Below are 461,373 nucleotides of genomic sequence, written 5' to 3'. Positions count from 1 at the left end.
ACTTTAATAAAAAAAATGGAAAACCAAGGGCTGCTTTTTATTCCGGATATAAGTGGCTTTACCCGTTTTGTGAATGAGATAGAGATTGAGCACAGCCGCCATATCATCCAGCAACTGCTGGAACTGCTGATCAATGCTAACGAATCGGGCCTGGAAGTGTCTGAAGTGGAAGGTGACGCTATCTTATTCTATAAATTTGGATCCCCGCCTGATCTTGCCCAGCTGTATAAGCAGGTGGAAAAAATGTTCCGCGAATTTCACCGTTACCTTGTTAATTACAATCACCGTAAAATTTGCCAGTGCAAAGCCTGTGTATCGGCTATAGACCTTACCCTGAAAGTAATTTCCCATTATGGCGAGTTCACTACTTACCAGGTGAAAAATTTCAGTAAGCTGATTGGGAAAGACGTGATCGTGGCGCATCAGCTGCTTAAAAACGATATTGAACAACATGAATACTGGCTGGTAACAGACAACCTGCTGCGCGATGAGCCTCCCGCAGGGCTGGCGCAATGGATGACCTGGGATGCTGCCACCAAACAAACAGAAACAGGTGATATCTCCTTTCACTACACCCATTTAAGCGAACTGCGGAATACACTGCCTCCTGATCCCGACCCGCAAATAGAACTTAATAACAAGGTGAAAATGATTTCCGTGTCGAAAGAGTTTGACACCGATATTAAAACACTTACCTATACCGTAGTGCATTTTGAATTCAGGCACCAATGGCAGATAGGAGTGAAGGGGATAGATGAAGTGGAACATTTCCTGCCTGGTGTTGGCAGCCGGCACCGGCATCTGCTGGATAATGGCAAAGAAGTGATGATGTATACCAGCAGTTTTTCTTATAATCCTGAACAGAATGTGATGTTCAGCGAAACAGATGAGAAGCGGCATAACGCTTACTACTATACGATTGAAAGACTAACAGATCGCAGAGCGCGGTTGACTATAGATTATTATCTTCCTGAAAACTTTGTACGGCAATGGCTTTTCCGGCTAAAAGAAAAAGAAAAGATGACAGCCCGGTTACGCGCTTCACTGGAAAGGCTTGAGCCAATTGTGATGAATATGGTACTGCCGCTTGATTTTTGATAAAGAAGCCATCCTGTTAATTACCAGGACGGCTTCATTCCTTTTTTTATTCATGAAATACCGGCATGGCAGGGAAATACCATCCGTTGTAAGTCAGCGTTTTTTTCAACGTAGCAGTGGTGGCATTATATAACAGCACCCTGTTGATATCCCCGGTGAAAGAGCCGTTCAGCGTAGTGATCACCAGTTCATTTTTATCCTTGTTATACGCAGCACCAGCTCCATAAAAGTACTGTCCGGAAGGCAGGGTAATAAAAGGAGCCGCCAGTGATGCCGTGTTGCCAATAATATAACGGTACAGTTGAGTACCACCGGCAAAGCCATTGTTACGCACAATGTAAACAGCATTTTCTGTAGTGGATGCAGTAATAGCCGCATGGCGCCATGCTCCCCATGGCGATGCAATGGTAAAAGGCAGTTTCACAGCAGTGCGTACCAGTGTAGCCGGATCTATACGGATCAGTGAATCTGAAGTGGCTGCATATACACCGCCATCCTTCCCTGCAGCAAATGCCAGGTTAGCTGTCCCGAATTTTTTCACTACGGCATAGGTGCTGCTGTTTAAAGCAACGATGCCATCTGTTTGGGACAATACAAAAATGTAGCTGCCGGCTTTTAACATATCACCTGTATAACCTGCAACGCCGCTTACTTTAGTGCCCACCGCCAGGGAAGGCAACGTTACCGGATATACGCCGTCGGCTGCGCTGAGCAGGCCTCGTGTGGCATCCACACCAATAAAGGCATGACCATCGTTGCCGGGAAGTGTAGTGATACGGCCGGTTTCCACCAGGCTGCCTGCATCCGTTACTACCAGCGGTCCGCCGGCTTTTACAACAATATACATTTTGCCATTGAAAATGGTGGCGTACTGCAGCGTATTGGAGGGGCCGCCCAATGCGCCTGCAGGGTTTTCTGCATGGTATATGTTGGGAACAAGACTATCGCCACTATAGGAATAGAAATGCAGATCGCCCGTACCATGACCAAACCATCCTTCATTGGCAATAAAGAACCCGTTGCCATATTTACCTGCAATCAGCGATGCGGTAACGCCGCCGGTACCGGCTTCATTGGTACGTTGGGATCCGAGGGGTTGTAATGCGTCATCTTTTTGACAGGAGGCAACAAACAGCATCATAGCTGCAGACAGAAAGGATAATAACTGTTTTTTCATATTTATTGTTTTGTTAAGAAATACAATACTCTTTTCCGGGGCAAAAACCCTGAAAAAAATGATCATAATACCGGTTATCCTTCCGGCGTTACGCCAAAGGCTAAACGAAAAACATAACAGCGCATAAATGCCTGGTAGGCCTACATTCATGGCATTTCACCCGAAAGCGTTGAATGATCAGTTGCAAAAGGCAGGTCTTCTGGCTTACCTGCTTTCCCGGGACCTTCCCATTTGCCGCCCTGGCAAACAGTGGTATGGAGTACATCCGGAAAAAACAATTTACCTGTTGGTAAATGCAGGCTTACAGCTACGGGGATAGCTCCGGTTTTACACCGGATTCCCTTTTAATCCGCCGCCGGGCGGAACCAAATGCGGAGCAAACCTAAGGTAATTAGGTATAAATGCCAAAATGAAGTGGAGGAGATTTTTCTATAGATGAGGTTGGGCATTTGTTGCCCCTTTGTTGCCCCAATGGCCCCTATATGGCCCCAATATCAGATTGGTTCAGCGTATGAAGTTCCTTTTCCGGTATTTCCAGATTTTTGTATGAATTTTTTTCCTATTAAATCTTGTAAATCTCTTGTTGCAGTTCTTTTTGACACACCGGCCAATTCCCGGTATTGTGTATTGCTTATGCTTCCATGTTCCCTAATGTATAAAATAGCTTTACGTTGTCTATCTTCAAGTTCTTCAAACGGCGTGAGCTTATTTGTATACTTCTCTTTTAAAAATGTAATACCAAATCCTCCCTGTTCTAATTCAATTAAAGGTTCTGGCAATCCTGATTCAACGCATGGATCAATAATTTTATTAGTACCCCTTCCCCACGATTCAATATACCCGGCCTTAAAAAATATATTCGCTATATTCTTATTCCTGGGATAAGAGGAATGATCCGCCCTTAATTTTTCTACCGTTAATTCTTCCGGTAGTGATCCTGGATTCCAAAGATGTAAGCGATCGTCATATACGCGGAGAAATGTGTAGGTGCTTGAATAATCCTTGTGAATAATGGCGTTGAATATTGCTTCCCTCAAAGCAGGTTCAGGATACTCCAAAGGCTCCATTCTTTCTAGGCCTTTGTAGGAAATTGGCAGGATCAATGTTCATCTTCTTTGCTGTTCGTGGAATTCTGTTCATCTCAACAGACTTGGAGATAAAACGTCGTATAGTGTTAGCGCTCAGGTCTTTTAATGAGGCTTCTTCTACCGGGATATCTTCCCATTTCTTTCCTGTTTTCTTCAAAAGAAGATGCTGCAGAGCAATTCCTTTTAACTCTTGTTTTGTACTGCCGCTATGATAATAATAAATCCCGTGATAGGCTACAGGAACAGAGCTAACCGGTACTACTACTTCTAAATAATGTTTGTTTCCACTTTTATGAAGATTTACATCTACCACCAATCCTAAATGATTAACCGATTTATTCGGTATTTCATCCATTAGTTTATTATATTCTTGTACACCTACAATAACGCCGTTATCATCGATGCCAATAAATAACCTGCCACCTTGAGCATTCACAAAGCAACATATCCATTTGAGATATTCATCTCTCCATGATTGTTTATATTCTTTATTTTGTGGTTCTGTCATATACATTCAAACAAAAGTGTTAAGCCCGGCAATAACGCGGAACACAATATTATCTGTAATGTTGACGGAGACTATCCAGGGGATTATAATAAATGTGGATTAACAAATCTGCATGCAACATCGATTAAATATATCTCTCTTTAAAAACAAAAGCGTGATACAACACAAGATTGTATCACGCTTCTATCATCGTATATCTTTACGCAACCTACCCCTTCATCTGCCACGATTTTGTTTTCGTGAACGCCCTTAAACCCTGGTGAGACAACGTAGCGCCAAAACCAGAGTGTTTCCTTCCTGCCCATGGTAAGCCCGCAGAAACACGGTCGCAGCAATTCCAATAGCCAGTACCCGTATTCACCTGCGACAGGATGGCCTGCGCCCTTTCACCGTTGGAGGAATATACGGAAGCAGTAAGACCATATTCCGTATCATTCATCATTTCAATCGCTTCTTTATCGCTCGCTACTTTCATAATGCCTATCACCGGGCCGAAGCTTTCTTCCTGCATAATTTTCATGGAGTTGTCCACATCGGTGAGAATGGTAGGTTCAAAGAAATTGCCCTCATGCTCAATGATATGGCCACCGAGTTTAAGGGTGGCTCCCTTTGCCCGTGCTTCCAGTACCTGCGTTTCCAGCACTTTTAATTGTTCTTTCCTGGTCACGGCGCCAAAGTATACGCCTTCATCGGTAGGCAATCCCAGCTTCCAGGATTTAACGGCTTTTACAAATTCTTCCACGTACTGGTCGTATATTTTTTCATGCACATAAATACGTTCTACTGCGCAGCAGCTTTGCCCGTTATTATAAAAAGCGCCATCGGCGGTAGCCGCCGCTACTGCTGCAATATCCTCAATGTCGTCTGCTACGTACAGCGGATCTTTCCCGCCCAGTTCCAGCTGGCAGGGCAGCATCCGGGTCGCTATTTTTTCGTAGATGTATTTGCCGGTCTTATAAGAGCCGGTGAAAAAGTATCCATCCACCCGCAGGCCAAGCAGGTTGTCTCCTACTGTTTTTCCACCAATGGCTATTTTAAAGGCATTGTGTTCCAGGCCAGCATAGTAAAAAAGCTTTTCGATTTCCATACCGGTGAGCACCGCATATTCGGAAGGCTTATAAAGTACGGTATTCCCTGCCAGCAGGGCCGGAATAAAAACATTGACACCTACCAGGTATGGATAGTTCCATGCGGAGATGTTACAGACAATGCCCAGCGGCTCGTAGGAAATTTTTTCTTTTAGTGTATCCGTATTCGTTACCCACTCGTCCGACAGGTATTTTTCTGCATTTTCCAGCATCCAGTTGATCCGGGTAATAGCGCCGTTGATTTCATTGCGCGATTGCTGCAATGGTTTTCCTGTTTCGGAAGTAAGTACGCCCGCCAGTTTCTCTATTCTTTTTTCCAGCTGATCCCTGAAGCGCGCAATCACTTTAATGCGCTCTGCCAGTGGCTTCGAGGACCAATGATCAAATGCCAGCCGGAGCAGGGCGGTTTTCTCAACAACCATTGATAAGGTGTCTTCACGGAGAACGGCAAGGGTTTGTGCGGTGGCAGGATTAAAGATTCTCATTTCGTATGGTTTCTTACTGCTTGAAGAAATGTTGTTTTGATCTGTTGGGAGAGCGGGTTGCTTTCTTTCTCCGGCATTCTTTCCGGATGCCATTGCACGCAAAGCATAAAGCCTTTCCCGGTTTTGTCTTTGAATTCAATACCTTCAATAATCTCATCGCTGGTATCGGAAGTAGCGCTCACCATAATATTTTTCCCCAGGCTGGCCGGATGAATGCCCTGGTGATGCGCACTGTTCACCTGCCCTTTTTCCAGGCCGGTAGCCTTGTACAGCAAAGTGTCTTTACGGATGTTTACGCTATGAATTTTATCGCTGCTATCTTTCTTATGGATCCTGTTAGCGGCTTCCCCGATATCTTCATATACTTTTCCGCCTTCCAGTATGTTGATGTACTGCAATCCGCGGCAGATGCCAAGTACAGGCAACTGATGCTGCTGCGAATATTCGTAAAGGCGTTTTTCAAAATTATCCCTTTCAGGTAAAAATTCTGCTGGCCGATGTGGATAATTATCGGCTCCTCCGTACAGCGAAGGGATCACATCCACACCGCCGGTGAGCACCAACCCATCGCAGGTATAGATATCTTCCGCATTGTTGCGCAGGAAAGACAGGATCACCACTTCCAGGTCATCGCCCAGGTCTTCAGGCGTGAACCACTTTTCGTAGTTGGCAAAGCTGGCTTCCGTATAGCTGAGCCCTATCTTTTTCTTCATGTCTATAGCGCGTTTAGGTACAACTGTTTGAAATCCTCCCGTGTAACCGGTTTAGGGTTGTTGGGATGTGCAAAATCCGCCAGTGCCAGGTCGGCCAGTGTTTCTACATGTGCACCGGTAACACCGATATCCCGGAGATGATGCGGTATATTTATTTTTGAATTAAGATCAAAGAGATATTGTACCACTGCTTCGCCGGTTTCTTCCTTTAGCTCCAGCGTTCTGGCAATGCGGCGGAATTTATCTTCAAAGCCCGCAATATTGAATTGCATCCCGTAGGGGATATTCACGGCATTGGCAAGGCCGTGATGCGTATCCAGCAGGGAGGAGAGGGGATGTGCCAGGGAATGCACCACACCCAATCCTTTCTGGAAGGCAATAGCGCCCATCATTGATGCCATCAGCATATTGCTCCGGCTTTCTATATCAGGGCTGTTAGTGGCTTTTTCCAGTGAGTTTTTTATGAGATAGATACCTTCCAGGGCAATGCCATCGCATAGGGGATGCGGATTTTTTGCCAGGAATGCTTCCATATTATGCGTTAACGCATCCATGCCGGTGGCGGCAGTGATAAATGGCGGCAGATCCATAGTAAGGGCAGGATCTGCAAATACAATTTTTGCCATCAGTTTGGGGGAGAAGAGTATTTTCTTCTGGTGCGTTTCATCATCGGCAATAATGGCGCTCCTGCCTACTTCGCTGCCGGTGCCGGCGGTAGTGGGCACAGTAACAAAATGAGGCACATCGTTGGTCACATATACGTCGCCGCCTATGAGATCATCGTATTTGAAAAGATCTTCCCGGTGATGAACTCTCAGCACAATGGCCCGCGCCACGTCCAGGGCTGCACCACCGCCAATGCCAATGATGCTGTCGCGGCCGGTATTGTCCCAAAGGTCGGTTCCTTTGTACACATCACTCTTCACAGGATTTTTGTGGATATCGCTGAATACTTCCACGGAAATCTGGTGCGACTCCAGGTCCTTCACGATCGATTTAAAAAATGATAATCCTGCTATCGTTGGGTCGGTAACGATCATAGGTTTTGATAACCCGTTTTTCTGCAGATAGGCCGGCAGCTCGCTGATCACGCCGGCGCCGAAACGGATAGTAGTAGGAAAATTATACTGAAATGCCATATGCGGTTACTTAGATGATTTCAAAATATCTTTTCAATTCCCAGTCGGTCACTGCTTTGGCATATTGCCGCCACTCCCATTCCCTGGTTAACGTAAAGTGTTCAACAAACGCTTCGCCGAACAGCTCTTTTGCCAGGGCTGATTCCTTCATTTGTTGGGTGGCCATATGAAGGTTCTGTGGTAATACACCATTCGAGGTGTCTTTGTACCCATTACCGGTGGTTATTTTTTTCTCAAGTGGTAATTTATTTTTTACACCATACAACCCGGCGGCCAAACAGGCAGCCAGTGCGAGGTATGGATTGGTGTCTGAGCCAACTACTCTTGTTTCCAGGCGGGTAGCCTTTTTATCGCCTGGTAAAGCCCGTAATGCCACCGTCCTGTTATCGATGCCCCAGGTGAGTGTAGTGGGGGCCCAGGCGCCTTCCACGAGCCGTTTGTAGCTGTTGATGGTGGGGGCTATCATGGGCAGTATCACCGGTAAGCAGTACAGTTGCCCCGCAATGTAACTTTTCATGAGGGCGCTCATTTTATGTTCGTCCTGTTCATCATAAAATAAATTCTGCTTACTGTCCGCATCCCACAGGCTTTGGTGTACATGCCCGCTGCATCCCGGCAGGCTTTCATGGATCTTGGCCATGAAGGTGGCCATTACCCCATGCTTGTAGGCAATTTCTTTTACAGCGGTTTTAAATAGGATAGCCTGGTCTGCCGCCTGTAAAATTCCCGCGTATTTAATGGCTGCTTCATATACGCCCGGACCTGTTTCCGTATGCAAGCCTTCTACCGGTATATCAAATTTCACCAGTTGCTCAAACAGGCTGCTCATATATTCATTCTTTAACGCGCTGCGAAGGATGGAGTAACCAAACATTCCCGGCGATAAAGGAGTGAGGTCCCGGAACTGTTTCTGGTGGGCAGTATCAGGCGTTTCGGTGAAGTTGAACCATTCAAATTCCTGCGAGAAGTACGGCACATAACCACTTTGCTCTGCTGAGGCCAGCACTTTTTTCAGCAGCTGCCTCGGGCAGGCATATAGGGGGGTATTATTGGCTTCCACAAAATCTCCCAGGAAAAAAGGCACATCATTCTCCCAGGGAATTTTACGGAAAGTGTTCAGGTCAATTTTCACCTGTGCATCCGGGTAACCGGTATGCCAGCCTGTATACTTTACATTGTCATATACCACATCGCTCATATCCCAGCCAAAAGTAACATCACAGAAACCCATCCTGGTTTCTGTTACTGACACGAATTTCTCTGCTGCAATATATTTCCCTCTTAATACACCGTCGATGTCCGCTATTGCCACTTTTACCTTACCGGACGGATGATTTTTTACATACGTTAATATTTCGGAAGTTGTCATGTGTGGGCAGGTTTAAAGATTTTGTACAATAAAAATGAAACGGCCAGCAGGGAAAAATAGATAATGCCAAGCAGCAGGTTGAAGATAAACATAGCTACTATGGAAATGGTGGCGATCACCAGTGCCACTACCGGGAACACAGGGTAGAAGGCTACCCGGAAAGGCCGTGGCAGTTCAGGCTCCTGTCTTCTCAGAATAATAATAGACACCATGGAAATAATATACAAAGTGAGCGCGCCGAAAACAGATACGATAATGATTTCGGAAGTTTTACCTGAAAGCAAAGCCAGTATCCCGATCACCATGTTGCCTAAAAGAGCGTTGGCAGGCGTATGGAACCGCGGTGAAATTTTACCCAGCGCCGCCGGCAGGTTATGCACCCTGCCCATTTCGTAAGTAGAGCGCCCCGCTGCCAGGATAAGCCCGTGAAAAGAAGCCACCAGCCCGAATAAACCTATGGTAATGAGCAGGTGGTACATGGGATGGTTGCTCCCGGTAATTCTTGCCAGCGCCAGCGGCAGCGGGGAATCAGAAGTTTCCCCGCTGATCCCGTTCTTATATACAATGGCTTCCCACCCGGCAATACCGGTGGCAGACACAAATATCAGGATACAAAGAATGGCCAGCGTAAGGATAGCCCATCCAAAGCCTTTGCTGATATCGCGTTGGGGATTTTTTGTTTCCTCCGCTACATTGGCAATGCCTTCAATGCCCAGGAAAAACCAGATAGCGAAAGGAATAGCGGCGAAAGCGCCGCCCCATCCAAACGGGAGCGGGTTGCTGCTAAGATGAACGGCCTGGAATTTTGGAAGCGATAAACCGGTAAACAACAATAATTCCCCTACGGCAAAAATGGTGATAATCACCTCGAAAGACGCTGCCGCTTTTACACCATACACATTCAGACCGGTAAACACAAAATAAATGGCAACAGCGCTGGTGAGGATAGGTACCTGCGGGAAAAAAGCATTGAAATAAGCGCCGATGGCAAATGCAATGGCAGGCGGCGCCAGGATGAATTCAATCACCTGGGCTATACCGGCCACAAAGCCGATATTCTTTCCCATTGCCCTGTTTGCATAATCAAAAACTCCTCCTGCCTTGGGGATGGCGCAGGCCAGTTCTGCATAACTGAAAGTAAACGTTACATACATCACCATGATCACAAGCGTGGCAATGGCCATGCCTCCTGTGCCGCCCTTTTCAAGGCCAAGATTCCAACCAAAATACATACCTGAAATAACGTACCCCACTCCAAGTCCCCACAGCATAAAGGGAGTCAGTGTTTTCTTTAAACCCTTGTTTTGTGTCATTTGAAAGATCTCTGTTGCGTGTATCTGTAATATAATATAAATTAAAATATTATTTCACTAACCGCATATCTTTACTGTATGAAACTAATGGCAAACGGACGTATATGGATTGAAACCGAAGAAGGCCCCTTTCTCGGTTACGGCCGTATTGAGCTGCTGGAGAAGATCCGTGAACTGGGCTCACTGAGGAAAGCAGCTACGGAAATGAAAATTTCCTACCGCCAGGCCTGGGATTTTGTAGACCAGATGAATAAGCGTACCGGTAAACCGCTGGTGAAAATGGAAAGAGGAGGGAAGAGCGGAGGTGGCGCACTGCTCACCCCTGAGGGTGAACAGGCGATAAAATTATTTCATGAGCTGAATACGGCTTTCCGGCAATTCCTTGCTACGCGGAGCGCCGGTTTGAATAAGCGCAAATAACCTTTCCCTGCCGCGCATACAACAGGCCCGAATAAACGTAATAGGCCGCTATTCCTTCGCAAATCGTATGGTCATGGCCGTTACTTCCCATATCCATCTCGCAGGTTTCTTTTCACCGGGAACTATGATCCTGAACGGCCCCTTGCCATCCGGCAACGGCTGCCCGTCCACCTTGCCGGCCAGTATCACCACACGGTTGGTGAAAGCGCTGTCCAGTTCGGCCAGGGAAAACAATACCTCATACCCGTCGCCTGATTTTACCAGCAGGTATTTCGACATATTTTCCCCTCTCAGCTGGACTCCCAGCGTTACGCCTGCCTGTTGGAGAATAGTTGTTACCGCTACCCCGGAGTAGTGATGCAGTTTTCCGTCGCGATCGGTGGCGGTTACTTCCGTTTGGGGCATCCTGTCAATGTCGGCAGCACTGAGCTTTAACGGGTGCGTTACTTCCCCGTCAACCGAAATAGTTTGTGCAAAAGCGCTGGTGGTGAATGCAGTAATGAATAAGTAAGCAGCGAATTTGTATAGCATGGTAGTATCAGTTTTTTTTATCTGTACTGCCAATGCGGCGGTAATACCTGTAAGCATGCCAACGGCCGGTAACTTTTTAAACATAACTAATTCGTTGTTCATTTTTTTGAATAACGGTGATAAAAGCTTGCCTGTACACATCAAAACAAGGTCACAGAACCGGGAAGGAAAGCGGGAAAAAATAATGTAGCTGCCTGGGTGTATGGTTGATAACTGGTGCAAATTAGTATTAAAAGAAGAGAAAGTCAACGGCCATGGTTAATTTCTCCTGCTGCCCGGATCCGTTGTACAAAAAAGCATAGCAGATTCCAGGAATGATGCTTAAATTACAGGGGAATAAACCGATGCTTAGATGAAAACTGGAAAAACACTCCCCTCCGCCATCACCATCTTCGGCGCCAAAGGGGATCTGACCAAAAGAAAACTGATACCCGCGCTTTATAACCTGTATACCGATAACCATCTTCCGCCTGTATTCACCATTTATTGCGTGGATTTCCTGCCGGAAGATGAAGCTGCATTTAAACTGGACCTGCTCGCAGGGATAAATGAGTTTAGCCGCAACGGGAAAGCAGATGAAAAACAATGGGAAGGATTTGCAAAGAATATCTCCTATCTCCAGGGCGATTTCCTGAAAACGGAAACCTACACCGGCCTGAAAGAAAAGCTGGAAGCATTTGGGAAAAAACAAAAGCAGCAAGGCTCCCGTATCTTTTATTTTGCCGTGGCGCCACGCTTTATCGAAATCATTGCTGAAGGATTATATAAACACACCATTTGTAATCGCGATGGCCTTGACCGTATCGTAGTGGAGAAACCTTTCGGCTCAGATCTCGAAACCGCAAAAAAATTAAACCGCTTTCTCACCAAACGCTTTGCGGAAAAACAGATCTACCGCATCGATCACTACCTGGGAAAAGAAGCGGTGCAGAATATCATGGCATTCCGTTTTGCCAACTATGTATTTGAACCGCTGTGGAATAAAAAATATATCGATCATATACAGATCAGCGTGGCGGAAGAAGTAGGCGTGGGAAAACGAGGTGGCTACTACGATGGCGCCGGCGCCCTACGCGATATGGTGCAGAACCACCTGCTGCAGTTGTTATGTATCGTAGCCATGGACCCGCCGGAATTTTACCAGTCGGAACTGATCCGTGATGCAAAAGTAAAAGTACTGAAAGATATCAGGCATTACACGCCTGCACAGGTGCTGAAAAATGTGATCCGCGGACAGTACACCGCCGGTAATGTACATGGCGTACCACGACTGGCATACCGTAAGGAAGAACATGTACTGTCTTCTTCCAACACGGAAACCTTTATCGCTGCAAGATTATTTATCGACAACGAAAGATGGAAAGGCGTGCCTTTCTTCCTGCGCACAGGGAAATCAATGCCGGTGCAATCGTCTGTAATTGTAGTGCAGTTTAAAGATTCTCCCAATAAGATCTTTAAAGATGATATCACGCCAAACAGGTTGATCATCAGTATACAGCCGGAGCTGGAAATCAGTTTACTGTTTGAAAGTAAAGTGCCTGGTCTGAAAATGAAACTAAAACCGGTGGAGATGGATTTTACTTACCAGGAATCCTATACGGAAACAATTCCGGAAGCATACGAAGCATTGCTGCTGGATGTGCTGGATGGTAACCCCACCTTATTCATGCGTGCCGACCAGGTGGAAGCTGCCTGGAAAGTGGTAATGCCTATCCTCGACACCTGGAAAAAGTATCCTGCAAAAGAACTGCATCTTTATAAAGCCGGTACCTGGGGCCCCACTGCAGCTACTACGCTGCTGAAGCCTTACGCGAAAGACTGGTTCCGCTTATCGGCAAGAGAAGAAAGTATAAAGTAGATACACCAGATAAAAAAACCGTCCCTCGCAAAAAAGGACGGTTTTTTTTATGCTAATCATTTAGATATCATACTCATTTTAATACCTTCTTATCGAGGAAATAAATTTACGCACTGAAATCTTTTTTATTTTATACTTTTATTTCAACGATAGAAATGGACATTTTTACAACACCCTATTAACAAAAAGATCACAGATTTAATTCCTTAAGCTATGTTAGCCAGTTAGTTTTTACCCTTGTGCCTCAGATCTTGTGTCTCCCGGTTTCAGAACCTTTTTATTTATTTATTTCAACCAAACAGTAACCGTATCAGTATTGCTATTGCATTGATGTGTAGTTTGCCATAACTTTTTAATGATCTGTCAACACTGGATGCCGCTGCTGCAGCCGCGCTTTCCAGCGAGAGTGCTGAAGCTCTTTCGGCCATCAATGCCGTATGAATACCTGTGAGATTAATATTCATATGTACCCTAAAATATCTTCATCTTGAAACCTCTTTACTACGTAGCATGTATGCGTGATAGGTGTTTCGGCCTTGCTGTAATGCTGATATTATGCAGTGATACAACGTTGGCGCAGCACACAAATACGGGCATCCCAAAAGACAGCACACAAGCCGCTGTACACTCTCCTCCTGTTCCCTCAAAACTGGCCACGCAATCATTGAAGAAATGGTCGGCCTATAAAGCACAACTGGTGCGCCGGGCAGAGAAGCAATTGAGCGCTGTTAAGAAAACAGACCTCGATATGTACAAGCAGTTGCATAGCTTCGACAGCATTGCCGCGAAAAACCTTTACCCCGAAGGGCTCGGCAAGCTCTATGAGGCAAAGATTGCCGGCATCAGATCAAAATCAACAGCAGCTGTTACTGCGGTTACAGGGGCTTATCAACCTTATGTGGATAGCTTGCGTGGTATTTTGTCTTTTGCAGACAGGTACACTTCCGGCGGCGCTGCTGCCAAGGTAAAGGAATCACTGGCAGGGCTAAACGAATTACAGGGCAAGCTCCAGGAGGCAGACCAGGTAAAGGAATTTATCCAACAGCGTAAAGCGTTGATCAAAGAGTATCTATCGCAATACAAATCGCTGCCACCGGGGTTGAAAAATTCATACGATAAACTGAACAAAGACCTGTACTATTATTCCGCACAACTGCGCGAATACAAAGATGCGCTGAATGAACCGGATAAGATGCTGAAGAAAACGCTGCAGGTCATGGATAAAGTACCGGCTTTCAAAAGCTTTATGGAGAAGCATTCCATGTTGTCGGAATTATTTGGTGGCTCATCAGCAGCTGAAAGCGTGCTTCGCGGCAGCGCTGACCTGGTAACGCGCGACCAGATCCAGTCGCGCATACAAACACAGATCACCGGTGGGGGCGCAGGCGCCGCAGGAGCACTGTCGCAGCAGCTGAGAGCGGCCCGCCAGCAGATTGATAACCTTCAGTCTAAAGTAATGGCCAATGGACCGGATGCAGGTAATGTAGATCTTCCTGATGGCTATACTCCCAATAACCTGAAAAAGAAAACGCTGTGGCAACGCCTGGAATACAGCTGGAACCTGCAGAATCAGCCAGCCACCAATGTATTGCCGGTGATCTCTGCACTGGGTTTGTCGGCAGGCTATAAGTTTTCAGATAATACGGTTGCAGGTATTGGCGCGGCCTACCAGCTGGGGCTGGGTAAAGGTATCAATGATCTGAAGCTGAGTAATCAGGGCCTGGGGTTGAGAACATTCTTCGATATGAAACTGAAGAATACTTTCTGGCTGAGCGCTGGTGCTGAAGAAAACTATATGCATGAGTTTTCAAAAATAGACCAGATCAACCAACTGCGGTTCTGGCAGCAGAGTGCGTTGATCGGTGTAATGAAGAAAACAAAAATTGGTAAGCAAACAAACAGTATCCAGGTACTGTTCGATGTGCTGGCCAGCCGCCAGGTGCCAAGAGCGCAGCCTTTGAAAATCCGTCTTGCACATAAATTGTAAAACCCTACTCTCATAAACATTTAATAGCAATGCCCTATTCATTAAAGTTGCTCAGAAAACTATGGATCCTGTCGTGCCTGTGCTTATCCTTTGTGCCCGCATTGGCACAGATAAACGGCGGGCTGGTACTGCCATCACCTAACAACCGCTTCCTGGGAAATACAGTGGCGATATCGGCTACCTCCGATGTAGGGGTAGATCTGCACACCGGCACGATGTCTGCCAATATCCCTCTTTGCCAGCTGACGTCAAAGGAATTAACGATCCCGGTTTCCCTCACTTATATTGGAGGAAAAGGGATCAAGGTACAGGACTATGCCAGCCAGGCAGGTCTTGGATGGCTGGTAAATGCCGGGGGCAGTGTAACCCGCGTGGTACGCGCTTTCCCGGATGAACAATCGAATGGGTACCTGGGTACGGGTCATGCCGGTCAGCAGGTAGCCAACTGGAAGCGTAATGGCGCCGCCTTGCCCGGTTCGTTCACATCTACGCCACCCACCAGCGATGGAGAACCTGATATCTATTTCATCAAAACACCCTACTTCAGTTTCCAGTTTACATTTGATGAAAACGGGAACATAGCGGTGTCTAATAACAACGGCGTTAAGATTATCGCCAAAAATTTTTACAGCACCTCCGGTTATTCCAGCAGCTCTTTTGAAGCTATCGATGAAAATGGTACACACTATTATTTTGGTTCTGCCAGCGCTTCAAAAGAATATACCAGCGCCACTATTTACGGCAATTCCAATACCTTCCCCACTACCTGGTACCTGGATAAAATTGTTACGCTCAATGGAAAGGATGTAGCTACATTTGAGTATACCGCCGCTCCCGGTAATGATGTGCTTAACCATTATGTAGGTGTTGTTACCTGGGATATATACGGTAATACCAACTGGGATACCACGCACCCTATTGTTACTACGCTGGTGCCGCCAAAGTATGTATCGAGGATAGTGACCGGCGCAGGTAAAGTGGAATTCAACTATGCGTTCGACCGGCAGGATGAGCCCGGGGCAGCGCGGTTGGTAAGCATTGTACAGTCATCGTTACTGCCGCCAATGACGCTTAATACCTATTCCTTTAATCACAGCTATTTCGGCACACCATCTACCGATCCTAACATGCTGCGGCTCCGGCTGGATAGCATCAGGGTAAAGGGGAACAACAGCGTCACGGCAACACCCATCACGCTGCGCACGTTTACCTATAATACTTCCCATACCATGTCCAACCGCAAAGCATATGCGGAAGTAGATCTCTGGGGATACCAGAATTTTTATGTGCCTAAAGTATTTACACCATTTCCCGATAACAATCGGAACCCCGATCTTACGGCCGCACAAATAGGTGTGTTAACGGGTGTAAAGGAACTGAACGGTGGCAGCTGGAACGTAACGTACGAGCTGAACGACTATAATAAAAGTGGTACCAATACTGCCGTTGGCGGCCTTCGTGTTAAAAGATTGGCGCAAACGATGCCTAATGGGGAAAACCTGTATAAAGATTATAGTTATGTAGATGCCAATAACCTCTCTACCGGGCAGGTCTTCAGTCCTTCTTACACTATCATCGGTTATGCTTGGGCCAACCAAAACGGAAATATCGTGATCAATCAGAGACTTTCAGAATGTCCTTCTGAAGTGTACGACCTGAACGGCAACTTTGTTGGGTATTCATCTGTAAAAGTAACCGAGAAAAATGGCGGCTATACAGTAAGCACCTTCTCTAACTTCAGCGACTTCCCCGATATCCTCAACTATCTTACACCAGGCCAGCAGGGCGCAGTTCCGGATGTTACCTCTTCTACCAGTTATGCTTTTAAAAGAGGATTGCCACTGAGTGTTACCGTTTACAATGCTGCCAACCAAAAGATCACAGAAGACCTCACGCCGCTCACTGCCTATTCGATGTTAACAAATCCCGCTACACAAAAAGCATGGGCGTACAAGTGGAATACCGTATCTTATGCCGTAGGCGGCTCTTCCGGTTACAGCTCTTTCAATACTGTGTATTTTACACCGTATGAAAATTACCAGCTTACACAGGTAGTGCACAGGGAATATGATCAGCTGCGCCCCGGCACTTATATACAAACCACTACTACTTTCGGATTTTCTCCTGCGAATCTCCGCCAGGTAAAAACAATTACAACTACCGATTCGAAAGGAAAGTCGTATGTGAAAACATTGTATCGTGCGCAGGATACAGATATACCGCGGCTCGCCACGGGTGAACAGGCCGTTGTTACTTCGCTCGCAAATGCGAATGTGGTCAATCCCGTTATCCATGAAACGGAAAGCAGGAATGGTATTACCCGCGAAATTCATAACACTTACACTACTTCCGCATGGGGCAACAGTCAGAATTTGTACCTGACAAAATCTGATCTCTACATGGGTGGTGCTGCAGTGAAACAAAAGCTGTTTAAATACGATCCGGCCACTTCCAATCTTTCCAGTGAAAAAATGCTGGGAGGAAAAGCCACCACTTACCAGTATGGCTATGGTGACAATTTACCGGTAGCAGTGATTGATAATGCGGAAGATGCTTTTACGGTTTCTTCAACCATAGTAACGCAGTCGGGTACGCTTACCATTACCCCTGGCCCTTCGTCGGTAACATTTACCCACGATGCAGCCGGTAACATGGTATTCTCTGCTATTCCATCACCAGGAGAAACCTACGGGATCAACTATACTTTAACAGGGCCTTCCAACGCCTCCGGCAGCTTGTGCGTAAGCAGAACTTCCACTACCTGCTCTTACCCGGAAACGGTAACGCTGCCTAATATGCCGGCGGGTACCTATACATTGTCCATTACTTCCGGCAGTGGTACATCGAATTATAAAGCGATGGGTTATTCCTATAATTTCCTGAAACCAACGTCTACGGCTACACGTGGATTTTTCTACCAGGGTTTTGAGAACTATACACTGGGTGGCGCCGTTACAGGCAGCGCGCACAGCGGTCGTTCCTATTATACCAGCGCGCAGTATGGAGCTTACACCGTGAATTTTACATTGCCGGATACAAGGAAATATTACCTGCAGTACTGGTCGTGGGAAAATGGGAAATGGGTGATGAAACAACAGGTGTATACCGCGCCTGTAGCGCTTTCAGGAGTGATAGATGATATCCGGGTATTTCCTTCGGATGCCTTGCTCACCACTTTCAGCTACGACCCACAGGTGGGTAAAACCGGCGAAACAGATCCTGCCGGAAAAACCACCACCTATGAGTACGACGGTCTTGGCAGGTTAGGTATTGTGAGAGATGATGATAAAAATATCATCACTAAAACCTGTTACAATTATTACGGTCTTCCTGCCGGTTGCCCTGATAACCCGGTTTACACCAGCGCGGTGTATACAAGAACCATAACGAGAAATAACTGCGCGGCAGGATATCAGCCAGGAAATGTAGTATATACGGTGCCAGCCGGAAAATACAGCTCCACCATCAGCCAGGCGGATGCCAATCAACAGGCGGTGAATGAGGCCGATCTGTACGGGCAGGCATACGCCAATGCCAATGGTACCTGCTCACTCATTTATTATAGTGTGGCAAAAAGCGGCGACTTCACCCGGAACAACTGCTCGCCTGGCTTTAATGGCAGCACGGTTACGTACAACGTTCCCGCAGGAAGATATACATCTATCATCAGCCAGGCAGATGCAGACCAGAAGGCGGTAAATGACGTGAATACCAACGGACAGAATTATGCCAATACCAATGGTACCTGTACTTCTTCACAGGTTATAAAGTATGGCTCGCTGTCGTACAACGGTACCACATCAGCTACCTTCACTTCCACACTGGCAGGAGATATCACCCTGAGTGTAAATGGAGAACCTACTTACTACTTCACCATTTCCTATTCGCTTACAGGTGCAGCTAGCAGGAACGGTTCTTTATGCGCCAGCAGAACTACCTATACCTGTTCATCGCCATCCAGTATTGTATTGAGCAATATGCCGGCCGGAACCTATACGATCAGTATTTCTTCCAGCAGCGGTACTTCTCCATACAGGGTGCTGGGATATAGTTATTGGGGAGCCCCGTGATAACAGGGCTGCTTCATTCACCTGAACAAGGAAGACAGATCCGTTCCAAACAAAAAAAACATTATGAATAAACGTTTCATGCCATATAAAAATCTCATTACAGCCATCGCACTGTTCTGTATGATCTTTCCCCTGCAGGCGAGGGGACAACAAACGCCGCCGGCGCCCTACACCAGCCAGTTACCAGTGAACAGCGTGCGCACCTGGAAGGCAAAAGTGCCGGTGGCTAGTGCTGCATCCGTCAGCACAAAAACCAGCGCGGAAGTAGAACAGGTAACCGAGTATACAGACGGTTTGGGAAGACCGCTGCAAACCGTAGTAAAACAGGGCAGCCCTGCAGGATATGACCTGGTGATCCCCCATGTATATGATAACTATGGAAGGGAACAGCTGGAATACCTGCCGTTTGCTTCCACTACCAACAATGGCGATCTGAAGCTGAATCCCATACAGCAACAGGTAGCATTTTACAATACCTATCTTGCCGGGCAAACCGGTGAAACCAATGTTGGCCCAAACAGTTTAAACTGGGCCTACAGCCAGCAAACATTTGAAGCCTCTCCGCTTAACAGAACACTTTCAATACTTGCGCCCGGCGCTAACTGGGTAGGTACGGCCACGCATTCAGTGGCTTCCCGCAGTGCCACCAACACTGCTACGGATGCAGTGCAGAAATGGAACGTAGCCGCTGCCCGCGGAAGTCTGCCTACTAACGATGGAAGCTATGCCGCAGGCAGTTTATATAAAACCATCAACACGGATGAACAGGGCCACCAGGTGATAGAGTTCACCGATATATACGGTCAGACTGTTCTGAAGAAAACACAGCTTACCGCTGCCGCTGATAACGGGAACGGCAGTGCGCATACCGGGTGGCTGGCTACCTATTATGTGTATGACGATTATGGTATGCTTCGCTACATCATTCCACCAGCTGTTGTTAAACAGGTAGATGGAACCTGGGCGGTTAGCCAGGCGCTGGCAGATGAACTATGCTATCGTTTTGAGTATGATAATGCAGGCCACCTGATTGTAAAGAAGATCCCCGGCGCTGCAGAAGTACGCATGGTGTATGATCAGCTGGACAGACTGGTGATGCAGCAGGATGGTAACCTGCGCTCCGCGCAGAAATGGGAATACTTTAAGTATGATGCGCTGGACAGGCCTTTGGAAACAGGGCTGATCACCGATCCCACCAACTATAACAATCTCGATGTTCATCTCACAAATGCCAAAACCAGCACCGCTTACCCGGCAGTAGCATCGTATACAAATGAGATGCTGCGGCAAACATTTTACGATGATTATTCCTGGATGAATGCTACCAATTCATCTACGCTTACCGCCACTATCAACAGCACTGCCAACGGAACCGGTAATGCTAATTTTACCACCAGTTATAACACTGCTCCCGACTATGCCCAACCCATGACGCAAAGCATCATGACGGCCGGCCGGCAAACCGGTAGCAAGGTAAAGATCATAGGCGGCACCGGTACGCAATATGAATACACGGTAAATTTTTATGATGCCCGTGGCAATAATATCCAGGTGCAACGCATTAATGTAACCGGGGGAACCGACATTGCCACCAGGCAATACAACTGGGAAGGAAAAGTGGTAGGCGATCTTGCCACACAAAACAAAGCAGGCACCAATCCGCAAACGCACCTGCTCTTCTCCAAAAATACCTATGATGCAAACGGCAGGCTGCTCACCATTACAAAGAAGATCACCACAGGCGGCATTACGGTAAATTCCACTATAGCAGCCAATACCTATAACGAACTGGGCATGCTCAAAAAGAAGCAGCTGGCGCCGGCATACAACGCCAATGCCGGGCTGGAAAGCATGACCTACGATTATAATATCCGCGGATGGCTGCTGGGCGCCAACAGAACTTACCTGTCCAATACCAGCCAGAATTATTTTGGCTTCGAAGTAGGATACGATAAAGCAACGTCAGTAGCGGCAGGCAGTTCTTATGCCACCCCAAGATATAACGGCAATTATGGCGGCGTAACCTGGAAAAGTAAGGGCGATGGTATCAACAGGAAACTGGAGTTCACCTATGATAACGGCGACAGGCTGCTGACAGCGCCTTTCCTGCAAAATTCCAGCGCCGGCACCTGGGATAAAAGTTATATCGATTTCTCCGTTAACAACACGGCATACGATGTTAACGGCAATATCACAGCGCTCAGCAGGAACGGGTTTCAGCTGGGAGGTTCCACCACGATCGATAATCTCACCTACACATACCAGAATACGAATGTGAGCAACAAGCTGCAGAACGTAATGGACAACGCCAATAACGCGCAAACAACGCTGGGCGATTTCCATTACCCTACAGGGAAAACTGCCGCACAGATCGATTATACCTACGATGCCAATGGTAATGCAATAACGGATTATAACCGGGGCATTACCAGCAACATCAGCTATAATACGCTGGACCTGCCGCAAACATTCAGCCTCGGTACCAAAGGAACCATACAGTACCAGTATAATGCGCTGGGAGATAAGGTGCAGAAAACCACTACGGAAAATAACGCCAGCATTAAATACAACAATGTAAGCTATACTACCAACGTTACCACCACAACGAAGTACATCAATGGGTTTACATATGGCTCCGTAGCATACAGCAACACATCGCTGGCTCCCTTGCAGTATACCGATAAACTGCTGTTCATAGCACAGGAAGAAGGCCGCATCAGACCTGTCTATAATAACCCATCGGCGCCTGCTACCATTACAGGATATGTGTTTGATTACTTCCTGAGAGACCAGCAGGGAAATACCCGTATGGTGTTATCCGACGAACAGCAAACAGATATTTACCCGGCAGCCACATTGGAAAATGCTACCTACAACGGCGGCACTGCACAGGCTTTTGAAAGCCAGTTCTACGATATTAAGCCGGCAAATATAAAATCAGCTACCACGCTGCCCTGGCTGGCCAGCGCCTCCGGCGGTACTTACCAGAACCAGAATAATAATGGCAATCCGTCTAATAGCGTAAACCCTTACAGTAATGTTACTGCCAACAGTGATAAGCTATACCTGCTCAACGGGCAAACAGGCGACAAAACAGGTTTAGGCATCACCATAAAAGTAATGGCGGGCGATAAGATCTCTATCCTGTGCAACAGCGTTTGGCATAGTACCGGCGTAGCACCCGCTTCCTATCCCATTACTTCCGCGCTGGCATCCTTCGTAAATGCGTTTGCAGGAACCGCAGTAGTTACTTCCAGTTTGCATGGCGTTTCCACTAACCTTAACAGCGTAAGCGCTACTACGGTACCGCTGAATACCATGCTGGGAAGCACCCCCAATCAACCTAATCCAACAGTAGCACCCAAGGCAGCGGTTAACTGGATCCTGTTTGATAACCAGTTCAGGCCCGTTTCCAACGGAACAGACCTGGTAAGCAACCTGCCGGATGTAGTGAAGAAACATTCTTCACTCAGCCAGCCAATGGCGAAGAGTGGCTACCTGTATATTTATTGCAGTAATGAAAGCAACCTGGATGTATACTTCGACAACCTCCAGGTAGTAAATACAAGAGGCCCGCTGCTGGAAGAGACACATTATTATCCTGATGGGTTAACAATGGCCGGCATCAGCGACCGGGCATGGAACAAGCTGCCCAACCGCTATGCTTACCAGGGTAAAGAAATACAGAACGGCGAGTTTAGCGATAACTCAGGGCTGGAAATGTATGATTTCGGTGCAAGGTTCTATGATCCGCAACTTGGCGTATGGCATAGTCCTGATGCAGTGGAACAATATGGTAGCCCGTATATGGCCATGGGAAATAATCCTGCCATGTTTGTAGATCCCGACGGTGATGATCCGCTTACCGTGATCGCAGTGATTGCATTTGCCGCAATATCTTCCGGTTTGCAGAAAGGAATGGCTTATGATATGGCGGGCAAGAACTTCTGGGACGGTATGTGGCGTGGGGCCATCATAGGCGCTGCCACAGCGGCTCTTACCTTTGTGCCGGGAGGTGGCACCTTTGCAGCGCAGGTAGCCATAGGAACGGCGAAAGGCGCCGTAATGGGGGCCATTAATGGAAGCCTCGATGGTTCGCCGGATACCTGGAAGAGCGTGTGGAAAGGTATTAAAACCGGTGCGTTGAATGGAGCTATATCTTCAACCGCATCAGCATCGCTGGAATCTTTCAAGAACTGGAAAGCGGGCTATGGATGGGGTACCGACGCAGGAAGAATGAACCATATGATCAAAGACTACAAACAGGCGGTGGGCGACCAGGCAAAAATTGCAGCCGGTAATAAACTAGCGGAATACTCCGCAGATAAACTGAAGATAGGAAAACCGGATGTAGGTTTCTCATTGAACCAGAGCGAAGCGGTTACCAAGAATGTGAAAGCAAGAACCATTACGCTGGGGCCGGATGCTTTCAAATATCACGGCTCTTACCTGAGACAAACATTGAAAACAGCGTATAAAGAGTTTATGAAAGAATTTAAGGCAGGTACCCGGTCTATTATCGGGCAGATGGTACTGGACAATATATGGGACCATCGAGGAACCTATGTAGGGCTGTACTATTCCATGTGGAAGAAATGATCACCAGGTGTATCAGTGAAAAGAAGGGAGCTGTTTAAAAAACGGCTCCCTTCTTCTTTGATCAGGGCGTATAAGTAACATTACTGTTGTAAAGGATACTTGAAACACCGGAGAAATAAACATGTTTATCCGTGTTGGTAAGGTTGTACCACAGGTAAACGCCATAGCCGTTGTTCTTCGTTTGTGTGGCCAGTGAGTTGGCAGTGCTCTGGCTGGTGGCCTGTATGTCTACTGCTGCGGGCCCTAACTGTGCTTTTGTAAGGCCGGCCACATTAGGTACGGAGTAACTACCGTAAATGGCATTCCAGCTATAGTTGGCAAAGTCGCCTACTTTTTTACCACCCCACGATAACCGGGAAGCAGCCGGGCCATAGTAATAGAACGAAATGATTTTGCTGGGCATCAGTTTGCGCAGTTCATCCACCAGCATCACGAAGGAGCTGTCGTTCGGCTGCGTGGTGCCATTGTTGCCATATTCGGCGTACTCATCATCAAAGTCAATTCCATCCAGGCCGTAGTAGCTAACGGTATCGCTGAGCTGTTGTGCAAATGCGCGTGCGGCAGTTCTGCTGGTAAAGTTGCAGAAGCCCGCACCCTGGTGGTTACCGAGGATAGACAGCAATACTTTCATCCCCTTATTTTGCAGGGGCACAATTTGCGTGGCCCGGTTGACCAGCACGTTGGATACATTGGGGTTGTTGTACAGTACCGCTTTATGGGTAGTGGTATTGTAGTTGATATTGGCCGCGAAAATAATGGCAATATCAAACAGCTGCTGCCCGCCGGTGGTTAACGTGTATTTGCCGGTGTTCAGTAAACTGTTGTTGTTTACTTCCACATAGCAAACGGAAATTCCGCCGGCTTTGGTAACGGTTTCTACATGCGCGCCGCTGGTGGTTTTACCGGTGCTTTCAGAAATACTGTTAGTGCTCTCTTTTTTACATGCGGTGAAGAAGAGGGCGGCGCACGTCGTTCCTGCGGCCAATAGCCGTAGGGAATGAAATTGTTTTTTCATACTGGAATGAATGTTTAAATGATTAGGAAATCCGGGTTCAAATTTTGGTTACGGGTTTTCCGGTCTGGTGGCTCTTATAACAAACGTATGCTCAGGTTAACTTTGAATACCGGTAGAAATGGCTGCCGGCAAATGACCGGCAGCCATGTAATAAAATGTTTTTATTTTCCGGTATCCCACCAGAGACGGGTACCACCGTTATCTGCGGGTGTGCTCAGCAGCTGCACACCCGCCGCAACTGTAGCCGGATTAGTGCTATACTCGTTTTGAGGGAACGGCAGTCTGCGGATCTGAACACTTGTTGAGATGGTATTACCGCTATTGTTATTCACTACCGGGAATAGTTTGGGATAACCGGTACGGCGGAATTCTGTCCATGCTTCCTGTCCTTCAGGAAACATAGCGATCCATTTCTGAGTAATGATGCGTTCCAGCTTCCGGTCGTCTGCAACCCCTTCTTCCCATTTAATTGTAATAGTAGATGGTTTACCAGATGAGTTATTGGCAGCGTTCTTAGGGTCAGTATAGGCATCCGGGGTACTTTTATCATCTGCAATGTAACCCGATGCGCTTACCTGCCATTGCGCCATGGAAGTAGTAATACCCTGTTCATACAGTTGCTGCACACTTCCGCCCGCATTGCTCCAGCCTTTTAAAGCTGCTTCTGCACGCAGGAAATATACTTCCGCAGCGGTCATTACCTGCATAGGCGTTTTCAGGGTAAATGCCGGTGAGGTGCCATCATCCGTATTCAGGGAAGAATAGGTCTGGTACTTGGATTTATCTACCAGGCTGCCAATGCGGATGCCTTTATATGTTCCTTTCAAGCCTGTAGCCGGATCAGTGGCTTTATCCATATACCTTGAAATCCTTGGATCTTTGTAGCCCGACAGGTAACATTGAATGGAAGCGCCGATACGAATATCTGCCCAGTTTTTCGCGATGAAAACGAGCGGGTTGGTAAAGTCGCCGGTAATCTTTACGGTCATAGCATCTGCATTATCAGTTATAACACCGCCGTTGGCAGGATTCAGCGCCTTTTCGCCTTCCGTTTTAGCGGTGGCAGGATCTACTTTTGAAATGTGCATAGCCAGGCGCAAACGCAGGGAATTGGCAAAGCGCAGCCACTGGCTAAAGTTGCCGTTATACACTACATCGAAGGTGGAAAAATCAAATGGAAGCGTAGCGCCGCTGCTGATCTGTGCACGTAAGCTTGCAGTAGCATTATCCAGCTGCGCAAAAAATTGTTTGTATATATCCTGCTGGCTATCGTAAGGAACGGTAGATAAGCCCTCACCAACACGGCTATACGGAATGGGTCCATAGATATCAGTTACACGGCTCATGGCAGTAATCTGTACTATCTGCGCCACTGCCCATACAGCAGGGTAGTTTTTATCTAATCCGCTGTTCTTCAGCTTAACTACCGACGACATTACATTCAGGTAACCTACTTTGTAAGCCTCCCCATTCCAGCCCGGCACCAAGCCATAATTGGTGTTATTGGAACTGCTGAACGGGTTAGGCGTCATAAAGTAACCGGAAAAGCAATCTGCATTCAGGTTCTGTTGTACCTGGTAGGAGTTGGGGTCGCCTCCGCCGGAAAAGTTGAGTATAGACATCTCTGCAGTTTTGAGCAGGCCCAGTGAATTAAAGTCCGGCCCAAGCTGTCCATCAGTAACACCGGTATTATCCGTATTATAACGCTCAAAGTTTTTTGTACAGGCACTCATCCCGGTTACCAGGGCGGCGGTAGCCACCAGCAAACCTGATCTGTAACGCTTCATTTTATTATACAGTTTCATTGTTTTCATTTTTTCGGTAAATGATTAAAAAGTGGCATTTACAGTAACGCCATAGCTGCGGCTGGCAGGTAACATAAATACATCCACACCGCCAAGTCCGTTGGCGGTAGACATCGCCTGTTCAGGATCAAACGGTGCTTTCTTAGAGAAGTAGAACAGGTTACGGCCGTTGGCAGATACCTTTAGTGCTTTCACTGCATTACTCTTCAATGGAATGGTATAACCCAGTGATGCTTCTCTTAACCTTACCGTAGTAGCACTGTACATATACTCACTTGAAGCGCCGGTTCTGCCGCCTACTACATTATACCATTTCTCGGCATCTACGGTAGTAACAGGCTGTCCGTTTTCATCTACGCCATTTACTTTTACACCTCCTGCATCACGCGCTGCTCCGGAAACAGCTGAAACGCCGTAACCATCCATCATCGACTGTGTTACAGACATTACCTGCCCGCCAAATTTGCCATCTATCAGGAACGATAAAGTAAAGTTGTTATAAACGAAACTGTTGTTCCAGCCCAACTGCCATTTGGTATTGGCGTTGCCCAGGTATTGTATCTGGCCGCCGGCAAGGGAAGGTGCCCCATCTTTATTAATAATCACACGACCCTGCGCATCACGGTTCAACACCGCACCGTAAATATCGCCAAAGGAACCACCCACTTTAAACTCGGAAGCGTAGTTGGCGCCGCTGCCACCGCCGGGCAGGCTGAAACGGTCTACATACGGCGACAGGGAAACGATCCTGTTGTCGTTCACTGCATAGTTGATAGCAGTATTCCATTTCAGTTTGGTGTCGCGTAATACATCATACCGTATCATCGCTTCTACGCCCTGGTTCTGGATATTGCCGGCATTAATAAAGTAGGTATTAGCCAAAGTAGCATAAGACCCCGCAATTTCCATCGTCTGGTTAGTAGTATTCGTTTTATAGTAAGTGAGATCCACGCTTAAACGGCTGTCGAAAAAGCGCCATTCTGTACCTAATTCCAGCGACTTGGTCTTTTCAGGTTTCAGGTTGGTAAAGGGCAGCTGGGTTCTCACTGAAACGATACCGCCGGTGATCAGTGTATTGTCTGGTGTATTACTCTGGTAAGCCAATGGCGAATTACCCACAATAGCGTATGATCCACGGATCTTACCATAGGTAATCGCTTTAGGCATCTTCAGCAGCTGGCTCAGGATCACATTTAAACCCGCAGACGGATAGAAGTAAGATAGCTGATTGGTAAACGCCAGGTTCGAAGCCCAATCGTTACGTGCTGTAAGATCAAGGTACGCCCAGTCTTTATAAGAAATATTCACGCTCCCAAAAACAGACTGCCACTGGCTGTGTTTCTCCTGTAAAGTACCGGAGTTGCGCGCATTCAGCGTTTTCATGTTTTGTATAGTGAATATATTCGGAAGCCACAAACCTTCCTGTCCTGCCACCAGGTAATCACCCTTTGTTTTCACATCGCGGATGCTACCACCCACCAAACCGGTGAAGTGAAGGTTGTTGGCCGGGATGTTAAAGTTGGCGATGAGGTCGCCGTATTGCTGGGTAGTGGTATTGTTGTTATAGTTGTATCCTCCGTTTTTAGATGCCAGCGTAGCCTGCGTACCTGCGTATATTTTTTGTTCATATACATCATTGATCCGGTCAATGCTTCCTCTTCCCTGCACATTCAGCCAGCTGTTGATATCGTATTTCAGGCTGGCATTGGCCAGGATCCTGTTCCTGTTAAGGCTGTTGGTGTTCCGGTTGAGGATCCACCAGGGGTTTTGCTGCACATCTTCGGAAAACGGCCAGTTCTGCACCATCAGGTTATTTCTTGCCGGATCAGGCACTTCATAATTGTCCCTGTACGGGCTGATATCAACGCCGCGGGGAAACAGGTATAAGCCGGTAAGCGGGTTGAAGTAAAAACCTGATAAAGGAGTGTTGTCAATTTTCTGGGTCATGTAATTCACATCTGCAGAAGCAGTGAGCTTATCATTCAGAAAACGTCCTGTTTCTTTAAAGCTCAGGTTATGACGGCCCAGTTTATTGCCCACTTCCAAGCCTCTTGCGGAAGTATTGGCGTAGGAAAAATAGGTTTGCGCTTTATCAGAACCACCCGCCAGGCTAACGGCATTGGTGAAGTTGTTGCCTGTCTGGAAAAAATCAGACACATTATCAGCCGCACCACTGATTTTACTGCCCCAGCTTTTGGTAGTATTATTGAGATCCTGGCCATAGTTATTCTGGAACTTAGGCTTGTAAGCGGCCCGGCTCATAGTGAAACCGGAGGATACATTAATCACCGTGCGACCCGCTTTACCACTTTTAGTGGTAACAATGATGACGCCATTGGCGCCCTGGCTACCATAAAGTGCAGCTGCAGATGCGCCTTTCAATACAGAAATGCTTTCAATGTCTTCCGGGTTGAGGTTGGAGATCGGGTCGCCTCCATCGTAGGAGGTGCTGCCACCATAGATACCGATTGGCTGGTTGGTGATGGTATTATTCATCGGTACCCCGTCGATCACATACAATGCCTGGTTGCTTCCCAATCCTGATTTGTTTCCGCGCAGGATCACCTTGGCAGAACCGCCCACGCCGGAAGCGCTGGAGGAAATAGTTAAGCCCGCTACTTTACCGTTCAGGGTATTTACCAGGTTGGGGTCTTTGGCTTTGGTAAGCTCCAATCCATCCAGTTGCTGGGTGGAGTAGGTGATGGATTTCTCCGATCTTTTAATACCGAGGGCGGTTACCACTACGGCGCCCAGCTGGCTGTCCTGGATATCCAGCGTTACCTGGATGTTGGGATCATTACCCACAGTTACCTGCTTGGTTTCATAACCAATGATGCTGATGATTAGCACATCACCGGGATTGGCAGCCAGGTTAAAAGCGCCCTGCACATTGGTAACAGTTCCCTTATTGGTGCCTTTTACCTGGATAGATGCGCCTACAAGTGGCTGACCTTTGGAGTCGGTCACCTTTCCCTGTATATCAATAGCAACAACGGCCGCTTCGGAAGGCGCCGCTGCTTTGACTTTCGGGCTGATGACAATCGTTTTGTCTACAATATTATAATTAAACAGTTTGTTGTTCAGGCAGGCATTCAATACCTCTGCGAGGGAAGCCTGGTTCATGTTCAGGTTAACCGGGGGAGCTTTCTCCAGTAATTTTTCATCGTAAACGAATTCATAACCTGTCTGGCGGCTGATGCTGTTGAAAACATCGTACAGGGGAAGACGTTTCCCTTTGATGGTAACAGACTGAGAGAATGTTTTGGCGCTCAGATTAAGGGTGAATACCAGCGTGAGTATTGCAGTTAATCGCATAATCAACAGTAATTTTCTTTGCATACGTCCTCCTTTCCCGGGGACTTTGCAGGTACCAAGTAGTTCCATACTTTTGTGTTGTTGGCTTAATAATTCAATTTTCTAATCGATTCAGGGAGTTGGATTGCCTTCTATAGCCGGGAGCATTGCAGTGCTTCCGGTTTTTTTGCAACCGGCAGTGGAATTAGTTACGTCTTCATAACCTAAATAAAATTTAAAATGATCAATTCATAAGTGGACAAATAGCTTACTGCTGTGGGTCGTATGGTGTTACCACTACCCGGTTGTCGTTAATATCAAAGTGAACTAGTTTTGTTGCCGATAGAATCTTTAATAAAGAAGCTGCATTTTCTCTCCGGGAAATAATCCCTGTTAAACGTATATCCGACAGATCGCCTTCATAGGCTACTTCTATATTGTACCACCTAGCCATCTGGCGCATGATGGTTTGTATGCTGGTATTACGGAACCTGAATTTGCCATCTTTCCAGGCCAGGGCCTGTTCCAGGTCTGCTTTTTCGATGGTGAACGCATCGCTGCCGGCGCTCAGTCTACCGCCAAAACCGGGTTGCAGCATGCTTTTGCTGCTGCCATGCACCAGTTGAACAGCGCCGGTTTCCAGGGTAGTGGTAATGGCCTGCTCATCGGAATAAGCCATGATATTGAAACTGGTGCCCAGCACATTTACTTCCATGCCGGGATTATCTTTTACTTTCACTTTAAAAGGCCGCTGTGCATTGGCCGCTACCTGGAAATAACCTTCCCCGGAAATCTCCACCAATCGTTCCTTCCCGGTAAATGCAGTAGGGAACCGGATGCTGCTGGCCGCATTCAGCCATACCAGGGTGCCATCTGCCAGTGTAAGCTGGTACTGCCCGCCACGGGGCGTTACTACCGTGTTATATACAATATCCCGGGCGGTGCCATCTGCCTTATAGGTCAGGCCCTGTGCCGAATTGGTGATGCTGCTGTTGCCCTGCCGGGCCAGTGCGCCTGTGTTGGCGCTGTCCAGCGGAATAGTGCTGCCATCTGCCAGTACCAGTACGGCCGTATTGGTGCCGGGCGCCAGGGGATTGGATTTGCGGGCCGCAGCTATTACCGGTTGTTGCTGCCGGTTCATATAAAGGGCGCCGGTAAGCAAGGTAGCTCCCAGTAGCGTAGCTGCCGCAGCATACCACACTACCCGGCGGGTTTTACCGCCTGTTGCAGGGGAGGGCGTTTGCAGGATCTGCTGTAAAACGGCTTCACCATCTTCCTCGGTCCAGCCGCTTTGCGGGGGCCGGCTGTTGTACAGGGCCGACAGGATATCTGCTTTGATTTCCGGCTCATAATCGTTGCCGGCAATCATCTCTTGTAAGCGCAGCAGTTCTTCCTGGCTGATCCGGCCATTCTTATATTTATCAAGTAATAACTGTACTTCCGTCATGGACATTATCAGCGTTTTGGAAGGTGATTTGGGGTAAAGACGAGCAACCGGCAAAAAAGGAGTATCCGGGGCGAAAATTTTTTTTCGGAGAGTAATTATTTCAGGAGAAGGAGTAAAAACAGTAAGAAGGAAACAATATCATTTTGCAGACGCGCCTTTACAAAAGCCCGTACAGCGTGCATGGCAAGGCTCATCTGCTTTTTAACGGTATGCACCGAAATATTCAGCTGCCGGGAGATTTCTTCATTGCTCCAGCCCTGTTTGCGGGCCAGGTACACTTTTTTCCGTTCCGGGGGAAGGCCGGATACCGCTTTATCCAGTATAGCGTCGTATTCCCGCTGCAACAGCAGGTGGTCGGTATCATTTTGGGCCTCCGGCTGGTTTTTGAGATGGAAATCATGGGCTTTCAGCCGCACTACCTGTTTTTTGAAACCATCGTAAATATGATTCCGGGTGAGGATAAACAGGTAATCCTTAAATTGCTTTACCTGATGCATATCGGCTTTTTTCAGCCACACCTTCATAAATACTTCCTGCACAATCTCTCTGGCGAGGCCACTGTCTCTCAGGTAAAGCATGGCCACATCATATACCTGTCCGCTGTAATGCCTGAACAGGATAGTATATGCGTCCCCGTCACCCAAGGCAACCTTTTGCAGCAAATCGCGTTCATCAGTCAAGGAAATGTCTGGCAAAGCTGGAAGTTTAGTACCCTCACGAAAACAATAACAAAGTAAATTTAGGGGACCAGGAATTAATAATAAAATATTTTATGCAGGAGGGGAGTTTTGATAAAGGGATGGAGAAGAAAGAAAATTATTACGTATTTTCAGGGCAGGCAGGTTCACCAACCGTTGATTTCACTACGCATTTACACTGCGTTGCCGGGATATATCTTACACCTGATTCTTAATGACCATTAATTCTACCTTATGAATGACCTTAAATTCTGGCAGATTATTGAAGAAGCGTGGGCAGCATCACCAGCCTTACTGGAAATGCGCAATGCGGCATTGAAAACCAATGATGCCATATTGATCGAAGACCTGACCGGTGAACTGTACGGCGCTATCACCAATAATATCCGGGATATCCTTTTACAACTAGATAAGAAGGAGCTGACAGGATTTAATCATATCATGGAAGAAAAATTATTTCAGATCGACCGGGAAGATATTCATGCTTACACAGACGGATCAGACGATGGCTTCCTTTATTGCCGGTGTTTTATAGTAGGAATGGGAAAGGATTACTACGAAATGATCAGCGAAAACCCGTCAAAAGCTACCTGCGATGCGGAGGCTGAAATTGTAGGATTTATCGGGTACGTTGTGTACCAGGAATTATTTGGAGAGGAATTTGAAAGGTATACAAAACATAGCATAGAAACCTGCTCCAATACCATTGGATGGAGTAAAACCTAGTTTTAATAACCTGTCTTATTATGAATGGAAAAACCTGTAATATAAATATAGATCGTGCACACGCACGTGCTGTTACCCTGATAGCGGAAGACTTCTTCTGGAACCCAACTGATCACCTGGCGCCTTTCGGATCAGATGAAGGAGACACAGGACTGATCCTGTTCCGGGAATGGCGCCGGCAACACCCTGTCACACCAACCATTGAATATCTGAAAAAGACCATTGAATCAATAGGGGAAATGGCATTTGAAGATTATAATGAAACATTGCTCGACAGAGACCTGATCATACAAATGAGAGAAGACCCGGCATTTGATGATTACCGGTTTATTTTTACATTGGACGTTTTATTGATTGCCGCCGGATTCGGACAACTGGCAGATGAAGGCATCATTGAAGCTGCCAACAAACCAGTGATCAATACCGCCCTGGAACGGCAGATAGCCTGGGCGCAGCTAACAGAAAGCTGCTCATACGCAGAACAGCATATCGGCTATCTGAATATCCTGAAACAGGTATTGGAAGAGGCATAACAGGATTACACGTATCACCTATGATCAAACTCAACGATAAAATATATACCTGCCCGGTAGATGTAACACTCGGATTTATTGGGGGTAAATGGAAACTGTTAATCCTGTTTCAGCTGCACTATTTTATAAAAAGAAGTTATGCTGAAATCAGGGACAACCTGCCTGGTGTCTCAGAAAAAATGCTCAGCCAGCAACTGAAAGAACTGGAACATGATAAATTGATCGGGAAAAATACCCTCTCCGCCAAACCATACCGGGTGGAGTACTTCTTAACAGTAGAAGGTAAATCACTCAGCCCCCTCTATGAATTCGCCAGTGAATGGGGAATTGCTTATCTCAAAAAATATGGCATCGATTATATCCAGGACCAGCATCTTTACAAATAAAAAAAAGAACGCCATTTCTAGATAACTTCCATGGGCTGATATACTCCCTTTGGAAAAATATTAATCGCAATCCATTCCCAACCAGACAATATTTAACACGCAATACTCTCCCTTTCGTCAGTCGCTAAACCAGCCCCGCAGCCACTCCCGGCATTCTCGGTATTTTAGTGAAAAACAAACGCAATGGCAAAACAAATAGGATTACTCACTTTCACCGGTAAGCTGGGTAACGTAATCGGTTACCGGAGAAATGGGAACTATTTCATGCGCACCATGCCGGAAACAGTGCACCAAACTATGGCTACCAGGCAAGCTGCCCGCAACTTTGGCATTGCCAGCAGCAAAGGGAAACTGATCCGCCGGGGCGTTACGCCTCATCTTAATATAAAAGACAGCTCCCTGGTAAACCGGCTGAACAAAGCGCTGGTACACACAGGAAGCAACTGCCTGCAAGGGCTCAAAGGATTCCGGTTTAACAGGCACGCTGCAACAGAGCAATTCTTTTGTGAGCAACCCTTTGTCAGCTCAAAAGGCTCACTTATAATACCAGCGCAGCTTTTACCTGCAACAGGAACAGCCACACACCTGGAAATTAAATTTATATCCGCAAGAATAAATATTAAAGAACAACGCATTGTCCGCAGTACTTCAGCTACCATCATTATTGATCTCAGCAGGCCTTTCAATGGTGCCACACTGGAAGCTGCGGTGCCGGGAAACGGGACGCTGATACTGGTGCTGCAAATAAGAACATTTAACGGGCAGGAGGCAACAGGAAACCGCCGCTTCATGGCAGCAGATATAATTGGCATAATGCCATCCCGGCCATTAAAGAAAAAAACCAATAGTATTCCCAGCTTTCACAAGCTTCCTTACAATACTCCGCATACATGTTTGTCGTTGCGCTCAATGGATCGTGAAATAAGGGCAGCATTCGCCTCATCACACCACCGGCAACTGGAGTGAATACCGCTCTTTCGCCGCACAAACAATCATACCGGGAAGCCCTCCCGGCAGCCCCCTGTGCCATCCAATATAAATTGCATCATTTTTGTAGGCAATAAGTACGCTTTATATAATAAAAACCAGGGCATCGGGATCATAAACGAGGATATCTGTACATAAAAAGTCGTGGCGCCCGTTCCTGTTCCTACTAAATATGACTTCTGCATCAAGTCCACCTTTACTGCGCGTGCATAGTATTTTCCAGGTATTCCCACAGCATATCCGCAGTATAGGCTAAGCATCAGCCATGTATTTCCCACATACCAAACTGGGTGAACCCGCTTAATTACTGCGTTTGTTTCTTTATCTTAAGAAAACAAATGTTACGTTATGAAAAAACTACTCCTGTTATTTACGTTATGTTGCTGCTGCCTGGGTATTCTCAGGGCAGAAGACTCACCCATCGGCGCCTGGAAATCCACCTCGGGACAGGTAACCAGTGTGCTGCTCATCACTCCCACCTGGTTTACAGTTACGGATTACGATAGTCAGCGCTTCATCAGCTCATATGGCGGTTCATGGAAACAGGCTGGCGATACACAGGTGGATGTAACCATTCATTTTAATACAGCCAATGCATCGCAGGTAGGACAAACCACCACGGTGCCGGTGGGCATGGAAAACGGGCAGCTAATCACCAGCAGTCCAGGCGGAGGAAAACAGGAATGGACCCGTATTGATGATGGCGTTGGTCCGCTGGCCGGCAGCTGGCAAATCACTTCCCGGGAAAGAGATGGAAAAATGACGCCTATCCCCAATGGCGCCAGGCGCACCATGAAGATCCTTACCGGTACCCGTTTTCAATGGGTGGCCATTAACCAGGAAACAGGAGAGTTTTTTGGCTCCGGCGGCGGAACCTATACTTTTGAAAACGGTACCTATACAGAAAAAATTGAGTTTTTTTCCCGCGACAGCTCCCGTGTAGGTGCATCATTGTCTTTTAAAGGCAGTGTAAATGGCAACAACTGGGATCATAGTGGCAAAAGCTCAAAAGGAGATCCCATTCATGAAATATGGACCAGGGAATAAATTGTTTTACCCTTTATTTTTTTCATAGAAGCGTGGTAATTCTCCTACCACCCTATTCCATAATCCTCACCATGATTACTGCTGCCACCCCATAAACTGCCATGCGCACGATCTATGTAAATGGCGTTTATGGGGCCGCTGGTACGCTCTCCGAAGGTAAGATGATAACCCATTTGTTCCAGGGCCTTCCGTGTTTGCTCGGAGGTGTTGTTATTGAGCAGGATGCTTCCGGGACGAGGCTCACGGTCCTGGATAGTGGTACCGCCTAAAGATAACCACAACTGGTTGGTATTAATATTCGCCGCTTCGGAAGCCTGTTGCACCGTCATTCCAAATTCTACCACATTCAGGAAAAACTGTAACAGGTTCTGGTCCTGCGTATCGCCGCCCTGCACGCCAAAAGCCAGGAAAGGCTTGCCGTCTTTCAAAGCCATGGAAGGCGTTAGCGTTACCCTGGGGCGTTTGCCGGGAGCAATCACATTAAAAGGACATATAGCGGAATCCAGCACAAAACTTTGCGCGCGCTGGCTCATACCGATACCGGTTTTGCCTGCAATGCAGGCGGGGAGCCAGCCGCCGCTGGGAGTGACAGATACTACCCATCCGTCTTTATCCGCTGCTTCCACGCTGGTGGTGCCGCGCCACAGCCGGTCCATATAGGCGCTGTCTGGTGTATTGGCTGCGTACAGGTTGTCAGACAGTATTGCGTTGGCGATATGTGATAGCATCTTATTAGTTGCATAAACCTGGTTTGCATCACCTTGCGGCATCAGCATCGTAGCATCATGTTTGGGAACAAAGCCGCCGGGTTTGCGGCCGCTGCTGGTATCCTGCAACAATTTCCGCTCCTGTAACAGGTGCAGGTAAGGATTGGTTTTACCCATGAACGGATATGGATCGCCCGGGCCTGCCGCTGCGTCATTCTGCGTAAGATTGATCTGTTTTGCCCTTACCTTTGCATATTCCTTGCTCAGCAATCCTTTAATAGCAGGATTGGTATTGAACGCAGGATCGCCATAATAAAAATCACGGTCTGCGAAAGTAAGGTTCATGGTTTGATATAACGTATGGATATATTCAGTGGAATTATATCCCATTGATTTCAGGTTGAAATTTTCCAGGATATTAAGGCTTTGCAGCAGCATCGGGCCTTGCGTCCATTCCTGCAGCTTATACACTTCTATGCCCTTGTAATTAATATGCAGGGGCTCTTCTTCCACCGGTTTCCAGCGGGCCAGGTCTTCCATGGTGATCAGGCCCCCCTGTTCCTGGCAGCCGCGTACAAATTCTTTGGCAATATCTCCTTTGTAGAACCGGTCGTATGCTGCCATGATGGCTTCTTTCCTGCTTTTGTGCTTACGCAGCGCTTCCTGTTCAGCTTCTACCATTTTTGTGAGGGTAGCCAGCAGGTCTTTCTGCACAAAAATTTCCCCGGCTTCCGGGGCTTCTCTTTTTTCCCCGGGATGTGTGAGGAAAACAGCTTTACTGTATGGCCACTGGTTAATATATTTTTTCCCGCGTTCAATACTATTCGCAGTTTGAGCTTCTATGGGGTAACCGGCCGCCATTTCCATGGCAGGCGCCAGCACCTGTTTTAAGCTCATGGTACCGTATTCTGCCAGCATGTAGCATAGTCCCCCGGCGGTTCCCGGCGTTACGGCTGCCAACGGGCCGTATTCCGGTGGGAAGTCGTATCCCTTTCCTTTATAAAATGCCGGTGTGGCGCCGGTAGGGGCAACACCCAGCGCATTGATGGCAATTACTTTCCCTGTTTTAGGGTTATAGATCAGCGCCTGCGTTTCCCCGCCCCAGCTCAGCACATCCCACATGGTACAGGTAGCGGCCAGCATGGCGCAGGCGGCGTCTACGGCATTGCCGTGTTGCTGGAAGATCATAGCGCCGGCGGTGGCAGCCAGCGGTTTGCCGGTTACGGCCATCCAGTTTTTACCATGCAAAGGTGGTTTCTGTGTTTGCTGTGCCTGCATGCCGGTATAACAACCCAACACGAAGGAAAGGAGGAGGAAGCGTTTCATCGGGCTAATTTATAGATTTACGGATTAAAAAAATCCGGATTTACATGAAGGGTAACAGCCCCGTTATTTTCACGGGACCTGTTGAGCCAGCAACACTTTAGTGGTCACCAGCAGTTGCCCGGTATGCCGCATGGTATGTTCTGCTGCATGGAACAACAATCCCAGTACTGTGGAGGGAAGTTGTTTACGGCCTACGCCCCGGAAATCCGTCAGGGTGTTTTCCGGGGTAACAGACAATTGCATCAGTGCCTGATGCACCTGTGCGTCAAAATGATCCAGCAATTGATGGAGTGTGGCGGTTGGCTGGCCTTCGCCCGCCAGGGCGGCGAACTGCTGCTCGCTGAGCTGCTCTGCCCTGGCGTAGGTAAACAACCGGTCAAGTACCCCGGTTACGTGCTGAAGGTGATATCCCGGCGATGCCAGTCCTGCCGGCTTTTCCCATAGCAATGCCTCCGGGAAGTCCTGGAGCTGGTTGTTGATCTCCAGGTTGGCCTGCAATAGAGCATGCGCCACAGGTTGCAGTAATGCCGGTATGTTTTCTACCGGCCCGCTCATCCAGTATTCGGTAGCCATAATATCTTTTTATACTTCTACGGCATCATAAACGATCACTTTCTCCCATAAGTGGCTGCAGTTTTTAATAAACTCCAGGTGTATAGGGTGACTTTGATAGGTGGCCTGCCCGGCAAGGTCACTGAAAAAAATCAGTTCCGATACGCCCCAGCTGTTGTCCACAACCTCGCGTTTTTCGGTACTCGCTACCACGCCTACACGCAGATCACGAACGGTTTCTATTTTAGCCAGGGTTTTTACGCCCGCTACCAGCTTATCGCGGTCTTCTTTGGAATCAGGGTTCTTCAGCCAGAAGAATACGTGATGCACAATCGGGTATTTCTTTTCCATATTTGTTGAGGGGATTGCTGCGGCAGCGGCAGTACCGGCGGCAAGCGCTGCTGCGGTTCCTAAAAATTTACGTCTGTTGGAAGTGCTCATATTAGGCGTGTTGAGGCGATGAAAATAATAAACATTGTCGATTTATTATAATTATCCCTGTCATACCGACACTAATATTCATCGGATTACATTTACACAGCGGTGATTTACCCGGACCGCCTGAAATTCCTGCAGCACTTTTCCGGGGATGCTTTCAGACGTGCGGTATTTCGGCTCAAACCCGATTTCATACCGGATTACACCACTTTCATCCCATTTTGCCCCTGCTGCATGCCAACAATTGCTATTATTGCCATAAATACATCAACCTTATGAATCAATTTAAGAAAATTGAATTCGGCATCGTGACAGCCATTTTTGTGTTGCTGATGTTTTCGATCCTTTATCCCAGCATTATTTACAATGTATTTGAGCTGCAGCGTATTTATGGCGATAAATTCGCCAGGTATCACCAGGTGTTCGATTATTACATCCATTTCCTGCTGCCTTCCATGGGCCGGGTAATGCTGGTATACGTTACCTTCCTGCTGGTGAACTTTGTGATTGTGCCGGAGTTCCTTGAAAAGGGAAAGTGGGTGGGAGGAGTGTTCCTGCTGATCCCTGTGGGGTTATTTTATTTTGCGATGATGATGGTAGCCAATTCATACTATAACGGTTACCTGTTTGGCGTATATGATACCATAAAGGGAGCGCATATGTATTTCGCAAAAACGGCTTTTATCACTACCATTTTTTCGGGTGTGCTGTACGTGGCTTATTACTATATCCGGAAAGCCCTGGTAAGCGTACTATATCCCCGGATTGTGGCAGATATGGCTTTCAGGCAGATATTCACTGAAATCTGCTGGGCTGCCGGCATATTCGTGGTATTGTTTTGCCTGTCTTTTTCAGATTCGAGGGACATGGCGCTGCTGATCTTTTTCTTCGGCCCCTCACAGATTATGGTGTTCTTTGTGCTTCGTTACAGGGTATTTCCAAACTTTGAAGACGGGCACAGGAATAAAGGACTGCTGATCCGGGATATTGTTTTTACCATCCTGGCCAGTAACGTGATGATGGGGCTGATATGCCGCGCACTGGTACACCGCGATGGGGGCTGGTTTGCAGCGCTTACTTTTATAGGTATCGGTGTTTCTACAGGCATTGTGCTGCCGGTTTGCTGGTTATTGTTTAAAAGTCGCCAGAAACAGGTGAATACCGTGGTTACCCTGAAAAAAGCATTGGGGCATTCCGCTGCTAACCTCGACTTCCTCCGTTCACAGATCAATCCGCACTTTTTATTCAATGCGCTGAACACGTTGTATGGTACCGCCTTACAGGAGGAAGCCGCCCGTACCAGCGAAGGCATCCAGAAACTGGGCGATATGATGCGGTTTATGCTACATGATAACCACCTGGAAAAAATTCCACTTGATAAGGAAGTGGCTTACCTGCAAAATTATATAGCACTGCAGCGCCTGCGCGTTTTGTCTTCTCCCGATATACTGATAGAAGTAAATATAGATGAAAGCCAATGCCAGCATGAAATTGCGCCGATGCTGCTGATCCCTTTTGTGGAAAATGCGTTTAAACACGGTATCAGCCTGAGGCATCGTTCCCGTATCGTGATTTCCCTCAGCTGTACACCGGAGCAGGTTTTCTTCGATGTGTATAACAGCGTGCATCCCCGCCCTGAAAATGACCCCGAAAGAGAGGGTATGGGGATTGGTTTGAATAATGTAAAAGAAAGACTAAATTTATTGTATCCTCACCGGCACGAGCTGAGTATCCGTCAAACGGCTACTGAATTTTTTATCCATCTGACTATTGATGTTAATAAGTAAGTAAATGAAAAAAGAAGAAGAAGTGGTACAGGGGCCTGATGGCATGACGCGCTTTTTATGGTGGCTGGCCGCCGCCGATGCTGATGTATTGCAGGAATGTAAAACAGAGAAAGAGCGCTACCGGATCATTGGCATTTCTGTATTGGTTACATGGATGTTTGCTACATTGTCGTGGGGGTATTTCTTTTCCACCATTGTGAACGATGATATGATAGTAGCCGGCCTGGCGCTGTTTTTCGGCTTCGCTATTTTGTCGGTCGACCGTACCCTCATCGCAGCGATGTCGCGCACCAACGGCGGTATAAAAGTAATGCCGGTTATTTTTCGTTTAGTCCTGGCCGTTACTATAGGTTTGTTTATTTCACAGCCCGTGGTACTAATGTTGTTTAAGAAAGATATTGATACCCAGCTGGAACTTGGAAAGCAGGCCAAGCTCGATGCTTACCGGGCGCAACTGGTGAAGCTCAATGCCAGCCAGATGGCCGCCCTTCAACAATCCCTTGACCAGGGCAAACAACAGCTGGCGCAGAAAATGGCAGAGATGAAAGTGTATAAGGATGGCTATATAAAGGAAACCGACGGCACCGGTGGCTCCGGCAGGATAGGGGAGTCGGACATTGCTCGGGTAAAGAAATCGGCCTACCTCAAATCCGAAGAAGAACTGCAGGCCATGCAAAGGGCCTGGGAGCCGCAACAGCAACAGCTGCAGGCACAGATAGCACATATGCATACCGTCGACAGCCTCAAGGAAGCCGTATACGTTGGCACACTTACCAATGGCTTCCTGGCGCAGGTCGAAGCCCTGAACGAGCTCACCGAAACACATCCACCGGTAAAACAACGCTACCGCCTTATTGTATTTATCATCACCCTTATTGAAGTAATGCCCTTGCTCAGTAAAATACTGATGCCTAAAGGAGAGTACGATGAAAAGCTGGCAGCAGCTACTGCACAGGGAGTAACCTCGGCACAGCTGCAAACAGATACCGGCAAAGAGCTGATGGAACATTACCAGGCTGCCGCACTGGCGGCCGATAAGGAAACGGTGGACCATCTCTTTGAATCTACCCGCGACCTGCGCCGGGAACAGGCTGAAGCCCTCGTAAAAGAGTGGAAGAACCGGGAGAACGGGCAGTACCAAAACCTCTGGCAACAGGCCAGGAGATTGTTGTTAGGTAAAATCAGTTAATCCCTGTATTGCTTACAAATAAAATAGCCAAAAATGACTGCTATTGCGATAGATGATGAACCCGTGGCGCTGGCTGTTATCAAGAATCACGCTGCCAGGGTGCCTTTCCTGGAAATGAAAGGTTTTTTTACCAATGCTTTTGAAGCGATCGATTTTCTTAGCAAAGAAAAGGTAGACCTGCTGTTCCTGGATATTAAAATGCCGGATATCTCCGGGCTGGATTTTTTGTCCAGCCTGCCTCATCCTCCTATGACTGTTTTTACTACCGCCTACTCCGAACATGCAGTGAAAAGCTTTGAGCTGGATGCGATCGATTATCTGCTCAAACCCTTTTCCCTTATACGTTTTATGAAGGCGTGCAATAAGGCTAATAACCTCTTGCAGTTGAAACAGCAAAACGGAGCCCCCGTCACTAAAGAACAACCTGATTATATTTTCGTGAAAAGCGGGTACGAGCAATTCCGTATTGTGCTGGATGATATCCTTTACCTGGAAAGCGCCGGTAACTATGTTAACTTCATCCTTACTGACCGCAAGCTCATTTCCCGCCTCTCCATGCAGGAGGCGGTAGACCTGCTGCCTATAGGCTCTTTCACCCGTGTGCACCGCTCCTACATTGTAGCTAATAACAAAATCGAACGGGCGGATCGCAACTCTCTTTACATCAAAAACATTCCTATTCCTATAGGCGCCGCGTATGCTCCTGCGATTGAACGCCTTCTCAATTTTTGATTTTAGCGGATTTTGCCTGACTCAGGATTATGATGATTACGCTGATTACGCTGATTTTATTTTTCTGATTTTGTTTTTACGAAGTTTATCTTATAAGAGATTGCCTACTCTGGTTATACTAATTTAATTTTTTATAGGGTGTACAAGATAATGGAAGAAAGAAGCGTGTTTGGCTTCTTCTTCCATTAATGTAGTTCTTGAAAAAAGAAATCAGATATAATCAAAAAGTAAAAACCCAACAAAACAAAATCAGAAAAATAAAATCAGCGTAATCAGCGTAATCATCATAATCCTGAGTCAGACAAAATCCGCTCAGATCAAATCCTACAAAACAAAAAATAAAATCAGCGTAATCATCATAATCCTGAGTCAGACAAAATCCGCAAAATATATTTGCCAAAATGGACCAATTGGTCTAATTTGTAACCCATATGGGGAAAGCAGAAAAAACGCGCCAGTTTATCATAGAAAAGGCCGCTCCTATTTTTAACAAAAAAGGCGTAGCAGGAACTTCTATCAGCGATATCCTGAAAGCCACGAAACTGGCCAAGGGAGGCGTGTACGGGAATTTCGCCTCCAAGGAAGAAATAGTAATGGAAGTGTTCGATTATATCGCGGAAGAGGAAAAACTGAACCTGCGGCAGGTAACAGCTACTGCCAATACTTCCGCCGGTAAGTTTGAAGCGTTGTTCCAATATTATGCCCGTTTCCCGAGGGAGCAGAAAGTGGCTGGCGGCTGCCCTATGCTCAACTTCGGCGTAGAGGCAGACGATACCAACCCCGGCCTGAAAAGGAAAGTGAGCGAACTGGCACTCTATTACCAGTCGCGTATTGCTAAAATGGTACAGTACGGGAAGGAACACGGCGAATTCAAACCAGACTGGGATGAGCGCAAGTTTGCTATCCGTATGTTTGCCATGCTGGAAGGTGCTATTCTTATGAGCAGTATACTCGGACACAATAAACAGATGTTGGTAGTATTGGATGCGCTGAGGGAGGAAATCAGGCTGAATAGCCGCTGACTTTTTTTATTCCTTAAAATAAACCAATCGGTCTAAAATGCAACACCAGGTTTTACCATTATCACTGCGGATGACCGGCGCGATTTTGTCCGCCATGAGCCGTCCGTTTCCGGTTACCACGGCAAAGCTGTTTTACCGGTTGTATTGTACACCTCCTGCACTAAAGCTCCGGCCGGTACATCAACAGTTCCGCGATCAGGCCCTGATACAGCGACTCCGGGTAACCAGTTATCCATTTGATAATGCGCCACTGAAAGTAACCACCTACCACTGGGGAGCCACCGGTCCGAAAGTTCTGTTGCTGCATGGCTGGGGCGGCAGCCCGCTTCACTTTAAGCAACTCATCACCTTGCTGGTGGCACAGGGCTACCAGGTAGTAGCCTACGATGCACCGGCACATGGCCTCTCCGGTGGCAAACGTACCAACCTGGTACAATGGATGCACGTGCTGGAACAGGTAATGCAGCAGGAAGGCCCGCTGCACGCTATTGTTGGCCACTCGTTCGGTGGCCTCAATGCTGCACTTACGCTTGCCCGCAAAGAGGTGCATGTGCCACGCCTGCTGATGCTCAGCACCGCGCTCAGCGCTCCCGTATTCTTCAATGAAGCGCTCCGGCTTTTCCGTATCCATCCCGTGGTAATGCCGGTGCTGCAACAGCTCATCCGGCAACGGTTAAAAGAAGATCTCGTTGACATGGACCTGCACCGGTATATCAATAGTATCAAAGCAGATAAGATCTGGATGGCTTACGATACCACAGATACACTGGCTAAAGCCGCAGAAATAGATGACTATCTGCAGCAATACCCCGCTATACAATCGCTCCGCATTACGGGCGACGGCCATTTCCGTATCATGCGGCATGAAGCCGTAGTACAGGGAATCCTTACTGTACTGGCAGCTGACATAACATAAAAATAAATCCTGATCTTCGGGTATATAACTTTGAATATGCCCAGGTATATAACGGTTACCTCATTACTGAACAAAACAAAGCAACGGGATCCCTGGTTCCTGGATGATTATACCATCAATCCATTCAGTGGCTGTGCTTTCAACTGTTTGTACTGTTATATCCGCGGCAGCAAGTACGGCATCAATATGGCAGAAAAGCTATCGGTGAAAGAAAATGCACTGGCTATTCTTCGCCGGCAGCTGGCCGCCAGGGCGCGTAAACAGCAACAAGGCTTCGTTGTGCTTTCGTCTGCAACAGATGCTTATCTTCCACTAGAAGAAAAAGAGATGCTCACCCGCGGCATCCTGGAGCTGCTCCTGGAATACCGCTTCCCGGTGCATATCATTACCCGCTCTCCACTGGTATTGCGCGATCTCGACCTGCTCCGGCAAATCAATGAACAGGCCCTGCTGCCACCAGATATGGCTTCCTACAGGCATAAGGCTATGATCACTTTCTCGTTTAGTACCATCGATCCGGTAGTGGGCAGGCAGTTTGAGCCCGGGGCTCCCGATCCGGCGCAACGGCTGCTGGCCCTGAAATCATGTGCTAATGCAGGCTTTATGACCGGTGTAAGCTTAATGCCGCTCCTGCCATTTATCAGCGACAGGCCGGAGCAACTATCACGGCTATACGCTGCTTTTTATGAGCACGGCGCGCGCTATGTGTTTCCCGCTTCCATTACCTTATGGGGAGAAGAAGCCGCCGATAGCAAACAGCTGGTAATGCAGGCGGTACAACAACATTATCCGCAGTATGCGGAACAATACCGCCTCCTTTTTAGCCACAACAGCCAGGTACCTGCTACTTATAATACGGCGCTCAAGGCTGCTGCAGCTGTAGCAGCGGACCGTTACGGGCTTTTCCCGCAAATCCCTTTTGAATAGCTTTCTGGCATTTCAAACAGCATCTTCCGGGGACCGCGGCAAAACAGTAGCTGTCTTTTTTCATCTTCCTTAAAATTTTATACGTTTAAACTTGCTTTCCGCCGTGTAAATGAATATTTTAGAAGCATGAACTTTAAAACCCACGTATATGAGTAACGTTAATAACCGCAGGCAGTTTCTGCGTCAAATGGGAGTGTACACAATGGGAATGGGGATGCTGCCCGCTATCCTGGCAGCCTGTAATAACGGCAAATCCACTAAAACTGAAAGTGACAGTGCTACCGCCGTTAAACCCGGGGAAGCCACTGCACAAGAACTTTTCTTTAAAATTTCACTGGCGGAATGGTCGTTCCATAAAGCGTTGTTTGCCGGTAAAATGAATCATCTTGATTTCGCTTCCCGTGCAAAGAACGAATTCGGTATCGAAGGTATTGAATACGTGAACCAGTTCTTTAAAGACAAAGCAAAAGACCAGGCCTATCTTGCAGAAATGAAAAAACGTGCCGATGACCTGGGCGTTCGCAGCGTACTTATTATGTGCGATGGCGAAGGAGAAATGGGCGACCTGGATGCGAAGAAAAGAATGCAGGCGGTAGAAAATCATTACAAGTGGGTGGAAGCGGCTAAATTCCTTGGCTGTCATGCTATCCGTGTAAATGCAGCGGGAGAAGGCTCGCCGGAAGAAGTAGCCAAAGCGGCTGCCGATGGCCTCACTAAACTGGCCACCTTTGGTAAGGAACATGGCATCAACGTGATCGTGGAAAACCATGGCGGTATGTCTTCCAACGGGGAATGGCTTAGCGGGGTAATGAAAACCGTGAATATGCCCAACTGTGGCACTCTGCCTGATCTGGGCAACTTCTGTATCAAAAGGAGCAAGCCGGAAGCCAATACACCGGAAGCATGGGCAAAAACCACCTGTCTGGAGGAATACGACCGCTACAAAGGTGTGGCGGAACTGATGCCTTTTGCTAAAGGCGTGAGCGCGAAAACGTACGACTTTGATGCCAATGGCAACGAAACTACCATCGACTATGTCCGCATCCTGAAAACAGTAAAGGATGCCGGCTTTAATGGTTTCATGGGAATTGAGTATGAAGGAGAGAAATTATCTGAAGAAGAAGGTATCAGGAAAACAAAAGAGCTGCTGGTACGACTGGGTGGTAAATAAATAATAATTGGGGCTAACCAAAAAGCAGAAGAATGCTTTGGGGTCAGCCCCACCTGTATTTTGCCAACCCAACAGCTTTGCTTACAAGGCAATTCAGCCTTTTCAGAAAGACTGCAGGTACTTGTCCAGGTAAAACAATAAGGGTATAAAAAACGGCGCCCCAAAAGCAGAAGCATACTTTTAGGGCGGCTGTTTCATTTACAGTGAAAACGCTTTTTTCAGGAAAGGGATCACATATCCGTACGCATCTGCAGTAGCGGCACTATCGAAAATAGGATTGCTAGGATTGGCAAAGCCATGAGCTGCATCATAACGTTTAACCGTCAGCGTTTTACCTGCCGCCTGCATGTTCTTCTCAAACTCGTTTACTACCTGTGGGTTAATGCCCTGGTCTTTATTACCGAAAAGACCCAGTACCGGTCCGTATAAAGTTTTCAGTTTGCTGACATCCTTTTCAGGCATACCGTAATACATTACTACGCCCTTATTCTGCGCCCCTGCCAGTAACCCTGACTGTAACGACAGCCCGCCACCGAAGCACCAGCCTATGGAGGCTATTTCGGCTGTTTTTCCCGCATAGTTGATAGCGCCCTGCATGATGGCCTGCAATCTTTCCCTGGAGGCCCCCTGCATCAGTTTTGCCGCATCTTCCCGGTTGGTGGCTACCTTCTGATCATACATATCCACCGCCAGTACATTTACTTTTCCTTCCAGATCATTATACAGCTGCTCGGATTGTTTTTTTATATAGTCGTTCAGCCCATACCACTCCTGGTACACCAGCAGGTATTTACCGGAAGTGGTTTTGGCTTTGAACAGGAAACCATGTGCAGGTGTTCCGTCTGCAACGGGAAAAGTGATGGCTGTACCAGTAGTGCCCTGGTAGGTGTATGGCAGCGGATCTTTATGGGCCATGCGGAATTCTTCATGACTGGCAAGTGCTGCAAACTCGGTGATGGCATCTGTATGGCAGCAGGGAGCAGTTTGAGAAAAAGCGCTCACAGCCATCAGCAAACAGCCGGTAAGGAAAGTTAGTGTTTTCATGACAGTTTATTTTGCTTGCAGAAGATACGAATTTCTTTGGTGCAGCTTTTGTAAATTCGGTATTATGGATCTTCAGTCGGGTTACCCTTATTCACTTATCCGCAACGGCCTGCCATATAATTATCCCTGGCAGGAACAGGATATTCGTACGCACGTGGCCGTGATAGGCGGCGGGATTTCAGGTGCATTAACCGCCTACGCATTAACAAAGGCCGGCATTCCCTGCGTAGTGGCCGATGCCCGTACTATCGGCCTGGGAAGCACCGCTGCCAGCACCTCGCTGCTGCAGTATGAAATTGATACGCCTTTGTCGGAGCTGCGCATGAAAGCTGGTATATCCAATGCCAACAGGGCTTATGAGCTGTGCGCCACTTCCATCGGTGAACTGGAAAACACCTGCAAAGCCCTGCATTTTCCGCATTTTGAAAAGAAACACAGCCTGTACCTGGCCTCTTACGGGAAAGATGTAAAAAAGTTATCGGAAGAAGCGGAAGCCCGCCTGGAGCTGGGGCTTAAAATGGATTGGTGGGACGCGGCAACAATAAAGGCAAAAATGGATTTCAATGCACCGGCGGCTATCTATTCCTATACAGCAGCACAAACAGATGCATATATGCTCACGCATGCACTGCATCAACACAATCTCAAACATGGCGCACAGGTGTTCGACCGCACTGCTGTTACAGATATTGATTTCCGGCCCCGTAGTGTAGTGCTGACCACCTCGCAGGGACATCGCATCTCTGCGCGTTACCTGGTAATTGCCACGGGCTATGAAGCTTTGCAGTATATCAATATCCCTCTGCTGAAGTTAACATCTACCTATGTGATAGCAAGTGAGCCCAATCATGCAGTGGAGCAATGGTACCAGGACTGTCTCATCTGGGAAACAAAATTCCCGTATCTCTATATGCGCATCACCAGCGATCGCCGCATACTGGTAGGAGGAAGGGATGAGCCTTATTATAATCCCGGTCGCCGCGATAAGCTGATTCATCACAAAGCAAAACAACTGGAAAAGGATTTCCGCAAAAAATTTCCCGGGCTGCGTTTTCACCCGGAGTTTAAATGGACCGGCACCTTTGGCGCTACTGCCGACGGACTGCCTTTTATCGGGCCTTTCGCCCCCATGCCACATACTTTTTTTGCACTCGGTTTTGGAGGCAACGGCATCACTTTCGCCCAGATTGCCGCCAATATCATTACCAACCTTATACAAGGAAAAAAAGACCCGGATGCAGCTATCTTTTCCTTTAACAGGAAAATAAAATCCTGAATCAGACAACCTTTGCGCAGCCTCACTAACGGTGAAGGGTATACTAAAATGTAATCACTACTTTATTATCGTTGATCTTATATTTGAAATGCTGTTGCCCGCTCAGGTTGTTCAGCACGTCTTCCAGCGTAGCATGAAAGAAGGCGGCGTCCGTAATTGCCGGTGCTTTGGATGCATCCCCCTTCATTTCCACTTCTACGCCAAACCATTCTTCCAGTGTACGCGATAAGGCCATAGGATTGGTATTGCTGATCCGCAAGGTATCAGATAACCATGTTTCCAGTTCCTCCGGGTGATAGGTTTCTTTTTCCATCAGGTCAATTTCGTTATTAGCCAGGATCATCTGCCCGCGTTCCAGTATTTCCGGCTGATTGTCGGTAGGGGAGTGATAGGATTTTCCTACGCGGATCTTTCCGTTGAGCAGGTATACTGTAGCGCCATGCTGGCTGGCAAAGGAACGCATTTTAAAGGCGGTGCCTAATACGGTAGCCCGTAGTTTATCGCTGGTCACAGTAAATGTATCGGTAGATGGAACAACGGTAAAGAACGCATCACCATCCAGGATCACCGACCGGTTGCCCTGCAGGTAATTGGCCGGCACTTCCAGTACAGAAGCGGAATTAAGTATTACATGGGAACTGTCTGGCAGCGTAACAGAAGTACGCCTGCCGGTAGTGCCCTTATAGATCTGGTATCCGATACCCGGGGTTTTAAGGTTTACAGGTGTATTTTCCGGCGCCTTTGTGTTGGTGTTGCAGCCGGTGATCACTATTCCGCCTGTCAGCATCAATGCCAGCACATAACAGCGGGGAAAACGGCGGGAAATAGTATCAGGTTTAAATCGCATATTCCGGGAATTTTGTATGTATCTAAAAAGACCTAAAAGTAATAAAATAAACAGCGGTAAACAGGTATGCTTAAACAATTTCTGAGAAGCAATAGACAATATCTGTTAACGCTGTTAAAAAGATATGCTGATATTATAATGATTTTTGTTTAGAAGCCGGGCGCACCCTAACTTTGCGGCCCATGGAAAAGCAGCTACCTTTATCGTTTGATAATACCGCTATCGCGTTTGAGGCAAAGACCGACAAAGCACTGAAAAAAGCCAATTTTCTCTTTAGTAATATCGGGAAACCCTGGCTGGTAAAACTGGGTGCAGTGATGACACCAATCGCTTTTAAACTGGGGCTACCCATTAAAGGCATTATAAAGAGCACCATTTTCTCACAGTTCTGCGGCGGTGAAACCCTGGAAGAAGCTGCAGCTACCGCCCTGCAATTGGGCAATTACCACGTAGGGGTGGCGTTGGATTACGGTGTGGAAGCCATGGAAGGAGAAGAAAGCTACGATGCCGCTGTTCCTGAATTCATCCGCGCTATCCAGTATGCTGCCTCCCGCCCTGATATTCCATTTATCGCTATAAAAATTACCGGCTTCGCCCGGTTCGAACTGCTGGAAAAAATACACCGCAAGGAAGTCTTAACGGCTGAAGAACAACAGGAATATACCCGTGTGCGTAACCGCGTACATGCCATTGCAGAGGCCGGCGCACGCCATAATGTAGCCATCCTCGTAGATGCAGAGGAATCCTGGATCCAGGACCCCGTAGATGCCCTCACGGATGAGATGATGTCTTTATTCAACAAAGAGAAAGTAATTGTATATAATACCTTCCAGATGTACTGCCACGACCGTTATCCTTTCCTGCAGGTATCCCTGGAGAAAGCGGTGAAGGAAGGCTACCTGCTGGGCGCTAAACTGGTACGTGGCGCTTACATGGAAAAAGAGAACAAACGTGCGGCAGAAAATAATTACCCTACACCTATTCAACCGGGTAAAGCGGCTACGGATAAAGACTATGATGCTGCTGTAAAGTTCTGTATCGACCGTCTTGATAAACTCGCTGTTTTTATTGGTACGCACAACGAGAACAGCTGCATGTTTGCAGCAAAACTACTCCACGAAAAAGGACTGCCGCATAATCATCCGCACGTGAGTTTTTCGCAACTGCTGGGTATGAGCGATAACATCACCTTTAACCTGGCGCATGCCGGTTACAACGTATGTAAATACCTGCCATACGGCCCGGTAAAAGATGTAATGCCCTACCTGATCCGCAGGGCGCAGGAAAATACTTCCATCGCGGGGCAAATGGGCCGGGAACTGGCACTGATCAGGAAAGAAATGAAAAGAAGGGGGATGGCATAAGGGGCGAAAAGAAAAAACGCTCGATTTTAACCAGGATCCCGGATCCCGTTAAAATCGAGCGTTAGAAGACTATGCTAAATATTCCCGGTTTCCCGGTTATTGATTGCTTTCACTTTGTGGCAGTGGGTACTGTGTCCACACATCATCATCTACCCGGTCTTTCGGCAAAGTATTCAGCCGGTTATACCTCCTTAAATCCACCCAGCGATGACCTTCCATAAAAAGGGAATACCGCCTGTTATACAGTAGCTCATTGATCAGTGCATCTTTGTTGGCAACGCCGGCATATGGAGTGAGATTATGCGCGGTCCGGATGCGGTTGAGGGCTACTATCGCATCAGGTATTGCATTGGTCTGTATTTTCGCTTCTGCATATATCAGTACCAGTTCTTCGTTCCTGATAATGCTGATGGGCGCATTCAATGAGCTCCATACAATTACATCACGGTTGCCGGTTAAACCGCCCTGGCTGGCAGGATCATCCCGCAATGCTGTTTTAGTGATACGGTCGTCGCCCGGTATAATATTCGTGGCAAAGGAAGGATGGGAAACTCTTATTTCCCCGTTGCCGTTGGGCGGCAGGTACATAGTATTGGCAAGGTCACCGCCATTTGTAGAAAAATAATGATAGATCCCATTGTTCAACGGACCGTTCAGGTCAAAGAATGATTCGTTGAGCGCGGACAGTGCATTGGCCCACTGCTGCCGGTAAGTATAAACCCTGGCTGCAATTGCACGGTTAAATTTAAGCAGGCCGGTGGTAGTTTTAAATCCCAGGAACCCATCGGACAAAGGAAAAATAACTTCCGATCCGGTAAGATCAGCTTTCCCGTCGTTCAGGAATTTCAGTATAGAATCCAGCACCTCGGCGGTATTGGTGATAACCGGTCCAAGTGTGGCGCCATTAGCTACAGGTATACGCACGCCATTGGTATTCGTCATGTTAAGATTCAGCAACAACTGGTAACCTATCAGCGTTTTGGCGAACCCGGTAAAAGCCTTCTTTTGTATATCTGAAGCTACTTCCGGGCGGGTGTTGCCGATGGCATCAAGCAAAATGAAACACTGTCTTGCTACCTGGTACCTGGCCGACCAGGGATTGGTAATGTAGAACGTATTATTATCCAGCACTTTGCTGCCACCACCCAGCAGGTCGGTGGTATACCTGGGCTCTGCACCGGAGAAACGGTAAATCTCACGGCCTATAATACCGGTACCATCCAGGTAGGCGGAAAGACTGTTGCGCATACCGGATTCCGCGCCGGTTACCAGGTTGAACAGGTCGCTTCTGGACGGGTCTGTGGTGATGCCCGTTACTACAGGCGTATTGAGGCTATTGATTTCTCCTTTCTGGCAGGCGTTGATCACCAGCAGTAAAAGAGCGATCGCTATTATTGGAAGATACTTTTTCATATGTGTTGTTTTAAGCAGATGGAAAATGATCAGAAATCAACGCCAACATGAAAGCTGGCCCTTTTGGATGCAGGGAACGGCATAACGTCTACCCCTGTTGATAAACCGTTACTGCCGCGCGTTTGAGCGGTAGTAATGGTATTGCTTCCGAAGTTGGATACTTCCGGATCATAACCCACGTACTTTGTCCAGGTAAAGAAATTATTGGCAGACACACCAACACGGATCCCTTTCAGCACGGATGTATTTTTTATTGGTATGTTATAATAAATGCCTATCTCACGGATACGTACATACGAAGCGTCCTGTACATAAATAGAAGCATCGCCGGCTCCGGGGCGGTAAAGCCCGGCCTTAGTGCCTTTCATCTCGTCATCAAAGTCGAAGGAAGTAGCGCCAAGATCAGTGAGCAGTTGTGTGAGGTTAATATTGTCGCCGCCTTTTTTCCAGTGAATGAGGAAACGCAGGGAGAAGTTTTTGAACACGGTCAGTTCATTGAAGAAGCTCATCTGGAAATCCGGTTCTGCATTCCCGATCAGCTTCAGCTCATCGCCTACGGTACCTTTTATCTGCGTAGCCGGTTGTCCTTCTTCCAGGTAAAAAGTACCGAGTGAATTACCAAAGGCGCCAATGGCATATGGAGGAATGATCAGCTTGGTGACTTTAGACCGGTTACGCCACCAGTTGATACTGCTGTTCCAGCGTACATTGGGCTGGTTCACCGGTACCAGGTTTAAGCCCAGTTCTATTCCCTGGTTTCTCAGGTCGCCGCTGTTTTTCCACTCAGTGGCATAACCGGAAGATGCCGGCAGCGAGTGCCGAAGCAACACGTCATAAATTTTCTTGTTATAGTAAGTGGCTTCAAGATTGATGCGGCCGTTGAGCACACTTACATCGAGGCCTGTTTCAAATTCGGCCTGCCGTTCGGGTTTGATGTCGGGGTTGCCTTGCAGGTTTTCTACCAGTACGCCGGGGAATCCGCCGATATTGCTTCCCAGCATCTGGGTGAATTTACTGCCATAGGGTGGCACGTTGCCCGACTGGCCGTAGGCAGCCCGCAGCTTGAGGTTATCCACACCAGCTACCTTCCAGAAATCCATTTTGGCAATGTTCCAGGAAATGGATCCTTTCGGGAAAACATAATATTTCAGGTATTCACCGTTGTTGGTAGACCGGTCGAAACGCACGCCGGCGCTCAAGGTAATGGCATCGATGAGGGAAAGATCTTCCTGTATGAAAATACCATTGTCGCGGTACTTCTGGCGGAATTGCCGGGTAGTAGTGTTGGCGCTGGCATCGAGGTTGCTCTGTCCGGATACCAGGTTGGTGGCAACGGTAACAATGTTATCCAGGTAGCCGGTTTCCAGTGTGGCGCCGGCAGTACTGGTTAAACTGAGATTGTTGTTTGGAGTAAATGTGTTCACTATAAACCCACCGATATTAGTGTTGGTGTTATTGGTATTGCCCTGGATAGAATGGCCCTGCTGCCCGTTTTCTTCAAATTGAAGGTTGCGCGGGAATAATGCTGCTGTTTTAAAATTGAAGTAATCAACACCGCCGCGTCCTACCAGCCGGGTAGTGGAGCGGTCGCTCTGCTGCAGGCGTATTTCGATGTTACCCCCACCTACAAAGCGGTTGGTCTTTTCGTTGTTGATCATATTGTCGCGTGTTTCCAGCGGGTTGGAACTGGCAAAAGCATTGCGTGGATACTCACCCAGTGAATTAGGGAAGAGGTTCACAAAATCAGGTGTGGACGACAGTGCTACACCAAGGGAAACGCCATTGTTATCGTTGTTGGTAAGCCCCCTGTCGGCAGAAGAGCTGATATAGTTGGTAGTAACGCCAACGGATACACGGTCGCTCACCTTGTGATCCACATTCAGCCGGATAGAGTTGTTAAAGTAACCGGTACCTTTTACGATACCGTCTTCCTGGCGCCGGTTACCGGAAAGATAGAAGGTGGTTTTTTCGCCGCCCCCGCTGAGGGAGATGCCGGTGTTCAGCACCAGCCCGGTTTGTCCGAAGATCTCTTTTTCATAGTCATAGATCTTCCCTGCATTCTTCGCTTCGGTGAACTGTGCCTTGTAAGCGGCACGTTTGGCCTGCACTACAGGGTCGGGATTATCAGCGGTACCTGCAAGATCGGCGGCTGTTTCAGGGGTAAAGGTGCGTACGCCCATCAGGTGCCGTACTTTCACAAAGCCGGTTTCCTGGTTGAGAGAGATCCTGGTTTTGCCGGATTTACCTTTTTTAGTAGTGATGATCACCACGCCGGCAGCGGCTTTGGCGCCATACATAGCGGCTGCGGAAGCGCCTTTCAGGATCTCAATGTTTTCAATATCTTCCGGGTTGAGGTCTGCAATACGGCTGGACGGATTGTCCTGGTTATTGGGGCTGCCCGAAGTAGCGGCGCCGGTTACATCGTTCAGTCCTGCGGGAATACTGCTGTTATTGAAGAAAATACCGTCTACAACGTATAACGGCTGGGAGTTGCCGAATACGGAAGTGATACCGCGCATTTTTACGGAAATACCGCCACCGGGAGCGCCGGAATTGGCTGTTATCATAGCGCCGGGCACCTTACCGCTGAGGGCTGCGTCAAATGTTTGTGCAGGCGCTACCCCATTTAGTTCTGTGCCTGAAATAGTAGCTACGGCATTGGCGAGGTTACTTCGCTTCACATTGGTGGCAAGCCCGGTTACCACAATTTCATCAAGGCGGGCGAAATCCTCTTCCAGGCTCAGGTTTATCACATTATTGCCCGGTGTGAGATTAACAGTTCTTGTCTTATAACCGGTATAGCTCACCGTCAGGCTCGTGGTGCCTGTGGCAACAGAAAGTGTGTAATTGCCATCGGTGTCCGTAATAGTTCCTTTATTGGTGTTGGGAACACGTACTGTAACGCCGGGAATAGGCTTACCGCTCACGGCATCCCTGATTTTTCCGGTGATGTTTTGCTGCGCAAATAATGCCAGGGTACTGCATAGGCATAGCAGTACCAGCAAACTGGATTTTGGTAGAAGCATAGCTTGTGATAGTTTAGATAATGAATGATGATTAAAACGAGGTTATGATCATGCTGTTGATTTTTTTTGGTTTACGATCCCGATTTTGGTTGTAATAAACTAACTTGTTATGATCCTCTGCCACAAGGGGTACTACAGGTTTTTCATCATCATCTCTGATGGGCAGAAGTTTCTCATTAAGCCGATCTTGTTGTAAGCAAATATTACAGCAGATTACGAAAATTTGAGTGTACTTCCGTTTTTTTTCTTTGCCTTAATTATGTTATATTTTTCAACTGGAAAACTTCGTAAATTGCGGCCTTATGGAGCAGTATCTATCTTTATTACAACATATTATCCGGAACGGCGCAGTTAAAACAGACCGCACCGGCACCGGCACTACCAGCTGTTTTGGCTACCAGATGAGATTCAACCTGCAGGAAGGCTTTCCCGTGGTTACTACTAAAAAGCTGCATCTCAAGTCAATCATATATGAATTGCTCTGGTTTTTAAAGGGAGATACCAATATAGGATGGCTGAAGGAACATGGCGTGAGCATCTGGGATGAATGGGCCAATGAAAACGGGGACCTGGGACCTGTATACGGTAAACAATGGCGCAGCTGGGAAACCCGCAGCGGCAAAGTGATAGACCAGATCACCGAAGCGGTAAATACTATCCGGAACAATCCGGACTCCCGCCGTATTATTGTGAATGCATGGAATGTGGGCGAACTGTCTGAAATGGCGCTCAGCCCCTGTCATTGCCTGTTCCAGTTTTACGTAACTCCTGCCGATCCTGCAAAGGGGGAAACACGTGGTAAGCTCAGCTGCCAGCTGTACCAGCGCAGCGCTGATGTATTCCTGGGCGTGCCTTTCAATATTGCTTCCTACGCACTGCTCACCATGATGATGGCACAGGTATGCGACCTGGAAGCGGGCGACTTTATCCATACTTTCGGAGATGTGCACCTGTACAGCAACCATATGGAACAGGCCAACCTGCAACTGACCCGGACGCCGTTTCCTTTACCGGTAATGAAGATCAACCCGGACGTCAAAGATATTTTCTCTTTTAAGTATGAAGATTTTAAACTGGAAAATTACCAGTTTCATCCGGCCATCAAAGCACCGGTAGCCATATAACTCCCGCTTATGCGTATATCCATTATCGTAGCTGCTTCCGAAAATAACGTGATCGGTATCAATAATATGCTGCCCTGGCGTTTGCCCACGGATCTTAAATATTTTAAATCCACTACCCTGGGTAAACCCATCGTAATGGGGCGTAAAACATTTGAATCACTGGGAAAACCACTGCCCGGCCGGCCTAACATTGTGATCACCCGTCAACAGGACTTTCAGCCGGAAGGCGCATATGTTGTAAGTTCCGTGGAAGAAGGCATTGAAAAGGCAAAGTCGTTCGGTGGCGATGAACTGTTTATTACCGGCGGCTCCCAGATTTTCGAGCAGGCGTGGCCGTTAGTAGAACGGATCTATCTTACCCGTGTATACGCCGTTGTGCACGGAGATGCCTTTTTCCCGCAGCTGGATGGGGCCGAGTTTGAACTGGTAAGTGATGAGCGCCATGAGGCCGATGAGAAAAATCAGTATTCCTTCGCTTTCCAGGTATGGGAGCGGGTGTAAAAAACTAATGTCAGCGCTTATTTGAAAATAACGGTGCCCATCCCGTTGGTGAGTTCTTTTTCCAGGGTGTTGAGGTGTTTCTGCATTTCAAGACAGCTTTTAGCCGCTTCGTAGTCATTGTCCTTAAAGGCCTTTTGCACTTCGGCCTGGTTCTCATAAATTAACTTTTTCACTTTTCGCAGGATCAGGTAGTTGGTAGTGGAGAGCGTATCTTTCAAATATGCATCGTCGCCATATACGGTATCTATTTCAAATTGCTCTTTCCATTTCATACTTAGATCAGCTTCCTTATCTTCCAGGATATTGGCTATCTCTTTTGAGAACTGCTGATCCTCATGATAAAGAAACCAGCGTTTATCCTGCAGGTTCCCTGCATCGTACAAGGCTTTGTACTCCCTTAAAATCCTTTTCACCAGCTCACTTTCTGCCAATGCTTCAAAATCATAGGGGAGGTGGAATATATAATCAGCTACGGTACTGTTGTCCTCTTCTTTAAAAGGCTTATCGCCAAAACGTAACAGGATTTTTACCAGTGCTTTCTCCTGTTTTTCATGCCCGTTGATCAGGGAGTCTACCGAAATACCTGTTTCAGCAGCCTCCATAGCGGCAATCGCTTCTTCGCTGAGTTCATCACCGGAAGGAGCGGGGTTGTTACGCGCATACGCCTGCTCTCTTTTTACGAGCCTGTCGCGGATAAATTTATTGACCAGCTGGATCAGCCCCTGTTCATCGATATGCAGTAACTGGCTGCATTGGCGGATATAATCCTGCTGCCGTGTGAAATCTTCTGCCTTATCAATCTTGGAAATGGTTTCGGCGATCTCATTTACCAGCTGTGATTTTTTATTACTGTCGCTGCCTGCTTCCTGCATGCTCAGCTGCAGTTTGAACAGTACAAAGTCCTGCTTGTTTTCCTTAATGAATTCGCGGAACGCTTCTGCACCGATCTTCTGCACATAACTGTCCGGGTCTTCTTTGTCCGGCAGCAATACCAGCTTCACGTTCAGCCCTTCTTCAATGGCCATGTCCAGCCCGCGGAGCGCAGCTTTCACGCCGGCGCTGTCGCCGTCATAAAGAATGGTGAGGTTGTTGGTATATTTTTTTATCAGGCGCAGCTGATCCTGTGTAAGGGAGGTGCCGCTGGAAGCCACCACATTTTCCACACCGGCCTGGTGCAGGGAAATCACATCGGTGTAGCCTTCTACAAGCAGGCACTCATTGAGCTTATCAATAGCGTGCCTTGCAAAGTAAGTACCATACAGTACCCGGCTTTTTACATAGATCTCGTTTTCGGGAGAATTGATGTATTTCGGCGCCCGGTCTGATTTTACCAGGATACGCGCACCAAAGCCAAGTATTTTGCCCGACTGGTTATGTATCGGGAAAATTACCCTGCCGCGGTAATTATCGGCAGGTTGATCGTTGCGGATGGTAACCAGCCCTGTTTTTTGCAGGTATTCCAGGTTGTATCCTTTGTTCAATGCCGATTTGGCAAAAGCGTCAAAGGTATTCAGACAGTAGCCGAGCTGGAATTTTTTAATGGTTCCTTCCGAAAATCCTCTTTCTTCAAAATAACTCAGTCCTACATTCTGGCCTTCTTCCTTATTAAACAGCGTATCTGTAAAGTATTCCCGGGCGTAATTGTTGATGATGAACAAACTGTCCGCCATCAGCTGGTGCTGCTTCAGTTCCGGGCTTACCTCTGTTTCTTCCAGTTCAATCTGGTAGCGTTGTGCCAGCCACCGGAGCGCTTCCACATAGGAATACTTCTCGTGCTCCATGATAAAGCTGATGGAATTGCCGCTGGCGCCGCAACCAAAGCATTTATAGATCTCTTTGCCGGGAGATACAGTGAAGGAGGGCGACTTCTCATTATGAAACGGGCACAGGCCAAGGTAATTGGCGCCCCTTTTTTTCAATTTAACGAAGGAGCCCACAATTTCCACAATATCAATGCGGCTGAGGATCTGTTGTATGGAGTTTTGTGATATCATCCAACTGCAAACATACGGCAAAAATAGGATTTGAAAAGAAGATGGGCAGTATGCCCGCAGGATGAGCGTTCCCCACAACTTTTCCTTATATTTGGTAGATTATAAACTAGCCAAATCAATCTTATTTATCAGATGAAAGAAGTATTTATAGTAGCTGTGGCCCGTACCCCTATAGGTTCGTTCAATGGCGCACTGGCCGGAGTTCCGGCTACCCAGCTCGGAGCTCACGTTATCAAGGCTGCCCTGGAAAGAGCAGGAGTGGCCCCTTCAGAAGTAAATGAAGTATATATGGGCAATGTGCTCAGCGCCAACCTTGGGCAGGCGCCTGCCAACCAGGCAAGTCTTGCTGCCGGCCTGCCCAATACCATCCCCTGTACTACCGTTAACAAGGTATGCGCTTCCGGTATGAAAGCCATTATGCTGGGCGCGCAAAGTATCCTGCTGGGAGATAATGACATAGTAGTAGCCGGCGGTATGGAAAACATGAGCGCCACGCCTTACTATCTTGATAAAGCACGCACCGGTTATAAACTCGGTCATGGCGCCGTAACCGATGGCATTATCCGCGATGGGCTCTGGGATCCTTACAAGGATTTTCACATGGGCAATGCGGCGGAACTTTGTGCTACTGAATATAAGATCACCCGTGAAGACCAGGACGCATACGCCATTGAAAGTTACAAACGTGCAGCAGCAGCCTGGGAGAAAGGATACTTTAAGGATGAAGTGGTACCGGTGCAGGTACCTGGCAAACAGGTGGTAACAGTATCTGAAGATGAAGACTACAAAAAAGTCATCTTCGAAAAAGTGCCTTCCCTGAAGCCTAGTTTTCAGAAAGACGGGACTATCACTGCGGCCAATGCCTCCAACATCAATGATGGCGCGGCTGCCGTGGTGCTGGTAAGCGGCGAAAAACTGAAAGCGCTGGGATTAAAACCGCTGGCAAAGATCATCAGCTTTGCCGATGCTTCACAGGCGCCGGAATGGTTTACCACCACACCGGTAAAAGCCATCAACAATGCGCTGGCCAAAGCCGGTTTGAAGATCAGTGATATGGATGTTGCAGAAGTAAATGAAGCTTTTTCCTGCGTGCCTATTGCCAATGCGAAAGACCTGGGGCTGTCGCTCGACAAGGTAAACGTATGGGGTGGGGCTGTGGCAATAGGGCATCCTATTGGTTGCAGCGGCGCGCGTATAGTGATAACGCTGAATGCGATCCTGCATCAGCAGCAGGCGCGGTACGGCGTTGCAGGCATCTGTAACGGAGGTGGTGGCGCCAGTGCTATGATCATAGAAAGAGTATAATCTTTTTACAGGGGCTGGCTAAAATACCGGGTGGGTGATGGAAAAGTTGTTTACCTGATTCTCCCGGCCTTTAGTCAGCCCCGCTTATTCGGAAAGCACGATCACCGTATCTATATTGTTCGCCTGTATCCTTACACTGTCTTTCCCCCTTTTGGCCATCTTCAGCGAACGCAGGACTGCCTGTGGTTTTACCACATCCTGCCTCACTTTCTCAAAAAACAGGTATTTGTCTTCCACCAGGCTGTAAACCGGGTAGCCGGATAATATGCCAGTACTTTTTGTTTGCAGGGCATAATCATCATCGATGTGGTAGCGTTTAAACTCGCTGTCAGACAGCAGGGTGATCGCCGCCACCAGGGCGATGATGCGAAGTGGAGGCAGTAGCAGGCCAAACAGCAGTATAAACGGAAACCCAAAGAAAAGCAGCAGGTAGGCATACCTGGCGTCGTTGCCTGGTTTAGAGAGGCCGTAAAGCAGCATCCCCGAGCCGGCGTAGAGGGTAAAGAACACCCGTTCGGTTTGTGTGCCCTTGAAGCCGTAGCTGTTGAGCATCAGTAACAGGCATAACAGCGCAAAACAACCGAAAACCAGGTGAATGTACCAGAGGAGCGCCTGCAGTTCAGGCAGTTTTGCCTTTTTGATCTTACAGGAAAGGGCGGCTAAAAAGCACAAGGTCAGGATAGTAATGGTAATCATAGCAGTTGGCAGGGTGTCAATAAAGACTAAAATATAAATATATTAATTTATTTTAATTAATAGTATGCAGGCCCTTGTCAGCGGTATAATAATTATTAATCGGTTGTTTGCTTTGCTTTTTCGTTAACAAACAATATTTTTGCCCTGCCTTTCAATAAGGCATTTAACTTTCAATTAAGAATAGCATGCGTCAGATAGCTTTCAGACAAGCCTTAAGAGAAGCCCTGCAGGAGGAATTTCGCCGTGATGAACGGGTATTCCTTATGGGGGAGGAAGTAGCCGAATACAATGGTGCTTATAAAGTGAGCCAGGGAATGCTGGATGAGTTTGGCCCAAAACGCGTTATAGACACGCCGATTGCTGAACTTGGATTTGCTGCTATCGGAGTAGGTGCTGCACAGAACGGCCTGCGTCCGGTGGTTGAATTTATGACCTGGAACTTCGCTGTACTGGCGCTGGACCAGATCCTCAACACTGCTTCAAAAATGCTGGCAATGAGTGGCGGCCAGGTGGGTTGCCCTATTGTTTTCCGCGGGCCAAACGGTTCTGCCGGACAGCTGGGTGCACAACACTCTACTGCATTCGAAAGCTACTACGCCAATATCCCGGGCCTGAAGGTGATATCCGTTTCTAACCCGTATGATGCAAAAGGTTTGCTTAAAGCGGCTATCCGCGATGAAGACCCGGTTGTATTCATGGAGAGCGAATTGATGTACGGCGATATGGGAGAAGTACCGGAAGAAGAATACATTATCCCAATCGGTAAGGCAGATATCAAACGTGCTGGTAAAGATGTAACCATCGTATCTTTCAACAAAATGATGAAAGTAGCGCTGGGTGCGGCTGAGGAACTGGCAAAAGAAGGTATTGAAGCGGAAGTGATCGATCTGCGTACTATCCGTCCGCTGGATTGGTTCACCATCCTGGAGTCTGTGAAGAAAACAAACCGCCTGGTAATTGTTGAAGAACAGTGGCCATTCGCAAGTATTTCTTCCGAAATCACATACCGTATCCAGAAAGAAGGTTTCGACTACCTGGATGCGCCTATCCGCCGTATCACTGCACAGGACGCTCCTATGCACTACGCGCCAAACCTGGTAAAATTATACCTGCCGGATATTGAGCGTACTGTGAAACTGGTGAAGGAAGTAATGTACATGAAGAAATAGCAGCTGCTAAAAGTATAAAAAGGAACGGAGCGAAGATTTTCTTCGCTCCGTTCCTTTTTTATCTCTTTAAATAATTATCAGGAAAACAGGTCACTGGAAAGGTACCGGTCGCCGCGGTCACAGATGATACTAACAATAACGCCACTACGTAATTCCTTTGATAACCGTGCTGCCGCTGCTACAGCGCCCCCGCTGCTCATACCGCAAAATACCGCTTCTTCCTTTGCCAGCCTTTTCGTCATAGCTCTTGCTTCCTCTTCTGAGATATCCATGATACGGTCTACCCTGGGTCTTTCGAATATTTTTGGAAGATAAGCCTCCGGCCATTTACGGATGCCGGGAATTTTTGAGCCTTCTGTAGGCTGGCATCCCACGATCTGCACATCAGGATTCTGTTCCTTTAAAAAGCGGGATACGCCCATAATGGTACCAGTGGTTCCCATGGCGCTTACAAAGTGGGTCACTTCGCCATTGGTATCTTTCCATATTTCCGGCCCGGTGGTTTTATAATGCATACCGTAGTTGTCGGGATTGGCAAACTGGTTCAGCATGTAATAGCCGCCTTTGGCTACCTGGGCATTGGCGTAGTCAATAGAGCCTTCCATCGACAGCTCCTTTGGCGTGAGCGTTACTTTGGCGCCATATACTTCCATGGTAAGCACCCTTTCCCTGGTGGCATCTGCCGGCATTACCAGTTCTATTTCAAGGCCGAAAATACTGGCGATCATGGCCAGTGCTATGCCGGTGTTACCGCTGGTAGCTTCTATCAGTTTCATCCCGGGTTTAATATCGCCCCTGTCCAGCGCGCCTTTGATCATGCCATAGGCCGCCCTGTCCTTCACACTGCCGGCGGGATTGTTGCCCTCCAGCTTCGCAAAAATCTTAACAGCCGGGTTGGCGGATATCTTCTTTAATTCTACCATCGGCGTATTGCCGATCAGATCTATGATGGAAGCCATTGTACTAGTCCTGGTTTGTATCTGAAAATTTATGTTCTGCTTTGTAATAGATCCGGGAGAAAGGCTCCACACTTTTAATCAGCCACACGTTCCCGCCTATTACGCTATGATGGCCTATCACCGTATCCCCGCCAAGAATTGTGGCGCCGGCGTAAATCACTACATGTTCCTCTATAGTAGGATGGCGCTTGCTGCGCGCCATGCTTTTTTCTATGCTCAGCGCACCCAGTGTTACGCCCTGGTACAGTTTTACATGCGGCCCTATCACGGTGGTTTCACCGATCACAATACCGGTACCATGGTCTATGCAACACCACGGTGCAATAACAGCGCCCGGGTGAATATCCACTCCCGTACGGGAATGTGCCAGTTCGGTGATCATTCTTGGCAATACGGGGATCTTCAGCTGGTACAGGGCATGCGCAATGCGGTAAAAGGCAATGGCATAAAACCCCGGGTAGGCGCGGATTACCTCGTATAAACAGGATGCCGCCGGATCGCCCTGGTATATAGCCGAGGCATCTTTTGTCAGCTCATCATATATCACCGGCACTTTATTCATAAAATCCCGGCTCAGGCCTGCAGCATCTGCAGGCAGCTGGTTTTCCATTGATTGCAGTAATTGCTGCAGCTGCGCTTCCAGCTCATGGCCAAAGCGCTCCAGCGCCAAGGGGTCGGCAATCACCTGACCGGTATGTTCGGGGAATAACCAGTTCAGCAGGTGGCTTACAAATTCATCTACTGCACCTGTGGCAGGATAAGCGTTTGCCGCTGCCAGCTGGTGCCGCCGCTTCAACTCTTCCAGAAAATCATTCATATGCGGATCGAATTACAGGTATGGCACTTTAATAGTTACTGAAATTACGCATTAATCCTGTAAAGGTAGTAGACTGTTTACTAATATTCAAGCCTTCTTATCTGCCCATATATAGGCGCCTTCCATGAGTATATCGAATACAGGATCTTTGATATCATAATAAGCATCTGCATTGTTTGGAAAATACTTTGCCAGCTGCTGTTTCACCACTCCATATGCCTGCGCGGCATGTGGATGCGTGCGCAGGTAATCGCGGCACAGCAAAGGATAACGCTGGTTAAATTTTCCTGCTACCCGTATATGAAGGTTCACTCGTCTGTTTTTCTTAAAGTAGAAATGTTTTTCCAGTTCATCCTCAGCCAGGTCATCCCTGCCAGGGGGGCGGTGATCTTTCAAATGTAATTTACGCTCATATCCCAGCAGCTCCAGTGCAGGCTGCAGGGGCGCATCCAGTGAGGCCACTGTTAACTGTACATCAATCACGTCTTTTGCAGCTAATCCCGGAACGCTTGTAGAACCAATGTGGTCAATGGCCAGTGCATATACTCCTGCCGCTTCTTCCAGCTCCCTGGCTATTTCCCGGAACTCTTCCGGCCAGCGTGGGCTGTATGGTAATATTTCAATTGTTTCCGACATGTTAAATGATCCCTGATATAATGCAATTTTAAGGGATTAATCTTTATTTTTGCCCGTTGTATAAAAGGCGGGTATCGCCGGTCGTACAAAATAAAACTGATTATGGCTAACATTTTAATAATAGACGACGAAAAAAGTATCCGTAAAACACTCACGGAAATTTTAACCTATGAAGGTTACAAGATAGATGAGGCTGCGGATGGAATGGAAGGATTTAAAATGTTCCAGGCAAAGTCATATGATGCCGTTCTTTGCGACATCAAAATGCCTAAAATGGACGGACTGGAATTCCTTGAGAAAGCCCGCGAGGTGAACGGGGACATTCCTATTATCATGGTGTCCGGCCACGGTAATATCGACACGGCGGTAGAAGCGGTGAAAAAAGGCGCTTATGATTATATCTCCAAGCCGCCGGATCTGAACCGCTTGCTCATTACCCTGCGTAATGCGATGGATAAGTCTACCCTGGTAACCGAAACCAAAACCCTGCGCCGCAAGGTGAACAAGGTGCCGGAAATGATAGGACAATCAGCCCCGATCCTCAAGATCAGGGAAACAATAGAAAAAGTAGCTCCCACCGATGCAAGAGTGCTGGTTACTGGTGAAAACGGGGTAGGTAAAGAACTGGTGGCCAGGTGGCTGCATGAGCGCAGTAACCGCGCTGGCGGACCTATGGTGGAAGTGAACTGCGCTGCCATTCCCGGTGAGCTCATTGAAAGTGAACTGTTCGGCCATGAGAAAGGCTCTTTTACATCTGCCGTAAAACAAAGGATCGGAAAATTTGAGCAGGCCAGCGGTGGCACCCTTTTCCTGGATGAAATCGGCGATATGAGCCTCAGCGCCCAGGCAAAAGTGCTGCGCGCCTTACAGGAAGGAAAGATCACCCGCGTGGGCGGCGATAAAGAAATCAGCGTGGATGTAAGGGTAGTAGCCGCTACCAATAAAGACCTGCTCCAGGAAGTAGAAAACAAGAATTTCCGCCTGGATCTCTATCACCGTTTGAGCGTGATCCTGATCCACGTGCCTTCCCTGAACGATCGCCGGGATGATATACCTTTGCTGGTAGATAGCTTCCTGGACAGCGTTTGCAGTGAATATGGCATTTCCCGCAAAGTGGCAGATAAAGAGGCAATGAAGGCTTTACAGAGCCATAACTGGACCGGTAATATCCGTGAGCTGAGGAACGTGGTGGAAAGACTGGTGATCCTTTCCGGTAAAACCATTACCGCGGAAGATGTGGATGATTTCGTGGTGCCTGCCCGCGACAAAAGGAAAGTAAGCTCTTAACCGGCTAACAATATGCAAAAACACCTGTATCTGATCAGTGGACTGGGTGCGGATGAGCGCATTTTCAACAACCTGCGTTTTCCCGCCGGTTACCAGGTGCATCACCTGCATTGGATCGCTCCATTGCCGGATGAGCCCATCAGCCGTTATGCGGCCCGCATGGCCCGCAATATTACGGCTGATGGGACGGTTACACTGATAGGTGTTTCCTTTGGCGGTATAATGAGCCTGGAAATAGCCCGGCACATTCCCGTGGAAAAGAACATCCTTCTTTCCAGCATTAAACGGAGCTCGGAAAAACCTCCCTACTATAACTGGGTAAAAAAGCTCAGGTTACACAAATTACCTGACAGCCTGCTGTACCAGCGGCGAAATATCATTGTCAGGAAATTCCTCAATATCGAAACACCGGAAGAGCGTATGCTGGTAAATGAATACCTGGCAAAACGCGACTATGCCTACACACGCTGGGCGGTAAATGCCATCCTGCACTGGGAAAACGAAGAGGTGCCGGAAGGTTTGGTACATATCCACGGCGCCCTTGATATGCCTTTCCCCGTTAAGTATCTGCAACCTACACATGTGATCCCCGATGGCGGCCATTTTATGGTACTGAACCGTTCAGCAGCCATCAACCGTATCCTGGAAGAAGTGCTCTGAACAGGATCAGCCCAACACAAGTAATTCTTCCAGGTTTTTAATGATGTTTACTTTCTCCGGAAGCGGAGTAGTAAGCTGCTATGTCTGCGGGCCTGATAAAAGGATCTTAACTTCCAAAGCGGAAGAAGTCGTAATAGGCAATTCATCAATAGGTACACCATATACTTAAAAATTATAATAAACAATCTTTTAATCTATTTTTAAGAAAACTTTTGTAGCCTTATAGCAACAGGCTGACAACAGAATATTATATTTGCCTTTTTAAGCATCTAATAAGCGTAACTGAATGAACCTGGCATTTTGGAAAAAAAACAAAGACAGTCAGCCTAAGAAAAAGAAATCTGCGGTTAGAGAATGGTTAGACGCTGCGATCTTCGCTATTATTGCAGCCACGCTTATCCGCACCTTTATTTTTGAGGCCTATACGATCCCGACACCTTCAATGGAAAAGACCTTACTTGTGAACGACTTCCTGTTTGTGAGCAAGATCAGTTACGGACCACGTATCCCAATGACTCCGCTGGCAGTACCTTTTGTACATCATACCCTGCCTTTCACCAAATCTGCCAAAGCCTATTCTGAGGCGGTAAAGTGGAAATACAGGCGCCTGCCGGGTTTTTCAGAGATCAAGCGGTATGATGTAGTAGTATTTAACTTCCCTGAAGGAGATACCGTAGCCATTGATTCACCGGATCCCAGCTATTATGGCATGGTACGGCAGTTTGGCTGGCAGTCGGTTCAAAACTCTTACAAGATCATTCAACGCCCTGTAGATAAAAGGGAAAACTATATTAAACGTTGCATGGCCGAAGCCGGCGATACCATCCGGATCGTTAAAGGCGCAGTATACGTGAACGGCCAGGCAGCGCCGGTTCCCCCGGGCAGCCAGCACAAATACGTGGTGGAAACCACCGGCGATCAGCTGAACAGCAGCCGTTTGGAAGACCTGGGCATCGCTACTTCCGGCCCTGATTTCTACCAGCTGGATGCCAATAAATATATTTACAACCTCACCCCCGCCAATGTAACCGCATTGGAACAGTTCAAGCCGATCGTAAAAGATATTAAAATATACCAGGAGTCTGATTTTACGGACTTCAACTACAATAATGTTTTCCCGCACGACACCGCACATTTCAAATGGACAGAAGAAAACTTCGGCCCGTTATATATTCCGAAGAAAGGCGTTACCGTTAAGCTGGATGAAAGCAATATTGCCCTGTACGATCGCGTGATCCGGGTGTATGAAGGAAATACCCTGGAGAGAAAAGACGGTAAGTTTATCATTAATGGTCAGCCTGCAGACAGCTACACTTTTAAAATGAACTATTATTGGATGATGGGGGATAACCGTAACAATTCCCTTGACTCCCGTTTCTGGGGCTTTGTGCCGGAAGACCATGTGGTGGGTAAAGCCTGGCTGATCTGGATGAGCTACGGAGAAGGCGGTATCCGCTGGAGCCGTATCTTCAGAAATATTAAGTAAGTACGGCAGGAAATATAATTTGAAGTAAATTACGGACCGGCAATATGCCGGTCCGTCGTTGTCTTACCCCGGCAACGGGCGTACGAAAATCCTTCAACTGTTGTTATGGAAAAACAATTGCTGCATATTGAATACGAAGTATACAATGATCTTAGCGGTCTTTCAGACGCAGATGCCTGGCTCCTGAAGGAAGCAAGAGAGGTAACGGCCAATGCTTACGCACCTTATTCCCGTTTCCAGGTGGGCGCAGTGATCCGGCTGGCCAACGGCGAAATCATTGCCGGCTCCAACCAGGAAAACGCTTCTTATCCTATAGGGCTGTGCGCAGAGCGGGTAGCCCTTGCATCCGCGGCTTCTATGTACCCTAATATCGATATTGATACCATTGCAGTCAGTTGCAATAACCTCAACGGTGAAAGTACACATCCCATATCTCCCTGTGGCATATGCAGGCAAACCCTGTCGGAGTACGAACGGAAACAGGACAGCCCTATCCGGGTGATCATGGGAGGATTAAGCGGCAGGATATACGTGATCAGCCGGGCCAACGACCTGTTGCCGCTGTCCTTTAGTGGCGATGAACTGGGACTGTAATTATTACATGTTAATAAGTTTTAATTTAAATAATATTATTTATATATTTGTCCGGCGCCCTTTGGGTGCTGCGACCTATGAAACCCTGTCAGCTGTCAGTTAGTATATGTTGTATAGTATTGCTTACTGCTGTGTATAGTGAACCGGCGGCCTGTTACTTTGATAAAAAGGAAGCAATAGTTGTTAACTATCGTACAGGCCTATACGTTGTTAAGGATACCTTGAAAACAGTGAACCGTTATCAGCATCTGGCACACGACTTGTATGAAAAAAAACTTTTTAAACGGGCAATAGTGCAATGGAAAAAAGTTTTACACTTGCAACCTACCAACGCTTTTGCTATGTTTATGCTCGGAAAATCGTATATGGGTGCGGGTGAGCAGGAGAAGGGGGAACGCCTTTGCGATGAAGCTATCATGATTGGAGAACAACAGGATAAAAATATTTGCCACAGTGTAGAGGGATTTTAAACGGCGCATAAAGGATAGGCAAGCTCCTTTTTCGCTGCGCTGCTTACTGTGGTATTTTCTTCGGCAACTTCGGCCACGGCGGCTGTAAGTTGCTAACGCTGCAACCCGTAAGGGCTGCAGCGTTTTAATGGAAAAGAAAAGGAAGGCATTGCGCCTTCCTTTTTCTTTTTATCAGTTGAATAATGATTACATTCTTTCCGGTACTCTTATGCCCAGTAATTTCATGCCCTGGGCAATGGTATGCGCTGTGAGCATAATAATTTGTAAACGCAGTTTCTTCTTTTCTTCTGAAGTGGCCCTCATTACAGAATAGGTATATACGCCATCAACTTTTTCTGCATAGAACGAATTAAATACCTGCGCCAGCTGGAAGATGTAGTTAGCAATAACAGAAGGACTGAATTCACGGTAAGCTTCTGCCAGCACTCCCGGGAACTGCTCATTCAGGATGATCAGTTCTTTTTCCAGTGGTAATAAATCTCCCTCATGTTTGTATGCCGCTAAGTTTTCCACAACGCCCGCATCCTTTATAATTGATTTAATACGTGCATGCGCGTATTGGATAAATGTAGCCGTAAATCCATGCAGATTGATGGATTCTTCAGGGTTGAAGATCATTTTCTTTTTAGGATCCACCCGCAGCAGGAAAAATTTCAGACCACCAAGACCAACTGTTTCATATAATTCACGCAGCTCTTCTTCAGAGAAAGTTTCCAGGTTTTTGCCCTGTTCTTTGGTTTGATTTTCAGCTGTAGTGATCATTTCCGTGATCATATCATCTGCATCTACCACGGTACCTTCCCGGCTTTTCATCCGGCCATGCGGTAATTCCACCATGCCATAGCTGAGGTGGTGAATGCCTTTGGCAGAAGGTTCTCCCAGCTTCTCCATGATCAGCTGGAGCACTTTGAAGTGATAGTTCTGTTCATCGGCCACTACATATACGCTCTGGTCCATGTGATACTGCTCATATTTCAAACGCGCGGTGCCAAGGTCCTGCGTCATATATACAGAGGTGCCATCGCCACGGAGCAGTAATTTCTGATCCAATCCGTCGGCGGTCAGATCGATCCACACCGAATTATCTTCTTTTTTAAATAACACGCCCTTCTCCAAACCTTCTGCCACCAGGTTTTTACCCAGGAGATAGGTTTCGCTCTCATAATACATCTGGTCGAAATCAATACCCAGGCGTTTGTAGGTTTCATTAAAACCTTCATATACCCAGCTATTCATGGTGGCCCACAGTTCCCTTACTTCAGGATTGCCGGCTTCCCATTGCTGCAGCATGATCTTCGCCTGCTGCATGATCTCTGTTTTATTGCGCGACATCTCTTTGATGTCGTCCATAATTTTGCCTGTTTTTTCCTTATCCTCTTTTACTTCAGGCTTGTGCAGGGCGGTAACCAGCTTCTCCAGCTTTTCGGTTTCTGCGCTGTCGAAATCACGGAAGTCATTTTCCAGTACCCGGTCAATAATAATTTCGGCCTGCTCTTTCACCACGGATTCAAACTTCACATAGTAGTCGCCCACCAGGTGATCGCCTTTAATACCGGTCGATTGCGGGGTATCGCCATGTGCAAACATTTGCCAGGCGAGCATGGACTTACAGATATGAATACCGCGGTCATTTACCAGGTTGGCTTTGATTACCTCGTAGCCATTGGCTTTCATGATCTCAGCAATGGAATATCCCAGGAAATTATTACGCAGGTGGCCGAGGTGTAAGGGTTTGTTGGTATTGGGAGATGAATATTCTACCATAATCCTTTTGCCATTGGCAGGCTGTATACCAATGTTTACATCACTGTAATGTTGCTTAAGGAATTCCGTCCAGTAAGCATCATTGATACTCAGGTTCAGGAAGCCTTTTACTACGTTGAATCGCGCAATCAGTTCCGGGTAGTGGGCAGTCAGGTATTCTCCGATACGCTGTGCAGTTTCTTCCGGTTTTTGCCGGCTGAATTTTGTAAAAGAGAAAACCACAATGGTATACTCACCTTCGAATTCAGGCTTGGTAGTGTTAATAGCAATATCCGCTACTGTTAACTGCTGATTGTAAAGTGAATTAATGGCGGCCACGGCAGCCGTTCTGATGGATTGTACAACACTCATGCTGAAAATGATTAATGCGAGGGGCAAAGATAGTTAATTAGCCGAAAGCAGCGAAGAGGCTGTATCATAAATAACTTTTATCCGATTTTACTCGGGTACCGGGTGGAGAAAATTTTCGTATTTGCGATTCTCACGCCCATTAAGTTAGTTATGATACAGCCTCTTCGCTGATCCGGAATATTTTGTTCCCGCATTAAAAAGTAAAAAACACGCCTACCTGTGCTACAGAATTTTTACTGTCTACCTGGTCGGAGTCATATACCTTGGTCAGGCCAAAATTATACCTGCCGCTTACACCGAGCCCCATATCGAACTTATAGCCAAAACCGAAGCCCAGTCCAAAATCGACCGACTGCATATTATCCTTGATATCTACAGTTACATCACCGGACTTTACTTTGGCCGCGGTGAGAAAGCCTACCTGCGGACCTGCTTCCAGGTAAAATTCCGGTACAATGGAATACTGTACCATTACGGGAACATTGATGTAATTAACCTTTACGGTATTGGACGAGGTTAACCACAATACACTTCTTTCTGCTTTGGTGCCCTGGGTAGAATATACAAGTTCCGGTTGGATGGCCCAGGTCTTGCCCAGCCCGATATTTACAAGTCCCCCTGCGTGAAAGCCTGCAAGGGCTTTGGAACCGTCGGTATCCGTTAGTTTGGAAATGTTCAAACCGCCTTTAACACCGAATTTTACATTTTGTGCTTGTACTGCCAGCATAGTTCCGATGGCTAATACGCCAGACAGAATAAGTTTTTTCATGATATGTTATTTTGTAGGCCCCAGCGGGCAAGAAGTATGCCGTTTTACAAAGAGGAATAAAACTCCACCGGTTGCGGAAAATTATAAATCCTTCATCATCCAGCTGTCACAGCCAAAATGGCCGGTGGCTCCCATGGGACCTGACAGGTACCTGAATCCAAACTGCTCATATACCTTCCTGGCCCTGGCCAGTTCTGGCGCAGTTTCCAGGTAGCATTGCGTATAGCCGTTTTGTTTAGCATAATCCAGGCACATGGTGATCAGTTTGCCTGCCAGCCCTTTGCCCCTGGCTTCGGGCAGGAGGTACATCTTCTGCAGCTCGCATATATGTGCTTCTCCGCCATCCAGCGGGTGGATGCCTGCACCGCCGATGATCCTGCCATTGGCCAGTGCCACATAGTATTCTGCGCGGGGAATATCAAACAGCTGGGAAAGGTGATCGGTGGTGGGATCTGAAAACGCGGTACCAGCTTTATTCATGCCGAATTCCGTGAGCGTGGTTTTTACGATGTGTGCAATGGCGGGATCGTCTGCCGGTACTATCGTTCTGATAAGGTATGGTTCCATAAAATGAAAATAGGGATTTTTTGATTTTTACATCAAAAAATCCCTATGATCTTTAATCAGTAAGCGGGTTAGAATATAGTGAATTCTACTCTTCTGTTTTTCTGCCTTCCTGCGGCGGTTTTATTGCTGGCAATAGGTTGTGTCATGCCATAACCTACGGCTTCAATCTTAGAGGCATTCACGCCTTTGCCCACCAGGTAAGCTTTCACGGATTCGGCTCTTTCCCTTGACAGGGCCAGGTTCCGCGTTTTGCTGCCTACGTTGTCTGTATGGCCGGCGAGCTTCAGGTTGAGGTTTTTGCGTTTTAACAGTTCTGCCACCCGGTCGAGCGCTGCGTAAGAGCTGGGCTTGATACTGGCTTTGGCGAAATCAAATTCCAGGTTCTGGATGGCTTCCCTTACAATGCGGTTATCTTCTTCTGTAATCACCACTTTCTCTTCTACTTTTGGTGGCTCTGGTACCGGCAGCGGGCAACCGGAACCGTCTACTTTGGTATTGGCAGGTGTGCCCGGGCATTTATCGAAGAAGTCGGAAACACCGTCGCCGTCGGCGTCTTTTGTCAGCTTATCCACATCGGCCGTCAACCTGGCATTGTTCTGGTTGGCAGCATCCAGGGAAGCCGCCAGTGAGGCTTTCTGGGCTTCCAGTTCGTCGTACATCACTTTGGCAGGATTAGACCACTGCAGCTGTTTTTTGCCTTTCTTTCCAAGAGCAAACTCCAGACCTGCATAGCCATAGGAGTACTTATCCTTGTTGGGGCCATAGTTGTAGCCGTCGAGGTTGTCCGCATCGGTGTAATACATGGTGTAGCCGAGGTCAAGGTTGACGAACTCCGACAATCTGAACTTAAGGCCGGCGCCCACGGGGATGATCAGTTCTTTGATGGCTTTATCATCCGCTTTATAGGCAAAACTGGTGTTGTCGTTCCTGGTTACGGTTGGCTTATAGCCTGCCAATCCACCGCCCACAGAGGCATACAGCTGTACGAAGTTCTCCCGGGATAACCAGTTGATGGTAGTGATATTAAACACCGCATTTAAGGTACCGGACCAGTTCAGCTTTGTTTCGTACGACTTATACGGCCTGTTGGGAAGGGAGCCATTACCGAGCTCCTTACTGTTGTCGGCCTGTAGTTTTCCTCCTACATAGTCTGCCCGCAGGGCCAGGAAGTGGAGGATCTGGTACTTTACATAGGCGCCGTATCCGAATGATCCTTTCCATTTAGTAAAGTCATTGCTGCCACCGGTAGCTGCTACGGGTGCCAATGCACCGCCATTTATACCGATCGACCATGTTTTGTAGTCACTGGGTCCGCTGAATAATTTGGCCGTAGGCATGGCTGCAGAAACAGAAGGTTGATCCTGAGCCTGGCTCAGCATAGGGGTGGTTGCTAGTAAAAGGCACGCAGCCCTCCATAAAATGGATTTGTTCATAAGAATAACGTTAGGTTACACAATTTGTATAATAGTTAAAACAACAGGTTAGGAATAAAATAGCTAAGGCAGGCGAGGTTATGAACATTTAAATGACCAGTTATTTAGTAAAGGGTATGTTTACCAACAACATAACTGTGATCTGCACCCAAATATAGGGTACCTGACTGACATAATTTCATATTTTTTTGCTTGGCATAATCATTGACAAACCAACGACAAACACGAAAATACTTACAACTAAAGGATAATCTTTAATACTATGGGAAAAATAATAGGCATTGACTTAGGAACTACCAATTCATGCGTTGCCGTAATGGAAGGTAACGAACCGGTAGTGATTGCCAATGATGAGGGAAGGAGAACAACCCCATCTGTAGTGGCGTTTTTAAAGAACGGAGAAAGGAAAGTAGGTGACCCCGCAAAGCGTCAGGCTATTACCAACCCCGTAAACACAATTATGTCAGTGAAGCGTTTCATGGGCCGTCATTTTGACGAAGTAGCCAGTGAGGTGAGCCATGTTACATATAAAGTGGTAAAAGGGGACAACAATACCACAAGAATCGATATAGACGGCAGATTATATACTCCGCAGGAAATTTCAGCAATGATCCTGCAGAAAATGAAGAAAACGGCTGAAGACTACTTAGGCCAGGAAGTAACTGAAGCGGTAATTACCGTTCCTGCTTACTTTAATGATGCACAACGTCAGGCTACCAAAGAAGCCGGTGAGATTGCCGGTCTTGCTGTTCGCCGTATCATTAACGAGCCTACTGCTGCTGCACTGGCTTATGGTATGGATAAAAAGCATAGCGACAGCAAAATCGCTGTATTTGACCTCGGTGGTGGTACCTTCGATATCTCCATCCTGGAATTAGGTGATGGCGTATTTGAAGTAAAATCTACCAACGGTGATACACACCTCGGTGGTGACGACTTCGATAAAGTGATCATGGATTGGCTGGCTGATGAATTCAAAAAAGATGAAGCAGTAGATTTACACAAAGACCCAATGTCATGGCAGCGTTTAAAAGAAGCTGCTGAAAAAGCAAAGATCGAGTTATCTTCTTCTCAGGAAACTGAAATCAATCTTCCTTATATCACTGCAGTGGACGGAGTTCCCAAACACTTAGTGAAAAAACTGACCCGTGCTAAATTTGAGCAGCTGAGCGACAGCCTGGTGGAAAGAACACTGGAACCTTGCCGCAAAGCATTGAAAGATGCCGGTTTGAACACTTCTGAAATTGATGAAATTATACTGGTAGGTGGTTCTACCCGTATTCCAAAGATCCAGGAAGTAGTTGAAAAATTCTTCGGTAAAAAACCCAATAAAGGTGTTAACCCGGATGAAGTGGTGGCTGTAGGTGCCGCTATCCAGGGTGGTGTACTCACCGGTGAAGTGAAAGATGTACTGTTACTGGACGTTACTCCGCTGTCACTGGGTATCGAAACAATGGGTGGTGTAATGACCAAACTCATCGAATCCAATACCACCATCCCTACTAAGAAATCAGAAACCTTCTCTACTGCAGCAGATAGCCAGCCTAGCGTGGAAATCAATGTACTGCAGGGTGAAAGGCCAATGGCTAACCAGAACAGAACACTGGGCCGCTTTATTCTGGGCGATATTCCTCCTGCTCCGCGTGGCGTTCCACAGATCGAAGTAACTTTCGATATTGACGCCAACGGTATCCTGCACGTAACTGCAAAGGATAAAGGCACCGGAAAAACCCAGAACATCAAAATTGAAGCTGGTAGCGGTTTGAGCAAGGAAGAAATCGAAAAGATGAAAGCCGAAGCAAAAGCCAATGAATCTTCAGACAGGGAACAACGCGAAAAGATCGAAAAGCTCAATAAAGCAGACAGCCTGATATTCCAAACCGAAAAACAGGTGAAAGAATACGGCGACAAACTGCCTGCTGATAAAAAGGCTACTATCGAAGCAGCACTTGAAAAGCTGAGAGAAGCGCATAAATCACAGGACAGCGCTCAACTGGATACTGCTACCGCAGAACTGGAAGCTGCCTGGACCGCTGCATCTGAAGAACTGTACAAAGCTTCCCAGGGTCAGCCGGAAGGTGGTCAGCCTAACAGCGGTCAGCAACAGGGCCAACCCCAGGGTGGTGGAAACGACGGAGTTACCGACGCAGAATTCGAAGAAGTAAAATAACACAGCACAGATTTTGTCTGACTCACTGATTTTTATTTTTTGAATTTTATAATATTTAAAGGGAGATAGAGGCGTTTATTCGCTTCTATCTCCTTTTTTTTGCCTGATGCGGGTGTTGCCTGAGTCAGACAAATCCGCATCAGACGCTACCCGCGTCGCGTTTTTTCCTTACTTTGGTCCGGCATAGCCAGGATCAGATGAGTTACATCGTAAGATTTTATCTTCATTATTATACCTACTACGGGCAGGATCTGTACCTGCTCGGTAACTTACCTGCTCTGGGTAATGATATACCCCGGCACGCCTGCCGTATGCAATGGGGAAATTCATCCTGGTGGTATGCAGAGATCCGGTTGGCCGCTGGCTCCCCTTTTATATTGCGATACCAATACCTTCTGAAAGAAGGAGACAAAGTGATGTACGAAGGCGCAGTAAGGGAATTTGTTTTCACTCCGGGGGAACAACAAGATATTGTTTTCATAGATGCCTGGAACGATGCCTCCCGCCCGGAAAACGCCTGGTTAACAGCTCCATTTTCCCGCGTTTTTTATAAACGACCTGCCACTGCTGTAGCGCCGCTACTAACGGCCACGCATATATTCCGTGTACAGGCGCCCCTGTTAGATGCCGGCAAAACCGTTTGCCTGCTGGGTAGTAACCAGTTGATAGGCAATTGGGATACCAGTAATCCGCTACTGCTGCAGTATGATGCACAGGGCTGGTTTTCCATAGCGCTGGACCTTTCCGGGGAAACCGCGCCGCTGTATTATAAATACGGCATCTATGATCTACAGCGGCAGCAGTTCATTGAGTTTGAAACCGGCAGTAACCGTGAGCTGCATACCGCCGCCGTACCAGGACGGCAGGTAATTTTACACGACGGGTTTTTACGGGTGGCACAGGCTCCCTGGAAAGGCGCCGGTGTGGCCGTTCCCGTATTCAGCCTGCGCAGCGCAGAAGGTTTTGGTACCGGCGAATTTGCAGACCTGCCCGCATTGGCTCGCTGGGCACAACATAAAGGGCTGCAACTGATACAGCTGCTACCGGTGAATGATACCACGCAAACCGGCACCTGGAAAGATTCCTATCCATATGCCGCTATCTCTTCTTTCGCCCTGCATCCGCAGTACATCCGCTTACAGGAGATAGGTACGCTGCCAGCACATCATCCGCTGCAGAAACAATTTAACCGGTTACGGCAATGGCTCAACGAAAAAGAATTCATCGATTATGAAGAAGTAATGTCGTTTAAGCTGGCCTACCTGCAGGAACTGTATGAAGTAGAAAAACACCAGTTACAAACACCCGGTTACCAGCAGTGGTTTGCTGTTAATGAACATTGGCTGCTGCCTTACGCAGCCTATTGTTTTCTGCGTAACCGTTACAGAACAGGAGATTTCAGCCGCTGGCCGGCATATAACGTATATGACTACACGGCAGTGAAGCGATTAGTAACTACCGATGAAGAAGCCAGTTGTGCAGCGCATTATCATTTCTTTGTACAGTATCATCTCCACCGGCAACTGGCCGCTGCCAGAACCGCTGTACATGATTGCAACGTAGCCCTGAAGGGCGATATTCCCATAGGCGTGGCCCGTTATAGTGCAGATACCTGGATGAACCCCGGGCATTATCACCTGGATATGCAGGCAGGCGCACCGCCGGATGGCTTCACCAGCGAAGGCCAGAACTGGGGATTTCCCACTTACGACTGGAAACGTATGGCAGAAGACGGGTTGGCATGGTGGCAGCAACGTCTTCGTCACCTGTCGGTTTATTTTGATGCCTTCCGTATTGATCATATCCTTGGTTTCTTCCGTATCTGGCAAATCCCCCTCGATGCCACCCAGGGCATACTGGGATATTTCCATCCGGCTGTGCCGGTGAGCCGGGAAGAGATACGCCGCCGGGAGATCAGCTTTGATGAGAGCCGGTATTGCCTGCCCTATATAACAGGCGCTGTCCTGGATGAGCTGTTTGGCAACTACGCCGGCATGATGAAGGAACAACTGATGCATCCCTTACCGGATGGCCGTTATCAGCTATTGCCTGAGTACAGCACACAGCGGAAGGTAATGGAATCGGCATTGCCTGAAGAGATAAAAAAGATCCTCTGTAACCTGATAGCGGATGTATTGTTTATAAAGATAACCGGTCCTGGCGGAACGGTGTATCACCCCCGCTATGATATGACGGCTACCCGTTCATTTGCCGCCCTGGATGCCCACAGCAGGGAACAATTGCAGGCGCTGTACCATGATTATTTTTATACATGGCAGGAAAGCTGCTGGCGCAGGGAAGCGCTTTATAAACTGCCACTGATAAAAAGAGCTACTCAAATGCTCATCTGTGGGGAAGACCTCGGCATGGTGCCCGCCTGTGTACCGGGTGTAATGCAGGCACTGGGCATTTTAAGCCTGGAAATTGAGCGCATGCCTAAATCAGGGAACAAACTCTTTACTGATATCTCAAAGGTGCCTTATCTGTCTGTTTTAACCCCTTCCACGCACGACATGAGCACATTGAGAGGATGGTGGAAAGAGAATATATCCGTTTCCCGGAAATATTACCTGCAACAACTCGGGCACTCCGGGCCTGTTCCTTCTACAGCTACCCCCGAACTGCTCCGGGAAATTATCGGCAGGCATATGGCTTCGCCGGCCATGTGGCGCATCTTCCAGGTACAGGACCTGCTTGCTGCGGAAGCGCCGGAAAGTAACCGGCATCCCGATACGGAAAGGATCAATATACCCGCTGTAGCCTCGCATTACTGGCGTTACCGTGTTCCCCGGATTTTAGCGTAGTGCACATAGAACAATCTCACAAATGCGTTGTATTTTCACAGAAAGAACCCGTTAGTAAAATGAAGCTCACCCTTTATCCTTTTGAACTGAAGTTCAGACACACCTTTACTATTTCGCGGAAGTCAAAAGATGTGCAACCCCTGCTGGTAGTAAAACTGGAACAGGAAGGCGTGAGCGGGCTGGGGGAAACCGCCGATAACGCTTATTACCAGATGACGGTGCCCAGGCTGATGGATGCCATTGAACAGCACCGTTCTTTTATTGAGAGCTATACCCTTCACACACCGGCAGCCTTCTGGCAGGATATGTACCCGCTGCTGGAAGATAATATGTTTGCACTTTGCGCGCTCGACATTGCAGCATGGGACCTGTACGCCAGGCAACAACAAAAAAAGCTCTATGAAGTATGGGGATTGGATATATCACATAATCCGCTTACCGATTATACTATCGGGATTGATACGATAGAGAATATGGTGAAAAAACTGCTGGAATTTCCCTGGCCTGTTTATAAAATAAAATTGGGCACCAAAGAAGATATTGCCATTATCAGGGAGCTGAGAAAGCATACCACTGCTGTTTTCAGGGTAGATGCCAATTGCGCCTGGGGAGTGGAGGAAACCCTGCGTAATGCAATTGCCTTAAAAGAACTGGGCGTCGAATTTATAGAGCAGCCCATGCCCGCTGCTGATAAGGATGGGATGAAGCAGGTGTACAACAATGTGGTATTACCGGTTATTGCCGATGAAAGTTGTATTGTAGAGCAGGATGTAGCTCAATGCCAGGGCTATTTTCATGGCATCAATATCAAGCTCACCAAGTGCGGCGGCATTACGCCGGCGCTGCGGATGATTGCAGAAGCAAAGCGTATGGGCATGAAGGTAATGACGGGCAGCATGAATGAAAGTACGGTGGGTACCTCTGCGGTGGCGCATCTGCTGCCATTGCTGGATTATGTGGATATGGACGGGCCGTTGCTGCTGGCGGAAGATACTGCGGATGGCATCAGGATGGAAAACGGGCGTATCATATATGCCAACCGGTGGGGAACAGGCGCTGAGCTATTACATAAAGATCATTCTTCCTCCTTCCAGGTTTGAGCCAGGAAAACATAATCTTCAATACAGCCGGTGGTCACAATTGTTTTGCCGGCCAGCGGCATCAAAGGATTAGGCATAAAAGGATTTGCTCCTGAAGGACGTATCAGGTAATCTCCCTGATCTGTAACAAGGAATACGCCCAGGTGTTCACTTTTACTGTGTTTGCCAAATGTACGGAGCACCAGGCGCCCGGTAAGTGTAATAAAGGGACTGTCTTTGTCCCTGTTGCTGTTATCTGCTGACATATTCACGATACCCCAGTATTTGATTATTTTTTTCTTTCACCACTATCACCTTCATAGAAGGCGAGTCCCCAATGGTTGCAGATTCCGAAAATACGTGAAATTTTACAGATGGCATGGCGCCGTTTACATCTTCTTTTACGACGGGATTATTTTTCCTGTTGACAAATACTTTTGGGTCCCGTTTTTCAGTAAAGTTTTTTTCATCCAGCAGCCGGTGCATAGCGTGGTGCAATGCAGGATCGCTAGCATGCGCGCTGTCCGACGGCTGGGGAACGGCAATAAAGTCGTCCAGCATTTTGCCCCTGGCTTCCAGGTTATCACGGCGGTTTTGCAGGGTATTTACAAAAAGTTGTGCATCACTGGTACTGCTGGGGTCTTTGTCGTTGATCACCGGTTGCCATGACGGGTCGCCCAACAGGTAGAATTGTGCGGCTGTTTTAAGCTCATAGGGATCCAGCGTGGGACCCATTTCGTTCAGGAACCGCTGCCTGGCTTCCAGCAGGGCCCTGCCGGTAGAGGCGCCGTTCAGTACATTGATCACGAAATATTGTGTGAGCAGATCTGCCAGTCCCTGCCCGGTTGGAGGGCCATAGGCAATATTGGAGCTACCCACAAAAGCCAGGGCATGGTTCAGCAGGTAACTGTTGGCCATGCTGATCCGTTTGGCGCTGTTTTTCTTGGGGTCAAACAACTGGCCGCCATAGCAGCATTCAGCCGCCACAATAGTGCCGTGGGTGATTTTATCTTTCAGTATATCAGATCTCATGGCCAACGGAAACTCGGTGGATTTCTGGCCATAGAACCCCGGGTTATAGATAGCCCCGTGACAGTTAATAAAATGTGTTTTTGCCTGTAACTGTGCGGCAGTCCAGTTGGTACCATTCAGCGTTGCGTCGCTGCCGGGAAATATCAGGAGATTGCTGTTGCTGCCAAAAATATTCTGCAGGGTATTCTGCGTGGAATTCTGCCAGTCGTACGTGCTCATGGAAAAATAGGGAAGGTAATCACCCTGTTTAGACGGCACCGCTGCCAGTATATTGGAGATCAGTGTATGCAGGTACGAAGTATCCGCTACGCCGGGTATATCTGGCAAACGGCCTACTACGCGGGTAGGTGAAATAAATTTACCGGGATCCGTGTCATAAGGAGTATCACATGCATAAGGCAGATCGCTGGGAATAAAAGTGTCGGGGTCATTATCACCCGGCAACAGGTTCTTCAGCCGCTGAAAGGGAACTATGTCCTGCGATCCCAGTAACAGCAGGTATCCCGGCGAAAAAAAACGGTACAGTTCATCTATTGCTTTTTTGTTCTGCGCGTCATCCAGTGGTTCCGTCACTGCGGTCGACTGGCAGGCCTGCATCTGCGCAGCATCATCCAGGAAAATAACGTGCGCATCCAGGTGCCGCCCGTTATCAAATGCCTGTAATGTGTTGATATCATCCAGGATTTGCTGGTGGGCATCGCCGTATTTCTGTTGAAGGGCAGATTTATTGGTTATAATGAGTTTTGTTGTCAGCATATTTTTTTGTGGGGCTGGCATATTTATCCTGATTGAGCGTTCAAAAATATTGAATTAAAGGATAATATAGTACCAGCCCTTTAAACAATATTCGTATTTCTCTGCGCAGGGTATTTGCATACTGAAAAAGTAAAACGTATTTTTCGGTAAACGTATTGAAGCCGTTATGAAAAAATTCCACCTGTTATCGCTGCTGTCTGTTTTAATTTATTCCGGTGTTCATGCCCAGGTAATTGCCCGTTTTACGGTGAAAGCCGGTAAGCTGAACCGTTATAACAGCGTGATATATACAAGCGTGCCGGCTTCTGCCGGCATCCCGGTGACGCTGGAGGAAGTAACCGGTAATAAACGTATACCCGTTGCCGTTACTGAGCGCGCGGGGCAGCTTTGCTGGATCCTGAAAGGAAATACAGCGGCCGGTACGGAAAGAAAATATGAACTGCGCAAAGGAGTATCCGCTACAGATACGGTTATGACTGCCCGCCGTGCTAACGGCCATGTATTGCTGGCCCAGGCAGGCCAGCCGGTGCTGCAGTATAATTTCGAAACGGTGCATGCACCCGCCGGTGCAGACACCGTATATAACCGCAATGCATTTATACATCCACTCTGGGCGCCCAACGGGGTAGTGCTTACCAACATCTTTCCGAATGCGGGGCACCGGCATCATATGGGCATCTGGAATCCCTGGACCCATACCCTTTTTGAAGGCCGTGAAACAGATTTCTGGAATGTGCAGAAGAAAGAAGGCAAAGTACGGTTTGCCGGTCGCCTGGAAACATTTTCCGGGAATGTATGGTGCGGATTCAGTGCCAGCCAGGATCATATTGCCCTGCTGAAAGACGGTACCGAAAAAACAGCTATTCATGAAACATGGCTGGTACAGGCTTATCCTGCCACCAATAATGGTGCCCGCCGCCTGTGGGATTTTACTTCTTCCTTTAGCCCGGCCACGCCTACCGGCATTACTTTGCTGCAATACCGCTATGGTGGAGGCTTCGGTTTAAGAACTACCGCTGATTTTACAGATAAGACCAGCCAGGTACTTACTTCTGAAGGCAAAACACGCAGGGATGCCGACAGTACCCGCGCACGCTGGGTAAAAATATCAGGCGCCACTCCTAAAGGAAACGCAGGAATGCTGATCATGAACTATCCTGATAACTTTGATTCACCGGAGCCCCTGCGTGTTTGGCCGGAAAATGCAGAAGGTGGAGAACTGATGTTTAATTATACGCCTACCCGCATGAAACCATGGCAATTATACCCCGACGCCCGCTACCAGCTGAAGTACCGGGTAATGGTTTTCAATAATGATATCACGGCAGAAGAAGCGGAAGCGGCCTGGCAGGACTATGCTTATCCGCCGGAAGTGGTGGTGATGCCATAACGCATTTTGCACGGTATCTTTTTTTCAGTTATTTTCGTGAAAGTGAATGATTCGGTTTCAATTCGGTTAACCTCGACGAAGCCCTGTGAACGGCAGTATTGATCAGCCATGCATTTAATTAATAACCCTTAACCATCATCCAAATGAGCAATTTAAATGAACCGGGGAAAGAAGTGCACCCAAATAAACCGGAAGAAGATGACGATGATCCTCCTTCCTGGGGTGGCGTTATTGTTGGCCTGCTGCTCGGTATAGCAGGTATTGCACTGATCTTTTACCGTTACCGGCAATTCCACGCCGTTAGCGACACTACTATCAGTATCACTAAAATTGAAATGCTGATCTATAAGGTAACAGGCGAAAGCGTCTGGGCGCTGATGGCAGCATATGGAATAGTAGCGCTGGCCGGATTCTATCTTGCTGTCAGTAATTACAAAAAACTGCGGTCCAGGTAAATTTTTCAAAACCGTATCCGATGAATAACATTGCTGAGCTGAGATCAAAGCTGCTGGAGATCCATGAAAAAGACAGGAAGCAAACCATCCATGCGCTGATCACCGCAGAGGTATTTGCCATTCTGCTCTTTGGCCTTATAGGCTACAGTATTTTTGCAGGCAGGAACAGTGAAACACCTACGGGGGTGCTTTTCATACTGCTGTTTATGCCCGTGGGCGTGCTGATCCCCTATCTTTTCATGTTTGCACAGATCAGGAAACGTCCTGAAAAAATAAATGATTTTGTAAACCGGCTGGAAAGGGGAGAGGCTGTGACTAACGTTGATACCTATACGGATTATAAACTTACTTTGCCGTTACGGATCATCAGGGTGCGGTTATTCCCGATGGAATATGCGCATATACGTTTGGGAGAAAGCCGTTCTTTTTTCAAGTTGCCCTTGTCTTCAGAAAATGTACAGCCGTTTAAAGCGTTCATCAGTCAGCCTGTTACAGGTTATGTCATCAGCATAGGAGGTACTTCCGCCCACTGGTCTTCTAACTGATAATATCATTTAAGATGAAAACATTGGAAGAATTCAATGCCTTTCTGGATCAGCAGCTCAGGGATGAACTGGGCGCGCTGGAACAGCAGCGTATTACCGGCCGTAACTGGATAAGATGGATGTGGGTAGCCACCCTGGTCCCATTTGCCATTTTTGTTTTTTTTATCGTGAGGTATTCCCTGCGATCCGCCGGCAACGTGGCCGGAGAGGATATTGCAGGTTACGGGAACCAGGTGTTCCTTTTGGTAGGATTGGTAGTATTGGTTACCCTGGCCGGATATGCGGCGCGCTATTTTATGATGAAACGTAAAGGGCTGAACGAAGCTACAGATTACCAGCACGATTTCAAGAACAGGATTGTTAAACCTCTTATCAGTTTTATTAACCCTGCTTTTCAATATCAACCGCTGAACCATGCCAGTTACGAAGAGTTTACGGAAAGCGGATTATTTGAAACAAAAGCATACCAGATGACGGGGAACGACCAGGTATATGGTAAGCTTGGGGAGATGAATTTTCAATTCTGCGATCTCCAGGTAACACATATGCCATTGGTAACCCTGCGCGGGCAGGGGCCGGATACCGTTTTCAGCGGCAGCTATTTTATAGCACAGTTTCCCCGGTACTTCAGTACGCCGGTGTATGTGCTGTCGCGCAACAACAGTGCATCCGGCGATGGTTATATCCGTACCTGGCATCTTGGAAAGAAGGTGCTGCCGGCAGATGTTGCTTTTAATAAACTTTTCATGGTATACGCTCCCGATGACGCAGCCGCACAGCAACTGCTTACACCGGCCCTCATGGAAAAAATTGTTGCTCTGTATGAGCGTACTTCAGCAAAACTGTTCATCTCTTTTTACAACAACCGCATCTATGTGGGCGTGGGCCATGGAACAGATTATTTTGAAACAACGCTGAACAGGTCGTTACTGAACCGGCAGCTGCTGACTGATTTTTATCTTGATTTTATGTCGATGCTGCAATTGGCAGAAGACCTTAAGAGCAATTTACGGATATGGACTTCCCGTTCATTTTCCCAATCATAAGAAATATGGATGAGTATGTTTTTCCGTCAGACAATAAACCGCACGGTCCTCTTTAGTAGGTAGACATCCTCCCTATGTACACTGTTATTTTTTGATGATCTTTTATATTAATAAAAAAATAAATAATATCAGGTGGTTTTTATCAATCTTTGTAACTCTTTGCTGTATTGAGTTTCAGGGTTTTTGTCTGTCATGTGGAATAAGATATTTATCCGGTGTTATCTACTCTAAAAAAGAGGGCATTTTTTTCCGGAATGAATTATCCGTATGGGTTTTCGCTGTATCTTTACTCTGCTTCCAAAAGAAGCAGCCCATAAATTGTAATTGTTAACTGAATTCTGAAAAACCTGGAATCATCCAAATGACCCTGTCAACCTTGACCATATTTGGCCCTGCATTGCAATCCGCCATCAGAATTGCAACAGCCATTGCAAAAGAATATCATCATCCGCAGTTTACACCTGCGCACTTACTGCGCGCCTGTTTACACAAGGAAACCGGCCTCGCCCCTGCATTGCATCAAATGAACATCGACGTATATTACCTGGAAGAATGGGCGGAAGTACGGTTGGATGAAATGCCCAGGGCTTCCCGTATCCCCGATGAACCGGAACCGGATGACGCGGCGGCAGTTGTATTGAATGAGGCGATCAGTATTGCACAGGACGGCGATAATGAACCGGATGCCTGGAGCCTCCTGGTAGCCCTGTGCACACCGGGTGTGGGTTTTTCCTACGAACAACTGAAAACATTTCCCTTTACGAGGGACCAGCTGATAAATGCCGGCAAACAGGGTAAAGAAAATAATATCGTAAATACTGCCGCACCAGGCGCTATTAAACCAGGTGCGCTCAAATATGTATACCGTATTACCGATCCCCAGCTCCTGAAAACCTTTCACCCGGTCATTGGCCGTGATGGCGAAATAAGGGCGGTAACGGAAGTGCTTACACGTAAAGACCGGGCCAGCGTGCTGGTGATCGGGGAAGGCGGCGTAGGTAAAACGGCATTGGCAGAAGGTTTGGCCCGCGCTATTGTACAGAAGCAGGTGCCACTGCAGTTACAGGCCTCGGAAATATATGCGTTGGACTATGGCGCATTTATAGCAGGGGCTGCTTACAAAAGTGAATTGGAAGACCGCCTCCTGCAAATCATTCAGCAACTGAAGCAAACGGGGAGGCATATACTTTTTATTGATAATCTCCACAGCCTGCTGGACAAACAATCCGGCACCGGTATGGCCAATGTGCTGAAAGCCGCGCTGGGAAAAGGAGAGATCATCCTGATAGGAACCACTACACCAGAGGGCTTCCGGAAACTGATTGAGCCGGATGCCATCCTGAGGCACCGCTTTGAAACCATTACCCTCGCGGCGCCGGATGAAACACTGGCCACAAAAATGGTAAGCGCCGTGGTGCCTGTATACGAAAACTTCTACCAGCTTAAGGTTTCACCCGAAGGAGTACAGGAAGCCATCCGTTTATCAAAGCGCCACCTCAAGGAAAGAAGCCTGCCGGATAGCGCCATAAACCTGCTGGACCGCACTATGGCTGCAGTGAGGGCCATGGAAGATACCAGCCAGCCATTGCTGCAAATTCTGGAGGAAGAATTTGCATTGCTTAACAGTAAGGAATCCTTACTGGCAGGGGATCTGCATTGGTTTTACCGGCAAATGAAAGAAAGGCTCGGCGTATTATTATCCTCCCGTTTACATACAGATACTGATCTGCATAAAATATCCACCGTTCCGGAACTGCAGTCTGCATTGCAACAGCTGCTGGAACAGCTGTCTGCAATAGCCGGTACGCGGCAGGAAGAAGTAGCGCCGGTAGACCTGGCCACTATGATTGCCGCCATCACAGGTATTCCGCTCGGGAAGGTGCAGTCACAGGAAAGGGAACGGCTCATCAACATGGAAGCGCAACTGCGTAAACGGGTGGTAGGGCAGGATCATGCCCTTAAGGCCGTGGCAGATGCCATACTGGAGTCCCGCTCGGGCCTGAGCAGGCCAGGGCAGCCCATTGGATCTTTTTTCTTCCTGGGACCTACCGGGACCGGTAAAACGGAACTGGCAAAATCACTGGCGGATTTTCTTTTCCAGGACGAGCGCTCCATGATCCGCTTTGATATGTCGGAGTTCAAAGAAGAGCATGCCGCAGCCCTTTTGTACGGTGCCCCTCCGGGTTATGTCGGGTATGAGGAAGGCGGGCTGCTGGTTAATAAAATACGGCAGCAGCCCTACGCTGTGGTATTGTTTGATGAAATAGAAAAAGCGCATCCCTCTGTATTTGATATTTTCCTGCAGATCATGGATGAAGGAAAGCTGCACGACCGCCTTGGGAAAACAGGTGACTTCTCCAATGCACTGGTATTATTTACTTCCAATATCGGAAGTGAAGCCATAGCCCGCTCTTTCCAGGAAGGAGTGATCCCTGCCTCACAGCAGCTGATGGAATTAATGGCCCGTCATTTCCGGCCTGAATTCCTGGGAAGGCTTACGGAGATCGTTCCGTTCGGACCTATACAATCTGCCAACGTGGAAAAGATCTTCGATATTCATTTACAGCATTTACTGCAATTGCTGGAGCAGCAGCAGATCAGCTTTACCGTTACTGCAGATGCCCGCCAGCACCTGGCCCTGATGGGTTATTCCCCTCAGTACGGTGCAAGGCCGCTGCGGGAGGTGATAAGAGGACAATTAAGGAAGCCTTTGTCGAGAATGATTATAGACGGTAGCCTCCGGAAAGATATGACGGTAACACTGGATATAAAAAATGAACAGTTAGACTGGACAATAATTTGATGATTGTCAGATTCCAAAATTCTAAATTTATCTCAAATGAATGACAACTACGGAATTGGCGGCACAGAAGTGAAGCTGGACGCCAACGAAGCCATCGCGGAAATTTCGCATAACCGTACCTTGTTTGCTGAAAAGTTAACCCAGCAGGCGCCTGTTAAACCAGAAATAGTGGAAGGGCTTACTTCCGTAGAAAGTGTATTTGAACACTTTAAACCGGCAGTGAATGTAAGTTTCCATGATGCAGAGGGCCGCACGGTCCCGGAAAAATTACAGTTCCACCACCTGGGCGATTTCGGCGTAAAAGGAATTACGGCGCAAAGCGCTTTTCTGAACGACCTGGCCACAGAGAAGGAACAGTACCTGAAAATTATGAAACAACTGAAAACAAATAAGATCCTCAAGTCGGCCCTGGCTGATCCGGATGCCCGCAAAGCTATGCTGAGCGCTATTCGCGGAATGATGAACGACCTTAATACCAAATAATTAACCGTTGCCTATACGGGAACATAACCTCAACGATTATGGCAGAATTACAGAAAAACCAGGAGCTGCAGAACGAAAGCCTGTCTTCACAGCAATCTGAAGCTAACCTCGCCGGAAGTATTGAAGACCTGGCAAAGTATGGAGGCTTCGACCTGTTGGAAGCAGCTGTCGAAGGTGCGCAAAACCTGAACCCCGAGCGTAAGGCGCGCCGCAATATCTTTTTGACGGAAGCCGGTAAAAAAACTGAAAGAGATAAATTAAAGAAGATACTGTCCCTCTGGGAAAAAGTATTATCTGAAACAAATGAACTGCCTGAAATGGTGGAGTATTGCACCACCCATGCAGAAGAAGCCGAAAAAGTGCTGTCAAATAATCTTGCAGAAGCAATAGATTCTACCCGTGAACTGGAGCAATCATACAGGAATGTAGCGCTCTTCTTCAAAAATACGGAGTCCGACAAGGTGAAAAATGTATCCTTCATCAATGTGGAGCTGGAGCAGCTGAAAGACCTGGATAATACCCGGTTTATTGATGCTATCAGCACAGAGCTGGTGAATAACTATGATCGCCTGGATCTGCGTAACAACTATAGCCTGCTGGTAATTCCCGGCTACCTTGGCTCCAACAAGGTGATAGAGAAATGGGCAAAAATTGCGCATGAGAACAAAACCATGCTGGTAACGGATTTCGCGCACCTGGATGCCCCGGATGATGTGATGGAAATGTTTGAACTGGCTAACCTCACCGGTGGGGAAATTCATCGTTCCAATGTGATCATGGCCTGTAACTGGCTGGTGGGCCGTGGAAAATTTGATGAGATAGGAGAACAGGAACACCTGTATGTACCGCCATCAGGCGCACTGGCAGGTAAGATCTATAAAACCCTCATGTCGCAGGTAACTGCCGGTAAAAAATTTGGCGGTATGAACGAAGTGGATGGGGTGAAATTTGAACTGAAGAAAAGTGAAATCGCCAGCCTGGAGAAAATGGGACTGGTGCCTATGGTGAAAGAATATGGAAAAGTAATGGCCTTCAGTGCAAAAACGCTGTTCAATGGCGACAACCTGGGACTGCAAACCTATTCGGTAGTTCGTGTATTCGACTTCGTTACCAAAGTGCTGATGGACTTCCTGAACCGCAGGGCTTTTGAAAACTTTAACGCCAATACCCGCAAGGACCTGATGAAGCAGATCATCCGATTCCTTGATGGTATCACCGGGCCGGATAAGCTCATCGAAGATTTTAATATCCGCCGTTTCGAGCAGGACCCGATCCAGAAGGACCGTATCCACCTGGATATTCATCTGAAGCCTTATTTCCCTGCCAAAAACTTCCTGATCAAAATGGAAGGCCAGAGAGGGGATGATGCAGCAGATTGGGACACCACCTACGAACAGGATGGTAAATAGCCGCAGGCAGTCAGCTTTGGGGCTTAAACGGGCATTGGGGAGTTATTCCCCAACCCGGGGCTGATTGCTTAATCCCGTATATTAAATATCATAAGCATTAAAGCCAATTGTAAAGATGAAACATGTGCTGTGCAGTCTGCTGCTTTGTTTGTTAATCACCGGCGCCTTGTCAACGGTAAATGCCCAAACGGGCACAGATAGTATTCTAACCACCAGGGGAGCGGTAACGCTGATCACCTCCGGTGCGCCTATCAGCACTTTCCAGATAGGCGATGGAAAAAATACTGACTACGATTATCGCATCGTGGATGGTAATATGGTTTTTTTACGCCCCCTGACGGCTGCTCCACGGCCCACCAACCTGATAGTGAGGGAAGGAGAGCATATTCATTACATGATCATTGCCTACCATGATAAAGTGGAGCTGTCCCGCCTGAAATATACCCTGTCTGGCAAACCCAGAACAACAGGCGCCATTACCACTCCTGAAGCAACACCGCAGGCGCCCCGCGCCGGCTATGGCGAAAGGGACGGACAAGTGCCCGTTGCTGATGTTCCTGAAGAAACAGGTCACCTGATCAGTGTAGATACAGTGACCGTGGGCAAAATAGCAGAGGACTTCGGGAAAGATCATAAAGTAAACCGGCAATATGAAGTGAAAGTAGATGATGTGAGCGTAGGATATGCGCAGGCCATGACGCTTAATAACATGAACTATTTTTCTTTCCGGATCCGCAATAAAGGAAAAGAGCCTTTTGAAATAGTAAAGGCCAGCCTGTTGCATAAGGAAAAGAAAGATACTGCCCTGCTACATGCTATGCCTATCCTTTATAAAAAGGGACCGGAAACCATCGCGCCAAAACAAGATGCCAACGAAGTATTTGTAGTACCGTCCAAACAATTCCGGAAAGAAGACGAAGTGATCATTGTACTGCAAACCACAGAAGGAAAGCAACAACTTGTACTGTATGTACCTGTAACCGCCTTCCCTAAATATATGATGGCGAAGCAATAGGAAAGCCAGATGAAGAAACAGGTTGTTCTGATAGGAATACTGCTGTTGCTGCTGCCGTGTTTCATCACGGCGCAGCAGGTGGATTTCTGTGGTGAAGTGGTGCCAATGGAAAGGGATTTTGTTTCCTACCGCCTGATGGATGTAATTAAACGTAACCTGCGCTACCAGGGTTATCTTCCTGCACTCCGGCTGAAAGCGGAACAATATTTTCCCATCATAGAGCCGATCCTGCAACAGTACCAGGTACCACTGGATTTTAAATACCTGCCTATCGTGGAAAGTGGCCTCAGTAATGCTACGTCACCTGTGGGCGCGCAGGGGGTATGGCAGATCATGCCGGGTACCGCAGTGGAACTGGGGCTAACGGTAAGCGCCGGCTATGATGAAAGAAACCACCTGATCAAAGCCACCCACGCAGCCTGTAAACTGATACGGCTGCTGCATCGGCAGCTGAACTCCTGGACACTGGCTGCAGCAGCCTACAACGCCGGTTCGGGAAATATCTCCCGGAATATAAAGCGCCAGGGAAGCAGCGATTACTACCAGCTGTTGCTGAATAATGAAACAGCCCAGTATATCTATAAGATCATTGCCATTAAACAGCTTTTTGAAAGCCCTGAGCTATACCTGCCAGGGTTCGGATACAATGTATTCAGTAAAAGTTCTGCTAACGGTTCTGTATTTTCCAGGCCCGCGCCAGTAAGTAATGCGGGCGATAAAGATTTCAATTCCATCCGTATCTCTGTTAGCAGGCAGGCGATCACTCATGCTGCAACAACCGTATACGCCGCCCGGCTGAAAGTAAGCAATGCCTTTGAAGATGGGCAGCTGGTAAGCATTCAGCTGCTTGACGATCTTCAGGCCAATGGTGTTTATATCCGTAAAAATGCCAGTCTTTCCGGCAAAGGCTGGATGGTGGGTAACCGGGTATATGTGGATCTCGGGTTTGAGAATGCCGTGGTGCTATATGCCGCTGATGGTAAAAAAGGTGTGCCCGCCGGCCTGTTGAAAACCGGCGGAGAAGTGCAATTGCGGGGGCGGAGTGATAACAGGAGTGCCATTTCCACAGTACCGGCATCTGCTGTAGCATTTACATCAGCGGGCCGTTAATAAACACCCGGAAAGAACGATACCCCGGATACTCTTACTGCGTCACCTGTTCCAGCTGTAGCATTTACATCAGCGGGCCGTTAATAAACACCCGGAAAGAACGATACCCCGGATACTCTTACTGCGTCACCTGTTCCAGCTGTAGCATTTACATCAGCACATCGTTAATAAACACGCGGAAAGGGAAAGTATTACTGGATTTTTCTTCCAGTTGCAAAAGCAGTTCCTCTTTCATGTACTGCAAATTGGCAGCTGGATAGCGTTGGGTGGGCTGAAGTAATGAAATACGTATATCGAGCGTACGGCTGTAACCCGCATTCACTCCAGGTTGCAGGGCCATACCTTTTACAACGGCAGCCGATTTCATTTCCCTTCCGAAAATAGTACGGCAAAGCGCCTTGATATCTTCCGGGGTCACAATACGGTTATGCGAAAGTAAATGGGAACGGTACAAGTTAATTTTCTCGTCAATATTCAGCCTGTCTTTCCCGCCCTGGGTATTGCTCAGCAGCGTAATGCTGTTAGGACGGGTATTGATGTTGCCGTATTCCAGCAGCCTGGTGCCCATACGGATATTATTGGCAGCGGTACCGTTGGTAGAATAGAACTCAAGGAAAATATATTCTGCATTTTCTTTTGGCTTTACCATCAGATAAGGAATGTTACCTTTGTTGGCGCCGGGTTGCAGCTGTTCTTCCAGTGAAGCGATGAGCTGATGCAGTTCCCGCATCCGGTTAGTCACAAAATCATTTTTTACTTCTTCAAATAAAGAGCTTTCATCGCGGATCACTTCCACCAGGTAGGCAATCACCTCTTTGGCTTCACGGGTGTCGAAACGCCCAATACCACTGCTGCGGATAACCAGTTCCCCTTCCTGCATCTGCCCGGCGCTAGAGAAGTTACGCACATAATAGTCGGTTCCCTCAAGGTCGTACACACGTTTGATATCAAAGAAAATATCCGGTGTTTGCAGGGGGATGATATTCAGATAACGATTCAGCTTCATGGACTGCTCGTTATTTTTTTTATTGATGACAGGAAAACAGTTGATGCTGCAATAAAGATCCTCCAGTAAGGTATGATGCAGCGCTTCCGGGAATTCGATACGCAGCCAGTGAACCTCTTTGTTTAAGCGCTGGGTATCCTGCCCGAAGATCCTGTTGATAACTTCTGGTATACGGGTTGCCACAGGAGGGTGCGTATCGGTAATGGTAAGAAAATGACGACGGAATTTCTGGAGGATATGCTGGCTGTAGCGCGTGTTGTTATTTACCGCTACCTGGATCATGTTATCTGTTTCCTCCTCTGCAATGCTCCGGCTGTGATGATAGCCGCTTTTGATCATCAGTTCCCGGTTGCCGGTAAATACTTTCGCCAGCGGAAGATAGTGGTAGAACATTTCCTGCTGATGTACATTGCGGAGATCAAAAAAGAAAGACATGCCTTCCCAGGAATGTGGCACATCTTCCAATGCCACGCCGATCCATAAATGATTGGGCGCCATATCAGGAAATACCTGCCCCTGCAATACCTGCTCCTTGAACCAGTGATCGCGGGTTTCATAGAGTTTATTGCCGATGGCCATATACTGTACCTGGCCTCTGAACAGCCGCTGACTGGTTACAGGTGCAAAGAAAAGGTCGCGGTTATGAGTGCCTGATTTGGTATGATGATAAAACTGGTGATCCGCATGAATATCTGCCACTGCTTCGGTAGCAATGGCGTGGAGGATGCCATAGGCAGGCTGACTGCTGGTAATGGGCTCCGGCATCATGATCTGTGCCAGCCGCTCTACCAGCCGTGCATGTGAAACATCCACTTCCCCGGAAATTTTCTCCAGTTCACTGGCGCAGGCTTCCAGTAACAGCTGCACTACAGGGTCAAAGGAGGTTTCCACCTCTGCGTCCGGGTATCCCCATAAACGCGCAGCTGTTTTCAGCATGCGGTCCTTTATTCTTTCTTTTTTTTCTTTCATGAGCGGTTAATAAACAAATAATCAATCGTACGACAGCGGGCTGATGTAAAAGAAGCTGCTGTACTGGAACGGATGATTGTTTTTGGTAACGGTTCCCGAAACGGTGACCCTTATTTTCTTTTTCATTTTACGGGTAGATGGCAGCATCAGTTCTTCCTGGTTTACAGCGGCTACTACCCTTATCTGTGAAATTCTCTTTTCGTATCGTGTGATAGAGGCTTTTACCGCGTTTTCAATCTGTTCCTTTACTTCGTTATTGGAAGCCTTGATATCAAAATCACTGTCCCACCACTGGCAGCCGTATTGGGGATCATCTTTATTTTCGCCCAGCACCGTGGTGATGAGCAGGTGGATATGCTGTGCTATAGAGTCTTCCAGCGAAATAGCCGGCATGTCATTTTTCTGCAGCAGCTGCGAAAAATCAATAGGCAACTGATAATATTTTCCTTTCATGATGTGCGCTTAAAATATACCCAACACTTTTTTACGGTCATACATAATGAGGATTTCCTTTACACATCCTTTCTCATCTTTTGCCAGGTTAACCCTTTCTATCTTGAATTTTTTCTTTCCATAGATCCGCTGACAGAAGTGGGTAAAGTTATCAACATCGTTTGTGTTAAGTACCACTCTTGCATTAAGGTTGTTGCAGAGGTATTGTGCAAAGTCGCTGGCCGTTTTCTGCTTCAGCGTTACCTGGGTAAGCATATATTTAAACTCATCGTCGGAGATGGTAGGCCGTGGTTCTTCTTTTTTAACCGGTTCTTCCGGTGCGGGTGCGGGCAGCGGCGCCGGGTTAAAGGCCGGTTCCGGCCGTTCTTCCGGTATGGTAGCTCTGGCCGGGAATACGGTAATATGTTTTAATACCATATGACTGCTGTCGCCGTTGATGATCAGGGATAAAGTCCTTTCACCGGGCGAAGAGAAAGTATAGGTAACGGAAGAGCCGCTATGTGGTTCTGCATTATCCTGCAGCAGGCGCCACACCCAGCTTTTGGCTGAAGGGGTGGAATTAGTGAAGGTAACGGGTCTGCCGGCGAATGCTTCGGCGGGGCCATCTATCACCGGGAAGATATCGGGTTGATTGCCTGAAGCAGCCGGTGTGTTCATCACCACCATTACCTCCTTACGCCAGGTGCATTTGCCGGAAGTGAGCGTAATCATATAACTGCCGGCTTTGTTGAATGAATGATATACCTGCCTGCCGGTAGCTTTGGCGCTGGAGTCGCCGAACTCCCATGTATATTCCGAATTTTTTTTGGCGGCGTTTTCTGCATTAAAGGTGATCACTTCTCCAACTGCATATGCTTTGCTGTTACTGTTCTGAACATGGCTGAGTTTTATATCTGTATTACTGCAATCTTCACGGCCATCCAGCTGGAAAGCCAGCAGTGCCACACTAACAAGGAACAGACCCAGGAAGGTCCAGAGTACCAGCGGGTCAACATGGCTGGCAATTTTTCCAAAAGGTCTGAATGAATTTACCTTGTGTTCATTTTCGGGTTTACGGGGGGCCATCGGTTTTTCAGGTTTTTACAATTTTAGTATTTTTTTCAGATAAATAGCCAAAGATAATGGCTATGGGAAAAATTTTTTCGGGGTGCAAAATTTAAGCCGTAATATGTCATAATAATAAATCAAACCCCTATTTTTGTTACTGAGTTGTTAGCCCGGAACCATAGACGAATGATAGTTATGCTAACAGTTTGCCGCTAATAGCAGGATAAGAGAAACCTAAATAGAACCTCATGGTAAATAATGCGCAGAAGGCTGCCGTGCTGGAAGAAGTGATTGACCACGTCAATGCTTTACCATACGATGTAAGGGCCGAAGTAGTGGTGGGGGAATTGTTGGATAACCAGGTGCGGGAAGAAGAAGTGGTGGTGCAGTTGCAGAATGTATTTACCCGGTCATTTGCAACAGATATCACAGGAGTGAAGCTGGATGACAGCCAGCCGTATCAGCCGTTTATTAATTTTTTCCTTTCGCGCGACGGTATTTATGACCGGCTGCCGCAGGGAATGTTTCATGAATTCAAGCAGGAGCCTTCTTCCAGGCAGCATGGCGTTACAGAAATGGTGGCGCGGTACAAAAAGCAGCAACAGCAAGAGCAACAGGCACGCCGCTTTTTTCAGCCCCTGGAAAATGAGTTCTTCCTGCAACGCGTATACCTGGAACAGCGGGAGAAACACCTGCTGTTTGATGTGTTTGGTAAAGACAGCGACCAGCTGTTCCATGAATTCTGGGAGCTGCCTTCCGGTCTTCCTGCCGCTGCGGTAAACCGGTTGGTGAAGCTGCTGCCATATGTTCACCGGATAGCAGGTAATACCACATTGGTAAAGCTTTGCCTGGAACAGGTGCTGGAAGAAGAAGTGAATATCGCCTGGCAACGTGCGCCACAAATGGTAAGTACTGAGAACAGTATTCCCCTTGGAGAATGTATGCTTGGGGTAGATGCTATGGTGGGCACAGCCTGCTATACAGATATGCCGGTGGTAACGGTGAGCATTGGCCCGGTGAAACGTCAGCGGATATACGATTACCTGCCATGGCAGCCTTATGGAAAGCTATTGGAAACCTGCTACGGATACCTGTTCCCGGCAGATGTGGAAATTAAGACAGTACTGGTGCCTTCTTCCGGTGAAAAAAATGTAACCTTGCACGATAAGCAACCTGAGCAGGGGATCATGGGGTATAATTTTTTTCTCTGAGAATAGCCGGCAGATGCTTATATGGAATTATTTTTGCTATTTACGGACCATCTGAAAAAACCTGAAATGTTAGTACCCAAACCCGAAAAACCTTGACATACCATCAGAACTATGAGATACACCGCTAAGTTTTATATCATGCTGGCCGGCGCCCTGGCTATAGGTTCCTTTATAGTGGCTTTGCTCAGCAGGTACATTAAGAATTTCAGTCTTTATAAGAAGAAGGCACTGTTGTATTTAGTATGTATGACGCTGGTATTTGCTGTGATCAGTTCTATTCCTTTCCTGTTTACCCATCAAAACCTGATGAACCAGTATCTTTTTTATGAAGTATGGTTCCTGGGGCTTGGCGTTGTACACTGTCACTTTATGTATACCCGTTTCTGGGCCAATGAAACCACGCTGGTATCTGAACTGGCCTTTATACTTGCCATCTGGCTGTTTGGAGGGGCCGGCTTTGTGCTGGTGAACCGGATACTCGATAAGGATACCTTTCTTTATTATCCTATGCTCACCAGTATGTTTTCTTTTGTACTGCCCACCTTTGTTTATAAAACTTTTGAAAAGATGATGGCCATCCCGGTAAAAGTGCATAAATGGTGGCAGTATCCCATTTATAAAGATGTACCCGAAGTAAATGAAGATGAGATGAAAGACCTGATCGTTATAGGGCTGGAAATGGAGAAAGGGCCGCTTGATAGCAGCCGTACTTATTTCCGGGCACGCACGCCTATCAAAATGGATCTGGGCGACCTGTTCTATCATTTCATCAACGATTATAATGATCGTTATCCAAATACCCCGATTGACTTTGTAGATCACACCGGGCAGCCATACGGCTGGGTATTCCACCTGAAGCCACGTTGGTTTGGCAGCGCCAAAACGCTGGACCCGGACAAAGCGGTGTTTATGAATGGCATTAAAGAGAACAGCGTGATCATTTGCAACAGAATTATGTTATCCTAAAAGCAGTATTATGGCAGAACCGCTCAAGCATTTCCCCGTTAACTGGGTGGATGGAATGAAGATAAAAAAGCAACATTTTATAGATACAGAAAATGCTTTACTGGATCAGATCAGGGATGCGTTGGCGTGTGGTGTTCACGCACTTAACTACGGACTGTTGCCCCCCAAAGCAGAAAACAAAGAGTCGCTGCGCTGCTGGTTTGTAAACGACAATCAGCATCAATGGCGGATCAAGCTCACCGAATGCCGCGCTATCACGCCCGGTGGAGGCCGCATTGAAATCCCCGAACATACCGTGCATTCACTGAAGTATGCCACTACTTTCCCTGAAGCTACTTATACCTGGGATCCGCAACATACGGAAAGCACTTATTACGTATTAATACAGGTAAACCCGTTTAACAGGCAACCCAGCGGAGAACCTTTACTGGATGAAGATCCGCCAAGATTACCATATGCCACACCGGAATACAGCCTGTATGTGGCTCCTGCATCACAACTGCCTTCAGGACAGTTAGGGAGTTACCAGATGGTGCTGGGCCGCATCAGCGTATCGGATGGCCGTGCACAAATGGATGACGACTATATACCGCCCTGCAGCATCGTAAGCGCGCATCCGGCGCTGGTAGACCTCTTCCATGAACTGGATCAGTTCCTCGGGCAGATGGAATTATACGGGGTGCATATCGTACAGAAAATTTATGGCAGGAACCAGCAAAATGACCTGGCGCTGGTAGTGTTGTATATCACTGAAAAAATGGTGCAGTTCCTCGGTACCAGAATCACACAATTCAGGTGGCTGGCATTGCAGCAACCCCCGGCACAAATGCTGGAAATTATTGCGGGCCTGGCACGTACCATGAAAAACGCTATCGACCAGCGCGCCGGCGCCGGTAAGGAAGAGCTGCTCAACTACCTGTCTGAATGGTGTGAACTGCGGCAGGGAGAACTGGAAACACTCATGATCAACTGCGCAAATATCAGATACAAACACCTGGATGTAAGAGAGTGCCTGCAACCCATGATCCCGTTTGTAAGAGCGGTGAACAAACTGTTTGAAAGCCTGAGCCGCCTGGATTATATCGGACGCAAGCAGGACAGCAACATCTTCGTGAAAGAAGAATCACAGCAGGATGCCGAATACCTGCGTAAACATAAAACCAAACGTTGGTTTTTCACTGACTAACCACATTAATTGTTTCAACGAAAGATCTGCCCGGGTCAACAGGTAATTCAACAAGATGATTTCATTCAAAAACGATTCGCAATATGCAAGTATTAAACAGGCAGGAAAGAAATGTTTCCTTTATTTGGTTCCTGTTATTTTTCATTATAACAGTCGCTTTATTTGTATTGGCTGTATTCTTTAACTACCAGGTTCCCGCAAGGGAAAATGCTTCACTGCGGAAAGAACTGAGCTCATTCAGAGAGGAGCAGGCGTTTCAATCAGAGTTCCTGCAGAAGTTGGATAAAGTAAAGCATAACCTGGATTCTATTAACCTGCCTAACCAGAATGCCAATTATATGGACCAGGTGATCGCCGCGTCCCTGGCGGATATGCGCAATTCTATTCCAAAGGATGCAGTAACGCATTATGGCTTGTATGATAATATTGTGCAGAACTGTTTATCGTTACAACAAACAAAACAACAGCTGCGTGAACTGCAGAATGCACAACAGAATATTGCAGGGCTGAAAGAGCAGGTGGCCGATCTGAATGCGAAGCTGGAAAGCAAGAGCAGGGATCTTGATAACTGCCGCCAGATGATGCTGCTAAACAGCCGCGCTCACTAGCTTTCAGGCGTATATTAATCATGTAAATATTGGAATAATAATTATTTGTTAGGACTCTTGACTATTAAAATTTTCATCCTATATTTGATGCTTATAAATCATAAATAAATAAATCCTAATTATTTTTTCTTTATTGTAACCTTAAAAATTAACCCAACATGTCATTCAAAGCCAAATTCGAAACAGGCGGCAACGAGTACAATGTACAGCACGTCGCCTACGATCTCACACAAGAAGTAGATGCAACTGGCCGCCCTTCAGCCATTACCCGTGGCGGACGCATTAAGCTGACAGTAGAATCTACCGGAAAAACAGATCTCTTTGAGTGGATGGTAAACAACTTTGAAAGAAAAGATGGTACCATTACTTTCTTCAAAAGAGATACTGATTCCAAACTGAAAACTTTGGAATTTAAGGAAGGCTACCTGGTTAAGTTTGAAGAGTCTTTCGACTATGAAAACAAAAACCCAATGGTAATCTCCTTTACCATCTCAGCCCGTGAAATTAGCATGGGTAATGCAAAACATGTTAATGAGTGGGTATAATAACTCCTTACATTATGCAGAAGAGGCTGTTACCGTAAGGTAACAGCCCCTTTTTTTTGAAGAAATTCTCTATACAAGTTGGATCCATTCTCCCTGCTCAGGAACGATGGCGGTTAGCTTTTCAGCAGCTACTGCTGCTCTCAGGGCTTCCCTGCTGAGGTAACAGTGATTAATAGCGCCCATGTGTACTGCTATCACTTTAGGTTGTGCGGGATGCCTGATGGTTTTAATCACATCACCGGCAGTCATGGTAATGGGATCTCCCTGCAGGAACTGCGCAGCGCCAGCATTTACCACTACATAATCCGGTCGGAATGTATCCAGCGCAGTGGCCACTTCTTCACACCAGATGGTATCCCCGGCGATATACAACGTACTGTTTCCTTCCTTCAACACAAAGCCTGATACCGGCGCCATCATTTTACCGATTTCACCTGTGCCGTGTTGTCCGCCTGTGCGGGTGATGCTGATGTTTTCCCAGGTAACAGTGGTCACAACAGGGATCACCTGTGTAAATGCCTGTTCCCTGATAGTGCTTTCATCTTCCGGCTGGCAGAATAAAGGAATACTTTTAGGCAGGATGGCCTGCGCGGTAACATCCCAGTGATCGCGGTGCCGGTGGGTTACCAGTATGGCATCCAGGGATGATAATAGTTCTTTTAAAGCAGCATCATCGAGCGGGAGTTCGGTCATTGGGTTCCGGATGCTGTTAGCCGCATTGGGAACGGGATCCAGACTGTCTTTAACACCTAACATAGGATCAACCAGTATGTTCTTATTGTTCCATTCTATCAGCAATGTGGTATTGCGTAAATAATGTATGCGCATGGTTAATTTTTTTATAACATGGCATAAAGTTATTGATTAATTGATGGCCCACCATATCCATAAAATATAAACGGGTTGAAATAATAAACGGCTCCATATATACCATGGTTTGGAAGGCAGGCCACCAGGTGCGGGAAGGTTCTGCACTGCCACGCGGATGTTGGCGGGAAACATGGCTACCAAAAGAATCATTAAGCCCCATCCTGCATAATATTGTATGGAAAGAATCAGCAAACCGATGCCCAGCAATATTTCCAGCACACCGGTAAACAGTACTGTGAATACCGGCCACGGGATCATTCCTTCAATCATATAACTGAGCTTGCGTGGCTTCAGCAGATGTGTAAACCCTATGAGAATGAACATAACGGCAGCGGATATACGCGCATCTGCAGTGAGCTGCTGTAAGAGAGGTATTTGAAAGATGTAACCTATTGCAAGTAACAGGAGAGCGATGCTGCATAAACCGGAAAAGAAAGCCATTTGTATATTTATTTAGGGCTCAAAGGTCTGCATCTTCCGGAAATATAAAACTAACAAATGTTAGTTTCTTTTTTTCCTGATCCTGCTCAGGCTTCCGGGCTCAATACCCAGGTAGGAAGCAATTTGTTTGACAGGGATATGCTGTACCACTTCCGGGTGCTCTTCCAGCAATTGCATATACCGCTCCTGTGCAGAATATTGCAGGAACGACAGTTCACGGTTGTATTTGCGGAGGTATTGCTGTTCTGCTACCAGGCGGCCTATACGCTCCGATTGATGCGAGGTATTATACAATTGCTGCAAATCGGTGTAATAACAGGCATATCCGCGGACGGGTGTAACCGCCTGCAAACTTACTGCGGCTGGTTTCTGCGTAATAAAGGAAGCGTAGGAAGTGGTAAAGCTGCAGGGAAAAGCAAAGTCCATACTGATGTCTTTACCGTCGTGGATAGTATATACCCGTACAATGCCTTCTTCAATAAAATAAATGGCATTGGCAGTTTTACCGGCTTCCGACAGGTGCTCATCTGCCGGAAAAGTTACAGGCTGCAGGATGGCTTCAAACTGTTCCCATTGAACCAGCGGCTCTTTCAGCAGTGCCTGCAGCTGTTGCCGGATAATTGCGGTGCCTTGCATCAGGTTTTCCTCAATTGGATGGATTGAACAAAATGATGATGTCCTTTTTCCAGTATCAGGCTGGCGCGATAACGGGTAGGCGCAATATTTTGTTCCAGGTTGGGTTTGTTGATATCTTCCCAGATCTGTGTAGCGAGTTCAATGGTAGCAGCATCAGAAAGATGCGCATAGCGGTGGAAAAAAGACTCAGGGCTCTGAAACGCCGTTTTACGCAGGGTTTCAAAACGTGCGATGTACCATTTACGGATATCTTTTTCTGCTGCATCCACATAAATACTGAAGTCAAAGAAATCGGATACGAATACAGCCGGATCTTTCTGCTGCTGGCGGTGACGTACCTGTAATACATTCACGCCTTCCACAATTACAATATCAGGTTGTTCTATCCATTGTAACTGCCCGGGCAGGATATCATATTCGAGATGAGAGTACAGCGGTGCTGCCACCTTTTCTTTGCCGGATTTTACATCTGCCAGGAAGTGGATCAGCCTTTTGATATCATAACTCTCCGGGAAACCTTTGCGGTTCATGATATTATTGGCTTCCAGTATTTTGTTCGGATAGAGGAACCCGTCTGTGGTTACCAGGTCTACCCGCGGATGATTGGGCCATGCCTGTAATAATTTCTGCAGCACCCTGGCGGTGGTGCTTTTCCCAACTGCCACACTTCCGGCAATACCAATGATGTATGGTACCTTATGTACCTGGCTGCTGAGAAATTTGGTGGTGGCGATATGCAGCTGCTGTGAAGCGGTTACATAGAGGTTCAGCAGGTGTGCCAGCGGAAGATAAACCTGTGTTATTTCTTCCTGTGTGAGTGGTTCGTTCATACCGTGCAGCGCTTCCAGGTCGTAGTCTTGTAGTTGCAGCATGGCATCGCCGCTTCTTTCTGCCCATTCCTTACGAGAGAAACTGATATAGGGAGTATAGCGGTCGCGTTTCAGAGAGGTGGTCATTCCAGTGCCTTTATTGTTGTATATATACAGTCTTTATATTCAGAAATTCGTGTGTGCCTTCCAGTGATAGTTCACGTCCGTAACCGGATTGTTTTACGCCGCCGAATGGTAAGCGTGCATCCGAGCGGACCATTGCATTAATAAATACATTCCCGCTCTCTATCTTCGTGGCCAGTTGTGCCGCTTTGTCGAGGTCGCTGGTCCACAGTGCCGCACCCAGGCCAAATTCGGTTTCATTGGCCAGTGCAATGGCATCGTTTTCATCTGCAGCTTCTATGATCACTGCCAGCGGTCCAAAAGTTTCTTCTTTGAAAGCAGTCATTTTGCTGGTTACTCCTGTAAGCAGGGTAGGTGCAAAGTTACAGCCTTCATGTGTACCGCCCAACTCCAGCTTAGCGCCCTGTTTGATAGTCTCCTGTAATTGTTTGGCCAGTTCATTTGCCAGGTCCGGGCGGGCCATAGGTCCCATCTGCGTACTTTCCAGCGTGGGATCTCCCTGTTTGAGGTCCTGCAAAATACGTTTCACTGCTGCTGTAAATGCCGGCACAATTTCTTTTTCCACGATCCAGCGTTTGGCGGCAATGCACGACTGTCCTGCATTCTGCATCCTGCCCTGCACTGCTGTTTTGGCGGCGGCTTCCAGGTCGGCATCTTTCAATACAATAAAAGGATCGCTGCCGCCCAGTTCCAGCACTGTTTTCTTGATATATTTTCCCGCAAGCGCAGCTACACTTTTTCCTGCAGGGGTGCTGCCTGTAAGCGTAACACCCTGTATGCGGGGATCTGCAATAATGGGCTCTATGTCTTTGGAAGATACCAGCAGCGACTGGAAAGTACCGGCGGGAAAATTACTTCCGGCAAATATTTTTTCAATGGCCAGTGCGCAGCCGCTCACGTTGCTGGCGTGCTTCAGGATGCCGGTATTACCGGCAAGTATATTGGGAATAGCAAAGCGGAACACCTGCCAGTAAGGGAAGTTCCATGGCATAATTGCCAGGATGATCCCTTTGGGCTCGTACGATACATAGCTTTTATATGCATCGGAACCAATAGGTTTATGTTGCAGCATTTCTACGATGTTCTCTGCATAGTATTCTGCAGAGGTAGCGCATTTCAATACTTCCGCGCGCGCTTCTTTCAGCGTTTTACCCATTTCCTGTGTGATCAGCGCAGCATGTTCATCTGCATTGTTTTTCATGGACTGGGCTACCTGCATCATCCATTGCCGGCGCTGTTCCAGGGGAACTTTTAACAGCTCCGTGTAAGCTTTATGCCCCAGCTGTAATTTTTGTTCTATTTCTTCCGGTGTATGTGCTGTATATACAGCAACGGTTTCCTGTGTAAACGGATTGATGCTTGTAAACATACCTGTGGCTTTTAGCGGTTAGCATTTAGCTGTTAGCGAATAGTCACACAAATTTACCGTTTTCCGGTAAAAGCTCGTCCTAAAAGCTAAAAGGCTATCTTTGCATCTCTTGAAAAACAGTACATTTTTATGGCGCTTAGCAGGTGGAATATCATGATAATGGCCCTGTGCACAGGGTTGATCGTTGCCAATATATATTACAGCCAGCCTTTGCTGGTATTGATGAGTGAGGAGTTTAAGGTCACTGAAAGTAATGCGGGACAGGTAACATTTTTTACACAGGTAGGATATGCGCTGGGGCTGTTATTTTGTGTGCCGCTGGGAGATAAACTGGAACGCAAACGGCAGATAGTGGTAATGACGCTTGCCGCTGTAGTAGCCCTGGTGGCTGCTGCGGAATCAGTGAACATCACCATGCTGAAAATTACAGGTTTGATGATCGGGTTTACCTCTGTAGTGCCGCAACTGATATTACCCCTGGCAGCCAACCTTTCTGATCCTGCAAATCGTGGTAAAGTGATTGGCACCATAATGAGCGGTTTACTGGTTGGGATCTTATTATCGCGCACACTGAGCGGCGTGGTAGGACATCATTTCGGCTGGCGCGCCATGTTCTGGATAGCAGCCGGTATCAGCGCTTTGCTGGCGGTGATCATGATCACTTCCTTTCCATCCAGCAAACCCAATTTCCAGGGGAGTTATGGCGACCTGATGAAATCTTTGTTAACGCTTGTGAAAGAGCAGCCAATGTTAAGGGAAGCTTCTGCTATCAATGCCTGTTGCTTTGCGATGTTTGGGATGTTCTGGACAACAGTGGTTTTTCTTTTATCGGATGCACCTTTTAAATACACCAGCGAGCAAATTGGTTTAATGGGCCTGGCAGCTGCGGCAGGTGCTTTGGGCGCTCCACTGGTAGGGCGTATTGCAGATAAGAAGAACCCGCGTATCGCTATTGGTTATGGAATCATCTTTTTGTTCTTCGGTTATTTTCTTTTCTATATTTTCAAAACCAATATTATCGGTATCATCATTGGTATCATTGCCATTGATCTTGGTTTGCAGGGAATACATGTATCCAATCAAACCCGCATCTACACGTTGTTGCCGGAAGCAAGGAACCGTTTGAACACAGTGTTTATGACCGCCAGTTTTATTGGCACCTCGCTGGGCTCCGGCATCGGGTTGTGGGTATGGTCTTTTGCACAATGGAATGGCGTATGCGTGGCTGGTACAGCATTGATCCTGGTTGCACTGATCATCTACCTGGGCACTTATAAAAAAGCCAAACCTGCTGTTACCGCTTAATCCTGTTTAATACAATCATTACTACCAGCAGGTAACTCATCATGCAGAACAGGGCAGTTTTATAGGCCAGGTAAAAATTACCGCTGTGCCGTGCGAGGTAAAGGAAAACGCCTCCCAACATACTAACTCCCAATGCAGATGCAAACTGCTGTATTGTTGAATACACCCCGCTGGCGGCGCCTGCTTTAGCCGGAGGCATATCCCACATAGCCACTTTCAACAGGGACGGCATCAGCAAACCTGAGCCACTGCCGTAAATAACCAGGCAGGGAAGAATGGCCCATGGCGTTAATACATCTCCCCGGAATAAAATCAGTTGCAAAGTAAAGGCGAGGATCATCAGTATACAGGCCGCCTGCAATAAGCGAATGCCGAACCTTGCTGCATTTTTGATAGACCATAAGGAAGCAAGCAAAAAGGGAATGGTTTGCATCACGAAATAATTCCCTGCTGTAAAAGGCGACATATGAAACCCGTTTTGAAAATAGATGGCTGCTACAAAAATATAAGCGGTATTTACGCCAAAGAAAAACAATACGCTGATGATGCCTGTATTGAAGCTCTTTATACGGAACAGTTCCAGGGGAACCAGCGGATCGCGTTGCTGTTTTCCAAGCCAGCGCTGGTAAAAAATAAATACACATAATAAGAGTAAGGCTGCTGCCAGCATTGCAATTGTCCAGGCCGGCCAGCCCAGTTCCGCGCCCTGTATAACAGGATATATCAGGAAAGATAAGGCTAAGGTGAGCAGTATGATGCCGGGGATATCAAAGCGGGTGTTTTTGTTTTGCCCGGATTCCTGCACATAGAACCAGGCCAGGAGCATGGCTACTATACCAAAGGGCAGGTTTACCAGGAAGATAAGCCGCCAGCTGTCGGTGATCAGGTGTGAAGTGATGAAGTAGCCACCGAGGAATTGCCCCAGTGTGGCGCCGGTGCCCAGGGCCATACCGTAAAGGCCATAGGCTTTGTCGCGGTCGGCGGGCGACTGAAAGCTCAGTTGTATCAGTGTGATGGTTTGCGGTACCGTAAAAGCAGCCGCTACGCCTTGCAGCAGCCTTGAAATAATCAGCATTTCCATGGAAGTAGCGAAGCCGCACATCGCTGATGTAATAGTGAATGCGGCGAGCCCGGCTATAAACACTTTCTTTTTGCCCAGGTAATCGCCTGTTCTGCTGCCGGTGATGAGGAATACCGAATAGCCCAGCAGGTAGCTGGCAATTACCAGCTCCAGCGCTGCGTCGGAACTGTGAAAGTAGCTTTTAATAGCAGGAGTGCTGATGTTTACAATAAATACATCGATCACGGTAATGAGTGGAGCCAGGAGGATCACTGCCAGTGATACCCATGGATTTACACTGGTTGTTTTAATGTATACAGACTGGTCTGTTTTCATAAAGGTAAATTTTTTTATAATGTTTCCAGCAGTCTGGCGACTACTTTCTTTGTGTCTTCCATTGGTTTGGCTGAGCGTTGGATGTAGCCCTGAAGCCCTGCGCCTTCATAAAGATTCAGCAGCATATCAGTCATTTCTTCCAGTTCTGCAGCGGGATAAGGCTGTTTTATAAGCTTTAGCTGTTCTGCAATAAAGGCTTTCAGCGTGAGTGTATGTGTTTTTACCTGCAGCAATGCGTCGTCGTTCAGCCCGGGCAGTTCGTAGGCAATGCGTATAAAGGCGCAACCCCTGAAATTGCTTTTCTCCATGTGCCGGCGGCGGAATTCAAACAGGCCTATCAGCTTTTCCCGGCCGGGGGCTAACTGGTCGATATAAGCCATCCGTTCAAGGTGGTTATTTACACGGGTCCGCAGCAGGTATTCCGTGAGCAGCGCTTCTTTGGATGGGAAGTGCTGGTAAAGACTGGCCTTGGCAATCCCCGCTTCTTCGATGATCTGGTTAATGCCGGTAGCCTGGTAGCCTTGCTGGTAAAACAATTCGCAGGCCGTTTGTAAAATTCTTTCTTTTGCGCCTTGTTCTTTCATGGTGCAATGTTAAGATAAATTAACAAAACAGACAAGTCTGTATGTATTCTTTTAAAAAAACAGCGGAAAGGAAATGTTTTCCTCTCCGCTGCATTGCTAAATCCTTATAGCTTATTAATCTACTTTCGTGATTTTCAGCATATTTGTTGGAAGATGTTCTTTAACGGGGGTGCTACCGGTATTAACGGCTACATCTCCTGATTTAATGAATCCTCTTTCTTTCAGGATATTGATCTGGTCAAATACGATATCATCCAGGCTTTCTTCTTCTTCATAGTAGAATGCGCGTACGCCCCAGCTCAGGCTCAGCTGGTTTACCAGCGATTTCTCTTTAGTAAAGATATAAAGCGGGCTGCGGGGGCGGTAGCTGCTCAGCATAAAGCCGGTGTAACCGCTTTGGGTCATACCAATGAGGGCGTCAGCATCCAGGTCTTCCGCAATTTTACAGGCATTGTAGCACAGTGCATCGCTGAGGAAGGTAGGAGAGTGGCGGTGAGGGATCAGGTTACGGTTGTAAATGATAGCTTCTTTTTCCACTTCCTGGATAATTTTGTTCATGGTCTGGATAACCAGTTCCGGGAACATACCGGTAGCGGTTTCACCACTCAGCATCACTGCATCGGCGCCTTCCAGTACGGCGTTGGCCACGTCGGTGATTTCACTGCGGTTGGGGCGTGTGCGGTCCATCATGCTTTCCATCATTTGTGTAGCCACAATAACGGGTTTTGCACGGTGGATACATTTGCGGATGATGTCTTTCTGGATCATCGGGATCTGCTCTACAGGCAGTTCCACGCCAAGGTCGCCACGGGCAATCATCACGCCATCACTTTCCCAGATAATTTCTTTCAGGTTCTGTATCGCTTCGGGTTTCTCAATTTTAGAGATCACCTTCATTTTAGAATTACGTGCTTCCAGGCGTTTACGCAGGTCGGTGAGGTCTTTCACGCTTCTTACGAAGGAAAGGGCCACCCAGTCGCATTCCTGGTCGATAATGAATTCCAGGTCAATGACATCTTTTTCTGTAAGTGCAGGAAGGGAGATTTTTGTGTCAGGAAGATTGAACCCTTTCTTGGAGGACAATACGCCCGGCAGGGAAACTTCCGCTTTGATTTCACCGTTGGCTGTGATCTCTTTTACAACGGTTTCTATTTTACCGTCATCCAGCAGAATTTTCTGGCCAACTTTAAGATCTTTATACAGGTCAGGGTAGGAAACGTATATTTTTTCCATATTGCCCACCAGCTTTTCGTTGACGAAGGTGAGCAGATCACCTTTCTTCAGCGGGAGTGCATTGTTCTCGATTTCGCCCACGCGCAGCTTTGGTCCCTGTAAATCGGCCAGGATGGCTACCGTGTAAGGTTCTGTTTTATTGATCTGGCGGATATATTCAATAATCCGCAGTTTATCTTCGTGCGAGCCATGTGAAAAGTTGAGGCGGAAAACGTTCACACCGGCTTTAACCAGTGCCAGCAGGCCTTCATAGGTGTCGCACGCCGGGCCTACGGTAGCCACGATTTTTGTTTTGTGCGAAGAGTGTTCTCTACCCGCAGCGTTATCCATCTGCTTGTGATAGTATTTCGAAAGATCCTTTGTACTCATAAGTCTAATTTTTTAACTCGCAAGAATTTTAACAATCTTAAACCATTCGGGGTCAATTTCCTGTTTGGCTTTTACAGCTTTATCAAGAGGAGTGTAATGGATCTTGTCGTTAACAACACCGATCATTACATTATGGATGCCTTCCAGAAGGGCATCAACGGCTGCATAGCCCAGGCGGCTGGCCAGAATACGATCTGTGCAGGTGGGAGCGCCGCCACGCTGGATATGCCCCAGGATACTTACCCTGGTATCCATTTGCGGGCACCTTTCTTTAATAATACGACCAACTTCAGTAGCACCGCCGGTTTCATCGCCTTCGGCCACTACAATGAGGTTAACCAGTTTTCTGCGGCGTTCATTCGCCTGCAGTTCTTCAATAATGTCATTTACTTCGGTTTTGCGCTCAGGCAGCAGAATGTGCTCCGCACCGGTGGAAATACCACTGTGTAATGCAATGTAACCGGCATCGCGGCCCATTACCTCAATTACAAACAGACGGTCATGCGCATCGGCAGTATCCCTGATCTTGTCGATGGCCTCTACCGCTGTATTCACAGCCGTGTCAAATCCAATCGTAGAATCGGTTCCTGCAATGTCCTTGTCAATAGTACCAGGCAAGCCTATACACGGAATATCAAATTCCTGGCTGAACTTTTGCGCACCATTAAACGAGCCGTCTCCACCAATTACTACCAGCCCGTCAATGTTGTGTTTTTTCAGATTTTCGTAAGCCATTTTTCGCCCTTCATATTCATAGAACTCTTTGCACCGGGCGGTCTTCAATATGGTGCCTCCGCGCTGAATAATGTTGGCAACGGATTTTGACTCCATCGGGAAGATTTCGTTCTTCAACATTCCCCTATAGCCGTACATAATGCCATACACATTCAGCTGATGATAAATGCCCGTTCTTACAACGGCACGAACGGCGGCGTTCATGCCAGGGGCATCTCCCCCTGATGTAAGGACTGCAATGTTGTTCAGTTTTTTCATATAAATTGCTAAAAAAATATCTTAAAGGCGCACAAAAATAACATTTTGCAATTGTTTTCTAACTGTTATCTGATGAAATAACCTAAATTTTTAATTTCCATCAAACAAAGTAGATAAATTTTTTAAAAAATATTACGCATGTCGAAAAAAAATAATAGGAGGTGGGTCTTTATGAGCGTAAGTCTTATCGCCGGACAGGTAATGGCACAACAGCAAACGTTGACTTATCCCGAATCAAAGAAAGTGGATACCGTTGATAATTACCATGGTACCCCGGTAGCAGACCCATACCGCTGGCTGGAAGATGACCACAGCGCAGAAACAAAGGCATGGGTGGACGCCCAGAATAAGGTAACAGAAAATTATCTCTCCAATATCCCTTTCCGCAAAGAAATCCGGAAAAGACTGGAAGAATTATGGAATTACCCGAAAAACGGCGCCCCTACCAAACATGGCAGGTATTATTACTTCTTTAAAAATGATGGCCTGCAGAACCAGTCCATACTTTACCGCTCTGCCACTTTAGGCGGTACACCGGAAGTTTTCCTGGACCCCAACAAACTTTCTGCAGCAGGTACTACCGCATTGGGCTCCATGTCCTTCTCCAAAGACGGGAAATATTTTGCCTACCTGCTTTCCAAAGCAGGCTCCGACTGGCAGGAAGGTTTTGTAATGGATGTGGAAACCGGTCAGCCCCTGGCCGATAAACTGGAATGGGTGAAATTCAGCGGCCTGTCCTGGAAAGGGAACGGCTTTTATTACAGCCGGTACGACAAACCCGATGAACAAAGCAAACTATCCAAAAAGAACGAGTTCCAGAAAGTATACTACCACCGCCTGGGAGATCCGCAGGAAAAAGATGAACTGATTTATGTGGATAAAGAACATCCGCTGCGTAATGCCGGTGTGGATGTTACAGAAGATGAGCGTTTCCTCATCCTTGCCACTACTGAAGGCACTTCCGGCCGGGAGCTCTGGTTCCGTGATCTGCAGAACCCTGCGCAAAAAGAATTCAGCCTGCTTGTAAAAGGCTTTGCCAATGAACCGGAGGTAATAGATAATGACGGCGATAAATTACTGGTGCGTACCAATCACAATGCGCCCAATTATAAAATTGTGCTGATTGACCCCGCTAACCCCGCTGAAGCCAACTGGAAAGTAATTGTGCCAGAAAAGAAGGAAGCGCTCCAGGGTGTGGGCCTGGCCGGTGGCAAATTATTCCTTTCATACCTGAAAGATGCGTCTACCCGTGTTTACCAGTATGATTATAAAGGCAGGCTGGAACACGAAGTAAAACTGCCTGGCCTCGGAACAGCCGGCGGCTTTGGCGGTAAAAAAGAGGACAAGGAGTTCTTTTATACCTATACTTCTTTCATCACCCCGCCGGAAGTATATAAATATGATATAGCTACCGGTGTTTCTACCTTATATAATAAGGCAGAAGTAAAATTCAATCCTGCACAGTATGAAACCAAGCAGGTATTTTTCAGGAGCGCCGACGGGGAAAGCGTACCGGTGTTCCTTTCCTATAAGAAAGGTATCCGGCTGAATGGCAACAACCCTGTGCTGCTCTACGGCTATGGTGGATTTAATATTGCAGTGACGCCTTCCTTCAGTGTTTCCAATCTTTACTTTATGGAACAGGGAGGCATATACGCAGTAGTGTCGCTGAGAGGTGGCAGCGAATACGGGGAGGCCTGGCACAAAGCAGGTATGATGGAGAAGAAGCAGAATGTATTCAACGATTTTATCGGTGCAGCCGAATACCTGGTGAAGGCGAAATATACGAATCCAGGCAAAATAGCGATCCGTGGCGGTTCCAACGGTGGCCTACTGGTAGGCGCCTGCATGACGCAGCGCCCCGAACTGTTTAAAGTGGCATTACCTGCCGTAGGAGTAATGGATATGCTGCGTTACCAGAAATTCACCATCGGCTGGGCCTGGGCAGTGGAATATGGCAGCAGTGATAATGCAGAACAGTTTAAATACCTGTTGAAATATTCACCGCTGCATAACCTGAAACCCGGCACCGCTTATCCTGCAACACTGATCACTACTGCCGATCACGACGACCGTGTGGTGCCTGCACACTCATTTAAGTTTGCGGCTACCCTGCAGGCGGATAATGCCGGGCCCAACCCAACGCTCATCCGTATTGAAACACAGGCAGGCCACGGCGCAGGCAAGCCTACTTCCAAAATGATTGATGAAGCAGCGGATATCTGGGCATTTACCATGTATAACCTGGGTATGCACAAGTAAAGTTTGTAAAGGATCAGCATTTAGCTGCTTATCAGAATGCCCCGGCATTTTGGTGAGCAGCTAAATGCTTTTTTTCTTATCTTTAGAGATAGCGTATTGAACATGGCTTTATGAAGGTACTTATAACTGGTAGTAACGGATTATTGGGACAACATCTGATCCCCCTTTTTCTGCAAGATGGAAAATATGATGTGATAGCCACAGGCAGAGGCCCTAATCGTTTCCCCCTGCGGGATAAATACACTTATGAGGCAGTGAACCTGCGCGATGCCGGCAGCGTAAAGCAACTGGTGGAAAAGCATAAGCCGGATATCATCATTCATGGCGGCGCTATGTCGCAGGTAGATGACTGCGAAAAAAATAAAGATGCCTGCTGGGATACCAATGTAGGGGCTACCCGCTACCTGGTACACGCAGCAGAAAGCTGCAATGCCTTTTTCATTTTCCTGTCAACAGATTTTGTGTTCGATGGCCTGCAGGGCCCTTACAGTGAAGACGCTACCGTGAACCCCATTAATTATTATGGTACCAGTAAAGTAGCTGCAGAGCGGCTGGTGATCAACAGCAAACTGCAGTGGGCCATTGTACGCACCGTACTGGTGTACGGCGTGGTAGCTGATCCGCACCGTAATAACATGATCACCTGGGTGAAAAATAATTTGCAGCAGGGCAAAAAAGTAAAGGTGGTAGATGACCAATGGCGTACGCCTACTTTGTGCCACGACCTGGCGAAAGGTTGTTTGCTGATTGCAGATAAGAAAGCCACCGGGTTTTTCAATATCTCCGGAAAAGAAATTCTCACTCCTTACGATATGGCCATCCAAACAGCTGAATACTTTAAACTGGATACTTCCCTCGTAGAAAAGATCAGTGCCAAAACGCTGGCCCAACCTGCGGCCCGCCCTGCCAAAACAGGGTTGATAATAGACAAGGCGGCCAAAGAACTTGGATATCAGCCCCGCACTTTTGCAGAAGGCCTGCAGATTGTAGCGGGTGAAATAAAAGCCTGAGGACTAAAATTCAAGAAATACTTTACTGCCAAATATTTTCCTTACACTGTCCCGTTGGGTGAGGGTATCTGCTGCCAGTGAATGCAGCTCCACCGCCGTTCTGAACATACTGTCGCGTTTATAGAGCACCAGCGTTTTTCCCCAGGCTGCCTGCTTTCTCTGCATCTTTGCGGCGGCGCTGCTGTCTTTATACCTTTCCACCACCGCATAATAGGTGATCGGAGTAATGGCAGCCTTCGCAGTAGAATCGGCCAGTGCCTTTTGCAGGGAGTCCGCGGCGGCAGCGGCCAATTGTTGTTGGGTGGCAGCATTGCTATCGGGAAGTGTTTCAGACTCACGCACAGCTTTGGATATGCCGGATAAATACCACCAGGCCGCCAATCCTATCACAATAGCAGCAATGGGAATTGCCGCCCACCACCATTTGAAACCGCTTTCTTCTGTTACGGCTTCCAGCGTATCTTCCACTTCTTCTGTCATAATAGGTTCCAGCGCTTCAGGGGGAGGCGGAGGAACAAAAGCCGGTGTTGTATTTGTACTGCGTTGATCGGTTGTCCGCTCAATAGGCCTGATTTCGAGCGTTTCCTTTTCTACGGGCAGCTCTTCCGCATGGAAGTGAATGTTACCGGTGAAATCGCCCCGGAGTTGTCCTATTCCCGGCAATACCACCGGTTTCCCGGATTGAAGGTCAGCCTTCAGTTCCTCCAGGTATTTTTCCAGCTTCCGCTGCGCTACGGCTGGTACCAGGTTTTCTTTAAGCGCTATCCATTCCACACAGGAACCATCGTCCTGCCATTGCTGGGTAAACATTACCTGTTCACGCGGCGCCGTAAGCGTTTGTGTGTGGTCGTTATAATGCGAGGGGAAATGCTGCACAGAAAACGTTCCCAGCTGTGGTACCACACAAACCCGCTGTTTGAACAACACTTCCTGGATATATTGCTGAAGTATCAAGTAGAGAAGTTTTTAGTGAATGCCGCGAATTTTGTCTGACTCAGGATTATGATGATTACGCTGATTAATTTTTTTTCCTGATTTTAAATTTAGCTTATTTAAAATTTTAAAAAAAATATCCTGTTAATCCTCATAATCATCATAATCCTGAGTCAGACAAAATCCGCTTAAAAAAATATCCTGTTAATCATCGTAATCATCATAATCCTGAGTCAGACAAAATCCGCGTTAGAACTTAATCATCACACCACCCACAATATTAAACCCATAAGTAGGGTAGAGGTAATACCGTTGGTAATGTGTATTGAACAGGTTGTTTGCATTTACCCAGAGGCCGAAATTCTTGCCTATGTCATAAGATGCACCTGCATTCATATCCCATGCGCTTTTGGTTTTACCAAAGTCTTTGTTGGGAAGCAGGTAGTAACTGCCGCTTAATGCAAAGAGGTCGGCGTTCAGGTGTAATTTTTTTGCGATGGTGTATTGTGCAAACAAATCGCCCTGGAAAGCGGGCAGGTGCCATGGTTGCACTTCTGTTTCCTGTTTGTTGTAGTTGTACCAGTCGAAGCTCACGCGCGCCTGGAATTTTTCTTCTTCAATATATCCTACTTCGCCATGCAGCTGGAATGCGCGCAGCTGGGCTTCGTTACGGGTGGTGAATTTTTTGGTGTCGGCGCTATCATTTACAAACAGCGGCATATTATACCAGGTAACGGACGCGAACTTGGTGTTGTAATTAAAGTGGCTGCCCAGCGTACCTTTGATACCGGTGTATTTTTCTTCTACACGGGTATTCAGCATTTCTCCCGGCAAGCCGTTGAGGAATGGATTTTTATTGGCGAGGTTACGGTAGGTATTCTTTTCGAAGTAAGAGATCCATCCGCTGCTCAGGATCAGTTTTTTACGGATCAGGTGTGATTCATTCACGATATCCGGCAGCAGGTAAAATTCACCATTGCTCCAGGTAGGGTTTACACCGGCATGCAGTACAAACCCGGGCTTCATGATATCCACAGCCGGGTGAACGGAAGCGATGTTATTATTAATAGCGCGGTTGTTATCCTGTTTATAGGTAGAAAGATCAAATACACCTTCTACTTGTATAAAGATATCCTCAAATACCTGTTTACGTACGGGTACATTCAGCTGGAAGGTATTTTCTGTACGCTTGTAGGAATCATTGAAAAGAATAAACTTCACCTTTGGCTGAAAGGTAAACGCCCAGTCGTTTTGCGGCCTGTTCTGCATACCAACAGAGGCGGTCAGCTGGTTAAAGGTCTGCTCTATATCCTTCTTTTTATAACTCGCGGTATCGTGGCCATAGCCATAATAGTGAACGGTATTGCGGTCGTACCCAATGCTTCCGTCGAACCGGAATTTTGGCAACAGGTAAGTGCCGGACGCCAGTACGTTCAGGTTGCTGTAGTCCTGGTCGGGAATTTCCTTGCCTTTGGAGCCGGTGTAATTTACATACAGGCCGTAGTTGTACATATCCTGCCGCCCGCTGCCGAAGCCGGCCTGTACATAAGGCGTTTTATAATTGCCGTATCCAAGTTTTATGAAGTTGTTCTGGAGGTACGACAATGAATCTTTCCCCAGCGCCAGTGGTTTTAAGGGCATGGCCTGGTACATAAAGTTCAGGTTCAGCGCCGGAATCTCGTATTTCATAGAAGGCCTGGTAGTGTCAATCCCCGGCAAAGATGCAGTGAGATTGAGTTTATAGGCATCCCGCAGTTTGGGCTGATTGGTGGAAATGATATCGATCGTTTCCTGTTTCAATGCTTCCTGTGCGGCTGCTTTCTGTGAAAACAGCATCCCGGTCAGGCCCAGTGCTGATATGATAAAAGTTCGTTTGTTATATATTGCTTGAATGTTCATGCTTTGTTGCGCTTAAATGTCAGGTTCCGGAATCCGGGTGATTATTTCTTCGGTTTTTTGCCGGCGGCTTTTTCTTCTGCTTCTACTTTTGCCAGCTTGTCTTTCGCTTCCTGTTTCAGCTCAGGAATTGAGCTGTTGGTAACGATGCTCTGGTAAGTAGCTTTTGCATTGAAATAATCCTGCTGACGGGCATACACATCTCCCAGCAGGATATATGATTTCGCCACCCAGTATTCGTAAGACGGCGTATTTTTAATCACATCAAAACCGGCTTTTTCAGCGGCATCCAGTTCATTCTGTTGCAGGTAGCAGTCCGCAATATTGTAGCGGGCTTCGGCTCCTGTTTCAGATTTGGTCATGTTAGCCACTGTTTTGAATTCAGACATTGCAGCGGTATAGTCTTTTGCCTGTTGCAATGCTTTTCCACGGTAGAAATGGGCAATGATCTGGTCGTCTGTACTGATATTGGCAGCGGCCAGCAACATTTCCGAATAATTGGATACCTCATCCCAGTGTTTCAGCTGGTAGTTGCTGCGGAGCAGGCCCCTGGTGGCGGTAAGACTGTTTTCCTTGCTGGTAGCGAGGTCTTGCAGCTGCAGGTAATAGCCCCTGGCCTTATCATAATTCTTTACCTGGTAGAAGCTGATGTTGGCCGCTTGTAAGGCAGATCTTTCCGCGTATAAGCTGTTGTTGCGGGACAATACAAATTCGTATGCCGGCAGTGCGCTCGTATAGTCTTTACTGTTATAGGCGCATTCAGCCTTATAAAAATATGCCGGCAGGATAAACTGGCCGTTCGGATATTTCTGGATATAATTGTTGAAGCCGGCGGTAGCGCCTGCACAATCGTTGCTGGTGAACCTGGATTCCGCAGCGGCATAAGCGAGAGAGTCTTCCGCGGAGGCGGTCACTGTTCTGCCACTGGCTTTCAGGAAAGCGAGATAATCATCTGTTTTGCCCTGGCTTACGTAAATCGACTTCATGCTTTGCAGTGCTTCGTTTGATTCCGGGGAGTTAGGGAATTTTTCCACTACCTGGCGGTAATAGGCCAGCGCTTTGCTGTCGTTATCCTTATTGTAGTAGCTCAAACCCAGTTTAAGGAGTGCGCGTGGCGCATTCGGGCCATTGGGTTGTTTTTGCAGTACATTTTCCAGGAAAGGAATAGCTTCTGTATACTTTTCTTCCGAGAGATAAGTATTCGCTATCTCGATATCTGTTTCGTTCGTAAAGCCGGACGATGGGAACTTATTGCCCAGTTGTTTGAGCAGTGCCAGTTTCTCACTTTGTTTGCCCTGCAAACCCAGGATCACTGCTTTCTGGTAAGTAGCGTAGTCGGCGCCCGGAGCGTTGTTGCTGATAACGCGGTCGTACAGCGCCAATGCCTTGGGGAACTGGCGGAGCATGTAGTAGCAGTCTGCGCTGCGCAGGGCGGCATCGGTGGCAATACGTTCTGCATTCGGGCCGCTGGTGCGCTGGGCTGTTTCAAAGTAAGGCAGCGCTTCGGAATATTTGTCCTGTTTCAGCAGGCTGTATCCCAGGTTATAGCTGGCGGTTTGTGCGTTGGCTTCGCCGGATACAGGTGCGGTATTGTTCAGATAGGCGTTAAGGTTAGTAACCGCCACGTTTGTTTTATTCTGGCGCAATGCGATTTCCGCTTTCCAGAAATGAGCCAGTTGTTTGATCTGGGGATCATATGGGTTGTTGATGGCTACATCCAGCAGGCGGTCGGCTTCTGCCAGTTGCTGGTCGTTGATCAGCTGGGTGGCCCGGCCATAGGCTACTTTCTGGTAGGCCTTCAATACCGTTGGGTTTTTATCGGGAATCGATTCAATGGTCGCTAAACCGTCTTTGTAGTTATTGCTGTTCATGAAAAGATTAACGAGTATTTCCCTGGCTTCTTTGTTGTAGGCAGATTGCGGGTATGTTTCCACAAATTGTGTAAGCTCGCTGAGGGCAGCATCGGGATAGCCCAGTTCATACGACAGTTTACCGTAGTTGAAGCGGGAAATTTCCTGTTGCTGTGCATTGGAGCTGTTATTGGCGCAAAAGGCGAAAGCGTTGCGTGCATTGGCTTTCTGGCCGGTGCGCAGGTAGCAGTCGCCCAGCAGGTACATAGAGTTTTGCCCCAGTGAATCTTTGGAGCTGCTGAGCTGTTTAAATCCTGCAATTGCTTTAGACAGGTTATTGGTTTGATAATAAGCGTAAGATAACTGGTATATATCTTCATTTCTTACTTCATCCGCATTATCCTGGAAATCCTGCAGGTAAGGCAATGCTTTGGGATAGTTCTTCTTTTCGAAGTAGGCTTTACCAAGCAGTTGTTTCAGTTCTGCTTCGTAATATTGACCGCCCTGTTTCAGCAGAGGCTCTGTATAGGCGATCAGCTGATCTGTTTTCCCCTGGAAGTAATAAATTTCAGCGATGTAGTAAGGCACCACGTTGCTGTATTTCGGTTCATTCACTACTTTCTGGAAGCTGTTGAGCGCTTCCCCGTACTGGTGATTGTAGTAGCTGATAAAACCGTAGTAGTAATTGGCGGGGATGCTGTATTTGCCTGGCATCTCTTTGATGGATGCAAACAGGGGCTGTGCCTTGTTAAAATCTTTTAAATTAAAATAGCAGTAGGCAAGTTCAAACTTCGCTTCCGCAATTTCTGCATTGGAAAGGTTTTCTATATTGGCTTTTTCATAGAGGGGAATAGCCTCTTTGAGTTTATTCTGACGGAAATAATATTTTGCCAGCTGATAGCTTACCAGTTCCTCACGGGCATTGTTATTGGCCAGTTTGAGGAATTCCAGCGCCTGTTTTTCCGCGTTGTCCTGTTGTAGTTTAAGTGCACAGATAGTGTAGTAATAGTACGCATCCGTTTTAACGAGATCGCGGTTGGTTTCGTGGAAGTAGTCGATGTTATCAATGGTTTGTCTGAAAAGCTGCATGGACACTGCATATTTTTCCTGCTGGAAATACTGCTGGGCGTCCTTGAATACTTTTTCCGGATCTGTGTAGGTGCGTGTTTGCTGTGCCTGTGCGGCGGGCAGCCCTATCAAACCTGCGCCGGTGAAGGCAAGGAGCGATATATACAGATGTCCGGGAACAAAAACTTTTCTTATGAATTGCATGCTATAGCTGTTATTTCTTGAATATGCGTTTAAAACGAATCCCGGGAGGAATTATTTTCCAGCCGGGGAAGTACTCTGCCGTGGCCTGACCCTGGTAGTCCGTTTCTCTGGTGCCTGTGTGCCTCTGACATTAATGATGCGAAACGGACCTGGAGTATCAGGCAAATATAAAAGTTATATCTTTTCCGTTCCGATCGCGTTTCTAACAATGTGGATAACTCAGGAGGCAAGGCAAATGCTATTCATTTATCTTGCGGAAAATAATTAAAAAGCACAAAAACCTTACCTACTATGAGAAAACTGTTCTCCGCCGGCTATACAAATGGCGCCGTAAGCTTTTCCATGCTGGTGCTCCGGGTGGTATCCGGTGGTCTGATACTCCTGCATGGCTGGCCCAAGCTGATCAATTTTACTGCCAAAATGAATTCTTTTCCGGATCCGCTGGGAGTGGGACATAAAATTTCTCTGGGAATGGTAGTTTTTGCAGAAGTGTTCTGCGCAGTGTTGCTGATCATGGGACTGTTGACCAGGCTGGCTTCTGTGCCATTGGTCATCTGTATGAGCGTGATTATTTTCATGATACACGGAAAAGACCCGGTATCAGAAAAAGAAATGCCCATCCTGTTCCTGGCGGCATTTGTAACACTGCTTTTTACAGGCCCCGGGAAGTTTTCACTGGACGGAGCTTTGGGCAAATAAAATTTTCAAGTAAACGTTAAGGATAAAATAGCGGAGGAACCATGTTTATCAGTACAACAACGATCAGGGTACGTTATGGGGAAACAGATCAGATGGGATACCTGTATTATGGCAATTACGGGCTGTATTATGAAGTAGGCAGGGCAGAAGCCATACGGGAGCTGGGATTCAGCTACCGGGAACTGGAAGAACAGGGTGTAATTATGCCGGTGGCAGAACTGAATGTAAAATACCTGCGGCCTGCCTTTTACGATGACCTGATAACGGTGAAGACTATACTGAAACAGTTGCCGAAAAGTTCTAAGATACAGTTTCACAGCGAGTTGTATAACGAAAAGAATGAATTGCTGAATGTTGGGGTGACCACACTGGTATTCATTGATGTGAAAACAAAACAGAAAGCCGGTTTACCGGAAGACCTGGAGAAAAGACTGGCACCGTTTTTTGAATAGCAGTATAAACAACGCGTATGGATAAGATCACCACCAGCATTATCACCATTGGAGATGAACTGCTGATAGGACAAACGATTGATACCAATTCCGCCTGGATGGCGCAGCAGCTGAATGCAATGGGAATCTGGGTACACCGGCGTGTAGCCATCGGCGATGTCCGGGAAGATATCCTTGATGCACTCACAAAGGAATCGGCGGTATCGGATATTGTACTGATCACCGGGGGGCTGGGGCCAACCGCTGATGATATTACCAAGCCCACGCTGTGTGAATATTTCAATACCAGGCTGGTACAAAACCAGGAAGCGCTGGATAATGTGCTGCATATTTTTGAAAGCAGGGGATTGCCTATGCTGCAAAGGAATATAGATCAAAGCCTGGTGCCGGAAGCGGCCACTGTCATTGAAAACAAGAGGGGCACAGCGCCTGGGATGTGGTTTGAGAAAGAAGGTAAAATATATGTATCCATGCCCGGAGTGCCACATGAAATGAAGGGGATTATGGAGAATTATGTGCTGCCAAAACTCGAGGCACATTTCAAAACCCCGGCAGTAGTACACCAAACCCTGGTTACTTCCGGTATGGGTGAATCTTTCATTGCTGAAAGACTGGTAGCTTTCGAAGCAAAGCTACCCCCTCATATCAAACTGGCGTACCTGCCCAGTTACAGCCTGCTGAAACTGCGCCTGACCGGGCAGGGGAAAGATAAATTGTCGGTAGCGGCAGAAGTGAGTATTTTATTCCACCAACTGAAGGCGCTGCTGGAAGATATCACCGTAACCGACCAGGATATTTCAATGGGAGAAGTGCTGGGAAAGCTGTTAAAGGAAAAAGGCAAAACCATGGGCACAGCAGAAAGTTGCACCGGCGGACTGATTTCCAGCTGGATCACAGCAGTTCCGGGCAGTTCCGTTTATTTTAAAGGGAGTGCGGTAACCTATGCCAATGAAATGAAGGTGAAGATGTTAGGAGTGAAACCTGAAACCCTGCAGGAGCATGGCGCCGTAAGTGAAGCTACGGTCCGTGAAATGGCCGCGGGCGCCTTAACACTGCTGCAAACCGATTACGTGATTGCTGTATCAGGCATTATGGGGCCAGACGGCGGTACGCCGGAGAAGCCTGTGGGCACCGTTTGGATGGCAGTGGCCAGTGCAGCAAAAACCGTCACTGTTAAATACCAGCTGCGTTACGACCGGGAACGGAATACACAAATGACAGCTGTTTATGCCATGAATGAGCTGCGGAAACTCATTCTGGAATAGGGATATTCGCCTATTTTGAATTGGTACAATTCCCTTATTTTTGTCCCGCACTAAAGCAAAAATCAATCTTATGGCCATTATAGAATTGGTAATGCCAAAAATGGGGGAGAGCATCATGGAAGCCACCATTTTGCGTTGGCATAAAAAGGCGGGGGATCACGTAAAAGTAGACGAAACCGTACTTGAAATTGCCACCGACAAAGTTGATAGCGAAGTTCCTTCTACTGCTGAAGGAGAGATCACTGAGATCCTCTTCAGTGAAAATGATGTAGTACCGGTTGGTACCGTCATTGCCCGCATTAATACCAATGCCTACGCTGCTGTGGCTTCCGCACCTGTTGCGCCCGCAGCACCTGTATCCACTGAACCAAAATTTACTACAGCACCAGCCTATACTCCTGCTGCTAAAGCGCCCGTTTCCGGTGGCGGCGCCAAATTTTATTCCCCGCTGGTACTCACTATTGCACAACAGGAAGGCATCAGTTTTTCCGACCTGGAAAAGATTCCCGGTTCCGGCAATGATGGCCGCGTAACCAAAAGGGATATCCTCCAGTTTGTGGCCGATCGCCGCGAAGGAAAAGTGATTCCGGATGTAACACCGGAACCTGCAACATCTACCGCAGCAGCCACCACCCGCCAGCCGGTGGTCACCACCACCGTGGCTTCGCCTACCTACAATGGTAATGTGGAAATCATTGAAATGGACCGCATGCGTAAACTGATCGCCAATCACATGGTGATGAGCAAACAAACCAGTCCGCATGTGACCAGTTTTGCTGAAGCAGATGTTACCAACATGGTAAAATGGCGGGATCGTGTAAAGGCGGATTTCGAGAAACGTGAAGGTGAAAAACTGACCTTTACACCGTTGTTTATCGAGGCTATCATTAAGTGTATCAAGCGTTTCCCGCTGATCAACTGCTCGCTCGACGGAGACAAGATCATCATAAAGAAAGATATCAATATAGGAATGGCTACGGCTTTGCCCAGCGGTAACCTGATTGTGCCGGTGATCAGGAACGCAGATATGCTGAACCTCACCGGTTTAACGAAACAGGTTAACTATATGGCTAACTCTGCCCGTCAGAATAAGCTGAAACCGGAAGATACTCAAAGCGGTACTTTCACCCTCACCAATGTAGGCACCTTCGGCAGCCTGATGGGAACGCCTATCATTAACCAGCCGCAGGTAGCCATCCTGGCGGTAGGCGCCATCAAAAAACGGCCGGTTGTAATTGAAACGGAAGAAGGAGATACCATTGGTATCAGGCATATGATGTACCTCTCCATGTCGTACGATCACCGGATTGTAGATGGTTCCCTTGGCTCTACTTTCCTGAGCGCCGTGGCACAGGAGCTGGAAAATTTCGATGCGAAAAGAGGAATTTAATATAAGCGTCTTTAAACAGGAATGCAGCAGGGAAAGCTCTCTGCTGCATTTTTTATCTTCCTGAAAACAAAAAAAGAGACGCCTGATAAAAGCGTCTCCTTAGTTCCTTAGTGCCGAATAAAGGGGATTTTATTAATAACGACGGTCGCGGGAACCATATCCTCCGCCGCCACGGTTATTACCACCGCCACCTTTGAAATTATTATTCGGTTGTTTAGGTCTAGCTTCGTTTACCATCAATTGCTTACCTTCGATTTCGCTGCCGTTCAAACTATCCATAGCCTTTGCTCCTTCTTCTTGATTAGGCATTTCCACAAAGCCAAAACCACGTGAGCGGCCTGTTTCGTGGTCTTTGATAACCTTAGCGGAGGTAACCTCTCCAAAATCGCTGAAAATCTGATGGAGATCCTCATCGTTCAACCTATAGTGCAGGTTGGCTACGTAAATGTTCATGATAACTGAAATTAAAAAAATGAAAAATAATATACTGAAGTTATGAAAATTACGCTAATAAAAAAGTTAGCGTTAAAATATTTTTGTATTTACCCGGTTTTTTACTACCGTTTGACATAGGTAGATCCTTTGTAGTGACCTGTTTGACCGGTGCGGAAATATTATTTAAAATAGTGCTCAGCAGCCTGAAAACCCTCCTTTTTACGGTTTTTTTTTCGTAAATTCAGCCTATGATCCATTAAATTAAATTCATATGGGAGCGTTAAGTGAAACATGGTTTGCAGATGGTTATGTAGACTTTGAGCTGAAAAAGTACACACTATTAGCTTATTTACAGGACATCAATCAACACTTCACACAGAGCAAGCTGTACCCGCAGTTGTCAGACATTATCTTTCATTACAACAACCTGATAGCGTTCCGGGATAACAAACAGTTTTTACAGCAACAGTTTCCAAAAAGACTAACGGCAGTGAACATCCAAAAACTGGAATTACTGTATGAACAACTGATTGCGGATGACGAGCTGATGGAGGAACTGGAATCTATTATCCAGTATTCCCTGCCTCAGCTAGACAACACTATCAAAGGGGGAACAGAAATTTATGAGTATGTGGCAGAGCATCTCAATATTTTCCCGGTAGGACTGGTGCCACTGGAAACCAAGGAAGGGTACCTGCTGCTGTGCGATGGCCGGGGAAAACAAACGTTGGTTTATACCTACCGGCTCACCATTTTTGAAAGGCACGATGAAAAGTACCGGGGCATTCATACGCAATACCTTCAGGCCTATAAAAAGGACCTGGTACATACGATCAGTCATATTAAGAGCATGCTGATCCGGGAACGCAACAGTTTACCCAACCCTGCTGTATATTGCGTGGAAACGCCTTTAGTGGTGCCTGTTAATGAAACGCTGTTGCCGGTGGCTAAAAGGAGCCTGGTGAAATATATTGCACAGGAGGCTGCGTAGCGTTAGTTCAACGCCGGCGTACTGGTTTCTCCTTCGTACCGGACCTCCAGGGTATGATCTTTCAGGAATGGGGCATAATACTGCTCCATTACCTTCTTTATTTTCTCTTTTGACTGCTGTATATAAGTGGGATTGCTTTCCAGCTGGGCGCGGGAGGTTTGGTAGAGTTTTTTCTGTACATCCGTATAGGTTTCATCATCCTGGAACAGCAGCCAGCCCTTACGGTTGGACGTTTCCATTTTATCCATTTTCAGTTCATAACTGAGCAGGCGGGGGGCCGGTAAGCTGATAATGATCTTCTTATCAGTCATTTGTACTTTAAATGATTTATCATCGATATTTACCCCGTATTTGGCCTGGTAGGGAATGGTTACCCATATGGTGTTTTCGAGGAATGTTTTCTTCAGGTTGTCGGTCCAGTCGCCACTGTTTTCAATATTACTTCTTTTGATACTGGCGCTTCCCTGCACATCCAGGCTGGCCAGTTCTGCAATTTCCTTTACAATAGTGCTGTTGGAAATTACCTGCTGGCTCACATTGGTGCTGCCAAAGCGTTTGCCCAGCCAGAATACCAGGAGCGTAAATAATATAAATACAACGAGGTAAAGGATCTTCTTCATACCTGTAAATGTAATAAAAAAACAGGGAGGCTTATAGCGGATAGGCGTTAACGTTATCTCGTAAGACTATCAATAAGTGTGGCATGTTCCGGATATGCTGTCTGTAGTGGCGCTTTTTCAGCCAGTTCAAAATCCGCGAAATCGAATCCCGGCGCAACAGTGCAGCCGGCCAATGTATAGCCTCCCGGCACTTCTACGCGGGAAGCAAACCAATTGCCCGCTGTAATGATCACCTGTAAACTTTCATTGTTTTGGATATCGCGTCCCAGCTTATGTACCAGCAATTCTCCGCCGGGGGCTATTTCGTAGATCGTTAATGTATTGCCATCATAAAAATGCCAGATCTCGTCCGCGGCAATGCGATGGAATGCGGAAAATTCCCCCTCTTCCAACAAAAAATAAATGCAGGTGGAAGCGTTGCGGTTACCACCCATACCGGCCGGAAGTGTAGCCATATCAAGTACCCATTGAGAGCGGTAGGTTTCGCGGAATGCGCCGCCTTCAACATGGGATTGCAGTTTCAGTTGTTCACGCCAGTGGGCGGCAGAATATTGCATAGTGATGCCTGTTAGGACCGGTAAATTAAAGAAAAAGTATGTTATTGCATCTCTTCGTATATAGCACAGGGTTATACCTCGCGTGATTACACCGGGTAGTGTGCAAATGCACAGTATCCATTTTTTAACTGGCTACGGCTACCTGCTGCAGGTTGTTCACCGGCATGTGCGCAATAGTTCCTGTTGCACCTGCAAAATAAGAAGGCGCTTCGTGATTAAAAAGTAAATAATCTTTAATAAACATGGCCTGGTTATACCATGGAGTGGCCGCAACATGCGTTTGCCATTCCGGTAAGTTCAGCTGGCGCAGGGCGCTCAGGGCTGTTTTATAACGGATCATCCGGGCATACAGCTGGGGCGGAATACCTACTATTTTGCTGAACAGCCTCTCCAGGGTGGGGCGGGAAAGCCCGTAGCGCGCTGTCAGTTCTTCTATACTCACATTTCCCTGCCTGATTAACAGGTAGTCTGCCATATCATCTACCTCGCGAAGGTTACCGGGCTGCTCTGAAAGCGCATATAAACAGGCATTGTCCAGCAAGGATTCTATTCGTTGCGGGTCCTTTTCCAGTTGGAGAGCGGCTATCAGCTCCTGCCATATAGGTTGTGCGGTCGTAAGGTTACGATAGTAATTAGTAAAGTTGGCTGCATCCATTCCTAAAAGCCGGTAGCCTCCATAAGCATTCAGCTGTACAACTGCTGCTTTTACCGGTCCCTGTACCTGTAACTGGCAGGCGCAGGTGAGGTGCCCTAATACCGAGCCGGCTGGCAGGGTAAATGCCTTGTGATTCACCGGTTTCACTTCTGCCTTCCCCTCAAGGATGAATACCATGTACTGATCGCCCAGGGCAAACAGGTTTTGTGGCAATTGAATAATGCCACGGGTATCATCTTCCCAGTAATAATATTGTTTTACAAATGGACGCAATGCATCCGCAGGATGATGAATATGGAAGTTCATAGGTACAAAAATGTGGTGTTTAAGGATATCGCTATCGCTGCAGATCACACCATACACTGAAAGTGGCGATGTTAATGTAAATATATGTTAAATAATTTATATTAACGAAAATATATTTGGGGAGAGAAAAAGGCTGGGAGAGAAGGGGTTATTTGAGTGTTTTTAACAGGTCTTTTGCGGGAACTTCTATTGGATTGCCATTTTTATCTCCTACAACCAATTTTTTGTTTTCCGCTGCACTGGATTCAACGAGCTTACGCCTTGCCTTTTTCATGCCTTGCATCACTTTTAGCGGAAAGTTCCATTAATTCTTTTTCTTTATTGCTCATGGTGGTTGCTTTGTTTTAAAATAACATCCCAAATATAAGATTTAATGACCAGTTTAATAGTATTGCCGGAACCCAATATTACCTCTTCCGGGGAAGTGTACATATTATCAATAACCAACCAGTGATCACAGATTGGAATTTACAGGGTTATAAGATTTTTAATTCCCCTGTAAAATCTTCGTTTAATTATTTCCGATGGAATATTATGGCCGCCTTCCAATACCCTCCTGGCTACTCTGTTTATTGCAAATGCAGGTGATTTGAGCCAGAAAAAAAGTAAGATAACTTCATATCCAATTGCCTGAGCTGTTGTAATTAATGAAACGTAACTTCTTGTAGCCAGGGTGGTTTCAAATGCAAAGTCTACTTTCTCCAGCATTAGCTCATTAATCTTTATTAACATTATCCTTCCAGCTTGTAACGCAACACTTTCAGGGTTATCAGGACATATGCTGGTAGCAATGACATCAGCATTCACAAATTCTTTGCATCGAAACATTTCAGGTAAAAAAGTTAAACTGGCGGTTGTTTTACCGGCCCCATTGCAGCCAGCCAGGATATATAATTTCGGCATTTTTCAAAATTGCACGACCCCTCAGTTATCAACTGTTGACCCAACACCCGCTGTTCCCGTATTAACAAAAGAGGCTGTATCATAAATAACTTTTACCCGATTTTACTCGGGTACCGGGTGGAGAAAATTTTCGTATTTGCGATTCTCACACCCATTAAGTTAGTTATGATACAGCCTCTTCTGTATATCAGTTAATTTACTGCGCCGGGTCCCAGCCCCAGTTGATGCCCTTTTCTGTGGCAGGCACGCCGCTTTCCAGCCATTGCGGAGCTGGTGCGCCTTTCAGGAAATGGTCAAAGAACTGTTGTTCCCTGCGCTGAATATCTTTACGGTTCTGACGTTGTATGAGGTTATGCGCTTCATTGTTATAATTCAGCAACCATACGGGCTTGCCTAAACGACGTAAACCGGTAAACATTTCAATGCCCTGGTACCAGGGTACAGCGCCATCGGCATCATTTGCCATGATAGCTACCGGTGTGTTCACCCGCGGGAGATTGAACAACGGGGAGTTTTCAATATACAGCTCAGGCTTTTCCCATAAGGTGGCGCCTATACGGCTTTGTGAATGCTCGTACTGAAACTGTCTGTTCATGCCACTTTCCCAGCGGATGCCGCCATAGGCACTGGTCATGTTGGCAACGGGAGCACCTGCCCATGCTGCTTTGAATAGGTTGGTCTGGGTAATGAGGAAAGCCACCTGGTAGCCACCCCAGCTCTGACCCTGGATACCCATATTTTTACCATCTGCCCAGGGCTTTTTTGCCAGGTCTTCTGCAGCGCTTACAATATAATCATATGCGCTTTTGCCGGGATAACCGTTTTCATAGCTGATATCCGGTGCAAACACCAGGTAACCGCGACTTACAAAAAATGAAATATTCAACCGCGATGGTGTTGGCGCCGGCGCCTGGTAACTGTACAGCCCATCAGTTAATTTCTCGTAGAAATAAAAGATCACCGGGTACCGTTTGGTGCTGTCAAAATTTTCGGGCTTATAAAGAATGCCTTCTGCAGGTTTCCCGCTGAAGGTGGTCCACTTGTACAGCGATGCGGTGCCCCAGTTGTATTCTTGTTGCTGGGGATTGGTATGACTGATCTGTACAGCTTTCGCGATATCATCTCCCGTAAAAACATCAGGAGAGAGTTCATACCGGCTACGGGTATACGAAAACACATCGGCATCCTTTGCTTTCAACAGATCGATGTAAGTATAAGGGCCCAGTACTACCGGTTGCAGGTTAGCGGCCCTGCCGGATTTACGCGGCAGGTCGAGCGAATAGAAACCATTGTATTTGGTGCTGTCCTGGAAGGCGGTTAGCATCAGCCGATCGCCCGGAAGGAAAAATTTCTTTTCAGGGTCCAGCCGCAGGTAACGCAGGCGGGTCCTGTTTTTCCGGCCAATATTATTTGTAATGTTCAGTGGGGCGGTTTTGCCGCTGGGATCTGTTTGCCATATATCGTAACGGTCGTAGATATACACATAGCTATCATCTTTCATCCAGCCTGCGATGCCATATGCATCCGGTACATCGGGATGATCATCTTCCTCATCGTATACTTTTGCCGGGATACTTTTGCTGAAGCTTACTGTTGCGCCGGTAGCGTTATTGTAACTGAACCATTCCCGGTTTACCAGGTCGTACCAAATGATATATTTCCCGTTAGGGGAGATGAAAAAATTACCGTCCAGCTTTTCTTTGATCTTTTTCCTGGTGCCGTCACTGATGTTAACGAGGTAAGCTGTTTTGAGCGTGCGGCCTACCCATTGCAAGGGAATACGCTCGCCCTTGTCCGTATAGCCGAGCGCGTTAGGACTGTTTCCTTCCGCAGCGGTGATCACGGTTTCAAGGTCTTTATCACTTAGCTGGACCACACGTTTACTACCGGGATAATATACGGCGGCATAACTTCTCTTCAGTTCTTTATCTACATTTTTTAACTGCATGGGTTGCAGGTAATCATCTTTATAATTCCAGATATCCACTTTGGCCACTTCAAAATCCACGATGTTGGTATCTTTCACCGGTGGTGTGGGCGCAGTGCCGAAGAAGAGGCGCTGCCCGTCTTTACTGAAATAGATCAGGCTGTTGGGGCTGATGCTCCAGTTGGCGGGAATGCCGCTGCTGTTTTTATCGGCTACTTCATAGGCGCTGTCCTGCCCCGGTTTGAAGTAGTAGAGTTTATAGAATTGCTGTAATGCCCTGGCAGAGTCGCGGGTACCAAAGTAAGCTGCCTGTTCTCCTTTTTCATCGAATGCAAATTGTTTATAATCGCTGTGGCCGTTGCTCAGTGCAGTGGCTTTCCTGGTGGCGGTATGCCACAGCAGTACACCGTTGCGCGACAGCGAATCTTTTTTATCTGCCTTTGTTTCGATGAGCAGCTGGTTGCCCGGTTTGCTGAAAGTGAATTCGGTCACGTTTTTTACGGTGTCCTGTATGCCGCCAGACAGCAAACGGATCACCAGTGTGCCGCTTTCATTGCCGGCAGGCGGCGTTTTATCGTCATCAGCCCGATCGTTGCCGATATCTGCTTCCGGTGCTTTATTCCTTTTATTCCTGGCGCTATCTGCGGCCGGTTTTTCCAGCAGGTAGGCGAGCAGGCCGCTGCCTTTTTCCGGTGTCTTAAAAGACTTTACACCGGGGAATTTCACGATGCCTGGTTGTCCAAGGGTAATGATAGCCAGGGAGTCTTTCGGCATTTCTGCCGGTTTTTTCTTTTTGATCCTTGCTTCGCGGGTATCTTTAAAAAAAGGTTTAATGCTGCAGATCACGTAGCGGGAATCCTCTGTAATAACAGGGCTGCTGCCACGATCAATGGTAGTAGCCTGGCCCGTTTTCCGGTCATAGATCACCAGGCTGGCATCGCCTTCCTGTGGTATCACTGAATACACTATCCACTGGCCGTTGTTACTGATCAGTTTAGTGCCAATGCTTTGCCAACTGTCATAAACACTGTGATCCAGTGGCTTTTTTGCAGGTTGTTGTGCATAGGTAAAAAGGGAAGCACCCAGGAGGGATACCCCTAATAAAACTTTTCTCATAAGCGCAAAGTAATAATTACGGCGCTCAAGTTACAAATAAATGAGGATGAGCGGAGGTATTACGAGGCCGTTTTGCCCTTTGCCACACGCAGCATCTGCAGCCCAACGGAGAGAATGATACAACCCAGCCCGGCATAGAAAGCATTATTCAGCAACTTGTTTTCATGGAATAGCAGAAAGGCCATCACGATGCTGTAAACCGGTTCCAGGTTGAAACAAAGGTTTACGGTAAAAGGGGAGATCCTTTTTAATGCGCTCATACTCAGCAGGTACATCAGCACGGTGCAGAACCAGGCCAGCACCAACAGGTAAATGATATCCGGTGATGAGGGCAGGAGGGAAGGTACCGGGAACAGGTAAAGATATAATGGCATGGCCATACTGAGCACAATGAAACCTGTTGACAGCTCATAAAAAGTAATGGTGTAGGTATCAAAACGTTTGATCAGTCTTTTATTGAATACGGTGAACAGTGCCGCAAACATGGCGGAGATAATGCCAATTATAATGCCGGTGCGGTATTGGGTATCGAAATGGAAAATGAGCAGGATGCCCAAGAGGGTAAGCATGCTCAGTAACATTTCGGCCACGTCAAAGCGGCGCCTGTTAATAAGCGGGTCGAATATGGCGGTGAACAGGCTGGTAAGCGAAAAGCAGATCACGCCGATAGATACATTGGAGTATTTGATACTGCCGTAAAAGAAAAGCCAGTGAAGGGCCACTATCACACCGGTGCCGCCAATGGGCAGGATATCTTTCCAGGGAAGTTTTTTAAAGGTGCCCTGGATGCGGAATAAAATGTATAAAGTAACGGAGGTGATCAGTAACCGGTACCATACCAGCAGTCCTTCGTTGAGAGAGATCAGTTTGCCCAGTATCCCTGTAAATCCAGCCAGGAACACCGAAAGGTGTAGCTGGAGAAATGCTTTTTTCATGGTCTGTAAAATGTATTTAGGGATCTGTTCATCTATAGATAAATGAACAGATCCCTAAATGCTATGCAATTGAGATGATTTTATTAATTCTGCAATCTTCTTTTATAATTGCGGAAAAGGCTTTGCCATTGTATTTTGAGCACGCCGAGTATGCCTTCTTTTACGATGCCTTTGCTCATTTTTGAGTATCCTTCTTTCCGGTCTTTAAAGGTGATGGGTACTTCTTTTATTTTGAAGCCAAGCTTCCAGGCGGTGAATTTCATTTCTATCTGGAAAGCATAGCCTACAAACTGTATCTGGTCGAGGTTAATAGACTCCAATACCGTGTTGCTGTAACATACAAACCCCGCGGTAGGGTCTTTTACCGGCATCCAGGTGATCATACCTACGTAAATGGAGGCGCCGTAAGATAATACGGCCCTGTCCCAGGGCCAGTTTTCGGTTTTACCGCCTTTTACATAGCGGGAACCTACGGATACATCTGCTCCTTCTTTGGCGCAGGCCTCATACAGGCGCGGAAGATCTTTCGGGTTATGCGAAAAATCCGCGTCCATTTCAATAATGTAGCGGTAGCCCCTGGCCAGCGCCCATTTGAAGCCGTGGATATAAGCTGTGCCCAGGCCTTGTTTGCCGGATCTTTCTTCCAGGAACAATTCGCCGGGATGTTGTTGCTGCAGCGATTTTACGATAGCGCCGGTGCCGTCGGGCGATCCGTCATCCACAATAAGAACATGAAAATCCTGCTGTAAGGAAAATACAGCGTCAATGATGTTACGGATATTATCCTTTTCATTGTACGTAGGAATGATGACAAGCTTTTCCAATTCAGCAGAAGATATTTTTGGACTGCGAAAATAATTCAATTCCGGCGCAAGATATGATGTTCCCCGATAACATTACATTTTTTTTAACATCATATTATGGAAGATCTCAGTCAGTTTTTGTTTGGTATTGAGTGGAAAATCCGCTTTCATCATCCAGTCGTAGTACTGGGGCTCTGCCTTTAACACCTCTCTCACGGAGCGGCCTTTGTATTTGCCAAAGTTAAACACTTCCTGACCGCCCTGCATCACCAGCCGGCGTGCAAAGTCGATATAATCTTCTTCTTTGGTGAAATCGGCCAGAGAGTCGATATCCTGCTGCAGCTGTTCATACCGGCCCAGCTGGGCTTCCAGGATCTCATAGGTGGCCAGTGCGTCGGCTTCGGCGCTGTGCGCATTTTCCAGCTGTTTATCGCAGTAGAACTTGTAGGCGGCGCCCAGGGTACGTTTCTCCATCAGGTGGAAGATGCGCTGTACATCCACAAATTTGCGTTTGGAGACATCGAATTCGATATCTGCCCGCAGGAATTCCTCTACCAGTAAGGGAATATCGAAGCGGTTGGAATTATAACCTGCCAGGTCGCAGTTTTCCATGAACTGTTTCAGCTCGTGTGCGGCCTGTTTAAAGGAAGGTGCGTCTTTTACATCCTCGTCCTTAATACCATGAATTGCTGTAGATCCGGCAGGGATCGGCATTCCGGGGTTTATGCGTTTCACTTTCGACTGTGTGGTTTTATCCGGAAACACTTTAATGATAGCAATTTCAATGATACGATCTGAAGCCACGTTGGTTCCGGTGGTTTCAAGATCGATTACGGCCAGCGGCCTTTTGAGGAGCAAGGAAGGCATTATGAATAATTTATAATTTTGTTTAATGTATTTGTTTGTCTGACGGCAATAATGCTTTCAGTTTGCTAAAATCGAGGCCATCGTAAGTACCGGAGCTCATCAGCAGCAGGTTGGTATCCTGGTATTGCTGTGCTGCCAGGAATGCTTCCAGTGTTTCCCGGTTGTGGAAAACATGGAGGTCATTACGGCCGAAGCGTTCTGCAATCAGCCCGGGCGCAAGGTCTGGCATTCTCTTTATTTCGAGCGCATGTTTGCTGTAGAATACAACGGCGATATCTGCTGTATCGAGAGCGCCCTGATATTGTTCCAGGAAATCTGCATTTAAACTACTATAGGTATGTAATTCCAGTACGGCGATCAGTTTTCTGTCCGGAAACTGGTTCCTCGTGGCTTCCATAGTAGCCTTCACTTTGGAAGGTGCGTGTGCAAAATCACGGTAAATAACGCAATGGTCGTTTTTAGCTACCAGTTCCAGCCGTTTTGCAGCGCCCTTAAAGGTAGCAATTGCCGCCAGGAATTCCGCATCAGAGAGGCCCAGTTCATTACAAACCAGTTTGGCGGCATGGAGGTTCAGCAGGTTATGATCCCCGAAAACTTCCAGGCTGGCCTGGTTTTCCCCGAAAATAACCCGGGTGATGCCATTGGTGATGGTATGTTCCGGCAGCGCATAGGGCACCAGTTTAAGGTGGGTGCCGGTTGCTGTTACCAGGCTTACCAGCTCTTTATCCGTACTGTTGTAGATGAGCACCTTTCCGGGTTCCATCTGCCTGATAAAAATGGCAAACTGTTCTTTATATATTTCGTAAGTAGGAAATACATTGATATGATCCCAGGCAATCCCCGTTAATACAGCAATTTGCGGATGCAGGAAGTGGAACTTGGGCCGCTTTTCAATGGCGGATGCAGGATATTCATCGGCCTCGCAAACAATTACAGGGGCATCTGTAATATTTACGGATTGTGCGAACCCTTCCAGCCTTGCGCCTACCAGGTAGTCGAACGATTGATGGTTCAGCTGCAATGCGTGCATGACCATGGCTGTAGTAGTGGTTTTACCATGACTTCCCCCGATGGCTACCCTTGTTTTATTTTTACTTTCCTGGTAGATATATTCCGGGAAAGAATAAATCTTCAGCTGTAGTTCCCTGGCTTTTATCAGCTCGGGATTGTCGTCCCGGGCATGCATGCCCAGGATAACGGCATCCAGATCCGGCGTTATCCGGGCAGGGTCCCAGCCGGTGCCGGCCGGTAAAATGCCTGCCTGTTGCAGGTTCGACAGTGCCGGTTCGAAAATTTCGTCGTCGCTGCCGGTTACCTGGTAACCTTTATTTTTAAGCGCAATGGCCAACTGATGCATTACGCTGCCGCCTATGGCAATAAAATGTACTTTTGTCATAACGCTGAATATTTTCGGCCAGCCGAAAATTACATTGTTGTTTTTTTTAATGTATTTTCTATATTTGCAAATATAACGTTACAAAAGACGATTAAAAAAGTAGTCGTATCATATTTCCTTTGAAAATTCGTTTTAGTCATAAATTAATAAAACTGCCAGTATGCAATCTTATGTAAGAATTTTGGGCTACACCGCTATGGTTTGTATCTTTGCCGCTTTCTTAACGTCCTGCGCAAGCCATCAGAAATTGGGCTGTCCAATGAAGGGCATGGCCAAGTCGCCTGCAATGGAACATAACAAAGCATGTTAAATGAATTGGAAAACGTTAACCAGTGAGGAACAACTATCTGAAATCAATGCGGCATCAGCGCATCAGCCGGTAGTGATTTACAAGCACAGCACGCGATGCTCTATCAGCTCAATGGCCAAGGCCAGGTTGGAACGGTCGGCTGTACCGGAAGGGTTAACGTTTTATTACCTGGACCTGATCGCTTACCGCCCGGTATCCAATAAAATTGCGGAAATATACCATGTTCAGCACGAGTCTCCCCAGGTACTGGTGATCCGTAACGGCGAATGTGTTTACAATGAAAGTCACAGCGGCATTGTAATGGATGAAATAGTTGCCCGGGCTGGCGTATAACCATCCAAATAGGCTAGCTTTGTAAATTCAACAGCATAGCCAATGAAACATCGTATAGTAGTAGCAGTTACAGGGGCGAGTGGTTCCATCTACGCCCGCCAGTTGTTGCAGAAGCTCAGCGCAGCGCATGAACAGCTGGACCAGGTAGCCGTGGTGATGACCGAAAACGCCAAAACCGTCTGGGAAACAGAGCTCAGAGACGAAGATTATAAACAACTCCCTTTTCGTTTTTATACCCAACAGGATTTTCATGCGCCGTTTGCCTCCGGGTCCGGCCGCTTTAACACCATGATCATCTGCCCCTGTTCTATGGGCACGCTGGGGCGCATTGCTACCGGTATTTCCAACGACCTCATCACCCGTGCGGCAGATGTAGTGCTGAAAGAGCGAAGAAAACTGATCTGCGTGGTAAGGGAAACTCCCTACAATCTTATTCACATTAAAAATATGGAAGCCGTTACCCTGGCTGGTGGTATCATTTGCCCGGCCACGCCTTCCTTTTACAGTTTACCTGCCAATCTCGAAGAAATGGCCGCTACCGTAGTGGACCGCATCATAGACCTTGCAGGCCTGGAACAGCAAACTTACCGCTGGGGAGGCGATAGTAATAATAGAGAGGATTAATTATCTTAGAACTTCATTCTATAACCATTATCATGCAAATAGCAATCATTAACGGACCTAACCTGAACCTGCTGGGCAAGCGTGAAACAGGCATTTATGGCAGTGAATCTTTCGAACATTATTTCAAGCACCTGCAAAAGCAATTCCCGGCAGTAACTTTTACCTATTTCCAGAGCAATGTGGAAGGTGAGCTGGTGAACTATCTGCATGAAGTGGGCTTTTCATATGACGGCGTTTTGCTGAATGCGGGCGCTTATACACATACCTCTATTGCCATCCGTGATGCCATTGCAGGCATTAAAACGCCGGTAATGGAAATTCATATCAGTAATGTATATGCCAGGGAGGAATTCCGGCATACTTCCCTGATTGCGCCCAAATGTATCGGCTGTATCTGCGGGCTTGGGCTGAAAGGTTACCAGCTGGGGGTGGAGTATTTTGCTATGAATGATTTGTAGCGCGGAAATTGTCTTGGAACACTGATTACGCTGATTTTGATGATTAGCTTGATTTTTGTTTTTTGAATTTGTTTTTTGATTTTATTTTTTGAAAAGATAAAGGGGAGATAAAAGCATAACTGCTTCTATCTCCCCTCATTATTTCATAAAATCAAAAAGTAAAAATCAAGCTAATCATCAAAATCAGCGTAATCAGTGTTCCAAGACAAAATCCGCTGCTAGCAACAACCGGCTTCCTGTTCCTTGAAAGCTTCTCTTGGCTTCAGTCCCAGCAATTCGAACATCATGTGGTCTTCTTCAAAGGAAGGGTTGCCCGTAGTGAGCAGCTTTTCACCGGTGAAGATGGAGTTGGCGCCCGCCATAAAGCACAAAGCCTGGTCGGACATACTCATTTCTGCACGGCCGGCGCTCAGGCGTACCATGGCTTTGGGCATCAGGATGCGTGTGGTGGCAATCATGCGTACCATATCCCAGAACTCTACTTTTGGAAGGTGCTCCAGGGGAGTGCCTTTCACGCGTGTGAGCGCATTGATGGGTACGGAATCGGGATGGGAAGGAAGGCTGCTGAGTGTCCACAGCATGGCGATACGGTCTTCATGCGATTCGCCCAGGCCGATAATACCGCCACAGCATACGCTTACACCGGCTTTTCTTACATTTTCCAGTGTTTGTAAACGGTCGTCGTAAGTGCGGGTAGTGATAATTTCTTCGTAGTGGTCGCGGGAGGTATCGAGGTTGTGATTATAGGCAAACAACCCGGCATCGGCCAGTTTTTTTGCCTGTTCCTCGTTCAGCATGCCTAATGTGCAGCATACTTCCATACCCAGTTCATTAACGCCTTTTACCATATCCAGCACCCGGTCAAAGTCGCGGTTGTCGCGCACTTCACGCCATGCGGCGCCCATGCAGAAACGGGTGGAACCCGCTTCTTTCGCTTTCTGTGCATAACTCATCACGTCCTCTTTTTTCAGGAGGCCATGCACATTGATATCAGTATTATATCTGGCAGCCTGCGGGCAATAAGCGCAATCTTCAGGGCATCCGCCTGTTTTGATCGATAAGAGGGTGCAAACCTGCACTTCTGCTGTATCCTGGTATTCACGGTGAATAGAAGCAGCACGGTACACTAATTCCAGCAAGGGAGTGTTGTAAATAGCTTTAATTTCTTCTAACGTCCAGTCATGACGGATCATAGATCTGATTTTGTTTGAATAGCAAACGTAGCAAATTATTACGAAATACAATGACCAATTACAGGAGCGTTTTAGAAGGAAATTTGATTATTCTGTTGAAATACATTTAATTGCGGGACTCAATTTAAATAACCAGCATCCAGAAAACCATTTCTATGAAACATTTCCCTAACGGCAGCAGGCTGTCCGTACTTTTTCTTTTTGCCGTTATGGCATTTTCCAGTTGCAGTAAGAATGATGATGACCCGATTGTACCGCCACCACCTGTGTACACGCTGGATCAGCTGTACAACCAGGCTGTTGATGACGCTATGATCGCAGACAGCAGCGAAATCAGCACAGCACTATGGCCCATCACCCCGGATAACCCCGACCTGCAATGGAAAACCATCAATGGTCAGCAGTATGTTTTAATGGGTACCTTTATGCGCTTCCCGGGCAGCTATCCGGCAGGAGACTCCATCAACACCGTTTGGGGTGAATCCTGGCTGTTTATTCCCAAACAGATGAAAGACCGCATAGGGCCTTCTTTTACTGCTACATCAGATACCATTCAGCGCATCTGCCAGTTATTGGGACTGCCTCCTGTAAATGCAAAAACAAATACCCATATTGCTACCATGTGGGTAAATGCCTCGAGGCTGTACCGGCCGGCCGGCAATCCCGCCATCACTACCAAAACCACCGGTGCAGTGCCTATCAGTGGGGTACCGGCGGATTTTTCCACATGGTTTAATAACTACATCATTTTCGCTTATTACCGCCCTTTAACATCGGCTACGGATGCTCACTACCCGTGGACCAGGCTGGGTTATACGTACGACTGGGCGCCAGGCGCCAGCAAAGTGGGTTTAAGCGAATACGTAATGCAAGCCTCTTCCGGCGCCTGGGTGGAGAAGGTGAACAGGGCGGCGGACTTCTTTAAGAACTAACGCGGATTTTGTCTGACTCAGGATTATGATGATTTTGCTGATTATAGTTTTTTAGATTTATAGCAGATCAGAGCGGATTTGCCTTTTTATGATGATTTCGCTGATTTTATTTTTAGATTTTTATTGTTACTGTTAAGGGAGATGAGAACGGATATATCCGCTTTCATCTCCCTCAATATTTTATAAAAATTTAAAAAAATAAAATCAAATTAATCAGCAAAATCATCATAATCCTGAGTCAGACAAAATCCGCTGCGATCCTACAAATACTGGAAATTCGTTTTCGGTGTAATGCTCAGCAATGTCTGGTAAATCAGCTGGATGGTGTTTTCAATATCATCTTTCTTTACCATTTCCACGGTGGTGTGCATATAGCGCAATGGTAAACTGATCAGCGCTGAAGGCGTACCGTCGTTGCTGTAGGCGAAGGCGTCGGTATCGGTGCCGGTACTGCGGCTTACTGCATGCAGCTGGTGAGGGATATCGTTCTTCTTGGCAGTTTTGATGATGAGATCACGGAGGATGTTATGTACTGCAGGGCCGTAAGTGATACTGGGACCGCCGCCGCATTTTATTTCCCCTTCAATATTCTTGTTGATCATGGGGGTAGTGGTATCATGGGTTACATCCGTGATGATGGCCACATTGGGCTTAATGCGCTTGGCAATCATTTCCGCACCGCGTAAACCCACTTCTTCCTGTACGGCATTTACAATATAAAGACCAAAAGGTAACTGTTGTTTCTTTTCTTTCAGCAGACGGGCTACTTCGGCAATCATAAAACCGCCGATACGGTTGTCGATAGCGCGGCAGATGTAATAGTCGTAGTTCAGCTCTTCAAAACCATCTTCAAAAGTACATACGCAACCTACGTGTATGCCCAGTTCTTCCACTTCTTTGCGGGAGCGTGCGCCGCAATCGAGGAAAATGTTTTCCACCTTTGGCTGCGGCTCTTTACCATCGCCGCTGCGGATACGGGTGTGAATGGCCGGCCAGCCGAATACCGCTTTCACGATGCCTTTTTCGGTATGGATATTCACTCTTTTGGAAGGAGCGATCTGCTGATCGGAGCCGCCATTGCGGATTACATAGATCAGTCCTTCAGGGGAGATGTAGTTCACAAACCAGGAGATCTCGTCGGCATGGGCTTCTATCACCACTTTAAATTCCGCTTTGGGATTGATAACACCCACTGCTGATCCGTATGCATCTACAAAATATTCATCGATGTAGGGAGTAAGGTATTTCAGCCAGAGCTTCTGTCCTTCTTTCTCAAAACCGGTAGGAGAGGGGTTATTCAGGTAGCTTTCGAGGAATGCCAGTGATTCCTTGTTGAATATTGATTTCTGTTTTTTAGACATAATATTTCCAGATTGTGACTTGACAAATGTAAGGAAAACGAGGGATTGTGCTGCGTAGTGTTAAACGATCATAAGATGTAATACCGCCGACAGCGCCATGAATCCGTCCAGCACAAAGTAGAACAGGTAATCAGAGCTGGTCTGCTGCGCTTTGCGGGTAATGAGCGCCGTAGCCATCACCGGCGCCAGCAGCGTAACGATGGCGGGGAGCGTGGTGTAAGGCCACATCAAAGCCGCGCTTACTGTTGCTACCAGCAGGGAGCCGTAGTAAAGCCGCATCAGGTTCTTCACATCCAGGGCAGTGATCAGGCTGCGGATACCTTCCTTTTTATCTGATTCCAGGTCGCGGTAGTCAAACAGGATACAGATCGCATAGATAAGGCCGAAGCGGTGTATGGTAAGGTATACGAGTGGCTGGGTGGCTGCATTGCCTGCAACCAGCGCCGGAAGTACTGTAGTTACATAGGTCCATACAAAGGTGAGGAATAAGGTTTTACCGATGGCTATTTTACTAAGCCAGCGGAAGGCTTTGTGCGGCACTTTGGGGGCTGAATATAAAAAGGTGAGCACCGCGCTGCCGCTCAGTACCAGCCAATGTTCCCGCAGCTGCCAGAAGAACCATAAAGAGCCGGCCAGTCCTACGCCACATAAAATAAGCATCAGGGTACGGTGACGGTTACCCCAAAGTATCCTTTCTGAAGCCGAATAGGTGCCGGGTGTAAGGTACCAGTGAAAATTATAGCTGCAGATCGTGGAAAAGAAAACAAAAAGATAAAAGGTGTTTTGCGGATAATGGAGGGCCAGTAACTGGTTGGTTTGCCAGATCATCAGGATGGCGCACCCGGAAATATAGACGGAGGTAAAAAGAATAAGATTAAAAAGGTTGCGGAACATATGTTTAGCTTTTAGCATTCCGCCTTTTAGTAAATAAGGGTACTAAAAGGCGGACGCCATTTGCTACAAAGGTATATTGCCATGTTTTTTTCGCGGCATATTTACCACTTTATTTTCAAGCATTTTGAAAGCCTTGATCAGTTTGATACGGGTCATTTCCGGTTTGATCACTTCATCGATATACCCTTTTTCTGCTGCCAGGTAGGGGTTTGCGAACCTTTCCGTATAATCGGCCACCAGTTCATTCATACGGGCTTCCGGGTCGGATGCGGCATCAATTTCCCTTTTGAAGATGATCTCCACGGCGCCCCTGGCGCCCATTACAGCAATTTCGGCCTGTGGGAAAGCGAAGTTAAGATCGGCGCCGATGTGTTTGGAATTCATTACGCAGTAAGCGCCGCCGTAGGCTTTGCGGGTGGTAACGGTGAGCTTGGGCACGGTGGCTTCGCTGAGCGCATACAACAGCTTGGCGCCGTTGGTGATGATACCATTCCATTCCTGGTCTGTTCCCGGCAGGAAACCGGGCACATCTACCAGTACCAGCAGGGGAATATTGAAAGCGTCGCAGAAGCGGGTAAACCGGGCGCCCTTTACAGAGGCGTGGATGTCCAGTACACCGGCCAGGTGAGCCGGCTGGTTGGCTACTATCCCGATGCTTCTGCCGGCAATGCGGGCAAAGCCCACGATCATGTTTTCCGCAAAATTTTTATGTACTTCAAAGAAGCTGCCGGCATCAGTGATCTGCTCAATCGCTTCTTTCATATCATATGGCTGGTTGGGGTGGTCGGGGATCAGCGTGTTAAGGGCTTCCCTTATTTCATTGCCTGGCTCGTAAGGGTATACCGGCGCTGTTTCTTCACAGTTTTGCGGCACATAGCTGAGGAGCTGTTTGATATACTGTATACATTCTATTTCGTTGGCACAGGCAAAATGGGTTACGCCGCTTTTGGATGCATGTGTTTGTGCGCCGCCCAGTTCTTCTGAAGTTACTTCCTCATGGGTAACGGTTTTTACCACGTTGGGGCCGGTCACAAACATATAGGAGGTTTGTTCCACCATCATGATGAAGTCGGTGATAGCAGGGGAATATACAGCGCCGCCGGCGCAGGGGCCCATAATAGCAGAGATCTGCGGGATCACGCCGGAGGCCCTGGTGTTGCGGTAAAAGATATCGGCATAGCCGCCAAGACTTACCACTCCTTCCTGGATACGTGCGCCACCGCTGTCGTTCAGGCCAATAAGAGGGGCGCCATTTTCCATGGCGAGGTCCATGATCTTGCAGATCTTGCGGGCATGTGGTTCGGATAAACTACCGCCATATACAGTGAAGTCCTGTGAAAAAACGTAGGTGAGCCGGCCATGGATAGTGCCGTAACCCGTTACCACGCCGTCGCCGAGGAACTGTTCCTGATCTGCCGTGAGCCCGCGGTTGCGGTTGGTGACCAGCATATCCAGTTCTTCAAAAGAGCCTTCATCCATCAGCAGCTGTATCCTTTCGCGGGCGGTGAGCTTACCTTTCTTATGCTGGGAAGCGATACGTACCTCTCCTCCGCCAAGCATTGCTTCGGCGATCTTTGCCTGTAGTTCTTCTAGTTTATCCATATGCTAAAAATCAAGAGTAAAGCTAAAAATAAAAGGATCCCTTTCAGAAAAGGAATCCTTAAATGTATGATATTTTAGAATGTAAATGTTTGTCAGGGAATGTTGTATGGTATTTTGGGGGTAGCGATGGTATCGCTGAAATTCCCGGCATTATCGCGGATAAATACCAGGAAATGGATACTGTCGTTCGGACTCTGGTAGGTCCTGAAGTCCTGTGTTTCCAGCCGGATCGCTACTTCTGCTTTAACGCTGTTTCCCCTGTTGGCGCCAATTTCAGGCATACGTCTTACAATATAGAAGGTGTCCTGGATCTTGGTATCATAGATAGGGGCTATCTGCAGGGTATCTTCTATATCACCGTCGCCGTCCTGTACATCGAGTGTAACAAACATCAGCTGGGTACTGGTCACCACGCTGTCAACCGAATATCCTTTAAAGCTGAGAATGGGCTTGGTACCTATTTTATCCTTTTTACAGGCATAAAACACCCCGGCCAGCAGGAACAAAAACAGAATTTTCTTCATAAAACAAACCTACATTAATTTAGGAAATATACAAATATTCAGTTATCGCTATCCATCTATACCAAAACGTTTTTTTGTGACAATTGTTACTTACTGCGCATAGATTTATTCTTCTCCCTAACTTTGTGCGATTTTAAACTGAGCTTTACATGACTGCCGTATCACCGGAATATATATTTTCATTAACCGAAAGTGGGCTGGAAGCCGCTGCCCTTGAGCTGTTTCAGTACCAGTACCGGGAAAATGACCTGTACAGGGCCTATACGGATGCTCTGCGCATCCGGCCTGCTTCGGTGAAAAACATTCTTGAAATTCCCTATCTCCCCATACAGTTTTTCAAATCACATACCGTGGTAAGCGGGCAGTTTACCCCTGAACTGATCTTCGAAAGCAGTGGCACCACCCAAACGGTGAACAGCCGTCACCTGGTAAAGCATTCCGCTGTCTATACCCAAAGCTTTATGACGGCCTTTGAGCAGTTTTACGGCCCGGTGAGCGACTATGTGGTGCTGGGCCTGTTACCTTCCTACCTGGAGCGGCAGCATTCCTCGCTGGTACGGATGGTGCAGGAAATGACCATCCGCAGCGGACATGAGGAAAGCGGCTTTTACCTGTATGAGCATGATAACTTGTTCCGGCAGCTGCAAGCCCTGGAAGCGCGGGGCCAGAAGGTATTGCTGATCGGCGTTACCTTCGGCCTCCTGGATTTCGCGGAGCAGTATACCCTTTCCCTGAAAAATACGATAGTCATGGAAACAGGAGGAATGAAGGGAAGAAGGGAGGAATGGACCCGCGATGAAGTGCATGCTTTCCTGAAAGAACGGCTGGGCCCTGCCTGCATCCACGCGGAATACGGCATGACAGAACTGTTATCGCAAGCCTATTCCAGGTGTGATGGCCTGTTTGAAACGCCTGCCTGGATGAAAGTGCTGCTGAGGGATGAAAATGACCCTTTCCAGCTTACTGCCGGCAAAGGCGCCGGCGTAATGAACGTCATTGACCTCGCCAATATTTATTCCTGTGCATTCATTGCCACCGAAGACATTGGCCGTATGCATGCCGATGGCCGGTTTGAAGTACTGGGCCGCCTCGATAATTCTGCCCTCAGAGGCTGCAGCCTGATGGTTAGCTAGAGTGTTAAATTTATATTATATGTTATCGTCCATAGCGGCGAGATGCAGGAGTGCCGGTAGTTTCCCGGGATCGTGCATGATAGCGGAAAGGGACGACATATAGGGGAAGGAGTGATGATCCATTCCGAATTTATGCAGCAGGTACACATCCAGTTGTTCGGGGGAAGTATGCCCCTGTATATAATCGCCCAGGTAAAAAAGGAAGCGTTGTCTTTCCTTTTCAGACAATAACACCAGCGCTACCTTATCTTTCAGGCTGTTGTGCTGGCCCGACCGGAAAATCTTCAGCGCCTGTTTGTAATGCGCTATTGTCATTTCTTCAGCAGATGAAGGTAACAATTGTGTACAGAAATAATCCACCGCTATATCGTCAAAGAAGCCGGCTCCTTCATCGGCTCCCGGCTCATTGTGCCAGGTGGCCCATTGGATCAGCTGCTCCGTTGTGATATAGCCGGTAAGCATTGCTTCCAGCTGGTGCATAACTCCTTCACGGGTAGGGGTGGTATCGGAAGCATGGGAAATAGCAGTTACAATATCCTGGTAATAATGTTCATTGATTTCACTGGCAGTCTGGAACAGCAACCTGCTCACTTCAGTGTTTGAATCTTCTCCGGCCTTTTGCTGCAGCGGGGATACGCTGCGTAATTCATCTATTACTTCCTGTCTTGTTTTAGTACCACGTAAATATGCCTTCAATAATGTTACAAAGTAAACGGACGTTACAGGCGACATTTCATTTTTCATGGGCCGAGTATTTCATATTTCATTGGGTACAGGGCCAAAAATAGGATAAAATGCTGAATAGTAGACAACGGTTCCGCACCATTTACCATCGGGTATCTACCGGTTATCCCCCTTTAACATTTTTTTGGGTCGCCGGGAAAACTAAAACAGGTAAATTTCCGTAAGCTTTCTACTATATACGTAAAAACACGCTATGCAGACAGAGGCTTTTCATATAACGGTACCAATGACGACCTGTAATCCAAAAGAATGGGTGAAGTTATACGCGGAAGATTTATTTAAATTTGCGTGTAGCAAAGTACCAGATACCGTACTGGCACAGGACCTGGTACAGGATACCTTCCTCAGCGGGTTGCAGGCTATGTCCGGCTTCCGCGGAGATAGCAGCGAGAAGACCTGGCTGACTGCCATCCTGAAAAATAAAATAACGGACCACTACCGTAAGTCCGGCAAAACTGTTTTAACATTAGATAGTATAACGGCGCATAGCAACGATCCTGATCCACACGATATCTATTTTGACAAAAAAGGGCACTGGCGCCGGGAAATGGCCCCCAAAGCCTGGAAGCAGGACATTAACGACCCATCAGAACAGCGGGAATTTTCCAGGATCTTACGCACCTGTATAGCTAAACTGAGCGGCATAGGAAAAACCATCTTTCAGCAGAAATATCTGGAAGAAAAAAAATCGGCAGACATCTGTAAGGATATGGCGATCACTACGTCCAACTACTGGGTTATTATTCACCGGGCCAAATTACAATTAAGGGCCTGCCTGGAAAAAAACTGGTTCAGTAACTGACATGCAACATCACTTACATACTTTACTGCCTTGTTGTAAAGAAGCCACCCTGCTGGCGGAAAAACAACTACAGCAACCGTTGTCCCGGTGGCAGCGCATAGGATTGCAGTTTCACCTGTTATATTGCCACTTCTGCCGGCGGTATGTGAAACAAAGCAGGGCCATAGACGCACACATGCGCTGGATGGCGGCTGAAGATGCTGCATTGGATGAATCCGTGAAACGGCAGTGGGAGGTGATGATAGCAGCGGAAATGGAAAAATAATTGAATTTCCTGTAAGGATTCTTTAATCACCACGTCTACCTCTCAAATACATATTTTTTCACCAGTTTTTTAAATTTAAAAAGATGAAAAACAACAATCCTATCAGCAAAAAAGTACTTTTTTCCGGCTCTCTTGTTGCCGGTGCTATCCTTGGTATGGCTGCATTACAGGTAAATGCAAAACCAGCAGGCTATACTAACCTCGGTTCCGGCGCTGCGGTGAGAAACGCATTAACCGGCGCTTCAGATAATACAGCCAACGCTATTGAACTGGCCTGCGGCGCAAAAAAAGACAGCGCATCTGCCGGTAAGTCAAAAGAAGGCAAATGCGGACAGGGAAAATGCGGTGAAGGAAAATGTGGTGATAAAAAAGGTAAGAAAGGAGACAAGCATAAAAAAGACACCACCAAATCCGGTAATTAATTTCCAGGTAAAGTAAAGGCCGGTGAGGTACGCACAAGCCGGTCTTTACTTTTATCTTAACCTCCTAAAACGTATAGTCATGGTAGGTGTAGGTTTTCGCAGGGAATTTGCGGAAGAAATGATCAGCGGTGAGCATATCCGGCCCGACTTTATCGAGTTTGCTCCTGAGAACTGGATGAACATCGGTGGGTACTGGAAGAAGGTATTGCACAGAGTAGTGGAAAAATATCCGGTGCTGTGCCACGGTCTCTCATTGTCTATCGGTAGCCCGGAGGAGCTGGACAAGCCGTTCCTGCAATATATAAAAACGTTTCTCAGGGAGTATAACGTGCAGATCTATTCAGAGCATCTCAGCTACTCCAAATGTGATAATGCACATATGTACGACCTGCTCCCCATTCCTTTCCGGATGGATGCTGTAAAGCATATTGCCAGCCGCATACAACAGGTGCAGGATTACCTGCAACGGCCGCTGGTAATGGAAATTGTGTCTTATTACACACCGGTTGCCGCAGAGATGAGCGAAGTGGATTTTATCAATGAAGTGGTAAAGCAATCCGGTTGCCAGCTGCTGCTGGATGTGAATAACATCTATGTAAATGCTTTTAATCACCGGTACGATGCCAAAGCGTTTATACAGCAACTCCCCCTCGATAAAGTAGCTTATATACATATGGCCGGTCATGAGCAGGTAGCGCCGGACCTCATTATTGATACCCATGGGGAACCGATCATAGACCCGGTATACGATCTGTTTGAATGGACGATCCAGCGCCTGCACCCGGTACCGGTTCTGCTGGAAAGGGATTTTAATATCCCGGAAATGGCGGAGTTGCAGGGTGAATTAACGAAGCTGAAAAACATTTGTCACAAACAATGGAATTTGAAAGATGAACTTGTTGCCTGACACCTATCATATCCAGCAAACTTTTTCTGCTTATTGCAGAACCGGTGAAAAAGTAAAGCTGCCTGGCGTAAAGCCGCAGCGGCTGAAGCACTACCGGCAGCTGGTATTTAACATGATCCATGATACCATGGAGCATGCGTTTCCCATCGCGTTCCGGCATATTCCTGCAACGAAATGGAATAAAATGGTGAAGGAATTTTTTTCCAGGCATGCGTGCCGGTCGTACCAGGTATGGAAGCTCCCCCTGGAGTTTTATACCTACGCGGTAGAGCATAACTGGGAAGAAGTTTACGCTCTTCCTTTCCTCAACGACCTCCTTGCCTTTGAATGGGCTGAAATGGAAGTGTATAATATGGAAGATATACCTGCGCCCGCTTACAGCCTTTCCGGCAACTGGCTGGAAACGCCGTTGGTGCTGAATCCTGAGTACAGGTTGCTGCGTTTCAGTTATCCCGTTCACCTGTTGGCCAAACCAAAGGAATTACTGAAAAATAAGGGCGTTTATTTTGTACTGTTGTTCCGGCACCCGGAAACCGGGCATGTGGAATTTACGGACCTGTCGCCCTGGCTGGCTTTCTTAACCGAGCAACTGGCAATGGGTATAACGGTAAGGGATATACTGGATTATGCTCCTGAGCTGAATATAACGCAAACGGATACACTGGAGCTGGATTCAATTGCTTTTTTAAAGCACATGCAGGAACTGCATTTCGTGCTGGGTTTTCAATCATAACGTATGCGTACCTACGCTGTATTAGCACGCCGTTTGCAGGCGTGCAGGGATATTCCGCTGCTGTTTATGCGGCTGGTGCTGGCGTATGGGTTTTACCTGCCGGCAAAAATGAAATGGAGCGACATACATAGTATTGGTGATTGGTTTGTGCAACTGCATATGCCGTTGCCGTATGTGAGCGCTTACCTGGTGGCCATTGCAACAGTGCATTGGAGCAATGGTTTTGCAGCAGGAGATAATGGGTTTGAGATCCCTTTATATTATTTAATTATGTTGTTTGCCCTGTTTATATATGGTGGAGGGAAGATAGGGCTGGATTATTTTTTGGAATGATAAGATTTGGCCGGGAGGGCTGCTTATTCTCCGGATACATTTGCATCTAAGACATTTTTCCCTATATTGTACCTCAATTCTTCCACGGGATGATGACAGAAGAGCACTGCAAGCAGCGCGTAGCCAGTTTTGCCGATGAAGCCGCATTTGAGTGGTTGTATAACCATCATGCGCTCCCTGTATTTCATTTCGTTTACTCCATTATCCGTGACAAACCACCTGCGGAGGAAATCGTCAACGATATTTTTGTCAAATTATGGCAACAACGCGAAACGCTTGCCGGCATCAGGCATTTAAGGGCTTACTTGTTAAGATCTGCCAGGAATGGCGCCAGTAATTACCTGCGTAGCCTGCATCAGTTTATTGACCTGGACCAGATAAGCGCGGCACATATCCGTTTTGAGCTCTCTCCTGAGCGTTTATCTATTTCAAAGGAATTTATAGGGATGATTACCCGCAGCATTGATCAGTTACCCCCCAAATGTAAACTCATCTTCAAGCTCGTGAAGGAAGATGGCCTCCGGTACCGTGAGGTGGCGGAGCTGCTGGATATTTCGGTAAAAACGGTCGAAACCCAGATGACGATTGCGTTGCGTCGTTTATCGGAGGTACTGGAACATATCAGATCCCAACAATCTTAAAAAAAGTTTGCGTGCTTTTCAGGGTAAAAGCAGGAAAGGTGTGTCTTCTATGCAGATACTCATTTTCATGCTTCCTGAAAGACTATTGATTTTACTTGGCAAAAAGATTTCCGGTGATGCCAGCAGTGAAGAGCTGGCGGAATTGCAGGCATTGCAGCAGTTGCATGGGGAGGCGGATGGGCTGGAGGCCCTGATGGCGGCTCTGCAGCCGGCCGACACCACGTTTGTGGAAGTGGAAGCAGGACAGGAAATGCGGGACAAGGGCTGGAAAAAGGTAAGTGCACAGATGGGGCGGCCGGCAAAACGCCGGCTGCGGGAAATTCCATGGCTGGCCGCCGCCGCTGTACTTGGCGCGCTGTTCTGGCTATGGCAGGGCCATAAACAGCCACCTGCCATACTCGCCCACCAAAACCAGGTAAGTACCCGCCCAGGCAGCAAAACAAAAATAGAATTGCCGGATGGCACAAAGGTGAGCCTGAACGCGGGCAGTAAATTAACGTATGCAGATGGTTTTTTGAATGGCAAACGGGAGGTAACGCTTGTAGGGGAAGCTTATTTTGAAGTAAGCGGAGCGGCAGAACATCCACTGATCGTACATACCCGCAACATGAAAATTACCGTGCTGGGCACCCGCTTTAATGTAAAGGCCTATGCGGAAGACCTGCTGGCAGAGGCGACACTGGTTAGCGGGAAAATATCAGTTGCCGTTCCAGGCCGGGAAACAGTGATCCTGAAACCACTGGAAAAGTTCTCCCTCAGCCAGAAGATCTATCCAAACAAAGCAGCAGCACCGCCAATAACCATAAAAAAAGTAGCTGAAATGGAAGCCCCGGAAACTGCCTGGGTATACAACCGCTTGTCTTTCAAAAAAGAGCCTTTTGATGATGTTATCAGGAAAATGGAAAGATGGTATAATATAAGGATCATTGTAGAAAACGATAGTCTGCACAACCAGTTAATGAGTGGGGAGTTTTCCAACGAAAGCATTCAGCAGGCCCTCACCTCGCTGCAATTCACCACTCCTTTCCGTTTCCAGATCAACAAAGACACCGTTATGATCAGATAATAGATTTCTTCACCTTTAATGTAATTGCCATGTAATCAACCAAGGAAAAGGCGCACCAATTTCATTTCACGTAATGGGCAAAAAAAAGGGAAAGTGTTGCTCCACTTTCCCTGGATGTCAAATCAGGATTGAATCCACATAAGGATCAGCGACCTGAAGGGGATTTTCTTTGCCCTGATATTTAACAACTCAAAACAAATGTATGAAAAACAACCAAAACGATTCGCCAGGATACAGGCGGATCAAAAAAATACTGCTTTTTATGAACCTTACCGCCATTTGCATCCTGGGCGCGTTATTGCAGGTTTCCGCCAGTGTATACTCCCAGCAGCGGTTCACGCTGCGCTACGATGATCTACCTGTTGAGAAATTGTTTGAAAAGATAGCTGCCGGAAGCAATTTCCGGTTTATGTTCAATAACAGCAGCCTGCAAAAGAAGAAGGTGAACATCCACGTAGCCGATGCCACCCTATCTGAAATTATGGACAACTACCTCCCCGATCTGCAATACCGGATCATGGAAAACGGCGTTGTGCTGGTAGCACCAAGAAATGAAGTGCTAAAGGATTTCCGGCTCAAAGGCCACGTGGTAAATGAAATGGGGCAACCGTTGCCGGGCGTCACGGTCCGTATTAAAGGGACTGCCCAGGGCACTGTAACGAATGCGCTCGGGGATTTTGAACTACAGGTGCCTGATAACGCAATCCTTACTTTTAGCTTCATTGGCTACAAACCCCGTGAAATGCCGGCAGGTAACCAGGGAACGCTAACCATCGCACTGGAAACGGATAACAGCGGTTTAAATGAAGTGGTAGTGGTAGGCTATGGCACGCAACGCCGCGAACGGATCACCACTGCTATTGCCAGCGTAAAGGCGGAAGACTTCGTAAAAGGAGCCGCTACTGATGCGGGGCAATTGATCCGTGGAAAGGTAGCAGGACTGAGCATTACCGTTCCCGATGGTAATCCCACCAGCACCTCCCAGATAAGTCTCCGGGGCATCAGTACCCTGAAAGCAGGCGTATCTCCACTGGTACTGATAGACGGTGTACCCGGCTCTCTTATCAGCGTGGCACCGGAGGATATTGAATCGATCGATGTGCTGAAGGATGGCTCGGCAGCCGCGATTTATGGTACCCGTGGTACCAACGGCGTGATCCTCATTACCACTAAGCAGGTACAGGGCGAAACTCCTCCCACCGTAGATCTCAGCGCATATGTATCTACCCAGAAAATTACCAAAAAGCTGAACTTCATGAATGCGGAACAATACCGTAAACTGGTACAGGAAGGTAAGCCCGGCGCCACGGACTATGGCGCCAATACCAACTGGCTGGATGAAGTAACGCAAACACCCATCTCCCAGGTTTATAACCTGAGCCTGAAAGGTGGCAACAAAAATACCAGCTACATTGCCAATCTCAATTATCGCAGCTTACAGGGACTCATGAAGCGCTCCGACAACCAGGTATTTTTTCCGCGGATAGAAATCAACCACCAGATGTTCGACGGCCGCCTGAAATTCAACGCCAACGTAAGCGGCTATCAGCAGCAGTTTTTTGCAGGCGCGGACGGTAACAGCTATCGTACCGATGTATATCGCAACGCCCTTACCTATAATCCTACTGATCCGCTGAAAGATCCCAACGGCAAGTGGACGGAGCATATCGATAAAACAGATTATGCCAATCCCGTTGCCCTGCTCCAGGAAACACAGGGACAAAACAAAAACACGGATCTGAGAACCTATGGCACCATTACCTTTATCCCGATAAATGATCTTACGATCAGTCTCCTCGGTTCAAGGGATGTATTTAACAGCACCCGTGGCTATTATGAAAGCAAGCAGCATTATTCTACCATACATGATGGCCGCAATGGTTATGCCAGCAGAGGCACCACGCGTAATGAAGAAAATCTGCTGGAACTAACCGCTAATTACCAGAAAAAAATCAGGGAACACGAATTTACCGCACTGGTAGGATACAGCTGGCGCAAATTCCTGTCAGACGATTACTGGATGCAGAACTGGGATTTCCCCACTGACGATTACACCTATAATAAAATGCAATCGGGCCTTGCATTGAAAAGAGGGGAAGCGCCGGAAAATTCCAGTACCATGGAAAATAAGCTGGTAGGCTATTTCTTCCGCCTGAACTATGCGTTCAAAGGGAAATATATGTTGATGGCCAGCGTGCGTCATGAAGGCTCCTCCCGGTTTGGCGCGAATCATAAATGGGGCAACTTCCCGGCCATTTCCGCAGGATGGAATATCAGGAAAGAGAGCTTCATGGAAAACGTGCATGTCATCAGCAGCCTGAAACTGCGCGGCGGCTTTGGAATTACCGGTACAGAGCCAGGCACCAACTATGGTTCCCTCAACCTGCTCAACTTCAATACCTATGTGTACTACAACGGGCAATGGATACAGAGTGTTAGTCAGTCGACCAATCCCAATCCAGACCTGCGCTGGGAAAAGAAACAGGAAACAAATGCCGGCATTGATTTCGGTTTCCTGGAAGATCGCATCACCGGTTCCATCGACATCTACAAACGCCATACCACCGACCTGCTCATGGATTATACCGTACCAACGCCTCCTTACCTGTATAACAAAATGACGGCCAACGCCGCCACTATGGACAACAAAGGAATAGAGGTACAGGTGAATGGCATCCCTGTAAAGACAAAAAGCTTTATGTGGAGTACTACCGTCAATTATTCCACCAATAAAAATCAACTGGTATCTCTCTCCGATAAGAACTTCTCCATTGCCAGTGGATATTTCGACGATGGGAATAGCGGCGAACCCATACAAACGCAATTTGCGCGTATTCAGATCGGTAATCCTATCGGTAATTTCTGGGGATTCAAAACAGTAGATATTGATAAAGATGGCCATTGGATCATCGAAGGAAAAGATGGTAAGCCCAAGCCCATCAATGATCAGCAGGCAGATGACAAACAGGTGATCGGGAACGGTCTTCCTAAACATTTCCTGGCATGGAACAATACGTTCACCTATAAGAAACTGGACCTGAACATTACTATGCGCGGTGCTTTCGGCTTCCAGATCCTCAACACGGCGCGTATGTGGTACGAGCAACCGGTAATGCTGACCCGGGGTAATGTATTAACGACCACCTATGACAACATCTACGGCAAAAGACCATTGGCAGATGATCAGTCGCTCAACTATGTCAGCTACTATGTAGAGAACGGTAACTACTGGAAAATAGACAACATTACCCTTGGCTATAACATGACGGTGAAGAATCCGTTCATCAAACGGATAAGGGTATACGCTTCCGGTTCCAACCTGATCACGTTCACAAAGTATAAAGGGATAGACCCTGAAATCAGTACCTATTATGGAGGTAGTGCGTTGGTACCGGGTGTAGACGATCGTAATCGCTACCCGGCTACGGCCACGTATACACTGGGCGCGTTCTTTACTTTTTGATCATTAAAATTCTGACAGATGAAAAAACTTAACAGTTGTATATATATCAGCGGCTTACTGGTGCTGCTTACAACAGGGATCGCCTGTAATAATAATCTCGATGAAATCACCTATTCCGAGGTAAAGGAAGATGCCTATAAATATACCGATCCCTACAAAGCCATGGGCATCGTGTATGCCAATATGCGTGGGCTTTTCGGGCATACAACCTATAGCATTGCCCAGGAAGCATCTACAGATGAACTGGTGATGCCGGCCAATGCTTCCGGCTGGGACGACGGTGGCATTTACAAAAGGATGCACCTGCATACCTGGAATTCTGAAAACCCGCAGATGGCCAATATGTGGAATAGCATGTACGTTGGCGTGTCTAACGCCAACAGGGTGATAGAACAGCTGGATACCGGCAAGATTCAAATGCCTGCCGGCTTGGATAAAAAGAACTTTGTAGCGGAAATGCGGGTGGCACGCGCGTTCTTTTATTGGTTATTGCTCGATAATTTTGGAGATGTGCCCTTAGTGACGACTCCCCTGCACGGCCTTGCCAGCCAGGAGAGCTATCCCGGCAAAACACCACGAAAAGAGGTATACCAGTTTGTGGTGAACGAGATCCTGGCCGCTATGCCTGATCTTAGTGAAGATATCGATCCACAGACCTATGGCCGTTTCAACAAATGGGCTGCTAAAGCGCTGATCGCAAACATCTACCTGAATGCGGAAGTATATACCGGCACACCACAATGGGAAGCCTGCCTGGCGCAATGCAATGATATCACCGGCAAATATTCGCTGGAACCAGTGTACAGGGATATTTTCAAAACCAATAATGATCACAGCCCGGAGATTATCTTCGCCATCCCTTTTGATGAAAATGTAGCGGGTGGATTTTATTATGAGATGTTTTCATGGCACGGCGCTTTCAAAGCCAGATCCAACATGCAGGCCACGCCCTGGGGCTCCGGTTCCGCCATGGCCATATCGCAATTCATAGATACTTATGATCCTTCCGATCAGCGTTTGCCGGATACCTGGCTCATGGGGCCACAAAGAGGTATGGACGGACAACCGCTGCTCGGTTCGTACGATAAGGCAGGTAAACAGCTGGTACTGACGAAAGACCTGCCGGATGGCTTATATACCGGCGAATCGGAAGGTTACCGTATGAACAAATTTGAAGTAAAAGTAGGCGCCAAACCCGATCTGAGCAACGACTTCCCCTTCTTTCGTTATGCACAGGTGCTGATGATGAAAGCGGAATGCCTGTTGCGCACCGGTCATCCCGACGATGCCGCCCTGCTGGTAACACAGGTACGCAACCGCAATTTCAAAACCGATCCGGCCAAAGCTACCGTAACCGGCGCCGACCTGCAAAAAAATACGGTTTATCATTACGGCTATGTACAAAATTATAAGATCACGGATACAGGGGATGCGGCTCCCGTACAATATGGCCGTTTTCTCGACGAACTGGGCTGGGAATTTGTCTGGGAATCCTATCGCCGCCGCGATATGATCCGCTTTGGCACCTACACCAAAAAAAGCTGGTTATCACATAAACCTAATGGCGACGAACGCCGCATCTTCCCGATCCCACAGGAGGCCATCAATGCTAATCCAAAACTAAAATAATAGACAGGATGAATAAGAAAAGATCTTTAGCGGTATTGCTTTGCGCCGCATTCGGCGCCAATGCCCAGGCGCAGTCCCTGCAGGCCATTCAGCCGGTAAGCTATTCACAGGTACAGATCACCGATAGCTTCTGGAGCCCGTGGATACAAACCGTCAGCAAAGTGACGATCCCTGTTTGCATTGACCAGACAGAGGTGAAAACACCACGTATCCGCAACTTTGAAAAAGTAGCGCGGCAGGATGGCGAAAAACATGAAGGCATCTACTATGATGACTCAGATGTATACAAAGCCATCGAAGCCATTGCCTATTCTTTAAAGAATTATCCGGATGCTTCCCTGGAAAAGAAGGCCGATGAATGGATCGACAAAATTGCAGCAGCGCAGCAACCGGATGGTTATCTCAATACTTACTATACCCTCAATGCGCCCGGCAAGCGCTGGACAGATATGGAAAAGCATGAGGACTATTGCGCCGGCCATCTCTTTGAAGCGGCAGTTGCCTATTACAATACAACAGGTAAGAAAAAACTGCTTAACGTAGCTACCCGTTTTGCAGACCATATCGACAGCACCTTCCGTATTCCCAACCGGCCCTGGGTTTCAGGCCATGAGGAAGTGGAGCTGGCGCTGGTAAAACTCTACAAAACCACCCGCCGGCAGAAATACCTGGACCTGGCCAACTGGTTCCTGCAACAACGCGGCAAAGGACATGGCCGTGGAGTAATATGGGACAACTGGAAAAACGCCGACTATTGCCAGGATAGTCTGCCTGTTGAACAGCAGCGGCAGATTACGGGGCATGCCGTACGCGCCATGTATCTGTATACCGGTGTGGCAGACGTAGGCGCCGCACGTAACGATGAGGGCTATATGAAAGCCATGAAAGCAGTATGGGAAGATGTGGTATACCGTAATATGTACATCACCGGTGGTATCGGCTCTTCCGGTCATAACGAAGGCTTCACCACCGATTACGACCTGCCTAACGCCAACGCCTATTGCGAAACCTGTGCATCGGTAGGCATGGTATTCTGGAACCAGCGGATGAATGGTCTTACCGGTAACAGCAAATACATAGATGTGCTGGAAAGAAGTTTGTATAACGGTGCGCTCGATGGCCTTTCCCTCAGCGGCGACCGGTTCTTTTACGGGAACCCACTGGCCTCAGGTGGCCAGCATGCCCGGCAGGAATGGTTTGGCACGGCCTGCTGCCCTTCCAATATCGCCCGCCTGATTGCTTCACTGGGTGATTATATCTATGGTAAATCCCAACGCGATATCTGGGTGAACCTGTTCGTGGGTAGCAATACCAGCATCACCCTGGAAAATGGCGCCGTGCAACTCCGCCAGGAAACCAATTATCCATGGAGCGGAAATGTGAAGATAACGGTGTCCCCTAAACGTAGCCAGGAATTTCCGCTCCATGTCCGCATTCCGGGATGGGCGCAACAACAGCCGGTACCCGGCAATACGTACTTTTATAAAGACAATTCCAGCGCCACCTTTACCATTACCGTTAATGGCGCCGCGGTGAAATATGACCTGGAAGATGGTTACGCGGTGATCCGTCGTAACTGGAAAAAGAACGACGTGGTACAGTTGCAACTGCCTATGGAAGTAAGAAAGGTGCAGGCCATCGACAGCATTCAGCAGGACCATAACCGTATTGCACTGCAACGTGGTCCATTGGTGTATTGTGTAGAACATGCGGACAATGCCGGTGAGGTGAGTAACATCATCGTACCGGGTAATACCGTGTTCACCGCCGCATATGATCCGTCGCTGCTCAATGGCGTGGTAACGCTTAAAGGCGAAGTGCCGGTAGTAAAGGTGGGCGCTAATGGCGAAACTGTGACCACCGTTAAGCAAACCATTACTGCCATCCCTTATTTTTCCTGGGCAAACCGGGGTAAAGGAGAAATGGAAGTATGGTTACCAGAGAAGATTGCGGAAGTGAATATTAAACCATAAGATTTATAAAGTCGCCCTCCGGTGAGGAGGGCGACTTTACTCCACGCTTAAATTCCCCGGGAATATCGTTATGAGCGACGCGCTGCGTTTTTTTGTTAAAAAGCTGAAGCGGCGGTTCCTACGAACGCAAAAATAGTCGGGAAAAGATCAGTACTCAGATGCCCGGGCCCGAATGCTTGCTTACCGGATATCGAAAAAAGGATCATAGAGATCAAAGCACCATAATCACCCCTCCGGATTAAATTTTAAAAAATAATTCAAAAAAAACTATGAAAAATCCATTTAGCTAATTACATTTGGTGCAGTAGCGTTAAATAAACAACCAGAATTTAAAGAGCATTGATAGTATTGGTGACCAGTAAGACCCTGTGTTTGCTGTAGTTTCCCCACTGTGCATTAATACTAACAGTATTGAAAACCAGAATTACAGATCGATTGAAAATTTCACGTTAATTAATCTTTGTTTCCATGACTCAACGTTCAATGCATCCTGGCGGGAGCACACGCTGTCCCTAACTACTCACAGGCGATTTTTTACAGTTAACATTATTGTCGCAACCTGCTTATGCTGCAACATACATTTTGCGTAGCAGATATTGTGCTGTAGCTGCCGTGATGTAGGTCTGAATCTAATTTACAGTGACATTTCCCTGGAGGGAACAGGGAAACCTATGTCCGTTCATGTCAAAAAAAACTTGTGTGGTGTAAAGCTTCTTTTACGCCCTGGGATTCTCATTCCTAAATATTGCATGTATGAAATACTTTTACTTTTTCCTGCACAGGGGTATTTATTTTTTTGCAGCAATGTGCCTGGTCACTACCTCATCAGAAGCACAGAATGTGTTGTTTAAGAATAAAAAGGATACCTCCAGTGTGAATGCAGATTCACTTGCTTTCTCCAAGGTGACATCTACCCACCGCGACACGCTGGGCTATTTCCCCAACAATGAACTCTTCCTGAAACGCAATCCCAGCGGGGCTGTTTCCCCGCTGGATATTGATGAAGTGAAGAAACTCCCTTATACCAGTATTGACCAGATGCTGATAGGAAGGGTAACGGGAGTGGATGTACGAATTCCTTCCGCGGAACCGGGTAAGCGCAACAGCGTGTTTATCCGCGGCACATCTTCCCTGTTGCTGGGCAACCGCGATCTCTTTTATGCGCAACCCACTTATGTGGTGGATGGGGTGCCGCTTATTATGGAGCACGCATTTGCCTACGACATCCAGCGCTTCGATTTCAACAGGATGGGAACGGAAACCAACCTGCTTGGCTTTCTCGATATCAATGATATCGAAAGTATTGAAGTGCTGAAAGACTTTGCCGCCAGTGCAAAGTATGGACCCAATGCGGCTAACGGCGTTATTGCCATCACTACCAAAGCGCCCCGTGTAGGACAGATGAAAGTATCCGTGAATGCCTACGCAGGGTTGGCGCTTAAACCTGCAGTAGACGTGGTGAACGGAAGATATGAAAGTGATTTCCGCCTGCCCTTCTATGAAAAATATGCAGATGAAACACAGTGGCGCAACTTCCCCCGTTACCTGGCTGATTCTTCACAGGCCCGCTATTATGGCCCGGCCAACTGGGACGACCTGTTCCTGCGGAATGGGTTTACGGAAGGCATCCAGGCGGCAGTAAGTGGAGGCACACCTTTTGCCAATTTCCGTTTCAGCATAGGGCAGGCATCACAGCAGGGTGTGTATGATAAAACCGGTATCAAGCGTTACGACGTGAATTTTGGTATCAACATCCAGCCAGTAAGGAACCTGTTCTTTACCACAGACATTTCGGTGGCTAACCAGAACCGCAAGCGTAATGAATTTATCCGCGACCGTGCCGGCGATGAGGATTATCTCTTTAACTATGATGCGCCTTTGTCACCCAACAAAGCATACCTGCAGGATTATTATACCGCGTTGGATAATACCATCAACCGGAATAAAAATAACTCCGCCCGCATCATTGCCAACGCCAAGTACAGCTTTCTTTCGCACTTCACCTGGAACACGCGCTTTGCCATCGACTACGGGCAAAACTTCCGTGATTTCTTTGTGCCTACTGCACTCGGTGAAGGTAACAGCTATGTGTCTAACTACGATGGCCTGAGCAGGCGGATGATACTGGACAACTCCCTGCAGTTTGCCAAAACTTTTTCCGGGAAGCATCACCTGGAAATAACGCTCGGACAGTATGGCCAATGGGATAAATGGCGTTATGATTACGGCCGTGCCTACAAAGGCTCCAGCGATTATGTGAAGATCTACCAGCCTGGTACCGATGATCAGAAGGAAGGCCGCTTTGGTAATTTCCGCCTGATGTTTAATACCAAGGATTTTACAGAATCAAGGCTGGCATCTTTCTATGCCAATATTGGTTATAATCTTGATCAGAAATATTTTGTTTCCCTTTATGTAAGAAGAGATGGCAGCTCCTACCTCGGTAACGACAACCGCTGGCTGATATCGCCTACCTTATCCGCTTCCTGGAAAGTGCATAAGGAAGATTTCCTGAAAGAATCTTCCTGGCTCAGCAACCTGAATGTGCGCGCCAGCTGGGGCCGCGTAGGCCGGCTGCTGATGGACCAGATGTATACCGGCGGCCCGGTATACAATGTGGATGCAGGATGGAACGGCGTGCCCAATATGTCGACCTACAACGGTTTCCCGGTGATCAATGCTGCTTATACCAGCGGTTATGTGGTGCCCGGTACTTCCTGGCCGGTAGTGGAGCAACTGAACGGTGGTATTGACATCGGCCTGTTCCACGACCGTCTGCGCGCTTCACTGGATGTATACACCAAAACAGACCGTAACCTTGTATTGAAGGTACCTACACTGGAAGAAGAAGGCTATACCGGCATTGTAAAGAATGGAATGGATATCCGCAACTATGGCTATGAACTGGCTATTGATGCAGATGTAGTGAAAGGAAAGAAATTCCAGTGGACCACCGGCATTAACATCTATACCAATCAGAATAAACTGATGGCATTGCCGGATGGCCTTACCGACCTGGTGATCAACAACAGGCGCTTCCTGGTAGGTAAACCTGTGGACCGCTACTGGCTGCTGCTCAACGAAGGCATTTATAATTCCGATGAGGAAGTGCCGGTGAATCCGGAAACAGGAAAGAAAATGACCTACCAGGGTGTTACCCTGAAAAAAGGAGATCCTAAATGGACAGATCTAAGCGGCGACTATAATATCAATGACGCTGACCGGGTAATGAAAGGCCGCTTGTCGCCCGCCGCCACCGGTGGTTTTACCAACACTTTCCGCTACGGCACATGGGATGTGAATATCCTGCTGAACTATTCTTTTGGCCGCAAAGTGATTAACCAGGCCCTGGCCGACCGTTTTGATTTTGCCAACAGGGAAGCCATCGACGATCCGAAAGCGATCAAGGAGATCAGCTGGTGGTCTAAAGTGGAAGGCGACTACAGCAAAATACCGCAGTACAATCCATGGAGCGCCGTATATGCCTATCAGCCCAATCAGACCCTGTTCCTGGAAGATGGCTCTTTTGTAAAGCTCCGTGCATTAACAGTAGCCTATAACATGCAAACAGACTGGATGAAACGTTCCGGTGTGGAGCACCTGCGTATTTATGCCACAGGTAACAACCTGCTTACGTGGACGAAGTATAAAGGCGGAGATCCGGAAGCAGTGAGTTATTTCGGCTATGATGAGGGATACTATAACTGGGCCGCTCCCCGCACGTTTACACTGGGCTTTAATTTTCAATTCTGATGTTAAAAAACATGATCATGAGAAATATTGCTGTTGTTGGGGTAATACTCTTACTGGCAGGAGGTATGCTATCCTGTAAAAAAATGCTGGATGTGCCCTCACACCGCGCCCTGACGGAAGAAAATATGTGGCAGACCAAGAACGATGCACGCGCGGGCTTATCTGCCTGCTATGCCCTGATGCGCGCTGCCATGGCAAACGAAAATGCACACTGGGTGTATGGGGACCTGCGCGGCGGCGACTTTCAGTCGACCAAACGTGGCGACCTGCGCGCAGTAGTTGAAAATAACCTGAACGCCAGTTATACCACCATGGATGAATGGCGCGACTGGCGAAGATTTTATACAGCTATTGCGCAATGCAATCTTACCATAGAAAAATTACCACAGGTAACTGCTACCGATTACCGGTATTCGCAAAACGAAATGAAGCTGGACCGTTCACAGGCTATTTATATCCGCGCATTTCTTTACTATTATATAGTAAGGATCTGGGGAGATGTGCCGCTGGTAACCGCTCCCTCTGATGGCGTAGTGAAAACCATTGCCCGTGAGAAATGGGAAAAAGTACTGGATTATGCTGCGGAAGAAGCCAAATCATGTATTGATGGATTACCCTGGAAATACAATGGGAAATCGCCGGAGCAGCAAGGCGACTACCGCGGCCAGGGCGAATCGCATCACATTTCCATCACCGCTACCAAAGGCATGGCCTATACATTGCTGGCGCATATCTATAACTGGAAAGGAGAGTATGATAAATCGCTCGAGTATGCCAATACAGTTATCAATAACCAGTCGAACACCGGTTACGGCTTTGTAAGCCTGAATGATTTAACCAGGCTGGACGGCGCTTTCCGTGGTCGTATCGGGGCAAATATCTTCCAGGTGGATATGAACTTTGACCATGCGGAAATATCTTCCACCGGTCAACTGGAAGACTGGACCCTCCGCGAACCCTATATTCCAAAAAGGGAATCTGAAATTTATGTTCCTAAAGACAGCGTACTGAAGATCTATAATGAATCCCGTGAGCAACGGCCCACTTATTTCTTCACAAAAATGGAAGAAGCCTATCCCATCTTCTTTAAAATGAAACAGATCAATGGCGCGGTAAAAGATCCCGTATTGAAAATGTATTCCTCCTGTATTATCGTATTTCGGTATGAAGAGCTGTACCTCCTTCGTGCAGAAGCAAAAGCCCGGTTAGGACAAACCGCCGAAGCACAGAAAGACCTGAACCAGATCCGTAACAGCCGCGCGCTTAAAAATGTAAATGTAGCCACTGCCGGGCAGGAACTGCTGGATGCCATTTTGCTGGAACGCAGAAGGGAGCTGATGGGAGAAGGATGGTACTGGTATGACCTGGTACATTTCAAAAAGATCCCGCAGTATACCAGGCTTACGCAGGCGGATGTAGACAGGGGCGCCGCATTCTGGCCATTGTCGCAGGAAGCGCTGGCCAACAACAGCGCACTGGTTCAAAACTCTTTCTGGAAATAACAAATCACTGCCATGAAAAAATATTTAATACTACTGGTCATCACGGCTTGCTTTGCCTGTGAAAAGGGAATGCAGGATTACCGGAATGCAAAGCCTTTATCGGAAGTGAAAGTAAGTACCTATGATTTTCTCAAACAACAGGGAGGATTGTATGATACCCTGTTATTACTGATAGACCGTGTAAAGCTTACCGATACGCTCAAGAGTAAGCAGGTTACTTTTTTTGTTCCGCAGGACAACAGTATTACCACTGCTATCCGTAATGTGAACTTTACCAGGGAGCGGCTTGGCGACAAAGGCAACTGGACAATTGACAGCATACCGCTTATTGTATGGGACAGTTTATTGCGCCGTTATATAGTACGCGGCCTGGTAACAGCCGATTCGCTGCGGTATGCAGACGGTAGCGACCTGGAATCCCTATATGGCCATGAAATGAACGGGAAAACCGCCGGTACCAATGCTTCCGGCGCAGTTGGCGCAGGTACCGCCGTGTTGCAGTACAGTGATAAAAATGATTCCAGGTTTACGAAAGACTGGTCCGTTGCGCTTACCCAGAACGTGGACATCAAATCCACCAATGGATTGATGCATATCCTGGAAACCAGGCATGTGTTCGGGTTCACTTCTTTTGTAGGGAAAGCCTATCCAAAATCGCTGGAGCCGCCGCAGGGGCCTTACCTGGGTTACCCGCTTGAAATACCCGGTATAGTGAATGCCGCAGATTACGATGAAGGCCCGAAAGGCGTAGCCTATAATTACCGCAATCCTAACGGCGGCCATACTTACCGGCCTGATGACCCTGGCACAGAAAACTGTTCGGAAGGCGACGGGTCCACCAGCCCGGGCGGCAATTACAATATTGGCTGGACCAGTGATGGTGATTGGGTAAGGTATACCGTTGATATCAAAGAAGCAGGAAAATATAAAGTAGAGCTGAGAATTGCCGGCAATGGCGGTGGTCTTATTTATCTCACTATCGATGAAGTAAGGGTATGTGAAGATATTCCCATACAGGGTACCGGCGGCTGGCAAACCTGGCAGGGAGCCTTTGGAACGGCGGATCTGCCCGCAGGCAAACACCTGATGAAAGTGATGATCAAAAAGGCAAACCTGAACCTGCACCGTCTCATCTTCACCAAAATAAACCCATAGCAATGAAAAGGCAAGTATATACTTTATTTATAGCCACTGCACTGGCAACAATGGCAACAGGCTGTTACAAGCAGCTGCTGCCCGATGAAAAAGAGCACTTCAGTAATAACGCCAACTTCGACGGTGATACTTACCAGGCAAATTTTGGACGTACAAATGTGTTCTATGGAAAATTCAACGCAGACAATTCCACACAACCGCTCACTTTTGAGATGAAGAACATTGCCCGGCCTGATGGCACGCCTGCAACGGAGCTGCTGGAAGAAGTGAATACCTGGCAATGGAAGGAATACTACAGTGGTACCGAGAAAACTGTGGCGGAAATTGAAGCCAAACGTTTCCAGGTGAAAAGACCAGTGCTTGACATGCGCTCCACTTCCGGCGACCTTGTTTTCTGGGCTACCGACAGTTCCAAAATAAAACAGGGCGTGTATACTTTCGATATCCTGGTAAAGAACAAGGGCGGGCAGAAAACTTTCCAGAAAAGAAAGCTGGATCTCCGCCGCCCGCGCCCATATGAGCCTTATGAGTTTGATGATATCACCGGGCTTCAGAAAAAGGAATCCAATGGCAACCTGGTGTATAATCATCCTACGCTTATTGGGGTGCAGGATATGCAAAACAACACGATCAACAACGACCAGGTGAACGTGTACTTTGTTAAAACAGGCACTGCAAAGAATACACTCACCTTTAAATTTTTTGATAAGGATTCCTTACCTATTAAAATGTCAAATTTTAATGTCACCCAATGGGATAGCCTGAGATACTATAGCAATACCATTGGTACGAACGTGTTTTTTGGCTTTAACCGGAAGTTTTCACAAGACAGTGTTACCGTTACCTGGGATGTTACCAGTCCTTACCCCGTGCTGGCGGATGTTGGTATCAATGAAAAGGCCAGCATCTTTTTCTCCTATGAGCGTGTTTCCTATGGTACCCGCAGGCAGGCGGGCATTGGCTATGGGTTCGCTGTATTTGAGCCAGGCAGCTGGGATGTAATCTTCAAGTTTAAAGTAAATCCCAAGTTTACCAACGATTAAACCGGTAACTGTATTCTGAAACATTAAAACATTAGTGCCATGAAAAAACGGTACATACATACGCTGGTAATTCTCTTCCTGTTATTGACAGGAGCCGGCAACACGGTATTTGCCCAACAGGCTGTTACCGTTAAGGGACGGGTTACGGATGCCGCTTCCAAAGAAGGAATCCCCGGCGTAACGATCATCGATATAAAAAATAATAAAGGCCTGGGTGTTACCGATCCCACAGGGCATTTCACTATTACGGTGGATCCTGAAAAATCCATCCAGTTCCGCTACATCGGGTATCGGCTGGAAACGGTTAAAGTAGGAAAGGTGACCACGCTGAATGTTACCATGAGCCCTGAAAATAAATCACTGAAAGAAACGGTGATCATCGGTTACCAGAAGCGTACCAAGGAAACCTCCTCCGGTTCTGCCGGCGTAATAGATGGAAAGGCGCTGCAGGATGTTCCGGTGTCCAACATCCAGGAACTGCTGCAGGGTAAGATTGCGGGGCTTAATATCCAGAATAACTCCGGCGCTCCTGGTTTTCGTGGTACCATGTCCGTTAGAGGGGTTTCCCAGCTGGATGTAAGCGGAAGCGGTGATAACGCCTATCTCACCAGTAATAACCCGTTGTTGGTAATTGATAACGTGCCGGTAGATTTCGACGGAGGTATTTCGCAATCGATGCTGCAGCCCGGCGCGGCTACCGGCCCGCTGGCGTTAATTCCGCCGGAAGACGTAGAGTCGATCGTAGTAATGAAAGATGCGCAGGCAACTGCATTGTATGGCTCCCGTGGTGCTAACGGTGTAATTGTGGTAACTACCAAACGTGGTAACTCACCTACCCCGATCATTGATATCAACAGTAGTTTGTTTGTGAACCTGCCGCCTCCTTTGCGGCCTACCATTGGCGGTAATGCGGAGCGCAGGTATCGTATCAGCTCCATCATGAAAAATGCCAGGGATCTGCAGGCAGCCCGCAGTATGCTGGGAGATCCTAATTCCCAGTTCCTGACAGACAGCCTGAATGCGTTTTATAATAATTCCACCGACTGGCAGGGATTATTTTACCAGACTACCCTGAATACCAATAACAACGTCCAGATCAGCGGTGGTAACCCGAAGATGAACTATAAAGCCAACTTCGCCTACCAGATGAACCAGGGCGTATTGAAAAATACCGGCTTTAATAAATACAGCCTGAACATGCAGCTGAATATGCAGCCAAGTCAGAAACTCCGTATCGGGGCGCAGTTGTTCAGCGCGCTGGGTCAGAAGCAACGGGGTAACGGCGGCGGGTTAACCAACAACGGCGCCGGAAACTCTTTCACATCTTCCCTGATGCCCGGCCCTTCTACCTTTGTTGGCAACCCCCAGCTGAGCGGATATGAGAATAATATTGATGATAACAATACCCTCAATATCCGCGGTTTCGTGGATGTGGATTATGAAATTATAAAAGGGTTGCGTATTAACTCCACCACTTCTTACGATTATTATACAGATACAAGAGACCGGTTTAACCAATCGTTTTCCAATAACAACCAAACCGGTTTATACGGTTTCGTTGGCCGGCACGATGAGCTGAACACCAGGAATGGTGTGAACTACAGCTACAGCAGCCGGCCTTCCGACCAGGAGAAGGGGCATAATATTTATGCCAGCGTGTTCAGTGAAGTGAATATCAAGTCGGACGACCAGCACGTGAAGGATATACGGAACGGCCCGAACGATTATTACTGGGGGCCGCGTGGTTACTCGCCGCGTTTCTACCCCGGTAACCCCTGGAACAATGCCAGTGAAATAAACGTGAATGGTACCCCGGTATCTTATGTGTATCATGCGGCTTCATGGGCAGGGTTCCTGTCTTATAACTATCGTACCAAGTACGTACTGGACCTGGCTTACCGGCTGGACGGAAATTCATCGGCGGGTATCAACAACCCCTATACGAAAAATCCATCCGTTGGCGTCCGCTGGAACTTCAATAAGGAAAACCTTATGCGCCGCTGGAACTGGCTGGATTACGGATCGGTGCGTGTAACCTATGGGGTTAACAGTCGCCCTACCGCCACCATTCTCAATTCACTGGGCGCATACGAAAGTGTGAAGAACTATAATAACGCTATTTCCATCAATCCTAACTACGGTGTGCTGGCCAATCCTTACATGGAGCCGGAGAAATCATCACAGTTTAACTTCGGGGTAGACCTGGGGCTGCTGAGAGGACGCGTGGAAATCATTTATGATACCTATTACAAGAACAACTACAACCTGGTACGCGATATCCCGTTACCTAATTCTACCGGTTATGGCAAAATGCAGGTGAACGGCGGCGCCATTGTGAACTACGGGCATGAGTTGTCTATCACTACACGCCCTGTTATGAACCGTGACCCTAAAGGGTTCCAGTGGATCTTTTCTATCAACGGCGCTTACAACAAAGGGGTGCTCACCGAATTGCCGGGCGGTTCTCAGCTCTTCATTAACGTAGACCAGAACACTTACCAGAGCATTGCACTGAAAGTGGGAAGAAATCCACAGAGCAATTACATGTACCAGACAGATGGGATTTATGCCAATACGTCTGATGTACCGGTAGATCCTATCAGGGGAGTGCGTTACAAAGCATTTAAAGGTCCGGGTACCCAGTATTTCCAGGGAGGCGATCCTATCTGGAGGGATCTGAACGGCGACTATGCTTTGGATGGCGCCGACTATGTGATCATGGGTAACCCTGAGCCTATGTTCACCGGCGGGTTGAACAATACGCTGAGCTACCGGAACCTGTCGCTCAATATCAACTGCACCTTCCTGGCTGATCGCAGCATTCTGAACAACGCCATTGCCGCAAGGATTTTCCGCCTGCAGTATCCTGAGCTGTTATCGAGATCAAGTGGTACTGCTGCCGGGCCTATCAACCTGTATGATATCAGCCAGATCGACTACTGGAAAAATCCCGGCGATAAATCTTCACATCCCGCTATCGTAGGGTCTTTTGACCACGATGCGCAGGTAGCGCCCAACAGGCTGGATCAGAGCCTTTGGATGGAAGATGGTTCTTACTTCAAAATTAACCAGATCACACTGGCCTACCAGTTCCGTGATTTTGATTTTATGAAGAAGTTAAAGCTGCGGGTATTGCGTGCTTATCTTACTGCATACAACGTAGCCATCTTCTCAAAATATACAGGGCCAAACCCGGAAACCGTGACTTCGCTGGGAAGGGATGATATCAACGGGTATCCCAACGCTACCAGCCTGACATTCGGTATCGGTGCTCAATTTTAATGATACTTAAATTATTTTCAGATGAAATACTGGTTTAGAATAGGAATGCTTTTCTGCTTGTTGCTGGGAGCTGCTTCCTGTAAGAAATTCCTGGAAGTAAAACCATTGGATACCCTTTCGGGAAAAGATTTCTGGAAAACAAAAGGAGATGCGCAGAAGGCCATCAACGGCGCCTATGCAAAGCTGCTGCAGAAATTTACCAACGGCGTGGTATATAATGTGGGCGATTTCAGGCCCGGTAACTGGAACTGGTTCGATAAGAACGGGTTCCGCAACCTGGCTGCCAACCGCCTGCTCCAGGCCGGCGGTGATGGCATTGAAGATATTCCCGACTGGGGATTATTTTACCAGGCTATTGCAACCGCCAATCTTTGTATAGACAGGATACCCGGTATTGAAGATCCTGCCTTCAGCTCAAAGGAGAAGAAAGCCCTGGTGGCAGAAGCCCGGTTCATACGCGCTTTTATTTACTTCTACATGACGCGCCTGTACAGCGATGTGCCTTTACAAACAGACCCGTATGACATCACGCTGAAGCCCCGCGAAAAAATGCTCACCGTACTGGACTTTTGCCTGAAAGATCTCGCAGGCTGCAAAGACGATATGGTGATCTCCTACGACGATCCCACCAACAGGGCCGTGCGTGGCACCAAGGGCGCAGCGCTGGCGCTGATGGCGCATATCAATATGTGGTGCGCCGGTTTTGACCAGGGGAACCAGCAAAAGTACTGGAGCCAGACTGCCGATCTCATCAAAGAATTGATGGACCTGCATGAGTACAAACTGCTGCCTTATACCAAGGAAACCTTCCAGGCTATTTTCAAAGGCCGCTCCGAAGAAGGCATCTTTGAACTGTCGCTCGATGCCAACTATGGAGGCGCTTTCCACTTCCTCATCTGCCAGTGGACATTGCATGATCCTATTATCCGCGACGGATTGAATGGCAACAGTGAAATTACTCCTATGGTAAGGCACCTGGACAGGATCTATCCACGGGGCGAATCAGACAAGCGGTTGGATCTCTGGTTTGATGATCCCTATGCACAAAAAGGAGAAAAGAAGCCGATGTTCCTGAAATTTTCCGCCATTACCAATCCTATCACCAGGGACTATGACGCCAACTTCATCCTGTTCCGTTATGCAGACGTGATCCTGCTGAGGGCAGAAGCACTGGCTAACCTGGGCAACCGGAATGCAGAAGCTATTGAAATGCTGAACCTGGTGCGCGACCGCGCAGGCGCAAAAGTGTATGCCGGCGGTGGTGGCGATCCCCTGAAGGAGGCCATTTTCTTTGAAAGGGAAAAAGAGCTGATGGGAGAAGGACATCTGTGGTATGACCTGATACGCACCGGCAGGATTGGCAACAAGAACCTGACAGAGAACCCGCTCACACCGGACCTGATGGAGAAAGGTGCATGGACCTGGCCAATTGCAACATCCGCAGTAAATAACAATCCGCTGATCACCAGGAACCAATACTGGATACAATAACTGTAAAAAATATTCACTATGCGAAAGTTATTAACCTTAGCCGGTATCCTGTTGATAACAGGCCTGATATTTTCCGGCTGTAAAAAGGATTACTATATCGACAGCGGTCTTGCAGATCCGCATTATAAAGGCACCATTTATGATTACCTGGTGCAGAATACCGATCTTTTTGATACGGTGGCATATGTGGTGGAGAAAGCAGGCCTGAAAGAAATGTTGCAGAACGATTCTGTTACTTTCTTCACGCCAACAGACCAGAGCATTGTAGAAGCTATTGACCTGCTGAACGAATACCGGCACATAATGGTGGAAGACAGCGTGAAGCTGGCCGATATACCCGGTAAAGTATGGAAGAAATTCCTGGGAATGTATATCATGAAGGGTAAATACACGGCCAACAAATTTGCACGTATCGACCCGGTAAACGTATATGCGTACCCGGGTATTAACTACGTAATGAGCAGCGGGTATATTCTCAACATCGGGTTGATCTACCAGAATTATAACGGCGTGGAAGCAGTAGGTGCACGGGTAATGCAGCTGACAGATATCACCTACGACCCGGTGACCTTTGCCAACAATCCCAAAGTACTGGTGATGACATCGGATATACAACCAACAAACGGGGTGCTGCATGTACTGAGTTTCCGGCACGACTTCGGTTTCCGCCTGGGTGAATTCCTGAGAACAGCGGAACAGGAACTGCAGAATCAATAATCCATTAACGCATTCAGTATGAAAAAATATACGTTCTTAATAATACTCCTGGCAGTGTTAGGCGCCTGTACCAAAGATAAGATCAGCTCCAAGGGGGAAGATCCATACAAAGAACAGGTGCAGCCAGCCATTTATATCAACAAAAATGGTATTAATCCGGACCGTGCCCGTGTAGGAGAGGAGGTGACGATAAGCGGGAAAGGATTTCTTAAAAACAAGGATAAACTGGCCATCCTCTTTAACGGGGTAAGTGCGCCTATACTGGAGCTTACAGATACTACCGCGCGTGTAAAGGTGCCTGCGCAGGCAGCCACTGGCAATGTGGCCGCACAGGTGGACCAGCAGTATTTCTTTGGGCCTTTTTTCCGGGTAACAGGTACTTTCCAGATGGATACCCTTTTCCCCAGTAAAGTGGCCGCAAATGGAGGCATCGCGGATATTATTCCTGTGGAAGACGGGAAGTACCTGGTGGTAGGTGATTTTACGGACTTCGATAACTCCGGTAAGGAAGGAAAGCTTAACCGCGTGGCCAGGATTAATCACGATGGTAAAGTAGATGGCAGTTTTGGGCCCGATAAGAAAAACGGGACCAATACCTATGTGCTCACTGCCGCGGCGTTGCCCGGCCCCGACCGGAAATATCTGGTGGCGGGCGCCTTTAATAATTATGAAGGCGTAAATTTTGTAAACAGTATTGCCCTGCTGAACAACAACGGTTCCCTGGCGGCAGATAAAATATTCAGTCCTTCCGGTAAGGAAATCACCATTTCTTCCTTAAAAGGCGGTATTTCCGGGCAGGTGAGCAATATGCATGTGCAGGCCGATGGAAAGATACTGCTTACCGGTGTTTTCCGTTTTTATGTACAGCCCAACTATAATCTTACCGGCAGCGTAGGACAGGATTCCGTTCACCTTGATTCCATCCAGATCAACGGATTGGTGCGCTTAATGCCGGATGGCAGTCTGGACAGCACCTACAACTACGACCTGGTAAAACACATGGGTAAAGAAGGCCCCAATGGTTATATCAACCGTTCTATCCTTTTGCCCGATGGGAAGCTGCTGATTGCCGGCACCTTCACCAAATATAACGGGCAGGCGGTGAACCGCATTGCGCGCTTAAATGCAGATGGTACGCTTGATCCTTCCTTCTCCGCAGGCGCAGGCCCCGATCAGAATATCCTGAACATGACCCGGCAACCGGACGGGAAGCTCATCATTGTGGGCCGCTTCAATACCTTTGGAGGGCTTAAACGCGTTAATGTGGCCCGTATCAATGAGAACGGGGTGGTAGATCCTACGTTTGATGTAGGCGCCGGCTCCAATGGTTATTTGTTCAATGCGCATTTAATGCCAGGGGGCGAAGTAATTGTAAGCGGCATCTTTTCAGAGTTCAGCGGGCTGGTTCGCAACAATATGATCGTACTTACCGACAAAGGCGCTATCCATCCTTCGTATAATACCATCGGCGGTGTAACGCTTGATCAGAACGCCCAAAGCGGCGGTATTACACAGATCCTGCCTGTGGCAGGAGAGAAAGCGCTGCTGGTAGTAGGTACCTTTACGAAGTTCGACTACCGTGATGCCAACCGTTTTGTAAGAATTACTTATCCTTAAAAACACTATGCCCGGTTACTGCCGGTACCTGCGTATATGCGCGGGTACCGGCAGTGATCATTTTCAGCAATACCCTGGTTACCGGGTAGTTATCCGTATCTTCACCGCTATGGTATATGATCCGGAACAGGCTGCAACAGTAATTTCACAAACCCGTAACTGGGTCAGGGAAATTGTGATAGGATGTAACTTCTGTCCTTTTGCCAACAGGGAAGTAAAGAAGAACAGTATCCATTACCAGGTAAGTGGTGCTGCAACCCTGTACAGCGCAGGGGAGGAGCTGTTGCAGGAATGTTTGCTGCTGGACAGGGATCCTGCTGTATCTACCACATTGCTGATCTTTCCCGGCGGCTTTGCCGCATTTCATGATTATCTTGACCTGGTGGCGGCAGCGGAAAAAATGATCCGCCGGAAAAAGTATACAGGTATTTACCAGCTGGCAAGCTTTCATCCGCTGTACCAGTTTGCCGGCACGGCACCGGAAGACGCTGCCAATTACACCAACCGCTCCATCTACCCAATGCTGCACCTTTTACGGGAAGCGGAAATAGCGAAAGCTTTAAGCCAGTATCCCCATCCGGAGAATATCCCCGGGAGAAATATAGATTTCGCCCGTGAAAAAGGTAGCGCCTATATGAAAATGCTGCGTGACAGCTGTTTATAATGCTTTTGTGGAATTTCTTATGATCAGTGAAGATGGAATTACCTGCTGCTGTTCCTGCAGCGGAAAGCTGCTGCTTTTCAAGGCTTTGAAAAGCACGGTGGCCGCAGCATGGCCCATGTCAAAGGCAGGTTGTGATACCGTGGTGAGCGATGGTTGCAGGAACCTCGCGGTGCTCAGGTTGGAGAAGCCTATCACTTGTACATCGCCGGGAATAGCGAGCGAAAGTTCTTCACAGGCCAGGTATACAGCGGTGGCCAGTTTTTCGGTAGTAGCAATAAGACCGTCGTAATGATTTTGCTGTAAGGCGGTTTTCAGTAACTGCCTTGTTTCGGCAGGCTCATTGGAGCAATAAAGGATGCTGGTATCAGTAAGCGGGAGCTGGTGATCTGCGAGCGCCTGCCGGAACCCTTCTGCCCGCCTGTTGCTGATGGAAAGATGCCGGGATGCTGATAGCAGGCCTATATTACGGCATCCGCCGGCAATAAGGTGCGCAGTGGCGTTGTAAGCGGCATTGGCATCGTCGGTAGTGACCCTGGCAGCCGTTACTTCTTCACATACCCTGTCAAAAAATACTACGGGAATCTCTTTCACCAGCTGCGCCAGTCCGTGTGCGGCGGCAGCAGTTTCGGTAGTTACTGAAATAAGCACCCCGTCTACCCGGCCGCTCTGGAAATCTTTTAAAATAGCCTGTTCTTTTCCAAAACTTTCGTGGGTAAGGTAAATAAGCACATGGTAGCCTTTCTCCTGGGCAACGGATTCTATGCCGTTGATCGCTTCTGCAAAAAAACTATCGGCTACTTCAGGGATCACCACGGCAATAGTATGACTGGATTTCTTTCGCAGGCTGCTGGCATACGGATTGGGCACATAATTCAGCTCTGTGGCGAGCGCCAGTACCCGCTGTTTCGTTTCTTCGCTTATTTCATGACTGTTACTCAGCGCTTTTGAAATGGTAGCAGTAGATAACTGCAATCTTTCCGCAAGCATCCTGATGGTGACGTTTTCCATATACGGCCGTGTTACTTAATCGGTTAAGTAAATAAAGTTATTCTATTATGCGGAAGATCTTTAAAAAGATCGCATATTTAGAGCAGGATATTTTCCTTTATTTCCACGAACTTTTTAAAATCTGATATTATGGATAACGTTAACGGGCAGCCAAATCCTGCACCACTTACTTCACTGGATCAATGGGAAGATGATTTACTGGAGAGGTATCCGGATCCCGCCAATATCAACAAGGAAAAAAACACTGCCGAATTCCGGAACTATGAAGCGCCTCCCCGTGATACAGTGCGCGAATTTTACCGGTTAAATCATACTTACCAGTCGTATGCCTTTGTGAAAGAAAAGGAAAAGGAATTTTTGTCTTTCAATAAAAGGGAAATGTCGGTATGGGATGCCTTCGATTTCCTGAACCAGCTGGTAGACGACTCCGATCCGGATACAGACCTGGACCAGTTCCAGCACCTGCTGCAAACATCTGAGGCCATCCGCGCTGATGGACATCCCGACTGGATGGTGCTTACCGGTTTGTTTCACGACATGGGCAAGGTATTATGCCTTTTCGGTGAACCGCAATGGGCGGTAGTGGGAGATACCTATCCTGTAGGCTGCGCTTTCTCAGACAAGATCGTTTTCCCGGAATTCTTCAAAAATAACCCGGATATCAATAACCCGGATTATAATACAAAGTATGGCGTATATGAGCCCAACTGTGGTTTGGAAAATGTGCACCTGAGCTGGGGACATGATGAATATATTTACCAGATCATGAAGGATCATTTACCTGAGCCAGCCCTGTATATGCTGCGTTATCACTCTTTTTACCCGCAGCACCGGGAACATGCCTACGATCACCTGATGAGTGCGCACGATCACGAAATGTTCAAATGGGTAAATCTTTTCAACCCGTATGATCTGTATTCCAAGAGTCCCACTCCACCGGACTGGAAAAAATTAAGACCTTATTATGAAGACCTGGTAGCGAAATACCTGCCATCCACTTTAAAGTTTTAGACAGTGATATGATGGATTACCGGTAAGGAGGCAACTTGCTGAGGTCTTTCCTGGTAATCCTTTTCTTCCGCATGCCGGAATTTGTTATATTATATCCAGGTATTTCCACCCACGTTAAAAAAACTGCTGATCAACCGCTCCACTTATGAGTAATCAACTTGTTGTCAAAGACTACCTGGTATTCGCGTTGTATTTTATAATTGTTGCTGCTTACGGATATTGGATTTATAAAAGAAAGAAGAAGGGAACGGTAACTGCTTCAAAGAATTTTTTCCTTGCAGAAGGATCGCTTACGTGGTGGGCCATCGGCGCTTCCATTATTGCCTCTAATATTTCAGCGGAACAGTTTATTGGGATGAGCGGAGATGGCTTTTTTGTGGGTATCGCGGTATCGGTATATGAATGGGTGGGGGCTGCCGCGCTGATCATTGTGGCGGTATTCCTTATGCCGGTGTATATCAGGAACAAGATCTACACCATGCCCCAGTTCCTGAAAACACGTTACAATGAAACGGTAGCGTTAATTATGTCTGTATTCTGGTTGTTTTTATATGTATTTGTTAACCTCACTTCTATTTTGTATCTGGGCGCCCTCGCCATTAACGGGCTACTCGGGGGCGCCTATTTTCATGAAGTAATGGTGGCACTGGCTATCTTCTCCGTAGTAATTACACTGGGAGGAATGAAAGTAATCGGCTATACCGATGTGATACAGGTGGGTGTACTGATCATTGGCGGCCTGGCCACTACCTGGATGGCGCTGACAGTGGTAAGTGAAAAATTCGGATTGGGGAAAGATGTGCTGGCCGGGTTTAATATACTGGTACGGGAAGCGCCCGACCATTTTCATATGATGCTGAAGAAGCCTGCTGCCGGCGCGCCACAGGACTATGTGAATAAGTATCTCATCCTGCCGGGATTTGGTATGTACATTGCGGGGCAGTGGATCAGCAATCTTAACTACTGGGGATGTAACCAGTATATTACGCAGCGTGCGCTGGGAGCAGATCTGCAAACCGCGCGCACGGGTATTTTATTTGCCGGCTTACTTAAAATACTTATGCCCGTAATTGTAATGCTGCCGGGTATTGTGGCGTATGTGTTGTATCAGCATGGTCATTTGCCGCAGCTGGAAGGGGGGCAAAAAGATGGCGCTTACGCGGCCATTTTAACGCTGCTGCCAGCGGGTTTAAAAGGACTGGCCATTGCTGCGCTTACCGCTGCCATTGTGGCTTCACTGGCTGGTAAGTCCAACAGCATCTCCACTATATTTACGCTGGACGTTTATAAGAAATACATCAATTCCAAAGCAGATGAAAAGAAGCTGGTATGGACCGGCCGGCTCACCATTATTGCAGCTATCATGATAGGCGTATTGTTTACCTGGAACGATGTGCTGGATATTGGCGGTGCCGGCGGTTATACTTTTGTACAGAAGTATTCCAGCTTTATCAGCCCAGGCGTATTTGCCACGTTTATTCTGGGCATGTTCTGGAAAAGGACCAGTGGCGCTGCTGCCATAGCTGGCATCATTACCGGCTTTGCCGCTTCCCTGTTCTTTAACCAGATTGCCGTAAAGATCTTTGGCCCCGAAACCATTTTGTATTCCGCCTTCCACAATGCGAAAGGAGAATATGAAATACCTTTCTTTATCAGCCTGGGATGGTCTTTCCTTACTACTGTACTGGTAATGGTGGTTATCAGCCTGGCAGGGCCGAAGGTAAGCGCCAATGCTTTTGAGCTGGACTATGAAATGTTTAAACTGAAGCCTTCTTCTGTAATTTTGATAGTAACGATATTACTGTTGTTGTCCGTTATTTATGTGCGGTTCTGGTAACGTAGTTGCTGTTTGCTTGTTATTTTTATCAGGGTATTTTTACCACTACTTTACCTTGTGTTTTCCCGGAAGACACTTGTTGATGCGCTTTGTCAATTTCTTCAAACGCATATACCTGTGAAACATCGGAATGCAACTGGCCCTGCTCCAGCAATGCAGCAATGGATTTCATGTCGTCCCCGTTGGAAACTACGGATAACCGGTGCGTATATACGTTTTTCGCTGCTGCCTGCTGTTTTTGTTCATCGCTGAAAAATACGAGTAAGCTGATCACACGCCCGCCATTCTTTACTGCAGCAAGGGAGCGGTCCAGGTGACCGGGTATGCCCAGGGAATCGAGTACAATATCTGCATCTGTTACCACCTGTTCAAAAGCCTGGCTGTTGTAGTCGATATGCTCATCGGCGCCAAAGCCAAGCACGGCTTCTCTTTTAGCAGCAGAGGAAGTACCAATTACATACGCGCCGAAGTGCTTCGCGATTTGTACGGCATAGTGGCCAACACCGCCCGCTGCGGCATGGATCAGTACTTTATCGCCTTTCTTTATATTGCCGTAGGTAACCAGTGATTGCCATGCAGTAAGAGCGGCCAGGGAAGCGGCTGCAGCAGCCTCGTAGGAAGTGCCGGCAGGCTTCAGCGCCAGCTGGTTTTCCGGGGCGGCTACATATTGTGCATATGCTTTACCATGACCGGGAAAATTCACCATACCAAATACAGCGTCGCCTGGTTTGAACTGTGTTACCTTCCGGCCTACGGCAGTTACTTCTCCCGCAATATCCCAACCGGGAATAATATCTGCGCCATCTTCCGGTTGCAGAATGCCTTTCAGCGCGCCTTCATTGTTGCTTACAAATGCGTCTACGGGGTTAATGGCTGCGGCATGGTTACGTACAAGTACTTCGTGGTCGTTAATAACGGGGTCTGGAATGTTCTTTATCCCGAGGTTTCCGGTACCGCCTGTTTGCTTTAATACGATTGCTTTCATATCCTTGTTTGTTTTTTGTGATTTGATGAATCAAAATTCCAATAAATTTGTAGCTGTACCCTTGTATGAATCAGGGTACATTTTGTACAATCATAGGTTATGGAAGTAGTTAATTTGTATAAGCCGTTTGATATTATGTATATCGAGGAAGATACCTGCCCCATGGGGCAGCACCGTATCAACTTTTTTGAACTCGTATATATTGTGAAGGGTACCGGCGCCTTCCACAATAACCAGCATACATTTGAGTATGAGGCGGAAAACCTTTTCCTGCTTATGCCGCAGGATATACAGTATACCCGTATAAAAAGCAGGACCGGTTTCCTGTTTATCCGTTTTAACGGTATCTACCTGGAAGCGCAGCGTACGGGCAATACGTACAGCAACCTGGGCGACTGGGCAAGGAAACTGGAATTCATCTTCCATAATAATTATCATTTCCCAGGTTGTATTTTAAGGAATACAGATGATAAGCCAATTGTACGGGCGCTCATTAACGCGCTGATGCTGGAATACCCGCGGGAGCAATCGCTGCGCAATGAAGTGGTGCAGCAGTTGGTAAATACCATTATCACCATCGTGGCAAGAAATGTATCACTGCTTACGCCGGAGAGGAGCCCGGTAAGCAGTGAGGCATCCAACGATATTCTCAGTTACATCCACCAGAATATTTATTACCCGGAAAAACTGCGTACTGAAAAACTGGCTGCGCAGTTTAATATCTCCCAGAATTATATCAGTGAATATGTGAAGAAGTTAACGGGAGAAAGCATACAGCGCTATGTTACCAATTACAAGCTGAAACTGGTGGAAACGCGCCTGCAGTACAGCGATATGCGGATGAGTGAAATTGTGGATGAACTGGGCTTTACAGACGAAAGCCATCTGAACAGGACATTCAAGAAATATACCGGCATTAATCCTACCGACTACCGGAAAAAAATGTGGGCGGAAAAAACTATCATCCGGGGATGAGCGGTTGAGAATACCTACATGGCCAGCAATACCGCCACATAATGACAGATAGCCGCTGCCAGCACCAGCAAATGCCAAATGGCATGTGTATAGGTATATTTGTCCCAGATATAAAAAATAACTCCTATCGTATACAACCCACCGCCAATGGCCAGCATAACAATTACCGGCAGGGGAAGGCTGTCGAAAAAACGACGGCCGCCAAATACCATGATCCATCCCATCAGCAGGTAAATAATGGTAGATACAATATCGTATTTCCCTGTAAACCAGATTTTGAACAATACGCCTGCCAGTGTAAGTCCCCATAAGATGGATAGCAGCGTAATGCCAAAGGCGTTATTCATATATACCAGCAGGAATGGCGTATACGTGCCGGCTATTAAAAAGTAAATGCTGATATGGTCAAATACCAGGAACAGTTTTTTTATGGCCGGCTCCTGTGAGAGGTGGTAAATAGTGGAGCTGGTAAACAGCAGAATAAAACAGAACGTATAAATACAGGCGCCTACAATGCCTGGTGTATTATTGTGCGTGGCGGCAATCCCGGCCAGCATTGGCAATGCGCTTACCCCGAAAATGATCCCCAGCCCATGTATCAGCCCGTTTACGATCTCCTGTTTACGGCTATACCCCTTTTCATTCATTACAACTGCCATCCGGTTAAGTTTTCTGATGTTAACACCTTCCTGCATCCGTATGCAGTATCGGGGCAAAAATAAGTTAATATTGGCCAGTATAGGGATAGAGTTTATCTATTGAGATATAAAAGGGTTTGTTTTACAGGGGGGAGTTGATTCTCAGCATAAATAAGCGTAAGTTAGACCACCAATATTTTCTTCAAAGCATTTCATTCCTGTGGATACGAACGAAATAAATGAAGCCACTATTAAAGAGGCATTGAAACGCGGCGACAGGGAGGCGCTGGGTTTATTGTTCCGCCTGTATTACCCCCGGCTGCTTGGGTATGCGTGTAAATTTGTGACGAAAGAGGCTGCGGAGGATATTGTGCAGGATGTATTTATACAATTACAGCATAAAGGCTCCGCCGGCGATATACGGCAAAGCCTGCAGGGCTATCTTTTCCGTTCTGTTCACAACAGCTGTGTGGATCATTTAAGGCACCAGATGGTGCATCGCCGTTATGTAGATGCCGCCCTTACTACCCTTTCCCTGGAAGAAGCAGCCTGGTACGACCCCGAAAAGGGCCGGCAAAGTCTGGTGTTCACCGCCGGCGATGAGCAGGTGCAGCAGGCCATAGGGCAGCTGCCGCCAAAATGCCGCGCTATATTGGAGCTCCGGTATAAAGACGGTTTGCGGACCAGGGAAATATCCGGTATCATGGGAATATCTGCCCGCACTGTAGAAACACAACTCTATAAAGCTATGAAGCAACTCAGGTCAAATATTAAAAAGATAAAGATCCTTATCTGGTCGCTGTATTGATCCGCCTCCCCGGCTGGTCAGATTTTTTTTTATCCACGTACGTAGAATTGATTTACTCATCCGTCTTTATATTATCATGGAAGAACAAGATTTTGATTATAACCTCCTTGTTGCGCTTATTGAAGGAAAAGCAGATGCCGGTGAAAAGGCGCAGGTACTTGAATGGTTGCATCAGAACGAGCAACATAAACAGCTGTATTTCCAGGTAAAAGATATCCTCGATTACGCAGCCGCTCCCGGTGTCACCGCTGAGGAAGCAGACCAGCGCTGGCAGGAGATAGCCGCCAGGTTAGCACCTGCGCCGGCCAAAGGAAAGATAGTATATCCATGGTACCGGGTGGCTGCTGCGGTGGCTATATTAATGATACTGACTACGGCGGTATTATATATATGGTTTCCCGCCCGTCCTGCATTGGTAACCATCACCAATACCGAAGCTGCTCCCAGGGCGGTACGACTGCCGGATAGCAGCGAGGTATGGCTGTTGAACGGGAGTGAGCTGAGTTATACGCCGCGTTGGGAAAAAGAAAGGGAAGTAATCCTGAAAGGAACCGCCTTTTTTGAAGTAAGCAAGCATACAGAGTATCCTTTTACCGTGAAAACACAACAGATGGACATCGTGGTACTGGGCACCTCTTTTATTGCCAACAGCAGTCCTACTACAGCTGCTGCAGCAGTAACCGATGGTATGGTTAAGGCGATATTACCCGGGAAAGAATGGACGCTGAAACCCGATGAAGGCGTTATTTTTGAAAACGGGAAAAGCAGTAAGCAGATAGTACACGGCAGTTATTACCGGATGATGAAAGCAGGCTTCTTTGATTTTAATAATACCAGCATCCGGGAAATTGCGGAAATTTTGCAGGTGGTATATGGTTACCAGGTAACAGTCCGCCAGCCGGAGGTATTACAGGAATACAGTATGAGCGGCCATATGGCCATCAGTGATGAAGAAAACCTGCATAAGGCAATAGAAGTGATTATGCACGTAACGATAATAAAAAATGGACAACAAATAATTATTCAACCAAAATAGCGATCAGACGATAAGGAATGAATCAGGAACAATGAACCTGGAAAACGAAAACCAAAATTAAAATCAGATAAATCAAATCCCGTTATGAAGAATTTGCTTCCACTTAAGTGGGGACTGGCACTGCTATGCCTGGCTACCAACGTGTTTGCCGCTGACGACGGCTTAAGGCAGAATTTCGCTGTTAATAGCCATAACAGTAATGCCTATACGCCGGAAAGCGGCGGGTTCTCCCGAGATACCCAGCTGACGCTCAAAGTAGCGCTGGAAGAAATATACAGGGTGAAAGGGATCCTGTTTATTTACAACGACCGGCAAATAGAAGGCATCAATTTTCCCAGCCAGTTGCTGAAGCTGGAAGTAAAGCCGTTGATCACTGCCATTGATAAAATACTCACCAGCCATCAGCTGCGTTGCAGTAAGCTTAACAATAAGCAATACCTGATAGTGGCTTTATCAGAAAAAGATGCACCGGCGGCCCAACTGGCGGAGCAACCCCGTAAGCCTGCAGTGGTCATCTCCGGCAATGTACGGGACGGTATAGGTAACCCGCTGCCGGGTGTTACTGTAAAGCTCAGTCGCTCCGGTAAAGGCGTTATCACCAATACCGCCGGTCATTATGCCATCGATGCAGAACCGCTGGATACCCTGGAGTTTTCTTTTATCGGGTATAAAAGACAGGTGCAGCCGGTGCGTAACCGCCTGGAAATGGATATTACCATGGAAGCAGAAGAAGGAGGCCTCAATGAAGTGGTAGTAGTAGGTTACGGTAAGCAACGTAAAATAAGTCTCATCGGCGCGCAAACAGGAATTAAAATTGAAGAGCTCAAACAACCGGTACGTAACCTCAGCACCCTGCTGGCGGGGCGCCTGGCAGGTATTATTGGCGTACAGCGCAGCGGTGAGCCGGGTTACGACGATGCACAGATATGGATCCGCGGGATCTCTACCTTTACGGACAGTCGCCCGCTGGTACTGGTAGACGGCGTGGAACGGCCTTTCTCCAATATTGACCCCGAAGACATTGAAAGCTTTAACATCCTCAAAGATGCTTCCGCTACCGCTGTATATGGCGTGAGAGGCGCCAACGGCGTGATCGTTATCACCACCAAAGGAGGAAAGGCGCAAAAAACACAGATCAATGCCGACATCAACAAAGGCATTACCCAATTTACCCGCCTGCCTCATTATGCAGACGGGGTAACGTACATGAAAATGGCCAACGAAGCTACTACCACCCGTGGCGGTACTGCCCAGTACTCTGATGAAGCCATCCGCAAAACCGCCTCTGGTGAAGACCCTGAGCTGTATCCCAATGTGAACTGGATTGATGAAATTTTCAGGAAGAATGGCAGTAATAAACGCGCCAACCTGAATATGCGTGGTGGTACAGATATTACCAGCTATTATGTTTCTCTTTCTTATTACGATGAAATAGGATTGTTTAAGAGAGATGATCTTGCCAGATATAATTCCGACATAAAATTTACCCGCTATAATTTCACCTCCAACCTGAATATGAAGGTGACGAAAACCACCCGGCTCGAATTTGGTGTACAGGGATATATCGGTAATGGTAACTATCCCGGAACAGGTACAGACGCTATCTTTGATGCTGCCATCAAACTGCCGCCCATTGTGCATCCCCCGAAATATTCAGACGGCAAGATCGGTGGTCAGCGTACCGGCGATGTTACCAACCCATATGACCTGCTCACCCAAACAGGTTATGCCACTGAGTTCAGGAACCAGATCTTTTCAAACATCCGTTTGCGGCAGGATCTTGGCTTCCTTGTGAAAGGGCTTTCCTTTACTTCCATGTTTTCTTTCGACAGCTACAACCTGCATAAAATGGCCCGCACCAAAACGGTGGATAACTGGATCGCCACCGGCAGGGATGCGGATGGTAAGCTGATCTTTGAACAAACCCGTATCGGAAGTAATTACCTGTCGTATGCCAGGAGCAACGGTGGTAACCGCCAGTTTTATACGGAAACGGCCCTTAACTACGACAATACCTTTGGCAAACACCGTGTAGGCGGTTTGCTGCTGTATAACCAAAGCGATAAGATCGACGCGTTCAAAGATGATTTCATTGGCTCTATCCCCCGCCGGCAGCGTGGCCTGGCAGGAAGAGGCACTTATTCCTGGAATGATAAATATCTCGCGGAAGTAAACTTCGGTTATAACGGCTCTGAAACATTTTCTCCCAACAGGCGCTATGGATTTTTTCCCTCTGCAGGCTTAGGCTGGGTAGTATCCGGTGAAAACTTTTTCCAGCCCGCCACTAATGTTATACAGTTCCTGAAGTTCCGCTTCTCCTACGGCCTGGTGGGTAATGGTGAAATCCTGGATGGCGACAATATCCGCCGTTTCGCCTACATCCCAATTGTGGCATCTACTACAGGTTATACTTTTGGGAAAGACCGTAATAACAATTTCAATGGATATGATATCGGCGAATACGCCTCTGATGTAACCTGGGAAACCGCGAAGAAAACAAATCTCGGGATGGAGATCACCACCTTTAGAGATAAGCTGAATATCCAGGTAGATGTTTTTAAAGAGAACAGGAAGAACATTTTCCTGCGACGCTCTTCCATACCTGCTATGATAGGACTTCGCAGCAATCCTTACGGTAACCTTGGTAAAACAGAAAATAAAGGCATTGATATCTCGGTAGATTATAATCATAAGATAGGCGCCGTACAACTTAATCTCAAAGGTAACTTCACCTACAACAGGAATAAAGTAATTGATGACGATTTACCGGCATGGGCTTATCCGTATCTGGAAAGAAAAGGACAGAAGATCGGGCAGCGCTTCGGCTACATTGCAGAAGGTTTGTTTGCCGATTCTGCTGAGATATTGAGAAGCCCTGTGCAAAACGGTAACGTACGCCCGGGCGATCTTAAATTCAAAGATATTAATGGCGATGGTATCATTAATGCGTACGACCAGTCGGCCATCGGCTACGGATCTGTTCCCGAAATCGTATACGGTTTTGGTGTAAACGCAGCTTATAAGAATTTCTCCATTGGCCTGTTCTTCCAGGGTATTTCCAATGTGGATATCTATGCCTATGGGGAAGGTTTTGTTCCCTTTCAGCAGGGTGGTACCCGTGGTAACCTGATGGATGTGATCACCGACCGGTGGACGCCGGAGAACCCTAATCCCCATGCGTTTTACCCACGCCTGTCGTTTGGCGATGTGAATGATAATTATAAGCCGAGCACCTGGTGGGTGAAGAACGGTCGTTACCTGCGACTGAAAAACGCTGAAATCAGTTACACTCTTCCCAACTCCTGGCTGAAGCGCGTGGGTGTGCAGCGTTCCCGCATTTACCTGATGGGATACAATATTCTCACCCTCAGCCCTTTCAAACTATGGGATGTGGAGCTGGGAGAAGGTCGCGGTACCAAATACCCGCAGCTCACTACCTATAACGTAGGCGCATCATTTCAGTTTTAAAGCTAAAATCTAAAGGGATGAAAAAAACAACTGTAAAATATACCTTGCTGGCAGTGATCCTGGTAATAGTGGCTGGCTGTAAAAAAGGCTTTCTCGACCAGGTGCCGGATGACCGTATCACCATTGAAGAGATTTTTTCCAGGAAGAGAACAACCGAGGAATACCTCGCCAATGTATATTCCTATGTAAGAGATGAAAGTAACCAGTGGCAAAGTAATCCATGGACGGGCGCTTCCGACGAGGCGGACATGACCTGGGCCAGGAGTGGCTACAATTCTTACTTTATGAACATCGGCAGCTGGGACCCTACTTCCGGTTTCTTTGACTTCTGGATGGATTATTACAAAGGCATCCGCTCTGCTACTTACTTTATGGAGAATGCCGATAAATGTAAGGAAATACTCGATCAGCCTGGTGGTGCAGATATCATTAAGCGATATAAAGCGGAGGCACGCTTTCTCCGTGCTTATTTTTATTTTGGATTGCTGCGGCAGTATGGTCCCGTGCCATTACTGGGTGAAAGTATACTGGCGCCGGATGTGCCGTTTGATGAAACACAGATTCCACGCAGCAGTTATGATGAATGCGTGAATTTTATTGCTTCGGAACTGGACCGCGCAGGGCAGGATCTGCCCCTGCAACAATCCGATGAACTGGAATACGGCCGTATCACCAAACCCGTGGCAATGGCCGTAAAGGCAAGGATGCTGCTATATGCAGCCAGCCCGCAGTTCAATGGCAATGCTGATTACGCCAGTTTCAACAACCAGGACGGCAAAGCATTGGTGAGCACTACCTATGATGTGAATAAATGGCAAAAAGCCGCAGACGCCGCCAAGGCAGTTATTGACCTCAACCTGTTCCAGCTTTACAAGGTAAATGACGCCAGCGGGGCTTATGATCCGTTCACTTCCTGCCGCGATGCGATTATGTCGCCCTGGAATAAGGAGGTGATCTTTGCACGGGCTGGTAATGGTGTGGATCAATGGGAGGTACACTGTTCCCCGCGCTTTGCCGGCGGCTGGAGCGGCGTTGCCGCTACGCAGCAAATGGTGGATGCGTTTTTTATGGAGAATGGGAAAGCGATTGATGAAACGGGATCAGGATATGTGTCTTCCGGATTTTCCACCGCCGATACCCGCTATACTACTGCCGGTACTTATAACATGTATGTGGGAAGGGAGCCACGGTTTTATGTATGTATTACCTATAACGGTATGACCTGGTTTAACAAAAGTGAAGGAGAGAAGAAAGTAGAGTTGTTCAATACCGGCAATACGGGCAAGAGGGGTACCTACGATTATTCCCGCACCGGTTACCTGGTACGCAAAAACTATCATCCCGACACATATCCCCGCCTGAGCCGTTATGTATACCGCCCGTTTGTATTGTTCCGGTTGGCTGAAATGTATCTCAATTATGCGGAAGCTTTAAATGAGTCACAGCCCGGAAATGCAGACATCCTGAAATATGTGAATGCCATCCGTGAGCGTGCAGGCATTCCCGCCTTACCGGGGGGCTTACCGCAGGCGGAAATGAGAGCGCGCATCCGTCGTGAGCGCCAGGTAGAGCTGGCGTTTGAGTGTCACCGTTACTTTGATACCCGTCGCTGGAAAATTGCGGAACAAACGGATGGAGGGCCCTTCTACGGAATGGATGTAGATGCCGGCACCAGCTTAACCGATCTTTCTTTTTATAAGAAAACTGTATTTGAAACAAGGGTGTTTCAGAAGAAGCATTACCTGTTCCCGATCCCGCAGTCTGAAATAGACAGGAATAAAAGGCTGGTGCAAAACCCGGGTTGGTAACGCGGATTTTGTCTGAGTCAGACAAAATCCGCATCGCCGAAGGCGATCTAGGAAAACGCCGCTGCATGTTCCGCTGCAAAGGAAGCGAAGTTCCGCGCCGGTTTCCCGGTGATATCCTGCACCGTGGAGGAAATGGCCGCCGCTTCCCCACGGGCGTAGTGGGCATAGTCTTCAATCAGTCCTTCGGCCTGCCAGGCGGGAAAGCCGGCGTGTAAGAGGGCGGGCAGCAGTTCATTTTCAGTGACGTTAATGTACCGGATAGTGCGACCCACCGCCTCAGACAGGATGTTGGCCAGCGCGGTGTGAGTAAGCGCTTCCGGTCCGGTGATATCGTATGTTTTGCCTGAATGCCCGTTGCCGGTGAGTGTGGCGGCTGCAACAGCGGCAATATCGCGGGTGTCTACCAGGCTTACCGGAGCGTTGCCGGCGGTAGCAAAGAATTGATGCTGCGTGTTAATGATCTCCCGGAAGCCCAGTAATCCCTGCATAAATAAATTGGGCCGCAGAAAAGTATATGCCATACCGGAACGGCGGATCTTTTCCTCCACAACGGCATGATACCGCAGGAAACGCACCGGCGAATGCACGCTGGCATGCAGCTGGGAAAGTTTCACGATATGCGGCAATCCGCTTTTAACGGCGGCGGCTACAAAATTGCTTTGCAGTGTTTCCGCTTCTTCAGAAGAGTTAGTGAGCAGAAAGGCTTTTCCCATACCCTGCAGGGCATGAGCCAAACTGCCTGCATCGTTAAAATCGCCGGTCACTATTTCTGCACCGGGCAATGCGGCAATGATGCCTGTGTTATTGTCTGCCTTCCGTACCATGGCGCGGAAAGGAATGCCCTGTGAAGATAAATGTTTGGCCAATGTAGTACCAATATGCCCGGTAGCACCGGTGATCAGGATGTTTGCCTGTTTCATAGCTGTATGTTTTTTTTCTGATGTAAAATTCCGTTTTCCGGCAGGCAGGAAATTGTAAGAAAACGAAGCAGGTGCTTGATACCTCTCTTATGGTAGGCGCCATACCAGCTCGTTATGCGCCATTGCAGGAAAAAAACATCCATGAAACGGACCTGCTGTTCGCCATGGCGCGCGGTTACCAGCGCGATGGGGATGATATCACCGCTATGGAAATGACAAAATGGTTTGATACCAACTATCATTATATCGTTCCGGAATTTACGGCCAACCAGTCATTTCACTTCTTTTCCCGTAAAGTAGTTGATCAGTTCCTCGAAGCAAAAAGGGACAACTATGCAGTGAAACCAGTGATCCTGGGCCCTGTATCATTCCTGTTGCTGGGTAAAGAGAAATCAGCCGGCTTCCATCGTTTATCGCTGATCGGTAAATTGCTGCCGGTATACATGGATGTGCTGGCGCAGCTTACCAAAGCCGGTGCTGATATGGTACAGATAGATGAGCCCTGCCTCTCGCTGGACCTCGACGAAACAGCGCTGCAGATATTTTCAGATACCTACGCTCAGCTTCATGCGGCATTTCCCCGGTTGCATATTTTCCTGGCCTCATATTTTGAGTGCTACGGGAAGAACCTGCCGGTAGTTTTGTCGCTGCCTGTGCAAACACTGCACCTCGACCTGGTTCGCTGTCCTTCCCAGCTGGATGATATCCTGGCAACACCCGTTGCGGATACTTCTTTACAGCTCTCACCGGGGATAGTGGATGGCAGGAATATCTGGAAGAATAAGGCTCTTTCCCTCAAACAGATGATATCAGGCAGCTGAGGGCGCGCCTGAAAAAGGGAGAGCTTACCACTGAACAATATGAAGCAGCCATTGAAAAGGCTACTATTGAAGTGATCCGCTGGCAGGAGGAAATAGGCCTGGATGTATTGGTGTACCGGAAAGCTCATGAAAGGAATGCTCACCGGTCCCGTTACTATTTTACAATGGTCGTTTGTGCGCGATGATCAGCCCCGTTCTGTTACGGCCAACCAGATCGCATGGGCGATCCGTGATGAGGTAGTGGCACTGGAACGGGCAGGCATTAAAGTGATACAGATCGATGAACCGGCTATCCGCGAAGGATTACCTCTGCGTAAGGAAAATCACGCCGCTTACCTGGAGTGGGCAGTACAGTCGTTCCGTATTTCTGCCAGCGGCGTGAAAGACGAAACGCAGATCCATACGCATATGTGCTACAGCGAATTCAATGATATCATTGAGCATATTGCAGCAATGGATGCAGATGTAATTACCATTGAAACTTCCCGCTCACAAATGGAATTACTGGATGCCTTTGCTGATTTTAAATATCCTAACGAGATAGGACCCGGCGTATACGATATCCATTCTCCCCGGCAGCCATCTGCGGAAGAAATGATTACATTGCTGGAAAAAGCAGCTGTTACGCTGCCGGCAAGGAACCTGTGGGTAAACCCTGATTGCGGGCTGAAAACCCGCAAGTGGCCGGAAACAAAAGCCGCTTTGGCTAATATGGTACGTGCAGCGGAAGTAATGAGAACAAGAGCCGCTTCGGCAAAATAGATTTTAACAGGCCTATTCCAGCTGGTACTATTGTGGAATTGATCGGTAAAATAACAGAAGTGGGGAATACCAGCGTGAAGGTGCTGGTAGAAATTTGTATTGAGGACATGTATTCCGATTCCCGGGAAAAGGCTATCACAGGAACTTTCAGCCTGGTGGCCATTGGTGATGATAAATTGCCGGTAAGCGTGAAATAGTTAAAAGGTAAAGGGTGATCCAGGTTAACGGATCACCCTTTTTATATTCATCGGATATTATTCCAGGTTAAGGTCTTTTACTCCAAGTACTTCCGTAGAGATCTCTCCCAGCCACCCGGCTTCTGCGCGGATTGCCGTTTGTACCTTGATAAAGTTGATCCCTTTGAGCTTTACGGGGCTACCGTTTTTATCTACAGCCCAATCCAGTTTTATTTTTGCGTCGGTATCTTCATTCGCGTGGTTATCGGCATAACCCCAGGAGAAAGCAGGTGAAACGTAATATGGCGAGAACGGATCGCTGGAGGTATTTTTGATATTGCTATCCGTAAGCTTGGTGCCGGTGAAAGTGATGCTGTCGCCCTTCCACTGCGGGTAATAAGATTGATCGTGGAATACATTCCTGGCCAGGTAACCGCTGTTACCCTTGTTGTCTTTCCAGCGGATATACTCCGTATCGCTGGTATACGGATCATCGGGGTTGGTTACCCTGTCTTTTGCTTCGTTGGGTTTATAATAAGTGACCTGGTAGTTCCTGATAGTTTTGGAACTATTGTATTCAGAACCGGCAATTTCATACCATTCATCATCGGGTAAGCCATTCTTATTGGCATCAACTGATACGGAGATAATGCCCGGTTCTGCGAACTGGTTAAAGGCATTGCCTAATACAACAAAGGAATATTCACCGGGCACATTTTTGATGGTGTGGTCAAATCCCATCACTACATAACCACCAAATCCTCCCAGTGAGATCATTTGTTCTTTTCCTAAAGCAGCCAGGGCATAATCGGCCATCTCCTTATCGGAGTCGCCTGTTTTCCAGGCAGGCAATTCGTTGGTGAACTGACCCGGTGCAGGGAAATATTCAAAAACTTTGGTCACTTTGTTCAGGAAAGGACCGGTAGGCTCGGGGTCTTCGATGATCTCTTTTTTGTCTTTGGAGCAACTGCCCAGTATCACTGCGAGAAGCAGTACGGCGGGTAAAAATTTACGTTTCATTGTATAGTTTTAGTTGGTTATAATTATTTGGTACCGGAAACAAAGGCAATATGCGCAGGTATTTCACCGGTGGTAACTGACCATTTCTTTTTTCCCGCAGGAGAAAAGCAGCAAAGAACGCCGGAAGACACATAGTCTTTCGCATCTGTCAGGAAAATTTCCCTGGTAGCCGGGTTTACCGCGATGCCGTAAGGCATGCGGATAGTTTTATCTGTGCCATCTGTAATGAAATTGGTGCTCAGTACGGTTTCTGTTTTTACATTCACCATATTATAGGTGATGGTCCATTTGCCGGTATTATAGCTGAAAACGGAGCCATATACATAAGCTGTATCGCCGGAAATCCACAGGTTACTCACCGGGATATCAAACTGTTTTTTTACCACATCTGTTTTGGTATCTATTAAAAAAAGACGGGAGGGTATATTGTAGTAGTCACCTCTTGAAGTAACATAGATATCCCCATCTGTGTCTGCCTTGAGACGGTCGAGGTTAATAGCAACATCAATCTTTTTTATCTCCTTAAAAGTATTTAGATCTATAACCGATACCGTATGGTCGTAGTTTGGTACACGGTACCCGCCGGAATTGGCCACATACAGCTTATTGCCTACTACTGCCATTTCTTCCGGCTGATAGCCAACAATTACCTTGCGTGTGATTTCCAGGGTAGCGGTATCTATTTCTGCTACAAAGCCGATAGGCGCGTTGGGCTCTATCAGCACAGGGCCTGCATAAGAGCTCACATATACTTTACCGTTAGCAAAGGTGATATAACGGCAGTTGAGGATATTGATCTGTTTGATCCGTTTGGTGCTTGCTGCATCCATCACTTCTACCTTATTGGAAATATTGATCACCGCATAGAGTTTTGAGCCGTATATGGCCAGGTCATTGCCCACATCACCCAGTTCTTTCACTGCTGCAGGATTGGCGGTAGCATAGATATTGCTTTTGTAGATGCCGGCGGTATAATCATAATAATCCAGGGTGGATTTGTTACTTCCCATATTGCCTTCATTCAGGAGATAAAAGCCATTGTAAGCGGATCCTGGCTTCGCGGTGTCCACCGGTGTTACTTCCGGCGGAACAATTCTGTCGCCTTTCCGGCAGCCGGTGAGGGCCAGTCCTGCAAGGATGATCACTGATATTATATTCCTTAACTGTTTCATCATGGTAGATGCATTAAATGTTTACGGTTAAAATGAAACGGTAATTTCTTCCCGGCATGGGGTAGCTGATCACCACTTCATAAAACTGGTTGGCGAGGTTATTCACCTGCGCGGTTACATGAAAGCGTGTGTGTTTAGAGGTGAATTGCCTGCCCAGTGAAATATCGCTGGTATACCAGGGCTCCACATAATTCTTTGCTTTATTTTCTTTACTGTTATATCTTTCACCGGTATAGATGAAGCTGTAATTGGCTTCCCATTGTTTGTAATCGGCGCCCAGTATGAGGGAGCCGCTGTGACGGGGAATATAAACGATCTGATCGCCATAGAAACTATCCGATGGATCCGTGAAGTCCTGCGCACGTTGATAGGTATAAGTAAGCTTTGTGCTGAATTGAATTTGTTTTTTTATCAGCCAGATGGCTTTGGCTTTTACATCCAGGCCTTTTATTTTTACAAATCCCAGGTTCTCCATCTGCCAGCTTAGCATGCTGGCGCCGGGAACGGCTACTATCTTATCTTTCACCTCATTATAGTAAGCATCCGTTTCTATACCTGCCTGTGTGATCCAGCTGTTAGTAAAGGTTTTGTTCCAGGTAAAGCCTGCATCGTATTGTGTGGCAAATTCCGGTTCCAGGAAGCGGTTGCCTATTTCTGTATAATACAGGTCGTTGAACGTAGGCATGCGGAAGATGCGCTTATAAAATCCACGAAGCCTGAAATCCGCTGAGCGCGTGGGTTGCCAGGAAACAAATACAGCGGGTGTGAATTGCTGCTGGTAAGGAGCTGCTGCATTCTTCTTTACGGTTTCATTTACAAAGGTGCCAAGTATGCTGGCCTGTGCGCTGAACCGGTTGAAGCTGATATTGGTAGCAGCAGCAGCGAGGGTGGTGTACCGGGTAGGATAGCTGAAATTTGTAAGATCGGCATCCAGCCGGTTCCACTGGAAATCGCCGGAAGCGGCGATGGTCCACCAGTTGGTGAGGGCATACTGGTGCGCCATGGAGCAATACATTTCATACTGCCGGTAATGATTGTCGATATAGAGACGGGCGGTATCCGGGGCCAGGAACCGCGTATAGTCGTACGCGTATTTCCCGTTCAGCAGGATGCTGTAACGTTTGGTAATATCTTTCCGGAAGCTGGATTGTATAAAGATATCCTGATCCCATTGCCGGTCTACATGCCCGAATACGCCGTTTACAATAAAGCCTGGCAGGCCGCGTTCCGATTGGTAATAGTATACTTTTGTGTTCCATTCCCCTCCATTCAGCAGGCCGTTAAAACCGCCTTCCACCCGAACGGCATTCACATCGCCGTTTGTACGGTAAGCGCTGGTATCATATACAAGGTGCCCGTTATCGTCGCGTTTCTGGTAGGAGAATTTATACCTGCCGGTAGCATTGATCCATTCGGTGCTGAAAGAGGCAGACACTTTGCTGCTGATCTTTTGCTGCCATAAGAGGGAGGGATTAAACAGGCCGAAAGAACCGGTTTTTATAGTGCCCCTGAGATGTGTTTTTTCGTTTGCTGTGAATTTAGGTTTGAGAGAAGTGAGATAGATGGCGCCGGCTGATCCAAAGTCTTTTGCCGGCTGGAAGATATTGCTCTTTTGCCCGTTGTACAGGGCGATTTCTTCCATGTTATCCAGCGAAAACTTTCCAAGATCAACCTGCCCGTTCTGCGCATTGCCCAGTTGTATGCCATCATAGAATACGCCTACCTGGTTGGTGCCCATGCTGCGGATATCAACGGTTTTAAGCCCGCCTATACCGCCATAGTCCTTCACCTGCAGACCGGCAAAAAAACGGATAGCATCCGCTACGGAGTGGCTGCCCAGCCGCTCCAGTTCCTTTGCCTGCATTTTCTGCCCGGGGCTTACTTCCCTGGCGGTCCGTGCTGCGGTTACGGATACCTCCCGGAGCTCTTTGGCAGCTACAGTGTCGGCCTGCTGCGCGTACGCACTAATTCCTCCGCAGAGCAATACCAACAACATTGCGGCGCCCGCATGTTTTTTGAAACGCATCATTCCCAAGCCTGTTAATATTCCATCAACAGCTTTCGCACTAAGAAAAATAAATCTGGAAAGAGACAAGTACAGGCAATGCCTGCAGATTGAATGTATTCCCAAGCTTCATTCCACGAAAGCTTAAAAAAATAGTGGTATGGCAGGTATTCTGACTTATCTCTGCTTTGGGCGACCTTCCCATTGAATGTTCAACAGTGGTCTGACTGGCGATGCCCTGGCATTGTATGAGACTTACAGCAGCGGGACTGTCCGGGATTTCCACCCGAGTTCCCTTTTAATCAGGCATTATCCGGGATGGACATGCCTGAACCATAGCGGGGCAAAAGTAGGTTATTATTTGGTCGATTCAAAAAACGGGTTTGGGAAGTTATTTCGGGACGGGAAGTAGCCACATTAACAAGTTACTTGGCAGCTGCTTCCTCACAGCTGTCTTTGCGCCGGGTATCTATCAGGTATTGTATTTTCCACCCATCAGGGAACTTCACCATTTGAAAGGAGTCTACCCCGCAATGTGAAAACTGTCCCTTGAAATAGAAGCGGTAAGGTACCCATACAGAGGCCAGGCGCCCGTCGAGCAGGAGGGAGCCAAAAACAATACGCTCGTCGGCGGCATTGGCTGGCAGTTTGGCAATATGCGATGCAAATTCAGTAACAGGCATGGTATGCACTGTTTCGTTGCCGGCTTTATCTTCCGTCACCGACTGCAATTGCGCGCCCGGCGCGAAACAGCCGGCAATCCCGGCGCTGTCTGCATGAAGCATAGCAGTGAATAGCCGTTGAATTGTAGCTTTTATAGCATCTTCCTGTGTTTGGGCATGCAGGGAAGTGCCTATGCTTAGCAGTATAAGGCTGAATAGAACAGGTCGCATTTTTTCTTTGTAATATACTGATTTTACAGGCGATAACCGGTGCTCCTCCTTTCCCCGGGGGAAAGCCGCGGCGGGAAATATAGTCAACATACCGGGAAATGCAGATACCTCCACCCATTACTGCCGGCCTACCTTTACCAATATTAGTTCAAATAGTTAAAACATTGCTTATGAACCGCAACAAATCGGCCTGGTTATCTATAGCGGCATTGCCTCTTTTTATTGCAGCCTGCAGTAAGGATAATGATAATGCGCCGCAAACAGGCACACCTGCAACTATCACTGTAGAGAATGTATTGGATGCAAAACCGCTGGTGGAGTCCGGGACCTTTAAAAATGAGGGCGCCTCGCCTGTGATCATGCCCGGTGAATCCATCTCTTTCCGGTTTTCAGCAGCAAAAGGGCAAGCCCTCTCTTTTGCTACCATGTACGGTTGGTCAAATGACCTGTTCTTTGCACCGGCTAACCCGGGGATAAAATTATATGAAGACAATGGCACGCCGATAGAAGGGGATGTTTCCGCCCAGGTAAAACTGTGGGATAATGGCACACGTATTAACCAGGTGCCCGGCGCCGCTGTTACACACCCTGGTACCGGCGAAACGGCTCCGAAGAATATTACAGAAGTGGCCGGAATGGATGCCCAGGGAAACAGCTATGCCGCGGCATCTGCCCTGATGAAAACAACGCTTCACTATGAGGGTAATTCCACCTTTACGATAACGATAAAGAATACTTCCGGGGGCACTTCCAATCCAACGCCATTCAGCCCGGGCGTATGGGCCATTTCATACATCGCCGGGGGAAACCTGCTAAATCCCAATCCATTATTTGAAGCAGGTAAACCCACTGCAAACGGGTTGACAAACATTGCCGAAATGGGTGATAACAGTATTCTTGGCGAATATATTAAAGGGCAAACAGGCATTTTTACGCCCCTTTCACCGGTATTGGTAGTGGTGTATAACGGTATCGATAATCCCATTTATAAAACAGGGGAGAATGACCGTGGCAAAGGATTAAAGGAACTGGCGCAGAAAGGAGATGCCAGCGGGCTCGCGGCATATCTTAAAACGGTAAGTGGTGTAAAGGAGGTCTATATATTACCGGCAGCTAATTCTACCGTATTGTTGCCAAAAGCAGGCGGTCAGGCCGGCAGCAGTGTTTCGCAGCAACTGAAAGTAGCTAAAGGCGACAGGATAGCCATTGCTACTATGTATGGGTTCTCTAACGACTGGTTCTTCGCTTCAAAAGATAACGGCGTTGATGCAACTCAGAAAGGCGATATATCTTCTTCTGTTGCGCTTTACGATGATGGTACTGCCGTGAATCAATTCCCCGGAGCAGGCATCACGCAATTTAACCTGGCAGGCACCCCGCTGGAAGAAAGCAAAGTAATTGAAGAAGTGCCCAATCCCAATGCTTTCACCACATTGCCTGCTATCACCGGTATCATAAAAGTAACGCTTCAATAATCCCTTAAATATTTCCGCCGGCAAAGGAATTGGCGTAGTAAGTTTTATTAACAGTAAAGAAAAGAAATAATGAAAGCAGGTAAAATGATTGGCCGCAATGGAATGTTGATCTCTGTTTCTATGGGTATGTTGTTGTCACTATCGGCAGCAACAGCATGGGGGCAGCAAATGGAGCGTAAAACAGCATTAATACCAGTTGAAAATACCAGTTATGCTATACCGCAGCAACCGGAAGATATCAGTCCTTTGCTGAATGGGGAATCTATTCCCATGGTAATGCTTAAAGATGCGTCAGGGAAAGAATTTGACCTGAACAAAGCAGTGGCAAATAAGCCTACTATCCTTATTTTTTACAGGGGAGGCTGGTGCCCTTTCTGTTCCAGGCAACTGTCGGGCTTGCAGGAGATAGTGCCCGTACTTGAGAAAAGCGGGTATCAGCTGATTGCAGTAAGCACAGACAAACCGGAAGGATTAAAGCAGGCGGCAATGAAACAACAATTGAGTTATACATTGCTGTCGGATGCAGATATGAAGGCATCCAAACTGTTTGGTCTTGCCTATAAAGCTCCTAAGGCCTATTGGGAAATGCTGCCTAAAACTACAGGAGGAATGGATACAGATCTTCTTCTCCCGGTGCCTTCTGTATTTATCCTGGATAGAAAGGGAGTAATACATTTTGAGTATATCAACCCGGATTTTAAGCAACGTCTTAACCCGGAACTGCTGAAAGTAGTGGCTGAGCAAATTTATAAGGAATTGTAACATAGTATCGCTTGCGGCCGGGAAAATAATGGAGCTTTATTTTTTTTGATACATTTGAAACCGGGAGGGGTGTTTTTATAACAGATTAGCAATGATCAGGGAATATAACGAGAAAACAACCACAGCACGTTTTATTATGCATGCCAATAGCAAATTGCTGGCAGGCAAGGGACTGTGCAACCCGGCGCCATACCCTATCAATACGTTCGTGTACAATGGCGGGGTGGCCCAAAAGGTGGTTATCGACGAAATTACCTACACTATGCCAGGGGCTTGTATATTGCCCCTGGTTTCTAATCAGCATTTCACTTTTGAGCGCCCGGAAGAACTGGTAGCATGGCAGTTTAACCGTGAGTTTTACTGTATCGTTGATCATGATGCGGAAGTAGGATGTGTGGGGTTCCTCTTCTATGGTATCCAGCACCCGATGTTTATCAGGCTGGATGAAGAAGAGATCGCGGAAATGATGCACCTGGAAAAAGTTTTCTCCCGGGAGCTACAGGTAAGGGATAATTTTCAGGGAGAAATGTTACGTACACTGTTAAAAAGGGTCATCATTAAAATAACCCGGATAGCAAAGCAGCAGAACGAGAGCTACGGTTTATTCCCCGATGAGAAAATGGACATTGTAAGAAAGTTCTCTCTTTTGCTGGAAGCCAATTTCAAACAGGAACACGAAGTTAAGTTCTATGCCTCCGCATTGAACAAGTCACCTAAAACACTGAGCAATGTGTTTGCCTTGCTGAAACAACCTGCACCTTCGGTATTGATACGGAACCGGATCATCCTGGAAGTAAAACGTTATCTCCATTATACAGACAGGTCTTCCAAGGAAATTGCCTACGAGTTGGGATTTGAGAGCCCAGCGCATTTCAGCCGTTTTTTCAAGCAACATACAGGGAGCAATATCACTGAGTTCCGGAGCACGGAAAATATGAAGTAATGGTGGGGTATAGCAATTTTTGAGATGAAGATATATTGCTCATGTCGCAAATTTTGTTCCTCGCCCCTGGGAACTTGCCCTGGTCAGATTTTTGCATAACATTTCCGCAAACGTTAACTATGACAAACAGGGATAAAGGCCTTTACAGATCAGGTACAAGCGGGCTCGTGCTGCCCGTGCCCAACAAGCAGTCATACCCCCCGGCTTTCCGGGATAAAAGCCGGCTTACCTATTATGCCTCCCTGTTTAACAGTATTGAGATCAACAGCTCCTTCTATAAGGTACCACAAGCGGCAACAGTGAAGAAGTGGTCGGAATCAGTACCGGCCGGTTTTACATTCACTTTTAAGTTATGGCGTGAAATTACCCATGTAAAAAAGCTGGCTTTCCGGGAAGCCGATGTGCTGCATTTTATGGAAGTGATCAGCCAGGCAGGCGCTAAAAAGGGCAGCCTGCTGATACAGTTTCCTCCAGGTATCACCGTGGAGCAATATGGCCAGGTGGAGCAGCTGTTGAATATCGTACAGGGAGCCAATCCTGGCAACGACTGGAAGGTGGCATTGGAATTCAGGCATAGCTCCTGGTATATAGGGGAGGTGTTTGAACTGGCAGATGAATATGCGTGCAGTATCGTATTGCATGATATTCCAAAATCGCGGAACGAACGGCTGAACCGGCAGGCAGGTTTTGTATACCTGCGTTTTCATGGTCCCGCTGGGGACTATAAGGGAGGATATACTGATGAACAACTGGTACATCACGCAAAGCAGATACGCGCCTGGTTAAAGGAAGGAAAGGAGGTGTATGTGTATTTCAACAACACTATTGGCGATGCGCTGAAAAACCTGGCAACACTGAATGAAATGCTCGGAAATATAAAAGCCGCATAAGTCCGGGAACTTATGCGGCTCCTTCGTTATTTTATAACAATTTCCGCCACTACCGGCAAATGATCCGATGGATACGGCTCATTTATCACTTCACTGCGCTGCACTTTAAATCCTGTGGCATTTGTCCACATAATGTGGTCAATTACCCTGTTGGGATTGTTTACCGGGATGGTGAATCCACAATCAGTACAGGAAGGCGTAAATTTTTTCATCAGGATCTGGTAAGAATCGCTTTCCGGTTTGCAGTTAAGGTCACCGGCAAGAATGAAGGGAATACGGCTGGTTGCTGCGATTTTATTGATTTCGCTGGCCTGTTCATCTCTCACGGCTGCATTGCTTACGTCCATATGCGTACAGGCAAAAATGAATTTTTTACCGTTGCGGAAGTCGATGCGCGCCATTGCCACCACACGGTCTTCACTGCCGGGATTCGCCGTTTCCGGCAGGTGTATGGTTTGTGTATCCGTTAATGGGAACTTCGACAAAATAGCCACGCCATATCCGCCGCCATCATGATCAATGGCTTTCCCGAAATAAGCGTGCATGCCTGTTTTTGCAGCCAGTTGTGCTGCCTGGTCAATACCGCCGGAGCGTTTGGTGTTTACATCCACTTCCTGTAATGCTACCAGGTCGGGTTGGCGGCTGTTGATCACGCGGGCAATGGCATCTACATCAATCTCGCCTGTTTTGCTCTTTGTAGGAGGATTACAGTGATGAATATTGTAGGTCATGATACGCAGTGTATCGCTGGCTGCTGCTTTGTAAGAACAGGTGCAGAGCAGGAGCGCAGATAATATTTTAAGAGATGATTTCATGTATTTGTCTTTTGTAAGATTTATTCCCAACCGGGATTCTGTGGCCCTAATGCGGGATTGCGTTGTATCTGCGTGAGTGGAACCGGGAACAGGTAATGCTTGGGATCTACGAACTGCCTGCCGGTCATTACAATAATGTAGCCGTTGGCATCGGCCGCCATGTTGCTCACCTGAGAGGGCACTGCTGCCAGCGATTTCTTCATTCCTTTCACATCAGCGGCCAGCAGGCTGCCTTGTTTCCAGCGGATAATGTCGTACCAGCGTTGTCCTTCGCGGGCCAGCTCAATCCTGCGTTCCCTGCGTATCTCTGTGCGCAGGTCCTGGCCATTGGCAGCCAGCTCAGTGAGAAGCATCCTTCTCATGCCCACCCTGTCGCGGAGCTTATTGATAGTGATGTCTATATCTGCCTGTGTAAGTGTTCCCTGTTCCATCTTTGCTTCTGCATAGGTTAACAGCACTTCGGCCAGGCGCATTACGTGAATATCGTTCTGATCTTTGCTTACCTGCGATACAGTGCTTACTTCCACGTATTTGGTATAATAGTAACCGGTAATGGTAACACATCCAAGCTTATCAGATACAAATTTTGGCGCCGTAAAAATAGCCGGGTTGGTATTAGCAGGGTTGCCATCTTTTTTACCACCCCAGGCAGCGCCAGGCGCCAGGATGGTTTGCTTCATACGCGGATCGCGGTTTTCAAAAATATCAGCATAAGTGTCTTCCTTATACAACGGTGATTTGTCGATGGTAAGACCATCAGTGCAGAGATACGCATCTACCAGTGCTTTGGTAGGGTTGTAACGGGAGGCCTGGTCGGGCACCTGCGATTCACGGCTGATATTATGCATGCTCACATCAGTAAGGTTGATACGGGCGGCAATGGTTTCCTTATTTACGCCTGCACTGAGCTTGCCTTTGTAGGTGAACAGGTCGTAATAATCCTGCGCGGGTTTACCGGTGCTGTACAGGGAATATACGTTCAGGTCCATCACATCTTTGGCTGCTTTTTCTGCTACGTCCCAGCGACTATCGTACAGCGCCATACGGGCTTTGAAGGCCAGCGCAGTGCCTTTGCTGAAGCGGCCCAGGGTAGGGCCGGTTTGGCGTTCTTTTTTCATCATGCCGGCCGCTTCTTCCAGTTCAGATAAAATAAAGTCGATGATCTCTTTGCGTTTATTACGCGGGCCATACAGCTCGTCGATGTTCAATGGTTTGGTAACCAGCGGCAGATCGCCGAAGTAGGACACCAGGTTCATGTACATATATGCCCGGATGGTTTTGGCTTCACCGGCCATTTGGTTTTTTATTTCCTGTGATACACTGGTAGCGCGCTGGTAATTGGCAAGAAATACATTGCACTGGCGGATACCACTGTACTGACTTACCCATTCAGCATTTACTGCCGACAGATCAGGACCGAAGTTGCCGCTGCCGAAAATACGATAGGTATCTGTAGTGGAAGAGTTAATGCTGTTGTCGCCCATCTGGTCCATGGCGATGGTATTGTTATTTTTTACGTTGGCATAAAGGCCGTTCAGCGCCAGTGTGAGCTGTTCTTCAGTTGTCCAGTAAGTTTCATCAGAGATGGCATCCTGCGGGCTACGGTCAAGAAATCCTTTCCGGCAGCCGGTAGATGTTACTAATAACACGCAGGTATATAGCAATATCTTTTTCATAATTATTTAAAATTGATGTTTAAACCAAATACAAATGTTTTCACCTGTGGATAAAAACCTCCGCTGCTCACCGGTGTTTCGGGGTCGTATCCGTAAAAGAAGTTGGTAGAGGTGAACAGGTTGTCGGCAGAGAAATAAAGACGCAGGCGTTCTATTCTCAGCCTCTCAGTAAGACTTGCAGGAAGGGTATATCCCACCTGGATATTTTTTAACCGGAGATAAGAAGCATCTTCAAGCCAGAAGGTAGACAGGCGCTGGTTATACGAGTACCCATAGGCAAGCCGCGGATAGCTGGCATTGGGATTATCCGGTGTCCAGCGGTCCAGGTGTATGGGCTGGGGATTGGAGCCATCGTTAATAAAAGCATGGCGGGCGGCGCTGGTGATCCAGCCATCGGCTTTGCCTACTCCCTGCAGGAAGAAGCTGAAGTCAACACCTTTCCAGGCAATGTTTCCCTTTAAGCCGTAAGTATAGCGTGGAATGGCGCTGCCTATCACCTGGCGGTCGTCTGCAGCGGTGATCTTTTTATCACCATTCAGATCTTTGTAGATAATATCACCAGGCATCATCGGGTAGCTGGCGTCGTAAGGGAACAGTGGGGTGTATTTGTTGGTAGCTGCGTCGTAGGAGTAATCAGAGATCTGTGAGATGCGCTCTGCCACAAAACCATAGAATGCATCAATGGGCTGGCCTACGGTCCTGATCTGATCGGCAATGGTAGCCGGTGCATTGCCCAGGCTCATCACTTCATTCTTTACATCTGAGAGGTTGGCGTTTACACCATAGCTGATATCACCGATCTTGTCCTGCCAGCCTATCATCAGCTCCCATCCTTTGTTACGCACTTTCCCCGCGTTCTGATAAGGATAGTTACCGCTCATACCAAGTACGTCCGGCAACGGTACCCGCAGCAAAATATCATTGGTGTTGTTGATGTAATAATCTGCTGTTACATTTAAACGGTTGTTAAGAAAAGTAAGATCTAACCCGATATCCTGTTTGATCATAGATTCCCAGGTGAGCAGCGGGTTAGGAATACCGGTCTGGCGGTAACCAACGGTCAGCACATTGCCAATAGGCATAGTGGATACAGAGCTGATGGAGGAAAGGTATCCAAAATCGTCCTGTACTTTATCGTTCCCCTGCGTACCATAAGAGGCCCTGATCTTACCAAAGTTGATGATGTGTTCCAGTGATCTGAAGAAAGGCTCTTTACTGAACACCCATCCTGCTGATCCGGAGAAGAACCAGTTCCAGCGGAGATCTGCGGCAAAGCGTGTGGATCCGTCATAACGGAAATTACCTTCCAGCAGGTACTTATCGCTGTAGCCATAATTTACACGGCCAAATATGGATTGCAGCGCATTCTGCCCCGCATCTGAGCCATTCAGCTGGTTCAGCGTTCCGAGGTTGATGCTGCCGATATCCTGTGTGGGCAAATTGGTTCTGCTGGCAGTGAAATTGCGGCTCACTGTTTCTTCTGAAGAAGCTGCGGCCAGCGCTTTCACATAATGTTTCCCGGCAAACGTCTTTTCATATTCCGCCATCCCGATCACCGTCTGGTACAGGGCAGTGTAATCGCGGTTATCGATCTTGTTCGGGTTGTTGGTCTGGTAGATCAGCGAGTTATCATCCGGGCTATAGTAGTTGATGGTTTTGGTGAAGATCTGTCTGAAAGAATTGCTTTTCACCAGGCCATATTGTCCTTTTAAGCGGAAGTCTTTTGTAATATTCAACGTAGCCTGGATATTACCGGTGATCTCCTGTGAAGAGAAATCGTTGGTACCGCCGTCTGTTACAACGGCCACGGGATTCTGCTGGCCGCCAAGATATCCCCAGCCGCCGGTAGTGAATCTTACCGGCACCAGCGGGGAGATCTGGTGGGCCGATTGAATAGGGCCGCCGGAGCCGCTTACATCAAGACTGGACCCGGTCTGGTTCCTGTCTATATATCCCAGGTTGGCATCCAGTTGCAGGATGTCGAACAGCGTAGTGTTCAGGCGTAAACGTACATTATGTCTTTTGGAATTATAGTTATCACCGGTAATAAGCCCGCCTTGTTTCAGGAAGCCGTACGAGAGGTAATAGTTGATATTATTGGCGCCCCCGGAAAGATTCAGCGTATGACTTTGTTGCGGCGCCGATGATTTGTAAATTTCTTTCAACCAGTTGGTATTAGCATAGTAATTCGGGTCGCTGCCGTTTTTTGCAATGTCAATTTGTTCCTGGGTATAAGTAGGGTTGTTACCTGCATTTACCTTTGCTTCGTTCAGCAGCGTCATATAATCCACCGAGCCCAGAAAAGTAGGTAATGCAGTAGGTGTTTGTACACCAAAGTAGTTGGTATAAGTTAAAGAAGGCTTGCCGCTTTTACCTTTTTTGGTCGTAACGAGAATAACACCATTGGCGCCACGTACCCCGTAAATAGAAGAAGAGGCCGCATCTTTAAGTACAGATATGTTTTCGATATCGTCCTGGTTGAGGATATTAAGATTGCCACCGGGAATACCATCTACTACCACCAGCGGACCTGCATCATTAAGCGTACCGATGCCACGGATGCGGATCGTGTTTGCATCCGAGCCTCCGGGGATGGCAGTGGCATTCACAACGGTAACACCGGCCATCTGCCCCTGTAGGGCTGCAACAGCGGAAGTAGCAGGGCGGCCTTTGAAATCTTCACTGCTCACCATGCTTACCGCACCGGTAAGATTGGCTTTTTTCTGGGTGCCATAACCTACCACCACTACTGCGTCCAGGCCTACTGTGGAAGTTTTCAGATGTATGTTGTAATCTTGTTTAGGCCCTGCGGTAATGATGGTTTCTTCATATCCCAGCATTTTTACAGACAGTTTTTCGCCTGTGTTCACGGCAATTTTAAATTCGCCTTTGTCGTTGGTAATAGTGCCTTTGTTGCTGCTGAGATTCAGTATCCTGGCACCGGGCACAGGATTACCTTTTTCATCTGTAACAATACCGGTTATTTCTTCTGCCGGTGTAGTAACTACTGTTTGTCTTTTTACAACAATGGTATTTTTGTTGATGATGTATGTGAAAGGTTGTCCTTCAAAGCACTTGTTCAGCGCTTCTTCCACCGTGGCGTTCACCAGGGTGAAGGTTACCGGGCGGGCCTCCGCCAGCATCTCCGAGTTCAAAAGAAAATTGTAACCGGTTTGCTTTTTTATCTCTTTAAAAACTTCCCTTAACGGTGCTTGTTTTTCAGAAAGAGTAACTCTTTGCGCATAGGTAACTGCGCTTACCTGCAGGGAAAGAAAAATGATCAGGAAGAGGGATAGCTTAATAAGCCTGAGTGCTTCCCATGAAAGTTCACCTGCCTTTTTCAAGGCATGAGCATTACGCTTCATAAATAAAGTTTAGTTTACGAATTATTGACCTGGCCGATATGTTGTGGACGATAGGTTACTGAATGACAGTTATTTTTTCTGCTTCTACTTTAAATTGTACTGTTCCTGTTAGTGCCAGCATATTTAATACCTCTGTAACATTTTTGAAGCGGGAGATACTACCCACAAAAGATAATTTCTTTGTACCACTGCTATATTGTATATCCACGTTATACCAACGGCAAATTTTACGCATGATGGAGGTAAGGTCCTCATCATTAAAAACAAAATAACCATTCTTCCATGACATAGCCTGTTCTATATCTGCCTTGTTCACCTTAAAGCTTTTGTTGCCGGTGAATACGCCTTCCTGGCCGGGTTTTAGTATTACTTCTCCTGCGTGGTCGTTTCGCAGTTTTACTTTTCCTTCCAGCAATGTAGTGTTGATGCTGGCCTCATCTTCATAGGCCATCACGTTAAACTGTGTACCCAGTACTTCTACCTGCATCCCTTTTACCTTCACAATAAAAGGTTGCTGCTGGTTGTGCGCTATTTCGAAATAGGCTTCCCCTTCCAGTTCCACTATTCTTTCGCTGCCCGTGAACTGGGTCGGGAAACGCAACCTGCTTGCGGCATTCAGCCATATCCTGCTGCCATCGGGTAACATGAGATTGTATTGCCCGCCCCGTGGAATAGCCAGGGTATTAAATACTGTTATGGAAGATGCCTGTGTTTGATCTGCCAGCTGGTATACCAGCTGCCCGTTGCCGGATTTGTTCACTGTTGTATTGCCCTGCGCAGCTATCTTTCCTTCCGTGGCCTTGTTGAGGTCCACTTTGGAACCATCGTCAAGTATAAGCACAGCCCTGTTGCCACCGGGGGCAATGTCGTGTTGCAAAGGTTGGGTATCCCTGGAAGCCGCTGCCACGGGGTTATTTCTATGGGATAGCCGGTTATTCAGGTACAGGAGCCCGGATGCCATTATAAGCAGTATTGCTGCCGCTGCCGCTACTGCTTTCCATGGGAACAGCCTTTTCGCTTTTTCTTCCTGTGAAATACTTTCAGAAAGCCGGTTGTATATTTTTTCCTGTATTGCTTCGTCGGTTTCAGCATCGTCGGAAAAACAAAAGTCGTCCTCATACTGCTGCAGCCTGGCCAGTTCATCAGGGCTGCAATCCCCTTTCAGGGACCTTTCGTACAGGGCAAGGTATTCTTCTTTTGTCATCACAGGCGATTCATTTACTCTATAGAGACAAATATTTTTTCCAACACACACACTTTTTAAAAAAAAGAGTATTTTGTCGGAGTAGGAGAGGCCTGATCAGGTGTTATCCTGACAATCAACCAGGATCAATTTCTATATATTTCATGTTAATTTAACACGCAGGTAATTTTATTTTATCAATTTTTGTGGCATGATTAGGTGGGATGCTAATACGGCAGATGCTGATTTATGGCTTGCAGTCAGAGACGGTGAAAAAACAGCCTATAACCTGTTATTTAACCGGTACTGGGGCAGGATGTATCATACCGCCAATAAGATGTTGAATGATGCGGAAGCCAGTGAAACAATTGTGCATGATGTATTCCTTACATTGTGGTTGAAGAGGGAGGAGCTGCAGATTAATCATTTCCGTAACTATATTATTTCTGCTACACGTTACCACGTATACCGCGTATTGAAATCAAAAAAGGCATTCCAGGTAATAGAAGCAGAAGAGCATATGGCAGCCATCAGCAATGTTGCCGAGGAAAGAATAGAGGAACAATCTTTCCGCCGGCAACTGCATGCATCTCTCAGCAACCTGCCCAAACGCAGTAAGGAAATTTTCCTGCTAAGCCGCGAGGAACAACTCAGTAACCAAGAGATCGCGGAACGTTTGAATATTTCCAAAAGAAGCGTGGAAAACCAGATCACCCACGCATTGCAACACCTCCGGCTTTATCTGAAGCATTTACTGATGGCCGGGGTTATGCTGATCAGCCTGACATTGCCCAAAGAAGGGCACCGGGCCGCTACCGCCCGCCATATAACTGTATCTCTTTCACTGCTGCCTTACTGGTTTCCGGCTGAATATCGCTGATAAGATAACGGACATATCTTACTTCATTACTTTGAAAAAACACCGGCTGGTAATTCTGCCCGGAAACCCGCTCAGGGCTTTTTACACTTATCCAGTCGCTACCATTAGCGGATACAGCGATGCTGTAAGTATACCAGTCACTGTCTTTTCCCCATACAACGCGGCTACCGCTTAACCGGTATTTATTTTTCAGATCAAGGGTGATGCTTACCGGGAGTTTGCTCCGGCCGTATACCCATCCTGTAGCGGTATTGCCGTCAATAACCGCTGTAAGGTTTTCGCCGTCGGGTGTTATAATCACTGCTTTGCCGCTGAGTTTAATTTCCTGTAATTGCCTGGGGGCAGTGCTATCGGAATAATAAGCAGTAACTTTTTTTTCATCTTCGTTTATCCATTCCCGGTGTATGCCATCGCTAACGTATTGCCCCGATGCTGTAGTTGTTGTGATTACTTTTTGGGCAGGCTCCATACCGGTACTGTTTGCATAGATCCGGATATTCCCCGGGGTGGTGGTATGACGGATCACACCATAGGCAATGCCTCCTTCCGTTTGCTGCAGTGCAATACCTGCCCCTGGTATGTTTCCTCCTATCAGGGCGCCCTGGCCAGATACGCTGAGTTGAACCGCATACGACTGCCCGGCTTCCCGGTTGGAAACAAGTGTGCCGTCCTGATCGCACACTTTCACATAAAAAGGCGTCATAGAGGAGCCGTCTGCCAGGAAAGCAGTATGGCCTTCGGGGATTTCAATTTCCAGGTGATGCGGTTTGCCGGGCGTTTTCACAATATGCGTGCAGGTCGCTTTCCCGTTCATAATACCTATGGCTTTCAACTCTCCCGGCTCATATTTCCCCGTATAGAATAAAAAGTAGGGGCTGCCGCCTTTAGCGACTATAAACGGGGCTGTACGCGCGTTTTCAGCCCTTGTAATTTCGCCGCAGAACCGGTTGTTCCTGTATAGCTGTACTGCATCGCAATTGGAGAATATCATGATAGTACTGTCAAGGGCAGGCTGGTTATTATAGCTGGCAATGTATACCATAGGGCCATAGGTTGGATTGTGTGCATCCTGCATGGATTGAAGCTGGTAGTAGCTGAATTTTTCATAACGGTCCAGATCCGTTACGCCACTAAAGGCAGTAACAGGGTCGGAGCCCCTGGTATAATCGTTGAAACTCCATACAAAATAGCCGGCTATCCTGGGATTGGCATCCAGGCCGCCGTGATCCCAGTAGCCGCCTGCTGCTTCGGAGGTTTCGCCATTCAGGGCATTTTGCCGTAATACACATTGATTGATCAATCCTTTCTCCGTGTACTTCCTGCTGGCGCGCAGGCTGTTTTCTTTTGCAGCATCGGCCATCCAGCTATCACCCCATTCCCGGGTAATAAAAGGACGTGATGGCATCGGATCAGTGCCGTCTTCATTCACTACTTTATAGGAAACATTGTAGTAGTTTTTACTGCGTGCGTTGAAGTCGTCTGCCACGAACAGCTGGCCGCCGGGCATTTCGGCCCGGGCGGTTTGTACAGCCTGTTGCATCCATGCGGCGGTGGTGGGCGACTCATTGAGGGAAGTTTCCCAGAGGAAAACGGAAGGATGGTTGCGGTCGCGGCGGATCATTTCCCGGATATCGCGGTAGGTATTTTCTGTAAACGCCGTATCTTTTGAAAAGAACTGCCAGCCGGGCTCGCATTCAATTACCAGCAGGCCGGTTTTGTCGCAGGCCGCCAGGAAAGCCGGAGATGCAGGGTAATGCGCCGCGCGCACGGCATTAAATCCTCCCTTCTTCAACTGCAGGGCATCCTGGTATTGCATGTTATCAGCCGCGGCATCGCCGGTGTATTCATAAGCCTGGTGCCGGTTAGCGCCGCGCAGGTATAGTTTCTTCCCGTTTATGTAACATCCATCCGGGGCAAAGGCAATATTTCGTATGCCCGTATACGTTATAAGACTGTCTACGGCTATATCATCTTTATAAACAACAGATACCAGGTGGTACAGGTAAGGATGATCGGGATGCCATAATTGCGGATGATGTACCGTAAAGGATTGCCGGATCCCGGTATCGGTATTGGCAGGGATGAGTTGCCCGCTTACCGTTGCTGCTACGGTTACGCCGCCGGTATCCACCAGCATTGTTTTCAGCCGGACATTCACTGTGTTGCCGGAGGTATTTACAATATTGGTTTTTATATCGGTAACGGCAGTATCTGCTCCAACGGAAGGGTAAGTGATAAACACACCTCCTCCAGCTACTTTATCAGCTTCCAGGGGATCGGATATAAACACTTTTTCCGTCACTACGAGAAATACATTCCTGTAAATGCCGCCGAAGTAGTTAAAGTCGAGTTTCGACTGTGGCTTACCGGGCGGCACCCGGGAGTTGTCTTTATTAGATACCCTTATTGCCAGCACATTATCTTCCCCAATATTTACGTACCTGCTGATGTCCACCACAAATCCCATATACCCGCCGGAGTGGGTCGCTATTTTTTTACCGTTCAGGTATATCTCCGCATCGGTTTGTATGCCTTCAAAATTGATGGTAAGCCTTTTGCCGCGATAGGAGGAAGGCACTTTAAAATATCTCCTGTACCAGCCACTGCCCTGGTATACGGCGTTGCCGCCGTTGTGCTTTTTTTCGATACGCATTACGTGCGGGAGACTTACACCCGCCCAGTCCTTGTCGTTGAACAGCACCTGTTCCGCACCAGCGATGTCGCCTCTCTGGAAAGCCCAGTGGGTATTAAAGTTAAGAACGGACCTGCTATGCTGGGCGGATAAAACGAAAGGAAGTAAAAAGAATACCAGCAGGCCGGTAGTTAAGCGATGCATGAGAAGAATTTTGGTGCAAAAAAAATCCCGCTCATCTTTCAACTCGCGGGATTTTTCCTTGATTGTTATAGTTGTATTAATAACCCGGGTTTTGAGTCAGGTTCTTGTTCACATCTCTTTCCGCCTGTGGTACCGGCCAGAGGTAATCCCTGTTCTCAAGAAAGGTGCGTTGCTCTACAGTGATGTGATTGCCGCTGAGGGTAAGCTTGCCGTTGGTGGGATCCACTTTACCCAGCCTTGCACCATATACGGTACCGGATCTGACAGCAGTGCCTATTTTCCAGCGCTGTATATCGTACCAGCGTAATCCTTCCAGTGCCAGTTCCACCCTGCGTTCCCGTCTTACCAGGGTACGCATTTTATCAACGCTGTTGTATACGGTTCTGTCTACCACCGGCATGCCTGCGCGGGTCCTGACAGCATCTATCGCATCATATACTGTATTGTCGATCACGCCTGATTCAATCTGCGCTTCGGCGTATGTGAGCAGGATTTCCGCGTAGCGGATCACGATCATATTCAAACCGGTGTTCCACATATCCGTATAGTCGCCGAGGTTAGCTGTGAACTTCTTCGGTATATAAGCCGTTTTGGAGTTGTTATCCCCGTTGTAATAATCGCCGGAGGTGCTTTCTATGGAGTTGTAGTACTTACCCATATAGAGCTGACCTGGGCATACAATAGTAGCCGTTAAGCGCGGGTCCCTGTTATTGTACGGATCATTTTCAGTATAGCCTGAAGTTGGATCATCAATGGTTTTCCCGTTCTTCATTTCGTAGGCGTCTACCAGTGCCTGGGTAGGATCCAGGGAGCCCCAGCCGCCAAAGGAAGAAGAAGGCATTACACCGATATCGGCGTTGGGATAATCATTCTCTTTGTACTGCACATCAAGGATTACTTCCTTATTGTTTTCGTTCTGGATACGGAAAAGATCCTGGTAACTGGGGTATAACCCATAACCCAGCGCCATTACTTTTTTACAGTCGGCAATACATGCTGCGTAATTTTTATCATACAGCTCCATCCTGGCTTTCAGGGAAAGCGCTGCGCCCTGCGTGATACGGCCCACCTCGCTGCCGGAGTAAGATACCGGCAGGGTAGGTGCAATGGCTTCCAGTTCGTCCAGTACAAATTTGCGTACTTCGGTAGCGGATGTACGGGAAATGGTATTGGCTTCTTCAGTGCTCACAGTATCTTTAGCCAATGGCACATCTCCGTAAAGCTGGGTCAGGGTAAAGTATTGGTAGGCTCTGAGGAAACGGGCTTCTCCTTTATATTGAGCTTTTAAGGTTTCATCCATTGGTGTTTGGTCAATATTTTGCAGGAACCAGTTACACTTCTGGATGGTAGTATAACTCCAGCGTTTGGAAGCATTGGTGTTAGCGGGTGTAATGCTGCCATTGCCATAGTCCGTATAGCCTTCCCAGTAATACTGGCTGTACATGTTATCGCTTACAGCGTCCATATACAGCAGGGTGTAATCGCTTTCCCAGTCTTTGTAACAGCCGTTGAGTGCAGCAGTTGCGTCGTTCTCTGTCTTCCAGAGAAGCGTATTGTTATAGGCATCCAATGGCTGCCTGTCCAGGAAATCTTTATTGCATGCGGATTGAAGCGCAGCAGAGAAGAGTATTATATAGAGGATGTTCCTTTTCATGATGTTGATTGCTTTTCGTTAAAAACTAACATTTACGCCAAACGTGTGCACTTTCACCTGTGGGTAGTAGTAAATACTGCTGGTAATGGATGCTTCAGGATCTATCCATTTATACAGCCCGTCGAAGGTGAGTATATTCTGACCGCTATAGTAGAAGCGTACTTTACTGAGACCAATTCTTTTTATCACTCTTTCCGGCAGTGTGTAGCCAACCTGCAGGTTTTTAAGTCGCAGGTAAGATCCGTCCTTTACCCAGAAGGAAGAAGGTGTGCCGCTGGGATCATTTTGGGTAAAGCCGCTCCAGATGCGCGGTAAAGCAGCGGAAGTGTTTTCAGGCGTCCAGGTATCCAGTAAAGCAGAAGTGGGTTTACCTGCGGAGGAGCTTACACTGCCCAGTTTACCGGCATCGATATATGTTTTCACACCGGCAGCGCCCTGCAGGAAGATATTGAGGTCAAAGTTTTTCCAGGAGCCGCCAAGGTTAACGCCAAAGGTTACTTTAGGGAAATAGTTGCCCAGGTACACTTTATCGGCGCTATTGATGGTATCGTTGCCATCCTTGTCTTTATATTTCAGATCACCCGGTGCTGTTCTGTTGGTCTGGTAAGGCGCTTTGGCCACTTCATCAGCCGATTGGAAAATGCCGTCGGCCTCATATCCATACAGGGAGTTGATCGGGTAACCTACCTGTTTAAAGGTGTATCCGTCAATAATGGGCCCTGTACCGTGAAGGTCGGTTACTTCATTCTTAATAAAGGCTGCGTTAGCAGAAACGTTGTATTTGAATTCGCCTGCATTGCCTGCGTAGCTGAGTGAAAATTCCCAGCCTTTATTGAGCACGGAACCCGCATTTTGAACAGGCGCGTTCAGGCCATATACTGCACCAACCGGTACAGATAACAGGATATCAGACGTAAGCTTATGGAAATAATCTGCGGTGAAGTTCAGGTTTCCATCCAGGAAGCCTGCATCAAGCCCTATACTTGTTTCCGTGGTCGCTTCCCATTTGATGTTTTCATTAGCTCCGTTGACTGGTGCTACACCTGCAGCAATAGCAGCGGCTGTACCGCCAAAAGTATAGTTCTGGCTACCGTTAATGGTGGCAATATATGGATAGTAGGGATAGGTGGGGTAATTGGTATCATCAAATCCTGTGATATTCTGATTACCCAGCTGGCCCCATGAGCCTCTTATTTTAAGATTGGATACATATTTTTTTAAAGGCTCAAAGAAATCTTCCCTGTCCAGGTTCCAGCCTGCGGAGAAGGAGGGGAACAGGCCCCACCTGTTGTCTGGAGAGAAACGGGAGGAACCGTCATAACGCAGGTTCGCTTCAAACAGGTATTTGCCGTCGAAGTCATAATTTAACCGGCCAAAATATGACTGGAGCGCCAGCTGATAAGAGTAGCCGGTAGTTTTCTGTCCATCTGTTGAACCGAGGTTTACATCAGTAAGCTGGTTGTTCAGGAAACCTTTCCGGTAGCCGTCGTCAAAGCTGAATTTGGTCAGCTCCTGGGAGTAACCGCCCAGTATTTTGAAATTATGTTTATTGAAAGATTTGGTGTAATCCAGTAATGCCTGTTGTGTAACAGTATTGGCAAAGGTATTTTCATCTGTTACAGAGGTTGGCCCCTGGTAAAATGTTTTATTCCCGGCAGCATCATAATACTGCTGATCGGCAATGAACTTCTTGTTATGACTGATCTTCATTACATAGGCAAGGGAAGGTTTGAAATGCAATCCTTTTACAATTTCCCAGTCTGCGCCTACATTACCTACCAGGTCGTAGTTATTATATTTATTCAGGCTGTTTCCTTCCAGCCATGCCATGGGGCTACCATCAGAAATATAACCGTAGTGGCCATTTTCATATTTGTAGGGGATGGTAGGGGAGATGCGGTTGATCTGTCTTACCAGCTGTGTGAAATCGCCTGTGTAAGGGTTACTTGGCTCATTTCTGCCGGAAGAAGTAAAGGCAATATTACCGATCACTTTTATTTTCTCATTAATCTGGGAAGTGATGTTCAGCCTGCTGGTGTAGCGTTTGGCATTTGTTTTTTCCATAAGGCCGTTCTGGTCAAATAAACCTAAGGAGAAAGCATACTGGGTATTGTCGCTGCCGCCGGAAACACCTACATAGTGATTCTGTTGTAAGCCGTTACCCTGGTAGAACAGGTCGAGCCAGTCGGTATTGGGATAGTTGAACGGATCTGAGCCGTCTTTGAATTTCTGGATCTCCGCATCTGTCCAGCGGGGAGTCTTTCCTTCATTGCTCAGGGCCTGGTTGTATAGTGTAGCTGCCTGCCAGGAAGGTAAAAAGTTTGGTAAGCCTGTGGCATTCTGTTTACCTGCATAGCCGTTGTAAACCACCTGTGGCGGGCCTTTACGGCCTTGTTTGGTGGTGATGAGGATCACGCCGTTGGCTGCACGCGAACCGTAAATAGCGGCAGATGCTGCATCTTTCAGTACAGACATGGTAGCGATATCGTCCGGGTTAATATTATTAAGCCCGCTCAGGTTGGTCACTACGCCATCTATCACAATAACCGGGTCGGCATTGTTTAAGGTACCAATACCCCTGATACGGATCTTGGCAGCGTCGTTACCTGGCTGGCCGCTGTTGGCTGCTGTAACGGTGATGCCAGGCATGGTACCCTGCAGGGCGTTGCCCAGGCTGGTTACCGGCCGGTTGGTAAGTTGTTCTGTGCCGATAGAAGTAACGGAACCAGTAAGGTTAGCTTTTTTCTGTGTGCCGTAACCCACTACCACAAACTGTTTCAGCGCGCTTACATCGGGAGCCAGCGAAATATTGATCACTGTTTTTCCTGCTACGGGAATTTCTTTGGTGATATAGCCAATACTGGTTACCACCAGCACTGCATTATCGGGCACGTTTGTAAGCTGGAAAGTACCATCCGGGCCTGAAATAGTGCCTTTCTGTGTTCCTTTTATTACAATGGAAACACCGGGAACAGGCGCTCCGGCATCATCTGTCACCTTCCCGGTAACAGCCGGTGGAGGCGGTGTAGCTGCCGGCGCTGCAGCCGGTTTCTCGTTTTTTGTAATAAAAATAGTATTGCCCTGGATCTCGAAGCTGAGCGGTTGTTTTTGTAATACCGCTTCCATGGCTGCCTGCAGCGATGCGTTCTTTATGTTCACTGAAACAGGGGTACTGTTTTTCAGATCCTCTTTATCATAAAAGAAAACATAGCCTGTTTGCGCTTTGATCACATTCAACGCTTTCTGGAGACTCACCTCCCTGGCGGAGTAGGTCACCGTTTGGGCGCTGCCTGCTGCACTTACCTGTAGGGCGGCAATGAGCAGCATAAATGAAGTTAGCTTCATAACTAACAGTGTTTTGGTTGAGAGCCCCGCAAATTTCCAATATCTGCGGGTACCGGAATTACAAATAGCCTTAAGTTGCATACTTTTGCAATGTTTGGTTGAATTAATAAATAATGTTTACCGACTTGTTTGTTGATGAAATTGAACTATAGCCGGGGTAGGACGCCAATCTCAGCCCCGGTTTTTTATTCAATGCGCATAGTGCGCCGCTGGCAATAGCTTTGGTCTTTTCATTGTCCTGATTTTTTCATTGTTCATAACTATGGCTGGATAATGATCCGGTTGCCATTCTCGATCCTGTATTTGATACGTGTTTTTGTAAGCCCTTTTAATACCTGTGATAAGGTGAGGTTCCGGCCTATTTCCCCGGTAAATACCCTTTGGGGAATCCTGCCTTCATATTTTACTTCCACGTTGTACCAGCGCGATAACTGGCGCATAACAGCGGGAAGGTCTGCATCATTAAAAGAAAAGAAACCTGCTTTCCAGGCCATCACTTCAGAAATATCAGCGTGGTCCACTACCTGTATCGATGCCCCGTTTGCCATTACCCTGGCCTGTTGCCCCGGCCTGAGCTGTTGTTGCTGCTGTGCAATGTTCACCCGCACAGCGCCTTCAAGCAAGGTGGTATTGATACTGGCTTCATCTTTATATGCGTTAATATTGAAATGTGTGCCCAGTACGTCAATCGTGGTATTGCCTGCCTTTACCCTGAAAGGCATTTTTTCATTTTTTACCACTTCAAAGTAAGCTTCACCGGTAACGGTTACACTTCTTTCATTGCCGGTAAAGGCAGTGGGATAGCTGATGGAAGAAGCGGCATTCAGCCATACGCCGGTGCCGTCTGGTAAAATCAGCTGGTATTGCCCGCCCGGCGGGGTGCTCATGGTATTATAAAGTATTTTCCCTTCGGGGTTACCGGATCCGCTATAGGCCAGTTGCCCGTTGCTTAGCTTGGTGATCCGGGTATTGCCCTGCTGGGCCAGTATGCCGTTACCGGCACTGTCGAGCGTGATCTGGCTACCATCGGAAAGGGTAAGCACGGCCCTGTTGCCACCCGGCGCTATATCTTTTACAGGAGACGCGACTGCCACAGCCGGTTGCCTTGTTTGTTTGGATAAATAATAAGCGCCTGCGGTTAAGAGGATGATACAGGCGGCAGCCCACCAATAACGCTGCAGGAAATAGATACGGTTTTTAACTGGCAACATTACAGGTTGCCGTGCAGAATTATCGGCATCGAGTATTTCTTTTACTGCCTGCTGCCAGTAGGCGTGGTCGTACTCCGTACTGGCGGTGCTTTCTGTGGTTCCGGCGCCATGCCAGGTATCCAGCAGCCTCACTATTTCCCCCTGCTCATCACTGCTGATCAGTTGTAACAGTTCCCTGTACTCCGCAGAGGTGGCCCGGCGTAACCGTGCCTGTTCCAATAAGTATGTAAGTCTTTCTGATGTGGACAACGGCCTCGTTTTAAAGCATTCGGAATTCAGTTGATTTAACGTGGAACTGCCCAGTTACAGGAAGTCCCCTGCTTATACGTACCGTTAGCAGGCAAAGAGTACCTATGTCTTTCAGAAAAAAGTTAAAAAAAATATAAAACACCCCACCCGAGGAGGATCATGGGCAGGATAATACCTTTACCTGTAAGGTATTCCCGGATGAACCTGAGGGAACGGACCAGTGAATTTTTAACGGTTTGGGGAGAGAGCTTCAGCTCAGAGGCAATTTCCGCAATTTTAAGACCTTTCTCCCGGCTAAGCAGGTAGATCTTTTGCGCCTGGGGCGGCAACTGGAGAATGGCCCGCTTTACCAGCAGTGCAGTTTCTGAGAAAGCAATATTTTCTTCGGTAAAATTGGAATGAGCGGTGCTTTCCTGTGTGATAGCCCTGTTGGCCTTGTCACGTACACCCTGTTTCTGCAACCAGCTGTAACAGCGGTGGTACACCATTTTAAAGATCCAGTTGTGGGGAACCATTACTTCCGGCAGCTTTTCACGGTTTAGCCAGATGCCCAGGAATATTTCCTGTATAATGTCTTTCTCGGGGCCTTCTACCTGTATGATACGGGCAATTACCGGCCTGATCTTAGGAACATACAGGTGGAACAATGCTTCAAATGCAGATTCATCCCCCTCCGCAATCCGGTGGAAAAGTGCAGTTTCATGTCCTGTGTCATTATTCATCCGCTAAATCCAGTTCCCTTAAAATTAAATATCAGGCAATCTCTGTTCACCAGGTAATGAAATAGATGAACAGGCCGGTATAATCGATAAAGATGTATGTTGCAAAGTACGAAAATTTAGCGGTACCCTCCGGGATCCGCAACCAGGGGTGAAAAATTAGAGCAATAAGCCGCTTATTATATTATGCCCTTTTCTTTTTTAAACCGGAAGATCTCTTCCACTGCTTTTGGGTAGCCACCGGCTTCCCTGAATGAATAACTGATCTTTTTAATATTCTCCCGGTAAGCAGGATCATTCAATACTTTCTCTATTGATTGTTTTAATAATTCAGGAGTGAGGTTTTGCGCATCCAGTGAAATGGTGGCGCCCAGTTCTTCTGCTCTTTTCGCCAGCAGGGGCTGATCCGCCCCAAGTGGTATCGCTACAAAGGGAGTATTGCTGAATATCAGGTCGCTGATGCTGTTCATGCCTGCATGGGTAATGGCTGCATCGGTATATTTTAAAAGCGCGGATTGCGGTACATAGTTTCTCACAATAAAATTACCCGGTATATCCAGCTGCGACAGGTTCACCTGGTAGGCAGCCATCACGATCACCGCATCCATGTCTGCAAAACTTTTAAAGAAAAGACGGTACAGGTCTTCATTATAATTGCTGAACACTGTGCCAAGGGAAATATAGATCACGCGTTTACCATCCAGTTGTTCAAAAGGAAAATCCATATTTTCTTTTCTATCGGAAACAGGCGGCCCTACAAACTTAAAGCTGCTGTCAAAATCGTCTGCATCGGGTGCAAAGTACCTGGAAGTATATACGAGATTGATATCTCCCTTATTAAAAATAAGCTGCATGAAATTAGTGGGCATCTGTACTGAATAGGTATCGCTGATGTTTTGCATCACATGTGCGTAACTGTTCATCAGCTCCTGCATACCGGGAAATGGTTTATATCCGTTGGTATTGTCTTCCTTCAGGAATTGCCTAAGCCCGGCAAATACAGCATGGGAAGATACGGTAGGAAGCTTCAGCAGGGGAGCTATTACCTTTATAAAAGGAAAGGGTGCGGAGTGAATAATATAATCGAATTTCCGTCCCTGTATCTGGGATAAGATGCCGGCTATAATTTTATCAGCAGATGCAATGATCCGTTGCAATGGCCGTACAGGGCCCGCTGCGCCGTTTTTCGGCCGGTTATCCGTTTTTATGTTGAAGATGTCCATATCTTCCTGGTACGGGATAAATTCCGCGCCCGCCGCTTCAATTTTATCTTTAAAATCTTCCGAAGAAAAATATAAAATTTCCTCTCCCTGTTTTACCAGTTCTGATACCAGGCCTATTGTAGGGTTTACATGTCCATGTGATGGAATGCCGAAGAAAAGCACTTTTGACATATCTTATTGTATTGATCATACAGTAAGACGATCGGGCTGTTCTTTTATTTTAAGAGAAGATAAAACATCAGTGATCGATTACGATCACGTTGGCTGTTTTTTTCTTTTTTGCAGATGCCATTAACAGCAATGGCAATGCCGCAAGGAATATAAGACCTACCAGCAGGAATGCATCGCTGAAGCTCAGCAGGGTGCTTTGTTTTATCACCGAGCTATCCAGCAGCTTCAGTGCTTTATGATGCGCATCTGTTGCGGCAGCGCCTTTACCGGCAAAGTAATGGGCGTAGCTGTTTAACCGGTTGGTTACAGCGGGATTATCGGTAGCGAGATTACTTACCAGGTCCATCCGGTGTTGGGCATTCCGGTTGGCCAGGTAGGTATTCACCATAGCAATACCAAACGAGCCGCCCAGTTGCCGCATCATATTATTTAAGGCGGCTCCCTGCGGGATATCTGCCGGCGCAAGGGAAGATACGGCCAGTGTGGTAAGCGGCACTGTAACCAGCGCCAGCCCTACGCCCCTCCAGATGAGGGAAGTGGTAATGGCAGCAGCACCGGCATCCTGGTTGAGGGCCGACATCTGCCAGCTGAATAGAATAAACAATCCCATTCCTGCCACAATAAGGAATACCGGCGATACCCCGCGCTGCAGCAGCCGCGCGGAGATGATCAGCCCGCCTATAGCAAGACAGGCGCCGGGCAACAATAACATACCTGTTTGCAGCGGTGTGAAGTTGAGCAGCCGCTGTGCAAATACCGGCGTAAGAAATACGGAACTGAAAATACCCATACCGGAAACAAACGTCAGGATGGCTGCAATGCTCAGGTTCCTGCTTTTCAGCACACGAAGGTTTACCACGGGCTCTTTGATCCGCAGTTCCCACCACACAAATATGAGAAGTGCAAACCCAGCGATGACAGACAGCCAGGTAATATAGGCCGCTTCAAACCAGTCGTCGGTTTCCCCTCTTTCCAGCACTGTTTGCAATGCGCTCACTCCAATGGCTAGCAGCAGGATACCGGTCCAGTCGATACGCTTGCCCGGCGGCGCCTGGGCAGGCTCTTTCAGCAGTATATAGCAAAGTGAAGCCACTGTGATACCTATGGGCACATTGATGTAAAAGATCCAGGGCCATGAATAGAATTCAGTGATATAACCACCTAATGTAGGCCCGATAGTGGGACCAATAAACACGCCTATGCCAAAGAGTGCGCTGGCTACATTCTGTTTTTCCTTGGGGAATAATTCAAAAATGATCACCTGTGATACAGATAGCAATGCACCGCCGCCAATACCCTGCAGGAAGCGGAATACCACCAGCATCCAGATGTTGGTGGCCTGTCCGCACATCAATGAAAAAAAAGTAAAAGCTATTATAGAGCCGATATAATAATTGCGCCGGCCAAGTTTTCCCGCCAGGAAGCCGGTAATGGGAATAATGATCACATTGGCAATGGCGTAGGCAGTAATGACCCAGGAGGTATCTTCCAGCGTGGAGCCAAGGTTGCCGCTCATATGTGATAAGGCTACATTTACAATGGAGGTATCTATCAGTTCCATGATAGCCGCTGTGATCACCGCCAGGATCAGTACTGTACGTTTCATTGCTGTTATTTAATATACCGGTTGGTATATTCAAGTATAAAATTTTTTTACTTCTCCCTGCTGTTCATTGCTTCCAGGGCAGCTGCTGCTGAGGTGCGCGATAACTGATAGATCTGTTCTGTATTGCCTACACGGATCTCATATTCATTTTTGCCGAGTGCAGCCAGCAGCTCAGCAGCCACTTGTGCAGGCGGGATGCCATTGGCGCCGCCTATTTCCTGGGAGAAATCGGTATTTACCAGGGGAGGCATCAGTTCAAAGATGTGCAGTTTGGGAAATGTAACACGCAGCGACTGTGTATAGGAACGCAGGGCGGCTTTGGTGGCGGAGTAAGTGGCTATCCCAGCACTGGGTGCAAAAGCCACAATGGAAGTAACATTCACAATAGCGGCTTCCGGCTGCCTGTTGAGTATGGGCAGCAGTTTTTCGGTAAGACGCAACACCGCAAAAAAGTTGGTATCCATTTCTTCTGCTGCTTTTCCTGCTGCATTGGCGTTTTCCGACAGCTCATAGGCAAAAGCGCGGCCTGCGTTGTTGACCAGGATATTTAAAGAAGGGTATTCTTCCTGTAAGGTGGCCACCAGCTGCGTTACCGCCTTATCGCTGGTTACATCGCTCACAATACCCCTTACACCGGGCAATTGTTGAACGGCCTTTTCCAGTCGTGCGGCATCCCTGCCGGTAATAATCACCTGGTTACCCTCCCTGGATAATTGCTTCGCTATTTCCAGTCCGATACCCGCGCTTCCGCCGGTAATAAGTACAGTGTTTCCTGTTGTTTTCATTTTGCTTTGTTTTTATATACCGATTGGTATATTTATAAAGAAAAAAATTGTCTTACAATTCGTTGATCATTTTTTCCACAGACTGCATAATACTGTTACGGTAATTTATTTTACCGGTCAGCTTGGCAATCATGATACATCCTTCAATAGTGGCAATCATGGTGAGTGCCACCTGTTCACTGTTCACATCTTTACTGAATTCTCCCGCCGCTATGCCTTTCTCGATCAGGCCGGCAATGAGCCCTTTCCAGGTAATGACAGCATCCGCTGCTTTCTGTTTCAGCAGGGGATGGGTGTCGTCTGCCTCGATAGCTGTATTGAGAATAGGACATCCGCCTGCAGGAAACGGGTGTTTCAGGAAGTTCTGGTACACATGTACATATACCAGCAGCTTATCCCTGCAGGTATCTTTTTTATCCATTTCCTGCCGGATAATAGTGCCCACTTTTTTCAGGTTATAATCAAAACAGGCCAGGGCCACCTCGTCTTTGTTGGCGAAGTTGCCATAAATACTGCCCTTTGTTAACCCCGTGGCATTGGTCATATCATTCAGAGAAGTGCCGGTGTAGCCCTTCTCATTAAAAACAGGGGCTGTCATCTCCACAATAAACTGTCTCGTTTTTTCTGCCTTATTCATAACCCTCTTTCTTTTGACGGTACAAAAATATACCATTCGGTACAAAATTAAAAATAAATTTTAGGAAGAAGGAGAAGCCGTTGTATAACAGGGCCTGCGCAGCAATGGCTGTAAATACAGGATGTTCTGCAGAAAGCACAAAGTTGCCCCCGGTAGCCAGGCAACGGTATACTTTCCGGCAAACCGTTTCGTAATCTGCCACGTCGTGCAGCGCCAGTGAGCTGTACCATGGTAAAACGGAGCGGCTTTACAGGCAAGCCCGTGCCCGTGCGGTGGAAGCTACGGAGACAGGCATATCATATAACGTGAAATTTATCCAGAGATTGAGGCGCAGGGTCAACAGCTTTTTCCTGCTCTACCTATTGCGAATGAAGAACAAGGATGCTTATTTATTAATCTTCAAACTGACAATTAATTTCCGGGCACATGAATGCACAACACCATATCTAAAGGAACCTGCCTTCCGTAAAGCAGGCGGAACAAATCATCTTCCCAAACTGTTATCTGCCATAAAGAGGCAAAAAGACGAGCCGGCTGGCAATACGGCAACAAAATTGCCTTTCACCTTTTACAACAAAGATCATATTATGAAACATATTGTTGTTATCGGCGGTGGATTTGCAGGAATTAACCTGGTAAGAAAACTGGCCCGCAAAGAAGAATTTATGGTTACGCTGGTTGACCGGAATAATTATAATTATTTTCCACCGCTGGTATACCAGGTGTCTATGGCGTTCCTGGACCCCACGGATATCAGTTACCCTTTCAGGAAATTGTTGCGTAAAAATAAAAATGCACGTTTCGTGATCGGCGAATTCCTGAAGGTAATACTGGAAGAAAAAAGAGTGGTGCTTTCCACTACCACTCTTTCATATGATTACCTGGTGCTTGCTTATGGTACCGCCACCAATTATTTTGGGATGGAAAATGTACAGCGTTACGCAAAGCCCATGAAAACAGTGAACGATGCACTGGAGCTCAGGAATCACTTCCTGCAGATCATGGAAAAGGCGGCGCTCACCACCAACCCGGAAGAAAGAACAAAACTGCTCACCATTGTAGTGGTAGGTGGAGGGCCCACCGGCGTAGAAGTATCCGGCCTGCTGGCGGAGCTGAAAAAAGAAGTGGTACCAAAAGATTATCCTGAAATAGCCGGCAAAGGATATGAATCGCATATTTACCTGGTAGATGGTCTTCGGAAAGTACTGGCCGCTATGAGTGATCAGTCGCAACAGGATGCATATAATGCCCTTCTCAAAATGGGGGTGGAAATAAAGCTGGGCATGCAGGTAAAAGATTATGTAAATGATACGGTGATCTTTTCCAACGGGGAAACCATTGCTACCAAAACAGTGGTATGGGCGGCAGGTGTAACAGCTCCTGCTATAGAAGGCATTCCGGCGGAATGTTATGGCAGGGGAAAAAGACTGGTGGTAGATGAATTTAATGAAGTAAAGGGATTGAAAGATGTTTTCGCGATAGGCGACATCAGCCTGCAAACTACTGATCCTGCATTCCCCAACGGGCATCCGCAACTGGCCCAGGTGGCCATACAGCAAGGCACGCGGCTTGGGGAGAATTTTGTGGCAATTGCAAGATCCCGGGCCCGCAAACCTTTCCGTTATTTTGATAAAGGCAACATGGCCATTATAGGCCGCAATAAAGCAGTAGCAGATATTCCGAAACCCAGGCTTCACTTCAAAGGATTTATCGCGTGGTTTATCTGGCTTTTTATCCACCTCACTTTCCTGGTGAGTTATGGCAACCGTTTCAAAACATTGTATAACTGGATAGTGGCCTATTTTACGAAAGATCAGTCGCTCCGTTTAATATTAAGACCGCTGAAAAAGGATGAGATCCTTTAACCTGCCGGTTTAATAACCAGCTAATGAATATAACGCCTGTATATACCGGCAAACACGGCCGCATCTGATGACAATAACCACTGGTAATTATTATATGTCATATCGGTTGACAGATATTTGAAATGATTGTAGCTATAATCCCCACCAGTAAGGGTTACGGGCAGCGTTGCCTGGCATATTTCCCCTGTACTTTTAAAGCACGAATTATTTATTTTTGGAAGCCGGTTTACAACTGACATACAGCTGTCACAACCCGTTTGGATATTTGTTTCATCAAACAGAAAAACTATGAAACAGATCATCTTTTTTTTAACGATAGTTGTTATAACAGTATCTGCCATTGGACAACCTAAAACAAAAACCTATATGTACACTGTAAAGCCCTTCAAAATTGACGTACAGCAAACTGTACTGGACGATCTCCAAAACCGGCTCCGCCAAACCCGCTGGCCCGATGCGCCCGACAACATTGGCTGGAAATATGGCACAGACCCGGTATTTCTCAAAAGCCTGGTTGCCTACTGGCAAAATGGTTACGACTGGCGTAAACAGGAAGCCGCTCTCAACGCCATCCCGCAATTTACTGTAGAAATAGACGGGACAACCATTCACTTCCAGCACATCAAAAGTAAAAATCCAAATGCCAGGCCCTTGTTGCTCCTGCATGGCTGGCCCGACTGCTTTTACCGCTATCACAAAGTGATCCCTTTATTAACAGGAGATTATGACCTGGTGGTGCCTTCCATTCCTGGTTTCGGTTTCTCCAGTCATGTAGCCATGACGGATGATGGCTCTGCGAAAATTTTTGCTACGCTGATGAAAGATGTGCTTGGCTACAAAAACTTCCTGGTGGCAGGAGGGGATGTGGGCAGTGGCATCGCTAAATCGATCGCCAATCTTTATCCGGAAAACGTTGCAGCCGTTCACCTGACGGATGTTGGGTATCCAAACGGTTCGGAAGACTGGAGCACCATGTCCAAAGCCGAGCAGGAGTTTGGACAGATCATCCAGAAATGGTGGTTCACGGAAGGCGCCTACTCTTTGCTGCATGCTACCAAGCCGCAAACGCAGGCCTTTGGATTAAATGACTCTCCTGTGGGCCTTGCCTCCTGGATCCTCGAGAAGTTCAATACCTGGCGCACACCCGATGGTACTATTGAAGATCATTTCACAAAAGATGAATTGCTTACCAACGTTATGATCTACTGGGTGAGCCAAACCATCAATTCATCTATGCGTACGTATGCTGTTGGGGCCTTTCAGCAGCTGGCTTCCGGCCAGAAAGTGAATACGCCCACCGGCGTAGCCATATTCCCCGGCGATGCTCCAACCCCGAAGGAATGGGCGGAAAGAAAAGTAAACCTGAAACAGTTTACGGTGATGGAAAAAGGCGGTCACTTTGCAGCCCTGGAACTGCCAGAGTTGTGGGCGAAAGAGGTGGATGGGTTTTTTAAGCGTAATGTGGTGAAGTAAGCAGGTGTAAACAGGAATTAAAAAGGACAGGCGGCTAAGAGCTGCTTGTCCTTTTTTTGTGCCCGGAACCCCTATGGAGCTATGTACAGGTTGTACTGAACAACGGACAATAACGAATACTAATAATTCCCCTGCCTATTTCCGCAGAAATACATATACATTGCCTATTGTGGCTCGCTGATCATCGATCATTGTTTCTTCACAATTCCCAACCAGCAAGTCCAGTTTGCCATCTTCGTTCCAGTCGTTAGTAGCTAACCTTACACGATAACCGGGATAAGGCTCCTTTTCTCCCGTGGGCCATACTGATACGCCCGGGTAGAAATCCCTGCTATTTTTCGCTTTGCCCCGGAAGAACATGATGCCGCTTGATTCAGTGCCTACCAGTAAGTCCATAATGCCATCTCCATCCCAATCAACCGGAAGCGGATCGCTTTTAGAGCCTGCTGCTACAGGCTTTCCTTCCGCGTTCAGTGGAACCGTTTTAGCAAACTTGTAGGCTGTTTGCGTTCCAATATTCTCTGTATACATCACAGCGCCCTCGGCATTGCCCCAAACCAGATCATAGTCTCCATCGCTGTCAAAATCAATAAAATTGGCAGTTCGCATCAACCAGGTTTGATTACCCGGGGCTAGCCCATGTTCCAGCTCAGGCTGTGCCAGCTTTACTCCTTTTTTAAATTGCATGGGATGCTTGCCGGTCCCCTCATAAAAATTGATGAAACCTCCTGAGAACTGACCTGATATTACGTCGGTTATACCATCGCCATTCAGGTCCGCAAACGAAGGATCAAATCCAATGCAGCAAAACGGAGGAACTTTCGCATCCTCTCCACCAGCTTGCAGGTAAGTAAAATTTTTGAACTTCGGCGCCTTATTTGTTCCTGTGTTCAAATAAATACGTGCGCGTCCATCATCAAATTCGCCAGCCACCAGATCTTTGATACCATCACCGTCATAGTCTATTACAAAAGGGGCGGCATGTCCTATACTGAGAACAATAGGTTTTCCATCGGCCTCAATTTTAAAACCGGGCTCAAGTTGTGGCAAGTCTTTATCATTTTTTAACACTTTGTTTTGTACTAACAATAGCACAGGTAATATAAACAGTAGCTTCATTGTAAAGATATTTTGTAATTATTATCGATAGTCCGATAGTGGATGGTTATTTATTCAGCAACTGTTTTATTGTATTGACAGGAATGGTTTCTTTAACGACCATTTGTCCGTTTATGTCCCGTGTGCTGGAAACTACGCCTACCAGTTGTCCTGACTGGTTAATGATAGGCCCCCCGCTTGATCCTACCGCATAGTCGGCTGTAATTTCCATCCTGTCACCTTGTGCTGTTTCACCTGAGACATTCCTGGCTATTGCTCCCTGGCTATAATAATAGTACATACCTTCGGGATGGGTGATGGCGCACACGAAACTGCCTTCCTGTGCTGCAGTACCCAAAGGAATGGGGTCCAGTTTATCGTTACCGATTGCCAGACGAAATATGGCCACATCGCCTTCTTTGGAGTATGCAAGGACTTTGTCGATGGCATATATTTTCCCGGCAATCGTCGATACGTAATAGAGGCTGTCTTTTGTCAGGCTCTCACCGGGCTTTTCAAGCAGGTCGTCCAGTACATGGTAATTGGTGACGCATACACCATCTGAAGTAATGGCAAAGGCTGTTGCTATAGGTCCCTTATGCGTTTTATTGCAATTGCCACAATTATAACACTTGCCTACCACCAGTACGCCCTGCTTACGTTTATTGAACAACTCTTCTCCCGCCAGCTTTTTGTCGTCTGCTGATTTGGGAAGATGTATGTTTTCTGCGACCGGCATATTGTTTTTCAGCAACTGCGCTTCCCCGGCGATTTCCTTTATCGGTTTAAATGATTTGCTGTCCAGTAACTGCTGGGCGGAATTTTCAATCTGTTTTGTGAATGCCTTTCCATGCGTATACGACATTACGGTTTGTCCATTTATATACTGCATGAAGCTGAAAAAAAAGATGAATGGCAATAGTTTTTTTGAAGTGTTTTTAGACATTGTTAGATAATTTAAAAGTTTAGTTACTATTTTAATGCGTTCAATTCCGAGATGCTTGTCCGTGGAGGGGATGCTGGAATATTGAACCGGAAATACCTTGCTGAAACGGCTTTCGGGAACCAGGCAGTTTTGATGTCAGGGTACTGTTCATTGGAAAATTTACTGGTCGGCAGCCCGAGGTAAACACATTCTTTTTTCCAACTGTTGCCATCGTTACTGGAAGATATTTCGATTGTGCGGGGATTCCATTCTATGCCGTTTGGGTAAAAAGGCGTAAAGGAAAAGCCCCGGACATTCTGCACCAGCCCCATGTCCAGCGTGATAACTGCCTCCCCGTTAGAGCCGAATGTCCATGGCGTCTGGATTGACCCGTCCAACAGATATTGGGTAGAACGCCAACCGGGACCACTAATTTTCCATCCGGCGCGACTTATTGTGTTGGATGCATCGATCCTGGATTTCGGTGCGGTAATATAAATGCTGTTAAGGGTTTTATACGCCCTTGTACTGTCTTTCAGCTTTAGCAGCAGCAGGTAATCACTGTAAGGATTAAGTTTAGAAGAATCGGTAAGTTTGAAATAGGAATCGAAGACACGTTGGCCTGCGGGTATCGTTACAGTTTTTGGGCATTCATAAGCGCCGTCGGGAAAAGGCTCGTAGGCGGTGTTATGGTCGAGATTATACGCATCAATAAATGCCTTTTCGGTAACCGCCTCCAGTTCCACCTGGATGTGACGGTTTACTTTCGGGGACAGCGACAAAGTAAAGCCAACGAAAGCCTGCTCATCGTCCTTAAAAACTGAAACGTTGTAAGAAGAGTCGTTAGACAACGATATACGCAGATCTGTTACGAACACTTTGTATTGTACAAACACCAGGCTGCTTTTCAGGCGGTCATTTGAGGAACTGACTTGTAATCTGACAGGGACAGTAATGATATATGTACCTGGCTGCTTCAAACTGGAAGCATCTTTCAATACTACCCTGATGGAGTCGGTGGACCTTGTTTGGCCGGCCTTGATAGTTACCTTGCCATTTCCCATTATTGTAAACATTCCTGGCCGGAGCCGGGGAGGGTTGATTTTGTAGATGCTGTCAAACACCTGGCCCAACCAGGGATCCTCATCAACGGAGGCGGTTATCTCCACATCTGTCCGGGCTGGGATGACAAGTACTGCCGGAATGACGGGGGGAGATTCCTTAATATGCAAACCAATGTTTCCCAATACGCTATCGCCTTCGTTTATGGAGATAATAATGCTGGAATCAGCCAGGTTGTCAAGTACATAAGCGGTCACTTCATCTTTAACCGGGGCGCTGTCTTTTTTGCATGCGTTGAAACATGTACAGCAACCTGCCATCACGAGGGCAGACGATATAACAGTATTTATTAATTTGGAAGCTTTCATTGGGCGTTATCTTTCATTTTGAATGATGGAGGGATTGTTGGCGATCGTCTTCGGCGTAAAAGGCATCAGGTATTTGGGCGAGAGAGCCGGAAGAGTGGCTATCACGCTGTCTTTAGCACTCACTCTTGTAAGGTCCAGTTTGAACCTTGGGTCCCTGTTCAGTCTTTTAAGATCAAACAACCGCAGGCCGCCATGAAAAAAAAGCTCCCTCCTTCTTTCCTCGAGCACCAGCGTGAGGGCGTCTTTACCGGGAGACACAGTTAACGGGGTATAGTCTGCTTCGTTAAACCGGGATTGCCTTAGTCGGTTTAATAGTGCTACTGAACTCACCTCATCTCCTTTCCTGGCCAGGCATTCAGCCTTAATGAGCATCATTTCAGCCACCGTCAGGCTGTAATTGAATTGCATGGAGGAAATATTCCCATCGGAATATTCTTTATATGCAACATGGTTTCCTTCGTCCGGTTCGTCAAAGTTGACAACAAACCGCATGTCACTGGTTCCGAGGAGATCTGACAAGGCTATACTGGCATATATTGTCTCACTAAACCGCCGAAAATATGAGTGGTCAATATAAACCCTTGCCAGCAACACTTCGGGATTTTTTTCCTGGTCCTTGAGGGTAAATGGTTTTTTGTCGGCAGCATAATTCAGTAGCATACTCCTGATCTTTAATGCTCCATCTGCAGTCTCCAGCGCTTTTTCATAATCGCTCATCAGCAGGTAGGTCCTCGCCAGCATGGCATATGCTGCCGCCTTGCCGGGATGGATCACATCCACGCCAAAATCCGGTAGCGAGGGGGTATTTATCGCCAGCTGAAGGTCCGTCAATATTTGATCATAGACTTCCTTTACCGTGTTCCGCCTGGGTTGTTGCGTAGCATCCGGGTGAAGTACGAGTGGAACTGCAAGGTCCTGGCCTGCGCTGGCGGGTTGATAGTCGGGGCCGTAGATATTGGCCAGCTGAAGATAATAATAGGCCCGGTTGATGCAGGCCTGTGCTTTTACAATAGCCTTTTGCCCGGCTGTGTCACCGGTAGCTTTTTCAATATTGTCCAGGATCACATTCATGGGTAGTATCAGCTGGTAGGTGCCATTGTACATTTCATCGTCATCGGAAGGCCGCCACACCTTGGACGCCCAGGCGTAGGTATTCATGTAATAAGCCACTGCGGTATTCCCGGAATTCATCACCTTGTCGGAGAGCCATACATCGTCGCCCGCGAAATCGGCCAGCATGTAATTGGGTGTCGCAAGACCACTGTTATTGAGTATTTCCTCAAAATCATGTATGGTGCGTGGATTGATGTTTGTTGTGTTGTCCGGCCGTACATCCAGAAACTTTTTGCAACTACTGACCAGCAACACCAGTGATATGATAAATATGAGTTGGAAGATTGGTTTCATTTGCATAGTGATTTTTTTCCTTGTTAAAATCTCGCATTAATACTCAACACGTATTGCCTGGGCGTGGGCGAGCCGATCACCCCTGTATTGCTCACAGTTTCAGGGTCCAGGTGATATTTGTTCCAGGTCCATATTGCTACGTTTAATACCTGTGCGGACAGTGACAGGCTTTTGATGGCCCTTTCTACACGCTCTCCAAGAGGGAAATCGTATCCCAGCTGAATTTCTCTCAGCCGCACATGGTCTGCCGGCATCAGGCTGTTGTCGGAATTCGGGATGAGAAACTCCCTTACAGGGTCAGGTTTGGCAATGGCCGCGACATCTGTAAAGGCCTCATCGCCCGGTTTTCGCCAACGGTCTCTGATGGCAATGTTCCTGTCGGGCTCTGTTGTCAGTACCGGCATATATCTTCTCATGATATGCCCGAATTGGAACAGTATTCTTACAGTCGCAAAGAAGTCGCCGAAGCGCAGGTCCTGGGTCAGCCCGCCGGACCAGGGAGCCAATGTTCTGCCCAGAGATACCACCGAAAGGGAATCCGGTATAGTTACTTTTTCATTTTTCTGATTATAGATCCGCGGATTACCGGCTGTGTCCAATCCTGCCCAGCGAAATCCCCATAAGTTATCGGAGCTGTAGCCGTTATGCTGGGCCGACAGATAGGTGGAGGTTAGCGTAAAGTTCACAGGTGGCGCATCGATCACCTGGTTGATGTTATAGGCAGCATTTGCTGTTACATTCCAGTCGAATTTCTCACCGCGAATGATGCCGGCCATTATCGACATTTCCACCCCTTTGTTCGCAGACTTGCTGTAGTTTAGTTTGGAAGACAACCCTGTAGCCGGGTCTGTAGGCGCTTTTCCGTTTATAAGACCGGCAACGGTTTTGTTATAGTAACGCAATTCGGTCGTGAACCGGTTATGTAACACACCTGCGATCAGCTTTATTTCCTTGTTGATAATAGCAGGCGGTAATATCCCCTGTGTATTGTTAGCAGGCATGCTGAACCCACCACCGTCTGAAAGTGAATTCGCCTTCGTGGCGATATTCAGGCCCTGGTAGGAGTTGATATTCTGTAGTGTTGCTACAACGCTGAGCATGCTCATAGCAGGAAAACGGAACCAGGGCTCACGGGCGATGTCATACATTGCACGGGCATTCCATTGACCCGAATCGCTACTATTATTCTTTGTATAATCAAGGGACAGCATCACGCGATTTTTGGACAAACCTAATTTCACCCCACCCCTTAATTCACGGTAGGTTTGACCACTTAATTCTGTTTTGTTAACGCCGGATAAGATAATTGCAGCATTATTCCATAAGGGCTGCGATTGCCTGCTGGCGTTAATCAGCACTGGCGGCAGGCTTGCAGCTCCTGTTTCTGAAGCGCTGACATTCAGCTCAAGCTTGCTGATCCAGGATACCTTGAAAAACGATTCATTCCCGATATTCCAGGAACCGTTGAAACTTTTCGTGGTAGTTGACGTGTAAGCAGGAGACTCTCCGAAATTTGGAGTGAATATGCCGGAGTAGGATGCTCCCAATAAAAAGCGGTCGAGGTAACTATATTCAATCTTGGCATCCATGGCTATATTCCGCTTATAGCTGTTGGTTGCAAGTGTTGGCACCAGCAATTGCCGCGGGTCTATGGAACTCTCACTATAGTTGTTAAAACCCGGAGTTGATCCGATCACAACAGGTAGACCGCGACCCGTTGCAGGATCATACCCGTAAAGCGTGTATGTTGGGAGAGTGACATCTTCTCCATTGGTGAGACCACCATCGATACTGGCCGACAAGGCATGAGCGGTTCCGAACGTATGCTTGAAATTCAACCCTGTGCGTATGTTGAGCATTTCCGTACTACCCTGCCCTTTTTTCATGATATCCCCTTTAGGTATATGGAAAATAACACCGGGGGTATTCCCGTAAAGGATCTTTTCTCCATATTGATTTATCAATGTCCTGCCCTGGCTGGAGGTAGCTGCCGTGTAGTCGGTTTTATAGCTTTTTGATCGCTGGTAGGTGATATTCGCAGACCAACTGAGCCCTTTGGCTAGTTGCCAGTTGATGTTCAGGTTGGAATTAATGTCATTCCGGGTCAATGTGCCGTTATTTGATCGTGTATCCTCCAAAGGATTGTATCCTCCGGCAAAATACCCTGCCTTCATCATCTCTTCATTCATATCGGGCGTAATATTGTTATCATAATGGTAAATGTAGCCGCCTTGTGGATCCAGTAACAGCTGGTATGGATCCCAATTTATTATTTGGGGTGCACTGCTCATCTTCTTGTCCTTATTGAAGTCGGCCATAAGGGTTATTCTCAGTTTGTTTTTTAACAACCAGAGGTTATGCTTCATATTGAGGCTAAGTTTTTGGCCTTCATCGCTGATCCCATGATTGCGGTCTGAGCTCCAAAGTCCGGACACCATAAAGTCGTAATTACGCATGCCCATCGTAAAAGACAGCGAGTGGTTCTGAAGGAGCTCGTCCCGCTGCAGCAACCTCATTTGGTCCCAGTTGGAGATTTGTGCGAGCGAATCCCACTTTTGCTGAAACGCGGCCTGCGTCAGCTTTCCCTTATAAAGATTATATAAGGTCACTTCAGCGGGAGACAAAAACGCAGGCATATTATAAGCCTGGCCACCGAGATCGGGTAAATAATCCGCAATACGCTTGTCATAGGCCTCTTTGTAATAATCCAGCATGTCTGCCGAGGAAGCCAGCCTTAACTTTTCTGCGCTGATATCGGGTGCGTGCTTATAATAAACATTGCTGCTGTAGTTGATTTGCGGCTTGCCTTTTTGGGGAGGTTTGGTCACAATTAAAATTACACCACCGGCCGCTTTGGGGCCCCATTTGAGGCATTCCGCGGGATCGCTGATCACTTCAGTAGATTCTACGTTGTTCATGGGTAGGTCCGCAGGAAAATCATTCCGCGGAAAACCATCGATTACGACCAGCATTCCGGACGTTCCCCCCGCAAAGGAATTGACGCCTCGTAGTTCAGGTATAACACCCGTACTACTGGTAGTGGTTTCTGCTTTATACACTGTAATAGTACCATTATTCTCATGGAGCTGTTCAACAGTCCCGTTGTTCACTGCTCTTTTAAAGTCCTCGAAAGTTGGGTATTTGTTTCCCCAATATTTATCGTGTTTCAACATCTCTTTATATAATTCTTCAAGGGACTCCGCCCCCCCGGAGTCATACGCTTTAAGTTCACTTGTATTTGTCCGGCTTCCTCTCCGGAGTGTTAGCCCGGGAACAGCTCCTTCCAACACCTGGCCAAGATTAAGATGCCTTTTATGCCGCAGGTCCACCTTGGTCCCCACAGCTTTCCTGCTTTCAATGCTGAATTCCCTGAGCGTGTTGACACCGGCTTCCAGTTTTACCACGGGATTTTCAGCAAGGGACCTGAGCGACAATGATCTTTCCTGGAAACCCACACAACTGAACTGGACCATTGTTTTATTGTCGGTGCAGCTGATGATGAATGCTCCACTTTCATCGGTGATGGCTGACTTTCCCTTCTTTACTTTTACGGTACCACCCACTACCGGCCTGTTTTTTTCATCTACCAGGCGCCCCCTGATTGTAATGAGCGATGGCTGTTCCCCAGGAGGCAACGGGTAGGCTTTTATTTCCGCGTGTTCTTTATGCCTGATGACAATATTTTTCTCATGGATATGATAAGACAAGGGCTGGGCAGAGAAGATCGCCTCTAAGGCTTGGTCAAGCGTTGCATTTCTGACCTGGATGGTTACCGGTTGGGCCAGATCGAGGAGGCTTTTGGTGCAGATGAAACTATACCCGGTCTGCGATTTGATATCTTTCATAACCGTTTTCAGCGAAGCATTGGATCTGGAAATAGTAAGCTGCTGGGCATTGAGGGATATACTCATGTGCAACAATATCAGAATGCTTAACAATTTGCCGGAATACGCCGGAATACGCATGATAACGCCGCTTATATAACAAGTAGAAAATTTAAACATTTTTCATAGACATTTTAGGTTGATAATTCCTACTTAGGAAAGACTCGTTACAGTTGACTAATGAATCATGAATTGCATGCCAGTATTGGTTATGCAGTCAGACTATCCAAAAGCTTATGCCTTACCGGGCTTCGGAGGCTTTTCATTTTGGATGGATTGAATTTTTTAATCGTTGATTCCATACAGCTAGGCGACCCTGAAAAACTCCCGAGAATAAATTGTAATGACTGATTGGCTATTTCATTACGTTAATAGTTCTCCCTTCAATCGTGAAGTGGGCGCCACCGGTAGAGGCCAGCAGCGCCAATACTTCCACGATATTGTTGGTTTTTGATATTGATCCTATAAATTTTTCTGTTGGCTTTTCGCCCCGGTAAATAATTTTTACATCATACCAGCGGCTGATCCTTTTCATAATGACTTCGATCGGTTCGCCGTCAAACACAAATTCGTTGTTCTTCCAGGCAAGGGCCGCTTCCAGGTCGGCAGGTGCAACCTGCCATCTGCCAGCCCCGGAGAAAACGGATTGCTGGCCGGGCTGCAGCACCACCCGACGCTTGTCCTTAGTGGGTACCGCTTCCCCCACGCCTATGCTGACTTTACCTTCAACCAGGGTTGTAGTGGTTTGGGGATTGTCCGGGTAATGTTCAATGTTGAATGCGGTACCCAACACTTCAACATCCTGGTTACCTGTGCTGACAATGAGCGGATGTTTCTCATCTTTCACCACTTCAAAATAAGCCTCACCTTCAAGTTGCACACGGCGTTTTCCATTTTCGATCAGGTTTGTCTTATATATCAGGCGTGACGCAGCATTCAGCCATACTTTTGTGCCATCCGACAGTTGCACCTGGAAAATTTGTCCGTTGGCGGTTGCCAGCGTATTGACGCTGTTGGACTGCTTGCTTCCGGCATTGTTGTATGTAATTTGGCCGGCAGCCGTTTTAGTAATACCAGTTCCCTCTTCTTCCGCCAACACACCATTGTTTGTGGCGGACAGATTTATTTTTCGACCGTTCGACAAGGTGAGTGTAGCGCCATTTGTACCGGACAAAATGTCGCCCGGGTGGTCGATTACCACAGCATCGTTGACGGGCCGCAATTTTCCTGTATAATAATATGTGCCTGCAATAAAACCCAGTAATGCTGCAGCAACTGCCATACGCAGCCAAAATGAACGCCCGCGCCCACTACTTTTTTCAGTATCGATCGCGTACCTGATCCGCTGGTTCAGGTGCAGGATGTGGCTATCTGACATCCCGCTTTCTGTAATATCACCGGCCAGGAACTTTGCCGCTTCCCCCTCCAGCATAGCTTCCCATTCAGCTGTATACATTTTTTTTGAGCGTAATAGCATCAGGACCTCCTCCAGCTCTTCCTGGCTGCAGGTATTATGATAATATTTTGCAAACAGGTTTTTTACCTTAGTTTTCAAATTTCCATCAGTTTCTTTCTGTACTCTATACAAATGAAAAAGGCCCAATAACTACGCTGGTAAAAAATCTTTTCGCATAATTTATTCAACTGTACCATAGTCCCTATATATCAATGTTTATAACCCAGCATAAATTTTTTTTATTTTTTTTAGTGCTCTGCCCATCTGGTTATTAACGGTACTTTCGGATATACCCAGTACCGTCGCGGCCTGTTTGTGGCTTAAGCCGTTGACCCTGCACTGGATGAAAACTTCCCGGCATCCGGGGGGCAGACTAACTATCGCATCACTCAGCAGCTTGTTTGTTTCCTTTACAAGTAGTATTTGGTCCGTAGAAAGAGGATTCGTGATCACATCTTTTTTAATTTCAGCAAGAATATGTTCTTCACGGCGCACACGGTTAAGGAGATTTATAAGCGTCCTGCGGGCTATTGTGTACAGATATGCTTTGAAAGACTGTTCGGGATCCAATCTGTTCCGGTGCTCCCATATTTTAATAAAAGTATCATGAATGACATCTTCCGTCAATGCCGGCGATTTGGCTGCCCTCAGGATAAAATAGCTGAGCGGCTTCACGTGGAAGAAGTATAATTGGCTTAACGCCTCCCTATCACCCTGCCGAAGGAGTGCGACTAGTTCTTTTTCAGCATGCATTTGACATTCAGTTTGGGCAGAAATAATTTACTTCGATGCGGCGGCCGGGAAACGTTTGTCACAAACATCGGCAAGAACGCAGGTATTAGGATTTGACACCATTTTACTACGCAATGACAAATTTTCGGAGATATCTGTAATAACGGTGTAAGCATGCTATCCTTCATCCTGTATTTTTATGTTTCTTTGTATCAATGATGCAGCATGCGTTAAGATTTGGCCGGAGAGTAGTGTCATTCTTTTGTAATTTTTGAAACCGGAGTGCAACAGACAGCATCCAGCGTTAGACATCGCGCTGAAGAAATGAGCGATCTTTATAGGGAATAAAAAGTTATGGCCTTGCCAGGCTCACACAAATGCAATGCTGAAAAAGACTATTATTTATGTTATGCCCATCTGGCAGGCGAATGCGAAAAAAACAAGGTCAAAAGAATAACCAGAAATGGTTAGGAACAAACGATAACGACCTATCAGGCTAAAGCATGCCAGGGATGTTCATTAAGGCAGATGTGCCATGAGGGGCAAACAAACCGGGTCATAGAAGTAAATCATAATTTTAACCGTCTTAAAATACAGGCAGACAGACAATTAAAAGGGAAGAAAGGAATACAGAAACGTAAACAGCGGTGTTATTAACGAAGAAGCCGTCTCTTGTTTGAGACGGCTTCTTTATATTTCATTAATATCCTTTTGTTGGTACCAGGTTGGGATTATTTCTCAACTCCGTGCTTGGTATTGGGAATAAAAGCTCCCGTTCCGTTAAAACCGGGCCATAGGAAAACTTATGACCAACGTAGTTATCAAAGCCCTTCGTTTTTACGTTAAATGCTTTACGAAGACGCACCATATCAAACCAGGTAACATTTTCAAAACATAGCTCATACCAGCGTTCCCGCCAGATGGATTCCCGTAATTGCTCTTTAGAAAGCCCCGCCAATGTCGGCAAATTTGCTCTTGTCCTTACCAGGTTCACCGCATCATAAACTTTTGCTCCCGGCCCGTTTACTTCATTGGCTGCTTCCGCATATACAAGCAATATATCGGCGTACCGGATCAGCGACCAGTTGAGATCGCTGTTGGCAGTGGTAGTTTGCGCTGCCACGTCAAAAAGCTTATATATAAAGTATCCGCCCAGGTTCACTTTCAGATTCCTGTTGTCCTGGTTAGTGAATTCAGTGAAAAAGAACTGACCTTCCTTGGCACGCAGGTCTGCGGCATCATATGACTTTACGAAATCGGCTGTTGCATAAATACCTCCTGTTTCGGCTGAATAGGCGGAGATGTTTTTGTTGTAAGGAATAATGAGCGATTGCCAGGTTCCGGGAATGACCTGTGTTTTGTACTGGATCATAAAGATATTTTCCTCAGTGTTTTTCTTCGCCGGGTTATGCAAATCACCATACGTGTCAAATAACCTGAATTGTTTTGAATCCAATACTTCTGCTGCTTTTTTTGCCGCCAGGTCGAAGTACTGGTTCCCTTTTTGTAAAGGGTAGCCTGCCATAGTAAGGTATACCTTTGCCAGCAGCGATTTTACGGCACCCAGACTTACCTTGCCGCTGGCGTCTTGCCAGGGCAGCCCGGCACTTTCTGCGGTTATCAGATCTTCCACAATCAATTTATAAACATCTTCAGGAGCCGCCTGTTTGGGCCTTAACTGCTCCGATTTCAGATCAACAGGCTCTGTGATCAGTGGGATGTTACCAAACATCTGCACAAGGTTGAAATAGTACCAGGCGCGCAAAAAATGAGCTTCGCCCAGCAGGCTTTTGGCTTCTGCCGCATCCATGGAAATGCCCGGTATTCTGGCTATAGACAGATTGGCGTTGCTAATGCCTTTGTAATAGTTCCTCCAGTAGTTTTCCCCGTATGCATTATCCGCTGTATTGTGCAGGTCTTTTATAAAATAGCTGTTAACAGCCTGCCCGAGATCAGTAGCGGCCAACCCGGTAGCAAATTCCGTCATTGTCCAGGGGCCGCCGTTAAAATCGCCGCTCATGGGATCCCGTAAGCTGGCATAGATGGCGTTTACCGAGCTTCTTGCATGTTCGGGCTTTGTAAAATAAGTATCTTCTGTATAGTTGCTGGGATCCGTTTCATCCAGAAATTTCCGGCAGCCGGCCATAAATAATGCTCCGGTTGTTAATACCAGCAGTCCGTATTTTATTATTGTTGCTTTCATGATTTTTCATTTAAAGTTGGTACTGTGTTATAATCCCACGTTAAGACCCAGCATAAATACCCGTGGCTTTGGATAATCGTATAAATTCAGTCCCTGGTCGAAAGGAGAGCTGGAGTTGGAAACTTCCGGATCGTATCCCTTGTACTTGGTGATCAGGAAAAAGTTTTGCACGGAAGCGTATACTCTCAGGCGACTGAGCTTTAAAGCCGAAGCTGCGGCTGACGGAAATATATAGGCCAGCAACAAATTACGGCCACGGATAAACGATCCGTCGGTTACTTTGTGGCTGTCGTTATTAGTGGTGTAATAGGCGTTAATAGGCCGTATCTGCGCGATGGGCGTATTCTGGTTCGTTTCTGTCCATGCATTGAGCACGGTTTTATAACTATTGGCTATACCTTGCCTGTCTTCTGCAGAATGTATACTTCTGTCGAGCACGTCATTGCCGTACATAAACTGGAGGTCTACTGTCAGCGACCATGCTTTATATTGAAAAGTGTTCAGGAAGGTGCCGTATCCATCAGGTATACCTCTTCCGATAATGACCCTGTCAAGGTCGTTTATTATGCCATCGTTATTGATATCTTTATATTTTACATCGCCGGGCAGCATATTGTATTTCTTTGCTTCATCGGCTTCCTTACTGCCCCAGGTACCGAGATGCACTCTTCCAAAGAAAGAGCCAACCGGTTCGCCCACCCTGATAATGCCGTTGCCGGAGGCTATATCACCATTGGCTAAAGCGAGCACCTTATTTTTATTGACGGAAATGTTGAAGGTGGTGCTCCAGGAGAAATTATCTGTTTGGATGTTGGTTGAATTAAGACCGAGCTCAAATCCCTTGTTTTCCATACTACCCACATTGGAGAAAATTTTATCACGGCCGCTGGTGTAAGGTAACGGCGCGTCCAGCAGCATACCGTTTACTTTCCTGCGGTAGAGGTCCAGTTCCAGATTCAGCCTGTTGGAGAATAAGCCCAGTTCAAGCCCGAAATCCACCTGTTTGGTTTTTTCCCATTGTAAACCCGGGTTGGCAATACGGTCAATACCCACACCGGAATTCCGTGCCCCGTTGAAAATAACGCTGTAGTTTCCCATGCCCGCAAGCGCCCTGTAGGCCGGTATTTCGGAGTTGCCGGTAGCGCCGTAACTGGCACGTACCTTTAAATTGGATATTGCAGCAACGCTCTTCATAAAATCCTCTTCTGTTACTCTCCAGGCGAGAGCCGCAGATGGAAAGAATGCAAACTGGTTATCACTTCCGAATTTGGATGAGCCATCCATACGGCCGGTAAAAGTGACCAGGTATTTATTCCGGAAACCATAGTTGATACGGCCGAAATAGGAATTCAGCCCGTTGGCGGTTCCCACAGAAGAAGGCGGCTGGGGACTGGATCCCGCACCAAGATTGTAATACCGGTAGTAAGAATCGGTGAAGCCCTCTGTGCTTGCCTGGTTTTCAAAACGGTCAATATGTTGCCACGATACCCCTGCCATAGCATTTAAACTATGCACCTTTGAAAACTGCCTGTTGTAGGTAAGATAGTTTTCAAACTGCCAGGAATTGTACCTGTTATTATTAACGAAAGCATTTCCGTTGTCTGAAATGTATTGCATTCCTTTAGCAGCGAAATAATCTTCTCTTTGGTTAATGATGTTCACACCAACGGTCGACTTCAATTCCAGTCCCGGGGCCAGGTGAATATTTGCATATAAATTACCAAGAAGGGTTTGGGTATGCAGAATGGATATCCTGTCGGCTGCTACCCTTAATGGGTTATCACCGCCTTCCATTCCGGGATAGTCCCTGTTACTGGCCCATGTTCCGTCTGCATATTTTACGGGGATAATAGGCAAGGCTTCCAGCACCTGCCGCATCATGGTAATACCGCCCCCATTAAGCTGGTCTACCTGTTTTTCCCGCTGATCGGTATAACTCATTGTACCACCAATTTTCAGCCAGTCCTTTATCTGGCTGTCGTATGCCACGCGGCCGGCATACCGGTCCTGCCAGGAGCCCCGTGCCAGTCCTTCCTGGCTGCGATAGTTTAAGAAAGCACCTATGCTTCTTTTTTCGTCGCCATCCGTAAAGCCAAGCTGATGGTTTTGTGTAAATGCTTTTTGAAATGTTTCGTCCTGCCAGTCGGTATCATATAAAGGGTTTCCCTGTGCATCAAATAATTTAGGATTGGTGCGTTTGGTTTTGGGATCGGTGTATTTTGTTCCTGTTGCCCATCCTACGGGGTCATATTTCTGAGCGTTGGCATAAGCCAGGTCCTCCACTGCCAGGAACTCTTTTGCATTGAGCAGCTCCAGTTTCCTGGGCAATACGCCTATACTGAAATCCGGGTCATAGGTGATTTTTCCACCGGATGAATTACCTCTTTTGGTGGTAACAAGAATAACGCCGTTTGCACCCCTGGCGCCATAGATCGCTGTGGAAGAAGCGTCTTTCAGTACTTCGATGGAAGCAATATCATTAGGATTGATATAATCAATGGGAGTGCTTCCGTTTCTCAGATCTACAGGGTTCAGGATCACACCATCAATTACATACAGCGGGTTATTGGAAACGCTCAGGGAGCTTGATCCACGGATGCGGATATTGGTTCTGCCGCCTGGTCTTCCTGAGTTGGAAGACACATTCACCCCGGTTACACGGCCGGATAAGCTTTGGTTTAAAGAAGAGGAGGGGCGTTCCTGCAGGGTTTCCGCTTTAACGGTACCAACAGCACCCGTGAGATCTGATTTTTTAGTAGTGCCATAACCTACCACTACTACTTCGTCTATCTTTTTAACCTGCGGAACAAGTTTAATCTGCATCTCCGCAGCAGTAACGCTCACTTCCTGTGTAATATAGCCGATATAAGAAACAATCAACACCGCATCAGCAGGGACGCCTTTAATGTTGAAGTTCCCGTCGCCGTCTGTAGTGGTGGCCTTATTGACATTCTTTACTTTAATGCTCACTCCGGGCACCCCGGTGCCATTCTCTTCCAAAACTTTGCCACGTACGTCTATGAGCGATGTTTGGGGGTAATTAAGCATTGCAGGATTTATTGCATGGAGTGGCATTGTTATTCCCATGAATAAGGCAAAGGTGGCATAAATGATTTTCTGGCGTAATGCCGGCAGTTTAAAAATAACCGTGGAAATGTGTTTCATAGTTAAAATGTTATTAGGTTAAATTGATCGTATCCTGGATTACCTACAGCAGTTTTTAAATATGGGATCTTACGGGTCAGGACGCACTGTGCCTATCCGGCAAACAGGCTGGCCAGATAAATTCAGTTCAGGAAAATGCAGCCGGGGTTGCCGCCGGATGAATGCCCGGAAGCAGCCATAGCTGCCTGTCCCGGCAATAGTATGCGACAAGTTGATTCCTGCTGCAGTGGCTACATTGTATTTGCTATTTGTATCAGTGCCGTTTTGGGTTGAATGATTTTGCTACGTCACAACGGCTGTTATAGTTTTTCAAATTTTGGTGATGAGTAAATAGTAACTGATTAAATTAGAAGTCCTAACAATATTAAATATACAACCTAATATTTCCTTGTGATATTTTATCTAAGTGATATAGTAAATTAACAGAAGTGTTTTGTCTTTAAGTAAATAGCCGGGTACCTGTTATTTTTTCTCCATGGGGTGTTCTTTAAGTAACTGTTCAGCAGAATAAAAATCCTTTTTACTTTCTATGGCTTTTCTTACCTGTTTTACTTTATCGGGAGATACAGGTGTTCCCTTGTTGCCGAATGAATTCCTGACATAGGTTAACACGGCGGCTATCTCATCATCTTTCAGCAACCCGCCAAAAGGCGTCATGGGCACCTGGCCCGGATACGTTTTATTATTTACTTCTATTGGGCCTAATACGCCTTTCATCACCAGTTTGATAAGGCGTTCATCGCTTCCTGTTACCCAGTTGGAGCCGGCAAGAGGAGGGAAGCCTGAATCAGGCAGGCCTTTACCATCTGCCTGGTGGCATGTTTTACAATATCCTTCTATGGAGTAGATTTCCTTTCCTTTGTTAAACAGCGCCAGTGCGGCGCCCTTCAGCCTGGTGTTTTCATTTTCTTCTTTACCCTTTTTCACATTTTCCCCGTTTAAGTGTGCCACGGCGGTTTCGTATGCGTGGATCATCCATTCATCCAGCGGCATTTTTTCAGCCGCTGCCAGGATAGGAAGACCTTTTTCCTTGCCGATCCATGAAGCGGCTACTATGGCCATCAGGCGTACACGGCTGTTTTCATCCTTTGCGGCCTGCATCAGCAGGTCTGCCTGGTCTGCCACCTGGTGCCCTGTATAACGCAGTACTTCTACTGCTGCTGCCCTTGCATGATAGTCCTTTGCTTTTAATAACTGTTTTAAAAGCGGCTGGTCTACCTTATCCATTCCCCAGCTCACCCAAAGTCCTTCGAGTAAATGATGTTCATACCGCGGATCATTTTTATCCAGGTTGGCCACCCAGGTTTGCAGTTTGGCCAGTACCTGGGAAACATCGCGTCCTCTCAGTTCACGGCGGGTTCTGTAACGGGTTCTGTACTCCGGCAGTTTAAGATTTTCCAGCAGCTCCTCTATGGGTGCTCCTGCGATGTTGGCGGGTTTTACCAGTGGCCTGGAGGGATAGGTGATACGGTATATTCTTCCATGAGAATGATCGCGCAGCGGATCCCGCGCATTATGCTGCATGTGCCCTATCAGGATGTTGTGCCAGTCGATCACGTATAACGATCCATCAGGTGCAAACTCCAGGTCTACCGGCCGGAAATTGGGATCGCCGCTTACCAGCAGGTCCATGCGGTGATGGCTTTTATAGCCGGTGCCATCATCCTGCAGTGTATGTTCTTTTGTGCCCAGGAACCCGATGGTATTGTTGATGAGGAAGTCGCCCTGCACCTCATCGGGGAAATGACGGCTGGATACAAATTCAAGACCTGATGTTGGCCGTACCTTATGTTTATCTTCTATCATCTGGATCGATTTATGCGTAGCCTGGCCATACCTGGGCAACACGGTTCCGGGAAGCATCCAGCGCACATCCGGGCTGGATGTTTCCGCAAAGAATGGCTGGCCCCAGTCGTCGAATGCAATACCCCATGGGTTGGGAATAGAAAGTTGAGCCGTGCGCTCCAGTTTCCTGCGGCGCGGGTCGTACCTGTAAAAACCCCCGTTGGTGCCACGAATGGTTCCGTAGGAAGTTTCTACATTCGTGTGAAGAAAAACGCCTTCCCCTGAATAAATTGCGCCGGAAGGATCAACGGTAAACGCATGACTGCTGTGATGTGTATCATGATCATCAAACCCGCTGAGCAGGATTTCCGTTTTATCAGCTTTGCCATCGCCATCTGTATCTGTTAGCAGTTTAAGATTGGTTCCCTGGGCAACATATACACCTTCTTCCGCTATTTCAAAACCGATGGGAAGATGCAGGCTGTCTGCAAATACGGTTTCTTTGTCGGCCTTGCCATCATGGTCGGTATCTTCAAAGATGAGAATTTTATCATCGGGCTTGGCATCTCCCGGTTTATAATGCGGATAGCTGGGCATTATCGCTACCCATAGTCTACCTTTGTTATCAAACGACATCTGCATGGGCTTGGCCAGGTCTTTGAATTGCTCTTCAGAGGCGAAAAGCTCGATCTTGTAGCCAGGTGGAACTTTCAGCTTACTTACCGCTTCCTGCCCGCTGAGATACCGTAGACTGCCATTTTTTGCAGGATTATAATTCGTTTTAACGGGAGGTAACACTTTGGTGTTTTTATCGGCAGCAGCAATATCCATTTTCTCACCTTTTGAAGCTGCCAGCCAAACTGCGGTGTCCCTGATCGCTGTCATCTGCCGGATCTTTTCTATTTCCGCAGGATAATTATCCGGTCCGTAAGGATCATACCGGCGGCCATATACATGCACCCCGTTAGGGATTTTATAATCATTGAGCCACATCCAGTTCTTTTCCATGACGGCATCATGCACCAGTTGCCTGTTGGTTTCCGCCTTCAGCGGAACATTTCCAAAGATCTTGTCTGCCAGCAACACGCCCAGCTTTTTATAACCTTCTTCATTCAGTTGTGAACCGTCGATAGTGAGCGGTTCTTTAGTCTCCTCATACCATTTTTTAGATGGTGTGAACGCATCTACAAATAATATATTATTACGGGCGGCCACTTCTTTCATTGCATTCGTATATAAAGCAAGGTTTTCATTTTCTTTGCGGCCATCGGGGAGATCATATTTATCTGAAAGATTTTCGAAGGCGATAGGGGAAACGATGGCCAGTTGCGGCGCGGAGGCGCCGTTGTATTTTTGTTTCAGGGTCCATTTTATAAACGCATCCAGTTCTGCTTTATAACTTTCCAGTCCTTCTTTTCCATCGAATGATTCGTTATAGCCAAAGAACGCGATGATCACATCTGTTTTAAGCCTGGTGAGCCATTGGTCTGGTGTTTCAAAATGTCCCTGGCTTGGGTTTTCGATGGCCTGCACCTGGCTGTCGAGCGCCGGATGGAATTTCTCTGCGCCCGGAAATGCCCACGGGGAGTTCCTGCCGGAGTGTGGCCGGAAACCCGGTGTTTCGCCTCCGTCGCACATATTACGGATCTGTATTTTATACTCCGGGTAACGGAGGTATAGCTCCGTTTCGAAATTATCATAATTTATCATTCTTGATCCCAGGTTGTTACCGATCAGGGAAATATGGGAGGTCCCGGAAATAGTAAGCGGAGCAGGTTCCTGGGATTTGCAGGCATGCAGTATCATTATCGCCAATACTATAGGAATAAAAGGCGAGTAAATGCCAATTTTTGATAGTTTGGACATTTTGGATAGATTTAGCTTGATCAGGAAACGAGAAATACTTATTTGGCTACACGGTAGGGTACCTGGATATTCATTTTACCTTTCCATTTCCGTGGAATTTTTAGTCCCAGTTCATAATGAATGGCATTGATCACTAACCGCTGAAAGGGCTCCTGTGTGAAATCTTCAGGATGGCCCATGGTGGTCATAAAGACCCTGCCGCCGAAAGGGTTGGTGCCGGTCCATGCCACCGGGTTTTCTATTGCTTCTTTATCCGGGTTCACGGCTTTTCCCATCAGTAACCAGGTGGAGCCTTTTACCGGGTAATCCGGCAAAACACGGTACAGCCATGAGCGTACATGAAAGTTGGTTGCTACGCCTGTTAGAATAGGGTTGTTCGCCTGATCAGGAATAATGTGAACATCAGTGCTGCTCTCGTGCCCGTAGTGGGTATGTTTGGCGGCGCCGCCCCATCCGGGAGGCGCATTCAATGCAAATTCACCAAAGGCATTCCATTTTTCGCTGGGATGTCCTTCAGGGAAATGGAAGGCATGCGTGGTGGTACGGAAGCCCATAACGGGTTTGCCTGATTTCAGGTAAGCATCAATATACGCAAGTTGTTCAGAAGGGAGCCTGCGCCAGCGCAGGAAAAAAACAGCCAGGTCCGCCTGTTTTAAAGCCTCCAGGCCAGGGATATTTTCTTCGCTGTTATAATCAGGGGATGCTTTGAGAACGATCGTTTTCATACCGTAATCTTTCTCCAGCGCAGCGGCAATGAGAGGCATGGTTTCCTCGCTGCTGTATTCATGATCACCGGTCACAAAAACCACCAGCGGTTTTTTCCCCGCTTTGGAAGATTGCGCAAAGAGTAGCCCCGTACATGTTATGCTGGTATTTACCAGGAACAATAAACAAACGCAGAATTTTTTCATTTGAACAGAGATTATTGACGACCGTTTTATATGCGATCCAACCTGCTAAATTTCAGGAAGCATACGGTAACATTAAAGAAATGATGTTTCAGTTATTGATTAACGCAAGCGCATTGCGGTTATATATGCTGTTAGGATCCGGTTCTCTGCCGGTAAGCGCTGCCACTACATTGTTGATGGTGAGCAGGCATATCTGCCGGTAGGTAGCCGATGTAAGGCTGCCGGAATGCGGCGTAACAATTGCCCGCGGATGCTGTACAATGCCGAGGCTCTCCACCGGTGGCTCATCGGGCAATACATCTGCAGCATAGCCTGAAATAGCCCCTTCGTTCAATGTCTGCAGCAATGCGGGATGGTCAATAAGCGCGCCTCTTGCGGTATTGATCAGTAATGAACCGGGCTTCATCAAACGCAGCTGTTTTTCTCCTATGATCTTATCTGTTTCACTGTTAAAGGGAAGATGAAGGCTCACTACATCCGATTGCTGTAATACCTCTTCCATGGCCAGGTATTTATAAGGCTGGTCCCGGGTGGATTTACTCCAATACAGCACTTCCATTCCAAAAGCTTCTCCAAGCCGGGCCACACGTTTTCCTATATTTCCCATACCCAGTATGCCAAGGGTTTTCCCGTTCAGCTCATCACCTGCATATTGATTGCGCCAGCTCCAGTTGTTTTGTTTCACCTGGAATACCGATTCATACATGTTGCGCATCAGCATCAGCATCAGCCCGAGGGTATGCTCCGCAATAGTGGCGGCATTACTGCCCGGGGCATTGATGACCATGATTTTTCTGGCAGTAGCTGCGGCTACATCTACATTATCCAATCCTACGCCACACCTGGCAACCACCTGTAAATGCGGACAGGTATCGATGAGTGGTTTGTTGATCAGTCCTTTTCCTCTTGTAATGATGGCATGGATATCTTCATTGTTCAAAACATTTTTTAGGCTGGCCTCATCGTATCCCGTGAATACATTCACATTATCCTGAAGAACAATGAATGCCTCACCGGCAACGGTTTCAAGCAACAATACGTTTTTTCTCATTTGTTATGATATAAGGTGGCGTCATCAGACCTGTATCCCCTGAAGTCATTCCTGTTTGAAACATACAACCCTTCTTCATAAAGTTCATCCGTGAATATCCGGGGATCCACTTCAGCGCCGGGTATGGAAGAAATTTCCACCAGGTTGCCGGCAGGATCACGCACAAACATCTGCATCGCTCCGTCGGGCAGTTTTCTTACTTTTCCCCAGGGATTGATATCAATGATGTTCAGTGCTTTCATACGGAAAAACAAACTGCTGAAATCATCTACCTGTACACAAATATGCCCGCGGAAAGAGGTCTTGTCTTCCCATTCGGAAATATGTAATTGCTGCTCTTCGTTGAATTTGAAAAACATAACAGGGTAATCAAACCGGAAGGCGGCAAGCGGCTCCAGGCCCAATTCATGCTGATAGAAATGACCTGCTTTTTCCAGGTTGTCTACAATCAGTGTTACGTGATTAATTTTAAGTGCTTTGGCCATAAATAATTATTTACAATACCACTTCTAAACTTTTTGTTGATACTCCCTTACAAAATCCCAGTCGGGCGTTACGCCTAACCCCGGAGCGGTGGGCGCTTCGATGACGCCATTTGTCACTGCAATCTGTTCTTTTACCAGTTCATACATCATCGGATTGCCTCCCAGTGAGAACTCAATGATAGTGGCGGATGGCGATGCAAACGCTACATTCACTCCTGCCATAAAAGAGAAGGCTGATCCCCAGCAATGCGGCGCCAGCTCCAGCTGATGCACGCTTGCGAGGTGCGATACGCGTACTGCCTCGGAAATACCGCCAATGATGGCTGCATCCGGCTGTATTACATCAATGGCCCTTATCTGCAAAAGTTCATTGATGTCAAAACTGGTATATTCACTTTCGCCTGCTGCAATAGGAATATATGTGGAAGCTCTTACTTCTGCTGTCCCTGTTTTATTATCAGGACTGATAGGTTCTTCAAACCAATACAGGTTACAATCTTCCACTCCGCGGCAAAACTGCTTTGCTTCCGGAACGCTGAAGGTGCCGTGCGCATCTGCCATCAGTTTAATATCAGGCCCCAAAGCGGTTCTGGCAGCTTTTACCCTGTCGATACTGTTTTGTACGGTCTGGTCCATTACGCCCACACGCATCTTAACACTACCAAATCCTTTGTTCGTATAACCTTTCAATTGCGCGCCAATGTTTTCTGTATCCGCCCAGCCGCCACTGGCATATGCCGGCATCTTATCCCTGCAGGCGCCACCGAGCAGGTCCATCACGGGAACATTCAGCATCTTCCCTTTTAAATCCCACAAGGCGGTATCAATACCGCTCATGGCAGATATGGTAAGACCCCTTCTCCCGAGTATAGGGAATTTCCGGCCTCTCAGCAAGGCATAGTGATCCCTTGTGCCGTTATACATCTCTTCCCAGAGACGGTAAATATCTTTGACAGGCTTACCCAGTAAAGCCGGCTTTAATTCGTTTTCAATACAATTTACAATGGAGGCGCATACCCCGGAAGATCCAACCGCTGCTTTGGCTTCCCCAAATCCCTGAAGACCATCATCCGTTGTTATTACAACAAGCGTCATATCAAAATTGGTTAATAATCCATAGTCTGAAGTATGTTGTTTTTCTTTAGGAACAGGACAGCGTAACCAAAATGCCTCTACATTAGCTATTTTCATCTGTTAGCAGTTGACTTCTTTAAATAAGTTTTGATAAAGTATTAAATGATTCGGCGGTGAGCATGGTATAAAATGCTTCGGTAACAGAAGCGCTGCCATGGTCTGCCAGGAACTTTTCCTGCTCGGCAGATAGGTTTTCGGGATTTTCATCAATTGAACCCGGATAAGGATTGGCGGGAGTACGATCCAGCGGCGCGCAAAATTCCACGGAAAGCACGTCATCATAGTTTATTTCCCGCAGGGTATCGATGATCTTTTTCCAGTTGAGATGCCCCATTCCCGGCGCCATGCGGTTGTTATCCGCTACATGAAAACCAACCAGTTTCCCTTTGGCTGCCCTGATCGCCTCAAACATATCCGCTTCTTCGATATTCATATGAAAGGTATCCAGGCACACGCCACAGTTGGGGCCTACGGCCTCTGCAAGCGCGAGGGCCTGGGCGGCCCTGTTGATGAAGTATGTTTCAAACCTATTGATAGGCTCAATGCCTATTACAATACCAGAGGCTTCACTATAATTATAAATTTCCTTCAGGGCGTCAACAGCCCATTTCCATTCTTCCTCAGGCCGGCCATCAGGCACAATTTTTCCTACTGTGCATGGCACCACTGATACCATATGCCCGTCCAGTTCCTTTACCATGCGCACTATATCCTTTACATACTGCACTGATCTTGCGCGTTGGGCCTCATCCCTGGCAAGCAGGTTACGCTCTCCCAGCATCAGGGTTACAGACCCCCAGCATGAAAGGCCATGACTTTTCATCAATTGCCTTATGCTTTTGGTGTCATATTGTTCCGGGGTTCCGGCAATTTCAAGTTTGGTATATCCAAGCGCTGAAACCCTCCGTATGGTGGTTTCTATCGTTTCAGACCGCATCCAGTTGTGTATCCCTAGTTCCATAACGCATTAATTATAAAAGTGGATGAATGTTTTCTGCAGGTTAAATTTTTTGCCCGTCACGGGAGAATGGCCGGCAGCGCGGCTGCTGTAAGGCGCAAGCTTGTTGGTTTCATAACAGGAACGTTTTTTTTATCATTGTTTCACAAACTTATTCAGACTTCTATTGAAATAAAAGTACTTCATTTGCAATATATCGATACTATATTTGCTATATTTCTTATTTTTTGCTTTAGAAAAATAAATAGTGTACTAAAAATAAAGACATTATGAAAGTTTCTTACCGGCACATATCTACGCCCGAAGATGCCAGCTTTGTGATTAAAGAGTTTTGTCAGCCACGTTTTACAAATACTTTTCATTTTCATCATGGCCACGAATTGATACTGATTGTAAAAAGCGCGGGAAGAATGTATGCGGGGAATAAGGTGATGAATTACAATGAAGGAGAGATTTATATGTTTGGTCCGGGCCTGGTGCATTGTTTTTGTAACAATGATTCCCCTGTTGGTGCCGATGAAATTGCCCACGCTATTATAGTGCAGTTCACAGAAGATTTTATTGGCAGGGATTTTTTTGATAAACTGGAATTAAGGAAGATAAAAGAACTGATGCAGCTGTCTGAATGCGGAATAAAATTCAACAAGGTACCTGCTGTTGTTAATAGCCTGTTTTTCAGGTTCCAGGCCAACCAGCAGATGAAAAACCTGATTATACTTTTACAGATACTGGATGAGCTGTCGCTGCAATGCAGGGAAAGTATCCAGCTTCTCACAGATGATCCGGGGAAGGTGCGCTATAAAGATGCGGATTCGAAAAAGTTAGAGCCTATATTTAAATATGTTTTGGATAATTATCATCATCATGTAGACAGCAAATCGGCGGCATCTCTCGCCTGTATGAACGAAGCGGCGTTTTGCCGTTACTTCAAAAAAAGAACTACCAAAACATTCTCACAGTTTGTGAATGAGATAAGGATCAGTCATGCTACAAAATTGCTGATAGGAACAGAAGATGGCATAGCTGAAGTATGCTATGCATGTGGTTTTGACAATATCTCCTACTTTAACAGGCAGTTCAAAATTTACCAGGGGAAGTCTCCCAGGGAATACCGCAAGGCATTTATTGAAAGTAATGCAAGCACGCCCAGTTTCCGGCCTACAGCGGATTAGGTATGCCTTACATTACCCGGCGAAGGGATAAAGCAGCCTGTTCCCGGTATTTCCCGTTACAAAGGCAACCTTTTTATTTGTAAAATCGAAGGTTTTTAGTTGCTCTTTTAAAAGGGAGTTTAAATAAACGGATTCCTGTGTGTTGAGAACCGCATTGTTATCAAGTCCCAAACCTCCGGGCGTTTGTCCAAAAAGATCTGCTGTCAGAATAGAAAGAATTATTAACAGGATTGTTTTCATGTGTTTGCTGTTAGGGGCTGGTTGAAGTATTTTAAGCCACTCGCTTATTTATCATCTGTAAATAACTTTATTAACAACTTCAAGTTAAAAAATATCGTTGATTTAAGATTAGCCATTTTAGATCAGTGGCTGTTAAGCATAGTTGCCGGCTATCATAAATGTAAAATTCCACCTGGTATTCAGGCATAACCGCTATTCCCAGAATTGTGATTATGTTAGCATTTTTTAATAGAAAAGGATGCTTATCTTTATTGTCATGTTACGCCTAATCCTTTTTTTTGCTGTTCTCATGTTGGGTCTGGCTGCAAAAGCCCAGGTGGATTCGTCTTTCGGTGCAATGAATGGCGCCAGATCTTCCTTCAGCCCCCCTTTGCAGATAAACGATACTAACTATATCCGTAAGAAGTGGTTTGTTACAAAAGATGCTGGCGTTTCCACTGGTTTTATTGCATTTAAAGGAGGCAGCAGTTCCTTCCTGTCGGTCCCGTTGGGGTTACAGATCAATCGCCAGTTGACCAGTAATTTTTATGCTTTCGGAGGCGTATCGGTGACGCCATATGTTTTCCGTTATAACGGTATCCCTTATCAATCCGCAATTACCAAGGGTAGTGGCTTGATGCAAACAAACAATTTCGCCGCCTATTCGGATGCAAAAATAGGCGTAATGTATATTAACAATGACAGGACATTCTCCATTTCCGGGAGTATTGGTGTGAGCAGAGGCGGGTATAATGCATATTCTCCTTTTTATGCCCCGGCATATGCCCCGGTGGGGGGAAATATGCACAGGTAAAATCGTTGGACCGAACCAGGTATCTTCCGATTTGTCCATTTTAGTGCCCGATAACAAATTAGCATATTGACTATCAGTAATTTAGATAGCACAAGGAACACATAGGGACAAAAATTTAAAGAAATAAGTATTAGATAAGTATCGGAAAATATCTTCCTGTTACGCCTCCGGTGGGGTTCAACACCTGGTTGAGCCAGTCGGGGGGCTTTTATTAGCAAATCATTAGGGCGCTAAAGCCATAGCGGGGGGGCGATTCTTCCTTAGGAGCTGATTTCAAGCTTATAGCCTTTGCCGCGTACAACAACGATGTTGATATTGGGATCAGGTTCCAGCTTTTTTCTGAGTTTTGATATGAACATATCAAGACTGCGGCCAACTATAACACCTTCATCTTCCCATACCTCTTTTTGTAGCCTGCTTTTCTCTATGGTCTCGTTAGGAGAAGATGCGAAGATCTGCAACACACGGGTTTCAGTTCCGGTGAGATCAATGGTCTTTCCATTTATTATGAGCTTACGGTTTTTTTCATCGAACAACATTGAGCCCAAAGTGACTATACCAGTAACCTGGTCATCAGGTAAAGTCCGGCGCGGTTTAGCAAACCTGAAAAATATAAAACCAATAAATGCTAAAAATGGCAAACCGCCTAGCAAAAGTCCATTCTTTGCTGTATTTAGGCTTGTCGGTTTAAATTTGATGTTGACAATGTAACGTGCCCTGGGTTGTTTTCTGCCTATACAAGCTACAATATCATCTTTTTTGTTTTTTGATATAGCATATCCATAGACTACACCAGACTTATCGCTGTTCAGAACTGTGACCACATAATCGCTTGAAAGGGGGTCTTGGGCCAGCAAACGCCGGGTGATATTCACCAACGAGCCCGGTTGAAAAGTAAGCTCATTCTCAAAACTGATCTGGTATTCATTTTCGGCGATCTTTTTTACCGGAAGCACCCTTGATTTACTGTCGCCCGACTGCGTTAGCAGTTCATCTCCTATCCTGCGAAGCAAAACTTCCCTCCTGGCGATCGCAAAACCGTCACTGCCGGTCATACTAAAAACCAGGCAAGTTACAGAGATAAACAGGAGTAGTATCAGTCCCCACAAGTACTTGCGCTTCCCGGAAAGCAGATTTCGGCTATGAAACATACCATTTTACCATTTATTTACAAAGGTTACATTTTTATTTACAATCCAGGTTCCTCCCGCTGAAATAAATCAAAGTAGTTTTGTTGCACCATCGTTAAAGGGATATGAAAAATAAAAGAAATGCCTTAAACGGATCTGATTTATGTCAATTAAACCGATAAAAAATATGAAAAAAATCATTTATGCACTGATCTTACCGGTACTTGTGGTAAGCGGATTAGTATTTGCTAATCGCGAAATTAAAAATGAAACTTCTAAAAGGGTAATCTCAAAACCCCTCTCTGCTGCTGAAAGGGAAGCTGAACGGAAAAAATGGGAGGCTACCCCTGAAGGTATAAAGTTCAAAAAATGGGAAGCATCTCCTGCAGGTAGAAAAGTGTATGCCGGTGTTGCTAATATAAGGAATCATATAAGTGATTTTACCAATATGGAGGCTGTTATAACTTCCCTTTCCCTTCCGCCAGGATCAAGATTAGGCTTCGGTGTGATGGCCAGGATTAATGGGGTTGATTACATTGTAAAATTTGAGCCGGAAAAGTCTCAACTTGAGCAATTACAAAGCCTGAAAGTGAACGACAAAATAATTCTGAGAAGCCATAACGTATCGTACGCGCCCAAGTATTCATACCCAATAGTATCGGGTGAATATGTAGAACGGGATAGTAAAGTAATTTTTAAACGTGCCCCCCGCAAAGGCGGTTGCTGAGCAAATGAATTATGTGTATTGCTGATTTAAAATCATTTGTCAGTTATTATTAATCAAGATAATTTCTGAGAAAGCGCGAAAAGTGACACAGACAAAATTAAATGAGGCTGTCTCATATCTATGATACAGCCTCATTTATGGGTAGTATAGGATTAAGGACCTATAACGCCCTGGCAACGATAGATAAAGTGGAAATTAAAGCGTTTTGATGGCAGCCTATCGTTCATTCTGCATTGTACATAAAAAATAGGAATAATCACTGAACGGGAATTGGCATATTCACTTTTATCGCATTCATAAATTATATAGCTTCGCAGGATGCTAACAGTGGAAAAAATCGGTGGCACTTCCATGAGTGCACTAAAAGATGTAATCGACAACATCATTTATTATGACCGTTCCGGCGACAGGTTATACAATCGTGTTTTTATTGTTTCTGCTTTTTCGGGAGTTACAAACCTGTTACTGGAAAATAAGAAAACAAAAGCCCCTGGCGCCTACCATCAGTTTGCAACAGGAAACGATTATCATAAGGCGCTTGAATCAGTAAGGCTTCACCTTAAACAGCTGAATGCCCATTACGCACCACTTGGGCTGGACATGACGAAGGCGGACGAAGTGACGGATGGTATTATTAACCGGGTACTTACCTACCTGGATAGTGCCAACACAATGTTGGCCTCCGGGTATCTCAATGAGGGCATTCTGCTGGCTGTCCGGGAGATCCTGGCCTCAGTTGGGGAAAGCCACTCAGCGTTTGCACTGGCAAATATCCTGCAGAACAAAGGGCTTAACGCGGTACTGGCAGATCTGAGCGGCCTGGGCGACGGGCGCTCACTAACGATTGACGAACGGATCAAAGAGGAATTTGCGGCCATCGATCTTAAAAACTGCCTGTGCATTGCAACAGGGTATGTAAAAGGAACGGAGGGGATCATGCGGGAGTTTGACCGCGGTTATTCAGAAGTGACCTTTAGCAGGATAGCTGAACTGCTCCGGCCTGAAGAAGCTATTATTCATAAGGAATACCATCTGTCAACCGCCGATCCGGCGTTGGTAGGTATAGAAAACGTGAAACCTGTTGGTTATACCAATTATGATATCGCCGACCAGCTGGCAGATGTAGGGATGGAGGCTATTCATCCCAAGGCAGCAAAACCGCTGGAGATAGCAGGCATCAATCTTCGCATCAAAAACACTTTTGAACCGGAACATCCGGGTACGCTGATCACTAAAAATTATGTTTCAGAACATAAAAGGGTGGAGGTTATTACCGGCTCAGACCAGCAACTGCTTATCGATATTTATGACCCGCTAATGGTAGGCGCAGTAGGAAGCGATCTCGATATTATGCAGGTATTTTCCCGCTATGGTATCAGCTATACCTTTAAGGCGACCAGCGCCAACAGTATTAGCATCGTCATTTGGGAAAGTGATCTGAACCAGCAGTTATTGAACGACCTGAAAGAAAAATACGAACATGTAACTGTTGAACCTATTGCAATGGTCTGCCTGCTGGGCTCTAATATGGATCAGCCGGGCCTATTGGCCAACGCTACCGCCGCACTGGCCAAAGCCGACATTAATATTTTGAGCGTTGGAGTGGCCTTAAGAAAGGTCAATTTCCAGTTCGTTATTACCCGGGAACATTTCAAAGCGGCTATCGTTGCGCTGAACAAAGCGGTAGGATAACAGGAGGGTGCAACAGGCTAGACAATAGCTAGAGATCCATTCCCAGTAATTCCCGCAGCGCTTTCACAGGTATGGAGCTTTTTATGACCATCTGTACATGGCCGCTGACCTGGTTTCCCGCAGCATCCTTTACCATGGCCGATAACGGCGTAGTAGCCGAAATAACGCCAACAGGGTTGCCATATTTGTCAAGCACCGGCCCGCCGCTGGCGCCACTGCCATAGTCTGCGGTGATCTCCATCGTTCAACGTTTTCTTTTTGATGATGACCGTGATAACATGTACGGGCACTTCATCTTTAAGCATGGTGGCGCTATCGTATCTGGTTGCCGGAGATGCCTTTAGCGTTAACCAGGCAGGCAACAGAAATCTTTCCTGGGAGAATACAAAGAATTACAACTTCGGCGTCTTCTGATTACCCTAATGTAATTCTATCCGCTTATGGCGAGAACCTCCTAAACTATTGACGTCTGATTTGTTGGAAATGCTCTACCCTAAATAGAAAAAAGGCCGAAATTCTGGTGAATTTTGGCCTTTTTGAAAAAAAGTATTATGAATGATTTATATCAAAGTATTAAGATCTACACCTCATTTTGCCGGGTTCATTTCCTGAATAGCTGCCCGCGTTGCGGTATTGAAGTTTTTATTATTTACAATTTCGTCTATACCATAAATTAACACTCCACCCTTAACCCCTTTCTTTGGTTGCCATTTTGCAAAATCGTTAATCAATGCAATATTCGAAGATTCAGTACCGTCTTGTCCCTGAAAATTTACACCCACAAGAAATTTTGACGCTGGTATATATTTAGAAAAGCCATCAGAAAAAGATGAGGTAACCTGAGAGGCACTGCGTCTATAAGCCTGAAAAAAAACATAGTCAATCTTGTCTTTTATTTTTTCCAGAAGTGTGGCCACCGTACTATTATCTCCAGCGTCCTCATCTGTATCAAGAATTAATAACTTACCAGTCCCGGATTTTGGACCAAGATATTTAGACAGTCCTTCGTAAATTTTTATTATTATCCCTGTTTCCACCCTGGATTTGCGTTCAAAATCGATATCAAATCCATCATAGTTGTACTCATTTATAGTGTTCATAATGTCTTTGACAGCAGCATCAATACCTGCCTGATCGCTTGAATCCTTTACATTGTTCCAGGGCAACCATCCTTGTGTCCAAATCACTTTTGTACCTTTAGCCTGGAGAGCAGGAATGTAAGTTTCTTTAAGCGTTTTAAAATAACTTTCTTTTTCACCGCCCTGTTGAAAGACTGAAACAATATCTACACTATCAGGAAGATCTGTCATTTTCGGTTTTTTGATATCGCCATCATTTGCAGCATCCCTCCAGGCACTGTAGTAACCCATCAATAACTGATGAGGGCTTTTCTTATATGCCAAAAGGTTCTTAAGATATTGCCCTTGATCTGTTTTGACTAAAAGTGTTTTGCCGGGCACTTCTTCTAATTTTTTTGTACAGGATGCCAATGTTACGATCAAAAGCACAGCAAAAAAGGATGCTACTAATTTAGTCTGTCCGGATTTAAAGTAATTTTTCATAGTTTTTGTTTAATTAAAGAAATTGTTGTAATGTGAACATATATGGTTTATATTTGGAGAGTTATCTGATAATTGGTTCAATACAGCAAACACTTTTATTATGATACAGTCACTGCATTTTTTTACCCTTTTGTAACCAATATTTATCCTAAATTTAATTTTGAGAGGTGATTTGTGCAGGCACTAAGGGTTGGATAAGGGGTTTAGGATCGTAGGGTACAGCCCTGTGTGCTACTGCAAACTTGGTATACAGCATTTTATTACGGATATTATTGCAAATAAGCGACCGTAGCATTGGCCACGCGCTGATCCTGCAATAGGGTGGAATAGGTAAGCCTTGCACAGGACCAGATGATTATTTTTTTACGCCAGCATCTTTCCCCATGCTTTAATCACGTCATTGGCTGCGTTTCTTGATGGCAGCGTAAATATCCGTCCCTTGCAATTACCATTTCTCCTGATTCTCTGCTTTTCGGAATTTGCAAGGCAACCGGGTGCAAAGTCAATATTACGGTTGTCCAGTCTCTACCTGGATGATCCGCGTCGTAAGATTACCATTTTCGATCTCTGGAGGCTTAACATCACACCAGCGCAACCCAGAATAAAGACTAAAAATAAAGGCATCTACCGTTTCTGCAATATGCGGTGGGGCTGGGCGTTGGATTACTTTAAGGTATTCGTCGACCTCCAAAAACTCCTTTAGCGTTACACTCGGTTTCCGCACGGCTGCAATTTCCTCTGTTGGATCACAGCGAAAGTATCCATCCCTGGTGGCGTTTCTAACCATACTTTTAAACGTTGCGTAGTTATTTTGAGGCGTTTCACCTGTGAGGCAATCCGGCAAATATTTTCTGAAGCGGAAACAGAAATTGTAAGTAACAGATATCGGCGACAAAAATCTACTGCGACAAATTTTTTAAACTTCGTAAAACAGCATGGCAGGTGCCTGCAGCCTTCGCGTTTGTGGTCTTTCACATATTTTTCATAGTACTTAATAAAATTCGGTTCTATCTTGTGAGATGGAATGTAACCCGTGCCAACTGCCATGGACTAGTTTGCAGGAGAAGATGGCTGTTAAAATTGCTGAAAACGGCGACGCCGCTTAGATTGTTCCGCCAACAATTTCGAGACCGAACTATAAACTTATCAAAGATGTTATTGAGGGTAATATCTCTATAGAAACCTTTAAACAAAAAATCGGATGCAAATAAAATCAAGTACAGGCGGGAAGGTTATTGGAAATATATTGCTTTTCCTTTGTATTAGTTTGATTAGCAGCGTGCTTTCGTATGTACTGGACCTGCTATTGAATTTCAATTATGCTATTGAACAGCCCAGGTTTATAATTGCGTATTGGATCATGTTTTTAGGACATTTTTGGATTTATCTGATTGGATTGATCATCTACCATATATTGGTACGTACTAATTTCTTTTTAAAGAATAATCTAAGGTTATTATTGTTAGGGACGATTATCGGAGGTGTTATTGGAATAATCCTGGGACACAATGATTATAGTTTATATATAGGAGATTTCGGGAGTTAAAGGCAATTATACGACACGGGCTTACTGGTCTTATATTCAGTTATTTATCTATGGCCATAGTGCCCGGCAGAACTAAGGCTACGTGCCGACATTCAAAATGAAGCTTATTGCGCAATCGGAAGTATTCGGAAGAAAGGCTGCATAAGATTTTTTCTCGAACACAACTGCTGCTGTGTCAGAAAATTTCAGTGTCACAAACGCGGAAAAAGTGTCTGATTTGGGTTTTATAAAAGACACAAAGGTGCTGGTCGTGTTCTCCTACCAGCACTCGAATTTGGTGTGTCATTTGGTGTGTCAATTTTGTGTCAACGAAAGTGGGAGAAAGCGAAAAAAAGGATCAAGTTGAAAAGTTGGGGGATAGGATAAAAAGTAGTTTTTTTGCAGCAGATTAACCAACGAAGCACGTGGATCAGAATTTTCGCAAACTAGTAGAGATGCTGTTACCAGCAGGGGTTTTAGAGTATTTTGACTTAATTGATTCAAGTCAGAATAAGGAGGGTATTGATATATACCTGGAAGAAAAGAATACAATCCCAGTAGAGCATCAGCATAGAAAAGCACACTCCAAAGGTTTCTTCTCAGAAATTGCAATTCAGGATTTTCCTATACGTGGCCAAAAGGTCACCCTGCATGCCAAACGCCGTCGGTGGGAGGTTTTAGAGGATGGAGAAATAATAACAAGAGATTGGGAAATAGTTAAAAAAGGCACACGAATGACACCGGAGTTCGGTGCTTTTTTAAAAGGATTACTTAGATAAATATCCTGTAAGCCCTGTGCAATTGGGCCATTTCTTTCAGATAGACGGTAAACAGTTAGGCCAGCAATACAAGCATCATCTCAGTGATTTTGGTACCTGGGATCAAAAAGAACATGCTACTGAATGGATGCTTTTTGAACAAAACATTGGTGCCGCTTTAAGTATAGACGAGACAGCCTTTTCCAGTGGAGAACTGTATACAATTGTCACTAATAAGCTGGCCAAAGGGCGCAAAGGCTCAATAGTGGCTATGATCAAGGGCACTCAGTCTGAATTTCTGAAAGAAATACTGTTTAAGATCCCTAAACGCCTGCGTGGAAGAGTACAGGAAGTTACCATCGATATGTCTGGTAGCCTTAATAGCGCTGTTAAAGCCTGTTTCCCTAACGCCCATCGGGTGATAGATCGCTTCCATGTGCAACACCTGGCTTTTGATGCGGTACAGGAAATCAGAATAAAGCATCGCTGGGAAGCCCTGGAACAGGAGAATCTGGAATACGAGCAGGCAAAACGAGCCGCAATGAAGTATGAGCCAGTCAGGCTCGCTAACGGCGATACAGCTAAACAGCTGCTGGCCAGAAGCCGATACTTGCTATTTAAGCATCCCAGACTATGGACCAGAGAGCAGCAGCAGAGAGCGGAACTTTTATTTAGTCATTACCCCCTTATTCATAAATCCTACCAGCTATCCCTGCGACTCGGTGAGGTTTACAGACATTGTAAGTGTAAAGAAGAAGCATTTAAGAAGCTGGCTTTGTGGTATAATGACGTGGAGGAAGCGGGGATTTTATCCTTCAAGACCGTTGCCAGGACTATCAGAACTCATTATCTGGGTATCCTCAACTTCTTCAACAACAGAGCCACCAATGCGGCTGCAGAATCATTCAATGCAAAAGTAAAGTCCTTTAGAAATGCACTGCGAGGGGTGCGGGATGTAGAATTCTTTCTTTATAGATTGACTAAACTTTATGCCTAAAATTTATGGACATCCCCCAACTTTTCAACTTGATCCGAAAAAAAGCGGTAAAAATGGCACTCCTAAAATGCAAAAAGGTTTGTAAACCCATTGTTTACAAACCTTTAATGTGCCCAGAACTGGATTCGAACCAGCACACCCTTGCAGGCGCTGCGACCTGAACACAGTGCGTCTACCAATTTCGCCATCTGGGCAACTGATATCGTGTCAGGGGGTGCAAAGATAAGCAGCTAAAATATTTTACCAAATTTTTTTAGTAATTATTTGAAACACCCGTAGGCATTTTCCAAATGCGATAAGTCGCATTCGAGGGAAGCCCGGTCCCAATGCCCTGTATTGGCGGCCGCTTCGTAGGTAGACTGCATAAACGCAAGCAACGTCTCCTCCGGGTCCGGCGATTGTTGCACCACCTCGTAAGGCAGCATAAATTCCCCCATCTCCTGGCTGTAAAAAGCACCGGCAGGTTGAACCGCCTGCTCAGAAAAGGTGGGCGTAACAGGATAACAGTAAGCATAAAATACTGCATGGGGGTATTGCTCACTGCCCGGCCAGAACCCGCAGGAGCTTACTTCTTTGGAATACGCTTCCTGCATAACTGCTGCCGGCATATTGGGAGCTTCGCCCTGGTGGGGTGGCGCATCCCTGCCGGAAAACCGTGTTACCGCCAGGTCAAAGGCGCCCCAAAAAAAATGCACAGGGCTGCATTTACCGGTAAAGCGGGTCCTGAACCGTGTAAAAACATTATGGATCTTCACCAGCGCCTGCCAGAAATCTTCCATTTTCTGCGCATTATAAGACCGGTGTATTTCATCCTTCTCAAATGGAATAGCGTCCGCTATTTCGCTGGGCAGGGTATAAATACTCACATCAATATCCAGGGCTTTTAACTTTTCAAAGAGTGCCTGGTAAAAGTCGGCCACAGTTCGGGGGCGCAATTCCACCGCTTCTTTTCTGCCGGTGCTGGTGCTGATCAGCAGCTGATGCTGCATGAAGTTAAAATCGATCTGGAAAATACCATGCTGATAAGGCACCGTACCGGTGCTAAGCCCATCGGGGCTTACATACAGTGTAACATGCCAGGAGTGATTCAGCCAGGGCATTTTCCGGAGCCGGATCTTACCCACTATCTGTGTCCACAGATGAACGGTGGCCAGGGTATCTTTCCAGTCATCATAATTTATTACAGGCCATTTGTCTGTTAGCTGCGCGGTTGTTTGCATAGTGAATAGTTGAAGGATGAGAGTAGCTTCCAGGTAAAAAATAACAAACGGAATCACAGAATGTTCCGGGAAACTTTTCCCAAGCGCCTTATCTTAACAGATAACAAGGGATATTTTCAGGATTGCAAAAAGTGATAAAAAAAGGTGACGGATCGTAAGACGCATCACCTTTTTTATACTAAACGGGCTGAATTACTCTACCCAATAAGTTAAGGTTACAACAATATAACCATCGGGCCCTACATCGCCGCTGCTAAGGGTAACTGTGCTGGACACAGCTCCTTCCCAGTTGCCAGGATAAGCGCCAAAAGTGTAAGTACCTGCCGGAAGGTTTTCAAATTTGTCTTCATTTTCCTGTCCGCCTGGATAGTAATAAACACCTGTTGCTACATTTTTCGCCCAGTAACCACGTAAACCTGTGCCGCCAGTAACCGGCGCACCGTAAATGTCTACCAGTTGTATACGCACATTATATTCCGTTTGCACTTTGTTTAGGGCTTCATTACTGATGTTGTTGCCGGGAGCTGTTGGGGTAGCATTACTCTGAAGAAAGAACAGTGCGGATAGAGCGCTTAAAACGATTGCTTTTCTCATGGGTTAAAATTTAATTGTTAGGTTTTCAAATGAATATTTAAGTTAGAACATTATGGCGGGATGCAATAAAATTTTATTGTTAAGTGAGAGTGCTCTACAGCTGAATGGGTTTGTAAGCGCCTGCTGCATCCCTGATCTTTTCAGCGAGGGTAATTAATTCATCCCTGTTCAGTTTTTCCATCACCTGTTTTTTATAGGAAGATGATCAAATGTAGGAATATTTTTTCCGCACCTTAATGGCTTTGTAACTATCTCTCCCCAAAAAAAACTAAAATGATAAAGAAATATTTGGGTAACTCAAAAGTTACGTATTATGGCAGACACTATCAGGCATACATTTTTCTTTGCCCATCCACCGGAAGCAGTTTGGTCGTACCTCACAACACCTGAACTGATGGCGCAATGGCTGATGAAGAATGATTTTCAGCCCATTCTCGGATATGATTTCCAGTTCCAGACAAACCCAATACCCAACCTCAATTTAGACGGCATTTTCCATTGTCGTGTATTGGAAATTGTTCCTCTCAAAAAATTATCTTACTCCTGGAAAGGAGGCCCCGGAGATGGAAAGTTTACACTTGATTCCATGGTGATATGGAAACTACAGGCCAAAGATGACGGCACGGAACTCTTCCTGGAGCACAGTGGTTTCTCTATGCCGGAAAACCTGCCTATCTACAACGGAATGACAGATGGCTGGATCAAGAAACTGCACAAAGTGGCTGAACTTATAAACGCTGCAAATCATGACACAACCAATACTTGATGTATTCCAGGTAATTGCCGACCCAAGCAGGAGAAAAATGTTAGGCCTGCTTTCAAAAGACAGTCTGACTATTAACAGCCTGGCAGAAAATTTTGACATGAGCCGCCCCGCGGTGTCAAAACATATTAAAATACTGCATTCCGCGGGCTTTATTTCTATCCACGACATTGGCCGGGAACGGTATTGTACACTGAAACAGGACGGGTTCAAAGAATTACAGGAATGGATCTCCCACTTTGATAAATTCTGGGCATCGAAACTGAAAACACTGGAAATGCTCCTGAATAACAAAATCTCAAAAAAATAAATTAGTATACCATGGCAACACTAACTACCCATGAGATAGCCGCCCGGTTCGATGAGCTCGCACGGCAGGAAAAATGGTTTGATATCCAGGATGAGTTTTTTGCTGATAACGTAAAAAGCGTAGATCCCCCGCACTCCCGTATTTCGGGTATGCCGAAGGCAAAGCAGCTGTTCGTAAAAAAGGGGAGGACTTTGTGAAAAGAATTACAGAAGTACACCATGCTTACACCACCCAACCTGTTGTAGGCGGTAATTATTTTTCTGTAGGCCGCGTTACAGATCTTACTGTGGAAGGTTTGGGACGGGTGAAAATTGATCAGATCATGTTGTATGAAGTGAAAGACGGGCAGATTGTGCTGGAACAGTTTTTTTATTAGAAGCAGGGTGATTTTTATATGTTACCGGTTCCGGGAAGCCTATGTTTCCGGAACCGGTAATTCTTAATTGCGTTACACTTCTACCGCCTTGCTCACTTTACGATACACAAACTCATGGTAAATATGCCTGCGGCAAAAACGTCCGGGTGTATCAGAGTTGATCAGTTTAGTGTACAACGTTTTGGGAACGTCAAAATATTCGTAGCTGCTGCCATCTTCAAACTGAAGCTGGAGCGTTTGTTTCTGGTAAGAAAAATCCACAAGGGTAGAAGCTGAAATAGTAGCCGTATAATCTGGTAAAGCGGCAGCAATGGTTTCCGGCGCAATGCTCACTAAAAAGTGATAGGCTTCTATCAGCTCTTTACTTTTAGCCTCCGCTTCCTGCTTTTGCTCTTCAGCCAGGCCTTCAAATTTGTCAGGATGCCACTCTTTCATGAAATTCCTGTAAATCGATTTTAATTCTTTTACTTCAGTAGTTTTGGTAACCCCCAATAACTTCCTGTAATCAACTATTTTACTCATAATGTATTTATTCAAAAAATAAACAGGCTGATCATTATGAGCAGGCTACCATTTATCTTACCCGAAAGCGCGCAAAGTTACACATTTTTAAGCGCGTGGCAAGGATTTATTTGCCCCCTGCCGGGAGAGGGTTTGGGCCGTATACACATCTTATATGTATAAAATCACCTATTTTACTGCTTCGAAAAACCGTTTTATGAGATTATTGCTATTGTTAACCACGTTGCTGTATTGTTTACCCGGCCACTGCCAGCAACTGGACTCATTGAAATACCCTAATGGCTGGCTGTATTATCATACATATGGAAAAGGCACTCCCGTGATCGTGCTATCAGGCGGTCCGGGCAACTCCTGTCTGCAACAGGAAGAAGTGGCTATTGAGCTGGGAAAGCACTACCGCGCTATTCTGCCGGAACAGCGGGGTACGGGCCTGTCTATTCCTGTGCCGTTCGATTCCACTACTATCAACCTGGAGGAGGCCGTGGCCGACATTCAGCGGCTGCTGCAAAAGGAAGGCATCTCCAGGGCTGTTATTTATGGCCACTCCTGGGGCGCTATGCTGGCCATGAGCTTTGCTGCGGCTCACCCGGAAAAGGTAAAGGCGCTGGTGCTCGCCAACCCCGGCTATTACAAGTTTTCGGCCGATTTTATGACTACGCATATGAATAACCTGAGGGCAAGGCTGGGCGTATCGGACCTGGAAATAATGGAATCGCTGAATAAAAAGATGGAAGCAGGTAAGGCAGATGGAAAGGACAGTGCGTTATTTAACCGTACAGTGCGACTGGCATACATTTACAACAAGGTGGATATCGACAGCCTCATGGCGAAAATTTATATAGCCAAACCGAATGTCCGTATGCAAACCCTGATGGTAACAGACCTTCAGCGGGTACATTTTGATCTCAGCAAAAACCTGCCGCGATATAAAGGCCCCATTACCGTAATCGGCAGCCGCCAGGACCCGCTGGCCTTTTATACTTATGAGCTGCAAATCATCCGCCCGGATATACAACTGCACTGGATCCAGGCAGCAGGGCATTTCCCGATGTTTGAACAACCCGCTGCGTTTAACCAGGTATTGGAAAAGGTAATGACTGCCGCCGTTACACATCCATAAATTCCCAGGCGCTCTGGTAGGCATTTTGGTGCTCTGCATAGCTGATAAAGCCGGCATAGAACGCCAGCTGGGAAAGCGTGCCGCTGTCGCCTATCACCACCAGTTTTTTGCGCGCCCTGGTCATAGCTACGTTCATCCGCCGGATATCTGATAAAAAGCCGATTTTATTTTCCGTGTTGCTGCGCGTCATGCTGATGTACACAATATCGCGTTCCTGTCCCTGGAAACTGTCAATGGTGTTCACGGAAATCCTGCCAGCATAAGGTTGCAGCAAGGGTGAGTGCTGCAGTTGTTCTTTCAGCAGTTGTATTTGTTGTTTGTAGGGAGATATAACCGCCACCGAAGGAAAGTTGTTCGGCTGGTAATGCGCTTCCAGTGCGGTAACCAGCTGGGTAAGATGTTTGAAAACGAAAACAGCTTCCTCCGGATTGGTGGTGCTGGTGCCATCGGCCTGCTCATCAAAACCACAGCCGGCGGTATCTATAAAGCTGAGGGGGCTGTCGCCGGAAAACAACAGGTGTCCGGCAACAGATGCATGCGCCTTTAATTTGTTTTCATAAAAGATACCGGATGAATATCCCATGATAGTGGTGTGCATGCGGTACTGTTCTTCCAGCAGCGTTACGCTCTCCGGGTGCAGGGCGGTACATTTTTCCAGCAGGGTGGTGCTAAGGCCGTTACGGGCAGCTTCATCTGATTTAATGGTGGGTGGCAGCTGGCAATGGTCACCGGCCAGGATCACCTTCTCCGCTTTCAGGATAGGGATCCAGCAGGCGGGTTCCAGCGCCTGCCCCGCTTCATCTATTACCACTGTGTGGTACTTCAGGTTTTTAACGGTATAGTGATTGGCGCCTACCAGGGTGGCCGTGATCACCTGTGCTTTGGAGATCAGGTCGTCAATAATATACTGCTCTGTATTGCCCACTTCTTTCATGATCTTGCGGGCCTCGTCGAACAGGGCTTTACGTTGTTCCCTTTCCGCTTTACCAAAATTGCGTTTGTATTTATGGGCCATATCGCGGAATTCATTGGCCTGTTTTTTCAGGCGTTTGATTTCTTTGATACTGGAATGTTCAGATATTTTACTGTCGAGCGTAAGCGCTGTAAGCCGCTCCGACACACGCGCGGGGTTACCTACCCGCAATACGTTCAGGCCTTCGTCCGACAGCTTTTCGCTGAGCAGGTCCACTGCTGCATTGCTGGGCGCTACCACCAGTATTTGTTGCCCGTCCTGTTTGATCAGCGCCTTCACAGCCTGCACAAGGGTAGTGGTTTTTCCCGTTCCCGGAGGGCCATGCACAATAGCCAGGTCGCCGGCTGCTAATATTTTATTGACAGCCGATTGCTGTGAGGCATTCAGCGAAGGATTTACATAGGGGGTAATATCAGGATAGAATACGGGTTTTTTCTGCCCGGTAAGGATCTGTATCAATCTTCCTTCCTGTGCTTTATCCTGCAGGGCATCCGCCTGTTTAAGGGCGTTTTGCATTTCATCGTAGCTGTTATCATCAAAAAGCAGGTCAATGCCCAGCTTGCCATCACTGGCCCATTCCGGCAGTTCATCGGTACGCAGGGTGATTTTCAGCCGGTTGCCGCCCTGGTAGGTAATGGTGCCGTCAAGATGGTCCTGCTTGGGATCGTGATTGGAAAATAAAGTAGCGGCAGCTCCAAACCGCAGCTGATGCGGCAGGTCCTGGTGAGTGGTACGTTCCACTTCCACGGTGAGGTAATCGCCCCGGCTCATTTCTGATCCCCTGATGGCAATCGGGTACCAGGTGAGGCCATTAGCCCTGCGGTCTGCCACAGACGTGGATGCTGTCATTTGCTTATACGATCTCTGGTCTTCTTCCCGCTCTGTTTTCAGTAACTCAAGCTGCTTTTTGAAATAATCCATGGCGCAAAGGTAAGTTGTTCCCGAATTGTCGCAATCAACCATGAAGAATGTCGTATTCGACCAGTAGCAATAAGCGCAAATCCCGGTAAGTTTGTATCGTTAATCAATCAAAATAAAAAACAAAAAAACCACTGTATATGGAAGCGCAAACACTTTATATGAGCACAAAAAATCCTTCTAAAGCCGCCAATGTTACCGGCTGGGTAATCACCATCCTGTGTGTACTTTTTCTCCTGGTTGATGCCATTATGAAAGTCATCAAAAATATTTATTCCATGGAAGGTAGCGTAAAGCTGGGCTGGCCTGCAGAACAGGTGCAGGGCATTGGCTTCGTGTTGCTGATCGCTACCATTCTATACGCCATTCCCCGCACGGCAGTGCTGGGCGCAATATTGATCAGCTGCTACCTTGGCGGTGCCGTGGCTATCATGTCAAGGATAAACGAGCCTTACTATTTCCCGGTGGTATTCGGTATCCTGGTTTGGGTAAGCCTTTTCCTGCGTATCCCGGCGCTGCGGGCAGTTTTCCCGGTACAAAGCCAGCGGGCTTAACTGATAATACCTCAATAAGTATCGCTATATAAAATGAAAAAGCCTTTGTATTGCCTTGCGGTACAAGGGCTTTTTGCCTGCCGGAAAAAGTGTTTCAAAAAAAGATGGCCGGCACATAGGGGAACAGCAGATGCCATGCGTCCACCATATAGAAGAACGATCATCATGGAACTACCAGTTAAACTTAAAAAATATTTGCTTACAGCCTGTTTGGCTGCAGTTACCACTTTTACCGTACAGGCACAGCATAGTAACAGCTCCGGCAGGAAACAGGCGGCCCCGCTTCCCGTCATTCATACAGATTCCCTCGTGAGGCCCTGGCAATGGCGCCAGTACCTGCAAACGGTAAGCGACAGCACCGGCGGCAGGAGCTCCACATATGGAACATATCCATCTCAGCACCGGCATACGGTAACGCATAACTGGGAAGCAACACCCGCTTTCCGCTGGAATGATATAGCCAGTATTACGGCTATAGCGTTGCTGGGTTATTTTATGTCGCGCTAGAAGAACAGCCGGTGAAAATGCAATGCCTACATGCGTTCAGGAAACGCATCTTTTTAACCCGCCCCATGTTTTTGCTGACCCGCCCGATGGCACCAGGCATCCCCATTCATGGTCCATTGCGGATCCTGCTGGTTGTATGGAATGGCTAAAGTAACAAGGTTGCTATTTTTATCATGTTAATGAATGTCTTATCTATAGAAAATCGTTTTATTTAAGTGTTGGAACATAAATAATCGGTTTATTATTATGATAATTGATATTTTTTTTGTTTGTTTATGTTTATAACATCTGAATAAGAGAAAATATTGAATATAATAAAAAAATATAATCAATCAGATGAATCTGCCATATTAGCCTTATTGAAAGAAGGTGATATGGGTGCTTATGAGGCCATTTACAATGAATACTGGCCCCGCTTATACGGATATGTTTACAACAGGTTAAAGAGTAAAGAGGTAGCGGAAGAGATCATCCAGGAGGTTTTTTTCTCTCTCTGGAAAAAACATACAGAACTGCAACTCACGCATTCGCTTGCCGCCTATCTGTTCACTGCTGTAAAATACCAGCTGCTCAATTATCTCAAATCAGACCGCATTCGCAGGATCTATATCAGCAATCTTACACCTGAACAGCAGTCCGATAATTCCAACGAAGAGCATATAGCCGCAACGGATCTGAAAAATACCATGGAGAAAGAAGTATCCCGCCTGCCGGAAAAATGCCAGCAGGTATTCAGGATGAGCCGTCATGAGCACCTTTCCATTACCGACATTGCCAACACGCTGAACATCTCGCATAAAACAGTGGAAAACCACCTCACCAAAGCACTCCGGCAATTGCGGATGGTGCTGGGCCATCATTTGTTTATTATCCTCCTGCTTATCGGGCAATAATTTTTTTTAAGACGTAGGTGTTACTGTTTTCCTGGTGTACTTATCTATAGGGACACTAATCCCGGCCTGATTAAATACAAGTGTGAAAAACTGATGAACAACCAGGAACTTAAAAATTTAATCGAGAAATACCTGAATGGCACGCTGGCACCCTCAGAAGCAGCGCAGTTGGAGCAGTGGCTGGATACAACCGGCGATGAACATGCTTTTGACGCCATGCCTGAAGCTGAAAAAGAAACCGCCAGGAAGGAAGGGTACAACCGCCTGGTACAGCGTATCAATAAACACCGGCAGCCTGTTGTTATAAAGAACAGGTTCCGTTACTGGAAAGCCGCCGCATGTATTGCGGGTATTGCAGTGGCGGGCGCGCTGTTCAGAAAGCCAATGCTGGATGTGGTGGCGCCTCATCGCCTGGTATCGCTGCAAAGCACGCCTGGCAGCCCAAAGAAACATATCCTGTCCGACGGCTCGATCGTATGGCTTAAAGGAAACAGCAAACTGGTATTCCCCGCAGGCTTTGGAGCCGGTAACCGTGAAGTAGTATTACAGGGGGAAGCCCTTTTTGAAATTGCAAAAGATCCGCAACATCCTTTCCTGGTGAAGTGTGGACCACTTATCACCACCGTACTGGGCACCAGTTTCAATATACGGGAAACAGGGAAGGAAACACAGGTAACCCTGCTCACCGGGAAAATTGCACTCAGCGCACCACAGTCGGCGCCATTAGTATTGTACCCGGAGCAACAGGCTGTTTACTCATCAACGGCTACGGCTATACGGAAAAAAGAAGAAGGGGCACTGCCTTTCAGCGACATCACAAAAGGCACAGAGTATGATATGGCATTCAATGATGCCACCATGCAACAGGTCCTGAAACGGATAGAAGATAAATTTGAAGTAAACATACAACTGCAGGATGCAGTGATCAACTCAAATCTAATCACGGCAGATTTTACTGACCAGTCTTTACAACACACGATGGAGATGATCAGCCAGGCGCTCAACCTGGACTTCGGGATCAAAGGAAAAACTATTTTACTCAAACAAAAAAAGTGAAAAATGAACTTGTTATCAACCACAATCAAATCAAGTCAGATGCAAACGATCAACATGATGGCTAACATCAATTCCAATTAAAAAGCCGGCGGGGTGACAGCCCCGCCAGCTTATGATGAATAGCCCTGCTTATCACCGCGTGACAGCGCGGTAAGGGAATTCCTTTGTCTAATTCTTTCCGAAATCTAACAAAGTACAAGGTCTATGCTCATAAATCTAAAAACAAATGCCTTCCTGTCCAAATGCAAAAAAATAACCACCTTTAACCTGGCCGCCGGCCTGTTGCTCTATGGCATCGCTTCCCCTGTGCCAGGGCATGCACAGGGAGTGCTCGACAGGAAAATATCGCTGCAGGCAGATGATATGAGCCTGAAAGGTGTGCTTAACCAGATCCACAGCAAAGCGGAAGTAAAATTTGTATATAGCTCCAGTCATATCGCGCTCGACCGGAAAGTATCTGCAAAAGCCGACCAGGAAGCGCTCGGTAAAGTGTTAGGGCGACTGCTCGGCGGCCTCGAAATCGGGTTTGTAGTGAACGATGATTATATTATCCTCACAGAAAATGACGCCAACGCAAAACGTGCTGCCGGCACAGACCTTACCGCTATCCTTCCGGCAGATATCATAGTGAAAGGAAAAATACTGGGCGAAACAGGCGACCCCTTTCCCGGTGCTACCATTATGGAGAAAGGAACTGCCAACGGCGTTACCTCCGCGGGCGACGGTACCTTTTCCCTTAAGGTAAAAGAAGGCGCTACCCTCGTGATCACCGCTATAGGCTATACTATCACGGAAGTAAAAGCATCTGATGCAGGTATCGTACGACTGAAAGCCGCCGTAAAACAATTGCAGGATTTCGTGGTAACCGCCGCAGGGATTGCCCGCCAGAAGAACAGCCTGGGTTATTCAGTAAGCACTGTTACCTCCGATAAAGTAGCCCAGAAATCAGAACCGGACCCGGTAAGGGCCCTCACCGGTAAAGTGGCGGGTGTGAATATCCAGTCTGCCGGCGGCGTGGCAGGAGGCGGTACCAATATCACCATCCGCGGTAACTCCTCGCTCAATGGAAACAACCAGCCCTTGTTTGTGGTGGATGGTGTTCCTTTCGACAACTCCAGCTTCGCCAATGTGGGCGCTACTACGGTAGGCGGCGCAGGCGTTACCAACCGCGCATTTGATCTTGATCCGAATAATATTCAAACCATGACGGTGCTGAAAGGCGCTGCTGCTGCAGCTTTGTATGGATCAAGAGCGGCTAACGGCGCTATCATTATCACCACCAAAGCCGGTAAAAAGAAAAGCCGCAAAGGCACAGAAATTACTTACAACACGGGCTACTCGGTGGAACAGGTATCCGGCCTGCCCGAGTATCAGACCAAATACGGACAGGGTACCAACAACGACTACCGTCAGGGGGTATACGCTTCCTGGGGCCAGCCCTTTGAAGGAGTGAAAAGTATCCTGCCTACACGCGCTACCATACCGCATCAGCTCACCCGGCAGTTCTCTTCGGCAGTGTTCCCGCAGTTCTATGAGGCCGATGGTGTAACGCCTATCCAGGTGCCGTATAAATCGTACGCAAAAGAAAATGTTAAGAACTTTTTCAGACAGGGCAGCGTGTACGAAAATGCCATTACTATTTCCTCCGGCAACGAAAAAGGTAACTTTAACGCTGGCTTCTCCAATACCAAAAATAAAGGAGTGGTGCCCGGCAATGAGATCAGCCGCACCTCTGTTAACATCGGTGGGAACATCCGGCTGGAAAATAAGTTCTACGCCAGCGGCGCTATCAACTATGTTACCACCCGGCAAAAAACACCGCCGGTAGGAGGACTTACAGGTTCTATCATGTCTACCCTCATGTACGTGCCTACCAGCTACGACCTCACCAACTATCCATACGAGAACCCGATAGACGGTAGTAACGTATACGACTATACGGGAGTGGACAACCCTTACTGGTCAGTAAAGCACAGCCCGTCTACAAGCGATGTGGACAGGTATTACGGTAACCTGGTACTGGGATTTGATCCCCTTCCATGGCTGAATGTGCAGAACACCATCGGTTTCAACGCTTATACCGACAGACGCATGAGCGTGCGTGGAAAAGGCAGTTCCTCTTATCCCAACGGAAGCATCACATCAGATAATATTTACCGCCAGGAACTGGATAACACCCTGCTGGTAACCGCCACCAAACCTCTTACATCAGATATATCCCTGCGTGCTATTCTCGGTAATAACGTGAACCAGCGGCTAACAGACAGGAAAGCATTTTATGGCGACAATATCATTGTAGCCGATCTTATAGACATGAACAACACCAGCTCTGTAACGCCGATACAACTTATCAATAACAGGAACATCCTGAAACAGCGCTACTACGCCTTCTTTACAGATATCACCTTTGATTATAAAAATTTTGCCTCCCTCAACTTTGTAGGACGTAATGATATTTCCTCTACACTGCCCGCTAATAACAGGAGTTATTTCTACGGCGGGGTAAACGGATCACTGGTGTTCACAGAAGCGCTGCACCTGCCCAAAGAAGTACTTAACTTCGGTAAAGTAAGGGCCGGTTATACCAGAGTGGGTAATGAAGCTTCGCCTTACCAGACACAGAATTTTTACCAGATCAATCCTGTTCTCGGCGCCACCACTACACCGGCCAATGTAGGATTGCCTTTCACGCCACAGGGCGGCAGTGTGTATAACGTGGTAACCCAGGCCAACCTGCTCACCAACGCCAACCTGAAACCGGAGTTCATTACGGAACTGGAACTGGGTACAGAGCTGCAGTTCTTTCATAATCGTATAGGCGTTGACTTTACCTGGTATAATAAGAAAAGTACCTCGCAGATCTTCGAGGTAACAGCAGCGCCTTCATCAGGTTATACCACCCAGATACTCAACCTCGGTGAAGCCACCAATAAAGGTGTGGAAATAGGACTGAACGCAGCGCCCCTGCAATCCAATAATGGGCTCAACTGGGACATCTCTGCCAACTTCACGCGCAACCGGAACATTATCCGCGACCTTGGCGGGTACGAGCGCTTCAGTTACGGCGGTACCAACGGCACCAGCAGCGTGCATGTGGTAGGACAGCCCTACGGGCTTATCCAGGGAACGGCCTACGCACGCGACGATGAAGGGAATGTACTGATAGATCCCAACACGGGTAAACCGCTCATCTCCGGCGCACTTAAAGCCATTGGTAATCCTAATCCCGATTTTATGGTGGGCATTACCAACACATTCCGCTTCCGCAGTTTTTCACTGAATATCCTGTTCGACTGGAAACAAGGTGGGCAACTATACTCGCGCACGGTAGCGGAAATGCTGTCCCGTGGCGTTACGCGCGACATGGAGAACCGTGAGTTCACCATTGTGTCGCCGGGTGTTTTGGGAGATATTAATACACAAACGCCACTGCTCGACGATAAGGGCAACAAGATCCCGAATAATGTGGCGCTGTCTTTTGAAGATCATTTTTTCAGCGGAAGCATGGGGCCTGGCAATGGTGGTATCAACGAAGGATCCGTATTTGATGCCACCGTGTTCCGCCTGCGTGAAATTGCACTGGGATACGAGCTACCAAAAAACTTTTTGGGTAAAACGCCCTTCGGTTCTGCCTTCATTTCTGTTACCGGCCGTAACCTCTGGTACAGCGCTCCCAACTTCCCGAAGTATACCAATTTCGATCCGGAAGTAAGCTCACTGGGCGTGGGCAACTCACAGGGATATGATAACCTTGCCGTACCTACTACCCGCCGCTTTGGTGTAAACCTGAAATGTTCTTTCTGATCATAAAACCTGATATGATGATGGCACTGAAAAATATTATAATCGCGCTGGCAGGTGTGCTGCTTGTAACCGGCTGTAAGAAGTTTGTAGATATCAATACAGATCCCAACAATCCCACCACTGCACAGTTGTCTTTATTGCTGCCTGCTACCGAGGTATCTATGGCAGCTAATATGTACCAGCTGAACAGCGGCACCGCTACGTTCATGCAGTACACTGTTTTCTCCTCCGGCCTGAGCAGGCTGCAGCAGCAGGGCACCAGCTTCAACGATTCCTGGGATGGCTTTTATACACAAACGCTGAATGATATTGAATCAGTGATAAAATCAGGCACGGCCCAGGAACAATGGGGATATGTAGCTATCGCCAAACTGGAGAAAGCATACCTCGTAAGCCTGATGGTAGACATGTGGGGCGATATCCCTTACTCACAATCACAGAAAGGCCAGGAAACCGTAAGCCCTCCGTTTGAAAAAGGTGCAGATATTTATGAGGATCTTTTGAAGATGATCGACGAAGCAGCTGCCGATGCTGCTAAGGTTTCTGCTGCTACGTTGGTACCTGCGTCGTCGGACCTGTTATACGGCGGGCTTAAAAGCTCCTGGCTTATGATGGCAGGCTCCCTGAAATTAAAGCTCTACAACCAGATCCGCCTGGTGAACCCGGAACGATCGGCCACCGCTATTAAAGCGCTGATTGCCGATCCTGTGGCACTGATCAATACCAACGCAATGGATTTTACTTTCCGGTTCGGCCCCGGTCAGAATCCCAACAACAGGCATCCCTGGCATCGCTCGGAATACCAGGGCAGCAAAACGTTTTATATGAGCCAGTCGCTCATCGATCTTTTGTTTAACAACGATGACCCCAGGCTCCGTTATTATATCATGCGGCAAAACGCTACTGCAGGGTTAAACAACTCGGCTAACAGCAATGGCTACTACGGCCGTAACCCCGGCGATGGTACCGCTGCTCCCGCCGATCTGAACCGGCGCTCTACTTTCGGGATCTATCCCGCCGGTGGATTGTACGACAATGCGCCGGTGAACAACATACCCGCGGGCAATAAATATCTCACTAATACCAATGCTACCGGCGCTCTTAAAGTGGTAGGCCCCACCGATGGCACCGGCGCAGGCATCATGCCCATGATCACCAATGCGATGGTGAAGTTTATCCGTGCGGAAGCGGCCCTTACACTCAATACCGGCGACGACGCCCGGCAGGCTTTTAAAGATGGCATTACTGCCCATCTGAACAGCCTGAGCACTTACGCGGCAGCCAACGGAGGCATTCCTTTGCCTGCTGCTACCATCACCGGTTTTACTGATGATCTACTGGTAAAATATGATGCGGCTACGAATGCGGGAAAACTGGAACTGGTAATGACGCAGAAATACATCGCACAGTATGGTAACGGTATGGAAGCGTATAACGATTACCGCCGTACGGGGTTACCTGTTCTGCGCACGCCGTTGTCGCCGCTCAATACTTTCCCGCTGCGCCTGTACTATTCTGAAACGGAGCTTACGGCCAACACCAGCCTGGGCAATGATGCCAGCCGCCTGCAGGTGGCACAGCAAACAACACCGGTGTTCTGGGATAAATAAGGAAAATAATTACGGGGACTAAAATCATCATTATGAAACATTATATAGTAATCATATTACTTATTGCATCAGTCGCATTCTCCTGTAAAAAGGTGAAGTACGAATGGGAGGGATATACCTATACCGCCGTACCGGTAGTAACGATAGATACTACCAAAACAGCCCTGCCAACGCGGCAGGCCGGCAAGGTGGCCTTCTTTAACCTGAAAGACCCAGATGTGGCTGCGCAGGAGTTTGCTTTTACGCTCAGCTGGGAAGGATTCGGAAAAGAAACAGTTACCTCTATTGAAGTATATACCAGTTATAACAAAGCCGAAACAAGCGTACCTGCGTACCCGTTAGTGATCTCTTCTCCCGGTAACCAATATACGAACATCGCACAGTTTCCGCTGCCCAGCATAGTAGGTACCAACGATCATTTATATGAAACGGTAACTGCCTTTCCAAAAACGTATTCCTTTACAGCGGCGCAATTGGCGGTATTGAATAAGGTAAGTCTTTCAAATGTGGCCGTAAACGATTACTTTTTGTTCAAATTTATCCTCAACCTGGCCGATGGCCGAAGGATCGTTACCTTTTTCAACAATATCTGCGATGAGGCAAGAGGCGAACCAGGCGACTGCCGTGTAGGCGTGAGGTTTAAAAAACAATAGAAAACCCGTTTGATCAACCGAAACTGATAACCCGTATGAATAAACGATTTTACTGCCTGCTGCTCCTGTTGCTTACTGTCGTTGCCATTGCATGGGCGCAGCAGCTGCCATCTCCCAAAGAACATTTTGGTTTTAATATCGGGGATGATTATAAACTGGCCAACTATACACAAACTGCAGCTTACTTTAAAAAGCTGTCGGCCTCACCCCGTACCAAACTGGTAGACATAGGGCTTACGGAAGAAGGCCGGCACCAGTATATGCTCATTGTATCTTCCCCGGAAAATATAAAACGGCTGGAACGGTATAAAACTATCTCACAGCAACTGGCACGGGCAGAAGGGCTTACAGATCAGCAGGCCCGTGAACTGGCTGCAGAAGGTAAGTCCGTCATCTGGATCGATGGCGGCTTGCATGCCACTGAAGTAGTTGGTACGCATCAGCTCATCGAAACCATGTGGCAGCTGGTGAGCCGCACCGACCCGGAAACCATGAACATCCTCGATAATGATATTATCCTTTTAACACATGCCAATCCTGATGGGCAGGAACTGGTGTCCGACTGGTACATGCGGGAGCCCGATACCAGCAAAAGGGCCACTAACATACCAAGGCTATACGAAAAATATGTTGGCCATGATAACAACCGCGACTTTTACATGATGAACATGAAGGAAAGCCAGAACATCAGCCGGCAGCTGTTTGTGGAATGGCTCCCGCAGATCATGTATAATCATCACCAGCGAGGCCCCGCCGGATCTGTATTGGCTGGTCCTCCGTACAGGGATCCCTTCAATCATGTATTTGATCCGCTGATCGTAACCAGTATCGATGCAGTGGGAGCAGCCATGAACAACCGCCTTAATGTAGAGGGGAAGCCCGGCTACACCCAACGTGCAGGTTCGCAGTTTTCCACCTGGTGGAACGGGGGCCTACGTACTACCCCCTATTTTCATAATATGGTAGGAATCCTTACTGAAATAATTGGCGGCCCCACACCGGAAAATGTGCCGCTGGTGCCGGAGCGCCTTATCCCCAACGGGGCCACGCCTAATCCTGTAACGCCCCAGCGATGGCACTTCCGGCAGTCGATCGATTACTCGGTGTCGCTTAACTACGCCGTGCTCGACTATGCCTCCCGCTATCGCAGCGAACTGCTGTTTAATATTTACCGCATGGGCAGCAATGCAATTGAAAGAGGTAGCCGGGACAACTGGACCTTCTATCCCAGCTATATCGACAGTATAAAACTGGCCAATAAGAACAGTAAAAAATCCGAACCCGGCACAGAAGGAGAGGGTGGTGGCGAATTCTCCTTCGGCCGGGAGGATACTGTATCGGTAAAGTATTACGATGCGGTGCTGAAAGACCCCGTGCGCCGGGATGCCCGCGGGTACATTATTCCCGCGGATCAGCCGGATTTCCCTACCGCTGTAAAATTTATCAACGCCCTTATTCAATCAGGCATAGCGGTGCAGAAAGCCACGGCGGCGTTTACAGTAGCAGGCAAACAATATCCGGCCGGCTCCTACATTGTAAAAACCAGCCAGGCTTTTCGCCCGCATGTAATAGACATGTTTGAGCCCCAGGATCATCCGAACGATTTTCAATATGAAGGCGGTCCGCCGATACGCCCCTACGATGCTGCAGGATGGACGCTTGCCTTCCAGATGGGCGTGCAGTTCGACCGTATGCAGGAGCCCTTCAGCGGCCCCTTTGAGAAACTGCCCTATGGCAGCCTGCAATCTCCACCCAAACAGGAAGTGGCCACCGGTAAAGGCTACCTGGTAGACGCCCGCATCAACAATGCCTTCATTGTAGTGAACGACCTGCTGAAAGCCGGTGTGAAAGTATTCCGTTTACCCGCCGGCGTTAAAGGGGCAGGTAGTTTCTATATACCTTCCTCAGCAAAAGCCCGCGAAGTGCTGGTAAAAGATGCGGCGGAATTTGGTATACCCGTTACCGTTAGTGACAACAAACCCTCCGGGCTAACGTCCATATCACCTTTGCGTATCGGGATATGGAACAACTATGGAGGATCTATTCCGGCCGGCTGGATCAGCTGGCTCATGGAACAATATCATTTCCCTTACCGGTTCGTGTATACTTCCGCCATCGACAGCGGGAAGCTTCGCAGCAAATACGATATGATCATTTTTGCAACCGGCGCCATACCTGATACCGGTAAGCCAAAGAAAGCACGCAGCGGCTACGAGAGCAAACCACCCAAACCGGAAGAACTACCGGCTGAATACCGTGGCTGGTTAGGGAAAATTACAGCAGATACTTCCATTCCGCAGCTGAAAACATTCCTGGAGGAAGGTGGCCGCATCGTTACCATCGGCAGCAGCACCAACCTTGCCTATCACCTGCAGCTGCCGGTGCAGAATGCATTGGTGGAGAAGAACAGCAAAAACGAATGGAAGCCCCTCAGCGGCACCAGGTACTATATTCCGGGTAGCCTGTTGATGGCAGATATTGATACTACCGCCCCGGAAACCTTTGGTATGGCTGCAAGGAATGATGTGTACTTTGAGCGCAGCCCCGTTTTTAAACTGAGCGCAACCCGCGATACTGCCAGCATTAAAAAACTGATGTGGTTTTCAGATGATAAGCCGCTGCATAGCGGGTGGGCCTGGGGACAGCAGTATCTCAAAAACGGTATTGCGGCATTTACAGTGCCCGTAGGCAAAGGCAAACTATATGCCTTCGGGCCGGAGATCACCTTCCGTGGTCAGTCTCACAGCACTTTTAAATTACTGTTTAATCAATTGTATAAATAACCTATGAGGCAGCAAATCATTTTTGGCAGTATGTTGTGTTGCCTGGCTTTGCCGGCGGCAGCGCAGCAGGATAAGAGCAAATCGGCCATGATCACTTACCTGGATCAGCATACGGCCAGTTACGATACCATCGCAAAAAAGATCTGGAGCTATGCGGAACCGGGTTACCTGGAAGAAAAAAGCTCGGCGTTGCTGCAGACAACTTTACAGCAACAGGGCTTTACAGTGAAAGCTGGTATTGCCGGTATTCCTACCGCATTTGAAGCCAGCTATGGCAGCGGTGAGCCAGTAATAGCCATCCTGGCGGAATATGATGCATTGCCGGGCTTATCGCAGGAAGCGATGCCGGAAAAGCATCCTGTGCACGACGGCGCCCCGGGGCACGGATGTGGGCACAACCTGTTCGGAACGGCTTCGGTGGCTGCTGCGGTAAGTGTGAAAAACTGGCTGCAGTCCAGCGGTGCAAAAGGAACCATTCGTTTGTATGGTTGTCCTGCCGAAGAAGGCGGTTCCGGCAAAGTATACATGGTAAGGGAAGGATTATTTAACGATGTAAGCGCAGTGTTGCACTGGCATCCCGGGAACCAGAACTCCGCAGCAGTAGCGCCCTGGCTGGCGAATAAGAATGCAAAGTTCAGGTTCTATGGCACCTCGGCCCATGCATCGGGAGCTCCTGAAAAAGGCCGCTCCGCCCTCGATGGCGTGGAGGCAATGGATTATATGGTGAATATGATGCGGGAACATGTGCCTTCTACCACCCGTATTCACTACGTGATCACCAAAGGAGGAGATGCGCCTAACGTGGTACCGGCATTTGCTGAAGTATACTATTATGTAAGACATCCCGAAATGAAAGTAGTGAAAAGCGTGTGGGAACGGCTGGTGAAATGCGCGGAAGGCGCCGCCCTGGGAACCGGCACCCGTATGGATTACGAGGTGATAGGGGGAGTGTATAACATGCTGCCCAATATTACATTGTCGCAGGTAATGGATAAGAACCTGCACCAGGTGGGCGGTTTCCGTTATACGCCGGAAGAAAAGGATTTTGCGAAGAAGATCCAGTCCACTTTTGTAGAAAAAGATAACACGCCCGATCCCGATACCGTCACTTCCCGCGTGAGCCCTTTTGTGGTGATCAAAGATGCAGGCGGCGCTTCTTCCGATGTAGCGGATGTAAGCTGGATAGCGCCTACCGCTGGTATTGTAACCGCTACTTTTGTACCCGGATCTTCGGGTCATAGCTGGCAGAACGTAGCCGCCGCCGGTAGCAGTATTGGTGTGAAGGGAATGATGGTAGCGGCCAAAACAATGGCCCTCACTGCTTACGATTTGTTTAAAAGCCCCGAAACCCTGAAAGCGGCAAAAGAAGAACTGGGGAAAAGACAGGGAACCGGGTTCAAATATGAAGCCATGCTGGGCGATAGAAAACCGGCACTGGATTACCGTAAATAATTCAATCAGTAAACGCTATGAAAAATAAACTGCTTGCCACGGCCATCACGTTGGGATTGTTTTGCGCAACTGCGGCGGCGCAACATATTCCTTCCCCGAAAGAACATTTTGGGTTTAATATCGGCGATGATTACCAGCTGGCTAACTATACGCAAACAGCAGCGTACTTTAAGAAACTGGCGGCATCGTCTGATCGTGTACAGCTGGTGAATATCGGCAAAACGGAAGAAGACCGTGACCAGTATATGCTCATCATCTCTTCTCCCGGAAATATTAAATTACTGGAAAAATATAAGAAGATATCACAGCAGCTGGCACGTGCAGAAGACCTTTCCACTGAACAGGCCCGTGAACTGGCTGCAGCAGGAAAAGCTGTGGTGTGGATAGACGGAGGGCTGCATGCTACCGAAGTGGTAGGCACTCACCAGCTAATTGAAACCGCATGGCAGCTGAGCAGCAGGAAAGATCCGGAAACCATGCGTATCCTCGACAATGTGATCATCCTGATGACGCATGCCAACCCTGATGGGCAGGAGCTGGTATCCAACTGGTACATGCGCCATGCAGATACGCTGCAACGTACGGTAGACCAGCTCCCGGTGCTGTATCAGAAATATATAGGGCATGATAATAACCGCGACTTCTACATCATGAACATGAAAGAAAGCGTGAACATGGGCCGGCAGCTGTTCCTGGAATGGATGCCGCAGATCATGTACAACCATCACCAGCGCGGCCCTGAAGGATCTGTGCTCGCAGGCCCTCCATACCGTGATCCCTTCAACTTTTTCTTTGATCCGCTCATGATCACCGGCATCGATGCATTGGGCGCCGCCATGTATAACCGCCTCAATGCGGAAGATAAGCCCGGCTATACCCGGCTCAACGGATCCAGCTTCTCTACCTGGTATAACGGCGGCCTGCGTACCACTACGCAGTATCATAATATGATCGGGCTGCTCACGGAAATTATCGGCAATCCTACACCGGAAAAGATCCCTGTAGTGCCACAGCGCCTCATTCCTAACGGCGCCACGCCCAACCCGGTAACGCCGCAAAACGACTGGCGCTTTAAGCGCTCCATTGAATACTCGGTGTCGCTGAACTATGCGGTGCTCGACTATGCAGCCAGGCAACGGGATGAAGTGCTGTTCAATATTTACAAAATGGGCCGCAACGCCATTGAAAAAGGCAACCAGGATTCATGGACGTTATCACCCAAACGTTCGGAAGCCATTACCGCCGCTTTCAAAAAGGATAACCCCGATTCCACCGATAAAAGTGATGGCAGCGATCCATACGGCTGGATGCGCAGGGGCAACAATATCCCCATGAAGTATTATGATGCGGTGTTTAAAGACCCGGCAGGCAGGGATCCCCGGGGCTATATCCTCCCGGCGAACCAGCCTGATTTTCCCACTGCGGTGAAGTTCATCAATGCGCTCATCAAGGCAGGCATACAGGTGCAGAAAGCGGAGTCGCCGTTTACCGTAGCAGGAAAACAATATCCTGCCGGTTCCTACATCGTGAAAACCAACCAGGCTTTTCGCCCGCATGTATTGGATATGTTTGAGCCCCAGGACCATCCCAACGATTTCCAGTATCCCGGTGGTCCTCCTATCCGGCCGTATGATGCCGCCGGGTGGACGCTCGCCTTCCAGATGGGCGTGCAATTCGACAGGATCCTTGACAGCTTCGACGGGCCTTTCACAAAGCTGTCTTATGGCGCGCTGCAAACACCTCCCAAAGCAACGCTGGCAACAGCTGGCGGCTACCTGTTAAGCGCAAGGCAGATCAATGCTTTCATCGCGGTGAATGATCTGATGAAAGCAGGCGTAAAGGTATACCGGCTCACCAAAGCAGTAGCCGGCAACGATAACGCCATACCGGGTACATTTTATGTGCCTGCAGATGGTAAAGCAAAAGAAATATTGCAGCAATCTGCCAGTACACTGGGGCTGAAAACCACCGGTATTGGCAAACGCCCGGCCGGCGCCGTGAGCATGGCGCCTATGCGTATTGCATTATGGGATACCTACGGAGGCTCTATGCCCTCCGGGTGGATGCGCTGGATCATGGAGCAGTATCATTTTCCTTTTGAAGTGATATATCCCCAGGATATTGATACCGGTCATCTCCGCAATAAATACGATGCTATTATATTTGCTACCCGCGCTATTCCGCCGTTATCGGGAGCAGAGCCCAACAGGTATGGTTATGCACCTAAAGAACCTGTTGCTGCAGAGATCCCGGAACAATACCGGCACTTATTGGGTAAAATCACCAAAGAAAAATCTATCCCGCAGATAAAGACCTTCCTGGAAGAAGGGGGTACGGTGATCACTATAGGCAGTAGTACCAACCTGGCCTATCATCTCGGGCTGCCGGTACATAATGCATTGGTGGAAACAGATAAAGCCGGTAAAGAAAAACCCCTGCCAGGTACAAAGTATTTTGTGCCGGGAAGTATCCTGCAGGTATCTTTCGATAGCACACATCCCGCGGCCTGGGGGCTTCCCTCTGTTGGTGATGTGAACTTCGACAACAGCCCGGTGTTCCGCCTGGATGCAGCAGCGGCAGATAAAGGTATCAGGCCCATTGCCTGGTTTTCTTCCGCTGCGCCGCTGCACAGCGGCTGGGCATGGGGACAGGCATACCTGAAAGATGGGGTAGCCGCCTTTTCAGCACCTGTGGGCGCCGGGATGCTCTATGCCTTTGGCCCGGAAATCACTTTCCGCGCACAGTCGCTCGGTACTTTTAAGTTATTATTCAACGACTTGTACGAGATGGATGTAAAAGAAGCAAAGCTGGAGAGGAAGAAAGGGTAAGAGATACCACTTTACAATATGCAATAACGGCCGGGTATATACCTGGCCGTTGTTGTTACGGGATCCCTTGTTCACGGGAGCGTTTATATGTTTTGGTATAGATTTTGTTTTCGGGAAGATGCTTACAACGCCATTCAATCTGTCACTATCTATTGTCAACTTTTATCAACTCAAATTCAATTTTAACCGAAAACTGTTATTTCAATTCAATCTCTGAATCATGAAAAACCAATTCTTTGCCACGTTAATGGTGGTTGCTGCATCAACGCTTTTCTTTAGTGCATGTAGTAAAGACGAGTCTTCCAGTAATAGTGGAAAGTCGAAACTCTCAGTGTACCTGACAGATGATCCTGCCTTTTACGATGAAGTGAACATCGACATCCAGGACATCCAGGTGAACGCATCTGCCGATGCTGCCGAAACCGGCGCTGGTTGGGTATCTGTGCCGTTGGCCCGCCCTGGTGTGTATAACCTGCTGGATTTTAGGAACGGGTTAGACACCTTGCTGGCATCAAAAGAATTACCGGCTGGTAAAATTTCACAGATCCGCCTGGTGCTGGGTACCAACAACAGCGTGGTAGTGAACGGAGTATCCCACCCGCTGGAAACGCCTTCTGCACAACAGTCGGGCTTAAAACTGAATGTTCATGCCGACCTGGTAGCAGATATTGAATACCGCCTCTGGATCGATTTTGATGCAAACCGTTCTATCGTAACTACCGGTAGCAACAAATACATCCTGAAACCGGTGATCCGTACTTATACACAGGCTACCAGCGGTACCATCAAAGGTATTGCGTTGCCGCTGCTGCATGTTTCAGGCGTATTCGCTATACAAAATACCGATACCGTTGCTGCCGCAATACCTGATGCGTTAACCGGCGCTTATGTAATGACCGGTTTAGCCGCAGGCAGCTACAATGTGGCTATTGCGGGTGATGGAATTTTAAAGGATACCACTGTTGCAGGGGTAACCGTAAAAACAGGAGAGATCTCCACTGTAAGTACTATTACACTAAAATAATTACGGCATTGAGTTGATAGTAAAAAAGGCTGGCCATTGGTCAGCCTTTTTTACTATAGATCCACCATTTGTTTTAAATGATGCTCCAGGTGCCGCAGGTAATCTTCAATTAAAAATTCTAAAGTATGGGACTCTGTATCGCCGTTATCACATTTTTTTAATAACTCCTCTGTTGGTATTACAAGAATAATTGCAGCAAGATGGCGGTTATAATATTCCCAGAAAAGCAGCAGTTGTGCGCGGTCCATCTCCTGGTAATGCTGTGCATTCACCCAATCGTCGCTGTTGTATACAATCTTCGGAACTGTTTCAATTCTCGCTCTTATAAACCGGTGATGGTTATTGGTGGCGGAATCCACCAGGTGCCCCAGTATCTGTTGTTTCGACCATTTGCCCGGCGCACGCGGTGTGCTGAAGTCTTCATCCGTTAGCTGACGGATCTTTGAAGGAATGGTATCGCACAAATATAATAATCGTTGAACAACGTCCGGAATGGTCATGTGAATTGTTTTAGAGATGTAAAAATAGGATTTTAAGGAACGTTGCCTGTTTCAAATTAAATACCTTTGTTGTAATAATCTTCATCTTATGAAAATTGCATTGGCATCACCTTCGCCTCCTGTATCCGTTACCGGTGGCTTATCATGGACCGCGCAACTGGTGGAAGAAGCAGCAAAACAGCAGGCGGAAATTATCTGTTTTCCTGAGTCGTATATACCTGGTTATCCCGGAATGGGATTACCGGAAGACCGGTCGCCGGAAGTAATGCGGCAGGCACTGGAAAGCGTAAAGGAAATCGCTGCAAAAAATGCCATAGCCATTATTATGCCTATGGATTGGTACGAAGGGGATTCCATTTTCAATGTGGCCTTTGTTATTTCCGCCACCGGTGAAGTGCTCGGCTACCAGGCCAAGAACCAGCTGGATCCTACGGAAGATACTTTCTGGACGCCTGGTACAGAACGTAATATCTTTGAAGTGAATGGCGTGAAATTCGGTATCACCATTTGCCATGAAGGATTCCGTTACCCCGAATCAGTGCGGTGGGCTGCCCGGCACGGCGCGCAAATAGTATTTCATCCGCATTGCACAGGCAGCGATAATACAGGTGTATTACTTACTGAATGGGGAAATAAAAACAACCCTTACTACGAGAAAGCGATGATGATGCGCGCACTGGAAAATACCATCTACTTTGCCAGCTCTAATTACGCATTTAAATATCCTGATTCCGCCAGTTCCATCATAGCCCCTGATGGCACGTGTATTGCGCATGGCGAATATGGTAAGCCCGGTGTAATAGTGGCGGAGATCGATCCTGCGCTGGCTACGGGGCTGCTGGCTAAAAGATACCGTTCAGCATTGTATGTAAAATCGCATTATTCTGAAAACCGGTAGTTGCCGTGTACGTCGTAGTCAATACCGTGCTTTTTCTTTAGCTCCTGGATATAGTTGAGGGTATGCATGGTATGTGGGCTTGCCACTGTATCGCCCACCCGTTCAAATGTGTGCAGCAGGGTTTCTTCCAGGCATTCGGAAACGCTCATGCGCTTATGTACTGCAAGGTCTTCTAACAGGGCGGCAAGGCGCTTTTCCAGCCGTACATGTACATCCGTCCGTTCAATTTTGATAGCAGGGCCTTGGTTGTAAATGTAATGGCCAAAGACCAGGGAGTTGCCATAAGGATCTTTTACTCTATAGTCGCGTATGCCATAGGGCTGGTCCTCTATGGGCACTGTTATCTCCACGTTATTCGCCTGATGCAATGCGTATTGTTCATCGGCATCGCTGATGATAAAGGCTACCTCCGAAGGACCGTCTATATAAGGTGTGCCTTTTGCAAGATGGATAGTTACATTGCCAAGGTTAACCCCGGCAAAGACAGGCGGTGTGCCCCAGGTAAATTGAAGGCTAAAGCCCAGACGGTTTGTATAAAAATTAACTGCTGCTTCGATGTCGTCAACAAGCAGGGTAGGGAACACCTGGTTATATTCTGTATTTACTGCGGGTGTCATAGTCCTGATTTTTCCTTAAATTAGTACATATTTCCCGGAATGAAAGTACAATTACTAACGCCTCCTGCTGCCATTGAGGATTATGTAAGCAGTATCGTGGTGCTTGAGAATAACAGTATGTTCTATGAAGCAGTATTGCCGCTCATTGCCAACGGTTATCCCAGCATTACTTTCCAGCTTACAGATCCTGCACGTATACTCAGCGCCGGTAAAAGAAGCGAGCACCTGGTATTGTACGGGCAGAACATCGCGCCGATCCGCCTGCATACAGCCGGTGAAATAACGGTGATTGCCTATTTTCTCCACCCTTATATGCTGCAATCCCTGTTCGGATATGAGGCAAAAGAACTCACCGGCCAGGGGATCGACCTCAGCCTGTGTGGCCTGGCGAGGGAAATAAACCTGAAAGAACAGCTGCTCAATTCCACCTCTCTCCATGCCCGCCTGGAATTAATGAATGGATATATACAGCAGTTATCCCAACGTAATAAGATCCGCATAAACGAGCCTATCACCTATGCTACCCGTCTTATACAAAAAAATAGAGGAACCTTATTGCTGATGGATCTTCAGAAGGAGTTATACATTACAGAACGCACGCTGCAACGTAAGTTTGAGCAGCATATTGGTCTTACTCCAAAAATGTACAGCAGGATCTGCCAGTTCAACGCCGCACTACAGCAGCTTAACCGCAACAGGTTTTCGGATATGACCGGCGTGGCCCTGGAAAACGGTTATGCAGATCAAAGTCACCTGATCCGCGCTTTTAAGGAATTTACCACCTATTCTCCCCTGGAATACATCAAACAGGCGGAAAACTTCCCCGGTTAGCCCATTTCTCATTTTGTCGGGTTTCTTCTATCACAGGCAGGAAAGGTGCCGTTATTTTGTACCTGTAAACAATCACCATCATCAACAAAAACAAAATAACATGAGAAAGTTAGTCATTTCAGAATGGATCACCCTCGATGGTATCTTTGATGCAGAAACAATGGCAGAATGGTTTATGCCATATGATAGTCCCGCCCGGCAGCAACTGATCAGTGACGGTATTCATGCATGCGGCGCCATCCTCTTTGGCCGCAAAACGTATGAAATGCTGGCGCCTTACTGGTCGCAGATGAAGAATAACGAAATGGGTATTGCTGCAAAGCTGAACAGCGTGGCGAAATATGTAGTATCAACTACACTGGAAAACGCCGGTTGGGAAAATACTACCATCATCAAAAATAATATCATTGAAGAGATCACCAGGCTGAAACAACAGCCCGGCAATGAAATCCAGGTAGAAGGAAGCGCTACGCTTGTGGATGCCCTCATACAGGCCGACCTGGTAGATGAGTATAAATTCTTTGTTCACCCGGTGATCACAGGCAAGGGCAAACGCTTTTTCAAAGAAGGAAAATTACCCGGTGGATTAAAGCTGTCCAACACGGAAGTACTGGATAAAGGAGTAGTAGTGCTTACTTACCAGCGGGAGAGAGCTTAAGTGGTTTCTCATAGAAAAAAATTAATTTTAAGGCGCACTTAAAATTAACCCATGCACCAGTTTGATGAACAGGTAGAGCGGATCAGGACCAAGTTAGCTGCGGCAAAACAAAAGGACAAGGAATTGAAAGTATTCGGCGCCAGCTCCCATAAATACATCCTGCACAAACCACTGACAGAAGAAGCGATCTCGGATTTTGAAACCAGGTATAATATTTCGTTACCGGTAAGTTACAAAACATTCCTGCTGCAATTGGGTAACGGGGGCGAATCGCATGCAGGTTCGGGCGCCGGGCCGTTCTATGGTATCTACCCGCTGGGCGTGTACGTGGACGAGCTCACAACTGATCCTGAAAAATACCTGAGCGGGCCGGTGAAGATCTATCCCGGTATAACGGCTGATTCCTGGCAGGATCTTACAAGGGATGCGGAGGAAGACGATATCACCGATGAAGCATATGACGCTGCGATGGGAAATATTTACGCGGGCATTCTGCCCATCGGGTCGCAGGGATGCACTTATCTGCATGGCCTGGTACTCAACGGGGAACACGCCGGGAAGGTAGTAAACGTGGATATGGACAGGCAGTTGCCTCAATTCACTTTTGAAGATAACTTCCTGGACTGGTATGAACGATGGCTGGATGAAATTATCTCGGAAGAACTGCCAATTGATGGCCCGTCCTGGTTTGGCTATACCATGGGCGGGAGCGTAACCGCACTTTTAAATAAATACCATGCAGCCACAGATCAGCTCACCAAACATCAGTGTATCCGTGGTATCCTGGTGAAGCGGCATATTGATCCGGGGATGGAAACATTATTGGAGAAAGAATACCTGCATGCCGAAGCAGAATATAAACGGGAATGGCTGCAGGTGCTAACCAAATTCAGTTATCCGCTTGCAAAGCCGCACCTGTTAGCTTACAGCACGGTGGACCTGCTGGCGGTTGTACAGTTTATCTGGTGGTATGCAAAAGGCAAAAGCAATGAATGGCTGGAAGTTATTTCCCGGAGCTTACCAGGTATCAATGATGATGAAACATTCAGGTTTTGTACTTACCTGCTGGTAGAAATGAAAGCTGATTACGCACATTTGATGATCCCTGCTACAACCCATGAAAATGAACAGATCCGTGTAACCGCTTTTTATACTTTAGGTAAATTGGAAAACAGGGAACACTACCTGGATGTTTTTATCAATGGTTTAGGTGATCCCGCCAATCATGTAATACATGCCGCTTTGCAGGCGCTGTCAGGCGTAAAGGATCAGCAGTTGCTGCCTGCGTATAAAAAAGTTTTAGAGAGATTTCCAACGGAACAGGATTATATTTTATCCAACCTGGGATACCGGCTTGCCGATATGGAACTTACTATCGGGGAGTTGAAGAAGTGGAATGGTTAGTTTGGATAACTGAACGCCCCCAGGCCTGTTTTACCGGGGAAAGGCCATTGTTAACTAATAAAGCCTTCTGTTGTTTTTAAATTTACCCGCACCATTTTCATATTATTTTCAGATATTTAATATTGTCAGCCCAGAGAAAATATGAAAGAAAGCCCTTTACTTGCCTTATTAATACTTGCCGCTTTTTTTACAAATGGCCAGAACAGATCGCTGCAATTACAACAGTTGTTTGACACCCTGTATGCAAAACATCAGTTTAATGGTTGTGTGCTTGTAGCGGATGCTGGCAAATCTGTTTTTCAAGGTGCATTTGGCTATGCAGACCTTGATAAGAAAACCCTGTTGGACCTGGATACGCGTTTTGAAATAGCTTCTGTTGCCAAGCAGTTCACTGCAATGGCCATCATGCAACTCAAGGAACAAGGTAAACTGCAGTATAGCGACAGTATCGGAAAATACTTCCCCTCACTTCCTTATCACGAAGTTACAATCAGGGATTTATTACATCATACCTCCGGGATACGGGATTTTTTGGGATGGACTGTTAACCAGATAGATACAGGTGAAGTTCATACCAGTGAAGATCTAATAGAAAGGCTACCGGGGAACATTCCTGCTACCAGTTTTAGTCCCGGAACAGCATTTTCTTATTCCAATACTAATTATGTATTGTTGGCAGCTATTGTAGCAAAAGTATCAGGCATGTCTTTCTCCGATTATATGAAGGAAAATATCTTTAAGAAAATTGGTATGACCAATACGCTGGTATATTCAAAATACATTGGGAAAGGTCCGCTTAGTAATTATGCAGCAGGCTATGCATGGGATGCAGGAGACAATAAATTTGTTGCTCCTGAATGCATGATGGCTCACCGGTATATTTTCTATTTGGGCGGTGTAGATGGCGCCTATGGAATATGCAGTACAGTAAAAGACCTGTTGAAATGGGATCAGGCACTGTATACAGAACAACTTGTATCGTCAGCCACCCTGGAGGAAGCATTTACGCCTCAGCGGCTTAAAGACAGCTCATATGCCGGATTCAGCGAATCGATGCCCTACGGTTTCGGCTGGATACTTTCAGCCGATACCAGCGAAAATACCTTTGTATGGCATAGCGGTGGATTCTCAGGGTATACAAGTCTTATCACCCGTTACACAAAGCGACACCTGACCGTAATTGTGCTGCAGAATATAGAAAATAATGTATCTCCCAATGCCTTGATGGTGCCGGTTAGCCAGATCCTGGACCAGGAGCAGCATTACGATCTGCCTGAAGTTCCTCCTTTGAAGAGAGGCATGATTGTTACCGCAGCTCAACTTCAGCCTTTTGCAGGAATCTACCAGGTAAAAAATAATCCGTCGGTAAAAATGGAGATCAGTGTCCGGGGGAACCGGTTATATGCGAAATATATGGAGCAGATAACTGCCAACATATACCCGTCTTCAGCCGATACCTTCTTCTATACGGTAATAGATGCCACCATAAAATTTAAAAAGGAGAATGGAGCCGTTTACAATCAACTGACCCTCTTTCAGAATGGGCACGAGATGGAGATGTCACGGATTCAATAAGATCGACTATAAATCGCGGGCGACGTATTTTTGATAATAGCACCAATATCATTCGAAAAATAAAAATCCAGGCAGTATTTTTACCGGATAACAGTTATAACAATGGTGAACAGAAAATCTAAATTTTGTGCAGTTGTCGTAGCAGCCCTTCTTGCAGGCTGTGCCGGCAGTCGCCGCGCTGAGCAGGGTAAAACCGTGAAGGTGCCCGGGCTGGAAGGTATGGGAAAAGTGAACCATCTAGTAGTGATCTATATGGAGAACCACAGTTTTGATAACCTGTACGGGCAGTTTGAAGGTGCAGAGGGCCTGGCCAACGCATCAAAGGAAGCGGTGCTGCAGCTGGACCGCAACGGTCAGCCGTATAAATATCTCCCGGCAATTCCCCGTTCCAGCGAGTTTCCTACCAATATTCCCAACGGCTATTTTAATATAGACCAGTATGTTCCTGCCGATAAAGAAACGCCTGATGTTACGCACCGGTATTACCAGGAGCGCAGCCAGATCAATAATGGTAAGATGAATCTTTTTGCAGCACATAACAGCACAGCGGGTCTTGCCATGGGTTACTATAAAACTTCGCTGCTGCCTTTATACCCTGTTGCAAAAGAATTTACCCTTTGCGATCATTTCTTCCACAGTGCTTTTGGCAGCTCCTTCCTCAATCATCAGTGGCTGATAGCAGCGGCGACGCCTTATTTTCCTGATGCCCCGGAGGATATCAGGGCAGTATTGGAACCTGATGGTAAGATGAAAAAAGATGGGCTTTTAACTCCTGATGGTTACGCGGTGAACACTATTTACTCCGTAAACCAGCCATACCCGGCCGGTACAAAAAAAGAGAATCTTGTTCCCAACCAAACAAATCCCACTATCGGCGATCGTCTCAGCGAAAAAAATATTTCCTGGGCCTGGTATTCCGGCGGCTGGAACGATGCTATAGCAGGCAAGCCTGATGAATTCTTCCAGTACCATCATCAGCCCTTTATCTACTATAAAACATTTGCAGACGGTACCTCCGCAAAAAAAGAACATCTCAAAGATGAAGAGGATTTCCTGCAAGCCGCAAAGGAAGGAACGCTGCCGGCTGTTTCTTTTGTAAAGCCACTGGGCGTTCAGAACGAGCACCCCGGCTATTCCAGTGTTATAGCAGGAGAAACGCACGCTTTAAAGCTGATCAATGCCGTGCGCAACAGTCCTAACTGGAAAGATGCGGTGATCATACTTACCTATGATGAAAACGGAGGCTTCTGGGATCATGTGGCGCCGCCGGTGATCGATAAATGGGGACCGGGCAGCCGTATTCCGGCTATTATCATTTCTCCTTTTGCCAAAAAAGGTTACGTGGACCAAACACAGTATGAAACCGTGAGCATCCTCTCGTTTATAGAGAAACGCTGGGGCCTGAAACCGCTCAACAGCAGGGATGGCAATGCGAACCCACTGCAGGGCGCTTTTAATTTTAACAACTGATTTTACCAGGTGAAGCATTCCCGGATAGCAATAGTTTTGGTGTTGATGGAGGGGACGATACAGCTGCTATCTTCTTTCGCGGTCAGAACCAACGATCCCGCAAAGGAAATAGCGGGAATGCTTTGCCGCGATATTGACGCCTTTTCTTTTTATATCAGGGATTCCCTGCAGCCTGTTATCAGAACCGGTCCGGAAAAAGACCTGCAACCCGCCTTCCTGGCGGCCAGGAAGTATTATAAGCGGATAGAATGGGCCGCAGAATACTTCGCCTGGTCCACCGCGAGATTTATAAACGGCGCACCCAAAGCAGAAGCGGAGCTGCCTGGTTATATGATCTTACATCCCGCAGGGCTGCAGGTAATGGAAGAACATATCTTTCCTGCATTCGACAGTACCTCCCGCAATATGTTGCTTGGACAAACGGAAAATATCCTGGATAAATTACAGGTATTCAAATCCTATTTTTCCGGTATTCCTGTTGCCGGCTGGCAGATCCTGGATGCTGCAAAACTGGAAGTATTCCGCATTGAAACACTGGGCATCACCGGGTACGATAATCCGCTCAGCAGGAACAGCATGGAGGAATGCGCAGTGGCCCTGCAGGCGTTGCAGCAGGCGCTGGCTCCTTATGCGGGCAACAATAACACCATGCAGGAGCTGCTTAGCGGGAACATCGCTTTCCTGCTGGCGAACAGGGATTTTAATCACTTCGACCGGGCGCTTTATATCCGCCGTTATGCCAATCCGCTATCTGCCGCTATAGAGCAACTACGCAGGCAGCTGGATTTCCAGGGATATCGTTACAACCGCTTACTGCGACAGGATGTTTTTACCCTGTTCGACAAAGACGCATTTAATGCAGATGCCTATTCACCTTTCCTTGACCAGGAAAATAAGATAGCCAAAGCAGCGCTGGGCAAAGCGCTATTTACAGAAACTGCTTTTTCTGGTAATGGAAAGATCAGCTGCGCTTCCTGCCATCATCCGCAAACAGCATTCGCAGAAAACCTGGCGAAGCACAGTGATATCAGCGGCACAGGTTTGATCAGCAGGAATGTGCCTTCCCTGCTTAATACGGCATTGCAGCCGCAGCAATTCTACGATCAGCGTGCAGAAACCCTGGAGCAGCAGGTGAACGATGTGATACATAACCCAAAGGAAATGGGTGGCCGCATTCATTCGGCCATGCAGGATATTACCCGTTCCGGCAGGTATAAACAACTGTTTGCTGCTGCATTTCCAGGCAGGCCACAACCGGATTCCGCAGCTGTAACAGAAGCGCTGGCAGCGTATGTAAGAAGTCTTGTACGGTTAAACAGCCGCTTCGATGATTACATGGCTGGTATGGATACTGCTATGTCGGCCGCAGAGGTAAAAGGGTTTAATTTATTTATGGGCAAGGCCGGCTGTGGCGCCTGTCATTTTATACCGCTGTTCAGCGGGGTGCTGCCACCTAAATTCATTACACAGGATGCGGAGATACTCGGCGTTCCCGAAAAACAAGGCAGTAAGAATATTGATGCGGACAGGGGGCTTTTCAACACGCTCATGAGCTTTAATTATTTTGACAGCAGCCGTTTGTCGGGGTTTGATCATGCCTTTAAAACAGTTACCGTTCGCAATACCTCAACAACAGCGCCCTATATGCACAATGGGGCCTTTGCTACCCTGGAAGAAGTAATGGACTTCTACAATGAAGGCGGCGGGGCAGGGAATGGCTTGCCGGTGCATAACCAGAGCTTAAGTGCAGAAAAGCTACAGCTCACACCGGTTGAAATAAAAGAAGTGATTGCGTTTATGCGTGCACTAGATAGCAGGTAAACTTTTTGTTTGATAAAAAAACAAAGCCGCTCCGGTATGGAAGCGGCTTTTATGTTTCCTATAGCGACCATACCGCCAGCTCATACCCGTCCGGATCTGTGAAGTGGAACCGTTTGCCACCGGGGAAGCTAAAGATATCTTTTAGTATAGTGCCTCCTGCAGCAACAACCTTTTGCTGGGTAGCTTCGATATCCTTTGAATAAAGGATCACTAAAACAGTACCTTTTACAGGTTTACCGATGGTGAACCCGCCATCTACATAATCGCCCTCAAACGCTGTATAATCAGGACCGTAATCAGTAAACTTCCAGCCGAAGCTCTTCGTATAAAACTTTTTGGCGCGGCTGATATCTTTCGACAGGAATTCAATATACTGTACCTGCTCATGTTTTAACTTGCTTGCCATAGCTATTGTTTTTTTTGTAAAGATATAAGAATGGGAGAGGAGTCGTTTGGAAAAAAACGACAAAGTTGCCGGGTGTAATAGTGTAATTGATATAACCGGTTTTACATACGTTCGTTTATTTGTAAATTAGTTAAATAATGTAATAACAGATCCCAATGCCCACAAGAAAAGGAACGAGCGTGAACTGGTTCAAAATACTGAAAGGAGCATGTATGGTAGTGGTATGTCTTACCTGCATTTTACTGCATGCTGTCCCATGGCTTTTTTATGGCATCACTTTTATACCGCTTATCTTACCCTTGTCCCTGCTGTTATTTATTGGTATACCGGCGGCGTGGTGGGTTGCCAATAGGTTCCGGGGATGGCTTACCCGTTTGTTCGATGGTATAACGGATGATATTTTACATACGGGATGTATGTTGCTGCTGATCTCCTGGATACCGGCGTCCCTGTTGATGGGCGCCAATTACCTGCTGGCAGGAAAATCTGCTTCAACAGAAATATTACCGGTGGTGGAGCGGGGATATTCCCGGAACCGCAATGGTAAAACTTACTGGGTGAAAGTGGAAAGCTGTGGTTATGTGAAGAAGATAGTGCTGGACAGGCATATATTCCCCGAAACGGTGAGCAGTGTGGAGGTGGAAGTCAGGAAAGGGGGCTTGGGATTTGATTTTTTCCAGGTAAAACGTTTTGTATAACATCCGTTTGTTAAAGAAGCTACCTGGCCCAAAAGAAAAGGCTTATAAGCGATCTGCCTATAAGCCTTTTCTAAAAGTTAATAGCTAAAAACTGACTGTTACTTCATTTACCATCAGCCGGTTGCCCGTTTTACTTACTTTGCCGCCGGGCGGTGTAAACACCAGTACTGCAGGGCTACGCCCCGGTAACACCAGGTCGTAGCCCTGTTTCACTTTGCGGGCAATAAACTGCCGGGTAATAGTATTATAGATATCCACCGGTTGATCACCTACATTTACCGTTGCCTTTTTTTCTTCGGGATAAGGATTATAATAGAGATAGGATGGATAAGCTTTGTCCCGGAAAAAATCTGTAGCCAGCAAATTCAGTTGTAATATACCCGGGACTGAAGTGGTGCGGATAATACTGCCGAAGATCCCTGCATGCCCGCTACCATACACGCTGAATTGTGATACATCAGGGTTTCCCTTAGCCCATTGCGGTCCGTCGCCCTGAGCTACGGGAGCTTTGAGATGCGCATATTCAGGATAGGAGGAAGTATGGATAATGCCTTCATAGCCGATCACGCCTTTGGTAATGGCTGCCTTTTCAGGGATGGTTTCATGATCATCAGGCATGTACTGGGTATAGAAGAAACGGGCTGCGTTGCCGGCATTCAGCATCCATTTGCCAACGGCGGCGGCATAGGAGGGATCATAGCGTACCATGGCTACAAGCGGCCATGCGGCATCAAAAGTATTCATGAGAAAACCGTATCCGCCCCTGTCTGTTGTGCTCCCCACGATACCTGATATGTCGATGCCATTCCAGTTGCCTGCAAGCACTCCCCAGCCCTTACGGCATTCAGGGTCTCCGTTAAATGTCCATTCCATAAATTTCTGCACATTAAATTGTTTGCCCTGTTCGGCATTCAGTCGTGCTGCCATATAAGCTCCAAAGGGCATCAGCACTTCATAGTTGGTATTGTGCGGCTGCTGTTCCAGCGTTTGCAGGGCTTTTATGGCGTGCTGCAAGTAGCGTGGATCACCAAACTTTTTGTAGGCGGCATATAATACGTAGGCATGGCCTGCAGCGACGTCCTGCTGTTTGCAGATCCAGTTATCTTTTGGCTGTAGTTGTGCATAGTCAAAAAATGAATGATCATAGTTGCCGTTCAGCACAGAGTCTGCCGCACAGAATTTTTCTGCAATGCGACGGGCCAGCGAATCAAAGCCCGGCGTATTGGGATAATGATCGTAGATACCATAAAAAAGTACATTGGGATATACATCGTACCACCAATCGCGACCGTAGCCACCGCCAAGTTGCGCTACCTCGGGGCAGGTATTGTTCATCATAATATCCCATCCGGTTTCGCGGTTGAAATAATTTTTCAGCATGGCTACATAGTTAAGACCCTGTTGCCCGCTTTTGTCGATGCCTACCAGGGTAGCGCCCAGTGTGGCGCCCATGGTGGCAAGTGCTTCATGGAAGATCCCTTTGTGATGTGATGGCCCCTGCCGTTGATCATCCATGGCAGTATAAAGCCCTACTACCGGCTGATCAAAATTATGCCGGCTGCTGTCCCACCAAACCAGCGGCCAATGCGGCCCGGTGGTATTGAAGTTGTAAGCGGTGCTGTCGAACTGCCGGGCCAGGGCATACCAGTCTATGATCTGTAGCGGCTGCGGCACATCGGCCATGGAGTCCAGGCGGGGTAGGTGTTGCTGCACTACCGGTGAAGGCGTGGGTGTTTTGCAGGCCATCCAGAGGAAGCAGAGAGCGATCCCAGTTGTTGTTAATTTTACCATGCTGTATACAATTTATACCACCGCAGTGGTTTTTTCAGTAGTTTCTTTTATCAGCGCTTTCCCTTCTTTGATAATACTTTTACCTACTGCAATGGAAAGCAGTTGCAGTACGGCGATGATGATGATGGCATAACGCAGCGCCACTTCGGTGGAAAAATAGTAAGCCAGGAAAATAAAGGTGCCGGCGCCCAGGAAGCGCCCGGCATACAAGCCTACTTCATGATTGAGGATATAGGCGTACACGTTACGTTTTTCTTTTTTGGAAAGAATATCAATCACGCTGAACTGAATAGGAAAATAAGCCATGTCGAGCAGCGGTTTTGCCAGCAAAAGGAACAGCATAAAGATCACTACACCTGTCGCGTTGTAAAAAGCGCCGTTGAAAATAGCGGCCAGCGTAAAACAAATAAGTCCTCCTGCAAAAATGGTGATCCGGTGCTCCGGTTTTGCAGCCCTGCCAATAATATACATCAGCACAGCGGCGATGATGGCGCCCACTGATTGGGCGGTGCCCAACGCGCCTTCTTTTCCCAGTAGCAACATGATCAGCATAGCGGGGGCCGTTACGAGATAGCCTTGCGCCAATCCTTTCAAAGAGGCCAGCATCAGCAATTTACGCCAGTAGGGGTGGAAGCGCAGGTACAGGAATGTTTTCTCATCCGGGTTACGGAAATGTCCCCTGAAACATACTACGGAGGCAAGGATGGTGATCACAAACACCAGCCCGGTAATGATGCGGTAAGCGTTGTTTACATTAATATCCCCACCCGATTCTATAAACCAGCCGATACAGATAGGTACTACTACGGCAATGATGGTATAGAAAAACGTTTCAAGACCATAGTAATAATTGCGGTTCTGATCGTTGGTGATAGATAACGCCAGGTAGTCGCGGTTGGCCCAGTAAAAACCAAACGACATGCCCATAATGATACCTGCAATCCCGATGCCGGTGAGGTCCAGTGTTTTGAGCGACATCATCACGATCATGGATACGCCGCTCAGCAGCATACCGGTAGCATACAATGTTTTAATGTTGAAGCGGTTCAGCAAAAAACCATTTAATAAAAAAGTAAGTGGAATACCGGTATAGATAGTGAGCTGGTAGATCACCACTTTCGTAGGGTCGTTGGAGTTACGCATCACATAGGCCGCCACAAAGATGTCGATCACTGGCAGCACCAGCGCATAGATCATATTGGTGAGCACCAGTATACGGAAGTCGTGTGGCTGCTGGTTGAAATGTTTTATTTCTGCAGAAAGGTTCCTGAGCATAAGTTGTTACCTTTTTAAGGATGAAAGTATTTCCCCGATAGAAAACCTGGCGGCGCATACTACTTCGTCGGCAGCGCCATAATAAATGGTGAGCTCATCGCCTCTTACAATATGCCCGTTGGTAAAAACCACCTGCCCGAAAAAGCCGGTAAGCTCGTAAGGCGCTTCGGGGATCATAATAGGGTCGTCGCTGCGTGCCAGTACTATGGAGGGATCATTAAGGTCCAGCAGCATAGCGCCTAGTCCGTACTGGTGTTTTTCATTGGCGCCGTGGTAAATTTCCAGCCATCCTTCGGTTGTTTTGATAGGGGAGGCGCCGGCGCCAACACGTTTGCTGTCCCAGTAACCCGGGCGGGTTCTGATGAGGCACCGGTGTTTGCCCCAATGCACTCCATCGGGCGACTGTGCCAGCCAGATGTAGTTGCCGCCAAGATCCACGCTGCTGGGCCGGTGCAGGGCATAGTAAAGGCCATTTATCTTTTCATCAAATAATGCACAGTCTTTATTATGCGGTGGTATGATCATGCATTGATCTGAAAAAGTTTTCCAGTCGCGCGTGGTGCGCATGCCTACTCCCACACCATTTGAAGATACTGCAGTGAAGGTGAGATAGTAAGTGTCTTCTATTTTTGTTACCCGGCAATCTTCCACGCCAAAGGATTCCAGCGGTCCTTCCCCATGCAGCTGGGGATAGCCTTCCGGCTCGTGGAAATGAATCCCGTCTTCGCTGCAAAACAACCGCAAATGAGAAAGCGTGGTGAGGTAATCGTCGCCTTTATAACGCAGTATCCGCGGATCGGTAGCATCCAGGTGCGGATCATCTTTTAAGATCTCAATAATTTCTATTCCTCCATTTTGCAATACAGGAAATGAAATAAGATGATGTTGTTGCTTTGGCCGTTCTGCTACGCGGATGATCAGCCATATTTTATTGTCGTATTCAAAAACGCCCGGGTTCAGCAAACAGGCTACTTCAAGCCCGGGCCTGCTGGGCCGTACGTCTGCCGGTTTTAGCAATGGATTTTCGGTAAAGCGGTTAGCGGTAACTTGGTTCATATGTAATGCGCTTGAGTTATTTGTTGGTGCCGGCAGACGAACGAAAGAAAATTCGCCTGCTGGCAGCAAACAGGTTTCCGTTTTAATAAAGCTGGCTAATAGCCGGTGTTTTGATTAAGTTTCAGCAGGTCTGCTTCCCTTTGCGGGATGGGCAGCAGCTTGTTAAAAGATTGCCAGCCGTTGCCATAATCCCTGTACCCTTTCAGCGGATCAGCATCCGGGGCTTTGGCCAGTATGGTCTGCGCCAGGTTCCATCTCACCAGGTCATAATAACGATGACCTTCCATCGCAAGTTCCACGCGTCTTTCATGTTGAATGGCGGAAAGCAGCGCTGCTTTATTATCGGTGGTAACAGGCGGCAGATTAACAGCAGGGTTAACTGCGTACTTGCGTGCCCGTGCCCGTATCCTTTCCAGGTCGGTGCGTGCTTCGGCTAATGCGCCCAGGTTGGCGTGGCATTCGGCTTTCCACAGTATCACATCACCCAAACGGATATACGCAAAGTCAACACCGCCATCATCGATGGGGTTTACATTGCTCATAAACTTGCGTACATTAAAACCGGTTACGGGCGACCAGGCAGGGTCGTAGTTGCTGCCATCAAGGTATTTATCGCCTGCCTGGAAAAGCGTAGCAGCCCTGCGGGGATCGCCCGTTTCAAAGGCGTCCACGAGGTCTTTGGTAGGAATTTCAAAGCCCCAGCCTTTGCCCTGTGGCGCAAACACGGCATTGAGCACAGATCCCTGGGAAGGTGTTTTACCGGCATCATGACGGGCTGCAAAGATGATCTCACCTGCCTTTTCTCCAACGCCGTTAAAATTATCTTCATAATGATCCAGCAACTGGTAATTACCTTTTTCCACTTCCGCCACCTGGTTCAGGCAATCCTGCCAGCGCTGCCGGTACAGGTAGGTTTTAGCCAGCAGGGCATGCGCAGCGCCGGTGGTAGCCCGTTGATAGTTATCGGCATCATAGGTAGCAGGTAACATGCTGAGTGCCTGCGTAAGATCGCTTTCTATCTGTTCATATACCTGTGCTACCGGGGTGCGCACGGAATTATCCATCATCTTTTTTTCAGGTATCAGCAAAGGAATATCGCCAAAGTTGAGCACCAGCCGGAAATAATAAAAAGCACGCAGAAAGTATGCTTCGCCTTTCATCCGTTTCAGCAATGCCGGATCAAGCCCTGGCACGCCGGCTCCATCCTGTGCCAGCAATGTGTTACAGGCATCCACTCCTTTATAGTTAAAACGCCAGATGCCCAGCACATTATTATTTTCCGGGAAGATGCTAAAGGTCTGCATACGCCGCATATCTTCCTGGTCGCCCAGGCTACCGCCACCTTTCACAGCATCATCGCTCATCAGGTCGCCTATTACCCAGTCGCGCGGTATACTGCTGCCTTCATCCCAGCCCCAGTCGCCCCGGAAACGGTTGGTGAGAGGCAGATAAGCGGCATCAGTGGCCATCACAAAATCATTGGCTTCTGTAAAAACATTGCCTCCTGTCAGTTTTCCCTGGGGGAATTTTTCCAGCTGCTTGGTACAGCCTGCAATGCTAACGGCAATTGATATAATAACAATTAATTTTTTCATGGTGTGTTGATTTTAATAAATGGCATTCCTAGAAACCGAACTGCAAACCAAAAGTATAAGTGCGGGAAGGCGGGTAAGTACCCATGTCAATACCCACCGCCATATCCGCATAGTTGGCGAGGTTCTCGTTGGTATACAACTCAGGGTCCATGCCGCCGTATTTTGTAATGGTGAACAGGTTTTGTGCGCTCACATAAATACGCGCATTGGTAAAGCCGATGCGTTGCAACAGGGAAGGCGACAGCGTGTAGCCCAGCATCACGTTCTTAAGCCGCAGATAGCTGCCGTTTTCCACATAGCGGTCGGAAGTGCGACGGTTGTTGTTGGGGTCAAGGAAGGTGGCCCTGGGCGTTTTATTGCTGGTGCCTTCTCCATGCCAGCGTTCTTTATAGAAATCTTCTTTATTGTTAAATCCTCGTCCGTCGAAACTGCTGATGATGTTATCCACTTCATTATAGATCTGGTTGCCCTGTACGCCGTTAAAGAACAGTGTGAGGTCAAACTGTTTGTAATTCACGCCGGCATTCAGGCTATACAACAGCTTGGGATTGGGGTTACCGATAATAGTACGGTCTGCATCATCAATTTTCCCATCGTTATTATAATCTACAAAACGGATATCGCCGGGTTTGGCATTGGGCTGATACAGTTCACCTTTGCTGTTTGTATACTGCGCCACTTCCTGGTCGTTCTGGAATAAGCCATTTGTTTTGTAACCATAGAAAGAGCTGATAGGCTGGCCCTCCCGCAGGATCACGCGACCGGAACCGGCAGAAAAGATCTGTTCACGGCCTTTGTATAACGACACCACTTTATTACGCAGGGTAGTAACGTTGGCGGTTATATTAAAAGAAAGATCTTTCTGCAGGGTTTGTTTATAGGCAGCAGTAATTTCCAGTCCTTTATTACTCATTTTAGCGCCGTTTACATAAGGCGGAGTTGCATCGCCGTTGGTATAGGAAGAGGGTAGCTGTATGAGGATATCGGAAGATTGCTTGTTGAAGTAGTCTACACTGAGGGTGAGCGCGCCTTTCAGGAAACCTGCATCCACGCCAATGTTCGATTGTGTAGTGGTTTCCCATTTCACATCAGGATTGCCACGGCTGATCACCTGCAGAATATTATTGGTGGTAGAGTAAATGGTGGCAAATGGATAAAGGCCGATGTCCTGGTTGCCCAGCTGGCCCCAGCCTCCGCGGATTTTAAGGTCATTCAGCCAGGTCACATCTTTCATGAAATTTTCATGGGCAATGTTCCAGCCGGCGGAGAAAGAGGGAAAGTAACCCCAGCGGTTGTCGGCGCCAAAGCGGGAAGAGGCATCTGCCCGCATGTTGACATTGACCATATATTTGTTGTCATATGCGTAGGTAACCCTGCCAAAGTAAGACATCAGCGCCCATTCTTCGAGGTTACCGCTGTTAAACTGCTGACCGGAACCATAATCAAGGTAACGCAAACTGCCGGTGGCATCGGCGCGGTTATCGTACCCATTGCGGGATGCTGCGAGGTAATCTACCTTGGAAGAAATATATTCAGAACCCAGCGTTACACCCACATTATGTTTTTCATTGAACAGGTGATTATAACTGAGCACATTGGTCCAGTTATAGGTAGTATACCGGTTACGGAATTTATCCAGCCCTTTGTCCTTATCCTGCATCAGCGTACGGTCGCCGGGTATCTGACCGCTGTATTGCTGTTGTTCTGCAATATAGAAATCGGTGCCCAGATCCGTGCGCAGTTTAAAATCGTTCAGAAAGCGGGCTTCCGCAAACACATTTCCCAGCAGGCGGTATTTGCTCATGGTGCGGGTGCGGTAATCGGCAATGGCCAGTGGGTTTTTTCCATCACCATACAGTAATGCATTTTTATAGAGACCCGCCGGTGGGAGGTCGGTATAAAAACCGGTCTTATCATCGTAGAGCGGAATTGCATTAGGCCTGATCAGCGCATAGCGTACTACCCCCGGCAGGCTGCCAGGCCGTGCGCCATCGCCGGAGGCGCCTATTTCCTGGGTGCGGTCGTAGGTAAGGTTCATGTTTTCACCCACCCGCAGCCAGCTTTTTACTTCGCTGCTCACGTTAGAGCGGAGCCCGTACCGTTTGAAATTGGAGTTTATAATAGTACCGTCCTGGTTTACCACGTTGCCCGCCAGGTAATAGCGGGTTTTATCCGAGCCGCCAGAGAAAGCCAGGTTATAACGCTGGGTAAGCGCCTGCCGGAAAACGGCGTTCAGCCAGTTGGTGTTAGGCAGTTTGGATGGATCATCCTGGTTGCGGGTGGCAGAACCGTCGTTGGCAAAAGCCTCGTTCTGCAACTCTATAAACTGGCTGGTGCTGAGCATATCAGGCAACCCGCTGGCGTTGGCAATGCCATAGGCAATATCGAGATTGATCTCGTTTTTGCCGGCCTGCCCTGTTTTGGTGGTCACCAGTATCACACCGTTGGCGGCACGTGAGCCATAAATGGCGGCCGCTGCTGCATCTTTCAGTACTTCAATAGAGGCAATATCGTTGGGTGAAATGGTGTTCAGCCCGCTGTTCATAGGCACCCCGTCAATAATATAGAGCGGGTTGCTGCTTTGGCTGAGAGACCCGATACCCCTGATGCGTACTACCGCTTCCGTACCGGGAGCGCCGGTAGGAGAGGTCACGGAAACACCGGAGGCCTGTCCCTGCAGGGCGGTACTGAGATCTACTGCCTGTGTTTTAGCCAGGTTTTTTCCATCTATAGAGGAGATGGCGCCGGTAACCTGGCTTCGACGTTGGGTACCATAGCCTATTACCACCACATCTTTCAAAGCCACTTCATCTTTTTGCAGGGTCACATCCAGGACGCCGCTGCCGGGATACTGAACTGTTTTGGTAAGAAATCCCATAAAGGAAAATTGCAGTGTAGCAGGACCGCTGCCGCTGATGGTAATGGTGTAGTTGCCATCCACGCCGGAAACAGCGCCGTTTTTGGTATTGGGCTGTATCACGGTAACGCCGGGGAGGGCGCTGCCCTGTTCATCGCTTATACGGCCGCTTACTTTAACCTGGGCATAGGTTGCCCCGCCAAGCAGCAGCAGTATCACAGCTGACATTAATTGTGTCCAGTTTTTCATTCGTAAGAATTTAATGGTTCCATCCCCCTGGAAGAACCGGTTTTAAAAATGTTTTTAACGTTGGATTTGAATGGAATTTACAGGCTGTGCATCTCCTGTTTTTTTCATACGCCGGATAATTTTCTGATTGATCTGGATGAACTAAAGTTAGGAGTAAGGGGCGGAAAGCGACTGTACTATAGTTACAAATGACTGTACAATTGCGAAGATTTATGAGCGATATTTATTGATAATCAGCTGATTGATTGTTTACTTGTCATGTAAGCCCAACTATACCATGGTTTGTTGTTCGCGGTATTCATTAGGGGAGCAGTGATACATCTTTTTAAACTCACGGAAAAAATAGGACTGGTTATTAAACCCTGTTTTATAGAAAATTTCGGCTACGGTAAGCTGGGTTTTCACCAGGAGCCGGGCAGCTTGTTTTAACCGGATATAACGGATAAATTCTGCTGGTGTCATATTGGTGAGTGTTTTCAGTTTCCGGTATAACTGCATTTTACTGAGGAGCATATGTTTTTCCAATGCTTCGGCATTCAGTCCTTCCTCATCCATCCGGTCTTCTATCACCTGTACCAGTTCCTGCAGGAACTGTTTATCGGTATCCGGCATACCGGTTTCTTCCAGCTGCCCCAAAGGATGATCCCTTTTGAAAATTTCGTGCAGGCGTTGGCGGTATTCCAGCAGCTTACGTACCCTTACCTGCAGGTGATCTGCATAGAAGGGTTTTGGGAGATAGGCATCTGCGCCTGCTTCATAGCCTTCTGTTTGCTGATCGATGGTACCGCGGGCCGACAGGATAATAAAAGGAATATGACAGGTACCGGTGGCATTCTTTACTTTGTCGCAAAGCTCCAGGCCGTTCATATCGGGCATCATGATATCGCTGATGATCAGGTCGGGCAATGTTTGCCGGATCAGCTCCAGCGCTTCGTTGCCATTAGCAGCTTCATATATGATATACTGACCGGCCAGCAGGTCTTTTAACAGCTGGCGGATGGCGTATTCATCTTCCACCAACAAAATACTTTTTTTACCCGCCTCCTGTACGCTCCGGATCCTGGATAATTTATTGGGATCAATAACCGGCGTTGTTTGCGGTAACAGGTCGGCAGTAATGGATTGCAACAGGTAGGAAGGAACAGGATTGGCAGGCGCCTCCTGTTGCTGCAGGTAAGTGTTGCCCGTTTCTGAAAGCGGGAGCTGTACGTAAAAAGCTACGCCGTTATTTTCATTCACGGCACGGATGCTGCCATTGAGCAGGTGCACCATTTGCTGGGTGAAGGCCAGCCCTATGCCTGTTCCGAATTTTCCATGTGTGGCGGTACCGGTACTGAAAAAACGGGTAAACAGGTTATCCAGCTGCTCCGCCGGTATATGGCTACCGGAATTATACACATAGATGTCCAGGCAGTTATCCGTTTGTTTGGCGTGTAGCAGGATCGTTTCTTCCCGGTTGGTATATTTACAGGCATTGCTCAGCAGGTTAAACAGGATCTTTTCCAGCTTATCTTTATCCATGGCCGCAATCATTGCCGGTGCAATATTGGCTTCAAAGCGTAAGGCTTTTTGCTGGCACATAGGTTTAAACAAGGCTGCAATATTTCCCAGCAGCGCGGAGATATTAAGCGTAGAATAATAGTTTTTCAGGAAGCCGGCTTCAGCCCTGCGGAATTCGAGCAACTGCTGTACCAGGTAGGTAAGCCTGGAAGCATGCTGATGTACCAGGGCCTGGTGATAGGTGTCGCCCGGTTGTTCGCGGCTGCGTTCTGCTGCGCCAACGATCAGCGTCAGCGGTGTTTGCAGTTCGTGGGCGATGTTGGTAAAAAAGCGGAGTTGCTCTTCATGTACTTCTTCTTCTTTTTTACGCAGCATGTGCTCCATTTCCAGCTGATGCTTCATACTCAGTTTATTTTTCCGGTACAGCCAGAAAGCAGTGCCCGCGCTGCCCAGCAGCAACAGGTACAACAGGAATGCGGGCCAGGTAAGCCAGAAGTACTGTTGAACGGTAAGGGTAAACAGTACGCTGGGCGGGGTCCATACGCCTTCTCCGTTACTCCATTTCACTTTCAGCACATAGCGGCCCGGGGGTACGTTGCTATAAGCGATCCGGCCATTGCCGCCGGTGTACTGCCAGGTTTTATCATAGCCTTCCAGCAACCAGGCGTATTCGCATTTTTCTGCATGAAGAAAACTGACGGCTTTACCCTGTAGTTCAAAGAAGTTATCCCGTCTTGCCAGCGTATAGGCGGCGGCGTTATATTCTCCCGGTTGCAGTACTTCCAGGCCGTTCTCATTTGTTTTGCCCGCCAGCTGCAATCCTGATACCAGCAGGTTAGGATACACGTGGCGTTCCTGTATATTAGCCGGTATAAAATAATTGAAGCCATATACGCCGCCGAAGTAAAGCCGTCCTGCCGGATCTTTCCAAACTGCCCCATCACTGAACTCATTGCTTTGTAATCCATCGGCCTCCTGGAAATGTGATATTTCAGCGGTAGCGGGATTGATACGTGCCAGTCCTTTATTGGTACTTACCCAGATCAGTCCATCGTTGTCCTGCGTAATGGCATGAATGGTATTATTGGGCAGTCCGTTGCCGGTATTATAGCGTGCAAATCCCGGCCGCGGCTTGCCGATATCTGCTTCCGCAATACAGTTCAACCCGTAACTGGTACCTATCCATAACCGCTGCTTTGCATCGCGGTATAATGCCAGCACATCATTATGTGATAAGGCGCCTTCATAGCTGAAGGCCTTAAACACCTGGAACTTTTGCTGCGTTTTGTTGAACAGGTTAAGCCCACCGTAACGGCAGCCTATCCATAGGGAGTTAGCGGGACCGGGAGCCAGTGAATAGATGATATCGTTAGCAGGACCGCTGTCGCTGCCGTTGAAAGTATACTGATGAAATGCCGTTACGGCCATGGCGCCGCCTTGCCGCTGAATCCGCAGATGTACCAGTCCGTACCCGCTGGTGCCCAGCCATAGCGAGCTGTCGGTATCCGGTAGTATGGCATATACAGAGCCGAACACCGGCAATTTATTGCTGCCTTTTACCTGTGCCCAGTTGATGAAGCGTTTATGCAGCTGGTCATAAAGAGCAAGACCTTTGCCATCGGTACCTATAAAGATGATACTATCCATACCACGGCAAAGCGCAAAAACGGAATTATCGTCCAGTTCTGCCGAAAATAATTGCTGATGTGCAGGAGCCGGTTGCCTGGTGAAACCTGGGAAACAGATGATACCGCTACCTTTGGTGCCCACCCAAAGATCGTTGCCATTGGCGCAGAAGGCGCGTATAGGTTTATTAAAAGCAGCGCCGCCGGTATTCCTGTTTACGGTGCCAAAGTATCTTGTTTGCGGGTATATTTTGATGATACCGTTGCCATCTGTTCCGCACCACAACTCCTGTTCGTTACCGGCAGCCCATGATATGATCTTCATGTCCTGCAGCTGCCGTGTGGCTTCGGGCAACAGCTGTGTGGGCCGGAACTGCGCATCATACTCGCCAAAGCCTTGTGTGACCCAGGCCAGCAGGTAGTGCTGATTGTAGATGGTCATGGCGTTTACGGCATGCGGAAGCAGGGCCTGCAGTTGTGCCTGGTGTGTACCTCCGGATACGGCCATCAGCTCATGTGCGGTAGTGGTGAAAAAGATCCTGCCGTTAACAGAGAACAGGGCCTGTACATTGGTATAGCGCTGTAGTAACGGCCATTGCGCCTGCCAGTCCGCATATATTTCCAGGCTGCCATCGCCACGAAGCACCCACAGGTGGTTGGCGCTGTCGAATACTGCTTTGCTGATGCGGTTATTACCGGCAGGGAGGGGGCATACCACAAAGGAATCGGCAGCGGCGTTGTAGCGGGTAAGCCCTTCCTGGCGGCTCAGGCAATAAAGCTGTCCGGCGGTATCGGCAATCAGCCGGTATTCCTGTTCGCTGATGCGGCTGCGTTGTTGCCGGCCATAAAAGTAGTTATGGAATTTCCCGCTTTGTTTATCGTACCGGGATACCCCTTCAATAGTGCTGAGCCAGATACGCCGCTGGCCGTCTTCCGTTACCTGCAGCACTACATTGTTACCGATGCTGTGCAGCGGGTTGTCTTTACTGTAATTAAAAACATGAAAGGCGGTGCCATCGTACATATTCAGCCCATCCCAGGTAGCAGCCCACAGTAGCTTATCTGAATCCAGGAACAGGGAATTCACTGCGCTGTTGGAGAGGCCGTTTCGGTTATCAAGTTGCTGGATATAATAAGAAGCTGTATCACCGGCAAAAACAGCTGGCGCACAGGTTAACATACAGATCAGCAGGGAACAGATCAGAGACAATCGCTTCATAACGTGCCGGTTTACGGTGGCATTGCCGTTGCCATCCGTTAAGGTACTAAATTTCTGCTTGTGAAGGAGGGAAGGAATGCGTAAAGTTAGCAAGTACGGTATTTAGTTATCATCCTAAATTTGTATCTTTCTTTTACACAACAGACCGGCATTCCTCTATTATTAAAATTCCTCAAAAACAGTTTAACCATGAAATCGGTGTTATAGGTTCCGGTGATGTAGGCTAAACGCTGGGAACCGCATTTTTAACAGAAGGACACGATGTAATGCTGGATACCCGCGACCCCGAAAAAGATACCGTGAAGAAATGGAAAAGTGAAAATCCAAAAGGAGAAACCGGAACGTTTGATGTTACCGCCCGGTTTGGTGGAGCTACTGATCCTTTGTGTGGCGGGTGGTGTAGCGGAATCGGCAGTGCAACAGGCCGGTGTTGCCAACTTTGCAGGTAAAGTAGTGATTGATACCACCAACCCTATTGCCGGCCCGCCACCTGAAACCGGGGTGCTGCAATTTTTTACGGATCTGAACAATTCCCTGATGGAAAAAATCCAGAAGCTCATTCCGGATGCCAGCATAGTAAAGGCTTTTAACAGCGTAGGTAGCGCAGTGATGTATAAACCACAGCTAACCGGTGGAACGCTTACCATGTTTATTTGTGGCAATGATGCTGCGGCCAAAACAATGGTAACGGATATACTGACAAGTTTTGGATGGGAAACGGAAGATATGGGCGGAGCTTCGGCGGCCCGGGCTATAGAGCCGCTTTGTATATTTTGGTGCATACCTGTTTTTTTGCATAACAGGTGGGATCATGCGTTTAAGTTGCTGAAGCCGTAGGGTTGTTTTTAGCTGCTAAAATAAGGAGAGTGCATGAAAGCCGCTACGTTTACGGCTTTCTCATGCTCTGCATATGAAAGACCATTACTTGCCTTTCCATCTTTTCTTTAGCTTCAATGAATATTGATTATTAAACAGTTAATGCGGTTTAACATCGGATTAACTTATCGAATTCAACAAAAGGTTAATTTGGAAAGGTTTACCGGGTTGTTCAACCATTTATATTCTACCAACAGCGAAAATTGAGATAGGGAGACAGACTATCTTCTGAATTTGTTATTTTGTATCTGTATGTTCGGTATTATATAGTGATAGAATTAACGTAAGTAAATTTCGATACAGGATGAAAGATAAGATTGAAGTCCTCTTTGTGATATGAAGAAACTATTCAGATTTGTGCATTTGAGTTATCTGAAATTATTTCTAAATGGAGAATAGCTTAATTCTTTAATGTTAACGTAATACCCTAACCCAGAGGAGAGTTGTTCAAAAAAAACTACAATAAGAAGAAGCTGCTTTAATAACCGATTCGTTAAACGGCAAAAGGAAGTTGTAATTAATCTAATAAAGTCATAAAACATGGAAGGATTAACGCAAGTTATTTACTATTACAATGATTACCCAAACAACTACAGCGGCAACGGGGCCGATCATTACCAATTGCACATTTTTGCTGTACCACAGACAATATCTACGTATTATGACCCGAGCATAGTATCCCGCGCCCAGGTTCGAAAAATTGCTGAAGACTTATTAATTGCAGTGCGTGAGCGTTCTATCAGAGGAAACAAGGTGACGCTTTTTGAAAACAATGGGAAGTATTTACTGACTGAGCATGACAAGCTGGTGGACCCGGGTGAAATGTTACGGTTTAATGCGCGACATGCGCGATATGAAACGGACTTAGACTCAGATAATAGTGATCTGTTCGATTACATCGGTGACGTACGTGTTGATGAGCTCTTCAACAATGTTTTGAAATGCATTGGTGCGACTGATTTAATGTCCGTAATCGAGCCGCATATAGCATTCTTAAAACAAGAGCAAGAACGTATTGAAAGTTTTTATACGCAATTACGGTCGCAGAACGAGGCAGATCCTAAACTAAAGCTTGAAATTTACAGGATTGAAAAAAACTACAAGCCTGTAAAGATCAAAGAGGTACTATGCCATAATGAAGATGGAGCAATATGCCTGCCAGAGCACCGTGCTTATTGGGCGGCAGACAACCGCGTTACCTATCTTTTACGCGATATTGAAAAAGACCAGATTATCTATGGTAGCCTTGCAGATAGTGTAGAACGCCTTATGCATGAAAAGTGGTTAAAAAAACATCCCAACTTTTCAACTTGATCCAGATTCTGGGCAATAGAAGTTGATATACGTGTCGCACGCGGATCTCCCCCAAAATAAAAAGAGGACAAACCTAAGCTTGTCCTCTCTCGTGCCCAGAACTATAATCCAACCAAGTCTGGCTATCAATATGTTATAGACTTTAAGTGTCAATTGGGTGTCGTAATTTTTAAAACCTATGTTAGAATGTGCTTTTCACACGCTTTTTAATGCTTTTTCACCTGTCAATCGTAAATATAATGTATTATCTTCAAGTGTTTTGGGGTTTATAAGGCAAGCTAATTTTTCAAAAAAACTAGCAACTCTTCCATATAAAATGTTGGTTCCTGACCATCCAACAGGAACATCATACTTGCTCCCGATAACCCTTCCCGCAATCCCAAATTAGGCAATCCCTCCTTAGCATTCAGGCTCCCAGGTTTATTTTGTTGAATTGACTTAAAGAGCGTTAATACTAGCCTCTGTATTTCATTCGTGAAGATATCTTTATGATTACATTGTCGCAGACAAGATATCATGCTCACCAGGTTACCGATAAAGTAGGTCGGTTTCATGGAGTAAATGCCACTACCTTCTCTATACTTCAAAAGGGAAATATACTCACTTGAAAGCACAGATTTTATTATAGGCCCAATACTCAAGATGCCAAGCATTGTTTCGGCCAATGAGTTATAAATATAATAATCATCATGGGCTTTGATATGAAAGTGTTGATTCTGCAGCACAAGTATTTCCAAATCTGCGTATAATTCGAATAAGACATTACTAATAAACTGCCGACCTATCTCGAGTTGATATATTTTCGATAATACAATACAAATACAATTGATTGTTCCAATCAGGTGATGTAACTCTACAATTGATGATATATCGGTTTTCTCCCAAACATCAAACACTCTTCTCTTTATTGCGGGTGTGTATAGATGTCTTATATCATCTATTATATGTATAAGCGCCTCCTCTATTTTAACTTTATGATGATTACTTTTTACCTGTAAATGTCTCGAATGAAAATATAACGCTATTTTTAGTAAATATCCATCCCCTAATTGTTTAAAAGAAGAGTAAACACATTTATTATACATGGCGGTATCAATGCTTTGAAGTACCTCGTCCGCATCAATATCAATGAGATCTTCTTTAAGTAAAAGAAGAAACAACCAGCCAATATCCGGCAGTTGTTCATCCTGCATTTTCTTGCTGGGGTCAGATAAACGTGTATGTATATTATCTAATATTTCAAAAGCTTCATTATAATAATATTCATCCTTTAGCAATTTACTATATTGAAAAAGGAATAATGACATACCAGCTAAACCTCTGGATATACTCAATTCTGCAGTAGCCGCTTTTCTTTCAATAAGGGTATCTGCAATTTTTCTCAATATTTCGTTAGTCATGACGTTTTTTTTTCGACGAGATCTTATGCCTACATCTGGGTCCATGTCCAGTTGCCAACTTCCTTGCTCAGCTCCTCTGTAGACATCTTACAAATACGTATATATTCTTTCATCAATGCCTCATAATCATCACTGGATGTGTAAGATGAATTATGAACTCTTCGATGAAACAGATGATACAGCGGTCCTTCCACTCTGTGGTTACTATAGCCTAAAATCTCCATTCTTTTAGCCCGTTCTATATCGTCCGGTCCCCATTTATATATCATTTCGTTTTCCATTCCACATTTTATAAATATGCTTCTGTCAATGAATACTGCACCTCCATACGCTTTTGATGTATCAGCCGAAACAGATGGCTTAAACATCCGTGCATCCAGCTTTGAATGGAATCTTTTCTTTAAATCGGCGTCCCAGATCGATACTACCCTGCCATCGTAAGGATATGCAATACTGCACTGCCCAATTCTGATGCTGTTAACAGCTTCCACCACTTGTGGAGGATTAATAATAACATCCACATCATAGATGGCTATAATTCCTGTATCAGCTTTATGGATCATATAGTTATGATGTTTCGCCCGATGGAGGTAGATGTCGTCATCGTAAATGAATAACTTCTTCACATTTGGCGGCAGTGGCAGATCAGCCAGTGCTGATATTGTGTCTGCTTCCAATAAAAGAATATTGGTCTTAAAATGTTTATGTAAAAAGTTGGTGGTAATAGAGATATTTTCCGTTCTGTCCGGAGAGTCAATGCGGGCGAGCATCAAAAACGTAACATCTGTCAAATCGTATTTTTCGGAATCCTGGTATGCTCTGATTGCTTCCACATATTTAATAGTGCATTTTTCAGATGTAACATGTGTCAAAGGCACATCATATGGTGTTGTATTATAAAATCCTCCCTTATAGAAATAGGTATCGCTCATTGATTCTGTTACACCTGAGTTGTGAAGTATTTTGGTTTCGTTCCATCTTTCAAGTGGGTCAGTTGGCCAGCAAAAATCAAGTTCCCCGCTTATCTCCACATTAAAGCCGAAATGTAATCCATTCCACAAAATCGCCCACATATCTGCGCACCAATCCTGTATAGGACGGTATGATGATTTGTCTATACCTATATTATGACAATAAATGTCTTCATACCTTTCCTTGTTATCTATCAGGTGCTTAAACAGTTTTTCACAGTCACTTTCCACTTTATTCCAAAACTGATAATTCACCCGCTTCAATACATATTGGGCGCCACCGGCTTTCTTACTATTACTTGAAATAAGGCCCCTATTCATATTCAGCACCTCGCACATTTCCTGGAAAACAATATCCCCAATTCCTTTAATATATTCCACTGACAGATAGCTAGATGTATCTGAAACATACCATGTATTACCATCGCATAATTCTTTCCAGTCCGGTAATTTACGGAAGATAATATCTGAATCGTGGTAAAATATATTGGCGTCATTAAGAAAAGGACAAGCCCCAAAATGTTTCTTTATAATATGCGGCCTCATTGACGGAATATAGTTCCTGTCTACTCTTGTATCTTCATAAAAAAAGAACTGGGCTTTATTTTGATGATCAATGGCAAACTGTTTGAATATGGGACTTATTCCTTTATAACTGTTATAGGATATAAGTACATGTATATTCTCCGCTGGAATTTTATGCTGGTGAAAATTAAATAGCTGAACTTCTAGTTGCCATTTAAAATATAGCTCATCTGGTTGTGCTGATATATAATAAATCATCTGAGTGGTTATTATAGGAAAAACGACTGCTTAATTCAATGCTCAGTATTCCATTTACAGGTATATGGATCATAATTACATTTCTCTTCATAGACCCACTTATTTTCAGAATTTAAAATAGGTATTCTGGAATCCATACACATATACCGATACTCACAGTCTCTACAGATTTCGATTTTGTCCTTGGACAAGCCCCATAATTCAGTAAAAATTTCATTGTTGTGTATATTACTCAGATCTGTTTCCAGTATATTTCCAAAAGAGCGAAAACTATTGGTGCCATTTTTTATCATTCCATTCTTTAAGATGGCTATTTTACCATTGAAAAAGGAATTATGATGGAGAGATTCAGTATAAAATTCCCTATTAATATAGAAGTTCCTGGAGAGGACACTATGATTATTAACAATTTCATCATAACTTCTGGTTGTCCTTTTCAGTCCTATATATTGAGATTCGGAATTATTAACTACTTCATCTTTCGGGGCTTGATATTGTGTAATAGAAAACAGTATCGGATGGATATTTTTTAATGCAACCATGAAATCGGCTTCTTGCCCCTCTTTGTATTGAATCAGCAAGTCCATATGCCGGAAGCACATCCCATTAAAAATGCCGCATAATTCCTTATAAAATTCCAGATCGTATGCCTCAGTAAATCTGATCTCTACAGCAGGGCAATTTACCTTATCGATTCTTGCTAAAACATCCTTCAGACTGAAAGGAGAATCTGATGAATATTCAATAATCGCAGTCGACAAGTGATATGGATAATGCCATTCTGTAGACATAGGGTCAAAGAATTCTATCTCCTTCTCATCAATAGGTATCAGATAATCCATTTCAATGAGGTTAACTATGAACGGTTGATAGAAGTCGAGATCCTCTTCCGGCAGGTGACTAAATAACTCTTCAAAGTTCCCGGAGCCACATTGTTTCAGAGCAGCAGAGAGCTCCAATGGAATAATATCATAATTGTTTCGGTGAAGATCATATATCAGTGATCTTTCTGCACCATCCACAATAAAACAATTGGTTGGAAATAAGTAGTGCGTTTTTCCTTCAAATCTCATAATAACTATTTTATACCTTCCGCTTGAAATGATTGTATTTTTCCTGTTTTATTCTTCTTTAAAATGGTGTATGATCCTTTATATAATAGCAAGGGTGCATTGAAAGTCTTGTTTTTAATATAGAGTACATCTACGGCAATGGCTTTGTTCTTTTCTTTCTCCAGTTCACTTGTATAATAGGCGCTAAACATACAGGGACAATCTTCTAATTGATCTGCCTTGATGTTATATACGATCCTTTTTTCGACATCTCTGAAAAGGAAATCAGGTCGCAGCATGGAATCTGTAATGACCGCATTAAAAATAGTATAGTCTACTTGGGCTCCATTGTAGTAATGGAATATTTTTTTGGTGTCTCTATTTTTTAAAATATACGCGAATGATCTTCGGATCGTATCATTTGTTAACGTGTCGATGATCGCCTTTCTTATGGAAAGTGCGACCTGATCAATGGTAAGGAGGTCCTCATTTCCCAAAAGTTCTTTTAACTTTGCTCCCATCATGGGACCATCTTCTGCCAGGTGCCCATTGCCTACATGGATAATGAATTTCGATGAGGGGTTTTGTTTTATGACATTATAGATATTTGCAGCCTGACCATCTTCTCTAACAGTGGTCATTATATATTCAACCGGCCCGTTTTTATCGAATCTGATGATGGCCGAATCCTTTGGCTCGTAGCCAATATATTTCATCGACCCAAAAGTATCCAACCTGATACTGTCGTCCCATTCCTTTTTTTCAGAATAAAATTCGTAGGCACTGACTTTATATCCAATACGCTTTGCATATCTGATCATTGATGCGTAAACAGGTTCGCTTAGATAGTACCCGTCTTCATTAATGGGATAACCTCTTTGATCGAGACCACTATGAAATTTAATTCCTTCAGCCATAAACACATTATACCCCTGGTCAAACAAATCTTTTAGCAAAGATTTTGTAAACAACCTATGTTCAGGATGATTATGTGATTCATTTATCAATAGTATCCGGTACTTCTTTGCCTCCCTTAAGATAAATTCTCTGGCCGCTATCACCTCATCGTTTTTCAGGGTTATATACTGTGGAGACGGGAGCCCCAAAAGGCTATCTTCATATTTCAAGCCTTCCCGAAAATATCCGGAGACCGATAGTGCATTCATATTCGCGTTAATATGGCCATAAGCGGAACCATTCCTGAATATGATTTTTTCCGGAAAATCGTAAGCGGGGTTACCAGTTGGAGAATTGTCATGTACCTGCCACATAACAAGCAGAAAAAATAGGACAGCCAGCTTCATAGAATGAGTTTTAGGAATGTATATTAGAACATGGTTTCCAATGACCTACATGTATTAATTGGTTGGTCTGGTATAAGTCACTTTTGTAAAATCTCAATTGTAATAGGATGTTTCCAATGGATCTGTCTTCTTTATACTGATATTCTTCCTTTACTTCCTCATTTGCATTGATGATATATTGTACGGGCAGATGACTATTGGATTCATAGATGTCTGTCATTTTTATTTTTTTAAAAAATTAGCAGTATGATACAAGTTTCTCGGCAATTAATTTTTCCAGTTGATAATTACAAGATTCAGATACAAATCCGAATTGACCTACTGGGTTAACTTCCAAGAATACATATTTATTGTCCTTGGTTTTAACGAAATCGAGGGACCCAGTGTTCAATCCTGTCATTTTCATCAGTTTGATGATTTGTTTCTCCAGGTAATCGGGGATAGAACAACTCATCATTCTGTTTGGTTTTACATGGTTATATTTTCTGAAATCAATGGCTGTTTGCTCATCCCGCTGGGAGAATATTGCCATCGGATAGCACTTTCCATCAAGATAAAATATACGAAGCTCATATTTCTTATCTAGTTTTTCCTGAAGAAGGGATGGGAACAGTCTCTCCTGGGCGATCTTCTTTGTTTGTTCATGAAATACTTCTGTCGTATATCCCTTAAGTATTACGTTTCCGTTTGAATCGTGAATGAATGGGGATTGCTGGATTGATTTTGTTATCAGCTCATTATTCTCAGTTAGCTGTTGTACATGGGACGTCTTGGTGCTGACATAGGTTTGTGGAATATGCAGCCCCACTTGCCTTGCATAACTTAATAGCGTCAGCTTATTGACATCCTGAAGGAAAGTATGCCCTATAATACGTTTAGAGATTAGATAGTTTTCAATAAATCCGTAAACAGTTCTTATTTGGGACTGCAGGTTTTGGGTAACCTCCTCTTTTTTTGAAATACGCGAAACATCCGATAAGCTGAGACCTTTAAACCGGATATCCCCATGCCAAACCCAAACAGCATTTATGCTATATAAATCAATATCAACATTTCCCTTCTTTATTCTAACAGAGAATGAATGATCTGAGATTTCAATGTCCAATAGTTCATAGAGATTGTCGGCATCTGAGAACCTAATGTACGGTTGTTTGTAATAGTTTAACCAATCCATTACTTTGTTAACAGTATGTCCAACACGGGAAATAATTAGGATCATCAGATTAGATTGAATCTTATATTATATACCGGCACCTGTTATAGGTGCCGGCATCATCTAAAAATTAGTTGGAAATCTATTCCTTTTTGGCAGGAATATGCTTATGGTAAAATAGCCGGAGGACCTGGAACGGTGGTAGTTTCGTCAGCTGTGCCGCCAGCATCATCAGCAGATCCATTCTGGTTTGATCCACGGTCACTATTTGCTGTATTGGTATCTGAACTGTAGGTACAGTTATTAATCTGAGTACCAATTCCACCCAGAATTCTGTTGGAATTGTTTATTTCCATTTTCTTGAAATAGTCGTAGTCAAATTGCTTAACGCTTATTTTCTTTTTCATGGTTTGAAAATTGTTAAAAATGATCTTACTCTTGTTACTTCGCGTAACCGGTTTTCAGAGACCCGTTTAATTAGTGTATTTCGGGAAGCGCTTCCTGTATACAAAATAACTCCTTGTCAGGCCATTATAATTGGCCTTTGATTAATTTCATATAGTTGGAAGGGATATAACTCATGATCATTTCTTAACTGCCTATTTTGGCCTCCTTTATACTGCGTCATATCTACACTTTCATGTTCCTTGGCAAATAGATTCTCCACCATTTTCCCATTTTCTTCATAATAGTATGTTTGTCGTTTCTTGCAAAAATTAATGGGAAATCCAAGTTCTTTCATTTCTTTCAGGTATTCTTTCAACATACTTTTGCTCATATTGGCTTTTCTTGCAAAATCTGTCTGATTGCCGGTTGATTTCCTCCGAATAAGTATGTCGATGAACTGGATTTTTTTAAAATAACGGATAATGGACATGTTTGCGAATTATTAAATGGGTTTACTAATCACTATCTTTTCCGGTTCCACATATATCTCAAAGTATACAATAGCTTGTTCAACAGCCTGGACTTGTCTGTAATGATATCGGCATCAGCAGTCATTGAATTCTTAAACTCCAGTTTGCGGCCGTAATCCGTTAACATACCGTCGTCGAGTATTACTTTTGTGATGTATTGTTTTTCTTTATTTGGAACATTCGAAATAAAACTGATGTGGCCCGTTAGTCTGCCGAATTCCTGAGCAGGATACCCCGACAGTTTTATCATCACTTTTTGCCCTGTTTTAACTTTCCCAAAACTCTCCTGCGACAGCGACAGTTCACCATAGTATTCGCTATTGTCAGGTACTATATAACACAATTCCTGCCCGGACTTCACATCCTGACTATTCTGCAGCAGGCCCGGAAATGTAAGCACTCCACTTTCCGGTGCAGTAAGTAGGTACTGCATTTTCCACTTAGTGATTTCATTTATGAAGGCGCTTAACGCCTGCAGAAAAATCTTTTCTTGCTGATTGATTTGCTGGTCCAGTAGTAAAAGCTCCTCCTGTTTGGCTGTAATAGCGGATTCTTGACGGATAATATCCGTTTTAATGGTTTCCAGGGGAAGTTGTTTACTAAGCAGCTTACTTTCCTCCTGCCTGTATTCCAACAGCGGAATTACTTTTTCTTTGTATAATTGCTCTTTGACAGCAAATTCCTGTCGGGCGATCAATAAATCCTTTTCAAATATGGATTGTTGTATATGAAGCCCTTTGTTTAACAGGATGTTATTCTCAATGTCTACCGAAAGCATTATCTTTTTCTGCCTGTAAAATCCTTTCTCAAGATAAGACTGCAGTTGTATATATGACATCATGAATACCTGAAAGGAAGTCTGCATCTCCCCCAATTGAGTATAGCTATCAGTTTTCAGGCCACTCAATACTTCCCAATGTCCCATATTTATATTTTCCAGTACAGTACCGAGTTCCGATGATAGCTTTATTACTTGTGCATGATCAGCTGTACTTTCCATATAGGCTATAATTGTCCCTTTATGAACGAACGTCTTTTCCTTAACCAGCAGCTGTAGTACTTTTCCATCAATTTTTGCAACAATGGATTTTGGCGCATTGTTAGCCATTATAGTTACTTTACTGCTTACAATGTCGGCATATTGTACCCAGTAGGCAACTGCCACAATAGAGATTATAATCAGGGGGAAAATAATAACGCTCCATTTGACAATTCCCCGTGGCTCCTGCCCCAGTACCTCGTGTAATTCCTCGCTATTGATAGAAAGTGTTTCCGGCATCGTGCAAAGTGTCTCTAATGTTACGAATGACTTATTTCCAGTTGGTTTTTGACTAGGTTAAAATAATTGCCTGCGGCTGAAATCAGTTCCTGATGAGTACCTGATTCAATTACTCTTCCCTTCTCCAGCACGATAATCTGATCTGCATGGCGCACTGTACTTAACCGGTGAGCTATCAGCACTACGGTTTTTCCCTTGAAGAAAGTATCCAGGTTCTGTATGATCAATTTTTCGTTAATGGCATCGAGGGCATTGGTCGCTTCATCAAAGAAAATATACTCAGGATCTTTATATACTGCTCTTGCAATCAGGATCCGCTGACGTTGTCCCTGACTGATGCCGTTTCCCTCTGCTCCAATTTTGCTATTGTATCCCATAGGGAGTGAGTCTACAAACTCCTGTAAATTCGCGACATGAATAGCATGTTCCAGCTTCCTGAGATCCGGGTATTCATCTTTAACTGTGATATTGTTGGCAATAGTATCTGAGAAAATAAATCCATCCTGAAGCACAGTTCCACATCTGCTGCGCCAAAAGCGATGGCTGATGTTTTCAAATCGTGTATGGTGAATCAAAATCTCACCTTTTCCGGGATCATAAAACTTGAGTAATAACTTTATTAAAGTGGTTTTCCCGCTTCCACTCAAACCTACAATTGCAGTGGTTTTACCATGTGGAATATGAATGTTAATATTTTCCAGCACCCAGTTATTATCATGTCCAGGATATTTATAACTAAGATCTCGCAGCGTGATTGATTTGTCGATGGGCAACTGATTAGTAAGGGGCTTGTCGGGAGCTTCTTCCTCCGGAGTATTGTGTATTTCATTAATCCGCTCCAAACTGATGTGCGCATCCTGATATGATTGTATGAATTGGATAAATTGTTGGACGGGGCCATTTAACTGGCCAATAATGTATTGTACGGCCATCATACCTCCCAGTGTCAGATGTCCATCAATAACAGCTTTTGCGGAGAAGAATGTGATGAAAATATTTTTGACCTGGTTAATAAAGAAGGCGCCTCCTTGTTGAACTTGTCCGAGGGAAAGAGAGCGCATATTTAATCGAAACAATTTTGCCTGAATCCGTTCCCATTCCCATCTTTTCTGCTGCTCACAATCATTCATTTTAATTTCCTGCATTCCCTGAATCAGCTGAATAACCGTACTCTGATTCTTAGCTCCTACATCAAATCTTTTAAAGTCGAGCTTACGACGTAGGTTAAGAAAACTGTATATCCACGCAAAGTACAGGAGGCTTCCGCCAGCAAAAATGAAGAACAGCTTTGCATCATAGATGATAATCATAAAAGCAAATACAATGAAGTTGAACGCCGAAAAGATCATCCCCATAGCATTCCCTGTCAGAAAGGATTCTATGCGGCTATGGTCCCCCATTCGTTGCATAATGTCTCCCATCATTTTGACATCGAAATAAGCCAACGGCAACTTCATCAACTTTACAAGAAAATCTGATACCAGTGAGATATTTATTCTCGAGCTTATATGCAGCATGATCCAGCCACGGATGAAATCAACCACGGTACTACCAGTATAGAGCATTAACTGGCCAATTAAAAGCAGATAAATGAGCTGTATATCTTTTGTTCCAATGCCTATGTCCACGACAGCTTGTGTAAAAAAAGGAAAAAGCAGTTGAAGCAGGTTTGCTACGAGCAAGCTTAATAACAATCGTATAAAGAGCCGCTTGTATCTTAAAAAGTGAACACCAATGTTTTGAATATTTAATTTATTGTTTTTATCGTTATTCAATTCACTATTGAAGAAACGAAAAGTTGGTTCCGTTAATAAAACAATGCCCACGGGCTTGCCCTCTTGTTCCTCAATAGCCCAGCCATTGATAAAATCTGATCTGTCATATTTTATTTTACCCTTTGCCGGATCTGCCACCCATACATTTCCTTTGCTTATTTTGTGAATAACCACAAAATGATTCTGTTGCCAGTGCACAATACATGGTAGTACCTGTTCTTTTTGCAATACATCTAGATTCGTTTTTATCGAAACAGTTCTAAATCCTATTTGGGTGGCAGCTTCACTGATACCACGAAGCGAAACACCATCCCTGTTTATCTGACACTTATCTCTTAGCTGTTGAAGCGAGAACATCCTACCATAAAACTTTGCTATCATACGAACACAGGTAGGGCCGCAGTCCATAGCATCAAACTGCTTATAGAAAGGAAAGGACATAGTTATATACGGATTAAATATGGGATGAACATTCATTTATGCCGGTTAATGACCAAACTCTTAACGAACGCTTAGGTTAACTTGTCGAGGTTGATGTCTAGGTTATAATCTTTTTCTTTGAAGTTGTTTTTATGATTGTTAATAAATGGATTTCAACGGAAAAAATTGTTTTTAAAATTTAGATTTGGTTTTGTCTTCGACGGGTTCACTATAGTTACATTGTTCACAACTATAAAAGGCGCTCATATGCAACAAATATAACGGTGTTTTTCATTTTTTCAATATGTTTAACTTTTTTTTATACTTTTCTACCTGTATTAGTCTCAAAGCTTTTTTATACCTCTTTGCCAAACATAGAAACACATGAACGCAGGAAGGTCGGGCTGGTAGTTGTTTATGGCGAACAGCTAAGGTGAGTGCAACGCCTCCATCCATGTAGCCCGTGTGAATAAGAATTGGAAGCAATTGGCAAAATGATGGGAAAGCGAGCGAAAATAAAGAAAATTTTTTCGTACACAACAGCTTTATTGTCATTCTGCCAAAATGCAGGACTGGCTGTCTGCTCAGGAAAGAAAAGATAATTTTTTGTGTGTCATGTCGGGTGTCAATTTCGTGTCGCAAATAGTGGATCAAGTTGAAAAGTTGGGGGATGTCCATAAATTTTAGGCATAAAGTTTAGTCAATCTATAAAGAAAGAATTCTACATCCCGCACCCCTCGCAGTGCATTTCTAAAGGACTTTACTTTTGCATTGAATGATTCTGCAGCCGCATTGGTGGCTCTGTTGTTGAAGAAGTTGAGGATACCCAGATAATGAGTTCTGATAGTCCTGGCAACGGTCTTGAAGGATAAAATCCCCGCTTCCTCCACGTCATTATACCACAAAGCCAGCTTCTTAAATGCTTCTTCTTTACACTTACAATGTCTGTAAACCTCACCGAGTCGCAGGGATAGCTGGTAGGATTTATGAATAAGGGGGTAATGACTAAATAAAAGTTCCGCTCTCTGCTGCTGCTCTCTGGTCCATAGTCTGGGATGCTTAAATAGCAAGTATCGGCTTCTGGCCAGCAGCTGTTTAGCTGTATCGCCGTTAGCGAGCCTGACTGGCTCATACTTCATTGCGGCTCGTTTTGCCTGCTCGTATTCCAGATTCTCCTGTTCCAGGGCTTCCCAGCGATGCTTTATTCTGATTTCCTGTACCGCATCAAAAGCCAGGTGTTGCACATGGAAGCGATCTATCACCCGATGGGCGTTAGGGAAACAGGCTTTAACAGCGCTATTAAGGCTACCAGACATATCGATGGTAACTTCCTGTACTCTTCCACGCAGGCGTTTAGGGATCTTAAACAGTATTTCTTTCAGAAATTCAGACTGAGTGCCCTTGATCATAGCCACTATTGAGCCTTTGCGCCCTTTGGCCAGCTTATTAGTGACAATTGTATACAGTTCTCCACTGGAAAAGGCTGTCTCGTCTATACTTAAAGCGGCACCAATGTTTTGTTCAAAAAGCATCCATTCAGTAGCATGTTCTTTTTGATCCCAGGTACCAAAATCACTGAGATGATGCTTGTATTGCTGGCCTAACTGTTTACCGTCTATCTGAAAGAAATGGCCCAATTGCACAGGGCTTACAGGATATTTATCTAAGTAATCCTTTTAAAAAAGCACCGAACTCCGGTGTCATTCGTGTGCCTTTTTTAACTATTTCCCAATCTCTTGTTATTATTTCTCCATCCTCTAAAACCTCCCACCGACGGCGTTTGGCATGCAGGGTGACCTTTTGGCCACGTATAGGAAAATCCTGAATTGCAATTTCTGAGAAGAAACCTTTGGAGTGTGCTTTTCTATGCTGATGCTCTACTGGGATTGTATTCTTTTCTTCCAGGTATATATCAATACCCTCCTTATTCTGACTTGAATCAATTAAGTCAAAATACTCTAAAACCCCTGCTGGTAACAGCATCTCTACTAGTTTGCGAAAATTCTGATCCACGTGCTTCGTTGGTTAATCTGCTGCAAAAAAACTACTTTTTATCCTATCCCCCAACTTTTCAACTTGATCCCAAATAGTGTAAAACCGTACGAAAACGACATTGACACAAACAAAGAAGGTTGTAAGTCAAATACTTACAACCTTCTTTAGTGCCCCCAAGTGGAACGTTATCGAACCAAATGTTTCAAATTCTGAAGGCTATCTCTGCCCTCTAAGATGTATTGACAGAATTATTTTGTGTTGACGACGGCAGCGGCAAGGCTGTGGAGTTGCGGGCCTTTTTGTAATACTCGGTAGCTATTCTGCGGTAATGCTTGAGTTTATTGATCTCCCTCTCCACCACATTCCTTACCTTATAAAGCTCCCGTTTGTACTGTCTTTTACTTTCCTTATTCTCTTTAGGTAGCATGAATATTTCTTCTACGCTCTCACCTTCAACCTTATCTACAAACCGATCAGTCTATAACATTGCTGCCGTTATAATTACAACGATTTTCATTGCCTTACTCTACAATCTCATCACTTTGATTGTTCTTTACAAAATTGCAATTAATTACAAAGTCGCGCATTTTAGCATCCGAGAAATCAACGTACATGCCGTCTTGCGCGCGATTTAAATGGCTGAATACTGATAGAAAGTTGTCAAAATTTTCTTTTTCGCTAAAATCTTTACTGTCCGCTGTGGACCGGGGAATGATAAAGATGTACCGGTGAAATGTGAACTGAAATTCACAAACTGCAAACGGAACACTTTGGTCATTATCTCGGCGTATAAATACTAACAGTACAGGCTGTTCTTGAAAACTGTGGGGAAAATTGAATTCTATTATTTGTGGAAGCTTGTCAATGTCAAACTCGCTATTCGTCCATTTAATTGTTTCTCTGAATTGCGGCAGCAATTCTTCCGGAATAACGCTCAAAAAGAATTTGCAAAAACATCTGTATAGATTCTGTCTAGAAATTTTTTTGTTTGAATGCAACGTGATTGTGAATGGAAGCTTTGGAGCATCTTCTACAACGTCTTGATTTTCTGGTTCGATCTTCTCTAGATCACTAAAAGAGATCTCCAGTAATTCATCCTCATTGCGTCCAATTTTAAAATTTTTCCCCGAAAATTTCTTAGTACCCCCTTTTCCCTTTATCTCATAAATAGTGCGATACAATGAGAAAAATTCGATTATTTGAGGTTCCAATGTCCTACTGAATTCTTCATTGCAACCATCACATTCGTCGTGCAATACGAGCGTCTTATTTCCTAAAGCCTCTGAAATAGCGTGTGCTCTTTTTTTGAATGCAAGTGGTATTCTCGTGTTTTGGCAAAATCGGCAAATACGGTCAGCTTTAGAGGAATTTCCGATGGCCTTCCTTTTATTGCCGTATGGAAAAATATCGTACTTATCAAGTAACCCCCCAAAAAGCTCATTCATGCTTGTTTGAGTCTCTTCAAAATCTTCTTTGTGATATCTTGCTGAGAGCAAATTGCTAATATGAAACGAAACTTTTCGATCCAATTCGGATGTCGGAAAAACAAAGAAAGTTTCGCCATCCGCGAGGTTTCTAATAAACGAGCCAATTCTATGTATGGCAGGAATTTCCCCTTCGGCTTTCTTGATAAAAGCCTCAATGTTTGCCTCAATCTCTGATGATTTTATTAGCTCGGGTCGAATGGTGTTCGTATCAAAGTTGGCAAGGCCGGGAAAAAGGCTTAGAAACTCGTATTGAAAAGCTAATACATTATCCAGGGAGTCGGAATGGCAAGCGAAGGCTTCAGTTTGATCATAGGATCGTAGTAAAAAATCAACCGTAGGCATTTTAGTTTTTGGTTAGGCGAGTGGTTTTTGATTTAAACAAGGTATAGTATTTTCTAAAAAACATGTGGTGAGGGAGGACGATAATGCCAAACGTTTTGGCCCCAATCCTGCAATTAAGATAACAATGCATAAGTTATTTTGACACAGTTTATTTTACACTCCCAGATTATCAAACCAATTTCTAACAATATTAAGAACGCTGCATAGTGTATACATTTGATCTTGATTTTATTAGTTATTTACAATATTTTGCTCTATACTAAAAGCAACTCGTAAAAGTGAATCTTTTAATATTTTTATAGTGTTGGGGTTTATTGTACTTTTTTTGAACCTTGCCATATGCTCGGCAACGCCATCATAAGTACAGTGTCTTAAATAATTTAACGTACCATGATCCCCACTAATTTGGTTCCAATGAGGATGGGAAGCATTTACTATAATTATCACTTCATCGGATTTTGACGCTTCAACGATAACATATGGATCATTAGGAGACATTTCACCGTCAATATATACTTTCACAAATATCCCTCCCATCTCTCCTTCAATCTCCGGTTCCAACTTTTCTTCTACTGTTTCAGTCAACTGTGAAACAGTTTCATTAATCGCCTCATCATCTGGAATAACTGTCAAGGCAATTTTATCCACCATTTCTGCAGAAAACAGTTCTTTTCTTAATTCATCAATCGCTACGTCCGTTTCTGCAGTAGAGGGGCCTCTACCATCATCTGTAGATTTTCTATATTCTCTGGCAATTTCTCTATAATCATTACAAGCATTATATAACTCATTCTCAACGTCTTCTTCCTGACTACCAAACCATTGTATATCATCCTTGGTATGACTTACTTCAAATCCATCTAAATGAATTTCTCCAATCAGTCTCTGGTTAATCAAATCATTCGACCCTTCTTCTTGTCCATAGATCTTGCCAGGCCTCCATGCTTTAGGCCATCCCTTAATAACCCTATTTGATTGTAAAATAGAGAATCCAGCGTTTGCTCTACTGCCATTTTTTAGTATTCCGACCCAGCCAATAATGGTTTTTCCAGCAACAATAAAATTGAAATCTTTTTTATACTCGTTCCCATTTCTATCAGATAAAAATTCAAAATCCTGCCACTTTAATTTTTCATTTTGCCAAGTCAAAACCAGTCTACCTTCACGTATATCTATTCTATACATTGAGCTAAGATAATCCCTGATTTTCCCTAGTGTTCTTCCATGAAATTGGCGGTTAAGTTGGGTAATTTCAACAACAGTGTAAGAGATGTCTTTATCTTTACCTTGCGTTTCTTGCGGAACTATGACTTTGTTACCACTAGCAACGTCTTCCACATTTACTTTTATAAGATATTCTGTACTTTCTCCAAGTTTTTTAGTTCTAACTGTCCATTCATTTCCAAGCCAGCAAGATGACGTCTTTAAACCCAAGCCATATTTTGACCTTCCAGAAGTGCGTTCTGTTACTTTTCCAATATGCAATGCATCTTCTAATTCTGAAAGAGACATACCCATGGAGTTATCCGAAACACGTAAAATATCAGAATCTCTATCATAGGCAATTACGATATCAAGTTTCTCATCGTTTTTCTGATATTTTTCATCAAGAATTTCTTTATTATTAAAATATGCCTGGGTTGAATTATCTACTAGTTCCGCTATGGCATGCCAGGGAGAATATGAAAGTCTTTTATAGGACTTTATAATGTCAGGGCCTACTTGAAATTCCATATGACTTAGATTTTTTTAGTTCTTTTAAATGATATGTATTATCTGGCTTCTGTAATAATAAGTAATCCTTTTTTATATCCAAAGGATTGTAACTAACTGGATATAGATACACACTATCTTTTATGTCAATCCTTTTCCATTCCGTAGTTGCACCATCACAGATAATGGAAATTTTTTCCTTATCTAGTATGTTTAATATTGCTGGTGATTCAACCTTAAGAAATCTATTTAAAAGCTGAGGAAATTTGCATTTAGATTGATTGGGAGTAAATTTATGTGGATATTCTCCATTCAATCTAAATATTAAATTGCCGTTTTGGGAACGAAAAATTTGGAATATACTTAAAATAGCATTATATTTTTCAAGCTTTTGAGACCATTTGTCTTTGGGTATGTCCAAAACGACCATAACTCTAGGCTGCTTGCCTTTCAGTAAGGCATCTAATCGCTGCAAATCAAGGGTTGGATTTTTTTTGTGGAAAAAGGCTGCGATTTCAGCGTCATACAATGCATTAGACAATATTTCAACTTGTGGCAAAACATGACTATTTAAAGAATGTCGGCTCATTTCCACTTCGACTACCCACCAGTTTAAATAATCCCTGTCTATTAAGGCAAGATCGGCCTTAGCATTACCATATTCAGATTCAACGATAATTTTAAATGGTATTGTATAATAATCGGGGTAGATAATATCGACGTTTCTCAAAAAAATTTCCTCAAACTCAGACTCCCTCAAAGCCTTTGCGGAAACTTCATCATACCACTCATCATTAATTAATACTCTAGCCATTATTTACTAATTCCTTTTAACCAATTAATAGTAATGTTCAATTTAAATTTCTTATATTCAGTAACTAGCCTGTTCTTTTCCTGTTCAGTCGCATAAAGTGTAAATATTATTGCATCGGTCTTATTTATAGCTGGGCGTAAAACTCTTCCAAGTCTTTGTATACGTTGTCTCGTACTTGCAGTCGAACTTGCTATTATTGCTATTGAAGTTTCAGGAGCATTCATTCCCTCATCGAGAGCCTTACACGTAACTAATATATTAAATATCCCCTTCCTATAGAGACGTAAATTATCTCTTCTAATAATAGGGCCAATTCCTGAATGATACACTACCGAATTATTCTTTCTTTCGTTTAGTATTTTATTTAATGTATTTGCACCCTCAATACTTTCATGAAAAATTATTATTCGTTCCGCCTTGTGATCCTCTGCAATTCTGCATGCAATTGGTATTCTCATCATTGCTCCCGCAGAAATTTTTGCTCGTTTAATTAGGAGACGCTGCATTTTTATCTTAAAGCCACCACTTTCATTTTCATCATCTTTTTCAGCTAAAAATCTTATTTTTTTACTTACTTTTTTATATTCTTCCTCTTCATGAGGCAAAAGGTTTACCTTGACATTGTTTAAAGTAAAAGGAGTGATGACTCTGTCATTAAGTGCTTCAATATAATCATATGTATATATAATCTTTCCAAGATTAGGTAAAATATATTTTTTAAACCCGTCGTCATATTCTCTTTCAGGAGTTGCCGAAAGCCCTAAGGTTGCAAAATAGTTCCCTTTGATAGCTTCGCTATTTAAAGGACTACCAGCTCTATGACATTCATCCACGATCAAGAAAAAATCTTCTTTTTCATTCAATGTTTTTAACTTCTTCCGAGCTGTATTTATAACTATAATATTGACAGTTAACCACTCTTTGGGTTTTTCCTCTGAAGAGAAACATGCTATTTGATCGGATGGAACGGAAAAATCATCTAACAATGATACATACCATTGATCAAGAAGGGTAATAGTCGGTACTACTATTATTATTTTCCCATCTTTCTTTTTTTTCCTATACTCATTGATACAGAAAAAAGAAAATAAAGTTTTTCCCCCGCCAGTAACAATACTTACAATCCCCTTATAGCTTTTACACCACTCGTCAAGAGCATTTTCTTGCCATTTTCGTGGTTTATGAGGTAATTCCCAATGGTTCTTCATTTATCTATAGATGAGTTTATCTTCTTTCAAGAACCTTCCGACAGAACCTTTGATATAATCTTCATTAGGTTCAATAGCAATCCATTTTCTATTGAGTCTTTCTGCAATAGCACCAGTAGTATTACTTCCTCCAAAGGGATCTAAAATTAAATCCTCGGGATCAGTCAAAAATTTTATAAAAAATTCGGGGATGGCACTTGGCATCCTTGCGGGGTGAGGTTCCAAGTCGTGTTCTTTGCAATACAATTGATAGTTGGTAGTCGATTGAGTATTGGCTGCAGTTATAATATTTGAAGGAATAGCACCTTCATTATCCTTTAAAAATGATTTCTCTCCAATATTGTGTTCCGAGGGTCTAGTGCCAGCATTATACTTTCCCGTTTTTAAAAGTTTTTTCATGGAGCTACTATATTCCATTAATACTTTTTTATTATCAGCTTTAGGAAAATCTGTCTTACTCATCCACCAGATATAAGTAAATGCATCTTTAACCCTATTACGTTCTACATTTACCCATTGAGCAGGGCTAGGCAGTTTTGCGGGGTTATTCCATATAAATTGTTGACAAAGACTGTATTCTCCTTTTTCTAAAAAAGACAAAAGTGCCTTAAGGGAAAATGTTGACATTACAGGCCTTTGAGGTTCCCAAGAATTGCCAAGTTCAATAACTATAGATCCATTATCAGCTAAATATTCTTTAAATAATATTGCTAAATTAGAAAGCCAGTCAATATATTCTTGCCCCTGCAAATTCCCATATTTCTTTTTTCTGTTTAAAGGAAAAGGAGGGGATGTCAGAATCAAGTTGACCTTTCCTTTGTATTGTTCAAACTTTTTGGAAGCTAAGGCTTCCTCAACTTTTCCATTATAAAATATTCCCTTATTCGTATTATATGCTATTCTCATTAAATCTTTATAAGTATGTTATAAATTGCTTTGGGTTGAGACCAAAAGGTCTCTTATGTCTGTGTTTAAAAGATGAGCAATCTGATTCAAGATTTCAATGCTTGGTTGTCGTCTATTTTGTACATACGCATTAACCATATTATAGCTTTTGCCTAGCTGCTCCGCTAACCAAGTTTGCTTTATTCCTTTTTCCTCCAATACTTCTTTGATGCGATTCATTTGCTTCAATGATTAGGATGACGAAAGTAGACTTTTTTTTCAAAAAACATCTCAAAATATGATATATATATTCGAAATTTTGTATCCTATTTTCTCATTATGCCGAATCCGAGCTTTAGGCTGTGCGTCAAATATTTAGTTGTTCATACTATAATATACTTCTGCATGCATTACTTTGTTTGAAAATAATTCAATTATATTCATAGAAGTGATAAAAATTATATATATAATTTTTGCTTTGTACTTGGCCTTGTACAAAATGCAGGAATAAGTAAGGAAATATTGAAAACAATGAACTGGAACCACTAACCGCAAAAAGGTAGCTGAGGACTTGGCTTCATAAAGTTGTTCTTAAAAAAACGGCAGGAATCATATTGTAGATTTTTTCCAAGAAAACACTATCTATAGAGTAGATTATGGGAGTACTACAACTGTAAATAACTTGAAGTATGTATAAGAAAACTATTGCTAAAAAAGATTTAGAATATCATTTATTACGCACTTTTATTTCAAATGAAAGTCTGCAACTGCGTGTAAAATCAATAGAATCTACAGAAACTCCCGATTTTATTGTTAGAGAATTGACCAGGGATATTTCAATAGAGGTAACAAGATTAATTCACCCTCATTTAATACAAGTTGAGGCATTTCAGGAAAACCTTGTAGAATCAGCTTATAGGAAGTTTAAAGAAAAATATTCAGCAAAACTGCGTGTGCTAGTTAACTTTTCAAATGTGCCTATTAAGTGCAAGAAAAGTGAAATTGGCATGTACGTAGATCAATTACATGATCTGGTTGAAGGCATATACTTACCTAATCGGAAATATAGTTTTAATATTTCTTCAAGGGGCCGTTGTAGACCTATAAATCATTTTATTGATTCTATTTCAGTTTCCAATGATCTTGATTTTGAAAATTGGCAACCTTTTGGTGCATACTTGGTGAAAGATGTTGATGTTGATTGGATCAAACGAGCAATACAAGAGAAAGAAAAAAACATTAAAAGATATCCAACAAAATTTGATGAAAACTGGCTTTTACTCGTCGCTAACTTCGGGCATAAGTCTTCTACTCATGGATTTGGTTATTTGGAACAAGAAAAATTTGCTTCGCAATTCGACAAGATATATCTGTATAAGTATATGGATAATATTATCGATCAGCTGAAATAAGATTTTGATAAATTTTGTTTTGTCTAAATGGCAGTTTTAAATTAACATCATCCATTTTAAACAATCTTGTTTTCCGCTGCACCCTCAAAAGAGAGAGGCTGCAATAGTAATAGGTCTACCAAGAGCATAACCAGACTGATACTTATATCTGTTTTACCATTTTCTATTTGACTGTGAATTAGAAATAATTGCCAGCAATACGGCCGCAGAATTACATTGCAGATAACAGGTCAGCTATTTAAGTTTATCTATTACTTTTTCAAGCACCTTAGTTACGCCTTCCAGAGTTTTGTTTAAAAGCTGGAAGTTTTCTTCGGTCAAGCCAATGATATTATTCTGGTTATTGCCGATATTAGAATTGTTCACAGGTGCGGTAATATTGATCGGTTCCTTTTCATGCAATAATTCTTCAGGTTCTACTTCTAAAATATCAGCAATTTGCTGTAGCCGGTTCAGGCTGACGTTAGAGGCACCGCGCTCTATATTTCCATAAGCAGCAGGGGTCATTTTCAAGACACCTGCAACATATTCCTGTGTGAGATTTTTTGCAAGTCTCGATTTGCGGATATTATAACCGACATGCTTCATAAGTGGGAGATAACAAATAGTTAGTGAAACTTTATATAATGTTAAGTCAGACTATCAAAGACGAATTGGAAACATAAAAAATTAATGATTATTTCGCTCTTGACTTTCTCATAACCTTTATATGCCTGTAAAACTAAAAAAATCTTTATTACTGTGAAAGAAACTAATGACATACTGGAACCTGCCTTAAAGTTCAGGTTTTTTAAAGCCATTTACTGCGAAGGCAAACATTACAGTTGCGATTTTTATAAAATCTCGTCAGAGAATACTACCAGATGGTTCCTTGTAGAATTGCAGGAAAAGAATAAAATAACAAAGATAGAATTGCTCATGCAGGATCACGGAAATGGACAATGGGCTTTTGAGGGACTTACCTATGGTTTTAGTACCGCAATGGAGCAACAGCTTGCCGCCTGTATCATTGCAGATATAGAACAACGAAACCTCCATAAAATGAAAAAAGTGTAACGTATGCACATAGGTTGCATGTTTTTACATTTATTTTACTCTATAAATTAAAATGTTTGACCCGGCAACAAATCAGTGACCATTTTTGCATTAGAATAAAATAACTTTAACAAATGAAGACCCCTTGCTTATGAAATACTGTTGCCTACTGTTATGTTTTGTTATAACCTGTATTGTGAGCGGGCAGGCCATTGCACTACCTACGGGGCTGGACAGCAGCTTTGGTACGAATGGAATAGTTACCTACACGACACCACCAACTTATGGCAGTAATTACAATGCTATAGTGATACAGCCAGATGGTAAAATAGTAGCGGCCGGTGGAGCAATATTAAATGCGGTTGTGGCTCGTTATCTGCCCAATGGCACGTTAGATAATACCTTTAGTGTACAGGGAAAATATATAAGACCATATACCCCTAATGGTTTTGCACTACTTGATTTGGCTTTACAGTCAGATGGAAAAATTGTTGTGGGGGGTCAAACATACAGTAATCAAACACACGATGATTTTGCTTTAATAAGATTGAATAGTAATGGAAATATCGATAGTACTTTTGGAGATAGTGGCGTTGTGACTACCAATGTAAGTATGTCTGGCAGTTCGATGGATTACTTGAAAGTAATAACCTTACAGCCGGACGGCAAAATTATAGCTGTAGGCACAACATATAATACACTTGCGCTTATACGCTATTGGCCTGCGGGGGCAATTGACAGCAGTTTTGGCACTTATGGACGGGTAGTTACCGGTACAGGTTCTTATGGTGCAGAGATAGGCGATGTAGCTATTCAGCCTGATAATAAAATAGTGGTAGGTATAGAGGCATATGATGCTACAAATACCCGATCCTTTGCCTGTGTACGCTACCTGCCTGATGGTACACTGGATACTACTTTTAATCATACCGGCATTTCCTATATACAGACGGGCGGCCTTGCCTATGTACATACCATGCAGCTACAGCCCGACGGACGTATATTGCTCGGCGGCGCAGCCAGTAATGACCTGAAGCTGCTGCGTCTGAAGGCAAACGGCAGTACAGACAGCAGTTTTGGCGTCAATGGCATAGCCACTGCAGACACTTGTATTGCCTCCTGTATGGTGCTGCGCAGTGATGGTAAAATAGTTGTAGGCGGTTATACAAATTCCAATAATGAAGATTTTGCAGTAATGCAATTTAAGCCTAATGGCAGCCTTGATACTGCATTTGGGCAGCAGGGAAAGATATTTACACCTATTGGGCCGGGTAACGAACGAATGGAAGATATGAAACTACAGGCCGATGGCAAAATAGTGGCCTGCGGACGTTCCCAAAAAAACAGCACCTCCAGTGGTGGAGATATAAATGCAGTTATCGTACGCTATCAGTCAGATGGCCGCTTGTCCGTTATCAACCCGCCTGACGTCGCAGCAGCACAGGATATAACCGTCTATCCCATACCTGCTGTTGATGCCCTCCATATAACCAACCGCAGCAACTATACTATTACCGATGCTGTCCTGTATACCACAGATGGCAGGATGATAGAATGCCCCCCTATGTATCATAATACCATTAGCACCGTACAGCTGCCAAATGGTGTATATCTGCTCCAATTACAACTATCTTCTTACCCCCAAATACCAGTGATGCGAAAGATCATTGTTTACCATTAAAAAATCAAAAACCACATTATGATCAAAAAAAACTGTGCAGCACTGCTGTTGCTGCTGGCATTACTTATGCCCAAAATTATGAACGCGCAGTCCGTCAGGCTGTACCTTTCTGTACCCGATGAAAGCATCCTTACCAGTATATCTTCGTCCGGTGTTCCTTCTTTTGCTTTACCCAGTATTGCTTCCGTCTTTAGCCAATATGGGGCTACAAATTTTGCAAAAGCCTTCCCTGATTCGCGCTTTGATTTTATGCGGCACATATACAGTGTCAATTGTACCAGTACAGCCCTCGGCACAACCCTTAAAGCATCTTGGCCTGCTTATTTCCCCTATTATGAAGAAGATAAAGTACCGCAGTACACCGGCAATTATTATCCTAATGATTGGGGGTTATGGTACGATAAGTACCTCGACTTTATTCATGCACCCGCTGCATGGGGCATTACCAAAGGCGATACAGGTACGGTGATAGGCATTACCGATACTTACTTTGACCTCAACAACCCCGATCTGCAGGGGGGGCAAATAAAGCGGATCACTAATAATTATCCGCCTCCTTACAACCCCGCCACCGGCTCATTCGATGCCGAATCGTGGCATCATGGCACTACCGTAGCCGGCATAGCTGCGGGACGTACCGACAATAGTACAGGCTTCCCATCGGTAGGCTTTAACTGTCGTCTTGATCTGGCAGAAGGTCAGACAGGAGAAATGCAGCGAATGGCCGACCGCGGGTGCCAGGTACTCAATGGCAGTTGGGGCGGTTTTGCGGGTTTTGATCTAACTCAGGCGATACAAAGCAATTTAACTATGCAAATGCAATATCAGGGCATCTATGAAGAGGGGACTTTCAGTGTATTTGGTGCGGGCAATGGCGATAATCATACGCCCGGAGCCGCCGGCCAGTATTTTATTCCCGCTGCACTCGACCATGTAATGTCGGTATCGGCAGTAGGTTGGGAAAACAATTATGGTTCGGGCAGTACCTTTAATGTAAAATGGGTGCATGAAGCCAACGTAGGTGATTCGGTGGCCGACTGCTACCAACACAATAGCCAGGTAGATATATGTGCTCCGGCAGTGCGTATAGGCGGCCTTACCTGCACTCCTATCGATACTTCCAAGCACTTTGAAGGGATAGCAGGATGGGGCACTTCCTTTGCTTCCCCGCAGGTGGCTGGCACAGCGGCACTGCTGCACAGCTTTAATAATTGTTATAGCCCTTATCAACTGGAGTGGCTGTTGAAGAAAACTGCAAATGACAGTATGTTTAAAGTTCCCGAGAATAACAGGTATGCAGGCAGATTGGGCGCAGGCGCATTAGACGCTGGTAATGCGCTTACTTTTGCCAATACCTATAAAAACGACGTTGCTTCTTGCAACAACCCCGCTACCCAAACGATGTTTGTACAGGGCGTAGAGGTCAATACCATTTGCGCTCCCGGTTACAGCAGCAACAGCACATTGCCGCACCTGAAGCCCGTAGTACTGAATGGTACGCCTCCTTATAGTGCCCGTTGGGTAGCATTAGGCGGCAATACAGCTACTTTGAGCAGCATAAATACCTTTGAGCCGGACGTAACAGCAGCCACCGGTGGCAAGCTGCTCTATTACCGCCTCACGGTATATGACAGTGACCCGGTAGCGAAGAAAGTAGCTGATAAAATCATCCGTATACAACTGGATACGGTAGCGACTTATGATCTGGCACTCCGCGATTCTTATGTAGATATGCTCGACCAACCTAATAGCCAGCTGAGTGTAGATGGTCGTGAGTGGGATATATGGCATAGTCCCGATCTTTGGGTAAGACAGGTAAATGATAGTATTACAGAACATCAAAACCCGGAATACCTGAACAACGATTCCAATTACATATATGTACGGGTACGCAACATAGGCTGTGCCGCAGCATCCAGTAACACTGTGGAGGCAGGGGTAAAACTTTACTGGACGCAGGCATCCACCGGTGAAATGTGGGACGCAGATTGGACAGGCATGACCTATCTTGCCGGTTCTTCCGGTGTTCCTGTAGTTGCAGGCAGTCAGATCGGCAATTCCCTGCCCGTACCTCCACTTCAGCCCGGCGCGTCGGTAGTGCTGCATACGGCGTGGAAGCCTCAAAGGCCGCAGGACTATATTAACAGCCCCGACAAGGTAGATGTATGCCTGCTGGCAAGGATAATTGAAGACGTATTTGTATCAACTCCCTTTGGCGGGGCGTGGTATACAAAGGATATGGATATAAGTGAGCTTTTCCTAAGCGAAAAGTATAATGTGAAGAACAATAACAACATTGTAACCCGCAACCTGATCATTACCAATTTTGACCTGACCAACAAGCCAACAGAAAAACACCAGATATGGGTATCCAACGCAGAAACCGAAAACCATGTTTTTAACCTGCAACTCATTAACGATAAAGCCATCCATAAACAACTGGCCGGGGACTTTTCTGCTGTTGGTTATATAACACTGCACCTCGGTGACCTGTTTGACCGTTGGGTAGCCGCCGGTTCTCTGGGTACTTATGCCCATGCAGACGAAACTGCAAAAACGGTTACTTTTGACGGTGCAACCACGCTCGAATTAGACGGCATTCAACTGAACAGTGGGGAACATTTCCCCGTAATAGTAGAGATCAGTCTGCGTAACGGTGCCAAGACTTACGGTAATTCGTTTGATATACATTTCCGGCAGTTTATGGTCAATGAAAAAACTGTAGACCCGGATGTATATGGTAATGTAAGTTTTCATATCAATACACCAGTAGCAGATCACATTCTTGCCCGTAAACAAAACCCGGCAAATGAGCAGTCAAAGATCAATAAGTACTTTGTGTATCCTAACCCGGTGGGTGATGTATTGAATTATGGTTATGCAGGCTCTGAAGATGTCATTTCTGATATTATGGTAACAGATGTTACCGGCAGGGCTGTTATCGTGAAGAAAAATACAACCATGCAAAACAGGCAGACTTATACTGTCAGTACTGCCGGTTTACAGTCGGGTATTTACATTGTTCACTTTACTAACAATAAGGGGGCAACAGAAACATTTAAGATCACTAAACTCAATTAATACGAGTACTAAGGCATTACTCAAAGCAGGGCATTTAATGTCTTGCTTTTTTATGTATTCTATCATCTCTAAAAGACTACCATTATCTGATGGCGGCCTTTCCATCTTTGATTATGATAGTACTTGTTCCTTTTTTATACAGAAAGATCAATAGTAGGAAATTTATAAGCGCCAGTACCCCTGACACAAAAAAGATATTGCTTAACAGGTCATAGCTAAGATTTAATAGGTAAACATTGGAAAAGAAAAATCCCAAGACGATTTTTTCTTTGAATACCACCAGAAGAAAATACAGGATATCCAGCATAAGACAATACTGCGCCAAATGTTTCACCCTTTTATAGCTGAGCACAAAGAATTTATGAAATGAAAAAAGCCACCGTTTGGTGGCTTCCTCTATCCCTGAACTTTCAGTTATTTCTTCTTTTCATTCAGCACCTTTTCCAGCAATGCAATCTTCTCATCTTTCTCTTTCAGCAAAGCAGCGTATAATTTTTTATTCTCTTCCGCTACTTCAACCCATTTATCGAAAGGGTTAAAGGTACATTTGTAGTTATAGGTATATGCTGATGATTCGTCCTGAAAGGTATTGGCTATAATATTAACAGCTCCCTCCTCATTAAAATTCTTAATTGCCTCTACGGGTACCTTCAGGGTTTTAGCAATCTGCTCCAATTGCTCCGGCTCAATGATCTCTTTACCTTCTAAAACAGAAACACTCTGCTGACTGATATTCAAAGCATCGGCCAGTACTTCCTGCTTTATATGCAGTAACTCGCGGATACGTTTTACTGCTCTTCCATGATGTGCTTTTTCGGGCATAATAGTAGTTGTCATATTTACAAATATATAAAAACTAATGGGTTAGTACGGCACCATGAACCTTTGGTAGGGTACCAGTAATCACTGGTAATATACAATAAATTCCTGGTAACGTACAGCCATAACTGGTTCGGTACGGCAAAAACGGGCCGTAATTTCCCACCTGTAATTGTACAACACAGGCAGCACAATTGTACCATACAAGCCCTTGCCTGAATTTACCGTAAACCCAATAGAATGCCTTATGAGAGATACAATAAGGAAGCAAATCTTAGCCCGGTACCCTGATTGGCATAATAAGCCCTTCCAACTCGATTTGGAAGAAATGGATAATCCCAACCTGGTATATGAAGAGTTTTTTGAGGCTTACTCACTTCCCCAGGTCCGGGTTTGTTTATGGGATCTACTGCAAAGCGCCTGTCAGGATGAGTTTACAGAAGCAGCTAACCTCCTTAACCTTTACAGGCATTGTGAAAGACTGATCGAGGCGTCTTTTCTTGTTTATGAAAACCGGAACCGGGAAGAGCAGGTGCAGGATGCCCTTGTCCATACAATGGAAATATTCTTCGGCGTATTCGCCCATGAGATCAGGGGACAGATCGCCGGTGTAGTACAATGCTCCCAATCCATACAGGAAGGGAAAGACACCCACTTTTATCTGCAAACCATAAATGCTATTGGCCATAATGCACTGGCCATACTCGATAATATGCTGACTACCGTACAATACCATGCCGGTAAGCTGGATATACGGGCAGTAAAAGAAACGTTCCATTTCGCCCATTGGATAAAGACGGTCGTCCGGCATTTTGAAACAGCTGCCGCCTTACAGGAAAAGCGCATCTGCCTTACCATACTGCCCTCTTTGGACAATACCGATCTGACTACAGATAAAGTAAAGCTGGGTCAAATTGTGCATAACCTGCTGGCCAATGCCTTAAAGTATAGTTATCCCGCTACCTGCATTGCTGTGCAATGCTATCTGGAAGATACCAGCCTCGTATTGCAGGTCGCTAATGAGGGGATGGGCATTGCCGCCGACAGGACAGACGATTTATTCAAGCCATACGGACAGTTAGGTAAAGGCCATAGCGGCACAGGATTGGGGCTATATCTCAGCCAGCTGTATGTGCAGGAGTTGGGCGGCACCATAACGGTACAAAGCGAAGAAAAGGCAACTACCATTTTTACGGTACAGATACCCGGATTCCTTCCGGCCTGAAAGATAATCTATAACTAACCGTCATCATTAAACTCTATCACTATGCTTTCTACCTTTCAACACCTCTCACCGCAGCAATTAGCCCAACTGGCGCAGCTGGTACAAAAAATCGTACAGGCTACCAACCCGGATAAGATCATCTGCTATGGCAGCCGTATCACTACCATGCAGGACTGGAGCTGTTTTGCACAGGGAACCGGATGTAAAGAGATTGCTCATCCTACGTATGATCTGCTGATTATCCCTAACAGCAATGAAAAACGTGCCGATCATGAACTTATCCAGATCGCGGAGCAACAGGCATTGCCATTGGGTTGTGCTGTGACCAGCGTTGTGCAGAAACTGGCATCGGTCAACAGTTTACTGGAAAAGGGTGCACGTTTTTTTGCTACACTTTACCGCAAAGGTGTATTAGTGTATAATGGCAGTGGCGCTGCTTTGGTCACGCCACCCAATGAACCGGATATAACCACTGTAAAAAGCAGGATAACGGATTATTGGGACAAGTGTTTTGGGATGGCACAGTGTTTTTTAAAATCGGCATCTTTTTGCATAGATGGTGGCTGGCATGAACAGGCTGTTTTTAATTTACACCAATCGGTACAACATACCTGTATGGCGCTGCTCCGGGTATTTACCGGCTTTAGGTCCAATACTCATAATCTTGCCCGATTGCTGGCGTTGGTACAACATTTTTCTTATGCACCGATGATGGTTTTCCCCTGCATTACAAAAGAGGAAACCGATCTTTTTAACACGCTCAACAAAGCCTATTCAGATGCACGCTATAATGAAAGCTACATGGTATCAGTAGAAAAAGCGACGATATTAATGGAACGGGTAAGTGATTTTATCGCTATCGCGGAAAGACTGTACCAGCAAAGGTTGCTTGATCTTGAAAACGGACAATCCATTTCTTTTCCTTTAATCCCTGCCACCTATGAAGAACAGGTACACAGTCACCAATAAGGCTTTTAACGAGCAGCTGGCTGTTTGGTTACAGTCTATCGGCGATAGGCTATCTGCTTTGCGCAAGGGAAGAAAGGAAAGTTTAAAGAAGGTGTCAAAGGCCATAAAAATGTCGCCTGCCCTGTTAAGCAAAATAGAGAAGGGACAGCATGACTTTAAACTGATGCATCTGATCAGGATATGTAGGTACTACAAAGTAAACGTACTGGATGTGATTGAATAGTCTAATGCTATAGGATTTACCGGTACGCGAAATATTTCTTGCCCGGTACAAACGTCTGCAGGATGGGTTTAATCCCATCCTTTTTCTTTTATTATCCGTTCATTCAGCGGACAGCAATGTCCTGCAATATGTCTTATATATGTTGTGCAGCTGTTCCTGATAAGTAACCTTATTGTCGCTTGCTATAGCTTATTGTCGTTAACTGTTCCGTATCTGTTCTAAACCGGGAACAGTACTGTTCTGATAAAAGCATTTCCGGGTATTTCTGGGGAAGGTCATGCTATTTTTATTCATTTTGGTTAAATCCGCGCATAAGTTGGTAAGCAGGCTTTTGAGCCATCGTATCTTTGTCGCTTGCCCATGATTTTAATCCTTAAAACAAGCATATAACGTGACTAAAAATTGCGATCATTAAAAAGGGTCGCTCCTATCATCCAACGCTATATGCTTCGTGCCGCAATTATTAGAGAAAACGATTTAAGACGACAACTATAAACATATGCATGAAGAACTGGAAGACATACGTCAAAGGTTATACGAAGTAGACAGGAAAATTGAATTGCTACTGCAACTTGCAAGAAATGATGCTATAGACCGGCAGCCGCCACTATCCGCAACACAGGCGGCTGCTTATCTGCACCTTTCGCTTTCAAGAGTATACTGCCTGATTGCAGAAGGCAGGTTACAGCCATTACAGCGAAAGAAATACGGGCGTATCCTCTTCAGCCTGCAACACCTCCGTCAATATCTTTCGCAACAGGACAACCAATCACCATAACCATATGCAACAATTATTATTCATCATTAAACCCACTCTATGAGTATTGTAAAAGAAAAATACGGCAGTAACCGGGTCAATCTGATCTACCAGATACTATGCAATGAAGCAGAGCAGGGGCAGCCAAAAGAATATGATGTGCGGATAGACGAACTGAAAGTAATATCCCGCACCAGCGACCCGGAACGCTTCTTTCAGCATGAGGATTTTATACAGCCTGAAACTCGCTGTATCACCATCTGCCTGTATGATGGCAGTTCCCGCAGATGCACCCGGTATGTACTGTTATTAAAAGAAGAAGAACAAACCATCAAAGGCACGCTGGATGGGATAGAGCATACCATTAATGAAAAACTGCAACAGGAAAGAAAACAATGGGAGTACGAGCAATTGAAAGGCGAAAATGAAGAATTGAAGCGGCAGCTCGATGAAGCAGAGGAATACCAGGAACAGCTACAGGATACCATACAAAAGTTACAAACAGAGAAAGGCACTACGACCAACAAGATAACCGATACCCTGTTAAATCTGGCCGGTCTGTACCTCGCTAAAAACCCGCAGGCATTAAGCGGTATCCCATTGTTAGGTGACATGATCAAACCAGGTAATATGCCGCCACAGGAACATTACGGGTCTGCTTCCTACAGCAAACAGGAACGAAACCCGCCGGATTTTGACGCAGGCAATGGCACCCGCAAACCTAAAGAGCAGGATGTAGCAGCGTTGCGTAGCATATTGGATGCCTTTTTCGCAATGCCGCAAGTGGAAAAGGTGGAGCATATTATTCATTACCTGTATTGCAACAATGGTCTTGCAGATGAGCTACTGCAAATGCTTCAGAAAGCCGATACAGTGCAGGGTGAGGAAGGTGAAGTCGATAAACGGGAAGAAGTTTTTAATAAGGCCGCATGATCGTTACCATACTATTCCTTCTTATTAAACAATTAAATAAATAACGCTATGACCAAACACACGCTTACAGTACAAATAGAAGCGCCTACCATCAAAGAAGCGGAGGATAAGCTCTGCATCGTTATGTCCATGTTAAGCTGGCTGCATAAGCTGGATAAATCCAGTCTTATGGGAAATGCTGTTAAGCTCTGGATTCTGTGGGAACACATACACCTCGCCAGCAAACCTAAAGTAGTGCCCCATCAACCGGCAGCAAAATAAACTTTATCTTTTGACAATGCTTACCATTTAAAAATCTACACATGAAACAGAAAAAACAAGAACAACAAACAAACAGGCCACAATTATCTTCTGCTACACTGCCCCCCGGTATAAAAGGGGATGAAGAGATGACACCGGAATTATTAAGAAAGTTTCCGGGGTGTGAACACTATACCGATGAACAGGCAAAAGAGATCGTGTTCACCATAAAGCAACTTGCGGAATTATTGTATGATTTGGCATTGCCAAAAGAATTACATAATGTTGATTGTCAATGATAATCAGTAGTAAATAAAGGATGTAAAAACACTTGAATACTAACAGATGAAACATAATGATCAGGATCAATACGCCAACAGAATATCGTTGACAGAATGCAGGAAGAAGTTAAAAGATGACAGCCTGAGTGATGAGCAGGTAATGATGATACGGGACTTCCTCTATAGAATGCTAGACATCGAAATGGACATCTACCGGAAATGGCAGGAGAACAAACATAATATTAGTACACCCATAAATACAGCCTATGTCAATGTTACAAAGAAAAGCGTTCCTATACATAAGAGTGAGTACAGACGAGCAGCTTAACGGATACAGCCCGGAAATTCAAGAGGAATGTCTTATCCGTTATTGTGAAGTGAACAATATAACGGTAGCTGGAATATACCGGGAGGACTATTCTGCAAAGACTTTTGACCGCCCGGTATTTCAGAAAATGCTGGCTGTCGTGAAAAAGCAAAAAGGTATAATAGACCTGCTGCTGTTCACAAGATGGGACAGGTTCAGCCGCAATGCCGGGGATGCTTATAGCATGATCAGCCAGTTAAAGAAAATGCGGGTGGAGCCGCAGGGAGTAGAACAACCACTTGATCTAAGTGTACCGGAGAATAAAATGATGCTGGCCTTCTATCTTGCAGCACCGGAAGTAGAGAATGACCGCCGTGCCCTGAACACATTGCTTGGCATGCGTCGCGCTAAAAAAGAGGGTCGTTTTTTAGGTGTTGCTCCTAAAGGATATAAGAATGAAAGGGATGCTCAAAAAAAACCAATACTGGCGATAGATGAACGGATAGCCCCACTCATAGTATGGGTATTTGAGGAAGTGGCAAGGGGTGTACATGATCTGGAGAAAATACGGAGGATGGCCAACATCAAAGGACTGGATGTAAGGCGCAGCCAGTTTTGGAATCTGGTTCATAACCCTGTTTATTGCGGTAAAGTATTTATTGCAGCTTATAAAGACGAGGATGCCTATTACAGATTGGGCATTCATAAACCGCTCATATCTGAAACTTTGTTTAATGAGGCGGCAGATGTGATGAGTGGCCGCAAGCGTAATACAAAAGTACGCAGTACCAAAGATGAGCACCTGCCCTTACGCGGATTCCTTGTATGTAAACAATGTGGCCGCCCGATAACCGGCAGTGGCAGTAAAGGCAATGGTGGTACTTATTATTACTATCATTGCCAAAGCGGCACATTATGTAAAGAACGGTTCCGTGCCAGTGATGCACATGAACAGTTCCGTAAAGAATTGTATAAGATCGTCACAAAGAGGGATGTACTGGAACTCTATCTTACCCTGTTAGAACAGTCATTAAAGGATAATAGCGCAGATAACAGCAAAAAGGTAAAAGAAACAGAAGCCGCCATTGAGAAATTAAAACAGCGGCTACAGAATGCGCAGTCCTTAATGCTGGATGCCGAACTATCAGCCGCAGAGTACAAGGATATCAGGAATAAGCTACTGCCGGAGGTAGATGGGCTGGAGCGTCAGAAGCTGGAGTTACTGACAGACGAAGATGATTACCTGCAATATGTGCAATCAGGAGGGGCAATACTTGTAAATGTCCTGAAACACTATGATGACGGGGATTTGGCGGTCAAACAAAGGATCATCGGTTCTATATTTTCCGAAAAACTGATTTTTGATAAAAATGAATATAGAACCACAGAACCTAACCCGGTGATGACGCTGATAAGCATGTCGGTAAAGGATTTGGAGCGATTAAAAAAAGGAAAGGTCGGAGAATTCTCCGACCTTTCCATCTTGGTGCCCAGAACTGGATTCGAACCAGCACATCCTTGCGAACGCTGCGACCTGAACACAGTGCGTCTACCAATTTCGCCATCTGGGCATCGCATGTCCCCGTAAAGGGATTGCAAAAGTAAACACTTTTTTAAATTAACCAAATTTTTTTTCAACACATAAAAAAACGGCGCCTTTAACAGGCGCCGTTGCTATGAAAATATTTACACTGCTACATTGAACTCACGCAACGTGTCGTTCAGGCTGGTCTTCAGGTCTGTAGAGGCTTTACGCTGACCAATGATCAGTGCACACGACACCTGGTATTCGCCGGCAGGGAATTTCTTGGTATAGGTACCGGGAATCACCACGCTGCGCGCAGGTACACGGCCCTTGTATTCAATAGGCTCGCTGCCGCTTACATCAATGATCTTGGTGGATTGGGTCAGTACTACGTTAGCACCCAGCACCGCTTCTTTTTCCACGATAACACCTTCCACTACTATACAACGGGAGCCCACAAAGCAGCCGTCTTCAATGATCACCGGGCTGGCCTGTAATGGTTCCAGTACGCCGCCAATACCAACGCCGCCGCTCAGGTGCACGTTTTTACCGATCTGCGCGCAGGATCCTACTGTAGCCCAGGTATCTACCATGGTACCTTCATCCACAAAAGCGCCTATGTTAACATAAGATGGCATCAGGATGCAACCCTTCGCAATGTAAGCGCCATAACGGGCTATCGCATGGGGAACTACTCTTACGCCAAGGTCTTTATAGTTCGACTTCAATCTCATTTTATCATAGAACTCAAACGGAGGTAACTCCATTGTTTCCATTGGCTGTATGGAGAAGTACATTAAAATTGCCTGCTTCACCCACTCGTTCACCTGCCAGCCGTTCTCTGTAGGAGCCGCAACTCTCAGATGGCCTTTATCTACCGCTTCTATCACCGCCTTAACCGCATCCGTGTACTGTGTTTCCTGTAAGAGACCGCGATCAGCCCAGGCAGCCAGTATTTGTTGTTGTAATTCCATTTTTTTATTTTTTGCAAACATAATAAGTAGAAAATAAAATTACGAATTACAAAGAGGTATTTCGGGAAATCTTGTCAGATATACCTGTTTCGCCAGCTGTAATCCGTAATTTTGGGTTTTGTGGAAGAAACTACTTTATGAAAATAGGATTCGATGCCAAACGCGCGTTCCAGAACGACACCGGTCTCGGGAATTATAGCCGTACCCTGATATCGTCTCTGGCAAAGGATTTCCCGGGAGATGAATATTACCTGTTTGCTCCTAAGCAAACCGGTATGTACGATCTTACCGCCCTGCCGGATGTGAAAGTAGTATTGCCCCAACAACCCCTGCACCGCTGGTTTAAGTCCGCCTGGCGCAGCCGTTTCGTGGTAAAAGACCTGTTACGTTACAACATCGGCATTTACCACGGCCTTAGTCATGAGCTGCCCTTCGGTATCCACAAAAGCGGTATCAGGTCGGTAGTTACCATGCACGATCTTATTTTTGAAAGATACCCCGAACAATATAATCCCATCGATGTAATTACATACCGGCGCAAAGCCCGCTATGCCTGCCGCGAGGCCGACAGGGTAGTGGCTATCAGCGAACAAACAAAACAGGACCTGATCACTTACTACCAAACGCCGGCCCATAAGATCGATGTGGTATATCAGAGCTGCGATCCCTCTTTCGCTGTTACGTATCCCGATGATGATATTGCCGAAATAGGGGCGAAGTACCGTTTACCTTCACAGTATTTCCTGTACGTGGGCTCATTAATTGAAAGGAAAAACCTGTTAGGCATTGTAACGGCCATGAATACACTAAAAGGTACGCTGGATGTACCTTTGGTGGTACTGGGCAATGGAGGCGCGTATAAAAAGAAAGTAAAGGCTTATCTGGAAGCAAACGGGCTTACACAACAGGTAGTGTTTCTCAACGAACAGGTACGTATTAAGAACAGTGAGCTGCCGCTCCTGTACCAGGGCGCCCTGGCGCTCATTTATCCTTCCTTTTTTGAAGGATTTGGCATCCCCATCCTGGAAGCTCTCTGGAGCCGTACACCGGTTATCACCTCTCAGGGCTCCTGCTTTGCGGAAACAGCCGGGGATGCCGCTTTGTATGTAGATCCGCAGGATCCTGTATCCATAGCGGATGCTATGAGGCAGGTCACCACAAACACTTCCCTGGTAAAACAAATGCAGGAAAAAGGATGGCAGCACGCACAGCGCTTTACCCCCGATAAATGCGCCGCTGCCATGATGAAAGTATATAAACAACTAAATAAGGAAATATAAATGTTTGAAGATGATATCAGCGCAGCCATGCCGGTGCTGCGGTCCGGCGGACTTATCCTTTATCCTACAGACACTATCTGGGGCATCGGCTGCGATGCCACCGATGAAGCAGCCGTACAGAAAATTTTTGCCCTCAAAAAAAGAAGCGAAAGCAAAAGCCTGGTAGTATTGCTGGCCGATGTGAAAGATCTGCTGCACTACGTGGCAAATCCACGCCCGGATATGGCCGATATCATCGCCGGCTTTACCCGCCCTACCACCGTTATTTATGAAGGTGCGCTCGGACTGGCGCCCAACGTGATCAGTGAAGACGGCAGCATCGCCATCCGCATCGTGAAAGACCCGTTCTGCCGCCACCTGATCAAAAGACTCCGCAAACCGCTGGTGTCCACTTCCGCCAATATCAGCGGACAGCCCTCCCCGGCCAGCTTCCACGATGTAGCCGCAGAGATCCGGAATGGCGTGGATTATGTGGTGAAATACCGGCAGGAAGAAGATACCGCAGCCATGGCCTCCCGGATCATCCGGATAAACAAAGACGGTTCAATCGTGATAATCCGGGATTAAAATTGTTTATTTATTACATTTGCGCCCTGGTTTCCAACAAAGAATAAAAATTAACAGGAATATTTAAATATGATCAGCAGCAAGCCGTTGGACATACCCTGCTCCCTGCAGGAAAGAAAAGTGCTCGAAAAGATAGCATTGGCCGCCCACGAACTGGGCGTTCCTGCCTATCTGATCGGGGGCTTTGTGCGGGATAAACTGCTCGGAAGAAAAACAAAAGATATGGACATTGTTTGCGTTGGCGATGGTATCGCCCTCGCACACAAAGTGGCTGAAAGATTAGGCGACAACCTTCCCGTTAATTTCTTCAAAACCTATGGCACCGCCCAGGTAAAGCTGAACGACCTGGAAATAGAATTCGTGGGCGCCCGCAAAGAAAGCTACCGCGAAGAATCCCGCAATCCCCAGGTATCCGCCGGAACCCTGCAGGACGACCAGAACCGCCGCGATTTTACCATCAACGCCATGGCTATCAGCCTGCGTGACAGGGATTATGGTTCCCTGCTCGATCCATTTGAGGGGCTGAATGACCTCGACAGGAAGATCATCCGCACACCCCTGGCGCCGGCCCAAACCTTCAGCGACGACCCGCTGCGCATGATGCGCGCTATCCGCTTCGCATCCCAGCTGCAGTTCACCATTGAAGAAACCGCCTTCACCGCTATACAGGAAAATGCAGAACGGATCAGGATCATTTCCCAGGAACGGATCTCCGATGAGTTCAATAAAATAATGCTCTCGCCCAAACCCTCCGTAGGATTGGATCTCTTGTATAAGTCCGGTCTGCTCAAAATTATTTTCCCCCAGATGATCGATATGGTGGGCGTGGAGATGTACGAGGGAAAAGGACATAAAGATAATTTTTATCATACCTTGCAGGTGGTAGACAATATATCTGTAAATACCAGGGACCTTTGGCTACGGTGGGCAGCACTGTTACACGATATCGGCAAACCCGCCACCAAAAAATTTGAGCCGGGTCACGGCTGGACTTTTCACGGCCACGACGCCGTAGGAGGTAAAATGGTACCCCGTATCTTCAGCCGGATGAAATTACCAATGAGTGAAAAAATGAAATTGGTAAGAAAATTGGTAGAACTTCACCTGCGTCCTATCAGTCTCACTAAAGAAAACATAACAGATTCGGCTATCCGCAGATTGCTCTTCGATGCCGGGGATGATATAGAAGGACTGATGATGCTGTGCGAAGCGGATATTACCTCAAAAAATAAAGCAAAGGTTAAACGCTACCTCGAAAATTTTGAACTGGTCCGCAAACGCTTGAAAGAAGTGGAAGAGAGCGACCGGATCCGCAACTGGCAACCTCCGGTAACCGGGGAAATTATTATGGAAACATTCGGGCTGAAACCAGGAAGAATTGTTGGCGACCTGAAAAGCGCCATCAGGGAAGCCATACTGGATGGAGAAATTCCCAATACTTACGAGGCCGCATACGCTTTTTTATTGGAAAAAGCCGGCGCATTGAATCTAAGCCCGGTTAAATAAAATCGGTAATTTTACATTACCATAATAAGATACACTAGCATTCAGGATCCACCGCTTAGCGGAGTGTTTAATCATTAAATAACTTATAACCTTTTTTGTCATGCCGGTTTTGAAATTCAGAGTTTACTGGGAAGAAGATGAAAGTGTCTACAGGGACATTGCCATTAAGCCGAATCAGACGTTTTTATTATTTCACCAGGCAATTTTGCAGTCATTCGAATTTGATTCAAAACACAAAGCCACCTTTTTCCGTAGCAATGATAACTGGCAGCGTGGCCGGGAAATCATCCTGGAAGCAGATAATCAACCCCGCAAAGCTGAACCTCTGCTGATGGCGGACACGGTGATTGCTGCTGCTGTGAAAGACCCTAATCAGAAATTTATCTATCTCTACGATTTCGCCAAAAACTGGTCGTTCCTCGTAGAGCTTATCGGCGTTTCCAAAGATGAAAACAGCAAAATAACCTACCCCGCCTGCGTACGCAAAGAAGGGCTTGCGCCCAGCCAGTATGGCACCAAAGGCCTGGTGGGCGATAAGCTCGTGGAAATGGAAGAAAAATACGACCTCAACAAAGAAGGAATGGACGCTGAAGGATTTGGTGAAGAGGGAGAAGAAAGCGATGCCATGGGCGGCGATGGGGGAGAAGAATTTGGAGGAGAAGAAGAAAATAACTTTTAAATAATAGTATCAGTCATTTTAGGGATCTGTTTATTTTTTGCAGAGATCATCCGTTTCACCCACTTTGCTGAAATGGCCTGTCTCCGGAAAATAAACAGGTCCCTAAATATTTACCGCCACTCATATGCAAAAAACGGTCATCATTATTGCAGGTCCTACTGCTTCAGGTAAAACGGCTTTATCTGTTCAATTGGCGCAGTTGTTTAACACTGCAGTGATATCCGCAGACTCCCGGCAATGCTACCGCGAAATGAGCATCGGTACGGCAAAGCCCTCCCCGGATGAATTGGCGGCAGTTCCCCATTACTTCATCGATTCACATAGCATCCGCGAAGAAGTGAATGCAGGCGTGTACGAGAAACTGGCGCTCGGTTACGCCCGCGAGATCTTTGAAAAGAACGATATCGCCATTATGTGCGGCGGCACCGGCCTTTATATCAGGGCCTTTGCAGAAGGTATCGACGATATGCCCCCTATTGCGCCCGGCATCCGTACCCGGTTAAATGAACAGTACGCATTAAACGGCCTTTCCTGGTTGCAGCAGCAACTGCAGGAACGTGATCCCGGCTTCTACGCCATCGCGGAAACCCAGAACCCCCAGCGCCTCATCCGCGCACTGGAAGTACTGGACGCCACCGGCCGCTCTATTACCACTTTCCGTAGCGCTACCCGTTCCCCCCGCGATTTCCGGATGATCAAAGTAGGTATCACCCTGCCTAAAGAATTGCTTCATCACAATATCCATCACCGCGTGGATGCGATGGTGCATGCAGGACTGGTGGAAGAGGTCCGCTCCGTAATACCATACCGCGAGCACAACGCCCTCCGTACCGTTGGCTACCAGGAAGTATTCAGTTTTCTCGATGGCTATATCTCCCTCGATCAGGCTATCGACGATGTGAAAACGCATACCCGCCAATACGCCAAACGGCAACTCACCTGGTTCAGGAAAGATCCCGCATTTCAATGGTTCGATCCCCGCGATCCGGCAGCCATCATCGCTTATGTGCAGCAACAGCTGGCATCCTGAGCCTGGTAAGCTCCGCGCAGGAGCGCGGTATTGCCGCAGCGCGCCGGTATTCATCTCCACAAAAAAATAATTACGGACAGCCACTGTACTGAAACCGGACATTTAGGATAAATATAAAATATGTAAATCTCTTGTATTTAAAAGCCTGGTAACATGGCATTTTCTTAGCTGCCCGGTGTTTGCACCGCTCACGAAACATTTTGCGTATGTTCAAAAATTACCTGAAAACCGCCTGGCGTCATCTGCTGAAGAATAAGCGTTTTACTATCCTCAATCTCATTGGCCTGTCTACCGGTCTCGCCTGTACGTTGCTGATCTGCCTATGGGTATACGATGAACTCCGCATCGATCACTTTCATAAAAATGACCACCGCCTTTTTCAGGTAATGGAAAACCAGCCACACGAAAAAGGCATCACCACCGCCAACGGAACACCGGCATTGCTGGCCGCCACATTGAAGGCAAACATGCCTGAAGTGGAAAATGCCACCGTAGCTACTCCACCTTCATGGTTCCCGAAAATTGCACTCACCGCAGGTAATAAGATCGCCAAGTCAACTACCATATTCGCGGGCCAGGAATACCTGCAGGTATTTTCGTATCCTTTGCTGCAAGGCAACAGGGAGCAGGTATTACAGGATAAAAACAGCATCGTGATTTCTTCTTCGCTTGCACGGACCTTATTCGGTTCTACCAACGTCATAGGGAAAACCATCACCTGGCAGTTAGACCAGTTCAAAAGGATCAGTACCGTATCCGGTGTGCTGGATGAACTGCCGGCAAACACGTCCACACAATTCAATTGCCTGCTGCCTTTCGACGCATTCCGGGACATCATGAACATTACAGCCCTGGATCCGCAAGGCCCGTTTAATACCTTCCTGGTAATGAAGGAAGGTACCAACATCTCCACATTCAATGCAAAGCTGAGCCGCTTCATGACCAGCCTCACCCAGGGAAGCGCCACGCAGCGCGATGTGTTCCTGCAGCGCTACAGTGATTTGTACCTGCATGGCAATTTTGAGAACGGTGTGGCGGCCGGTGGAAGGATCAGCTATGTGACACTCTTTTCGCTCATCGCACTTTTTATACTGATCATTGCCTGCATCAACTTTGTGAACCTCTCCACTGCGCAGGCTTCCGGCAGGATGAAGGAAATGGGTATCCGTAAAACAATAGGCGCCAACCGCCTGGCACTGGTAATACAATACCTCGGCGAGTCTATGCTGATGACCATGCTCTCCCTGGCGCTGGCATTGCTGCTGGTGGCGCTGTTGCTGCCGGAATTTAACCGTATCACAGGCAAGGCATTGTCCCTTTCGCTGAATGGAGAGATGACAGGTATCATCATTGCTGTGACGTTGCTCACCGGTATCCTGGCTGGCAGTTATCCGGCACTGTACCTTTCCTGTTTCAATCCATTGCCGGTGCTGAAAGGAAAAGTACCCGGATCACCCGGGCAGCTGCTGGCCCGCAAAGGGCTGGTGGTATTCCAGTTCACGCTTTCGGTGTTGTTTATGGTAGCAGTGATAACGGTATACCGGCAGATAGCTTATGTGCAGCATAAAAACCCGGGTTACGATAAAGACAACGTAGTATATTTTGATGTAGAAGGAAAAGTGCCGCAGCATATCCCTGAATTCCTGGCGGAGCTGAAAAGGATACCGGGCGTGGTGAACGCATCTGCCATGGTAGGAAACGTTTTAGGAGCGCCTTCCACAGGCTGCACCTGGAAGGGCAGGGGCGTTGTGGAAACAATTATGTGCCGCCCGTTCCTCGTGAATTACGATATGATAGAAACACTGGGCATAGAAATGGCCGCCGGCAGGTCTTTTTCCCGGGATTATGGTGCAGACGACTCCAGGATCATTTTTAATGAAGCGGCTGTAAAAGCTATGGGAATTAACAACCCCGTGGGCAAGGTGATTGAATTTAACGGCATGAAAACAGAAATAGCAGGGGTGGTAAAGAACTTTCATTTTCAATCTATGCACGAAACAATAGGCCCCTTGTTTTTCAGGCTGGATTCCCTGAATAGCACGGTAATGGTAAAAGTAAAAGCCGGGCAAACAACAACAGTGCTGGCCGCACTGGCTGCCTTCTATCAGCATTACAACCCCGGGTTTACATTCGATTATAAATTCCTCGACCAGGATTACCAGGCGCAATATACAGCAGAGAAAAGAGTAGCCGTTTTATCAGAATATTTTACCGCGCTCGCTATCCTGATCTCCTGTCTTGGCCTCTTTGGCCTGGCCGCTTTTACCGCAGAAAGCCGGCGTAAGGAGATCAGCATCCGTAAGGTGCTGGGCGCTACGGCCTCGCATGTGATGATGATGCTTTCCGGCGAGTTCCTGCGGTCGGTATTGATAGCGGTACTGATTGGTTTACCGCTGGCATGGTATTGCATGGACCGGTGGTTACATAGTTTTGCTTATCATATTGAGATGAATGCGGGAGTATTGCTGCTGGTGGGCGTTACTATCGCCGGGATTACCTTGTTTACAGTGAGCTTTCAGGCTGTAAGGGCAGCGCTGGAAAACCCGGTGAAGAACCTGAAGGCAGAGTAAAGTGGAGGTTGTTGGAATTTTTATTGAATTAGATCATATTTCAAATTATTTAATTTGTATAATATTCTTAATGTGTATAATGGATGTAATTATATGTAATATATTTAGTGTAAGTACTGGCTAAGATTTAAATTTTATTGTAACATTAAACAACCAGATGAGAAATAAGATAGAGAGAAGAAATTGCGAAATATATGGAACTATTAAATGGTAAAATGAAGGGGTGGAAAGTGAAACAGTTGTATTAAGAAAAGTGGGACTTAATACTCTTTTCACTTCAATTATGTCACCCGCTTTATTGACATTAAATAGAATTCCATCGTTAGACGACTTAAGCAAGGGAAGGTTATTCTCAATACAACGAAGTCTACAAATATTTTTGAATTGGATCCGACCTGTTTCAGCGCCACCGAAAAAACTTTCACTGGATAGCATTAGCATAGCACGGGTATTGTCACTCAAGTGGCTAGCTACGAAAATACTATTAATGGCCTCATAACAAATGCAAATAAAATAATCATAATTATTTATTTGAAAGATATCACTATTATTAGGATTTATGGAAAATTTGTAAGAACCAACATTTAAAAAAGACAGGTAATCGGGAATATATTCTTCAAGAGGAACATAAGATTTTTTTAATTTTATATTGATCATGTCTGACTTATCGATCATTAAGGCTGCATTATATTTACTATAAGCAGTATTGAAGCCCATTCTACTTTCTATATGTTGCCCTTCTGGATTAGGAACATTTAAGACTGTTCCGGTAATAATATTATCAGTGCGCCAGTTGTGAAGACTTTTTTTTAGAAAAGCGTATATATCGGTAGTGGGGAATCTGTTTAGCCATGTATCATTTGAAATCAGATCTTCGGGGAGAATTGTAATGTGAGAGGTAGTAACAGAATTTTGTTGTAACAATGTATCTATTATTCTGAGTTTATTGATGTCGCTAATGGGATCATCACCAGGAATGGCTGTGCCGACTAAAGTAAATTTCCTTTCAACGACATTATTTGTATCTGGTAGTTTTGAAATTATTCCGGAAGTCAATATTGGCAGGAATATTATGAAACAGCATTTACACAGATTTGTTATAGTACCACCTCGCTTAATAGTGATATAGATCGAATAATTACAAAGTAATATCCATGCTGACCCTCCCAAGACTCCCAAATAAGCATACCAGGAAACCCAATGTGGATTAGCTCCGAACACATTACCAATAGTTAGCCAGGTCCACGAAAAATCCCATATATGATGGAAATATTCAAATAAAATCCAAAGAATTAATAAAACAAGGGTTGAGCCATATTTAAGTTTTGCATACTTCACTGAAAAATGCCAACAAATTACCGGTATTAAAAAAAGTAATGAATTAATCAATAATGCTCCTAGACCTTTGTAAAGGCGAACTTCACACAACCAATATGTAACAATAACATTCCATGTTAAATTGAATGCATACAAACGGAGATAATATCCGACGTTTCTTTTTTCACTACATAATATTCCAAGATATGGGACGAAAGAGAAAAGTGAGAATAAGGGGTGGGTATACCAGGAGGCGTATGTCAATACGATGAAAAATAGCCAATGAGCAAAGAATAATTGATACTGCTTAAACTTTTTATATTGGTTATATAAAACAAAAAAAGAGGCATTTATTGAAATCATTATGTTCTACTGGATGTTTGTCTAATAGCTACAGGCTGCTTTTTATAAGCAGCCTGTAGAATTGATTTTTGTAATGTAGCGTGTACTTATGGACGCGGCCTAATTGTGTTAATAACCAACATCATTTCTGATGCTGTAGCTGCATATATAGCATACTTTTCGAGTCCACTTGGACTACTAACAAAGGAGTAGTTAGCACGGCCTATGGTTACTGATATTGTAGCTCTGCGGAATGCTTGTGGAAATACTTTTTTAATATCCTCAAACGATAATGTATAATGACCATTATCCGGTACACGAAGCGCATTGTATTGTTTCCGATCTGATACTGGAGCAGTGATAAGAGCTGTATCAAGAACTCCTTGTAAGGCATCGTCAAATTCAAGTATAATAACTACTCCCTTATCATTCATTGGGTCGGCATTCCAGTATAAATCATAACTACCTCTTTGCTCTTGTGTATAACAATCCATTGTATAGTAGGTATCATTTCTATATGGAGCCGTCCGCATCTGCCCGATTCCCAGGTCAAGTCTTTTGGGTATATACATTGATCCCGTACTGATACTCGGTGTGTTAATGGAGCTTGCCGCACTTCTTGATGTAGGGCTGTAAACAGGATCGACTGCTATTGTCTGAGTGGTGCCTTGCACAGAAATAAAACTATTAACATGATCTCTGGGTCCAGCTGCACTGGATGGAGCATAAGACTTAAAGCTGTAAAAGAATCCATTGTTTGGGTCAGGGTAAAAGAGGGCTTTACCAAAAGTGACATTTCCACCTGGAATAATATTATTATTAGCATCGTAGAATGCTCCCCCGAACTGAAGCCGATCAAATACAGTTCTTGCAGGAGTTGCAGGGGTGAGTGTCTGGTAGTGTTTTAAACCAAAAATACCATTCACCGGAGTTTCAATAAAGGAATAGAAAGCCATTATATCATTACCAGCAGTTATGTCTAATAATGCAGCCGCCTTTTTGGCGTCTATTTTATCTAGCTGATCACCTTTCTTCTGTTCTTTTTTACTGCATCCAAATAGCACTAACAGGATTGTTATATATAAATAGGGAGTTTTCATCTAAGAGTTAATTAAAGTGGTGATAATTACGTTTACCGGCATGTCGTATTTAATACATATTGAAGATAAGCTTCCTCAGCTGGCTGTCCTTTATGTAGAGTGGTGGTGTAACGAAAATATGGTCTGCCTTGCCTGCCAGCAGTACAAACGTTACAATCTTCGTAAAAATCGACTGTCAGTTTAGAGCTTACTTCTTTTGGAACTTTAATCATCAGAAAATCTCCTTTCTTTTTCCAGATTGTAGTATAGTCTGAAGGAGAGTAATTGTTTACAGGTGTATTGGGCTCAACAGTCACTTTACAAAAATAAGTAGTGTTAATACTTCCAGCTAAAGCAGGTGCCCCATCAACTTTTGTTGGATCGCCGGAATTTGTAGGAAGTAAACAGCTCCTTTCACTGTAATTGAAGAAAGCTAGTGTTAGTTTGCATGGCACAGGCGTTAATTGGGGCGGTGGTGGTGGATTCTTATTATTGTACTTGTCGCTGCCAACCTTGGCCATACTGGTTAGCAATACAGATAATACAAGGGCACTAAAAGTTGTGAGGGCTTTTTTCATATAGAATTTATTGTGAAGAATAAAATAATAGTGAAATCTGTGCTGGTATTGGGTTAAAATGGGTTGACTAATACAGCAGGAATCTCATGATACGCAAAACATGGTTTTCAAAATGGGTTCCGTAATATATACTCTGTCAAATTTTGGGAGTATAAAAAAACATGCAATATGTTGACGGGATAAAATTATATATAAACTTTGAAAGAGTAAAGCTTTCTTCTTACATATAGAAAATATCAGTGAATATCATCACAATAAAATATCCCGAAACCTTTGACAGTTCCGGGATATAAAAATTTTTAACAGGATAATTTTCTTGAAGTTAGAATTTAAACCCAACTGTAAGCAAAATATTGCTTCTTGTATAATCAAGCGTAGCGGCTGCAGGGCTCAGCGCAGCTTCATACACGGTATAAGGCTGATACCTGTCTTTACCCTGTGTATAGCTGTAAGTAGCATCTACATAAAGACCTTTGTTACGGAAGCCAATACCACCGCTGTAAACTTTGCGGGAAGCATTTACGCCTGCATTATACGCATCATCGCTGTATGGATTGCCATAGGAAGCAAAACCCGCTCTTACCGCGTATATCGCCATAAATTTAACCTCGGCGCCTACACGAATATTGGAAGTAGATTTATAAACAGCGCTGATGTTATCGTTCAGACTTTTTTCCCCGGCCCTGTCGTCTTTCATCCTGAATTTTCCGGAAGGAGTATTCACGAACTCATAGTCGGCAGTAATAAAGCCCTGTGTGCTCTGTGGTTCCTGCAGGTTACCAAAGAAGTAAGAGGCGCCGGCAGCTGCACGTAAAGGCGCAGTATAGTTATAATCATATTCAACTGGATAACCCTGTGTTTGATCAAACGAACTGGAGATTACTTCACCCGCTCCATCTTCTATATCTGAGTGAAGTTCTGAGCTGTAGCTGTCGTGAAGGGAATACCAGGTGGGAGTAACGAAAGTACCGCCCAGTCTGAAGTGGTCGCTCACTTTATAGAGGATACCAATTTTACCGCCAACACCAAGACCGGTACGTTTCAGGTCCTTGTAGTAATCGAAGTAACCAAAGTTGTTGCCTTTATCGCTGCTGGCATCATCTTCTGACCAGGAAAGCGATTCCTTATAATTAATGCTGGGCAGGTTCAGGCTGGCGCCGATATAGAGGCGATCGCCATAGTTACCGCCAATGGCAAAGGTATATTCGTTCATACCGCCTTCCGTTTTCAGGGTACCTCTTTGCTGTATGCCTTCAGTAAGCCCGCCTATTTGCCGGGACGGGGAGGCGAGGGTCATGGGTTGTTTGTTGCCGGTAGTGGGCTGGTAATCTGCCAGCAAACCGGTGCTGAACCCAAGATCAGCGCCAAGCGCCTGTGTAGCGGAGGTGCCATCAAAGATGTCATCTACAAAACGGTCGGAATAGGATGATTTTGTATTGTGGCCTGCAATGGTAATTTCGTTGTTGTAATTGGCGATGCGGTCCATACCCAGTGAAAAGGTAATATTGTTCCAGGTGCTGCTGCCGTTGTTTTTATTGGTAGCCATGATCAGTCCTATGGAGGGCAACTGGAAATTGCTGCGGTTACCTTTGTTGTCAAGCTGGGAATTACCCAGGTAGTTAGAGGTATTTTGAGAGATGCCTACGCCACCCGAAATATGGAATTCACCGGTTTTGAAGATGGCGATACCTGCCGGGTTAATATGAGCGGATGAATAATCTCCTCCGAGTCCAACGCCGGCGCCGCCTAATGCCTGTGTTCTGGCTGTACCGTGAGGCTGCATCGGGGAATAAAGCAATGCATCGTTGGAACTCTGGCCGAGGGCTGTCACAGATATAAACAAGCCACCTAAAAGAGGATAAAGTCTTTTAATCATAATCTGTATTCTTAAAATGAGATTTGCTGCAGGTTAATTAACGGTCGCTAACGTATGCTGCGATTAGTATAACGTGCTGAACTGGCAAAACGTGTGCGAGATAAAAAAATAAGCGTAGGTTTTTAGGCTACGCTTATCTAGTTAATGATTTTTATTATCAACGGCCTCCTCTGGATGGACGGCTATAGCCACCACCACCTCCGCCGCCGGAGTTACCACCACCTACACGGCCACTGCCTGAACTAGGTGTATAACTTGGAGCCGGGGTAGGAGCAGGTCTGCTGTATTCTGCTCTTTGCGGACGGGAATAGTTATTACCGCCGTTATTGTTGCTGTTCTGGTAAGTAGGTCTTGTAACAGGCCTTTCAGAACTGGACTGCTGGAATACACGGCGTGGTCTTTCATTGGTGGATGAACCGCCATTAGCAGGTTGGAAAGTACCGGTCCGGGAAGGACGGGTATAACCACCACCACCAGTACCGCCGCTGTTGGTATACTGAGTTCTGCGAACGCGTTCGTTGCCGCCTCTTACAGATCCGTAGGAGTTGGAAGGACGGGTCACATAGTGGCCGTAATATCCGCCACCACCGTAGTAACCGCCGTGGCCGTAATATCCGCCGCCATAATATGGATAGTAGTAAGAAGGCCAGTAGCTGCCTACATATGGGTAACCCCATCCGCCGTAGAAGCCGGTGCTCCATGGGCTATAGAAACCGCCCATTCCCCAGCCTAATCCCAGGCCGAAAGAAGGACCATAGAAACCACTGTATGGATAACCGTAACCCAGGCCAAGTCCCCAGCCACTGCCGTAGCCCAGTCCAAAGCCACTGCTCATGTACAGGTTGGAAGCTGCATTATAACCATCCCAGTAATCGCCGGAATAGTTGCTGCCACTGCCAAAACGGTTTAAACGACGCTGGTAATCACCCTGATCGTCGTCCTGGTAAGTTACATAGGTACCGCCATCATCCTGGGTGCCTTCTACATAGTTGGCATCATTTTCATCCTGACGGCTGTTGCCGTTGGAGCCATTGCTGGAGGCATAGGTACGCTGCTGCTGACGCGGAGAATAGTATACATCATCCGGAGTCTGAGCCGTTTTGTAGGTACTGGAACACGCTCCCAGTGCGAGCGATGCTGCCAGTCCAATGTATATTATAGGCTTCATTTGAAATATATTTTAAGCGTGATTCGTATAGTAAATTTACTTCTTTTTAACGGATTTAACAGGAAGAAAGTTACAATAACACAGGCTACGTTATATTATTTTATGATAAGTGTTTGCAACGTTATGTTTTTCATCTATGTTTGTGGAATTTCTTCATAATGTAAATTGGACAAAAACTAAGCCAATCCGGCCTTTGGCAACCGGCCGCCGGATTTAATTTTGTCTCGACAAATTTAACCGGAAATAGCTTAAAACAAAAGATATATAAATAAGGTATAATTTTTATGAGTAAAGAGATTACGGCCCGCTCGGAAGACTATTCCAAATGGTATAACGACCTGGTATTGAAAGGCGGACTGGCAGATTATTCTGCTGTGAAAGGATGTATGGTGATAAAACCATATGGATTTGCTTTGTGGGAGGCCATGCGCGATGTGCTGGACCGCAAGTTCAAGGAAACCGGCCACCAGAATGCTTATTTCCCCCTGTTCATCCCTAAGAGCTTTTTAAGTAAGGAAGCCGCCCACGTAGAAGGCTTTGCGAAAGAATGCGCCGTGGTAACCCACTACCGCCTCAAAAACGATCCTGATGGCGGCGGCGTTATCGTGGATCCGGAAGCCAAACTGGCAGAAGAGCTCATTGTTCGCCCCACCTCTGAAACGATTATCTGGAATACATATAAAGACTGGATCCAGTCTTACCGCGATTTACCCCTCCTGATCAACCAGTGGGCAAACGTGGTGCGCTGGGAAATGCGTACCCGCCTGTTCCTGCGTACTACCGAATTTCTCTGGCAGGAAGGGCATACCGCGCATGCCACTGCAGAAGAAGCTATTGCGGAAACAGAACAGATGCTGAACATCTACGCGGATTTCGCGGAAAATTATATGGCCGTGCCCGTGGTGCGCGGACTGAAATCGCCCAGCGAAAGATTTGCCGGCGCCGTGGAAACCTATTGCGTGGAAGCTATGATGCAGGACGGTAAAGCCCTGCAGGCCGGTACTTCCCACTTCCTGGGACAAAACTTTGCCAAAGCATTTGACGTACAATTCTCCAACAGGGAAAATAAACTGGAACACGTTTGGGCTACTTCCTGGGGAGTGTCTACCCGTCTCATCGGCGCGCTCATCATGGTGCACAGCGATGATGAAGGCCTGGTGATGCCGCCAAAAATTGCCCCAATCCAGGTGGTGATCGTACCTATTTATAAAGGGCCCGACCAGAAAGCAGGATTGGATGAAAGGGTAAACGTTATTGTAAAGGAACTGAGAAACGCCGGGATCAGCGTGAAATACGATGATTCTGACAACAACCGTCCTGGCTGGAAATTTGCGGAGTACGAAATGAAAGGCGTTCCGGTTCGTATAGCCATTGGCGCGAGAGACCTGGAGAATAATGTGGCGGAAGTAACCCGCCGCGATACCAGGGAGAAAATGAGCCTGTCGCTCGATGGTTTACCAGCCCGTATCGCCGCGTTGCTCGAAGAAATACAACTTAATCTTTTCAATAAGGCAAAAGCTTACCGCGATAGTCATATTACCCGTGTAGATACCTTTGAAGAATTTGAAAAAGTGCTGGACGAAAAAGGCGGTTTTGTATCTGCCCACTGGGACGGTACCGCCGAAACGGAAGAACAGATCAAAGAACGCACAAAAGCGACAATACGCTGCATCCCGCTCAATAATCCGCAGGAAGCCGGTACATGCATACTAACCGGTAAACCTTCCAGGGAAAGAGTGCTGTTTGCAAGAGCGTACTAGGAAAGAAGTATCACATTAAGTATTACGGGTAACGGATTTTTATGGAAATTCCCGTAATGATCCGCCATCCGTAATACTTAATAACTGTGTTTCCCACAATTAAACCGTTAAAATGATTCGATGCCCTTGAACCGTTTCATAATGTTATGGGGGGCGGTCTTCCTTTGCACTGTTACAACATCCCTGGCCCAGGGCCTGATGATCCGTAACTATAATGTGAAGGACGGGCTGGCCAACGCTACTGTTTATGCTGCTGTGCAGGATAAAGACGGATTCATATGGTTTGCAACTCCCACCGGCGTTAGTAAGTTCGACGGTAAACGGTTCCGCAACTACGCCAAAAAAGACGGTCTTACAGATAATGAAGTGGTGAAACTCGCCGCCGACTCCAAAGGAAGAGTGTGGTTTTTCACCCTCAACGGAAAGCCTTCCTTTTATCAGAAGTCGATGATCCATAGCGAAGAAAACGACTCCTCCCTCATCTTCAACAGCCGTAGCCACTACATGCAGTACGCTTTTGAAGGCAAAGGCGGCTACATCTGGTTCCTCAATACCAACAACCGGATTGTTCAATACAACGGCAGAAAAACAATTTACGATAAACTGGGCGCCTCCGGGGCTGACCTGTACTTCCTGATGCGTAATGACAGCATCTTTCACCCGCTGCAGGCTTCCTTTCATCTCGAAAGCCTGACGGATCCCGGTAACCCGCAGCAACAGATCTATCCCGTATCCCCGTTCCCGTTAGAAGATACCAATTTCCAGGCCCGCATCAATGAAAGCCCGATCGTGATCATCCGGAACACCCTGTATTCCTACAAAGGGAAAGATGCTGTACGTTTTTTCAATGGAGAAGAATGGGGGATCAGGGATGATATCAGCCACATATGCATTGATAGCGATAACCTGTGGATCGGTACCCAGCGTGCGCTCTATTTTCTCAAAGGCTATTTTAAAGGAGAAAGAAATGTGATCCGCCTGCTGGATAACCACTTTATTACCTCGCTGCTGAAAGACAGGGACGGTAATATCTGGATCACCACTTTTGGCGATGGCGTATATAATATCCCCTACAAAAATTTTTATTTCAGTTATCTCGATAATACCAACGGGCTTTATTCCCATTCTATCTTCAGTATCAGCAAAGACAAAAAGAATAACCTGCTGCTTATCGGGCAGAACGCAGGTGTGCTCAATACCATAGATGCCCATAACAATATCCGCCAATATACGCTGGATACTACTTCCGGCCGTAACAGCGTGCTTTCCATTACCCCATATAGCAACGATAATGTGCTGATTGGAACGGATAACGGTTTGTACAAATTCAACACGCTGTCCCGTAAATCATCTCTCATCACGGCTGTAAAAATGCTGAAAGATGTGGATGTATCACCCGGTGGTAAAATAAGGATCGCTGCAAAGAACCAGGTGGTGGTGCCCGATAATTATGCTATCAACGACCTCGATATGCTGGTTACCTCGCTGGCCAGTATCAACGACTCTGCTTATTACGTAGGCACCAACAGCGGCCTGTTCTTTTGTACAGACAGGGAGCGGCTACTGCAGCCCGCTGCTGTGGATACCCTGCAAAAGGTCGGTATCAAGGATCTGAAATGGCTGGATGGCTCCTTGTGGATAGGTACCAGCGACCAGGGAATTTACGTGATGCAGAACAACAGGGTGATCAAACACCTGTCTACCGTCAACGATCTCGCCAGCGATATCTGCCAGCAGCTTTATTACGACGGCATTGGCCGGTTGTATGTGGCTACTAACCGCGGTGTGTCTGTGATCGACATAAAAACGCAGACGATCACACGTAATATCACTTCCAGCGATGGCCTGCCCTCCGACGACATCCGCGGAGTATACGCTGATAAGGATATACTGTATATTGCCACTTCCAACGGGTTGTGTTATTTTAATGCAGATCATATCCCGGTGGATACTGTGCCGCCGGTGATTTACCTGAATAACATCCGGTATGGCGACAGCACTTTCCTGGCGTCCAATAATTTTGTGCATCTTTATCAACGTAAAGCCTCTTTTGAAGCGGAATTCGGCACCATCGTCTTTGACCTGCCGGAGCTGGTGGAATACCAGTATAATTTTTCGGGAGATACCACCAGCGGATGGGTCACCACCATGTCTAACATCATCCCGTTCCCCGACCTGCAACCGGGCAACTACACCCTGATGCTCAGGGCTAAAAAGTACAAAAGCGACTGGTCCAAACCAGCAATTATAAACGTAAGTATCCTGCCCAGGTGGTACCAGCAATGGTGGGCGAGGGGCATCCTGCTGTTGGCCGGCTTATTACTCGTGCTGGTAGGTTTGCGGTATATCGTCCGGCGGATCAAACAGGCGGAAAAACGTAAAACGGAGTATAACCGGCGCATCGCAGAGCTGGAAGCCAAAGCGCTGACCAACCAGATGAACCCGCATTTTATTTTTAACTCGCTGAACTCAGTACAGCACCTGATACTGGAAAAAGAAGAGAAACAGGCACTGAATTTCCTGGCAGACTTTGCTACGCTTATGCGGCAGATGCTCAATAACTCCAGGAAATCGTATATATCACTGGAAGAGGAAATCGCCTTTCTGACCCGTTACCTGGAGTTGGAAAAGATCCGGTTTGCTCATTCCTTTACCTATCACTTTATTATGGAGGATGCTTTGAAGGAGTATACTATCTACATCCCACCCATGATCATTCAGCCGATAGTGGAAAATGCAATTAAACATGGCCTTGCGCCAAAGAATATAAGCGGTTACCTGGAAATCCGCCTGGAAATGGTGGACGACCTGCTGTACTGCTCGGTAGATGACGACGGAATAGGTTGGGATAAGTCGAACAACATTAAAAGTTCAAGACTCATTAAACACGAGTCTACTGCACTTAGCGTGATTAAGGAGCGGTTGCAGATTATAAAATCTTTTAATGGAAGTGTTGGAAAGTTAGAAATAATTGATAAATTTAAATCTGGTTTCGGCAATAAGGAAGGTACCTTAGTTGAAATACTGATTCCCATTGTTAAGATGTTATGAGTAATATAAAAGCTGCCATTGTAGACGATGAAGTCCGCAACATTCATATTTTACGCAATATACTCGAGAACTACTGCAAAGATGTGACAGTTGTCGGTGAAGCGCAAAATATCAATGAGGCGGCAGAAATGATAAAGAATAACCCCATTGATGTTCTGTTTCTTGATATTGAGATGCCGCCACACAATGGATTCCAGCTATTGGAAATGTTTCCGGTGCTGAACTTTGAGGTTATTTTTATCACCGCTTTCCAGGAATATGCATTGCAGGCAATTAAGTTTGCTGCACTCGACTACCTGTTGAAACCAATCAAGGTAAGCGAAGTGGAAGATGCATTGGAGAAAGTGAAGAAGAGTAAGAAAGGACGGCTGAATGAACTGGCGTCCATACTGAAAGATTATGTAAAGAATAATGATAACGCCTTCTCCAAGATCGTTATACCGGTGAATGACGGGTATAACGTGATCGATCTGAAGGATATTATCTATTGTGAGGCATTCGACAGCTATACCAAAATTCAGCTGATCAATAATGTATCCCACCTGATCTCCAAGTCGTTGAAGGAATATGAGGAAATGCTGTCTGATAAAGGATTTTACCGGGTGCATAAATCTTTCCTCATTAATATTCATCACATTGTGAAGATCATTAAAGGGCTGGGAACTGCCGTAGTAATGAGCGATCAGAAGAATATTCCCATCTCTTCCCGCAAAAAAGATGAGTTCTTTACCCAGCTGAAAGGGGTGATCAACTTATAATATTATTAAATTATTTTAATTATTAAAGCCGGTGAGACATCGCTCAACCGGCTTTTTTATGCGTTGGCTAAGCCGATTATCCCGTTTACGGAATGCCCCTCTAACTTATCGTATGCTTAGACTACTTTTCTAACAGGTTTTCATAAAATGACTGATTGCATGACCCGCTTCTCCAGGCAGCGCATGTACGACTTAAAGGAAAAAGTCCCGCTCCGGCTTACCGGAAACGGGACTTTCTCTTTTAAGACCTAAACCCAATTATTTAATAAGGGGATCAAAGGTTTTCGGCGCCGGCGCCTGTAACAATATTATAGTAATAGATATTTCCGCCTCTTTCAGGATAGAAACCTATCAGCTTGAGGTTCTTTTGTTTTTCCACTGCATTGCTGAGGTCATCCACAGAGGTGATCTGTGTATTGCCTGCTTTCAGGATCACAAAGCCGGGGGCCATGGAGGTTTGTTTTTTCAGGATACCGTTGCCGATATCATTTACCACCACACCGCCATTCACACCCAAACGGGCTGCCTGGTCTTTGTCGAGCTCAGAGAGATCTGCACCCAAACGGTCCAGCGCAGTGATCTTTACCAGGTCTGTGTTACCTTTCAGGTTCTTCATTACCACGTTGTTTATGGTAATTTCCTTACCGTTGCGAAGGAAGCTTAAGCTGATCTTATCGCCAGGTTTGTAACGTGCTACCTGTTCGCTCAGCTGGGAAGTGCTGGGGATTTTTACGCCGTTCACTGCGGTGATCACATCACCAGTACGGAGGCCTGCGGCAGCAGCGGAGCTGTTGGGCAACACGTCGGTTACCTGTACGCCGTCTACATCTCTTTTAATACCTGCATCTTTCAGCTGTTCATCGCTCATATTGGCGATGAGGGAAGAAGGCGCATATCTTACACCCAGGTAAGCCCTTTGAACGTTACCGTATTTGAGGATATCATTTACTACTTTTTTGATGAGGTTTACCGGGATTGCATAGGAGTAACCCGCATAAGACCCGGTGGGAGAGGCAATGGCAGAGTTGATACCTACCAGTTCACCGGCAGTGTTCACCAGCGCGCCGCCACTGTTACCCTGGTTCACAGCAGCATCGGTTTGTATAAAGGATTCGATAGCGCTGTTCACCCGGCCGCCGCTCCTGTTGATACCTATAGAGCGGGATTTGGCGCTCACAATACCTGCAGTTACAGTTGCGTCCAGGTTAAGCGGATAACCCACGGCCAGTACCCATTGTCCTATTTCCACGTTATCGGAGTTACCATACAACAGGTAAGGAAGATCTTTGGCGTCAATTTTAATAACGGCCAGGTCTGTGCTGGGGTCTGTACCTATCAGTTTAGCTTTGAATACTTTGTTTTCATTGCTGAGGGAAACGCTGATCTCATCTGCATCGGCAATTACGTGGTTGTTGGTTACAATGTACCCGTCTGCAGAGATCAGTACGCCCGAACCGGAAGCCATCTGGCCCGGAATGTAATATCTGCGGCCATCTCCGCCGCCGTTAAATTCATCTCCAAAAAAATCATCTCCAAAAAGATCCTGCAGGATACTGCGTCTTCTTTGCAGGTTATTGCCATTGGTTACCTGCCTGGCGTTGATCTTTGTTTTGATATGTACTACACCGGGCACAGCTGCCTTTGCCGCGGTCGTAAAATCGGATGGTGGGGTAGCATTTGCATTCCCTTCTGTGCCCGGCATATAACGGGCGTAGTTAACAGGGATTTCGGTACCGTTCTGGAAAACAATCGGCTGCTTCGGCTGGAAATATTTGCCATACACAAATATGGAGGCAGCTGCCGTTACAGCACTGAGGAAAACAGTCGTAACAATTTGCTTGAATTTCATATTATAGTGTGTTTGCGTGATAATTAATGATAACGCTGGGATATGATCAATTTACATGCCCTGACTACAAATTTAATCCGCACTATGAATCAAACGCAACAGGGGAGATTCACTTTAACACATTTTTATACCAATCGTTAAACACGGCTTAATACCCCACTGACAAACATGGCAGCCTGCCTGTCAATATAACAAGTAATTCCGACAAATTGTTAGTGCGCCTTCGGCGCTTAAATTGTCTTGGAACACCGATTACGCTGATTTTGATGATTAGTTTGATTTTATTTTTTGGATTTTAAGTAATTAAGGAGATATAAGCGAGTATAACTCCCTTAGCTATCTTAAAACTCAAAAAATTAAAAGTAAAATCAAACTAATCATCAAAATCAGCGTTCCAAGACAATTTCCGCGGCAGGCGCCGAAGGCGCCACTACAGCTCCAGCAGGAACTTCAGTGTATCCACGCCATCAGCGTAGTCGGTGAGGTTGGGTTGCTGGGCATAACCGAAGGGCGTGAATTGCTGTCCTACCAGGCATTGCAGGGCGTCTTCCCCGGAAAGTTCCTGTTGCAGCTGGGCCATATCTACATAATAGCTGTAGTGTAAAACGCTGATCGGGGAAAAGAGGCCGGTGTTTTCCTGCAGCAGGATACTGCCGTTGGTCATATAGGCGCTGCTGTTGAGCAGGAGCAGGGCCAGGTTGTAATCGTAATTGTTCTTGTATTTGTGATGCTCAATCAGGTAACTGTATTTCTCCAGGGCTTTGAGCAGGGGCGTAAAGTCGTAGTTCAGCGGTACATATATCTTGGTCACATTCCTGCAACCCAGGCCGAAGTACATCATAATATCGTCTGCCAGCGCCAGCAGCTCTTCCGTTGATTCTTTACCGGTAAGGATAGCGGCCGAGGTGCGGTTATGCCGGATGATATGAGGGTATTTGGCAAAATAATAGTGGAAATACCGGGCAGAGTTATTGCTGCCAGTGGCAATATAGGCATCGCAATTTTTCAACATGTCGTGTATTTCCGTCTGATTGGCCTGGTCCGGGTACCATTCACTGATCTTTTCCAGGATGTGCTTCATCAGGATCTCATCTTTACCGGAAAGTTTCATTTTCACCCGGTGCCCGCTAACAAACCCGCAAAGCCAGTCGTGGAAGCCTACCAGGGGGATATTTCCCGCGGAAACGATGCCCACAGTTTTGGGCGCCCGTTCTTCTGTTACCTTGTGATAGTCCTGCAGCCATTGCTGCAACGGCTCAGGCGACAGGAAATAGCGGGTAATATTATCTATTGCATTGTCTATAAAGGAGGGAATAAACCAGCCGTTGGCAACATATGCGCGTTCTTTAACTGCTTCCAATTCCGGGCTTTTATCCGCCAGATACTGCCCCAGGCGCACCAATGCGGCTTCTTTTTCTGTTATGTTCATGAAACTGTATAAATAATGACCTAATTAAACCGGGAAAATTTTATTTTTGTCACACAAAATTAATGGCTTACTACTTAACCAAAAAGTTTACACTATGGCAATTAAGATAACAGACGAATGTATAAACTGTGGCGCCTGCGAACCGGAATGCCCCAACAATGCGATATACGAGGGTGGTGTTGAATGGGCAATAGCCGACGGTACCACGGTAAAAGGCGCCTATACATTGATGGACGGTAGTGTAATGGATGCTGACCAGCGAAATGCGCCTATCAGTGTAGATACCTACTATATTGTGCCCAACAAATGTACAGAATGCCAGGGATTTCATGAAGAACCGCAATGTGCCGCGGTTTGCCCGGTAGATTGCTGTGTTCCTGACGAAATGTACCAGGAAACTGTAGATGAGCTGATGGACAAGAAGGCCAAACTCCACATCTAAAATATTCTCAAGGAAGCTTAATAACCGTTCCTGCTCTGGCCGGGACGGTTTTTTTATGTAATTTGAACAGCCACTGCCGGCCTGCGTGGCGGCTCTTGACAATTAACAAATAACCTTTAACTTTACCCGCTTATAGCAAAACATCTTATGAAGAAGAATATAGCTCTGGTAGCCGGTGGATATTCCGGAGAGTATGTGATATCCGTACAAAGCGCCGTAACTATTGAGAATAATCTGGACAGCAGTGAATATAATGTATACAAGATCATTATCACAAAAAGCAGCTGGAGCCATACCGGCGCCGACGGGCAGGTGACTGAAGTGGATAAAAATGATTTCTCCCTGACCATCAACGGGGAAAAGATCACCTTTGATGCCGTATTTATCGGTATTCACGGTACACCGGGAGAAGACGGCCGCTTGCAGGGCTACTTCGAAATGCTTGGTATTCCTTTTACCAGCTGCGGTATGGTCACTTCCGCGCTCACCTTTAATAAAAGCTATTGCAATAAAGTGGTAGATGCACTGAAGGTGGTGAATGTATCCAGATCAGTACATATTTTCCGCCAGCAGCCATATAATACGGCAGAAATACTGCAGCAACTGCGTTTACCCGTGTTCGTGAAGCCCGCAGAAGGAGGCAGCAGCATCGGCATGTCAAAGGTGAAAACTGCGGAGGAGCTGCAGCCGGCTATTGATAAAGCGTTTAATGAAGACTCCCAGATTCTTATAGAGGAGTTCATCAAAGGCCGAGAGCTGACGATGGGGCTGTACCGGGCCAATGGCGCCATTACGGTGTTGCCGATCACAGAAGTAGTGAGCAGCAAAGAGTTTTTCGACTACGAAGCGAAATATACGCCAGGCGTGTCCAACGAAATCACCCCTGCACCGGTAACAGACGATATTGCCCGCCAGGTACAGGAAACCGCCACCATTATTTACAATAAACTGAATTGCAAAGGCATTGTACGCGTGGATTTTATCTATGAAGAAGCTACCGGGAAACTGTACTTCCTGGAAATAAATACAATGCCCGGGCAGTCTGAGAACAGCCTGGTTCCGCAGCAGGTAAGAGCTGCCGGGAAAACACTGAAGGAATTTTATGGCCTGCTTTTGGAAGAAAGCCTGAAGTAAGGATTATCACACTTAATATAATTATCGTGTTCGACTTTATTACCAAACGCTCTTTTTTATTCAATCTGTTGGCGGTTATTGTAATGTTTTTTGCCCTGGCCCTGCTGTTTTTCTCTATGCTCGGTTTTATCACCAAACATGGACAGCAGCAAACCGTGCCGGATGTACATGGGAAAAATATAAAGGAGGCTATTGCATTGCTGGAGAAAGCCGGTTTTGAGGCTGATGTAAGGGATTCCATTTATATTGATTCCATTCCTCCCCTGGCCGTGTATGCGCAAACACCTGATAAAGGAGCGCAGGTAAAAGTTGGCAGAACCATTTACCTGACCGTCAATAAAACTGTGGCGCCTATGGTGAAAATGCCGGACCTCGAAGGACTTACCTTCCGCAGCGCGGAAATGATGCTGAAAAGCATGCGGCTCAACGTGGGAGATACTATTTACAAACCGGATTTTGCCACCAACACGGTATTACAGCAGCTGCTGAATGGCAGGAAAGTGAAGCCAGGCACGGAAGTAGCAGAGGGTAGCAATATTACCCTGATCCTGAGCAGCGGAACCGGCAGCGTGGAAAACCCGGTGCCTAATTTTGTAGGGCTCACCTTTGCCGAAGCCCGGGAAATGCTCAGCGCCAGTAACCTCAACCAGGGTACGGTGATCATTGACCCCAACGTAACAGACACGGCAAACGCCTATATCATTAAGCAGGTACCCGCCCGTAAAAACGAAATCGGCGATTTTAATATGGTAAGGGCCGGTGAAAGCGTGGATTTCTGGTTATCTGCCACCAAACCGGTAACCGACAGTACCGCTATCGTAAAACCTGTTGAGCAGGAATAGTTGAAAATGATGTAATTTGATTCTAAATACTTAATAACATGCAAAACATTACGGCAGAAGAACTGAAACAACGTATAGACAGCGGTGAAGAACTTTATATATTAGACGTAAGAGAACCACATGAGCGTGCAGAATTCAACATCGGTGGTACACATATTCCTTTGGGCTTTGTGCAGCAGATGCAGGTAGATGAAATTGAAGACTGGAAAGATAAAGAGATCATCGTGTATTGCCGCAGCGGTAACCGCAGCGGGCAGGCTTGTATGCTGCTCGATTCCATGGGCTTTACCAACACCAAAAACCTGGTGGGCGGTATGCTGAAATGGACAGAGCTGTATAAATAATATTATCACTACTTCTGCGCCCTGTTAACCAGGCGCAGAAGATCTTCCCGCTAGGCTTTCTGTTCCACGATAGCAGTGGCTTCTATTTCCACGAGGTAACGGGGATCAATCAGTTTACTCACCTCTACCATGCTGGTAGCGGGTTTAATACTCTTAAAGAATTCCCCGTGCGCCCTTCCATATTCTTCCCACCTGGAGATATCCGTTACAAACATACGGGTGCGTACCACATCATGCAGCGTGGCGCCTGCATTGATCAGCGCTGATTCTATTTTTGCCAGGGCAAATTTCGTTTGTTCATAGGCGTCACCTTCGGCTACTACTTTATCATTATCGGATGCTACGGTGCCGGATACTTCAATGATATTGCCTACCCTTACGGCACGGGAGTAGCCTACTTTCCCTTCCCAAAGCGCCCCGGAGGAATAATTGGTGCGTTTCATAGTTGTTTTTTAGAGAGATGAGGAGATACACAAATCTACAACATCTTCTTTACTGTGTGGTGGCAGTGTTATCCGCAGGGGGCGGAGTGGTGGTCCTGAATTTTATGACCTTACCCAGCAGGTCGAACCAGAAAGGAGCGCCCAACGATATGGCGAGCGCGGTAATGCACCAGCCGGCAAAAACGAGCCAGCCATTTTGCTGGAAAGGATGCGTATAACCACAGCGTACCGTGAGGCGCCCGCCGCTGGTATCGGGTATGCAGGCCCGGCTGACGCCCAGTACGTTCGCCGCATCGCCGGCATCGTTGCGTAGCATGGCATATACACCAATCAGCGAGGTATCGGTCACAAATATGCGGATGGAGGTATCTGCCCGGAAAAAGGCGCTGTCTTTATGCAGCACATTTTTACGTATAAGCGTATCCGTGATAGCGGTATAACCCGGGCCCCGACTGGCGGCAAGCTGTACCAGCTGTGATCTTACGTTTTTGTCTTTCATCAGGATCCGGGCTATAGCAATGGAATCCACGTTAAACAGCGCTGCAATGCTGATACCGATGCACAACAACCATGTTTGGGTCTGTTTCCGGTACCAGCCGCTGGTACGTGTCATGGTTTCGTTGAACCAGCTTTCCATATTTACCCGGAAGGCCGCTATATTGTGCCCTGCGTCTTCAAACAGCTGCAACAGGTGTTCGTGCGTATCCGGTACCAGGTGCAGGTAATTGTGAGTGAGCGCCGCTTTAATGGCCTGTGCATCACTGCCTTTATGTTCAGGAACGCTGCCCCGTAACAGGTGTACCATCGTTTGGGAAAAGATCTGCGGACTGATATAGGCCGGCCGCGAAGTAGCGCTGTTTTCCCCAAGGCTGCGGATGGAAGGCATGCTGTAGAACTTTTTAAGGAAAGGATTTTTCCGGAATGGCTCGAAGAAGTACACCACGCTCCATCCCAGCTCATAAAACCAATTGAAGAAGGTAAACTTTCCAAACCAGCCCAGGTCTGTACTGTGATCATCCTCTTCCAGCATCCGGCGTAAGCCCTTGGTTAACAACCGCGCCCTGGAATTGAAGATCCTGGCAATCAGCTCCTGTACAACGGAGGCCAGCAAACTGTATAGCAGGTAAATGAAAATAAGGCCAAGCGCCACATCTATGGCCAGGTTACTAAACATAAGATAGGTATTAAGTTGACATATTTACATAAAAGTAAATATTTATATCAAAGATAAAAGTGTACTACGCAATGTATTTGCAAACTCTCCGTTATCTTTTTTAACAAATTGCTGTGTCAGGTGCAGCAATGAAACAATATATCTTTGCCAATATTTTAGTGATATGAAATTGAAACATTTAGCCCTGTGTTTGGGAATGGCAGTAAGCTTCGGTGCTTCCGCCCAGATTAAATACAGGGATACGCAGAAGAAGCCGGTTTTAGTTCCTTACGACAGCAGTATTGCCTTTCAGCATCTTACACCGGATATAGCCCAGCTAACGCTGGTAGGACAAGAGATCACTTTCCTGAAACTTAATCCGCAGCGTGCTGTGCGAAACAAAGAAGATACCCTGCTGGATAATCTTAAAATGAAAGCCGTAGTGGAGGTGCCATATAAGAGTGTGCTCAAAGGCGGCCATTTTTATACGCCCTATAAAGCAATAGAAAACAAAACATTCCGCATTGTAGACTACGACCGGAGAAACCTGGAGGGGGTTACCACACTGATCTTTACATTGCGTGATGAAGACCGGAAGCTGTTGCTGTACCAGGTGCCGGAAGACAATCTTCCGAATACACCAGTGATTATCAACGGCAACTACGAATGGCTGAAACAACAGTATGTAGGAAGAAAATTACATCTCCGGAAAGAAAACAGAAAAACGGAAAATATCCTGGATAATAATAAGGAAATAACACTGAGCAATGAAGACGTGTATTCCTGTATAGATGTTGCCGTGATTTTTGCCGGTAAACAGAAATATGGCCAGCCTTTCCTGATCGTTAAAAACAGCGAAAACCAGGAACTGGCTATAGGAGTGGGAAAACGGAGTGAATACAGTACCGGCCCGTTGATTGAGGAATTTGAGTAATTCTTTTTAAGAGGAAAGTGATACTGCTTTCCTCTTTTTATTTTGCATCGCCGGATTCAAAAAAGCAACAGCTGCCGCCTACCCAGGTATCCTGGCTGTTGAATCCCACGCCTATCATTTTACCTTTGCTGATCCGCGCCAGGTTATGCACCAGCATTGGTCTTGCGGCCCCATCCTGCCAGATATAGATCATGCGTATTTCGCAGATAGCGGAGCCGGTTGGTGTTTCTATAGCAGGTGCATATTTTACTTTGCGTTGCAATATCCAGTTCTCCGGATCCTTGATCCGGTCAATATCTTCCGCTGTCACATCTATCAGTACTCCCTGGCCTGCAAAGGAAAAGAGCGGTTTCAGTACATAATTTTCAAGGTCGGCGGGCACTACCGGCAACTGGTGCAGGAACCAGCTTTTAGGCACATATTCACTGTGAATAAAGGGCATCATGTATTTACTGATCCGGTAAAACCAGTTGGGGTGCGTGATCCATTCCACATCCAGTTCCTGGAAAAGATTTACATGGGCGCCGAGGCTTTCGGCCTGTCGTTGCAGGTCGTCAAAAATGATCCTGTTATAAATGCGCTGCACGCGGGTTTTTACACCGTTTCTCATATAGAACAGCTGCTTGCCTTCCTGTATGAGGGCGGTTAAACAAACGGTGGGAATATCCAGTTTTTTTTCCGTGCTGTGAAAATCGATCCGTGTTTTCTGCTCTTCCGGCTTTACTTCCAGCAGTATCACTTCTTCCGGCGTATAAGGGCCCACAATCATATCGCGCAGCAGCTGGTAATATGCGGCTTCATCCAGCCCGTTGAAAAAATTACTCAGCGTATCCGGTATATTGAAATGTGTTTTAAAACGACGGGCCATCACTTCCTGGAAAGCCAGCATGGTAGGGAATCCCTGTAATTCAATGAGCTGGGGAGCCAGGGATCCGTCATCTGTTTTGCAAACAGCAAAATCGATGACAATAAAATGCGGGTGCTCATTTTCATGCGGTACTTTCAGCGCTGGTGGAATGGCATCGCGGGTAATGGTTTTAAAATCGGGGCGAAGCAGCACATCCACAATCTCTTCGCAGGCCTGTACCAGTTTACTGCTAAGGGCAGCAGGCACAAACACCGGGGTTTCGGCTATTCTGAAAGCGGGTACCATGCCGGTATCTGCGGCAATGCCATCTAAAAAAGCCTGGTATTGCGCAGGTGTGAATTGTTGGTTATATGCTTTTCTGACAGCAGGGATCATAATTTTTTAATTAGAAGAACGAGTGCTCATTATCATTATGCGCCGTTACCTGCGCCAGCCGTTCAATGGCAGCCAGCCTGTCGGACAACCGGCCATAAATGGCATAGTCCAGGAACGCGGTAATAAAACGGTCGTGTGTAAGCATGATCCTGTCCGGATCGGTGAGCTGCCGGATCATACTGTTATATTTTTCCAGGCCGTGATGGTTCACCACCTGCTTTTTCTTTTCTTCCTGTAATAAGTACATATGCATACCGGCAGCATCTGCTTCGGGGTGGAACTGTGTGCCAATAAAGTGCTCATTAAACCGGATGGCCATGGTAGCGCGTTCCAGCGGCACGTGCGGCCGTTCTTTTTCAAGCGCAATTACATGTCCGCCCATTGCCTGCAGATTCTCATAATCCAGCTCTATCACCTGCCAGTCGCGGCTATCCACAATATAAAAAGGATCAGGCAGCGCGCTGAATATTTTTTCCTGCATGCCAGCGGCGGTTTTATGCACCGGGAATACGCCGAATGCGGGTGATTTCCGTTTGCATACATTGCCCAGTTTATAATAACGGCACATGAGCTGGTAGGAATGACAGATAAAAAAGACGGGCTTCTTCACTTCATGGGCTCGGTTCCATTCGAGGAGGTTTTCCACCAGGGAAAAATAGGCCGTTTCCCAGTCGCTGCCTTCACTGGCTACCGGGCTGCCGGGGCCGCCCGTGGAAATATATATATCGTAGGAAGTGTCGGGAACCTGTATTTGCTGTCTTACTTCAAACTCATCAAACTGCAGGTCCAGTGCATGCATGCTGGCGTATTTCGCCAATATTTCACGGATACAGCGCATCCCTTCATTGGGAACACCCTCATACATATCCAGCACAGCCACCTTCCAGCTATTTTTTATTGGATGCATGCTGCAAAATTACGCGAAATTTATTTTATGGGATATTAACAGCCCTGTAGAAAGCGGTCCTGGATAAAATCTGTTACGGCAACAAGGCTGTTTGTTTCGGCATATATCTCTAATTGTTTGTCTGCCCCAGTGCCGGTATCCAGTAGTTGCGTGGTAGCGGCAATGATATCGCGGCTGCCCAGGTCATCCACTACATCGTCGATAAAGTCGAGCAGCTCGGAAATCAGGGCGCGTGCATTGACTTCCATCTCCTTTCCAAAATCAATCAGGTACCCATCAATTCCATAGCGGGAGGCCCTCCATTTATTTTCATTGATCAGTGCGCGGTTGTAGATAATGAAATTGAGGTTCTGCATCCGCAGTTTATAGATCTTGGCGCATACTGCCTGGAAAAGCCCTGCTATCATGATGGTATCGTCCAGGGTGAGCGGTACATCGCAAATGCGGAATTCCACCGTATTAAAAAAAGGATGCACCCTCAGGTCCCACCATACTTTCTTGGCATTGTCGATGCAGTTTGTTTTTACCAGCAGCTTGATATAGTTATCGTATTCTTCGATGCTGGCAAAATAATCGGGGATGCCTGTGCGGGGAAATTTGTCGAAAACTTTTGTACGAAAGGATTTGAATCCGGTGTTACGCCCTTCCCAGAAAGGGGAGTTAGTGCTTAATGCAAAAATATGCGGGAGGAAATAACGCACGGAATTGGCGATGTGAATAGCCATTTCCCTGTTTTCCATTCCAACATGTACATGTAAACCAAAAATGAGGTTGGAGCGTGCGGCATCCTGCATTTCATTCACTATTTCAAAATAGCGGGGATGATCGGTGATCAGTTGTTTTTCCCATTTACTGAAAGGATGGGTACCGGAGGCGCCGATGCTGAATCCCAGGTCGCCGGCTATTTGTGCAATGGTGCGGCGCAGGAAGGCTACGTCTTTCCGGGCCTCGTGGATATCGGCACAGATCTGTGTGCCCACTTCCACCACTGCCTGGTGAAACTCCGCTTTTACCTGGTCGTTGATCACCTTATGGGCCTGTTCTACTATTTTTTGTTCATGTGATCTGAGCTCCCGGGTAACAGGGTCCATTACCATATACTCTTCCTCGATCCCCAGCGTGAACGCCTTAAACATGTTGTTAGCTTTAGCTTTTAGCTGCGGGTTATGCAGCGGTAATTACGGCAATTTATTTTAAATGAATGCCGTCTGCAAATGTAGGGCAGTAAAACGGTTTCATTTTTCTTTTTGTTGTTTTTTCACCGGGCTTTTTTGGGTTGCTGTTTTCTTCTCCTTTTCGGCGCTGCTCTTCTTTTCCTTTACCGGTGTTGTTTTTTTTGCTTTGGGAGCGGCAGGTTTCTTTTTCTCCGTGGTAGCTGCTGCTTTTGCTTTTGCGCGGCCGGGATGCACAAATTTGCCCCAGGTGAGATTGTCTTTCCCCGGTTTCTGTGCAATAGCCCTTTCTATGGCGTACCTGGCCGTGGTTTCCACCACCCATTCAAAATGTTCTTCACCGATGGAGTGAAGATCGGCATCCGGGGCAGGGTTGCAGAAGTCGATAGCGTAAGGCACTTCACTGCGCACAGCTATTTCCACTGTATTGAAATCATATCCCAGGTATTGATGCAGGGTAAGTACCTGTTCCGTGATCCGTTCCGCCAGTGCTGCACTGGGCTCATAATCGGCCTGGTAACGCAGGTGCGGTGCGTTTTTAGGATTATAGGGCATGATCCGCACTTGTTTACCGCCTATGCAAAAGCAGCGGTAATACTGGCTGAAGTCGATCTCTTCCTGCAACATCATTACCAGCTGACCGGTTTCACCGTGTTTACGGAAGAAATCATCTTTGTCTTCCACGCGGTATACATGTTTCCATCCGCCGCCGGCATACGGTTTCATATACGCGGGGAAGCTCACATATTCAAAAATGCTGTTCCAGTCGAACGGGTAAATAAGATTACGGAACGATTTATCCGTGGTATCATCCGGCAGTTTATTGGAAGGCAGCAATACGGTGCGGGGCACATTTACGCCAATCTTTTCCGCGAGGGCGTTGTTGAAGAATTTATCGTCGGCGCTCCACCAGAAGGGGTTGTTAATAACGGCGGTACCGGCGGCCGCGGCATTTTTCAGGTAAGACCGGTAGAAGGGCACATCCTGCGAAATACGGTCTACAATCACGGCGTAGCCCGGGTCGGCGCCCTGCATTACTTTGTCGATGGTCACAAATTCAGCGAAGATGCCGGGCGGGTTGATACGATTTACACGGTCTACAAACGCCTGTGGAAAAGTGTTTTCCTGCCCGAAGAGGATCCCTATTTTTTTCATGGTACTTACTTGATAAGTGAAACATAATGCGGCAACATTTCCCGCCATACCGGCCAGTCGTGCGTAGTTTGCGGACGGATATCAAGCCAGTGGGCTATTTTTTTGCCGGCCAGTATACCTGACAGGTGTTCATTCTGTGGCCGGGTTACGTCCCGGTCGGCCACGCCCAGCACGATGCCCATGCGCCAGAGGTCTTCATGCTGGTTGTCCGGCACAAAATCTGCCGGGTTATTATAGTATACATTATCATCGTAATGCCCGTCCATGCGGAACCTGATATCAAAGATGCCGCTGAGGCTGAACAGGTACGACACGCGGTCGGGGTGACGGAATGCGAAGTTGGCAGCATGATACCCGCCGAAGCTGCAACCGGCGGCCACTATCCGCTGGTATCCCGTTTCCTCTGTCATGCGTGGCAGTATTTCTTCCATGAGCAGCTTGTCATAACAGGTATGATTATACGCTCTTTGTCCGGGAGAAATGCTTTTATTGTACCAGCTGAATGCATCGATGCTGTCGGGGCAATACACTTTAATCCTTCCTTCTTCGATAAACCATCGCATGGCTTCTATCAGACCAAAGTCCTTGCTTTCATAATAACGCCCCATGGAGGTAGGGAACAGGAGCAGGGGGTATCCGCTATCGCCGAATACCAACATCTCAAATTCCTTTCCCAGGTTGGGAGAATGCCATTTTAAATAGTTTTCGGTCACAGGAAGGTGTTTAGTTAAATTTAAAAAAGATTATTGGTTTATTGGTAAATTGTTGCGGTGCAAACAGATCAACATGTTATCTATTCTGTGTACCTGCAACGGAGAATGCAGCTGGACAGCTACTTCACGGGTACATCTCCACATATACTTTTACTGGTAAATGATGGACAGGATCTTCCCGGCATATTACCGGAACTGCCGGCAACAGTGCTGGCAGTAGGCATTCACGCGGATGCCGACCGGAACGCTGTTTATGGCACCGCAGGTGTGCCGGATTACACGGGTCAGGGACAACTGGCGGAAAGCTATACCCGTTTTATTATTGATGAGCTGCTGCCATTCCTGCAACAGCAGTACCCGGATATGCGGATCGTAAAGCGGGCGTTTGCCGGCTTTTCCCTGGGTGGGTTATCAGCGTTGGATATTGTGTGGCGGTACCCGGATATTTTCGGGCTGGCAGGCGTTTTTTCCGGTTCTCTATGGTGGCGTAGTAAACCGCTGGGGGCCGATTACAATGATGATACCGACCGTATTATGCACCAGCTGATCCGTGCCGGCAGCTATCACCCCGGGCAACAGTTCTTTTTTGAATGTGGCACGGCAGATGAAACGGCAGACAGGAACAACAATGGGGTGATTGACAGTATAGATGATACGCGGGACCTGATAAAGGAGCTGTTAAAAAAGGGGTATAAACCGGGTAAGGATATTTTTTCTTTGGAGATTCCAGGTGGCCGTCATGATATGGCCACCTGGAAAACTGCTATGGATCTTTTCTTACAATTACCTTTCTTTTATTAATAGTTAACGGCAATGCCTACGTTAAATGAGGCGCCTTTTCCTTTTGAATAGAATCCCGGCTGCATAAACCACTGGGAGCGTGCCGGGAAATAGTCTTCATTAAAGAGGTTATCGATGCCCAATGTGAGCAATGTACGGGGAGCCACTTTATAGCTGGCATTGAGGTTCACCAGGTTATATGCTGATACTTTTCCTTCGTTGCCATTGTAAACGCCCTTGGCGTTTTTCTCAAAACGGTTCCTGCCATTTATGCCCATGTACTGTAAACGTACTTCCAGTGCGGGAAGCGGACGATAGGCGATGCTGCCGGTTACTTTCGGCGGCGCAATTCTTCTGCCGTTCAGGTATACATTGTAGCTGCCGCCTGTTTTAGCGGTATCGGCTTTACCTTCCACGAAGCTGTAGCTGGCGCTGATATCGAGGTTATGCAGTACCTGGTATTGCGCCGACGCTTCAAAGCCGTATATGCGTTCCGGTGTTCTGCTTACATTGAACAGGTCGGTGTTGGGATCAAAGATCATGTCTGCACCGAGTTTGGAAGTACTGATAAACCCGCTCAGCTCAAACCTCAGTTTTTTATGCTCACTCACAAAGCCCAGCTCATAGTTATTTACGAGCACTGCTTCTGTATTGATCTTTTTAATATCATTCACTTTTGCATCGCGCAGCGCTAACCCAACATCAGATACAGAAAAACCCTGTGAAAAGCTGAAATAAGGCATAAAGGCCGGGAGACGGTTATAACGGATCCCTGCATTAAAGAGGGTAGCGGTATAATCCAGGTCGCCTCCTTTTACAGCAATGCTGGGAGCGCTCACGGTACCATTGGCATTGGTAAGCTGAAGGGTGGTGTAATCGTCTACGCTTACACGCACTTTTTCCGCGCGTACGCCCGCTTTCAGGATGAGGTTTTGCCAGAGCGACCATTGCGTTTCGGCAAAAGGTGCATAGTTCAGCATATTCATTTCCGGCACCCATATCCTGCCATCTACCAGTGGCTGCGAGGTAACATTGTTCAGCAGGTCCGCTCCATAGGAAAGCGTACCGTTAAATGCTGGTTTGTTCGACAGCGGGGAGGTGAACATCAACCGCAAGCCTTTCTTTTTATCAATGGTGTGGGATTGTCCGTCGCCTCCTTCAAAACGGCCGAACGACACGTAAAAGATATCGTCCCTTGATTCATAATAGGCATCTGCCGAGAGGGAGGTGCCTCCAATGAGGCTATCGACCTGGTATTCCAGGTGCAGGGTTTGATTGCCCCTTGGGCCGGTGGGAACGCCGGCAGGCTTGCCCAGTACGCCTGAAGCGGGAATGCCTTTGGCGATATCCCCGTTCACCAGGGTGTAATTGGAGTTCTGCTGGCTGCGATAATAATTGTACATCAGCTGTATACGCTGATGGCTGTTCACCTGGTAGCCTATTTTTGCAAAAGCGTTGTAGCTGTCTGTTTCACCCAGGCTGTAGTTGGGGCCTACCAGTTTACCTTTAGCGTCTTTAAATTCGCCGGTTTGTTCTGCCACACCACTTACCACGTAATCAAACTTTTTATATTTCCCCTGTAATACCTGGTTCAAACGCCCGCCCACGCTGTTTTTGATGCTGGTGAGCGAACCGGTGGCATTGATCATGGTTTTGCCGGAGAGTATTTTATCTTCTTTGGGTGTAACGGTGATGTAGTTGATCAACCCGCCGGTGGCGCCGTTGCCGTAAATGGCGGTAGCGCCTTTCAGCACCTCAACTCTTTCCAGTACGGAAGGGTCGATGGAGCGCATGTCTACCTCCCCGTTGCGGAGCGGTGTGGATTGAGGCACGCCATCGATCATGATCAGCACAGAGCGGCCACGGAGGGACTGTCCCACGTTGCTGTTGGTTTGCGTACCGGGCGCCAGGCCGGGCACTTCCCTTGCCAGGATGTCTGTTACATCCGTATTCACGGTCATGTCGTTTTCCAGGGTTTTCCGGGAGATAACGGTTACTGAAGAAGGAACGTTATCCAGTGTTACCGGTTTACGGCTGGCAGATACAACGATTTCTCCCAGTGCCCGTGGTGTTCCCAGGGTATCTTTTTTATGGTCTTTTTCCTGTGCCATCAGTGGTGCTGTAATTCCGCAGCCGGCAATAAGCAGGAGGTTTAATTTTTTGTGTAACATGTAGTGTGATGCCTTTTTAAATTTGGCCGTTTTTATTTCCGGGGGGCGAAGTTAGGCAAAAGGAAGTGGGAGGATTTACGCAATCGGGAAAATTTTCAGATATTGTTTTTATTAAGTTGTCTTATCGTATGGATACTCCCGGGCTACGGTATGGATACTCCCCATATAAGCCATATTTACGCCGTATATAAGCCATATCTTATTCATTTAATACCTGTAGCTAGATAAATATGGGTGATGAAGAGGAGAAGATTGTATTATTTTTAGCGATAGAATGGGGGATAAGTGACAGGGTAATAAGAAAGGAGTAGAAAATCTGATTTTCTACTCCTTTCCTTATTGCCTTTTAAAGGACTTTTTCGGTGCTTTCCACTAATTGGATGGCCCTTTTATAACCTGATTAGTTGAAGATATATCTTATACCAACCTGCATTTGCCATCTGGACAGAATAGCAGTGTAGTCAATAAATGGACTGTTGAGGTTATTGAATGAGTAACGTGCCTGCCCGCCCGGACCATTGCTATCGCGGTAGGTCAGGAAAGCAGGGGTGTTTATTGTTTTTGCTACGCCCCAGTTGCTGTTAAGCAGATTACCGAAGTTGATGATATCGAGGGTCGCCTGCAATTTGCTCTTGCTTTTGGGAGCAATTTTCGCGAAATCGATGTCCTGGATGAATTTAACATCAAAGTGATTCCACCAGGGGTACTGACCGCCGTTTCTTTCTGCGAACTGTCCTCTGCGACTGTTCAGGTATTTATCTTTGGAGATAAATTGATCAAGGTCATTCCAGATCTGGTCAGGTGTACGGGTATCAGCAGGAGCACCGGCAGCTACTCTGCTCGGAATCAGAATGATCTCATCTTTACTTTTTGGAACGTAGATCAGGTCATTGTTGGTGGTAGCACCATCTTTGTTCATGTCGCCAGCATATACATAGCTGATACGGGTATTGTTAAACGCATCAGAGAAGGGAGAACCTTCATAGATGACAGATACTGTTGTAGCCAACACTTTTGCATACTGGATTTTGTAAGATAAGGTAGCCACTACTCTGTGCTGTACCAGAAATCCAGTGTAAGATAATACCGGGCTATTGGGATCATTTACGATTTGGTTACCGTTGAAAGCACTGGCGGCTTGTGATCCAGGGCTGGAAGTGATATCCTTCGCATTTTGATAGGCGTAGGCCGCGGAAGCGGACAAACCGAAATCAAATGTTTTGGAGAACTGTGCAGATAATGAATACGACCAGCCTTTGGAGGTATTATCCAATACAATAGCGTTGGTAGCTTTTGAGCTTACACGGTTAGGTGAAGGGAAGGTATCGCGTGCACCCGGACCTACTGATTTACCGCTTGGGTTTACCAGGTTGGCATCTCTGTGGAATACCGCGTTGATATCTTTGGTATAGATACCTTCGAAAGTACCTAATATTTTACCAGGTAAAACAACGTCTACAGCCAGGTTGGTACGCCATATCTGCGGATATTTGAAATCAGGAGACATTACGTTGATCAACACACTGCTCGGCGCTGCAGGATTAGCTGGTATGTATGCTTTGGGATCAGTATTAAATGGACGTGGATTGGTAGTGAAGTTGCTGATTCTGTCATTACCATACAACAGTCCATTTTGGCCCGCCTGGTTAACAGCCCATACATAAGGAATACGACCGGTAAAAATACCGGATCCACCACGGATCTGTAAGGTCTGGTCATTTTTCACATCCCAGTTGAAACCAACACGGGGTGAAATCATCAATTTGGCTTTAGGCAGTACGCTTACGTCCAGATGTTCACCATTACGGAATGATACGGAATCAATAGTTGGGTTGTGTGCCAGTTTTTTTGGATAAAATGGAACATCAAACCTTACGCCGTAAGTCAGTTTGAAGTTATCCCTGATCTGGAATTCATCCTGGGCATAAGCGGAAGCAGTAGCAGCATTCAGCTCAGCAGCAGGAGCAGCGTTTCCTTTGATCGCAGAATAAGACAATTGGTACAAAGTAGGTTGCACAGATTTGTCGCCACCCAGTGCAGCCAGTGCAGAGGCCATATCTTTGTAACGGAACTGGCCGAGATAGAATTGTGCAAAGGCGTTACTGAACTTGAAGTATTCACCTGCTATACCAAATGTCCAGGTATGTTTACCTGAGTACAGGTTGAAGTTATTGGCAAATTGTACCAGGTCCTGGTTCAGTTTATTCACAGCACTGAAAGGTTCTGAACCGGCAGAGATATAGTTCCTGCCATTGCCATCCTCGATGTCAATCAATGGAAATGCACCACCTGGAGTGGTACGGTAGTCGCGGAACCTGCTATAGGTAACGGACAGGTTGTTAGACATTTTGTTGGAGATGGAGCTGTTCAGTTCCGCTACGTATGAGTTGATCTTATTATACTGACGATAGCTGGTATTCTGGAACAGCAAGCTGGTTTGGCTTGGGCCACGTCCGCTGTTTGAGTTCGAGGCACTGGCATTAAGATCTTTAAAGGCATTCATGTAGGAATACCGGAAGTTAAACTTGTTCTTTGTATTGATATTCCAGTCAATACGTGCCGTTACCTTTTCGTTATTCTGGTTAAAGTCGTAGTTTTCGTAAGCTCCAGGGTCATAGCCTAATTTTACCAGTGCGTCTTTTACCTTGTCCATATCGGAGGCCAGTACATTGGAGATACCGGGACCATTAGTTCCGCGGTTAGCCCGGTAAGTGCTTCCCGGATTGATTTGTCTCTCCAGTTCCCCGTTTACGAAGAAGAATAATTTATTCTTAATGATAGGGCCACCTACACGGAAGCCGTATTGCTTAAGATTATACTGATCTTTACTAACATCTGTACCTTTTACTTTACCTCCTGTAAGGTCGTTGCTTCTGATGAAGGTATAAATGGAAGCGGAGAATTCGTTGGTACCGGATTTAGTTACCGCGTTGATGTTAGCGCCGGTAAAACCGCTCAACTTTACATCATATGGTGCAAGGTTCACCTGGATCTGATCGATAGCATCCAGGCTGATAGGCTGGGAGTTAGTAGCGCCACCTGGTAAATCGGATAAACCAAAGGCATTACTGAACAGGGAACCATCTACGGTAAAGGAGTTGTAGAGGTTGTTTCTGCCGGCAAAAGTGAGTCCTTTACCTGATTGTGGCGTCAGTTTGGTGAAGTCTGCGATACCTCTGTTCAGAGAAGGCAGGTTCTGTAACTGCTCTCTCGAAATGTAAGTAGCCGCACCGGTACGGGAACTGTTAAATGTGTTGCTTTGCTTACCTGTTACTACCAGCTCTTTCAGATCGGTAGAAGAGGACTGCAGTTTAAAGTCGATTTTGAATGTCTGGCCCAAAGGCAGGCTCACATTCTCCTCCTTTTGTTCCTGGTAGCTGATAAATGATACTGTAATCGTGTACGGTCCACCTACCCTCATGTTAGGAATGTTGTAACGGCCGCCATCCTGCGTGGTAGTACCATAGATGGTACCGGATGGCAGGTGTACTGCTTTTACAGTTGCGCCAATCAATCCTTCTCCTTTGTCGTCTTTTACGTAACCGGTCATACTACCGGTAGTAACCTGACCAAAAGTGATGATGGAAACAAACAAAAGTAATAGTGTTGTTAAGAGTAGTTTTTTAAACCCCATAAAGCAAAGAAATTGTTGATTCAGACGCAAAGTTGAACAATTTTCCTGGGAAAATTTTAACGCCGAATTAACAAATTGTTAAGTACACTGTGGATATCTCAAGCGGCATATCAAAATTTAAATGGCATCTAGCTATATCTATATTAGTAAAAGGATTATTCAAGAATTTCCTCAATAATTACGATTTCTCAAATATGAGATATTAATAATGAGAAATATATACGCCCACATTGAACTTTATCGGGTTTCAGGTGTATAAACCGCTATTAAATGTAAACCCGCTGTTATATGTTAAAATTCTTCTGTATAATTAACATACCTGCAACGGGTTTCCTATAGTATAGCACTTGCTTCTGCCAGCAACTTTTCACATGTATAAGTTGTAACTTTGCGCAATTCAACATTACTGACCCGGAGGGAATATTATATGTTAGATACAATAGAAGCAGCAATAGAAGATATAAAAAACGGTAAACTGGTGATCGTGGTAGATGACGAGGACCGTGAAAATGAAGGTGATTTTATCACGGCAGCACGCAATGTAACACCCGAAATTATCAACTTTATGAGCACCCACGGCCGTGGGCTCATCTGCGCACCGCTGGTGGAAGAGCGCTGCGAAGAACTGGGACTGGACCTCATGGTTCGTGATAACACCGCCCTGCACCAAACCCCTTTCACCGTTTCTGTAGACCTGCTCGGCCATGGATGCACCACTGGTATTTCTGCGCACGACAGGGCTAAAACCGTTCAGGCACTCATCGATCCCAATACCAAACCGGAACATTTGGGTAAACCCGGCCATATATTTCCGCTGAAAGCAAAAACCGGCGGCGTTTTACGCCGTTCAGGACATACGGAAGCCACTATAGACCTGGCCCGCCTCGCAGGATTTGAACCTGCCGGTGTACTCGTGGAAATCATGAATGAAGACGGCTCCATGGCCCGCCTCCCGGAACTCCGCGAAATCGCCACCAAATTCGACCTTAAACTCATCTCCATAAAAGACCTGATCGCTTACCTCCTCAGCACAGAAACGCTGATAGAAGAAGGTGTGAAAGTACAAATGCCTACCAAATACGGCAACTTTGAACTGATCGCTTTCAAACAGATCAACTCAGGTGAAATTCACATGGCGTTGAAGAAAGGCGATTGGAAAAAAGACGAACCGGTACTGGTAAGGGTGCATTCCTCCTGTGTAACAGGGGATATCCTTCACTCCCTGCGCTGCGACTGTGGCGAACAACTGCACGCAGCCATGCAAATGGTGGAAAAAGAAGGGAAAGGCCTTATATTATATATGAACCAGGAAGGAAGAGGTATTGGCCTGATGAATAAACTGAAAGCCTACAAGCTGCAGGAAGAAGGCATGGACACCGTGGAAGCCAACCTGGAACTGGGCTTTAAAATGGATGAACGCGATTATGGGGTAGGTGCACAGATCCTGCGCCACCTTGGTATCTGCAAACTCCGCCTCATTACCAACAACCCCCGCAAACGCGCCGGGTTAAGCGGTTATGGCCTGGAAGTGGTGGAAAACGTACCCATCGAAATCCATCCCAACCCGCACAATGAGAATTATCTCAGGACCAAGCGCGACAAATTAGGGCACGACATTCTTAAAGGATAAACCGGTGACCGTTAATGGGAACGCGTAAGTAAGGAATGATTATATTCCTGCAAAGTAAACCACATCAGGGAGTAACAACAGCAGTTGTTGCTCCTTTGTTGTTTCAGGGCTGTTCAATATTAGTGGAATCTGTTTTTGCCCGCAATGAATCCTGTTGCTCTTGTTTCAGCATGGCTGCCCGGCGAAGGGAATCCAGCAGTGGCGTACGCCTGCGCCGCCTGTCGTTGAACAGCTCGTTGAAGCGGTTGTACTCCCTGATATAGGAAATACCCACACCGGATTTCGTACGGTTATTGAGGTTATACACGTCATAATCCGTTTTACTGAAAGCATTGATACGGAACCGGCCATCCTGCGTCAGAAGGTATTCAATACGGAAATCGCCGGCAAACCGGTTGGTATTGGCGGAAGTAGCCGTTTTACCCCAATCGTAATCGCCGCCGGCGTATAAACGGAAACGGTTGTTGAATAAGTTACTGGTAATACCTGCGCTCACCTGGTTACGGTCTACTGAGGAGTTATCCTGCGGCCCGCCCACGTTATAGGCACGGTAATTCACATTCACTCCAATGCCGCTTCCTTTCAGCAATGTGCCGGTAATGTTGTTCAGAATAGCCTGCGCCTGTGCCGACAATGCCTGGCCCACACTGTTTTTACCGGTAATGCCCACATTCGCGGCTGCTGTAGTGGTGGCATCATCCGGGAGGAACTGGTTGGAGAACAGTAATCCCCACACCTGGAACAGTGCTTTGTTCTGGTCGTTATTGATCTCTTTCAGGTGCGCAGCTACACCGCTTTCATACGCCAGGCTGCCTACCTCGGGCAATTCAATGGAGTAAGTGATGTCGGGTTTCAGCAGGGCGCCGCGGAGGTTGATCAGCACATCCACTTTTTCCGTGCGCGTAGCCAGCTTGTCTGTGCTGATATTGGTACCCTGGCCTACCAGGTTGTACAGGCTTACCTTTGGCAGCGAATATTTGGCCATAATGTTTACCCTGGCCTCTGAAGGATCGCCGTTCCAGGTAATGGTACTGTTCTTTTCTATATCGAACTTCCAGCTGGTGAGCCGCTGGAAAGTGAAGTTATAGGACCCGTTGTTGATCTCGTAGTTACCAAACATAGTGAAATCGCCTTCCGTATTCACGGTGATCTGCAGGTTACCTGTACCGTTGGCGGAAATAATATCGCCGGTGGTGGCGTCCAGGATCACATCGATCTGCGCATCAGGATTGGCGGCAATATCCAGCTTTACGGTCAGTTTGGTGTTGTCTTTTTTCTTCTTCTTCTCAACGATCTCTGTGCCATAGGTTTTGAAGGTGATGTAGTCGTACTTCCCGATATCCTTACTGTCGGACATAGGAAGATAGAAGTGGGTGCCTTTGATCGGGCGCGCCAGGATACGCATCTGCATGTCATTCAGCGGGCCGGAGAAATATACTTTACCATCGGCCAGCACATCCCCGTAGAACAGGTCGTTGTCGGTGGCGCTGGTATTCAGGAACAGGAAACCGCGGCCGGTAACATCAAAATCAAAATTGAGCTTGTCGAAATGATCGTGGCTGATATAACCGCTGGCGGTACCTTTCGTATTGTATTTATCTACCAGCAGGAAGTTGCCGAATTCAATCAGGTTGTCGTCCACATTCACATTCAGTTTGGGAATGCGGTAATGAGTGCCCAGATAGTCTACCGTAACCCCTACGGTATCCAGTGTAAGCGCGCCCTTAACGGAAGGCAGCTGCGTGGTGCCCTCTACATTTAAGGTCCCGGTCACTGCACCGGTAAGATTGGATACATAGCCTGCGAGGTATTTGTTCAGTAAGCTGACAGAGGCGCCGTTGAATTTAACACTGGCGTCTATACCGTTGTTGGTGGCCGATAGCCCTATTTTACCCTGTGCCAGGAAAGCCATCCCGGCATTATCAGATTGAATGTTAAATGTAGCATTACCGGTGAGGTGATGATAGGTGCCATCTATATTCAACAGGCCGATGGAATCATTGTCTATACGCAGCTCCCGTGTTCTGAGCGCGGTATTGATATCGAGGTTTGCGGTGGGATCTGCAATATTGATAGTACCATCAGTGATCCCTTCCACCCGTGTAGCTATCAGCTGGGAGGGAATTACATCAGCCAGGTTCAGGTTCTTCAGGGTAACAATGAACTTCGACTCATCGGGATTATATTCATTGGTTTCCACTGTAATGCTTTGATCATTCCTGGTTACCCGCAGGTTTTTTACGGTGAGGAAATGTTTGCTCCAGTATATTTCATTGCCGGGGGTAACATTCCATTGCCGCTCGTTCACGGTGAAGGCGCTGTTGAGGAAATTGATCTTCAGTCCGTCGGCCACGGTAATGATACGTGCATAGAAACCATCCAGGGAAGAAGTATCTTCTGCTGCCAGGTCTACTTTCACAAAGGAGGTGTCGTGCCCTGAACTGGCCAGTATCAACGGGTTTTCGAGGATCACGTTTTTGCCTGACAGTACCTTGCCAATGCTTGTACTGATATTGACCTTATTGAAGTTGCCATCTCCCCTGATCTGCAGGTCCTGTACATGATATCCCTGATAACCGGCCTCCGGTATCTGGATGTTCAATGCCAGGTTGCCGCCGTTCATGGTATTGAGGGCGCCGGTTACAGTGGCGTGGTCAAAACCGGAAAACTGTTTGGTAAACCCACTCAGCAGTTTATCCACTTCGCCGAAGTTAATAGCGTAGGTGAAATCCTGGTTGATAACGGTAGTTTGCGGCGCACTGAAGTAGCTGGGATAATATTTGTTGAGGAGCAGTTTAAAAGCGTCAGGCAGCTGGAGGAAGTTGTATTGCCCTTTTACAAAGCCGCCGATCTCACTGCCGGAAAATTCAAGCAGCTTCTCGTTACCGGCCATATGCGACGATACATAAAGCGAATCGAATTCAAGGCGGCGGTTGTCTTTAAAGGCAGATACCTCGTACATCCTTGCGGTACCATTGAAGTTATCGATATTGCTACCCACAAAATTCAGTTCCAGTTTGGCTTGTAAGGTTACCGAATCTTCCGTGATATGCAGGGCTTTCAAATCGCTTTTGCGGATCTCTGAATTAAATTTGAATTCGGGAAGGGCTGCATTAAAATCAATGGTCCCCGCAAAATCCATATCCAGGTTGGGATCATTGGCCGTGAGGGAACCGTTAAAGAATTTGCGGCTCATTTCTCCCTTGGTTTTGATATTCTTATAATTGTAACCAAACAGGGATATCTCCTGAACATCAGCATCCACGGTAGCTTTCAGCGTTTTAAAGTTAAAGCCTGCGCCATCTACTTTAGCATCCAGGGAGATAGTGGAAAGATTGGTATTGTTAAAGAGACTGCCGATATCAAAGTTCACGGCTTTCAGGCTCCCGGAGTAAACGGGAATATCCCGGCTGGTTTTAAAGTTAAGATCGGAGTTCAGTTTACCAAGATTGGTCTGGAACTGGCCATAGGCCACAAAGTCGTTGATGAACCCGGTATAGCTTCCCTGGAAGCGGATATTCGAAAGGCGGTCAATGCGCACGGTATTCACAATATCTTTCACCACTGGCATGATCTGCATCACATCATTACCGGTAGTCACCAGTTCCTCTGTATGAAAATCGATGAATGTTTCGAAGATATCAGGCAGTCCACGCATTTCAAGGCTTCCTTTAAGACGGGTAGTGGCGCCGGCGGTGAGGTCTATTTCCGATGCTTTCAGGTTGCTGACTGGTCCCCTGGCTTTACCGCTCAGGGTAATTTCCTTTTTCCAGGTGGAAAGGGGCGGTGCAAAAAAAGCAATATCATCTGACGACAGCTTACAGTTTTTAAACCGGGCCTGCATGAACACATCATTGATATAATCGCTCATATCACTGATATCGCTGTACTGCATGGTGTAGTAGTCGCCAATGTGACTGCGGTTGGTTTCCAGGTCGAGCTGTGAAAATTCCATTTCCACGGGCGACATTTTAAACCGGCTGGTCAGCTTTTTTACTTCAAAGCCGCTGCGTTCCTTTGTGCGCAGGGTAAGGTCGCCGATCACACTGTCTTTTACCAGGCTGGTATTGGTAAGGGAGAGATTTATTTCGTTGAACCGGATATGATGCGGGGCAAAATAGCCGGGCTCTATTTTCGTGCTGTCGTCGGGGTTATCCACACCAAAGATGCCGTTTGTAATATTGAGCTCCTTTACGATCAGTTTCCAGTTGGCATTGTTCCAGCGCAGCTGCTGCAGCTGCCCGGTATCCGGCACGGGATGGTCCGGGGCTGGTTTTCGCCGGCGGCGCAGGGGGGAAGCGGCATAACTGCTGATAATAAAATTAGGCTCAGTAAGTGTGAGCTCCTGAATGTCGATGTTGTGTTTCTGCAGATCCAGGTTTTTGGCATCGAGGTAAATGCGTTTGACAGATGCTCGCATATCTTCACCTACCCAGGCATCCACCTGGTTCAGCCGGATATTTTTAAGATCAATTTTCTTCAGGTCAAGGGAAAGGCCGCCGGAAGATTTGCTGCTGGTATCCGGTTTGGAGGAGCCGAATGCTTCCTCCAGGAAATGATAGTTCCATACTGAGTCCTGGCGGGAGCGCAGCAGGTTCAACTCAGCATTTTCAAGCCCTATGAATTTGATGATGGGTTTTTCCTGGAAAAAGAACCAGTCTGTAATGCGCACCTGTAGCTTGCCTGCGTACAAAAGAGTGTCTTTATGCTGATCTTCGATCAATGCGCCTTCCAGTTGCATGCTGTTGAACAGCCGGAAGCTCACGCGGTCTATTTCCACGCGTGTTTTGAGCTGCTGCGATAAACGGCTGGTCACTTCATGCACCAGGAAATTCTGCACCACGGGGATGTTCACCAGTATTCCTATCAGGATGACAAGGCCTAACAAACACAGTAACACGACAGACAATATTTTCCGTACTTTTTTCAGGCGGCAAAGTTTATCCGGCAAAAATAATTAATAGTTGGCAGTGAAAGCCATTTAGGCGATAAATAAGATATATTTCCGGTTTAACTGGTAAACGGCGCAGATGAACGATTTCGTATATAGGTGTAAGTGAGTATGCGATTGTGGTACCTGCCGTTATTTTTGCTGCGGCCCCAATGAATCTATCACGGAGGTGATACTTATTACCAGCGTTTGGAATAGCCCTGATATATTAATTTTTAAGTATACATAAATGAGCGCAAGGCTATTGATATTAGGTTATTCATAATTTCACGGGAATCAGTCTACCATAAGGATACGGTAAGGCAGGATTTTTACCCTTCCATGCAAAAGTTTTTTCCGCCCTTATTTCCTCTATATTGATATCGGGTCCGCCATTTTCAATGCTAAAAAAGAAGAATTTGGAACAAATTGGAAGTTTAACTAAATTGTTTTCGGCAAATGACCAATTATGAAAATTGGAAATTAAATTGTTGCCTTTAGATCCTGCTGATTTTGTTAACCCTAACAAGCCTCTTACAGGATCTGGAAATTGCAGGAGAGCAGTTAAATTTTGGTTGGTAGTCCCATTACATCTGTATATGTATACATTATTAAAGCAAAGTATTATAGATAAGATTTCAATCCCGGATGCCGAGATGGAGGCATTCTGTAATCTGTTTTGCCTTAAAACATTAAAGAAGAAGGAATTTTTTCTACGCGAAGGAGACATAAGCCGGTATGAGGCATTTGTAAAGAAAGGGCTTTTCAAGGTATACCATCTGGATGAGAAAGGCACAGAGCATATTCTTTATTTTGCCCCGGAAAACTGGTGGTTGGTTGATATCGATAGTTTCCATAACAATGTGCCGTCTATGCTATACATTGAAGCCATCGAGGACTGCGAAATTTTGGTCATTTCTCAATCAGATAAGGAATTTGCTAACCAAACATTGCCATCCATAGAAAAGCTTTTCAGGATAATGACGCAAAAAGCCTATGTAAATCTTCAACGCCGGATGATCCGCAATCTCAGCAAAACTGCAGATCACAGATACCAGGATTTCATTAAAAGATATCCGGATCTGGCAGTTCGGTTGAACAACCTGCAAATTTCAGCTTATCTCGGCATCAGCCATGAATTTCTTAGCAAGATCAGAAAAAAAATGGTTTCCAAAAAATAACCGGGATTATTGAACTTGTTCAATTTTTATCTGAGACAGAATTTTCAATTTTGTGTTGTAATTAATTTAGAAACAATGAAAACAATACGAAAATTCTTTCTTACTATGACTACTACAATAAGTTTGGGTGCATCAGCACAAGCCAGCGGCCTCCATTTAAAGGTGTACAATCCGGGAGCAAAAGCTATTTTTCCGGTAACGTCAACTATCATCTATGGCGATAAAGATGCTATACTGGTAGATGCGCAATTCCAGAAGCAATTTGCGCTGCAACTGGTTCAGGAAATTACCGCGACTAAAAAAAATCTGAAAGCCATCTATATTTCACACAGCGACCCTGATTATTACTTTGGCCTGGATGTAATTAAAAAAGCTTTCCCTGATGCCCGGATTATTTCAACAGCACAAACAGCTTACCTTATTGGAGCATCCAAGGATGAAAAGTTAAAGGTATGGGCCCCCCAAATGAAAGGCGATGCACCGGGCGAACTGATAGTTCCTACTGCAGTTAACAGTATTCCCGATTTGGAAGGTAATAAGATCGAGATTATACAAACTGCGGATGATCCTGCCCATAGCTTTCTTTATATACCTTCACTGAAAACAGTTTTGGGCGGAGTTTCGGTTGCTGAAGGCAGTCATCTATGGATGGCTGACACGCAGAATATGCAGGCGCTGAATAATTGGATTGGGCAAATAAACAAGATGAAAAGCCTGACACCGCTAAAGGTAATCCCGTCACATTTTGTGACCAGTGATTTTTCGCCAAAGTCATTGGATTTTATGTACCAGTATCTTAATAATTACAAAGAAGCGGTTACAGAAAATCATACTTCGGCAGGAATTGTGTCCTTCATGGAAAAGAAATATCCCGGTTTGCCTGGCAAAGACGCTTTGGAAATGGGCGCAAAGGTTTTTACAGGAGAAATGGCCTGGGCGGTTAAATCGCCTTATCCTCCAATCGGACACAAAGTTATTGTAAATTTTGAGGGCAATGTGTTTGAGCTCACCTTCCGGGACAACAGGAAAATGTCCTTCATCGGGTTGGATGGAGCTTTCAAAGGGGCTACAGACGATGTGGAGTATACAGCGGTAGAAGTTGCAAAAAATGTGTTCATGGTGTACTGGCAGGAACCCAAAACAACTACCAACGTGACCCATGTACAGAATTATAATACCCATCAGGTGTGGACCAATATCGCCGGCAAAGATGGTAGTTTTGTACACCTGAACGGAACGATAAAAGTATTAGAGTGACTAACCACGCGCTAATTTTGCCTGGTTGTTTCAGGGGCTGCCCGGAAGGGAGTCCCTTTCTTTTTTATTCCAGTACGTGATCATGTTTGCTCTTGCTGTTCGCCGGAGCAATGGCATGTGAAGATGCACTGCCAGGTTTATCACGAAATTGTCGGGCTCCTTGTTTTTAAATAATATTATATTATTATTTAATAATGCTATTTTATCTTTATAAGATCAGTAAATAAATTCATATCGTCTAATTCTCAAGCATTTAATAGGAGATATGTTTATTTTTTATAGTGTGAAAATTTCCGTCATCCTAATGTCACTAATTCCCCGTACCCCTATTAGGAAAACTTTAACATTTCTAAATTTCCTCCCAGAACAATGAAGTACGAGTGAGCAATAACAATGTAGCATTTCAGTGGACAAACATTTTTAGCAACCGGATTTATTCAATCAAATTTATAACGTACCAGCACACAATTGTAATTCACCCGTTCCTGTAACACAGCAACAACGATTATTTCACCAGTGAACAAATTATCTTAAACATTCAGTAGACCAGTCTGATAATTCCAGAATAATTCAATAAACCAGAATCTATGCACAAAAAGTTGCTACTATTAGTGCTGATGGGATTCCTATGCCTGCAGGCATGGGCCCAGGAGCGAAAAATTTCAGGTACAGTTACAGATGATAAAGGCGGGCCTTTACCCGGCGTATCTGTAAAAGAAGTAGGTACCAATAACGGTGCAGCCACCAGTCCCAGCGGCGAATTTACGCTTACCTTGAAAGGCAATTCCAACAAACTGTCTATTTCATTTATAGGTTTTGAAACGCAAACGTTAGTGTTGTCGGGGAAAGCATCTTACACTATTTCCCTGAAACCGGATGCCAAAAGCCTGAAAGATGTGGTGGTGATCGGGTACCAGGAGGTACGGCGTAAAACGGTAACGGCAGCGGTTTCCAGCGTAAAAGGCAAGGACATCGAAAACCTTCCTTCCCCCAGCTTCGACCAACTGCTGCAGGGCCGTGCCGCCGGTTTGAACGTACAGAATTTTACAGGCGAACCGGGAGTAAGAGGCTCCTTCGTGGTAAGGGGAAATACCTCCATCAGCCGCGATGCCAGCGCCGCCCGTACTTTGAGCTCCCCGCTGTTTGTGATAGACGATATCCCCGTATCACTGGATGACGCCGCAGCATTTGACAACACCGGTACCAACTATATCGCCGGCCTGAACCCCAATGATATTGAATCCATCGACATCCTGAAAGACGCGTCGGCTGCAGCTATTTATGGCTCCCGCGGCGCCAACGGCGTAGTGATCGTAAAAACCAAACGCGGTAAACAAGGCAAGCCGCAGGTGAACTTCTCCACCTATGCAGGGCTCACCCAGCAACCAAAATTTGAAACGGTATACGGCGGCGCGGAAGAAAGATGGTTCAAAATGGACTACCTGCAAAAGTATCTTTCCGACCAGCAGAAAGTGAATAATATTCCCATGATGCTGACAGACAGCCTCAATCCCGCTTTCAGCGGGGCGGTCGACTGGCAGGATCTTTTTTACCAGAACGGTATCATCCAGAACTACGACCTGTCTGTTTCCGGCGCATCAGAAACTACCAACTACCGTATCAGTGGCAACTATTATAATGAAGATGGAACCATTCGCGGAACCGGCTTTAAACGCTATACCATTTCCGCTGCCATGGGCGTGAAAATGTCGTCCCGTTTGAATGTTTCTTCCCTGTTCCGTTTGAGCCGTGGCGACAGATCCCGCGGCCGTGGCGTATTCCCGGGAGAGAATGTGATCCCGCTGGTAAACGGCCAGTATCTTTCCTCTCTCTTTAATATCTCAGATATTGACCGCAAAAACTTCACCGGCGACCTGGAATCCGGCCGTGATAAGAACATCAACGATGATATCACTGCCAGTCTTACCGTGAACTATGATATTTCAAAAAAGCTGCGCTTCTCCTCAATAGGCTCCGTTCAGTCCAGCATCAATACCCGCGATATTTTCAGACCGGGAGAGCTGAACACTGCAGGATTATCTTATGCACAAAGCGGTAAATCGCGTTATGAGAACCTGAACCTCGATAACACCCTGAGCTATTCCACTGATGTGGTGAATAAGGATCATCATCTGAATGTGCTGCTGGGTAATACCATCAACAATATCAGGAATGAATTTACCGGCATTGGCAGCGGCGCATTGAGCAACGACAATGTGAAAGTAGTGCAGGGATATAATCTCAGCTATATGATGTACAGGGATGTGTATGACAACCTCGTTTCCGGGTCTGATTACCAGTCGTCCGGTATGTTGTCCTTTTTCTCCCGCGTGAACTACAACTATAAAGAGAAATACCTGCTGTCATTTGCCTACCGTGCAGATGCCTCTTCCCGCTTTGGCCGTAACAGCCGCTGGGGTTATTTCCCCTCCGTATCTGCCGGCTGGAACCTTTCAGACGAACCATTTATGGCGCCTTTCAAAAGCTGGGTGGAATACTTCAAGATCCGCGGCAGCTATGGCGTAACAGGAAGCTTACCAAAACAATATTATCTCCAGTATAATAACTACAGCATCAACCAGGGTACCTATGGCGGATCTACCGGCGGCACCTACAACGGTGTGAATGCCGTAACGCCTAACTTCTCTGATGGTGTGGCACAGGACGGGCTTACCTGGGAACAGGCTATTCAATCCAATATTGGTGTGGATGCAAGCTTCTTTGGCGGAAGACTGAACGTTACCGCCGACGCGTTTAACAGGGGAACTTCCAAACTGCTGTTTAACCTGCTGCTGCCATCTACTTCCGGGTATGATAAAGTGAATACCAATGCGGTGGATGTGCGCAACACTGGTGTGGAATTTACCATACAGGGCCGGATCACGCCGCCTACCAGCAAGTTCCAGTGGAATTCTACCCTGATCTTATCTTTCATCAAAAACCAGATCGTTAAATTACCCAACGGTAACCGCGACCTGATGGTGCCGGATAACATCACCAGTATGACCTACGTGCTTACCAAAGGCCGCGCTATCAACGAATTTTACCTGATTAAGAACAAAGGCGTATACGCCAGCGAAAAAGATATTCCGTTTAACCCTTACACCGGTGAAAAGCTTACCTACTGGAATGGTAATCATACTGTGCAGGCGGGCGACTTTATCTGGGAAGACCAGAACGGCGACTATGATGTGTGGGACTGGAACGATAAAGTACGCAGCGGTAATCCTAACCCCGCCTGCACCGGCGGTTTTACCAACGCATTTTCCTATGGTCCCTGGAGCCTGCAGGTATACATGACGTTTACCCTTAAACGTGATATCTACAACAAGTATATGTCCGACAGGCTTATCGGCCTAACCAATAACTACGCAAATATTGCTGCTATAGATCCTTCTTCTATCGACAGCTGGCACAAAGAAGGAGATAACAGCAAGTATGCGGAAGTGATCCCTTACAGCGAGCATTATTACTACCAGTTCCTTCCTTTTTCATCTGCCTTTGTGGAAAATGGTTCTTACCTGCGTATCAAATACCTGAACCTTGCTTACCAGTTCAGTCCCAAGTTCCTGGAACGTGCTAAGCTCAGCAAGCTGCAGATCTATGGCGTGGTAGACAATGTAAAGATGTTCCAGAAATCAAGTGTTCCCGATGCGGAAGCAGTGGACGAAAAAGGTACTTACACCGGTGGAGGTTATCCTATACCACGTAAGTTCACCCTGGGTGTAAATGTTGGTTTTTAATTTTTAAAAAGAAGAAGATATGAACTGTCTGAAAAATATATTCACGGTAATAGCTGCAGGACTGCTGTTGTCGCCGTTTGTTTCCTGTAAGAAGCTGCTGGACCAGGAGCCGATCAATTCTCCCTATAATTCTGTTTTCTGGACTAACCAGCGGGATGCGGAGCAAGGTGTGGCAGGCGGTTATGCCTTACTGCGCAGGGCGTTAACTTCCAATACGGACTATAATCAGAACATGTCGCATTTTGCGTATGGTTCATTGCCGGCATATGAGTTCTCGGACTATAACCAGTATGATGTAAGGTTCCTGGTAAAAGGTGGAGATGGTATGAATACGGCTGATTTCCTGGGCTCTTATTTGGAGAAGTATCACGACTGGTCGCCCTACTACAAAGTGATTACCCAGGCGAATATTATGATGCATAATATTCCCAATATCCCGGATGCACAGTTCACTGATCAGCCCACCCGCACCCGTAACCGCTTCCTGGGAGAAGCCTATTTCCTGCGGGCTTTCAGCTACTTCTATATGGTGCGTATCTGGGGCGATGTGCCATTGGTGACGAAGTATGATCCTAACCCGGTAACATCGGAAAATATCCCGAGAAGCAATGAAAAGATCATCCTCGATACCTGTATTGCCGATCTTAAAAAGGCCATCAGCCTCTTGCCCTGGGAATATAAGAACGGCACTGAAAGAGCCGTAAGAGCTAACAGGGGCGCTGCTTTTGGGTTACTGGCACACGCTTACATGTGGAGAAACTTCCTGAACAAAGGACAGGTAGTATCTGATGTAACCAATGCGATTGCCGCTATTGATTCCGTAGAGAACAGCGGTCAGTACCAGTTGCTGCCGGCAGAGATGTACCCGAAGATCTTCCACGGAAAATCAATGGAAGGCATATTTGAAATCAATATGCAGGTGGCTAACGGAGAGCAACAGGTGGAGAAGGGATTTTATTATAACATCCTGAAAACGCCTTTTATCAACAACAAGGACAGTAAAATAGATGCGCCGAATATTGACCTGATCAATTTGCTGTATGATGAAGATGGCACCGATTTACGCCGTCACTATTACTTTACCAACCTCGACGCAGCGGGGCAATATGATGTACTGATCTGCAAATTTGCAGGCCCCAACCGGGAAAATATCAACTACCGCAATCCGGGTAATTTCACGGATGCTGCTGTAGACGCCAATATCATCCTGATGCGTTATGCCGACCTGCTGCTGCTGCGCGCTGAGGCCTATGCCGACCAGGGAAATACAGGCGCCGCCTTACAGGATATTAACCGTGTGAGAGCCCGCTCCCAGGCCAGCCCCATTTTACCCGAAGACGTAACCGATATTAAAGTGGAAGCATTCCTGGAACGCTCCCGCGAACTATATGCAGAAGGCCAGCGCTGGTACGACCTGGTGCGTACACGTATGCTGATGAATGGCGACGTGAATGCAGCGGCAGGTTTCCCGCAGGACCGCTTTGATGCCGGTGGCTGGAAATGGCCGGTAGGGCGCGTGTTGTTCCTCAACAACAGTGTGCTCAAACAAAATGATTACTGGCTCGGTAAAGTGAAATAGCATCCTGACACTTAAATGAACTGACATGAACAAACTGAAAATATTTACTGCGAAGGCTGGCTGGGGCTTCTTACTGATCTCCCTCTTATTTGCCGCCTGTAAAAAAGACGATCATTTCCTGGGCGGTAGTCCTACCAATGATCATACAGATCTTACTACTTACGATTATCTCAAAGCAAATTCAAATTTTGATACGCTGATCCTGCTGATCGACAAAGCAGGGCTTAAAGAAACCATCAACAGCGATGTCACTTTTGTAGCGCCTACGGATTACTCGATCAAACAGTTCCTGGGCGTGCGGACCACGCAGCTGCAAAAGGAGTTGAATGATGAGAACGTGAAGTACACCATCGACAGCCTGAAGGCGCCTGAACTGCGCGACTCCCTGCTGGCTTACGTTTTTAACGGGAAAATTGTACGTGCTGATCTTTCACTGGAATCGCAGGTGTATAAAAATAAAGTGAATGAGGACTTTGCTTTCAAGCTGATCAAAGCAGGCGGTTATGATGATATTTTTTCTGCCGGTGTAAAGTATATGGCGCTCACCAAAGTGATCAACGGCCTGGACCCTGATCCCCGCCCGGATGATTATCCTGAAGAAGACAGGGATATCCAGTATACCCTGCAAACCACCGGTATCATTACAAAAACAGGCGTATTGCATGTATTGCAAAACAACCATGTGTTCTACTGGAAATAGTCATCATCATTAAATTGAAAACTATGTTGCATCAATATAAAGGAAAGAAATGGCTCACCTCCGCCATGCTGCTTGGGCTGCTGATAGCGGGATGTAAAAAGATAGAAGAAGGCTTTCTGAGCGATGGCCTGTATGTACCGGATACCCCGATTAAGGTACAACGTGGTAACGCATTCCAGAAAACAAGCGCTATCCTTGCAGATGGCACTACCCAGCCCATGACCGTGAAGCTGCTGGACATCAGGAGAGCGGATAATAAAAAGCATGCAGATGAATTTTATAAAGAATATCCTGTTTACGTATATACGGCAGCGGTAGATCCTGCAAAGGATACTACCATTGAGCTGGTGAATAAAAAACGGGAGCTGAAAAAAATGCAGCCATATGTATTCCTGTCCAGCGGCCAGTTTGTGTTCAACGGCGCTACGGATAGCTTACCGCTGGATGTTACCTATGAGTATGACGTGGAGGTATCCAATGTGGCGGGCTCAAAAGTGTATAAGAACATTGGTATGCTCACTACCGTTGATCCGCCACTGGTTACTGAAACCACCGCCAACTGTAATTTCTTCCCGGATGATGGTTCTGCTACTGTGCCAATGGGCGCGCCGGTAATGACAATTACCAGGGTCAATGAAAGCGGGGCTTCCGTGATCCTGAAAATAACGGATAAAGATGGTAAGCCATTCAACCCGAAAAAGGGAGAGATCATTAAGCGTGGCGACCGCCCCATTTTTGAAAACTATACCAAGTTCCATCCGATTGAATATACAGATACGGCTATGATCTGTAATTTCGAGATTGCGCCGTTCCCGCTGAGCCGTTACTCCAGCGGCGGTACCAACTGGAATTACCTGATGTATTACCGTATTCCTTCTGCTTATGTATCGGTAGATAAAAATATATCGGCCAAAGTAGGTAGCGTAAACCCGTTGTTTGCCTTCCGGTTGATGAAAGCCGGTACCTATGTGGTGGAGCTGAGGATGCCTAAAACAGTAAAAGTAACGCCTTAACAGGTGACGATAAACAGAAGAGAACGGGAGGGCAACTTCCCGTTTTTTTAGGCCTATACTTTGGTGATCCCGAACTCCTGCAGGAACTGGTGCAGTGTTGCTATATCTTCCTGCAGGTGCAGTGCAGAAACCACTGCCCTGTTAATCACCGGGCTGTGTGGCTGCGGATAGGGAAAGCTGGAAATAATAACGTCCCGGTCGTGCAGGTAATGCACCAGCGCGTCGTCCGGAGGCAGGATGAACATGGGGAGGCCATGCGGGTTATGCACCACGGTATTGGCGGTAAGATGAAGGAAGTAAGCGATGTTTTGTTGTAATGACCTGCGCATTTTTGCAGCGAGATCTCCTGAATGCAACCAGGCATGGGCATGCATCGGTATCATGGGAGTACTGCCTGAAAAGACGGGCAGTTTTTTCACTGCCGTGATATCTGCAGCATGACCGGCAACAATCCCGCCGGCAACGCTGTAGGCCTTTGCCAGTGAGGCGGAGAGCAGGTATCTTACACACGGGGTTTCCGGTAAAAAATGAATAGCGCCCTGCCCGTCGGGACCTAATATGCCGATGCCGTGTGAATCATCTGCCAGTACCAGTACCTTGCGCTGCAGCTCCTGCAGCCAGTGGAAAGGATGGATGGCGCCTGTAAGCGGATTTACGGTATCAGTGATGATCACAAAATGATGATCCGGGTGTGCATTCACCTGTTCTATTGTATGGATGATCCATTCTTCCCGGCTCATATCCGGCAGCACCGGCTGCTGGTACCACAGCGAAGGGTGCGCATCCGGTGCATACAGTGGCTGCCTGTTGCTCACTGCGTATTGTACGGCGGCCTGGGATGCCAGGTAGCCGGAAGAAAAAACGGCTGCTGATTGCTGCTTCAAATGTGTGCAAAGGGCATGTTCTGTTTCTTCGTATATAGATAACCGTAAGTTGCCGGACCTGGAAGAAGGAAACAGGGTGCCATACTTTTCAATACCTTCTGCCAGCAGTTGTTTGAAGGCAGGCAGCTGGTGCAGCCCGAGGTAGGCAAACCCTGAAAAGAAAAGACAGCTGCGGCCTTCCTGTAAAACTGTTCTTCCGGGTGTATGATCCGTATACAACATAGCCGTTATTCTTTCTTCGTACATAAAATAAACTGGAAGTCGGTAGAGGTTACCTGCATATCGAAATAATCTTCCGTAAGCCTGGTAACTGTAACGAGGTTTTCCACTTTGCGGTCGCCGTTTTTTGCAGTAACGGAGATCATGGCGCCGTTGCTTAGAATAAAGTATTTACCGGTGTCGGACCTGCCGGCAATGGTGGCCACAAATACATTATTATCCAGGAACTGGTAATAAGCATCCCGGTAATAACCTTTCTTCAGGTCCTGTGCCTGTATGTACTGCGTATTGCTGATGGGCGATTCCGGTGGAATTTTCACATCGTATACCCGCCACTTTTTATTCATCAGCAGCTCATTGTTCTTTTTCCCCTGGCAGGCGGCGAACAGGAGGAATACCGTAATAACGGCAAATAGGTGACATATTTTCATGAATGATCAGTTCCCTGTTTTTGCTTTATTGAAAGCTGCCGATCCGCCTTTGGGGATGGACAGGCTTTCCCATTTATCTTTCAGGATCATTTTCCCGATGTATACAATCTGGCCAACGTGGTAGGGCACATGTGCCAGCTGCCGGTTGATAGCATCTATTACAATATGAGGTTCATTGCGGATAAATACGGTCCTGTCGAGATCCGTGTCCTGCAGGGCGCGAATGGCGGTAAGCATGCAATCCCAGCCCTCATTCCACAGTTGCAGGATCTGTTCATAACTGTAGTTGTCTTCCTCAAATTCCTGGTCGCGGTTACGGCCCGGCTTTTCCCCGTCTGTGGTAAGGAAATCAGTCCAGCGCGACAGCATATTACCATGCAGGTGTTTAATGATCATGGTAATGCTGTTGGGCGCTCCCTCCGGTTGCCAGTTGAGCTGGTCTTTGTTCAGTCGCTGTATGGTTTTAAAACCCAGCTCCCGGTGTATTTCAAAACGTTTTAGCACGCTTTGCAGATAAATAGATTGAATAGACATGTCAGTCTTTTTAGATTAATATCCTGCAGCGCTGTCGTCGCCGCGCTTATCACCGGAAGCTTCCAGGTAGCGGCTTTCAGGCGCTCTTTTAATAATTTCTGTACGGCCTATGGGGCCGCGTTTTACCACCTTGTAGCCCATTCCTTCCAGCGCCTGGATGGTGCTGTCGGGGAACCCGTTTTCCACGGCAATTTCATCGGGCAGCCACTGGTGATGGAACTTGGGTTTGTTGATGGCTTCTGATGGCGTGAGGCCAAATTCCAGTGTATTCATCAACGTTTGGAAAACAGAGGTAATGATAGTGGAGCCACCGGGTGTACCCAGGGAGTACAGCACTTCATTTTTTTGCAGTACCAGGGTTGGCGTCATGGAACTGAGCATGCGTTTGGCAGGAGCAATGGCATTGGCTTCCGTGCCTACCAGTCCGTACATATTAGGCACGCCTGGCTTAGCGCTGAAGTCGTCCATTTCATTATTCAGCAGGAAGCCCGCTTTACCTGCTACTGTTCTGCTGCCGAAGTGGCCGTTGAGGGTAGTGGTTACCGCTACGGCATTACCGTCGGCATCTATGATGCTGAGGTGGGTGGTTTCTTCGCTTTCAGGAAGTACCCCTGCTTTTGTTTGTTCGCTGGAGCCGGCCTTGCCTGGTGTAAAATCCTGCATGCGGGCAGCGAGGTATTTTTTGCTTGTGAGCTGGGAGAAAGGTACTTTCACGAAATCGGGGTCGCCGAGAAACCGGGCCCGGTCGGCATAGGCGCGTCTTTCTGCTTCCACCATCAGCTGAACGGCCTGTGGCGACTGGAAGCCCCATTGAGAGATGGGGTAGTTTTCCACCATACCCATCAGCTGTTGCAGGCAAATGCCGCCACTGGATGGCGGGGGCATGGTTACAATCGTATAGCCTTTATAGTTAAAGGTTACGGCGGTCCTTTCTTTTGATTTATAATTTTTGAGATCCTGCAGTGTTATGATGCCGTTGCCACGTTTCATTTCTGCTACTATGCTGGCAGCGGTTTCTCCCTGGTAAAATCCTGCGGCTCCTTTATTTCGTATAAGCGTGAGCGTATGAGCCAGTTCTTTCTGCACCAGGGTGTCGCCGGCTTTCCAGGGTTGTTCCCTTACAAAGACGGTTTTAGTGGTATTAAGTCTCTCGAAATCGGCCCTGGCGCTATTAAGCCCTGCAGCCTCCAAGGCGGTGATCACAAAGCCTTTTTCTGCCAGGCGTATGGCGGGATCTATCAGTTTGGAAAAAGGCAGTTTAGCATATTTCATGGAGGCGAATAAACCGGCCACGGTGCCCGGTACGCCTGCAGCGAGGTGCCCGTCCAGGCTTAACTGGGTGATGGGATTACCGAGAGAGTCCAGGTACATATCCCTGTGTGCCTTTGCCGGCGCGGTTTCCCGGTAGTCGATAGCGATATTGCGCCCGTTTTTCAAATGGCCCACAAGAAAGCCGCCGCCGCCGATATTACCGGCGCCGGGATATACCACGGCCAGCGCCAGCTGGGTGGCAATGGCAGCATCTACAGCATTGCCGCCCTGTTGCAGTACAATAGCGCCTACGCGGCTTGCCAGCGGATGTGCAGATACAACTGCGCCGTGTAATACCTTAATATCTTTCTCAATACTATAGTCGTAAGGATGTAGTTTATCCGTTGTTTGCTGGGCACAGGCGGTGTGTAATGTGCATACCGTCATTCCCAGCATGATAAGGAAACGCATGGTGGTCTTTTGGCATCGAAATTAACGATATGCGCTGAATTACGGGAAATTTAATAATTTAAGCGGGTTAATAAATTATCACCGGAAAACAATTCCTAACTTACAGTATCCAATTGCAGGCTTTATATGCGTAGATTTTTATTAATGGCTTTTGTTATGCTGGGCGTTCTTTTTGCTGAGGCCCAGGTGCCAACACCTGACCAGTTTCTCGGCTATCCCCTGGGCACCCAGTTTACGCCACATTACAAGGTGGTGGATTATTTTAAGCAGGTAGCAGCTACAGCAAAGAATGTAAAGCTGGAGCAGTATGGGACCACCTATGAAGGCAGGCCGCTGCTGATGGCTATTGTAGCATCTCCTGAAAATGCCGGCCGGCTGGAGGAGATCCGGCAGCACAGCCTGGATATGTCTAACGCAAAAGGCAACAGCGCCGGTAACCAACCGGTAATTGTATGGCTAAGCTATAATGTACATGGTAATGAGGCGGTTTCCACGGAGGCTTCCATGAAAGCGCTGTATGAGCTGGTAAATAACGGGAACGCACAAACGCAGCAATGGCTGAAGAACACTGTAGTGATCATTGATCCCTGTCTTAATCCCGACGGCCGTGAAAGATACGTGAGCTTTTATAACAATACCCGCAGCGTTACGCCCAATGTAAACCGCTGGTCGAGAGAGCATAATGAGCCCTGGCCGGGCGGCAGGGCCAATCATTATTACTTTGACCTGAACCGCGACTGGGCCTGGCAAACACAAAAGGAATCGCAGCAGCGGGTGGCAAAATACAACGAGTGGATGCCGCAGCTGCACGTGGATTTCCATGAGCAGGAAATAGAGGCGCCTTATTATTTTGCGCCTGCGGCGGAACCTTTTCATGATGCCATTACTCCCTGGCAGCGGCAGCTGCAGGTGCTCATCGGGAAAAATAATGCGAAGTATTTTGATGAACAGGGCTGGCTGTATTTTACCAAGGAACGTTTTGATCTTTTCTATCCCAGTTATGGTGATACCTATCCTATGTACAACGGCGCTATTGGTATGACGTACGAGCAGGGCGGAAGCGGAAGAGCCGGCGTAGCCGTACTGAAAAGGGATGGTGATACGCTTACTCTGACCGACCGGATCGCGCATCATTTTGCTACCAGCATGTCTACCGTTGAAGTGGCATCACAGCAGGCGGCAAAGATCCTCAGCGAGTATGCACAGTATTTTGAAGCCGCGCAGAAAACGCCGCAGGGTGGGTATAAATCGTATGTGGTGAAAGCCGGGGGCAATACAGAGAAGCTCAATACGCTGGCGGAGCTGCTGCGTAAAAATAATATCAGCGTTGGCTTCGGCGCCAGTACCGGCAGCGCCAGTGGGTTCAATTATTTTACAGGTAAAACGGAAACGTTTACGATTGACAAAGAAGACCTGGTGATCAATGCCTATCAGCCGCATTCCAATATGCTGCGCGTGCTGTTTGAACCGGTGTCCCGCTTAACTGATTCTGTTACTTATGATATCACCGCATGGGCTTTGCCTTATGCATACGGGTTAACTTCCTATGCGGTAAAACAACCGTTAACACCGGTGACAGATGCACCGGCAGCGCGTAATAACACGCCTTTGTCGGCACAGAAACCATATGCTTATCTCGCTAAATGGAACAGTTTACGCGACGTGAAATTCTTATCGTCACTACTGCAAAATGATATTAAAGTAAGATTTACGGAAACGCCCTTCACCGCCGGGGGTAAGGATTACCCGGCGGGAACGCTTGTGATTACCCGTTCGGGAAACACTGCAAAAGGCGACCAGTTCGATCGTTTTATTACCATGCAGGCCAATCATTTCAAGATTTCACTGGATGCAGTCACCACTGGTTTTGTAGATAAAGGGATGGACTTTGGCTCCGATAAGATCCGCTTTATCCGTAAGCCGGAAGTTACGCTGCTGGCCGGAAGAGGCATCTCTTCCCTGGGTATGGGAGAAATATGGCATTTCTTTGAACAGCAGCTGGATTTCCCCATAACGGTAGTGGATGAACGAAATGTGGAAGATATCAACTGGGATCAGACAGATGTGCTGATTTTAGCCGACGGGGATTATAAAATATTTGAAGATAAAGCAGCTACTGATAAACTGAAAGAGTGGGTGAATAACGGAGGGAAGCTGATTGCACTGGAATCAGCAGCGGTGCAGGTGGCCGGGGCCGACTGGGGCATTAAGCTGAAGAAAGAAGAAGAAAAGGATAAAGAAGCAAAAGAGAAAGCGGCTGCTGCGCGTCCGTATGAAGCCCTGAAACCATATGCCAACAGAGAACGGGAAAGCATTAAACAGTTTATTCCCGGCGCTATCTATAAAGTGCAATTGGATACTACTCACCCGCTGGCATTTGGTTATCCTGCATTTTATTATACGCTGAAGCAGGATGCCCATTTGTATGAGTTTATTGAGAATGGGGGCTGGAATGTAGGCGTGTTGAAGAAAGACAGCTACCTCGCGGGCTTTGTAGGCGCATCCACCCGGCAACAGTTGAAAGACGGGCTGTTGTTTGGTGTAAAGGAAATAGGCAGCGGTTCCGTCATCATACTGGCAGATAATCCTTTATTCAGAAGTTTCTGGGAAAACGGCAAACTGTTGTTCAGTAATGCAGTTTTCCTGGTAGGTCAGTAATATGCCGGTGATTTTTCAGGGAGATGAGATACTGCCGTATACCATCTCCCTGAAAAAGAATTTTAAAGATTCCTTTTTATGTTGCATCCCATGCTGTGAGAAGTGTTTACGCTAACGGGTTTGCCCGCCAGCATTTCATTGATGGCGTTCTGTAATAAACGCGTTTTTACCGCTGCCGCATTACCGGGACTGTCATCAATTCCTCCCTTATAGGCGAGCCGGCTGTTTTTGTCGAACAGGAAGCATTCCGGGGTATGGTTGGCGTCGAAAGCGTTGGCCAGTACTGCATTTCTGTCTACCACATAATACCATTTGAATTGTTGTGCAGCAGCATACTGTTTCATAGCGGCAAAAGATTCATTGCCGGTGCGTGCGGCTTCATTGGAGTTGATCATAATTACACCGATGCTGTTTTTTGATGCATACTGGCAGATATTGCGCAGCCGCTCCTGGTTACGCAGCATATAAGGGCATTGATTACTTCCAAAGATCACCAGCAGCCCGTTATTTCCCTTTGCAGCGCCTAAAGAGATTTCTTTCCCGGAAATATCTGTACAGGTTATTTCTGATTTTGGTAAGGGAGATCCTGGTTCCAGTGGTACTTCCCGGGTTGGCTGAAAGGAAGAAAATAAAATAGTACAGCAGGATAAATAAAAGGTGGCCTTAATCATAGCGTATGGTTTTCAGGTCCTGACTAAATATAGTAAAATGCAACAGTATATTTCTGTCTTTTTTCAAGATAAATAGCCGTTCAAGTTATGATAAATAGTAATAAGATAAAAATATTTATCAGGGAGAGGGGGCTGATAATATGGATTATGCAGAGAGTGAATGTTTTTTTTCTTCCTGTTTTGCATCGCTGACGGTTCTGATACTGGCGTTCAGTTCAAAGCCTACAAGGAGGATAAAGGAGTTGAAGAAGATCCAGAGCATGAGCACCAGGATGGTGCCGATAGATCCGTAGATTTTGTTGTAGTTGCCGAAGTTATTGACAAACCAGGAGAACCCGATGGTAACGAGGATCATACATATAGTGGCTACGGCGGCGCCGGCGGTGATGAACTTCCAGCGTTTGGTAGTGGCGGCGCCAATGCGGTACAGCACTGCATTAACGGAATAGAAGAGCATGATGATGAGCAGCCACCGGGCAATGTCGATCACGTTCCTCAGTAATGTACTGTGGATGCCGATGATGTTAAACAGCCAGCGGAGCGTGGCGCCCTGGGCAATGATCAGGGCAACAGTGATAAGCAGCAGCAATACCAGGATAGCAGTGAGCTGCAGGGCAATGAGCCTGTTTTGCCACCATTTTCTTTTCCGGAACCCGGCGCCCTGTATTTTACCAAATGACCGGAGTATGCCCATTACGCCGTTGGAAGAATAGAAATATCCCATTACGAATGCGATGGAGAGCAGTCCGTTGCGGTGTGTGTAGAGGAAGTCGTGGATCATTCCCCGTACAATCATATAAGTATTATAGTTAGGGGTAAGGTCCTCGGCCAGGTCATAGAGGGTAGGCTCTATATTGTGCACGGGAATGTATGGCACTAATGTGAACAGGAAGATAAAGAACGGCGGAATGGCCAGGAGGAAGTTAAAGGAGATGGCCCTTGCCCGGTCGCCAAGTCCGCGGCTTTTGGTTTCCTGGCTGAAGTGTTTTAATACGTCGTATAACGGGATGCCTTCAAACCCGGGCAGGATCAGGGTTTTAGTCCTTTCCACCAAACGGCGGTAGGGTTTTGAACGAAAGATGATGTTTTCGGGTCTGAAGGCCAATTTGTTGTTTTATTTAGAAACCTCTTTTATTCAGTTCTGTCTGGTATTTTTTTGCGTTTACCAGGTGCTCGGCATAGGTGGCTGCAAAAGCATGGTAGCCGGAGAAATCGGCCCTGGCGCAAAAATAAAGGTAATCTGTTTCCGGAGTATTCAACACGGCATTCAAAGTTTTTTCGGAGGGCGTGCAAATCGGCCCCGGTGGGAGCCCGGCATAACGGTAAGTGTTATACGGAGAATCGAAAAGGGTATGATTTTCCCGGATCCTTTTCAGGCCGAAATCCTGCAGGGCAAATTTCACTGTAGGATCTGCCTGCAGGCGCATGCCTTTGCGGTAGCGGTTAAGATACACGCTGGCAATGATGGGCTTTTCGTCGTTTTTATTGGTTTCTTCTTCCACGATGGAGCTAAGCACGGTTACCTCGTTCATAGAAAGGCCCAGTTTGGCGGCTTTATCTTTTCTCTCCGGTGTCCAGAATTCTTCCCTTTCTTTTTCCAGTTTTTTGAACACGGCTTCAGCGCCGGTGTTCCAGTAGAACTCAAAAGTGTTGGGTATAATAGCGCACATCACGGTATTGGTATCCAGGCCAAACTGGCGGAGGTATACCGGGTCGTTCATCAGGGAGCGCATTACATTGGAATCTGCCTCCAGGTTATTGGAGATCTTCCGGACGAAATCGTTTTTGGTGCGCAGCTTATTGATAATGAGTACCACTGGTGATTGCTTCCCTGAGCGGAGCAGGCGGGCGATCTCAAAGTTGCTCATACCGCGGGTAATTTTATAGCGGCCTGCTTTTACGCGGTTGGGATAGTCCAGCCGTTCTGCTACCCAGTTAAAGCTGTTGCGGTTGCGGATGATGCCCTGTTCTTCCAGTCCGTCGAGTACCGCGGAGTAAGTGCTGTTGGTGCGCACATAAAAGTATTTGCTGTCGCCAAAAGCTTTGGTATTGGGCCCAAATACGCGGTAAGAGGTATATACCAGGGCGCCTGCCGCCAAACAGCCGGCAATGACCAGTATCCGTCTTATCCATACAGATTTAGCGCCGGATTGTTTGCTTTTCTTCTTCGCCATAGATAGAGTTGGGAGTTATAAGGAGGCAAAAGCGGTGATCAGCCAGGTTTTTCAATGTGCTCCGCCGGTTGCCATTAAAAAAAACCTCGCTTTTAACGGCGAGGTTTCAAATATTATTATTCTGATAAAATTAATTACTTGCCGGGAGCAGGCGCAGGTGCCGGAGCAGGAGTGCCTGGTAATGGAGTAGACGGAGCCTGGGGCGTAATTGGCTGGCCGGCGGATGCTCTTTCAACCGCACTTGGCGCTACCTGCTGCACTTTGCTGCTTTTACCAATAAAGAAAGGAGAGGTCAGGCACAGTATGGCAATAATTGTAGCCAGTATCCAGGTACCTTTTTCCAATACGTCAGTTGTCTGACGCACCCCGATCACCTGATTGCCCACACCACCGAAGCTGCCGGAGAGCCCGCCACCTTTGGGGTTCTGGATCAGCACGAAGAAGCCGAGCAACACACAAGCTAATATGATCAGGATACCGAAAATTATCAACATAGAAATTACTGTTTATTTTTATCTGTTTTTGACTTTAAGTCTAATATCTTTTGCGCAAAATAAGCGTTTTTGTCGGGATTAAGCAAACTTAATTTTTGATATATCTTAATCGCATTGCCATATTGCTGCTGCCGTACCCAGATCTCAGCCAGGGTCTCGGAAACGATGTCGTTGTTGAAAACAATAGAGTCCATTGCCATTTTTTCCACTGTTTCGGAAACTTCCGGTTCTTCATCTTCATCATATAACCGGTGTAATTGCTGGTGATACCAATCCTTATTGGTTTTGCCGGCAAAGTTGTCTTTCATTTGCCGTAACCAGGAGGTAAAACTTCTCATTTCTGCCACGCCCTGTTCATTTAAATCATCTGCTTCTTCCGGGTTTTTAAGCCTTTTGTAAGCAAAGTAATCATCAGTGTATAAAGGTTGAAATACCAGTTCTGTTTCTTCTTTTGCCGTAGCCAGCGGGAATATCCTAAGCGGGCCGGTAGATGATTCTTCTCCATCAGCGGCTTTGATCTCTTCTGTAGCATCCTGCCCGTTGGTAGGGGATGGCACTGTTACCGGTGGGGGTAGTGTTTCCACTGTGTGACCGGCGTCTCCGGGTTCAAAATCAGCCACCGCAATGGGGGCGGCTGTTTCCGGTGCTGTTGTATGGTACCCGGGTGTAGTTGTCGGGGCTGCTGCCAATGCTGTATTTTCTTTTTCCGAAGCTGTTGTTTCAAATTCCGATGTAAAAGTGTTTGTTTCCGGTGATGCCTGTGGCTGTACTTCTTCTTCAGAAGTTATGGTCTGTTCTTCAGCAATTTCAGGAAGTGTTTCTTCTTCCGGTTCAGGGATTATAGCCTGATCTTCAGCAGGTTGCAGGAATGTTTCTTCCTCTTCCCCGTTTACATCCGGCTGCTGTTGGAGTGTGTTTTCCTCCGGCAGCGTGTCTTCCGGGATAACGGCGGCTATACGATCTTCCACTTCCTGCAGCACCTGTTCCTGTGTGATCAGCTGATAAGCATAGTGATGCTGATCGGAATACAGCAGCGCTTTTTTAACAGCAGGATGATGGAGGTTGCCGGTTTGCTGGTAAGTTTTCCTTGCCAGCAGGAGGCGGGCTGCGGAAAAATACGGATGATCCGCGACCAGTTGCTCCATTGCCGCTTCGTTTACCAACTGAAGAGAGGTTTGTTGAAACACATGTGCTATAATCCTGTTTGCCGTCATAGGTTGCTAATGTAATAAATTAATGATTACACACTACCAGTTTGCAAAAGCCCTGTTGAAGATATCATCTGTGATACCCGGGATGATATTTTCGTCCAGCAGGCGATTTTCAACGCTGCTGGGCAATTGGGTGGCGGGGAACTCTGCGGAGCGGGAAAAGGATTGGGTAAAGCCTTTTTTATCGCCTATGCGTTTAATAAAAGTAACGTTTACGGTAACATTCAGCCTGGAAGTGGCTGCCTGATCTACATTGGTCACTGCCGCATTGGAAAAGGAGTATCCGGTAATGGTTGCCTTGAACTCATAATCGGCGCGGGGCTCTGTTTCGTTCACCTGTGTAAGACGGGTTTGGGAAGTGATCTTGTCGCGCAGCTTCATGGTCAGCTTCTGGCTCAGGGTGGGGTTATTGATGGGCGCCCTGTTTTCAATAAAGCGAACGTTCACGGTAGTGGCTCCCTGGTCTATACTGGCGCCGGTGGTAGAGTATTTTACGCTGCAACCTGCCAGTATTGCCATCATACCGATGGCTATAAATGCTTTGATATTGCTGATCATTGTGGTGCTAATATTAAAATTCGTTTATTCAGCGATGTTATATTCCTTGAGTTTGCGGTAAAGCGTTCTTTCAGAAATTCCCAGGTCCAGCGCGGCATCCTTGCGTTTACCTTTGTGTTTTTTCAGCGCTTTCACAATGAGCTCTTTTTCTTTATCGGCAATCGACAGTGTTTCTTCTACTTCTTCGTGATGGTCAATCTTATTATCCGACAGGATAATGGGCTGTTGAGCTGGTCCGAGGCCGGCGCCCGGAGGTGTATTCATTTCGGCCACGCCGGGGTAGTTGTGCATCACATGATTATCCGGATGATATTCTGCTGCATGGGCCATATTGGGGTTCTGGAGGATATCGAAGAACATTTTCTTCACCTCTGTCACATCTTTCTTCATATCGAAGAACAGCTTGTAGAGGATATCCCTTTCGCTGTTGAAATCGCTGGTCTGCTGAGGCGCCGCCAGCATCGGCAGGCGGTTTACCTCCGGCTGATCGGGCAGGAACCGTTTCAGGTCGTTGGCGGTTACCAGTTTGTCTGAAGACAGCACGGAGATCTGTTCTGCAATATTTTTCAGTTCACGGATATTACCTCTCCAGGGATAATTTACCAGGATGTTCCTGGCTTCTTCATCCAGCTGTATGGAAGGGGTTTTATATTTTTCGGAGAAATCGACCGAGAATTTTCTGAACAGCAGCGGGATATCTTCTTTACGGTCGCGGAGCGCCGGTACCCGGATGGGGACGGTGTTGAGCCTGTAGTAAAGATCCTCGCGGAATTTTCCCTGCTGGGTGCGCTCCAGCAGATCGCGGTTGGTGGCCGCTACTACGCGCACATCAGTTTTCTGTACTTTGGAGGAACCTACGCGGATATATTCGCCGGTTTCCAGCACGCGGAGCAGCCGGGCCTGTGTTCCCATTGGCATTTCCCCGATTTCATCGAGGAAAATAGTGCCGCCGTTAACGGTTTCAAAATACCCCTTGCGGCTGTCGACCGCACCGGTAAAGGATCCCTTTTCATGTCCGAAAAGCTCGGAATCGATGGTGCCTTCGGGGATAGCGCCGCAGTTCACGGCAATAAACGGATTATGTTTGCGGGCGCTCAGGGCATGGATAATCTGTGAAAAAACCTCTTTACCAACACCGCTTTCCCCGTTAATAAGTACTGTGAGATCGGTATTGGCTACCTGAACAGCCACCTGCAATGCATAATTGAGTGCAGGACTACTACCAATAATGCCAAACCTGTTTTTTATAGCCTGTATGTCCATAAGCGGTTATTCATATGTTTGATGGTTTAAAATACAGACAGTATAATAATGCTGTCTGCTATTGTACAGCTTTCCCTATCAAAGTACCCGATGTGCAGCTTTCCACTTTCACCATCACATAATCGCCTTTCTTAAAGTTTTCCTTTGGAAACACGATTACCTTATTCTGATCATTCCGCCCGAACAACTGTTCATCGGAACGTTTGGAAGTGCCTTCCACTAATACCTTGAAGGTTTTGCCAACTTCTTTGAGCATATTTTCCTGTGAGCAATCGCGGTGCAATGCCACTATTTCTGCCAGCCGTCTTTTCTTTACTTCTTCCGGAACATCATCCTTATACCGGCGCTCTGCCAGTGTACCGGGGCGTTCGGAGTAGAAGTACATATAGGCCAGGTCGTAGCCAACATAACGCATCAGGCTCAGGGTTTCCTGGTGGTCTTCTTCCGTTTCCGTGCAGAAACCCGTAATTACATCGGTAGAAAGGCCACAGTCGGGGAGCAGTTCACGGATACGGTTTACCTTTTTGATATACCATTCGCGGGTATACGTGCGGTTCATCAGCTGCAAAATGCGTGAGCTGCCGCTTTGTACCGGCAGGTGGATATAGTTGCAGATGTTGTCGTACTTCTGCATAGTGAAAAGTACCTCATCTGTAATATCTTTAGGATGGGATGTGCTGAAACGTACGCGCAGCAAAGGATTGATGAGCGCTACTTTTTCCAGCAGCATGGCAAAGGTGATGGTTTCGCTGCCGTCGTTGCTGGTCCAGTAATAGGAATCAACGTTCTGCCCCAGGAGCGTTACTTCCCGGTAGCCGTTGGCAAAAAGCTCTTCTGCTTCCCTGACAATAGAATAGGCGTCGCGGCTGCGCTCACGGCCCCGGGTAAACGGCACCACGCAGAAAGAGCACATATTATTACATCCCCGCATAATGGATACAAAGGAGGTAACCCCGTTGTTGTCCAGTCGCACCGGGCTGATATCCCCGTATGTTTCTTCCCGGCTCAGCAGCACATTCACTGATTTCTGGCCGGTACCTGCTTCTGCGATCAGGGCAGGTAAACTGCGGTATGCATCGGGTCCCACCACCAGGTCTACCAGTTTTTCTTCTTCCAGCAGTTTGCCTTTGATGCGCTCAGCCATACAACCTAACACACCTACCAGCATACCCGGGGTTTGCTGTTTTATTTTTTTGAATTCGGTAAGACGTTTACGTACGGTCTGTTCTGCTTTCTCGCGGATAGAACAGGTATTCAGCAATATCAGGCTCGCTTCTTCGGCGTTGCGGGTAGGGCCATAGCCTTCTTCGCCAAGGATGGAAGCAACAATTTCACTATCGTTGAAATTCATTGCGCATCCATAACTTTCAATGTAGAATTTTTTAGTATATGTTTGGGTGCCAGTCGTTGCAGGAGCAAAAGCTTCTCCCTGGCGACTTTCATCATGCACTTTGGTATCCAGATCAAGCATCCTGACAAAAATTTTGGAAGGCAAAAATAGGTAATAAAAATAACAAAATGACAGAATGGCAGAAAATAGATTTCCGGATCTTTAGTACCCCTGTAATGAATACCAATGACCCGGAAACAGGCTTGTATATGAGCAGATTACGATTAGAACACGAACAGGCCAGGCACGGTGCGCAGAGTAAAGGAGGACCTGATGCGTCCTTTACGCGGTTTTAACCTTTAGCTTTTTCGCCACCCAGCTGTCTTTCAACGGCTGTAACCAGTTGGTATCCAGTTCCTGCCGGGTAAGTACAGTATTATTAAGATAGATCGTATTTTCATTGATATAGCCTTTTTCCAGGGCATAAGCCACCTGGGCCATAGGCAGAAGCTCTATTTTATCTTTTACAATAAAGCCCAGCAGGAGGCGGTCAAACAAATTTACCCCGTACTGTTGCTCTATACTTTTGATAATACGAACGGAACTATCTGTACTGCAGCCACTTACCGTGGTCTGCGATTCATCTGCCATCAATACGATCACCTGGTTCAGCACTACCTGCCCCCAGCCCTTTACCGGAGCGCCGTGTGCGTTCCATTGGCTGGTGAACTGGTGCAGCTGTTCGTTAATTTCCAGTATCTCCTGTTCATTGAATGGTCTGTTGCTCTGGTATATCCAAACCCTGGAGGCGGGAGAAAAGCCTGCAGGGAAGATGTTGCTGGTATTCATGGCACAAATTTAGGTAAATGTATTCATTTCATGCTCCCGGCTATCAGCTCTGCAATGTCCATCACCTTTACGGAGTCTTCCTTACCGGCATCTTTCACACCGTCTGTCAGCATGGTCATACAAAAAGGACAGTTGGAGGCTATTACAGTGGCGCCGGTAGCTACGGCTTCATGCCCGCGCTCAAAATTTATACGGGTATTGCCCTTTTCTTCTTCCTTGAACATTTGTGCGCCGCCTGCACCGCAGCAAAGCCCCTTGCTTCTGCAGCGTTTCATTTCCACCAGGTCGGCATCCAGTGTTTCCAGTACTTTACGGGGCGCTTCATATATATTGTTGGCCCGGCCCAGATAGCAGGAATCGTGATAGGTGATTTTCTTTCCTTTGAAAGTGCCGCCTTCCTGCATCTTTATTTTTCCTTCATCAATGAGCGACTGGAGGAAGGTGGTATGATGTATAACTTCATAGTTACCACCCAATGCAGGATACTCATTTTTCAGTGTATTAAAACAATGAGGGCAGGCAGTAACAATCTTCTTCACTTCATACATATTCAGCAACTGGATATTATTCTGTGCCATCATCTGGAAAATAAACTCGTTACCCGCTCTTCTTGCCGGATCGCCGGTGCAGCTTTCTTCTTTTCCTAAAATGGCAAAACGGATACCTACTTTATCAAGGATGGTAGCAAATGCCCGGGTAATTTTCTGGGCACGCTGATCAAAACTCCCTGCACATCCCACCCAGAACAGTACTTCCGGGGTTTCTCCGTTTGCGGCATATTCTGCCATTGTCTTAATATGCATGCTAGTTTTTTTAAATTAATACCAAATTTGATTGCATGCAATCAAATGAAAAGCCTAAAAGTCATGCAACTGTCTAAAATTCCGGTGTATCCTTTAAATTCCGACACTTGCTTACTAATATTACTGTTTATATCTTTAAGACGAATTGAATATAAAGATAAAAAATAGAACCGCACAAATTTTAAATCTACTGAGTTGTACGCCAGCCTGAATGATAAGGAGCTATGGATCAAGGTAATGGAAGGCGATAAGCATGCATTGTCTTTCATTTATACACAGCATTTCCCTGCACTGTTCAACTATGGCATGAAAGTTCACCCAGATGAAACCATCGTAAAAGATTGCATCCACGATCTTTTTGTAACGCTGTGGTTCAGCCGGGAACGTTTATCCATTACTGATACTATCCGTTTTTACCTGCTGGCCAGTCTTAAAAGAAATATTCTCCGCAGCCTGAAACCCCTTTACGTGCCCAGGATGTTTGACCAGTCGATGGACAAAGCCGACTTCAGCACCAACCCGGAGCGCATTATCATGGACAGGGAATCGGAAAAGGAACAGCAGCAGAAACTGGTAAAGGTGATCAACCAGCTGCCCCGGCGGCAGCAGGAGGTATTGCACCTGCGCTATTTCCAGGGGCTGGATACAAAGGAAGCCGCCGCGCTGATGTCGCTCAGCGTAAATGCCACCTATGTACTGTTATCGCAGGCGCTGCGCTTCCTGAAAAAGCATAGTGATAAACTGGTCACCCTCTTTTTATTATGGCCGTTTTAATGAGTGTTGAACAGACAATTGAAGAGGCCAGGAAAAAAATGAAAAAAAAGTAGCAACAGAACGCTAAGATTTTAACACCGGTTTGCTTTACATTATAAGTATTGAAGATGAGATTCAGGGAATTCACTATTTCAGATTTTATGCAGGAGCCTTCTTTCCGGAGCTGGGTACTGGACAACGATGCCGGTGCCGCCGCTTTCTGGGAAGAATGGATGCACAGTAATCCGGATAAGCGTGAAGAAGTGACACAGGCCAGGCAATGGCTGCAGGTAATCGGGGCGCCCGACTGCGTACCCGGCGAAACCGCAGCAGCAGATACCTGGAACCGCATTGAGCAAACGATCGATAAAACAGAACGATCAGGCAAACGGGGTATTTTTGCCCTGCAACCGGTAGTGGATACTATCAAAAGCAGGCGATGGCTGCCTTATGCGGCTGTGCTGGCCGGGATCGCCGTGTTGTATGCAGCAGCCTTTTTCCTGTTCTCCGGCGGGGAAATACACCAGGCCACTGCCATGGGAGAACTGAAAACCATACTGCTGCCCGATAGCTCGGAAGTGCGGCTGAATGTAAATTCTTCCGTGAGATATGCGGATAAATGGAATGAGGAAGAGGCCCGGGAAGTATGGATTGAAGGAGAAGCGTTTTTTACGGTAACGCATAAACGAAATCATCAGCGCTTTGTAGTACATACACGCGATATGGACGTGCAGGTAACAGGCACCGCTTTTAATGTAAATACCAGAAGGGTACAAACCCAGGTGGTATTAAACAACGGTATAGTGAAACTGGCGCTGCGCCCGCACGGGCGTGATACGGTAGCGCCTATTATCATGAAGCCGGGAGATATGATCACTTATTCAGCCGCCACCAATGAGCTGACCAATAAAAAAGTAGACCCGGAAGTTTATTCTTCCTGGCAAAGTAAAAAGCTTTTGTTTACAGATACGCCAATTACGGAGGTAATTAAATCCCTGCAGGACAACCTGGGCATCACTATTGAGCTGCAGGAAGAAAGCCTGGGCCGGCAAACATTTACAGGAACAGTACCTACAGATAATGTGGAAGTATTTTTCAAAACATTATCCAGGTCGTTACAGGTAACCGTTACAAAAACGGGCGCCCATACTTACAGGATCAACCAGGAGTAGTATTTAAATGATGCCATAAACAATGCCTTGCCCGACAAATGGGGAGGGGGAACTTATGTACCAATGGAATTATAATCAGCCATAATAAACGAGGTAAGAATTATTCAACCAACCTAATCTATTGCTATGATAGAATTTTACGCCAGGCGTGCTGGCGGAAGCATGGCTATGACCCTGCTGCTACAGCTTTGTGTGTTGCCGGCTACAACGGCGCCCCTGCATCGTCAGCACGATAAATTGTATGCCGCCGCCCACCCGGTTACCCAGCAACAGCCACTTCCCCTGAAGGAAGTATTTGCCATACTGGAAAACCGCTACAAGATACGCATCAACTACACCGGCAACACCATTAAGGACCTGAAAGCAACTGTTCCTGCGCCTAAAACAGCTGCGGTTAAAATGGAGGATTACCTGCACCGCTTATTGTTGCCCTTAAACCTGGAAGTGGAAGAGGCAGGCGCAAACAATTATATCGTTTTCCGGAAAGAACCGGCCAGGCAGACTGCTACCGCTCCCAGGCAACAGGAAACAACCGCTGTACCGGCCGCTGCGGCAGTAACGGAAGCTGTAACGCGCATGCCGGAAGCGCCTGTACAACCACCGCTGAAAGGCCAGGTAACACAGGAAGACGGTATGCCCATTCCCGGTGTAACCGTAATGGTAAAAGGTACCCGCATTGGCGTACAAACCAATGCCGACGGGCGCTTTGAACTGAGGGATGTACCCGATAATGCCATACTGGTATTCAGTTACATCGGTTTTAAAACGCAGGAGATAAAAGCCGGAAAACGTACATCCTTTGCCGTTACACTGCTTACGGATATGCAGTCGCTGAAAGATGTGGTAGTAAACGGTTACCAGAATATCAAGAAAGATAACTTTACCGGCTCGGCAGTTACTATTACGGGAGAAGAGCTAAAACGGTTTAATCCCCAGAACATCCTGGCCAGCATCCAGTCGTTCGACCCTTCTTTTAAACTGGTGGAGAACAACTTCTCCGGCTCTAATCCCAATGCCCTGCCAAATATCAATGTAAGAGGCACCACGGCGTTACCAACCGGGAAAACAACAGAGCTTACACGCAACCAGATCAACAGTACGCCCAACCTGCCATTGTTCGTGATTGATGGCTACCCGGTGCCTGTACAATCAGTATATGACCTTGATCCCAACAGGATCGCAGCAGTAACATTGCTGAAAGATGCCGCTGCTACAGCAGTATATGGTTCCCGCGCAGCCAATGGCGTGCTGGTGATCACCACACGCCCGCCGAAAGAAGGGAAGTTGTCGCTCACCTACGGCTATGAACTGAACGTTACTACGCCAGACCTTACTGCCTACCACCTGCTCAACGGGGAACAGAAACTGGAGTACGAGAAACTGTCAGGCGTATACGAAAATGCGCTGGGGCAATCGCAGGACGATCTGCAGATGCAATACTACGCCAAACGCAGGAATGTGCTGGCGGGGGTAAACACCTACTGGCTGTCGCAACCACTGGCCACGGATTTTGGACATAAGCATTCTGTAACCCTGGAAGGAGGATCGCAGGCGCTTAAATACATCATCGATGGCCGTTATCAGACCAATGCCGGTGTTATGAAAGGCTCAGGGCGCGATCGTTACAGCCTGGCCACCAACCTGCAATACAGCCTGAAAGATAACAAAGTGCTGTTCCGCAACCAGTTCACCATTTCGCAGGTAAATGGGCGCGAATCCCCTTACCGCGAATTTTCCACCTATGCCCGCATGAACCCTTATTTCCCTAAAACGGATTCCACAGGCAAACTGCTGCGTGAACTGGATAGATGGAATGTGCCCGATTACCAGACCAACGGCATGAAGCTCAATACTGTATTGAACCCTATGTATGAAGCTACACTGGCCAGTTTCAATAAATCGGAATACCTGGAGTTTACAGACGCATTTTCAGCAGAGTATAATATCACCAGCACCTTAAGGCTCCGTGGCGATTTCAGTTTAACAAAGCGGCGCTCTACAGGGGATCAGTTTATTTCTCCCTATAGCAACGACTTCTTCGATAAAACCGGCGATGACCTGAAAGATCGCGGTACCTATACATTCAGCGATCGCGATGAGATCCAGTACAATGGTAACGTGGTGCTGAACTATAACAAAGGAATAGGCGATCATTTCTTTAACTCATCATTGGGCTTCAATATGCAGGAATCGAAAAGCTCGCTGAAGGTCTTTAAAGCACAGGGCTTTACCAACGACCGCTTTACAGATATCACCTTCGCGCGGACTTATGAAAAAGATAAAGCGCCAACCGGTGAAACCTACGAAGAACGCCTGGCCGGCGCATTCGGAAGCATTAACTATTCCTACCAGAACCGCCTGCTGATGGACGCCACCCTGCGTGTGGACGGATCTTCAAAATTCGGGGCAGATGCACGTATGGCGCCTTTCTGGTCATATGGACTGGGATGGAACCTTCACAATGAAAAGTTTTTGCGCAACACGATTATATCCCAGCTGAAACTGAGGGCTACCACCGGTTTAACAGGAGAGGTATCTTTCCCTGCCTATCTTTCCAATACTACGTATGAGTATTATACCGGCGACTGGTACTCCACCGGCGTAGGTGCGCATTTTAAAGCATATGGTAACTCCAACCTGAAATGGCAGCGCACACAAAACTACGATCTCGGCGCTGAACTGGGCCTGTTCCACGATCGGCTGTATATAGCACCCCGCTATTATTATAAGCTCACAAAAGATCTGCTGGCAGACATCAACGTAGCGCCTTCCACCGGCTTTTACCAGTATAAGGAAAACCTGGGGGAAATGGTAAACAAAGGATATGAATTCAACATCCGCGGCAACGTATACCGTAACCGTGATATGTCGGTAAACCTTTACGCCAACATGGTGCATAACACCAACGTAATCACCAAAATTTCCAACGCGCTGAAAGCATACAACGATGATATCGACAAGCAACAGAATGAAAAAGATGAGCTGAAATCCTTGTCGCTCCTGCGTTATAAAGAAGGGCAGTCTATGAACACCATCTACGCAGTAAGGTCACTTGGCATTGACCCGGAGAACGGTAAGGAAATTTTCCTGAATCCCGACGGCACCAAAACCTATATCTATGACGTGAAAAATACCGTACCGGTGGGTGATCAAACACCAAAGCTGGAAGGCTTTTTCGGCGGTAACATGGTGTATAAGAACTGGATGCTGGAAGTGAGCTTCTATACTAAATTCGGCGGCGATTATTATAACCAGACCTTACTGGACCGTGTTGAAAATGCCGACCCCCGGTTTAATGTGGATGCCCGCGTATTAACCGACCGGTGGAAGCAACCAGGCGATGTTACCTTCTATAAAGATATTGCCGACCAATCGCTTACCAGGGCTTCTTCCCGTTTTGTGCAAAAGGAAAACAGGCTGGAATTTAAATCGCTTTATCTCTCGTACGAGGCGCCTGCCACTTTCTACAACCGTCTGAAAATGCGGAGCCTGCGCCTGTCGCTCAATATGAATGATATCGGCTACTGGTCTACCGTAGAAGCGGAAAGAGGTATCGACTACCCGTTTGCCAGGAGCTTCACTTTTTCACTTCAAACAAGGTTCTAAATCATTATATATGAAAAGATATTTAGTCCTCATTTTATTATTCGCCACTTCCTGCAGTAAATGGCTGGACATTAAACCTATCTCGGAAGTATCCGGAGATGAGCTGTTTCAAACGGAAGACGGCTTCAAAGACGCCGTGAACGGCCTTTATAGTCTTTGTTTGAATGAAGATATCTATGGCAAGGAACTGATGGGCGGATTACCGGATGTACTGGCACAGAACTACTCCGTTCCTGTTACCGACAATGCCGGCTACCGGCAGGCAGCTATGTATAATTATAAAGACAAAGAGCTGATAGGCAGGAAAGACAGGATCTGGCAAAGATTGTATGAGGTGATTGCCAACAGCAACCTGATTCTTTCTAACGTAGATCAGAAAAAAAATATCCTTTCCAATGTTAACTACGGGTTAATCAAAGGAGAAGCCCTGGCTATGCGCGCCTGGTGTCATTTTGATGCATTGCGGTTATTCGCGCCATCATTTGCCAGTAAACCGGCTGCTAACGGAGTGCCCTATGCAACGGAGTTTTCAAAGAATGCCCCAGCTATGCAAACCGTAACAGCGCTACTGGATTCCGTGATCAAAGACCTCACCACTGCAAAAGCAATACTGCGTGGCACAGATCCTATCCTTAACCCGGGTTATAAAGTAGGTTACATGATCAGGGATTCTACAACGGAAGACCAGGGAGAGATGTTTGTACAACAGCGCCGTCACCGTTTAAATTACTATGCCGTATGTGGCGAACTGGCAAGAGTGTACCTGTATAAGAACGACAAGGTGAACGCATTACAGAATGCGCTTGAAATCATTGCATCAAAAAAGTTCCCATGGACCCGGCAGGAAGATTTCATGAACGGCAATGATGCAAAAAAAGACAGGATACTGTACAAGGAACTGGTATTTGGTTTTTATATGCCTAACCGAAAGGACGCCATGAACGATCTGTTCAGGAAAGGCAACGGACAAGGGTTGTTTATATCTGCTACAGAAGGAAAGAATATTTATGAAGTAGCCGGAGTGGGCGGGGAAGATTTCCGCTTTAAACAATGGTTCAGTGAGCAATCGGTCAGCTCGGTCACCTACCTGCAACTGGAAAAATACAAACGCACAGATGATAACCTGCATTATCTTATGGGGCCTGCATTACGCCTGAGCGAAATTTATTACATCGCGGCAGAATGCACCTTTGCAAATGATCCTGCCAAAGCATGGGCTTATTTCAATGAAGTGCGCCTGTACCGCGGCATCGGGCCATACAGCGGGCCGGAAGATGCCCAGAGCTTTTATACGGAACTGCTGAAAGAAGCCCGCAAGGAACTGTATGGAGAAGGACAGCTGTTCTATATGTACAAACGCTTAAACAGACCCATACTTGGATTAGGGGGAAAGCCGGTGGCAGCCTCAGATGGCGTGTTTGTACTGCCGCTTCCTGATGATGAAATCGCATACGGTAACCGATAAAATTTTGTACATGAAAAAGATAACAGCGATAAGCATGTTCAGCTGCCTCCTGCTGATGGCATGCAAAAAGCAGGACGAGCTGCTGTTCCGTGAGAATAGTAATGTTTATTTCGATTTTACAGATGATAAAAAGAGCACCAGGGTAGATAGCTTCTTTTATTCCTTTGCCCTTTTTCCTGAAATATCAACAGATACGCTTTTGCTCCCGGTAAGGATTTCCGGGGAGCGTACGCCGTACGACAGGTGGTTTAAGGCAAACATCGTGGCCAATGGCTCTACCGCCGTAGCAGGACTGCATTTCAAGGCACTGGATACCGCGTATAGGATCCCTGCGGATTCAGGCAAGGCTTACCTGCCACTCATTCTTTACGGAACCGATCCGTTGCTGCTGGATACTTCAGTGGTGCTTAAACTGAAGATAGTAGCTTCTTCTTCTTTTGGCAACGAGTTTCCTTCCTATGATACGGCAAAGGTTACTTTTTCCAACCGGCTGGAACAGCCGCTGTGGTGGGTAGTATGGGAAAGTGAGCTGGGGGTTTATTCCCGCGTGAAGCACGAACTGTTTATCCGCACCTCCGGCACTACGGAGTTGCAGCTGGATAACAGCGACTGGCAATCGACTCCCAAAACCCTGTTTTACCTGCGGCAGTTCCGCGCCTTTATGATGGATCCCATCGCCCGTACCGCAGATTATAAAGACAAAGGCTATGCGATAGGACAGGAGCCCAATGGAACCTATTATTTCTATAATACCGGTAATCTCAATAAAAAATATCCGCTGGAATACAGTGCCGCTGATGGCAGGTACTACTTTCATGATGAACATGGTAACCGGATAGTACCACAATAACCAAAATCGCATTCGCATATGAAACATACATTTCTATATATCATTGGCATGCTGGTATTGTTCACCGCCTGCTACAAAGACAAAGGCAATTACGATTACCATCCGCTGGCAGAGCCGGTGATCACGCAGCTGGATACTGCCTATACCGCTGTGGTGGGAGATAGTTTTATTATATCGCCAAAAGTGTTGCTGGCCTCCGGTAATAAAAATTACCAGGGATTATGGAAGATCTCCGTTCCCGGCCAGATGGGCACACAGGATTACACCGGCCAGGAACTGCGTATTGTATTCGGTTTGGGGGCATCGCGTTATCCTGCGGTGTATATCGTGTACGATAGCGTTACGGAGATGAAGTACTATTATAAATTCGTGATCAACGGAACGGCTGCATTTACCCGTGGTACCATTGTGCTGAGCGACGATGTTACTTCTTCCAAAATATCTTTTATTAAGGAAGATGGAACAGTACAGTCCGACGTATATACGAACATCAACCAGGATACCCTCCCTGCCGGCGCATTGCAGCTTACCATGATGCAGAATGTTAACTATGGTAATCTCATTACCGGTTACTGGGCTACCTATAAAACAGGGGGTGTTTATATTGATCCGAATAATCTAAAAAAGATAAGAACACTGGCAAAGAACTTTTATTCAGATCCGGGCCCGTTGCAGGTATCTTCGTTTATACCTACCAGTCTTGGTGTACCCGCAGGTATTATCAATAAACAATTATACCGCGGCGCTACAGAAACCGCTCCATTTGCCACTTACTACGGTTATATGGGGATACCATTATCGGGCACATATAGCCTGGCTCCCACTATCATCGCCAGCGATCCTGATAACCGGGGCTATTTCCTGGGCTTTGAAGAAACAAAAAGAAAGCTGGTGAGAATGGATTGGGGGAATTATCTTGATACAAATTATATCGTAAAGGATTCCGCTTTTACGCCCAAGAACCTGAAGATGGATATGCTGCACCTGGGCCGTTTTTCAGATAACGAATGTTATGCGTTTTGCGACAGCGCCGGGCAGATCAGGGAGCTGCGGTTTGGCGTAGAGTTCAGGACTGGCCAGGACCCTGTGTTCCATGCGCTGGAAAAAAGGAAGCCCGTTATTGCGGATAGGATCAGTGCGGCCACGTTGTGGGCAGAGTCGCCCGTTGGGGTATTTTATTTTTCACAGGCAGATAAAGTATACCGGTATAATCCGTTGAATAAAGATGTGAAGGAACTGGCTTCGGGCTTTGGGGGCAAAACCATTACAATGCTGAAACTGCTGGAGAATGGCAACCAGTTGCTGGTAGGAGTACAGGGCAGTATTTATTACCTGAACGTAGGTACAGGGCATAACGGCGAAACCACCAAACAGGTAAATGGGATTCCCGGGATGCCGAAGGATGTGATTATAAGAGCGAATTAAAAAAAGGTTCAATAAGAAAGAAGCCGTCTCATAAACAAAGGGGACGGCTTCTTTTTTATAATGTATGCTGTGCATTACCGAAAACGGATCGGTTGCCAATAATTCAATTTCAGAAACTTCATTGCTTAATAATCCTTGCTATCCTTGGTTAAGAGTAAAGCTTCCGTCAAAACACAGTATGTATACATAATCCATTTTTAAGGCACCGCTGGCCCCCAACTCTATTTACTATAGACAATAGTCTCAAATGTAATAAATTTATCTTGTGTGTTAATTTGTATGATCCATTTTGTCCATATCAGTCGAAACAAGTTTTTGATGCAAATATTGTTTGAGAGTAATTTTTTAATTAACACACCCCACCTTAATTATGATTAAGATTGTTGTGCAACCCCTCAAGTCGTACGTGGCTGCGCTTGTTCTTTTGCTTTTAGCTATGTCCGGCTGCCAAAAAGAAACTTCTGAATTAACCCAAAATCGGCCAACCGATATTTCGATTGAAGAGGCGAAGAACTGGCTTTCACTCGGGCCATCAGGTATTCAGCCGATAACGCTGCAACACTGTAATCCTGGAACTCCGGATTGGGGAAATGCTCAGTTTTTTAAATTTCAAGACAAATCGAGCATTCTAAAAGTTCCATTAATCGATTATTATCTTCCGGTCGGCTACCGGGACATTTTGTTTCAGAAAGATTCAAATGGGATTATCTTAGGAGCTATTCAAGAAATACGGCCGGGTAAAGCATATCTGGCTGCAAAAAGCAGGGATGGAGATGAAGGCATGAGGCAATTTGTGACCAACGGGATTTTACCGGTGACATAATTATTTTTGATCCATTTGAGAACGTTCCTGTTAGGGGCAGACGTTTTAAAGACGGGCTTGTGATTGGCGACCTGAAATACAAATCACGAGCTTTGATGGTGGATGATCCCATAGATCCGCCGAAGCCAAAGAAAAAACCAGCAGGCGTGGATGACGATGGTCCAGCCTTTGAAATTGACCTTCCTGAAGTGGAAATAACCGCACCCCGACCTGGCACTCCGAGCACCCCTGGTACTAATATTCCTTTTCCTTCAGAGCCGGTACTGCCTAAGCCTGGAGGGCCGGTAACTCCTAATAATCCAATTCCTACTAGCGGAGGAAGTGGTGGAAGTTCCACATCCGCTACTTCTGGTGACGTAACGGTAAAAGATATCAAGAATAATCTTTCAAATCCATGTTTGCAGGCAATGCTTAATGCAGCGATCTCTAAGCAACTGAAAAGCTGGGTGGCTAAGACTGTTAACTCGTTGGGTGGAAATGGTGGGAATTTTAATTTAGATCAGGATAGTTTGCCAGGCAAATCCAAAGAAGTTATTGCTACTGCCATTTATCACGAAATCATTCACGGAGTATTCGCTATCAACAATGTACCAATAATTCTTCAGCACGAAACAATGGCTGAGAGCTATCGTCAAAAGATAGCGGAAGGGTTAAAGGCTCTGTTCCCTGCTATGAGCGACGGGGATGCTAATGCTTTGGGATGGATAGGTTTGGTTAAAACGTATCAGTTCTCAAGTCTTCAGATGAAGGATTTCCAGAATTATACTGGAACAGCTTTGGATATATTGAAGATTGCTGTAGCATACTAAACGGACAAAAGGGAACACCTTCTGGTTGTAAATAGTTAAACAATTAGTAAATTTAGATTTATGAAGACCAGGCATTTTGTGGTGTTGGTTTCCATCTTTTTTATGTTTATTTCATCTGGATTGCATGCGCAGAATAAGTTATTAGATGATCAGATTGACACGCTGACAAGGTTCTTTTTTTCGCAAGTGCCCATGTCCCCCTCTTTTGTAATGGCTGGAAAATCAGCTCTTTTTGCCGTGTTGGTAACAGTTAACCAGAGCGGAACAGTTACTTCCATTAAGCTATCGGAGAATACTCCAAAAGAGTTTAAAGATAATCTGTTAAAATTGAAACAGGCTAACGTTAATGGTCTGCATTCCTGCGTGGACAACCTCCACGGAAAAGTTATGACTTGCTACTTACCATCTATACAATAATAGACGCAGTTTATTTTGGATTTGCAGCCCCTGAAAATGGTCTTGATACGTCGGATTACTTTGCACATATTTATGATTTCAATGACACGAGTTGTAACTTAAGCTCAACCATTTTTGTGCCCCCGTTTATTAAGAGTGCTTGGAATAAAAAAATAGATGAGAGTCAACGACTAGACACTAATGATATATATCGCCCCGACAAAGTGCATCTTCCCGTCTTCCCTGGTGTCATCAAATGATCTAATTTGTCATCACTAATATTTAGAAGGCAAATTAGATCATTTGATGACATTAGGGAAGATGCACTTTGCCGGGGGATACATTTATTTAAACAAACGCTCCGATGGATCTGTATTATTTGCAAATGGAAACGACCTTAATCCTGCATGTTTGAATTTGGGAAAGGCGATTTGCTAAACAAAAAGGATTCTTTATATTGGTTATCACCAGTTTGGATTTTAACTACTTCTGGTGTAACGGAAGGTAAAATGGTACCCGATAGTATGCGAATTCGCAGATAACATTCCGATAAGTTTTCACGATGGTTAGGTTGAATAACCTCGGTGTCAGTGATAAAAATCAAAGGGAGCATTAAGATAACTGTGTAAACTTCATATGGTGATCATAGCTGTAAGTTACATTGCTCCTAATAAGATATTTTTAGAGGTATGAAGATCACATAAACTTCCTCTTCATTGGGTATCAGCTAACAATGGAAAGTGGGTAAGAATTACTTTTTATATCCTTTATTCCCCGGTCCATTTATCCCGGTCGTCCATACTGAACTTCCAGGGAGCCATATTATTTTCAATATTGCTGAACATGCCCGTCCATTCCGCTGGTGCGCTGGATTCTTCCATTACCAGGTGGCGGCGCAGCTGGAGGATAATATCAAGCGGGTTGATGCTCACCGGGCATTCCTGTACGCAGGCATTGCAGGTGGTGCAGGCGCGCAGTTCTTCTTCCAGGATATAATCGCGCAGCAGGGCTTTGCCATCATCTTTAAAGGAACCGCCATTGGCTTTGATGTTGCGGCCTACTTCTTCAAGGCGGTCGCGGGTATCCATCATTATTTTGCGGGGCGACAGGAGCTTGCCTGTAATATTAGCCGGGCAGGCAGCGGTGCAGCGGCCGCATTCCGTGCAGCTGTATGCATCCAAAAGATTTTTCCAGGTAAGGTCTGTTACGTCTTTGGCGCCGAATTTAGGCATGGTATCGGAGGCGGGCGCATTGGCAGCCAGTTCCGGTTGCAGCATCAGCTGAACTTCATGTTGTACAGCAGGCATATTCTCCATTTCGCCTTTGGGCTCCAGGCTGGCATAGTATGCATTCGGGAAGGCGAGGATAATATGCAGGTGCTTGGAGTAGGGGAGATAGTTAAGGAAAGCAAGCACGCCTATAATGTGCAGCCACCAGCAGCCGCGTTCCAGCGCTACCAGTGCACTTTCAGACATACCGCTCAGCAGCGGGGCGAACATACCTGATATCCAGAAGTTACCGGTTGCCACATAATGCGTGGCGCCTTTTGCCTGCAGGGCCTGGTCGGCCGTGTTCATGGTGAGGAACAGCAGCATCAGCACTATTTCGGTGATCAGGATATAGTTGGCGTCCGACCGGGGCCACCCGTTCAGGTCCCGGCTCATGAAACGTTTCAGCTTTAATATGTTCCTGCGCACCAGGAAAATGGCGCAACCGGCAATCACCAATATGGCGAGCACTTCAAATAAACCGATGAGCACCGGGTAAACGGCGTCTAATACGGGAACGAATAAACGATGCGTACCAAGAATACCGTCGAGGATGATTTCCAGGATCTCAATGTTAATGATCAGGAACCCCGCATATACGAAAAAGTGGAGTACAGCTACCAGTGGGTTACGGAACATCTTTTTCTGGCCAAAAGCCAGCAGCAGGAGATTTTTCCACCGCAGATCCGGATGATCGCTAAGGTCCTTATCACGCCCCAGTAATATGTTTTTCCTTATCCGGCTTGCCTTTTGGGCAAAAAGATATACCGCGGTTCCGAATAGGATCACAAATAATAATTCTTGTACGATTCGCATTAGCTCAGATTTGACTCCCTAATTTATGTCTTTTTTGGCTAAACGCGTGGATCGCCTCCGGCGATGCGGAATTTGTCTGACTCAGGATTAGAATGATTATGCTGATTAGCCTGATTTTTATTTTTTGTCAGTTGTTACTACAAGGTATTTGATTTTTTTGCGAAGTGCTGACTGCTAATGCTAATTGCTTATTTTTGCACTCATGGAAAGCAGGAACATCATTCTAACACAGGATATCATTCAAAAGAAAATTGAGCGTATCGCTTATGAAATTTATGAGCACAACAGCGATGGTACCGATATTATATTAGCCGGTATCTGGGACCGTGGCGTGATCATAGCCCATAAGCTGGCCGCTATCCTGGAACAGATATCTCCCCTGAAAATCCATATAATAGAACTGCGCCTGGATAAGCAGCATCCAGGTGAAGTGATCGTATCCGAGGGAATAGACTTTAATAATAAAGTAGTGGTAGTGGTAGATGATGTGGCCAACTCCGGCCGTACCATGCTGTATGCGTTGAAACCGTTGCTGGAATTCCTGCCTAAAAAGATCCAGACAGCCGTGCTGGTAGACCGTAAGCATAAATCCTTCCCTTTATCCGTTGATTTTGTCGGGTATTCACTGGCCACTACTTTACAGGATATGGTGCTGGTGGAGATGAACGGGGAGGAGATCGTATCCGCTTATTTTGAATAAGGGATCAGAAATAAACGGCGTGCAGCCTTACATTCCCTTTTGAATTGATTTCAAAGGCAGGCGCCGGGAACTTCAGCATATTCAATACCTGGAATATCACTTTAACGCCTTTTTTGCGGGTGGGTATTTTTGTGAAATCCACATCCGGTGAAAGGTAGAACAGCCGCACACGCTGAAGCTGGCTGTAATCGTGGCGGATGCCATGTTCATCTGTCCAGGTGTTATCGCGGCCTCCCAGCATTCCCTGTGAACCGTATCCCACCGCAATATTCAGCCATTTGGGGAGGCGGCTTTCTTTCCGGAAAGAATACAGGTTTACAGATAACCAGTATGTTTGCCCGTTATAATCCTTCAGGGTCCTTTCCCAGAAAGTAGTGCCAAACAGCTGATCTGCTTTGTGCTGCAGCACGGGATCGTCGTAATGCTGGGGATGCGCGGAAAACTTAAGCTGGATGCGTTGTTCATTCCAGGCAAGTTCCTGGCCGATGAGCAGGGCTGAGCCAACGGCGTTGGCGCCCATATCTCCCCAGGAAAATCCCCACTCGGAAGAGTAACCGTCCAGTACTTCCACCACCGACTGATAGGCAAACCCGCTCAGGCCACCGATCCATATCTGTTTTTTCCGTGGTAACCCCGACCAGCGCCACATCTCCCTGCTGTATTTACCAATAAAGTAAGCGCTGAAAATATGCCCGGCCTTATCTACCTGGTTCCATTCTCCCATATCATTAAAAAAATGGAAGCCTTCCCTAGGATATCCTTTATACCAGGCGGTATTGAGGGCTGCCAGTCCAGCGCCATAAAGGGCTGCAGTAGCACCGCTCAGGATCCATACGCGTGAGGTGATGGTAGTATCGGGTATAGTGGAAAAAGGCACTTTTTTTTGTGCCATGCTGCCAATGAAAGGCAGTAACAGGATCAGGATAAGCAGTGGTTTTTTCATTCGGGTATCAAAACAATACCGGGAATGCTGAAAAGGGCGGAGTTCTTCTTTCAACATTCCCGGGTTGTATCATCATTCCAGATGACGGTGGCTTATTTCAGTTTCAGATCTTGAATAATGCCGTTTATCTTCTGATTCAGTTCAGCGGTCACCTTGTCGTATTCACCTGCGTTGGCTAACGGGGCGTTTACGCTGAAGTAAAATTTGATCTTTGGTTCAGTACCGGATGGACGGGCGGATATTTTGCTGCCATCTTCCAATATAAACTGCAGCACATTGGATTTAGGGAGGTCCAGCGCTTTGATGTTGCCGGTTTTGATGTCCCTGATCTGCTGCAGCTGGTAATCGTAAAGGGTTACAACCGGTGAGCCGTTGATGGTAACCGGTGGATTTTCGCGGTATCCGCGCATCATTTCGGCAATTTCCTCGGCGCCTCTCATGCCCTTCTTGGTAATGGAGATCAAACTTTCCATGTAATAGCCATAACGTACATAGATGCCGATCAGCTGCTCAAACAGGGTTTTACCCTGACTGCGCGCATAGGCGGCCATTTCACAGATCATGGCTACAGAAGCAATAGCGTCTTTATCGCGCACATTCTGGCCAATCATATATCCGTAAGATTCCTCACCACCGCAGATAAAGTTTTCCTTTGGCTCTTTGCGGCGGATCAGGTCAGCGATCCATTTGAAGCCGGTGAGCACATTATAGCAGGTAATATTGTTTTTAGCGGCAAACACATCGATCAGGTCGGATGTTACCACGGTTTTGGCAATATAGTCGTTTGCTTTGGCGAGGCCTTTGCTTTTACGGTTTTCCACGATGTAGTTAAACAGCAGTACGCCGGTCTGGTTACCATTGAGCAGGATCCATTCGCCTTTCAGGTCTTTCACGGCAATGCCTACACGATCTGCATCGGGGTCGGTGCCCAGGAGGATATCCGCATCCAGTTCTTTGGCCTTTTTGAGGCCCAGGTTCATGGCTTCGGATTCTTCAGGGTTAGGATACACTACGGTAGGGAAGTTACCATCCGGGGTAGCCTGCTCCTGTACAATGTTTACATTGGTAAAACCGTATTGTTCCAGCAGCTGGGGTACCTGGGTGATACCGGTACCGTGAATGGGCGTATATACTATTTTAAGATCGTGCTGTTGTTTGTTGATGTCCGGGTTGATGGACAGGCTGAGCAGCTCTTTGCGGTAGGCTTCGTCCACTTCTTTCCCGATGAGGGTGATATTGGCTTCGCCGCCGGTCCATTTCACATCATCCGGGGAAACGATGTTTTCCACTTCACGGATCACGTTGTTATCGTGCGGTGGCACCAGCTGGGCGCCATCGTTCCAGTAGGCCTTGTATCCATTGTATTCCTTAGGGTTGTGAGAGGCGGTGAGCACTACACCTCCCTGGCATTTCAGGTGGCGGATGGTGAAAGAAAGCTCCGGGGTAGGGCGCAGGCTTTCAAAAAGAAACACTTTGATATCGTTGGCAGCGAAAACATTGGCAACGGTTTCGGCAAAAAAGCGGGCGTTATTGCGGCTATCGTGTGCAATGGCTACCTTGATTTCGCCGGTAAAGGTTTTTTTGAGATAATTGGCGAAGCCCTGGGTGGCCATTCCAAGAGTATATTTATTCATGCGGTTGGTACCAACGCCCATAATGCCCCTGAGGCCACCGGTGCCGAATTCGAGGTTACGGTAAAAGGCGTCGTTGAGTTCATCGGGGTTTCCCTCCTGCATTTTCTTCAGTGTGGCAACGGTTTCAGCGTCGTAATTACCGTTGAGCCATTGGTCTACTTTGCTTTGAATATTTATATCCATGGTCTTTTTTTTGTGAGCCGTAAGTGCTAAAATGGATTGTAAAGTAAAAATAAAAAAATGAATGTGTGAAATTACCGATTTCAAAATACATTGAAAATCCCTTGTATTGGTTAATTTTGCGGCCATGAGGCGGTATGAAGATACTTATAAACAAAAAGGATTACGTAAACAGCTAGTTGATAGTATCCGTCAGAAAGGTATTACAGATGAAAGCGTCCTGGCGGCTATTGGCAATATTCCCAGGCATTTTTTCCTTGATACGGCTTTTGAAAGTATAGCCTACGACGACAGGGCCTTCCCTATCGGGGAGGGGCAAACCATTTCACAGCCATATACAGTAGCCTATCAAACGCAGCTCCTGGAGGTTAAACCTTACGAAAAGGTGCTTGAAATAGGCACCGGCAGCGCCTACCAGGCCTGTGTGCTGGCTGAGTTGAAAGCCAATGTATTTACAATAGAGCGGCAACGCAAGCTGTTTGACCAGGTAAAGCATTTTCCTTTTAAAGCCCAATATCGCAATCTCCGGTTTTTTTATGGAGATGGTTATGAGGGCTTGTCTACCTATGCGCCTTTCGATAAAGTGCTGGTTACTGCCGCCGCGCCGCATATTCCTGAAAAATTACTGCAGCAGCTGAAAATAGGAGGGAAGATGGTAATTCCTGTGGGCGGGCAGGAGGTGCAGCGTATGCTGCGGATCACAAAAATCAGTGAAACCGAGAACGAGCAGGAACTGTTCGATAACTTCTCTTTTGTGCCCATGCTGGCGGGAAAAAAATAAGGCAGGGGTATGATCCCCTGCCCCGAATGCTGATCAAAGCCGGCCTGTGCCCTCTTTGGGCTTTTCTTCTTCCTGTTTTTCTTCTTCTTCCTGTGGTTTCTTTTTCTTGAACAGGTTTGGATCCATTTTCCCGAAACGGTAACGTATGTTCAGGCGGATAAAGCGGGTAACGCGCTTCCGCTCGTAATCCTGTATAAAGGTATTGGTTTCATAATGAGAGCTGAACTGCTGTGAGTTCAGCAGGTCGGAAATATTGAGCGCCACCACCAGCTTTCTTTCCAGCAGCTCCTTACGGATTCCGAGATCTATTCCGTTCATAGCCTTGAAAGTTCCCTGGGGCTGGATACGGGGGGAGCGGAAATGCCCTCCCAGTTCCACACTAAACTTACCGGGTAAACGAAATTGCGTATTTCCATTTAAGCCGTAGCTGAAGTTTTCATTATTTACAGAGATGCTGGTCAGTTTACTGTACTCTACGTTCAGGTTGGCCCATACTTTCCACCATTTGGTAAGGTTTAAGCTGTAGGAAACATTCCCGCCCATATTCTGCTGGGTAGCCAGGTTCATGGGTTTGGTGGTGGTAACGCCGGAAATGGTATCCAGGGTACTGATGCGGTCTATATTATCGTTGGTTTGTGCAAAGTAAGTACTGGTGCTCAGGTAATTATTGGTTTTCGGGTAATACACCGAATAGCTGATCTCAAATTTATGCGACAGGGCAGGCTGTAGCTCAGGGTTACCGGTACGGATATTCTGGGGATCAGAATTGTTGATATACGGCAGCAGCTGATCAAAATTGGGTCGGTCTATCCGGGTGGAGTAGTTGAACACCAGGCTCTGGTTCTGGTTCTTCGGCATATTGTATTTCAGGAATACGCTTGGGAACAGGTTAAAGAAGCGGTTATTCACCGTGGTATCTTTGGTAAAGGAATATCCTTTGAGCTGAGATTGTTCTGCACGCACACCCACCTGGTAGCCGAGGTTACCAAAGGCATTGGCAAAGTTTATATAACCGGCGTATATGTCTTCCTCGTAATTATATTTATTAGACAGGGTTGGGCTTACCAGGTAATCGTCTGCATCCCAGTTGAACAGGGTAGCCAGGTAATCATTGTCGATATGCCGCATGGTGGCTTTCACACCTGCTTCCAGCTTGCCTTTTTTTCCTAGCGGTGAGGTGTAGTCCGACTGCAGGTTCCAGAAGCGGTTGCCGTTTTTTCCTTTATTGAGCTGTCGGTCTGCATTGGGAAGGGTATCTACTGAAGCGATGTGATATTGGGTATTGTAGCTGCTTCCGCTGCTGCTGTTATTGCCGCTGTAGCTGATATAGGCGGTGAGCTCCTGGTTAGGCTTATCGAAAGTATGTTTGTAACTGAGATTGGTATTTTTATTATTGCTGCGGTTATAGCTGTTATTGGTGCGTTCCCCGTTGCGCAGCGATTCCATTTTCTGATCCATATAGTTCAGGAGGATATTGTCTTCATTCTCGCTGTGGTTAAAGTTCAGCCCCTGGGAGAGGGTGAATGTATTGTGGTCGTCCATGAAGAAATCAAATCCGAAACGGGTCCCGTTATTGGTATTGCTGTTTTCATTTTTACTTTTTTGGGAGAAGAACCAGGTATCGCTGCTGTCTGCTACCAGGTTCTGGCGGAAGCTGTTCCCGCTGCCGTTCACCTGTTCATAGCGGCCGTTGTAGTTGCCAAAGAAGTTGAATCTTTTTATACGCAGGCTGGCATTGGCGCTTCCAAAGCCTTCCCCGCGGGTGGCGCCGCCTACGTTGAACATCACGTTATAGCCGATCGCTTTATCCTTTTTCAGTACGATATTGATAATACCGCCGCTGCCGTTGGCTTCAAATTTTGCGGAGGGATTATTGATCACTTCTACCCGGTCTATACTTTCGGCAGGGATCATTTGCAGGGCAGTTTTAGCATCCCCGAAAGGAGAGGGCTTGCCATCTACATAGATCGTCACGCTTTTGCCGCGTAGTGTAATGTTATCATCGATGTCAACATCCACACTGGGAATATTTTTTAAGATATCGGTCCCAGTGCCGCCTTCTGCATTGATCATATTTCCGGCGTCAAATACCTGTCGGTCTATCTGCATGGAAAAGGCCGGTTTTTCCGCTTTAATTTCCACGGCATTCAGCACTTTTCCTGCTGGTTGTAAACGGAGTGTGCCGGCAAGTGTATTTTTCCCTTCCGTTACCCGTACTGCTTTTTCCAGTTTTTCATATCCCATGAAAGTGATGCGCACCACATAAATGCCTGGTGTAATATTATTGAGTGAAAAAGTGCCTGCAGGCGAAGTATAAGCGCCGGTAACCATAGAGGAGTCTGCCTGTTTCAGCAGTACTACGGAAGCATATTCAATTGGTTTCCCGGTAACGATATCAGCCACTTTTCCCGTTATTTTCAGGGCGGTGGGAATTGGCGTTTGTGCGTTAACGTTATATGACGCAACGAACAGCACGACCATGAGTGAGAAAAAATTTCGCATGCGTGGATTTAGCAACTTTAATAATGATACAACAACAGCGTAAAAGTAACAGGAGTATGTTTAAACATCCACGAAATATGATGAGTGGTAGCTAAAAAAACATGGCCGGCAGAGTGCTGCAGCACTGCTAACCGGCCTGTGGTTTGCATTCACCTTCTTTACTATGTTTTAGAAACTTTGCATAGGGTCTCCCATTTGCGTGTCGTTTCCGGAGTCTCTCTTTTTCTTCTTAAACAGGGAGGCATCGAATTTTCCGAAGCGGTAACTGAAGTTGAGTTTAAGGATCCTGGATTCGCGTTTGCGGATGTAATCCTGTGCAAACTCAGGGGAGGCCTGGTTCAGCTCATACTGCCTGGTATTGAAAATATCGGATAAGCTGAGTGTTACAGAAGCGGCCTTGTTTTTCAGGAAATCTTTTTTTACGGCTATATCCACAGTGCTGAATCCTTTAATGGTGCCCTGTGCGGAGCTTGGGATCTGGTTAAACCCGCCGCCACCGCCTCCGCGGCCTCCTCCGCCACCTGAAGAAGGAAGTGCAATGGTGGGCGCCTGGTAAGTGGCGTTTACCTGCAGGGTAAAGTTGGCCGGTAGTTTTGTTTCAGAGTTTATTTTGGCGAACCAGCTGAAACCGTTGTTATCATAGTTTTGTCCATTTGCGTTAACCTTCATATCTGTTTGATACAGGTTTACGTTAGTGGTGAGATCCCACCCTTTCAGCACCTGGTTTTTCATGGTAAGCTCAGCTCCGTAGGAGTTGCTCCTGTTGGCATTGATATACTGTGTGAGCAGCGTATCTGCACCAATGGGCGTACTGATAGTAGAGATCATGTCGTTGGTATTCCTGAAGTAAACGCTACCCAGGAAGTTATTATTCCCCCAGTTCTTTACATACGACAGCTCAAAGCTGTTGGTATACTCCGGTTTCAGGTTGGGATTACCTTCTCGTTGATTCTGCGGATCGCTGTAATCGCGGTAGGGAATCAGCTGGAAGAAGTTGGGCCTGTTCACGCGGCGGGAATAGTTCAGCTGCAGTTCCTCGTCGTTCTTTAATTTTTCCGAGAGGAAGATACTGGGAAAGAATCCCGGTACGGGCCTTGTAGGCTTGTATTTGGTGCCCTCATTCTCGCCGGCGTATACATATTGTTCCACACGTAAGCCTGCCTGGTAGCCAAAGTTGCCGATGGTATTGGCGAAGTTGGCATAACCTGCATAGATCTGTTCGTTGTATTTATAATTGTTGGAAAGTTGTGGGTTGTTGATAAATTCACCGCTGATGGTATCTTTATCGTACACGTTATACATACTGGTATAATCGCGTAAAGTGGCTTTGGCGCCTAGTTCCAGCTTGCCATTCTTCCCGATGGGATTAGTATAATCCGTCTGGAAAGTAACGAATGTGGTTTTGCCGTTGGTGGTATTGTTTTGCAGCAATGCCTGGCCGAGTGGCAATCCCGCAGCGTTTTGCGCCTGTGTGAGATAGTCGCCGTTGCGGTTATTTTTGCTGGTGTTATAGTTAATGTCGGCGGTCCATTCTTTATTAGGCTGTGCAAAGGTATGCTTGAAACTCAGTGCAGTGGTGTAGTTGCGGAAGCTGAAATCATTATTGTTCAGCCGGTCGCTGATACCGGTCACTGTATGATTTTTATCGGCAAAAGTGCTTCTGAGGTCTTCATTATTTTTAAAATCGCCCGCTACAATATTTTGTGAAATGGAAATAGTGTTCCTGTTATCGAGCATATAATCCAGCCCGAACCTTCCGAACTGGAACAATGGTTTGCTGGTGCTGTTGCTGTTCTGGAAAAGGTAATTGGTATCTGATTTCTGCCCGTTGCTGTAGTTGCTGCGGTTGGTGGTGCCATCTGCCCAGTTCCGGTTGGCATTGATATTATAATTGGCAAATACGTTGAATTTGCCCTGGCGGATATTGATATTGCCACCTCCGTTGTATTTGTTGCCGGTGCCTATACCTGCGTTCACGGCGCCGTTGAATCCTGCTTTGCGGTTTTTCTTCAGTACAATGTTCAGTATACCCGACATTCCTTCCGCATCATATTTTGCAGAGGGGTTTGTAACAAGTTCAACGCTTTCTATTGCATCGGCCGGGATCTGATCAAGAGTAAGGGTAGAGGGTTTACCATCTACAAAAATGTTGGGAGAAGCATTGCGGACTGTAACGTTTCCATCGAGATCTATATTTACAGAAGGCACATTTTTCAGTACATCCTGGGCGGTTCCGCCTACGCTGCTCAGGTTCCTGTCTACGTTAAATACTTTTTTATCGATACCCATGGCAAACGCGCTTTTCTGCCCGGTGATCTCCACGCTTTGCAGTGTTTTTACATTCTGCTGTAATTTGATATTGCCAAGATCCTGTTCCGTAGCCTGTGGTGTGATACTTACTTTCTTTTGTACGTTCGTATAGCCCATGAAGTTAACACGTAGTATCATGGGGCCGAATGGGAGATTCTCCAGGCTGAAGTCGCCATTGGGTTTGGTAAGCATACCTGTTACCAGTGAAGAATCTTTTTGTCTTAACAACGTAACGGAAGCATATTCTATCGGCTTCCCTGTTTTAGCATCCACCAGTTTGCCATATAAGTGGCCAATCTGAGGCATATTGGGTCGTCCCTGTTGTCCCTGTCCTTGTACCTGCCGGGGAGCTGTAGATCCGGGCGCCTGTGCAAAAGCATGCGCCTGCCACAAAAGTATACCAGCAAGAATTGCGTAGCATTTTTTCATCTTGTCATTTTTTATCCGGACTTTCTTCTCAGATATGGACAAAAGTATCGGGGTGCAGGTATGAATGGTTTGAGATTGTGATGAGTGGAATTATTATGCGCAGGAAATCGCAAATATAAGCGCTAAGAGGTCTTAACAGTAGTTAACAAAGCTATCTTCTTAACAGTAGTTAACAGAGTGTTTTCAGGTGGATTAAAACAGGGAGATGGCCATGGTGATCAGCCCTGTAAGGAGGCCGCTGATAGCGCCGAGGAGTTTGAAGTTTTTCAGTTCCCTGCTGAGCAGGGTATGGGTAGTGGTTTCCAGTTGTGCGGCAGAAATACCTGCTATTTTTCCTGAGATCATTTTCTCCAGGTTGAGGTCCTGTTCTACGTTATCGAGGTACTGGCTGATCAGTACGGGGAACAGGGTGTCGAGTTCTGCTACCAGGTGTGTTTTTATCTGGTTTACAATGCTGTCGCCGATGAACATGGAGAGCACGGGCATCGCCTTTGGTAATCTTTCCCTCAGGAAGCTGTCCAGGTGCGCTTCTACCAGTGGAATAATTTTTTTGATCTTCTCCGGGTCGGTCATTTTGTTTTTAATGTCTTCAAAGGAAAACTGCTGTGCTACCATTGCCCCGATACTATTTGCAAGTTGTGTTTGTTTTTTTGGAAACAATCCCTGCAGGGTGATAAAGCCGAATTTAACGGGTTTATATGGACGGAAAAGCAGGGTAACAGCCAGGCTATTAAGGAACCAACCGATGAAAGCAGCGATGAGGGGGAGGAAAAAGATCATTGAATGAATTGATTTTCACAAATGTAAAAATTCGGAGATCAAAAAAGGAATAAAACAAACAGGGAAATGAAGATGATTGAAAATAAAAAAGGCTTCTTTTTACAGAAGCCTTTTTCCCTTTCGGGTGATTGAAGGGTTTCGAACCCTCGACCCTCAGAACCACAATCTGATGCTCTAACCAACTGAGCTACAACCACCATATTCAACGGTTACCCCGTTTTTGGGAGTGCAAATATAAGTGAAACTTTTATCTGGTCAATAATTTTTTTATACTTTTTAAAAATAAAAAAGGCCTCTTTTTACAGAAGCCTTTTTTGCTTTTTGGGTGATTGAAGGGTTTCGAACCCTCGACCCTCAGAACCACAATCTGATGCTCTAACCAACTGAGCTACAACCACCATTTTTTAGTATTATTTCTTCGTTGGGAGTGCAAAGATAAGTGAAACTATTTTTAAATTCCAAATACTTTGAATAAAAAAAATTCAAGGGATTACATATAGATCATATTCTCCAGATGAATTATCTCCCCGGTATTAAAATCCTTTTCATTTGTTAATAATCACCGGTGGCAATATTAACAAGCGCCTCTATTGGATCTTCCGGAAAAGATGTATCTTTGCGCACTTTCCCATTCCATTCCCATTTTTATAAGTGATTAATAATCAGTAGGATGTTATTTTATGGCATCAGAGAAACCCCTGATTTCAGGTGGTTTAATGCCTTTTAGACCGGATAAGTTAACCAAGACGGGAAAAATTAACAAAATTCCTTTGCCAATAAATTAGTAAATAAGTATTTAATATTTAATTGTATATACATTATGGATCAGCTTAAACTGAAGTTACAGGAGTACTATCAGCGTTACCAGCAAATGGACCAACGGGTAAAGCCTGGAAAGGAGGAGCCTGGTTTTGAGGACGTGCTGGACATGGAAAATGATATTCTTTCACAATTTGGATTGCCCGCATCCCGGCGCTTTGTGCAGATACTGCATGATTTTGTGCATCATGGTCATGTGAGCGACCAGTTGCTGGATTATGTAAGTAAGAAGTTGCGCACAGCTGCACGAAAATACCTGCTGGCGCCTGTTATGTCGGACATTGACTTACTGGAAAGCGCCCGCGAACAGAAGCGCAGCGCTTACGATGTGTTGCCTGAACTGGGTTACCCGGCACAGGAATATGCCTTATTCCTCATCGGTGAGCTGTTTTACCGCAGGAACATGGCCGCCGGCGATATCCTCGACGAATTAAAGAAAATGCAGCATTTCGACAGCTGGAACGACCTGATGCTGCTTAGTAAGATACATAACCATACCACTCATGAGCTGTATGCAAAACTGAAAAAACATGAGCTGCGTTTTATTGATGAGTTCATCCAGTTCACACGCCGCCAGGAACCATCCAGGCTGGTGAATAAACGCGCTACACCACTGGAAGATGGTTATACGCCTAACTATAAAACCATTACCAAAGTACAGGTAGAGGATATCATCTTTGATGAACAAACCACTCCCAGCCTGTTTGGTAAAATAAAAAGCGGCAGGGGATATGCCCGGATCACTATCAGCCTGGAGTTTTCAGAGCTGAACCAGATCCTTATGAGCAGCGATGAACTGGGCGTTGAGATCAGCAACCATATTAAGAAACGCCTGGCTAATCCTGCTGCGGAAAAACCAACGGTGATAGATATACGCGCTGAATTCGGTGATGTATTAAAGCTAGACAACTGCTACCTGGAAGTATATAAACCGCAGCACAGGGAAGGAAATAAATGGGTGGAAGATAAAGATCACTTCTACTTTGTGGATAAAATCCTTACCAAGAAAGAATTTGAGAAACGTACCAAAGAAGCGGAAGTAAAACGTAAAATACAGGAATGCCTGGAGCTTATTGGCGGTTCCTATGTATACTATCAGCGCCTCCGCCGTTTGGGTATTACAGACGAGGAAGCCAAACTGCGTGCTGGTTTACAGGACGAGCTGCTGTTTAAGTTGTCTTACTTCCTTAACAAAGTAAAGGAGTAGGCGGATTTTGTCTGACTCAGGATTTTGATGATTTCGCTGATTTTATTACTTTGGATTAAAAATGATTTGGGGAGATTTAAGCGGATACTTTCGCTTAAATCTCCCCAAATCATTTTTAATCAGTTATAAAATCCCAAAAAATAAAATCAGCGTAATCAGCGTAATCATCAAAATCCTGAGTCAGACAAAATCCGCGCAGAATTTTTTATGTTTACATAAAAAGAAGCAATGGAAGAACTTACTCTCGGTGTTGGCTCCCGGGTACAGCACGCACACTTTGGTCCAGGGGTTATTGTGGCAGTTAAATATGCCCAATACCGCGTTACATTTATGGATCATGGTATTAAAATGATTGATAAAACAGATCCTTTATTTGAAGTGCTGGTTGCCGAAAATGCGACCCCGGAAGTGGAAACCACTTCTGATGTGGAAACATCGCTGCTGAAAATACTGCGCCTTTGGGGAGGTATTACGGAAGTGGTGCCACTGGGCGATCGATGGAGAGGCGGTCAGCTTATTCTTCAACCAGGGGATGCTTCTCTGAAAGCAAAGGAACTGCCTATTGATACTTTCTTTCATAAAATAGTAATGCTGCGCGACCGTCTCCGTGTGCTGGAACAAAATATCAACAGCCATAAGGTGCTCACAGATGAAGAGAAAGTGAACATGCAGCAATACATTACCCGTATCTATGGTTCCCTTACTACTTTCAATGTATTATTCAGGGATAAGGAACATTGGTTCACGGGTGAAAAAAGCGGCAACGATTAATGCGCGTCTATATGATAGATCTGTTCCAGCTCCCACCGGTATGCCTGGGGGAGATGATTGATAAAGATATTTTTTCCATCGAACGGGAACTTTTCATCGTAGCCTTCCACCGGGTATAATATCACAGGTGTGCCTGCCGGCGTATAATTGTGACTGGTCACAAAATCCGGTCGCTGATACTCCGGCAGCAGCTTTTTTACCCGCTTGTAGGCCAGGCGGCCCAGTATACGCTGCATACGCCTGGAAGCCCTTTTGGCGGGGCGGTCCAGCCGGCCGTACATATAGCTCAGCGCGCTCCGCACCGGCCATTTCTGCTTCTTTAATGTGCCTTTGATGTTGGTAAAAGGGCTCACCGTGTTGAAGTCGCGGGTTGTTTGCAGTGAAAAGGGTGTTTCCGGTACCCAGTCGCGCGTATTCACCACACGTAATCCCCATCCATCGCGGCAAATGTAATCGAAGTCGTATGCATAATACAGGTTGCCCGGTTTGGGCGCTGCACTGGCATATGTTTTAAAAATGATGTCCTTAGGTAAACCGGTAGCATATTGAAAATAAGAACGCATTAGGAAAGAAACAACACCACCCTGGCTATGCCCGAAAATGATAAATTCGTGTACTCCTTCCCGGTAGTAGTCATTAATTTTCCGGATCATTTCCGGTCCCATGGAAGCTACTGCCAGCATCCAGCCGGCGTGTACATAAGCCCTGGGATCTTCCGCCACTTTATAGGGCACTGAGGTGCTGTCGTTCAGCTTTACGGTGCCTTGTGCAGGTATCATGCCGGCATAGAAATTCTCCAGCCATGAAGCTGCGGTGCCATTGGTACCGCGGATCACGATAATACCAACATTATCTTTTCTTTTCCACAGGTCCCAGCGATTTACCAGTCCCGATTCGGCAGAGCGGTATACCAGCTCGCAGTCACGGGGTGGTGTACTGGTTACTTTGGTCCATGGCGTATCCCTGGAACGCTCGGCCAGCTTCAGTAATTCACCATATTCTGCTGCATTGAAGTGGGGCGACAGGTGCTGTGCAGAACAATGACATCTTATTGAAAATAAAATTAGAAAACAGAACAGTGAAACACGAAACCCCATAGAAAATAACAAATTATAAATGACCAATGACGAACGAATAGTAACAAAAGTGCCGCACTTTAAAATAAACCAAAACAATTAAGATAATACTGTTGTTCTAAATGCGTTTAACTTTCCAGCCTAAATTACTTTAAATATGGCAAAGAGAATTGAGCACGATTTCCTCGGGGAAAAAGAAATCCCTCATGATGTATACTACGGCATTCAAACGCTTCGTGCAATAGAAAACTTTCACATTACCGGTATTCCCCTGAAGGTGGAGCCCATGTTTGTACAGGCCCTGGGCTATGTTAAAAAAGGCGCAGCCATGGCTAACCGCGACCTCGGCGTACTCGATAAAAATATAGCAGAATACATTATCAAGGCAGCAGATCGTGTGATTGCCGGTGAATTCAACGACCAGTTCCTCAGTGACCTTATACAGGGCGGCGCAGGCACATCTGTAAACATGAACGCCAATGAAGTTATTGCCAATGTGGCGCTGGAAATGATGGGCAAAGAAAAAGGACAGTATGAATTCTGCCATCCCAACAATCATGTGAACTGCTCACAATCCACCAACGATGCTTACCCTACCGCCTTCCGTATTGCACTGATCAATAAGCTCACCGGTTATAAAACCACCCTGGGCGACCTGGCAGATGCATTCCATGCGAAAGGCGAAGAGTTTAAGGATGTACTGAAAATGGGCCGTACCCAGCTGCAGGACGCAGTGCCCATGAGCATGGGCGATGAGTTCAAAGCTTTTGCCACTAATATCAATGAGGAATTGTCGAGGGTGGAAGAAAGTAAACGGCTTATCTCTGAAATCAATATGGGCGCTACCGCTATCGGTACCGGTGTGAATACTCCCAGGGGTTATTCTGAACTGGTTACCAAACACCTTTCGGCTATCACCGGGATGGACCTGGTTTTGGCGGCTGATCTTATTGAAGCCACGGTAGATACCGGCGCATATGTACAATTGTCTGGTGTGTTGAAACGTACTGCCGTAAAGATCTCTAAAATATGTAATGATCTCAGGCTGCTTTCCTCCGGCCCACGTACAGGGCTAAACGAAATTAACCTGCCGCCTATGCAGCCCGGATCCTCCATCATGCCAGGGAAGGTAAACCCGGTGATCCCCGAAGTGGTGAATCAAACGGCCTTTTATGTAATCGGCGCTGATCTGATGGTGACGATGGCCGCGGAAGCAGGACAGCTGCAGCTGAATGTAATGGAGCCTACCATCGCTTTTGCTCTTTTCACAGCTATCACCTATATGAACAATGCCTGCAAGGCGCTGAAAGATAAATGCGTGGTTGGTATCACCGCCAATGCAGACCGCACCAGGGATATGGTGATGCACAGCATTGGCATTGTTACCCAGCTCAACCCTATTATCGGCTATGAGAAATGCTCCGCTATAGCACGGGAAGCATTGGAAACAGGCAAGTCTGTACACGACCTGGCAGTAAAAGAAAAGAAGTGGGTAACACAGGAGAAGTGGGATGAAATTTTCACTTTTGATAACCTTATAAGGCCACAGTTCATACAGTAGCGGATTTTGTCTGAGTCAGACAAAACCCGCGTGTTTAGAACTCCTGCTCCAGGTGCCCTACGCTGCCATCTTCGCCGATGCCTTCTGCTACGAGGCGGAAACGCTTGGTGAAGTCGTTGTTATAGAATTCCACCCTGGCAGTATGCGTGAGCGTGTCTATCACTACGTTCGGGTTCCAGTAAAGGGTGAGGCGTTTATCAGGTAATGCGTGTACTTCTTTTTTCACGGAGTAGTCTGGTGAATAGAATTGTTTCACGATCTGGTAGCCGGCCTTTTTATAGAGCTTAAAGCCCCGGACGCTCGGATCATTTTTCGGTGTGTTGTCGCCACCTTTTTTGGTGTATACTGCGATGGCGCCGTTAGCGCCGCCGAAGCCACCCATAAAGGGAGGGCGGAATACTTTAATGAGCGCAATGTCCTGGATGGAAAGGGTGCTCAGCATACTCACGTCCGATTGCATTTCATTGAGGTATAATCCCGGTGCGCCTCCACGCCAGGAGAGGGTTGGATTGTTATAGTCGCCCGTAATTTGCAGTCCAGCTACTTTTGATTGCAGGTATTGGAATACGTTGAGCGCAATAGGTGTTTCTTTTGTTAGGTCGAAAGTGTATCCATCGCCGCCGGAGAACATGCCGGAGGTATAACGTTTCTCCGTGGTTTCTTCCGGCTTCACTTTTTTCGCATTTACATTTACTTCCTGCAGGTATACTGTTTTATTGTTGATAGAACGGTTCACCTTATTGCCTTCCGCGGCATTGGCAAGGAATTGTTTCAATGCATTGTTATCCACTGCAGGTGGTACGCGCAGCGGGAAAGGAATTTTAATTTGGGTAGGGCGTTCAAAGAAGTGATTGTCGAACTTTACATTCACATCCACGCCTTTTTTTACGAGGTCGTTGCCCTGGTAGTAGATGTAGGCGGTATCCGGGAATATCATGTTGGCCATTTCAAACTGTCCTTTATCGTTGATAGGTGTAGAGGCAAACATGGAGGAGCTGTCTATCGGCAGGCGGATGATCATATCCAGTTTGCCGGTGGGCATAGGGCGTCCATTGAGCATGGTGGCTACACCTTTCATGAGCAGGCCTTGTTCGTAGGGGAACCTTACTTCAGGGAATTCGTTGTTAACGATTTTTTCCCAGCTAAACCGTCTCCATCCGTTGGTCATCATTACGAGGTCCAGTGCTTTCAGCGTTGAATCGGCATCGTTGCGGAAATACCAGGATGGGTTGTAGATATATCCTTTGATGTCGGAGGTAAGCAGGAAGCTGGAAATGATATTGTTCGAGTTTTTATCTACCGGCACTGCGTCTGCATCTGTGATGGATACAGAGATATTGGTTTGCATAGTGTCTGGCAGTCTCAGTTCAAAAGCATTTTTTGTTCTCGGTTCCTTATGGGTATCAGCGTCCAGTACATCTATCTGCATCAGGTCATTTTTACGGACAAAGGCCAGTCGCTCTGCGAGCGGCATACCTGATTTCGCAAAAAGGGTGATCTGGACAATACCAGAGGGGAGATGATCAGCGGGAATAAATCCGCTGATGCGGCCTTCCCCTGCATCGAGGTTGGCTTTGTATACCAGCTGGCTGCCCATCTGGCCAATGATCACCAGGTCATTTATGGAAGTATCAGTTACATTGCCGAGTACGGCCTGGTAAAATATGCGGTTACCTTTATTGAATACCTTCAGGGAGGCGCCGGCGGCCACTGCAGCGGGAAGAGACACTGTTTTGGTTTGGCCCCTGCTGCTTTTTACCGTTGCCTGGAAGATGTCCTGTGCGTTGGCAGGAGTGATTTCAAAGGAGCCCATACCGTCATGTACGGTTTTGATCACTGCGGTGCTGGCGCCTTTGGCGTCTTTTACGGCGCCTGATATCTCTATAGGGTACCCGTTATTATCGATAGCTTTAAAGGCTACTACGTTTGGCTGGCCTACGATCAGGTTGCCGCCTTCCGGGAAAAACTGTACTGCAAAGTCGGGAGCGGTGGCGCTGTCTGTTTCCGGCTGTGTTTTCTTTGAAGGGTCAAAGATCTCGATGGTCCGGGTATAGCTGAAGGCAGGATCGAAGTTGAGCATCCAGGCGGTATAGGCCCGGAGCTGGTATACGCCTGCTTTTTGTGTTTCCGGCAGATCGAAGTTACCGGGTGCACCGGCGTTACCAACGGCAAACAGCTTCTTCTGCACAATGTTATTATTTTTATCCAGCAGCTCTACATACAGGTTAGTAGCCGTAGTGGCGGGCATTCCCTGTAGTGTGAGGTAGGCTTTGAACCAGATGGTTTCACCGGCTGCATAGTAGTCCTTATCAAGATGGAGGTATACCTTTTCGGCCGGATAACGGCTGCCGAATGTTTGTAATGCCTTTATAATGCGGTCGGACCAGTCAGTAGGACGCGTTTGTATAGCCAGTGCACTCATTACGCCGCCTAACATCACGGCTGGTATTATCCATTTCAGAAATTGTCGCTTTTTCTTCAGGTTCGATTGCATGCAATATAGTTTGAGCGGGTATAATATATGTCAAAAATATAAACTTTGGAAGATTAATCAGTAAGATTACGGCAGGTTTGTTATTATTGCGTGTTCAACCTACGGTTTTAACAAGATTTTAATGAGCTCAGGAAAGAAACGTTTAGTGATAGCTGGTGGCGGTGCTGCCGGTTTTTTTTGTGCAGTGAACGCCGCGCGGCTGAGCCCCGGGCTGGAAGTGGTGCTGCTGGAAAAAACGGGAAAGCTGCTATCGAAAGTAAAGGTAAGTGGGGGCGGGCGTTGCAATGTTACGCACAATGCACCGGATATTACGTACATGGCTAAACGCTATCCCCGGGGGCAGAACTTTGTAAAGAAATCCTTTTCCCGCTTCTTTGTGCCCGATACCATTGCCTGGTTCAGGGAAAGAGGTGTATTGCTGAAGGCGGAAGAAGATGGCCGCATGTTCCCGGTAACAGACGATTCGCAGACGATCATCGACTGCCTCCTGCGGGAAGCAGATAAGTACCATCTCTCCATACGCACTAATACAGAAGTGACATCCTTTAAAAAGGACAGCGATGGGCGCTGGCGGCTTCAATTACAGCAGGGACCGGAGCTTACGGCCGACTATTTATGCATTGCAGCCGGAGGCTATGCGCAGGCGGCAAAATTTGCCTGGCTGGAACAAACCGGGCATAGCATTGTACCACCGGCGCCATCGCTGTTTACCTTCAATATGCCTGGCAACCCTGTTACCAGCCTGATGGGAGTAGCTACCATTGCACAGGTAAAAGTAGCAGGCACTAAACTACAGGAGCAAGGCCCTTTGCTGGTCACCCACTGGGGTATGAGCGGCCCGGCAGTATTACGGTTGTCGGCCTGGGGAGCCAGGGAATTGCAGCAGTTACAGTATACCTTCACGGCTATTGTAAACTGGATCCCTTCCTACAATGAAAATACCCTGCGGGAGCAGTGGCAGGACCTGCGCTTTGAACTGGGGAAGCAAAAGATATACAATAAAAATCCTTTTGGACTGCCGCAGCGGCTCTGGCAATTCCTGCTTCAACAGGCGGGTGTGGGGGAAGAAATGAGATGGGCAGACGTGCCGGCGAAAGATCAGAACCGTTTGATGAAACTATTGGTGGGCATGGAGTTCCCGGTGAAGGGCAAAACTACTTTTAAGGAAGAATTTGTTACCTGCGGGGGCATTGCCCTCAGCGAAATAGACCCGGCTACTATGGAAAGCCGGCTGGTACCCAACCTTTTCTTCGCGGGAGAGGTAATGGATGTAGACGGGATCACGGGTGGTTTCAATTTTCAGCACGCCTGGACCAGCGGCTTCGTTGCGGCCAGCGCGATTGCAGCGCGCGCGGATTTTGTCTGACGCGAAGGTTGTCATAACCTGAGGTAATGAACTCCCGGTTCATATTCCTTTTCAAGCGCCTGTAGCAGGTGATCGAAATCCGCTGGTTGCCGCAGGAAATCCACTTTAGTGGTATCTACCACCAATGTGCGTACAGGATGCTGCTTGATATATTGCATATACATATCGTGCACATTCAGCAGGTATTCGTCGGGTATCTGTTGCTCGTAGGAGCGGTTACGGTGACGGATATTCTCCTGCAGTTTTGTGACCGGCGCATTCAGGAATATCAGCAACTCGGGTTGTACCAGCTGCGGATTAATAATGTCGAAGAGCTTCTGGTAAAGAGAGTATTCTTCTTCCGGCAAATTAATTTTTGCAAACAACAGGCTTTTTATAAACAGGTAATCGGAAATGATCACATCGCTGAAAAGGTCCTGCGACTGCAGCATTTCCTTCAGTTGTTTATACCGCTCTGCCATAAAGAACAGTTCCAGCGGAAAGGCATACTGCTGCGGGCGTTCGTAAAAAAGAGGGAGGAAAGGATTATCTGCAAATTCTTCCAGTATCAGTTTTGCAGAAAAATGGGTAGCGAGCATATTGGCCAGCGTTGTTTTGCCGGCGCCGATATTCCCTTCTACCGTAATGAATTTATAACGCATGAAGATAGGTTTAAAATTTAGTCCTGGTAACGGTTTGCCGGCAATGTATCCGGGCAGGATGCCGCCAGCTCCCGTACTGTTTTATGTAACACCGGGTGCATGTAGTCCGGTATTATCTCCATCAGGGGCACCAGCACAAACTGCCGCAGGTGCATACGCGGATGCGGTACTTTCAGCTCCGGCAGGGAATGAATGCTATCATTAAAAAAGATCAGGTCGATATCAATTACCCTGGCCCCCCATTTTTCCTGGCGGATACGGCCTATCTTTCTTTCTATCTCTAACAGTGTATGCAATAACGTTAGTGCATCCAATGATGTGCGGATCTCAACCCCCTGGTTCAGGTAATCCGGTTGATCCACGGCTCCCCAGGGAGCAGTCTGGTATAAGGCTGAGGTTTGTACTACCTCTCCGGCTGTCTGAGCGATCAGTTGTACCGCCTTCTGAAGGTTCCCGGTACGGTCACCCAAATTGCCACCTATAAGTAATATTGCTGTATTCATGTATATTTCAAGTCTCAAAAGTAGCCATATTCCTTATTTTTGAAAAAATGTATCTTTCCATCTCAGTTTCATTTTAACCAAAAAGTATGCGTTTCTTTAAAGTTTTCCTGGCCGCATTCCTTGCATTCGTAGCATTTACAGCAATATGCTTCTTTATATTGCTGATAATGATAGGTAAGGCTATTACCCCTGAAAAGGTAACAATTTCCCCCAATAGTGTACTCGTGCTCGAAACAGGGCAGTCGTACAACGAACAGAAAGTAGTTAACCCATTGGGAGCCCTGATCAATGATGAATCTGCAGAAACGCCGGGATTATACCAGGTGGTAAGACTCATAGAGAATGCTGCAGGCGACGACAACATTAAAGGCATCTACCTGAAAGTAAACGGGAACCCCAACGGATTTGCCAGCACAGAAGAATTGCGTAATGCCCTTCTCCGTTTCCGGAAGTCCAGGAAATTTGTGTATGCCTACGGTGAAGTAATGGACCAGAATGCCTATTACCTGGCCAGTGCGGCAGATAAAGTATACCTGAACCCCAAAGGCGGGGTGGATTTTACCGGCTTTGCCAGCCAGATCATGTTCCTCAAAGGAACCCTGGATAAACTGGAGATCAAACCGGAAATTTTTTACTGCGGAAAATTCAAAAACGCCACAGAACCACTGCGTGAAACACAAATGACAGACGCCAACCGTATCCAGACCACCCAGTTCCTGGGTGAACTGTATGGCACCTTTCTGGAAGGCATCAGTGCCGCACGCAACATTGATACAGCTACTTTGCACAGCTATGCCAATGAGAACCTGATCCAGCAAGCCAGCGATGCGCTGAAATATAAACTGGTAGACGGTTTGAAGTATGATGACGAAGTAACGGCAGAACTCAAAAGCAAAACAGGCATCAAACAGGACGAAACAGCCAACCTGGTAACGCTCGGAAAATATAACAGCGGCACGGATCTTTCTTCCGGCAGCGGAGATGCGCGGCTGGCCCTGATCTATGCAGAAGGGGATATTATTAGTGGCGAATCAGAGCGTGATAAAACCATTGCAAGCGATGACTATATCCGCGAAATCCGCAAAGCCCGTGAAGATAAAAATGTGAAGGCCATCGTGTTCCGTGTAAACTCCGGCGGCGGCAGTGCACTGGCGTCTGAAGTGATATGGCGCGAACTCTCCCTGGCGAAGAAAGTAAAACCGGTGGTAGTGTCAATGGGTGATTATGCTGCATCCGGCGGATATTATATTTCGTGTATGGCCGACAGTATTTTTGCAGAACCCAATACCTTAACCGGTTCTATCGGTGTATTCGGTGTGATGTTCAATATGCAGGACTTCTTCAAAAATAAGGCAGGCGTTACCTTCGACGGTGTTAAAACTGCTCCCTATGCAGATCTGGGCTCTATTGGCCGCCCGCTTACAGATGCAGAGAGGCGTTTTATACAGAGCGGTGTAGACAGTATCTATGCATCTTTCAAATCCCGCGTGGTGGCGGGCCGTAAACTGGCCCCAGCTATTATAGACAGCATTGCACAGGGGCATGTTTGGAGTGGCTTAAGGGCAAAGGAACTGGGCCTGGTAGACCGTATCGGTGGTATCAACGAAGCGCTGGCATGTGCAGCAAAGCTGGCCAAGCTGTCGGAATACCGTTTAAGGGAATTCCCCGAAGCAAAAAATCCCCTGAGCAAGCTGGCGAAAACCTTTGGAGGTAACATGCGCATGGAGATGGTGAAGAAGGAACTGGGCGCCAATTATGAAATATACCAGCAGATAAAAGATGTTCAGCAGCTACACGGCGATATCCAGGCGAGAATGCCGTTTAAGTATAACTTCTAGGTAATCGCGTAATTCGCCGAAGGCGAACCATTTTTTCCTAAAAGAAGGGAAAAACGTTGTAGTTTTACCGCCGGTTTTTAAAATAGCAGAATCAGATGAATGGAGCGAAGTACAGCCAGTTGAGGGCCATGCTGGCCATTACCAAAGGAAGCCTGAGAGGTATTTTTCGTAGCCCTTCCGCAGTAGTGTTCAGTTTGGGATTCCCGCTGGTATTTATCCTGGTGTTTGGGTTTATTGGAAAAAGCACTGTTTCCGTTAAAGTGGGGATTGACAGGCGCACTGATATCAACAGCAGGTATTACCAGGAGTTGTCGCATGCCGGTACGCTGAAACTGGTTACCGACCAGCCAGCAGCAGAAATGGAAGATGATCTGAAGAAAGGCCGCCTGGTGGCTATCCTGAACATTGTGCCAAAGGAAGGGGCCAACCATGTAACTGCATACGACATTAATATCCGGACTTCTACCGCCTCTGATGCCGGGAAAAAGATAACCCTGGTATCCATCCTCAAAAGTATTGCCGGCAAGCTGGACGACGAAACTTATAAACGCCCTACCGTAGCCATTTTTACACAAACAGAGGTGCCGGGGCGCGAATTCAAGACCATCGACTTTATCCTGCCAGGACAGCTGGGCTTTGCCTTGATGAGTGCCGCCGTTTTTGGTACCGCCTTCCTGTTTTACAATATGCGTCAAACGCTGGTACTCAAGCGTTTCTTTGCCACGCCGATCAAACGTACTTACATTGTACTGGCGGAAGCATTGAGCCGGATGATCTTCCAGCTCATCAGCTCCGTGGTGATCATTGCCCTGGGGCACTTCGCTTTTGGTTTTACGCTGGTGCACGGCTTTGCCACTTTTCTGGAAATGCTGGTATTGTCTGTATTCGGGCTGCTGGTATTCATGGGCTTTGGTTTCGTGGTGAGCAGCCTGGCAAAGAACGAAAGCACCATTCCGCCACTGGCCAATATTGTTACCCTGCCGCAGTTCCTGCTGGCAGGCACCTTTTTCCCGATAGATTCCTTCCCTGGCTGGTTGCAGCCGATATGTAAGATCATGCCGCTCACCTACCTGATAGACGCCCTCAGGAAAGTAGCCTTTGAAGGGCTGCATCTTTGGAATGTAGGCTGGGAGCTTGCCATCCTTACTTTATGGGGTGTTGTCGTATATGCGGTAGCCGTGAAAGTATTCAAGTGGGAATAAGGCGATTTCGTTAGCTTTGTAGGATCTAAATCCAGTCACATGCAAGCCTTTTTCATTATCCTGGGTGCGTTTATTGTCCTTGTGCTGGGGCTTTTCATTTTCAGTTTATTCCTTTCTCCCGCCATTAAGGTGGAGCGTTCGCTGGTAATAACGGCTGCGCCGGGGGATATTTTCCCGCTGCTGAACGTAGTACGCAACTGGGAGCTATGGTCGCCCTGGAAAGAGCAGGACCCTGCCGTTAAAATCACCTACGGGGAAAAGGAGAGTGGTGTTGGCGCCGGCTACAGCTGGGAAAGTCGTAACAGGAACGTTGGCAAAGGGCATATGACCATCACAGAATCCAAACCGGACCAGCAGGTAGTCACCCATATCGATTTTATGGGCATGGGCGCTACCAAAGGCTATTTCCGCCTGGATCCCGTAAATGGCGGTACCCTGGTCACCTGGGGGATGGTGTGCGATATGGGGCAGCACCCCATCCGCAAAGTGATGGGGCTGATGATGGACAAATGGGTTGGGAAAGATTTTGAGAAAGGACTGGCAAACATAAAGCGGCTCCTTAAAGGATAATATATTTTTCTATGAGGTTTATTAAGTTGTTACTGATCGGCGTGATCATTTTAGGCATGGTGGTTTTCGGACTATCGCTGGCATTTCCCTCTACCGCAGTAGTGGAGCGTACCGGTGTGATACAGGCGCCTATTGATACGGTGTATGCGCATATCAGTAACCTGAAAGCCTGGGATACCTGGAACCCCTGGACCCGTCCTGATACCACTGCCACACTGGTGTATTCTGATCCGCCATCGGGAAAAGGCGCCTGGTACAGCTGGAACGGAAAGCTCAACAGCGGAAAGGTAACGGTGCTCGACAGCGATCCGGCGAAAGGAATGCATTATTTGCTTGATATTAAAAGCGTACGGCCGGTAAACGGGGGAATAGAGCTGAAACCCACCGCAGATGGAAAGGCAACGGCGGTTTTCTGGCATATGGAAATTAAACTGGGCATGCTGCCCTGGTGGAAACTGAGAGGATTTGTTGCAGACAGGGTATATGGACCGGCCATGAGCAATGGTTTGACAAAATTGAGCCGTATTTGTGAAGGAAAATAATATGGAGTTATTTTACCATTGATACAATAGTTTTGCCCGCGATGGTTTTTATGATTTAAATTGTTACCGTATCTCAACAACTTCTTACAGAAAAAACTAAAAAAATGAAACATTTCTTTTTGGCAACCTTATTTCTGGCCTTTACCAGCCTCGTTTTTGCTCAGGAGAAGGCTCGTAAAAGCCCCCACGTTACAGTAGAAGCCAACGGTATTAAAGTAGTGTACGGACAACCGTCCAAAAAAGGCCGCGAAATTTTTGGTAAACTGGAACCATTTGGTAAAGTATGGCGTACAGGCGCTGATGAAGCCACTGAAATTACTTTTAATAAAGACGTGGTATTTGGTGGTAAACCTGTAAAAGCCGGTACTTACACTTTATTCTCTATTCCTGATCCCAAAACCTGGACCGTTATCCTGAATGGTAAACTGGGCCAGTGGGGCGCATATGATTACGATAAAAATAAAGGACAGGATGTAGTTTCCGTAAAAGTAAAACGCGAAACACTGTCTACCCCGGTAGAAAAACTGACCTTCACCCTACCCGGAAATGCCGTGGTATTTGAATGGGACGATACTAAAGTATCTGTACCGGTTAAATAATTTCACCGGAAAAAATACCAGGGGCACAGGCATCAGGCCTGTGCCCTTTTTTTATGACTATGATAAAGTGCTCAGCAGTTCGCGGATACTGTTGTATACTTCGTTCAGCTGCTCATTGGTAATGCAGTAGGGCGGCAATATGTAAAGGGTATTGCCAAGTGGCCGCAGCATCACTCTTTTAGCCCGGAAAAACCGGTGCAGGTCATCTGCCAGTGCATTCGTGTAACCATCGGCGTTAGCAGTTACTATTTCAAAGGCGAGGATGGTGCCCAGCAGTCTTGAATTTTTTATTACCGCATATTTGCGCAGCTCTTCCAGGAATGCCGCATGCTTTTCGTGTATACGTTCCCGGTTTGCTATGCAGGCAGGATCGGTAAACAGGTCGAGGCTGGCCAGCGCTGCGGTGCAGGCCAGGGGGTTAGCGGTAAAGGAATGGCCATGAAACAGTGTTTTCAGCTTATCGCTGGAAAGGAAGGCTTCATATACTGCCGCGGTGCTGGTAGTTACCCCCAGGGCCATAGTGCCGCCGGTGAGCCCTTTGGAAAGACAAATAATATCCGGCAGCGTTTCCAGGTATTCCATCGCAAAGTTTTTCCCCGTTCTGCCAAAGCCCGTCATTACTTCATCCGCAATCAGCAATATATTTTTGCTGGCGCAAAACCGGAGTAACTGTTCAAAAGCGGCAGCATCATACATCACCATACCACCTGATCCCTGGAGCAGGGGTTCAAAAACAAATGCCGCTATATCTTCCGGTTGCAGCGCAGTAATGTTGTTTATAATCCGGGAGATGTTTTCCGCAGTAGGTACTTCTATGAACTGAACATCAAACAGGCGGTCATCAAAAACGCGGGTGAACACACTTCTGCCGCTTACGCTCATGGCGCCGAACGTATCGCCGTGATAGGCGTTGTGAAAGGCCAGTATCTTGTGTTTAGGGGTGCCTTTGTTGTCCCAGTACTGGATGGCCATTTTGAGCGCCACTTCTATAGCAGTGGAGCCGTTGTCTGAATAAAAAACGCGGCGCTGATTGGGGGGAAGGATCTGTAATAGCCGTTCTGCCAGGTTAACCGCCGGGGGATGGGTATACCCCGCAAAGATGCAGTGTTCCAGCTGTAAGGCCTGTGCGGCCAGCTGCCGGGCAATATGCGGGTGTGCATGACCGTGTATATTCACCCACCAGCTGGAGGTGGCATCTATATAGCTGTTATTGTTTTCATCGAAAAGCAGCGCGCCTTCGCCACGCACAATACCAATAGGTGCAGGAGCTGTTTGCATTTGTGTGTAGGGATGCCAGATCACGTCCAGATCACGGGCCGACAAAGAAGATGTTTGCATAGTTGCTGGCTGTTGGTGCAGCCGCTAAGGTACTATAAAAGGAGATTATGTTTTCCTGTACTGCCCGAGTATGTTCAGCAGATCCTTTGCTGCATAAGGTTTGGGCAGCATATCTTTTACACGGAGATTAGCTAGCCGTTCTGTTACCTCCGGCATAATATCGGCCGTTAATACGATGATAAAGGCATCCGGCTGCAGGTGCTGGATATGAGGAATGGTTTCATAGCCGTTCATCTCCGGCATATGGAGGTCCAGTATGATCCCGTCAAAAGATTGTTCCTGCATTTTTTGCAGCGCCAGCCTGCCATTACTGGCGGTTTCAATCTGCGCGCCTGAGCTCTTCAACTGCAGCTCAAGGATACGGATATTGATGGCATTGTCTTCCACCACCAGTAATTTCATGTTTTTCAAATATCCCACCCGTTGTTTGTTTTGCGGATGTATGTCCCCGCTTTTGGTTTCCGGTATTGCAAAACTGATATCAAAGCGGAAGGTAGTGCCTTCGTTTTTTTTACTTTCCAGGATAATATTACTGTTATGAAGTGCCACCAGTTTTTTGGTAATGGCCAGTCCAAGCCCCGTTCCGCCATGATGGCGGGTGGTGGCGGAATCTTCCTGTACAAACGTATCAAATATTTTATCCTGCATTTCCGGAATAATACCTACGCCGGTATCCTTTATTGCAAAGGAAAGGGTACAGGTATCTGCTTCTGTATTTATCCGGTGGACTTCCAGTATAACCGACCCCGCGCCGGTAAATTTGATGGCGTTGTTCAGAAGGTTGTTGAGTATCTGCGATAATCTTACCGGGTCGCCCTTTAATGCAGGAGGTAAACGATCGAGCCGGGTTACCAGGTCAATTCCCTTGCCGGCGGCCATGGGCTGGTAATTCCGTATAATGCCTGTGAGCAGTGCGCCAAGGTCAAATGGTATGTTTTCAAGTTCAATCTTTCCTGATTCCATCTTACTGAAATCAAGGATATCATTGATGAGGCCCAGCAAATGATGTGCGGAAAACTGAAGGTTGTGCACCACTTCCGCCTGTTCCGGAGCAGGATTTTCCCCGAGGATACCGGCAATACCGATAATGGCATTGAGCGGTGTACGGATTTCGTGGCTCATTACTGATAAAAAATCACTTCTCGATTGTGCGGCTTTCTGTGCGCTATCGCGGGCAGCGGTGAGCGCCAGCTCGGTATCTTTCTTATCCGTAATATCCATGATAATGCCCCTGAAATGCGTGAGCTGGCCATGATTGTTATATACGGCCCTGCCGATGGTGCGCATCCAGGTTTGTTTTCCTTTGGCAGAAATATGCCGCAGCTCAAGGTCGTACGGTGTTTTATGAGCTATCATTGCCTCCCTTGCAGCAATATAAGCAGGCTGGTCGTCCGGATGCCAGAAAGTAACAGCGGAATGAAAGGAGACGGGGAAATCGTGTGGTATCTCTCTTAATTCGTACACTTCCCGGGTCCAGTAGGTTTCCCCGGTAGCTACATTAAATTCCCATCCGCCCATTTTCCCCATTTGCTGGCAGATGCTCAGCAGCTGGTTGCTCCGGCGTAGTTCCGATTGTGCCTGTAAATAATTGTTATTCTTTTTTTCTAATTCGGAGATATTCCGGATCATCAGCAGGATACGCCTGGGAGCGGGTGGTTTATCCTTTATGATCCGCATCTTCAGCTGGTACCAGTTTTCCGGTCCCTGCCGGATATCAGGATATACATACTCCTGGTCTTCCCCGGTTTGCAGCAGTTTGTCGGCCACCCGGTCAAATGCGCCGGCATGTTCGCCAAGTGCTTCACGGATGGTTTTACCGATCACTTCTTCCCTGGGCCGGAATAAGAGGCTGTCGTTACTGCACCATACCCTGGTAAAGATCTTTTGCTCATTCATCTCAAATAAGATATCATCCAGGGTAAGCATCAGGGAATCCCATTCGGATTTCAGCCGGGTGAATGCGGATTGCAGCTGCCGTGTTTCCTTTTCCCGGGCAGCATGATAGTGATAATGTCCAAGTACCTGCAACAGGGGCTGCAGGAAAGCAACGGTATCTGAATAAGCGGTGCTGCCGGCCAGTCCTATCACCGCCATTACCTGTTGCTGGTGCATCACCGGCAACCCGATAAAGGCCGGTGTGGTATCATCTGCGGGAAGTACCAGGGGCATCCCGCTGTTGGCTACCTTCTGCAATGCGGGGGTAAAATTCCATCCGTGTTCGGGCGCATGATTGATAATGGTAATAGTATGCAGTTGCGGCGGCGTGTTGTTTTTCTTTAACTCTCCCACAAAACCGTAAGCACTTACTGTTAGTTCCATCAGTTGTCCTAACATTTGCTGAACAGCATGATCGGGATGTTCCTGCAATCCATAGTCTGCAGGAATACTGCCAATGATATTCAGTAACTTTTGCTGACGCAACGCTGCAGTAGCCGGCATGAGCGTGTTGGTTTTATTTAATGCAAAAAAAGAGGCCAGATTATGAAAGCCGGGGTAATTACATTGATACCGGGGAAATAAAATTAGGGAATTAACGGGAGAAAACGAACAGGGAATTGTTACCGGGAGCGGAGGCCGCTCCCGGTACAGTATTATTTCCCCATACCACCGTTCTTAAACAGTGAATAGGCGGTTTGATAGTTGGCGATGCTGTTTTTGAGAAGACTGCTGTCCATTGTAGTGGCGCGTTGCTCATTGCGTTCCATGTTCCAGCTGAAGCACTGCGCTTTCTGCTGTGGGCTCAGGATGAGCAGTTTTCCTGGTTCCAGGTAGCCGAGCTTTTGATAGGTGCTCACCATGGCACGTGGCCTGTAACCGGGGAGGAGCACATTTTCTCCATAAAATTTGCTGTTGTAGCTCCAGTGCAGCATTCCCAGCAGGGTGGGATAGATATCTATCTGGGAGCACATCACGCTGATTTCCTGTGGCGCTATGCCGGGAACATTGTACAGGATACAGGGGATATGATATTTGCTGATCTCTATTTCATTTTTACCGGCGCTGCTGGCGCAGTGGTCGGCCACGAAAATGATCACAGTATTTTTAAACCAGGGTTTGGTGCGGATCTTTTTCAGGAACTGCCCGATGGCGTAATCGGTATACTTCACGGCGCCATCGCGGCCACTGCCGGAGGGAATATCTATTTTGCCGGAAGGATAGGTATATGGCCGGTGGTTGGAGGTGGTCATCACAAAATCATAGAACGGTTTGCCGGCGGCATATTTCTGGTCGGCGCTTCTGATCGCGGCGTTGTAAATATCCTCATCGCACACGCCCCAGGCATTTTCGAACTGCACTGCGCTGTCGGGGATGTTGGTACGGGTAGTGGTAATATGATCATCCACCAGTTTATGACGGAGCCGGTCGGTAATGTCATAACCGTTGTTGCCAAAGTATTTGTTCATGTTATCAAAGTAGCCGTCGCCGCCATAAAAGAAAGTACTTTCGTATCCTTCCTTTTCAAAAAGCTGGCCTACAGAAAAGAGGTTCTCATTCTTTTTCCGGCGAACAATGCTTTGTCCTGGTGTAGGCGGAACGGCCAGTGATAATGCTTCCATCCCTCTTACGGTACGGGTGCCGGTGGCATACATGTTGGTGAACAGGATGCTTTCTTTGGCAATACTGTCCAGCACAGGGGTAATATGCCCGGTGTTGCCAAAGCGTTCCATAAAATCGGCGCTGAAGCTTTCAATGGTTACCATGATCACATTGGGCGTAATACGTGTAGCCGTATCTGTTATACTCCTGTAAATGCTGTTGCCACTGGCAAGGTAATGGCTGTCTGGCGATTGCAAAAGTGTGCGTAACCGGCTGAAAGCGCTGTTATCATCTTCCAGCAGGTAATACTTATCGTAAGCCAGTTCATTATTCAGGTAGGCCGATACAAAAGAATATACACCTGCCTTGGAGAGCTCCTGTGCGTACCGGTTCTTACTTTTTTCGGCCCAGGTATTATTGATAAAGAAGATGTGCAGCAGCATTAATCCCATCAGTACAGCGAAGGTGAACAGGCGTTTCAGGAAAGGCGTGTTGGACTGGAAGCTGTTGCGGAAAGTACCCCGGCGGATCAGCACCCAGGTAATGAGCGCGGTGAATAATAACACGCCGCCTATCAGCAGTGGCAGGGGGTACGACTGGTTTATATTGCTGATCACTTCATAGGTGTAAATGAGATAATCAACTGCAATGAAGTCGAAGCGACCTGCATATTCTCCCCAGAAAGTAAATTCTGCAAAAAAGGAAAATACCAGGATCACCATTGCCAGGAAAAAGCCGGTATAGGTGAATAGCCGGTTAAACAGGGTATTGTTCAGCCGTTGGGGTAGGAGCAATAAATACAGGGCATACCCAATGGTAAAAAATAAGGCGACCCCGATGTCGTAAATAAGTCCTTTGCCGTATATGGCCGGTAAATGAGACAAATGAAGCCCGGATTGAGGAAAAGCCCATATGAGCAATGCAGTTCTAACGAGGAATGACAGGATCAGGAGTACGGTACTAAAGCCAAACAGTACGGCGTACCTGTTTTTTACAGAATTCATGGTGTATAGAAATTAAAGACCGCGAAGGTACACTGTTCCTTATAGATTTAACTAAAAATTAACTTTCAATGACATATTCATGATTCTTCCATCTACAGGCCCCCACAATGCCGCAAACTCCGGGTGTGTGACGGTGCCGGTAAACAGGGGGGCGTTTTTGCCCTGCCTGGCATCGAAAAGATTTTCCCCGTTCAGTACCAGGGTAACGTGTTCCCCGAACTGGCGGGAGATCATGGCTGCCCAGAACCAGTAGTTGGGAGTTGCCAGGTTATTATCGTCGTATTGGTGGCCTATCCAGCTGTTTTCAATCCCAAAGCGCCATTTACCCTCGATATCGTATGCAAGGGTGCTGGCAAACTTATCCTGTGGTGCAAAGGCAATATTGGTACGGGCGGTATTATTGTACCGCGATACAGTATGGTTGTATCCCAGGTAAAGCTCCAGGTGATCAAGGGCAAAGCGGAGATAAGTATCGGTGCCCAGGCTGTTTACGGCATAAGGCATATTCTGCAACAGGTACATGCCCTGGCCACCGGTTTGCAGCACTGGCAGGATGGGGTCTTTAATGTGGGTATAATAGAATGCCTGGTTCAGGGTCATATCTACCTGGCCTATACTGGTATGGTAATTCCCGTCGAAGTTGATACCCTGGCTTTTTTCAGATCTTATACCAGCGCTGAGGGGCAGCAGGTAGCGATAGCCCAGGGTTTGCGTTTGTGCGGTGAAAACAGCCGGGGATTTATAGCCTGTACCTCCGCTGAGACGGATGGAAAGGTCTTCCACCGGTTTATATACAAAAGCCAGCCTTGGTAAAACGTACCATCCGAATTTATTATGATAGTCGGTGCGGAGCCCAGCTTCTGCCATCAGCTGGTTGGTGATCCGGAATCCGTCCTGTACAAAAAGGCCGGTGGTGTTGTACTGGTAATTGCCCAGCAGGGTGCTGTCGCCTTTGGCCCGGTGGTATATTTCGCCGGTATTGTTAATACCGGCTACCCAGTTGTGCCGGCCGCTTGTTTTGTGATAGGAAACCTCTCCGTAGGTGCTGGCCTGGTTGCCCAGCAGGGCAAAGGTTTCCACGTTGTTCTGCAGGTGGTAAAAGCTGCCCACGCCTTTTACTGACAGGGAGCCGCCACCCAGCTGCTTACGGGTAAATTGGAGGTCTATACTATGTCTTTCGCTGTTGTTGATCTCTGTATACCGGTGTAGATCGGTAGGGGCATGGTCGAGTACCTGCATGTCGCCGCCTTCACGTTTTTCAACAGTACCGGTATATCCTGCCACGAGGGTGGTTTGTGGGCTCAGGTACCAGAAAAAACGGGGGTGGAGCAGGTATTGCCGCAGGCGTGGCACATCGCTGAACCCGTCTTTATTTACATCGGTAGCGTTTTGCGTAGTAACGCCGGCAAACAGGGTAAGACCTGTTTTTCTGTATTTTTCTGCGTAGTAAGCATTGACGTTGGTTTCCTTTAATGTACTACGATTAACCAGCACCGTTAGTTCCGGTTTATCTCCCGGTGTTTTGGCAATAAA

367 protein-coding genes, 4 tRNA genes, 2 pseudogenes and 2 riboswitches (1 of these 375 running past the window's edge) are annotated in these 461,373 nt (G+C 46.6%); of the genes and pseudogenes, 184 read left to right on the top strand and 189 right to left on the bottom strand.

The genetic code is table 11. The features are described 5' to 3' along the window. Window positions 1–15: 15 nt before the first annotated feature. Complete coding sequence (locus FN124_RS02815; protein ID WP_142683270.1) at window positions 16–1,098, top strand: DUF2652 domain-containing protein; 1,083 nt, start codon at window positions 16–18, stop codon at window positions 1,096–1,098. A 46-nt stretch (window positions 1,099–1,144) separates the two neighbouring features. On the opposite strand, the gene FN124_RS02810 is transcribed toward FN124_RS02815, so the two are convergent. The 8 genes from FN124_RS02810 to eat all read right to left on the bottom strand — a co-directional run bounded on the left by FN124_RS02810 (window position 1,145) and on the right by eat (window position 9,978). Beyond that, window positions 1,145–2,275 carry a DUF5074 domain-containing protein gene (locus FN124_RS02810; protein WP_185937068.1) on the bottom strand — a complete coding sequence of 377 codons (1,131 nt, stop codon included), beginning with the start codon at window positions 2,273–2,275 and terminating at the stop codon, window positions 1,145–1,147. A gap of 172 nt (window positions 2,276–2,447) precedes the next feature. Further along, window positions 2,448–2,660, bottom strand: a riboswitch (cobalamin riboswitch). A 109-nt stretch (window positions 2,661–2,769) separates the two neighbouring features. After that, window positions 2,770–3,342 carry an ATP-binding protein gene (locus tag FN124_RS02805; protein ID WP_142683268.1) on the bottom strand — a complete coding sequence of 191 codons (573 nt, stop codon included), beginning with the start codon at window positions 3,340–3,342 and terminating at the stop codon, window positions 2,770–2,772. After that, window positions 3,320–3,871: an AlbA family DNA-binding domain-containing protein gene (locus tag FN124_RS02800; protein WP_185937067.1), complete on the bottom strand. Its 552-nt coding sequence runs from the start codon at window positions 3,869–3,871 to the stop codon at window positions 3,320–3,322. Before FN124_RS02800 ends, FN124_RS02805 begins: the two co-directional genes overlap by 23 nt. Before the next feature lie 208 nt (window positions 3,872–4,079). Beyond that, window positions 4,080–5,444, bottom strand: coding sequence for an aldehyde dehydrogenase family protein (locus tag FN124_RS02795; protein ID WP_142683266.1), 1,365 nt, complete (start codon window positions 5,442–5,444; stop codon window positions 4,080–4,082). Further along, on the bottom strand, window positions 5,441–6,157 hold the full coding sequence (locus FN124_RS02790; protein ID WP_142683265.1) for a gamma-glutamyl-gamma-aminobutyrate hydrolase family protein: 717 nt from the start codon (window positions 6,155–6,157) through the stop codon (window positions 5,441–5,443). The genes FN124_RS02795 and FN124_RS02790 overlap by 4 nt, the downstream gene beginning before the upstream one ends. Before the next feature lie 2 nt (window positions 6,158–6,159). After that, window positions 6,160–7,296, bottom strand: a complete 1,137-nt coding sequence (locus tag FN124_RS02785) for an iron-containing alcohol dehydrogenase (RefSeq protein WP_142683264.1) — start codon at window positions 7,294–7,296, stop codon at window positions 6,160–6,162. 10 nt (window positions 7,297–7,306) lie between these two features. Beyond that, window positions 7,307–8,665, bottom strand: a complete 1,359-nt coding sequence (locus FN124_RS02780) for a glutamine synthetase family protein (RefSeq protein ID WP_142683263.1) — start codon at window positions 8,663–8,665, stop codon at window positions 7,307–7,309. Continuing rightward, window positions 8,662–9,978, bottom strand: a complete 1,317-nt coding sequence (eat, locus tag FN124_RS02775; RefSeq protein ID WP_142683262.1) for an ethanolamine permease — start codon at window positions 9,976–9,978, stop codon at window positions 8,662–8,664. The genes FN124_RS02780 and eat overlap by 4 nt, the downstream gene beginning before the upstream one ends. 78 nt (window positions 9,979–10,056) lie before the next feature. Between eat and FN124_RS02770 the strand changes: the two genes are divergently transcribed. Next, on the top strand, window positions 10,057–10,398 hold the full coding sequence (locus FN124_RS02770) for a winged helix-turn-helix domain-containing protein (RefSeq protein ID WP_142683261.1): 342 nt from the start codon (window positions 10,057–10,059) through the stop codon (window positions 10,396–10,398). Between the two features lie 48 nt (window positions 10,399–10,446). Here the strand turns inward: FN124_RS02770 and FN124_RS02765 are convergent, their stop codons facing one another. Further along, window positions 10,447–11,031 carry a molybdopterin-dependent oxidoreductase gene (locus tag FN124_RS02765; protein ID WP_260607311.1) on the bottom strand — a complete coding sequence of 195 codons (585 nt, stop codon included), beginning with the start codon at window positions 11,029–11,031 and terminating at the stop codon, window positions 10,447–10,449. A 250-nt stretch (window positions 11,032–11,281) separates the two neighbouring features. Between FN124_RS02765 and zwf the strand changes: the two genes are divergently transcribed. Continuing rightward, a complete protein-coding gene (gene zwf, locus FN124_RS02760; RefSeq protein ID WP_142683260.1) occupies window positions 11,282–12,787 on the top strand; it encodes a glucose-6-phosphate dehydrogenase in 1,506 nt (501 codons plus the stop codon). 290 nt (window positions 12,788–13,077) lie between these two features. Here zwf and FN124_RS30815 read toward each other — a convergent pair whose 3' ends face one another. Continuing rightward, a complete protein-coding gene (locus FN124_RS30815; protein ID WP_185937066.1) occupies window positions 13,078–13,251 on the bottom strand; it encodes a hypothetical protein in 174 nt (57 codons plus the stop codon). A gap of 50 nt (window positions 13,252–13,301) precedes the next feature. Between FN124_RS30815 and FN124_RS02755 the strand changes: the two genes are divergently transcribed. The 3 genes from FN124_RS02755 to FN124_RS02745 all read left to right on the top strand — a co-directional run bounded on the left by FN124_RS02755 (window position 13,302) and on the right by FN124_RS02745 (window position 23,443). Next, a complete protein-coding gene (locus FN124_RS02755; protein WP_142683259.1) occupies window positions 13,302–14,774 on the top strand; it encodes a hypothetical protein in 1,473 nt (490 codons plus the stop codon). Window positions 14,775–14,803: 29 nt separating this feature from the next. Then, a complete protein-coding gene (locus FN124_RS02750) occupies window positions 14,804–18,844 on the top strand; it encodes a DUF5977 domain-containing protein (RefSeq protein WP_142683258.1) in 4,041 nt (1,346 codons plus the stop codon). Window positions 18,845–18,907: 63 nt separating this feature from the next. After that, window positions 18,908–23,443, top strand: coding sequence for a DUF6443 domain-containing protein (locus FN124_RS02745; RefSeq protein WP_142683257.1), 4,536 nt, complete (start codon window positions 18,908–18,910; stop codon window positions 23,441–23,443). 61 nt (window positions 23,444–23,504) lie between these two features. Here FN124_RS02745 and FN124_RS02740 read toward each other — a convergent pair whose 3' ends face one another. From FN124_RS02740 to FN124_RS02720, 5 genes are all read right to left on the bottom strand, one after another. Further along, window positions 23,505–24,458 carry an endo-beta-N-acetylglucosaminidase H gene (locus tag FN124_RS02740; protein ID WP_142683256.1) on the bottom strand — a complete coding sequence of 318 codons (954 nt, stop codon included), beginning with the start codon at window positions 24,456–24,458 and terminating at the stop codon, window positions 23,505–23,507. A gap of 161 nt (window positions 24,459–24,619) precedes the next feature. Continuing rightward, window positions 24,620–26,263, bottom strand: coding sequence for a RagB/SusD family nutrient uptake outer membrane protein (locus FN124_RS02735; RefSeq protein ID WP_142683255.1), 1,644 nt, complete (start codon window positions 26,261–26,263; stop codon window positions 24,620–24,622). A 24-nt stretch (window positions 26,264–26,287) separates the two neighbouring features. Further along, on the bottom strand, window positions 26,288–29,578 hold the full coding sequence (locus FN124_RS02730; RefSeq protein WP_142683254.1) for a SusC/RagA family TonB-linked outer membrane protein: 3,291 nt from the start codon (window positions 29,576–29,578) through the stop codon (window positions 26,288–26,290). Between the two features lie 247 nt (window positions 29,579–29,825). Beyond that, complete coding sequence (locus FN124_RS02725; RefSeq protein ID WP_142683253.1) at window positions 29,826–31,010, bottom strand: FecR family protein; 1,185 nt, start codon at window positions 31,008–31,010, stop codon at window positions 29,826–29,828. An 89-nt stretch (window positions 31,011–31,099) separates the two neighbouring features. After that, the gene (locus FN124_RS02720; protein WP_185937065.1) at window positions 31,100–31,699 is read right to left on the bottom strand and encodes an RNA polymerase sigma factor; all 600 of its coding nucleotides are present in this window, start codon (window positions 31,697–31,699) and stop codon (window positions 31,100–31,102) included. Between the two features lie 237 nt (window positions 31,700–31,936). Here FN124_RS02720 and FN124_RS02715 point away from each other — a divergent pair, with 237 nt between their 5' ends. From FN124_RS02715 to FN124_RS02695, 5 genes are all read left to right on the top strand, one after another. After that, window positions 31,937–32,428: a DUF4240 domain-containing protein gene (locus tag FN124_RS02715; protein ID WP_142683251.1), complete on the top strand. Its 492-nt coding sequence runs from the start codon at window positions 31,937–31,939 to the stop codon at window positions 32,426–32,428. Window positions 32,429–32,448: 20 nt separating this feature from the next. Beyond that, window positions 32,449–32,961 carry a hypothetical protein gene (locus FN124_RS02710; RefSeq protein WP_142683250.1) on the top strand — a complete coding sequence of 171 codons (513 nt, stop codon included), beginning with the start codon at window positions 32,449–32,451 and terminating at the stop codon, window positions 32,959–32,961. A gap of 20 nt (window positions 32,962–32,981) precedes the next feature. Beyond that, window positions 32,982–33,347 (top strand): winged helix-turn-helix transcriptional regulator, encoded by a 366-nt coding sequence (locus FN124_RS02705; protein ID WP_142683249.1) that lies wholly within the window; start codon window positions 32,982–32,984, stop codon window positions 33,345–33,347. Window positions 33,348–33,530: 183 nt separating this feature from the next. Then, complete coding sequence (locus FN124_RS02700; protein ID WP_142683248.1) at window positions 33,531–34,313, top strand: hypothetical protein; 783 nt, start codon at window positions 33,531–33,533, stop codon at window positions 34,311–34,313. 369 nt (window positions 34,314–34,682) lie between these two features. Beyond that, window positions 34,683–35,381 (top strand): DUF4488 domain-containing protein, encoded by a 699-nt coding sequence (locus FN124_RS02695; RefSeq protein WP_142683247.1) that lies wholly within the window; start codon window positions 34,683–34,685, stop codon window positions 35,379–35,381. 44 nt (window positions 35,382–35,425) lie between these two features. Here the strand turns inward: FN124_RS02695 and FN124_RS02690 are convergent, their stop codons facing one another. The 3 genes from FN124_RS02690 to FN124_RS02680 all read right to left on the bottom strand — a co-directional run bounded on the left by FN124_RS02690 (window position 35,426) and on the right by FN124_RS02680 (window position 38,407). Further along, on the bottom strand, window positions 35,426–37,414 hold the full coding sequence (locus FN124_RS02690; RefSeq protein WP_142683246.1) for a gamma-glutamyltransferase family protein: 1,989 nt from the start codon (window positions 37,412–37,414) through the stop codon (window positions 35,426–35,428). 69 nt (window positions 37,415–37,483) lie between these two features. Then, window positions 37,484–37,987 (bottom strand): DinB family protein, encoded by a 504-nt coding sequence (locus FN124_RS02685; protein ID WP_142683245.1) that lies wholly within the window; start codon window positions 37,985–37,987, stop codon window positions 37,484–37,486. A 9-nt stretch (window positions 37,988–37,996) separates the two neighbouring features. Next, window positions 37,997–38,407: a Dabb family protein gene (locus FN124_RS02680; RefSeq protein ID WP_142683244.1), complete on the bottom strand. Its 411-nt coding sequence runs from the start codon at window positions 38,405–38,407 to the stop codon at window positions 37,997–37,999. 272 nt (window positions 38,408–38,679) lie between these two features. Here FN124_RS02680 and FN124_RS02675 point away from each other — a divergent pair, with 272 nt between their 5' ends. The 7 genes from FN124_RS02675 (at window position 38,680) to FN124_RS02645 (ending at window position 46,148) form a co-directional block, all read left to right on the top strand. Next, entirely contained in the window at window positions 38,680–40,191 is a 1,512-nt protein-coding gene (locus FN124_RS02675) for a sensor histidine kinase (RefSeq protein WP_260607310.1), read from the top strand. A gap of 4 nt (window positions 40,192–40,195) precedes the next feature. Continuing rightward, the gene (locus FN124_RS02670; protein ID WP_142683243.1) at window positions 40,196–41,380 is read left to right on the top strand and encodes a DUF4407 domain-containing protein; all 1,185 of its coding nucleotides are present in this window, start codon (window positions 40,196–40,198) and stop codon (window positions 41,378–41,380) included. Between the two features lie 33 nt (window positions 41,381–41,413). Next, on the top strand, window positions 41,414–42,112 hold the full coding sequence (locus FN124_RS02665; RefSeq protein WP_142683242.1) for a LytR/AlgR family response regulator transcription factor: 699 nt from the start codon (window positions 41,414–41,416) through the stop codon (window positions 42,110–42,112). 431 nt (window positions 42,113–42,543) lie between these two features. Further along, the gene (locus FN124_RS02660; RefSeq protein ID WP_142683241.1) at window positions 42,544–43,134 is read left to right on the top strand and encodes a TetR/AcrR family transcriptional regulator; all 591 of its coding nucleotides are present in this window, start codon (window positions 42,544–42,546) and stop codon (window positions 43,132–43,134) included. A gap of 37 nt (window positions 43,135–43,171) precedes the next feature. Then, window positions 43,172–44,050: an alpha/beta hydrolase gene (locus FN124_RS02655; RefSeq protein ID WP_142683240.1), complete on the top strand. Its 879-nt coding sequence runs from the start codon at window positions 43,172–43,174 to the stop codon at window positions 44,048–44,050. 36 nt (window positions 44,051–44,086) lie between these two features. Continuing rightward, window positions 44,087–44,977 (top strand): SPL family radical SAM protein, encoded by an 891-nt coding sequence (locus FN124_RS02650; protein ID WP_142683239.1) that lies wholly within the window; start codon window positions 44,087–44,089, stop codon window positions 44,975–44,977. Between the two features lie 148 nt (window positions 44,978–45,125). Beyond that, the gene (locus FN124_RS02645; protein ID WP_142683238.1) at window positions 45,126–46,148 is read left to right on the top strand and encodes a sugar phosphate isomerase/epimerase family protein; all 1,023 of its coding nucleotides are present in this window, start codon (window positions 45,126–45,128) and stop codon (window positions 46,146–46,148) included. Window positions 46,149–46,346: 198 nt separating this feature from the next. On the opposite strand, the gene FN124_RS02640 is transcribed toward FN124_RS02645, so the two are convergent. Beyond that, window positions 46,347–47,192, bottom strand: a complete 846-nt coding sequence (locus FN124_RS02640; protein ID WP_142683237.1) for a dienelactone hydrolase family protein — start codon at window positions 47,190–47,192, stop codon at window positions 46,347–46,349. A gap of 64 nt (window positions 47,193–47,256) precedes the next feature. Between FN124_RS02640 and FN124_RS02635 the strand changes: the two genes are divergently transcribed. Next, window positions 47,257–48,468, top strand: a complete 1,212-nt coding sequence (locus FN124_RS02635; RefSeq protein WP_142683236.1) for an NAD(P)/FAD-dependent oxidoreductase — start codon at window positions 47,257–47,259, stop codon at window positions 48,466–48,468. A gap of 43 nt (window positions 48,469–48,511) precedes the next feature. Here FN124_RS02635 and FN124_RS02630 read toward each other — a convergent pair whose 3' ends face one another. Continuing rightward, window positions 48,512–49,315: a FecR family protein gene (locus tag FN124_RS02630; RefSeq protein WP_142683235.1), complete on the bottom strand. Its 804-nt coding sequence runs from the start codon at window positions 49,313–49,315 to the stop codon at window positions 48,512–48,514. A 182-nt stretch (window positions 49,316–49,497) separates the two neighbouring features. Here FN124_RS02630 and FN124_RS02625 point away from each other — a divergent pair, with 182 nt between their 5' ends. After that, the gene (locus tag FN124_RS02625) at window positions 49,498–50,679 is read left to right on the top strand and encodes a proline dehydrogenase family protein (protein ID WP_142683234.1); all 1,182 of its coding nucleotides are present in this window, start codon (window positions 49,498–49,500) and stop codon (window positions 50,677–50,679) included. A 96-nt stretch (window positions 50,680–50,775) separates the two neighbouring features. Here FN124_RS02625 and FN124_RS02620 read toward each other — a convergent pair whose 3' ends face one another. After that, window positions 50,776–52,092: a RagB/SusD family nutrient uptake outer membrane protein gene (locus tag FN124_RS02620; protein ID WP_142683233.1), complete on the bottom strand. Its 1,317-nt coding sequence runs from the start codon at window positions 52,090–52,092 to the stop codon at window positions 50,776–50,778. 29 nt (window positions 52,093–52,121) lie between these two features. Continuing rightward, the gene (locus FN124_RS02615; RefSeq protein WP_142683232.1) at window positions 52,122–55,118 is read right to left on the bottom strand and encodes a SusC/RagA family TonB-linked outer membrane protein; all 2,997 of its coding nucleotides are present in this window, start codon (window positions 55,116–55,118) and stop codon (window positions 52,122–52,124) included. A gap of 302 nt (window positions 55,119–55,420) precedes the next feature. Here FN124_RS02615 and FN124_RS02610 point away from each other — a divergent pair, with 302 nt between their 5' ends. Next, complete coding sequence (locus FN124_RS02610) at window positions 55,421–56,242, top strand: thymidylate synthase (RefSeq protein WP_142683231.1); 822 nt, start codon at window positions 55,421–55,423, stop codon at window positions 56,240–56,242. 9 nt (window positions 56,243–56,251) lie between these two features. Further along, on the top strand, window positions 56,252–56,743 hold the full coding sequence (locus FN124_RS02605) for a dihydrofolate reductase (protein ID WP_142683230.1): 492 nt from the start codon (window positions 56,252–56,254) through the stop codon (window positions 56,741–56,743). Window positions 56,744–56,760: 17 nt separating this feature from the next. Here FN124_RS02605 and dnaG read toward each other — a convergent pair whose 3' ends face one another. Next, window positions 56,761–58,737 (bottom strand): DNA primase, encoded by a 1,977-nt coding sequence (gene dnaG, locus FN124_RS02600; protein ID WP_142683229.1) that lies wholly within the window; start codon window positions 58,735–58,737, stop codon window positions 56,761–56,763. Window positions 58,738–58,869: 132 nt separating this feature from the next. On the opposite strand from dnaG, the gene FN124_RS02595 reads away from it, so the two are divergent. After that, window positions 58,870–60,042: an acetyl-CoA C-acyltransferase gene (locus tag FN124_RS02595; protein ID WP_142683228.1), complete on the top strand. Its 1,173-nt coding sequence runs from the start codon at window positions 58,870–58,872 to the stop codon at window positions 60,040–60,042. An 84-nt stretch (window positions 60,043–60,126) separates the two neighbouring features. Here the strand turns inward: FN124_RS02595 and FN124_RS02590 are convergent, their stop codons facing one another. Further along, the gene (locus FN124_RS02590; protein WP_142683227.1) at window positions 60,127–60,738 is read right to left on the bottom strand and encodes a hypothetical protein; all 612 of its coding nucleotides are present in this window, start codon (window positions 60,736–60,738) and stop codon (window positions 60,127–60,129) included. Window positions 60,739–60,923: 185 nt separating this feature from the next. Between FN124_RS02590 and FN124_RS02585 the strand changes: the two genes are divergently transcribed. Then, a complete protein-coding gene (locus FN124_RS02585; protein ID WP_142683226.1) occupies window positions 60,924–61,907 on the top strand; it encodes a pyruvate dehydrogenase complex E1 component subunit beta in 984 nt (327 codons plus the stop codon). Window positions 61,908–61,984: 77 nt separating this feature from the next. Here the strand turns inward: FN124_RS02585 and cysM are convergent, their stop codons facing one another. The 3 genes from cysM to FN124_RS02570 all read right to left on the bottom strand — a co-directional run bounded on the left by cysM (window position 61,985) and on the right by FN124_RS02570 (window position 64,319). Beyond that, entirely contained in the window at window positions 61,985–62,866 is an 882-nt protein-coding gene (gene cysM / locus FN124_RS02580; RefSeq protein WP_142683225.1) for a cysteine synthase CysM, read from the bottom strand. 4 nt (window positions 62,867–62,870) lie between these two features. Further along, window positions 62,871–63,683 (bottom strand): serine O-acetyltransferase, encoded by an 813-nt coding sequence (locus tag FN124_RS02575; RefSeq protein WP_142683224.1) that lies wholly within the window; start codon window positions 63,681–63,683, stop codon window positions 62,871–62,873. 87 nt (window positions 63,684–63,770) lie between these two features. Beyond that, window positions 63,771–64,319, bottom strand: a complete 549-nt coding sequence (locus FN124_RS02570) for a GrpB family protein (protein ID WP_142683223.1) — start codon at window positions 64,317–64,319, stop codon at window positions 63,771–63,773. Between the two features lie 102 nt (window positions 64,320–64,421). On the opposite strand from FN124_RS02570, the gene FN124_RS02565 reads away from it, so the two are divergent. The 5 genes from FN124_RS02565 (at window position 64,422) to FN124_RS02545 (ending at window position 68,816) form a co-directional block, all read left to right on the top strand. Further along, window positions 64,422–65,606 carry a sigma-54-dependent transcriptional regulator gene (locus FN124_RS02565; protein WP_142683222.1) on the top strand — a complete coding sequence of 395 codons (1,185 nt, stop codon included), beginning with the start codon at window positions 64,422–64,424 and terminating at the stop codon, window positions 65,604–65,606. Between the two features lie 12 nt (window positions 65,607–65,618). Continuing rightward, the gene (locus FN124_RS02560) at window positions 65,619–66,266 is read left to right on the top strand and encodes an alpha/beta fold hydrolase (RefSeq protein ID WP_142683221.1); all 648 of its coding nucleotides are present in this window, start codon (window positions 65,619–65,621) and stop codon (window positions 66,264–66,266) included. Between the two features lie 286 nt (window positions 66,267–66,552). Then, window positions 66,553–67,752 (top strand): signal peptidase I, encoded by a 1,200-nt coding sequence (gene lepB, locus FN124_RS02555; protein WP_142683220.1) that lies wholly within the window; start codon window positions 66,553–66,555, stop codon window positions 67,750–67,752. 105 nt (window positions 67,753–67,857) lie between these two features. Then, complete coding sequence (gene cdd, locus FN124_RS02550; protein WP_142683219.1) at window positions 67,858–68,346, top strand: cytidine deaminase; 489 nt, start codon at window positions 67,858–67,860, stop codon at window positions 68,344–68,346. A 119-nt stretch (window positions 68,347–68,465) separates the two neighbouring features. Further along, window positions 68,466–68,816, top strand: coding sequence for a tetratricopeptide repeat protein (locus tag FN124_RS02545; RefSeq protein WP_142683218.1), 351 nt, complete (start codon window positions 68,466–68,468; stop codon window positions 68,814–68,816). Window positions 68,817–69,002: 186 nt separating this feature from the next. Here FN124_RS02545 and argS read toward each other — a convergent pair whose 3' ends face one another. The 4 genes from argS to FN124_RS02525 form a co-directional block, all read right to left on the bottom strand. Beyond that, a complete protein-coding gene (argS, locus tag FN124_RS02540) occupies window positions 69,003–70,931 on the bottom strand; it encodes an arginine--tRNA ligase (RefSeq protein ID WP_142683217.1) in 1,929 nt (642 codons plus the stop codon). Window positions 70,932–71,124: 193 nt separating this feature from the next. Continuing rightward, entirely contained in the window at window positions 71,125–71,700 is a 576-nt protein-coding gene (locus FN124_RS02535; protein ID WP_142683216.1) for a porin family protein, read from the bottom strand. An 81-nt stretch (window positions 71,701–71,781) separates the two neighbouring features. Next, window positions 71,782–72,267, bottom strand: coding sequence for a GNAT family N-acetyltransferase (locus FN124_RS02530; protein ID WP_142683215.1), 486 nt, complete (start codon window positions 72,265–72,267; stop codon window positions 71,782–71,784). Between the two features lie 68 nt (window positions 72,268–72,335). Then, a complete protein-coding gene (locus FN124_RS02525; RefSeq protein WP_142683214.1) occupies window positions 72,336–73,700 on the bottom strand; it encodes an OmpA family protein in 1,365 nt (454 codons plus the stop codon). Window positions 73,701–73,962: 262 nt separating this feature from the next. Here FN124_RS02525 and dnaK point away from each other — a divergent pair, with 262 nt between their 5' ends. From dnaK to FN124_RS02510, 3 genes are all read left to right on the top strand, one after another. Then, complete coding sequence (gene dnaK / locus FN124_RS02520; RefSeq protein WP_142683213.1) at window positions 73,963–75,870, top strand: molecular chaperone DnaK; 1,908 nt, start codon at window positions 73,963–73,965, stop codon at window positions 75,868–75,870. A 197-nt stretch (window positions 75,871–76,067) separates the two neighbouring features. After that, window positions 76,068–78,674 carry a 4-alpha-glucanotransferase gene (locus FN124_RS02515; RefSeq protein WP_142683212.1) on the top strand — a complete coding sequence of 869 codons (2,607 nt, stop codon included), beginning with the start codon at window positions 76,068–76,070 and terminating at the stop codon, window positions 78,672–78,674. A 59-nt stretch (window positions 78,675–78,733) separates the two neighbouring features. Continuing rightward, window positions 78,734–79,774, top strand: a complete 1,041-nt coding sequence (locus tag FN124_RS02510; RefSeq protein ID WP_142683211.1) for a dipeptide epimerase — start codon at window positions 78,734–78,736, stop codon at window positions 79,772–79,774. Here the strand turns inward: FN124_RS02510 and FN124_RS02505 are convergent. Beyond that, complete coding sequence (locus FN124_RS02505) at window positions 79,750–80,025, bottom strand: hypothetical protein (protein WP_142683210.1); 276 nt, start codon at window positions 80,023–80,025, stop codon at window positions 79,750–79,752. The two genes, FN124_RS02510 and FN124_RS02505, sit on opposite strands and share 25 nt — an antisense overlap. Continuing rightward, the gene (locus FN124_RS02500; RefSeq protein WP_142683209.1) at window positions 80,006–81,541 is read right to left on the bottom strand and encodes a C25 family cysteine peptidase; all 1,536 of its coding nucleotides are present in this window, start codon (window positions 81,539–81,541) and stop codon (window positions 80,006–80,008) included. The genes FN124_RS02505 and FN124_RS02500 overlap by 20 nt, the downstream gene beginning before the upstream one ends. A gap of 166 nt (window positions 81,542–81,707) precedes the next feature. Between FN124_RS02500 and FN124_RS02495 the strand changes: the two genes are divergently transcribed. From FN124_RS02495 to FN124_RS02455, 9 genes are all read left to right on the top strand, one after another. Next, window positions 81,708–82,931: a DUF6807 domain-containing protein gene (locus FN124_RS02495; RefSeq protein WP_142683208.1), complete on the top strand. Its 1,224-nt coding sequence runs from the start codon at window positions 81,708–81,710 to the stop codon at window positions 82,929–82,931. A gap of 143 nt (window positions 82,932–83,074) precedes the next feature. Next, on the top strand, window positions 83,075–83,386 hold the full coding sequence (locus FN124_RS02490; protein ID WP_142683207.1) for a hypothetical protein: 312 nt from the start codon (window positions 83,075–83,077) through the stop codon (window positions 83,384–83,386). 20 nt (window positions 83,387–83,406) lie between these two features. Continuing rightward, window positions 83,407–83,931: a hypothetical protein gene (locus FN124_RS02485; protein ID WP_142683206.1), complete on the top strand. Its 525-nt coding sequence runs from the start codon at window positions 83,407–83,409 to the stop codon at window positions 83,929–83,931. A 14-nt stretch (window positions 83,932–83,945) separates the two neighbouring features. Further along, a complete protein-coding gene (locus tag FN124_RS02480) occupies window positions 83,946–84,977 on the top strand; it encodes a DUF3137 domain-containing protein (RefSeq protein ID WP_142683205.1) in 1,032 nt (343 codons plus the stop codon). 361 nt (window positions 84,978–85,338) lie between these two features. Continuing rightward, complete coding sequence (locus tag FN124_RS02475; RefSeq protein WP_142683204.1) at window positions 85,339–87,780, top strand: AAA family ATPase; 2,442 nt, start codon at window positions 85,339–85,341, stop codon at window positions 87,778–87,780. Window positions 87,781–87,816: 36 nt separating this feature from the next. Then, entirely contained in the window at window positions 87,817–88,263 is a 447-nt protein-coding gene (locus tag FN124_RS02470) for a hypothetical protein (protein ID WP_142683203.1), read from the top strand. Window positions 88,264–88,301: 38 nt separating this feature from the next. Then, a complete protein-coding gene (locus FN124_RS02465) occupies window positions 88,302–89,672 on the top strand; it encodes a DUF5458 family protein (RefSeq protein WP_142683202.1) in 1,371 nt (456 codons plus the stop codon). A 115-nt stretch (window positions 89,673–89,787) separates the two neighbouring features. Further along, window positions 89,788–90,687 (top strand): hypothetical protein, encoded by a 900-nt coding sequence (locus tag FN124_RS02460; RefSeq protein WP_142683201.1) that lies wholly within the window; start codon window positions 89,788–89,790, stop codon window positions 90,685–90,687. 9 nt (window positions 90,688–90,696) lie between these two features. After that, window positions 90,697–91,797 carry a transglycosylase SLT domain-containing protein gene (locus tag FN124_RS02455; protein ID WP_142683200.1) on the top strand — a complete coding sequence of 367 codons (1,101 nt, stop codon included), beginning with the start codon at window positions 90,697–90,699 and terminating at the stop codon, window positions 91,795–91,797. 148 nt (window positions 91,798–91,945) lie between these two features. On the opposite strand, the gene FN124_RS02450 is transcribed toward FN124_RS02455, so the two are convergent. From FN124_RS02450 to FN124_RS02440, 3 genes are read right to left on the bottom strand one after another with little or no spacing between them, the layout of a single operon-like run. Next, a complete protein-coding gene (locus FN124_RS02450; RefSeq protein WP_142683199.1) occupies window positions 91,946–93,772 on the bottom strand; it encodes a type VI secretion system baseplate subunit TssF in 1,827 nt (608 codons plus the stop codon). Between the two features lie 21 nt (window positions 93,773–93,793). After that, on the bottom strand, window positions 93,794–94,225 hold the full coding sequence (locus tag FN124_RS02445) for a GPW/gp25 family protein (protein ID WP_142683198.1): 432 nt from the start codon (window positions 94,223–94,225) through the stop codon (window positions 93,794–93,796). Window positions 94,226–94,234: 9 nt separating this feature from the next. Then, entirely contained in the window at window positions 94,235–95,290 is a 1,056-nt protein-coding gene (locus tag FN124_RS02440) for a PKD domain-containing protein (RefSeq protein ID WP_142683197.1), read from the bottom strand. 230 nt (window positions 95,291–95,520) lie between these two features. Here FN124_RS02440 and FN124_RS02435 point away from each other — a divergent pair, with 230 nt between their 5' ends. The 5 genes from FN124_RS02435 (at window position 95,521) to tssD (ending at window position 99,788) form a co-directional block, all read left to right on the top strand. Beyond that, complete coding sequence (locus FN124_RS02435) at window positions 95,521–96,483, top strand: type VI secretion system baseplate subunit TssG (RefSeq protein ID WP_142683196.1); 963 nt, start codon at window positions 95,521–95,523, stop codon at window positions 96,481–96,483. A 111-nt stretch (window positions 96,484–96,594) separates the two neighbouring features. Beyond that, the gene (locus tag FN124_RS02430) at window positions 96,595–97,449 is read left to right on the top strand and encodes a TssN family type VI secretion system protein (protein ID WP_142683195.1); all 855 of its coding nucleotides are present in this window, start codon (window positions 96,595–96,597) and stop codon (window positions 97,447–97,449) included. 10 nt (window positions 97,450–97,459) lie between these two features. Beyond that, entirely contained in the window at window positions 97,460–98,635 is a 1,176-nt protein-coding gene (locus FN124_RS02425) for a hypothetical protein (RefSeq protein WP_142683194.1), read from the top strand. Between the two features lie 83 nt (window positions 98,636–98,718). Further along, a complete protein-coding gene (gene tssO / locus FN124_RS02420) occupies window positions 98,719–99,243 on the top strand; it encodes a type VI secretion system TssO (protein WP_142683193.1) in 525 nt (174 codons plus the stop codon). Between the two features lie 158 nt (window positions 99,244–99,401). Next, complete coding sequence (gene tssD, locus FN124_RS02415; RefSeq protein WP_142683192.1) at window positions 99,402–99,788, top strand: type VI secretion system tube protein TssD; 387 nt, start codon at window positions 99,402–99,404, stop codon at window positions 99,786–99,788. Window positions 99,789–99,857: 69 nt separating this feature from the next. On the opposite strand, the gene FN124_RS02410 is transcribed toward tssD, so the two are convergent. From FN124_RS02410 to FN124_RS02390, 5 genes are read right to left on the bottom strand one after another with little or no spacing between them, the layout of a single operon-like run. Next, window positions 99,858–100,616, bottom strand: coding sequence for an MBL fold metallo-hydrolase (locus FN124_RS02410; protein WP_142683191.1), 759 nt, complete (start codon window positions 100,614–100,616; stop codon window positions 99,858–99,860). Between the two features lie 36 nt (window positions 100,617–100,652). Next, a complete protein-coding gene (locus FN124_RS02405; protein ID WP_142683190.1) occupies window positions 100,653–101,099 on the bottom strand; it encodes a DoxX family protein in 447 nt (148 codons plus the stop codon). A 60-nt stretch (window positions 101,100–101,159) separates the two neighbouring features. Next, window positions 101,160–101,735 (bottom strand): Crp/Fnr family transcriptional regulator, encoded by a 576-nt coding sequence (locus tag FN124_RS02400; protein WP_142683189.1) that lies wholly within the window; start codon window positions 101,733–101,735, stop codon window positions 101,160–101,162. Next, window positions 101,735–102,691, bottom strand: a complete 957-nt coding sequence (gene coaA / locus FN124_RS02395) for a type I pantothenate kinase (RefSeq protein WP_142683188.1) — start codon at window positions 102,689–102,691, stop codon at window positions 101,735–101,737. The genes FN124_RS02400 and coaA overlap by 1 nt, the downstream gene beginning before the upstream one ends. A gap of 10 nt (window positions 102,692–102,701) precedes the next feature. Beyond that, window positions 102,702–104,057 carry an NAD-dependent succinate-semialdehyde dehydrogenase gene (locus FN124_RS02390; RefSeq protein WP_142683187.1) on the bottom strand — a complete coding sequence of 452 codons (1,356 nt, stop codon included), beginning with the start codon at window positions 104,055–104,057 and terminating at the stop codon, window positions 102,702–102,704. 129 nt (window positions 104,058–104,186) lie between these two features. Here FN124_RS02390 and FN124_RS02385 point away from each other — a divergent pair, with 129 nt between their 5' ends. After that, the gene (locus FN124_RS02385) at window positions 104,187–105,362 is read left to right on the top strand and encodes an MFS transporter (RefSeq protein WP_142683186.1); all 1,176 of its coding nucleotides are present in this window, start codon (window positions 104,187–104,189) and stop codon (window positions 105,360–105,362) included. Here the strand turns inward: FN124_RS02385 and FN124_RS02380 are convergent. The 4 genes from FN124_RS02380 to pfkA all read right to left on the bottom strand — a co-directional run bounded on the left by FN124_RS02380 (window position 105,352) and on the right by pfkA (window position 109,937). After that, the gene (locus tag FN124_RS02380) at window positions 105,352–106,758 is read right to left on the bottom strand and encodes an MFS transporter (RefSeq protein ID WP_142683185.1); all 1,407 of its coding nucleotides are present in this window, start codon (window positions 106,756–106,758) and stop codon (window positions 105,352–105,354) included. The two genes, FN124_RS02385 and FN124_RS02380, sit on opposite strands and share 11 nt — an antisense overlap. A 14-nt stretch (window positions 106,759–106,772) precedes the next feature. Next, window positions 106,773–107,342 (bottom strand): TetR/AcrR family transcriptional regulator, encoded by a 570-nt coding sequence (locus FN124_RS02375; RefSeq protein WP_142683184.1) that lies wholly within the window; start codon window positions 107,340–107,342, stop codon window positions 106,773–106,775. Between the two features lie 114 nt (window positions 107,343–107,456). Further along, window positions 107,457–108,944: a pyruvate kinase gene (pyk, locus tag FN124_RS02370; RefSeq protein WP_142683183.1), complete on the bottom strand. Its 1,488-nt coding sequence runs from the start codon at window positions 108,942–108,944 to the stop codon at window positions 107,457–107,459. 12 nt (window positions 108,945–108,956) lie between these two features. After that, on the bottom strand, window positions 108,957–109,937 hold the full coding sequence (pfkA, locus tag FN124_RS02365) for a 6-phosphofructokinase (RefSeq protein ID WP_142683182.1): 981 nt from the start codon (window positions 109,935–109,937) through the stop codon (window positions 108,957–108,959). 171 nt (window positions 109,938–110,108) lie between these two features. Here pfkA and FN124_RS02360 point away from each other — a divergent pair, with 171 nt between their 5' ends. Together FN124_RS02360 and FN124_RS02355 are read left to right on the top strand one after the other, a co-directional pair. Next, window positions 110,109–112,199, top strand: a complete 2,091-nt coding sequence (locus tag FN124_RS02360) for a prolyl oligopeptidase family serine peptidase (RefSeq protein ID WP_260607309.1) — start codon at window positions 110,109–110,111, stop codon at window positions 112,197–112,199. A 110-nt stretch (window positions 112,200–112,309) separates the two neighbouring features. Next, window positions 112,310–113,209, top strand: coding sequence for an SDR family oxidoreductase (locus FN124_RS02355; RefSeq protein ID WP_142683181.1), 900 nt, complete (start codon window positions 112,310–112,312; stop codon window positions 113,207–113,209). Between the two features lie 3 nt (window positions 113,210–113,212). On the opposite strand, the gene FN124_RS02350 is transcribed toward FN124_RS02355, so the two are convergent. From FN124_RS02350 to FN124_RS02340, 3 genes are all read right to left on the bottom strand, one after another. After that, the gene (locus FN124_RS02350) at window positions 113,213–114,163 is read right to left on the bottom strand and encodes an HU domain-containing protein (protein WP_142683180.1); all 951 of its coding nucleotides are present in this window, start codon (window positions 114,161–114,163) and stop codon (window positions 113,213–113,215) included. A 228-nt stretch (window positions 114,164–114,391) separates the two neighbouring features. After that, window positions 114,392–116,041, bottom strand: coding sequence for a TonB-dependent receptor (locus FN124_RS02345; protein ID WP_142683179.1), 1,650 nt, complete (start codon window positions 116,039–116,041; stop codon window positions 114,392–114,394). A 41-nt stretch (window positions 116,042–116,082) separates the two neighbouring features. After that, complete coding sequence (locus FN124_RS02340; protein ID WP_142683178.1) at window positions 116,083–119,160, bottom strand: tetratricopeptide repeat protein; 3,078 nt, start codon at window positions 119,158–119,160, stop codon at window positions 116,083–116,085. A 291-nt stretch (window positions 119,161–119,451) separates the two neighbouring features. On the opposite strand from FN124_RS02340, the gene FN124_RS02335 reads away from it, so the two are divergent. The 4 genes from FN124_RS02335 to FN124_RS02320 all read left to right on the top strand — a co-directional run bounded on the left by FN124_RS02335 (window position 119,452) and on the right by FN124_RS02320 (window position 122,966). Continuing rightward, the gene (locus FN124_RS02335) at window positions 119,452–119,859 is read left to right on the top strand and encodes a DoxX family protein (RefSeq protein ID WP_142683177.1); all 408 of its coding nucleotides are present in this window, start codon (window positions 119,452–119,454) and stop codon (window positions 119,857–119,859) included. Between the two features lie 41 nt (window positions 119,860–119,900). Beyond that, complete coding sequence (locus tag FN124_RS02330; protein WP_142683176.1) at window positions 119,901–120,311, top strand: acyl-CoA thioesterase; 411 nt, start codon at window positions 119,901–119,903, stop codon at window positions 120,309–120,311. Window positions 120,312–120,328: 17 nt separating this feature from the next. Beyond that, entirely contained in the window at window positions 120,329–121,576 is a 1,248-nt protein-coding gene (locus FN124_RS02325) for a competence/damage-inducible protein A (RefSeq protein ID WP_142683175.1), read from the top strand. A gap of 70 nt (window positions 121,577–121,646) precedes the next feature. Beyond that, entirely contained in the window at window positions 121,647–122,966 is a 1,320-nt protein-coding gene (locus FN124_RS02320) for a dihydrolipoamide acetyltransferase family protein (protein ID WP_142683174.1), read from the top strand. A gap of 132 nt (window positions 122,967–123,098) precedes the next feature. On the opposite strand, the gene rbp is transcribed toward FN124_RS02320, so the two are convergent. Continuing rightward, the gene (gene rbp / locus FN124_RS02315; protein ID WP_079468754.1) at window positions 123,099–123,419 is read right to left on the bottom strand and encodes an RNA-binding regulator; all 321 of its coding nucleotides are present in this window, start codon (window positions 123,417–123,419) and stop codon (window positions 123,099–123,101) included. Between the two features lie 253 nt (window positions 123,420–123,672). On the opposite strand from rbp, the gene FN124_RS02310 reads away from it, so the two are divergent. Next, a complete protein-coding gene (locus FN124_RS02310; protein ID WP_142683173.1) occupies window positions 123,673–124,392 on the top strand; it encodes a hypothetical protein in 720 nt (239 codons plus the stop codon). Window positions 124,393–124,394: 2 nt separating this feature from the next. Here FN124_RS02310 and FN124_RS02305 read toward each other — a convergent pair whose 3' ends face one another. From FN124_RS02305 to FN124_RS02265, 10 genes are all read right to left on the bottom strand, one after another. Further along, window positions 124,395–125,012: a DUF4230 domain-containing protein gene (locus FN124_RS02305; RefSeq protein ID WP_142683172.1), complete on the bottom strand. Its 618-nt coding sequence runs from the start codon at window positions 125,010–125,012 to the stop codon at window positions 124,395–124,397. A 53-nt stretch (window positions 125,013–125,065) separates the two neighbouring features. Continuing rightward, complete coding sequence (locus FN124_RS02300) at window positions 125,066–125,569, bottom strand: cupin domain-containing protein (RefSeq protein WP_142683171.1); 504 nt, start codon at window positions 125,567–125,569, stop codon at window positions 125,066–125,068. A 124-nt stretch (window positions 125,570–125,693) separates the two neighbouring features. Next, on the bottom strand, window positions 125,694–126,530 hold the full coding sequence (locus FN124_RS02295; protein WP_142683170.1) for a DUF6597 domain-containing transcriptional factor: 837 nt from the start codon (window positions 126,528–126,530) through the stop codon (window positions 125,694–125,696). A 148-nt stretch (window positions 126,531–126,678) separates the two neighbouring features. Next, entirely contained in the window at window positions 126,679–126,813 is a 135-nt protein-coding gene (locus FN124_RS31345; RefSeq protein ID WP_512745571.1) for a DUF8506 family protein, read from the bottom strand. Between the two features lie 185 nt (window positions 126,814–126,998). Further along, complete coding sequence (locus FN124_RS02290) at window positions 126,999–127,433, bottom strand: ATPase (protein ID WP_142683169.1); 435 nt, start codon at window positions 127,431–127,433, stop codon at window positions 126,999–127,001. Window positions 127,434–127,629: 196 nt separating this feature from the next. After that, a complete protein-coding gene (locus tag FN124_RS02285) occupies window positions 127,630–130,476 on the bottom strand; it encodes an alpha/beta hydrolase family protein (RefSeq protein WP_142683168.1) in 2,847 nt (948 codons plus the stop codon). 59 nt (window positions 130,477–130,535) lie between these two features. After that, complete coding sequence (locus tag FN124_RS02280; RefSeq protein ID WP_142683167.1) at window positions 130,536–131,411, bottom strand: DMT family transporter; 876 nt, start codon at window positions 131,409–131,411, stop codon at window positions 130,536–130,538. An 83-nt stretch (window positions 131,412–131,494) separates the two neighbouring features. Beyond that, on the bottom strand, window positions 131,495–132,235 hold the full coding sequence (locus FN124_RS02275; RefSeq protein ID WP_142683166.1) for a polyprenol monophosphomannose synthase: 741 nt from the start codon (window positions 132,233–132,235) through the stop codon (window positions 131,495–131,497). Window positions 132,236–132,307: 72 nt separating this feature from the next. Continuing rightward, window positions 132,308–133,081, bottom strand: a complete 774-nt coding sequence (locus FN124_RS02270; protein WP_142683165.1) for a 3'-5' exonuclease — start codon at window positions 133,079–133,081, stop codon at window positions 132,308–132,310. A 22-nt stretch (window positions 133,082–133,103) separates the two neighbouring features. Then, complete coding sequence (locus FN124_RS02265; RefSeq protein WP_142683164.1) at window positions 133,104–134,477, bottom strand: UDP-N-acetylmuramate--L-alanine ligase; 1,374 nt, start codon at window positions 134,475–134,477, stop codon at window positions 133,104–133,106. Window positions 134,478–134,787: 310 nt separating this feature from the next. On the opposite strand from FN124_RS02265, the gene ytxJ reads away from it, so the two are divergent. From ytxJ to aroQ, 3 genes are read left to right on the top strand one after another with little or no spacing between them, the layout of a single operon-like run. Further along, window positions 134,788–135,120 carry a bacillithiol system redox-active protein YtxJ gene (gene ytxJ, locus FN124_RS02260; protein ID WP_142683163.1) on the top strand — a complete coding sequence of 111 codons (333 nt, stop codon included), beginning with the start codon at window positions 134,788–134,790 and terminating at the stop codon, window positions 135,118–135,120. A gap of 42 nt (window positions 135,121–135,162) precedes the next feature. Then, window positions 135,163–135,744 (top strand): UbiX family flavin prenyltransferase, encoded by a 582-nt coding sequence (locus tag FN124_RS02255; protein ID WP_142683162.1) that lies wholly within the window; start codon window positions 135,163–135,165, stop codon window positions 135,742–135,744. Between the two features lie 32 nt (window positions 135,745–135,776). Next, the gene (aroQ, locus tag FN124_RS02250; RefSeq protein ID WP_142683161.1) at window positions 135,777–136,202 is read left to right on the top strand and encodes a type II 3-dehydroquinate dehydratase; all 426 of its coding nucleotides are present in this window, start codon (window positions 135,777–135,779) and stop codon (window positions 136,200–136,202) included. 218 nt (window positions 136,203–136,420) lie between these two features. Here aroQ and bioB read toward each other — a convergent pair whose 3' ends face one another. Next, window positions 136,421–137,395, bottom strand: a complete 975-nt coding sequence (gene bioB / locus FN124_RS02245; RefSeq protein WP_142683160.1) for a biotin synthase BioB — start codon at window positions 137,393–137,395, stop codon at window positions 136,421–136,423. Window positions 137,396–137,550: 155 nt separating this feature from the next. Between bioB and FN124_RS02240 the strand changes: the two genes are divergently transcribed. After that, a complete protein-coding gene (locus FN124_RS02240) occupies window positions 137,551–138,327 on the top strand; it encodes a hypothetical protein (protein WP_142683159.1) in 777 nt (258 codons plus the stop codon). A gap of 260 nt (window positions 138,328–138,587) precedes the next feature. Here FN124_RS02240 and FN124_RS02235 read toward each other — a convergent pair whose 3' ends face one another. The 4 genes from FN124_RS02235 to FN124_RS02220 all read right to left on the bottom strand — a co-directional run bounded on the left by FN124_RS02235 (window position 138,588) and on the right by FN124_RS02220 (window position 142,708). After that, window positions 138,588–139,688, bottom strand: a complete 1,101-nt coding sequence (locus FN124_RS02235; protein WP_142683158.1) for a M42 family metallopeptidase — start codon at window positions 139,686–139,688, stop codon at window positions 138,588–138,590. A gap of 60 nt (window positions 139,689–139,748) precedes the next feature. Continuing rightward, the gene (locus tag FN124_RS02230) at window positions 139,749–140,582 is read right to left on the bottom strand and encodes a UbiA family prenyltransferase (protein ID WP_185937063.1); all 834 of its coding nucleotides are present in this window, start codon (window positions 140,580–140,582) and stop codon (window positions 139,749–139,751) included. 63 nt (window positions 140,583–140,645) lie between these two features. After that, the gene (locus FN124_RS02225) at window positions 140,646–142,184 is read right to left on the bottom strand and encodes an acyl-CoA carboxylase subunit beta (RefSeq protein WP_142683156.1); all 1,539 of its coding nucleotides are present in this window, start codon (window positions 142,182–142,184) and stop codon (window positions 140,646–140,648) included. Between the two features lie 92 nt (window positions 142,185–142,276). Next, window positions 142,277–142,708: a hypothetical protein gene (locus FN124_RS02220; protein ID WP_142683155.1), complete on the bottom strand. Its 432-nt coding sequence runs from the start codon at window positions 142,706–142,708 to the stop codon at window positions 142,277–142,279. 149 nt (window positions 142,709–142,857) lie between these two features. Here FN124_RS02220 and FN124_RS02215 point away from each other — a divergent pair, with 149 nt between their 5' ends. Continuing rightward, window positions 142,858–143,841, top strand: a complete 984-nt coding sequence (locus tag FN124_RS02215) for a LuxE/PaaK family acyltransferase (protein WP_142683154.1) — start codon at window positions 142,858–142,860, stop codon at window positions 143,839–143,841. A 15-nt stretch (window positions 143,842–143,856) separates the two neighbouring features. Here the strand turns inward: FN124_RS02215 and FN124_RS02210 are convergent, their stop codons facing one another. Beyond that, complete coding sequence (locus FN124_RS02210) at window positions 143,857–144,585, bottom strand: hypothetical protein (RefSeq protein ID WP_142683153.1); 729 nt, start codon at window positions 144,583–144,585, stop codon at window positions 143,857–143,859. Between the two features lie 226 nt (window positions 144,586–144,811). Between FN124_RS02210 and FN124_RS02205 the strand changes: the two genes are divergently transcribed. From FN124_RS02205 to FN124_RS02110, 20 genes are all read left to right on the top strand, one after another. Next, window positions 144,812–145,387 (top strand): sigma-70 family RNA polymerase sigma factor, encoded by a 576-nt coding sequence (locus tag FN124_RS02205; RefSeq protein WP_185937062.1) that lies wholly within the window; start codon window positions 144,812–144,814, stop codon window positions 145,385–145,387. Window position 145,388: 1 nt separating this feature from the next. Beyond that, complete coding sequence (locus FN124_RS02200) at window positions 145,389–145,652, top strand: hypothetical protein (protein WP_142683151.1); 264 nt, start codon at window positions 145,389–145,391, stop codon at window positions 145,650–145,652. Window positions 145,653–145,735: 83 nt separating this feature from the next. Next, complete coding sequence (locus FN124_RS02195; protein ID WP_142683150.1) at window positions 145,736–146,074, top strand: hypothetical protein; 339 nt, start codon at window positions 145,736–145,738, stop codon at window positions 146,072–146,074. A gap of 79 nt (window positions 146,075–146,153) precedes the next feature. Next, the gene (locus FN124_RS02190; protein ID WP_142685451.1) at window positions 146,154–146,981 is read left to right on the top strand and encodes an HvfB family MNIO-type RiPP peptide maturase; all 828 of its coding nucleotides are present in this window, start codon (window positions 146,154–146,156) and stop codon (window positions 146,979–146,981) included. Continuing rightward, window positions 146,965–147,714, top strand: coding sequence for an HvfC/BufC N-terminal domain-containing protein (locus FN124_RS02185; protein ID WP_142683149.1), 750 nt, complete (start codon window positions 146,965–146,967; stop codon window positions 147,712–147,714). The genes FN124_RS02190 and FN124_RS02185 overlap by 17 nt, the downstream gene beginning before the upstream one ends. Before the next feature lie 3 nt (window positions 147,715–147,717). Continuing rightward, window positions 147,718–148,047 carry a DoxX family protein gene (locus FN124_RS02180; protein ID WP_142683148.1) on the top strand — a complete coding sequence of 110 codons (330 nt, stop codon included), beginning with the start codon at window positions 147,718–147,720 and terminating at the stop codon, window positions 148,045–148,047. Between the two features lie 89 nt (window positions 148,048–148,136). Next, window positions 148,137–148,688 (top strand): RNA polymerase sigma-70 factor, encoded by a 552-nt coding sequence (locus FN124_RS02175; protein WP_142683147.1) that lies wholly within the window; start codon window positions 148,137–148,139, stop codon window positions 148,686–148,688. A gap of 7 nt (window positions 148,689–148,695) precedes the next feature. Then, window positions 148,696–149,754 carry a FecR family protein gene (locus FN124_RS02170; protein WP_142683146.1) on the top strand — a complete coding sequence of 353 codons (1,059 nt, stop codon included), beginning with the start codon at window positions 148,696–148,698 and terminating at the stop codon, window positions 149,752–149,754. A gap of 202 nt (window positions 149,755–149,956) precedes the next feature. Further along, window positions 149,957–153,217, top strand: coding sequence for a SusC/RagA family TonB-linked outer membrane protein (locus tag FN124_RS02165; protein ID WP_221887716.1), 3,261 nt, complete (start codon window positions 149,957–149,959; stop codon window positions 153,215–153,217). Between the two features lie 18 nt (window positions 153,218–153,235). After that, a complete protein-coding gene (locus FN124_RS02160; protein ID WP_142683145.1) occupies window positions 153,236–154,846 on the top strand; it encodes a RagB/SusD family nutrient uptake outer membrane protein in 1,611 nt (536 codons plus the stop codon). A gap of 8 nt (window positions 154,847–154,854) precedes the next feature. Beyond that, complete coding sequence (locus FN124_RS02155) at window positions 154,855–156,819, top strand: glycoside hydrolase family 127 protein (RefSeq protein ID WP_142683144.1); 1,965 nt, start codon at window positions 154,855–154,857, stop codon at window positions 156,817–156,819. 753 nt (window positions 156,820–157,572) lie between these two features. Next, window positions 157,573–160,572 carry a SusC/RagA family TonB-linked outer membrane protein gene (locus FN124_RS02150; protein WP_142683143.1) on the top strand — a complete coding sequence of 1,000 codons (3,000 nt, stop codon included), beginning with the start codon at window positions 157,573–157,575 and terminating at the stop codon, window positions 160,570–160,572. Window positions 160,573–160,589: 17 nt separating this feature from the next. After that, a complete protein-coding gene (locus tag FN124_RS02145) occupies window positions 160,590–162,074 on the top strand; it encodes a RagB/SusD family nutrient uptake outer membrane protein (RefSeq protein ID WP_185937060.1) in 1,485 nt (494 codons plus the stop codon). 12 nt (window positions 162,075–162,086) lie between these two features. After that, window positions 162,087–163,229, top strand: coding sequence for a carbohydrate-binding protein (locus FN124_RS02140; protein ID WP_142683141.1), 1,143 nt, complete (start codon window positions 162,087–162,089; stop codon window positions 163,227–163,229). 2 nt (window positions 163,230–163,231) lie between these two features. Further along, window positions 163,232–164,272 (top strand): DUF5007 domain-containing protein, encoded by a 1,041-nt coding sequence (locus FN124_RS02135; RefSeq protein ID WP_142683140.1) that lies wholly within the window; start codon window positions 163,232–163,234, stop codon window positions 164,270–164,272. A gap of 39 nt (window positions 164,273–164,311) precedes the next feature. Further along, the gene (locus FN124_RS02130; RefSeq protein WP_142683139.1) at window positions 164,312–167,554 is read left to right on the top strand and encodes a SusC/RagA family TonB-linked outer membrane protein; all 3,243 of its coding nucleotides are present in this window, start codon (window positions 164,312–164,314) and stop codon (window positions 167,552–167,554) included. A gap of 21 nt (window positions 167,555–167,575) precedes the next feature. Next, window positions 167,576–169,045 (top strand): RagB/SusD family nutrient uptake outer membrane protein, encoded by a 1,470-nt coding sequence (locus FN124_RS02125; RefSeq protein ID WP_142683138.1) that lies wholly within the window; start codon window positions 167,576–167,578, stop codon window positions 169,043–169,045. A gap of 18 nt (window positions 169,046–169,063) precedes the next feature. After that, the gene (locus FN124_RS02120; protein WP_142683137.1) at window positions 169,064–169,762 is read left to right on the top strand and encodes a fasciclin domain-containing protein; all 699 of its coding nucleotides are present in this window, start codon (window positions 169,064–169,066) and stop codon (window positions 169,760–169,762) included. A gap of 18 nt (window positions 169,763–169,780) precedes the next feature. Then, window positions 169,781–171,379, top strand: a complete 1,599-nt coding sequence (locus FN124_RS02115; RefSeq protein ID WP_142683136.1) for an IPT/TIG domain-containing protein — start codon at window positions 169,781–169,783, stop codon at window positions 171,377–171,379. A 7-nt stretch (window positions 171,380–171,386) separates the two neighbouring features. Then, the gene (locus tag FN124_RS02110) at window positions 171,387–172,043 is read left to right on the top strand and encodes a DUF1415 domain-containing protein (RefSeq protein ID WP_260607307.1); all 657 of its coding nucleotides are present in this window, start codon (window positions 171,387–171,389) and stop codon (window positions 172,041–172,043) included. On the opposite strand, the gene FN124_RS02105 is transcribed toward FN124_RS02110, so the two are convergent. Next, the gene (locus tag FN124_RS02105; protein WP_142683135.1) at window positions 172,038–173,051 is read right to left on the bottom strand and encodes a LacI family DNA-binding transcriptional regulator; all 1,014 of its coding nucleotides are present in this window, start codon (window positions 173,049–173,051) and stop codon (window positions 172,038–172,040) included. The two genes, FN124_RS02110 and FN124_RS02105, sit on opposite strands and share 6 nt — an antisense overlap. A gap of 129 nt (window positions 173,052–173,180) precedes the next feature. Here FN124_RS02105 and FN124_RS02100 point away from each other — a divergent pair, with 129 nt between their 5' ends. Both FN124_RS02100 and FN124_RS02095 read left to right on the top strand, forming a co-directional pair. Further along, the gene (locus tag FN124_RS02100) at window positions 173,181–174,062 is read left to right on the top strand and encodes an inositol oxygenase family protein (RefSeq protein WP_142683134.1); all 882 of its coding nucleotides are present in this window, start codon (window positions 173,181–173,183) and stop codon (window positions 174,060–174,062) included. 145 nt (window positions 174,063–174,207) lie between these two features. Further along, a complete protein-coding gene (locus tag FN124_RS02095; RefSeq protein ID WP_142683133.1) occupies window positions 174,208–175,899 on the top strand; it encodes a sodium:solute symporter family transporter in 1,692 nt (563 codons plus the stop codon). 28 nt (window positions 175,900–175,927) lie between these two features. Here the strand turns inward: FN124_RS02095 and FN124_RS02090 are convergent, their stop codons facing one another. Further along, on the bottom strand, window positions 175,928–176,884 hold the full coding sequence (locus tag FN124_RS02090; RefSeq protein WP_142683132.1) for an NADP-dependent oxidoreductase: 957 nt from the start codon (window positions 176,882–176,884) through the stop codon (window positions 175,928–175,930). A 99-nt stretch (window positions 176,885–176,983) separates the two neighbouring features. Between FN124_RS02090 and FN124_RS02085 the strand changes: the two genes are divergently transcribed. Next, window positions 176,984–177,859, top strand: a complete 876-nt coding sequence (locus FN124_RS02085) for an AraC family transcriptional regulator (protein WP_142683131.1) — start codon at window positions 176,984–176,986, stop codon at window positions 177,857–177,859. Window positions 177,860–177,873: 14 nt separating this feature from the next. On the opposite strand, the gene trhA is transcribed toward FN124_RS02085, so the two are convergent. Next, a complete protein-coding gene (gene trhA, locus FN124_RS02080; protein ID WP_221887715.1) occupies window positions 177,874–178,518 on the bottom strand; it encodes a PAQR family membrane homeostasis protein TrhA in 645 nt (214 codons plus the stop codon). A gap of 199 nt (window positions 178,519–178,717) precedes the next feature. Here trhA and FN124_RS02075 point away from each other — a divergent pair, with 199 nt between their 5' ends. The 4 genes from FN124_RS02075 to FN124_RS02060 all read left to right on the top strand — a co-directional run bounded on the left by FN124_RS02075 (window position 178,718) and on the right by FN124_RS02060 (window position 185,617). Next, window positions 178,718–179,305, top strand: a complete 588-nt coding sequence (locus tag FN124_RS02075) for an RNA polymerase sigma factor (protein ID WP_185937059.1) — start codon at window positions 178,718–178,720, stop codon at window positions 179,303–179,305. Between the two features lie 76 nt (window positions 179,306–179,381). Further along, window positions 179,382–180,341 carry a FecR family protein gene (locus FN124_RS02070; RefSeq protein ID WP_142683129.1) on the top strand — a complete coding sequence of 320 codons (960 nt, stop codon included), beginning with the start codon at window positions 179,382–179,384 and terminating at the stop codon, window positions 180,339–180,341. 84 nt (window positions 180,342–180,425) lie between these two features. After that, on the top strand, window positions 180,426–183,809 hold the full coding sequence (locus FN124_RS02065) for a SusC/RagA family TonB-linked outer membrane protein (RefSeq protein WP_142683128.1): 3,384 nt from the start codon (window positions 180,426–180,428) through the stop codon (window positions 183,807–183,809). Between the two features lie 17 nt (window positions 183,810–183,826). Further along, entirely contained in the window at window positions 183,827–185,617 is a 1,791-nt protein-coding gene (locus tag FN124_RS02060) for a RagB/SusD family nutrient uptake outer membrane protein (RefSeq protein ID WP_142683127.1), read from the top strand. A 47-nt stretch (window positions 185,618–185,664) separates the two neighbouring features. Here the strand turns inward: FN124_RS02060 and FN124_RS02055 are convergent, their stop codons facing one another. Continuing rightward, window positions 185,665–186,537, bottom strand: a complete 873-nt coding sequence (locus FN124_RS02055; RefSeq protein WP_142683126.1) for an SDR family oxidoreductase — start codon at window positions 186,535–186,537, stop codon at window positions 185,665–185,667. A gap of 71 nt (window positions 186,538–186,608) precedes the next feature. Here FN124_RS02055 and FN124_RS31340 point away from each other — a divergent pair, with 71 nt between their 5' ends. From FN124_RS31340 to FN124_RS02045, 4 genes are read left to right on the top strand one after another with little or no spacing between them, the layout of a single operon-like run. Beyond that, a complete protein-coding gene (locus tag FN124_RS31340) occupies window positions 186,609–187,358 on the top strand; it encodes a uroporphyrinogen decarboxylase/cobalamine-independent methonine synthase family protein (RefSeq protein ID WP_260607306.1) in 750 nt (249 codons plus the stop codon). Beyond that, a complete protein-coding gene (locus FN124_RS31335) occupies window positions 187,346–187,543 on the top strand; it encodes a hypothetical protein (RefSeq protein WP_312847226.1) in 198 nt (65 codons plus the stop codon). The genes FN124_RS31340 and FN124_RS31335 overlap by 13 nt, the downstream gene beginning before the upstream one ends. Then, complete coding sequence (locus FN124_RS31330; protein WP_260607305.1) at window positions 187,461–188,120, top strand: hypothetical protein; 660 nt, start codon at window positions 187,461–187,463, stop codon at window positions 188,118–188,120. Before FN124_RS31335 ends, FN124_RS31330 begins: the two co-directional genes overlap by 83 nt. Before the next feature lie 59 nt (window positions 188,121–188,179). Further along, entirely contained in the window at window positions 188,180–188,317 is a 138-nt protein-coding gene (locus FN124_RS02045; RefSeq protein ID WP_260607457.1) for a hypothetical protein, read from the top strand. A 57-nt stretch (window positions 188,318–188,374) separates the two neighbouring features. Here FN124_RS02045 and FN124_RS02040 read toward each other — a convergent pair whose 3' ends face one another. The 4 genes from FN124_RS02040 to FN124_RS02025 all read right to left on the bottom strand — a co-directional run bounded on the left by FN124_RS02040 (window position 188,375) and on the right by FN124_RS02025 (window position 193,476). Beyond that, on the bottom strand, window positions 188,375–189,316 hold the full coding sequence (locus tag FN124_RS02040) for a PKD domain-containing protein (RefSeq protein ID WP_142683124.1): 942 nt from the start codon (window positions 189,314–189,316) through the stop codon (window positions 188,375–188,377). A gap of 23 nt (window positions 189,317–189,339) precedes the next feature. Then, on the bottom strand, window positions 189,340–190,491 hold the full coding sequence (locus tag FN124_RS02035; protein ID WP_221887714.1) for a YncE family protein: 1,152 nt from the start codon (window positions 190,489–190,491) through the stop codon (window positions 189,340–189,342). Between the two features lie 10 nt (window positions 190,492–190,501). Next, on the bottom strand, window positions 190,502–192,517 hold the full coding sequence (locus tag FN124_RS02030; RefSeq protein ID WP_142683123.1) for a TonB-dependent receptor: 2,016 nt from the start codon (window positions 192,515–192,517) through the stop codon (window positions 190,502–190,504). 121 nt (window positions 192,518–192,638) lie between these two features. Next, window positions 192,639–192,846, bottom strand: a riboswitch (cobalamin riboswitch). Window positions 192,847–192,918: 72 nt separating this feature from the next. Further along, window positions 192,919–193,476: a nuclear transport factor 2 family protein gene (locus tag FN124_RS02025; RefSeq protein ID WP_260607304.1), complete on the bottom strand. Its 558-nt coding sequence runs from the start codon at window positions 193,474–193,476 to the stop codon at window positions 192,919–192,921. An 80-nt stretch (window positions 193,477–193,556) separates the two neighbouring features. Here FN124_RS02025 and FN124_RS02020 point away from each other — a divergent pair, with 80 nt between their 5' ends. From FN124_RS02020 to FN124_RS02005, 4 genes are all read left to right on the top strand, one after another. Further along, the gene (locus FN124_RS02020) at window positions 193,557–194,861 is read left to right on the top strand and encodes a spondin domain-containing protein (RefSeq protein ID WP_142683122.1); all 1,305 of its coding nucleotides are present in this window, start codon (window positions 193,557–193,559) and stop codon (window positions 194,859–194,861) included. Between the two features lie 69 nt (window positions 194,862–194,930). Then, window positions 194,931–195,623 (top strand): peroxiredoxin-like family protein, encoded by a 693-nt coding sequence (locus FN124_RS02015; RefSeq protein WP_260607303.1) that lies wholly within the window; start codon window positions 194,931–194,933, stop codon window positions 195,621–195,623. Between the two features lie 91 nt (window positions 195,624–195,714). After that, entirely contained in the window at window positions 195,715–196,566 is an 852-nt protein-coding gene (locus tag FN124_RS02010; RefSeq protein ID WP_142683121.1) for an AraC family transcriptional regulator, read from the top strand. Between the two features lie 119 nt (window positions 196,567–196,685). After that, window positions 196,686–197,456, top strand: coding sequence for a DUF72 domain-containing protein (locus FN124_RS02005; protein ID WP_142683120.1), 771 nt, complete (start codon window positions 196,686–196,688; stop codon window positions 197,454–197,456). 26 nt (window positions 197,457–197,482) lie between these two features. Here FN124_RS02005 and FN124_RS02000 read toward each other — a convergent pair whose 3' ends face one another. Genes FN124_RS02000 through FN124_RS01985 form a run of 4 tightly spaced genes read right to left on the bottom strand, consistent with a single transcriptional unit; the run spans window position 197,483 to window position 204,516 of the window. Next, entirely contained in the window at window positions 197,483–198,271 is a 789-nt protein-coding gene (locus tag FN124_RS02000; protein WP_221887713.1) for an endonuclease/exonuclease/phosphatase family protein, read from the bottom strand. Window positions 198,272–198,291: 20 nt separating this feature from the next. After that, window positions 198,292–199,947 (bottom strand): RagB/SusD family nutrient uptake outer membrane protein, encoded by a 1,656-nt coding sequence (locus tag FN124_RS01995; protein WP_221887712.1) that lies wholly within the window; start codon window positions 199,945–199,947, stop codon window positions 198,292–198,294. 2 nt (window positions 199,948–199,949) lie between these two features. Beyond that, window positions 199,950–203,312 (bottom strand): TonB-dependent receptor, encoded by a 3,363-nt coding sequence (locus tag FN124_RS01990; RefSeq protein ID WP_142683118.1) that lies wholly within the window; start codon window positions 203,310–203,312, stop codon window positions 199,950–199,952. A gap of 55 nt (window positions 203,313–203,367) precedes the next feature. Next, entirely contained in the window at window positions 203,368–204,516 is a 1,149-nt protein-coding gene (locus FN124_RS01985; protein WP_142683117.1) for a FecR family protein, read from the bottom strand. Between the two features lie 190 nt (window positions 204,517–204,706). On the opposite strand from FN124_RS01985, the gene FN124_RS01980 reads away from it, so the two are divergent. Next, window positions 204,707–205,375 carry a sigma-70 family RNA polymerase sigma factor gene (locus FN124_RS01980; protein ID WP_142683116.1) on the top strand — a complete coding sequence of 223 codons (669 nt, stop codon included), beginning with the start codon at window positions 204,707–204,709 and terminating at the stop codon, window positions 205,373–205,375. Here the strand turns inward: FN124_RS01980 and FN124_RS01975 are convergent. From FN124_RS01975 to FN124_RS01935, 9 genes are all read right to left on the bottom strand, one after another. Then, window positions 205,308–208,211: a glycoside hydrolase family 2 TIM barrel-domain containing protein gene (locus FN124_RS01975; protein ID WP_142683115.1), complete on the bottom strand. Its 2,904-nt coding sequence runs from the start codon at window positions 208,209–208,211 to the stop codon at window positions 205,308–205,310. The two genes, FN124_RS01980 and FN124_RS01975, sit on opposite strands and share 68 nt — an antisense overlap. A 76-nt stretch (window positions 208,212–208,287) precedes the next feature. Further along, window positions 208,288–209,865: a RagB/SusD family nutrient uptake outer membrane protein gene (locus FN124_RS01970; RefSeq protein ID WP_142683114.1), complete on the bottom strand. Its 1,578-nt coding sequence runs from the start codon at window positions 209,863–209,865 to the stop codon at window positions 208,288–208,290. An 18-nt stretch (window positions 209,866–209,883) separates the two neighbouring features. Next, the gene (locus FN124_RS01965; RefSeq protein ID WP_185937058.1) at window positions 209,884–213,210 is read right to left on the bottom strand and encodes a TonB-dependent receptor; all 3,327 of its coding nucleotides are present in this window, start codon (window positions 213,208–213,210) and stop codon (window positions 209,884–209,886) included. A gap of 260 nt (window positions 213,211–213,470) precedes the next feature. Continuing rightward, entirely contained in the window at window positions 213,471–214,670 is a 1,200-nt protein-coding gene (locus tag FN124_RS01960; RefSeq protein WP_142683112.1) for a FecR family protein, read from the bottom strand. A gap of 122 nt (window positions 214,671–214,792) precedes the next feature. Beyond that, the gene (locus FN124_RS01955; RefSeq protein WP_142683111.1) at window positions 214,793–215,392 is read right to left on the bottom strand and encodes a sigma-70 family RNA polymerase sigma factor; all 600 of its coding nucleotides are present in this window, start codon (window positions 215,390–215,392) and stop codon (window positions 214,793–214,795) included. Between the two features lie 176 nt (window positions 215,393–215,568). Then, entirely contained in the window at window positions 215,569–216,783 is a 1,215-nt protein-coding gene (locus FN124_RS01950; protein ID WP_142683110.1) for a macrolide family glycosyltransferase, read from the bottom strand. A 67-nt stretch (window positions 216,784–216,850) separates the two neighbouring features. After that, window positions 216,851–218,389, bottom strand: coding sequence for a DHA2 family efflux MFS transporter permease subunit (locus FN124_RS01945; RefSeq protein ID WP_142683109.1), 1,539 nt, complete (start codon window positions 218,387–218,389; stop codon window positions 216,851–216,853). 47 nt (window positions 218,390–218,436) lie between these two features. After that, entirely contained in the window at window positions 218,437–219,174 is a 738-nt protein-coding gene (locus FN124_RS01940; protein WP_142683108.1) for an SDR family oxidoreductase, read from the bottom strand. 52 nt (window positions 219,175–219,226) lie between these two features. Continuing rightward, window positions 219,227–219,811, bottom strand: coding sequence for a TetR/AcrR family transcriptional regulator (locus FN124_RS01935; protein WP_142683107.1), 585 nt, complete (start codon window positions 219,809–219,811; stop codon window positions 219,227–219,229). A 587-nt stretch (window positions 219,812–220,398) separates the two neighbouring features. On the opposite strand from FN124_RS01935, the gene FN124_RS01925 reads away from it, so the two are divergent. Both FN124_RS01925 and FN124_RS01920 read left to right on the top strand, forming a co-directional pair. Continuing rightward, complete coding sequence (locus FN124_RS01925; RefSeq protein ID WP_142683106.1) at window positions 220,399–221,676, top strand: NAD(P)/FAD-dependent oxidoreductase; 1,278 nt, start codon at window positions 220,399–220,401, stop codon at window positions 221,674–221,676. 288 nt (window positions 221,677–221,964) lie between these two features. After that, window positions 221,965–223,149 (top strand): epoxide hydrolase family protein, encoded by a 1,185-nt coding sequence (locus FN124_RS01920; RefSeq protein ID WP_260607302.1) that lies wholly within the window; start codon window positions 221,965–221,967, stop codon window positions 223,147–223,149. Window positions 223,150–223,284: 135 nt separating this feature from the next. Here the strand turns inward: FN124_RS01920 and FN124_RS01915 are convergent, their stop codons facing one another. The 7 genes from FN124_RS01915 to FN124_RS01885 form a co-directional block, all read right to left on the bottom strand. Further along, entirely contained in the window at window positions 223,285–224,268 is a 984-nt protein-coding gene (locus FN124_RS01915) for an FG-GAP repeat domain-containing protein (RefSeq protein WP_142683105.1), read from the bottom strand. Window positions 224,269–224,314: 46 nt separating this feature from the next. After that, window positions 224,315–225,193, bottom strand: coding sequence for a S1 family peptidase (locus tag FN124_RS01910; RefSeq protein WP_142683104.1), 879 nt, complete (start codon window positions 225,191–225,193; stop codon window positions 224,315–224,317). Window positions 225,194–225,219: 26 nt separating this feature from the next. After that, window positions 225,220–226,602: a BT_3987 domain-containing protein gene (locus FN124_RS01905; protein ID WP_142683103.1), complete on the bottom strand. Its 1,383-nt coding sequence runs from the start codon at window positions 226,600–226,602 to the stop codon at window positions 225,220–225,222. Window positions 226,603–226,608: 6 nt separating this feature from the next. Next, window positions 226,609–228,009, bottom strand: coding sequence for a RagB/SusD family nutrient uptake outer membrane protein (locus FN124_RS01900; protein WP_185937057.1), 1,401 nt, complete (start codon window positions 228,007–228,009; stop codon window positions 226,609–226,611). Window positions 228,010–228,032: 23 nt separating this feature from the next. Then, the gene (locus FN124_RS01895; RefSeq protein WP_185937056.1) at window positions 228,033–231,920 is read right to left on the bottom strand and encodes a SusC/RagA family TonB-linked outer membrane protein; all 3,888 of its coding nucleotides are present in this window, start codon (window positions 231,918–231,920) and stop codon (window positions 228,033–228,035) included. 328 nt (window positions 231,921–232,248) lie between these two features. Continuing rightward, entirely contained in the window at window positions 232,249–233,448 is a 1,200-nt protein-coding gene (locus FN124_RS01890) for a FecR family protein (protein ID WP_142683100.1), read from the bottom strand. A gap of 117 nt (window positions 233,449–233,565) precedes the next feature. Continuing rightward, the gene (locus tag FN124_RS01885) at window positions 233,566–234,102 is read right to left on the bottom strand and encodes an RNA polymerase sigma factor (RefSeq protein WP_142683099.1); all 537 of its coding nucleotides are present in this window, start codon (window positions 234,100–234,102) and stop codon (window positions 233,566–233,568) included. A gap of 459 nt (window positions 234,103–234,561) precedes the next feature. On the opposite strand from FN124_RS01885, the gene FN124_RS31700 reads away from it, so the two are divergent. Further along, window positions 234,562–234,738: a transposase gene (locus tag FN124_RS31700; RefSeq protein WP_142685442.1), complete on the top strand. Its 177-nt coding sequence runs from the start codon at window positions 234,562–234,564 to the stop codon at window positions 234,736–234,738. Between the two features lie 43 nt (window positions 234,739–234,781). Here FN124_RS31700 and FN124_RS01875 read toward each other — a convergent pair whose 3' ends face one another. The 8 genes from FN124_RS01875 to FN124_RS01840 all read right to left on the bottom strand — a co-directional run bounded on the left by FN124_RS01875 (window position 234,782) and on the right by FN124_RS01840 (window position 247,642). Continuing rightward, window positions 234,782–236,284, bottom strand: coding sequence for a RagB/SusD family nutrient uptake outer membrane protein (locus FN124_RS01875; protein WP_142683098.1), 1,503 nt, complete (start codon window positions 236,282–236,284; stop codon window positions 234,782–234,784). Window positions 236,285–236,311: 27 nt separating this feature from the next. After that, window positions 236,312–239,449, bottom strand: coding sequence for a SusC/RagA family TonB-linked outer membrane protein (locus tag FN124_RS01870; protein ID WP_142683097.1), 3,138 nt, complete (start codon window positions 239,447–239,449; stop codon window positions 236,312–236,314). 462 nt (window positions 239,450–239,911) lie between these two features. Beyond that, complete coding sequence (locus tag FN124_RS01865; protein ID WP_142683096.1) at window positions 239,912–243,100, bottom strand: PVC-type heme-binding CxxCH protein; 3,189 nt, start codon at window positions 243,098–243,100, stop codon at window positions 239,912–239,914. A 38-nt stretch (window positions 243,101–243,138) separates the two neighbouring features. After that, window positions 243,139–244,011: a ThuA domain-containing protein gene (locus tag FN124_RS01860; RefSeq protein ID WP_142683095.1), complete on the bottom strand. Its 873-nt coding sequence runs from the start codon at window positions 244,009–244,011 to the stop codon at window positions 243,139–243,141. Window positions 244,012–244,099: 88 nt separating this feature from the next. Further along, window positions 244,100–245,062 carry a 2-hydroxyacid dehydrogenase gene (locus FN124_RS01855; protein ID WP_142683094.1) on the bottom strand — a complete coding sequence of 321 codons (963 nt, stop codon included), beginning with the start codon at window positions 245,060–245,062 and terminating at the stop codon, window positions 244,100–244,102. Next, window positions 245,059–245,547: a VOC family protein gene (locus FN124_RS01850; protein ID WP_142683093.1), complete on the bottom strand. Its 489-nt coding sequence runs from the start codon at window positions 245,545–245,547 to the stop codon at window positions 245,059–245,061. The genes FN124_RS01855 and FN124_RS01850 overlap by 4 nt, the downstream gene beginning before the upstream one ends. Before the next feature lie 24 nt (window positions 245,548–245,571). After that, window positions 245,572–246,738 carry a mandelate racemase/muconate lactonizing enzyme family protein gene (locus FN124_RS01845; RefSeq protein WP_142683092.1) on the bottom strand — a complete coding sequence of 389 codons (1,167 nt, stop codon included), beginning with the start codon at window positions 246,736–246,738 and terminating at the stop codon, window positions 245,572–245,574. Window positions 246,739–246,757: 19 nt separating this feature from the next. Then, entirely contained in the window at window positions 246,758–247,642 is an 885-nt protein-coding gene (locus tag FN124_RS01840) for a sugar phosphate isomerase/epimerase family protein (RefSeq protein WP_142683091.1), read from the bottom strand. Between the two features lie 266 nt (window positions 247,643–247,908). Here FN124_RS01840 and FN124_RS01835 point away from each other — a divergent pair, with 266 nt between their 5' ends. Next, window positions 247,909–248,811, top strand: a complete 903-nt coding sequence (locus FN124_RS01835; RefSeq protein WP_142683090.1) for an AraC family transcriptional regulator — start codon at window positions 247,909–247,911, stop codon at window positions 248,809–248,811. A 12-nt stretch (window positions 248,812–248,823) separates the two neighbouring features. Here the strand turns inward: FN124_RS01835 and FN124_RS31895 are convergent, their stop codons facing one another. Then, a complete protein-coding gene (locus FN124_RS31895) occupies window positions 248,824–249,051 on the bottom strand; it encodes a DUF8192 domain-containing protein (protein WP_512745570.1) in 228 nt (75 codons plus the stop codon). A 256-nt stretch (window positions 249,052–249,307) separates the two neighbouring features. On the opposite strand from FN124_RS31895, the gene FN124_RS01830 reads away from it, so the two are divergent. Continuing rightward, window positions 249,308–249,844 carry a hypothetical protein gene (locus tag FN124_RS01830; protein ID WP_142683089.1) on the top strand — a complete coding sequence of 179 codons (537 nt, stop codon included), beginning with the start codon at window positions 249,308–249,310 and terminating at the stop codon, window positions 249,842–249,844. A gap of 260 nt (window positions 249,845–250,104) precedes the next feature. Here the strand turns inward: FN124_RS01830 and FN124_RS01825 are convergent, their stop codons facing one another. Continuing rightward, window positions 250,105–250,899, bottom strand: coding sequence for a winged helix-turn-helix domain-containing protein (locus FN124_RS01825; RefSeq protein ID WP_260607301.1), 795 nt, complete (start codon window positions 250,897–250,899; stop codon window positions 250,105–250,107). A 262-nt stretch (window positions 250,900–251,161) separates the two neighbouring features. On the opposite strand from FN124_RS01825, the gene FN124_RS01820 reads away from it, so the two are divergent. Both FN124_RS01820 and FN124_RS01815 read left to right on the top strand, forming a co-directional pair. Then, the gene (locus FN124_RS01820) at window positions 251,162–251,701 is read left to right on the top strand and encodes a hypothetical protein (RefSeq protein WP_142683087.1); all 540 of its coding nucleotides are present in this window, start codon (window positions 251,162–251,164) and stop codon (window positions 251,699–251,701) included. Window positions 251,702–252,019: 318 nt separating this feature from the next. Further along, window positions 252,020–253,393: an aspartate kinase gene (locus FN124_RS01815; RefSeq protein WP_142683086.1), complete on the top strand. Its 1,374-nt coding sequence runs from the start codon at window positions 252,020–252,022 to the stop codon at window positions 253,391–253,393. A gap of 28 nt (window positions 253,394–253,421) precedes the next feature. On the opposite strand, the gene FN124_RS01810 is transcribed toward FN124_RS01815, so the two are convergent. The 3 genes from FN124_RS01810 to FN124_RS31695 all read right to left on the bottom strand — a co-directional run bounded on the left by FN124_RS01810 (window position 253,422) and on the right by FN124_RS31695 (window position 255,850). Next, window positions 253,422–253,634 (bottom strand): CBS domain-containing protein, encoded by a 213-nt coding sequence (locus FN124_RS01810; RefSeq protein ID WP_142683085.1) that lies wholly within the window; start codon window positions 253,632–253,634, stop codon window positions 253,422–253,424. A gap of 346 nt (window positions 253,635–253,980) precedes the next feature. Next, window positions 253,981–254,955, bottom strand: coding sequence for a glycoside hydrolase family 18 (locus FN124_RS01805; RefSeq protein ID WP_142683084.1), 975 nt, complete (start codon window positions 254,953–254,955; stop codon window positions 253,981–253,983). Window positions 254,956–255,463: 508 nt separating this feature from the next. Then, window positions 255,464–255,850: a phage integrase SAM-like domain-containing protein gene (locus FN124_RS31695; protein WP_185937055.1), complete on the bottom strand. Its 387-nt coding sequence runs from the start codon at window positions 255,848–255,850 to the stop codon at window positions 255,464–255,466. Window positions 255,851–256,935: 1,085 nt separating this feature from the next. Between FN124_RS31695 and FN124_RS01800 the strand changes: the two genes are divergently transcribed. Together FN124_RS01800 and FN124_RS01795 are read left to right on the top strand one after the other, a co-directional pair. After that, window positions 256,936–257,259: an ISAon1 family transposase N-terminal region protein gene (locus FN124_RS01800; protein ID WP_142683040.1), complete on the top strand. Its 324-nt coding sequence runs from the start codon at window positions 256,936–256,938 to the stop codon at window positions 257,257–257,259. A 16-nt stretch (window positions 257,260–257,275) separates the two neighbouring features. Continuing rightward, window positions 257,276–258,235, top strand: coding sequence for an ISAon1 family transposase (locus FN124_RS01795; RefSeq protein WP_260607295.1), 960 nt, complete (start codon window positions 257,276–257,278; stop codon window positions 258,233–258,235). A 110-nt stretch (window positions 258,236–258,345) separates the two neighbouring features. On the opposite strand, the gene FN124_RS01790 is transcribed toward FN124_RS01795, so the two are convergent. From FN124_RS01790 to FN124_RS01780, 3 genes are all read right to left on the bottom strand, one after another. Beyond that, window positions 258,346–258,429 (bottom strand) — tRNA-Leu (locus tag FN124_RS01790). 66 nt (window positions 258,430–258,495) lie between these two features. Further along, complete coding sequence (locus tag FN124_RS01785; protein WP_142683083.1) at window positions 258,496–259,455, bottom strand: DUF5996 family protein; 960 nt, start codon at window positions 259,453–259,455, stop codon at window positions 258,496–258,498. 192 nt (window positions 259,456–259,647) lie between these two features. Continuing rightward, window positions 259,648–260,049, bottom strand: coding sequence for a hypothetical protein (locus FN124_RS01780; RefSeq protein WP_142683082.1), 402 nt, complete (start codon window positions 260,047–260,049; stop codon window positions 259,648–259,650). 313 nt (window positions 260,050–260,362) lie between these two features. Between FN124_RS01780 and FN124_RS01775 the strand changes: the two genes are divergently transcribed. The 3 genes and pseudogenes from FN124_RS01775 to FN124_RS31690 all read left to right on the top strand — a co-directional run bounded on the left by FN124_RS01775 (window position 260,363) and on the right by FN124_RS31690 (window position 261,498). After that, entirely contained in the window at window positions 260,363–260,815 is a 453-nt protein-coding gene (locus FN124_RS01775) for an SRPBCC family protein (RefSeq protein WP_142683081.1), read from the top strand. Continuing rightward, a complete protein-coding gene (locus tag FN124_RS01770; protein WP_142683080.1) occupies window positions 260,796–261,122 on the top strand; it encodes an ArsR/SmtB family transcription factor in 327 nt (108 codons plus the stop codon). The genes FN124_RS01775 and FN124_RS01770 overlap by 20 nt, the downstream gene beginning before the upstream one ends. 11 nt (window positions 261,123–261,133) lie before the next feature. Beyond that, window positions 261,134–261,498 (top strand): annotated as a pseudogene (locus tag FN124_RS31690) (SnoaL-like domain-containing protein). 72 nt (window positions 261,499–261,570) lie between these two features. Here FN124_RS31690 and FN124_RS01760 read toward each other — a convergent pair. After that, a complete protein-coding gene (locus tag FN124_RS01760; RefSeq protein WP_142683079.1) occupies window positions 261,571–262,020 on the bottom strand; it encodes a KTSC domain-containing protein in 450 nt (149 codons plus the stop codon). A gap of 196 nt (window positions 262,021–262,216) precedes the next feature. On the opposite strand from FN124_RS01760, the gene FN124_RS01755 reads away from it, so the two are divergent. Beyond that, window positions 262,217–263,140 carry an alpha/beta fold hydrolase gene (locus tag FN124_RS01755; RefSeq protein WP_185937054.1) on the top strand — a complete coding sequence of 308 codons (924 nt, stop codon included), beginning with the start codon at window positions 262,217–262,219 and terminating at the stop codon, window positions 263,138–263,140. Here FN124_RS01755 and FN124_RS01750 read toward each other — a convergent pair. After that, on the bottom strand, window positions 263,127–265,034 hold the full coding sequence (locus FN124_RS01750) for an AAA domain-containing protein (RefSeq protein ID WP_142683077.1): 1,908 nt from the start codon (window positions 265,032–265,034) through the stop codon (window positions 263,127–263,129). The two genes, FN124_RS01755 and FN124_RS01750, sit on opposite strands and share 14 nt — an antisense overlap. Window positions 265,035–265,171: 137 nt before the next feature. Between FN124_RS01750 and FN124_RS01745 the strand changes: the two genes are divergently transcribed. The 11 genes from FN124_RS01745 to FN124_RS01695 all read left to right on the top strand — a co-directional run bounded on the left by FN124_RS01745 (window position 265,172) and on the right by FN124_RS01695 (window position 282,195). After that, complete coding sequence (locus tag FN124_RS01745) at window positions 265,172–265,585, top strand: DoxX family protein (RefSeq protein WP_142683076.1); 414 nt, start codon at window positions 265,172–265,174, stop codon at window positions 265,583–265,585. Window positions 265,586–265,750: 165 nt separating this feature from the next. Further along, on the top strand, window positions 265,751–266,092 hold the full coding sequence (locus FN124_RS01740) for a hypothetical protein (protein ID WP_142683075.1): 342 nt from the start codon (window positions 265,751–265,753) through the stop codon (window positions 266,090–266,092). Between the two features lie 305 nt (window positions 266,093–266,397). Beyond that, complete coding sequence (locus FN124_RS01735; protein ID WP_142683074.1) at window positions 266,398–266,985, top strand: RNA polymerase sigma-70 factor; 588 nt, start codon at window positions 266,398–266,400, stop codon at window positions 266,983–266,985. Window positions 266,986–267,078: 93 nt separating this feature from the next. After that, on the top strand, window positions 267,079–268,041 hold the full coding sequence (locus FN124_RS01730) for a FecR domain-containing protein (protein ID WP_142683073.1): 963 nt from the start codon (window positions 267,079–267,081) through the stop codon (window positions 268,039–268,041). Window positions 268,042–268,245: 204 nt separating this feature from the next. Further along, on the top strand, window positions 268,246–271,845 hold the full coding sequence (locus tag FN124_RS01725) for a SusC/RagA family TonB-linked outer membrane protein (protein ID WP_142683072.1): 3,600 nt from the start codon (window positions 268,246–268,248) through the stop codon (window positions 271,843–271,845). A 17-nt stretch (window positions 271,846–271,862) separates the two neighbouring features. Beyond that, window positions 271,863–273,455: a SusD/RagB family nutrient-binding outer membrane lipoprotein gene (locus FN124_RS01720; RefSeq protein WP_260607298.1), complete on the top strand. Its 1,593-nt coding sequence runs from the start codon at window positions 271,863–271,865 to the stop codon at window positions 273,453–273,455. Window positions 273,456–273,487: 32 nt separating this feature from the next. After that, window positions 273,488–274,108, top strand: coding sequence for a hypothetical protein (locus tag FN124_RS01715; RefSeq protein ID WP_142683071.1), 621 nt, complete (start codon window positions 273,488–273,490; stop codon window positions 274,106–274,108). Window positions 274,109–274,143: 35 nt separating this feature from the next. Beyond that, entirely contained in the window at window positions 274,144–276,891 is a 2,748-nt protein-coding gene (locus FN124_RS01710) for a M14 family metallopeptidase (RefSeq protein ID WP_142683070.1), read from the top strand. A gap of 3 nt (window positions 276,892–276,894) precedes the next feature. Continuing rightward, the gene (locus FN124_RS01705) at window positions 276,895–278,343 is read left to right on the top strand and encodes an amidohydrolase (RefSeq protein WP_142683069.1); all 1,449 of its coding nucleotides are present in this window, start codon (window positions 276,895–276,897) and stop codon (window positions 278,341–278,343) included. 17 nt (window positions 278,344–278,360) lie between these two features. Next, window positions 278,361–281,171, top strand: coding sequence for a M14 family metallopeptidase (locus tag FN124_RS01700; protein WP_142683068.1), 2,811 nt, complete (start codon window positions 278,361–278,363; stop codon window positions 281,169–281,171). Between the two features lie 220 nt (window positions 281,172–281,391). After that, window positions 281,392–282,195 (top strand): DUF4382 domain-containing protein, encoded by an 804-nt coding sequence (locus FN124_RS01695; RefSeq protein WP_142683067.1) that lies wholly within the window; start codon window positions 281,392–281,394, stop codon window positions 282,193–282,195. A 53-nt stretch (window positions 282,196–282,248) separates the two neighbouring features. Here FN124_RS01695 and FN124_RS01690 read toward each other — a convergent pair whose 3' ends face one another. Next, window positions 282,249–282,695, bottom strand: a complete 447-nt coding sequence (locus tag FN124_RS01690) for a DinB family protein (RefSeq protein WP_142683066.1) — start codon at window positions 282,693–282,695, stop codon at window positions 282,249–282,251. A gap of 88 nt (window positions 282,696–282,783) precedes the next feature. On the opposite strand from FN124_RS01690, the gene FN124_RS01685 reads away from it, so the two are divergent. Then, window positions 282,784–283,593 (top strand): carbon-nitrogen hydrolase family protein, encoded by an 810-nt coding sequence (locus FN124_RS01685; protein WP_142683065.1) that lies wholly within the window; start codon window positions 282,784–282,786, stop codon window positions 283,591–283,593. Here FN124_RS01685 and FN124_RS01680 read toward each other — a convergent pair. Continuing rightward, window positions 283,575–284,210 carry a VOC family protein gene (locus FN124_RS01680; RefSeq protein ID WP_142683064.1) on the bottom strand — a complete coding sequence of 212 codons (636 nt, stop codon included), beginning with the start codon at window positions 284,208–284,210 and terminating at the stop codon, window positions 283,575–283,577. The two genes, FN124_RS01685 and FN124_RS01680, sit on opposite strands and share 19 nt — an antisense overlap. A 39-nt stretch (window positions 284,211–284,249) precedes the next feature. On the opposite strand from FN124_RS01680, the gene FN124_RS01675 reads away from it, so the two are divergent. The 6 genes from FN124_RS01675 (at window position 284,250) to FN124_RS01650 (ending at window position 291,969) form a co-directional block, all read left to right on the top strand. After that, complete coding sequence (locus FN124_RS01675; RefSeq protein ID WP_142683063.1) at window positions 284,250–285,041, top strand: helix-turn-helix domain-containing protein; 792 nt, start codon at window positions 284,250–284,252, stop codon at window positions 285,039–285,041. A gap of 100 nt (window positions 285,042–285,141) precedes the next feature. Then, on the top strand, window positions 285,142–285,699 hold the full coding sequence (locus FN124_RS01670; RefSeq protein WP_142683062.1) for a dihydrofolate reductase family protein: 558 nt from the start codon (window positions 285,142–285,144) through the stop codon (window positions 285,697–285,699). 51 nt (window positions 285,700–285,750) lie between these two features. Then, a complete protein-coding gene (locus FN124_RS01665) occupies window positions 285,751–287,103 on the top strand; it encodes an SMI1/KNR4 family protein (RefSeq protein ID WP_142683061.1) in 1,353 nt (450 codons plus the stop codon). 141 nt (window positions 287,104–287,244) lie between these two features. Beyond that, window positions 287,245–288,678, top strand: coding sequence for a serine hydrolase domain-containing protein (locus FN124_RS01660; RefSeq protein ID WP_142683060.1), 1,434 nt, complete (start codon window positions 287,245–287,247; stop codon window positions 288,676–288,678). 102 nt (window positions 288,679–288,780) lie between these two features. Further along, window positions 288,781–290,148 carry an alkaline phosphatase family protein gene (locus tag FN124_RS01655; RefSeq protein ID WP_142683059.1) on the top strand — a complete coding sequence of 456 codons (1,368 nt, stop codon included), beginning with the start codon at window positions 288,781–288,783 and terminating at the stop codon, window positions 290,146–290,148. Between the two features lie 45 nt (window positions 290,149–290,193). Beyond that, window positions 290,194–291,969, top strand: a complete 1,776-nt coding sequence (locus FN124_RS01650) for a cytochrome-c peroxidase (RefSeq protein ID WP_142683058.1) — start codon at window positions 290,194–290,196, stop codon at window positions 291,967–291,969. Between the two features lie 58 nt (window positions 291,970–292,027). Here the strand turns inward: FN124_RS01650 and FN124_RS01645 are convergent, their stop codons facing one another. Further along, window positions 292,028–292,375, bottom strand: a complete 348-nt coding sequence (locus FN124_RS01645; RefSeq protein ID WP_142683057.1) for a VOC family protein — start codon at window positions 292,373–292,375, stop codon at window positions 292,028–292,030. 155 nt (window positions 292,376–292,530) lie between these two features. On the opposite strand from FN124_RS01645, the gene FN124_RS01640 reads away from it, so the two are divergent. Beyond that, window positions 292,531–293,073 carry a hypothetical protein gene (locus FN124_RS01640; protein WP_142683056.1) on the top strand — a complete coding sequence of 181 codons (543 nt, stop codon included), beginning with the start codon at window positions 292,531–292,533 and terminating at the stop codon, window positions 293,071–293,073. 84 nt (window positions 293,074–293,157) lie between these two features. Here the strand turns inward: FN124_RS01640 and FN124_RS01635 are convergent, their stop codons facing one another. From FN124_RS01635 to FN124_RS01610, 6 genes are all read right to left on the bottom strand, one after another. Further along, window positions 293,158–294,864, bottom strand: coding sequence for a hypothetical protein (locus FN124_RS01635; protein ID WP_221887708.1), 1,707 nt, complete (start codon window positions 294,862–294,864; stop codon window positions 293,158–293,160). 12 nt (window positions 294,865–294,876) lie between these two features. Next, complete coding sequence (locus tag FN124_RS01630) at window positions 294,877–296,139, bottom strand: MFS transporter (protein WP_142683055.1); 1,263 nt, start codon at window positions 296,137–296,139, stop codon at window positions 294,877–294,879. 6 nt (window positions 296,140–296,145) lie between these two features. After that, window positions 296,146–297,195: a glycoside hydrolase family 130 protein gene (locus FN124_RS01625; RefSeq protein ID WP_142683054.1), complete on the bottom strand. Its 1,050-nt coding sequence runs from the start codon at window positions 297,193–297,195 to the stop codon at window positions 296,146–296,148. Between the two features lie 95 nt (window positions 297,196–297,290). Continuing rightward, complete coding sequence (locus FN124_RS01620; RefSeq protein ID WP_142683053.1) at window positions 297,291–298,790, bottom strand: RagB/SusD family nutrient uptake outer membrane protein; 1,500 nt, start codon at window positions 298,788–298,790, stop codon at window positions 297,291–297,293. Between the two features lie 28 nt (window positions 298,791–298,818). Beyond that, window positions 298,819–301,896 (bottom strand): SusC/RagA family TonB-linked outer membrane protein, encoded by a 3,078-nt coding sequence (locus tag FN124_RS01615; protein WP_142683052.1) that lies wholly within the window; start codon window positions 301,894–301,896, stop codon window positions 298,819–298,821. A 270-nt stretch (window positions 301,897–302,166) separates the two neighbouring features. Continuing rightward, window positions 302,167–306,240: a hybrid sensor histidine kinase/response regulator gene (locus FN124_RS01610; RefSeq protein WP_142683051.1), complete on the bottom strand. Its 4,074-nt coding sequence runs from the start codon at window positions 306,238–306,240 to the stop codon at window positions 302,167–302,169. Window positions 306,241–306,555: 315 nt separating this feature from the next. On the opposite strand from FN124_RS01610, the gene FN124_RS01605 reads away from it, so the two are divergent. Both FN124_RS01605 and FN124_RS01600 read left to right on the top strand, forming a co-directional pair. Next, entirely contained in the window at window positions 306,556–307,077 is a 522-nt protein-coding gene (locus FN124_RS01605) for an NADPH-dependent F420 reductase (protein WP_260607297.1), read from the top strand. Between the two features lie 579 nt (window positions 307,078–307,656). Next, window positions 307,657–308,430, top strand: a complete 774-nt coding sequence (locus FN124_RS01600; protein ID WP_142683050.1) for a hypothetical protein — start codon at window positions 307,657–307,659, stop codon at window positions 308,428–308,430. A 278-nt stretch (window positions 308,431–308,708) separates the two neighbouring features. Here FN124_RS01600 and FN124_RS01595 read toward each other — a convergent pair whose 3' ends face one another. The 18 genes from FN124_RS01595 to FN124_RS01510 all read right to left on the bottom strand — a co-directional run bounded on the left by FN124_RS01595 (window position 308,709) and on the right by FN124_RS01510 (window position 328,168). After that, entirely contained in the window at window positions 308,709–309,830 is a 1,122-nt protein-coding gene (locus tag FN124_RS01595; RefSeq protein ID WP_142683049.1) for a hypothetical protein, read from the bottom strand. 29 nt (window positions 309,831–309,859) lie between these two features. Continuing rightward, window positions 309,860–311,584: a galactosyltransferase-related protein gene (locus FN124_RS01590; protein WP_142683048.1), complete on the bottom strand. Its 1,725-nt coding sequence runs from the start codon at window positions 311,582–311,584 to the stop codon at window positions 309,860–309,862. A gap of 35 nt (window positions 311,585–311,619) precedes the next feature. Next, complete coding sequence (gene gwsS, locus FN124_RS01585; protein ID WP_142683047.1) at window positions 311,620–312,657, bottom strand: grasp-with-spasm system SPASM domain peptide maturase; 1,038 nt, start codon at window positions 312,655–312,657, stop codon at window positions 311,620–311,622. A gap of 5 nt (window positions 312,658–312,662) precedes the next feature. After that, window positions 312,663–313,940, bottom strand: coding sequence for a hypothetical protein (locus tag FN124_RS01580; protein WP_142683046.1), 1,278 nt, complete (start codon window positions 313,938–313,940; stop codon window positions 312,663–312,665). Between the two features lie 238 nt (window positions 313,941–314,178). After that, the gene (gene gwsG, locus FN124_RS01575) at window positions 314,179–315,159 is read right to left on the bottom strand and encodes a grasp-with-spasm system ATP-grasp peptide maturase (protein WP_142683045.1); all 981 of its coding nucleotides are present in this window, start codon (window positions 315,157–315,159) and stop codon (window positions 314,179–314,181) included. A 101-nt stretch (window positions 315,160–315,260) separates the two neighbouring features. Further along, the gene (locus FN124_RS01570; protein ID WP_142683044.1) at window positions 315,261–315,500 is read right to left on the bottom strand and encodes a hypothetical protein; all 240 of its coding nucleotides are present in this window, start codon (window positions 315,498–315,500) and stop codon (window positions 315,261–315,263) included. A 116-nt stretch (window positions 315,501–315,616) separates the two neighbouring features. Beyond that, complete coding sequence (locus FN124_RS01565; RefSeq protein WP_142683043.1) at window positions 315,617–315,970, bottom strand: hypothetical protein; 354 nt, start codon at window positions 315,968–315,970, stop codon at window positions 315,617–315,619. Between the two features lie 32 nt (window positions 315,971–316,002). Next, window positions 316,003–317,289, bottom strand: coding sequence for an HlyD family secretion protein (locus tag FN124_RS01560; protein ID WP_142683042.1), 1,287 nt, complete (start codon window positions 317,287–317,289; stop codon window positions 316,003–316,005). A 20-nt stretch (window positions 317,290–317,309) separates the two neighbouring features. Continuing rightward, window positions 317,310–319,541, bottom strand: coding sequence for a peptidase domain-containing ABC transporter (locus tag FN124_RS01555; protein ID WP_260607296.1), 2,232 nt, complete (start codon window positions 319,539–319,541; stop codon window positions 317,310–317,312). A 626-nt stretch (window positions 319,542–320,167) separates the two neighbouring features. Beyond that, on the bottom strand, window positions 320,168–321,127 hold the full coding sequence (locus FN124_RS01550) for an ISAon1 family transposase (protein ID WP_260607295.1): 960 nt from the start codon (window positions 321,125–321,127) through the stop codon (window positions 320,168–320,170). 16 nt (window positions 321,128–321,143) lie between these two features. Beyond that, window positions 321,144–321,467 carry an ISAon1 family transposase N-terminal region protein gene (locus FN124_RS01545; protein WP_142683040.1) on the bottom strand — a complete coding sequence of 108 codons (324 nt, stop codon included), beginning with the start codon at window positions 321,465–321,467 and terminating at the stop codon, window positions 321,144–321,146. 241 nt (window positions 321,468–321,708) lie between these two features. Further along, complete coding sequence (locus FN124_RS01540; protein ID WP_142683039.1) at window positions 321,709–321,906, bottom strand: transposase; 198 nt, start codon at window positions 321,904–321,906, stop codon at window positions 321,709–321,711. A 94-nt stretch (window positions 321,907–322,000) separates the two neighbouring features. Continuing rightward, window positions 322,001–323,308, bottom strand: a complete 1,308-nt coding sequence (locus FN124_RS01535) for a hypothetical protein (RefSeq protein WP_142683038.1) — start codon at window positions 323,306–323,308, stop codon at window positions 322,001–322,003. A gap of 231 nt (window positions 323,309–323,539) precedes the next feature. Then, window positions 323,540–325,042, bottom strand: coding sequence for an ATP-binding protein (locus FN124_RS01530; RefSeq protein ID WP_142683037.1), 1,503 nt, complete (start codon window positions 325,040–325,042; stop codon window positions 323,540–323,542). After that, window positions 325,020–325,835, bottom strand: a complete 816-nt coding sequence (locus FN124_RS01525) for a hypothetical protein (RefSeq protein ID WP_142683036.1) — start codon at window positions 325,833–325,835, stop codon at window positions 325,020–325,022. The genes FN124_RS01530 and FN124_RS01525 overlap by 23 nt, the downstream gene beginning before the upstream one ends. Next, window positions 325,835–327,043: a DEAD/DEAH box helicase gene (locus tag FN124_RS01520; protein WP_142683035.1), complete on the bottom strand. Its 1,209-nt coding sequence runs from the start codon at window positions 327,041–327,043 to the stop codon at window positions 325,835–325,837. Before FN124_RS01520 ends, FN124_RS01525 begins: the two co-directional genes overlap by 1 nt. Next, entirely contained in the window at window positions 327,044–327,949 is a 906-nt protein-coding gene (locus FN124_RS01515) for a DNA-methyltransferase (protein ID WP_142683034.1), read from the bottom strand. 18 nt (window positions 327,950–327,967) lie between these two features. Beyond that, window positions 327,968–328,168 carry a helix-turn-helix transcriptional regulator gene (locus FN124_RS01510; RefSeq protein WP_142683033.1) on the bottom strand — a complete coding sequence of 67 codons (201 nt, stop codon included), beginning with the start codon at window positions 328,166–328,168 and terminating at the stop codon, window positions 327,968–327,970. Window positions 328,169–328,617: 449 nt separating this feature from the next. Between FN124_RS01510 and FN124_RS01505 the strand changes: the two genes are divergently transcribed. Continuing rightward, window positions 328,618–329,340 (top strand): hypothetical protein, encoded by a 723-nt coding sequence (locus FN124_RS01505; protein ID WP_142683032.1) that lies wholly within the window; start codon window positions 328,618–328,620, stop codon window positions 329,338–329,340. A gap of 234 nt (window positions 329,341–329,574) precedes the next feature. Here FN124_RS01505 and FN124_RS01500 read toward each other — a convergent pair whose 3' ends face one another. Beyond that, window positions 329,575–329,928: a helix-turn-helix domain-containing protein gene (locus FN124_RS01500; RefSeq protein ID WP_142683031.1), complete on the bottom strand. Its 354-nt coding sequence runs from the start codon at window positions 329,926–329,928 to the stop codon at window positions 329,575–329,577. A 153-nt stretch (window positions 329,929–330,081) separates the two neighbouring features. Between FN124_RS01500 and FN124_RS01495 the strand changes: the two genes are divergently transcribed. From FN124_RS01495 to FN124_RS01485, 3 genes are all read left to right on the top strand, one after another. Next, window positions 330,082–330,396 (top strand): hypothetical protein, encoded by a 315-nt coding sequence (locus tag FN124_RS01495; protein WP_142683030.1) that lies wholly within the window; start codon window positions 330,082–330,084, stop codon window positions 330,394–330,396. Window positions 330,397–330,526: 130 nt separating this feature from the next. Then, window positions 330,527–332,056 carry a T9SS type A sorting domain-containing protein gene (locus FN124_RS01490; RefSeq protein WP_142683029.1) on the top strand — a complete coding sequence of 510 codons (1,530 nt, stop codon included), beginning with the start codon at window positions 330,527–330,529 and terminating at the stop codon, window positions 332,054–332,056. Between the two features lie 18 nt (window positions 332,057–332,074). Beyond that, entirely contained in the window at window positions 332,075–335,137 is a 3,063-nt protein-coding gene (locus FN124_RS01485; RefSeq protein WP_142683028.1) for a S8 family peptidase, read from the top strand. A 414-nt stretch (window positions 335,138–335,551) separates the two neighbouring features. Here FN124_RS01485 and FN124_RS01480 read toward each other — a convergent pair whose 3' ends face one another. Further along, window positions 335,552–335,974, bottom strand: coding sequence for a helix-turn-helix transcriptional regulator (locus tag FN124_RS01480; protein WP_260607294.1), 423 nt, complete (start codon window positions 335,972–335,974; stop codon window positions 335,552–335,554). A gap of 229 nt (window positions 335,975–336,203) precedes the next feature. Between FN124_RS01480 and FN124_RS01475 the strand changes: the two genes are divergently transcribed. The 8 genes and pseudogenes from FN124_RS01475 to FN124_RS31310 all read left to right on the top strand — a co-directional run. Then, window positions 336,204–337,181: a sensor histidine kinase gene (locus tag FN124_RS01475; protein WP_142683027.1), complete on the top strand. Its 978-nt coding sequence runs from the start codon at window positions 336,204–336,206 to the stop codon at window positions 337,179–337,181. Window positions 337,182–337,223: 42 nt separating this feature from the next. Continuing rightward, a complete protein-coding gene (locus FN124_RS01470; RefSeq protein WP_142683026.1) occupies window positions 337,224–338,150 on the top strand; it encodes a HEPN domain-containing protein in 927 nt (308 codons plus the stop codon). Then, a complete protein-coding gene (locus FN124_RS01465) occupies window positions 338,122–338,373 on the top strand; it encodes a helix-turn-helix domain-containing protein (protein ID WP_142683025.1) in 252 nt (83 codons plus the stop codon). Before FN124_RS01470 ends, FN124_RS01465 begins: the two co-directional genes overlap by 29 nt. 499 nt (window positions 338,374–338,872) lie before the next feature. After that, the gene (locus FN124_RS01460; RefSeq protein WP_142683024.1) at window positions 338,873–339,151 is read left to right on the top strand and encodes a helix-turn-helix domain-containing protein; all 279 of its coding nucleotides are present in this window, start codon (window positions 338,873–338,875) and stop codon (window positions 339,149–339,151) included. Between the two features lie 39 nt (window positions 339,152–339,190). Then, window positions 339,191–340,063, top strand: coding sequence for a hypothetical protein (locus FN124_RS01455; RefSeq protein ID WP_142683023.1), 873 nt, complete (start codon window positions 339,191–339,193; stop codon window positions 340,061–340,063). Between the two features lie 48 nt (window positions 340,064–340,111). Further along, the gene (locus FN124_RS01450) at window positions 340,112–340,324 is read left to right on the top strand and encodes a hypothetical protein (RefSeq protein WP_142683022.1); all 213 of its coding nucleotides are present in this window, start codon (window positions 340,112–340,114) and stop codon (window positions 340,322–340,324) included. A gap of 41 nt (window positions 340,325–340,365) precedes the next feature. Next, complete coding sequence (locus FN124_RS01445; protein ID WP_142683021.1) at window positions 340,366–340,602, top strand: hypothetical protein; 237 nt, start codon at window positions 340,366–340,368, stop codon at window positions 340,600–340,602. 248 nt (window positions 340,603–340,850) lie between these two features. After that, a pseudogene (locus FN124_RS31310) lies at window positions 340,851–341,792 on the top strand (recombinase family protein); the annotation flags it as partial. Window positions 341,793–342,375: 583 nt separating this feature from the next. Here FN124_RS31310 and FN124_RS01435 read toward each other — a convergent pair. Continuing rightward, window positions 342,376–342,462, bottom strand: a tRNA-Leu gene (locus FN124_RS01435). 115 nt (window positions 342,463–342,577) lie between these two features. Then, on the bottom strand, window positions 342,578–343,390 hold the full coding sequence (locus tag FN124_RS01430) for a 2,3,4,5-tetrahydropyridine-2,6-dicarboxylate N-succinyltransferase (protein WP_142683020.1): 813 nt from the start codon (window positions 343,388–343,390) through the stop codon (window positions 342,578–342,580). 137 nt (window positions 343,391–343,527) lie between these two features. On the opposite strand from FN124_RS01430, the gene FN124_RS01425 reads away from it, so the two are divergent. The 6 genes from FN124_RS01425 to FN124_RS01400 all read left to right on the top strand — a co-directional run bounded on the left by FN124_RS01425 (window position 343,528) and on the right by FN124_RS01400 (window position 351,022). Next, complete coding sequence (locus tag FN124_RS01425) at window positions 343,528–344,670, top strand: glycosyltransferase family 4 protein (RefSeq protein WP_142683019.1); 1,143 nt, start codon at window positions 343,528–343,530, stop codon at window positions 344,668–344,670. Further along, window positions 344,671–345,237 carry an L-threonylcarbamoyladenylate synthase gene (locus FN124_RS01420; RefSeq protein ID WP_142683018.1) on the top strand — a complete coding sequence of 189 codons (567 nt, stop codon included), beginning with the start codon at window positions 344,671–344,673 and terminating at the stop codon, window positions 345,235–345,237. A gap of 69 nt (window positions 345,238–345,306) precedes the next feature. Then, the gene (locus FN124_RS01415) at window positions 345,307–346,743 is read left to right on the top strand and encodes a CCA tRNA nucleotidyltransferase (RefSeq protein ID WP_142683017.1); all 1,437 of its coding nucleotides are present in this window, start codon (window positions 345,307–345,309) and stop codon (window positions 346,741–346,743) included. A gap of 100 nt (window positions 346,744–346,843) precedes the next feature. After that, on the top strand, window positions 346,844–347,422 hold the full coding sequence (locus FN124_RS01410) for an IS1096 element passenger TnpR family protein (protein WP_142683016.1): 579 nt from the start codon (window positions 346,844–346,846) through the stop codon (window positions 347,420–347,422). A 124-nt stretch (window positions 347,423–347,546) separates the two neighbouring features. Then, a complete protein-coding gene (miaA, locus tag FN124_RS01405; protein WP_142683015.1) occupies window positions 347,547–348,452 on the top strand; it encodes a tRNA (adenosine(37)-N6)-dimethylallyltransferase MiaA in 906 nt (301 codons plus the stop codon). 206 nt (window positions 348,453–348,658) lie between these two features. After that, window positions 348,659–351,022: an ABC transporter permease gene (locus FN124_RS01400; protein ID WP_142683014.1), complete on the top strand. Its 2,364-nt coding sequence runs from the start codon at window positions 348,659–348,661 to the stop codon at window positions 351,020–351,022. A gap of 120 nt (window positions 351,023–351,142) precedes the next feature. Here FN124_RS01400 and FN124_RS31115 read toward each other — a convergent pair whose 3' ends face one another. The 5 genes from FN124_RS31115 to FN124_RS01375 form a co-directional block, all read right to left on the bottom strand. Beyond that, window positions 351,143–352,702: a hypothetical protein gene (locus tag FN124_RS31115; RefSeq protein ID WP_142683013.1), complete on the bottom strand. Its 1,560-nt coding sequence runs from the start codon at window positions 352,700–352,702 to the stop codon at window positions 351,143–351,145. Window positions 352,703–352,788: 86 nt separating this feature from the next. Next, entirely contained in the window at window positions 352,789–353,781 is a 993-nt protein-coding gene (locus FN124_RS01390; RefSeq protein WP_142683012.1) for a hypothetical protein, read from the bottom strand. Between the two features lie 32 nt (window positions 353,782–353,813). Beyond that, entirely contained in the window at window positions 353,814–354,338 is a 525-nt protein-coding gene (locus tag FN124_RS01385; protein WP_142683011.1) for a hypothetical protein, read from the bottom strand. Between the two features lie 322 nt (window positions 354,339–354,660). After that, window positions 354,661–356,214, bottom strand: coding sequence for an OmpP1/FadL family transporter (locus FN124_RS01380; RefSeq protein ID WP_142683010.1), 1,554 nt, complete (start codon window positions 356,212–356,214; stop codon window positions 354,661–354,663). Window positions 356,215–356,371: 157 nt separating this feature from the next. Then, a complete protein-coding gene (locus FN124_RS01375) occupies window positions 356,372–357,382 on the bottom strand; it encodes a hypothetical protein (protein ID WP_142683009.1) in 1,011 nt (336 codons plus the stop codon). Window positions 357,383–357,666: 284 nt separating this feature from the next. Between FN124_RS01375 and proS the strand changes: the two genes are divergently transcribed. The 3 genes from proS (at window position 357,667) to FN124_RS01360 (ending at window position 362,951) form a co-directional block, all read left to right on the top strand. Beyond that, complete coding sequence (gene proS, locus FN124_RS01370; RefSeq protein WP_142683008.1) at window positions 357,667–359,142, top strand: proline--tRNA ligase; 1,476 nt, start codon at window positions 357,667–357,669, stop codon at window positions 359,140–359,142. 126 nt (window positions 359,143–359,268) lie between these two features. Then, window positions 359,269–362,193 (top strand): sensor histidine kinase, encoded by a 2,925-nt coding sequence (locus FN124_RS01365; RefSeq protein ID WP_185937051.1) that lies wholly within the window; start codon window positions 359,269–359,271, stop codon window positions 362,191–362,193. After that, window positions 362,190–362,951, top strand: coding sequence for a LytR/AlgR family response regulator transcription factor (locus FN124_RS01360; protein WP_078672331.1), 762 nt, complete (start codon window positions 362,190–362,192; stop codon window positions 362,949–362,951). Before FN124_RS01365 ends, FN124_RS01360 begins: the two co-directional genes overlap by 4 nt. A gap of 274 nt (window positions 362,952–363,225) precedes the next feature. Here FN124_RS01360 and FN124_RS01355 read toward each other — a convergent pair whose 3' ends face one another. Continuing rightward, window positions 363,226–364,800, bottom strand: coding sequence for a trypsin-like peptidase domain-containing protein (locus FN124_RS01355; RefSeq protein WP_142683006.1), 1,575 nt, complete (start codon window positions 364,798–364,800; stop codon window positions 363,226–363,228). Between the two features lie 430 nt (window positions 364,801–365,230). Next, window positions 365,231–366,229: an acyl-CoA reductase gene (locus FN124_RS01350; protein WP_142683005.1), complete on the bottom strand. Its 999-nt coding sequence runs from the start codon at window positions 366,227–366,229 to the stop codon at window positions 365,231–365,233. 94 nt (window positions 366,230–366,323) lie between these two features. On the opposite strand from FN124_RS01350, the gene FN124_RS01345 reads away from it, so the two are divergent. The 4 genes from FN124_RS01345 (at window position 366,324) to FN124_RS01330 (ending at window position 368,991) form a co-directional block, all read left to right on the top strand. Then, the gene (locus FN124_RS01345) at window positions 366,324–366,671 is read left to right on the top strand and encodes a 4Fe-4S dicluster domain-containing protein (protein ID WP_142683004.1); all 348 of its coding nucleotides are present in this window, start codon (window positions 366,324–366,326) and stop codon (window positions 366,669–366,671) included. A 147-nt stretch (window positions 366,672–366,818) separates the two neighbouring features. Beyond that, window positions 366,819–367,805 (top strand): D-alanine--D-alanine ligase, encoded by a 987-nt coding sequence (locus FN124_RS01340; protein ID WP_142683003.1) that lies wholly within the window; start codon window positions 366,819–366,821, stop codon window positions 367,803–367,805. 26 nt (window positions 367,806–367,831) lie between these two features. Beyond that, entirely contained in the window at window positions 367,832–368,647 is an 816-nt protein-coding gene (locus tag FN124_RS01335) for a PASTA domain-containing protein (protein WP_142683002.1), read from the top strand. A gap of 38 nt (window positions 368,648–368,685) precedes the next feature. Further along, window positions 368,686–368,991, top strand: a complete 306-nt coding sequence (locus FN124_RS01330) for a rhodanese-like domain-containing protein (RefSeq protein WP_142683001.1) — start codon at window positions 368,686–368,688, stop codon at window positions 368,989–368,991. A gap of 50 nt (window positions 368,992–369,041) precedes the next feature. Here the strand turns inward: FN124_RS01330 and FN124_RS01325 are convergent, their stop codons facing one another. Together FN124_RS01325 and FN124_RS01320 are read right to left on the bottom strand one after the other, a co-directional pair. Then, complete coding sequence (locus FN124_RS01325; protein WP_142683000.1) at window positions 369,042–369,434, bottom strand: RidA family protein; 393 nt, start codon at window positions 369,432–369,434, stop codon at window positions 369,042–369,044. A gap of 49 nt (window positions 369,435–369,483) precedes the next feature. Then, on the bottom strand, window positions 369,484–370,608 hold the full coding sequence (locus FN124_RS01320) for a hypothetical protein (RefSeq protein ID WP_142682999.1): 1,125 nt from the start codon (window positions 370,606–370,608) through the stop codon (window positions 369,484–369,486). A gap of 163 nt (window positions 370,609–370,771) precedes the next feature. Here FN124_RS01320 and FN124_RS01315 point away from each other — a divergent pair, with 163 nt between their 5' ends. Beyond that, entirely contained in the window at window positions 370,772–371,521 is a 750-nt protein-coding gene (locus tag FN124_RS01315; protein ID WP_142682998.1) for a hypothetical protein, read from the top strand. Between the two features lie 37 nt (window positions 371,522–371,558). On the opposite strand, the gene FN124_RS01310 is transcribed toward FN124_RS01315, so the two are convergent. The 5 genes from FN124_RS01310 to FN124_RS01290 all read right to left on the bottom strand — a co-directional run bounded on the left by FN124_RS01310 (window position 371,559) and on the right by FN124_RS01290 (window position 376,711). Then, the gene (locus FN124_RS01310; protein WP_142682997.1) at window positions 371,559–372,764 is read right to left on the bottom strand and encodes a hypothetical protein; all 1,206 of its coding nucleotides are present in this window, start codon (window positions 372,762–372,764) and stop codon (window positions 371,559–371,561) included. 10 nt (window positions 372,765–372,774) lie between these two features. After that, on the bottom strand, window positions 372,775–373,671 hold the full coding sequence (locus FN124_RS01305) for a type 1 glutamine amidotransferase (RefSeq protein ID WP_142682995.1): 897 nt from the start codon (window positions 373,669–373,671) through the stop codon (window positions 372,775–372,777). Between the two features lie 35 nt (window positions 373,672–373,706). Continuing rightward, on the bottom strand, window positions 373,707–374,807 hold the full coding sequence (locus tag FN124_RS01300) for a carboxylate-amine ligase (protein ID WP_142682994.1): 1,101 nt from the start codon (window positions 374,805–374,807) through the stop codon (window positions 373,707–373,709). Between the two features lie 99 nt (window positions 374,808–374,906). Then, window positions 374,907–375,998 (bottom strand): ATP-grasp domain-containing protein, encoded by a 1,092-nt coding sequence (locus FN124_RS01295; protein WP_142682993.1) that lies wholly within the window; start codon window positions 375,996–375,998, stop codon window positions 374,907–374,909. Between the two features lie 5 nt (window positions 375,999–376,003). After that, window positions 376,004–376,711, bottom strand: coding sequence for an esterase family protein (locus FN124_RS01290; protein WP_142682991.1), 708 nt, complete (start codon window positions 376,709–376,711; stop codon window positions 376,004–376,006). 57 nt (window positions 376,712–376,768) lie between these two features. Here FN124_RS01290 and FN124_RS01285 point away from each other — a divergent pair, with 57 nt between their 5' ends. Further along, complete coding sequence (locus FN124_RS01285; protein WP_260607293.1) at window positions 376,769–377,512, top strand: alpha/beta hydrolase; 744 nt, start codon at window positions 376,769–376,771, stop codon at window positions 377,510–377,512. Here FN124_RS01285 and FN124_RS01280 read toward each other — a convergent pair. Beyond that, window positions 377,509–379,662, bottom strand: coding sequence for a TonB-dependent receptor (locus tag FN124_RS01280; protein ID WP_142682990.1), 2,154 nt, complete (start codon window positions 379,660–379,662; stop codon window positions 377,509–377,511). The two genes, FN124_RS01285 and FN124_RS01280, sit on opposite strands and share 4 nt — an antisense overlap. A gap of 400 nt (window positions 379,663–380,062) precedes the next feature. Continuing rightward, window positions 380,063–383,257, bottom strand: coding sequence for a TonB-dependent receptor (locus tag FN124_RS01275; RefSeq protein WP_185937050.1), 3,195 nt, complete (start codon window positions 383,255–383,257; stop codon window positions 380,063–380,065). Window positions 383,258–383,723: 466 nt separating this feature from the next. Between FN124_RS01275 and FN124_RS01270 the strand changes: the two genes are divergently transcribed. Further along, the gene (locus FN124_RS01270) at window positions 383,724–384,926 is read left to right on the top strand and encodes a bifunctional 3,4-dihydroxy-2-butanone-4-phosphate synthase/GTP cyclohydrolase II (protein ID WP_142682987.1); all 1,203 of its coding nucleotides are present in this window, start codon (window positions 383,724–383,726) and stop codon (window positions 384,924–384,926) included. A gap of 103 nt (window positions 384,927–385,029) precedes the next feature. On the opposite strand, the gene FN124_RS01265 is transcribed toward FN124_RS01270, so the two are convergent. Further along, window positions 385,030–389,826 carry a translocation/assembly module TamB domain-containing protein gene (locus FN124_RS01265; protein ID WP_142682986.1) on the bottom strand — a complete coding sequence of 1,599 codons (4,797 nt, stop codon included), beginning with the start codon at window positions 389,824–389,826 and terminating at the stop codon, window positions 385,030–385,032. A 506-nt stretch (window positions 389,827–390,332) separates the two neighbouring features. On the opposite strand from FN124_RS01265, the gene FN124_RS01260 reads away from it, so the two are divergent. The 6 genes from FN124_RS01260 to FN124_RS01235 all read left to right on the top strand — a co-directional run bounded on the left by FN124_RS01260 (window position 390,333) and on the right by FN124_RS01235 (window position 399,329). Further along, window positions 390,333–391,037, top strand: a complete 705-nt coding sequence (locus FN124_RS01260; protein WP_221887707.1) for a Crp/Fnr family transcriptional regulator — start codon at window positions 390,333–390,335, stop codon at window positions 391,035–391,037. A 9-nt stretch (window positions 391,038–391,046) separates the two neighbouring features. Continuing rightward, a complete protein-coding gene (locus FN124_RS01255) occupies window positions 391,047–392,294 on the top strand; it encodes an MBL fold metallo-hydrolase (protein ID WP_221887706.1) in 1,248 nt (415 codons plus the stop codon). Window positions 392,295–392,881: 587 nt separating this feature from the next. Then, a complete protein-coding gene (locus FN124_RS01250) occupies window positions 392,882–396,037 on the top strand; it encodes a SusC/RagA family TonB-linked outer membrane protein (protein WP_142682984.1) in 3,156 nt (1,051 codons plus the stop codon). Between the two features lie 19 nt (window positions 396,038–396,056). After that, complete coding sequence (locus FN124_RS01245) at window positions 396,057–397,616, top strand: RagB/SusD family nutrient uptake outer membrane protein (protein WP_142682983.1); 1,560 nt, start codon at window positions 396,057–396,059, stop codon at window positions 397,614–397,616. A 25-nt stretch (window positions 397,617–397,641) separates the two neighbouring features. Further along, on the top strand, window positions 397,642–398,316 hold the full coding sequence (locus tag FN124_RS01240) for a fasciclin domain-containing protein (protein ID WP_142682982.1): 675 nt from the start codon (window positions 397,642–397,644) through the stop codon (window positions 398,314–398,316). Between the two features lie 23 nt (window positions 398,317–398,339). Then, a complete protein-coding gene (locus FN124_RS01235) occupies window positions 398,340–399,329 on the top strand; it encodes a DUF5007 domain-containing protein (RefSeq protein ID WP_142682981.1) in 990 nt (329 codons plus the stop codon). A gap of 53 nt (window positions 399,330–399,382) precedes the next feature. Here the strand turns inward: FN124_RS01235 and FN124_RS01230 are convergent, their stop codons facing one another. The 4 genes from FN124_RS01230 to ggt are packed head-to-tail and all read right to left on the bottom strand — an operon-like array spanning window position 399,383 to window position 403,119. Further along, complete coding sequence (locus FN124_RS01230) at window positions 399,383–400,459, bottom strand: aminotransferase class I/II-fold pyridoxal phosphate-dependent enzyme (RefSeq protein ID WP_142682980.1); 1,077 nt, start codon at window positions 400,457–400,459, stop codon at window positions 399,383–399,385. Continuing rightward, window positions 400,441–400,863 carry a hypothetical protein gene (locus FN124_RS01225; RefSeq protein WP_142682979.1) on the bottom strand — a complete coding sequence of 141 codons (423 nt, stop codon included), beginning with the start codon at window positions 400,861–400,863 and terminating at the stop codon, window positions 400,441–400,443. Before FN124_RS01225 ends, FN124_RS01230 begins: the two co-directional genes overlap by 19 nt. A gap of 6 nt (window positions 400,864–400,869) precedes the next feature. Then, entirely contained in the window at window positions 400,870–401,397 is a 528-nt protein-coding gene (locus FN124_RS01220; protein ID WP_142682978.1) for a DUF1572 family protein, read from the bottom strand. Between the two features lie 15 nt (window positions 401,398–401,412). Then, entirely contained in the window at window positions 401,413–403,119 is a 1,707-nt protein-coding gene (gene ggt, locus FN124_RS01215) for a gamma-glutamyltransferase (protein WP_142682977.1), read from the bottom strand. 126 nt (window positions 403,120–403,245) lie between these two features. Here ggt and FN124_RS01210 point away from each other — a divergent pair, with 126 nt between their 5' ends. Then, on the top strand, window positions 403,246–405,777 hold the full coding sequence (locus FN124_RS01210; protein WP_142682976.1) for a M14 family metallopeptidase: 2,532 nt from the start codon (window positions 403,246–403,248) through the stop codon (window positions 405,775–405,777). A 62-nt stretch (window positions 405,778–405,839) separates the two neighbouring features. Here FN124_RS01210 and FN124_RS01205 read toward each other — a convergent pair whose 3' ends face one another. From FN124_RS01205 to FN124_RS01160, 10 genes are all read right to left on the bottom strand, one after another. Beyond that, a complete protein-coding gene (locus tag FN124_RS01205; RefSeq protein ID WP_142682975.1) occupies window positions 405,840–406,448 on the bottom strand; it encodes a redoxin family protein in 609 nt (202 codons plus the stop codon). Window positions 406,449–406,593: 145 nt separating this feature from the next. Then, window positions 406,594–407,499 carry a YihY/virulence factor BrkB family protein gene (locus FN124_RS01200; RefSeq protein WP_185937049.1) on the bottom strand — a complete coding sequence of 302 codons (906 nt, stop codon included), beginning with the start codon at window positions 407,497–407,499 and terminating at the stop codon, window positions 406,594–406,596. A 67-nt stretch (window positions 407,500–407,566) separates the two neighbouring features. After that, on the bottom strand, window positions 407,567–408,622 hold the full coding sequence (mltG, locus tag FN124_RS01195; protein WP_142682973.1) for an endolytic transglycosylase MltG: 1,056 nt from the start codon (window positions 408,620–408,622) through the stop codon (window positions 407,567–407,569). A 134-nt stretch (window positions 408,623–408,756) separates the two neighbouring features. Continuing rightward, on the bottom strand, window positions 408,757–409,116 hold the full coding sequence (gene secG, locus FN124_RS01190; RefSeq protein WP_142682972.1) for a preprotein translocase subunit SecG: 360 nt from the start codon (window positions 409,114–409,116) through the stop codon (window positions 408,757–408,759). Window positions 409,117–409,121: 5 nt separating this feature from the next. Then, a complete protein-coding gene (locus FN124_RS01185; RefSeq protein ID WP_142682971.1) occupies window positions 409,122–410,330 on the bottom strand; it encodes a DUF8458 domain-containing protein in 1,209 nt (402 codons plus the stop codon). A 33-nt stretch (window positions 410,331–410,363) separates the two neighbouring features. Continuing rightward, on the bottom strand, window positions 410,364–410,885 hold the full coding sequence (gene lptE, locus FN124_RS01180; protein ID WP_142682970.1) for an LPS assembly lipoprotein LptE: 522 nt from the start codon (window positions 410,883–410,885) through the stop codon (window positions 410,364–410,366). 24 nt (window positions 410,886–410,909) lie between these two features. Next, entirely contained in the window at window positions 410,910–412,148 is a 1,239-nt protein-coding gene (locus FN124_RS01175) for a sigma-54 interaction domain-containing protein (protein WP_142682969.1), read from the bottom strand. Window positions 412,149–412,206: 58 nt separating this feature from the next. Next, window positions 412,207–413,619: a tRNA (N6-isopentenyl adenosine(37)-C2)-methylthiotransferase MiaB gene (gene miaB, locus FN124_RS01170; protein WP_142682968.1), complete on the bottom strand. Its 1,413-nt coding sequence runs from the start codon at window positions 413,617–413,619 to the stop codon at window positions 412,207–412,209. A 201-nt stretch (window positions 413,620–413,820) separates the two neighbouring features. Beyond that, complete coding sequence (locus tag FN124_RS01165) at window positions 413,821–414,327, bottom strand: hypothetical protein (protein ID WP_142682967.1); 507 nt, start codon at window positions 414,325–414,327, stop codon at window positions 413,821–413,823. A gap of 23 nt (window positions 414,328–414,350) precedes the next feature. Then, complete coding sequence (locus FN124_RS01160; protein ID WP_142682966.1) at window positions 414,351–415,130, bottom strand: (Fe-S)-binding protein; 780 nt, start codon at window positions 415,128–415,130, stop codon at window positions 414,351–414,353. Window positions 415,131–415,325: 195 nt separating this feature from the next. On the opposite strand from FN124_RS01160, the gene FN124_RS01155 reads away from it, so the two are divergent. From FN124_RS01155 to FN124_RS01115, 9 genes are all read left to right on the top strand, one after another. After that, window positions 415,326–415,904, top strand: a complete 579-nt coding sequence (locus tag FN124_RS01155) for an RNA polymerase sigma factor (protein WP_142682965.1) — start codon at window positions 415,326–415,328, stop codon at window positions 415,902–415,904. Between the two features lie 107 nt (window positions 415,905–416,011). Further along, the gene (locus FN124_RS01150) at window positions 416,012–417,055 is read left to right on the top strand and encodes a FecR domain-containing protein (RefSeq protein ID WP_142682964.1); all 1,044 of its coding nucleotides are present in this window, start codon (window positions 416,012–416,014) and stop codon (window positions 417,053–417,055) included. 126 nt (window positions 417,056–417,181) lie between these two features. Beyond that, window positions 417,182–420,661 (top strand): SusC/RagA family TonB-linked outer membrane protein, encoded by a 3,480-nt coding sequence (locus FN124_RS01145; protein ID WP_142682963.1) that lies wholly within the window; start codon window positions 417,182–417,184, stop codon window positions 420,659–420,661. A gap of 10 nt (window positions 420,662–420,671) precedes the next feature. Beyond that, a complete protein-coding gene (locus FN124_RS01140) occupies window positions 420,672–422,126 on the top strand; it encodes a RagB/SusD family nutrient uptake outer membrane protein (protein WP_142682962.1) in 1,455 nt (484 codons plus the stop codon). A gap of 10 nt (window positions 422,127–422,136) precedes the next feature. Further along, window positions 422,137–422,976, top strand: a complete 840-nt coding sequence (locus FN124_RS01135) for a DUF4843 domain-containing protein (RefSeq protein WP_185937048.1) — start codon at window positions 422,137–422,139, stop codon at window positions 422,974–422,976. Window positions 422,977–422,994: 18 nt separating this feature from the next. Further along, window positions 422,995–424,401, top strand: a complete 1,407-nt coding sequence (locus FN124_RS01130; protein WP_142682960.1) for a PKD-like family lipoprotein — start codon at window positions 422,995–422,997, stop codon at window positions 424,399–424,401. 370 nt (window positions 424,402–424,771) lie between these two features. Then, window positions 424,772–425,224 carry a hypothetical protein gene (locus tag FN124_RS01125; RefSeq protein ID WP_142682959.1) on the top strand — a complete coding sequence of 151 codons (453 nt, stop codon included), beginning with the start codon at window positions 424,772–424,774 and terminating at the stop codon, window positions 425,222–425,224. Between the two features lie 59 nt (window positions 425,225–425,283). After that, the gene (locus tag FN124_RS01120; RefSeq protein ID WP_142682958.1) at window positions 425,284–426,033 is read left to right on the top strand and encodes a hypothetical protein; all 750 of its coding nucleotides are present in this window, start codon (window positions 425,284–425,286) and stop codon (window positions 426,031–426,033) included. A gap of 60 nt (window positions 426,034–426,093) precedes the next feature. Continuing rightward, window positions 426,094–426,450: a hypothetical protein gene (locus tag FN124_RS01115; RefSeq protein ID WP_142682957.1), complete on the top strand. Its 357-nt coding sequence runs from the start codon at window positions 426,094–426,096 to the stop codon at window positions 426,448–426,450. Window positions 426,451–427,196: 746 nt separating this feature from the next. On the opposite strand, the gene FN124_RS01110 is transcribed toward FN124_RS01115, so the two are convergent. After that, window positions 427,197–428,513: a 4Fe-4S dicluster domain-containing protein gene (locus FN124_RS01110; RefSeq protein WP_142682956.1), complete on the bottom strand. Its 1,317-nt coding sequence runs from the start codon at window positions 428,511–428,513 to the stop codon at window positions 427,197–427,199. Between the two features lie 202 nt (window positions 428,514–428,715). On the opposite strand from FN124_RS01110, the gene FN124_RS01105 reads away from it, so the two are divergent. Continuing rightward, entirely contained in the window at window positions 428,716–429,213 is a 498-nt protein-coding gene (locus FN124_RS01105; RefSeq protein ID WP_142682955.1) for a phosphoribosyltransferase family protein, read from the top strand. A gap of 4 nt (window positions 429,214–429,217) precedes the next feature. Here FN124_RS01105 and FN124_RS01100 read toward each other — a convergent pair whose 3' ends face one another. Further along, window positions 429,218–430,156 (bottom strand): DUF2279 domain-containing protein, encoded by a 939-nt coding sequence (locus FN124_RS01100; protein ID WP_185937047.1) that lies wholly within the window; start codon window positions 430,154–430,156, stop codon window positions 429,218–429,220. A 92-nt stretch (window positions 430,157–430,248) separates the two neighbouring features. Next, a complete protein-coding gene (locus FN124_RS01095; protein WP_142682953.1) occupies window positions 430,249–431,973 on the bottom strand; it encodes a phospho-sugar mutase in 1,725 nt (574 codons plus the stop codon). 124 nt (window positions 431,974–432,097) lie between these two features. On the opposite strand from FN124_RS01095, the gene FN124_RS01090 reads away from it, so the two are divergent. Beyond that, the gene (locus tag FN124_RS01090) at window positions 432,098–432,751 is read left to right on the top strand and encodes a protein-L-isoaspartate(D-aspartate) O-methyltransferase (RefSeq protein ID WP_142682952.1); all 654 of its coding nucleotides are present in this window, start codon (window positions 432,098–432,100) and stop codon (window positions 432,749–432,751) included. Between the two features lie 33 nt (window positions 432,752–432,784). Here FN124_RS01090 and FN124_RS01085 read toward each other — a convergent pair whose 3' ends face one another. The 5 genes from FN124_RS01085 to FN124_RS01065 form a co-directional block, all read right to left on the bottom strand. Further along, window positions 432,785–435,253 carry a TonB-dependent receptor gene (locus FN124_RS01085; protein ID WP_142682951.1) on the bottom strand — a complete coding sequence of 823 codons (2,469 nt, stop codon included), beginning with the start codon at window positions 435,251–435,253 and terminating at the stop codon, window positions 432,785–432,787. A 168-nt stretch (window positions 435,254–435,421) separates the two neighbouring features. Beyond that, complete coding sequence (locus tag FN124_RS01080; RefSeq protein ID WP_142682950.1) at window positions 435,422–437,992, bottom strand: TonB-dependent receptor; 2,571 nt, start codon at window positions 437,990–437,992, stop codon at window positions 435,422–435,424. Between the two features lie 192 nt (window positions 437,993–438,184). After that, entirely contained in the window at window positions 438,185–438,772 is a 588-nt protein-coding gene (locus FN124_RS01075; RefSeq protein ID WP_142682949.1) for a DUF445 domain-containing protein, read from the bottom strand. Between the two features lie 123 nt (window positions 438,773–438,895). Beyond that, a tRNA-His gene (locus FN124_RS01070) sits at window positions 438,896–438,969 on the bottom strand. 127 nt (window positions 438,970–439,096) lie between these two features. Further along, window positions 439,097–439,170, bottom strand: a tRNA-His gene (locus FN124_RS01065). Between the two features lie 422 nt (window positions 439,171–439,592). Here FN124_RS01065 and FN124_RS01060 point away from each other — a divergent pair. Together FN124_RS01060 and FN124_RS01055 are read left to right on the top strand one after the other, a co-directional pair. Beyond that, window positions 439,593–440,798: a hypothetical protein gene (locus tag FN124_RS01060; protein ID WP_142682948.1), complete on the top strand. Its 1,206-nt coding sequence runs from the start codon at window positions 439,593–439,595 to the stop codon at window positions 440,796–440,798. A gap of 228 nt (window positions 440,799–441,026) precedes the next feature. After that, the gene (locus tag FN124_RS01055) at window positions 441,027–441,569 is read left to right on the top strand and encodes a DUF8685 domain-containing protein (protein WP_142682947.1); all 543 of its coding nucleotides are present in this window, start codon (window positions 441,027–441,029) and stop codon (window positions 441,567–441,569) included. Here the strand turns inward: FN124_RS01055 and FN124_RS01050 are convergent. After that, entirely contained in the window at window positions 441,566–442,666 is a 1,101-nt protein-coding gene (locus FN124_RS01050; RefSeq protein WP_142682946.1) for a lipase family protein, read from the bottom strand. The two genes, FN124_RS01055 and FN124_RS01050, sit on opposite strands and share 4 nt — an antisense overlap. 136 nt (window positions 442,667–442,802) lie before the next feature. Here FN124_RS01050 and aspA point away from each other — a divergent pair, with 136 nt between their 5' ends. Further along, on the top strand, window positions 442,803–444,206 hold the full coding sequence (gene aspA / locus FN124_RS01045; protein ID WP_142682945.1) for an aspartate ammonia-lyase: 1,404 nt from the start codon (window positions 442,803–442,805) through the stop codon (window positions 444,204–444,206). Window positions 444,207–444,240: 34 nt separating this feature from the next. Here the strand turns inward: aspA and FN124_RS01040 are convergent, their stop codons facing one another. After that, window positions 444,241–446,700: an MG2 domain-containing protein gene (locus tag FN124_RS01040; RefSeq protein WP_142682944.1), complete on the bottom strand. Its 2,460-nt coding sequence runs from the start codon at window positions 446,698–446,700 to the stop codon at window positions 444,241–444,243. 121 nt (window positions 446,701–446,821) lie between these two features. Between FN124_RS01040 and FN124_RS01035 the strand changes: the two genes are divergently transcribed. Continuing rightward, window positions 446,822–448,066, top strand: a complete 1,245-nt coding sequence (locus tag FN124_RS01035) for a BaiN/RdsA family NAD(P)/FAD-dependent oxidoreductase (RefSeq protein WP_142682943.1) — start codon at window positions 446,822–446,824, stop codon at window positions 448,064–448,066. 11 nt (window positions 448,067–448,077) lie between these two features. On the opposite strand, the gene FN124_RS01030 is transcribed toward FN124_RS01035, so the two are convergent. Both FN124_RS01030 and folK read right to left on the bottom strand, forming a co-directional pair. Then, window positions 448,078–448,707 (bottom strand): deoxynucleoside kinase, encoded by a 630-nt coding sequence (locus tag FN124_RS01030; RefSeq protein ID WP_142682942.1) that lies wholly within the window; start codon window positions 448,705–448,707, stop codon window positions 448,078–448,080. A gap of 17 nt (window positions 448,708–448,724) precedes the next feature. Continuing rightward, on the bottom strand, window positions 448,725–449,210 hold the full coding sequence (gene folK, locus FN124_RS01025; protein ID WP_142682941.1) for a 2-amino-4-hydroxy-6-hydroxymethyldihydropteridine diphosphokinase: 486 nt from the start codon (window positions 449,208–449,210) through the stop codon (window positions 448,725–448,727). 86 nt (window positions 449,211–449,296) lie between these two features. Between folK and sppA the strand changes: the two genes are divergently transcribed. From sppA to FN124_RS01000, 5 genes are all read left to right on the top strand, one after another. Then, on the top strand, window positions 449,297–451,048 hold the full coding sequence (sppA, locus tag FN124_RS01020; protein WP_142682940.1) for a signal peptide peptidase SppA: 1,752 nt from the start codon (window positions 449,297–449,299) through the stop codon (window positions 451,046–451,048). Between the two features lie 95 nt (window positions 451,049–451,143). Then, window positions 451,144–452,250, top strand: a complete 1,107-nt coding sequence (locus FN124_RS01015; RefSeq protein WP_142682939.1) for an ABC transporter permease — start codon at window positions 451,144–451,146, stop codon at window positions 452,248–452,250. A 39-nt stretch (window positions 452,251–452,289) separates the two neighbouring features. Further along, window positions 452,290–452,820, top strand: a complete 531-nt coding sequence (locus FN124_RS01010; RefSeq protein WP_142682938.1) for an SRPBCC family protein — start codon at window positions 452,290–452,292, stop codon at window positions 452,818–452,820. 11 nt (window positions 452,821–452,831) lie between these two features. Beyond that, window positions 452,832–453,362 carry an SRPBCC family protein gene (locus FN124_RS01005; protein ID WP_142682937.1) on the top strand — a complete coding sequence of 177 codons (531 nt, stop codon included), beginning with the start codon at window positions 452,832–452,834 and terminating at the stop codon, window positions 453,360–453,362. 119 nt (window positions 453,363–453,481) lie between these two features. Then, entirely contained in the window at window positions 453,482–453,961 is a 480-nt protein-coding gene (locus tag FN124_RS01000) for a DUF2911 domain-containing protein (RefSeq protein WP_260607292.1), read from the top strand. 57 nt (window positions 453,962–454,018) lie between these two features. On the opposite strand, the gene bioA is transcribed toward FN124_RS01000, so the two are convergent. From bioA to FN124_RS00980, 4 genes are all read right to left on the bottom strand, one after another. Next, window positions 454,019–455,299, bottom strand: a complete 1,281-nt coding sequence (bioA, locus tag FN124_RS00995; RefSeq protein WP_142682935.1) for an adenosylmethionine--8-amino-7-oxononanoate transaminase — start codon at window positions 455,297–455,299, stop codon at window positions 454,019–454,021. Window positions 455,300–455,344: 45 nt separating this feature from the next. Beyond that, on the bottom strand, window positions 455,345–457,738 hold the full coding sequence (locus FN124_RS00990) for an ATP-binding protein (RefSeq protein ID WP_142682934.1): 2,394 nt from the start codon (window positions 457,736–457,738) through the stop codon (window positions 455,345–455,347). Between the two features lie 152 nt (window positions 457,739–457,890). Then, entirely contained in the window at window positions 457,891–459,840 is a 1,950-nt protein-coding gene (locus FN124_RS00985; RefSeq protein WP_142682933.1) for an LTA synthase family protein, read from the bottom strand. 51 nt (window positions 459,841–459,891) lie between these two features. Beyond that, a protein-coding gene (locus FN124_RS00980) for a TonB-dependent receptor plug domain-containing protein (protein WP_142682932.1) crosses the window boundary here: on the bottom strand, window positions 459,892–461,373 show its 3' portion. The gene runs 495 nt beyond the window's last position; 1,482 of the gene's 1,977 nt are visible here — the last part of the coding sequence; its start codon lies off the right edge, out of view; it ends in the stop codon at window positions 459,892–459,894.

This window comes from Chitinophaga polysaccharea, assembly GCF_902150045.1.
GTDB lineage: Bacteria > Bacteroidota > Bacteroidia > Chitinophagales > Chitinophagaceae > Chitinophaga > Chitinophaga polysaccharea_A.
This window is presented reverse-complemented; position numbering and strand designations above follow the sequence as displayed.

Bases quoted from the DNA above. Each gene is read 5' to 3' on its own strand.
- FN124_RS02190 (WP_142685451.1), top strand. From the start codon at position 146,154: ATGGTAGGTGTAGGTTTTCGCAGGGAATTTGCGGAAGAAATGATCAGC.
- FN124_RS02645 (WP_142683238.1), top strand. From the start codon at position 45,126: ATGAGTAACGTTAATAACCGCAGGCAGTTTCTGCGTCAAATGGGAGTG.
- FN124_RS02225 (WP_142683156.1), bottom strand. From the start codon at position 142,184: ATGGATAAACTAGAAGAACTACAGGCAAAGATCGCCGAAGCAATGCTT.
- FN124_RS02130 (WP_142683139.1), top strand. From the start codon at position 164,312: ATGAAAAAACGGTACATACATACGCTGGTAATTCTCTTCCTGTTATTG.
- FN124_RS02730 (WP_142683254.1), bottom strand. From the start codon at position 29,578: ATGCGATTAACTGCAATACTCACGCTGGTATTCACCCTTAATCTGAGC.
- FN124_RS02230 (WP_185937063.1), bottom strand. From the start codon at position 140,582: ATGTTCCGCAACCTTTTTAATCTTATTCTTTTTACCTCCGTCTATATT.
- zwf (WP_142683260.1), top strand. From the start codon at position 11,282: ATGAAAACTGGAAAAACACTCCCCTCCGCCATCACCATCTTCGGCGCC.
- FN124_RS02815 (WP_142683270.1), top strand. From the start codon at position 16: ATGGAAAACCAAGGGCTGCTTTTTATTCCGGATATAAGTGGCTTTACC.
- FN124_RS01145 (WP_142682963.1), top strand. From the start codon at position 417,182: ATGATAGAATTTTACGCCAGGCGTGCTGGCGGAAGCATGGCTATGACC.
- FN124_RS01840 (WP_142683091.1), bottom strand. From the start codon at position 247,642: ATGGAACTAGGGATACACAACTGGATGCGGTCTGAAACGATAGAAACC.
- FN124_RS01580 (WP_142683046.1), bottom strand. From the start codon at position 313,940: ATGAAGCTGGCTGTCCTATTTTTTCTGCTTGTTATGTGGCAGGTACAT.
- FN124_RS01675 (WP_142683063.1), top strand. From the start codon at position 284,250: ATGAAAGTACAATTACTAACGCCTCCTGCTGCCATTGAGGATTATGTA.
- FN124_RS01725 (WP_142683072.1), top strand. From the start codon at position 268,246: ATGCTCATAAATCTAAAAACAAATGCCTTCCTGTCCAAATGCAAAAAA.
- secG (WP_142682972.1), bottom strand. From the start codon at position 409,116: ATGTTGATAATTTTCGGTATCCTGATCATATTAGCTTGTGTGTTGCTC.
- FN124_RS01470 (WP_142683026.1), top strand. From the start codon at position 337,224: ATGCTTTCTACCTTTCAACACCTCTCACCGCAGCAATTAGCCCAACTG.
- FN124_RS01230 (WP_142682980.1), bottom strand. From the start codon at position 400,459: ATGTACGAAGAAAGAATAACGGCTATGTTGTATACGGATCATACACCC.
- FN124_RS02335 (WP_142683177.1), top strand. From the start codon at position 119,452: ATGAGAAAACTGTTCTCCGCCGGCTATACAAATGGCGCCGTAAGCTTT.
- FN124_RS01875 (WP_142683098.1), bottom strand. From the start codon at position 236,284: ATGAAAGCAACAATAATAAAATACGGACTGCTGGTATTAACAACCGGA.
- FN124_RS02390 (WP_142683187.1), bottom strand. From the start codon at position 104,057: ATGTTTACAAGCATCAATCCGTTTACACAGGAAACCGTTGCTGTATAT.
- FN124_RS01845 (WP_142683092.1), bottom strand. From the start codon at position 246,738: ATGAAAATAGCTAATGTAGAGGCATTTTGGTTACGCTGTCCTGTTCCT.
- FN124_RS02110 (WP_260607307.1), top strand. From the start codon at position 171,387: ATGCCCGGTTACTGCCGGTACCTGCGTATATGCGCGGGTACCGGCAGT.
- FN124_RS02785 (WP_142683264.1), bottom strand. From the start codon at position 7,296: ATGGCATTTCAGTATAATTTTCCTACTACTATCCGTTTCGGCGCCGGC.
- FN124_RS01410 (WP_142683016.1), top strand. From the start codon at position 346,844: ATGCCGGTTTTGAAATTCAGAGTTTACTGGGAAGAAGATGAAAGTGTC.
- FN124_RS01430 (WP_142683020.1), bottom strand. From the start codon at position 343,390: ATGGAATTACAACAACAAATACTGGCTGCCTGGGCTGATCGCGGTCTC.
- FN124_RS02290 (WP_142683169.1), bottom strand. From the start codon at position 127,433: ATGCCGAAATTATATATCCTGGCTGGCTGCAATGGGGCCGGTAAAACA.
- FN124_RS01250 (WP_142682984.1), top strand. From the start codon at position 392,882: ATGCACAAAAAGTTGCTACTATTAGTGCTGATGGGATTCCTATGCCTG.
- FN124_RS01900 (WP_185937057.1), bottom strand. From the start codon at position 228,009: ATGAAACCAATCTTCCAACTCATATTTATCATATCACTGGTGTTGCTG.
- FN124_RS01205 (WP_142682975.1), bottom strand. From the start codon at position 406,448: ATGATTAAGGCCACCTTTTATTTATCCTGCTGTACTATTTTATTTTCT.
- cdd (WP_142683219.1), top strand. From the start codon at position 67,858: ATGGAAAAACAATTGCTGCATATTGAATACGAAGTATACAATGATCTT.
- FN124_RS01400 (WP_142683014.1), top strand. From the start codon at position 348,659: ATGTTCAAAAATTACCTGAAAACCGCCTGGCGTCATCTGCTGAAGAAT.
- FN124_RS02270 (WP_142683165.1), bottom strand. From the start codon at position 133,081: ATGCCTTCCTTGCTCCTCAAAAGGCCGCTGGCCGTAATCGATCTTGAA.
- gwsG (WP_142683045.1), bottom strand. From the start codon at position 315,159: ATGATCCTAATTATTTCCCGTGTTGGACATACTGTTAACAAAGTAATG.
- FN124_RS02060 (WP_142683127.1), top strand. From the start codon at position 183,827: ATGAAAAAAACAACTGTAAAATATACCTTGCTGGCAGTGATCCTGGTA.
- FN124_RS01415 (WP_142683017.1), top strand. From the start codon at position 345,307: ATGATCAGCAGCAAGCCGTTGGACATACCCTGCTCCCTGCAGGAAAGA.
- FN124_RS01715 (WP_142683071.1), top strand. From the start codon at position 273,488: ATGAAACATTATATAGTAATCATATTACTTATTGCATCAGTCGCATTC.
- FN124_RS02810 (WP_185937068.1), bottom strand. From the start codon at position 2,275: ATGAAAAAACAGTTATTATCCTTTCTGTCTGCAGCTATGATGCTGTTT.
- FN124_RS01800 (WP_142683040.1), top strand. From the start codon at position 256,936: ATGCTGTTACCAGCAGGGGTTTTAGAGTATTTTGACTTAATTGATTCA.
- FN124_RS02475 (WP_142683204.1), top strand. From the start codon at position 85,339: ATGACCCTGTCAACCTTGACCATATTTGGCCCTGCATTGCAATCCGCC.
- FN124_RS01075 (WP_142682949.1), bottom strand. From the start codon at position 438,772: ATGATCTTTTTCCTCCCCCTCATCGCTGCTTTCATCGGTTGGTTCCTT.
- FN124_RS01475 (WP_142683027.1), top strand. From the start codon at position 336,204: ATGAGAGATACAATAAGGAAGCAAATCTTAGCCCGGTACCCTGATTGG.
- FN124_RS01515 (WP_142683034.1), bottom strand. From the start codon at position 327,949: ATGAGAATAGCATATAATACGAATAAGGGAATATTTTATAATGGAAAA.
- FN124_RS01860 (WP_142683095.1), bottom strand. From the start codon at position 244,011: ATGAAAAAATTCTGCGTTTGTTTATTGTTCCTGGTAAATACCAGCATA.
- FN124_RS01085 (WP_142682951.1), bottom strand. From the start codon at position 435,253: ATGCGAAATTTTTTCTCACTCATGGTCGTGCTGTTCGTTGCGTCATAT.
- FN124_RS02195 (WP_142683150.1), top strand. From the start codon at position 145,736: ATGAAAAACAACAATCCTATCAGCAAAAAAGTACTTTTTTCCGGCTCT.
- FN124_RS02650 (WP_142683239.1), top strand. From the start codon at position 44,087: ATGCCCAGGTATATAACGGTTACCTCATTACTGAACAAAACAAAGCAA.
- FN124_RS02185 (WP_142683149.1), top strand. From the start codon at position 146,965: ATGAACTTGTTGCCTGACACCTATCATATCCAGCAAACTTTTTCTGCT.
- FN124_RS01905 (WP_142683103.1), bottom strand. From the start codon at position 226,602: ATGAAAGCTTCCAAATTAATAAATACTGTTATATCGTCTGCCCTCGTG.
- FN124_RS02300 (WP_142683171.1), bottom strand. From the start codon at position 125,569: ATGCAATATTCTGCCGCCCACTGGCGTGAACAACTGAAACTGCAATCC.
- FN124_RS01705 (WP_142683069.1), top strand. From the start codon at position 276,895: ATGAGGCAGCAAATCATTTTTGGCAGTATGTTGTGTTGCCTGGCTTTG.
- FN124_RS02360 (WP_260607309.1), top strand. From the start codon at position 110,109: ATGAGCGTAAGTCTTATCGCCGGACAGGTAATGGCACAACAGCAAACG.
- FN124_RS01835 (WP_142683090.1), top strand. From the start codon at position 247,909: ATGAAAGTTTCTTACCGGCACATATCTACGCCCGAAGATGCCAGCTTT.
- FN124_RS02345 (WP_142683179.1), bottom strand. From the start codon at position 116,041: ATGAACATTCAAGCAATATATAACAAACGAACTTTTATCATATCAGCA.
- FN124_RS01325 (WP_142683000.1), bottom strand. From the start codon at position 369,434: ATGAAACGCACCAATTATTCCTCCGGGGCGCTTTGGGAAGGGAAAGTA.
- FN124_RS01510 (WP_142683033.1), bottom strand. From the start codon at position 328,168: ATGAATCGCATCAAAGAAGTATTGGAGGAAAAAGGAATAAAGCAAACT.
- FN124_RS01060 (WP_142682948.1), top strand. From the start codon at position 439,593: ATGGATCAGCTTAAACTGAAGTTACAGGAGTACTATCAGCGTTACCAG.
- FN124_RS02595 (WP_142683228.1), top strand. From the start codon at position 58,870: ATGAAAGAAGTATTTATAGTAGCTGTGGCCCGTACCCCTATAGGTTCG.
- FN124_RS01175 (WP_142682969.1), bottom strand. From the start codon at position 412,148: ATGGACATACAGGCTATAAAAAACAGGTTTGGCATTATTGGTAGTAGT.
- FN124_RS02515 (WP_142683212.1), top strand. From the start codon at position 76,068: ATGAGTTACATCGTAAGATTTTATCTTCATTATTATACCTACTACGGG.
- FN124_RS02755 (WP_142683259.1), top strand. From the start codon at position 13,302: ATGCGTGATAGGTGTTTCGGCCTTGCTGTAATGCTGATATTATGCAGT.
- FN124_RS02480 (WP_142683205.1), top strand. From the start codon at position 83,946: ATGAAAACATTGGAAGAATTCAATGCCTTTCTGGATCAGCAGCTCAGG.
- rbp (WP_079468754.1), bottom strand. From the start codon at position 123,419: ATGAACATTTACGTAGCCAACCTGCACTATAGGTTGAACGATGAGGAT.
- FN124_RS02450 (WP_142683199.1), bottom strand. From the start codon at position 93,772: ATGAAAGAAAAAAAAGAAAGAATAAAGGACCGCATGCTGAAAACAGCT.
- FN124_RS31330 (WP_260607305.1), top strand. From the start codon at position 187,461: ATGTATTGGTGTACCGGAAAGCTCATGAAAGGAATGCTCACCGGTCCC.
- FN124_RS02220 (WP_142683155.1), bottom strand. From the start codon at position 142,708: ATGAAGAAAATTCTGTTTTTGTTCCTGCTGGCCGGGGTGTTTTATGCC.
- FN124_RS01990 (WP_142683118.1), bottom strand. From the start codon at position 203,312: ATGAAGCGTAATGCTCATGCCTTGAAAAAGGCAGGTGAACTTTCATGG.
- FN124_RS01305 (WP_142682995.1), bottom strand. From the start codon at position 373,671: ATGCATCCAATAAAAAATAGCTGGAAGGTGGCTGTGCTGGATATGTAT.
- FN124_RS01480 (WP_260607294.1), bottom strand. From the start codon at position 335,974: ATGACAACTACTATTATGCCCGAAAAAGCACATCATGGAAGAGCAGTA.
- FN124_RS01320 (WP_142682999.1), bottom strand. From the start codon at position 370,608: ATGTTTAGTAACCTGGCCATAGATGTGGCGCTTGGCCTTATTTTCATT.
- FN124_RS02715 (WP_142683251.1), top strand. From the start codon at position 31,937: ATGAATGACCTTAAATTCTGGCAGATTATTGAAGAAGCGTGGGCAGCA.
- FN124_RS01500 (WP_142683031.1), bottom strand. From the start codon at position 329,928: ATGAAGCATGTCGGTTATAATATCCGCAAATCGAGACTTGCAAAAAAT.
- FN124_RS02095 (WP_142683133.1), top strand. From the start codon at position 174,208: ATGAGTAATCAACTTGTTGTCAAAGACTACCTGGTATTCGCGTTGTAT.
- FN124_RS02765 (WP_260607311.1), bottom strand. From the start codon at position 11,031: ATGAACAACGAATTAGTTATGTTTAAAAAGTTACCGGCCGTTGGCATG.
- proS (WP_142683008.1), top strand. From the start codon at position 357,667: ATGAGTAAAGAGATTACGGCCCGCTCGGAAGACTATTCCAAATGGTAT.
- FN124_RS01560 (WP_142683042.1), bottom strand. From the start codon at position 317,289: ATGCCGGAAACACTTTCTATCAATAGCGAGGAATTACACGAGGTACTG.
- miaA (WP_142683015.1), top strand. From the start codon at position 347,547: ATGCAAAAAACGGTCATCATTATTGCAGGTCCTACTGCTTCAGGTAAA.
- FN124_RS01135 (WP_185937048.1), top strand. From the start codon at position 422,137: ATGAAAAAGATAACAGCGATAAGCATGTTCAGCTGCCTCCTGCTGATG.
- FN124_RS01540 (WP_142683039.1), bottom strand. From the start codon at position 321,906: ATGCTACCTAAAGAGAATAAGGAAAGTAAAAGACAGTACAAACGGGAG.
- FN124_RS02605 (WP_142683230.1), top strand. From the start codon at position 56,252: ATGCGTATATCCATTATCGTAGCTGCTTCCGAAAATAACGTGATCGGT.
- FN124_RS01620 (WP_142683053.1), bottom strand. From the start codon at position 298,790: ATGAAAAAATTAATTGTTATTATATCAATTGCCGTTAGCATTGCAGGC.
- FN124_RS01685 (WP_142683065.1), top strand. From the start codon at position 282,784: ATGAAAATTGCATTGGCATCACCTTCGCCTCCTGTATCCGTTACCGGT.
- FN124_RS02330 (WP_142683176.1), top strand. From the start codon at position 119,901: ATGTTTATCAGTACAACAACGATCAGGGTACGTTATGGGGAAACAGAT.
- FN124_RS01645 (WP_142683057.1), bottom strand. From the start codon at position 292,375: ATGGCAAGCAAGTTAAAACATGAGCAGGTACAGTATATTGAATTCCTG.
- trhA (WP_221887715.1), bottom strand. From the start codon at position 178,518: ATGGCAGTTGTAATGAATGAAAAGGGGTATAGCCGTAAACAGGAGATC.
- cysM (WP_142683225.1), bottom strand. From the start codon at position 62,866: ATGGCTTCCATCATAGATCTGATCGGCAATACGCCGATGGTAGAATTA.
- FN124_RS01505 (WP_142683032.1), top strand. From the start codon at position 328,618: ATGTATAAGAAAACTATTGCTAAAAAAGATTTAGAATATCATTTATTA.
- FN124_RS01160 (WP_142682966.1), bottom strand. From the start codon at position 415,130: ATGCATATTAAGACAATGGCAGAATATGCCGCAAACGGAGAAACCCCG.
- ggt (WP_142682977.1), bottom strand. From the start codon at position 403,119: ATGCGTTTCCTTATCATGCTGGGAATGACGGTATGCACATTACACACC.
- argS (WP_142683217.1), bottom strand. From the start codon at position 70,931: ATGAGTGTTGTACAATCCATCAGAACGGCTGCCGTGGCCGCCATTAAT.
- FN124_RS01150 (WP_142682964.1), top strand. From the start codon at position 416,012: ATGAGATTCAGGGAATTCACTATTTCAGATTTTATGCAGGAGCCTTCT.
- FN124_RS02725 (WP_142683253.1), bottom strand. From the start codon at position 31,010: ATGTCCATGACGGAAGTACAGTTATTACTTGATAAATATAAGAATGGC.
- FN124_RS01095 (WP_142682953.1), bottom strand. From the start codon at position 431,973: ATGGATATAAATATTCAAAGCAAAGTAGACCAATGGCTCAACGGTAAT.
- FN124_RS02530 (WP_142683215.1), bottom strand. From the start codon at position 72,267: ATGGAACCATACCTTATCAGAACGATAGTACCGGCAGACGATCCCGCC.
- FN124_RS01770 (WP_142683080.1), top strand. From the start codon at position 260,796: ATGACACAACCAATACTTGATGTATTCCAGGTAATTGCCGACCCAAGC.
- FN124_RS01055 (WP_142682947.1), top strand. From the start codon at position 441,027: ATGGAAGAACTTACTCTCGGTGTTGGCTCCCGGGTACAGCACGCACAC.
- FN124_RS01245 (WP_142682983.1), top strand. From the start codon at position 396,057: ATGAACTGTCTGAAAAATATATTCACGGTAATAGCTGCAGGACTGCTG.
- FN124_RS02675 (WP_260607310.1), top strand. From the start codon at position 38,680: ATGAATCAATTTAAGAAAATTGAATTCGGCATCGTGACAGCCATTTTT.
- FN124_RS01010 (WP_142682938.1), top strand. From the start codon at position 452,290: ATGCAAGCCTTTTTCATTATCCTGGGTGCGTTTATTGTCCTTGTGCTG.
- FN124_RS01955 (WP_142683111.1), bottom strand. From the start codon at position 215,392: ATGAATAATGACACAGGACATGAAACTGCACTTTTCCACCGGATTGCG.
- FN124_RS31895 (WP_512745570.1), bottom strand. From the start codon at position 249,051: ATGAAAACAATCCTGTTAATAATTCTTTCTATTCTGACAGCAGATCTT.
- FN124_RS01565 (WP_142683043.1), bottom strand. From the start codon at position 315,970: ATGTCCATTATCCGTTATTTTAAAAAAATCCAGTTCATCGACATACTT.
- sppA (WP_142682940.1), top strand. From the start codon at position 449,297: ATGCGTTTCTTTAAAGTTTTCCTGGCCGCATTCCTTGCATTCGTAGCA.
- FN124_RS02125 (WP_142683138.1), top strand. From the start codon at position 167,576: ATGAAATACTGGTTTAGAATAGGAATGCTTTTCTGCTTGTTGCTGGGA.
- FN124_RS02285 (WP_142683168.1), bottom strand. From the start codon at position 130,476: ATGAGAAAAGTTTTATTAGGGGTATCCCTCCTGGGTGCTTCCCTTTTT.
- FN124_RS01870 (WP_142683097.1), bottom strand. From the start codon at position 239,449: ATGAAACACATTTCCACGGTTATTTTTAAACTGCCGGCATTACGCCAG.
- FN124_RS02320 (WP_142683174.1), top strand. From the start codon at position 121,647: ATGGCCATTATAGAATTGGTAATGCCAAAAATGGGGGAGAGCATCATG.
- FN124_RS02695 (WP_142683247.1), top strand. From the start codon at position 34,683: ATGAAAAAACTACTCCTGTTATTTACGTTATGTTGCTGCTGCCTGGGT.
- FN124_RS02565 (WP_142683222.1), top strand. From the start codon at position 64,422: ATGGCTAACATTTTAATAATAGACGACGAAAAAAGTATCCGTAAAACA.
- FN124_RS01235 (WP_142682981.1), top strand. From the start codon at position 398,340: ATGTTGCATCAATATAAAGGAAAGAAATGGCTCACCTCCGCCATGCTG.
- FN124_RS02015 (WP_260607303.1), top strand. From the start codon at position 194,931: ATGAAAGCAGGTAAAATGATTGGCCGCAATGGAATGTTGATCTCTGTT.
- FN124_RS01865 (WP_142683096.1), bottom strand. From the start codon at position 243,100: ATGTCCAAACTATCAAAAATTGGCATTTACTCGCCTTTTATTCCTATA.
- FN124_RS01330 (WP_142683001.1), top strand. From the start codon at position 368,686: ATGCAAAACATTACGGCAGAAGAACTGAAACAACGTATAGACAGCGGT.
- FN124_RS02000 (WP_221887713.1), bottom strand. From the start codon at position 198,271: ATGAAATCATCTCTTAAAATATTATCTGCGCTCCTGCTCTGCACCTGT.
- FN124_RS01995 (WP_221887712.1), bottom strand. From the start codon at position 199,947: ATGAAAAAGATATTGCTATATACCTGCGTGTTATTAGTAACATCTACC.
- folK (WP_142682941.1), bottom strand. From the start codon at position 449,210: ATGAATACAGCAATATTACTTATAGGTGGCAATTTGGGTGACCGTACC.
- FN124_RS02150 (WP_142683143.1), top strand. From the start codon at position 157,573: ATGAAATACTTTTACTTTTTCCTGCACAGGGGTATTTATTTTTTTGCA.
- FN124_RS01345 (WP_142683004.1), top strand. From the start codon at position 366,324: ATGGCAATTAAGATAACAGACGAATGTATAAACTGTGGCGCCTGCGAA.
- FN124_RS02440 (WP_142683197.1), bottom strand. From the start codon at position 95,290: ATGGCCCCCCGTAAACCCGAAAATGAACACAAGGTAAATTCATTCAGA.
- FN124_RS02690 (WP_142683246.1), bottom strand. From the start codon at position 37,414: ATGAAACGCTTCCTCCTCCTTTCCTTCGTGTTGGGTTGTTATACCGGC.
- FN124_RS02210 (WP_142683153.1), bottom strand. From the start codon at position 144,585: ATGAAAAATGAAATGTCGCCTGTAACGTCCGTTTACTTTGTAACATTA.
- FN124_RS01465 (WP_142683025.1), top strand. From the start codon at position 338,122: ATGAAGAACAGGTACACAGTCACCAATAAGGCTTTTAACGAGCAGCTG.
- FN124_RS01965 (WP_185937058.1), bottom strand. From the start codon at position 213,210: ATGAAGCTAACTTCATTTATGCTGCTCATTGCCGCCCTACAGGTAAGT.
- FN124_RS01695 (WP_142683067.1), top strand. From the start codon at position 281,392: ATGAAAAACCAATTCTTTGCCACGTTAATGGTGGTTGCTGCATCAACG.
- FN124_RS01040 (WP_142682944.1), bottom strand. From the start codon at position 446,700: ATGCAATCGAACCTGAAGAAAAAGCGACAATTTCTGAAATGGATAATA.
- FN124_RS01745 (WP_142683076.1), top strand. From the start codon at position 265,172: ATGGAAGCGCAAACACTTTATATGAGCACAAAAAATCCTTCTAAAGCC.
- FN124_RS01970 (WP_142683114.1), bottom strand. From the start codon at position 209,865: ATGAAAAGGAACATCCTCTATATAATACTCTTCTCTGCTGCGCTTCAA.
- FN124_RS01535 (WP_142683038.1), bottom strand. From the start codon at position 323,308: ATGCCTACGGTTGATTTTTTACTACGATCCTATGATCAAACTGAAGCC.
- FN124_RS02090 (WP_142683132.1), bottom strand. From the start codon at position 176,884: ATGAAAGCAATCGTATTAAAGCAAACAGGCGGTACCGGAAACCTCGGG.
- FN124_RS00985 (WP_142682933.1), bottom strand. From the start codon at position 459,840: ATGAATTCTGTAAAAAACAGGTACGCCGTACTGTTTGGCTTTAGTACC.
- FN124_RS02265 (WP_142683164.1), bottom strand. From the start codon at position 134,477: ATGACAAAAGTACATTTTATTGCCATAGGCGGCAGCGTAATGCATCAG.
- FN124_RS01935 (WP_142683107.1), bottom strand. From the start codon at position 219,811: ATGAATAAGGCAGAAAAAACGAGACAGTTTATTGTGGAGATGACAGCC.
- FN124_RS02590 (WP_142683227.1), bottom strand. From the start codon at position 60,738: ATGATTACCATTACTATCCTGACCTTGTGCTTTTTAGCCGCCCTTTCC.
- FN124_RS01820 (WP_142683087.1), top strand. From the start codon at position 251,162: ATGAAAAAAATCATTTATGCACTGATCTTACCGGTACTTGTGGTAAGC.
- FN124_RS01775 (WP_142683081.1), top strand. From the start codon at position 260,363: ATGGCAGACACTATCAGGCATACATTTTTCTTTGCCCATCCACCGGAA.
- FN124_RS02735 (WP_142683255.1), bottom strand. From the start codon at position 26,263: ATGAAACTGTATAATAAAATGAAGCGTTACAGATCAGGTTTGCTGGTG.
- FN124_RS02155 (WP_142683144.1), top strand. From the start codon at position 154,855: ATGAATAAGAAAAGATCTTTAGCGGTATTGCTTTGCGCCGCATTCGGC.
- FN124_RS01110 (WP_142682956.1), bottom strand. From the start codon at position 428,513: ATGCGAATCGTACAAGAATTATTATTTGTGATCCTATTCGGAACCGCG.
- FN124_RS01640 (WP_142683056.1), top strand. From the start codon at position 292,531: ATGCCCACAAGAAAAGGAACGAGCGTGAACTGGTTCAAAATACTGAAA.
- bioA (WP_142682935.1), bottom strand. From the start codon at position 455,299: ATGCAAACATCTTCTTTGTCGGCCCGTGATCTGGACGTGATCTGGCAT.
- FN124_RS01950 (WP_142683110.1), bottom strand. From the start codon at position 216,783: ATGTCAAAAGTGCTTTTCTTCGGCATTCCATCACATGGACATGTAAAC.
- FN124_RS02460 (WP_142683201.1), top strand. From the start codon at position 89,788: ATGAAACATGTGCTGTGCAGTCTGCTGCTTTGTTTGTTAATCACCGGC.
- FN124_RS02180 (WP_142683148.1), top strand. From the start codon at position 147,718: ATGCGTACCTACGCTGTATTAGCACGCCGTTTGCAGGCGTGCAGGGAT.
- FN124_RS02380 (WP_142683185.1), bottom strand. From the start codon at position 106,758: ATGAAAACAGACCAGTCTGTATACATTAAAACAACCAGTGTAAATCCA.
- FN124_RS01360 (WP_078672331.1), top strand. From the start codon at position 362,190: ATGAGTAATATAAAAGCTGCCATTGTAGACGATGAAGTCCGCAACATT.
- FN124_RS01240 (WP_142682982.1), top strand. From the start codon at position 397,642: ATGAACAAACTGAAAATATTTACTGCGAAGGCTGGCTGGGGCTTCTTA.
- FN124_RS02680 (WP_142683244.1), bottom strand. From the start codon at position 38,407: ATGAGCACTTCCAACAGACGTAAATTTTTAGGAACCGCAGCAGCGCTT.
- FN124_RS02630 (WP_142683235.1), bottom strand. From the start codon at position 49,315: ATGCGATTTAAACCTGATACTATTTCCCGCCGTTTTCCCCGCTGTTAT.
- FN124_RS01855 (WP_142683094.1), bottom strand. From the start codon at position 245,062: ATGAGAAAAAACGTATTGTTGCTTGAAACCGTTGCCGGTGAGGCATTC.
- FN124_RS02100 (WP_142683134.1), top strand. From the start codon at position 173,181: ATGGATAACGTTAACGGGCAGCCAAATCCTGCACCACTTACTTCACTG.
- FN124_RS01980 (WP_142683116.1), top strand. From the start codon at position 204,707: ATGATTAGGTGGGATGCTAATACGGCAGATGCTGATTTATGGCTTGCA.
- FN124_RS01805 (WP_142683084.1), bottom strand. From the start codon at position 254,955: ATGAAAAATTACTTTAAATCCGGACAGACTAAATTAGTAGCATCCTTT.
- FN124_RS01455 (WP_142683023.1), top strand. From the start codon at position 339,191: ATGAGTATTGTAAAAGAAAAATACGGCAGTAACCGGGTCAATCTGATC.
- FN124_RS31115 (WP_142683013.1), bottom strand. From the start codon at position 352,702: ATGATTTCAATAAATGCCTCTTTTTTTGTTTTATATAACCAATATAAA.
- FN124_RS02310 (WP_142683173.1), top strand. From the start codon at position 123,673: ATGGGAGCGTTAAGTGAAACATGGTTTGCAGATGGTTATGTAGACTTT.
- FN124_RS02385 (WP_142683186.1), top strand. From the start codon at position 104,187: ATGGCGCTTAGCAGGTGGAATATCATGATAATGGCCCTGTGCACAGGG.
- FN124_RS01375 (WP_142683009.1), bottom strand. From the start codon at position 357,382: ATGAAGCCTATAATATACATTGGACTGGCAGCATCGCTCGCACTGGGA.
- FN124_RS01830 (WP_142683089.1), top strand. From the start codon at position 249,308: ATGTTACGCCTAATCCTTTTTTTTGCTGTTCTCATGTTGGGTCTGGCT.
- FN124_RS01825 (WP_260607301.1), bottom strand. From the start codon at position 250,899: ATGACCGGCAGTGACGGTTTTGCGATCGCCAGGAGGGAAGTTTTGCTT.
- FN124_RS01005 (WP_142682937.1), top strand. From the start codon at position 452,832: ATGAGGTTTATTAAGTTGTTACTGATCGGCGTGATCATTTTAGGCATG.
- FN124_RS01545 (WP_142683040.1), bottom strand. From the start codon at position 321,467: ATGCTGTTACCAGCAGGGGTTTTAGAGTATTTTGACTTAATTGATTCA.
- gwsS (WP_142683047.1), bottom strand. From the start codon at position 312,657: ATGAGATTTGAAGGAAAAACGCACTACTTATTTCCAACCAATTGTTTT.
- FN124_RS02240 (WP_142683159.1), top strand. From the start codon at position 137,551: ATGAAACATTTCCCTAACGGCAGCAGGCTGTCCGTACTTTTTCTTTTT.
- FN124_RS01610 (WP_142683051.1), bottom strand. From the start codon at position 306,240: ATGAAGCGATTGTCTCTGATCTGTTCCCTGCTGATCTGTATGTTAACC.
- FN124_RS02625 (WP_142683234.1), top strand. From the start codon at position 49,498: ATGGAAAAGCAGCTACCTTTATCGTTTGATAATACCGCTATCGCGTTT.
- tssD (WP_142683192.1), top strand. From the start codon at position 99,402: ATGTCATTCAAAGCCAAATTCGAAACAGGCGGCAACGAGTACAATGTA.
- FN124_RS01295 (WP_142682993.1), bottom strand. From the start codon at position 375,998: ATGAAAAAAATAGGGATCCTCTTCGGGCAGGAAAACACTTTTCCACAG.
- FN124_RS01710 (WP_142683070.1), top strand. From the start codon at position 274,144: ATGAATAAACGATTTTACTGCCTGCTGCTCCTGTTGCTTACTGTCGTT.
- FN124_RS02205 (WP_185937062.1), top strand. From the start codon at position 144,812: ATGACGACCTGTAATCCAAAAGAATGGGTGAAGTTATACGCGGAAGAT.
- FN124_RS01690 (WP_142683066.1), bottom strand. From the start codon at position 282,695: ATGACCATTCCGGACGTTGTTCAACGATTATTATATTTGTGCGATACC.
- FN124_RS01895 (WP_185937056.1), bottom strand. From the start codon at position 231,920: ATGAGTATATCCCTCAATGCCCAGCAGCTTACTATTTCCAGATCCAAT.
- FN124_RS01300 (WP_142682994.1), bottom strand. From the start codon at position 374,807: ATGTTTAAGGCGTTCACGCTGGGGATCGAGGAAGAGTATATGGTAATG.
- FN124_RS02800 (WP_185937067.1), bottom strand. From the start codon at position 3,871: ATGACAGAACCACAAAATAAAGAATATAAACAATCATGGAGAGATGAA.
- FN124_RS02035 (WP_221887714.1), bottom strand. From the start codon at position 190,491: ATGATGAAACAGTTAAGGAATATAATATCAGTGATCATCCTTGCAGGA.
- FN124_RS01940 (WP_142683108.1), bottom strand. From the start codon at position 219,174: ATGAAAACAACAGGAAACACTGTACTTATTACCGGCGGAAGCGCGGGT.
- dnaG (WP_142683229.1), bottom strand. From the start codon at position 58,737: ATGATATCACAAAACTCCATACAACAGATCCTCAGCCGCATTGATATT.
- FN124_RS02005 (WP_142683120.1), top strand. From the start codon at position 196,686: ATGACAAACAGGGATAAAGGCCTTTACAGATCAGGTACAAGCGGGCTC.
- aroQ (WP_142683161.1), top strand. From the start codon at position 135,777: ATGCAAATAGCAATCATTAACGGACCTAACCTGAACCTGCTGGGCAAG.
- FN124_RS01210 (WP_142682976.1), top strand. From the start codon at position 403,246: ATGCGTAGATTTTTATTAATGGCTTTTGTTATGCTGGGCGTTCTTTTT.
- FN124_RS02665 (WP_142683242.1), top strand. From the start codon at position 41,414: ATGACTGCTATTGCGATAGATGATGAACCCGTGGCGCTGGCTGTTATC.
- FN124_RS01910 (WP_142683104.1), bottom strand. From the start codon at position 225,193: ATGTCTAAAAACACTTCAAAAAAACTATTGCCATTCATCTTTTTTTTC.
- FN124_RS01600 (WP_142683050.1), top strand. From the start codon at position 307,657: ATGGAAGGATTAACGCAAGTTATTTACTATTACAATGATTACCCAAAC.
- FN124_RS01755 (WP_185937054.1), top strand. From the start codon at position 262,217: ATGAGATTATTGCTATTGTTAACCACGTTGCTGTATTGTTTACCCGGC.
- FN124_RS01185 (WP_142682971.1), bottom strand. From the start codon at position 410,330: ATGACGGCAAACAGGATTATAGCACATGTGTTTCAACAAACCTCTCTT.
- FN124_RS02635 (WP_142683236.1), top strand. From the start codon at position 47,257: ATGGATCTTCAGTCGGGTTACCCTTATTCACTTATCCGCAACGGCCTG.
- FN124_RS00990 (WP_142682934.1), bottom strand. From the start codon at position 457,738: ATGCCGGCTACTGCAGCGTTGCGTCAGCAAAAGTTACTGAATATCATT.
- FN124_RS02485 (WP_142683206.1), top strand. From the start codon at position 83,407: ATGAATAACATTGCTGAGCTGAGATCAAAGCTGCTGGAGATCCATGAA.
- FN124_RS01490 (WP_142683029.1), top strand. From the start codon at position 330,527: ATGAAATACTGTTGCCTACTGTTATGTTTTGTTATAACCTGTATTGTG.
- FN124_RS02105 (WP_142683135.1), bottom strand. From the start codon at position 173,051: ATGGAAAACGTCACCATCAGGATGCTTGCGGAAAGATTGCAGTTATCT.
- FN124_RS01615 (WP_142683052.1), bottom strand. From the start codon at position 301,896: ATGAAAAACTGGACACAATTAATGTCAGCTGTGATACTGCTGCTGCTT.
- FN124_RS02610 (WP_142683231.1), top strand. From the start codon at position 55,421: ATGGAGCAGTATCTATCTTTATTACAACATATTATCCGGAACGGCGCA.
- FN124_RS02465 (WP_142683202.1), top strand. From the start codon at position 88,302: ATGGCAGAATTACAGAAAAACCAGGAGCTGCAGAACGAAAGCCTGTCT.
- FN124_RS02640 (WP_142683237.1), bottom strand. From the start codon at position 47,192: ATGAAAACACTAACTTTCCTTACCGGCTGTTTGCTGATGGCTGTGAGC.
- FN124_RS01050 (WP_142682946.1), bottom strand. From the start codon at position 442,666: ATGGGGTTTCGTGTTTCACTGTTCTGTTTTCTAATTTTATTTTCAATA.
- lepB (WP_142683220.1), top strand. From the start codon at position 66,553: ATGAACCTGGCATTTTGGAAAAAAAACAAAGACAGTCAGCCTAAGAAA.
- FN124_RS01635 (WP_221887708.1), bottom strand. From the start codon at position 294,864: ATGGTAAAATTAACAACAACTGGGATCGCTCTCTGCTTCCTCTGGATG.
- FN124_RS02410 (WP_142683191.1), bottom strand. From the start codon at position 100,616: ATGCGCATACATTATTTACGCAATACCACATTGCTGATAGAATGGAAC.
- dnaK (WP_142683213.1), top strand. From the start codon at position 73,963: ATGGGAAAAATAATAGGCATTGACTTAGGAACTACCAATTCATGCGTT.
- FN124_RS02255 (WP_142683162.1), top strand. From the start codon at position 135,163: ATGAAACATCGTATAGTAGTAGCAGTTACAGGGGCGAGTGGTTCCATC.
- FN124_RS31345 (WP_512745571.1), bottom strand. From the start codon at position 126,813: ATGCAAGGCATGAAAAAGGCAAGGCGTAAGCTCGTTGAATCCAGTGCA.
- FN124_RS01915 (WP_142683105.1), bottom strand. From the start codon at position 224,268: ATGAAGCTACTGTTTATATTACCTGTGCTATTGTTAGTACAAAACAAA.
- FN124_RS02705 (WP_142683249.1), top strand. From the start codon at position 32,982: ATGATCAAACTCAACGATAAAATATATACCTGCCCGGTAGATGTAACA.
- FN124_RS01225 (WP_142682979.1), bottom strand. From the start codon at position 400,863: ATGAAAATATGTCACCTATTTGCCGTTATTACGGTATTCCTCCTGTTC.
- FN124_RS02710 (WP_142683250.1), top strand. From the start codon at position 32,449: ATGAATGGAAAAACCTGTAATATAAATATAGATCGTGCACACGCACGT.
- tssO (WP_142683193.1), top strand. From the start codon at position 98,719: ATGCAAGTATTAAACAGGCAGGAAAGAAATGTTTCCTTTATTTGGTTC.
- FN124_RS02455 (WP_142683200.1), top strand. From the start codon at position 90,697: ATGAAGAAACAGGTTGTTCTGATAGGAATACTGCTGTTGCTGCTGCCG.
- FN124_RS02025 (WP_260607304.1), bottom strand. From the start codon at position 193,476: ATGTTGACTATATTTCCCGCCGCGGCTTTCCCCCGGGGAAAGGAGGAG.
- FN124_RS02145 (WP_185937060.1), top strand. From the start codon at position 160,590: ATGAGAAATATTGCTGTTGTTGGGGTAATACTCTTACTGGCAGGAGGT.
- FN124_RS01445 (WP_142683021.1), top strand. From the start codon at position 340,366: ATGAAACAGAAAAAACAAGAACAACAAACAAACAGGCCACAATTATCT.
- FN124_RS01420 (WP_142683018.1), top strand. From the start codon at position 344,671: ATGTTTGAAGATGATATCAGCGCAGCCATGCCGGTGCTGCGGTCCGGC.
- FN124_RS02020 (WP_142683122.1), top strand. From the start codon at position 193,557: ATGAACCGCAACAAATCGGCCTGGTTATCTATAGCGGCATTGCCTCTT.
- FN124_RS01810 (WP_142683085.1), bottom strand. From the start codon at position 253,634: ATGGAGATCACCGCAGACTATGGCAGTGGCGCCAGCGGCGGGCCGGTG.
- FN124_RS01850 (WP_142683093.1), bottom strand. From the start codon at position 245,547: ATGGCCAAAGCACTTAAAATTAATCACGTAACACTGATTGTAGACAAC.
- FN124_RS01090 (WP_142682952.1), top strand. From the start codon at position 432,098: ATGAGGCGGTATGAAGATACTTATAAACAAAAAGGATTACGTAAACAG.
- FN124_RS02525 (WP_142683214.1), bottom strand. From the start codon at position 73,700: ATGAACAAATCCATTTTATGGAGGGCTGCGTGCCTTTTACTAGCAACC.
- FN124_RS01945 (WP_142683109.1), bottom strand. From the start codon at position 218,389: ATGAAACGTACAGTACTGATCCTGGCGGTGATCACAGCGGCTATCATG.
- FN124_RS01380 (WP_142683010.1), bottom strand. From the start codon at position 356,214: ATGATTAAAAGACTTTATCCTCTTTTAGGTGGCTTGTTTATATCTGTG.
- FN124_RS02575 (WP_142683224.1), bottom strand. From the start codon at position 63,683: ATGAATGATTTTCTGGAAGAGTTGAAGCGGCGGCACCAGCTGGCAGCG.
- miaB (WP_142682968.1), bottom strand. From the start codon at position 413,619: ATGCTTGATCTGGATACCAAAGTGCATGATGAAAGTCGCCAGGGAGAA.
- FN124_RS01595 (WP_142683049.1), bottom strand. From the start codon at position 309,830: ATGACTAACGAAATATTGAGAAAAATTGCAGATACCCTTATTGAAAGA.
- FN124_RS02425 (WP_142683194.1), top strand. From the start codon at position 97,460: ATGGCAGAACCGCTCAAGCATTTCCCCGTTAACTGGGTGGATGGAATG.
- FN124_RS01660 (WP_142683060.1), top strand. From the start codon at position 287,245: ATGAAAGAAAGCCCTTTACTTGCCTTATTAATACTTGCCGCTTTTTTT.
- FN124_RS02510 (WP_142683211.1), top strand. From the start codon at position 78,734: ATGAAGCTCACCCTTTATCCTTTTGAACTGAAGTTCAGACACACCTTT.
- FN124_RS01700 (WP_142683068.1), top strand. From the start codon at position 278,361: ATGAAAAATAAACTGCTTGCCACGGCCATCACGTTGGGATTGTTTTGC.
- pfkA (WP_142683182.1), bottom strand. From the start codon at position 109,937: ATGAAAAAACTGAACAACATTGCAGTCCTTACATCAGGGGGAGATGCC.
- FN124_RS01280 (WP_142682990.1), bottom strand. From the start codon at position 379,662: ATGTTACACAAAAAATTAAACCTCCTGCTTATTGCCGGCTGCGGAATT.
- FN124_RS01450 (WP_142683022.1), top strand. From the start codon at position 340,112: ATGACCAAACACACGCTTACAGTACAAATAGAAGCGCCTACCATCAAA.
- FN124_RS01570 (WP_142683044.1), bottom strand. From the start codon at position 315,500: ATGAAAAAGAAAATAAGCGTTAAGCAATTTGACTACGACTATTTCAAG.
- FN124_RS01115 (WP_142682957.1), top strand. From the start codon at position 426,094: ATGAAGACCAGGCATTTTGTGGTGTTGGTTTCCATCTTTTTTATGTTT.
- FN124_RS02535 (WP_142683216.1), bottom strand. From the start codon at position 71,700: ATGAAAAAACTTATTCTGTCTGGCGTATTAGCCATCGGAACTATGCTG.
- ytxJ (WP_142683163.1), top strand. From the start codon at position 134,788: ATGAATTGGAAAACGTTAACCAGTGAGGAACAACTATCTGAAATCAAT.
- FN124_RS02355 (WP_142683181.1), top strand. From the start codon at position 112,310: ATGAAGGTACTTATAACTGGTAGTAACGGATTATTGGGACAACATCTG.
- FN124_RS01350 (WP_142683005.1), bottom strand. From the start codon at position 366,229: ATGAACATAACAGAAAAAGAAGCCGCATTGGTGCGCCTGGGGCAGTAT.
- FN124_RS02280 (WP_142683167.1), bottom strand. From the start codon at position 131,411: ATGAAAAAAGCATTTCTCCAGCTACACCTTTCGGTGTTCCTGGCTGGA.
- FN124_RS02615 (WP_142683232.1), bottom strand. From the start codon at position 55,118: ATGCTTCTACCAAAATCCAGTTTGCTGGTACTGCTATGCCTATGCAGT.
- FN124_RS01720 (WP_260607298.1), top strand. From the start codon at position 271,863: ATGATGGCACTGAAAAATATTATAATCGCGCTGGCAGGTGTGCTGCTT.
- FN124_RS02770 (WP_142683261.1), top strand. From the start codon at position 10,057: ATGAAACTAATGGCAAACGGACGTATATGGATTGAAACCGAAGAAGGC.
- FN124_RS02660 (WP_142683241.1), top strand. From the start codon at position 42,544: ATGGGGAAAGCAGAAAAAACGCGCCAGTTTATCATAGAAAAGGCCGCT.
- FN124_RS02620 (WP_142683233.1), bottom strand. From the start codon at position 52,092: ATGAAAAAGTATCTTCCAATAATAGCGATCGCTCTTTTACTGCTGGTG.
- FN124_RS01625 (WP_142683054.1), bottom strand. From the start codon at position 297,195: ATGAACCAAGTTACCGCTAACCGCTTTACCGAAAATCCATTGCTAAAA.
- FN124_RS01385 (WP_142683011.1), bottom strand. From the start codon at position 354,338: ATGAAAAAAGCCCTCACAACTTTTAGTGCCCTTGTATTATCTGTATTG.
- FN124_RS01425 (WP_142683019.1), top strand. From the start codon at position 343,528: ATGAAAATAGGATTCGATGCCAAACGCGCGTTCCAGAACGACACCGGT.
- FN124_RS02295 (WP_142683170.1), bottom strand. From the start codon at position 126,530: ATGAACTTCCATATTCATCATCCTGCGGATGCATTGCGTCCATTTGTA.
- FN124_RS01105 (WP_142682955.1), top strand. From the start codon at position 428,716: ATGGAAAGCAGGAACATCATTCTAACACAGGATATCATTCAAAAGAAA.
- FN124_RS01650 (WP_142683058.1), top strand. From the start codon at position 290,194: ATGGAGGGGACGATACAGCTGCTATCTTCTTTCGCGGTCAGAACCAAC.
- FN124_RS02470 (WP_142683203.1), top strand. From the start codon at position 87,817: ATGAATGACAACTACGGAATTGGCGGCACAGAAGTGAAGCTGGACGCC.
- coaA (WP_142683188.1), bottom strand. From the start codon at position 102,691: ATGACCACCTCTCTGAAACGCGACCGCTATACTCCCTATATCAGTTTC.
- FN124_RS02740 (WP_142683256.1), bottom strand. From the start codon at position 24,458: ATGAAAAAACAATTTCATTCCCTACGGCTATTGGCCGCAGGAACGACG.
- FN124_RS02120 (WP_142683137.1), top strand. From the start codon at position 169,064: ATGCGAAAGTTATTAACCTTAGCCGGTATCCTGTTGATAACAGGCCTG.
- FN124_RS01140 (WP_142682962.1), top strand. From the start codon at position 420,672: ATGAAAAGATATTTAGTCCTCATTTTATTATTCGCCACTTCCTGCAGT.
- FN124_RS01030 (WP_142682942.1), bottom strand. From the start codon at position 448,707: ATGCGTTATAAATTCATTACGGTAGAAGGGAATATCGGCGCCGGCAAA.
- FN124_RS02435 (WP_142683196.1), top strand. From the start codon at position 95,521: ATGGTAAATAATGCGCAGAAGGCTGCCGTGCTGGAAGAAGTGATTGAC.
- FN124_RS01730 (WP_142683073.1), top strand. From the start codon at position 267,079: ATGAACAACCAGGAACTTAAAAATTTAATCGAGAAATACCTGAATGGC.
- FN124_RS02200 (WP_142683151.1), top strand. From the start codon at position 145,389: ATGCAACATCACTTACATACTTTACTGCCTTGTTGTAAAGAAGCCACC.
- aspA (WP_142682945.1), top strand. From the start codon at position 442,803: ATGGCAAAGAGAATTGAGCACGATTTCCTCGGGGAAAAAGAAATCCCT.
- FN124_RS01315 (WP_142682998.1), top strand. From the start codon at position 370,772: ATGAAATTGAAACATTTAGCCCTGTGTTTGGGAATGGCAGTAAGCTTC.
- FN124_RS01655 (WP_142683059.1), top strand. From the start codon at position 288,781: ATGGTGAACAGAAAATCTAAATTTTGTGCAGTTGTCGTAGCAGCCCTT.
- FN124_RS01665 (WP_142683061.1), top strand. From the start codon at position 285,751: ATGCACCAGTTTGATGAACAGGTAGAGCGGATCAGGACCAAGTTAGCT.
- FN124_RS01460 (WP_142683024.1), top strand. From the start codon at position 338,873: ATGCATGAAGAACTGGAAGACATACGTCAAAGGTTATACGAAGTAGAC.
- FN124_RS01485 (WP_142683028.1), top strand. From the start codon at position 332,075: ATGATCAAAAAAAACTGTGCAGCACTGCTGTTGCTGCTGGCATTACTT.
- FN124_RS01630 (WP_142683055.1), bottom strand. From the start codon at position 296,139: ATGCTCAGGAACCTTTCTGCAGAAATAAAACATTTCAACCAGCAGCCA.
- lptE (WP_142682970.1), bottom strand. From the start codon at position 410,885: ATGATCAGCAATATCAAAGCATTTATAGCCATCGGTATGATGGCAATA.
- mltG (WP_142682973.1), bottom strand. From the start codon at position 408,622: ATGGCGAAGAAGAAAAGCAAACAATCCGGCGCTAAATCTGTATGGATA.
- FN124_RS01530 (WP_142683037.1), bottom strand. From the start codon at position 325,042: ATGGAATTTCAAGTAGGCCCTGACATTATAAAGTCCTATAAAAGACTT.
- FN124_RS02215 (WP_142683154.1), top strand. From the start codon at position 142,858: ATGACTGCCGTATCACCGGAATATATATTTTCATTAACCGAAAGTGGG.
- FN124_RS02495 (WP_142683208.1), top strand. From the start codon at position 81,708: ATGAAAAAATTCCACCTGTTATCGCTGCTGTCTGTTTTAATTTATTCC.
- FN124_RS02430 (WP_142683195.1), top strand. From the start codon at position 96,595: ATGAGATACACCGCTAAGTTTTATATCATGCTGGCCGGCGCCCTGGCT.
- FN124_RS01100 (WP_185937047.1), bottom strand. From the start codon at position 430,156: ATGAAAAAACCACTGCTTATCCTGATCCTGTTACTGCCTTTCATTGGC.
- FN124_RS01670 (WP_142683062.1), top strand. From the start codon at position 285,142: ATGAGAAAGTTAGTCATTTCAGAATGGATCACCCTCGATGGTATCTTT.
- FN124_RS02055 (WP_142683126.1), bottom strand. From the start codon at position 186,537: ATGAAACAGGCAAACATCCTGATCACCGGTGCTACCGGGCATATTGGT.
- FN124_RS01125 (WP_142682959.1), top strand. From the start codon at position 424,772: ATGATTAAGATTGTTGTGCAACCCCTCAAGTCGTACGTGGCTGCGCTT.
- FN124_RS01750 (WP_142683077.1), bottom strand. From the start codon at position 265,034: ATGGATTATTTCAAAAAGCAGCTTGAGTTACTGAAAACAGAGCGGGAA.
- FN124_RS02305 (WP_142683172.1), bottom strand. From the start codon at position 125,012: ATGAAGAAGATCCTTTACCTCGTTGTATTTATATTATTTACGCTCCTG.
- FN124_RS02140 (WP_142683141.1), top strand. From the start codon at position 162,087: ATGAAAAAATATTTAATACTACTGGTCATCACGGCTTGCTTTGCCTGT.
- FN124_RS01785 (WP_142683083.1), bottom strand. From the start codon at position 259,455: ATGCAAACAACCGCGCAGCTAACAGACAAATGGCCTGTAATAAATTAT.
- FN124_RS01080 (WP_142682950.1), bottom strand. From the start codon at position 437,992: ATGAAAAAATGCTACGCAATTCTTGCTGGTATACTTTTGTGGCAGGCG.
- FN124_RS01270 (WP_142682987.1), top strand. From the start codon at position 383,724: ATGTTAGATACAATAGAAGCAGCAATAGAAGATATAAAAAACGGTAAA.
- FN124_RS02500 (WP_142683209.1), bottom strand. From the start codon at position 81,541: ATGCTGACAACAAAACTCATTATAACCAATAAATCTGCCCTTCAACAG.
- FN124_RS02340 (WP_142683178.1), bottom strand. From the start codon at position 119,160: ATGCAATTCATAAGAAAAGTTTTTGTTCCCGGACATCTGTATATATCG.
- FN124_RS01130 (WP_142682960.1), top strand. From the start codon at position 422,995: ATGAAACATACATTTCTATATATCATTGGCATGCTGGTATTGTTCACC.
- FN124_RS02375 (WP_142683184.1), bottom strand. From the start codon at position 107,342: ATGAAAGAACAAGGCGCAAAAGAAAGAATTTTACAAACGGCCTGCGAA.
- FN124_RS01390 (WP_142683012.1), bottom strand. From the start codon at position 353,781: ATGAAAACTCCCTATTTATATATAACAATCCTGTTAGTGCTATTTGGA.
- FN124_RS02135 (WP_142683140.1), top strand. From the start codon at position 163,232: ATGAAAAGGCAAGTATATACTTTATTTATAGCCACTGCACTGGCAACA.
- FN124_RS01780 (WP_142683082.1), bottom strand. From the start codon at position 260,049: ATGAGAAAAGCAATCGTTTTAAGCGCTCTATCCGCACTGTTCTTTCTT.
- bioB (WP_142683160.1), bottom strand. From the start codon at position 137,395: ATGATCCGTCATGACTGGACGTTAGAAGAAATTAAAGCTATTTACAAC.
- FN124_RS01035 (WP_142682943.1), top strand. From the start codon at position 446,822: ATGAGCTCAGGAAAGAAACGTTTAGTGATAGCTGGTGGCGGTGCTGCC.
- FN124_RS02790 (WP_142683265.1), bottom strand. From the start codon at position 6,157: ATGAAGAAAAAGATAGGGCTCAGCTATACGGAAGCCAGCTTTGCCAAC.
- FN124_RS02445 (WP_142683198.1), bottom strand. From the start codon at position 94,225: ATGAAAGGAAAATATTATCAGTTGCCTATTGATTTTTCGCAGCTGCTG.
- FN124_RS02490 (WP_142683207.1), top strand. From the start codon at position 83,075: ATGAGCAATTTAAATGAACCGGGGAAAGAAGTGCACCCAAATAAACCG.
- FN124_RS02010 (WP_142683121.1), top strand. From the start codon at position 195,715: ATGATCAGGGAATATAACGAGAAAACAACCACAGCACGTTTTATTATG.
- FN124_RS01015 (WP_142682939.1), top strand. From the start codon at position 451,144: ATGAATGGAGCGAAGTACAGCCAGTTGAGGGCCATGCTGGCCATTACC.
- FN124_RS02570 (WP_142683223.1), bottom strand. From the start codon at position 64,319: ATGTCGGAAACAATTGAAATATTACCATACAGCCCACGCTGGCCGGAA.
- FN124_RS01220 (WP_142682978.1), bottom strand. From the start codon at position 401,397: ATGTCTATTCAATCTATTTATCTGCAAAGCGTGCTAAAACGTTTTGAA.
- FN124_RS02745 (WP_142683257.1), top strand. From the start codon at position 18,908: ATGAATAAACGTTTCATGCCATATAAAAATCTCATTACAGCCATCGCA.
- FN124_RS02780 (WP_142683263.1), bottom strand. From the start codon at position 8,665: ATGACAACTTCCGAAATATTAACGTATGTAAAAAATCATCCGTCCGGT.
- FN124_RS01680 (WP_142683064.1), bottom strand. From the start codon at position 284,210: ATGACACCCGCAGTAAATACAGAATATAACCAGGTGTTCCCTACCCTG.
- FN124_RS01815 (WP_142683086.1), top strand. From the start codon at position 252,020: ATGCTAACAGTGGAAAAAATCGGTGGCACTTCCATGAGTGCACTAAAA.
- FN124_RS01885 (WP_142683099.1), bottom strand. From the start codon at position 234,102: ATGCATGCTGAAAAAGAACTAGTCGCACTCCTTCGGCAGGGTGATAGG.
- FN124_RS02585 (WP_142683226.1), top strand. From the start codon at position 60,924: ATGCGTCAGATAGCTTTCAGACAAGCCTTAAGAGAAGCCCTGCAGGAG.
- FN124_RS01310 (WP_142682997.1), bottom strand. From the start codon at position 372,764: ATGATCCCTGCTGTCAGAAAAGCATATAACCAACAATTCACACCTGCG.
- eat (WP_142683262.1), bottom strand. From the start codon at position 9,978: ATGACACAAAACAAGGGTTTAAAGAAAACACTGACTCCCTTTATGCTG.
- FN124_RS02160 (WP_142683145.1), top strand. From the start codon at position 153,236: ATGAAAAAACTTAACAGTTGTATATATATCAGCGGCTTACTGGTGCTG.
- FN124_RS01740 (WP_142683075.1), top strand. From the start codon at position 265,751: ATGGAACTACCAGTTAAACTTAAAAAATATTTGCTTACAGCCTGTTTG.
- FN124_RS02070 (WP_142683129.1), top strand. From the start codon at position 179,382: ATGGAAGAACAAGATTTTGATTATAACCTCCTTGTTGCGCTTATTGAA.
- FN124_RS01985 (WP_142683117.1), bottom strand. From the start codon at position 204,516: ATGACAAAAGAAGAATACCTTGCCCTGTACGAAAGGTCCCTGAAAGGG.
- FN124_RS02750 (WP_142683258.1), top strand. From the start codon at position 14,804: ATGCCCTATTCATTAAAGTTGCTCAGAAAACTATGGATCCTGTCGTGC.
- FN124_RS02655 (WP_142683240.1), top strand. From the start codon at position 43,172: ATGCAACACCAGGTTTTACCATTATCACTGCGGATGACCGGCGCGATT.
- FN124_RS02030 (WP_142683123.1), bottom strand. From the start codon at position 192,517: ATGATGCGTTTCAAAAAACATGCGGGCGCCGCAATGTTGTTGGTATTG.
- FN124_RS01340 (WP_142683003.1), top strand. From the start codon at position 366,819: ATGAAGAAGAATATAGCTCTGGTAGCCGGTGGATATTCCGGAGAGTAT.
- FN124_RS02685 (WP_142683245.1), bottom strand. From the start codon at position 37,987: ATGGCTACCGAATACTGGATGAGCGGGCCGGTAGAAAACATACCGGCA.
- FN124_RS02065 (WP_142683128.1), top strand. From the start codon at position 180,426: ATGAAGAATTTGCTTCCACTTAAGTGGGGACTGGCACTGCTATGCCTG.
- FN124_RS02175 (WP_142683147.1), top strand. From the start codon at position 148,137: ATGATGACAGAAGAGCACTGCAAGCAGCGCGTAGCCAGTTTTGCCGAT.
- FN124_RS02805 (WP_142683268.1), bottom strand. From the start codon at position 3,342: ATGGAGCCTTTGGAGTATCCTGAACCTGCTTTGAGGGAAGCAATATTC.
- FN124_RS02325 (WP_142683175.1), top strand. From the start codon at position 120,329: ATGGATAAGATCACCACCAGCATTATCACCATTGGAGATGAACTGCTG.
- FN124_RS02165 (WP_221887716.1), top strand. From the start codon at position 149,957: ATGAAAAACAACCAAAACGATTCGCCAGGATACAGGCGGATCAAAAAA.
- FN124_RS01520 (WP_142683035.1), bottom strand. From the start codon at position 327,043: ATGAAGAACCATTGGGAATTACCTCATAAACCACGAAAATGGCAAGAA.
- FN124_RS30815 (WP_185937066.1), bottom strand. From the start codon at position 13,251: ATGAATATTAATCTCACAGGTATTCATACGGCATTGATGGCCGAAAGA.
- FN124_RS02700 (WP_142683248.1), top strand. From the start codon at position 33,531: ATGGCAAAACAAATAGGATTACTCACTTTCACCGGTAAGCTGGGTAAC.
- FN124_RS02400 (WP_142683189.1), bottom strand. From the start codon at position 101,735: ATGCAAGGCACCGCAATTATCCGGCAACAGCTGCAGGCACTGCTGAAA.
- FN124_RS01165 (WP_142682967.1), bottom strand. From the start codon at position 414,327: ATGAATACCAGCAACATCTTCCCTGCAGGCTTTTCTCCCGCCTCCAGG.
- FN124_RS02795 (WP_142683266.1), bottom strand. From the start codon at position 5,444: ATGAGAATCTTTAATCCTGCCACCGCACAAACCCTTGCCGTTCTCCGT.
- FN124_RS01975 (WP_142683115.1), bottom strand. From the start codon at position 208,211: ATGCATCGCTTAACTACCGGCCTGCTGGTATTCTTTTTACTTCCTTTC.
- FN124_RS01590 (WP_142683048.1), bottom strand. From the start codon at position 311,584: ATGATTTATTATATATCAGCACAACCAGATGAGCTATATTTTAAATGG.
- FN124_RS01760 (WP_142683079.1), bottom strand. From the start codon at position 262,020: ATGAGTAAAATAGTTGATTACAGGAAGTTATTGGGGGTTACCAAAACT.
- FN124_RS02040 (WP_142683124.1), bottom strand. From the start codon at position 189,316: ATGAAACGTAAATTTTTACCCGCCGTACTGCTTCTCGCAGTGATACTG.
- FN124_RS01355 (WP_142683006.1), bottom strand. From the start codon at position 364,800: ATGAAATTCAAGCAAATTGTTACGACTGTTTTCCTCAGTGCTGTAACG.
- FN124_RS02115 (WP_142683136.1), top strand. From the start codon at position 169,781: ATGAAAAAATATACGTTCTTAATAATACTCCTGGCAGTGTTAGGCGCC.
- FN124_RS02560 (WP_142683221.1), top strand. From the start codon at position 65,619: ATGCAAAAACACCTGTATCTGATCAGTGGACTGGGTGCGGATGAGCGC.
- FN124_RS01555 (WP_260607296.1), bottom strand. From the start codon at position 319,541: ATGAATGTTCATCCCATATTTAATCCGTATATAACTATGTCCTTTCCT.
- FN124_RS02405 (WP_142683190.1), bottom strand. From the start codon at position 101,099: ATGGCTTTCTTTTCCGGTTTATGCAGCATCGCTCTCCTGTTACTTGCA.
- FN124_RS02670 (WP_142683243.1), top strand. From the start codon at position 40,196: ATGAAAAAAGAAGAAGAAGTGGTACAGGGGCCTGATGGCATGACGCGC.
- FN124_RS01920 (WP_260607302.1), top strand. From the start codon at position 221,965: ATGAAACAGATCATCTTTTTTTTAACGATAGTTGTTATAACAGTATCT.
- FN124_RS02235 (WP_142683158.1), bottom strand. From the start codon at position 139,688: ATGTCTAAAAAACAGAAATCAATATTCAACAAGGAATCACTGGCATTC.
- FN124_RS01525 (WP_142683036.1), bottom strand. From the start codon at position 325,835: ATGGCTAGAGTATTAATTAATGATGAGTGGTATGATGAAGTTTCCGCA.
- FN124_RS02085 (WP_142683131.1), top strand. From the start codon at position 176,984: ATGGAAGTAGTTAATTTGTATAAGCCGTTTGATATTATGTATATCGAG.
- pyk (WP_142683183.1), bottom strand. From the start codon at position 108,944: ATGAGTACAAAGGATCTTTCGAAATACTATCACAAGCAGATGGATAAC.
- FN124_RS01925 (WP_142683106.1), top strand. From the start codon at position 220,399: ATGAAACATATTGTTGTTATCGGCGGTGGATTTGCAGGAATTAACCTG.